The organism is Veillonella parvula DSM 2008 (assembly GCF_000024945.1).
Classification (GTDB): Bacteria; Bacillota; Negativicutes; order Veillonellales; family Veillonellaceae; genus Veillonella; species Veillonella parvula.
This window is the reverse complement of sequence record NC_013520.1, coordinates 1,575,001-2,036,373: the sequence shown is the minus strand read 5'-3', so window position 1 is coordinate 2,036,373 and position 461,373 is coordinate 1,575,001. Positions and strand designations below refer to the sequence as shown.

The 461,373-nt window shown below is 39.8% G+C and carries 406 protein-coding genes, 19 tRNA genes, 1 other RNA gene, 2 pseudogenes and 2 riboswitches (2 of these 430 cut by a window edge); of the genes and pseudogenes, 364 read left to right on the top strand and 64 right to left on the bottom strand.

What is annotated here, in order from left to right:
* Positions 1–333: the 5' portion of a nitroreductase gene (locus VPAR_RS09090; RefSeq protein ID WP_012864978.1), read on the bottom strand. The gene continues 258 nt to the left of window position 1, outside the view; the window shows 333 of its 591 coding nt (coding positions 1–333); its start codon is at positions 331–333; its stop codon lies beyond the left edge, outside the window.
* Positions 334–713: 380 nt separating this feature from the next.
* Here VPAR_RS09090 and VPAR_RS09085 point away from each other — a divergent pair, with 380 nt between their 5' ends.
* The 11 genes from VPAR_RS09085 to VPAR_RS09035 all read left to right on the top strand — a co-directional run bounded on the left by VPAR_RS09085 (position 714) and on the right by VPAR_RS09035 (position 13,102).
* A complete protein-coding gene (locus VPAR_RS09085) occupies positions 714–1,232 on the top strand; it encodes a MarR family winged helix-turn-helix transcriptional regulator (protein WP_012864977.1) in 519 nt (172 codons plus the stop codon).
* A 154-nt stretch (positions 1,233–1,386) separates the two neighbouring features.
* The gene (locus tag VPAR_RS09080; RefSeq protein WP_012864976.1) at positions 1,387–1,785 is read left to right on the top strand and encodes a hypothetical protein; all 399 of its coding nucleotides are present in this window, start codon (positions 1,387–1,389) and stop codon (positions 1,783–1,785) included.
* A gap of 89 nt (positions 1,786–1,874) precedes the next feature.
* Positions 1,875–2,645: a carboxymuconolactone decarboxylase family protein gene (locus VPAR_RS09075; protein WP_012864975.1), complete on the top strand. Its 771-nt coding sequence runs from the start codon at positions 1,875–1,877 to the stop codon at positions 2,643–2,645.
* Positions 2,646–2,654: 9 nt separating this feature from the next.
* The gene (locus VPAR_RS09070; RefSeq protein ID WP_012864974.1) at positions 2,655–3,281 is read left to right on the top strand and encodes a site-2 protease family protein; all 627 of its coding nucleotides are present in this window, start codon (positions 2,655–2,657) and stop codon (positions 3,279–3,281) included.
* 379 nt (positions 3,282–3,660) lie between these two features.
* Positions 3,661–3,894 (top strand): (2Fe-2S)-binding protein, encoded by a 234-nt coding sequence (locus VPAR_RS09065; RefSeq protein WP_004698293.1) that lies wholly within the window; start codon positions 3,661–3,663, stop codon positions 3,892–3,894.
* A gap of 282 nt (positions 3,895–4,176) precedes the next feature.
* Positions 4,177–5,322: a glycoside hydrolase family 3 N-terminal domain-containing protein gene (locus VPAR_RS09060; protein WP_012864973.1), complete on the top strand. Its 1,146-nt coding sequence runs from the start codon at positions 4,177–4,179 to the stop codon at positions 5,320–5,322.
* Positions 5,323–5,464: 142 nt separating this feature from the next.
* Positions 5,465–6,616 carry a lactaldehyde reductase gene (gene fucO / locus VPAR_RS09055; RefSeq protein ID WP_012864972.1) on the top strand — a complete coding sequence of 384 codons (1,152 nt, stop codon included), beginning with the start codon at positions 5,465–5,467 and terminating at the stop codon, positions 6,614–6,616.
* Between the two features lie 298 nt (positions 6,617–6,914).
* Positions 6,915–8,459, top strand: a complete 1,545-nt coding sequence (locus tag VPAR_RS09050) for a ClC family H(+)/Cl(-) exchange transporter (RefSeq protein WP_012864971.1) — start codon at positions 6,915–6,917, stop codon at positions 8,457–8,459.
* A gap of 52 nt (positions 8,460–8,511) precedes the next feature.
* Positions 8,512–8,961: a GNAT family N-acetyltransferase gene (locus VPAR_RS09045; RefSeq protein ID WP_012864970.1), complete on the top strand. Its 450-nt coding sequence runs from the start codon at positions 8,512–8,514 to the stop codon at positions 8,959–8,961.
* A gap of 25 nt (positions 8,962–8,986) precedes the next feature.
* Complete coding sequence (locus VPAR_RS09040; RefSeq protein WP_042466843.1) at positions 8,987–9,781, top strand: sulfite exporter TauE/SafE family protein; 795 nt, start codon at positions 8,987–8,989, stop codon at positions 9,779–9,781.
* Between the two features lie 498 nt (positions 9,782–10,279).
* Positions 10,280–13,102 carry an FAD-binding and (Fe-S)-binding domain-containing protein gene (locus VPAR_RS09035; RefSeq protein ID WP_012864968.1) on the top strand — a complete coding sequence of 941 codons (2,823 nt, stop codon included), beginning with the start codon at positions 10,280–10,282 and terminating at the stop codon, positions 13,100–13,102.
* 263 nt (positions 13,103–13,365) lie between these two features.
* On the opposite strand, the gene VPAR_RS09635 is transcribed toward VPAR_RS09035, so the two are convergent.
* The gene (locus tag VPAR_RS09635; protein ID WP_229039624.1) at positions 13,366–13,440 is read right to left on the bottom strand and encodes a type I toxin-antitoxin system Fst family toxin; all 75 of its coding nucleotides are present in this window, start codon (positions 13,438–13,440) and stop codon (positions 13,366–13,368) included.
* A gap of 118 nt (positions 13,441–13,558) precedes the next feature.
* Here VPAR_RS09635 and VPAR_RS09030 point away from each other — a divergent pair, with 118 nt between their 5' ends.
* Positions 13,559–14,206 carry a tetratricopeptide repeat protein gene (locus VPAR_RS09030; protein WP_012864967.1) on the top strand — a complete coding sequence of 216 codons (648 nt, stop codon included), beginning with the start codon at positions 13,559–13,561 and terminating at the stop codon, positions 14,204–14,206.
* Positions 14,207–14,463: 257 nt separating this feature from the next.
* Here the strand turns inward: VPAR_RS09030 and VPAR_RS09020 are convergent, their stop codons facing one another.
* Entirely contained in the window at positions 14,464–14,841 is a 378-nt protein-coding gene (locus tag VPAR_RS09020) for a type II toxin-antitoxin system HicB family antitoxin (protein WP_042466936.1), read from the bottom strand.
* Positions 14,842–15,121: 280 nt separating this feature from the next.
* Between VPAR_RS09020 and VPAR_RS09015 the strand changes: the two genes are divergently transcribed.
* Positions 15,122–16,021: a DUF3829 domain-containing protein gene (locus tag VPAR_RS09015; protein WP_012864965.1), complete on the top strand. Its 900-nt coding sequence runs from the start codon at positions 15,122–15,124 to the stop codon at positions 16,019–16,021.
* A 108-nt stretch (positions 16,022–16,129) separates the two neighbouring features.
* Here VPAR_RS09015 and rarD read toward each other — a convergent pair whose 3' ends face one another.
* Positions 16,130–17,026 carry an EamA family transporter RarD gene (rarD, locus tag VPAR_RS09010; protein ID WP_012864964.1) on the bottom strand — a complete coding sequence of 299 codons (897 nt, stop codon included), beginning with the start codon at positions 17,024–17,026 and terminating at the stop codon, positions 16,130–16,132.
* A gap of 168 nt (positions 17,027–17,194) precedes the next feature.
* Positions 17,195–17,370: riboswitch (cobalamin riboswitch) on the top strand.
* A gap of 290 nt (positions 17,371–17,660) precedes the next feature.
* On the opposite strand from rarD, the gene VPAR_RS09005 reads away from it, so the two are divergent.
* The 8 genes from VPAR_RS09005 (at position 17,661) to VPAR_RS08970 (ending at position 26,887) form a co-directional block, all read left to right on the top strand.
* Entirely contained in the window at positions 17,661–19,823 is a 2,163-nt protein-coding gene (locus VPAR_RS09005; RefSeq protein WP_012864963.1) for a methylmalonyl-CoA mutase family protein, read from the top strand.
* A 4-nt stretch (positions 19,824–19,827) separates the two neighbouring features.
* Positions 19,828–22,017 (top strand): methylmalonyl-CoA mutase, encoded by a 2,190-nt coding sequence (gene scpA / locus VPAR_RS09000; protein ID WP_004694550.1) that lies wholly within the window; start codon positions 19,828–19,830, stop codon positions 22,015–22,017.
* Positions 22,010–23,263: a methylmalonyl Co-A mutase-associated GTPase MeaB gene (gene meaB, locus VPAR_RS08995; RefSeq protein WP_012864962.1), complete on the top strand. Its 1,254-nt coding sequence runs from the start codon at positions 22,010–22,012 to the stop codon at positions 23,261–23,263. Before scpA ends, meaB begins: the two co-directional genes overlap by 8 nt.
* A 330-nt stretch (positions 23,264–23,593) precedes the next feature.
* Positions 23,594–24,484, top strand: coding sequence for a DUF3829 domain-containing protein (locus tag VPAR_RS08990; RefSeq protein ID WP_012864961.1), 891 nt, complete (start codon positions 23,594–23,596; stop codon positions 24,482–24,484).
* Positions 24,485–24,534: 50 nt separating this feature from the next.
* Positions 24,535–24,792 (top strand): hypothetical protein, encoded by a 258-nt coding sequence (locus VPAR_RS08985; protein ID WP_012864960.1) that lies wholly within the window; start codon positions 24,535–24,537, stop codon positions 24,790–24,792.
* A gap of 253 nt (positions 24,793–25,045) precedes the next feature.
* Positions 25,046–25,651, top strand: a complete 606-nt coding sequence (locus VPAR_RS08980) for a MotA/TolQ/ExbB proton channel family protein (protein WP_012864958.1) — start codon at positions 25,046–25,048, stop codon at positions 25,649–25,651.
* Positions 25,648–26,052, top strand: coding sequence for an ExbD/TolR family protein (locus VPAR_RS08975; RefSeq protein ID WP_012864957.1), 405 nt, complete (start codon positions 25,648–25,650; stop codon positions 26,050–26,052). The genes VPAR_RS08980 and VPAR_RS08975 overlap by 4 nt, the downstream gene beginning before the upstream one ends.
* A gap of 4 nt (positions 26,053–26,056) precedes the next feature.
* Positions 26,057–26,887, top strand: coding sequence for a hypothetical protein (locus VPAR_RS08970; RefSeq protein ID WP_012864956.1), 831 nt, complete (start codon positions 26,057–26,059; stop codon positions 26,885–26,887).
* Between the two features lie 67 nt (positions 26,888–26,954).
* Here the strand turns inward: VPAR_RS08970 and VPAR_RS08965 are convergent, their stop codons facing one another.
* Positions 26,955–27,365, bottom strand: coding sequence for a hypothetical protein (locus VPAR_RS08965; protein ID WP_012864955.1), 411 nt, complete (start codon positions 27,363–27,365; stop codon positions 26,955–26,957).
* Between the two features lie 428 nt (positions 27,366–27,793).
* On the opposite strand from VPAR_RS08965, the gene purB reads away from it, so the two are divergent.
* The 9 genes from purB to VPAR_RS08920 all read left to right on the top strand — a co-directional run bounded on the left by purB (position 27,794) and on the right by VPAR_RS08920 (position 37,295).
* Positions 27,794–29,089 (top strand): adenylosuccinate lyase, encoded by a 1,296-nt coding sequence (gene purB / locus VPAR_RS08960; RefSeq protein ID WP_004694564.1) that lies wholly within the window; start codon positions 27,794–27,796, stop codon positions 29,087–29,089.
* A gap of 226 nt (positions 29,090–29,315) precedes the next feature.
* Entirely contained in the window at positions 29,316–30,488 is a 1,173-nt protein-coding gene (locus tag VPAR_RS08955) for an MFS transporter (RefSeq protein WP_012864954.1), read from the top strand.
* A 267-nt stretch (positions 30,489–30,755) separates the two neighbouring features.
* Complete coding sequence (locus VPAR_RS08950) at positions 30,756–31,106, top strand: type II toxin-antitoxin system RelE/ParE family toxin (protein ID WP_012864953.1); 351 nt, start codon at positions 30,756–30,758, stop codon at positions 31,104–31,106.
* A 1-nt stretch (position 31,107) separates the two neighbouring features.
* The gene (locus VPAR_RS08945; RefSeq protein WP_012864952.1) at positions 31,108–31,380 is read left to right on the top strand and encodes a helix-turn-helix domain-containing protein; all 273 of its coding nucleotides are present in this window, start codon (positions 31,108–31,110) and stop codon (positions 31,378–31,380) included.
* A gap of 74 nt (positions 31,381–31,454) precedes the next feature.
* The gene (locus VPAR_RS08940; protein ID WP_012864951.1) at positions 31,455–32,738 is read left to right on the top strand and encodes an adenylosuccinate synthase; all 1,284 of its coding nucleotides are present in this window, start codon (positions 31,455–31,457) and stop codon (positions 32,736–32,738) included.
* 539 nt (positions 32,739–33,277) lie between these two features.
* Positions 33,278–33,622, top strand: coding sequence for an ArsR/SmtB family transcription factor (locus VPAR_RS08935; protein WP_004694570.1), 345 nt, complete (start codon positions 33,278–33,280; stop codon positions 33,620–33,622).
* A 2-nt stretch (positions 33,623–33,624) separates the two neighbouring features.
* Positions 33,625–35,142 (top strand): DNA polymerase IV, encoded by a 1,518-nt coding sequence (dinB, locus tag VPAR_RS08930; RefSeq protein WP_071840076.1) that lies wholly within the window; start codon positions 33,625–33,627, stop codon positions 35,140–35,142.
* A gap of 88 nt (positions 35,143–35,230) precedes the next feature.
* The gene (locus VPAR_RS08925; RefSeq protein WP_004694573.1) at positions 35,231–35,515 is read left to right on the top strand and encodes a hypothetical protein; all 285 of its coding nucleotides are present in this window, start codon (positions 35,231–35,233) and stop codon (positions 35,513–35,515) included.
* A gap of 316 nt (positions 35,516–35,831) precedes the next feature.
* A complete protein-coding gene (locus VPAR_RS08920; protein ID WP_012864949.1) occupies positions 35,832–37,295 on the top strand; it encodes a catalase in 1,464 nt (487 codons plus the stop codon).
* A 153-nt stretch (positions 37,296–37,448) separates the two neighbouring features.
* On the opposite strand, the gene VPAR_RS08915 is transcribed toward VPAR_RS08920, so the two are convergent.
* Positions 37,449–38,330, bottom strand: a complete 882-nt coding sequence (locus VPAR_RS08915; protein WP_012864948.1) for a hypothetical protein — start codon at positions 38,328–38,330, stop codon at positions 37,449–37,451.
* 269 nt (positions 38,331–38,599) lie between these two features.
* Here VPAR_RS08915 and VPAR_RS08910 point away from each other — a divergent pair, with 269 nt between their 5' ends.
* The 11 genes from VPAR_RS08910 (at position 38,600) to VPAR_RS08860 (ending at position 49,837) form a co-directional block, all read left to right on the top strand.
* Positions 38,600–39,592, top strand: a complete 993-nt coding sequence (locus VPAR_RS08910; protein ID WP_012864947.1) for a 5'-nucleotidase, lipoprotein e(P4) family — start codon at positions 38,600–38,602, stop codon at positions 39,590–39,592.
* 48 nt (positions 39,593–39,640) lie between these two features.
* Positions 39,641–39,717 (top strand) — tRNA-Arg (locus VPAR_RS08905).
* 431 nt (positions 39,718–40,148) lie between these two features.
* Positions 40,149–42,368 carry an AAA family ATPase gene (locus VPAR_RS08900; protein WP_012864946.1) on the top strand — a complete coding sequence of 740 codons (2,220 nt, stop codon included), beginning with the start codon at positions 40,149–40,151 and terminating at the stop codon, positions 42,366–42,368.
* Between the two features lie 337 nt (positions 42,369–42,705).
* Positions 42,706–44,883, top strand: coding sequence for a DUF8426 domain-containing protein (locus VPAR_RS08895; protein WP_012864945.1), 2,178 nt, complete (start codon positions 42,706–42,708; stop codon positions 44,881–44,883).
* A 23-nt stretch (positions 44,884–44,906) separates the two neighbouring features.
* Positions 44,907–45,923: a 5-methylcytosine-specific restriction endonuclease system specificity protein McrC gene (gene mcrC, locus VPAR_RS08890; RefSeq protein WP_197696293.1), complete on the top strand. Its 1,017-nt coding sequence runs from the start codon at positions 44,907–44,909 to the stop codon at positions 45,921–45,923.
* Between the two features lie 166 nt (positions 45,924–46,089).
* Positions 46,090–46,920: a DUF6630 family protein gene (locus tag VPAR_RS08885; protein ID WP_012864943.1), complete on the top strand. Its 831-nt coding sequence runs from the start codon at positions 46,090–46,092 to the stop codon at positions 46,918–46,920.
* 118 nt (positions 46,921–47,038) lie between these two features.
* On the top strand, positions 47,039–47,854 hold the full coding sequence (locus VPAR_RS08880; RefSeq protein ID WP_012864942.1) for a DUF2262 domain-containing protein: 816 nt from the start codon (positions 47,039–47,041) through the stop codon (positions 47,852–47,854).
* Between the two features lie 20 nt (positions 47,855–47,874).
* Positions 47,875–48,303 carry a hypothetical protein gene (locus tag VPAR_RS08875; protein ID WP_012864941.1) on the top strand — a complete coding sequence of 143 codons (429 nt, stop codon included), beginning with the start codon at positions 47,875–47,877 and terminating at the stop codon, positions 48,301–48,303.
* A gap of 29 nt (positions 48,304–48,332) precedes the next feature.
* Complete coding sequence (locus VPAR_RS08870) at positions 48,333–48,926, top strand: hypothetical protein (protein WP_012864940.1); 594 nt, start codon at positions 48,333–48,335, stop codon at positions 48,924–48,926.
* 103 nt (positions 48,927–49,029) lie between these two features.
* Positions 49,030–49,536, top strand: coding sequence for a YfbM family protein (locus tag VPAR_RS08865; RefSeq protein WP_012864939.1), 507 nt, complete (start codon positions 49,030–49,032; stop codon positions 49,534–49,536).
* Between the two features lie 13 nt (positions 49,537–49,549).
* Entirely contained in the window at positions 49,550–49,837 is a 288-nt protein-coding gene (locus tag VPAR_RS08860; protein ID WP_012864938.1) for a DUF2695 domain-containing protein, read from the top strand.
* 137 nt (positions 49,838–49,974) lie between these two features.
* On the opposite strand, the gene VPAR_RS08855 is transcribed toward VPAR_RS08860, so the two are convergent.
* Positions 49,975–50,541, bottom strand: a complete 567-nt coding sequence (locus VPAR_RS08855; RefSeq protein WP_012864937.1) for an NAD(P)H-dependent oxidoreductase — start codon at positions 50,539–50,541, stop codon at positions 49,975–49,977.
* 232 nt (positions 50,542–50,773) lie between these two features.
* On the opposite strand from VPAR_RS08855, the gene VPAR_RS08850 reads away from it, so the two are divergent.
* The gene (locus tag VPAR_RS08850; protein WP_012864936.1) at positions 50,774–51,271 is read left to right on the top strand and encodes an ECF transporter S component; all 498 of its coding nucleotides are present in this window, start codon (positions 50,774–50,776) and stop codon (positions 51,269–51,271) included.
* Between the two features lie 499 nt (positions 51,272–51,770).
* Here the strand turns inward: VPAR_RS08850 and VPAR_RS08845 are convergent, their stop codons facing one another.
* Entirely contained in the window at positions 51,771–52,148 is a 378-nt protein-coding gene (locus VPAR_RS08845; protein WP_012864934.1) for a carboxymuconolactone decarboxylase family protein, read from the bottom strand.
* A gap of 66 nt (positions 52,149–52,214) precedes the next feature.
* Between VPAR_RS08845 and VPAR_RS08840 the strand changes: the two genes are divergently transcribed.
* The 9 genes from VPAR_RS08840 to VPAR_RS08800 all read left to right on the top strand — a co-directional run bounded on the left by VPAR_RS08840 (position 52,215) and on the right by VPAR_RS08800 (position 58,489).
* On the top strand, positions 52,215–52,574 hold the full coding sequence (locus VPAR_RS08840) for a MerR family transcriptional regulator (protein WP_012864933.1): 360 nt from the start codon (positions 52,215–52,217) through the stop codon (positions 52,572–52,574).
* Positions 52,575–52,684: 110 nt separating this feature from the next.
* A complete protein-coding gene (locus tag VPAR_RS08835) occupies positions 52,685–52,849 on the top strand; it encodes a type II toxin-antitoxin system HicA family toxin (RefSeq protein WP_042466932.1) in 165 nt (54 codons plus the stop codon).
* A gap of 68 nt (positions 52,850–52,917) precedes the next feature.
* Complete coding sequence (locus tag VPAR_RS08830; protein ID WP_012864931.1) at positions 52,918–53,316, top strand: type II toxin-antitoxin system HicB family antitoxin; 399 nt, start codon at positions 52,918–52,920, stop codon at positions 53,314–53,316.
* A gap of 143 nt (positions 53,317–53,459) precedes the next feature.
* Positions 53,460–53,804, top strand: a complete 345-nt coding sequence (locus tag VPAR_RS08825) for a zinc ribbon domain-containing protein YjdM (protein ID WP_012864930.1) — start codon at positions 53,460–53,462, stop codon at positions 53,802–53,804.
* Positions 53,805–53,905: 101 nt separating this feature from the next.
* The gene (locus VPAR_RS08820; protein WP_012864929.1) at positions 53,906–54,298 is read left to right on the top strand and encodes a hypothetical protein; all 393 of its coding nucleotides are present in this window, start codon (positions 53,906–53,908) and stop codon (positions 54,296–54,298) included.
* A 13-nt stretch (positions 54,299–54,311) separates the two neighbouring features.
* Positions 54,312–54,824 carry a phosphatidylglycerophosphatase A family protein gene (locus VPAR_RS08815; protein ID WP_012864928.1) on the top strand — a complete coding sequence of 171 codons (513 nt, stop codon included), beginning with the start codon at positions 54,312–54,314 and terminating at the stop codon, positions 54,822–54,824.
* A 63-nt stretch (positions 54,825–54,887) separates the two neighbouring features.
* The gene (locus tag VPAR_RS08810) at positions 54,888–55,427 is read left to right on the top strand and encodes a cysteine hydrolase family protein (RefSeq protein ID WP_012864927.1); all 540 of its coding nucleotides are present in this window, start codon (positions 54,888–54,890) and stop codon (positions 55,425–55,427) included.
* Between the two features lie 360 nt (positions 55,428–55,787).
* Entirely contained in the window at positions 55,788–56,417 is a 630-nt protein-coding gene (locus VPAR_RS08805; RefSeq protein ID WP_012864926.1) for a superoxide dismutase, read from the top strand.
* A gap of 428 nt (positions 56,418–56,845) precedes the next feature.
* Positions 56,846–58,489 (top strand): DUF438 domain-containing protein, encoded by a 1,644-nt coding sequence (locus tag VPAR_RS08800; RefSeq protein WP_012864925.1) that lies wholly within the window; start codon positions 56,846–56,848, stop codon positions 58,487–58,489.
* Positions 58,490–58,798: 309 nt separating this feature from the next.
* Here the strand turns inward: VPAR_RS08800 and VPAR_RS08795 are convergent, their stop codons facing one another.
* Positions 58,799–59,986, bottom strand: a complete 1,188-nt coding sequence (locus VPAR_RS08795; protein ID WP_012864924.1) for a MalY/PatB family protein — start codon at positions 59,984–59,986, stop codon at positions 58,799–58,801.
* A 616-nt stretch (positions 59,987–60,602) separates the two neighbouring features.
* On the opposite strand from VPAR_RS08795, the gene VPAR_RS08790 reads away from it, so the two are divergent.
* Both VPAR_RS08790 and VPAR_RS08785 read left to right on the top strand, forming a co-directional pair.
* Positions 60,603–61,955, top strand: a complete 1,353-nt coding sequence (locus VPAR_RS08790) for an NAD(P)-dependent oxidoreductase (RefSeq protein WP_012864923.1) — start codon at positions 60,603–60,605, stop codon at positions 61,953–61,955.
* A 485-nt stretch (positions 61,956–62,440) separates the two neighbouring features.
* A complete protein-coding gene (locus tag VPAR_RS08785; RefSeq protein ID WP_004694625.1) occupies positions 62,441–62,716 on the top strand; it encodes a helix-turn-helix domain-containing protein in 276 nt (91 codons plus the stop codon).
* Here VPAR_RS08785 and VPAR_RS08780 read toward each other — a convergent pair.
* Positions 62,694–63,371 (bottom strand): lactate utilization protein, encoded by a 678-nt coding sequence (locus VPAR_RS08780; protein WP_008714729.1) that lies wholly within the window; start codon positions 63,369–63,371, stop codon positions 62,694–62,696. The two genes, VPAR_RS08785 and VPAR_RS08780, sit on opposite strands and share 23 nt — an antisense overlap.
* 388 nt (positions 63,372–63,759) lie before the next feature.
* Here VPAR_RS08780 and pta point away from each other — a divergent pair, with 388 nt between their 5' ends.
* The 4 genes from pta (at position 63,760) to VPAR_RS08760 (ending at position 67,321) form a co-directional block, all read left to right on the top strand.
* Entirely contained in the window at positions 63,760–64,758 is a 999-nt protein-coding gene (gene pta / locus VPAR_RS08775) for a phosphate acetyltransferase (RefSeq protein ID WP_012864922.1), read from the top strand.
* Positions 64,759–65,021: 263 nt separating this feature from the next.
* Entirely contained in the window at positions 65,022–65,681 is a 660-nt protein-coding gene (locus VPAR_RS08770) for a DUF542 domain-containing protein (RefSeq protein ID WP_012864921.1), read from the top strand.
* Positions 65,682–65,956: 275 nt separating this feature from the next.
* On the top strand, positions 65,957–66,760 hold the full coding sequence (locus VPAR_RS08765) for a hypothetical protein (protein WP_012864920.1): 804 nt from the start codon (positions 65,957–65,959) through the stop codon (positions 66,758–66,760).
* 18 nt (positions 66,761–66,778) lie between these two features.
* Positions 66,779–67,321 (top strand): glutathione peroxidase, encoded by a 543-nt coding sequence (locus VPAR_RS08760; RefSeq protein ID WP_004694635.1) that lies wholly within the window; start codon positions 66,779–66,781, stop codon positions 67,319–67,321.
* A gap of 165 nt (positions 67,322–67,486) precedes the next feature.
* Here the strand turns inward: VPAR_RS08760 and ygiD are convergent, their stop codons facing one another.
* On the bottom strand, positions 67,487–68,281 hold the full coding sequence (ygiD, locus tag VPAR_RS08755; protein WP_012864919.1) for a 4,5-DOPA-extradiol-dioxygenase: 795 nt from the start codon (positions 68,279–68,281) through the stop codon (positions 67,487–67,489).
* Positions 68,282–68,725: 444 nt separating this feature from the next.
* On the opposite strand from ygiD, the gene VPAR_RS08750 reads away from it, so the two are divergent.
* The 4 genes from VPAR_RS08750 to VPAR_RS08735 all read left to right on the top strand — a co-directional run bounded on the left by VPAR_RS08750 (position 68,726) and on the right by VPAR_RS08735 (position 72,681).
* The gene (locus VPAR_RS08750; RefSeq protein WP_008714741.1) at positions 68,726–69,082 is read left to right on the top strand and encodes a winged helix-turn-helix transcriptional regulator; all 357 of its coding nucleotides are present in this window, start codon (positions 68,726–68,728) and stop codon (positions 69,080–69,082) included.
* Between the two features lie 255 nt (positions 69,083–69,337).
* Positions 69,338–70,039, top strand: a complete 702-nt coding sequence (locus VPAR_RS08745; RefSeq protein WP_012864918.1) for an MBL fold metallo-hydrolase — start codon at positions 69,338–69,340, stop codon at positions 70,037–70,039.
* Positions 70,040–70,135: 96 nt separating this feature from the next.
* The gene (locus tag VPAR_RS08740) at positions 70,136–71,371 is read left to right on the top strand and encodes a DUF445 family protein (RefSeq protein ID WP_012864917.1); all 1,236 of its coding nucleotides are present in this window, start codon (positions 70,136–70,138) and stop codon (positions 71,369–71,371) included.
* Positions 71,368–72,681, top strand: coding sequence for a DUF445 domain-containing protein (locus tag VPAR_RS08735; RefSeq protein ID WP_012864916.1), 1,314 nt, complete (start codon positions 71,368–71,370; stop codon positions 72,679–72,681). Before VPAR_RS08740 ends, VPAR_RS08735 begins: the two co-directional genes overlap by 4 nt.
* A 169-nt stretch (positions 72,682–72,850) precedes the next feature.
* On the opposite strand, the gene VPAR_RS08730 is transcribed toward VPAR_RS08735, so the two are convergent.
* Entirely contained in the window at positions 72,851–74,266 is a 1,416-nt protein-coding gene (locus VPAR_RS08730; RefSeq protein WP_012864915.1) for a sensor histidine kinase, read from the bottom strand.
* Positions 74,244–74,918 carry a response regulator transcription factor gene (locus VPAR_RS08725; protein ID WP_012864914.1) on the bottom strand — a complete coding sequence of 225 codons (675 nt, stop codon included), beginning with the start codon at positions 74,916–74,918 and terminating at the stop codon, positions 74,244–74,246. Before VPAR_RS08725 ends, VPAR_RS08730 begins: the two co-directional genes overlap by 23 nt.
* Positions 74,919–75,805: 887 nt before the next feature.
* Here VPAR_RS08725 and VPAR_RS08720 point away from each other — a divergent pair.
* The 34 genes from VPAR_RS08720 to VPAR_RS08555 all read left to right on the top strand — a co-directional run bounded on the left by VPAR_RS08720 (position 75,806) and on the right by VPAR_RS08555 (position 114,826).
* The gene (locus tag VPAR_RS08720) at positions 75,806–77,524 is read left to right on the top strand and encodes an FAD-binding protein (protein ID WP_012864913.1); all 1,719 of its coding nucleotides are present in this window, start codon (positions 75,806–75,808) and stop codon (positions 77,522–77,524) included.
* 1 nt (position 77,525) lies between these two features.
* Positions 77,526–78,488, top strand: coding sequence for a succinate dehydrogenase/fumarate reductase iron-sulfur subunit (locus VPAR_RS08715; protein ID WP_008714753.1), 963 nt, complete (start codon positions 77,526–77,528; stop codon positions 78,486–78,488).
* Complete coding sequence (locus VPAR_RS08710) at positions 78,488–79,363, top strand: CoB--CoM heterodisulfide reductase iron-sulfur subunit B family protein (protein ID WP_004698224.1); 876 nt, start codon at positions 78,488–78,490, stop codon at positions 79,361–79,363. The genes VPAR_RS08715 and VPAR_RS08710 overlap by 1 nt, the downstream gene beginning before the upstream one ends.
* Positions 79,364–79,835: 472 nt before the next feature.
* Entirely contained in the window at positions 79,836–80,582 is a 747-nt protein-coding gene (locus VPAR_RS08705; RefSeq protein WP_004694659.1) for a BUD32 family EKC/KEOPS complex subunit, read from the top strand.
* A 225-nt stretch (positions 80,583–80,807) separates the two neighbouring features.
* A complete protein-coding gene (locus VPAR_RS08700; protein WP_004694660.1) occupies positions 80,808–81,014 on the top strand; it encodes a DUF1659 domain-containing protein in 207 nt (68 codons plus the stop codon).
* A 223-nt stretch (positions 81,015–81,237) separates the two neighbouring features.
* Positions 81,238–81,459 carry a DUF2922 domain-containing protein gene (locus VPAR_RS08695; protein WP_004694662.1) on the top strand — a complete coding sequence of 74 codons (222 nt, stop codon included), beginning with the start codon at positions 81,238–81,240 and terminating at the stop codon, positions 81,457–81,459.
* A gap of 325 nt (positions 81,460–81,784) precedes the next feature.
* The gene (locus VPAR_RS08690) at positions 81,785–82,396 is read left to right on the top strand and encodes a MotA/TolQ/ExbB proton channel family protein (protein WP_012864912.1); all 612 of its coding nucleotides are present in this window, start codon (positions 81,785–81,787) and stop codon (positions 82,394–82,396) included.
* The gene (locus tag VPAR_RS08685; protein ID WP_004698134.1) at positions 82,393–82,797 is read left to right on the top strand and encodes an ExbD/TolR family protein; all 405 of its coding nucleotides are present in this window, start codon (positions 82,393–82,395) and stop codon (positions 82,795–82,797) included. Before VPAR_RS08690 ends, VPAR_RS08685 begins: the two co-directional genes overlap by 4 nt.
* 8 nt (positions 82,798–82,805) lie before the next feature.
* Positions 82,806–83,609 carry a cell envelope integrity protein TolA gene (gene tolA / locus VPAR_RS08680; RefSeq protein WP_012864911.1) on the top strand — a complete coding sequence of 268 codons (804 nt, stop codon included), beginning with the start codon at positions 82,806–82,808 and terminating at the stop codon, positions 83,607–83,609.
* Positions 83,610–83,775: 166 nt separating this feature from the next.
* Positions 83,776–85,839 carry a TonB-dependent receptor plug domain-containing protein gene (locus VPAR_RS08675; protein WP_012864910.1) on the top strand — a complete coding sequence of 688 codons (2,064 nt, stop codon included), beginning with the start codon at positions 83,776–83,778 and terminating at the stop codon, positions 85,837–85,839.
* A gap of 143 nt (positions 85,840–85,982) precedes the next feature.
* Entirely contained in the window at positions 85,983–86,966 is a 984-nt protein-coding gene (locus VPAR_RS08670) for an ABC transporter substrate-binding protein (protein WP_042466839.1), read from the top strand.
* Positions 86,950–87,951, top strand: a complete 1,002-nt coding sequence (locus VPAR_RS08665; protein WP_012864908.1) for a FecCD family ABC transporter permease — start codon at positions 86,950–86,952, stop codon at positions 87,949–87,951. The genes VPAR_RS08670 and VPAR_RS08665 overlap by 17 nt, the downstream gene beginning before the upstream one ends.
* Positions 87,948–88,736: an ABC transporter ATP-binding protein gene (locus VPAR_RS08660; RefSeq protein ID WP_012864907.1), complete on the top strand. Its 789-nt coding sequence runs from the start codon at positions 87,948–87,950 to the stop codon at positions 88,734–88,736. The genes VPAR_RS08665 and VPAR_RS08660 overlap by 4 nt, the downstream gene beginning before the upstream one ends.
* Before the next feature lie 251 nt (positions 88,737–88,987).
* The gene (locus VPAR_RS08655; protein ID WP_004694680.1) at positions 88,988–89,575 is read left to right on the top strand and encodes a DedA family protein; all 588 of its coding nucleotides are present in this window, start codon (positions 88,988–88,990) and stop codon (positions 89,573–89,575) included.
* A gap of 11 nt (positions 89,576–89,586) precedes the next feature.
* Positions 89,587–91,218 (top strand): ArnT family glycosyltransferase, encoded by a 1,632-nt coding sequence (locus tag VPAR_RS08650; RefSeq protein WP_012864906.1) that lies wholly within the window; start codon positions 89,587–89,589, stop codon positions 91,216–91,218.
* 436 nt (positions 91,219–91,654) lie between these two features.
* Positions 91,655–92,608 (top strand): ABC transporter substrate-binding protein, encoded by a 954-nt coding sequence (locus VPAR_RS08645; protein ID WP_012864905.1) that lies wholly within the window; start codon positions 91,655–91,657, stop codon positions 92,606–92,608.
* A 10-nt stretch (positions 92,609–92,618) separates the two neighbouring features.
* Positions 92,619–93,371, top strand: a complete 753-nt coding sequence (locus VPAR_RS08640; RefSeq protein WP_012864904.1) for an ABC transporter permease — start codon at positions 92,619–92,621, stop codon at positions 93,369–93,371.
* 11 nt (positions 93,372–93,382) lie between these two features.
* Complete coding sequence (locus tag VPAR_RS08635; protein ID WP_012864903.1) at positions 93,383–94,156, top strand: ABC transporter ATP-binding protein; 774 nt, start codon at positions 93,383–93,385, stop codon at positions 94,154–94,156.
* A gap of 414 nt (positions 94,157–94,570) precedes the next feature.
* Positions 94,571–95,368 (top strand): uracil-DNA glycosylase, encoded by a 798-nt coding sequence (locus VPAR_RS08630; RefSeq protein ID WP_012864902.1) that lies wholly within the window; start codon positions 94,571–94,573, stop codon positions 95,366–95,368.
* A gap of 12 nt (positions 95,369–95,380) precedes the next feature.
* On the top strand, positions 95,381–96,457 hold the full coding sequence (locus VPAR_RS08625; protein ID WP_012864901.1) for a DUF805 domain-containing protein: 1,077 nt from the start codon (positions 95,381–95,383) through the stop codon (positions 96,455–96,457).
* Positions 96,458–96,852: 395 nt separating this feature from the next.
* Entirely contained in the window at positions 96,853–99,015 is a 2,163-nt protein-coding gene (locus tag VPAR_RS08620) for a ribonuclease J (protein WP_012864900.1), read from the top strand.
* Positions 99,016–99,208: 193 nt separating this feature from the next.
* Positions 99,209–100,165 (top strand): DUF2232 domain-containing protein, encoded by a 957-nt coding sequence (locus VPAR_RS08615; RefSeq protein ID WP_012864899.1) that lies wholly within the window; start codon positions 99,209–99,211, stop codon positions 100,163–100,165.
* A gap of 19 nt (positions 100,166–100,184) precedes the next feature.
* Positions 100,185–102,212 carry a DHH family phosphoesterase gene (locus tag VPAR_RS08610; protein ID WP_012864898.1) on the top strand — a complete coding sequence of 676 codons (2,028 nt, stop codon included), beginning with the start codon at positions 100,185–100,187 and terminating at the stop codon, positions 102,210–102,212.
* The gene (gene rplI, locus VPAR_RS08605; protein ID WP_004694699.1) at positions 102,209–102,655 is read left to right on the top strand and encodes a 50S ribosomal protein L9; all 447 of its coding nucleotides are present in this window, start codon (positions 102,209–102,211) and stop codon (positions 102,653–102,655) included. Before VPAR_RS08610 ends, rplI begins: the two co-directional genes overlap by 4 nt.
* 69 nt (positions 102,656–102,724) lie before the next feature.
* Positions 102,725–104,083, top strand: a complete 1,359-nt coding sequence (gene dnaB / locus VPAR_RS08600) for a replicative DNA helicase (RefSeq protein WP_004694701.1) — start codon at positions 102,725–102,727, stop codon at positions 104,081–104,083.
* A 309-nt stretch (positions 104,084–104,392) separates the two neighbouring features.
* Complete coding sequence (locus VPAR_RS08595; RefSeq protein WP_231968129.1) at positions 104,393–105,178, top strand: DUF3969 domain-containing protein; 786 nt, start codon at positions 104,393–104,395, stop codon at positions 105,176–105,178.
* Positions 105,179–105,383: 205 nt separating this feature from the next.
* Complete coding sequence (locus VPAR_RS08590; protein WP_012864896.1) at positions 105,384–106,667, top strand: Y-family DNA polymerase; 1,284 nt, start codon at positions 105,384–105,386, stop codon at positions 106,665–106,667.
* 56 nt (positions 106,668–106,723) lie between these two features.
* Complete coding sequence (locus tag VPAR_RS08585) at positions 106,724–107,050, top strand: YolD-like family protein (protein WP_012864895.1); 327 nt, start codon at positions 106,724–106,726, stop codon at positions 107,048–107,050.
* A 173-nt stretch (positions 107,051–107,223) separates the two neighbouring features.
* Complete coding sequence (locus tag VPAR_RS08580) at positions 107,224–108,756, top strand: ABC transporter permease/substrate-binding protein (protein WP_012864894.1); 1,533 nt, start codon at positions 107,224–107,226, stop codon at positions 108,754–108,756.
* A 255-nt stretch (positions 108,757–109,011) separates the two neighbouring features.
* Positions 109,012–111,141, top strand: coding sequence for a heavy metal translocating P-type ATPase (locus VPAR_RS08575; protein ID WP_012864893.1), 2,130 nt, complete (start codon positions 109,012–109,014; stop codon positions 111,139–111,141).
* A 446-nt stretch (positions 111,142–111,587) separates the two neighbouring features.
* Positions 111,588–112,541, top strand: coding sequence for a magnesium transporter CorA family protein (locus tag VPAR_RS08570; RefSeq protein WP_004694714.1), 954 nt, complete (start codon positions 111,588–111,590; stop codon positions 112,539–112,541).
* A gap of 168 nt (positions 112,542–112,709) precedes the next feature.
* A tRNA-Ser gene (locus VPAR_RS08565) sits at positions 112,710–112,798 on the top strand.
* A 104-nt stretch (positions 112,799–112,902) separates the two neighbouring features.
* The gene (locus tag VPAR_RS08560; RefSeq protein WP_004698192.1) at positions 112,903–114,129 is read left to right on the top strand and encodes an MFS transporter; all 1,227 of its coding nucleotides are present in this window, start codon (positions 112,903–112,905) and stop codon (positions 114,127–114,129) included.
* Positions 114,130–114,277: 148 nt separating this feature from the next.
* On the top strand, positions 114,278–114,826 hold the full coding sequence (locus VPAR_RS08555) for an SGNH/GDSL hydrolase family protein (RefSeq protein ID WP_012864892.1): 549 nt from the start codon (positions 114,278–114,280) through the stop codon (positions 114,824–114,826).
* Positions 114,827–114,989: 163 nt separating this feature from the next.
* Here the strand turns inward: VPAR_RS08555 and VPAR_RS08550 are convergent, their stop codons facing one another.
* Positions 114,990–115,982, bottom strand: a complete 993-nt coding sequence (locus tag VPAR_RS08550; RefSeq protein WP_004694840.1) for a hypothetical protein — start codon at positions 115,980–115,982, stop codon at positions 114,990–114,992.
* A 350-nt stretch (positions 115,983–116,332) separates the two neighbouring features.
* Here VPAR_RS08550 and VPAR_RS08545 point away from each other — a divergent pair, with 350 nt between their 5' ends.
* Together VPAR_RS08545 and addA are read left to right on the top strand one after the other, a co-directional pair.
* The gene (locus tag VPAR_RS08545) at positions 116,333–119,890 is read left to right on the top strand and encodes a PD-(D/E)XK nuclease family protein (RefSeq protein WP_012864891.1); all 3,558 of its coding nucleotides are present in this window, start codon (positions 116,333–116,335) and stop codon (positions 119,888–119,890) included.
* Entirely contained in the window at positions 119,880–123,746 is a 3,867-nt protein-coding gene (addA, locus tag VPAR_RS08540; protein WP_012864890.1) for a helicase-exonuclease AddAB subunit AddA, read from the top strand. Before VPAR_RS08545 ends, addA begins: the two co-directional genes overlap by 11 nt.
* Positions 123,747–123,826: 80 nt before the next feature.
* Here addA and VPAR_RS08535 read toward each other — a convergent pair whose 3' ends face one another.
* Positions 123,827–124,768: a diacylglycerol/lipid kinase family protein gene (locus VPAR_RS08535; protein ID WP_012864889.1), complete on the bottom strand. Its 942-nt coding sequence runs from the start codon at positions 124,766–124,768 to the stop codon at positions 123,827–123,829.
* A gap of 208 nt (positions 124,769–124,976) precedes the next feature.
* Between VPAR_RS08535 and VPAR_RS08530 the strand changes: the two genes are divergently transcribed.
* Positions 124,977–125,684 carry a GntR family transcriptional regulator gene (locus VPAR_RS08530; protein ID WP_004694848.1) on the top strand — a complete coding sequence of 236 codons (708 nt, stop codon included), beginning with the start codon at positions 124,977–124,979 and terminating at the stop codon, positions 125,682–125,684.
* Positions 125,685–125,882: 198 nt separating this feature from the next.
* Here the strand turns inward: VPAR_RS08530 and VPAR_RS08525 are convergent, their stop codons facing one another.
* Positions 125,883–126,266 carry a helix-turn-helix domain-containing protein gene (locus VPAR_RS08525; RefSeq protein WP_012864888.1) on the bottom strand — a complete coding sequence of 128 codons (384 nt, stop codon included), beginning with the start codon at positions 126,264–126,266 and terminating at the stop codon, positions 125,883–125,885.
* Positions 126,267–126,455: 189 nt separating this feature from the next.
* Here VPAR_RS08525 and crcB point away from each other — a divergent pair, with 189 nt between their 5' ends.
* From crcB to VPAR_RS08510, 3 genes are all read left to right on the top strand, one after another.
* Positions 126,456–126,836 carry a fluoride efflux transporter CrcB gene (gene crcB / locus VPAR_RS08520; protein WP_004698140.1) on the top strand — a complete coding sequence of 127 codons (381 nt, stop codon included), beginning with the start codon at positions 126,456–126,458 and terminating at the stop codon, positions 126,834–126,836.
* 84 nt (positions 126,837–126,920) lie between these two features.
* The gene (locus VPAR_RS08515) at positions 126,921–127,901 is read left to right on the top strand and encodes a molybdopterin-binding protein (protein WP_012864887.1); all 981 of its coding nucleotides are present in this window, start codon (positions 126,921–126,923) and stop codon (positions 127,899–127,901) included.
* Positions 127,902–128,321: 420 nt separating this feature from the next.
* Positions 128,322–130,820, top strand: coding sequence for an S-layer homology domain-containing protein (locus tag VPAR_RS08510; RefSeq protein WP_012864886.1), 2,499 nt, complete (start codon positions 128,322–128,324; stop codon positions 130,818–130,820).
* A 243-nt stretch (positions 130,821–131,063) separates the two neighbouring features.
* Here VPAR_RS08510 and VPAR_RS08505 read toward each other — a convergent pair whose 3' ends face one another.
* The 3 genes from VPAR_RS08505 to VPAR_RS08495 all read right to left on the bottom strand — a co-directional run bounded on the left by VPAR_RS08505 (position 131,064) and on the right by VPAR_RS08495 (position 132,986).
* Complete coding sequence (locus VPAR_RS08505; protein ID WP_004698256.1) at positions 131,064–131,294, bottom strand: hypothetical protein; 231 nt, start codon at positions 131,292–131,294, stop codon at positions 131,064–131,066.
* Between the two features lie 9 nt (positions 131,295–131,303).
* On the bottom strand, positions 131,304–132,137 hold the full coding sequence (locus VPAR_RS08500; protein ID WP_012864885.1) for a metallophosphoesterase: 834 nt from the start codon (positions 132,135–132,137) through the stop codon (positions 131,304–131,306).
* A 75-nt stretch (positions 132,138–132,212) separates the two neighbouring features.
* Positions 132,213–132,986 carry a DUF4931 domain-containing protein gene (locus VPAR_RS08495; protein ID WP_004698244.1) on the bottom strand — a complete coding sequence of 258 codons (774 nt, stop codon included), beginning with the start codon at positions 132,984–132,986 and terminating at the stop codon, positions 132,213–132,215.
* Positions 132,987–133,103: 117 nt separating this feature from the next.
* Here VPAR_RS08495 and VPAR_RS08490 point away from each other — a divergent pair, with 117 nt between their 5' ends.
* The 3 genes from VPAR_RS08490 to VPAR_RS08480 all read left to right on the top strand — a co-directional run bounded on the left by VPAR_RS08490 (position 133,104) and on the right by VPAR_RS08480 (position 136,124).
* On the top strand, positions 133,104–133,625 hold the full coding sequence (locus tag VPAR_RS08490) for an 8-oxo-dGTP diphosphatase (protein ID WP_012864884.1): 522 nt from the start codon (positions 133,104–133,106) through the stop codon (positions 133,623–133,625).
* Positions 133,626–133,828: 203 nt separating this feature from the next.
* The gene (gene mutY / locus VPAR_RS08485) at positions 133,829–134,926 is read left to right on the top strand and encodes an A/G-specific adenine glycosylase (RefSeq protein ID WP_012864883.1); all 1,098 of its coding nucleotides are present in this window, start codon (positions 133,829–133,831) and stop codon (positions 134,924–134,926) included.
* Between the two features lie 16 nt (positions 134,927–134,942).
* Positions 134,943–136,124 (top strand): metallophosphoesterase, encoded by a 1,182-nt coding sequence (locus VPAR_RS08480; protein ID WP_012864882.1) that lies wholly within the window; start codon positions 134,943–134,945, stop codon positions 136,122–136,124.
* A 97-nt stretch (positions 136,125–136,221) separates the two neighbouring features.
* Here the strand turns inward: VPAR_RS08480 and VPAR_RS08475 are convergent, their stop codons facing one another.
* Positions 136,222–137,577 (bottom strand): class II fumarate hydratase, encoded by a 1,356-nt coding sequence (locus VPAR_RS08475; protein WP_012864881.1) that lies wholly within the window; start codon positions 137,575–137,577, stop codon positions 136,222–136,224.
* A 498-nt stretch (positions 137,578–138,075) separates the two neighbouring features.
* Between VPAR_RS08475 and VPAR_RS08470 the strand changes: the two genes are divergently transcribed.
* Complete coding sequence (locus VPAR_RS08470) at positions 138,076–140,154, top strand: OPT family oligopeptide transporter (RefSeq protein ID WP_012864880.1); 2,079 nt, start codon at positions 138,076–138,078, stop codon at positions 140,152–140,154.
* 11 nt (positions 140,155–140,165) lie between these two features.
* Positions 140,166–141,011, top strand: coding sequence for a polysaccharide deacetylase family protein (locus VPAR_RS08465; RefSeq protein ID WP_004694875.1), 846 nt, complete (start codon positions 140,166–140,168; stop codon positions 141,009–141,011).
* Positions 141,012–141,106: 95 nt separating this feature from the next.
* Here VPAR_RS08465 and VPAR_RS08460 read toward each other — a convergent pair whose 3' ends face one another.
* On the bottom strand, positions 141,107–142,492 hold the full coding sequence (locus VPAR_RS08460) for an S-layer homology domain-containing protein (protein ID WP_012864879.1): 1,386 nt from the start codon (positions 142,490–142,492) through the stop codon (positions 141,107–141,109).
* Positions 142,493–142,675: 183 nt separating this feature from the next.
* Positions 142,676–144,424 carry an S-layer homology domain-containing protein gene (locus tag VPAR_RS08455; RefSeq protein ID WP_012864878.1) on the bottom strand — a complete coding sequence of 583 codons (1,749 nt, stop codon included), beginning with the start codon at positions 144,422–144,424 and terminating at the stop codon, positions 142,676–142,678.
* Positions 144,425–144,947: 523 nt separating this feature from the next.
* Between VPAR_RS08455 and VPAR_RS08450 the strand changes: the two genes are divergently transcribed.
* The 6 genes from VPAR_RS08450 to VPAR_RS08425 all read left to right on the top strand — a co-directional run bounded on the left by VPAR_RS08450 (position 144,948) and on the right by VPAR_RS08425 (position 152,717).
* Positions 144,948–145,685 carry a (Fe-S)-binding protein gene (locus VPAR_RS08450; RefSeq protein WP_004694880.1) on the top strand — a complete coding sequence of 246 codons (738 nt, stop codon included), beginning with the start codon at positions 144,948–144,950 and terminating at the stop codon, positions 145,683–145,685.
* Positions 145,686–145,697: 12 nt separating this feature from the next.
* Entirely contained in the window at positions 145,698–147,143 is a 1,446-nt protein-coding gene (locus VPAR_RS08445; protein WP_012864877.1) for a LutB/LldF family L-lactate oxidation iron-sulfur protein, read from the top strand.
* On the top strand, positions 147,143–147,871 hold the full coding sequence (locus VPAR_RS08440) for a LutC/YkgG family protein (RefSeq protein WP_012864876.1): 729 nt from the start codon (positions 147,143–147,145) through the stop codon (positions 147,869–147,871). The genes VPAR_RS08445 and VPAR_RS08440 overlap by 1 nt, the downstream gene beginning before the upstream one ends.
* Positions 147,872–148,047: 176 nt before the next feature.
* Positions 148,048–149,439 carry a cation:dicarboxylate symporter family transporter gene (locus VPAR_RS08435; protein ID WP_012864875.1) on the top strand — a complete coding sequence of 464 codons (1,392 nt, stop codon included), beginning with the start codon at positions 148,048–148,050 and terminating at the stop codon, positions 149,437–149,439.
* 222 nt (positions 149,440–149,661) lie between these two features.
* Positions 149,662–151,215: a nitrite/sulfite reductase gene (locus VPAR_RS08430; protein ID WP_012864874.1), complete on the top strand. Its 1,554-nt coding sequence runs from the start codon at positions 149,662–149,664 to the stop codon at positions 151,213–151,215.
* A 686-nt stretch (positions 151,216–151,901) separates the two neighbouring features.
* Positions 151,902–152,717, top strand: a complete 816-nt coding sequence (locus tag VPAR_RS08425; protein ID WP_004698259.1) for a nitroreductase family protein — start codon at positions 151,902–151,904, stop codon at positions 152,715–152,717.
* Positions 152,718–152,789: 72 nt separating this feature from the next.
* Here VPAR_RS08425 and VPAR_RS08420 read toward each other — a convergent pair whose 3' ends face one another.
* Positions 152,790–153,608 carry a MetQ/NlpA family ABC transporter substrate-binding protein gene (locus VPAR_RS08420; RefSeq protein WP_004694891.1) on the bottom strand — a complete coding sequence of 273 codons (819 nt, stop codon included), beginning with the start codon at positions 153,606–153,608 and terminating at the stop codon, positions 152,790–152,792.
* Positions 153,609–153,870: 262 nt separating this feature from the next.
* Between VPAR_RS08420 and VPAR_RS08415 the strand changes: the two genes are divergently transcribed.
* From VPAR_RS08415 to VPAR_RS08405, 3 genes are all read left to right on the top strand, one after another.
* The gene (locus VPAR_RS08415) at positions 153,871–155,037 is read left to right on the top strand and encodes an iron-containing alcohol dehydrogenase (RefSeq protein WP_004694893.1); all 1,167 of its coding nucleotides are present in this window, start codon (positions 153,871–153,873) and stop codon (positions 155,035–155,037) included.
* Positions 155,038–155,137: 100 nt separating this feature from the next.
* Positions 155,138–155,803, top strand: coding sequence for an AzlC family ABC transporter permease (locus tag VPAR_RS08410; RefSeq protein ID WP_012864873.1), 666 nt, complete (start codon positions 155,138–155,140; stop codon positions 155,801–155,803).
* Entirely contained in the window at positions 155,796–156,134 is a 339-nt protein-coding gene (locus VPAR_RS08405) for a branched-chain amino acid transporter permease (RefSeq protein WP_012864872.1), read from the top strand. Before VPAR_RS08410 ends, VPAR_RS08405 begins: the two co-directional genes overlap by 8 nt.
* 102 nt (positions 156,135–156,236) lie before the next feature.
* On the opposite strand, the gene VPAR_RS08400 is transcribed toward VPAR_RS08405, so the two are convergent.
* The gene (locus VPAR_RS08400) at positions 156,237–157,088 is read right to left on the bottom strand and encodes an aldo/keto reductase (RefSeq protein WP_012864871.1); all 852 of its coding nucleotides are present in this window, start codon (positions 157,086–157,088) and stop codon (positions 156,237–156,239) included.
* A 111-nt stretch (positions 157,089–157,199) separates the two neighbouring features.
* Here VPAR_RS08400 and VPAR_RS08395 point away from each other — a divergent pair, with 111 nt between their 5' ends.
* The 15 genes from VPAR_RS08395 (at position 157,200) to VPAR_RS08330 (ending at position 177,853) form a co-directional block, all read left to right on the top strand.
* Complete coding sequence (locus tag VPAR_RS08395) at positions 157,200–158,315, top strand: efflux RND transporter periplasmic adaptor subunit (RefSeq protein WP_012864870.1); 1,116 nt, start codon at positions 157,200–157,202, stop codon at positions 158,313–158,315.
* Positions 158,316–158,415: 100 nt separating this feature from the next.
* Positions 158,416–159,351 (top strand): DUF2156 domain-containing protein, encoded by a 936-nt coding sequence (locus VPAR_RS08390; RefSeq protein WP_331711869.1) that lies wholly within the window; start codon positions 158,416–158,418, stop codon positions 159,349–159,351.
* A 188-nt stretch (positions 159,352–159,539) separates the two neighbouring features.
* Positions 159,540–160,733: a GNAT family N-acetyltransferase gene (locus tag VPAR_RS08385; RefSeq protein WP_012864868.1), complete on the top strand. Its 1,194-nt coding sequence runs from the start codon at positions 159,540–159,542 to the stop codon at positions 160,731–160,733.
* Between the two features lies 1 nt (position 160,734).
* Positions 160,735–161,601 carry an RluA family pseudouridine synthase gene (locus VPAR_RS08380; protein WP_012864867.1) on the top strand — a complete coding sequence of 289 codons (867 nt, stop codon included), beginning with the start codon at positions 160,735–160,737 and terminating at the stop codon, positions 161,599–161,601.
* Positions 161,602–161,919: 318 nt separating this feature from the next.
* Positions 161,920–166,500: a glutamate synthase large subunit gene (gene gltB, locus VPAR_RS08375; protein ID WP_012864866.1), complete on the top strand. Its 4,581-nt coding sequence runs from the start codon at positions 161,920–161,922 to the stop codon at positions 166,498–166,500.
* Positions 166,501–166,617: 117 nt separating this feature from the next.
* An RNA gene (gene ffs / locus VPAR_RS09485) (signal recognition particle sRNA small type) lies at positions 166,618–166,717 on the top strand.
* A 256-nt stretch (positions 166,718–166,973) separates the two neighbouring features.
* Positions 166,974–169,661 (top strand): DNA polymerase III subunit gamma/tau, encoded by a 2,688-nt coding sequence (gene dnaX / locus VPAR_RS08370; RefSeq protein ID WP_012864865.1) that lies wholly within the window; start codon positions 166,974–166,976, stop codon positions 169,659–169,661.
* Between the two features lie 140 nt (positions 169,662–169,801).
* The gene (locus VPAR_RS08365) at positions 169,802–170,131 is read left to right on the top strand and encodes a YbaB/EbfC family nucleoid-associated protein (RefSeq protein ID WP_008714816.1); all 330 of its coding nucleotides are present in this window, start codon (positions 169,802–169,804) and stop codon (positions 170,129–170,131) included.
* The gene (gene recR / locus VPAR_RS08360) at positions 170,132–170,728 is read left to right on the top strand and encodes a recombination mediator RecR (RefSeq protein ID WP_012864864.1); all 597 of its coding nucleotides are present in this window, start codon (positions 170,132–170,134) and stop codon (positions 170,726–170,728) included.
* Between the two features lie 4 nt (positions 170,729–170,732).
* A complete protein-coding gene (locus tag VPAR_RS08355) occupies positions 170,733–170,984 on the top strand; it encodes a hypothetical protein (protein WP_008714821.1) in 252 nt (83 codons plus the stop codon).
* Between the two features lie 12 nt (positions 170,985–170,996).
* Positions 170,997–173,585 carry a 3'-5' exonuclease gene (locus tag VPAR_RS08350; protein WP_012864863.1) on the top strand — a complete coding sequence of 863 codons (2,589 nt, stop codon included), beginning with the start codon at positions 170,997–170,999 and terminating at the stop codon, positions 173,583–173,585.
* Positions 173,585–174,703, top strand: a complete 1,119-nt coding sequence (locus tag VPAR_RS08345) for an RluA family pseudouridine synthase (RefSeq protein WP_012864862.1) — start codon at positions 173,585–173,587, stop codon at positions 174,701–174,703. Before VPAR_RS08350 ends, VPAR_RS08345 begins: the two co-directional genes overlap by 1 nt.
* 260 nt (positions 174,704–174,963) lie before the next feature.
* Positions 174,964–176,088, top strand: coding sequence for a cation diffusion facilitator family transporter (locus VPAR_RS08340; protein ID WP_012864861.1), 1,125 nt, complete (start codon positions 174,964–174,966; stop codon positions 176,086–176,088).
* Positions 176,089–176,295: 207 nt separating this feature from the next.
* A complete protein-coding gene (locus VPAR_RS08335) occupies positions 176,296–177,186 on the top strand; it encodes a hypothetical protein (RefSeq protein ID WP_012864860.1) in 891 nt (296 codons plus the stop codon).
* A gap of 94 nt (positions 177,187–177,280) precedes the next feature.
* Positions 177,281–177,853, top strand: coding sequence for an immunity protein YezG family protein (locus VPAR_RS08330; RefSeq protein WP_012864859.1), 573 nt, complete (start codon positions 177,281–177,283; stop codon positions 177,851–177,853).
* Positions 177,854–177,886: 33 nt separating this feature from the next.
* Here VPAR_RS08330 and VPAR_RS08325 read toward each other — a convergent pair whose 3' ends face one another.
* Positions 177,887–179,329, bottom strand: a complete 1,443-nt coding sequence (locus tag VPAR_RS08325) for an amino acid permease (RefSeq protein ID WP_012864858.1) — start codon at positions 179,327–179,329, stop codon at positions 177,887–177,889.
* Positions 179,330–179,610: 281 nt separating this feature from the next.
* Between VPAR_RS08325 and VPAR_RS08320 the strand changes: the two genes are divergently transcribed.
* The 5 genes from VPAR_RS08320 to VPAR_RS08300 all read left to right on the top strand — a co-directional run bounded on the left by VPAR_RS08320 (position 179,611) and on the right by VPAR_RS08300 (position 183,469).
* The gene (locus tag VPAR_RS08320; RefSeq protein WP_012864857.1) at positions 179,611–180,018 is read left to right on the top strand and encodes an SRPBCC family protein; all 408 of its coding nucleotides are present in this window, start codon (positions 179,611–179,613) and stop codon (positions 180,016–180,018) included.
* Positions 180,019–180,030: 12 nt separating this feature from the next.
* The gene (locus VPAR_RS08315; protein ID WP_012864856.1) at positions 180,031–180,474 is read left to right on the top strand and encodes a MarR family winged helix-turn-helix transcriptional regulator; all 444 of its coding nucleotides are present in this window, start codon (positions 180,031–180,033) and stop codon (positions 180,472–180,474) included.
* Between the two features lie 35 nt (positions 180,475–180,509).
* Positions 180,510–181,022, top strand: coding sequence for a pyridoxamine 5'-phosphate oxidase family protein (locus VPAR_RS08310; RefSeq protein ID WP_012864855.1), 513 nt, complete (start codon positions 180,510–180,512; stop codon positions 181,020–181,022).
* A 238-nt stretch (positions 181,023–181,260) separates the two neighbouring features.
* Positions 181,261–182,031 carry a hypothetical protein gene (locus VPAR_RS08305; RefSeq protein WP_012864854.1) on the top strand — a complete coding sequence of 257 codons (771 nt, stop codon included), beginning with the start codon at positions 181,261–181,263 and terminating at the stop codon, positions 182,029–182,031.
* A gap of 130 nt (positions 182,032–182,161) precedes the next feature.
* Positions 182,162–183,469 carry a hypothetical protein gene (locus VPAR_RS08300; protein ID WP_012864853.1) on the top strand — a complete coding sequence of 436 codons (1,308 nt, stop codon included), beginning with the start codon at positions 182,162–182,164 and terminating at the stop codon, positions 183,467–183,469.
* 252 nt (positions 183,470–183,721) lie between these two features.
* Here VPAR_RS08300 and VPAR_RS08295 read toward each other — a convergent pair whose 3' ends face one another.
* Positions 183,722–185,089: an NCS2 family permease gene (locus VPAR_RS08295; RefSeq protein ID WP_012864852.1), complete on the bottom strand. Its 1,368-nt coding sequence runs from the start codon at positions 185,087–185,089 to the stop codon at positions 183,722–183,724.
* Positions 185,090–185,235: 146 nt separating this feature from the next.
* Here VPAR_RS08295 and VPAR_RS08290 point away from each other — a divergent pair, with 146 nt between their 5' ends.
* The 3 genes from VPAR_RS08290 (at position 185,236) to aroD (ending at position 188,264) form a co-directional block, all read left to right on the top strand.
* Positions 185,236–185,655, top strand: a complete 420-nt coding sequence (locus VPAR_RS08290; protein WP_008602288.1) for an RrF2 family transcriptional regulator — start codon at positions 185,236–185,238, stop codon at positions 185,653–185,655.
* 261 nt (positions 185,656–185,916) lie between these two features.
* The gene (locus VPAR_RS08285) at positions 185,917–187,161 is read left to right on the top strand and encodes an MFS transporter (protein ID WP_012864851.1); all 1,245 of its coding nucleotides are present in this window, start codon (positions 185,917–185,919) and stop codon (positions 187,159–187,161) included.
* Between the two features lie 308 nt (positions 187,162–187,469).
* Entirely contained in the window at positions 187,470–188,264 is a 795-nt protein-coding gene (gene aroD / locus VPAR_RS08280; RefSeq protein WP_008602292.1) for a type I 3-dehydroquinate dehydratase, read from the top strand.
* A gap of 24 nt (positions 188,265–188,288) precedes the next feature.
* On the opposite strand, the gene VPAR_RS08275 is transcribed toward aroD, so the two are convergent.
* The 8 genes from VPAR_RS08275 to aroF all read right to left on the bottom strand — a co-directional run bounded on the left by VPAR_RS08275 (position 188,289) and on the right by aroF (position 196,626).
* On the bottom strand, positions 188,289–188,591 hold the full coding sequence (locus tag VPAR_RS08275) for a type II toxin-antitoxin system RelE/ParE family toxin (RefSeq protein WP_008602295.1): 303 nt from the start codon (positions 188,589–188,591) through the stop codon (positions 188,289–188,291).
* Positions 188,592–188,606: 15 nt separating this feature from the next.
* Positions 188,607–189,212 carry a type II toxin-antitoxin system RelB/DinJ family antitoxin gene (locus tag VPAR_RS08270; RefSeq protein ID WP_012864850.1) on the bottom strand — a complete coding sequence of 202 codons (606 nt, stop codon included), beginning with the start codon at positions 189,210–189,212 and terminating at the stop codon, positions 188,607–188,609.
* Positions 189,213–189,551: 339 nt separating this feature from the next.
* Entirely contained in the window at positions 189,552–190,787 is a 1,236-nt protein-coding gene (locus tag VPAR_RS08265; protein ID WP_012864849.1) for a shikimate kinase, read from the bottom strand.
* Positions 190,788–190,911: 124 nt separating this feature from the next.
* Complete coding sequence (locus VPAR_RS08260; protein ID WP_012864848.1) at positions 190,912–192,051, bottom strand: bifunctional chorismate mutase/prephenate dehydratase; 1,140 nt, start codon at positions 192,049–192,051, stop codon at positions 190,912–190,914.
* Positions 192,038–193,132, bottom strand: coding sequence for a chorismate synthase (aroC, locus tag VPAR_RS08255; protein ID WP_012864847.1), 1,095 nt, complete (start codon positions 193,130–193,132; stop codon positions 192,038–192,040). The genes VPAR_RS08260 and aroC overlap by 14 nt, the downstream gene beginning before the upstream one ends.
* A 74-nt stretch (positions 193,133–193,206) precedes the next feature.
* Positions 193,207–194,475, bottom strand: a complete 1,269-nt coding sequence (gene aroA / locus VPAR_RS08250; protein ID WP_012864846.1) for a 3-phosphoshikimate 1-carboxyvinyltransferase — start codon at positions 194,473–194,475, stop codon at positions 193,207–193,209.
* Between the two features lie 10 nt (positions 194,476–194,485).
* Positions 194,486–195,538, bottom strand: a complete 1,053-nt coding sequence (gene aroB / locus VPAR_RS08245) for a 3-dehydroquinate synthase (protein WP_012864845.1) — start codon at positions 195,536–195,538, stop codon at positions 194,486–194,488.
* Positions 195,539–195,612: 74 nt separating this feature from the next.
* Positions 195,613–196,626: a 3-deoxy-7-phosphoheptulonate synthase gene (aroF, locus tag VPAR_RS08240; protein ID WP_012864844.1), complete on the bottom strand. Its 1,014-nt coding sequence runs from the start codon at positions 196,624–196,626 to the stop codon at positions 195,613–195,615.
* Between the two features lie 473 nt (positions 196,627–197,099).
* On the opposite strand from aroF, the gene VPAR_RS08235 reads away from it, so the two are divergent.
* Positions 197,100–197,516 (top strand): GNAT family N-acetyltransferase, encoded by a 417-nt coding sequence (locus tag VPAR_RS08235; RefSeq protein ID WP_012864843.1) that lies wholly within the window; start codon positions 197,100–197,102, stop codon positions 197,514–197,516.
* Positions 197,517–197,616: 100 nt separating this feature from the next.
* Complete coding sequence (locus VPAR_RS08230) at positions 197,617–198,075, top strand: DIP1984 family protein (protein WP_008602307.1); 459 nt, start codon at positions 197,617–197,619, stop codon at positions 198,073–198,075.
* A 381-nt stretch (positions 198,076–198,456) separates the two neighbouring features.
* On the opposite strand, the gene VPAR_RS08225 is transcribed toward VPAR_RS08230, so the two are convergent.
* From VPAR_RS08225 to VPAR_RS08215, 3 genes are all read right to left on the bottom strand, one after another.
* Positions 198,457–199,485, bottom strand: coding sequence for a ribonucleotide-diphosphate reductase subunit beta (locus VPAR_RS08225; RefSeq protein WP_008602308.1), 1,029 nt, complete (start codon positions 199,483–199,485; stop codon positions 198,457–198,459).
* A gap of 199 nt (positions 199,486–199,684) precedes the next feature.
* A complete protein-coding gene (locus VPAR_RS08220; RefSeq protein ID WP_012864842.1) occupies positions 199,685–201,967 on the bottom strand; it encodes a ribonucleoside-diphosphate reductase subunit alpha in 2,283 nt (760 codons plus the stop codon).
* A gap of 282 nt (positions 201,968–202,249) precedes the next feature.
* Positions 202,250–203,809: a hypothetical protein gene (locus tag VPAR_RS08215; protein WP_012864841.1), complete on the bottom strand. Its 1,560-nt coding sequence runs from the start codon at positions 203,807–203,809 to the stop codon at positions 202,250–202,252.
* Positions 203,810–203,957: 148 nt separating this feature from the next.
* Between VPAR_RS08215 and VPAR_RS08210 the strand changes: the two genes are divergently transcribed.
* The 6 genes from VPAR_RS08210 (at position 203,958) to VPAR_RS08185 (ending at position 215,254) form a co-directional block, all read left to right on the top strand.
* A complete protein-coding gene (locus VPAR_RS08210) occupies positions 203,958–205,130 on the top strand; it encodes an iron-containing alcohol dehydrogenase (protein WP_012864840.1) in 1,173 nt (390 codons plus the stop codon).
* Positions 205,131–205,307: 177 nt separating this feature from the next.
* On the top strand, positions 205,308–206,627 hold the full coding sequence (locus tag VPAR_RS08205; protein ID WP_012864839.1) for a dicarboxylate/amino acid:cation symporter: 1,320 nt from the start codon (positions 205,308–205,310) through the stop codon (positions 206,625–206,627).
* A 289-nt stretch (positions 206,628–206,916) separates the two neighbouring features.
* Positions 206,917–207,954 carry a nicotinate-nucleotide--dimethylbenzimidazole phosphoribosyltransferase gene (locus tag VPAR_RS08200; protein ID WP_012864838.1) on the top strand — a complete coding sequence of 346 codons (1,038 nt, stop codon included), beginning with the start codon at positions 206,917–206,919 and terminating at the stop codon, positions 207,952–207,954.
* 9 nt (positions 207,955–207,963) lie between these two features.
* Complete coding sequence (locus VPAR_RS08195) at positions 207,964–209,277, top strand: DUF389 domain-containing protein (protein WP_012864837.1); 1,314 nt, start codon at positions 207,964–207,966, stop codon at positions 209,275–209,277.
* A 372-nt stretch (positions 209,278–209,649) separates the two neighbouring features.
* Positions 209,650–210,483: a MetQ/NlpA family ABC transporter substrate-binding protein gene (locus tag VPAR_RS08190; RefSeq protein WP_004694974.1), complete on the top strand. Its 834-nt coding sequence runs from the start codon at positions 209,650–209,652 to the stop codon at positions 210,481–210,483.
* Positions 210,484–210,997: 514 nt separating this feature from the next.
* The gene (locus VPAR_RS08185) at positions 210,998–215,254 is read left to right on the top strand and encodes an acyl-CoA dehydratase activase-related protein (protein WP_012864836.1); all 4,257 of its coding nucleotides are present in this window, start codon (positions 210,998–211,000) and stop codon (positions 215,252–215,254) included.
* A 1,091-nt stretch (positions 215,255–216,345) separates the two neighbouring features.
* Here the strand turns inward: VPAR_RS08185 and VPAR_RS08180 are convergent.
* Entirely contained in the window at positions 216,346–217,533 is a 1,188-nt protein-coding gene (locus tag VPAR_RS08180; protein ID WP_012864835.1) for a multidrug effflux MFS transporter, read from the bottom strand.
* A gap of 377 nt (positions 217,534–217,910) precedes the next feature.
* Here VPAR_RS08180 and VPAR_RS08175 point away from each other — a divergent pair, with 377 nt between their 5' ends.
* Entirely contained in the window at positions 217,911–218,195 is a 285-nt protein-coding gene (locus VPAR_RS08175; protein WP_012864834.1) for a PepSY domain-containing protein, read from the top strand.
* Positions 218,196–218,282: 87 nt separating this feature from the next.
* Here the strand turns inward: VPAR_RS08175 and VPAR_RS08170 are convergent, their stop codons facing one another.
* Positions 218,283–219,920, bottom strand: coding sequence for an L-lactate permease (locus VPAR_RS08170; protein ID WP_012864833.1), 1,638 nt, complete (start codon positions 219,918–219,920; stop codon positions 218,283–218,285).
* Positions 219,921–220,215: 295 nt separating this feature from the next.
* Positions 220,216–221,355: an Ldh family oxidoreductase gene (locus tag VPAR_RS08165; RefSeq protein WP_005379755.1), complete on the bottom strand. Its 1,140-nt coding sequence runs from the start codon at positions 221,353–221,355 to the stop codon at positions 220,216–220,218.
* A 580-nt stretch (positions 221,356–221,935) separates the two neighbouring features.
* Between VPAR_RS08165 and VPAR_RS08160 the strand changes: the two genes are divergently transcribed.
* The 15 genes from VPAR_RS08160 to cysK all read left to right on the top strand — a co-directional run bounded on the left by VPAR_RS08160 (position 221,936) and on the right by cysK (position 236,663).
* Entirely contained in the window at positions 221,936–223,939 is a 2,004-nt protein-coding gene (locus tag VPAR_RS08160) for a molybdopterin-containing oxidoreductase family protein (protein ID WP_012864832.1), read from the top strand.
* A 204-nt stretch (positions 223,940–224,143) separates the two neighbouring features.
* Positions 224,144–225,481 (top strand): branched-chain amino acid transport system II carrier protein, encoded by a 1,338-nt coding sequence (gene brnQ, locus VPAR_RS08155; RefSeq protein ID WP_012864831.1) that lies wholly within the window; start codon positions 224,144–224,146, stop codon positions 225,479–225,481.
* 149 nt (positions 225,482–225,630) lie between these two features.
* Positions 225,631–226,704 carry an iron-containing alcohol dehydrogenase family protein gene (locus tag VPAR_RS08150; RefSeq protein WP_012864830.1) on the top strand — a complete coding sequence of 358 codons (1,074 nt, stop codon included), beginning with the start codon at positions 225,631–225,633 and terminating at the stop codon, positions 226,702–226,704.
* A 44-nt stretch (positions 226,705–226,748) separates the two neighbouring features.
* A complete protein-coding gene (locus tag VPAR_RS08145; RefSeq protein ID WP_004698254.1) occupies positions 226,749–226,985 on the top strand; it encodes a DUF1653 domain-containing protein in 237 nt (78 codons plus the stop codon).
* Positions 226,986–226,993: 8 nt separating this feature from the next.
* Entirely contained in the window at positions 226,994–227,770 is a 777-nt protein-coding gene (locus VPAR_RS08140; protein ID WP_004698247.1) for an HAD family hydrolase, read from the top strand.
* 136 nt (positions 227,771–227,906) lie between these two features.
* Entirely contained in the window at positions 227,907–228,815 is a 909-nt protein-coding gene (locus VPAR_RS08135) for a DUF3829 domain-containing protein (RefSeq protein WP_012864829.1), read from the top strand.
* A gap of 212 nt (positions 228,816–229,027) precedes the next feature.
* A complete protein-coding gene (locus VPAR_RS08130; RefSeq protein ID WP_012864828.1) occupies positions 229,028–229,669 on the top strand; it encodes a peptidylprolyl isomerase in 642 nt (213 codons plus the stop codon).
* A 124-nt stretch (positions 229,670–229,793) separates the two neighbouring features.
* The gene (locus tag VPAR_RS08125) at positions 229,794–230,045 is read left to right on the top strand and encodes a GIY-YIG nuclease family protein (protein WP_012864827.1); all 252 of its coding nucleotides are present in this window, start codon (positions 229,794–229,796) and stop codon (positions 230,043–230,045) included.
* A 51-nt stretch (positions 230,046–230,096) separates the two neighbouring features.
* Positions 230,097–230,555 carry a YwiB family protein gene (locus VPAR_RS08120; RefSeq protein WP_004695011.1) on the top strand — a complete coding sequence of 153 codons (459 nt, stop codon included), beginning with the start codon at positions 230,097–230,099 and terminating at the stop codon, positions 230,553–230,555.
* On the top strand, positions 230,521–232,254 hold the full coding sequence (gene argS / locus VPAR_RS08115) for an arginine--tRNA ligase (protein ID WP_012864826.1): 1,734 nt from the start codon (positions 230,521–230,523) through the stop codon (positions 232,252–232,254). The genes VPAR_RS08120 and argS overlap by 35 nt, the downstream gene beginning before the upstream one ends.
* Before the next feature lie 15 nt (positions 232,255–232,269).
* Positions 232,270–233,880 carry a CTP synthase gene (gene pyrG / locus VPAR_RS08110; protein WP_004695015.1) on the top strand — a complete coding sequence of 537 codons (1,611 nt, stop codon included), beginning with the start codon at positions 232,270–232,272 and terminating at the stop codon, positions 233,878–233,880.
* Between the two features lie 9 nt (positions 233,881–233,889).
* Entirely contained in the window at positions 233,890–234,105 is a 216-nt protein-coding gene (locus tag VPAR_RS08105; RefSeq protein ID WP_012864825.1) for a hypothetical protein, read from the top strand.
* A 188-nt stretch (positions 234,106–234,293) separates the two neighbouring features.
* The gene (ahpC, locus tag VPAR_RS08100) at positions 234,294–234,857 is read left to right on the top strand and encodes an alkyl hydroperoxide reductase subunit C (protein ID WP_004695016.1); all 564 of its coding nucleotides are present in this window, start codon (positions 234,294–234,296) and stop codon (positions 234,855–234,857) included.
* A gap of 405 nt (positions 234,858–235,262) precedes the next feature.
* The gene (locus VPAR_RS08095; protein ID WP_004698292.1) at positions 235,263–235,712 is read left to right on the top strand and encodes an RrF2 family transcriptional regulator; all 450 of its coding nucleotides are present in this window, start codon (positions 235,263–235,265) and stop codon (positions 235,710–235,712) included.
* A gap of 15 nt (positions 235,713–235,727) precedes the next feature.
* Positions 235,728–236,663: a cysteine synthase A gene (cysK, locus tag VPAR_RS08090; RefSeq protein ID WP_012864824.1), complete on the top strand. Its 936-nt coding sequence runs from the start codon at positions 235,728–235,730 to the stop codon at positions 236,661–236,663.
* A gap of 272 nt (positions 236,664–236,935) precedes the next feature.
* On the opposite strand, the gene VPAR_RS09680 is transcribed toward cysK, so the two are convergent.
* The 5 genes from VPAR_RS09680 to dapF all read right to left on the bottom strand — a co-directional run bounded on the left by VPAR_RS09680 (position 236,936) and on the right by dapF (position 246,194).
* Entirely contained in the window at positions 236,936–240,616 is a 3,681-nt protein-coding gene (locus VPAR_RS09680) for a subtype B tannase (RefSeq protein WP_012864823.1), read from the bottom strand.
* 374 nt (positions 240,617–240,990) lie between these two features.
* The gene (locus tag VPAR_RS08070) at positions 240,991–242,985 is read right to left on the bottom strand and encodes a PTS fructose transporter subunit IIABC (protein WP_012864822.1); all 1,995 of its coding nucleotides are present in this window, start codon (positions 242,983–242,985) and stop codon (positions 240,991–240,993) included.
* Between the two features lie 33 nt (positions 242,986–243,018).
* On the bottom strand, positions 243,019–243,933 hold the full coding sequence (pfkB, locus tag VPAR_RS08065; protein ID WP_012864821.1) for a 1-phosphofructokinase: 915 nt from the start codon (positions 243,931–243,933) through the stop codon (positions 243,019–243,021).
* A 28-nt stretch (positions 243,934–243,961) separates the two neighbouring features.
* Entirely contained in the window at positions 243,962–245,359 is a 1,398-nt protein-coding gene (locus tag VPAR_RS08060; protein WP_042466824.1) for a Na+/H+ antiporter NhaC family protein, read from the bottom strand.
* A 1-nt stretch (position 245,360) separates the two neighbouring features.
* Positions 245,361–246,194 (bottom strand): diaminopimelate epimerase, encoded by an 834-nt coding sequence (gene dapF / locus VPAR_RS08055; protein ID WP_012864819.1) that lies wholly within the window; start codon positions 246,192–246,194, stop codon positions 245,361–245,363.
* Positions 246,195–246,511: 317 nt separating this feature from the next.
* Between dapF and ptsP the strand changes: the two genes are divergently transcribed.
* Together ptsP and VPAR_RS08045 are read left to right on the top strand one after the other, a co-directional pair.
* Positions 246,512–248,239, top strand: a complete 1,728-nt coding sequence (gene ptsP, locus VPAR_RS08050; protein WP_012864818.1) for a phosphoenolpyruvate--protein phosphotransferase — start codon at positions 246,512–246,514, stop codon at positions 248,237–248,239.
* Between the two features lie 138 nt (positions 248,240–248,377).
* Complete coding sequence (locus tag VPAR_RS08045; protein WP_012864817.1) at positions 248,378–248,638, top strand: HPr family phosphocarrier protein; 261 nt, start codon at positions 248,378–248,380, stop codon at positions 248,636–248,638.
* A gap of 92 nt (positions 248,639–248,730) precedes the next feature.
* Here the strand turns inward: VPAR_RS08045 and VPAR_RS08040 are convergent, their stop codons facing one another.
* On the bottom strand, positions 248,731–249,009 hold the full coding sequence (locus VPAR_RS08040; RefSeq protein ID WP_004697521.1) for a metal-sensing transcriptional repressor: 279 nt from the start codon (positions 249,007–249,009) through the stop codon (positions 248,731–248,733).
* Positions 249,010–249,340: 331 nt separating this feature from the next.
* Here VPAR_RS08040 and VPAR_RS08035 point away from each other — a divergent pair, with 331 nt between their 5' ends.
* The 12 genes from VPAR_RS08035 (at position 249,341) to VPAR_RS07980 (ending at position 264,370) form a co-directional block, all read left to right on the top strand.
* Positions 249,341–250,147, top strand: coding sequence for a transglycosylase domain-containing protein (locus VPAR_RS08035; RefSeq protein ID WP_012864816.1), 807 nt, complete (start codon positions 249,341–249,343; stop codon positions 250,145–250,147).
* Positions 250,148–250,270: 123 nt separating this feature from the next.
* On the top strand, positions 250,271–250,972 hold the full coding sequence (locus VPAR_RS08030) for a hypothetical protein (RefSeq protein ID WP_012864815.1): 702 nt from the start codon (positions 250,271–250,273) through the stop codon (positions 250,970–250,972).
* A 32-nt stretch (positions 250,973–251,004) separates the two neighbouring features.
* On the top strand, positions 251,005–251,763 hold the full coding sequence (locus VPAR_RS08025; protein WP_012864814.1) for a DUF3969 family protein: 759 nt from the start codon (positions 251,005–251,007) through the stop codon (positions 251,761–251,763).
* 275 nt (positions 251,764–252,038) lie between these two features.
* Positions 252,039–253,250 carry an argininosuccinate synthase gene (locus VPAR_RS08020; RefSeq protein ID WP_004697508.1) on the top strand — a complete coding sequence of 404 codons (1,212 nt, stop codon included), beginning with the start codon at positions 252,039–252,041 and terminating at the stop codon, positions 253,248–253,250.
* Positions 253,250–254,677 carry an argininosuccinate lyase gene (gene argH / locus VPAR_RS08015; protein ID WP_012864813.1) on the top strand — a complete coding sequence of 476 codons (1,428 nt, stop codon included), beginning with the start codon at positions 253,250–253,252 and terminating at the stop codon, positions 254,675–254,677. Before VPAR_RS08020 ends, argH begins: the two co-directional genes overlap by 1 nt.
* A gap of 589 nt (positions 254,678–255,266) precedes the next feature.
* A complete protein-coding gene (potE, locus tag VPAR_RS08010; RefSeq protein ID WP_004697529.1) occupies positions 255,267–256,598 on the top strand; it encodes a putrescine-ornithine antiporter in 1,332 nt (443 codons plus the stop codon).
* A 395-nt stretch (positions 256,599–256,993) separates the two neighbouring features.
* Positions 256,994–257,181: riboswitch (cobalamin riboswitch) on the top strand.
* Between the two features lie 145 nt (positions 257,182–257,326).
* Positions 257,327–258,265, top strand: coding sequence for a nickel ABC transporter permease (nikB, locus tag VPAR_RS08005; RefSeq protein ID WP_012864811.1), 939 nt, complete (start codon positions 257,327–257,329; stop codon positions 258,263–258,265).
* Positions 258,265–259,086: a nickel transporter permease gene (gene nikC, locus VPAR_RS08000; protein ID WP_012864810.1), complete on the top strand. Its 822-nt coding sequence runs from the start codon at positions 258,265–258,267 to the stop codon at positions 259,084–259,086. Before nikB ends, nikC begins: the two co-directional genes overlap by 1 nt.
* 153 nt (positions 259,087–259,239) lie before the next feature.
* A complete protein-coding gene (locus VPAR_RS07995) occupies positions 259,240–260,808 on the top strand; it encodes an ABC transporter substrate-binding protein (protein WP_012864809.1) in 1,569 nt (522 codons plus the stop codon).
* Positions 260,809–260,820: 12 nt separating this feature from the next.
* On the top strand, positions 260,821–261,618 hold the full coding sequence (locus VPAR_RS07990; protein ID WP_012864808.1) for an ABC transporter ATP-binding protein: 798 nt from the start codon (positions 260,821–260,823) through the stop codon (positions 261,616–261,618).
* Positions 261,611–262,426: an ABC transporter ATP-binding protein gene (locus tag VPAR_RS07985; RefSeq protein ID WP_012864807.1), complete on the top strand. Its 816-nt coding sequence runs from the start codon at positions 261,611–261,613 to the stop codon at positions 262,424–262,426. The genes VPAR_RS07990 and VPAR_RS07985 overlap by 8 nt, the downstream gene beginning before the upstream one ends.
* Positions 262,427–262,816: 390 nt before the next feature.
* Positions 262,817–264,370 carry an ABC transporter substrate-binding protein gene (locus VPAR_RS07980; RefSeq protein ID WP_012864806.1) on the top strand — a complete coding sequence of 518 codons (1,554 nt, stop codon included), beginning with the start codon at positions 262,817–262,819 and terminating at the stop codon, positions 264,368–264,370.
* Between the two features lie 67 nt (positions 264,371–264,437).
* Here the strand turns inward: VPAR_RS07980 and VPAR_RS07975 are convergent, their stop codons facing one another.
* Positions 264,438–265,367 carry a DUF3829 domain-containing protein gene (locus tag VPAR_RS07975; protein ID WP_004695044.1) on the bottom strand — a complete coding sequence of 310 codons (930 nt, stop codon included), beginning with the start codon at positions 265,365–265,367 and terminating at the stop codon, positions 264,438–264,440.
* 314 nt (positions 265,368–265,681) lie between these two features.
* On the opposite strand from VPAR_RS07975, the gene VPAR_RS07970 reads away from it, so the two are divergent.
* The 7 genes from VPAR_RS07970 (at position 265,682) to VPAR_RS07940 (ending at position 272,977) form a co-directional block, all read left to right on the top strand.
* Positions 265,682–268,585: a DEAD/DEAH box helicase gene (locus VPAR_RS07970; RefSeq protein ID WP_012864805.1), complete on the top strand. Its 2,904-nt coding sequence runs from the start codon at positions 265,682–265,684 to the stop codon at positions 268,583–268,585.
* Between the two features lie 8 nt (positions 268,586–268,593).
* Positions 268,594–268,998 carry a (deoxy)nucleoside triphosphate pyrophosphohydrolase gene (locus VPAR_RS07965; RefSeq protein ID WP_012864804.1) on the top strand — a complete coding sequence of 135 codons (405 nt, stop codon included), beginning with the start codon at positions 268,594–268,596 and terminating at the stop codon, positions 268,996–268,998.
* A 186-nt stretch (positions 268,999–269,184) separates the two neighbouring features.
* Positions 269,185–270,003 carry a sulfurtransferase gene (locus VPAR_RS07960; protein WP_012864803.1) on the top strand — a complete coding sequence of 273 codons (819 nt, stop codon included), beginning with the start codon at positions 269,185–269,187 and terminating at the stop codon, positions 270,001–270,003.
* Positions 270,004–270,016: 13 nt separating this feature from the next.
* Positions 270,017–270,244 carry a hypothetical protein gene (locus VPAR_RS07955; RefSeq protein WP_012864802.1) on the top strand — a complete coding sequence of 76 codons (228 nt, stop codon included), beginning with the start codon at positions 270,017–270,019 and terminating at the stop codon, positions 270,242–270,244.
* 137 nt (positions 270,245–270,381) lie between these two features.
* Positions 270,382–271,137, top strand: a complete 756-nt coding sequence (locus VPAR_RS07950; RefSeq protein ID WP_004695049.1) for an exodeoxyribonuclease III — start codon at positions 270,382–270,384, stop codon at positions 271,135–271,137.
* A gap of 165 nt (positions 271,138–271,302) precedes the next feature.
* Positions 271,303–271,992 carry a 7-cyano-7-deazaguanine synthase QueC gene (gene queC / locus VPAR_RS07945; protein WP_012864801.1) on the top strand — a complete coding sequence of 230 codons (690 nt, stop codon included), beginning with the start codon at positions 271,303–271,305 and terminating at the stop codon, positions 271,990–271,992.
* Between the two features lie 493 nt (positions 271,993–272,485).
* Positions 272,486–272,977, top strand: a complete 492-nt coding sequence (locus VPAR_RS07940) for a QueT transporter family protein (RefSeq protein ID WP_012864800.1) — start codon at positions 272,486–272,488, stop codon at positions 272,975–272,977.
* Between the two features lie 121 nt (positions 272,978–273,098).
* Here the strand turns inward: VPAR_RS07940 and VPAR_RS07935 are convergent, their stop codons facing one another.
* From VPAR_RS07935 to ispE, 4 genes are all read right to left on the bottom strand, one after another.
* Positions 273,099–274,355 (bottom strand): Glu/Leu/Phe/Val family dehydrogenase, encoded by a 1,257-nt coding sequence (locus tag VPAR_RS07935; RefSeq protein WP_012864799.1) that lies wholly within the window; start codon positions 274,353–274,355, stop codon positions 273,099–273,101.
* 350 nt (positions 274,356–274,705) lie between these two features.
* Complete coding sequence (locus VPAR_RS07930; RefSeq protein WP_012864798.1) at positions 274,706–276,166, bottom strand: alanine/glycine:cation symporter family protein; 1,461 nt, start codon at positions 276,164–276,166, stop codon at positions 274,706–274,708.
* 141 nt (positions 276,167–276,307) lie between these two features.
* The gene (locus tag VPAR_RS07925; RefSeq protein WP_004697535.1) at positions 276,308–277,000 is read right to left on the bottom strand and encodes a GntR family transcriptional regulator; all 693 of its coding nucleotides are present in this window, start codon (positions 276,998–277,000) and stop codon (positions 276,308–276,310) included.
* Positions 276,997–277,893 carry a 4-(cytidine 5'-diphospho)-2-C-methyl-D-erythritol kinase gene (ispE, locus tag VPAR_RS07920; RefSeq protein WP_012864797.1) on the bottom strand — a complete coding sequence of 299 codons (897 nt, stop codon included), beginning with the start codon at positions 277,891–277,893 and terminating at the stop codon, positions 276,997–276,999. Before ispE ends, VPAR_RS07925 begins: the two co-directional genes overlap by 4 nt.
* Positions 277,894–278,098: 205 nt before the next feature.
* Between ispE and VPAR_RS07915 the strand changes: the two genes are divergently transcribed.
* From VPAR_RS07915 to atpC, 16 genes are all read left to right on the top strand, one after another.
* On the top strand, positions 278,099–279,043 hold the full coding sequence (locus VPAR_RS07915; RefSeq protein ID WP_012864796.1) for a YitT family protein: 945 nt from the start codon (positions 278,099–278,101) through the stop codon (positions 279,041–279,043).
* 171 nt (positions 279,044–279,214) lie between these two features.
* Positions 279,215–280,852: a phosphoglucomutase gene (locus VPAR_RS07910; RefSeq protein ID WP_012864795.1), complete on the top strand. Its 1,638-nt coding sequence runs from the start codon at positions 279,215–279,217 to the stop codon at positions 280,850–280,852.
* 147 nt (positions 280,853–280,999) lie between these two features.
* Complete coding sequence (locus VPAR_RS07905; RefSeq protein ID WP_012864794.1) at positions 281,000–281,275, top strand: ACT domain-containing protein; 276 nt, start codon at positions 281,000–281,002, stop codon at positions 281,273–281,275.
* A 9-nt stretch (positions 281,276–281,284) separates the two neighbouring features.
* Positions 281,285–282,643 (top strand): PFL family protein, encoded by a 1,359-nt coding sequence (locus VPAR_RS07900; RefSeq protein ID WP_012864793.1) that lies wholly within the window; start codon positions 281,285–281,287, stop codon positions 282,641–282,643.
* Between the two features lie 34 nt (positions 282,644–282,677).
* Complete coding sequence (locus tag VPAR_RS07895; RefSeq protein ID WP_012864792.1) at positions 282,678–283,829, top strand: glycosyltransferase family 4 protein; 1,152 nt, start codon at positions 282,678–282,680, stop codon at positions 283,827–283,829.
* A 57-nt stretch (positions 283,830–283,886) separates the two neighbouring features.
* Positions 283,887–285,029 (top strand): non-hydrolyzing UDP-N-acetylglucosamine 2-epimerase, encoded by a 1,143-nt coding sequence (gene wecB, locus VPAR_RS07890; RefSeq protein ID WP_012864791.1) that lies wholly within the window; start codon positions 283,887–283,889, stop codon positions 285,027–285,029.
* A 1-nt stretch (position 285,030) separates the two neighbouring features.
* Positions 285,031–285,225, top strand: coding sequence for an AtpZ/AtpI family protein (locus VPAR_RS07885; RefSeq protein WP_012864790.1), 195 nt, complete (start codon positions 285,031–285,033; stop codon positions 285,223–285,225).
* 100 nt (positions 285,226–285,325) lie between these two features.
* The gene (locus VPAR_RS07880; protein WP_231968126.1) at positions 285,326–285,604 is read left to right on the top strand and encodes an ATP synthase subunit I; all 279 of its coding nucleotides are present in this window, start codon (positions 285,326–285,328) and stop codon (positions 285,602–285,604) included.
* Positions 285,605–285,774: 170 nt separating this feature from the next.
* On the top strand, positions 285,775–286,473 hold the full coding sequence (atpB, locus tag VPAR_RS07875; RefSeq protein WP_012864788.1) for a F0F1 ATP synthase subunit A: 699 nt from the start codon (positions 285,775–285,777) through the stop codon (positions 286,471–286,473).
* A 23-nt stretch (positions 286,474–286,496) separates the two neighbouring features.
* The gene (atpE, locus tag VPAR_RS07870; protein WP_004695064.1) at positions 286,497–286,724 is read left to right on the top strand and encodes a F0F1 ATP synthase subunit C; all 228 of its coding nucleotides are present in this window, start codon (positions 286,497–286,499) and stop codon (positions 286,722–286,724) included.
* 18 nt (positions 286,725–286,742) lie between these two features.
* The gene (atpF, locus tag VPAR_RS07865; RefSeq protein ID WP_012864787.1) at positions 286,743–287,240 is read left to right on the top strand and encodes a F0F1 ATP synthase subunit B; all 498 of its coding nucleotides are present in this window, start codon (positions 286,743–286,745) and stop codon (positions 287,238–287,240) included.
* 4 nt (positions 287,241–287,244) lie between these two features.
* Complete coding sequence (atpH, locus tag VPAR_RS07860) at positions 287,245–287,796, top strand: ATP synthase F1 subunit delta (protein ID WP_012864786.1); 552 nt, start codon at positions 287,245–287,247, stop codon at positions 287,794–287,796.
* Between the two features lie 16 nt (positions 287,797–287,812).
* Positions 287,813–289,351: a F0F1 ATP synthase subunit alpha gene (gene atpA, locus VPAR_RS07855; protein WP_012864785.1), complete on the top strand. Its 1,539-nt coding sequence runs from the start codon at positions 287,813–287,815 to the stop codon at positions 289,349–289,351.
* Between the two features lie 3 nt (positions 289,352–289,354).
* Positions 289,355–290,209, top strand: coding sequence for an ATP synthase F1 subunit gamma (atpG, locus tag VPAR_RS07850; protein ID WP_012864784.1), 855 nt, complete (start codon positions 289,355–289,357; stop codon positions 290,207–290,209).
* Between the two features lie 18 nt (positions 290,210–290,227).
* Positions 290,228–291,652: a F0F1 ATP synthase subunit beta gene (gene atpD, locus VPAR_RS07845; RefSeq protein WP_012864783.1), complete on the top strand. Its 1,425-nt coding sequence runs from the start codon at positions 290,228–290,230 to the stop codon at positions 291,650–291,652.
* 3 nt (positions 291,653–291,655) lie between these two features.
* Positions 291,656–292,063 carry an ATP synthase F1 subunit epsilon gene (gene atpC / locus VPAR_RS07840; protein WP_012864782.1) on the top strand — a complete coding sequence of 136 codons (408 nt, stop codon included), beginning with the start codon at positions 291,656–291,658 and terminating at the stop codon, positions 292,061–292,063.
* A gap of 44 nt (positions 292,064–292,107) precedes the next feature.
* Here atpC and VPAR_RS07835 read toward each other — a convergent pair whose 3' ends face one another.
* The 4 genes from VPAR_RS07835 to VPAR_RS07820 all read right to left on the bottom strand — a co-directional run bounded on the left by VPAR_RS07835 (position 292,108) and on the right by VPAR_RS07820 (position 293,359).
* Positions 292,108–293,016, bottom strand: a complete 909-nt coding sequence (locus VPAR_RS07835) for a hypothetical protein (protein ID WP_012864781.1) — start codon at positions 293,014–293,016, stop codon at positions 292,108–292,110.
* Between the two features lie 109 nt (positions 293,017–293,125).
* Positions 293,126–293,201, bottom strand: a tRNA-Val gene (locus VPAR_RS07830).
* Positions 293,202–293,204: 3 nt separating this feature from the next.
* A tRNA-Glu gene (locus VPAR_RS07825) sits at positions 293,205–293,279 on the bottom strand.
* A gap of 4 nt (positions 293,280–293,283) precedes the next feature.
* A tRNA-Asn gene (locus tag VPAR_RS07820) sits at positions 293,284–293,359 on the bottom strand.
* A gap of 740 nt (positions 293,360–294,099) precedes the next feature.
* Between VPAR_RS07820 and VPAR_RS07815 the strand changes: the two genes are divergently transcribed.
* The 4 genes from VPAR_RS07815 (at position 294,100) to VPAR_RS07800 (ending at position 297,994) form a co-directional block, all read left to right on the top strand.
* On the top strand, positions 294,100–294,942 hold the full coding sequence (locus tag VPAR_RS07815) for a fumarate hydratase (RefSeq protein ID WP_004695072.1): 843 nt from the start codon (positions 294,100–294,102) through the stop codon (positions 294,940–294,942).
* A gap of 19 nt (positions 294,943–294,961) precedes the next feature.
* The gene (locus VPAR_RS07810) at positions 294,962–295,522 is read left to right on the top strand and encodes a Fe-S-containing hydro-lyase (protein WP_004695073.1); all 561 of its coding nucleotides are present in this window, start codon (positions 294,962–294,964) and stop codon (positions 295,520–295,522) included.
* Positions 295,523–295,693: 171 nt separating this feature from the next.
* The gene (locus tag VPAR_RS07805) at positions 295,694–296,245 is read left to right on the top strand and encodes a TIGR01440 family protein (protein ID WP_008602458.1); all 552 of its coding nucleotides are present in this window, start codon (positions 295,694–295,696) and stop codon (positions 296,243–296,245) included.
* 9 nt (positions 296,246–296,254) lie between these two features.
* Positions 296,255–297,994, top strand: a complete 1,740-nt coding sequence (locus VPAR_RS07800) for an LPO_1073/Vpar_1526 family protein (RefSeq protein ID WP_012864780.1) — start codon at positions 296,255–296,257, stop codon at positions 297,992–297,994.
* 156 nt (positions 297,995–298,150) lie between these two features.
* On the opposite strand, the gene VPAR_RS07795 is transcribed toward VPAR_RS07800, so the two are convergent.
* Positions 298,151–298,876, bottom strand: coding sequence for a Crp/Fnr family transcriptional regulator (locus VPAR_RS07795; RefSeq protein WP_012864779.1), 726 nt, complete (start codon positions 298,874–298,876; stop codon positions 298,151–298,153).
* Between the two features lie 272 nt (positions 298,877–299,148).
* Between VPAR_RS07795 and hcp the strand changes: the two genes are divergently transcribed.
* From hcp to rplL, 24 genes are all read left to right on the top strand, one after another.
* Positions 299,149–300,714 (top strand): hydroxylamine reductase, encoded by a 1,566-nt coding sequence (gene hcp / locus VPAR_RS07790; RefSeq protein ID WP_012864778.1) that lies wholly within the window; start codon positions 299,149–299,151, stop codon positions 300,712–300,714.
* 550 nt (positions 300,715–301,264) lie between these two features.
* Positions 301,265–301,927 (top strand): L-serine ammonia-lyase, iron-sulfur-dependent subunit beta, encoded by a 663-nt coding sequence (gene sdaAB, locus VPAR_RS07785; RefSeq protein WP_042466818.1) that lies wholly within the window; start codon positions 301,265–301,267, stop codon positions 301,925–301,927.
* Between the two features lie 11 nt (positions 301,928–301,938).
* Complete coding sequence (gene sdaAA / locus VPAR_RS07780) at positions 301,939–302,811, top strand: L-serine ammonia-lyase, iron-sulfur-dependent, subunit alpha (RefSeq protein WP_012864776.1); 873 nt, start codon at positions 301,939–301,941, stop codon at positions 302,809–302,811.
* Positions 302,812–302,880: 69 nt separating this feature from the next.
* Positions 302,881–304,299 carry a CCA tRNA nucleotidyltransferase gene (locus VPAR_RS07775; protein WP_012864775.1) on the top strand — a complete coding sequence of 473 codons (1,419 nt, stop codon included), beginning with the start codon at positions 302,881–302,883 and terminating at the stop codon, positions 304,297–304,299.
* The gene (locus tag VPAR_RS07770) at positions 304,299–306,266 is read left to right on the top strand and encodes a penicillin-binding transpeptidase domain-containing protein (RefSeq protein WP_012864774.1); all 1,968 of its coding nucleotides are present in this window, start codon (positions 304,299–304,301) and stop codon (positions 306,264–306,266) included. The genes VPAR_RS07775 and VPAR_RS07770 overlap by 1 nt, the downstream gene beginning before the upstream one ends.
* Before the next feature lie 101 nt (positions 306,267–306,367).
* Positions 306,368–307,195, top strand: a complete 828-nt coding sequence (locus VPAR_RS07765) for a bifunctional 5,10-methylenetetrahydrofolate dehydrogenase/5,10-methenyltetrahydrofolate cyclohydrolase (RefSeq protein WP_012864773.1) — start codon at positions 306,368–306,370, stop codon at positions 307,193–307,195.
* On the top strand, positions 307,188–307,529 hold the full coding sequence (locus tag VPAR_RS07760) for a hydrogenase maturation nickel metallochaperone HypA/HybF (protein WP_012864772.1): 342 nt from the start codon (positions 307,188–307,190) through the stop codon (positions 307,527–307,529). Before VPAR_RS07765 ends, VPAR_RS07760 begins: the two co-directional genes overlap by 8 nt.
* A gap of 15 nt (positions 307,530–307,544) precedes the next feature.
* On the top strand, positions 307,545–308,198 hold the full coding sequence (gene hypB / locus VPAR_RS07755) for a hydrogenase nickel incorporation protein HypB (RefSeq protein ID WP_012864771.1): 654 nt from the start codon (positions 307,545–307,547) through the stop codon (positions 308,196–308,198).
* On the top strand, positions 308,195–309,616 hold the full coding sequence (locus VPAR_RS07750) for a hypothetical protein (protein WP_012864770.1): 1,422 nt from the start codon (positions 308,195–308,197) through the stop codon (positions 309,614–309,616). Before hypB ends, VPAR_RS07750 begins: the two co-directional genes overlap by 4 nt.
* A 28-nt stretch (positions 309,617–309,644) precedes the next feature.
* The gene (gene brxF / locus VPAR_RS07745; protein ID WP_004695092.1) at positions 309,645–310,109 is read left to right on the top strand and encodes a BREX-3 system P-loop-containing protein BrxF; all 465 of its coding nucleotides are present in this window, start codon (positions 309,645–309,647) and stop codon (positions 310,107–310,109) included.
* Positions 310,110–310,556: 447 nt separating this feature from the next.
* Positions 310,557–310,632, top strand: a tRNA-Thr gene (locus tag VPAR_RS07740).
* Positions 310,633–310,642: 10 nt separating this feature from the next.
* Positions 310,643–310,727, top strand: a tRNA-Tyr gene (locus VPAR_RS07735).
* Positions 310,728–310,732: 5 nt separating this feature from the next.
* Positions 310,733–310,808: transfer RNA gene (locus VPAR_RS07730), tRNA-Met, on the top strand.
* A 31-nt stretch (positions 310,809–310,839) separates the two neighbouring features.
* A tRNA-Thr gene (locus tag VPAR_RS07725) sits at positions 310,840–310,915 on the top strand.
* A 5-nt stretch (positions 310,916–310,920) separates the two neighbouring features.
* Positions 310,921–310,997: transfer RNA gene (locus tag VPAR_RS07720), tRNA-Met, on the top strand.
* A gap of 180 nt (positions 310,998–311,177) precedes the next feature.
* Positions 311,178–312,365 carry an elongation factor Tu gene (tuf, locus tag VPAR_RS07715; RefSeq protein ID WP_012864763.1) on the top strand — a complete coding sequence of 396 codons (1,188 nt, stop codon included), beginning with the start codon at positions 311,178–311,180 and terminating at the stop codon, positions 312,363–312,365.
* Between the two features lie 335 nt (positions 312,366–312,700).
* Positions 312,701–314,938: a nitric-oxide reductase large subunit gene (locus VPAR_RS07710; protein ID WP_004693527.1), complete on the top strand. Its 2,238-nt coding sequence runs from the start codon at positions 312,701–312,703 to the stop codon at positions 314,936–314,938.
* Positions 314,939–315,208: 270 nt separating this feature from the next.
* Positions 315,209–315,358: a 50S ribosomal protein L33 gene (gene rpmG / locus VPAR_RS07705; protein WP_004693530.1), complete on the top strand. Its 150-nt coding sequence runs from the start codon at positions 315,209–315,211 to the stop codon at positions 315,356–315,358.
* Between the two features lie 43 nt (positions 315,359–315,401).
* On the top strand, positions 315,402–315,623 hold the full coding sequence (gene secE / locus VPAR_RS07700) for a preprotein translocase subunit SecE (protein ID WP_004693531.1): 222 nt from the start codon (positions 315,402–315,404) through the stop codon (positions 315,621–315,623).
* 12 nt (positions 315,624–315,635) lie between these two features.
* Complete coding sequence (gene nusG / locus VPAR_RS07695) at positions 315,636–316,172, top strand: transcription termination/antitermination protein NusG (RefSeq protein WP_004693533.1); 537 nt, start codon at positions 315,636–315,638, stop codon at positions 316,170–316,172.
* Positions 316,173–316,280: 108 nt separating this feature from the next.
* Entirely contained in the window at positions 316,281–316,706 is a 426-nt protein-coding gene (gene rplK, locus VPAR_RS07690; protein ID WP_004693535.1) for a 50S ribosomal protein L11, read from the top strand.
* Positions 316,707–316,782: 76 nt separating this feature from the next.
* On the top strand, positions 316,783–317,493 hold the full coding sequence (gene rplA / locus VPAR_RS07685) for a 50S ribosomal protein L1 (RefSeq protein WP_004693536.1): 711 nt from the start codon (positions 316,783–316,785) through the stop codon (positions 317,491–317,493).
* Positions 317,494–317,668: 175 nt separating this feature from the next.
* Positions 317,669–318,166 (top strand): 50S ribosomal protein L10, encoded by a 498-nt coding sequence (rplJ, locus tag VPAR_RS07680; protein ID WP_008602491.1) that lies wholly within the window; start codon positions 317,669–317,671, stop codon positions 318,164–318,166.
* 70 nt (positions 318,167–318,236) lie between these two features.
* Complete coding sequence (gene rplL / locus VPAR_RS07675; protein WP_012864769.1) at positions 318,237–318,605, top strand: 50S ribosomal protein L7/L12; 369 nt, start codon at positions 318,237–318,239, stop codon at positions 318,603–318,605.
* Between the two features lie 41 nt (positions 318,606–318,646).
* Here the strand turns inward: rplL and VPAR_RS07670 are convergent, their stop codons facing one another.
* On the bottom strand, positions 318,647–320,287 hold the full coding sequence (locus VPAR_RS07670) for an ArnT family glycosyltransferase (protein ID WP_012864768.1): 1,641 nt from the start codon (positions 320,285–320,287) through the stop codon (positions 318,647–318,649).
* Positions 320,288–320,554: 267 nt separating this feature from the next.
* Between VPAR_RS07670 and VPAR_RS07665 the strand changes: the two genes are divergently transcribed.
* From VPAR_RS07665 to rpoC, 3 genes are all read left to right on the top strand, one after another.
* The gene (locus VPAR_RS07665; protein ID WP_012864767.1) at positions 320,555–321,970 is read left to right on the top strand and encodes an aspartate ammonia-lyase; all 1,416 of its coding nucleotides are present in this window, start codon (positions 320,555–320,557) and stop codon (positions 321,968–321,970) included.
* Positions 321,971–322,301: 331 nt separating this feature from the next.
* Positions 322,302–326,462: a DNA-directed RNA polymerase subunit beta gene (gene rpoB / locus VPAR_RS07660; protein WP_012864766.1), complete on the top strand. Its 4,161-nt coding sequence runs from the start codon at positions 322,302–322,304 to the stop codon at positions 326,460–326,462.
* A 29-nt stretch (positions 326,463–326,491) separates the two neighbouring features.
* A complete protein-coding gene (rpoC, locus tag VPAR_RS07655; protein WP_012864765.1) occupies positions 326,492–330,694 on the top strand; it encodes a DNA-directed RNA polymerase subunit beta' in 4,203 nt (1,400 codons plus the stop codon).
* 260 nt (positions 330,695–330,954) lie between these two features.
* Here rpoC and VPAR_RS07650 read toward each other — a convergent pair whose 3' ends face one another.
* The gene (locus tag VPAR_RS07650) at positions 330,955–332,976 is read right to left on the bottom strand and encodes a BCCT family transporter (RefSeq protein ID WP_012864764.1); all 2,022 of its coding nucleotides are present in this window, start codon (positions 332,974–332,976) and stop codon (positions 330,955–330,957) included.
* 355 nt (positions 332,977–333,331) lie between these two features.
* Between VPAR_RS07650 and VPAR_RS07645 the strand changes: the two genes are divergently transcribed.
* The 54 genes and pseudogenes from VPAR_RS07645 to VPAR_RS07380 all read left to right on the top strand — a co-directional run bounded on the left by VPAR_RS07645 (position 333,332) and on the right by VPAR_RS07380 (position 364,744).
* Positions 333,332–333,577, top strand: a complete 246-nt coding sequence (locus VPAR_RS07645; RefSeq protein ID WP_004693552.1) for a L7Ae/L30e/S12e/Gadd45 family ribosomal protein — start codon at positions 333,332–333,334, stop codon at positions 333,575–333,577.
* Positions 333,578–333,653: 76 nt separating this feature from the next.
* Positions 333,654–334,028 (top strand): 30S ribosomal protein S12, encoded by a 375-nt coding sequence (gene rpsL, locus VPAR_RS07640; RefSeq protein WP_004693554.1) that lies wholly within the window; start codon positions 333,654–333,656, stop codon positions 334,026–334,028.
* A gap of 52 nt (positions 334,029–334,080) precedes the next feature.
* Positions 334,081–334,551 (top strand): 30S ribosomal protein S7, encoded by a 471-nt coding sequence (gene rpsG, locus VPAR_RS07635; protein ID WP_004693556.1) that lies wholly within the window; start codon positions 334,081–334,083, stop codon positions 334,549–334,551.
* Positions 334,552–334,566: 15 nt separating this feature from the next.
* Entirely contained in the window at positions 334,567–336,642 is a 2,076-nt protein-coding gene (gene fusA / locus VPAR_RS07630) for an elongation factor G (protein WP_004693557.1), read from the top strand.
* A gap of 50 nt (positions 336,643–336,692) precedes the next feature.
* Positions 336,693–337,880, top strand: a complete 1,188-nt coding sequence (gene tuf / locus VPAR_RS07625; protein ID WP_012864763.1) for an elongation factor Tu — start codon at positions 336,693–336,695, stop codon at positions 337,878–337,880.
* Between the two features lie 180 nt (positions 337,881–338,060).
* Complete coding sequence (gene rpsJ / locus VPAR_RS07620; protein WP_004695100.1) at positions 338,061–338,372, top strand: 30S ribosomal protein S10; 312 nt, start codon at positions 338,061–338,063, stop codon at positions 338,370–338,372.
* 12 nt (positions 338,373–338,384) lie between these two features.
* A complete protein-coding gene (gene rplC, locus VPAR_RS07615) occupies positions 338,385–339,026 on the top strand; it encodes a 50S ribosomal protein L3 (RefSeq protein ID WP_004695102.1) in 642 nt (213 codons plus the stop codon).
* A 26-nt stretch (positions 339,027–339,052) separates the two neighbouring features.
* Positions 339,053–339,676 (top strand): 50S ribosomal protein L4, encoded by a 624-nt coding sequence (rplD, locus tag VPAR_RS07610; protein WP_004695105.1) that lies wholly within the window; start codon positions 339,053–339,055, stop codon positions 339,674–339,676.
* Positions 339,676–339,960, top strand: coding sequence for a 50S ribosomal protein L23 (gene rplW, locus VPAR_RS07605; RefSeq protein WP_004695108.1), 285 nt, complete (start codon positions 339,676–339,678; stop codon positions 339,958–339,960). Before rplD ends, rplW begins: the two co-directional genes overlap by 1 nt.
* Positions 339,961–339,986: 26 nt before the next feature.
* The gene (gene rplB / locus VPAR_RS07600; protein WP_012864762.1) at positions 339,987–340,817 is read left to right on the top strand and encodes a 50S ribosomal protein L2; all 831 of its coding nucleotides are present in this window, start codon (positions 339,987–339,989) and stop codon (positions 340,815–340,817) included.
* A 23-nt stretch (positions 340,818–340,840) separates the two neighbouring features.
* Positions 340,841–341,122, top strand: coding sequence for a 30S ribosomal protein S19 (gene rpsS / locus VPAR_RS07595; RefSeq protein WP_004695110.1), 282 nt, complete (start codon positions 340,841–340,843; stop codon positions 341,120–341,122).
* A 13-nt stretch (positions 341,123–341,135) separates the two neighbouring features.
* A complete protein-coding gene (gene rplV / locus VPAR_RS07590) occupies positions 341,136–341,471 on the top strand; it encodes a 50S ribosomal protein L22 (protein ID WP_004695112.1) in 336 nt (111 codons plus the stop codon).
* Between the two features lie 16 nt (positions 341,472–341,487).
* Positions 341,488–342,156, top strand: a complete 669-nt coding sequence (gene rpsC / locus VPAR_RS07585) for a 30S ribosomal protein S3 (RefSeq protein ID WP_004695113.1) — start codon at positions 341,488–341,490, stop codon at positions 342,154–342,156.
* Positions 342,156–342,593 (top strand): 50S ribosomal protein L16, encoded by a 438-nt coding sequence (rplP, locus tag VPAR_RS07580; protein ID WP_004695114.1) that lies wholly within the window; start codon positions 342,156–342,158, stop codon positions 342,591–342,593. The genes rpsC and rplP overlap by 1 nt, the downstream gene beginning before the upstream one ends.
* Entirely contained in the window at positions 342,583–342,786 is a 204-nt protein-coding gene (rpmC, locus tag VPAR_RS07575) for a 50S ribosomal protein L29 (protein WP_004695115.1), read from the top strand. Before rplP ends, rpmC begins: the two co-directional genes overlap by 11 nt.
* Before the next feature lie 39 nt (positions 342,787–342,825).
* The gene (rpsQ, locus tag VPAR_RS07570; RefSeq protein ID WP_005385504.1) at positions 342,826–343,086 is read left to right on the top strand and encodes a 30S ribosomal protein S17; all 261 of its coding nucleotides are present in this window, start codon (positions 342,826–342,828) and stop codon (positions 343,084–343,086) included.
* A gap of 24 nt (positions 343,087–343,110) precedes the next feature.
* Positions 343,111–343,479, top strand: a complete 369-nt coding sequence (rplN, locus tag VPAR_RS07565) for a 50S ribosomal protein L14 (protein WP_004695117.1) — start codon at positions 343,111–343,113, stop codon at positions 343,477–343,479.
* An 18-nt stretch (positions 343,480–343,497) separates the two neighbouring features.
* Positions 343,498–343,818 (top strand): 50S ribosomal protein L24, encoded by a 321-nt coding sequence (gene rplX / locus VPAR_RS07560; protein WP_004695118.1) that lies wholly within the window; start codon positions 343,498–343,500, stop codon positions 343,816–343,818.
* A gap of 23 nt (positions 343,819–343,841) precedes the next feature.
* Positions 343,842–344,381 (top strand): 50S ribosomal protein L5, encoded by a 540-nt coding sequence (gene rplE / locus VPAR_RS07555; protein ID WP_004695119.1) that lies wholly within the window; start codon positions 343,842–343,844, stop codon positions 344,379–344,381.
* A 16-nt stretch (positions 344,382–344,397) separates the two neighbouring features.
* Positions 344,398–344,667, top strand: a complete 270-nt coding sequence (gene rpsN, locus VPAR_RS07550; protein ID WP_004695122.1) for a 30S ribosomal protein S14 — start codon at positions 344,398–344,400, stop codon at positions 344,665–344,667.
* Between the two features lie 27 nt (positions 344,668–344,694).
* Positions 344,695–345,081: a 30S ribosomal protein S8 gene (gene rpsH, locus VPAR_RS07545; RefSeq protein WP_004695128.1), complete on the top strand. Its 387-nt coding sequence runs from the start codon at positions 344,695–344,697 to the stop codon at positions 345,079–345,081.
* Positions 345,082–345,105: 24 nt separating this feature from the next.
* Positions 345,106–345,651, top strand: coding sequence for a 50S ribosomal protein L6 (rplF, locus tag VPAR_RS07540; RefSeq protein WP_004695131.1), 546 nt, complete (start codon positions 345,106–345,108; stop codon positions 345,649–345,651).
* Between the two features lie 17 nt (positions 345,652–345,668).
* Positions 345,669–346,049, top strand: a complete 381-nt coding sequence (rplR, locus tag VPAR_RS07535; RefSeq protein WP_005385510.1) for a 50S ribosomal protein L18 — start codon at positions 345,669–345,671, stop codon at positions 346,047–346,049.
* An 18-nt stretch (positions 346,050–346,067) separates the two neighbouring features.
* Positions 346,068–346,571 (top strand): 30S ribosomal protein S5, encoded by a 504-nt coding sequence (gene rpsE, locus VPAR_RS07530; protein ID WP_004695136.1) that lies wholly within the window; start codon positions 346,068–346,070, stop codon positions 346,569–346,571.
* A gap of 14 nt (positions 346,572–346,585) precedes the next feature.
* Positions 346,586–346,765: a 50S ribosomal protein L30 gene (gene rpmD, locus VPAR_RS07525; protein WP_004695138.1), complete on the top strand. Its 180-nt coding sequence runs from the start codon at positions 346,586–346,588 to the stop codon at positions 346,763–346,765.
* Positions 346,766–346,787: 22 nt separating this feature from the next.
* Complete coding sequence (gene rplO / locus VPAR_RS07520) at positions 346,788–347,234, top strand: 50S ribosomal protein L15 (protein WP_004695141.1); 447 nt, start codon at positions 346,788–346,790, stop codon at positions 347,232–347,234.
* A 1-nt stretch (position 347,235) separates the two neighbouring features.
* On the top strand, positions 347,236–348,498 hold the full coding sequence (gene secY, locus VPAR_RS07515; protein ID WP_012864761.1) for a preprotein translocase subunit SecY: 1,263 nt from the start codon (positions 347,236–347,238) through the stop codon (positions 348,496–348,498).
* Between the two features lie 12 nt (positions 348,499–348,510).
* Positions 348,511–349,074: an adenylate kinase gene (locus VPAR_RS07510; protein ID WP_004695145.1), complete on the top strand. Its 564-nt coding sequence runs from the start codon at positions 348,511–348,513 to the stop codon at positions 349,072–349,074.
* A 3-nt stretch (positions 349,075–349,077) separates the two neighbouring features.
* Positions 349,078–349,848 carry a type I methionyl aminopeptidase gene (map, locus tag VPAR_RS07505; RefSeq protein WP_004695146.1) on the top strand — a complete coding sequence of 257 codons (771 nt, stop codon included), beginning with the start codon at positions 349,078–349,080 and terminating at the stop codon, positions 349,846–349,848.
* 22 nt (positions 349,849–349,870) lie between these two features.
* A complete protein-coding gene (infA, locus tag VPAR_RS07500) occupies positions 349,871–350,089 on the top strand; it encodes a translation initiation factor IF-1 (protein WP_004695147.1) in 219 nt (72 codons plus the stop codon).
* 26 nt (positions 350,090–350,115) lie between these two features.
* Positions 350,116–350,229 carry a 50S ribosomal protein L36 gene (gene rpmJ / locus VPAR_RS07495; RefSeq protein ID WP_004695148.1) on the top strand — a complete coding sequence of 38 codons (114 nt, stop codon included), beginning with the start codon at positions 350,116–350,118 and terminating at the stop codon, positions 350,227–350,229.
* A gap of 23 nt (positions 350,230–350,252) precedes the next feature.
* Complete coding sequence (gene rpsM, locus VPAR_RS07490) at positions 350,253–350,621, top strand: 30S ribosomal protein S13 (protein WP_004695149.1); 369 nt, start codon at positions 350,253–350,255, stop codon at positions 350,619–350,621.
* A gap of 19 nt (positions 350,622–350,640) precedes the next feature.
* On the top strand, positions 350,641–351,030 hold the full coding sequence (gene rpsK / locus VPAR_RS07485) for a 30S ribosomal protein S11 (RefSeq protein ID WP_004695151.1): 390 nt from the start codon (positions 350,641–350,643) through the stop codon (positions 351,028–351,030).
* Between the two features lie 70 nt (positions 351,031–351,100).
* Entirely contained in the window at positions 351,101–352,105 is a 1,005-nt protein-coding gene (locus VPAR_RS07480; RefSeq protein ID WP_008602523.1) for a DNA-directed RNA polymerase subunit alpha, read from the top strand.
* 12 nt (positions 352,106–352,117) lie between these two features.
* Positions 352,118–352,453, top strand: coding sequence for a 50S ribosomal protein L17 (rplQ, locus tag VPAR_RS07475; protein ID WP_004695155.1), 336 nt, complete (start codon positions 352,118–352,120; stop codon positions 352,451–352,453).
* A gap of 284 nt (positions 352,454–352,737) precedes the next feature.
* Entirely contained in the window at positions 352,738–353,646 is a 909-nt protein-coding gene (locus tag VPAR_RS07470; protein ID WP_012864760.1) for an energy-coupling factor transporter ATPase, read from the top strand.
* Entirely contained in the window at positions 353,646–354,506 is an 861-nt protein-coding gene (locus tag VPAR_RS07465; protein WP_012864759.1) for an energy-coupling factor transporter ATPase, read from the top strand. The genes VPAR_RS07470 and VPAR_RS07465 overlap by 1 nt, the downstream gene beginning before the upstream one ends.
* The gene (locus tag VPAR_RS07460) at positions 354,496–355,299 is read left to right on the top strand and encodes an energy-coupling factor transporter transmembrane component T family protein (RefSeq protein ID WP_008602525.1); all 804 of its coding nucleotides are present in this window, start codon (positions 354,496–354,498) and stop codon (positions 355,297–355,299) included. The genes VPAR_RS07465 and VPAR_RS07460 overlap by 11 nt, the downstream gene beginning before the upstream one ends.
* Entirely contained in the window at positions 355,296–356,081 is a 786-nt protein-coding gene (gene truA, locus VPAR_RS07455) for a tRNA pseudouridine(38-40) synthase TruA (protein WP_012864758.1), read from the top strand. The genes VPAR_RS07460 and truA overlap by 4 nt, the downstream gene beginning before the upstream one ends.
* A 296-nt stretch (positions 356,082–356,377) precedes the next feature.
* The gene (locus VPAR_RS07450; protein ID WP_004698101.1) at positions 356,378–358,129 is read left to right on the top strand and encodes a 2-oxoacid:acceptor oxidoreductase subunit alpha; all 1,752 of its coding nucleotides are present in this window, start codon (positions 356,378–356,380) and stop codon (positions 358,127–358,129) included.
* A gap of 1 nt (position 358,130) precedes the next feature.
* A complete protein-coding gene (locus tag VPAR_RS07445; protein ID WP_012864757.1) occupies positions 358,131–359,003 on the top strand; it encodes a 2-oxoacid:ferredoxin oxidoreductase subunit beta in 873 nt (290 codons plus the stop codon).
* Positions 359,004–359,208: 205 nt separating this feature from the next.
* On the top strand, positions 359,209–360,555 hold the full coding sequence (locus VPAR_RS07440; RefSeq protein WP_012864756.1) for an MATE family efflux transporter: 1,347 nt from the start codon (positions 359,209–359,211) through the stop codon (positions 360,553–360,555).
* Between the two features lie 107 nt (positions 360,556–360,662).
* A pseudogene (locus tag VPAR_RS07435) lies at positions 360,663–361,549 on the top strand (prephenate dehydrogenase).
* Positions 361,550–361,672: 123 nt separating this feature from the next.
* Positions 361,673–362,710, top strand: a complete 1,038-nt coding sequence (cobT, locus tag VPAR_RS07430; protein ID WP_012864755.1) for a nicotinate-nucleotide--dimethylbenzimidazole phosphoribosyltransferase — start codon at positions 361,673–361,675, stop codon at positions 362,708–362,710.
* Positions 362,707–363,825 (top strand): nicotinate-nucleotide--dimethylbenzimidazole phosphoribosyltransferase, encoded by a 1,119-nt coding sequence (locus tag VPAR_RS07425; protein WP_012864754.1) that lies wholly within the window; start codon positions 362,707–362,709, stop codon positions 363,823–363,825. Before cobT ends, VPAR_RS07425 begins: the two co-directional genes overlap by 4 nt.
* Before the next feature lie 200 nt (positions 363,826–364,025).
* A tRNA-Gly gene (locus tag VPAR_RS07420) sits at positions 364,026–364,100 on the top strand.
* A 5-nt stretch (positions 364,101–364,105) separates the two neighbouring features.
* Positions 364,106–364,181: transfer RNA gene (locus tag VPAR_RS07415), tRNA-Asn, on the top strand.
* A 3-nt stretch (positions 364,182–364,184) separates the two neighbouring features.
* A tRNA-Lys gene (locus tag VPAR_RS07410) sits at positions 364,185–364,260 on the top strand.
* 5 nt (positions 364,261–364,265) lie between these two features.
* Positions 364,266–364,340: transfer RNA gene (locus tag VPAR_RS07405), tRNA-Glu, on the top strand.
* Between the two features lie 5 nt (positions 364,341–364,345).
* Positions 364,346–364,421, top strand: a tRNA-Val gene (locus VPAR_RS07400).
* Between the two features lie 3 nt (positions 364,422–364,424).
* Positions 364,425–364,499: transfer RNA gene (locus VPAR_RS07395), tRNA-Gly, on the top strand.
* 7 nt (positions 364,500–364,506) lie between these two features.
* Positions 364,507–364,582, top strand: a tRNA-Asn gene (locus VPAR_RS07390).
* 8 nt (positions 364,583–364,590) lie between these two features.
* Positions 364,591–364,665 (top strand) — tRNA-Glu (locus tag VPAR_RS07385).
* A 3-nt stretch (positions 364,666–364,668) separates the two neighbouring features.
* Positions 364,669–364,744: transfer RNA gene (locus VPAR_RS07380), tRNA-Val, on the top strand.
* Positions 364,745–364,996: 252 nt separating this feature from the next.
* Here VPAR_RS07380 and VPAR_RS07375 read toward each other — a convergent pair.
* Complete coding sequence (locus VPAR_RS07375; protein ID WP_012864753.1) at positions 364,997–365,320, bottom strand: YnfA family protein; 324 nt, start codon at positions 365,318–365,320, stop codon at positions 364,997–364,999.
* A gap of 152 nt (positions 365,321–365,472) precedes the next feature.
* The gene (locus tag VPAR_RS07370) at positions 365,473–366,372 is read right to left on the bottom strand and encodes a LysR family transcriptional regulator (RefSeq protein ID WP_012864752.1); all 900 of its coding nucleotides are present in this window, start codon (positions 366,370–366,372) and stop codon (positions 365,473–365,475) included.
* Between the two features lie 297 nt (positions 366,373–366,669).
* Here VPAR_RS07370 and rpsD point away from each other — a divergent pair, with 297 nt between their 5' ends.
* The 60 genes and pseudogenes from rpsD (at position 366,670) to VPAR_RS07080 (ending at position 430,101) form a co-directional block, all read left to right on the top strand.
* Positions 366,670–367,257 (top strand): 30S ribosomal protein S4, encoded by a 588-nt coding sequence (rpsD, locus tag VPAR_RS07365; protein WP_004695181.1) that lies wholly within the window; start codon positions 366,670–366,672, stop codon positions 367,255–367,257.
* A 78-nt stretch (positions 367,258–367,335) separates the two neighbouring features.
* Entirely contained in the window at positions 367,336–367,773 is a 438-nt protein-coding gene (locus VPAR_RS07360; protein ID WP_169302145.1) for a hypothetical protein, read from the top strand.
* A gap of 379 nt (positions 367,774–368,152) precedes the next feature.
* Entirely contained in the window at positions 368,153–368,302 is a 150-nt protein-coding gene (locus VPAR_RS09660; protein WP_157728052.1) for a hypothetical protein, read from the top strand.
* Positions 368,303–368,308: 6 nt separating this feature from the next.
* A complete protein-coding gene (locus VPAR_RS07355; protein WP_012864750.1) occupies positions 368,309–368,554 on the top strand; it encodes a hypothetical protein in 246 nt (81 codons plus the stop codon).
* Between the two features lie 210 nt (positions 368,555–368,764).
* Entirely contained in the window at positions 368,765–369,205 is a 441-nt protein-coding gene (gene rplM / locus VPAR_RS07350; protein WP_004695186.1) for a 50S ribosomal protein L13, read from the top strand.
* 20 nt (positions 369,206–369,225) lie between these two features.
* A complete protein-coding gene (gene rpsI / locus VPAR_RS07345) occupies positions 369,226–369,618 on the top strand; it encodes a 30S ribosomal protein S9 (RefSeq protein ID WP_004695188.1) in 393 nt (130 codons plus the stop codon).
* A gap of 187 nt (positions 369,619–369,805) precedes the next feature.
* On the top strand, positions 369,806–370,597 hold the full coding sequence (gene fabM / locus VPAR_RS07340; RefSeq protein WP_012864749.1) for a trans-2-decenoyl-ACP isomerase: 792 nt from the start codon (positions 369,806–369,808) through the stop codon (positions 370,595–370,597).
* A gap of 170 nt (positions 370,598–370,767) precedes the next feature.
* Positions 370,768–371,523, top strand: a complete 756-nt coding sequence (pgl, locus tag VPAR_RS07335) for a 6-phosphogluconolactonase (RefSeq protein WP_012864748.1) — start codon at positions 370,768–370,770, stop codon at positions 371,521–371,523.
* A gap of 36 nt (positions 371,524–371,559) precedes the next feature.
* Entirely contained in the window at positions 371,560–371,802 is a 243-nt protein-coding gene (locus VPAR_RS07330; protein ID WP_008602548.1) for a Sec-independent protein translocase subunit TatA/TatB, read from the top strand.
* A 14-nt stretch (positions 371,803–371,816) separates the two neighbouring features.
* Entirely contained in the window at positions 371,817–372,125 is a 309-nt protein-coding gene (locus VPAR_RS07325) for a heavy-metal-associated domain-containing protein (protein WP_012864747.1), read from the top strand.
* 68 nt (positions 372,126–372,193) lie between these two features.
* Positions 372,194–372,637 carry a cupin domain-containing protein gene (locus VPAR_RS07320; RefSeq protein ID WP_004696849.1) on the top strand — a complete coding sequence of 148 codons (444 nt, stop codon included), beginning with the start codon at positions 372,194–372,196 and terminating at the stop codon, positions 372,635–372,637.
* 16 nt (positions 372,638–372,653) lie between these two features.
* On the top strand, positions 372,654–374,057 hold the full coding sequence (locus VPAR_RS07315; protein WP_012864746.1) for a DASS family sodium-coupled anion symporter: 1,404 nt from the start codon (positions 372,654–372,656) through the stop codon (positions 374,055–374,057).
* A gap of 535 nt (positions 374,058–374,592) precedes the next feature.
* The gene (ilvD, locus tag VPAR_RS07310) at positions 374,593–376,263 is read left to right on the top strand and encodes a dihydroxy-acid dehydratase (RefSeq protein WP_012864744.1); all 1,671 of its coding nucleotides are present in this window, start codon (positions 374,593–374,595) and stop codon (positions 376,261–376,263) included.
* A 42-nt stretch (positions 376,264–376,305) separates the two neighbouring features.
* Complete coding sequence (ilvA, locus tag VPAR_RS07305) at positions 376,306–377,529, top strand: threonine ammonia-lyase (protein WP_004696872.1); 1,224 nt, start codon at positions 376,306–376,308, stop codon at positions 377,527–377,529.
* Positions 377,530–377,547: 18 nt separating this feature from the next.
* Entirely contained in the window at positions 377,548–379,257 is a 1,710-nt protein-coding gene (gene ilvB / locus VPAR_RS07300; RefSeq protein WP_012864743.1) for a biosynthetic-type acetolactate synthase large subunit, read from the top strand.
* Entirely contained in the window at positions 379,257–379,745 is a 489-nt protein-coding gene (gene ilvN / locus VPAR_RS07295; protein WP_004695208.1) for an acetolactate synthase small subunit, read from the top strand. Before ilvB ends, ilvN begins: the two co-directional genes overlap by 1 nt.
* Positions 379,746–379,756: 11 nt before the next feature.
* Complete coding sequence (locus VPAR_RS07290) at positions 379,757–380,542, top strand: ABC transporter ATP-binding protein (RefSeq protein WP_008714969.1); 786 nt, start codon at positions 379,757–379,759, stop codon at positions 380,540–380,542.
* 141 nt (positions 380,543–380,683) lie between these two features.
* Complete coding sequence (gene ilvC, locus VPAR_RS07285) at positions 380,684–381,691, top strand: ketol-acid reductoisomerase (RefSeq protein WP_004695212.1); 1,008 nt, start codon at positions 380,684–380,686, stop codon at positions 381,689–381,691.
* 173 nt (positions 381,692–381,864) lie between these two features.
* The gene (locus tag VPAR_RS07280) at positions 381,865–382,326 is read left to right on the top strand and encodes a DUF3290 family protein (RefSeq protein WP_012864742.1); all 462 of its coding nucleotides are present in this window, start codon (positions 381,865–381,867) and stop codon (positions 382,324–382,326) included.
* Positions 382,327–382,338: 12 nt separating this feature from the next.
* Positions 382,339–383,058, top strand: a complete 720-nt coding sequence (locus tag VPAR_RS07275; RefSeq protein WP_004695216.1) for a DUF421 domain-containing protein — start codon at positions 382,339–382,341, stop codon at positions 383,056–383,058.
* Positions 383,059–383,178: 120 nt separating this feature from the next.
* Positions 383,179–384,906, top strand: coding sequence for a radical SAM protein (locus tag VPAR_RS07270; RefSeq protein WP_012864741.1), 1,728 nt, complete (start codon positions 383,179–383,181; stop codon positions 384,904–384,906).
* A 9-nt stretch (positions 384,907–384,915) separates the two neighbouring features.
* On the top strand, positions 384,916–385,770 hold the full coding sequence (locus VPAR_RS07265; RefSeq protein WP_012864740.1) for a purine nucleoside phosphorylase YfiH/LACC1 family protein: 855 nt from the start codon (positions 384,916–384,918) through the stop codon (positions 385,768–385,770).
* Between the two features lie 176 nt (positions 385,771–385,946).
* Positions 385,947–386,633: a YggS family pyridoxal phosphate-dependent enzyme gene (locus VPAR_RS07260; RefSeq protein ID WP_012864739.1), complete on the top strand. Its 687-nt coding sequence runs from the start codon at positions 385,947–385,949 to the stop codon at positions 386,631–386,633.
* 53 nt (positions 386,634–386,686) lie between these two features.
* A complete protein-coding gene (locus tag VPAR_RS07255) occupies positions 386,687–387,184 on the top strand; it encodes a cell division protein SepF (protein ID WP_004695224.1) in 498 nt (165 codons plus the stop codon).
* Between the two features lie 26 nt (positions 387,185–387,210).
* Complete coding sequence (proC, locus tag VPAR_RS07250) at positions 387,211–388,005, top strand: pyrroline-5-carboxylate reductase (RefSeq protein WP_004695227.1); 795 nt, start codon at positions 387,211–387,213, stop codon at positions 388,003–388,005.
* A gap of 2 nt (positions 388,006–388,007) precedes the next feature.
* Positions 388,008–388,793 carry a YlmH family RNA-binding protein gene (locus VPAR_RS07245; protein ID WP_004695229.1) on the top strand — a complete coding sequence of 262 codons (786 nt, stop codon included), beginning with the start codon at positions 388,008–388,010 and terminating at the stop codon, positions 388,791–388,793.
* A gap of 57 nt (positions 388,794–388,850) precedes the next feature.
* A complete protein-coding gene (locus VPAR_RS07240; RefSeq protein ID WP_012864738.1) occupies positions 388,851–389,498 on the top strand; it encodes a precorrin-2 dehydrogenase/sirohydrochlorin ferrochelatase family protein in 648 nt (215 codons plus the stop codon).
* Positions 389,467–390,738: a glutamyl-tRNA reductase gene (hemA, locus tag VPAR_RS07235; protein ID WP_004695233.1), complete on the top strand. Its 1,272-nt coding sequence runs from the start codon at positions 389,467–389,469 to the stop codon at positions 390,736–390,738. Before VPAR_RS07240 ends, hemA begins: the two co-directional genes overlap by 32 nt.
* A 4-nt stretch (positions 390,739–390,742) precedes the next feature.
* The gene (hemC, locus tag VPAR_RS07230) at positions 390,743–391,681 is read left to right on the top strand and encodes a hydroxymethylbilane synthase (protein ID WP_004695234.1); all 939 of its coding nucleotides are present in this window, start codon (positions 390,743–390,745) and stop codon (positions 391,679–391,681) included.
* Positions 391,678–393,186, top strand: coding sequence for a uroporphyrinogen-III C-methyltransferase (gene cobA / locus VPAR_RS07225; RefSeq protein ID WP_012864737.1), 1,509 nt, complete (start codon positions 391,678–391,680; stop codon positions 393,184–393,186). The genes hemC and cobA overlap by 4 nt, the downstream gene beginning before the upstream one ends.
* Positions 393,187–393,195: 9 nt before the next feature.
* Positions 393,196–394,170 carry a porphobilinogen synthase gene (gene hemB, locus VPAR_RS07220; RefSeq protein WP_008602583.1) on the top strand — a complete coding sequence of 325 codons (975 nt, stop codon included), beginning with the start codon at positions 393,196–393,198 and terminating at the stop codon, positions 394,168–394,170.
* Positions 394,171–394,179: 9 nt separating this feature from the next.
* Positions 394,180–395,484 carry a glutamate-1-semialdehyde 2,1-aminomutase gene (hemL, locus tag VPAR_RS07215; RefSeq protein WP_012864736.1) on the top strand — a complete coding sequence of 435 codons (1,305 nt, stop codon included), beginning with the start codon at positions 394,180–394,182 and terminating at the stop codon, positions 395,482–395,484.
* A 46-nt stretch (positions 395,485–395,530) separates the two neighbouring features.
* On the top strand, positions 395,531–395,992 hold the full coding sequence (locus VPAR_RS07210; protein ID WP_012864735.1) for a helix-turn-helix domain-containing protein: 462 nt from the start codon (positions 395,531–395,533) through the stop codon (positions 395,990–395,992).
* A 298-nt stretch (positions 395,993–396,290) separates the two neighbouring features.
* Entirely contained in the window at positions 396,291–397,043 is a 753-nt protein-coding gene (locus VPAR_RS07205; RefSeq protein ID WP_012864734.1) for a hypothetical protein, read from the top strand.
* A gap of 155 nt (positions 397,044–397,198) precedes the next feature.
* The gene (locus VPAR_RS07200) at positions 397,199–397,447 is read left to right on the top strand and encodes a hypothetical protein (RefSeq protein WP_012864733.1); all 249 of its coding nucleotides are present in this window, start codon (positions 397,199–397,201) and stop codon (positions 397,445–397,447) included.
* A gap of 75 nt (positions 397,448–397,522) precedes the next feature.
* Positions 397,523–398,287 carry a DUF3969 family protein gene (locus VPAR_RS07195; RefSeq protein WP_012864732.1) on the top strand — a complete coding sequence of 255 codons (765 nt, stop codon included), beginning with the start codon at positions 397,523–397,525 and terminating at the stop codon, positions 398,285–398,287.
* Positions 398,288–398,557: 270 nt separating this feature from the next.
* On the top strand, positions 398,558–399,445 hold the full coding sequence (locus tag VPAR_RS07190; RefSeq protein ID WP_012864731.1) for an immunity protein YezG family protein: 888 nt from the start codon (positions 398,558–398,560) through the stop codon (positions 399,443–399,445).
* Between the two features lie 154 nt (positions 399,446–399,599).
* Complete coding sequence (locus VPAR_RS07185; RefSeq protein WP_012864730.1) at positions 399,600–400,031, top strand: hypothetical protein; 432 nt, start codon at positions 399,600–399,602, stop codon at positions 400,029–400,031.
* Between the two features lie 26 nt (positions 400,032–400,057).
* Entirely contained in the window at positions 400,058–400,447 is a 390-nt protein-coding gene (locus tag VPAR_RS07180; protein ID WP_012864729.1) for a hypothetical protein, read from the top strand.
* 201 nt (positions 400,448–400,648) lie between these two features.
* Positions 400,649–402,346, top strand: a complete 1,698-nt coding sequence (locus tag VPAR_RS07175; RefSeq protein ID WP_012864728.1) for a ShlB/FhaC/HecB family hemolysin secretion/activation protein — start codon at positions 400,649–400,651, stop codon at positions 402,344–402,346.
* 57 nt (positions 402,347–402,403) lie between these two features.
* The gene (locus VPAR_RS07170) at positions 402,404–408,313 is read left to right on the top strand and encodes a two-partner secretion domain-containing protein (protein ID WP_012864727.1); all 5,910 of its coding nucleotides are present in this window, start codon (positions 402,404–402,406) and stop codon (positions 408,311–408,313) included.
* A gap of 23 nt (positions 408,314–408,336) precedes the next feature.
* Positions 408,337–408,816 (top strand): hypothetical protein, encoded by a 480-nt coding sequence (locus VPAR_RS07165; RefSeq protein ID WP_012864726.1) that lies wholly within the window; start codon positions 408,337–408,339, stop codon positions 408,814–408,816.
* Positions 408,817–409,050: 234 nt separating this feature from the next.
* A pseudogene (locus VPAR_RS09750) lies at positions 409,051–409,302 on the top strand (M48 family metallopeptidase); the annotation flags it as partial.
* 4 nt (positions 409,303–409,306) lie between these two features.
* On the top strand, positions 409,307–410,794 hold the full coding sequence (locus VPAR_RS07160; RefSeq protein ID WP_024060117.1) for a hemagglutinin repeat-containing protein: 1,488 nt from the start codon (positions 409,307–409,309) through the stop codon (positions 410,792–410,794).
* Between the two features lie 164 nt (positions 410,795–410,958).
* The gene (locus tag VPAR_RS07155; protein WP_012864723.1) at positions 410,959–411,852 is read left to right on the top strand and encodes a hypothetical protein; all 894 of its coding nucleotides are present in this window, start codon (positions 410,959–410,961) and stop codon (positions 411,850–411,852) included.
* A gap of 338 nt (positions 411,853–412,190) precedes the next feature.
* On the top strand, positions 412,191–412,958 hold the full coding sequence (locus VPAR_RS07150; RefSeq protein WP_042466809.1) for a M48 family metallopeptidase: 768 nt from the start codon (positions 412,191–412,193) through the stop codon (positions 412,956–412,958).
* A gap of 12 nt (positions 412,959–412,970) precedes the next feature.
* Positions 412,971–416,378, top strand: a complete 3,408-nt coding sequence (locus VPAR_RS07145) for a DNA polymerase III subunit alpha (RefSeq protein WP_012864721.1) — start codon at positions 412,971–412,973, stop codon at positions 416,376–416,378.
* 200 nt (positions 416,379–416,578) lie between these two features.
* Complete coding sequence (gene pyk / locus VPAR_RS07140) at positions 416,579–418,327, top strand: pyruvate kinase (RefSeq protein WP_012864720.1); 1,749 nt, start codon at positions 416,579–416,581, stop codon at positions 418,325–418,327.
* 35 nt (positions 418,328–418,362) lie between these two features.
* Entirely contained in the window at positions 418,363–419,106 is a 744-nt protein-coding gene (locus VPAR_RS07135) for a Bax inhibitor-1/YccA family protein (protein WP_004695271.1), read from the top strand.
* Between the two features lie 13 nt (positions 419,107–419,119).
* Positions 419,120–420,031: a LysR family transcriptional regulator gene (locus tag VPAR_RS07130; RefSeq protein ID WP_012864719.1), complete on the top strand. Its 912-nt coding sequence runs from the start codon at positions 419,120–419,122 to the stop codon at positions 420,029–420,031.
* A 388-nt stretch (positions 420,032–420,419) separates the two neighbouring features.
* Positions 420,420–421,823, top strand: coding sequence for a DASS family sodium-coupled anion symporter (locus VPAR_RS07125; protein WP_012864718.1), 1,404 nt, complete (start codon positions 420,420–420,422; stop codon positions 421,821–421,823).
* 123 nt (positions 421,824–421,946) lie between these two features.
* On the top strand, positions 421,947–422,216 hold the full coding sequence (citD, locus tag VPAR_RS07120; protein WP_004696923.1) for a citrate lyase acyl carrier protein: 270 nt from the start codon (positions 421,947–421,949) through the stop codon (positions 422,214–422,216).
* Positions 422,216–423,181: an HpcH/HpaI aldolase/citrate lyase family protein gene (locus VPAR_RS07115; RefSeq protein WP_004695279.1), complete on the top strand. Its 966-nt coding sequence runs from the start codon at positions 422,216–422,218 to the stop codon at positions 423,179–423,181. Before citD ends, VPAR_RS07115 begins: the two co-directional genes overlap by 1 nt.
* Positions 423,171–424,718, top strand: a complete 1,548-nt coding sequence (gene citF / locus VPAR_RS07110) for a citrate lyase subunit alpha (protein ID WP_012864717.1) — start codon at positions 423,171–423,173, stop codon at positions 424,716–424,718. Before VPAR_RS07115 ends, citF begins: the two co-directional genes overlap by 11 nt.
* 261 nt (positions 424,719–424,979) lie before the next feature.
* Positions 424,980–425,480 (top strand): hypothetical protein, encoded by a 501-nt coding sequence (locus VPAR_RS07105; protein ID WP_012864716.1) that lies wholly within the window; start codon positions 424,980–424,982, stop codon positions 425,478–425,480.
* Positions 425,477–426,511: a hypothetical protein gene (locus VPAR_RS07100; RefSeq protein WP_148207745.1), complete on the top strand. Its 1,035-nt coding sequence runs from the start codon at positions 425,477–425,479 to the stop codon at positions 426,509–426,511. Before VPAR_RS07105 ends, VPAR_RS07100 begins: the two co-directional genes overlap by 4 nt.
* A 24-nt stretch (positions 426,512–426,535) precedes the next feature.
* Positions 426,536–427,411 carry a DUF4261 domain-containing protein gene (locus VPAR_RS07095; RefSeq protein ID WP_012864714.1) on the top strand — a complete coding sequence of 292 codons (876 nt, stop codon included), beginning with the start codon at positions 426,536–426,538 and terminating at the stop codon, positions 427,409–427,411.
* Between the two features lie 28 nt (positions 427,412–427,439).
* On the top strand, positions 427,440–427,796 hold the full coding sequence (locus VPAR_RS07090) for a cupin domain-containing protein (RefSeq protein WP_012864713.1): 357 nt from the start codon (positions 427,440–427,442) through the stop codon (positions 427,794–427,796).
* A gap of 242 nt (positions 427,797–428,038) precedes the next feature.
* Positions 428,039–429,352 (top strand): MFS transporter, encoded by a 1,314-nt coding sequence (locus VPAR_RS07085; RefSeq protein ID WP_012864712.1) that lies wholly within the window; start codon positions 428,039–428,041, stop codon positions 429,350–429,352.
* Between the two features lie 131 nt (positions 429,353–429,483).
* Entirely contained in the window at positions 429,484–430,101 is a 618-nt protein-coding gene (locus VPAR_RS07080; RefSeq protein WP_012864711.1) for an SAP domain-containing protein, read from the top strand.
* A gap of 158 nt (positions 430,102–430,259) precedes the next feature.
* Here VPAR_RS07080 and VPAR_RS07075 read toward each other — a convergent pair whose 3' ends face one another.
* Together VPAR_RS07075 and VPAR_RS07070 are read right to left on the bottom strand one after the other, a co-directional pair.
* The gene (locus VPAR_RS07075; protein ID WP_012864710.1) at positions 430,260–430,679 is read right to left on the bottom strand and encodes a hypothetical protein; all 420 of its coding nucleotides are present in this window, start codon (positions 430,677–430,679) and stop codon (positions 430,260–430,262) included.
* Positions 430,679–431,602, bottom strand: a complete 924-nt coding sequence (locus VPAR_RS07070; RefSeq protein WP_008602616.1) for a LysR family transcriptional regulator — start codon at positions 431,600–431,602, stop codon at positions 430,679–430,681. The genes VPAR_RS07075 and VPAR_RS07070 overlap by 1 nt, the downstream gene beginning before the upstream one ends.
* A gap of 386 nt (positions 431,603–431,988) precedes the next feature.
* Here VPAR_RS07070 and nifJ point away from each other — a divergent pair, with 386 nt between their 5' ends.
* The 3 genes from nifJ (at position 431,989) to VPAR_RS07055 (ending at position 438,792) form a co-directional block, all read left to right on the top strand.
* Positions 431,989–435,525, top strand: a complete 3,537-nt coding sequence (gene nifJ / locus VPAR_RS07065; RefSeq protein WP_012864709.1) for a pyruvate:ferredoxin (flavodoxin) oxidoreductase — start codon at positions 431,989–431,991, stop codon at positions 435,523–435,525.
* Positions 435,526–435,785: 260 nt separating this feature from the next.
* The gene (locus VPAR_RS07060) at positions 435,786–437,402 is read left to right on the top strand and encodes a methyltransferase regulatory domain-containing protein (protein WP_012864708.1); all 1,617 of its coding nucleotides are present in this window, start codon (positions 435,786–435,788) and stop codon (positions 437,400–437,402) included.
* 361 nt (positions 437,403–437,763) lie between these two features.
* The gene (locus VPAR_RS07055) at positions 437,764–438,792 is read left to right on the top strand and encodes a helix-turn-helix transcriptional regulator (protein ID WP_012864707.1); all 1,029 of its coding nucleotides are present in this window, start codon (positions 437,764–437,766) and stop codon (positions 438,790–438,792) included.
* Between the two features lie 46 nt (positions 438,793–438,838).
* On the opposite strand, the gene putP is transcribed toward VPAR_RS07055, so the two are convergent.
* Positions 438,839–440,326 carry a sodium/proline symporter PutP gene (gene putP / locus VPAR_RS07050; RefSeq protein WP_012864706.1) on the bottom strand — a complete coding sequence of 496 codons (1,488 nt, stop codon included), beginning with the start codon at positions 440,324–440,326 and terminating at the stop codon, positions 438,839–438,841.
* 316 nt (positions 440,327–440,642) lie between these two features.
* Between putP and recQ the strand changes: the two genes are divergently transcribed.
* The 5 genes from recQ to VPAR_RS07025 all read left to right on the top strand — a co-directional run bounded on the left by recQ (position 440,643) and on the right by VPAR_RS07025 (position 448,132).
* Entirely contained in the window at positions 440,643–442,511 is a 1,869-nt protein-coding gene (recQ, locus tag VPAR_RS07045) for a DNA helicase RecQ (RefSeq protein WP_012864705.1), read from the top strand.
* Between the two features lie 148 nt (positions 442,512–442,659).
* Positions 442,660–443,451 (top strand): thymidylate synthase, encoded by a 792-nt coding sequence (locus VPAR_RS07040; RefSeq protein WP_012864704.1) that lies wholly within the window; start codon positions 442,660–442,662, stop codon positions 443,449–443,451.
* A 131-nt stretch (positions 443,452–443,582) separates the two neighbouring features.
* Positions 443,583–444,077: a dihydrofolate reductase gene (locus VPAR_RS07035; RefSeq protein ID WP_008715045.1), complete on the top strand. Its 495-nt coding sequence runs from the start codon at positions 443,583–443,585 to the stop codon at positions 444,075–444,077.
* Positions 444,074–446,386, top strand: a complete 2,313-nt coding sequence (locus VPAR_RS07030; protein WP_012864703.1) for a Tex family protein — start codon at positions 444,074–444,076, stop codon at positions 446,384–446,386. The genes VPAR_RS07035 and VPAR_RS07030 overlap by 4 nt, the downstream gene beginning before the upstream one ends.
* A 261-nt stretch (positions 446,387–446,647) precedes the next feature.
* Positions 446,648–448,132 (top strand): aldehyde dehydrogenase family protein, encoded by a 1,485-nt coding sequence (locus tag VPAR_RS07025; protein WP_004696787.1) that lies wholly within the window; start codon positions 446,648–446,650, stop codon positions 448,130–448,132.
* Positions 448,133–448,194: 62 nt separating this feature from the next.
* On the opposite strand, the gene VPAR_RS09745 is transcribed toward VPAR_RS07025, so the two are convergent.
* On the bottom strand, positions 448,195–448,770 hold the full coding sequence (locus VPAR_RS09745; RefSeq protein ID WP_012864702.1) for a hypothetical protein: 576 nt from the start codon (positions 448,768–448,770) through the stop codon (positions 448,195–448,197).
* Between the two features lie 304 nt (positions 448,771–449,074).
* Between VPAR_RS09745 and VPAR_RS07015 the strand changes: the two genes are divergently transcribed.
* The 12 genes from VPAR_RS07015 to speE all read left to right on the top strand — a co-directional run.
* Positions 449,075–450,025 carry a hypothetical protein gene (locus VPAR_RS07015; protein ID WP_012864701.1) on the top strand — a complete coding sequence of 317 codons (951 nt, stop codon included), beginning with the start codon at positions 449,075–449,077 and terminating at the stop codon, positions 450,023–450,025.
* A 163-nt stretch (positions 450,026–450,188) separates the two neighbouring features.
* A complete protein-coding gene (locus tag VPAR_RS07010; RefSeq protein ID WP_012864700.1) occupies positions 450,189–450,617 on the top strand; it encodes a hypothetical protein in 429 nt (142 codons plus the stop codon).
* 97 nt (positions 450,618–450,714) lie between these two features.
* Positions 450,715–452,262 (top strand): degradosome RNA helicase CshA, encoded by a 1,548-nt coding sequence (gene cshA / locus VPAR_RS07005; RefSeq protein WP_004696925.1) that lies wholly within the window; start codon positions 450,715–450,717, stop codon positions 452,260–452,262.
* Positions 452,263–452,432: 170 nt separating this feature from the next.
* Complete coding sequence (locus tag VPAR_RS07000) at positions 452,433–452,852, top strand: Fur family transcriptional regulator (protein ID WP_004695325.1); 420 nt, start codon at positions 452,433–452,435, stop codon at positions 452,850–452,852.
* A gap of 191 nt (positions 452,853–453,043) precedes the next feature.
* Positions 453,044–453,880 carry a deoxyribonuclease IV gene (locus tag VPAR_RS06995; protein WP_012864699.1) on the top strand — a complete coding sequence of 279 codons (837 nt, stop codon included), beginning with the start codon at positions 453,044–453,046 and terminating at the stop codon, positions 453,878–453,880.
* Between the two features lie 245 nt (positions 453,881–454,125).
* The gene (locus VPAR_RS06990; RefSeq protein WP_012864698.1) at positions 454,126–455,487 is read left to right on the top strand and encodes an exonuclease SbcCD subunit D; all 1,362 of its coding nucleotides are present in this window, start codon (positions 454,126–454,128) and stop codon (positions 455,485–455,487) included.
* Positions 455,488–458,571, top strand: coding sequence for an AAA family ATPase (locus VPAR_RS06985; protein ID WP_012864697.1), 3,084 nt, complete (start codon positions 455,488–455,490; stop codon positions 458,569–458,571).
* Between the two features lie 106 nt (positions 458,572–458,677).
* Positions 458,678–459,052 carry a VOC family protein gene (locus tag VPAR_RS06980; protein ID WP_012864696.1) on the top strand — a complete coding sequence of 125 codons (375 nt, stop codon included), beginning with the start codon at positions 458,678–458,680 and terminating at the stop codon, positions 459,050–459,052.
* Positions 459,052–459,759, top strand: a complete 708-nt coding sequence (locus VPAR_RS06975; RefSeq protein ID WP_012864695.1) for a tRNA threonylcarbamoyladenosine dehydratase — start codon at positions 459,052–459,054, stop codon at positions 459,757–459,759. The genes VPAR_RS06980 and VPAR_RS06975 overlap by 1 nt, the downstream gene beginning before the upstream one ends.
* Entirely contained in the window at positions 459,756–460,190 is a 435-nt protein-coding gene (locus VPAR_RS06970) for a peptidylprolyl isomerase (RefSeq protein ID WP_012864694.1), read from the top strand. The genes VPAR_RS06975 and VPAR_RS06970 overlap by 4 nt, the downstream gene beginning before the upstream one ends.
* Positions 460,191–460,194: 4 nt before the next feature.
* Positions 460,195–460,824 (top strand): hypothetical protein, encoded by a 630-nt coding sequence (locus tag VPAR_RS06965; protein ID WP_012864693.1) that lies wholly within the window; start codon positions 460,195–460,197, stop codon positions 460,822–460,824.
* 83 nt (positions 460,825–460,907) lie between these two features.
* Positions 460,908–461,373 carry the 5' portion of a polyamine aminopropyltransferase gene (gene speE, locus VPAR_RS06960; RefSeq protein ID WP_012864692.1) on the top strand. Its footprint extends 374 nt past the window's final position, so the window shows 466 of its 840 coding nt (coding positions 1–466); it begins with the start codon at positions 460,908–460,910; the stop codon falls past the right edge of the window.

Genomic DNA, 461,373 nt, shown 5'->3' with positions numbered 1-461,373 from the left:
GGCATAACTTGGTTTACTAGCCAATACGATGAGTACAGGCGCTCCATAGTTGAATACGAATTTGCCTTCGGCGGACATCTTAATGATATTCACCATGTAAGATAAAGTATTTTCTGTAATCGGCATTTTGCCGTATTCTTCTTGAACGAGTGTTACTAGTTCTTGAAGTACATCTTGGTTTGTAATGACCATGAAATGTGTTAATTGTGTATTACCGCCAGATGGAGCGCGGCGACCTGCGTCGAGCACTTGATCGATGAGCTTTCTAGATACTTGATCTGCTTTAAATTTACGTGTACTATGACGAGTTTTGATGCACTCTAAGGTGTTCATATAGGCCTCCTATTATAAGTTAGCTTTGATATAGAATTTCTTTTATTATACTACAAGGAAGGACCTAGTAGGGGGCGTATTTTTACTAAGTCATTTATTAGGAGACGGGCCTGCAACAAAAGAAGATTTCATTGAAAACAGAAGTTATAACTTTCTAATTTAATATCAAATTAATTTATAAATAAAGTAACAGCTTTATGGTATGATTTTTACCCATAAATTCTATAGAAGCACCTAATTCTTAACGAATAAGAAAATAAATATTAATTAATTGACAAATTTAAAAATATCTGTTCAAAGTGGGCTTTTTGCGTTGACTGTTTACCGTAAAATTGTGTACAATTAATTAGTAGATAATTGTGTGCATATGGAGGTAGAATATGGCAGAAATTGGTGTACTTGAAGGGTACAAACATAAAGAAGATGTTCCTGATTCAGAATATTTAAGATTGGAAAATCAATTGAGCTTTCCACTCTATGTAGTGGCAAAGGAAATTGTTAATGCATATCGTAGTCACTTGGATCCTTTAAATTTGACATATACTCAATACATCGTAATGATGGCATTGTGGCAATATGGTGATTTATCCGTTAAGGAATTGGGACAAGTATTGCGCCTTGATTCCGGTACATTAACACCGCTTTTAAAGAAATTAGAAGCCAAAGCATTCTTGAAACGCAAACGCAGTCGTCAAGATGAACGCGTAGTTATGGTAACCCTTACTGATACGGGCAAAGCATTACGTGATGTAGCGGTTCATATACCACGCCGCTTGGCTGAAGCGTCAGGTCCTATATTTGACGTAGAAGAAACACGTCAATTGCGTATGTTGCTTAATAAATTACTAGAAGCAATCGATAACGCAAATGCAAAAACAGCAGAGAACATGAAGGGCTAATTTGATAGAACCTCATATGCATATATTCTGTAACCTTGGAAATCTAAAAATTTTATTAAAAATGTGATATACTATATATATAGCGTATTGTATTCAAGTCATGTGAGAGTATGACTGATTCGTGATTTGCCTTCGTGGCACAAAGGAGAGCATTATGAATAAAAATTTATTAGGTGCATTTGTATTAGCAGGTACATTATTAGTAGGTGGTGTTGCAAATGCAGCAAACTGGAATGGGTTAGCTAACTACCCAGAGGTTCCAAATAGTGCAAATGGTACAGAAACGTATTTCTTTGATAAAGCATCTGAGTTTAAAGGTATCGATAGCAGCCGTAACCATGTATTTGGTATTAATGTGATTAACATGCATAATAACCAATACGGAGAAGCTACATTATTCAAATATCTTGTTCATCCAAGCTTACATACTGTATATCGTTACGCTCCAGATGGTCAAGTTTACCAAATTCAACCTGGAACAAATGAGTTTAATATGTTCATGGCTGCTTGGAAAGAAGTATACGGCACAACTTTCGAATTCCCAGCGTTATAATTTGATGGCCCGTACCGTAATAATTACATAACTATTGCTGGTGAAAGCTCCTTTTGGGCTTTCACCAGTGTTGTTTATGGAGGTTTTTTATGTCTAAATCTGAATTTGCTCAAGCCTATACGGAGCGTATGTTCCCTGATATTGCAGCCCCAGCAGGTTATATTGATCCAGAGTTTGAAGTATTGTTTGATAATTTTGCCTTTGATGAAGTCATCACCGAAGAAGGCCGTAATGTACCGGCAAAGGATCGCTTCTTAGCCATTCTTGCTACATTAGTAGGCGCCTCCGCTGTTGATGAATATGCATTAATGCTACCGGCAGCATTAAACTTTGGTCTTATTCCTGATGAAGTGGTAGAGCTCATTTATCAAGCGGTGCCCTATCTTGGCATCGGACGTGTGCGCCCATTCTTTAAGGTGACCAATAAGATTTTTGACTATCGAGGAGAGGCTATTGTTGATCCATCTCGCAGCACTATTACTAGTGAGTCTCGTCTTGAAAAGGGCGTGGAGAAACAAGTGGAAATCTTCGGAGCGTCTATGCGCAATTCTTACCAAGAAGGGCCAGAAGATATTCGTCATATCAACAAATGGCTTGCCAATATGTTCGGCGATTACTATACGCGTAAAGGCCTTAGCGTGGCTCATCGTGAAATGATTACCTTCTGCTTCCTTGCGGCTCAAGGTGGCTGTGAAGCTCAACTCAAGGCTCATGTAGAAGGTAATTTGAACGTAGGGAACAGCAAACAATATTTGATTAATATCGCATCTCAATGCGTGCCGTATATCGGCTATCCCCGTACCTTAAATGCCCTTCGTTGCATTCAAGAAGGCTACACCGCATGGGAAGCTAAACAATAAAGGAGTTCTATGTTTGATTTAAATCCGGTTCAGATATTAGCAAGTATTCCTGCTATTATGATCGTTTTTTCTATCTTTGGATATGCAGAGGCAAAGGTAGCAACTTGGTTTGGTGATCCAACGCCACGTCTGGCGGGACGCCTCACATTATCACCAATGGCACACCTTGATCTAATTGGTATCATCTGTATTATTCTTGTTGGCTTTGGTTGGGCAAAACCTATGTCAATTAATCCATCTTACTTTAAAGATCCACGACGTGATATAAGCTTGCTTGCCTTTGCAGGTCCTGTGGCAGGTCTTATAGCAGGCTTTATATTCACCTTTATATATATGCTCCTTGGAAAATTAGGCCTCATGGAGTCCCAAGGTCTTGCCATGGTTATGCAATATATTATTTTATATAGTATTGGCTTATCAATCTTCTGTTTGATTCCGTTCCCACCATTGCCTGGTTTTAATATTATCTTGCCGTGGTTGCCTACAGAGTGGCAGATGAGATATTACCAATTAGGGATGCTTAATTTATTATTCTTTATCATCCTTATTAACACACCCATTATTTCCATGGTTATTCGTCCATTACAACAAACGATATTTAAAATCTACTTTGCCATTATTGGGCTCATACTATAATTATATTTTGTGAAAGTTTCTACCATAAAGATAATATCTTTATGGTAGTTTTTTATAGTTTATAGATAGATTTAGCTTATCTTTACATATAATGTATTTGTAAATTTTTTTCGTTTTTTATAGTAACAATTTTACTTTTGACTGTTCTTTGGATTTTATATTAAAAACTATCGATATAGTTCCTCAATTGTGTTATAATAAATACAGAAATCGTAAATTTTCGATATATTAATATTACAGTGTATTATTAGATACTATCGATAGAGTAAATTGATCCGCTACATCGATATGTAAATCAATACACTAAATCGACACGTAAATCGATATATAAAATCGATACAGTATATAGATATTCAAGTGAATAAAAGAGGAATTACATATGAATTTTGAAGAAAATCAAGTGCCAGAGGCGATTCTGGACAAACTTACAAAGGTGTGCACATGTCGTAGTATTACGCGCAAAACGATTAAAGAAGCCATTTTAGATGGTGCTCATACATTTCCACAAGTAAAAGAAGTGACTCGTGCTGGCACGGGCGCTTGCGGTGGTAAAGGCTGTGGGCCTCGTATCGTAAAGCTCTTAGCGGAAATGAAAGAGCAAGGCAAAATTTAATTTGCGAAATGTAACATACACATTTTATAGATCCAAAATGTAAGATACATAGTTTCCAATCCAAAATGTAAACTATAATGTTTACACAACAAAAATGAAACATATAAAGATTGTTATTTGATTCTCTCAATGGATATACCCGTTGGGTTTTCGAGTAACAATCTTTTTGTTTTGTAAGATGCATGTACTATACTGCTGCTTGTCGCGTATTGATTATGTTGGGCTCGTTTATATTTTTTGATATACTATACATACTACTTTTTAGAGATTTTGGAGGTATATATGTTTCGACGTTTCGTAGCAGCCACTATGATTGGTGCATTAGCACTCACAACAGGCTGCGGTTTACATAATCCATTTACTTCAAAGGCAGAGCCTGTGACCTATGAGTCTGTGGCACAAAGCGAACTTTCACCAGAGCAAAAGGTGGACAAGTTAGTGGCGAATATGTCCGATGCAGACAAGGTGGGTCAATTGTTGATGATTGGCATTCACGGAACAACGCTAAACGATGACGCTAAATTTATGCTCAACGAGTACCGTGTGGGCGGTATCATCTTGTTCGACCGTAACATGGAGTCCAAGGATCAAGTTAAAACGCTCATTACAGATATTAACAAGGCCGGTAAAAGCGCGGGTTTAACGCCATTGTTCCTCGGTATCGACCAGGAGGGCGGTGCGGTAGCGCGCATGGATGATAAGCTCATCAAGGTTCCTCCCGCTGAGGAGGTAGGCAAAATGCCCGTTGAGCAAGCTGTATCCTTGGCAAAACAGTCTGGTGCAGAACTAAAAGACTTGGGATTCAATATTAATTTTGCTCCTGTGGCGGATTTGGGATTAACTTATGGTCGTTCTTATAGTACGAGTCCTGACGAGGTCGTTCGCTATGCAGGCGCCGTTGGCAAGGCTTATGATGAAGCGGGCTTATGGTATTCTTATAAGCACTTTCCGGGTATTGGTAAGACTGATGTAGACTTGCACGCGGACACAAGTATCGTTCCTGTATCTAAAGAAACATTGCTTTCAGAGGACACAAAGGTATTTATAGACCTTATCAAACAGTCTAAACCGAATACCTATACAATCATGGTGTCTCATGCGATGTACCCACAAATCGATCCAGATCATCCTGCTAGTTTATCGAAAGCGATTATTACGGATTGGTTGCGCAAGGACATAGGCTATAATGGCGTTGTCGTAACGGACGATATGGACATGGGTGCCCTCGCAAAACACTATACTTTTGGTGATATGGCAGTGCAATCCATCCTCGCAGGTAGCGACATCTTGCTCGTATGTCACGAATACGAACACATGCAAGAGGCTTACAATGGCCTTATGAAAGCCGTGAAAGACGGTCGCATCTCGAAAGAACGACTCGATGAATCGGTGAAACGAATCTTGCTTATGAAAATGAGCAAAATTTAGAATCATTACAATAGAAAAATATATAGTGTATACATAACGAGCTTTCAAGGATTTTATTAAACCGATAGAGAATTAATAGGTAAAGTGATTCTCTGTCGGTTTATTTTTTATTGTATAGTTTGTTTTGTTAGGAGTGAAGTATATGGCTCGCAGAATTATGTTGAACGGTACGTCCTATTTTGGACAAGGCGCGATTCAGGAGGTTGTGAACGAAATTAAGAATCGTCATTTCAAAAAAGCCCTCGTTACATCTACGCCTGATTTATTTGAATTTAAAGTGGCTACTAAGGTAACAGATTTACTTGATGCGGCAGGCATCGATTATGAAATCTACGACGGTATCAAACCAAATCCTACCATCGAAAACGTAACGGCTGGTGTTGAGGCTTGTAAGGCGGCTGGTGCCGATGTTATCGTTGCTGTTGGTGGCGGTAGTCCAATCGATACAAGTAAAGCGATTGCTACGATTATTACGAACCCTGAGTTCGCCGATGTGCGCAGCCTTGAAGGTTTAGCGCCTACTAAAAACCCTTGCTTACCAATTATCGCTGTTACTACTACCTCTGGTACGGCAGCAGAAGTTACTATTAACTATGTTATTACGGATGTTGAAAAGAATCGCAAATTCGTTTGTGTTGATCCTCATGACATTCCAATCGTTGCCATCGTGGATCCTGATATGTCCGCGTCTATGCCAAGAGGTCTTTGCGCTGCCACAGGTATGGATGCCCTCGTACACGCCGTAGAAGGTTATATCACAAAAGGTGCATGGGAGCTAACTGATATGCTCCATTTGAAAGCTATCGAAATCATCGGTCGTTCCTTGCGCAGTGCTGTGGCTGGCGATTATGCAGGCCGTGAAGCTATGTCTTTAGGTCAATACATTGCAGGCATGGGCTTCTCCAACGTAGGTCTCGGCATCGTTCACTCCATGGCGCATCCATTGAGTGCTGTGTACGATATCCCTCATGGCAAGGCTTGTGCGATGTTGTTAACAGCGGTATTGAAATTCAATGCTCCTGCTACCGGTGAAAAATATCGTGAAATCGCGCGTGTTATGGGCGTTCCGCATGTAGATACTATGGATGAAAGTACCTATCGTCAAGCGGCTATCGACGTAATTCAAAAATTAGCTGATGACGTAGGCATTCCTAAATCCCTTAGCGAAGCGGGCGTGAAACGAGAAGATATTCCATTCCTCGCTGAATCTGCTTTCAATGACGCATGTACACCTGGCAACCCACGAGATGCATCTAAGGAAGAAATCATCGCTATCTATGAATCCATATTCTAATTAGCGTCTTTACATATTTCAAATGCCTCCGAATGTGTAAAGAAAATACATTTACACACTTGTTTAACAAAACTAGCCATCTCTTTTTAGAGGTGGCTAGCTTTGTGTTTAAAGCGCTATCTATTGTTTTGTGACTCGGACCTTTGATCTCGTGTTCCGTGAGAAAGCTATTTTTATACGTAATCCTTTCTTGAAAATGGTGGTTTACATAAGTATACTAAGGATATGAATGCATAGTTCGTGTAGACCTATGTCGGCAGAGGAAAGGTTGGTTTTGGTCACTGCTAAGGAGGATGTTATGAAATTATGGAAATTTAATAAGCGTAGTTCTACCTTGGCAGATATGTCTATGAATCGCGTACTTTTAACGGAGCTCATTGCAAAGGGGGCTCTTGTTGGGGTGATTGCCGGCTTTTTTGGGGCATCATACCGTTATTTGATACTTGAATCAGAGCATATTAGGTGGCATCTGATGGAAGGCATTACCATGGAATGGGCCATAGGTTGGCTTGTGGCAATGGTCATTTTTGCGTTTATCGTAGATCGATTGCTAGCGTGGGCGCCATTGTCTGGTGGTTCTGGTATCCCGCAAATCGAAGGGGAAATGCTTGGACTCTTTGATATGAAGCCCTATCGGACACTAGTATCTAAAATGATTGGTGGCGTACTGACCGGCTTTGCAGGATTTTCCGTAGGTCGTGAAGGGCCAGCCGTACAGATTGGCGGCTCTGCTGGGAAGATTGTGTCCTACTGGATGAATTCGGGGCTACGAGAACAGCGTATTTTGACATCCGCAGGTGCTGGGGCAGGCTTAACAGCTGCTTTTAGTGCGCCCGTATCGGGGGCGATGTTCGTCTTTGAAGAGGTACATAAAAGCTTTTATCCGTATCTCGTTGTACCAACTTTCGTGGCAACTTTGATTTCTAACTATATTACGGTTAGTATCTTTGGACTTACACCAGCACTGGGGTTTACGGTGACTTCAGGGGTTCCTCTTGAATATTTTCCGATACTGCTCATGGTGGGTGTTATCATGGGGCTATGTGGCGTGTTATTCTGCCGTATGATTTTTGCTTTCAAGAGGTTCTTTGACTGGCTCAAATGTTCTCGATTCTTGAAATTAGTCCTTACCTTTGTGGCAGTGGCAGCCATTGGCTTTGATTCGCAGCTCCTCTTGGGTGGGGGCAATGACCTTGTGGGTCAGCTTGCCTTTCAATCTCATGGCGTATTGCTCTTAGGTGGCATCGTATTAGGCAAGATTTTACTTACCACCTTCTGCTATGGCAGTGGTGCTCAAGGGGGCATATTTTTGCCTATGCTCGTAATTGGTGCCGCAACAGGTGCTTTTTGTGAAAGCTTACTTTCAACCTTAGGACTTATTTCTCCTGATTTTGTACCACAGTTCGTTATCTGTGCCATGGGTGGCATGTTAGCGGCCGCTATGCGGACCCCAATTTTGGCGATTTTGCTCGTTCTTGAAATGACGGATAGTTTCTCTAATATTTATGCTATCGGTATCGTTACGCTCGTGGCCTATCTTGTGGCGGAGCTTTTAAAAGAACCGCCGATTTACGATTCCTTGTTGCAAGCCATGAGTGGTCAAAGCAATCTAGAATCGGTGCAAACCTTCTTTCAAACGAAGGTGCCTGTGGTGGCAAACTATACAGATGTACAATTACAAGATTTGGCCTTGCCAGATGGGACGCTCATCGTAAGCATTCGTCGCAACGGCACATACATTGTGCCCCTTGGTGATGTGAAGCTCGAGCCAGGCGATGAATTACAAGTCTCCTGTGAACGTGGCCGATTGAAGGCGGCTAAGGAATTTTTCCAATCAAATTAGTCATTATATCTAAAGCTAATCGTTGATTCGTGGTATATATTAGGAGTAGTTTATGAAAATTGTGAAAGCTACTGAGTCAGATGTATTGGATCTGTACCGTTTGCAATTGCTTACATTTGAAAGCGAAGCGGAGATGATTGGAAGTCGAATGGTTCCTGCATTGATGGAGTCGGAAGAGGAGTTTAAAGCTACTTTCACCCAATGGCATACCTATAAACTGGTAGATGATGGGGGAAGAATCATCGGAGGTATTCGCTATCAATATGACGATGGCGTGGTAGAGGTCGGTCGCTTGATGGTGCATCCAAACTATCGGCAACAAGGGTTGGCTCGGAAGTTATTAGTATTCGTAGATGAACAATGCAGTCAAGACCGGCGTGTATTATATACATGTACGAAAAGCTGGATCAATATAAAGTTATATACAAAAATGGGGTATAAAGCCGTTAGAGAAATACAGGATGAAACGGGATTATCTTTTGTATATATGGAGAAACAATAATTCAAATGGCATGGGAGGTCTTAATGTGATTGATAATATAGTGGTATTCTATATATTCTTTACCATAGTTGGCTTTTTAGCAGCTATGATTGGTACCATCATCGGTGCCGGTGGGGGCCTTGTGTTTGTGCCTCTCTTTATGTACTGGTTCCCAGAGTGGTCTCCATCTATGGTCGTAGGAACATCGCTTTTTTCTGTTATGTGTAATGCCATTTCTGGATCTATAGCGTATCTTAAGCAAAAAAAGGTATACATTAACGCTGCTATCATCTTTAGTCTTGCTACCTTTCCGGGGGCTATTTTAGGTGCCCAAATGTCTGGATGGTTCTCTGGTAAAGGCTTTATGTTTGCCTTTGGATGCTTTATGCTGTGTGCATCCGTATTGATTGGTTTTAAAAATTTTAGAAAAGGGGAAAGAAAGGAAGAAAGCCTTACTCTTGAGCAGTTGAGCTATAGTAAACCTATCGGTATTAGTATTAGCTTTTTTGTTGGCTTTATTTCGAGTATCTTTGGTATAGGTGGTGGCCTCATCCATGTGCCGGCTTTGATTTATCTCATGGGCTTTCCTACCCATATGGCAACGGCTACAAGTCAATCTATTCTCGCCGTATCAACAACGGTGGGGGTTATTACACATTTAATTGAAAGCCACATCATATTTAGTATTGCTATTCCTACAAGTATTGGCGCTATCTTTGGTGCTCAAGTAGGTGCTCGTATTGCAAAACGTCTCAAAGCAAAAGCTATCCTCGCCCTCATGAGCATAGCTGTCTTTGCATTGGCGGTACGCCTCATTCTTAAATCTGGTATTTTGGGATAATATGGTTTTATAATTAATCTATCTTTAATAAGCATAATTTAGTAAAGCTCTCTAATGGTGATTCGTAAGCGTTTATCATTAGAGGGCTTTCTGTATTTTCAGCATTTTATAAAAGGGTATAACTAAAAGTCATAGAGAACTATAAATGAGAATGAAAAATTTAAAATATATAAATCATACTATTTTTATGCATAATGTTAGTAATGTATTTACTATAGAATTATAGGTAGTACGAATCGTTATTTAGAGAGGTTTTAGCATATAATTACTGACTATATCTATACATGCTTAATAAATAAGGATTCTTGATTGTATATGAGGAAAAATGGGTACATGATAATGCTAATGAGATGTACTTTCAACTGAGGGAATAAAAGAGTAATGCATATCGATTTTTATTAGAAGAGATATAAATTATGCATAATTATAGTGAGGAGAATGAGAACGGCGTATACTAAAAGTAATAGATTCCTTAAGAAAGGATAGGAGGAAATAGAAGTGAGTACACTTATTAGAGATTATGAACGTTTTGCCAAGGAGGCAAATGAGATCTGTAAAGGTCGCGTATACACCGATCATTTACGTCGTTATGCATATGGCGTTGATGCGTCTTGCTATAGCTATTTACCAAAGGTAGTTGTTAAAGCTGAAGATGAACGAGAAGTAAGACGACTTATTCGTTTGTGTCAACAATGTGGGACACCATTTACATTCCGTGCGGCCGGCTCCTCTTTGTCTGGTCAATGCTCCAGTGAAGATGTGCTCATCGTATGTAATGATGGCTTCAAGAAAATGGAAGTTATTGATGATGGGAAAGCCTTGAAATGTGAATGCGGTGTTATCGGTTCCGATGCGAATGATTTATTGAAACCGTACAATCGTAAAATTGGTCCAGATCCTGCAACGCTTGCCACAGCATTAGTAGGTGGTATCTTGAATAATAACTCCTCTGGTATGTGCTGTGGTACGGCGCAAAACTCTTATAAAACAATTCGGTCCATTCGCGTTGTATTATTAGATGGCTCCATCCTTGATACGTCTGACCAAAAGAGTATTAATCAATTTCTTAAAGAAAAACCTCAAATGGTAGAGGATATCTTACAATTGCGTAAGGATATTTTGGCCGATGAAGAATTGACACACTTGATTCACCATAAGTACAAAATCAAAAACACCACAGGTTACGGCTTGAACTCCCTTGTTGATTTTGAAGATATTATCGATATCATCAACCACTTGTTCATCGGTTCTGAAGGTACATTAGGTTTCGTGTCTGAAATCGTATATAACACTGTTGAGGACGTACCGTATAAAGGCTGCGGTCTCATGTTCTTTAAAACATTGAATGACGCATCTCTTGCTGTTGTAGCCTTGGCTAATATGGGTCGTGACAAGGTTGTTGCTGCGGAAATGATGGACTATCAATCCCTTAAGGCCGTTCAAGCGCTAGACAATGTGCCTGACTTCGTTCGCGAAGTTCCTGAAGGTACAAGTGCTATTTTGTTCCAAACTGAAAGCTACTCCAAAGAAACTGTCGATGAAAACTTAGCTTTTATTAAAGATAAATTGAAAGATATTCCAACAGCTATTCCAAGTCTTTACTCCCAAGATCCTAAAGAATACGATTCTTGGTGGGCTATCCGTAAAGGCATTTTGCCAATCGTTGGTGGTCAACGTAGAAAAGGCACCACTGTTATTACAGAAGACGTATGTTTCCAAATCGAAGACTTCACTAAGGGCATCGAAATGCTTACCGAATTATTCCATAAATACGATTTCGTAGACGGTGGCGTGATCTTTGGCCATGCGTTATCTGGTAATGTTCACTTTAACATTACACCTGACTTCAGCGATCCTAAAGATACTAAGAACTTCGGTGACTTGGTAAAAGAAATGTCTGAACGCGTCTCTGGCTTCGGTGGTTCTTTAAAAGCTGAACATGGTACAGGCCGTATGGTGGCACCGTTTATTGAAATGGAATGGGGGCGTAAAGCGTACGAAATCAATCGTCGTATTAAAGCTATCTTTGACCCTGAACGTATCTTGAATCCTGATGTTATCATTACTGATGACCCAGATGTGTATAAGAAAAATCTTAAAGCTCAATGCGTTATCGATGATGCTTTTACAATCTGTATGGAATGTGGTTTCTGTGAAAAACATTGTCCAAGCCGAAATTTAACATTGACTCCTCGTCAACGTATTGCATTGTTGCGTGAAACAAAACGCCTTGAAAACGAAGGCAATTTCACATTGGCTGCGGAACTTAAAAAAGGCTATGAATATTTTGGTGTAGATACCTGTGCTGCGTGCTCCATGTGTAAAGGTCTTTGCCCACTCAGTATCGATACTGCTCAAATTGCATTATCCATGCGCCGCATCGATCCTCCAGCACCGGAATTAGCTAAGAAGATTTACGATAATTTCCCTACTACACTTCAAATGGCTCGTGCCGGAGTAAGTCTTGAAGGTATTGCAGGTTCTATTGTTACACAAAAAGCGATTTCTAAGATTACAGAAGGCTTACATGGTGTAACAGGTATTACTCCGTACATTCCTAAGACTACACCTAAGGCCAATCGTTACAGATTGAGAAGCCGTATTAAACCGACTAATTTTGAAAAGGTTGTATACTTTAGTACTTGTGCGAACCGCGCCTTCAAACCTAATCAAGGTTACGATGATGAACGCAGCTTGCAACAAGTAGTGGAAAGCCTTTGCAACAAGGCCCATATCGATATTATCTACCCTCAACATATCGAAAACCTCTGCTGTGGCTTGAGTTTTGAAAACTATGATGACGTTCATGAGCGTGCTGTTAAGGACTTACACGATGCATTGATGCAAGCATCTCAAAACGGTAAATATCCAATCGTGATCGATCATAGTGCATGTTTCAACCATGCTTTCAAACACATGCCAGACTTAGAAATCAACGATATTTCTGAATTCTTGTGTAAATACGTTGTGCCTCATCTCGATATTGAAAAATGTGATGAACGGGTCATCGTACACAAACAATGTAAGATTAAATCCTTGAATAAATCTCAATATATTGAAGATTTGGTTCGTCTATGCACAGACCATGTATTTAACATTAAATCTTTTGCATGCGATGGCTTTGCTGGTCAAAAAGGGTTCTTCACACCAGAACTTAATAAATCTGCTACCAAAGACCTTGCTGCTGAAATCGCTGAATACGGTGCAACACTAGGCGTAAGCTCCAGCTCTACCTGTGAAATCGGTCTTGGTGAAAGCGGTGGCATCCCATTCGTTGGTGTTGCATTCCTATTAGATCGTTGTTCTAAGGCTAAGAAATAAGTCTTGTATATCTATTGCTATTTACGTTAACGTTGCTAGTAGTTTATGTTAAAGTAACTGGTAGTTTATATTAATGTTGCTTTAATATTGCTCGCAAATTATGTTAAAACTAGTAATAGTTTTTTAGGGGTTTTATGAGATTTATTTCTAATTCTTTATTTTTCTAAGAAATGTGGTATACTAAACGTAGGTAGTAGAGTGTATGAAATTACCTGCAATATAACCAAAAAAAAGGACGAGTGGCAGCTCGTCCTTTTTCTTGCTTATTTTTTGTTTTTATTGTTAAGCCAGTAGCTGTAGGTAGTTACAACTAAGGCAACAATAATAGGGGCAAGCAAGGTGCCCCAGAGTGCATAAAACAGCTCCTGCAATATACCACCTCCTTTCGGGAGGTATTTTATATTATATCATCATGCTAAGGAGTCTTGTATATAATTAATGATCGGAGAATTCTTAATGAAGAAATTTGTGCTTTTCTTTCTTTTAATAATAGCTCTTACGGGATGTGGATTGAATCAAAATACGAATAGTAATAAAACAGAATCAAATGTAACTAGTTCTGCTACTGCAACTGGTTCCTCTACATCTGCTGCGGGAAACAGCCAAGCGACTACCAAGCAAGATGACCATCTAATTACAGCAAAGCAAGCCTTATCTGCTGGTGAGTATTCGAAAGCCATAGAGGAAGCCACTGCGTCTATTAAACAAGATGCTAACAACGGAGAAGCCTATTCTGTACGCGGCTTTGCAACAGCATTAAATGGTGATGCGGCTAAAGGGTTGACAGATACTAAAAAGGCTTATGATTTAGATCCTAGCAATGTGGCTAATTACTATAACATGGCCATGGTCTATAAATTGCAAGGTCAGTTAAACGATTCTAAACAATGGTTTGAAAAGGTATTGGAAAAGGACCCTAGTAACACTTGGTCTGTGTATGGTATTGCTACTATTTATGCAGACCAAGGGGAAGATACTAAGGCTCTTGATTGGCTAGAAAAGGCTATAAACATTGATCCTTCTGTAAAAGCTGTTGCAGCCGAACAAGACCATTTTGAACGCTTTCACAATAATAGGCGATTTAAAACATTGGTTGGATTGTAGATATGGATGTGAAACAGATGATTCGCCTTATTATAAAGGTGATAGGATTTATATATTGGCTTGTTTTTCTATACCTTGGTGGTCTAGTGGTCGTAGACTGGTCAGGGTTTATGTCCCAACATAATATAGAAACACCCCTATTCCTTACATATTTGGTGTTTGTAGGTTGTTTTGTAACGCCGTATATTATGCTGTACTGGAAGAGGCTAAATCCTAATGTGAAAGCTCTATTTTTGCTGAGCAATTGATGATGTAAATTACATTGTTTTCTCTACTAATGCTTCTTGTAAAAGTTGAGAAAAATTAATTCCTTTAGCTAATGCTCTATCGTTTAGCCAGGCAGGAATCGTTAGGGTTTTCTTTACGGATTTACTGTTTTTAGCTAAATCAATATCTGTTTGAACTAATGTAGGATATGTTGTTTCGGTACATGGTAAGCTGCGAATAGATGTGGGGGTAGGTAGAGTTTGTCCATCTTCTAAAGCGCCTAATATATAGAGTTCCATAGCCTCTTGTGCATTGGTTATTAATTCTGTTAGTGTTGAGCCGGTGCTACTAGTGTATTCGAGATCTGGAAATTCGGCCCAGAAACCATCGGCATCATCATGGATTATAGCAGGGTATATAAATTTCATAGGTCCTCCTAATAGTAAATCCTTATCCTTCATATTCTCTCCTTTTATAGTAACACGTGTATACGTATAAAACAATTATTAGGAGTTATACATTCTTATTTATAGTCTAACAGTATATAAAGGAAAATAGGGGTGACCAATGGTCACCCCTGATTCTATTAGTCACTTGACAAAATTGATACATGACTTTTATATATTAATCCTATTCATAAAAATCATATTAGTATATAATTAATATGTATAAATTAGGTTGTGTATTGATGAAAGGAGAGGATTCATCATGAAACCATTTGGTAAAAGGGTAGCAATGGCTGTGTTGTGTGCGGCGACATTGACATCCCCATTTTTTTTGAGCGGTTGTAGTATGTCAGAACTATGGCAGGGTACTGAACAGAGCCGTAAGGAAATTGCGCAACGGTCTGAGCAAGATCAGGTGCAGTTATTTAATCAATATGTGAAAGCTGTAAGCCGATACAATCGCATGGCTGTAATGTTTGATTATGCGAATACGCCAACTCTTAATGAGTTAAAAGCTGGGCAGCATTTAACTGTATTTAATGCGCCGAACTTTAAGCAGCTACAAAAAGAATTAGAAGAGGCTAAGCAAGCCGGTATTCCTTATGATGAAATGAAGGAGCCTTTAGATAAGTTGCTTTCAAAATTGAATGAAATTACACCGGTGGCCGAAGAGCTCGATGCATACTATAAATCTAAAGGGTATACCACAGATAACTATGCTAAGGAGCAACAATTAGGTCCTAAATATGTTCAATTGTATGAACAATTTGTTCCTATTTATGCTGACTTTGATAATGTTATGCATAAAATCAATACGGACCGCTTGCAACAACGGTTACAACAATTGCGTGATGCAGGCAAGAAAAATGCAGCTGCAGCACAAGAGGTTCATTTGCGACTTACTGCGGTCCTAGAAAAGATCGATAGTGAAAAACAATTAGATGTAAATGCTATCAATCAAGAGTTGCAAGCTATTGGTGATGTATCAAATGGCATTACTAGTCCTAAGTATGATTCTGTTAAAACCTCTGTAAACTCTACAATTGGGGCAATCCGTACCTATATGGGTTCAAAACAAGATAATGACTATAATCGTATGATTGAGGCCTATAACCATTACATTTCTAATCTGAATACGACCAATATGAATGAGTTAGATTAAAATAAATTAGATTAAAATAAGTTAGATTAATACGTTTATATAAAAGAAAGCTGTATCAAATGAGAATGTCATTTGATACAGCTTTTTAGTTGATATATAGGATATACCTTACTTTTTTAGGCTAATGCACGTTGTAATTTGGCTCGATAACGAGAATAATACTAAGGCTATCCAGATACAACCGAAGGCAATCATCTGTGGTGTGCCAAAGCTTTCACCAAAGTAAAAGATGGCTAGCAACAAGGCAATGGTAGGGGATACATATTGCAAGAAACCTAGTAGGTTGAGCGGCAATAGCTGCGCACCATAGGAGAATAGCACCAATGGAACAGATGTAGTTAGACCGCAGGCTATGAGCAGCATGGATGTATACCAGTCTGTACTGAAATAAGACCATACTGTATTATCGATCATGGTCGTATATAGTAAGGCTAACGGTGTTAATAGCCAGGCCTCAAAGGCGATACTCGTAAAGGGAGAGATGAGTAGTTTCTTTTTTACGGCCCCATAAAGACCGAAGGAAACGGCGAGGATCATGGACACTAATGGCAAGGATCCTACCTGATAGGTGAGTAAGGCGATGCCGATGGTAGCGATAAGGACACTCAGCTTTTTCGGTATAGATAGAACCTCTTTAAATAGGATGACACCTAATACTACATTGAAGAGTGGGTTGATGTAATAGCCAAGGCTCGTGTTCATAACTTGATTATTGGCGATGGCCCAAATGTAGGTGAACCAGTTTACGCTGATGATGACTGCCGCAACTAAAAGTAGGAATAGTTGTGAACGTTGTTCTTTTAGTAATTGAAAGTCCTTTTTGAATTGTTTAAAATGTAGGCCAAATACAACGATCGCCATGCAAATACCTGACCAGATAATGCGTTGTGCCAGTATATTATACGGTGAAACATGATTTAATAATGCCCAATATAGAGGGAGTAAGCCCCAAATTATATAACAACTAAGGGCTGTGATTAACCCTTTTTTACTTGTATGGTCCATAATGCCTCCTCGTGATAGTACTTATTATATCATTAATCCTTAAATTCTTAACTCATGCATTTTAGTTATTGCATATGATTTTCAGTTATAACTTTAGTTTTGGTACTTATGATTAAATGTTATGTTCATTGACTTTGTGCATATTGTTACACTATATTGGACTTAGAACAACGAATATAGAGAATAGGTGTCGTAAGACTTAATAGAGAAATCGGTATAAGCCGATGCGGTCCCGCCACTGTAAGGATGAGCCTGCTTTCATATATGTCACTGGAGTAATCTGGGAAGGCGAAAGCGAGGTGATGATCCCGAGCCAGGAGAACTGCCTATTTGATAATCACCGTTATGTACCTACGAGCGATAGGAAGGGGATTGGGGTATGCTGGCTACAGTATTTTTTAGTGTACCTTTCAATAAGAAACCTTACGTGTCACTTTAGGTGGCACGTTTTTTATTGCCCTTAGAGTGGATGTTGAGTATATGCGTCAAGTTTTATAGACATTAAACCGATGGACACATTTTGAGGTTGATGTGGTCCAATAAGATAAAGCTCGAGTGATTCATATATCTAACAATTCGCAGGTACGGTGCGCTGTTTCTCGGTATGGTTTCGAGTTGAAAAGGAGGCACATATATGTCTGACAAAAAGACTTCAAAGGATGCTGAACGTGATTTATTAGCACCTGTATCCTTTGATGAGTTTAAGAAACCTACGTATGAACAATGGCAGGCCGAGGTTGAAAAAGCGTTAAAAGGTGGCGACTTCCATAAGAAGATGTTCACTAAAACCTATGAGGGAATAACGTTACAACCAATTTACACGCCTGCATTGCATGGAGAAAAAATTCCAAAGGGTGTATATCCTGGAGCAGGTGAGTTCCTACGTGGCACAAAGGCAAGTGGTTATATTAAAGACTCTTGGGGCGTATCCCAATATGTAGACGAATCCTTTCCTAAGGATGCTAACCATGCAAGTTTATACGAAATTGTAAAAGGTGGTACCATTCACAATATTCGCCTTGATGAAGCAACACGCCATGATCAAGATGTGCAAGTAGGCGCAGCTGTTGGTATCGGCGGTACATCTCTGTCTACTATGGATGATTGTAGCCAATTGATTGAACGTTTTAATTTAAAGGAAAATCCTTTATACATTGAAACAGGTGCTTCTGCAGCTATCTTGCTCGGTATGCTAGCCGCTACGGTGAAAGGCTCTAAAAAACAGACCTCTGACTTGAAAGGTCTCGTTGGCGCAGACCCTATTGGTGTTTGGGCTAAAGATGGTACATTGCATATGTCTTTAGATACAGCCTTTGATGAAATGGCACATACTGTTGTATGGGCTAAAGAACAAGCTCCAGAGCTTAAAACTGTACTTGTATCTGGCGATGTATACGCTAATGGTGGCGCTAATGATGTGCAAGAGGTTGCCTATGCATTGGCAACAGCAGTTTGCTATGTGCGTCAATTAGCACAACGGAACATCGATATTCATACTATTGCTAAAAGCATGATATTCACATTCTCCTTAGGGGCCAACTTCTTTATGGAAATCGCGAAATTGCGCGCTTTGCGTGTGATCTGGGCGCGTATCATGGAGGCCTTCGGCGCTGATGAAAGCGACCGGGCGGTGCATGTTCACGGCAGAACATCGGCTTTCACAAAGACCGTATACGATCCGTATGTAAATCTGTTGCGTAACACGACACAGGCATTCTCCGGCGTTGTGGGCGGTTTGGACAGCCTGGAGGTATCTCCGTTTGATCAGCCGATTCGCAAATCTGACGATTTCTCCCGTCGTATTGCGCGTAATATTCAGGTCATGTTGCAGACGGAATTCGAATTGCGTCAACCTGTGGACCCTGTAGGCGGTTCCTGGTATGTGGAAACATTGGCAGCCGAATTATGTGAAAAAATTTGGGCTGAGTTCCAAACTATTGAGGCTAAAGGTGGTATCGTAGCAGCTTTGAAAGAAGGCTATCCACAAGCTCAAGTTAAAGCAGTTCTTGACGAACGCTTCAAAAATCTTTCATTCCGCAGAGATGTGGCTGTAGGTAATAACATGTATGCGAACATGACTGAAGAATTGCTTGATCCAAAACCAGAAAATCAAGAAACATTGCGTCAAAAACGGGTTGCTCAAATCGAGGAGTACTTGGCAAGTGCGGAGCCAGATGCGGTTGTGAAAGCACAGGCTACCCTAGAAGCAGGTACTACAGAGCCAGGCGCTTTGATTGGTCTTATTGAACTCGGTGCATTACAAAAATTAACAATACGTCAAATCCGGAAGGCTTTAGATGCTGGCGATATTGCTTCCGAAACCATTGAATCCATTGCAGCTCATCGCTGGACTGAACAGTTTGAAGCACTTCGCATGCGCACTGAGAATTATAAACAACGTACGAAAGATAATGTGAAGGTATTCTTGGCCAATATGGGCCCAATCCCTCAACATAAACCTCGGGCGGACTTCTCCACAGGCTTCTTCGAAGTAGGTGCTTTTGAAGTTATCAAAAATGATGGTCATGAAACAACGGCTGATGCTGCGAAAGCTGCTCGTGAAAGTGGTGCTGATGTTGTCGTTATCTGTTCTACAGATGATACATATCCAGAATTGGTACCACCACTTGCTAAGGAATTGAAAGAAACTATGCCGAATGTAACGGTTATTTTAGCAGGGGCACCTCCTAAGGACTTAGAACCTGTATACCGTGAAGCTGGTGTGGACGACTTCATTTCTGTTCGTGCAAATTGTTACGAAATCTTGAATACGTTACAAGATAAGAAAGGGATGTGAGCTCATGTTTAAAAATCCAGACTTCTCCTCTCTTGGCTTGGGATCTCAGACAGCAACATCTCGCGATGCATGGCTTGCTGAACTTCAAAAAGAAACAGGAAAAAGCTTTGAAGATTTATATAATACAACAATGGAGCAAATCCAACTAAAACCTCTCTATACAGAGATGGATTATGAAGGAATGACACACCTTGACTATATGGCTGGTGTACCTCCATTCTTGCGTGGACCTTATTCCACAATGTATGTTACTCGTCCTTGGACAGTACGTCAGTACGCTGGTTTCTCCACAGCGGAAGAATCCAATGCGTTCTATCGTCGTAACTTGGCAGCGGGCCAAAAGGGTTTGTCTATCGCCTTTGACCTTGCTACTCACCGTGGTTATGACTCCGATCATCCTCGTGTAGTAGGTGACGTTGGTAAAGCGGGTGTTGCGGTAGACTCCATCCTCGACATGGAAATTCTATTCTCCGGTATCCCCCTTGATCAAATGTCTGTATCCATGACCATGAACGGCGCCGTATTACCAGTAATGGCGTTCTACATCTTGGCTGGTGAAGAACAAGGTGTAGATAAAAAGGTTATGGCTGGTACAATTCAAAATGATATCTTGAAAGAGTTCATGGTGCGTAATACTTATATTTATCCTCCAGCTACGTCCATGCGCATTATCGGCGATATCTTTGCGTATACATCCCAGTACATGCCTAAGTTCAACAGTATTTCCATTTCCGGCTACCATATGCAAGAAGCGGGCGCTACTGCGGATATCGAATTAGGTTACACATTGGCCGATGGTCTCGAATATATCCGTACTGGTGTTAATGCGGGCCTTCACGTTGACCAGTTCGCGCCACGCTTGTCCTTCTTCTGGGCAATCGGTAAAAACTACTTCATGGAAGTGGCAAAAATGCGTGCAGCTCGTATGTTGTGGGCTAAGATTATCAATAGTTTCGGCTCTGAAAATCCTAAATCTATGGCACTTCGTACACATAGCCAAACATCTGGTTGGTCTCTTACAGAACAAGATCCGTTCAACAACGTGGCTCGTACATGTATGGAAGCGATGGGCGCGGCTTTGGGCCATACGCAATCTCTACATACGAATGCGCTTGACGAAGCCATTGCGTTGCCTACGGACTTCTCCGCACGTATTGCGCGTAATACTCAGCTTTACATCCAAGATGAAACTAAGGTATGTAAGGTTATCGACCCATGGGGCGGCTCCTACTATGTAGAAGCGTTGACAGATGAATTGATTCGTCGCGCTTGGGGTCATATTCAAGAAATCGAATCTCTTGGCGGTATGGCGAAAGCTATCGATACAGGGCTTCCTAAGATGCGTATCGAAGAAGCTGCTGCACGTCGCCAAGCTCGTATCGACTCTGGTCGTGAAGCGATTATTGGTATCAACAAATATCGTCTAGATAAAGAAGACCCATTGGATATCCTCGACGTAGATAACACGGCTGTACGGGAAGCGCAAATTCGTCGTCTCGAACAATTGCGTGCTAACCGAGATGAAGAAAAGGTTCAATCCTGTCTTGAAGCGATCACAAAGGCTACAGAATCGGGCGAAGGCAACTTGCTTGCTCTTGCGCTTGAAGCGGCTCGTGCCCGTGCATCCTTGGGTGAAATTTCCTTTGCTGTTGAAAAGGTATGCGGTCGTCATAAAGCGGTTATTCGCTCTATTTCCGGTGTATACTCCAGTGAATTTGAAGATGACGATGTAATCAAAGAAGTACGTCAAATGGCGGATAACTTTGAAGAACTCGAAGGTCGTCGTCCTCGTATCATGATTGCGAAGATGGGCCAAGACGGTCATGACCGTGGTGCGAAAGTAATCGCTACATCCTTCGCGGATATGGGCTTTGACGTGGATATCGGACCTTTGTTCCAAACTCCAGAAGAAACAGCACAAGATGCGGTGGATAATGACGTTCATATTGTCGGATTTAGTTCTCTTGCGGCGGGGCATAAGACATTATTGCCTCAACTTGTAGAGGAACTCAACAAGCGGGGCCGTGGAGATATTTTAGTTGCCATCGGCGGCGTAATCCCTGCTCAGGACTATGAATTCCTACGCGAACATGGCGCAGTGGCTATCTTTGGCCCTGGTACAGTTTTGCCAGTAGCGGCGAAAAAATTACTAGAGACATTGACTAGTCACGTTCAAGACGAGTCTCATGACTGATAACAAACGGTCTACTCCGGATGAATTGCGCAATACACAGGACGCAACTTTCACCACTGGTGAAGGCAAGGCCCCTGAATTAGGTGTAAAAAACGCAAGCACAGAGGGTAGTACCTATCGTCCCGACTGGGTGCCAGAAGAAGCGAAGAAAGATGACACTTATGCGTGTCACGTAATGAAAGGCGTCAAAGAAATGCATGACGGCCTCTTATCTAGCTCTGCTCATCTGGCTCCAGCGGTACGTCCCGTACAGCGGCGAAAGAAATTAACTGTCGCTGATTATGTACGCGGTATCGAGCAGGGGGACCGCGTTATACTTTCACGGGCTATCACATTAGTAGAAAGTAATAATAAGGACCATTTCAAACTAGCTCAACAAGTGTTGCAAGCCGTATTGCCTCGTACGGGCAAGGCATTGCGCATCGGTATTACTGGTGTGCCTGGGGCCGGTAAAAGTACGTTTATTGAAGCCTTCGGTAACATGCTCATTGAAGCGGGTTACAAGGTTGCCGTACTGGCTGTAGACCCTACGAGCCAAGTCACAAAAGGCAGTATTTTGGGTGATAAAACGCGGATGGAAACGTTGACGAAACATCCTGAGGCTTATATTCGTCCATCGCCGGCTGGTGGTACGCTAGGCGGTGTGGCTCGTAAAAGTAGAGAAACTATGCTACTTTGCGAGGCTGCTGGGTACGATATCATTCTCGTTGAAACCGTTGGGGTTGGGCAAAGCGAAGTTACTGTGCGCTCCATGGTAGACTTCTTTATGCTCATCGTTTTAACGGGGGCAGGCGATGAATTGCAAGGCATTAAAAAAGGCGTTATGGAACTTGCTGATGCTATTGTGGTCAACAAGGCTGATGGAGATAATCTCAAACGAGCTCTCATTGCTCGTAGCGATTACGACCGTATGTTGCATTATATCCGTCCGGCTACGGAAAAATGGAAGACTCAAGCCTACACATGTTCAGCTGTCACAAAGGATGGCCTCGATGAATTGTGGGATGTTATCCAAGAATTTACTGAACAAGGTAAAGAAAATGGGGTCTTCTTAAAACGCCGTCAAGAACAATCCCTCCGTTGGGTACGTGATATGATTGACGAACACTTGCACAACCTATTCTTTAACAATGTAGTCATTCAAGGTCGCATGGGCGAAGTCGAAAATGCTGTCTTAGACGGTGAAATGAGCGAATCTCAAGCCGTTGAAGAGCTTATTGGCGTTTTCGATAAGTCTTTACAATAAGTAGATCGGTAAATACATATTGTATTGTTAAATATATATCGTATTGCTAAATATATATTAGATAAGCCGGCATAACTTATCTTAATACGAACTCTGTTAGTAATCGTATGTATTTCGATATAATTAAAGATGTATTTGTAAAAGGCATAGTATTAAAACTGCTGTTGGTGAAACAAGTAGTAAGATACTGTGCCTTTTTCTATGCCTATGAAAGCGTATTCATGAAATAAATTTCATATATTTATACTTAATGCTTTTATATATATCATATATGATATATAATTTAATCATAGATTGTTACTTGTGTGTGATTAAAAAGAGAGGGTCATTATGAAACCACTAGTAAAGAAAATGCTAACAGTAGTATTGTGCGCATCAACTCTAACAGCACCATTATTCTTGACAGGATGTAGTGTTTCTAAGGTTGCCAATAGCGTACAACAAGGTGTTCAAAAGACATCACAAGATGACGTTAAAGTGTTTAACAACTACATTAAAGCCGTTGGCGATTTTAACAGTCATACAGTGCGCTTTGGCTATGCTATCGGCCCAGACATTCAAAAACTAAGAGAAGGGCAACATTTAACAAGCTTTATGTCACCACATTTTGATTCTTTACAAGAGAACTTACAAGCCGCTAAAGATGCTGGCGTGCCATATGATGATATGAAAGAACCTTTAGATAACGTATTGGCTGTATTAAAGGATATTGTACCAGTAGCCAGTGAATTGGATACGTACTACGAAACTAATTCATATCAAGCAGATAATTATGCTAAGGAACAACAATTAGGACCTAAATACGTCCAATTATATGATCAGTTCTATGCGGCGTATAATCAACTAGACGCAGTAATTCACAAACACAACACGGAAAACCAACAAGAACAGTTGAAAGAACTTAAAGAGTCTGGCAAGAAAAATGCAGCGGCAGCTCAAGAAGTTCATTTACGTTTAACTGCTTTATTGGATGGCTTTGAAGACGGTAAACAAATTGATGTAAATGCAGCTAACCAAGAGTTACAAGGTATCATGGACGTATCTAATAGTATTACTAGTTCGGAATATAAAAGTGCTAAGGATTCATTAAATACAGCTATTGGTAGAATTCGTACATTCTTAGGTGACCAAACAAATGATCATTATAATGATATGGTTGAATCCTATAATCGCTTCATTGGCAGTATGAATCGTTTGGATATGAACAAACTTGATAAATAATATCTAATTTTATATACCATTTCATATAATGATAAGAGAGGGGCATTCAAATGAACAAAAAATTATTATTACCTGTAGGTGTAGTTGTTCTAATTATTGGTATTGTGATTCTATTATTAAATCCAGATCCATCGGCGGCTAATTTGGAAATTGCGAGAAACGCTACAAATGCTCAAGCGGCAGCAAAGGCGATTTCTGAGAATAACCAATCTTACACATTGTGGTATTCTATCGGCATGTTCTGTAGCGGTTTAGGAATTGCACTGTCAGTAGGTGGCTTCATTGTAGGCTTTATTAAAAAAGACTAATCTATTTAGGAACGCATAAAAGGCTGTACTAGAATGTATATCATTTCTAGTGCAGCCTTTTTGTATTTTAATTTTATCCTGTGGACTTTAGCTAGCTTATGTCTATCTAGCGAATTAGTCTATATTTATCTTGCAAGTCGTCCTATATCTATTTATGTTGTGGTTTTACGCTCTATATCTGTTTTCGGTGGGATAAAACGTGGTATAATTAACCCGGATAGAGCCTAAAGGTATGTGGCTTTTGGAGGTTAGTATGAGTAGTATAGCGCATTTATTTGCAGCTGGTGGATTTGTTATGTATCCGCTAGTGATTTTTTTACTGTTTACCTTGATGATTGGCATTGAACGTATCTTTTTATATCGCAAGTTTACAAAGGACTTGCGCCGTTTTAATAAGGTCTTAGAAAAGAACCAATCTTGGATTATGTTACCAAGTGTTTTGGAACGTGATACAGAGGAACTTGGTTCTTTATTTGCCCGTGCTATCCGCAGTGCAAAGAATTATAATGGCTTGGAAAACCGCCTTCAAGATGTAGTGTCGTACGCCGATGAACGTTTAAAACGAGGCCTTAGTTGGCTCAGTATGATTGTAACAATGGCCCCGTTGTTGGGCTTGTTGGGGACGGTCCTCGGCATGATTCGTGCGTTTGCTGTGGTAGGTGGCGATATTGGGGCCCCAACTATTATTACAGGTGGTGTTTCTGAGGCCTTAGTGGCAACGGCTACAGGTTTGACCGTGGCCATTATTGCGCTTGGCTTTCATAGTTACTGTGCGGCAAAGGTCAACGATTCTGTGGCGACATTAGAACATGAGTGCGGTAATATCCTTGATGCGTACAATGAGGAACATGATATATGAGACGACGCACATTAGGGGTTAAAAAAGAGCCTACCATCATGATTATTCCCATGATTGATATCGTATTTTTCTTACTCGTATTCTTCATGGTAGGCACGCTGTATATGAATACAGAGCAACAAATTCCGCTAAATTTACCATCTGCATCGACGTCTACGGCGAAGTCTATCGAACCTATCACCATCACCTTGACTACAACGCACACGCTATATATTGATAATCAGGAAATTTCTTCGGATCGTTTGGCGCAAGAGGTCAAATCTATCGTTACACAAGCTCCTCAACAAGCTTTTGTTATCCGCGCCTCAAAAGATGTGTATTATAACGAGGTTATTGAACTTTTGGATATGCTCAAGGTGAACGGTGCTAAATACATTAGCGTCGCTACGGAACGGAAGTGATTCCATGTTTGAATCACATTATCTGAAACCTTTTATTGTGTCTTTAGGCATTACAATCATACTTATTTCTGGCATGGGGCTTTCCTTACGTGGTATTGTTGGAACAGGTGTGGCTTATGATGCAGCAGAGGTTAGCTTTCATCTGCCTGAGGATAGTGAAAATGATGCGGAAACTACCGCTATTGAGCCTACATCTAAGGATAAGCCATCGGTTGAACCTCCGACTCCGGAAGGGCCTGCGCCTAAGGCGGATCCCCTTGTAACGGAAAATACAGGTGATGAAAGCATTCACAATTTAAATGCCAATAAGACTACATCTAATGCTCGTCGCGAATGGGCCGTTCCAAAGGCCATAGAATCGGAAACAACTAATAATGAACAAGCTGTAGTTACGGGTGGAAATGATTCTAAAGATGGTAAATTTTTTAAGCCTGACAATGCTCCTATGGGTAAGGATATAACATCTGATCCGAATGCCAATGGAAACGGCTTTGCCGAAGCTAGTGATTTATCCTTTCTCTCTGATCTCGCTTGGAGTTTATTGAATCCGGGACAACAAGCGCTTTTACAAAAGCCAGATATCAACCCCCAAGAATATTTAAGAACTGTACAAGAACAGGGGAAGGGGTCAATCGTAACAGGTAGGGTTGTAGTGCGCGTTAACTTTGATGTTGATGGACATGTCATCGTGGGAGAACATACACCGCTCATCGCAGAAGATGTGCCGCAACCTGTAAAAGAGGAAGCAATGCGCATCGTTAAAAGCAGTGGTTCTATTATCAATCGAAGAGGGGAACCTGTATATCTAGCAGTTCCTGTCGTTTTAGGACAATAAAGAGGCATATCTTACATACATTAGTATGTGATATGCCTCTTTGTTATGGTTATAATAAATGATTGTATTAATTTTGATTGGTAAGCATCGTTTTCGTAGAGTTGAAGACGGCTAGATATACGATGGCGCCGCCGATGAATAATGTGACTTGCATAGGGGGGCTGAATTGATCAGCTCGCCACAATGCAAAAGCGTAGAAGAACATGGTAATCAACATGATGAGAAATGCAATGATAACGCGTACGTTAGTATGTACCGCTAGAGATGTAGTAATGCGGGATTTATTTATCATTACGTAAATTAAAGACACCACAATATCTGCGGTAAAGATGGGGAAGATGAAGTTATAATCAAACTCGCCCAAAAGGACTACCGCCAAGCCGATAAAGCTGAGCCCAAAGAATAGACGTAATAGAATACCTATAGTATTAGATTCGTTGCGCTGTGCGCGGCGTTCTTTACGATTTAAAGTTGCCATGAAAGCCTCCCCCCATAGTAAAAATGTTTGTTACTATTAGTATAAAGCTCGTGTGTAGATTGAGCAATTATTCGCAGTACATTTAGTCTTATGTTTATTATATATCACAATATTACAATGTATAGCTATGCTATATTATAAATTAATTTATTACTATATGACCATATGAAAAATTAAAGAGAGAGAATATGGTTCAAGTTATTTTTACCTATGTTGTTAATAGTATTATTGTATTTGTTTTTCCCTATTTTAGAGTCTATAGTTCAATATGTGTATCCTTTTTCCTAGGATTGGGCAATTAAATACGAACGATAAGTAAAATTAATATAATTATCATTCGGAAAATTTAGGCGCTTTCGTTGAATGGAGCTTTCACATATGGTACAATAATCCTATAAATCTAGCTTTTATCATGCAAAGGAGACATCATGATACCACGTTATACACGAGAAGAAATGGGCCATATTTGGAGCGAACGCAACGAATTCGACACAATGTTATTGGTGGAGACCCTCGCATCTGAGGCACAAGCTGAGTTGGGCGTTATTCCTAAAGAAGCGGCGAAAACAATCCGGGAAAAGGGAAATTTCGACGTTGAGCGCATTCATGAAATCGAAAAGGAAACGAACCATGATATCATTTCCTTCGTAACAGCAGTGGGCGAATACGTAGGTCCTGAAGCGGCTAAATACATCCATCTTGGCCTTACCTCTACAGATGTGAAAGATACGGCGCTTGGGTACATGATGAAACAAGCCTGCGATATCTTAATTGATGACTTAAAGCGTTTGCACGAAGTGTTGCGTCGTCGTGCAGCTGAGTTCAAATATACTCCTATGATTGGCCGTACCCACGGCATCCACGGCGAACCAACTACATTCGGTTTGAAATTGGCGTTGTGGATGGCAGAGGTAGAACGTGATATTGAACGCATGGAGCATGCGCGTAAAAGTGTTGCCGTTGGTAAATTGTCTGGCGCTGTTGGTACATACTCCAATATCGATCCATTCGTAGAACAATATGTGTGTGAAAAATTAGGCCTTGAGCCTGTTAAAATTGCTACGCAAGTGGTGCAACGTGACCGCCATGCTGAGTTGTTGTCTACCATCGCTGTTGTAGGCGGTACATTAGACAAAATCGCATTGGAAATCCGTCACTTACAACGTACAGAGGTACGCGAAGCAGAAGAATATTTCAGCCCTAAACAAAAGGGTTCCTCTGCGATGCCTCATAAACGCAACCCTATCACATGTGAAAGAATTTGCGGTATGGCTCGCTTGCTTCGTGGCTATGCACAATCTGCTTACGAAGATCAAGCATTGTGGCATGAACGCGATATTTCTCATAGCTCTGTAGAACGCGTGATCTTGCCGGATGCGACAATCGCATTAAATTATATGTTGCACCTAACAATTCGCACCATTGATAAATTGTTGGTATACCCTGAAACCATGCTTAAAAATCTTAACCTCACAGGGGGACTCGTATTTAGCCAAACAATTTTGACACACCTTGTAGATAAAGGTGCGGTACGTGACGAAGCATACCGTTGGGTTCAAAAACATGCTATGGAACGCTGGCTTGAAGGCAAAGACTTTGCAACAGGTTTAAAAGCTGATGAAAATATTAAGAAATACATGACTGATGAGGAAATTGATGCATGCTTCGACCCATATAAATTGCTAAGACATGTAGATACAATCATGGCTCGCTTTGGCCTATAATTGTAGGCGCTTTCCACATAACATATGAAAATTAGGGTAGGTATAGACCGACAAGCCTATGGCACATGCATTAGGTGTTGGCTATATCTACCCTTTTTGTTTAAAAGCAATATACCATTTTAGATAGAAGTATATTATTTTAACAGATAATTATAAATTAGTTTCCTAGCAGGCTTTTGTATACTCGTCTTACATTAGAAATTATCTATTTGTTTTAGGAGGTTATATGAAACGTATGATACGAAAGTACGGACCGCCTATTTTTCATTGCATCAATGATTTTGGCCAAGGTTCCTTAGCGGCGCTCATTCCGTTTTTTATCGCTAACTTTGGCCTTAATTACTATCAATCGGCGACCATTATCTTCTGTAATACCGTGGTGGCCTCCATCGCACAGCCCATATTGGGTTATGTGGCGGATCGATGGCGCGTGCCCTGGTTTATTCCCGTTGGCTTTACGGTGACTCTCGTGTCCATTAGCGCCATGGCAATGGCTACGAGTTATGAAATGATTCTTGCTCTGTCGCTCTTGGCCGGGGTAGGGGCCGCATTATTCCATCCTGAGGCAGCTTTATTGGTAAATCGTACGCAATCTCATGAGCTTGGTAATGCTATGGGGCGCTTTGCAGTCGGTGGTAGCGCTGGCTTTGCACTTGGACCTCTCCTCGCTGGGGGTGTATATGTCTTTGGGGGACAATTCCTTTGTGTATTTACGATTATCGCACTACTTGGCGTATTGCTATATCTCTATGCCTTTATGGGCGAGGGTGAAGCTGATACCGATGATACTGCTGATACTGTTGATACTGGTAACCGTGAAAGTCGTTCTAAGGTTCTTAGTACTGCTACAAATGATTGGGCGAGCTTTGGTAAGTTATTTTTTGTGATTGCCTCTCGATCTATACTCTTCTCTGTATTGGCTATCTTTATTCCTATTTTGTATATTACTATTATTAATGGTGAAGCTAGTGCATCTAGTTTGGCCCTTACTGCGTACTTTGCGATGGGGGCCGTTCTTACCTATATGGGAGGGGCTTTATCGGATAGACTTGGATTTCTTAAAACTGTGCGCTTAGGTAATCTGATTTTCTTGCCTTCTGTTTTAGTATTTATCTTTGTGCCTAACGTTTGGGGCTTCTTTGGCGCTATGATACCGATGGCCTTTGGTGTGTTCTCACAATACGGGCCAATTACGGTGTTAGGTCAAAAATACCTTGCTAAAAATGCGGGCTTTGCATCTGGTATTACGCTAGGCCTTGGCATTACCTTAGGTGGCCTTGTGGCACCTTATGTAGGACATCTAGCAGATATTTATGACGTACAAACGGCATTGATGACATTAATACCTGTAGGGTTGATAGGGCTCTTAATGAGCTTCTGGTTGAAAGAACCAAAATAACATCAATGCAATAGGGTCATATTAAAGACATAATAACATGTAAGTAGCAAAATCGTATAAAAGAACTAAAATAGAATATTTTGATTCGATAAAATGTCAATACATGGGAGGTGACCATTGGTCACCTCCCATTTGTTTACTTTAATAAACCAGTTATCTATATTGGATATAGTAAGACTTTGATTTTCTATATCTCAATATCTTTACTTGATATATGTTTTAACATATAATTAAGTAAAGATTTCTTCTAGTATTAGGAGGAATGACATGGATACGTTTTCTGTTGTTTTTTATGAAAACCTAAGTGGAGATAAGCCAGCAAAAGTATTCTTAAATGAACTTTCAGATAAACAACGGGCTAAAACAATTCGAGATTTAAAGATACTTGAATTATATGGCAATCGTTTAAGGGAACCGCAGTCTAAATATTTAGAGGATGGTATTTATGAGTTGCGAACGAAGCAAGGTTCAAATATCTCAAGAATATTGTATTTCTTCTTTGTGGGAAGGCGAATTGTATTAACTAATGGTTTTGTAAAGAAATCTATGAAAATACCTAAAAGTGCAATTGAACTAGCTATTAAATATAAAAATAATTATATTGAGAGGTATAGATAATATGGAAACGTTAGATCAATATTTAGAAAAGCAATTAGAAAATCCGAAGTTTAAAAAAGAGTGGGATGCGTTAGATGATGAATACCAAATTATTCAGAATATAGTTGAGGCGCGATTAGCAGCACATATGACGCAAATGCAATTATCTGAGTTAACAGGTATTACACAGTCTGATATTAGCAAGATTGAAAATGGCAATGGAAATCCATCTTTGAAAACATTGCAGAAAATAGCCCATGCGTTTGGGAAGAAACTAAAGATTGAATTTGTATAAATACTTTCACAGAATCCGAACATTGTTGTATAATGATATTGAATTATTTAGACTTTCATATGGAGGATATAGATATGGCAACTAGTATGGTTATCGGCACTCAATGGGGTGACGAGGGGAAAGGTAAAATTGTTGACTGGATCGCAGAACGTGCGGATGTTGTGGTGCGCAGTCAAGGTGGTAATAATGCAGGTCATACTGTTGTAGTAGATGACAAAGCATTTGCGCTTCGCCTGTTACCAAGTGGTATCTTATACGATAACAAGCAAAATATCGTTGGTACTGGTGTTGTTATCGACCCTAAAGTTCTGTTACAAGAAATTGAAGGTCTTGAAAAGCAAGGCAGATCTGCTAAATCCCTTCAAATTTCCGACCGTGCACATGTAATCATGCCATACCATATCGCTCTAGATACTGCAGAGGAAGCATCTAAAGGTGATGCTAAAATCGGTACTACTAAAAACGGTATCGGTCCTTGCTATGCTGATAAAATCAATCGTATCGGTATCCGTATTTGCGATTTGTATGATATGGAAACATTCAAACAAAAATTAGCGTACAATGTAGAATTTAAAAATAAAATGCTTACTAAGGTATACGATGCTGAACCTGTTAACTACGATGAAATCCTAGCGGATTACACCAAATACGCAGAAGCCTTGAAGCCTTATGTAACAGATACTAATGCGGCTGTTCTTAAAGCCATTCAAGAGGATAAAAAGGTATTGTTCGAAGGAGCTCAAGCTACTATGCTCGACCTTGATCATGGTACATATCCATTCGTAACATCTTCTCATCCAATCGCAGGCGGTGCTTCCACAGGCGCGGGTGTGGGTCCTAACTACTTGAAAAATATCTTCGGTGTAGTAAAAGCTTACGCTACACGCGTTGGTGCAGGTCCGTTCCCTACAGAGCTTCTTAACGAAACTGGCGATAACCTTCGTGAACTTGGTCATGAGTTCGGCACTGTAACGGGTCGTCCTCGTCGTTGTGGTTGGTTAGACCTCATGGTTGTAAAATACGCAGCAGGTCTTAACAGCCTTGATTATTTGGCTATTACTCGCTTGGATATTCTTGATACTTTCAAAGAATTGAAAATCTGCGTAGGTTACAAATTAAATGGTAAAGACGTAGAAGGCTTCCCAGCTAATTTGAAAGATCTTGAAGCCTGTGAAGCAGTGTACGAAACATTGCCAGGCTGGGAAACTGATATCTCTGGTATTCGTGAATACGACAAATTGCCTGAAAATGCTCGTAAATATGTAGAACGCATTGCTGAAGTAACAGGTGTACCTTTGGGTATCGTATCCGTTGGCCCTAACCGTAGCCAAACTATCGACTTAGTAAATGTATTCTAAGCTATACTAATTTGATATAATAGGAAATTTGTATTTGGTAGCATTGATATAATATTATACATTTTAATATTTTTTGCTATGCAATCGATTTATAGAATTATACAGATATGACCCCTCGTAGAGGGGTCTTTTGTGTTGAATAGATGTAGAATATAAACGTGGATACTCTATATCTAATCCTTTAGGTTGCTACAGTGGTGCGGTATATCGAAGTATGCTATATAGTTATTAAAGTGTGAGTATATCGAGAAATATATAATAAATAATAGAGTACAATTGTTATATATACAAAAAAATGTATATTCAGATAAATCTATAAAATGAAAATTTGTTTAAAATATTCATTTTATACAAAGAAATACGTGCTTAAATTAGTTTATAATGAGACGAAATTTACTTATCTATAATTTTTTTGTATTCATAATAAATTATTAAGATACAAATATAAAGAAAAAAATAGATTTACATTAAGAAATAGTATATAATAGTACCAAGAAGTAGATTGATATTTTTTGATAAGGATCTGAGGAGTTAAAGATATGGTTGAAGTTTCTTACGAACGTTTAGCGACGATTTTTAAGGCATTAAGTGATGAAACAAGATTACACATCATCGATATGTTGTCTTGCAATGAATTATGTGCAGCCGATATTTTAGCGAGCTTCAATTTGTCTCAATCTACGTTGAGTTACCACATGAAAATCTTAATTGATGCAGGTGTAGTCAACTCTCAACGTAATGGTTTATGGACGCGTTACTCCATTAATGAAGCTACATTTGCCGATATTTTAGATATTCTCCCTCAATTATATAAAACTAAAGATGAGTGCATTTGTGCGCAGATTAAATACTGCCGCATTTCTGAGCACGAAAAAGAAGCGTAACAATGAGACGTTGGATTATGCATGTTGATATGGATGCATTCTTCGCGTCCATAGAACAACTGGATCATCCAGAGTATAAAGGCCACCCCGTAATCGTGGGTGGTCTTTCTTCACGTGGCGTTGTAGCTACCTGTTCCTATGAGGCTCGAAAATTTGGTGTTCACTCTGCGATGCCAATCTTGAGGGCTAAGAAACTCTGTCCTGATGGCATCTATGTATATCCTCGGATGGATCGATATAAAGAAGTGTCGAACCAAATTTTTTCCATCATGAAAGAATTCACCCCTTATATTGAGCCTCTATCTATTGATGAAGCCTTTCTTGAAGTGAGCGGCATGTCTACCATGTATAGTGGTCCTAAAGCGCTAGGACAAGCCATTAAAGATCGTGTATTCGAGAAAACAGGACTTATTATCTCTGCAGGCTTAGCACCCAATAAATTTCTTGCTAAATTAGCCTCTGATTTAGATAAGCCAGATGGTCTTGTGGTCATCCCATACGGTCGTGAAAAAGAGGTGCTAGCTCCTTTGCCTATTAAACGTATTTGGGGTGTTGGCCCTCGGACAGAGAAAATTTTGAAAGCTGGTGGCTTTCATCTGATAGGTCATATTCAGTCTTTGCCTGATGAAAGCACTTTAATTCCTCTTGTGGGAAATCAGGCAAAGCGCATATGGGAACTTGCGAATGGTATCGACGATAGACCTGTTGAAACAGACCGAAAAATACAATCGATTGGCGCTGAGGAAACCTATGAAGAAGATCTCACAGAAGGCCGTGCTATTGAATTAGAATTTAGGTACTTTGCAAACCGTTTATCGAAACGGCTTCGTAGACGTAGCCTTTATGGACATACTGTATCTATCAAGGTTCGGTATGATGATTTCACTACCGTATCACGGCAGAAGCGGCTAGATACGCCGTCAGATCATGAGCATGTATTTTTTGAAACTGCGCTGCTCTTGTGGAATAAGCTCCTGCAAGATAAAACGAGTAAGAATCCGAAAGGTACAAAGAAAGACGTAGAAGCACTAGGGGCAACTATGAAAGTGAAATCTACTGATTTTAGATATAGTAGTTCTAAAGATAATCGTTCTAACCATATTGGGTCTAAATATAGTAGTTCCAGTGAGATTGCCTTTATGGATCCGCCTGGTCCTATCCGTTTATTAGGCCTTACTGTGAGTGGTCTCGATGAGGAGGTTCCTATGCAGGACAGTCTCTTTGAATCCCCACAGGATAAAACAGAGGATAAGCTATCTAGTGTGTTAGACTCCTTAGAGTCTAAATTTGGTGAAACCGCTGTCATGAGTGGGGCGTTATGGCAACGCTTTCACGGAGACAATGGAATACGCAGAAAACGGTCAGAGTTGAAAGCGGCAGTGGATGCACAGCCTGATCAAGAGGATGGGGAGTCTATTAATGTTGATGTAGTCTCAACTAAAGAGGCTAATCGGTCTACAATTGCAGATACACACCCATCTATTGAAGGACCTAAAAAGACCGTCAAAAAGGACTTATAAAGATTATATTGAATACTTTCGCTAATATAATTGTTCGTGTTACAATATGGGTGTAGTGTTAATAAATTACCGCAAGAGAGGTATAGATATGAGTTTATTTCGTGTGGCCATTCATTATGGCGTAAACAGCAATGGTTTCTTGTCCTATGATACAGAAACAAAAACAGTGTCCGTAGATTTACCTGAACAAGAGTGGGTGGATAAGGTAATCGCTTACTTGAATAATGAACATGCTATTGAGCATGCTACAGGTCTTGATACGTATGAACGATTGACCGTAAAACCATTAGAATCTTTGGATAATCTTAAGTTAGCTTTAACACGTATGTGGGAAGCGATCGATGTACAAGTTGACTGGAGTCGTCCGGCATAAATTGAATGAAAACACCTTGTGATCTACAAATTAGTAGAAACAAGGTGTTTTTTGTTTTGCGTATTTTTGTAGGTACATCCTAATAGCATTTAAATATATAGCATTGAAATTCTCATTTTAAAATTATAAATGATATCGTGTATACAAAATTTATAAAGGTTTAGGGTTGTTCTGTTAAAAAAATTGTGATATTCTAATTATAGATTAACGGATAATAATTATCCATTAATAATTTTTATCGTAATTGAGATATATGATTTAAAAATTATGTAAAGTAAATTACTTTCATTTTGATCTCTAAGTAGGAGTTTGTAACATGAATAATGAAAAGAAACTAACAACCGCCTTTGGTGCTCCCGTACCAGATAATCGCAACTCTGCTACAGCAGGTAAACGTGGTCCTGTATTGATGCAAGATGTTTGGCTCATGGAGAAATTAGCGCATTTTGAGCGCGAAGTGATTCCTGAACGCCGCATGCATGCTAAAGGATCCGGTGCATTTGGTACTTTCACAGTAACTAACGATATTACAAAATATACGAAAGCAAAAATTTTCTCTGAAGTAGGCAAGCAAACGCCGTTATTCGTACGTTTCTCCACCGTTGCCGGTGAGCGTGGTGCGGCCGATGCAGAACGCGACATTCGTGGCTTTGCCGTAAAATTTTATACGGAAGAAGGAAACTGGGACCTTGTAGGTAACAATACACCGGTATTCTTTATCCGCGATCCATTGCAATTCCCTGATTTGAACCGCGCTGTAAAACGGAATCCGAAAACAAATCTTCGCGATGCGACAGCAAATTGGGATTTCTGGACTAGCTTGCCAGAGGCGATCCACCAAGTAACAATCGTCATGAGTGACCGTGGTATTCCTAAATCCTACCGCACAATGCATGGTTTCGGCAGTCATACATACAGTCTTATTAACGAAAACGATGAGCGCGTATGGGTTAAATTCCATTGGGTTTGCCAACAGCCGATTGAAAATCTTTCCGATGCTGAGGCGGCTAATGTGGTAGCTAGTGACCGTGAAAGTCACCAACGTGACCTCTTTGAGGCTATTGAAAAAGGCGATTTCCCTAAATGGAAATTATGCATCCAAGTGATGACCGAAGAACAAGCTAACAATATGCCGTACAATCCATTCGATTTAACTAAAGTATGGTATCACGATGAATTCCCATTGATTGAAGTTGGTGTAATGGAACTTAATCGCAACCCAGAAAATTATTTCCAAGATGTAGAACAAGCTGCATTTGCACCAACAACTATCGTTCCTGGTATCTCTTTCTCTCCTGACAGAATGCTACAAGGTCGTTTGTTCTCCTATGCGGATGCGCAACGCTATCGTCTAGGGGCAAATTATTATCAAATCCCTGTTAATGCCGCTAAATGTCCTGTAAATATCTATCATCGCGATGGTCAAGGACGTATAGATGGAAACCATGGGTCTACAATTGGCTACGCACCAAATAGCTTTGGTGAATGGGCTGAACAACCGGAATTCAAAAATCCTCCTCTCGACGTATCTGGCCCAGCCTACCAATATGACTTCTATGAAGACGACTCTGACTTCTTTACACAACCAGGTAAACTGTTCCGCCTCATGAGCCCTGAACAACAACAAGTCTTATTTGATAACACCGCAGCAGCTATGAACGGCGTACCTGATTTTATCAAAGAACGTCATGCAAAACATTGCTACCAATGCGATCCAGCTTATGGTGAAGGCGTTGCTAAAGCCTTGGGTATGAACATCGATTTTAGTGATGTAAAATAAGATTAAAGATATTATTTAAGCAGCATTAAAATAGTTTATCTAAACAATACTAATGCGATAAAAGAACTTCCTTAAACTAACACGAAGCCCCTCCTTGCTATGTAGCTCATAGTAAGGAGGGGCTTTTGTTGTGGAGAGTGTATTTAAATATTACTAATCAAATTTTTTACTTGTTAAGTCTTGATACATGAGCTTAGCAATTTCATATTGTGGATCACCCGGTTGTAGCTGGTGTGTCGGTAGTTTAAATACGGTTTCAGCTATTTCACTTTTCTTGATATCGATGCCTTTTACATCTTCAGAACGACTTATGGAAATCGTATGCGTTGTTGGGTTTATGAAGTACGCATTTACATCGATGCTGAAAGCTTTATTTTCGTCCTTTCTCATGATTGTACGTAGAATCATGGCTGAAATAGCAGTAGTATCATTTTTTTCACCTAATAGTTGCTTAGATGTATAGTCCACATAATCTGCATAGACATAAATATCGCCGGGTTTGGCCTTGTCGTAATCTTGTGTGTAGGCCTCTACTAAACGCAAATCGAGTTGTCTCCCAAATGGTTGAGAGAACATTTCGCTTTGTAATGCTCGTGTTTCATTAACAGGTGGATACATAGGTATTGCTTTTAAACCTTTTAGCATATCCGCGCGAGTTTCATTTTTTCGTTTAGCACGACGTTCCGCACTGACCTTGTCTAAGCGTTCACGCTCCTTTAACATGGCCTTTTCTTGTTCTTCTTTAGTTTTGTAGGTCTTTATGGATACAACACGGTTACCGGTCATAGTGACTGTCGAATAGACGGGCTTATCTTTAGTAGGCTTTCCCTTAGAAGCAGCAAGAGTAGATTGGACCATAGCTGGTGTTGCACTTTCAATAGATCTTTTTAGCTCTGGTAAATTGGAGTAATCCATATCGACCGTAGTAGTATCTGTGTTTTCGGTAGATTGTACAGGGGCAGCTGCATATGCAGATGATATAGCTAATACAGCTAATAGTGAACTGACAATAATTGATCGTTTACATAGTTTCATTACATATACCTCTCTTTAGTAAGAAATCTCTATACCATCAATAGCTGTATTATAGCATAGTTTTTGCATAGATAGATTTAAAACTGTACTTATTAACTCCTAAAAGAGCCTAAGCAACTATCTGAATCGAATCGATTTATGGTATGGTGCATAGGATCTTTTTTTGCTTTTAGAAATATACAAATTTTAAAAGGATTTTAGTATAACTATGTAGAATTATATGATGTGTTGAATTTACACGAAATGTTACATGTGAATAGGAGGCAGTTATGAAATCTAGTAGTTTGGCATGGTATGTGGCGGTGGCTTGTATTGGAGGAAGCCTTTGTATGGGGCCTGTGGTACAAGCGGATTCTCCGACTAAGGTAAAAACAAATAGCCCTGTTTCTGCTGCTGTTGTAACGCAGGCTCAACCAGTTCAGCCTGTTACTGTTACAGCAGTTAAGAATGATGGAGTTAGTGCTACAACAAATAATACAGTAACTAATAATGTAGTAGCTAATGATGTAGCGGCACAGGAAGCCCTCAAGCAAAAGCAACAGTACCAAGCCGAAACTGAAACGATGGGCTTGCTATGGATGCGTACCTCTGCAGAGTACAGAGCGTTGGCGTATCAAGGGTATAATGTGGCAATGAATGCCGTTAAGATGGCCGTTACTGATCCATCTCATCAAAGAAAACCTTTAGCTATCGTTCTTGATGCGGACGAAACCGTAGTGGATAATACCAAGTTGATGGGTGAAAGCATTGTAAATGGTAATGGCCGTTTTGATGCTCCTTGGTGGCGTCAAGCCGTGTATCAAGGCAAATCGCAAGCCATGCCTGGCGCTGTTGAATTCCTAAATGAAGTACATAAACAAGGGGTAGAAATTTTCTACGTATCAAACCGTTACGCCCCAGTAAACCTTGATGTAACGATACAGAACTTTAAAGAATTAGGCTTTCCATCTGTTGATAAAGACCATGTACTACTATTCGAAAAAGACTCTGACAAACAACCTCGCTTTGATATGATTGCTAAAAAATATTATGTCATTGTATATATGGGCGATAACGCCGGTGATTTCCCAATCGGCACAAAAGGTAAGACACTAGCTGAAAGAAATAGCATCATCGATGCTCATAAAGAAGACTTTGGTACTACCTTTGTGGTATTCCCAAACCCTGCTTACGGATCTTGGGTAAGTGCATTAGCTAAAGGCTACCAAAACCTCAGCCCAGAAGAACAAAAACAAGTAAATAACCAATACCTACAACAATAAGGACGCCTTGCGTATACTTTATTAAAAACGATATAATAAAGTGTACATGCGTCTATAGCTCAGTAGGATAGAGCAGCAGTTTCCTAAACTGCGTGTCACTGGTTCGATTCCGGTTAGGCGCACCAAAAAATATTAAGTTAAAATAGCTTTCATTACATTTTTGTGATGAAGGCTATTTTTGATTATATTAAGTCTTGGTTTTGGGAGTTAATATTTATTAATTAGAATAAAATGTATTTTAGATGAATTATTATTTTTGTGATAAAATAATGGTATATAAATTAGATGGACTAATGTTACTAGAGGTTATGTACAGGGAGTTTGGAGGAATACAAATACGATTTATACTAAAATAGCACAATCAACTTCTAATATTTACAATTAGTAGTATTAGAGCTTTTCAAATTCAGCAGGGAGCTACAGATTCACAAATGGAAGCATGGTGTATAATCCATTTTTAGTTAGTCAACTTTAATAATGTGATAAGTAAAGGTATAGTGGGAAATAAACTGATACATTTATTGTAATTATTATCAAACTGTTAAGGGGAAGTTATATGGAATTTTTACAATGTAAGTTATCTAATTGTTATGGTATTGATGCATTAGAGTATAAATTTGATTTTAAAGATGCAAACACAAATGTATTTGCAATATATGCAAGAAATGGCCTTATGAAAACATCTTTTGCTAAAACATTTAAAATGTTACAGGAGGGTAAGGAATCTGAAATCAGAGATGAAATATTTAATGAAGAAGGTCAGATTGAGATTATTACAGAGCAAGGTCCACTAAATAAAGATTCTGTATTTGTAATAAAAAGTTTTGAAAACTCTTATGAATCAAATAGTATAAGTTCTTTACTGGTAAATGAAGAGATAAAGGCAAATATTTCAGAGTTAATTAGTTTACAGGACTCATTTTTAAAGAAACTAGAAAAAGCTTCAGGGGTTAAAATATCTAGAACATTGCAAGGGAAGATAATATATGAATTAGAGCCAAAATTAATAAAAGATTTAGAGTTAACCAAAGATGGGTTACTTTTAAATTTAAAGAAGATAAGAGATTCTTTGGCTAGTTTGGAAATTGATCGCGAAGATATTTTATATGTGGATATATTTGATGAGTCAGTATTAAAGAAAATATCAAATCAAGTATTTCAAGACTCTATTGAAGAATTCTGTGTGTCTTATGAGGAGATATATAGATCTTTCTCCTTTTTAGATAAAGGTAATTTTACATTAAGTAAATTAAAAAATATTAATAAAGCACTAGATAGTAATCACTTCTTTGTAAAAGAGAATAAGATTACTTTGGATGGAGATTATATAGTTAATAATATTGATGATTTAAAAGTAAAGATTGATGAAATCGAGGTAGAGCTAAAGAAAGTAGACGCTTATGCAAAAATAGAAAAACTATTGAATGACAGTAAGGGAATAGTTTTGCGGGATATTATTGAAAATAATCCTCATATAATACCATATCTTAAAAGTAATAGACTTGACTTTTTTAAGAAACAGTTATGGATTTCTTATATAAAAAAACATATAGAAATATTTCAAGAGTTGGAAAATAAATATAATTTATTAGAAGATAAACTAGGAACAATTAATCTTGAAGATACTCAATGGAGTAAGGCTTTACGTATCTTTGAAGAACGGTTTACTCTTCCGTATAAGATGTCTATTCAAAATTATAAGAGTACAATAATTGGATCTAGTATTCCTAAAATTGAGTTTACATTTAAAAAGAATGGTAAAAGTGTTAACTTAGATAGAAGTAGATTAGATAATATTGATGTACTTAGTCAAGGCGAAAAAAGAGCACTATATCTTTTAAATATAATCTTTGATATAGAAAAGCTAAAAAATACTGACCGTGAAATTGTGTTTATTATTGATGATATAGCAGATTCATTTGATTATAAAAATAAATATGCGATTGTAGAGTATTTGTATGAAATTGCACAAAATAATAATTTTTATTTATTGATTCTTTCTCATAACTTTGACTTTTATAGAACCATATCTAGTCGTCTATCATTGCGTGGATTATCAAGGTTACATACTAATATAGAGGAAGATAAAATAGTTTTAACTCAGGAAAAATATCAACTAAAATCTCCATTTGTACCGTGGAAGAATAATCCTAATCTAGTTAATGTACTTGCACTTATTCCTTTTGTAAGAAATATAATTGAATATACAGTTAAAGAGTATTCTAAGAATAATGACTATTTGTTTTTGACAAGTTTACTCCATATAAAACATGAGACAAATAAAATTATCTTCAATGATTTATTAGATATATATAATAGATATTTGAATATAGATACCTTTGAATCAGATATAGAATTAGAAGGGAAAGTATGTGAAGCTTTATATAAAGAAGCTGATGAAGTAACTACTGGTGATTGTGATTTGGAGTATAAGTTATTGTTAGCGATAGCTATTCGACATAAGGCAGAGCGATTTATGTTTAATATATTAGAAAATAGAACAGAACCAATTACGTGGAACATAAGGCGTAGTGAACAAACAGGATTATTTGATGAATTTTGTAATTATCTTGATAATGCGAATAATCAAACTAGAGAGCTATATTATGTCGTAAAACAGTTTGTGTCGAAGGAAATTATTGAGATTCTAGATGAAGTAAATATAATGACACCTGAAAATATACATTTAAACTCTTTTATGTATGAACCATTGCTGGATATGGATATTCAAGAATTGTTAAATTTATATTCAAAAGTGAAGGCTCTTAATGTTTAATAATAGCAAGTTAGAATATACCGATAAATATTAATTTTTTATTCTGAAAATGTAAATTAGGAATTTTAGTGAAATAAAGCTCCTAAACTACGTTGTACTAGTTCGGTTTTGGTTTGATGCATCAAAATTGGGGATATTTATAATTGATGAAACTTTAGTATACCATAGAATGCCAACTTTCTAATTTAGCTATAATGAATGAGGTTATGTTAGATATAGTAACCTTCCTTTTAATTATTAATATGTAATAGTTATATTTGGGGGGAGTAGATTTGCTATGACTTTATAATTAGGAAACGTGTATTTTTAGGAATTTATAATTAAGGGGAATCATATCATGAATAGCATAAATCAATTTGATTGGATAGTTTTTTATAGAGAATTTGCTAACACTTTATTACAATATAAGAATAATCGGGGAATTCTTATAGAAAAAGTAGAGAAAATTTATGAGCTTACAGGTATAGATATGCCGACTTTAGATCGGAATAAGCAGCTTGTTGATATAGACCCATTCACTATTTTTGGTTTATTTAATAAAAGTTCTATGACAGTTGATAATCGAAATAAGATTATTGCTGCAGTTGCCAATCTATTTGATATAAAAGCACCTATACCTACATCATTTGACGGAATTCCATTACTAAATAATCAAAATGCTACCTATTATTATTTTATCGATGAACGAGATGAAGACGATATAGATACTCTTTGGGGACTTTATGAGTCTGCACTTATGTATGCTAATGATTCGAATTCAAAAAATATTTTGACGCTATTCCAGTATTTCGACTTAGCTATTAATAAAAAGGGTAATGGAAATAGTAAGATTACTATGGGGTTATACTGGATTGCACCAACTCATTTTCTAAATTTAGATCAGAGAAATACGTGGTACATTTATGAGTCAGGCAAGATGCCGGATGATTTAGTTAATAGCCTTCCAATTGTTGAAGATAAAATTTCATCATCTAAATATTTTGAGATAGTTGATAAATTACGTGAATTTTTGGCTAGTAATCAGAGTACCTTTAAAAATTTTGTGGAGTTAAGTTTTGAAGCGTGGAGGTACTCAGAGGAAGTTAATCGTCAAAATCGTGCTGACAAAAAACAAAGAAAGACTAAAGCTAAAGGGGCTGCTTTAGCTGATGATGATATAGAAACAATACATTACTGGATCTATTCTCCTGGTAAAGGCGCCAAAATTTGGGATGAATGTTATGACAATAATATTATGGCTATAGGCTGGGATGCGATAGGTGATTTGCGTAACTATAATAGTAAAGATGAAATAAAGCAAGTAATGAATAAATTTTATGATCCCTTTAGGTCCTATATTCATTCAGCCTGTGCTACATGGGAATTCGCTAATGAAATGAAACCGGGAGATATTGTATTCGCGAAGAATGGTATGCATCTAATTATCGGTCGGGGAATTGTAAAATCTGATTATATATATGACCCTCAACGAAAAGAATTTAAAAATATACGTAAAGTGGAGTGGACTGATCGGGGTGAATGGAAATGCTCAAGACAATCACCTATGAAAACTTTAACTGATATTACATCATTTACAGATTATGTTGAACAGCTAAATCTTTTTTTCGATAGTGATATGTTGGATGATGTTGAAACGATAGAAACAAGTTACCCTACATATGATAAGGATCGATTCCTTGACTCTGTCTATATGAATGATGAAAGTTATAATACACTGGTATCACTTGTTGAGACTAAGAAAAATGTTATATTACAAGGTGCACCTGGTGTGGGTAAGACATTTGCTGCGAAACGTCTAGCTTACTCTATGATGGGGGTAAAAGATCCTAATCGTGTTATGATGGTACAGTTTCACCAAAGTTATTCGTATGAAGATTTTATAATGGGATTTCGACCATCCGAAAATGGCTTTGAGCTTAAGCATGGTGTGTTCTATGATTTCTGTAAAATGGCTAAAATTGATAGTGATAATGCATATTTCTTTATTATTGATGAAATTAATCGTGGTAATTTAAGTAAAATTTTTGGCGAATTATTTATGCTTCTTGAAAGTGATAAAAGAGGTGTAGAATTACAGCTACTGTATGCTGATGAGAAATTTTCTATTCCAGAGAACGTTTATATAATTGGTATGATGAATACTGCTGATCGTAGTTTAGCCATGCTAGATTATGCGCTCAGAAGACGATTTGCTTTCTATGAGCTTGAGCCTGCTTTTGAGTCTGATGGTTTTAAGGAATATCAATATAAACTTAATAATGCCAAGTTTGATAAATTGATAGAATGTATTAAGAATCTTAATTTGATAATTAAAAAAGATGAAACACTAGGTACAGGATTTTGCTTAGGGCATAGCTATTTTTGTGATTTAGATCAAGTAGAAGACAACGAGTTAGATTCAGCGCTTACAAGGCTTGTTGAGTTTGAACTAATTCCTCTTTTAAAAGAGTATTGGTTTGATGATACAGATATGGTAATCGAATGGAGCAATAATTTAAGGAGTGCTATTCAGTGATACCTATTCAAAATATTTACTATATGTTATCTTATGCTTTCCAAGTACTAAATCCTAAAGGCTATAAGCAGGTATCTGTTGAAGAATTTGATAATGTATCAGACATGTTAGCCTCAATTCTATCAAAAGGAGTTTCTGTTCAGATAAAGCGTGGAGTTGGACGAGGGTATTTAGAACGAACCGAACCATTGTGCTCACCTCGTGGACGATTTGAATTGTCAGAATCTATAAAAACTAATTGTATATATAAAAATCACTTAGTTTGCTCTTATGATATTTTTTCAGAAAATATCTATATGAATAGAATCATCAAATCAACCATAGAATTACTTATTCGATCAGACATTTCTAAAAATCGAAAAAAGGAACTTCGTAGATTATTAGTTTACTTTAGCGACGTAAGCTCTATTGATGTTAATAATATTAATTGGAATATGTATTATAATCGTAATAATCGAACATATCAGATGCTAGTTTCTATATGTCATATGATTATTAAGGGGCTATTACAGTCTACTTCTGATGGTTCGAAGCGGTTAATGGGTTTTTTAGATGAACAACCAATGCATCATCTATATGAGAAGTTTATCTTTGAATATTACCGTAGACATTATCCACAGATATCAGTTAGTTCATCAGAAATAAAATGGGCAATTGATGATAGTGAAATATATATGCTTCCTATTATGAAAACTGATATTATGCTTACCTATAATGATAAAGTACTTATTATCGATGCTAAGTATTATTCTCGTAATACCCAGATGCGATATGATACATATAAGATACACTCACATAATCTTTATCAGATTTTTACATATGTCAAAAATCAATCCTATCATTTGAAAACGACTTCATGTAATGTGTCGGGTTTGTTACTTTATGCTAAGACGGATGATGAAATTCAACCTAATAATACATATATGATGAGTGGTAATAAGATAAGTGTAAAAACGTTAGATCTGAACTGTGAATTTTCTGAAATTTCGTCACAACTAAATAAGATTGTTAGCGATCATTTTGATATTGTTACTCAGTAGTAAGACTTTGATACCTATTATATTTTATAAAAAAGGAAGTTATCCCTTAGGGGCTAACTTCCTTTTTTATAGGTACGCTTTAGGCTTTATACGGATTACTTGTTAATAATGATATAATTTAGATAATTAAAGTATATGTAAACGGTATATATAATGGAGAGTATATATGAGCTTTTACAATTGGATTCAAGAAAAACTCTTCGATAACTATGAAGAATGGCGTTTGAAGAGCCCTGATTATAATCGGAACGGTTTTAACATAGTTGGGATAGATAATACATTAAAGGCTATGCATGATGGATTTTCTATGTACGTGGAGGTATACCCACCTCATGCTATCGATGGATGTACAGCCATGAAAGCACGTGTAGGTAAAACGCAGGATGCAGTAGATTTATTCTTAGATCTAGATGGCAAGACCTATCGTATGGATGTTGTAAGTTATCCTGATGCGGTGAAGATGATGCGGGCCTTTGTGAAAAAACGCAGAGTACCTGATTGTAGTTTGTGTGTAGAAGTAGCGTATCTAGATATCGATCAGATGAAACTGACATTTACAGAGTTAGCAACGTTGTTGCTAGGTGATGCTAAACAAGCTAAATCTTTTATGACCGAGGCTAAGTTGCGCTCCATGGAAGCTTTAGAAGATAGTTGGTGGAACCTCTATGAGAAACTAGTATCTAAAGGATATGCCGTAGAGCTAAGCTGTAAGTGCGAACTAGAGGATTTTATTCATAATGTACAGAAATTAATACGTAACAAGTCTTTAGATACTTGCGAAAATCTAACTATTGATATAGCAGGATTAGATGAAGATCAATGTATCATGGACTGGAGTGCTGGTCTTAATTCTACGTGGGCAAACTATACGTTAGCAGGCATGGATATTGGAACCGATAGCTTTGTACTTATGGTGCTTTCAAATGAGGAATTCAAAACAGCCAAAGAACTAGGAAAAGAACTATTACATAGAATCGATGTAGCTGAACGCTTGTGATACAACAGAACATTTTAATGTTATAGAAGCAATTATACTATGGCATCATCTATAAAGGATGGAGTTCTAAACTGTAAATAGTTTGTACCGTAAAATGTGATGAATAGGAGAGAGTCATATGAGTATTGTACGTCTACCAGAATATGAAGCAGAGTTTGAATCGGAAGAGTTTGAAATCTATGCATTGCCGCGCAGTGATGCGAATGGGGCTAGTCCTTATTTGGATAAGTACCATAGACCACTGGTGTCCACCGATGCTATTCTAGATACTCGAACTGGAGTACTTGACCGTAGCGAAGGCATTTTGACGTGGATTATTGATGGTCTTGAAGATAGATGGGGTTATTCTTTTGAGCCTCATGGGGTCTACAAATTGTCAGTTAAGAAAGCAAAACCTATAAAGGATTTAGGCTATATGCGCCCTTCTTGGAATAATCGCTATTATGTGCTTGAGGTGTTAGAGGAACATGCTAAACATAGCGAGTTAGAGGCATTGTCAGCTTATTTGAAAACCCCAAAATACCTTCATACCGACAGGAGTGACTTTTTGTTAAATCGAGAGTATCAATACTATACATCTAGAATTGATGATTATGCTTTCACCCTTGATGTGGATGAGGGCTCTGATGAAAACTGCACCGTAGCATTGGCTGCTTTCAATACAATCGATAATTTCAAAGAATTTGAACAACGAATTAGTGCATATATTAGTGAAAAATTGCTAGAACTCGCTAATGATTGGCTCGACAATGATGACCAGGATCCGATTACATCAGACGTATTTGCCAAGCGTATTACGATGGGCGAATTGGCGTTTCGTAACGATGGCACCATAGAGGTCTATTATGACGACGACGATATATTCTGGGGACACTGTATCATAGCCCATATTGATGCGGATGGGAACCCTGTTGATGCAGATATTGCAGGATAATCAGTTAATGGAGCATCCTAATGAGAAAATCGGAATTAATGACATTATGGAATGTTGAAAGCTGGGCGGTAGAACCGTATGGAGCTATTTTTGTATCTGACGTGGATCAATCACCGCGGAAAATCGAGTACCATTTGGCCTGTACAAGACTTTTACAAGCGTACAAACCTAGTATGGATGATTTTTTAAATAGTCAAATTTCCTGTCGTAAAGATAATACAAATTTCGGTATCGATACCGACTGTTGGTTTAATCATAAAGATCTAGGCCTATTGCTAGACCATTTAGAAATCATTGGGGCTGTTGAACTGTATCCGTGCAAGCTGTGGAAACTAGCACCGGCAGGCACATTGGACGATATCTACACCGAGATTACAGATGAGCCTAGAAGAGGTAGAATTCGCCTGATAGATACTAATGAATTGGTGAAAGATATTGTTCACCAATAATTATTGCGCTAAAAAAGGGAGTAGATGCGATGAATGTAACAACTCAAACATATATAGAAACTGTGAAAGTCAGTGATATACCCTGGCATCGTTTGACCACAACTTACGGCCGTGCTACAGATTTTCCGGCTCATCTTGAGGTGTTGTGGGATATGAAGGACGTTGATGCCATTGATGCGGCAGATGAAGAGCTGGCCCAAAACATTGAGCATCAATCGACTTTATGGCATGCTACGCCCTTCGCGTTGATTTTTCTATTACGTATTTTTAAAAAAGCCGTTGAAGAACAAGGTCATAATGAGGTGGCAAGATATTTAGTAGAAGAATTAGCTGAGTTATTCCTTATTATTGCTGAGTGCATTAGAGATGGTCTTATGCTAGAACATGCAGATCAATTACCGAACTTCGAGGATATGCTCAACGAAGAATATCTTTGGTCTGAAGAGTACGATGAAGACGAAGATATTCTTAGATATGAGGAAGAAGAGGTATTTCCAGATGACCTATTCTTTAGTTTTTACTACTATTCTTTACAAGTGCTTCTATTATGTAAGCCATTGTTAGACAAAAATAACAAATATGAGGTTACGTTGCTAGAATTGTTGACAGAGATAGAGAACTAACTATCAGTGGAGGCTTCGAATTATTCGGCATTTATGGAGATTATAGATGCCTAAGTAACTATGTAAGTTTTAGATTACTGAGTATCTAGGGAGGTTTTAGAGTATGGGACTCATTGCAAATTATAATTGTATAAGTGATGAAAGCTTAAAAGAACTCAAAGGGTTAGGCTCATCAAAGAAGGATCTTTTTGAAACCGTTGAAGAGTGGCGCGATGAGGACGAGTTATTGCTTGACATCGATAAGATGTGGGATGTCCTTCACTTCGTGCTTACTGGTGTGAGTACTGATCATAGAATAGATGATAATCCACTTAGTCAAGCTGTGCTTGGTGTAACGTCTATAGAGGATTTATCAGACTATATGGCCTATACGGAACATTCTCAAATAGCTGATATCGTAGTGGCTCTAGAGCAGTTTGATATGGATCAAGCACTCGAATCTTTCGATATGAAAGCCTGTAAAGAGGCTGAGTTATACCCAAATATTTGGGACTATGACGAAGAAGAGGAGGAAATCATAGATGAGCTTCTCCATGACTTCGAGCAGATGAAGGTGTTCTATAAAAAAGTGCTAGAAGCGAAGGGCCACGCAGTAGTTTCGATTTGTTAAAAAGGTGGTTATAATGGACAAAGCGCGTAAAAAGGAATTATTGAAAGACTATAAAGCTAAAGAAAAACAGAGTTTTCAAGATAGTTTGCCTATGGATGAAGAGCTATTTTGGAATCTCTTTGACTATGTAGATGAGAAATTAGAGACAAATGATGGTTGCGATCATAGTTTGACTTTCACTAGAGAATTCTTAGAAAAACAAAAGGTAGATGTGGAAAGCGTACTAGACTGGATTGTCAACGAAGGTGGTGGTTGTGACTGCGAGGTTCTCTACAATGTAGAAGAGAGATTTGAAGAGTAATATCTATGTAATTGGGGAGATTTTCGTATACAGCTTGTTTTTGACTTAGAGCAAACTGTAAGCAGTTTAATGTAAATTTATTTGTGATTTTGGTAACCAAGTAATCTTTGGTAAAAAATCATAGTATACTAGAAATGTTAAATACTTCTGGCGATATTAGCAATTTTGTCTAAGAAACGCCGACGTTTTTCGTCCGAACTGTTTTCTGTGCCCGCCAACTGGGTATGTGTAACAGGTTTAATGCCACAGGATTTCAGAACCTGATTTTTTAATACCTTGCCATAGTCCTGAATAAACGGCGTCAAAAAGGCGGGGGTGTTATGGGTGGTGATAATCCAGGCGGATTTTCCCTGTAAATGACCTATAAGGCCTCTTTTACCGTATGAATAGGCAAAGCCAGCTGTAAATACGCGATCAATAAAGCCTTTGAGCATAGCGGGCATACCGCCCCACCAAATTGGGTAGATAAAAATGATATGATCTGCCCAAGTAATTAAATTGCGATACTTTTCTATGTCCGGCACAGTGCTTAAATCTCGACGTTTGTGCGTATCATCAAATCGCAATATAGGATCGAACTGCTCCTCATATAAATCCAAGGTGTTCACATTGTGATCCTTTGAAAGATTCTGTTGGACTACTTTCAGAATGGTGCTATTAAAACTCTGATGATTAGGATAGGTGTAAATGATTAAAATGTTCATGACTAGTTCCTTTCTATTCAATCAGTGTCACGTTGAGGGAATTCTTATAATAAAATGGTATCTATAGAAAGTTAAAGTCTAGTGAAGAGCATCTATTTTGAAAGTAAATGACGATAGAATTTGGTGAGAATTCATAATTAATTCCTTTTATTTGCAGATGTTGCCATAAAGGTTTATAGTATAGGCATGTGATGGATATAGTCACATGTCTATTTTTTATAAGGAGGACGCTATGCAACACGTTCAAACCCGCAGTACTACGTCCGCGTTAGTACTCACAGCCGTATTGATTGCCCTCGCAACATTGTTTACCATGTACACGAAAATCCCAGTACCTGGCATTCGCGGCTATTTCAATGTAGGAGATGTCGTTATTATGACGTCAGCTCTATTATTAGGTCGAAAATATGGCGCCTATATTGGTGCTATCGGCCCAGCGTTAGCTGATTTATTCCTCGGCTATGCAGTCTTTGTACCCATCACCTTCGTGGTGAAAGGCATTGAAGGCTATCTTGTCGGTACTGTCTATAACAATAAGACAACTACCTCTGCCTTGGTAGCAACTATCGTAGGCGGTATTGTTATCGTAGCAGGCTATTTTATTGCCGAATACTTTGTATTCGATCCAGGCGTAGCTATTGCTGGTATTGTAACTAATACTATTCAAGCCGTTATGAGCGTAATTATTAGCATGATACTCTATGCGATTTTGCGTAAACGACTTGGATAGTAAATAGGGAGACTCTATCAAGAGTCTCCCTTTGTTAGTTATAAATAGACTAATATTTATTAATAGATTTTTTATTGCATAGAACATAAGTTCGGTTTATAATAAACGTAAGATAGTCGAACGAGGTTGGGTCACCCTTTTTCTTTAAAGGGGGTGAAAGCCTATGAATGCTTATGAAGTCATTATGATTGTCCTCGGGATCTTAACTGTCGTTATTTCCTTTGGCGCATTGATAGTGCTGATTTGTCGTAATAACGACAAATAGCCCTTCGTTACCAACTGGTAGCTGAAAACGAAAGGCCATTTTTGCATGTTTTATAATGTTTTGGGATGAGCCTGACGGAACCACTCGTCGACTATCTCTTTATTATATTATAATGAGATTGGCGTATATCGTCAATCTGGATGCGTCGTGTAATGTACATAATACAATAATATATAATAATGTTGTTGAGAGGGCCCGTCGGGATCCTCTATTTTTGTTTCCGTCGTTCCTTAATTACAGCATGTTTCGTTCTTCAAAGACCGCTTTCACCGTAAATAGTGCGTTCAGTACGCGTGGGAATCCTGCATAGGGGATGCAGTGGGTGCAGACCTCTACGATTTGCACGGGCGCAATACCGACGTTGAGTGCCGCATTGGTGTGTACTTTCAGCTGTGCCTCGCAACCGCCCAGCGTTAACAGGGATGCGAGCGTAATCAGTTCCCGTTCCTTGAAATCCAGGTTGGGGCGCGTGTAGATATCACCGAACAGCTCGACCAATAAATCGGCTATGGCCGGTGAAATTTCTTGGATTGTGTTATACACCTCCTCGCCGTGTAGCCCGTCAATCTGTTTTAATGTGTTCATGCCGATGTTAAAACGTGTTTCTTTCATAATTATTACCTCCGTCTAGACGTATGATATATGCTCGAGTATACTTGAGGTCAAGGTGGTGAAAGTATGAAAATCGGTGAATTTTCAAAATTGGTAGGACTGTCTATTTCTACATTGCGATATTATGAGGATCAGGGGTTCCTTCACATCGAGCGACAGAACGGCATTCGCAATTACCATGCGGAGGACGTGGGTTTTGTACAGTTTGTTAAACGCTTGAAAGACATGGGAATGCCGCTTGCGAACATCAAGCGATATGCGGACTTGCGGTATGCCGGATCTCATACGGTCCATGAAAGAATGACATTACTAGAAGAGCATTATCGGTTTATTGAGGCCGAAATTAAACGATTGGAAGGCTATAAGAACAATCTTGAAGATAAGTTGGAGTTGTATGAAAATCTTTTGAATCAAGATTACAAATAATTGACATACGTATAAATACGTATTATAATGTAAGTGTCAATTCGAAGAAGTTATTTTATTTTAAGTAAATGAATGGTGGTGATTAAAATTTGACTACACCTAAAGAATTGATGAAGGATTTAAAAAAAGATGGTTGGTATATTGATAGAATTAAAGGCTCGCATCATATACTAAAGCATCCAATAAAAGCTGGTCGTGTAACGATTCCGCTACATAAGGAAGATTTAAAGCCTAAAACATTACAAACAATCTTGAAACAAGCGGGGCTTAAATAGCCCCTTCAAGATAGTTAGGTGGAGTTAGATTAGTCATCATGTGTCTAGCTATAGAGGAGGAATATTAAATGAGAAAGGAAATGTACCCAGCTATCTTTAGTACAGATGGTAAAAATGGATATACGGTAAGTTTTCCAGATTTATTAGGCTGTGTAACTGAAGGCGATACTTTATGTGAAGCCGTAGAGATGGCTGAAGATGCACTAGGTATTTACTTGTATTCATTGAGTGAAGATGGCGAGGAATTTCCAGAAGCAAGTAATCCAATCGATATTAAATGTAATAAAGGTGAATTCATAGATTTAGTAAAATGGGATGAAGAGGAATATTTAAAAAGAACCGATAATAAAGCTGTAAAAAAGACCCTTACAATACCAAGCTGGTTAAATCATAAAGCTGAAGAGAAGCAACTTAATTTTTCACAAATTTTACAGAGAGCATTAAAGCAAGAGTTAGAATTAGTATAATGTGTAATATTTAAAGTTTATAGATTTATAGATTATAACTCATGTAAGTAATATTAATTAGCTTTTGACTTATTGCTTAGGTAGTTAAGTAATGTTTTCATATGGTATAATACTTTCATTATGTAGTGAAAAAGGAGATCTAAATGGCAAATTTACCTAACTGCCCTAAGTGTGGCGATGAGTACACATACGAAGACGGTCATATGTTTATCTGCCCTATGTGTGGTAACGAATGGACAGCGGCTGACGCACAAGCTGCAGCTGAAGCGGGTATCATTCGCGATGCTAACGGCAATGAGCTCGCTGATGGCGATACAGTTGTTGTTGTAAAAGACCTCAAAGTAAAAGGCGCTGGCATCTTGAAACAGGGTACGCGCGTAAAAAATATTCGTCTCATCTCTGGCGCAAGCGATGGTCATGATATTGATTGCAAAATTGACGGCTTCGGTGCGATGGCATTGAAATCTGAAATGGTTAAGAAAATCTAATTTAAGGAATCCCTACCGATAAAAATTCGGTAGGGATTTTTTTCGTGGTATAATCAACTTATAATGCATATAGTAAGAGAGTATTTAGATGAGAGGAAACTATGGTTAACCGTGTTGTTTTATTGGCCTTATTAGTATCTATGATGAGTCCTATTAGTTCTCTAGCTGCAGATGTAAAGCCTGCGGACAAGCGTAATTATGAATTGCAACAACAGATTTCTTATAACGTGATCATTCCGCCAGAGGCTTTTGAAACGAGTGCAGACGGAACATTGATCGTTCCTGTAGAGATTAAGACGGACGATAAGGGTAATATTATAGCTGTTGAAGCAGGCCCTAATAATTGGAAGCTAGATCGTGATGCGTACCCAATTTTTGAGGAGGCGGCTAAAGAGGCGGCTTGGGATACTAAACATGTTGATACTGATGAAGCGCTCGTTGTAACGATTCCCGTTAGTATTGTCATGTTATCTGGTAATAATGTAAAGAAATGATAAAGGAGGACTTATGGAGGCTACAAAAGATTTAGAGAAATATACTTATGAGCTTCTCGCTGAACGGGGCGTCACATTAGAGGACATTTCTGAACTTGTTTTTTATGTACAAAAGCCATATATGCCGAATTTAAACATTGAAGAGTGTCGTGAAAGTGTGGTGTCTGTACTATCTAAACGGGAGGTACATAATGCGATTATTACGGGCATAGAGCTAGATAAGTTAACAGAGCAGAATAAATTGTCTCAGCCATTGCAACGTATTGTGGCTAATGATGAAAGCTTGTATGGTATCGATGAAATCTTAGCATTTTCTATCGTTAATTTGTATGGATCCATTGGCTTTACAAATTATGGCTATTTAGATAAGGTGAAACCAGGTATCATCAAAAAGTTAGATAGTGAAGAAGGCGGGCATTGTAATACCTTTCTCGATGATTTGGTAGGTGCCGTAGCGGCAGCAGCGGCGGGGCGATTAGCCCATAATGAGCCAAATCGTGTACAACATGCTATAGCAGAAGAATAAAGAGTATAACTAATATTGATTGAAAATAAATACTTTATTTTGTAGTTATATACAGGAGGAGCTATGCAAAAGGTTCTGGTAGTAATCGATATGCAAAATGATTTTGTAGATGGTGCACTTGGTTCATCGCAAGCACAGTTAATCGTAGATAATGTGCGTAAGAAAATTGAAAGCTTTGATGGTCCTATTATCTTTACTCGTGACACGCATGATAGGGATTATTTGGAGCGTCAAGAAGGGAAGCTTTTACCAGTGCCACACTGCGTAAAAAACACAGAGGGATGGCATATTGTAGACGGCTTGATCGAGGCGGCGGAGAACCGTAAAATTATGAGCCCCGTATCCTTTGTGGATAAACCCAATTTCGCATCTTTTGAATTGGTGAATCGACTAGAGGGGATGAATACCGTTAATCCTATCGAGTCTATTACTCTCATCGGCTTATGCACGGATATTTGTGTTGTTTCCAATGCAATCTTGTTGAAAGCAGGCTTGCCAGAGATTCCTATTCATATTGATTCGAGTTGCTGTGCTGGCGTAACAGAGGAGTCCCATCAAGCGGCATTAACAACGATGAAAATGTGTCAGTGTATCATTGACTAACTTGTGGATCAAATTTATATAAAACTATGTGTTATTGCTAACCAAAAGTCACATAATAATTAACTAATGAAAGGCTGTAGGAGTTCCTATGGCCTTTTTATGTTCGTCTTTTATATTGACGTTTTTCTATATAATGTGTACAATTAGATAAAGAATGATAATTCATATCAATTTGTTAGCTAAAATATTATATCCTAACTTCTGGTTACGTTAGGATAATCAGTCTCTTCTTAAAGTATATATGCTATGCTAGTAGATTGATTCTATATTACCGATGCAGGTGCATCGAATCGCTTTCACAAGAACGATGATACGAAATAGTTAGCATTGTTCTATGCCCTAAATTTAAGGAGGACTATTATGAAACCTTTCGAACTCGCACCATTACCGTATGCGTATGATTACCTTGAGCCTGTTATCGATGCTGAAACAATGAAATTGCATCATGACAAGCATCATCAAGCCTATGTTAATAATTTGAACGCTGCTATCGCGAAATATCCTGATCTTTCGTATGGTTGTGTAGACTGTATTCTCGGCGATATTGCTAATGTGCCTGAAGATATCCGTCAAGCAGTTATCAACAATGGTGGTGGTCACAAGAACCACACCATGTTCTGGGACATCATGACAAAACCAGATACTTCTAAATTGGAAGGTCCTTTGAAAGAGGCTATCGATGCTGAACTTGGTGGCTACGATGCTTTTGTTGAAAGCTTCTCTACTGCGGCAGCTACACGCTTTGGCTCTGGTTGGGCTTGGCTTGTAGTTAACAAAGATGGCAAGCTAGAAGTGACATCCTCTGCAAACCAAGATAATCCTCTATTGGAAGGTAAAAAAGCAATTCTATGCTTAGACGTTTGGGAACATGCATACTACTTGCACTACCAAAACCGTCGCCCAGACTATATCAAGGAATTCTTCCGAGTTATTAACTGGGATAAAGTTTCTGAAAACTACGAAAAAGCATTGAAACCACATCATGATTAAGTGGTACACTTGTTAGAAACAGAAACAGAAACAGAAACAGAAACAGAAACAGTAATAGACAAGTAATTTAAATATATAACGGATAGTTGATGTGCCTCCCTTCATGTATGAGCCGGGATGGATAATCATCTATCCGTTATTTTTATCTTTTTTTACTGTTTTTGAGCGTATAAGCGTATAATTTATTTTATTGGTAAAGAGTTACTATTGGTAAAGCGTTACATAATATTTTGAAAATTTTTGAATTACTTTCAAAAGTATTGCCACGGATACAGATTTTCTAATCGATATCGTTTATCATAGATTCATAGGTCATTATATTTAGACCTTTCACAGTAAATAGAAGCCTTATATACGAGATTTTTACGTATAGGGGCTCATTAATATTAGTAAGTATTTTATAAAGATTTTGACATGAGGGGCTCAAAATGGAAAAGAAATTAGATCTATCCAAATCTGTATATGATTTAGTAAAAGAATATCCTGAAGTAGCAGATATTATGAAAGAATTAGGGTTCAGCGAAATCACAAACAAGGTGATGTTGAACTCTGTTGGTAAAATCATGACCATCCCGAAAGGGGCTAAAATGAAAGGCGTATCCATGATCGATATCGTGGGCGCTTTCATGAAAGCTGGCTTTACCTTAGAAGGTGAAATGCCAAATCTATCTGGTGATGATGCGGAAACTGCGGGTCATCCTGGCGTGGCACCTACTGCAGCGGCTACAACGTCTAATGTTACGGATGCATCTGCTAACGTAGCATCTAGCACTGTTGCAGCAAATGTAGTAGAAAGCAGTGCACCAGTATCTACTACAGTGCCAGCTAACACTAACGAAAATTCCGAAACTAAGGCTGAAGATGCAGTTCAAGATAGCGAACGTGTAGAGCAGCTCAAAGGCTTCTTGAAACGTTTAGGCACAGGTGAAGACCTTGGTGCAGTTCGTGAAGACTTTGCTAGTCAATTCGCCCATGTTGAGGCTAGTGAAATCATGAAAGCTGAACAAGGCCTTATGCGTGAAGGCACACCACTAGCAGAGGTTCAACAATTATGTGACCTTCACTCTGCATTGTTCCACGGCTCTACTATCCATGAACAAATGGAGTCTGAACATGCTAAGGTTGAGGCTGTACTAGAAGCACAAGAAAAAAGTCAAAGCGTAGTAACGCTAGTCGAAACAGTAGGTCATCCACTCAATCGATTAACAGAAGAAAACAAGGCTCTCGATGCATTGATTGAAGCTACAAAGGTTAAGGTGGCCGATAAGACTGCTACGGTAGATGATGTGAACGAAGTGCGCCAAGTGTCTATTCACTACGCTAAGAAGGGCGATCTTTTATATCCTCATTTGAAAGTAGCCTATGATATCTCTGGTCCATCCATGGTTATGTGGACGGTTGATGACGATATTCGCGATGGCTTTGGTCGTCTAGCTCGTGCTAAGTCTATTGATGATGCTTGGTACGAAGAGTTTGATGGTCTTCTCACACGTGCTCAAGAGATGATCTATAAAGAGCAAAATATCTTGTTCCCAATTTGTGCAGAGAACTTTAGTACTGAAGAGTGGTATCAAATCTACAAAGATACAGCGCAGTATGAAGAAATCTTTGGGGTAAAACGCACTGTTTGGACAGAGGCTGAAGCCGCATTAGCTACACAAACAACAAAAGCAAGTGGTGATGATAATACCATTGCTCTAATAGGTGGTAGCTTAACTGTGGATCAATTAAATGCCATGCTTAATACAATGCCAATGGAAGTAACCTTCGTTGACCACGAAGACATTAACCGTTACTTCAACGATGGTGAAAAGGTCTTTAAACGCCCTACTACAGCTATCGGTCGCGATGTATACTCTTGCCATCCTCCAAAGATAGAGCCTATCGTACGCGGTATTATTGAATCCTTCCGCAAAGGGGAACGCGATAATGTGGCGGTATGGCTTGAAAAGGTAGGTCGTCCATTCTATGTAAATTATATGGCGGTGCGCGACCAAAACAATAATTATCTTGGTACATTAGAATTAGTGCAAGACATGCAATTTGCAAAAGACCATTTCAAACGTTCCTAGTAAATTTTATTTTAAATATCTCTACTAAAGATTATCTTAAACATTCTTAGTAAAAGGCTATTTAAATATCCCTGCTAAAAGGCTTTTCAAACGTTCCAAATAATCGATTATTTCAAATACTCCTGATAAATAATTGCTTTAATACTCCTAATAAAGGCTTTAGATGTCGATAATAGTAACGTATGATTAGCTAAAAGTAGGTTTAAATATAATAAGAGGCAGTCACAGACGTGTTCTAAACAGCTGTGACTGCCTCTTTTGATTATATAGTGATATTGAAAGTTAACTATTATTTTAGACTTGAAATAATTAAATATTTTGTAGGATAGCATTCGTAGCAATTTTGATATTCTTAAGGCTTGTGACCAAGTTCAAGCGCACAAAGGTTGTGTAGCTTTCACCACCGAACCATTCACCAAAGCTTGGTGCAATACCGCATTTATTTTCAAAGAAACCACGCATTTCCTCTGGTTTAAGATAAGCGCTAAAATCGATCCAAGCCAAATAGGTGCCGTCCATAGGGCTGATGCGAAGTTCAGGCAAGTTGGCAAGTAGTTTATTGTACATATAATCATAGTTTTCTTTCACTACAGCGAGTAGGTCCGTTAGCCATGCTTCTGCTTCTGGATGCGTGTAGGCAGCTGTGATGGCTGCCTCGGCAATGACGTCCGAATCTGTATGATATACAAGGGCTTTAAAGGCGTTGTAATGATTCCGCAACTCTTCGTTAGGGATAATGACCTCTGCGTGGTGCAGGCTAGCCATATTAAACGATTTTGACAATGAAGACATGGCGATGAGCTTGTCTGTATACGCTCCGTTAGACACAGTTAATGCAGATGTAAATGGTGTAAGTCCCGTGATGAGGTCCTGATGGATTTCATCACTAATGATAAGGACCTTATGTTGCTGGCAGATACTAAATAGTCGATCCATTTCTTCTAAAGTCCATACGTGGCCTACTGGATTGTGCGGATTACAGTGAATGAATAACTTAACATCGTGTTTGACGATAGCCGCTTCAAAGGCTGCGTAATCAACAGCATAGTGGTTATCTTCGTTGCGATTCATAGGGATTGCAATAATAGGGCGCTTAGCATCGCTCGCACTCGCATCAAAGGCTCCATATACGGGCGTGAGGACCGCGATGGCATCATTTGTTTTTGTGAAAGCTGCTATGCACCACATAATACCCGTAATGACATTAGGTGCGCTGGTGAGCCAACTACCATCAATTATGCAACGATGGCGGCGCTTATACCAACTAATGACAGCCTTTAGGTAATCGGGATTTGTCATGGTATAGCCTAAAGGATTGGCTTTTACATAGTTGCAAATCGCCTCTTGGATGCACTGAGGCGGCATAAAATCCATATCCGCAACCCATAGTGGTAATAGGTCAGTTCGATTGAATTTTAACTGTTGTCCGTCCCATTTTCTGGAATGAGATCCTCGGCGGTTAATATAGTATTTTTCGGTAAACTCTGCTGTGTTCATAGGGAACCTCGCATTAGTCAAAATTCAGGATAGATTTGGCTGTGGTTAGCGTGCAAAAGTCGTAAATCTCTATTTATATTATATCAATATATATGTATCAAGTTATATGTAAAAATTAACATAGTTTAATCTTGCATATAATACTAAAGTAATTATGTTATTAATTACATAATTGTTTTGCGAAAGTAGTGCTAAATCAGCACTACATAGCGATGTCATAACCTTTTTCTTAACTCGCAAACAAAACACACAGAAGGTTTTATTCGCACACACATATTTAATCTAAAAAAACAATCCTAAACCAAACCTAGAACTATACATCGCTATGAAAGGGGTGCCTACTGGTGCCTCTTTTTCTATGCAATCCTTGCAAGTATAGGGGCTATATTCGTATACAAAACGTGTGATATTTGCTTGACTGTTGGGACTTTCACAATTTAGAATATACTATAGAATAGTGTGAGTCTGACCAGTGACCACACGTCTATCAAATGGTTACAAAAGATAAATGTTAGCAGCATGTGGCGGCGTCCCTATGTGAGAGGGCTCATCGGAATGCTTAGGTGCATGCAACGCTGTAAGTATAGTACTGGATCCTTGTTAGGAGGCATGTGCCATGAGTAACGAATTAAAACCACTACATTTTGATGCGGATTATACGATGGAGGAAGCGCTCGCAGAGGCTAAACGTTGTCTAAATTGTCCAAAGCCTTTGTGCCGTATGGGCTGTCCTATTGAAAACGAAATACCTCGTTTCATCCAAGCTATCGCACGTGGTAATTTTGGTGAAGCTAATGATATCTTGGCGGAACGAACAAATTTACCGTCTATCTGCGGTCGCGTATGCCCACGAGAAAATCAATGTGAAGGCAACTGTATCATGAATAAGGCGAAAAAACCGCCTATTAACATTGGTAAACTGGAACGCTTTGCAGCTGATTTTGAAAGCATCAATGAACTTCGCAAACCTAAGAAAATCAAACAAGATCTCGGCAAGGTAGCTGTAGTAGGCTCTGGGCCTGCAGGTTTGTCCGTAGCTGGTGATGTGGCTAAACTCGGTTATGAGGTAACTGTATTTGAAGGCCAATCTGAACCAGGTGGCGTACTCTTATTCGGTATTCCAGAATTCCGCTTGTCCAAAGCCGTTGTACGTCGTGAAATCGCTCGTCTTGAAGGCTTAGGTGTTAAATTCGTATGTAATACATTTATTGGTCAAGATAAAACTTTGGATGATCTCTTTGCTGAAGGTTTTGACTCTATTTTTATAGGTACTGGTACACATATTCCTCAAGAAGTGCGCATGGAAAACGATGAAGTGCATGGTGTATTCCAAGCGATGTACTTGTTGACTAACGTACAATTGGTAGAAAATGGGGAACTTGATGAAGATCAAATTCCTGTTAAAAAAGGCGATCGTGTTATCATCATCGGCGGTGGCAATGTAGCGATGGATGCGGCTCGTACATGCGTACGTTTAGGCTGCGAAGCGGTAACTGTAGCATATCGTCGTAGCCAAGAACAAATGCCAGCCTTGTTGTCTGAATACGAAGAAGCTCGTGCTGAAGGCGTTCAGTTCCAATGGTTTGCTTCTCCAGTAGGCGTAGAAGGTACAGATAAGGTAGAAGGCTTTAAATACGAAGTGATGGCACTTAACGAAGATGGTGCAGGTATCCACGGCACTGGTAAGTTCCAAGTAATGCCTGTTGATAAAATCATTATCGCCGCAGGTCATAAACCAAATGCTCGTCTTGTAGGTGAAGGTAATAACTTAAAAGTAGATGAAAAAGGTTATATTATTACATCTGAAGATCCATATGGTATGACTAGTCGTGAAGGCGTATTTGCAGGTGGTGACGTTGTTCACAAACCTGCTACCGTAGTATTGGCTATGCGTGAAGCTAAAAAAGCTGTTGATGGCATGGTAAAATACATGGAAATCAAAAAAGCACAAGAAAGTGCAAATCAATAATGTTATATGAATACATAGAAAGGACTATACAGTTGAACTGTATAGTCCTTTTGTATTATGAATAGACTTATTATTCCTAAATGTATTTTAACAATATTGCGTATTTACTATATATCGCATTTACTATATATCGTATAGTCTTCTTGTATTATGAATAGAACTAGGTGATTTTATAAATCAAGTGTATGCATAATGTATAAATGCTGTTTAAAAATTGCAATATATAGATAATACCTGTATTTTTGATTTGCTATCTGTATTTTTAATGATAATAACTTTTATATATACTAAAATTCCACGAAATGATGAAATCCTACGCAATGAAATCTGCATAGTACAAAAGCCTTAACTAAAATGATTTACACATTAGTTTTTGTTAAGGCTTTTGTGTTATCGCTTTTCAACCACTACTAGGAAATGATTGAGCCCAGATTTATAGTAAAGGCATAAATATGTGTTGAGGGAGAAAGTAGATAGAGGTTGGCATGAATCCTATCGTATGTTGTCAAGATCTACAAGTTCGACAAGAAGTTCACAAGCTTGGTGTATTGATTTTACTTTGGCGCAGACAATTGGGAATGACTCAATATCAATTGGCAGATAAATCTGGTTTAGCCCAATCTTATATTAGTGATCTTGAAAGTGGTGCCGTAGATCCTCGGTGGTCCACAATTTATAGAGTAGTGTATGGACTTGGAGAAATGAATATACAAGATTTTTTGAATGGGCCGCAAACAATTAGAAGCCTAAAGATTCATTAATGATGATGACTTCCATGGTTTGCATATTGCGCATCTTTTTATAGTAAATCGTTAATGCATTGCATATACGGTCGGGAGAACCACAATCGTAGCATTTTTCTTCTAATGTAGCACATGGATTGAGAGAGCTCTTTTTATTCTTTTTACTGTTGAGCGGAGCGGCTACATTGCGTGCGCGATAGATGGCGGAAGCTAAATCTGGCGTGATTTTGTTGATGCCTAGCACAAAAAATACCTCTTGAGAGCCGAATAAAGAGGCTGCAACACGATTGCCCGTACCATCAATATTAACCATCTCTCCCGTTTGAGCAAGAGCGTTTACAGAGGTAAGGAATACATCACGCCCCATGGTACGCAATGCGGTGTCGCGGAAACTTTCACCAGGAAGGGGACGTTGAATATCTGTTATATCATCGTTGACTTGGGCTAAGACATCATGAACCTTGAGCTCCAATAAGGTGTGAGAATCACCGATGGCTACACGTTTATTTTGAATACGACCTTTTAAATAGGAAATAGCTTCTGCGCCTGTTTCAAAATAATGAACTACAAATTTATTTCGCTCCAAGGCTTTAATCGTTTTCTCTATGTCTATAGGAGTTTCGTTAATTTCTGGATTTATAACGGCGTTGATTGTTGTCTCAGTATTTGCCATAAGCCCTCCTAAATGGGTGTATAAGGAATATAAATTGGCATTTTGCTATCCGTATTTTATTTCTATTATTGTAGCGTGTATGTGTAAAGAGTTCAATTATTGGTATGTAGTTTGTAGATAAAAATTAATTGAGGAGTTGTGTTTTAAATTTTTAAATTAAAACTAGAAATCTAATCCAACTTTACATTAAAAATGATAAAAAGTTGGAATGAAATCCAAGTTGATAGTTAAAATTGAGAAAAGTTGGAATGAGTTCCAACTTTCACAAAAAGAGTATAATACTAGGAATGATATGTTAAGAAATAATTTTTACTTTTACCAATAGGTTGAATTTGCTATAATAATAGTATTGATATGGCGTAAAGCCAATGTTAAGGAGGCAAAAATCGTGGATTTAATTCAAAAATTAAAAGACCAAGTAAAACCATTAGGTAAAAAAATCGTGTTGCCAGAATACAAAGATGAACGCGTATTGAAAGCAACTGAAATTATTTTGAAAGAAGGTTTCGTAACACCTGTACTCGTTGGTAGCCCTGCTGAAATCGCTGAAGCTGCTAAAGCTGTTGGTGTATCCATTGAAGGTGCTGAAATCATCGATCCTGCTAACTACGATCGTTATCAAGAAATGGTTGATACATTCGTAGAATTGCGCGCTAAAAAAGGTATGACTCCTGAAAAGGCTGATGCAACTATGAAAGGTGATTGCTTGTTCTTCGGTGCTATGCTTGTTCGCCTTGGTGCAGTAGACGGCATGGTTGCTGGCTCTGCTTGCCCAACTGCAAACGTATTGCGCGCTGCATTACAAGTTGTAGGTACTAAACCAGGTCTTAAAACTGTATCCTCTTCCATGTTCATGTTCACAAGCAAAAAAGAATATGGCGACGACGGTATGCTTGTATTCTCCGATTGCGGTGTATTGCCTAACCCAACTAGCGAACAATTGGCTGATATTGCAGAATCCACTGTAGAAAAAGCTCGCAAAGTTGTTGGCATGGCTGATCCTCGCGTATCCATGTTGTCCTTCTCCACAAAAGGTTCTGCTTCCACTCCTGAAGTAGATAAAGTGGTTGAAGCTGTTAATATCTTGAAAGAACGCAACGTTGATTTCAAATTTGACGGCGAATTACAATTGGACGCTTCCATCGTTCCTTCCGTAGCAGAAAAGAAAGCTCCTGGCTCCAACGTAGCTGGTAAAGCTAACATCTTGATCTTCCCTGATCTTCAAGCTGCTAACATCGGTTACAAATTGGTACAACGCTTCTCCGGCGCTGATGCTCTTGGCCCATTGATTCAAGGTTTGGCTAAACCAGTTCATGACCTTTCCCGTGGTTGCTCCGCTCAAGATGTTGTAGACGTTGCCGCTATCGCTGCTGTTGAAAGTATCTAATAGCTGCCTACACAATTATATATACACATATGTTATATATGTTTTGATATGCTGAAAGCTGGCTCTATGGGGCCAGCTTTTTGTATGTTCAATATATATCCATATATTTTTATATTCATTACTTTATGTTATTTTCTACAGCATTACCATTGTTGTCATGTTACTTTCAAATTCGTAGCCACTGCGACAGACAGAATCCATGGTTGATCGTATAGTATAACTATAAGAAAATAGATCGGAGTAAACCATTGGAGGTGTATCTTATGAGTTTTGGAACTATTAATAAATCCATGACCGTAGCTGATGCGGTTAAAGTAAACCCAGAGTTAATGGATGTATTAGCAAAAGATGGAATTGATTTTTGCTGTGGTGGTGGACATCCTTTAGCGGAGGCTATTGCAGAAAAAGGTAAAGATGTGGATGCATACATTGCTATGCTAAATGATGTACAAGTTGCTCAGAAATCTTCTCGTGCAGAGGTGCTTAGTTATTCTAAAGACCAATTGATTGATTACATCGTTCATAATTACCATCGAGAGCAATTAAATATGATTGATGAAATTGACCAAGGGTTGGCAAAACTGCTAAATGTACATTATGACCATCATGGTGAGGAATTGACAAAGATTTATCAAATCTTTTTGCAACTCAAATCTGCTCTTGTACCTCATTTTCGGCATGAAGAACATGTAGACTTCCCTGAGTTTAAAGCGGGTAAACCCGTAGACTTTGATGAACTTCGGGCTGAACACGAAGCTGCAGGTGTACTTTTGGAATCCTTAAGTGCATTGACCAATCAGTACACGGCACCAGCAGATGGCTGTGCTACTTATGTGTATGTATTTAAAACCATGAAAGCCTTAGAAGAAGGCCTTCATGAACATATTTTCTTAGAAAATTCTGTTTTGTTTGACATGAAATAGATTATAATATCATCTGTATAACGACAAGGCGCTATTGTAAAAGGGCTCCTTGTATGTAGTAAAGACACCAATCGAAAGGTTGGTGTCTTTTGTTTTCTTAAAAATTATGAGTTTGTAGCTATATTATGGTGAAATATGCGGTTTGCGTAAATACATATAGAAGGTGTATGATTAAATTAAATATATTTGATTAATATATTTAATCAATATATTGAGTAAATGCACTTGATATATACAGGTGTAGTTATGTTTGAAGTCGTGAAAAGGAGAGGGCTATGATTTCTGTATTCGACACAAATCCTGTTGTTTTTGAAAGTACGGATCGTATATTGACGGTTAGTTACAATGGTGTACTCTGCAAAGATGCAAATGGTCAGGTGATAACTGACATTGATTTTGATGATGTAAATGAGCTTCATCTTACAAGATATTTAAATTCAAATAGTAACTATTCGATTATATTTAGAGACCATAATTGGAAAAATATAGAAGGTCAAGATTTAGATACTGACCGTACAGAATCTAATGCTGGTCATAATATTCGTGAAACCAAAGCAATCATTGCTGCTTTTGCTCGCCATAAATTGACAGCGGACTTTCCTGCAAATTTAGACACTCTTCAATTGCCACTAGATTACTCCTACATGGGTAAACGAGAAATCACCATTAAAAATGGTGTTATTTCGAATGGTAAGGTAGATGTTCCTATTAATGAAATTCGTCGCGTAGTGTGTGCATCTAATGGTACAATTAGTAAACTATTAGTATATAAAGAAGAAAAACCTAGTTCTTTCTTTAAAAAGATTTTTGACAAATGTGATATGAAAATTACGTTGAATGCCATTACGTTGCCTTTGTTGGAAGCTATTGTAACACGCAATACTGGTCATGGTATCGATTTCTCCCGCGGTAATGGTTTTGATCAAAAGGACTCTAACTATATTATTATTCGCTATCTTGATTCTGGATTCTTCCTTGATAAGGATGGTACGGCACCTACAGAATGGCAGAAAACTGCGGCTGATAGAACAGCTGCCTTTGATTATGATGTGCGTTATAAATATAATAGAGATTTTTAATTTAAATTAGGAGATTCCATGTCTGTATATCAATTTTCCCTGCCTACTAAGTCTGGGGAATTACAATCCTTACAAACTTATGAAGGTAAAGTTCTTATCATTGTTAATACGGCGAGTAAATGTGGGTTTACTCACCAATATGAGGGGCTAGAAGCTCTTTATAAGCAATATAAAGAGCAAGGATTAGAAATTATTGCTGTTCCTTCCAATCAATTTGGAGAGGAAGAACCTGGTTCTAATAACGAAATCCAATCCTTCTGCAAATTGAATTACGGTGTCACTTTTACAGTTATGGGGAAAGCAGATGTACGCGATGAAAGTGCATTAGACCTTTTTAAATACATGATACGAGAACAACCGTTCCAAGGCTTCCCACCTAGTGATAAAACTGAAATGCTTACAGATTATCTCAATGGTATCGATCCTAATTATTTAAAGGACGATGAGGTAAAGTGGAATTTTACTAAGTTTGTTATAGATCGTAAAGGTAATGTGGTAGGGCGCTTCGAGCCTGTTGTTAAACCGATGGAAATGGAAGCTTTCATTAAAAAACTTATTTAGTAGAGTTATTAGTATGGTAAAGAAAAGAACCGCTAGTTTTTGTGCCTAGCGGTTCTTTTGCGTATATAAATATATATTTATATTTGTTTATATATAGTAATGTAAGGTTATTATGTGAATAGGAAATAAAAATTTCCTAGGAGATTTTTTGGTATCTTTATGGGCTTAAAGTATGTTTTGAGGCTCATCCTCAAAGATAAATCCCGTCATCGATAGGGAGCCTAAACTATAAGTTTGATTAAATACAGTCGGTTTTGTACTTTCACTAGCGCCCATAATATAAATTAATGGCAGATAGTGATCTGGTGTAGGTGCTGCATAGCTAGCCTGAGGATGTCGAGTGTAATTAACAATAGCATTTATATCGTTTTCTAAGACTGCCTTAGAAATGTATTGGTCAAACTCAATTGTGGCGGAGGTGCCGGATGGATTATCCCATTCTATGCGTCTTAGATTATGAACGATATTACCGCTACCCATGATAAGATAGCCTTCATCGCGTAATGACTGAAGCTTTGTGCCTAATTGATAGGCTTCTTTTGGGCTCAGGTATTTGTTGATAGATAGTTGGACAACTGGAATTGATGCATCAGGGAACATGTGAACTAACACGGTCCACATGCCGTGATCGATGCCCCAAGTGTCATTTATAGAAACGGAGTTACCTAGTAATTTTTGTACTTCTTTCGTTAAATTGCTGTCTCCTTTGGCAGGATAGACAACTTCGTAGAGTTCTTGAGGGAATCCATACATATCGTAAATTTGTTTTGGATTCTCTGCGCTTTGAATGTAGGTGCCATCTGCATACCAATGGGCGGAGATAGCAAGTATGGCTTTTGGTTTGCCATAGTTGTTGATTATATTTTGTCCTACACTTTTGAAAGTAGTTGTTGTTTCTGTATGTTCTAAGGCCATCATGGGACTGCCATGGCCTACGAATAATGTTGGCATGCGTTTCATAATATCACCTAATCCTTCAATTGATAATGTGTAATCTGTTTAATGCTGTAAAATTGATACAATTGTTTAGCTATAAATGTTGATGACTAAATCTAATAGTTATTGATTTACCAACCGATAATTGTATTTAGTTAGTGAGTTTATTATATATTGGTGCAAATATTTTGAATAGTAGAATTATTTTAGATAGGTACTATCAAAAGTGATAGAATTATTATAAATACTGATTAAAATTTTTTTCAAAATAATTTGTACCCTAAAAAAAGATACTGTAAAATGCTTGCAATATGATAAATTTGTGATATGATTTGAACTACATTAGAAAGACATATTTCTAATCTTGAAATGGAAATAGTAGTATAGCTATACATAGTTGAGCTTAGCAATAGAGGTTTAGCCTTGTTATAACTAGCTACTTAAGCTATATAGAGAAGGAGAATTACAATGGCAGAGCAACTCGTAAATGTTCATGATTTAGTGGGCCGCTGTCCTTTTGCAACGAGTCAAAAGTTATTAGCCGGCAAATGGTCTTTGTTGATCATGCATGAATTATCTGAAGGTCCTGTGCGGTTCCGTGAACTAGAGCGAAGATTATATCCAATCACGCAAGCAACTCTTACAAGAGCGTTGCGTCAAATGGAGGATGATGGCCTTGTACATCGTGAAGTATATGGTACAATTCCACCTAAGGTTGAATATAGTCTTACCGAAGTGGGGGCCGGTTTTAAAACAGTTCTCGCATCCCTTGAAAATTGGGGCAACCAATATATTGACTATATGAAAGCCGCTGGCCGCATGTAAGAAATGCCAGCGGCATTTCTGCCCTATTACGATTAAACATATGTGGCACTATATAGATTTAAGAAGGAGTTAAAAGTCCTTTATATATATCATGATAATCTTATATAGGTATCCATAATTCGTTACATGTGTTATATAGAGCTCTTTGTACGAAGTATGAAAGGTCTTTTGTTTATGCCATGTATTAAGAAAAATATGGTATAATAAAAAATACGAATGATATAAATTCTCAATAAACTAGAGGTATTGATAATAATGTTACATGTTACTTTTTTGGCGCATAGCGGATTCCTTGTAGAGGATGGTAAGCGTTGCTATGTGTTTGATTATTATAAGGATCCTAATAATATTGTTTGGCAATTGGCAAAACGAGGTCGTGAACTTTGGTTCTTCGTGAGCCACACTCATGGAGATCACTTTAATCCGTCCATTACGGAATTTGATGGTCCTCAAACGCGCTATATTTGCCATCAAGATGTGCCATTAGAAGGCAAGGTAAAAAAATGTATTACCATGCGTCCTGGCCAAGATGCGATATTAGATGATGTAGGCATCCATATGTATGGCAGCACCGATGAAGGCGGTTCTTTTTACGTAAAGACAAATACGGCGAATATCGACTCTGACTCTATCTTCCATGCAGGCGACCTTAATTGGTGGCATTGGCTTGGCGATACGCCAGAAAACAATGCGGATGCAAAGCGTATGGCTTGGCGTGAGTTCAAGGAATTAGACGGCTTATCCGTAGATGTAGCGATGTTCCCAGTAGACAATCGTCTCGAAGACGCTATGGAGTGGGGTAGTATTGAATTTTTGCGCCGTGTACAGGTGAATAAAGCCTTTATTCCAATGCATTTAAATGGTCCATTATGGGTACCGTCTGTATACTTTAAAGCTCTCTTTGGGGAGGTGCCGATTTGGGAACCTCAAAAAGATGGCGATGAGGCTACTTTTTAGATTGTAGATATAATTTGTGAAAGTCCGTAGGTCTCGAGGTCACTACGTTATATAGGGATAGTCTATATGCGTAATTGAGTAAGTTAGGATCAAGTGATGATGAAAACCAAACCAGTGGCAACCACCCTATTGGTTGTCATGGCTATTATATTTTTAATTTCATATCCGCAACGACATGATACATTTTGGGCCTTTATCATGCATATCTCTGGAGCAGCTATGATAGGTGGCCTCGCGGATTGGTATGCAGTAACGGCTCTCTTTACGAAGCCTTTAGGCATTCCTTTCAAAACGGCAATCTTGCCGCGCAGTAAGGAACGATTAATTCAGATAGGCCGCACTATGCTCAGCGAAGAGCTATTGCGCGTGCCACAGATGTATTATGCTATCAAAAAAGAACGCGTTATGGTCCGTATCGTTGAATACGGCATGAGCGATGTGGGACAAGTTCAAATTCGAAATCTCTTGTACGGTGTGGGCAATCAAGTTTTATCTCATATGGATATTGAACCGATGCGCCAAGAGATTAATAAGGCCATTTATAAGGGGGTTACAAACTGGAAAGCAACACCCCTTGTTATTCTCTTTGGTCGTTGTATGCTAGAACGTCACACAGCAAGCGTGTTTTGGCTTTATTTTAACCGCACATGTCAGCGTGTTATCGCATCAAATCAGGTATACCCGTATTTGTATCGCGTCATGCTAGACATTATGAAAACTTATACAAAGGATTCTTTCTTTCGTGAATTGGCTATCGCCTTTGGTGGAGATGGACTTTCACCAGAACGATTGGTAGAGACGGTACAGAAAAAAGCCGTTCAGTTCTTGAAGGAAAATGAATCTATCGATTCTGCATTGGGACGCTATGTATGGGGCCAAGCAATTCGATTCTTCAATAACCTAGAAACCAATACAGAATGGCAAGCTTTCATCGAAGAACATAAAAATCAGTGGATTAGAATGGTTCTTGAAGAATGGGAAGGCAAACTTATCGATGGGGATACATTGGACTGGAAACGCCTCATGGACATCGTTATCGATCGCTTTAATGTGCTCGGCACCGAAATTTTGTTGAATCCAGATAAGCAGGCGCCGTTTGAACGGTTCTTCTTGTTGCGTAGTATTCCGTGGTTGCAGAAATTGAATCCGCTCATCGACAGTGTGGTAGGTCAGGAATTATCTCGTTACTCGCCTGATGAAATCACTCAAATTGTTCGTGGTAAAATGTACTATGACCTTCAAATGGTGCGTATTAATGGTTCCCTTATAGGCGCTGTTCTTGGCGGCATCTTATACGGTTTGACCATCATTGTAGAGGGGGTGCTCAAATGATTAGTTATTTGAAATCCCTTACCTTGAAACAGCGTGCTAATGGCATTCTAGGCTTGACTGCTGTATTGTATTGTTTTGCTTTTGTAGGACAATTTTTCTTTGGCTATGAAAGTTGGTATCAACCGTTGTACTGGGCTGTTCAATCTGCCCTCATCGGCAGTGTGGCTGACTGGTTTGCTGTAACGGCTTTATTTCGCAAGCCACTAGGCTTCCCATATCATACAGCGCTAATTCCTCGCAATAAAGATCGCCTCATTAATGGTGTCATTAAACTTGTAGAGACGAAGATGCTTACCAAGGAGCGTTGTAAGGTATTATTGAAAAATGTGCAATTTGTGCCATTGTTTGAAAAGTTCTTGTTGTCTCCTGAGGGGCAGAGAGCAGCGCGCCTTGTGATTCATCAAGGACTACACCTTTTATGGAAATCTCAAACTAATGAAGAATGGGCACAATGGGGGGCAAAACGCATTCGCGGGTTGCTTCAACAACATTCTCTCGTGCCTGTTTTGAAACACGTATTACTCGATTTATGTGAGCATAATCGCTATGAAAGTATGGTTGTGCAAGTTTTAAACGTGATTCAAGAACGGATTAATCATCCAGCTATGGTTACCTGGCTTACCGCTGTCGTAGCAGAAGAGGCACATAAGAAAAAGCGAAAAGGCTTCTGGTCTGATTTCCTTATTTCTATGTCCGAAGCTACCGATGTAGTAAACTATCAAGAAATGGCAGAGGCTATTGTCCAAGAGGCCTATGCTATGCTGGAAAGCTGGAAACGACCAAATAGCCCTGAACGAACAGCTTGGTTGCGACAATGGGTAGAACCAATTCGTAATATTGAAGAGAACCATGAAGTCTGCGATGCTCTTGATGAAGCGTGGGAACGTTGGATTCGCGAACAAGATTGGGAATCTGTTATCGAAAACCATTTATGCCCTTATATAGAAGAACTATTGCTCGTAGGGGATGAAAATGGAGAGACGCCGGCTCAGGTTTTAGTTAATATTGCTCTTGAATTATGGAATGTATACGGTCAATCAGAAGATCTTAGAAATCGTATTGAAAAAACCTTACACGATATTGGCGACTACGTACTTGAACAAGGGTATGACCTCATTGAAACTATCATACGTCAAGTATTAGGTGGCCTCAGTACAGATAAATTTATTTACTTTATTGAATCTAAGGTGGAGGATGATCTCAGCTGGATTCGTATTAATGGCGCTATCGTTGGTGCTGTAGCGGGTCTGCTTGTATGGACCTTCTTAGAATATGTATATATGCCGTTTTGGCAACAATTTGTAGGCTAAAGTTAATTATCTATAATAAGTTGCTTTAAAACTAAATACATAAAAACTAGCATATAGAAGGAGCTTCTATATGCTAGTTTTTTATGGTTTAATTAATTTCTACATTATGGACTTTTGGGATTAAAATTGATATAGAAAAGGGACTGACCATTGGTCAGTCCCTTTTCTGTTATTCTTCCGTTGTGTTGTACGGCAATCGTACTGTAAATGTAGTCTTTACTTGTGGTTCACTCGTGGCTGTTACTGTGCCATGGTGTAAGTTAATAACTTTATTTACAAAGTATAGACCTAGACCTATACCGTGATTAGATTTTTTGTTTCGCGATTGTTCCGTCTGATACATACGATCCCAAATATGATCCAGGGCTTCAGGTTCGATGCCAATACCATTATCTGTTACGGTAATGACTAAGTCTCTGCCTACGAGTTTAGCCGAAATATCAATAGTAGAGTTTGTAAACTTAATGGCATTGTCCACTAGGTTTGTGATAGCTCGACGTAATGATACTTCGTGAGCATTCATATGTAAATTAGGCTCAATGTGAGATGTAATCGTAATCTGTTTATCTGTATTTTCTGTACAAAGTCTTGTATAGTCGTGCACCATATTGGATAACATCAATGATACATTGACAGGTGCAAAGCTTAGACCTTGTGCATTTTCAAGGCGGGCTACATCAAGCAGTTGGCTTACAAGATTAGTCATGAACTTGGCTTGCTCTAAGATATGTGCTAAACCTTCCCGTAAATCTGCTTCCGTACGACCGTATTTTAAAGCAAATTCACTTTCTGCTTTAATAACAGCAATTGGTGTTCTCAATTCATGAGATACGTCAGAACTAAACTGTCTTTCACGATTGGAAGAATCCTCAAGACCTGAAATCATACGGTTAAACGTTGTGGTCAGTTCGTAGATTTCATCTCTTGCCGTGCGAGCAGGAATGTCGATACGACGGCTCAAGTCGTTGTTTTTACCGATGACTTTAGCTGTTTTCGTCAAAGTTCGGACGGGCTTAAGTCCTTTTTTGATAAAAAGATAACCACCTAGGGAGGAAATTAGTAAGAAAATGATATTTCCTAATAATAGGCTGTATAAAAGGTTTTCCGTCTTTTTAGAGGCTGTTTTTACTTTTGTAACAGCACGCAAAATACCACGATAGTTTGGTTCATTGACCGGCGTATCGTAGTAGTAGAAGGTATCATCACCTGCAGCAATTTCACCAACTTGGCCTAAGGAAAGAATTGTTTGGTTTGGGAATCCATCTGGCAAGGCCCCTTTAATAATATAACCGTCTTGAGTTGATACAAAGAAGAAGGTATTATCTTGGTACGGTTTAAATTTGCGGATATCCGTAGCCATAATCATCGCTTGCTGCTGTAAGCGCTCGCGCACTTCTTTGTTATCGGATTCATGTGTATATGCGTAAATCCATGCGGATGCAACCATCAAAATGATAAGCAAAAAGATGGTATACCACGACATAATTTTAAAGGTTAGGGGCAGCCGATTAAATAAATCGGTGGCTGCCCCAGACATGGTATCTAGATCTCGGTGAGGATCATTAGTTTTCTGTTTTGAGGACATACCCTACTCCACGAACCGTTTGAATGAGTTTTACATTTTCATCAGTATCAATTTTCTTACGCAAATTTTTAATGTATACGTCGATAAGGTTAGAGTAGCTTTCATAATCGTATTCCCAAACATGGTCAAGGATTTGTTGACGAGATAATACGATATTTTCGTTACTTGCTAAATAGAATAATAGGTCAAATTCTTTTGCAGTCAATGTAATTGTTTCGCCGTCGCGTTTAACTGTACGTTGAGGAACATTGATGGTAAGTGGACCTACATGGATATCGTTTTGTGCATGACGCGCATTACGACGAGCCAATGCATAAATGCGAGCAGTTAACTCTTCAAGATCGAAAGGTTTTACAAGGTAATCATCCGCGCCAGTGTTAAGGCTTGTAACTTTATCTTGTAAGGAATCTTTTGCTGTTAAAAGCAATACCGGCGTTGTATTACCGTCGTTACGCATTTGTGCAAGAGCACTGATACCATCGAGGATTGGCATCATAATATCCATTACAATAACGTCATAGCTGGATGTGTTAACGTAATCGATCGCTTGTTGCCCGTTGAAGCATGTATCAACTGTCATATTCTCTGCACGTAAATATTTAGCCGTGATACCATTCAGCATTTCTTCGTCTTCTACAAGTAAAATTTTCATTCTCTGTTCTCCTTATGTATGATTTAAAAATATAGCTCTCCAACTACATTAATTATAGTCATTATATATATATATAAACTTCCTTTTTTTGAAAGCTACAACACCATATAAGGTGACTATATATATAATATTATATAACTTATTTATCTATTATCATACCTTATACAATAGTAATGAGCAAAAGATGAATGTACATGCGAGTTTACAAGACTTTTCTTCATCTTTAAAAGCCTTAAAAATGGTGGAAGACAGAAACTTAATGAATTCTGCTAATGAATAAAATCTAACTATATCGAAGATTGCCGTATGCGCATAGATGAGGATGATTTTATCGATTTTAGATGATGTGCGATAAATCACTAAAAAAACTTATGATAATTATTATCACAGGAATAAATACTTGTTATGAGCGGAGAAAAACGATAATTTTCGATAATTAAATTCGAGGTGAATTTGGTAGGAATTTAATGGATATTAATTATTATAAACGGTTGGCAATGATTAAAAATCTAGTGTTTATGCGGATTATATAGCTACCAAAGGAAATAAAAAAGTAGAAAAATTTCGGAACCGAATTACTTTCGTAAAATCCTTAACTTCTTGTAAAAATTATTCATATAGGTATTTTTTTGACTCCTCTTTTTACCTTAAAAACACTAAGTGAAATAAATTATCAATTAGATTAATCAAAATTAATTATGCATAATAGGGTTTAGACATGACCTGAAATGCTCTCTATAATTATAGGTAAAGGAATAAGAAAAATCGCATAAGTATGGGGTTTTTCTTGAAAGAAAAATGATTAGGTTATCAAAAATTTTTATAAGTTTTTGAAATGAGATAGTCTAACAGGTTTCTTATTAATAGGTAGTTATGAGGAGGTCATTATGGAACAGTTTGATGTTCTAGTAGTAGGTAGCGGTGGCGCTGGTCAACGCGCGGCTCTTGAAGTAGGTCGTCGCAAAGGCTTAAAAGTAGCTCTTATTACTAAAATTTTCCCAACTCGCTCTGCAACAGCAATGGCGCAAGGCGGTGTAAATGCATGTTTGAACAACGTTGCAGCTGAAGATACAGTTGAAACTCATACTTTTGATACTGTAAAAGGCTCTGACTATCTTGGCGACCAAGATGCAATCGAATTCTTCTGCTCTCGTTGCCCAGAAGGCGTACTTGAAATGGACCACATGGGTGCTCCATTCTCCCGTACTGAAGAGAATAAAATTGCGCAACGTAACTTCGGTGGTCAATCCTATCCACGTACTTGCTACTCTGCAGATAAAACTGGTCATGTTATTTTGCACACAACTTACGAACAATGCTTGAAAGAAGGCGTACACTTCTTACAAGAATGGTACCTTTTAGATCTTGTTAAAGACGCAAATGGTCACGTTGGTGGCGCAGTTGTGTGGAACATGAAAGAAGGTAAAGTAGAGCAAATTAAAGCAAAAGCAATTATCTTGTCTACTGGTGGTGCAGGTCGTATTTTCTGGACTCGTACTACAAACCCATTCCTTTCCACAGGTGATGGCATGGCAGCAGCATTCCGCGCTGGTAATGGCTTAAAAGATATGGAAATGATCCAATTCCATCCAACAGGTCTTGGTCGTACTGGTATCTTGATGTCCGAAGCGGTTCGTGGTGAAGGTGGTTACCTTCTTAATGCTGAAGGCGAACGTTTCATGAAAAAATATGCGCCTAATAAAATGGAATTGGCATCCCGTGACGTTGTAGCGAAAGCCATCGAAGATGAAATCGCTGCAGGTCGTGGTTTCGGTTCTGGTCTTAACGCATACGTAGTAGCTGACCTTCGTCACTTAGGTCCTGAAGTTATTATTGAAAAACTTCATGGTATCCGTGACTTGGCTATGACTTTCGAACATTGCGATCCATTGACTCAACCGGTACCTATTCGTCCAACATGTCACTATACAATGGGTGGTATCGACGTAGTTGACTACAAAACTTGTGCATGTGAAGTGCCTGGTTTGTTCGCTTCTGGCGAAGCATCTTGTATCTCCATCCACGGTGCGAACCGCTTGGGTGGTAACTCCTTGGCAGACGGCGTAGTATTCGGTAAAGTATCCGGTGCTGGCGCAGCTGATTATGCTGAAACACATGAACAACCTAACGTAGATGCGGAACTTGCTGCAGCTGCAAAAGCTTGGGAAGCTCGTTTCACAGAAGTGACATCCCGTGAAGGCGGTCGTCCGGTTGTAGAAATCCGCGATGCATTGGCTGATGCAATGTGGAACAAAGTAGGTATCTTCCGTAATGAAGAAGGTATTACTGAAGCCTTAAAAGAAATCGAACAATTGATTGAAGATTATAAAACTTGCTATGTAGGTGACCCTGAACGTACTTACAACATGGCATTCGTAAACTATTGTGAAATTGGCTCCATGTTAACAGTAGCAAAAGCTATTGCTATGGGCGCTTTACACCGCCGTGAATCTCGTGGTGCTCATATTCGTGAAGACCATCCTAAACGTAATGATGAAAGATACTTAAAACATTCTTTGATCAAATTAGGTGCTGACGGTCAATACGAATTAACAGAACGCGACGTAGTGTTCACTAAATACGAACCACAAGAAAGGAAGTACTAAGATGAGACAAATCACCTACCATATTCACCGTTACCAACAAGGTCGCGCGTTTGTACAGACTTTCAAATTCGATTACGAACCTGACCGTACAATCCTCTGGGGCCTTCAAAAAATTAAAGATACTCAAGATCCAACATTGACATTCTTGGCAGCTTGTCGTTCCGCAGTTTGCGGCGCTTGCTCCATTCGTGTAAATGGCGAAGCGATGCTCGGCTGTGAATCTAAAATCGATGAATTAACAGAACGTTATGGCACAGACGAATTGACAATCGCTCCAATCGGCAACTTCCGTGTTATCCGTGACTTAGTTGTTGATTGGGAATCCAAAGTTGATCGTTTGAAAACAGTTGCTCCTTGGATTTTCCTTAAAGCTGAATTCAACGAAGGGGACAAAATCGTTCGCCAAACTCCAGCTGACTTCAAAAAATTCGTTGCTGGTACAGAATGTATCCTTTGCGGTTGCTGTGCGTCTGAATGTAACAAATTGACTGCTCGCGAAGACGACTTCTTAGAACCATATGTATTCACAAAAGCTAACCGTTTCGTATTGGATAGCCGTGATGATGCACCTATGGCTCACATTCAACCTGCATTCGACAACGGTCTTTGGAAATGCGTTCACTGCATGAACTGTATCTCCCGTTGCCCTAAACACTTAAAACCTGCTCAAGACATTTCCAACTTGCGTAAAGAAGCTACAAAAGCTGGTCTTACTAACAGCAAAGGCGTTCGCCATGCAGTTGCTTTCAAAGAGGACCTTTACAAAACTGGTCGCTTGAAAGAAGTTTCTATGAGCTTGAAATCTGATGGTGTTGTAGATTCCGCTAAACAAGCATTCTATGCATTGCGTTTGTGGAAACACAGCAAAATCAACCCATTTGAACTTGTAGTACCTCAAAAACCTGTAAACGGTATTGATGGTGTTCGCAGACTTATGAAAGCAGCTGAGGAGGTAAGCAAATAATGAAATACGCATTTTTCCCAGGTTGCGTTCTTGAAAGCGCTGCCAAAGAAGATTACTTAGCAACAGTTGCTGTAGCTAAAAAATTAGGTATTGAGTTGGAAGAACTTGACGGCTGGACTTGCTGCGGCGCTTCCCACGTTCAAGATATCGCTCCAGAAGTTACACTTGCTACAAACGCACGTAACATTGCATTAGCAGAAGAAAAAGGTTTAAACCTTCTAACTGTATGTAATACTTGTACTTTGATGCTTCGTGAAGCTAAAAACGAGCTTGATGCAAACGAAAAAGAAAAGAACGAAGTTAACAAAAAATTAGCTCAAATTGGTAAACAATACCGCGGAACAACTGATATTACTCATTTCTTATGGGTATTGATCCGCGACTACGGTTTGGACAAATTGAAAGCTAAAGTTGTTAAACCTTTAACTGGTTTACGTGTAGCTGAATACTATGGTTGCCATATTCTTCGTCCTCAAACTGAACTGGGCTTCGAAGATTATCAAATGCCTACATCTTTAGCAGATTTGATCTCTGCTATCGGTGCTACACCAATTGACTTCTCCCGTAAACTTGATTGCTGCGGTTTCCATGCTGTATACCCTGCACATGATTCCGTAATGCAAATGACTGGTTCCATCAACAAAGATGCAGCTACAGAAGGCGCAGATTGCGTAGTAACTCCTTGCCCACTTTGCCAAATGCAACTTGATATGTTCCAAAAAGAAGCTAAAGAAGTTGTAGGCGGTGGCAAAGATATGCCAATCTTGCATATGTCCCAATTAGTAGGTCTTGCTCTTGGCATTTCTCCTGCTGAAATGGGTATGCCTAAACGTCACTTAACTGATACTGCGGCAGTGACAAAATTTGTAGGTTAATTCGTTTGATTTAGGCATGATCAGAGTTGATCTATATAATAGTCTGAATCTAAACCTATTATCATAATTACCAGAAGAACCCCCTAGCTTAGGCTAGGGGATTTTTCTTTTTTATAAATAGAGCTCCAGTAATGTTAATGGTAATAGTAATAGTAATAGATTTGGATTTAAGTGTACTGAAATATTAATCGTGAAATATATATAAACCGATAAATGTAAAATAAATACAGTAAAATACTAACTTTATAAATAAATTTGATTTTGATATCGATTGATAATTGTAGTATAATAAGTACACAAATTGTATACACTTATATGAGTAATAGCTAATATGTTGTAATTTATAAATTATTATAATGCTATATATACTAGACTATACAATATAAATTTGGGAGATATTATATTGGAAATGCTAGTTATTATGCTTTGAGAGGGCGATTAGCATTATAGAGTGTATATACGGGGGAAAATAATGAATGATATGCTATTAGAATATATCGATCGAATGATTGATCAAGAGACAGAACATCGTGTTTTTTCTGTGGATTTTAACAACAAACAGTACTTTGTAAAACAGGATATAAGTAACCATCGCTCTAGTTGGATTAAGCCCGCACCTAGAGCTTCTTTTGATTATGAGTTTTACAAGATTTCTTTTGTGAATACGCAATTACCAGTAGCTCCTGTTATTGCTGGTTTTAGAGAACATTATTTTGTTACAGAAGATTGTGGCAAAACGTTAACATATTATAGCCAATTGCCTGCTCAACATCCAGAGGATGATAGTTTGCAAGATATGTTAAGTCATATTTTTTATATGTTTGGCAAGACATTGGGTCGCTTGCATGATTATGGTTTAAGTCATGGTCGTCCTGCCATGCGCGACATTACTTATGAGCCAGAAGAAGATAAGATTACTCTGCTAGATTGGGAGAATAGCCGTCGTTGGCCTGAGTTTACACCGCAAGGCTGGGATTTACTCATCTTTGTTCACAGTTTTTTCCGAGAGGATAATTTACCTATATGTTATCTATATGCTATGATGAATGGCTATAGCTCAGCTTGTACAGCCCGTGAGACAGTTCTACATATAAAAGACATTCTGGGTAAACATGAATATCTTTTTAAATTCTGTCGTATGTTAAATCCTCTACATTTTGTGGACACTGAAGCCGCTGTTAAAGCATATGACTTTATGTTGGCTTTGAAAACCGAATAATATGTATATGGATAGTACTCATAGTAAGAGCACTTTATAGACCTTTACCGGTGTTATCTAGATTGATAAGCTTCTAGATAACATTAGGTAGAGGTCTTTTTCTATTTCAATTCATAGTATTACAGTCAGAGTTCAGCTACTTTCACCATAAGTACCTTAAATAACGGCAAGAGGGTTGTCGAATGAGGGCCTCAGGAATATAAGAGGGTGAAAGGAGGTGATACGATGGCTAATATTAAACGCACTAAATTGGTGTTGCGTTTTAACATCGGTACCGAAGATGCGCCGAAGTACAAAGACGTAACCTATACTCGTGTTGCGGAAGAAGCGTCTGACGATAATGTGAAAATCGTTGGTAATGCGCTGGCAGCCTTGTATGACCACAGCTTGTCCGACGTGGTCCGCGTCAATGAAGTATCCTTAGGGCATTAAGTGTAGGTTTTCTACCATTTTGTTTTAGGTGTTCCAAACACATTTTTAATTGCTGGTTTCGTACATTCTTATATAGTCGTAAAAAGGTGTAGAAATAGCAAGTCCACACATTCCCATCCTTATTGATATGAATCGAAGATAGGCATATTTGTAAATTAACTTGTTTATATAGTCTATTTAGATTCGATGAACTTGTTTATGAAACGTGAAAGGAGGCGCCCACATGGCGGAAAAACGCGTTGTATATCTTACATTTTCTACGGTCGGTGGTAAAAGCACATCAGTCACAATTAGTGCTCCTCGTGCTGGAATTACTTTACAAGATGCTAAAACAGCGGCTAATGCGTTAGTGGCTAACAAAGTCATTCTTGGTGCTGGTGATGCAGAATTAGCAGCATTTACTACGGCTCGTGAAGTAAAGACACAAACTACTGAATTGCAATAGTACTGATTATGTACGATGTGATTTGAAGAGTATAAATCTAATAGAATAGAAGTATAAAAACGATCTTGATAACATCAAGGTCGTTTTTATTTTGTGCTCTAATTGAGATGAAAATTCAAAAATATTTCAGATTAATATCTTATAATTTTTATAATATCTTTTAATATATAAGGTTTTTATATAGTGTTGGAAAATCAATTATGATGTGATAGACTTATTAAGTGATTTTGGTTATCAGTTTAAAACAATTTGGTTTAGTTGAAAAGAGTTTGTTAGGAGCAAAAATAAGTTTATAGAATTAAGCTGTTAATAAAGGAGGTTTACGATGAAAGAGGCTTGGGAATTATTTTTACATGGTGGATTTGTTATGTGGCCGTTATTAGTGGCACTTATCATTGCCGTGGCCATAGCAGTAGAACGGGTTGCTTATTATCAACGATTGAAACATGAAATGTTTGCTCTAAATGATGCCTTGGAAGAAAGCGAAATAAATTGGCAATCTTTACTTACTACATTAGAGTCTAAACACACAGCTAATATTTCTTATAACTTGCCTCTTGTACTTGGACAGTGTCAGGATCGCAATGTATTGCAATCCAAAATGGAGGATATGGTGGCTCATGTTTATACGCACGCTTCTCGTGGTCTCGACTGGCTTTCTACCATTGTTACGATGGCACCATTATTAGGGTTGCTTGGTACTGTAACGGGGATGATTGGTGCCTTTCAGGTATTCGGTGCTGACGGAGCGGTGCCTACTGCTATTACCGGCGGTGTGGGGGAAGCCCTCATCGCAACAGCTTCCGGTCTTTGTGTAGCCATAGTGGCACTATGCTTTCATGCTGCTTTTACTCATCATGTGCGCATGACGATAGCTCGTTTAGAAGATTCATTTTCTCGTATTCTAGATTCTTATGATCGGGGGCATGCTGCATGAAACGAATGAGCCGTATGGAGGGAGAAAAGCCTACTTTAATGGTTATCCCTATGATTGATATCATCTTTTTCTTGCTCGTATTTTTTATGATTAGCACCATATATACGATTCCGCAACAATCTTTGTCTATTATGCTACCGAAAACAAAAACACAGCAGTCCGCTGAGTTGCGACCGGTTTTAATCGATTTTGAAAAATCCGGACAGTTGATGATCGATGATGGGTATGTGACGAAAGAACAGCTTATTAGCTCTGTGAAAGCCAAGATTGGAGAGAATAAAAATCAAAATTTCCTTATTCGTGCCGATAAGGATTTGAGCTATGGCAAGGTCGTGGAGTTAATGGATGATATGAAAGTAGCCGGCGCTGCAAGTATTAGTATTGCCACTGTTAATAAATAGGTGATGCTATGCCGAAAAAATATGTAGATGTGTGGAAATACCCACATATGACCTATAAAAAAGCCTTTGCTATTGCTACTATTATCAGTGTTGTTGCGGTTGGTGCTGCCTTTGTTTCCTTTTCTGATTACATCGAATCTCAAATGACCGGATCTTTGCAAATTAATTTTCTAACGGAACAGGAAGCGGAGAAACAAGTAGAAGAAATTAAAGAGCAGATTAAAGAAGAGAAGGTTCATGAACTTCAATACCAAAAAGAATTGGAAAATAATAAAGTTCAACCTGATAACGGTGGAGCCGGTCACGGAGGACAAAATGGGAACTCTGCTGTTCCTACAAAAAGTGATGTAAGTACGTCTAGTCAACAAGCGCGTGCTGGTGAAACAGGTACTATTAAACAATCTTCTGTCGGTAGCAATACGGGGAGTGGACTTGTCGGGCCTGAAGGTCCTGGAATTGGGTATGCATCAACAGGAAGTGGAGAAGGGCTTAGCGATCGTGAGGGTACAGGAGGCACCGAAGTAGATGTCGGTGGTGGCGGCACATTTAGTTATGATGGATATTGGAGTAATTTACAAAGTGCAATTAATAGTAATTACCCTACAGATGCATACGCTATGGGAATTCAAGGTGATGTAACACTAAGAATTTATTTTGCCCCAGGTGGCAGTGTTGCCAGTGTGGAAGTTCTTAATTCTGATGATCCTATATTAACAGAACATGCTAGGGAATATGCTTATAGTGTAGGCGGTGCTGAAAATTCTACAGGTATACAACAATATGCAGATATCACAATTCACTATAATTTATAAGTATAATGAAAAACTAGTATCTTTATGGATACTAGTTTTTTTATATGTATATATATTACTTTGATAACATAAAATAATATTGATAGTTATTCCTGATGAATATATAATTGAGATTAGATATCGTTTTATACTATTAGAGCCCTAATATATTTTCTGGAGGTGTGTGATGAAAAAGTCATGGGCAGCACTATTGTGTGTTGTATATCTAACGTCTGCTGCAGGTGTGGTAGGTGCAGAAAATAATAGTTCTACAAGTGTAGTTAGTATGAATGAATCTCAAAATAATACGAGTGATGAGCAGTCGAGACGTATGAAAGATATTACGGTTACCGCTACTCGTACGGAGGCTTTAGTTCGCGATGTGCCAATTGCGACAACGATTATTTCACAAGAAGAAATTAAAGATCGCCAATATCGTAATTTAGAGCAAGCCTTACAAAGTGTGCCAGGCATTGCTTTCAGCACCGATGCCCACGGTGGACAAAATATTACGATGCGTGGTGCCGAATCTCGTCATACATTAATTCTTATTGATGGACGACGTGTTACGGGAGAATTGACGAAAACGAGAGCTAACGCCATGGGCTGGCTTCGTCAAGGCATGGATAATGTGGAACGCATCGAAATAACGCGTGGTCCGTCGAGTGCCCTTTATGGTTCTGAGGCGAACGGTGGGGTTATTAATATTATTACAAAGCAATCTAGAAAGCCAAGTGTAGAGGTTAATACTGAAATTTCTCGTCGTGATGCATCGAGTGCGACAGGATATAACTTCAATGTATTGGCTCGTAGTGGGCAAAAAGGAAAGTGGAACGGATCGATTGGTGCAGGTATTCGCAGGAATATAGCGGGTAATAATGATTCTGGCTCGGATAATAATTATCATGGTGATCGGATACCGCTTCATTTTGACGTATCTTATCAAGCGGGAAAAAGGGATAAATTTTCCTTCTTTATAGATCGAGAAACTGAAGACTTGGATATGAATACGAAAAAGGGTAGCTCATTAACTCAATCGGTTGATAAAAATACGACTACTACAAGCACAGGTCTTCGTTGGAATGGTCGTCGCGGTCGGTCATCGCTTATGGTGCAGTCTTACTACAATCATTATAAAGACACCTATGATCAATATAAGCGCACGGGTGGCATAAAAAAACTATCCATTTGGGATGAATATTATAATAAAGAATGGATTACAGACGCACAGGTTAACACATCAATCGATAAGAAGAATCTCTTGACTTATGGCGTTCAATTCCGTCGTCAAGAAGCGATTAGTACGCGTATTAATAACGGCTCCATTGCATGGTCAAGAACTCGAGAAGGCATTACAGATACTGCGGGTAAGGCAACCATTAATTACGGTAGTTACTTTGTGCAACATCAATGGAAACCTAGTCGTAAATGGGTAATCATTCCTGCTGTTCGCTACGATACGTCAAATGCATTTGATAGCCATTGGTCGCCTAAGATTGGTGTTACCTATAAAGCAAATGATAGTCTTCGCTTTAAAATGAACTATGGTGCAGGCTACTCCACACCTGGTATGACGGAAATGTATCATCATTGGCTTATGGCATCTAATGTGCCAAGAGGGCGATTAGGGGCTTTCGATATATATTTGCAAGGTAATCCTAATTTGAAACCTGAAAGCTCTTATAACTTTGATTTCTCCGTAGAAAAAGATTGGAAACGGACAAATGTTAAGGCGTCCTATTTCCACAATGTGATTAAAAATTATATTGAAAGCGGTGCCAATCGTATTGATATGGCAAATCGCCGTATTTATGTTTCGTATTCCAATTTACCTCGTGCTGTATTGCAAGGTGTGGAATTATCTGTAAATCATAGACTCAATGATAAATGGGATGTATTCGGTAACTATACTTATTTGGATGCGAAGAATGACGTTACCCATAATCGTCTGTTAAACCGTGGTCGTCATGTATTCAGTGGTGGTGTTAATTATCATCAAGGTCGCTGGACTGGCGCGTTCTGGGGTAATTATTACATTAATTACCTCGATGGCATCGATGCTATCGTTGTTAACCCACGTCTCAGCATTCCGAAGAAGAAAAACATTCAAACTTGGAATGTTATGGTGACTCGTCAGTTGAATGATAATGCATCCATGTATGTAGGGGTTGAAAATATATTTGGCGAAAAACAAGACTTACGGGATATTCATGGCGCTACTTATCGCATGGGCCTTAACTTGCGTATGTAATAGTGAGATATTAATGTACGCATGAAATGCTGAGGCCTTAATGTATGAATGAAATACATGCATATGTATTGGTGTATGTAATATAGTGGCATTAATTTGAAACTATAATGTATGAGGTTTAGCTTGCATAAGTAATCTGCGAGGTGATCATTATCAATAAGCCGTTATTATGTTTATTGGGGCTTGTTACTGTTGTGGGGGCTTTCACTACGGTTATGAGCTTTGAAGGCCAGCGAGAGGTATTCAGCGAGGCTGGTGCTATTCAGATTGAAGATGATACGAAGCAAATTGTGTCGCTGCCAAACATAGCAAGTCGTGTAGTATCCATTTCTTCGGCGGATAGTGAATTGCTCATCACTTTAGGTGTTAGCCCCGTAGGCGTAGTAAATTCAAGGGAGTTACCGACAGAGGTGCAGGCTAAAATTGCACAGTATCCGAATATGAATAGTGCTGTATCTCCAAGTATTGAACGAATTATTATGTCCGACCCGAATCTCGTTATCGGCATTGCCATGCCGTTTCAAACGGCATTGCGCAAAGCTTTTAATGCGAATCATATTCCTAGCTTTTACCACTTATCCTCCAATTATGATAACATCATGGACCATATTCGACATGTGGGCACCATGACTGGTCATGATAGGGAGGCGGCTGCGTTGGTCCAGAAATATAATGATATCCTAACGAAAATCATACAGCGTCATAAAGATGAGTCTGCACCGCGTGTCCTCATCGTTTTTGGGACACCTACGAGTTACCAACTAGCCTCCAGTAAAACATATGTGGGAGATATTTTCCAAAGATTAGGGGCAAAAAATGTGGCTGATGTATATTTGCCGCAGGATGTATCGGAGAATGCTTTGGATGGATATATTCCGCTTAATCTGGAGACGATGGCCGTTCTTGATTGTGACAAGGTTATCTTGATTAATCATGGCAGTAGCGGTGAGAAAGATATAGCAGCTTTTAAAAAGGCTTTTAAAACGCCGGCATGGCAGAATGTACCTGCTGTTGCTAATGGGAATATAGAGGTCTTGCCGGGTCCTTTGTTTGCGTCGGTGCCGACCGCTCGAATGGATCAAGTGTTATTATATGCGGAAAAGGTGTTATATGGACAATCTCATTAATGTGCAGGAACGTCGTGGCTTACGCGTTTTTGTGGCTGCGCTGATTCTGTTAATAGTAGGGGTGTTGCTGAGTATGAAACTGGGCGCCGTTCCATTAACTTGGGGCGAATTATACCAAATCATAACGGGTGGCGACACATCGAAAATTGGTCAAATTATCATGACTATACGCTTACCACGTGTTGTAGTGGGCTTTTTAGCTGGCATGAATCTTGCCTTAGCCGGTGTGATTTTACAAGGTATCTTGCGAAATCCTTTGGCGGATCCCGGAATTATCGGCATTACCTCTGGCGGTGCTTTGGCGGCTATGATCATCATGATTCTCATGCCTACTTACGTTATGCTTGTTCCTATTGGTGCTTTTGTTGGTGCGTTAGCGGCATCGTTTTTGGTTTATGGGATTTCTTGGCAAGGTGGGCTCAATCCGTTGCGCCTTATCTTGGCCGGTGTGGCAGTAGCTGCTTTTTTCGGCGGATTTAATACGATTCTGTCTGTGTTTTATCCGGATCGTGTTCAAGGAACGGTGAGCTGGATGGCAGGTGGTTTTGTAGGGCGCAGCTGGGACGATGTGATGATGATCTGGCCTTATACGGCTATAGGAATTATTGGATCTATGATATCTATCAGATGGCTTACATTGCTTAGTTTAGGCGATGATACGGCGCGCACTTTAGGTGTGCATGTTGAAAGATGTCGATTGTCCTTACTCGTATTAGCTTCTTTATTAGCCGCATCAGCGGTGAGTGTGTCGGGAATGTTGGGCTTTGTAGGCCTTATCGTGCCTCATGTGGCGCGTCTCATTGTAGGTGTGGATTATCGTTATTTGATTCCTACGTCCATGGTTTTTGGTGGCATATTAATTGTTTATGCCGATACTTTGGCGCGCATGATGATTGCGCCTGGTGAAATCCCTGTAGGCGTACTGATGAGCTTTTTGGGTGCTCCATTCTTCTTGTATCTATTGAAAGGGGTGGGGCGAAGATGAGTGTGTTAACAGTCGATAATATAACGGTAGGCTATGGAAAACGATTGATACTGGAAAATCAATCCATCGTCTTTGATAAACCGGAAATAATATCTATCATCGGTCCGAATGGTTCGGGAAAATCAACATTTTTGAAAGCTTTGGCCCGACTTATTAAGCTAAAACAAGGCACCATATCGCTGGATGAAAAATCTTTACATTCGTGGAATACAAAGGAATTAGCGCGCCATATAGCTTTGTTACCGCAAATTACGACAGCCCCTGAAGGAATGTTAGTTGAGCAGTTGGTTCGATCCGGACGAAATCCGTATGTATCGATTTTTAAGGAACTATCTGATGCGGATTTAGCTGCTGTGGAGCAGGCGATGAAATGCACAGATGTATGGAAATATCGGTATCGGCACATAGGGGAACTATCCGGCGGTGAACGGCAACGCGTATGGCTTTCATTAAGTTTGGCTCAAGAACCAAATATTTTACTCCTCGATGAACCGACTACCTATCTCGACAGTCGTCATCAAATTGAATTGATGGAACTGGTTAAACGCACACAGCGGGAACGAAATATTATGGTCGTTATGGTACTCCATGATTTGAATCTAGCTTTGCGCTATAGCGACCGCATTATTGCCCTTAAAGAGGGTGCTATCGTAGGTGATGGAGCTCCGCATATGATGATGACCCCAGAGAATTTAGCAGAGTGGTTCGGTATTAAAGCGGATATTTTACAAAGCCCTCGTAGTGAAGAAACATGTCCTATATGTGTACCATATGGTCTTGCTTAAACAGAGGAGACTAGGTACCGTATAGCCAGTTAATTGTTAGCTATTTTTACTGAGATGTACACAATAGCAAAAAGGCTATTGTGAAAATTGCATACTGTTTATACCTTAAAGAGACCCCACTTGTGGTGAGGGTCTCTTTATTATGGTAAAATATATGGTATACCAAATGGTTGGGTGAAACTTTTACGAAACGATGTACAAGAATAAGTACATTATAGAACCTGGATGGGGATTTTTAGTGAGGTAAAATAGTGGAATATATTATTTCGTTTATGGAAACATATGGCTATACGGCCATGTTTATTGCAATGGTTCTAGAAAATGCTAACGTGCCTATTCCGAGTGAAATCGTACTTGGTTTTGCGGGGTATTTGATAGCTCAAGGCATATTTGATATGCATACGACAATGGTGGTAGGTATCTTAGCAGGGATTGTTGGTTCTATAGTATCCTACTGGATGGGTGAGCATGGTGGGCGCCCTTTATTATTAAAATATGGTAAATATATATTTTTTAATGAACATAAATTTGAACTGGCAGAAAAGATGTTTAATAAATATGGCGGTGTAGCTGTATTTTTTGGTCGACTTTTACCCGGTGTTCGTACCTTTATCTCCTTTCCGGCAGGAATGGCACGCTATCCCATGTGGCATTTCATCATCTGGACGGTACTCGGTACGATTCCTTGGACGATTTTGCTCGTTTACTTAGGCAAGGTACTTGGTGAAAATTGGCAAGACCTTATCGAGTACAATCATGAGTTCTTGATTGGTATGATCGTTGTATTTGTCATTATAGCTGCAGTACTGGGCTTTAGATACTATCGTAATCGTCGATAAGGAGACCCCTTATGAAACTCTCTCGATTAACACCAGTCGTATTTATTGTGTGGCTAGTGTTTTATATGTTTGGCAATAATATGTTGCCTGTTACAGATCCCGTTGAATCTAATTATGCGTTAACGGCAAAGGAAATGGTTCTTTCTGGTGATTGGCTATCTCCGCAGATTTATGGCACTTATTGGTACGATAAACCAATCATGATTTATTGGCTCATTGCTCTTGGCTTTAAAGTCTTTGGAATTGCTGATTGGGTGGTGCGCCTACCAAGTGCTATTTTCGGTGCTTTGTCGGTGGCGACCATGTATCAATCTACGCGTACCATGAGCGGTAAGTGGGCGCTTGGTCTCATTGGGGCATCCGTTCTAGGCACATCTCTCATGTTCTGGACCGTAGCTCATGGCGTTATTACAGATATGGTGCTCCTTTATACGACATTGATGGTCATGATTTACTCCTACAAGGGTCTGGTGGAACAGAAACCATATGCCATGATTGTAGCTTATGTATTCGCTGCTTTAGGCGTACTCACTAAAGGTCCTGTAGCTATTGTGTTGCCTGGTATGATTTTACTTGTTTTTGCAGGTATTAATCGTTCTTGGTCTATGGTGAAAGCTATCTTTGATTGGCGTGGCATTTTAGCTTTTTGTGTAGTTTGTTTGCCGTGGTATGTGTACATGTACAGTGTTCATGGTCAAGACTTTATCAATGGCTTCTTAGGACTTCACAATGTGACTCGTGCTACTCAATCGGAACATCCGGAAGATAACGTATGGTGGTATTACCTCGCTATCTTCCTTGGCGCCTCTATGCCGTGGACAGGTGCTGTTATTTACGGCATAATCGATGGTTTCAAACAACGTCATACAGGGTTTATCTATAATATGACCTGGGGTGTTGGAATTGTGCTATTTTACACCTTGATGGCAACAAAATACCCTCTATATACCTTTGTTAGCTTAGTCCCATTTAGTGCTATCGGTGCTTTGGGCGTTATGAAGCTTATTCGCAAAGGCAAATCTAGAGCCCTAAAATGGATTATTATGGGGCCGACGTTGCTTTTGTGGATTGCTTATGTAGCAGGCTCTTTCTTCGCACCATGGGGTTTTTATTGTTTGCTCTATGTCGTGGTTGCTATGGCAATATTGGCTATGTTCTATACATGGTATACGAAAAGAGGATATCGTTTAGTTACAATTATTGTCCTTGGTACGATGGTTATATCTTCTATAGTTGTTATGGAAGGTTTAGAGCCATTCGTTAAGCAACGTAGTAATATTGATGTTGTTCCAGTAGTGGATTCCTATGAAGGGGATGTCTATTACTATAACGGCTATAGTACGGCTGTTGTGTATTATACGGGTCATAAGGTTATCAAGATTAATGGTGATGAAAGCCGCTGGGATGATCGAGATAAATTAAAAAAACGTAGCGCTGAATGGCAGAAGAAATATCTTATGGAACAAGTAAGTGAAGAGGAATTTAACAAGATTATCGAATCTGGTAAGCCACTTATGTTAATCGTTCCTAAAGGGGAAATTAAGCATTTCCGTCAGTCCTCCATTTATCCACATGTATCTGAGTCTAGTGAAGCCGGTACATCTGAAGTTTACGTATTAAATAAAAAGACTCTATTCAAATAATTGTGAAAACTTAATAAACATTACAAACAGGTAGTATCCAATAGATGCTACCTGTTTTTTGTTAATTAGCGCTTTACCGCTTTTTGTTAATTAGTTATTTGCTGTTTTCGTTAATTAGAATCTTGCGGCTTATGTTATCTGAACGTTTACTGGTGTTGATCCTCTACATACTATCTATTTATTTGCCTTTTATATTAAAATGCTTATTTAAATGAATAGGATCTTGTCTATATTGACATTTTTCGTACATAAATAATAATACCTATAATATTAATATGATTTATTGACATAATTAATACATATTGATATAGTAGGTTATATTAAGTTTAAAAGACGAGGTGTTCTAAAGCCTTATTTCATCTAAGGTTTAGAAAAATGCGAAAAAGTGACATGAGTCATAAACGCCCCTTGTTGTGAGGTAGAAAGAGGGGACACTATGAAAAAAACTTGGTATCTAATCACTGCTATCGTGCTGTTGGTAGTAAGTGGGTTGGCGTATGGTTATCATGAATACAGTAAACCGAAGACCGCCCAAGAATTAAAAACTGTACGTGTTGCGTATTTACCGATTACTCATGCGCTGCCCGTATTTGCTACGAAGGAATTGGAGACAGCGGATGGTCCTGTCCATGTAGAGCTTGTTAAATACGGTTCCTGGCCGGAACTCATGGATGCGCTTAATACCGGTAAAGTAGATGCTGCAGCCGTTCTCGTTGAACTCGGAGTAAAGGCTCGTGAACAGGGAATTGATGTGCGCGCAGCGGCATTAGGCCATACGGAAGGCAACATTATCGTTGTAAATAACGACATTAATTCTGTACAGGATTTGAAAGGCAAATCCTTTGCTATCCCTCATAAGCAATCAACTCAAAAAATCCTTGTAGACCTCATGCTTGAACGGGCAGGCCTTAGTGAGAAGGATGTACAGATAGTGGAGATGAGTCCTCCTGAAATGCCGTCCGCATTGTCGGTCGGTCAAATCGCTGGGTATAGCGTGGCTGAGCCTTTCGGTTCTCTTGCCATAGAAATGGGTACGGGAAAAGTCTTTGAAGACCCTGATCACTTATGGCATGATAATATCTGCTGCGCCCTCGTGTTCAATGGTCAATTCGTCGATGAACATCACGATTTGGCGAAGACTTTCACAAAAGCCTATCTCGATGCAGGTACATATTTGGATGAGCATCCGGAGGCGCAAAAGGAGATTGCCTTGAAATATATGAAATTTAAGGATCCTGTTATCGAGCGTTCCTTGCAAGTAATTGGGTTTGGAGATTTGGCCCTCACCGAGGATCGTTATAATGCGCTCGTGCATCACATGACCCATGTCGATTTGATTAAAAAGGTGCCGAGTTATTCGGAGTTTGTAGATACATCGCTGTTGCCATAGGGGGTAGACCATGAAGAAATACACATATGTACCGGGCGCGTTCGTCGCGGTCTGGCTGATTTGGGAGCTAGTTGTCCGCATCGGCGGATTTAACGAAGCCTTGCTGCCGACGCCGTACAAGGTGCTGCTCGGGTTCGGAGAACTCATCGGGGACGGCGTATTGTTCAAGGATATTGCGGATAGTTTGGTGCGCTTTTTCATTGGCTATATCATTTCCGTCGTAGCCGGTGTGTTTTTAGGCCTTATTTTAGGTTGGTATAAGGGCATTTGGAACTATATTAATCCCGTCGTTCAGGTGATTCGTCCTATTTCGCCAGTAGCATGGTTGCCGTTTATCGTTCTGTTTTTCGGTATCGGTCAAGCGCCTGCTATCGTTATCATCTTTATCGCGGCGTTTTTCCCGGTTCTATTGTCCACGGTGTCCGCGATTCAGAATATCGATCCCGTATACATCAAGGTGGCTCGAAATTTTGGTATCAAGCAGCCGGAATTGTTATTTAAAATCGTATTGCCCGCGGTGTTTCCTGGTATTGCATCAGGACTTCACATCGCGCTCGGTACGGCGTGGATATTCCTGGTGACGGGGGAAATGGTAGGTTCCCAGACGGGTCTTGGCTTCCTCATCATCGATATGCGGAACAATTTGCGCAACGACCTCTTGATGGTGGCGATTCTAACGATCGGTTTTGTGGGACTTTTACTCGATTGGGGCGTGTCCCTCATCGAAAAATGGATTTATAGACGTTGGGGCATTGAGAAATAGGAGGTGGACGCATGGCTTACATTTCGGTGCGCAATGCACACAAGGAATTTATGAAAGATGGAGAACCGCTTACCATCCTTGAGAATATTAATCTGGACATTGAACGAGGTGAATTTATTTGTCTCTTAGGTCCTTCCGGGTCCGGTAAAAGTACGCTTTTAAATGCTATGGCAGGCTTTGAGCTCGTTACCTCGGGTTCTATTACCATTGATGGCGCAGAGGTGAAAGCACCCCAATTGCGGTATGTAACGGTTTTTCAGAATTACGGACTATTACCGTGGCGAACGGTGGAAAGCAATATTGAACTGGGCCTTGAAAGCAAGAATGTACCAAAGGAAGAGCGACCTGCTATTATCGATAAATACGTGAAAATGGTGGGGCTCGATCATGCTCGGAACCGATATCCGGCGGAGCTGTCAGGCGGGATGCAGCAACGTGTTTCCATTGCGCGGGCGCTAGCGGTCGATCCGGATATTATCTTCATGGATGAGCCGCTAGGGGCCCTCGACGCGTTGACACGCATTAATTTACAGGACGAAATCTCCCGCATCTGCCGTGAAGAGGGTAAAACGGTCGTATTTGTTACGCATGATATTGAAGAGGCGGTGGTACTTGCGGATCGCGTCGTAGTGCTCGCCGCTAATCCGGGACGGGTGCAAATGATCATCCCCGTCAATCTCATCGATAGGACGGACAGGACCTCCGCATCCTTCGTCAATATTCGAAATCACATATTTGAACAATTCCAACTCGCCAAAGAAGACAAAATCGAGTTTTATATATAAATGTGATATTGTATATATTAGTAGCAACAGAAGTCCAACAAAACTGTAGTTTCAAAGATAGTAGGATCGTTCATTACCATCAAGGCTGTTAAATGAGGCCTGTCGTTTTGATGGTAGAGAATCTAAAGTCGCTTTGAAATTACAGTTTTTATATTTTGTTGCATGTGAATATTTTGAATATTAATTTCGCATCAAATTTTCAGAAATGGATGCTATTATAATATAGTAACGGCATACATCTTATGTAGTGCGTGATTATCAGATATATTATCACATATTATGATTGGATATCGTAATATATGGATTGTATTATTATGGGCTTTAGTGTATAAATACAGTATATAAAGGATTGATAATCATGATATACAGCATTATTAATTATATGGGTCGGTAGTATAAATTGGGGGAGAGCCTATGTCCTTATTTACATCAGAGGAAGAGAAAACGCTGTCTTTTGATGAATATATGACTTCGTTTGATACGAATCAGATTGCAAAAGTACAGCAGTTTATAGACTGGCTCGGTCAATATAGGGGCGAGCTTGTTCACAATCCATGGGGCGAGGTGAATCCTGACCTCGAAATTGTTCGGCCTGATTTTGATGCGGCTCAGGTGCGTCGTAACAATTTGATGGCGTATTTGCTGCCGCGGTTGGGACGCTCCAAAATTTTTGTGGTGGCGGAGGCTGTCGGATATCAAGGTGGGCGCTTTTCGGGCATTGCCATTACCTGTGAGCGCATGTTGCTGGATAAGCATAAAACGATTCGGGCGCATCAGATAACGCCTGTTACATTACAAAGAACCAGCTCTCCTGTGAGCCCTATGCTGAAACGGACCCAACAGGAACAGGGGTTCAACGAGCCTACGGATACGGTAGTATGGAGTGCTATCATCGAACAGGAAATTGATCCGTACGATGCGTTGCTGTGGAATATATTTCCCTTTCACCCTCACAAGGCGGGCGAACCGCTCACTAATCGGACGCCGACCGAGTCGGAGCAGCAGCTGGGTTGGGAATATACGAAAAGACTGTTGGCATTGCACACCGAATTAGGTGGACCGGAGCCGCTCGTGCTCGCTGTCGGTCAAAAATCGGCGGACACGATGGGGCGATTCGGCCTTTCAGCCATCGGTCTTAGACATCCGGCTAACGGTGGGGCTAATTTATACCGTGAAGGTTTTGCTGAAGCTGTAGAGAGAGTTTTGAGATAGAAGGTATTACATATGAAACGATATTGTGAATCCTGCCGTCAGTATTGTGACGAGACTGCCATGTTCTGTCCGCATTGCGGGCAGTATACGACTGCGGTGGAGGTTGAGAGCATCGCACCGGAAGGGGATATTATCTATCCGCTGGCGCATTATCAGTTGAGTTACAAGGATACATTTCTCTATGTGGTGGGCCGCAAATTTATGAATTCAGATGGCCGTGCGTCCAGAGGGGAATTTTTGCGGTTCTTTTTGATGTGGATTTTAGTTATCGCTGGAATTCTGGCCCTTTCTTATGGGCTTATGGTGGTGCTTCATACGGGTATTTATTTAATCCTGTTGGCATGGATGTTACTGACAATCATCGGTCTTGTCTCGCTGATTCCGTTGGGCTCTCTATGTATCCGTCGCCTTCATGATACCGGTAAAAGCAGTGATCATCTGTTTTTAATCTTAATTCCTTTCATCGGACCGATTATTCTATTTGTTCTACTGTGTAAGAAAGGTGAACCGAAGGCTAATCAATATGGTGAGGCGTTGAGGAACATCATTATCGACAAACGGTTGGCATCTATTATGAAAGTATCGCCTACGAGCAGCGCTTTCACTACTCGAATTCTCGTTGCATTGCTGGTGAGTGCTATCTGCGTATGCAGTGTTTCGTCTCGTTATATGGGACCGGAAAATGAACTGGATCCGGGCGGATGGTTTACGAATATCATCGTCGGTCAAGGCAGTGATGAAGCTGCACGGGATGTTGTTCACGGTTATTTTGACGCTGTCAATGAAAAGAACTATGATAAGGCTTTCACCTATGTTACCAATCAGGCTAAGACAAATCCCGTAGAAAAGCAGAAATGGATGGAATCTATAAAGTCGGCGCCGAAGGTGGTTGTCGGGTCCTTAGGTACGAGTCGTATCAGTCGTATAAATGGCATGAAACGCATCATTTACGAAGCGGATCTGCAAGTCACTAAACCCGGAGATGGCGCGGTTGAGGCTGCGCACATGACACGCTACATATCTCTCGTCGAAGAAAATGGCGAATGGCATATTGAAGGGTTTTATAAAAGTATGCCAGATGATAAATAATGAAATGTTTTGGGGCGGTTCAATTTGAACCGCCCTTTTAAGTAGTAGTAAAATTTTATGTTACTTTTAATGAATCAAGCGTAGAACTCTTTTGTTTATGTTGTTTTTATGTTATAATAAGCACAACGTATGAAAGTGAGGCTTTCATCAAAACAGATCGGACTATATTGCACTGCGTATCGGATTGAGATAAAAACAGAGGTCTCTTGCGGTTGAAGCATCTGATAGTGCACTATACTCATTTGCTGCGGCAAATGGCACACAAACTAGGAACGGCAAAATTTGATAGCGCATTTTTGCGCCCATTTGACGAGACGCTAGTATAATAGCGCCTTTTTCTTTGTGTGACATTTCCTCGTGGCATAGATCAATTCAAGTGATAGGTGAGAAAAACTATGTTAAATAAATTAATGAACAAAATTTTAGGAGGAACTGTGAATACAACAGATAATCAGGTTACTGCGCAAGTGAAAGCAGAGCCGACAGTAGCAAAAAACGCTACTCTTACAGCTGCGGCTGAAGGCGAGCAAAAACAAACGCGTCGCCGTACAAATACACGCCGCCCTGCTGGCGAAGGTCGTACGCGCCAACAAACAGCTGGTGAAGGTGCAACACGCCAACGCCGTACTACAAATACTCGCACAAGTGCGAATAGTGGTCGTACTAATACGACTCGCCGTACAAATACACGCCGCAATGCGGAACAAGGTGAAGGTCAAGAACGCAAAACTCGCCAAACTCGTGCACCGCGTGGTGAAAATACACGTAATACGCGTACTAATAATGGTCGCAATGGCCAAAATGGTCAGAATCGCAATAATAACCGCCCAAATAACCGTTCTACGGGTTGGAATAATCAAGAGGAACAAGTAGAATTAGTCGGTCGTACGCCAAATGGCGTCAACAAGGGCAAATTCCAAATCATCCCACTAGGTGGTCTTGGTGAAATCGGCAAAAATATGACCATCTTCCAATACGAGGACGAAATTATCGTTCTTGACTCTGGTCTTGCGTTCCCTAGTGAAGATATGCTTGGCGTAGACATCGTTATTCCTGATATGAGCTATATCATCGAGAATAAGGATCGCGTGAAAGCTGTCGTAATTACTCATGGTCACGAGGACCATATCGGCTCCTTGGCGTACCTAATGAAAGAAATTAGCTGCCCAGTATATGCAACAAATCTCGTTTGTGGCTTAATTGAAGGCAAGTTTAAAGAACATAAGGTATCTCCAAAATGTCTTCGTACGATTGCTGCCGGCGATGAAGTTCAAATTGGTCAAGTGACTGTTGGTTTCATCCAAACAAATCACTCCATTCCTGACTCCTGCGCTGTATACTTTAATACACCAATCGGAACAATTCTTCATACAGGGGACTTTAAAATTGACCAAACTCCTGTTGATGGCCGTTTGATGGATATGCACAAATTTGCTGAGCTAGGTAACAAAGGTGTATTAGCGCTCTTGTCGGATTCTACAAATGTAGAAAAACCAGGTACTACCGGCTCTGAAAGTTCCGTAGGCCCTGCGATTAAACAAGCTGTTGGAGAAGCAAAAGGCCGCGTTGTTTTGGCAACATTTGCATCCAACGTATCCCGTATCCAACAAGCTATTGATGCGGCGGTTATGTTCAACCGTAAGGTTGTAGTTATGGGCCGTAGCATGGTCAATGTTACAGAAATTGCCCAAGAGCGTGGATACTTGAATATTCCACCAAATATAATTATCGACGTTGATGTAATGCACAACTACACAGATGACCAAATCATGATCTTAACGACTGGTTCTCAAGGTGAACCGATGGCAGGCTTGTCCCGTATGGCAACAAGCAATCATCGTACTGTAGAATTGGCACCGAATGATACGGTTATCATTTCTGCTACACCAATTCCAGGCAACGAAGGTGCTGTAGGTAGAACTATCGATAACTTGCTTCGTTTAGGTTGTAATGTGGTATACGGTAAAGACCGTGGTATTCACGTATCTGGTCATGCGAGCCAAGAAGAGCTTAAAACAATGCTTAACCTTGTTCGTCCAGAATACTTTATCCCAGTTCATGGTGAGTATCGCATGTTGCGCCGTCATGGTGAACTCGGTGTTGCTATGGGTGTAGATCCTAAGAAGGTCCTTATCGGCGACAATGGTCAAATCTTTGAATTCGATAAAGATGGTGGTCGCAAAGGCGGTCGCGTACAAGCTGGCGCTATCTTTGTTGATGGTCTTGGTGTTGGTGACGTAGGTAATATCGTTATCCGCGACCGTCAACAATTGGCACAAGAAGGTATGGTTATCGTCGTTATGGCGATGGATAAAGCTTCCGGTACTATCGTAGCTGGTCCAGACCTCGTATCTCGTGGCTTCGTATACGTTCGTGACGCAGAAGAACTCATGCTTGCTGCGGAGCGCCGCGTAGAACAAGTTCTTGAAGATTGTGAAATGCAACGCATCAAAGATTGGACAACCATTAAGCAAAACGTACGTGACGCATTGGGTAAATTCTTCTATGATAAAACCCGTCGTCGTCCTATGATCCTGCCGATTATTCAAGACGTATAATCTTATATAATACAGAAAAGTACCGCACCTCATGGTGTGGTACTTTTGGCATTTTGAAAGAGAAATAAAAACTACCATTAATAGCATTGCTATCGCATTCGTCTACTATATGGGGTATTTGAAGTTACCCTTTTAAACTGTTATAATTAAAAGATACCAATCAATATATCTTCTTATGTAAGAATGGTGATTTATGAATAAAACAAATACAAGAGCGATGGTAGAAACTGCATTTGTTAGTGCTATAGGTGTTATCCTTAGTGCTATCAGTGTTTATATACCAACTTTCGCCTTTTTATCATTTTTTGTTACACCTGCGGCCATTGGCATAATTGGAACAAAATGGGGCCGCAAATATAGTATATCGGCAGCTATTGTTACTACTTTCTTAGCAGTAATTTTATTTGGACCATGGAATGGTATACCTGTTGGCTTATTTGCTGCGGTAGGTGTAGGAGTAGGAGAAGGCAATCGTCTTTCGTTGGGAACGATTAAACGGTTACTACTCCCTAGTATTGCTATGTTTATTGCTGTATTAGTAACTTTCATTGCACAAGCGTATATATCTGGTATTGACCTATCAATGATAGATATACAGATGACAGAGCAAGCTCGTATGATTGCTGACCAAGCATTACAAACGAATTCTAATATTACACAGGAACAAGCGGATTTATTTGTGAAAAATGTAGATAAGTTAGCTACCGGTTTGAAGGATGCGTTTTTTGTAGCTGTAGCTATAGCTGCAGTATCATATAGTTATATAACTATTCAGATATCTATATGGTTAGGCAAGCGGTTACATATCTCCATATCTCGATTTTTACCGATTGAAGAGTGGAGAATGCCTATCTGGAGTGCCGGTTTATATGCGTTAGGCATTATTGGTATATATGGTGCTCCACATATTAATATGAACTCTTCATGGGTCACAGCCATTAGTACTAATATATTACTTCTCGGTAGTTCTATGTGTTCTATTCATGGCTTTGCTGCTTTAGCAGATTTAATGAGTAGTTATCGCATGAGTAATAAATTGAAGTGGATATTACTTGGTGTATATGCCTTCTTCTTTGGACAAGCACTAGCGATATTTGGTGTTATAGATATGTTTTTAGATTTACGGACACGTTACAAAGCGCGTCAATAGTAATAGAAAGGAGGCCGTTATGAAATCCTTTCAACGGAGATGGAAAGGTTTAGAAATTACCATTGTTGCCGTTCTCGTATTATTGCTATTATTGTTGGCCTATTTAAATTGGGCTATTGCAATTTTAGCATTAATCATTGTAGTAGCGGCGTATTTGGTTAATTATAATACCCTTCATAACCGGCGTCGTTTAGCAAGAGAACAGTTTAGTGCGATGATGAAAAACGTCACACAAGCTTCTAACTTTGCTTTACAAAATTTGCCAATGGGGATTGTTCTTGTTAATAAGCAAGGCACCTTGGTGTGGAATAATAGTGTTTTCGCTGACTGGGTTAAGGTGGACTGGAATAAGCTCCAAAAAATGTCTGCGTTGTTACCTGGTTTCCGTATCGATAAAATTTGGGGTAAGTCCGGATATATGACGGAAAAATATGAAAATCGATACTTCCAAATTATTTATAAATTTATCGATCCTCGGGATACGCGATCAGATATTGATAGTGAAGATGAACTCGCGGAACATGCAGTGATGGCATTGTATTTCAAGGACATTACAGACTTAGAAAAAGCCCGTATTAAAGCGGAAGAGGGCCAGCCTGTATGGGGCATGATTCAGATTGATAATCTCGAAGAATTGACAAAAGGTCTTAGTGATCGTGAGTATACTAGTATTTGGACAGATATAAATAATATCATCATGGATGAAATTGACCGCTACGAAGGTTTTATTCGTAACTTCCAAGATGATATGTATACCTTTGCCATTTCTCGTGGTGCACTTCATGAGATGGAGGAAGATGGTTTTAAAGTGCTCGAACGAATCCGGAAAGTACCATCTCCTCGTCAAGTACCAGCTACGATTTCCATTGGTATTAGTGAAAATGTAGGCTCTGTGAAAGATGTATCTGGCCGTGCTCGTGCAGCCTTAGATATTGCATTAGGTCGCGGTGGTGACCAAGTGTGTATTATGGATGGTGAAAGTACGCGCTTCTTTGGCGGTAATACGGCAGGCGTTGAGAAGAATACGCGCGTTCGTGCTCGTGTTGTATCTCAAGCGATACATGAGCTTATGATTGATTCTGATAAGATTCTTATCATGGGGCATCAACGTGAAGACTACGATGCTTTAGGCGGTATTATTGGTGTAGCCGCCATTGCTCGAGCACTTGGTAAAGACGTGCGCATTGCGCTTTCAAAAGAAACTAGCGCCATCGATAAAATGGTGAATGTTCTTAACGAGTCAGAGTTCTGGCAAGAGAATATTATTACTGCAGAAGCTGCAAGAGTATGGGTAGATGCGAATACGCTCACTGTCGTGTGTGATACGCATCGTCAGGAAATGGTGGCGGCTCAAGAGGCGCTTGAAATCTCTGAACGACGCATCGTTATCGACCATCACCGTCGTGCAGCGGACTTTGTAGAAAACCCATTACTTACCTATTTGGAACCATCTGCATCGTCTACATCTGAGCTCGTAACAGAGCTTGTACAATATGCAGGTGTTCCTGTGAAACTTTCAAAAGCGGAAGCCACAGGTATTTATGCAGGTATCGTATTAGATACGAAGAACTTTGTTCAACAAACTGGTGCGCGTACCTTTGAGGCTGCAGCATTTTTGCGCCGTGCAGGAGCGGATATCGACAGAGTTAAACAATTGTTTATTGAAACTTTCGATTCTATCCAATTGCGTGCTAAAATGGTATTTGAAGCAAGTCGTACTGAAGGGATTGCTATTTCCGTAGCGCCTGAAGGTTTAAAGGATATGATGGCGTTGGCTGCACAAAGTGCGGACATGCTCATTAGTAATGAAGATATTGAAGCAGCCTTTGTACTATATTCCCTAAATGATGGCGGTATCGGCGTCAGCGCTCGATCCAAGGGCAAGGTAAACGTACAAGTTGTAATGGAAGCCTTGGGTGGTGGCGGTCATAGAACTGTGGCTGGTGCTCAATTACAAGGTATGACCATAGAGGAAGCGAAGCAGGCCATTTTGGAGCATGCTCTTGATGCGCTTCATTCCGCAGAACAAGAGGAGGAACAACAATGAAAGTAGTATTGTTAGAAGACGTTAAAAAAGTTGGTAAAAAAGGCGAAATCGTTGAAGTTAGCGATGCATATGGTCGCAATGTATTGATCAAAAAAGGTCTTGGTCTTGAAGGTACAGCAACTAATGTAAATAATGCGAAACAAAAACAAGAATCCATTGCTCATAATAAAGCCGTTGCAAATGACGAAGCTAAGATCTTGGCAGCTCAATTGACTAAGGTTGAAGTAACTGTAAAAGTTCGCATGGGCGAAGAAGGCCGTGTATTCGGATCCGTTACTGCTAAAGATATTTCCGATGCTGCTAAAGCTCAATATAAAGTAGATATCGATAAAAAGAAAATCGAAATCAAAGAACCATTGAAAACATTGGGCGTACATGACGTATTAGTTCGTGTTCATCCTGAAATTACAAGTACTATCAAGGTTAATGTAGTAGCCGAATAATAGTATTCACCATGCTCTTTGAGTATGGTGAATTCTTTTATCCATAGTGGTTGTGTGAAGGGGATTATCATGGATGTACGCATTCCACCGCATAATCTAGATGCGGAAAAGGCCGTTTTGGGGGCTTTATTAACTAATGGATCCAATATGGGTGCCGTTGTAGATACGGTGACGAGTATTCTTAAATCTGAAGATTTTTACCGCGATGCACATCGTATTATTTACGATGCTATTCTAGAAATCGTGCATGCCAATAAGACGGCTGATTTTATCACCGTTGGTGAAGAACTAGACCGTCGTAAGCGCCTTGATGCGGTAGGTGGTCTTGCTTATATTACATCTCTTGCGAATGAATCGGTTTCCTACAATGTTGAGGAACATGCGAAAATCATCAGCGAGAAAGCTCAGTTGCGCCGCCTCATCGATGCAGGGAATAAAATCGTAGGCATGACGTATGCTGGCGAAGATGAGCCGACGGCAATCCTCAATAAGGCAGAGCAAATGGTGCTAGACGTAAGCGGTCAAACTCAGTCTGAATCATCCTTTGCAGCCATTGGTGAAGTGGTTTTATCTAATCTAGATAAACTTAATGCACTGCAACAGCATGATGGTGCTATTACAGGCGTGCCAACAGGCTTTAAAGATGTGGACCACATTTTCAACGGCTTACAAAAATCTGACCTCATCCTCGTAGCAGCTCGTCCTGCGATGGGGAAAACAGCTTTCACCTTGAATATCGCTCAAAATGTAACGATGTTGTACGACAAGACGGTGGCGTTCTTTTCCCTGGAAATGGGCAAGGAACAGCTCGTTGGTCGTATTTTGTCCTCCGTGGCAGGTGTGAGTTCTGAAAAATTGCGCCGTGCGAACATGGATCCTGCTGACTGGGAAAAGGTTATTGCCGCAGCGGACCGCATGAGTAAATCCAAGCTCTTTATCGATGATACGCCGGGTCTTACCGTACAAGATATGCGCTCTAAATTGCGCCGTCTCAAGGTGGAACATGGCCTCGATCTCGTTATCGTCGATTATATTCAGTTGATGCAAGGTCGAAATGCTGGTAAGGGCAGTGAAAATCGTCAACAAGAGGTGTCCGAAATCTCTCGTAATCTTAAACTGATTGCTCGTGAATTTAACGTACCGGTTATCGCTTTGTCTCAGTTGTCTCGTAGTGTTGAAAGCAGACCAGATAAACGGCCTGTACTTTCGGACCTTCGTGAATCTGGTTCTCTCGAGCAGGATGCGGATATTGTTATCTTCTTGTACCGCGATAAATATTACGATGAAAACTCCGAAAAAGGGGACAATGCAGAAGTCCTTATTCGTAAACACCGTAATGGCTCCGTCGGTACCGTAGAACTCCAATTCGTTGGAGAATTAACACAATTTAGAGACGTAGAATTCCGAGACCTAGGGCCGGAACAATAATGAAAACTATCGTGGGGGGCCTATATTGATGGGGCCCCGTGACATAGCTACATTTTAATTAAAAAGAAAGGACTATACTTCTTTGCTCCTCGTGACCTGATGTCGCTGCATAAGTATAGTCCTTTCTTTTTATCACTGTAGATATGAAGGTGTCCCATCAATATAGTGGCACTCGATAGTTTTCGTTGTATTGTTTGGAGAAATGGAAATAGAAGTTTTGGGTTATGTTAGTAGAAAATAAGTCTTATTAAAGTGTATAATAGTACTAGATAGATTTTATAGTGTCGTACAATACGTAAGTATTGTGAGATGGAATATAAGGTTTCCATCCTATGTATGATGAATTTAACTATTAGTGGAAAACAAAATATTGAGTTTTATTTGTTGATGGTTGGATTAGGTGCTGCAGAGGCTTATAAATATAAGCGTATTAGGCTAGGTGTATTTGAGAGCCTGCATTATCATTTGTCCATGATAGATTTAATTGATGAATACCAATTGTCAAAGGACTTAAGGGAGATTGTTTTCCAAGGTATGGGCATGGAAGATATTGTTGATGCAGCAGAGTGGTTTGAAGACTTTGATTGGGAAGGTCATTTGCGTGATGCGATAGATTACTTGGAACTAGATTGTATATCTAGATTAATGGAGCCCTCATATCATACTTGTATTAATGATTTCAACTTGTTTGATGTACCTAATACGGATAGCGTTGATCATCTCTATATTTCTTTTATATCTCATCATAGTTTTGAGCAAATCATGATGATTTTTATGCTAGGATATACAGTGTTTTTGATTGAGTTAGGGGAGTATTGTGGTGATGCCTTTGATACTTTTAAACGTAACTACCTTACTAATCTTCGAGCTATAAACTGTGGCGAGTCTGAGGTTTTAAGTGATGCTCTTGAATTATTTGATTCTTGTGATAACCGAAAAGATTTTTTGAGCAATAAACGACAACAATTGTGGTTAAGAAAGATTTCTATAGACCTTAGGGGTTATTTTTGTAGGCTTAAAGAGTCTAGCATGGATTATAGTAGTGAAAAGGGATTAGTTTATTATAGAAGTCCTAAAGAAACCATATTGGGTTAAGTTATATGCGTACTTAAGAGTACCTACTATTAGATTTGATGTCTAATAGTAGGTACTCTTTTTATTTTTTATGCTCGAAATTTACTGTTATAATAACAAACATATGTTTGAAAATACTCTATATTTTTGTTATACTAATCATAGAAGTTTTTGTGTTCTAATTTTTGTAAAAGCCAGTTGTTTAGCGATTTAGGGAGGTGTTTGTATGGGTTCAGCTGATACGGATCGGCTGTATATGTGTATTGATTTGAAGTGTTTTTACGCGTCTGTAGAATGCGCCGATTTGGGACTGGATCCGTTTACAACACCTCTGGTGGTGGCCGATGGTTCTCGTGGCAAGGGGGCTATTACGTTGGCTATTTCGCCAGCCTTAAAAAAATTAGGTGTTAAAAACCGCAGTCGTCTCTTTCAGATTCCACCGCATATTGAGTATTTGACGGTGAAGCCACATATGAAGCGGTATATGCAGGTGTCTGCTGAGATTTATGGAACCTTGCTCAAGTATGTGGCGCCCGAAGATGTGCATGTGTACTCTATCGACGAGTATTTCATCGATATTACGCCCTATTTACCACTATATAAAAAGACGCCTCGTCAGTTGGCGCAGATGTTGCTTGATGCGGTGCTAGTGGCAACGAAGATTTATGCCACCGTTGGAATCGGAACAAATTTGTTTCTTGCTAAGATTGCCCTTGATATTTTGGCGAAACATGCGTCTGATTTTATAGGCTATCTTGATGAAAGCCTTTTTAAAGAGACAATCTGGTATCATCAGCCTTTGACCGATATATGGCAGATTGGTAAGGGCATAGCTAATCGTTTGCATAAGTATGGTGCTTATGATTTACATGGTATTACCATGATTCCAGAAGCGAAGTTGTACAAGGAGTTTGGCATTAATGCAGAGCTCATCATTGACCATGCTTGGGGCCGTGAGCCTTGTACGATTGCGGATATTCACGCGTATCGCCCCATTAAGCACTCTATCTCGCACAGTCAGATTTTGTTGCGCAATTATACCTATGAAGAGGCATGCGTGCCTATGCGTGAAATGGTAGAGTCCTTGGTGTTAGAGCTTTTACAAATTAAAGGGGTTACAAATCATATCTATGTTCATATCGGCTATGCTAATGAAATGATGCGCTCTACAGGAGGTTCTAAAAAGCTTAAGCAGTATACAGATTCTCTACAGACCTTGACGACGGCGGTTATTAAATTATACGAGCAGCATTGCCATAAGAATGAGCTCATACGGCGTATAGGGGTCAGCTTTGAGGATTTAGTCAATCGTTCCGCCATACCGCAAGAGGAGGACTTATTTAATATTCTTGCTACCGATACAGAGGAAAAGGAACGCCAAGTACAAGAAGCTATGCTATCCATTAAGGAACAGTTTGGTAAGAATTCTATATTGCGTGCCTCTAGCTTGCAGGAGGAAGGAACTATGCGATTTAGAAATACCTTGGTAGGCGGGCATAACGGGGAATAAATAGTGTAATGGATATATTGGGAATAGATTAGTCGCATAAGGGGAGGTATACATTAATGAAACATCGTATGTCTCGTTTACAACGGGCAAAACAATTTATGCCCTTTGCGGCATTGAGGGGCTTTGAAGCATTATTAACTGCTGTAGCAAGGCCAAAAGAAGATCGGGCAGAGTTGTCAGAGGATCAAATAGATGAGTTAAATACAGTTTTACAATCTGTACGTTGTGGGGAATGGGTACGAATTGTTTATTACAACAAACAAAAATATACGGAGCTTATAGGCGTTGTTGATATGATTAGTGAGCAATTACAAATTCTCTCTGTACAAGGGACTGTTATTCCTTTCAGATATATTAAAGAGCTGAACTTGTATGATATATAAATATAAATGATGGCTTTTACTGTGTATGGTAAATAGACTAGAGTTAAGAAATAATTAGGTATACAATAGTATCATGGGTAAATATAGCTTGATAAAGATTTCTTGCATTTTATTGACTCTAATATGCCTATATAATTTTTCGTGTTTCTTGACTTAGAAAGGCGGTGTATGTAATGCATGATGTCATATCATTACTTATCAATCGCTATGATTTTTTCCTCCAGCTATTATGGGAGCATATAGAAATTTCAGTATTAGCTTCTGTTGTTGCGATCATTATCGGCGGATTGTTGGGTGTTCTTATATACGAATATAAAAGGCTAGCTGCGCCAGTTATGGTAATGGTCAATTTCCTATATACGATTCCTTCTATATCGATGTTAGGTCTCTTATTGTATGTATCCGGTGTCGGTAATACGACCGCTATTATTGCATTGGTTATATATGCTTTATTACCGATGGTACGAAATACATTTACTGGTCTTAACCAGATTGATCAAGCCATGTGTGAAGCGGGGATTGCATTAGGGCTCACGCGGATTCAACGTTTGTGGAATATAGAGATTCCTTTGGCTATGCCGACGATTATGGCTGGTATACGGACTATGCTCGTTATGACCATTGCCTTGACAGGTATTGCATCCTTTATTGGTGCTGGTGGTTTAGGTGTGGCGATTTATAGGGGCATTACAACGAATCAAAGTGCTTTGACGATTGCCGGTAGTCTACTGATTGCACTATTAGCCATTACGGTTGATGCGCTCTTTTCTCTAGGTGAAAGAGTAACGCGTATTAGCCCTCATATGAAGCGTTATACGATTATATTTGTTTCGATTATGACGCTAATTGCAATGGGTATAGGTGGCTGGGCTATGTATTGCCGTCATGTGAAGACCGATGTTATTCATATTGCAACGAAACCTATGACGGAACAGCTTATTTTGGGGAATGTTTTAAAAGAATTAATCGAGAAGAAGACTGATTTAACCGTAGAGGTTACAGAAGGTGTAGGCGGTGGTACATCCAATATTCAACCAGCTATGCTTTCTGGCCAATTTGATATATATCCTGAATATACTGGTACGGCTTGGTCTGCTGTGCTGAAACGTACAGATGCTTATGATGAAAGCCTATTTAATGAGCTTTCACAGGCCTACAAAGAGAAATATAATTTTGAGTGGGTCGGCATGTACGGCTTTAATAATACCTATGGCATAGGGGTGCGTAATGAAATCGCTCAGAGTTATGGCGTAAAAACATATTCCGATCTTGCTCGTATAGCACCATCCCTAACATTAGGAGGGGAATATGATTTCTTTGGCCGTGAGGATGGCTATGCTGGATTACAACGTGTGTATGGCATGAGCTTTAAAGCTACTAAAGATATGGATATAGGACTAAAATATACGGCTATTAGTCGTGGTGAGGTGGATGCAATGCCGATATTTACAACTGATGGACAATTAAGTATGGCGCCAATTACGGTGTTACAAGATGATAAACATTTATATCCATCCTATATGGCTGGTAATGTGGTGCATAGTGAAGTGTTAATCGCTCATCCCGAACTGCGGCCTGTATTAGAAAGTTTAAATCATACGATTACAGATCAAGAGATGGCAAAGATGAATTATGCCGTTGAAACGGAACATCAATTACCAGCTGATGTAGCACATCAATTCTTGGTAAAACGAAACTTGATATAAACTGAATATAGTTAGATCTAAAGTAAATAAAATTTGATATATAGTGAATATAATTTTGTATTGACATTTAATCTCCTTTAATGTAATATAAACATATGAACAGATATTCATATAAATAAAAATATCTGATGAATAATGTTTAGGAACATATATAACAAGATATGAAACAAGATATGTCTAATAAGTATTAGAAATAGACAATAAATTAACTTATAATACAGGATAGAAACTTTCACTATTATCAAAGGAGATATCATGGAAGAAACATTATTGTTGAAGGATTTGAACTGTCCGAACTGCGCAGCAAAAATTGAAGATCGTATCCGTAAAATGGATGTGGTAGAGACTGCAAATTTCACAATTGCTACACATCAATTAAAATTAACCGGCTCTTGGGAAGACCGTGAAGCGCTTAAACGTGACATTCAAGATATTTGTGATGCCATCGAAGAGGGCGTAACCGTAGCGGATTACGAGCGTAAATCTAAAGCGGCTATGGATGATCATGGTCCTGACCAGGATCGTGGTAGTGATGCTGTAACAATTGTAGTCATCGTAGCAGGTTTGTTATTCATGATTTATGAAGTTTTGTCATCCTTTGTCCCATCCATCGGCTTGCCAGAGAGTATTGAAACTCCAATTTACTATATTGCCTATATCTTACTTGCGTTCCCAGTATTGCGTATCGCAGGTCGTAATATCTTAAAAGGTCAAGTATTTGATGAGAACTTCTTGATGTCTATCGCTACATTGGGCGCCATTGCAATCGACGCATTGCCTGAAGCAGTAGGCGTTATCTTGTTTTACCGTATTGGTGAGTTCTTCGAAGAAAAAGCAACTGATCGTAGTCGTACAGAAATCATGAACGCTGTCGATATGCGTCCTCAAGAGGTGCGCGTTGTAGACACAGGCTGTGGTGGTGAAATCGTAGTTATGGCTCCTGAAAAGGTTGAAGTAGGCTGGACTATCGAAGTTCGTCCTGGTGATTTAATCCCTCTAGACGGTACAGTTCTTGAAGGTGAAACTCGCGTTAACACAGCTCCTGTAACAGGTGAGCCTGTACCGGTTCGCGCTGTACCTGGCACTCAACTTATGTCTGGTTGCATCAACGAATCTGGCCGCATTACGATGCGTGTGGACAAGGTTCTTGAAGAATCCATGGTTACTAAAATTCTTGATGCCGTGGAAAATGCAGCATCTTCTAAACCTAAAATCGACCGTTTTATCACGCGTTTCGCTCGCGTATACACACCAATCGTTGTAGCTTTTGCATTGGCTGTAGCTATCATTCCGTCCCTTATTACAGGTGAATGGCATAAATGGATTTACACAGCCTTAACATTCCTCGTTATTTCTTGCCCATGTGCATTGGTGCTTAGCGTGCCACTCGCATTCTTCTCCGGTATCGGCAATGCGTCTAAACACGGTATCTTGCTTAAAGGTGGTCGCGTTATCGAGGCGTTGGCTAATGTGAAAGCAGTAGCTCTTGATAAAACTGGTACTATCACATCTGGTGAATTTAAAGTACAAAACGTAGAAACTGTAGGCTCTCATGTGAGCAATACTCAATTGTTGTCCATGGCGGCAGCTATCGAAGCCGTTTCTACGCATCCAATCGCAACAAGCATCGTTTCCGAAGCAAAGGCACAAGGTATCGTTGTAGAAGCGTCTGACTTTGTTCAAGAATTAGCAGGCGAAGGTATGGTTGGCACCGTTGATGGTCAACAAGTCCTCGTTGGTAATCGTCGTCTCATGGAACGCTATAATGTGCAAGGCTATCCAACAGAAGCTGCTGCATACGGCACAGAAGTACTAGTAGTAGAAGGTAATGTATACCTCGGTCGCATTATTATCGCTGATGAAGCTCGTCCAGACTCCGCAGCGGCTATCGCTGATCTTAATGGTCAAGATATTAAAACGGTTATGCTTACAGGTGATGCTGAAGCAAGCGCTAATTATATTGCCAAAGAAACTGGGGTAAGTGCCGTTCGTGCTCAATTGTTGCCACAAGATAAATTGTCCGTTGTACAAGATATTCGCTCTGAATATGGTCCAACCATGTTCGTAGGCGACGGCATCAACGATGCGCCAGTGCTTGCTGGTGCTGACGTAGGTGGTGCGATGGGTAGCGGTGCTGATGCGGCTATCGAAGCGGCAGACGTTGTATTCATGCGTCCATCCTTGACTGCTATTGCACATATCCTTGACTTGTCCAAAGCGACGTTGCGCGTAGCATGGCAAAACGTAGTATTCGCTATTGCCGTTAAAATTCTTATCATGGCACTAGGTCTTATGGGCTATGCATCCATGTGGTGGGCGGTATTTGGTGATACTGGCGTATCCATTCTTTGTATTTTGAACTCTATTCGTATCTTACGCCGTTAATTTGGTGAAAGTAATCTTATAGATTAATGCAGAAATATAACAAATGACATGATTCTGATTTGACAGAGTAGGATAAAACAAATAACCTCTATATTAGCGATAAGCCAGTATAGAGGTTATTTTTATAAGATTTAACCTAATGATATATTGCTGATTATTTGTTTGCATGCTTACTCACTGTAAGTTTTAGTGGTTTAATCTTTTGGTGGATTTTTTAGTTTAGCAGCTTTATTAATCTATCTGTTTGCTAGATTTTTTTGTAGATTTGATATAAGAATAGTTTTGAGATGCTTTTAACATATACAGTTGTGCATTGTTAATAGACATAAAGCGGTTTATGTATATACTATATAAACAAAACTTTCACAATTGAATTGAATAATAGCTATAAAATAGTATATAATTTATTAGATGATTACTATATGTTCGTTGGAAGGAGGGATAGCATGATCACGGTGTACAAACACATAGAAGAAGAGTTGGTTTCAGACTGCACTGTATCAGATGCCACAAAAGGTTCTTGGGTAAATTTGGTGAACCCAGACCCCGATGAGTTGTCCCTCATCAACATTTTGACGGAAATTCCAACGGACGTTTTAAAGACCGCTCTCGATATGGAAGAACGTTCTCACGTGGAATTAGAGGATAATTATATTTTCGTGGTTATCAACATTCCTGCGATTCGCGGTAATGATATGTACGATACGGTGCCGCTCGGTATTTTTTTGACGCCTGATTTCTTCATTACTGTATGTCTTGAAGAGTCCGAGGTGTTATATCCGTTCATTTCAAACCAACTGTCTACATTCTATACATATAAAAAGACGCGGTTCTTGTTCCAAATCTTGTACCGTACAGCCACATTGTTCTTACGTTATTTGCAACAAATCAATCGCCGTACCGACGATATTGAAGTTCAGTTGCGTCATACAACGAAGAATAAAGACTTCTTCCAACTATTGGAATTACAGAAATCCATGACATACTTTACCTCTGCGTTGCGTACGAATGGAACTGTTATGGAACGCCTATTGCGCTTGCGTGGTCACAGCACTTATAGACATTTGCTTAAAATGTATGAAGAGGATGAGGATCTTTTGGAAGACGTTATCATCGAGAATAAACAGGCCATCGAGATGGTTGAAATGTACTCTAATATCTTGATGAATATGATGAACGCCTTTACATCGATTATCTCAAATAATCTTAATATGGTGATGAAAATGTTGGCGGCCCTCACGATTACTTTGGCGGTGCCCACAATCATATTCAGTCTGTGGGGAACGAATGTGGCGTTGCCCTTCCAGGATGATCCGAATGGATTCTACGAAGTAGTAGGTATTTCCGTGGTGTGTTCTATCATTGCTATCATCGGCATGTGGAAAAAAGACCTATTCTAACATATATGACAAATAACTAATAGATTAGGGCAATACTAAATGTTAAATACAAATGAAAAAGCTGGCTGTAAGTCAGCTTTTTTGCTTGCTTATGTATTATATTATTGCTTATTTACGTATTACGTTGTTGCTTATTATTAGACCAATTTGATATAATAGTACCGTTATGGAGAGGTGTCCGAGTGGTTTAAGGAGCTGGTCTTGAAAACCAGTGACTCCGCAAGGGGCCGTGGGTTCGAATCCCACCCTCTCCGCCACATAATAAAGCCCTCTAGGTTTATGCCTAGAGGGCTTTTCAATCTTTATTCACTATGGTATGCTATCGATATATTTATTAGGTTTTCTGTAGAAAGGAGCTCGTATGAATCGACTTAGTTTCTCGCGAACTCAGATTTTAATTCTCCTTAGTGTGTGGCTCACGTTCTTGTTGAGCTTTGTTATGCGCTTGTCTTGGGCATCTGTTATGCCTATCCTCAATGAGGCGTTGCATTTCACAGCTAAGATGGGGGCTCAACACATTTCGGCCTTTTACTTTGGTTATGCGTTAACGGTACTGCCAGGTGGTATTTTAGCGGATAAAATAGGTTACAGACGTACCATATTGTTTAGTTTAATCGGTATGGCCGCTGTAACGGCTTTGATGAGTACCATTACAGACTATACCATGGCTTGGGGTTTGCGCTTCTTATTAGGGGTTATGTCTGGTCCTGTACAAGCTTCTTGCTTGAGTGCTATCGGAGATCACTTCGGTCCGAATCAACGGGGTGCGGCCGTAGGTATCTTTATGAGCTGTACGTCCTTTGGTATTACTACGGTAAACCTTTACGCACCATATGTGGCGACACATTACGGCTGGCAAACGGCATTCCTTGCTACAGCAATCTTGCCATTGTTAGTACTTGTATTATGTTACTTCACGGTGCGTAAGCCGAGTGCAGAAATTCTCGCACAACGAGAAGCTGAGGCTTCTGAAGCGGCTGCTAAGCTTGGCGTAGGTCAAACGTCTTTAGTAGAAAACTTGAAGCACATCATTTCTAATCGTAACATTCGTTGCTTGGCTATTGCAGGCTTCTTCGCCACAGGTACGACTTGGGGCGTAACGCAATGGGCGAACTTATACATGGTTAAACAATTAGGTGTAACTGCTATCTATGCAGGCCAAGTCATGAGCGTATTCGGTACGGCTGCGCTCATTGCGAAACCAACGATCGGTATTTTATCTGATATTTTGCCAATTAAGAAGAACCATTTAGCGGCGCTCGTTATGTTCTTATTTGCGCCCGCTTTAATCTTGTTTGCAAGTACGGCAAATCCAAACATGCTCTTTGTAACAGGTCCAATCCTCGGTATTGGTGCCTTTATGCATAGTGCGTTGACTAATGCTCTTGTAGTTCAATCGGCAGCACCTCATTTACGCGGCACTACAGCGGGCTTTGTAAACTTGTTTAATCAAATTGGGGCTCTCTTGGCACCACTGCTCTTGGGCAATGTCCTCGTAATGACGGGCAGTTACCAAATGTCCTTGATGTCTATCGCTATAGCACCTATTATCGGTGCATGCGCATTGTTCTTTATTCGTCTTAAATAATATAAAAGGATCCGTAAATAAACTGCCTTTCTAAAAATTGTATCTAATTGGAGGGCAGTTCAAAATGGGTCCTTTTTGTAATTAATATGTATATTGTGTATGGTGTTCTTTTATTATATGATTGAGTCATATTACAGGAGGAATGTAAATGGAAATCATCTGTTTTGGCGATAGCATTACGCGTGGCTATGATGTACCCTATGGACGCGGTTGGGTCGAAATCTGCGATGCTTCCATAGAGAACGTTAATTTTACAAATTATGGTGAAGATGGCTGCTCCGTACAGGGGATGATATATAATATTGAAAATTGGGCGGTTACTGCTGTATCCGATCCAACACGTCATATTTTCTTGATGTGTGGCACTAACGATATTTTACAAGGTCGAGATAGTACCTATGTGTACAAGACTTTAGTGAAAGCTATTGAGCTGGCTAGTACAAAAGGGATGGTAATCATCGGTTTAGAAACTCAAATTGATAGCGATATGGATGGATTAGATCTCGTTGTACGAGAGGTTAATGAACAGCTAAAAGCTTACGCAGCGGAGCATAATATTAAGGTCATAGATTTCTATACCACCTTGTTTGAAGCGGATCAAATTGGACAAATTGTCTTTGCTGGAGAGGTACACCCCAACGAGCGCGGTTATCGATTAATGGCGTATAAGGCATTAGAGGTCTTTACGCGATTATAACGGCACTATAATACGACTGTAACGGGACTATAATGTAACTGTAATATAAAGAACATAAAAACTCCCCTAATGAGTTGCCTCATTGGGGGAGTTAGTGATTTATAGTCTTTTGTGCTAGCGAAAGTTGGGGGCTTTCACCAGATACAATTAAATTCGTAACGAATTATTTTTTAGATTTAGTAGATACTTTATTGTTGGACACTTTAGCAGATTGTGCGATTGCATATGCAGTGCCTTTTACTAAATCAGAAGCTTCAGCAGTGTTGCCAGATACGGTTACAGCTGCTACAGTGTCTTCGGTTACTGCGAATAATGCAGTTGCGTAAGGGTGTTGCGCACCATTTGGTACAGTTACAGCACCGGATTTAACAACGATGTAACGACCGTTATTGTTGAAGATATCGTAATGAGCTGCTTGTTTTACACCATCATAGCTTTCATTGTAAGCGAACAATGCAGCTACTTCACCACTTGCTACTTGACCAGATTGTTGCATGGAACGCAATTTAGCAGCTGCTACAGCTGTTGGTTGAGTCATGTTTACAGTGATGCGCAAAGAATTGTTGTTTACAACTGCTTCAGTGATTACGTTTGTAGAGAATACATTCGCAACACCGTTGCCAGCACGGTTGTAAGAGCTAGCAGTTTTCACTTGGTAGCCGTTAGTGTATGCAGGCAAGTCATATGTGTAAGTTTTACCATTTAACAACAAGTCGAAAGCGTTCAATTGGTTAGCTTTGTAGCGAGAAACGTAGGAACTGCCGTTGCCATTAGCTGTTACGGAGTTTACAGTTTCTTGGTATACAGGTTGGGCTTCAGTAGGGATAGGATCCATGATTTGAAGACCTACAGCTGTTGTTTGAGGTGCCACAAAGATTGGATCACCTAATTCTTTAGATACAGGCATTTGTTGAGCCATATCGCCTGCTGTATAAGGCACTGCTGGCAATGGTTTGTAACCAGGACGTGGTGCACTTGTGGCATAACTAGTTTGGTAAGCTGGCGTAGCCGCTTGTGGTGCAGGATAAGAATATTGCTCTGCTGAAGCACGTTCGTAAGCGCGTGCATTAGCATCGATAGTTGCAGCAAAAGCAGAGAAAGACATTGTTGTCGCTGCAAATACTGCAAAAGCAGTTGCTAAATGTTTTTTGTTCATAATAATTTACTCCTAAATACATGATTTTACAAATAACACAGATACTAACTTGTATTATATAGGAATTCATGCTAATTGTAAATAAAATATAAAATATTATCTTAATTATAAATAAATATAATCAGATGAGTCAAATATTGTACAATTAGCCATAGAATGTCATATTACTATATAATAATAATCAGTATAGTAATTTATTATATCGAAAAATTTCGTTTAATGCTATATCTAATTCGTATAGTGCTACAATTAATTTGTGTAGTGCTATTCTAATGCGTTAACTGATATGAGCAATATACATTTGTGGATTATATCAATTGAGATGGTGAAAGTTTCACTAGGGAGGTCTCATGAGTATTAGCGTCTATTATGGACGAGCTGGATCAGGCAAGACGCGCGCCGTATATGAGCGCATACGTCAGGTCATGACAGACTGTCCAGGGGAACCAATAATTTTGCTCGTTCCTGAACCTGCCACCTATCGGGTGGAACGGGAGCTAGCTGAATGTATGCCTGAGAAAGGCTTTACTACGGTTCGCGTCGTAGGCTTTGGTCGTTTGGGTTATCAGGTATATCAATCGATAGGCTCAAAAGGGGTCGGTCAATCAAGTTTATCAAGCTTTGGCCGGTCTATGTTGTTGCGCCTTGTAATGAAACGAAAGCAAAAGGAACTGGGGCTGTTAGAACAGGCTACAAAGCGGCTTGAGTTTTCCTCCGTATTGCAACAGCTCTTTTCTGAATTCCGCGCCTTTCGTGTAGGCCCTGATGACCTAGAACGAGGGGCAGAGTTTGTTAAAAATAATGTATTACAAAAGAAATTGCGCGAGCTAGCTATTTGTATGTCTGCTTATGAAGAGGAACTCAGTCGCCATGGGGAGCGCGACATCGATCCTATCATGGAAATCGTAGAGGCTTTGCCACAATCTCCTCTCATGGAGAATAGTCACGTCTTTATCGATGGTTTCCATTGGTTTACGCCAACACACTATGAGTTGATTTATACCTTGTTTGACTTGTCGAAGGAGGCCGTTATTACTATCGATTTACCGATGGCTCCAAAGGCGTTAAATCTAGCTCGTCGAGGGGAGCATCTCTTCAGCCGCCCTTTAGAGATTTACGACACCTTAGTCGCTCGTTATGGCTCTAGTATCAACTGGGTTGGCTTTGACGGGAAACGAGGCCCTCAAATCGTTCGAGAGTTAGAGTCTAATTACTTTATTAGCCCTAGTAAGAAAAACTCTACAGATGAAACGATTCCGCTTATTCGAGGCTATAACCGGGAACGCGAAGCAGATGCGGTAGCTCGTGGTATTTTAGCCTATGTAGAATCATCTGAAGAGGCTCGTTACCGAGATGTATGTATCATGCTTCGCGAGTCTGAAACCTATGGTGACACCTTAGAAAAGGTCTTTACTCGCTACGGTATTCCGCACTTTATCGACCGTCAGCGGCCTATGAAAAACCATCCGTTAGGCGAGCTGTTGACGGCCCTCTTTGATATCGTGCGTCATAACTATAGTCGAGACAGCATGTTCCTCTTGCTCAAGACGGATTTGATGCCTCTCACTCGTGAGGCTGTAGATGAGTTAGAGAACTACGTTCTCGAGTTTGGTATCGACCATTATAAATGGGAACGTGAAAGCTGGCCGTACCTACGAGGCTTTTATGAGGGGCAAGATGAAGAAAGCCACTTAGATGCACCACGCAGAGCACGTGTAAACAAAGCAAGACAAACCATTATGGATGTTCTATCTCCGTGGTTTGATTTTGCGGCTTATAGTGATGGACATACGGGCGCAGAATGGGGAGCTCAATTATATGGCTTGTTAGAAACATTGCAAGTGCCAGAGCGCCTCTATGAATGGGTGAAGGACGCAGAAACTGTAGGTGATCAAGAATCCAAAGCTAGCCATGAACAGATGTACAATGCGGTCCTTTCCTTTATAGATGAAATTTCTATGGTCATGAAGGACGAAATATTGACCTTGGATGAAATGATGTTACTTCTCGAAGAAGGTTTGAGTGATGTCAATTATTCTATGATTCCGCCGTCTTTAGACCATGTGGTGATCACCACTATCGAACGTGGTTACAGCCAGTGGTGGCCTAAGGTGTTCGTAATGGGCCTCAACCAAGGTGTGTTCCCTCAAAGTATGGGCGACGAAGGGCTCATCAAGGATAAGGAGCGTCAAGAGTTGGCCAATGCAGGCATTACCTTAGCAGAAGGTGCCTTGCCGAAGGCTTTCAACGAGAATTTCCTATTATACCTCGCCATGACACGGGCATCCGATTCGTTGACCTTGTCCTATGCGGGCTCTGGTGAGGATGGAACTGGTCTTGAGCCATCCCTCGTGGTGAAACGATTAGAATCCCTTGGGTACGTAGATCAGACGGTAGAGATTCCTCTCTCCATTGCACCTGATACAGAGGCGGATTATGTATGGCGACCACTCCAAAGTCTGTCATTATTGTCGGAGCGCTGGGGGGCGCTCTTTAGTGGTTATGAGGTCAATCCTCTTTGGTGGGGCCTCTATAACTGGGCTCGTGAAAGCGAAACCTATCGTTCTCGTTTAGCGGAGGTGTCACGTGGCATTCGAGATAACAACGATGTGCCTGTCATTACGCAGGATTTAGTGAATGGGCTGTTTTTATCTAAAGGCTATATGTCTGGTTCTGTGACGCGCCTTGAACGATACCAACAATGTCCGTTTAAGTTCTATGCTCAATATGGTTTAAAATTAGAACCGCGTCCAGTACGCTCCTTTGGTGCTCCTGAAATCGGTACGTTCTTGCATGCGAATTTAGAGCGCTTAGGTAATTATCTATTAGAAAACAACAAGCAATGGCGTGACCTCGACGAAGAGGAACAAGCAAATCTATGCCGCACCGTGGCAGACGAAATCTTGCAAGAGAATCAACTGGGTGAAGAAACGAGCGATGCCTACCAAAAAGCCATCGAGCAACGTGTACAGAGAACATTACATGTGACGGTAGACCGTCTCGTAGAATGGTCAAAGCGCAGTGATTTTGATACGAAGTATTTAGAACAAGACTTTGGTCGTCAAGGTGGCTGGGACCCTATTCGAGTCCCTCTTGGTGAAGACCGTTACTTGCGCCTCATCGGGCAAATTGACCGCATCGACGAATATACACGGGGTGGTCAAACGTATGGTATGGTTATCGACTACAAATCGGGTGGCGCTCATGTGACGGCCCAAGATGTGTATTATGGCCTTAAACTGCAGCTCATGACCTATCTGCTGGTGTTAGAATCCGCTTATGGTAAAACACATGGCGGATCTATGTCCCCTGCATCGGTGGTTTACTCTTACGTGAAGAACCCGAAAATCCCTGCTGATGCGCCTATATCTTATGAAGATGCTGTTTCGTTGGCTAATGAAAGCGATGCTTGGCAAAACAGTGGGTACTTCTCCGATGATATAGAGCTGTTGACGCATATTGACAATAAGTTTTTGTCCTATGGTTCTAAGCGAGGGCCTTATGTGCCGATTGCGACGAAAAAAGATCAAACCATTTCCAGCAGAGACTTGCGGAAGGTTAAGTCTACAGGCGAATTTGACGTAATGTGCCGCTATACAAATCACGTGATGGCTGAGACGGGCCGTCACATTGGGGAAGGGCAGTTCCCGATAAAGCCATATCAATTAAATGGCTTTAGACCTTGTACATACTGCGATTACAGAACGGTATGTCGCTTTGACTCTAGCCGTAATCGATATAATTATTTGTCTAGATTGTCTGAAGACGATGCATTAGAACGGATGAAAGAGGTCTTAAGCGACGGAAATGACGCAAACAACAGTAACGACAGAAATAACAGTAGCAACGGAAATAAAAGTAATGTAGCAAGTATTAGTAATAAAGGAGGTGAAGACCATGGGTGTTAAATGGACGCCAGAGCAGGAGTCTGCCATCATAGCGCCTAAGGACTCCTCCTTAGATAATCAGACCTTACTTGTTGCGGCTGCTGCCGGTTCAGGTAAGACGGCGGTCCTCGTAGAACGCATTATTACGCGCCTTAAGGATATGGATAATCCCTTATCCGTTCAAGAACTCATGGTTGTAACTTTCACAAAGGCGGCCGCTCAAGAGATGAGCGCTCGTATTGGACTTGCCTTGGCTAAAGCCATGGAATCCACTGAGGATGCGGCAATGCAAGAACGCCTTGAACGACAGCTTAACCTATTGCCGTCTGCTCATATTTCTACCTTGCACTCTTTTTGCCAATGGGTAATCCGGTCCTATTTCTACAAGCTCGATATTAATCCAACGGCTCGTATCGGCAATGAAGCAGAAATGGCGTTGTTACAGCAAGAGGTATTAGCCGATTTATTAACTAAATCCTATGAAGAGGGCCTTTATAATATCTATGAGCTAGCGGACTTCTTCAGCGACGATAAATCCGATGCGGGCTTAACGGCAAAGATTATGTCTTTATATAATTACGCCATGTCCCTTGCTAATCCCGATGGATGGCTAAGAAAAGCCTTGGAGCCTTATAAAGAGGCGATGAACATAAACCCTAGTGATACGATGTGGGGCGAATATATGTGGTCGAATCATTTAGCTGTTATCGACCGTATTCGGGAGCGCTTAGGGCGGATGGAGCAAATTTTACTTAATCCCGTAGGTCCTCATAAGTGGCAAAATATATACGATAATCAACTGGCTGCACTAAGTATGCTTTCAGCAGCTCAATCTTGGAATGATATGGGCGATGCTTGTAAGCATATGGATACTTTTATTAAGGATCAATTCCGTATGGGTTCAAAAGAGGCACAAGTTTATGACCCTATTTTGGTAGCAGAGTTTAAATCTTTGGGAGTTCAAAATAAAGATGACCTCAAAGCCATGCAAACCGCTATATTCACCGTTCCGGAAGCTACCTTGCAAGAGCAGTTTAAGGCTCAATATCCAATCATAGAAGGTCTTGTAGAACTGACGATTGCTTTTCATAAAGCTTATAGAGACATGAAGCAAGAGCAAGGCATCATGGATTTCAGCGATCTTGAGCATTTATGCTTGGCTCTTCTCGTTGAGCCTGGCACAGAGGATGACCCTCAGCCATCTGAAGTGGCAAAGGAATTGCAAGATACTTTCAAAGAAATCATGGTCGATGAATACCAAGATACGAACGGCGTTCAAGAGACGATTATCAACTTGATTTCTCGCGTCGATAATAGGTTCTATGTGGGGGACGTGAAGCAGGCCATTTATAGCTTCCGTATGGCCGACAGTTCTCTATTTATGGAGAAGTACAATACTTACGGTGGTACTGATGCGGTAGAACGACGTATCGACTTGGCGAAAAACTTCCGATCTGACGCAAATATTTTGGCTGCTACGAACTTTTTATTCTATCAAATCATGACGGAAGACGCGGCAGAGCTTAATTATACAGAGGCTGAATCGCTCATTCCTGGCCGCATCGTAGAGGATGTACCAGAGGATTGGGTTGGAGGCGACGTGGAATTGCAGCTCTTAGATGTGAGTAAGGATACCCTTGGTGCTAGTGAAAGTGACGAAGATGAAGGGGATGACCCTGAAAACAACGAGCGTGAGCTAGATTTCATCATTCAAAAAATCAAGGAAATCCATGCTGCTAAGAAACAGGTGCAAAATCCCGATGGTACATTTCGTCAAATCGAATGGCGAGATTTTGCTATTTTGCGCAGATCCTTAGCGGGCTGGGGGACGCGTGCCGTAGAAGCCATGCGTCAAGCGGGGATTCCTGCGGTTGTAAATGAGCGAGACGGTTACTTTGAAGCACAAGAGATTCAACTTTTATTGGCATTGTTATCCATCATAGATAATCCGGAACAAGATTTGCCGATGGCTGCCGTATTGCACTCCGGCCTGGTAGGCCTTGATGCGAACGAACTAGGCGCATTGCGCCTGTCTGGTGAGGGTTCCCTATGGTCGCTCATGCCAGCCTATGCAGAAGTGGCTCAAGATGAGCGCTTATTAGCTTTCATTGGCCATATGGAGCGGTGGCGCACTTTGTCGCGTCGTCACGGTGTGACCGATTTGCTATGGGATATTTACGAATCCCAAGACTATGTAAACTATGTAGGGGCTATGCCGAATGGCCTCGTCCGCCGCGCGAATGTGCTCGCCTTATATGATAGAGCTAAGGGCTATGAAGCTTCAGGCTTCCGCGGGCTCTTTAGGTTTTTGCGCTTTGTGGAAAGCTTGCGCGACAGCAACCAAGATATGCCACTTGCCAATGTGGTGAGCGAGGCAGATAATGTGGTGCGCCTAATGACTATCCATAAGAGCAAGGGCCTTGAATTCCCTGTAGTATTTTTATCTGGTGTACAAAAAAGATTCAATATGATGGACTTGCGTTCAGAGCTTCTTATCGATAAAAATGCAGGCCTTGGTTTGAAAGGATATTTTCCAGATATTCGAGTGTCCTTCCCGACCATGCCCTGGTTCTATGTGAAAGACGTAAAAGAGGCGGCCCTCAAGGCGGAGGAGCAGCGCATTCTTTATGTTGCCTTGACACGGGCACGAGATAAGCTATTCATGACAGGCTTTATTAAAGGCTTTAAAAATTCTAAAGGTGTATTAAGCACCATGGGTGAGCTCATTAAAAATGCGGCTTCCGTAGAAACTCAACAGTTACCGACAGATATTATCACACAAGCTAATACCTATCTAGATTGGATGATGATGGGCTTTGCTCGTCATTTAGATGGTGGTAATCCATTGCGCGTAGCCATCGAGTACGAAGGGCCAACTTATTTTGATTTACCGGATAAACAGTGTCGTTTAAAGGTTGAGATCCATGATGGCTCTCTTTATGGTGATCTCGATTACAAAGCGGATATCGACGAGACAACAATCAATAAGGTGCGGGACTTAAAAGCTGTTAATTCCGTAGAATTACCGCAGGAAATCGTGGACCGTTTTAACTATACCTATCCATACAACGATGCTACACGACGTACTGCTAAAATTTCCGTTAGTGAATTGAAGCGACGATTCCAAGAACGAGAACTAGAGGCAGGAAATATAGACACTCTTAATGAATCGGTTGCAATAGTAGATTTGGGTGCTAAACGAGCCGTGTCGGATGCGGTTCAGTCTATCAAGCTGGATACAACGAATCCAAATCTTAGTGCCGATGACACTAGTAATATTAGTGTTCAGCCTGTTAAAGTTTCGGAGGATGATTTAGCAAATTCCGTATTCGGTCGAAAGCCACAAGCACTACAGTCCAAAGAAGATGTATTGACAGGTGCTCAATGGGGTACCTTGATGCATGAGGCTATGCAATGGCTACCTCTTGTGAAGTATACGCAAGCTTCTTTGACAAAAGAACTAGATGCACTGGTGGCGAAAGGGACTTTCACAGAGGAAGAGAGAAATTTATTAAGCGATACAAGTTTGTATAAATTTTTCAGCTCTGATCTTGGTAAGCGCCTTATCAATGCAAAACGTATCGAGCGAGAATTGCCGTTTAGCATGCTCTTTGAAGGAAAACGTGTATATGATACTTTAGAGGACGGGGAAAATCTGTTCCTCCAAGGTATTATTGATACGGCTTTTGAAGAGAGCGGTGAATGGGTTCTCGTAGATTACAAAACGGATCGCGTTACATCCGGAGAAGACCTCATCAAGCGCTATAAAATCCAAATGGATCTCTATAAAGAGGCCTTGCAGCGATTGACGGGGATGCCCGTGAAAGCTTGCTATATTTATAGCTTCCGCTTGCACGATGCAATCATCGTGGACTAAAGTGTATAGATTCTTATAAATTAATAAACACAAAAGCTCTCTATTCGTTGATAGAGAGCTTTTGTGTTACCAATTACTTGTTATATATGTGGTAGTTTAGGCAGATTTAAGGCTTTTTTCTTTTTATGCTTTGCAGGTGCAAATACTTTGAGTACGCGCGGCAATACTTCAATGTCTACTGGCATAGCAGGACCTGCATCACCATCCATATTGGTCGATAAATCATCGACGTCAGATAGAAGTTCGATATGAGCTTTTTTCACAGTTAATGTCGTTGTATAACGAGAGTTATAGATGGCACCACTGATAATGAGTGGTAATACGCTGAGAATATCGAGGATAAAATATTCTTTGAAGATGATGATACGCATATAACCATCATCTACAGAGGCTTCTGGCATAAAACGCTCAAAGCTAGATACTACATTGGTAAGTAGGGCTAAAACGAGAGGAGATTTGCAAATGAAATCATCGTCCTCTGTTTTAATGCGGTACGTGTAGTCCTTTGTAGTGAACAACGCTTGGCCTGCTCTCAAGAAATACGCGAGAGGTCCAAGTATGCTTTTTTCCTTTGGTGTAACCTCATCCACAACCTTAGGAATAACGCCAGCTGCAATATTATTGCAGAAATACCGATCATTACAACGGCCGATATCAATGGTTCGAGTTTCATTGATATCGATACGTCTGATAGCTTGCGTTGGATTTTGGTGAATGCCGAGAGCACGAGACATATCATTTACTGTACCAACGGGAATAAACCCAAAGGTACAGGAGAATCCACCTTGGGCAATACCGTTAACGGTTTCGTTAACAGTGCCGTCACCGCCCATGCAGAATACGGCATCAAACCCGCGTTCACAAGCGTCCTTAGCGAAGCGTGTAGCATCGCATTCGCCTCTGGTGAATTTGACCTCAATCGTTTCGAACAAGGTACTCAATTTCCATTGTAAATCGAGGGCATAACGGCGCGCTGCGCCGCCTCCTGAGACAGGGTTGATGATAATCAAACAACGGCTCATAGTATACTTCCTTACTTTCAAAAATGAGATATAGCTATTATCTATAGTTAAATTGACAGTCTTAATGATGAGTTCTATAATTGTAATGTATGCACTTAATTTCGCACAACATACTTTCTAAGATATATTGTATACTATATTATACTCATTTTAACCGTTCTTTGAAAGTCTGAAAGCACGAATGGTTAGTAAGGTTTAGGGGCTAGTAATGGGAAGACAAAGTTCAAAAGATAAATACAAATTGTCCGCAGTGGATTCTATCGAAAGATTACCTCTCAGTGAACAAGTATATTTAACATTAAAAACAGCTATCTTAACAGGCGAATTGATGCCTCAAGAGAAGCTTAACGAAGTAAAGATTGCAGAACAATTACAAGTGAGTGCTACACCTGTACGTGAAGCATTCCGTAAATTAGCTAAAGATAATCTCGTAGTTATCGTTCCTTGGAAAGGCGTTACTGTAAAAGCTGACACTCCAGAAGAAATTGTAGCACTTTACCAAGTTCGCGAAGTAATGGAAGGACTTGGTGCTAGATTATGTGCTCGTCATGCTACACCTGAGCAAGTACAAGAGCTAAGAACCCTTTGTAAAGAGATGCATGAAATTGAAGATGCCACAGAACGTGTTGATGTAAACAGCCGATTCCATACAATGATTGCTCATTACTCTGGCAATGAACGTATTGTAGATTATCTAGCAGGTTTCCGTGAACGCGTTAATCGTGACATGTACATCAGTTCTTTCAATGCTGTACGGACACATGACTGTGATGACGAACATGACCAAATTGTAGACGCTATTGAACGCCACGATGAAGTAGCAGCAGAAACAGCTATGCGTCAGCATATCAACAATGCATTTATCTTCAAAAAAGCAAATGCGGAAGTACAGCATAAAAAACTTAATGAAGTATAATGCCTGCTGATGCTGATGCTGATGCTGATGCTGATGCAATGGGCATAATGACATATGAGAGGCTCCGCCATTGACGGAGCTTTTTTGATTGTTATTTTGAATAGTAAATTCAATTTTCATTTAGAGTATTTAGAGCATCTTGATATAAATTAGTTATCATTTGTTGTATTTAATTAACTGTTCTTTTAGTCTATCGGATTAGTTTGTTCTTGTTTTGTTTCGAGACGTTCTTTTGGTGTGGTTCAGAAGCTCTAGTCGTTTATAGTGTGATGTTAGGTGCGCATTACAGTTTTTATAATCTATAACACGCAGTCTTACGAGCTGACCTACGTTGATTTGAAAGGCTTGAGCGATTTTAAAAAGAATTTCTAAAGACATGCCCGAGATGCCTGTACCACATTCTAATTTACTTAAATAACTACGACTGATACCAATGTGACGAGCTAACTCTTGTTGAGACATATTTAGGGATACACGAATAATGGCGATTTTATGACCTAAACAAACATATTGATGTTGTAAAAACGGGTCTTCGTACGTGTTAATCCGCAGTTCGGTGAGCGGTGTAGCCGAGGGGTTCATAGGGACTCCTTCCTTTTCCCTACTCTCTAAATATAGTATACTGAGATTGTTAGCGTCTGACTAATATAGAAAAGTAGATAATTATCGGCTATTACAGATAATTACACGAATTGTGAAAGTAGTATTACATGTATGCTATAGTAATGTGATCATACCATCTAGTATGTTATCGTGAGTAAAGGAGGCAATATGGAAAAATACATAGCCGTTGCCCTCGGTGGCGCCACTGGGGCCTTATGCCGTATGGCTCTCGGTGAATGGGTTATGACAAAGGTCAGCTCTTTTCCGTATGGTACGGTAGTCGTAAACCTCGTTGGTTGCCTCATTATCGGTTTAGTCTTAGGCCTTTATATGCAAAAGCCAGATCTACCTCAATGGGCGAGATTTTTCCTCGTTGTAGGTGGACTAGGTGCATTTACCACCTTTTCAACCTTTGCCTTTGAAATGTTACAGCTTATGATGGCTGAATCCTATGTACAAGCATTATGGTACGGTGCAGTACAAGTCGTAGGGGGCTTAATCCTCTGTTGGGTTGGTATGCTATTAGTGCGTCTACTCTGTACTATTTAAACATATTAATATTGAATAATAGTATTAAATACATTTTGATGTTATACAATAGTATATTTTGTTATTAATGATTTGGGAGATATTATGAAATCTATTAGAACACAAGATGCCGTAGGGCAAATATTATTACACGATCTCGTAAGAATCGTCATCGGTGAGGTGAAAGACACGCCCTTCCGCCGTGGCCATGTTATCACAGAAGAGGACATTCCTAAACTCTTGGATCTTGGCAAGGAACATGTATTTGTAATGGAGCCAGAAGATGAGGGGTTCTTGCACGAAGAGGATGTAGCTCGTGCTTTGTACCATATGGCAGGCGGCGAAAACATGCACGATGGCCCTATGGCGCAAGGTAAAATTGAAGCCATTGCAGATGTAGATGGTCTTTTCAAGGTTGATGTGGAACGCTTACACGCTATCAATAGCATTGGTGAGCTGACTATTGTAACGAGATTTAATAACACACCTGTGAAAGCTGGTGATAAACTAGCAGGCATGCGCTGTATTCCATTGTTGTTAGAAGAACAACAAGTAGAGGCGGCAAAAAAAATTGCTAACGGCGAGCCTTTACTACATGTGAAGCCATTCGTACGCAAAACTATGGGTATCGTTACGACTGGATCTGAAGTATTTGAAGGGCGTATTAAAGATGCTTTCACCCCAATCATTGAAGAACGTTGTGCTGTATTTGGCGTCACAAAGTTAGCTCATGAGATTGTAACAGACAATACGGATGATATCGTGGAGGCTATTGATAAGGTAAAAGCGGCGGGTGCCGATATCATTTTCTGTACTGGCGGCATGAGCGTTGACCCTGATGATTTAACACCTGGCGCGATTAAACGCTATGCAGATCGCGTTGTTACCTATGGTTTGCCTGTATTACCAGGGTCCATGGTTTGCATTGCTTACTGTGCAGATGGCACACCAATCCTTGGTGTACCAGGTGGCGTATTATTCAGTAAACCGACTGCCTTTGATGAAATTGTGCCACGTCTCGTTGCAGATGATGAAATCACCAAAGAAGATTGTATAGCTATGGGCCATGGAGGATTCTTGGGCTAATAGGCTAGTATAACAAGATTAGCTAGAATAACTAATATAGCTATTCTAAGTAATATAGATAAATTAAACAATATAACTGGAATAATTAGTATAGCTAATATAATGAATATAGTTAATATAGCCAATATAAGGAGATAAGATAAATCTTATCTCCTTATATTGTTACTATGCTATTAATTTATAGTATGATGAATTTGGTAGATTTTTTATTTATTGATAAAATTGATATTTTTATCGATTTTATTAAAAATTTCGTTTACTTCATTTAATATTTAAAGTACAATAATAGTTAAGGATAATGATAATACATTATTTAATAATGGACATATTTTATGCTGAGTTTTGTTGAATATATATTATAAATGATAATATATTATCCGTTGTATTTATAATTTTAGATGTAGGGAGGAATAGTAAACGATGAAAAGCAAACAAGTGGCATTATCATTGGCAATACTACTTGCGTTAGGCACGGGAACTGTATTACACGCAGAAGCACAAGGGAATCCGACAGAGTATTCGCGTCACTTTGGTGATGAAAACACGGTTACCAGTGACCATAGTTTGGCAGTAGGCTTCAGAAATACGGTATCCGGTTCGTATTCAACTGCTGTAGGTCAGTCATCTACCGCATCTGGTGAGACTTCACTAGCTATCGGACGAAGTGCGCAGGCAACCGCTAATAATACTAATGCTATCGGTCGGAGTGCACGGGCGGAAGGCGAGAATGCCACTGCGATAGGCCATGGATCTGTTTCTTCTGGACGTAATTCAAATGCCTTTGGTTCATCCGCGAAAGCATCTGCTGAAGGTTCTACAGCGGTTGGCAATAGCACAAAGGCTAGTGGTATTTCAAGTACCGCTACTGGCTTTAATGCTGAGGCATCTGGTAATTTCTCTTCAGCATATGGTAATGATGCTAGAGCAAAGGGAAATCGTTCAGTAGCTGTTGGATATAATGCAAAAACTGAAGAGAGTGCAACTGCTGTAGGTAATAATGCTAATGCTGGTGCTGCAAATGCTGTTGCACTAGGTTCAGGTAATACGATTACTGCACGTGGTGGAGTTGGAATTGGTAGCAGTAATTCTGTCTCTGGCATTGATTCTGGCGCTTTTGGGGTTAGAAATAACGTAGCACAGGCAAATACATATGTACTGGGCAGTAATGTGACGTCGACACAAGGAAATAGTGTTCTCTTAGGCAATGCATCTACCGATAGAGCTGCCACAACAGAAACACAAGCTAATATAAATGGTATTAACTATTCCGGCTTTGCTGGGGTAGGGTCAGCTCGTAACGGCGTTACGAGTGTTGGTGCATCTGGTAAAGAACGTCAGGTGATTAATGTAGCATCTGGGAAAGTATCTTCTGATAGCACGGATGCTATAAATGGTAGTCAATTATATGCAGTAGCAAATACAGTGGGCGGAATTCTTAATAATCACAATACATTAATTCAAAATAATATTAATGAAATCGATAAAAATAAAGAAAAAATTGCCGACAATGAACGAAAATTAAAAGATCATACAGATGTCTTACAAAAACATGAAGATATTTTAAATGGACATAGTCAAGAATTAGAAAAACATAATAAATTAATTGTAAATCATGATAATCAAATTACTCGTTTAACTAAAGAAAATCTTCGTCAAGATGCTGATTTACTTCGTCATGAAGATCAAATTCAAAATCATGACATTCAATTAAAAAATCAAACTGAACGTATGAATAATCAAGAAAAACGTATTGATAATCAAGATAAGCGTTTAGATTATTTAGATAATCGTGTAGATAATCATGATGCTCGAATTGAAAATCATAGTGAGCGTATCGAAAGTCATGAACGTCGTATTGAATATAATAAGACTTTAGCCACAGAAGCATTAAAAGAAGCTAAAAAACATACTAGCATTTCTGCAGGTAATAATGTAACTGTAACTACAAGCACAAATGCTGCTGGTGGTACTGATTACAAAGTATCTGTAGATAAAGTTAAATTTGGTAATGTTTCTTTGGACAATAAAGGTCTAAATAATGGTGGCAATAAAATCACTAATGTAGCCGATGGTGAAGTATCCGCTACATCTAAAGATGCCGTTAACGGTAGCCAATTGTATCAAGCTACTAGCGGTATTAGTAATGGTGTGAACCTATTAAATAGCAAAATAGGAAAAGTTGGTGCTGGTGCGGCTGCATTAGCGGCTATTCATCCATTGGATTTTGATCCTGATGATAAATGGAATTTTGCGGCTGGTTACGGTAACTATGCCGGTGAAAATGCGATGGCATTAGGTGCTTTCTACAGACCAAATGAAGACACTATGTTCAGTGTAGCTGGATCCATGGGTAACGGTGAAAACATGGTCAATGCTGGCGTTTCATTGAAATTAGGTCAAAAAAATGGTGTATCTACATCTAGAGTAGCTTTGGCTAAAGAGGTTCAAGACTTAAAGGCCATTGTAAAAGCCCAAAATGTAGAGATTCAACAAATGAAGGCATCCATGGGAATGGCTCCTCAGTATGAAATGAAAGATGTGAACTTCCCTGATGTACCAGCTAATTACTGGGCTTATGAATATGTAAAAGACTTGGCTGATAAAGGTCTTGTTGAAGGCTATCCTGATGGCGAATTTAAAGGCGATCGCGCAATGACTCGTTATGAATATGCTGCGATTATTTACCGTGCTTTACAATTGGGGGCTCCAATTGATGGCAAAATGGGACGTGCAATTAACGAATTTAATCCTGAATTGGCTCGTCTTCGTGACTTGGATCGCACTCGTGTAGATCGAATCTCGGGTAAAGACAATGACCGTCATAAGGTAGAACGACTTCGTGTAAACAATAAAGACAATAAGCAAACTAATGATTACAGAGATGTTTACGGTAGTCATATCGAGCGTAATGCGAAGTAATTACTTGTCTTGAAATAACCTTTTAAACTAAAAGGAAGACAACAAAATAGTTCTTTTATAAACTAAAGAAAAAACAAAAGAGGCCGTGATAAACAGCCTCTTTTCATCTAGCGGATAGTTGAGTTAATATCAATCTGCACTTTCAGAAATCAGAAATTATGATCCTTTTCTGGAGTGCAGATTATAGTCAACTATCCGCTATTTTATTATTTTGTTCAATTAATTACATTATTGATGGCGTTATTAAAATGATTTTTTACCTAGTGTAGGGTGGCTACAACGTTTTAGTGTTAGGGTATCAATCATATGGACTGCTTCGTCCAATGTAATATCTTCGCGCTTCGTTGGTGTTTCTAGGACTGCTAACGGATGCTCCGTGCCTACCTCACCAGAAGGCAAGTAAATATATTCTTGGTTAACATTGTCACCAAAGATATAGCCAGCTTGTAAATGTTCTTTATGAATACGACTCATGGTCTCTCCTTAGATAATTTGCTTTAGCTTAAAATCTAGATAGTCTGCAGATACCAACTCTAGTTTTGTCGTACCAAATTCCTTTGGAATCCGGTTAAAAGAAATTTGATCGTGTAAGTGGCCAAAAATGCAGATATCTACGTTATATTGCTCCATGAGATCCGTAAAGCCCGAAGGTGCGTTGGACTCGTTAAATGGAGGGTAATGTAGCAACAATAACTTTGTTACAGGAATATTCTCTATATCTCTAATTGAATCAGGTGTTGGTGAATAGGACTTTTTAGAACCGGATGATTCTGTTATACAGACCTTTGTTTCCGTCCTGAGTTCCTCAAGTACTTTATGTATTGCCTTATCCATTTCCTGTAGTGCTGCTTCGGTACGCATCAGTTCTCTATCGTAAATGGATTGGTCCGTTTCTGGGGAGAAGTGGGAGTCTCCAGGACAGAGGTAGGCGCGCGTTCCACCGAATGCAATAAGGCGCGGCCCTTCTTCGGTTTGGATAACTTCTGCGGTGCCGTGACCTTGTATAAAGGTAATAGCGTCACCCATGAGATTATGCATCTTGTTTGCTGATGCCCACCAATAATCATGGTTGCCACGAATCATATATTTTTTACCAGGTAAAGATGCAATTTCTTGTAAATCGCAGGCAGCTTCATTGAGACGGAGCGCCCAGCTCATGTCACCTACGAGAAAGACGATGTCTTCATCGCTTACATTGGCATTCCAATGCTCTTTGATGCGGGCCCAGTGATCATTCCAGTGCGGGCCAAAAATATCCATCGGCTTCGTCGGAGGATTGCCAGATAGATGGAGGTCGCCGATGGCAAATACTTTCATAAAAATCCTTTCAATTATGTATGGTTAAAACCATATAAAATAATATATCAAATTATATACGGTATATGGTTAGAGCTATTTAGTAGCTTGAAAATAAGGCGTAATATCGTGCTTGATTTTAGCAGCTCGTCCCTCATCACAAGTTTGAGGAATTTTGTAGCCTACATAGAGGGGCGTCGTTACATAACGCGCCACTACCTTGATGTAATCATAGCCGTCCTCAAGATTATATACGAAGTAATTATAGGACTGGCTAAAGTTTGCTACACTATGCAATACATAGCGCAAAATTTGCTGTAGTCGAAGGGCTACAGTACGAACCGGTGCATCTGGTTTGAAGCGAATGTTGTACTCAAAGAACCCGATAATCGGATGGGTAGACAAGGTGATGCGTACATCTTGATCCTCGTGCAAGAGCCAACCCTCCATATTTTGGGCCGTAATATCTTTATGGTAATCGTAATTCTCAAGCCCTATGATTTGGCTGTGAGGATGGCGAATAGAGCCACCGGACATATAGCCATAATTTTTGAAGAAGAGTACGGATTTAAACTCTTTACGCTGACGAGTTTCGCGCCATTTATCGAGACCAAATTGGAGAATGTGGGCGGCTTCGTCTGTAGGTAAGGTAGAAAATTCGCCTTCGTCAGTTTCCGTTTCGATAATGACGGTAGGCCAAGTTTTTTCTAATACAGGATACTTGTTCATGAGCCATATAATATGACCTGATGTATCGAGAATATCCGTTAATTTGGAACGATCACAGAAGGGACAACGCACTTGTTCATTGCGAATATTGACGGGCTTTGTGCGCCCTAATTCGATATTAAATCTAAGTGGTTTGTTCATCATGTGCCTCCTTCCTTGCAAGAAACTCTATACTCTTAATCATACCACAACTAGCGCATTCGTACATAAAATAATGGTATAATAATAGTGTGTTATTTTTGTGACTAAGGAGGTCCTATGAAACCGACGACGCTCGTATTTCCCATTGATGAAAAAAATCGTATATTACTAGGGCGTAAGAAGCGTGGTTTTGGGGCTAATAAATATAATGGTTTCGGTGGTAAACTTGATGATGGTGAAAGCTTCCGAGAGTGTGCCATTCGTGAACTCTATGAGGAATCTGGCCTTCAAGGACGTGTCGAAGACTTAGAATGTGTAGCGGCTTTTGATTTTCAATTTCCTTTTGATGAGAGCTTAACGCACGTAAGCTATGTGTATTTCTTGCGTACTTTCACAGGTACTGTAGAGGAAACAGACGAAATGGAGCCTCATTGGCTAGAACCGAATCAAATTCCTTATGAACATATGTGGGATGGTGACCGCAGATGGTTGCCGATGTTGTTAGAAGGTAAGAAATTAAAAGGACCTATTGTGTTTGGACGAGATAATAATATGGTGGATAAGATGGATTTGACCACTGTTGATACCGTTCTTGAAAGCGAACACTTGGCGCGCATTGATTTGTATATTAATGGCTGATACGTATAGATTATTTGCGTTATATTGTCGAATATAGGTATTCTTTATACTATGCCGACGAATTTTAGTGTATACCTATTTAATTATTAACATAAATTTACTAATATCAAGATGATGGTTTGGTGGATTTTAAAATGTAAAAAGGGGCTATATGACCATGAGAGTGGTAATATGCTCCGTAATTTATACTATTTTGAGGTAATATGACTGATAAAAAGAACCCAAAGTGGGTACCACAGCTATTGGCGTGGTATGATGTGCATAAACGGGAGTTGCCGTGGCGCGATTGTGGGGACCCTTATAAGATTTGGGTTTCCGAGGTGATGAGCCAGCAGACGCGCATTGAGGCGATGAAGCCTTATTACGACAACTGGATGCGTCTATTCCCAACTTTGGAAGACTTGGCAAAGGCTTCCGAAGATGAGGTGGTTCATGCTTGGCAAGGGCTTGGTTATTATAGCCGTGCTCGTAACTTGCGCCTCGGTGTAAAGGACGTAGTTGAAAATTACGGCGGTATCGTGCCTCACGATCGTAAAACCATGGAGTCCCTAAAGGGCGTAGGTTCTTATACGGCTGGGGCTGTACTATCTATGGCGTACAACGAACCAGAAGCGGCTGTAGATGGCAATGTATTGCGCATCTATGCTCGTCTATATCGCATCTTTGACGATATTTTAAGCACTAAGGGTAAAAAGACTATTACAGCCATCGTGGAGGAGACTTTGCCTCACGATCGACCTGGTGATTTTAACCAAGCCTTGATGGACTTTGGCTCTGCTGTGTGCATTCCAAAAACGCCGCGTTGTGGGGAATGTCCTATTGTAAATATGTGCGCTGCCTATCAACATGAAGATACAGATAAACTGCCTGTGCGCATCAAGAAAACAAAGGTAGTAGAGGTGCCTTTATTCGTGGGCATCTTGAATTATAAAGGCTATTATTTGTTGCATAAACGGCCGAATCGTGGACTTTTACGGTCCATGTGGGAATTTCCATCTGTGGAAATGGTATCTGCCTTTGAGGACGGAGAACGAGGCCTTGAGGAATTAGTTCAGCCCCTTGGCTTTGAGTTATCTTTGCAAACAGTACTTGTGAAAGAAATAACACATATTTTCTCTCACCGAAAATGGTTTATGAAAGCATTCCGCGGTGATTTAACGTACACAGGGAATGCGAATAATATATCGATTGCAGATATCCAACAGCAATTGCCAAAGGACTGGATGCTCATCAAGCGTGATGAGTTCTCCGACTATGCTTGGGCGGGTCCTCATGGTAAATTGACGGAAATCGCAAAATAATTTGTAGGAGTAATGAATGAGAATTCTATTTAATATTACTTTTTCTGCCATCCTCCTAATAGGGTTGGTAGGATTTTGGGCTCTATTCCTCAACTTGTGGAAGCCCAAAAAGAAATGGCCTGCCTGGGTGGGCTATATAATCATTATCGGTGCGTGGTTTGCTGCTATCCGATACTATATACTCAATCAAGTGGATTTATATGGTACGATGTACTATCCTTTGATGAATATGTTCCGTACCGAAAGCTACGGATTCCTTTTTGGCGTATTTCTAGCGATTCCTGTATTTATCATACTTAGTCTATTATATTGGACAATCAATAAGATTTGGAGCAAAACACCAGAGGAAAATAGAACAGGCCGTCGTGCTTTTTTTAGAACTGCTGCAACTATAGTGCCGTTGGCTACTATCGGTGGTTCTAGCTATGCTGCCTTTGCAGGTCAACAAGAGGTAGTAGTAACTCATGAAAGTTTTGGCTACACGAACCTACCACCCGGGTTGAAAAACTATAAAATTGTACAACTTAGTGATATTCATATAGGACCGAGTATCGACTTAGATGACTTTGATGAAATCCTGAAACTTGCACTTTTACAAAAACCTAATCGCGTTGTTATCACTGGCGACCTTATTGATAAGCTTGCATGGTTGCCGCAAGTCTGTGAAAGACTGACAACCTTCGCAAAACAAATCCCTGATGGTGTTGACTTTATCTTGGGAAATCACGAGTATCATCACGATGTAAATAAGGTACTGGATTCACTTAAACGAAATACACCTATGAATATTCTCGTGAATAGTAATATTCAAATCATGGGTGGTAAACAACCTGTATATATTGCGGGCGTTGCGTACGATAACGATCGTAAAAAGGATAACCGAGAAGCCATGATTAACAAAGCTTTATCTGGAATTCCAGACTATGCCTTTGTTATCCTATTGGCCCATCACCCTGAATTCTTCGAAGAATCTATTGAACGTAAAATTCCATTGACTCTATCTGGTCATACACACGGAGGTCAAATCGTATTCATGGGCATGCCATTAGTACCAACGGGCACACCATATACAAAAGGTCGCTATGTACAAGAACAAAGCGTGTGCTATGTTAATAATGGCACAGGACACTGGTTCCCAATCCGTATCAACTGCCCACGAGAAATTACAGTCATTACTTTCTTTGATGGAGTGGCGTAATAAATAGAAAACCCCGATACATAATGTATCGGGGCTTTTTCCGTTCATTTGAGGTATGAGAGGATGTTACAGATATGTCATAGATATGAGAGAGATTTTATTTCATGCGAACTGCTTCAGCAAATTCGTCTTCGGTCATGAGTTTTTCTTCCAAGATGATTTCTTTAATAGAGCAACCGCGTTTGTACGCTTCTTTTACCACCTTAGCGCTCTTGTCGTAGCCAATATATGGTGTTAAGGATGTAGCAATCATGAGAGATTGTTCTACGAAGAAGTTGAGTTTTTCAGGCACAAATTCTACGCCGTCGATACAGTGTGTTGTGAACGAATTCATAGCATCTGCAAGGAGGCGACAGCTTTCAACAAAGTCATAGATCATGATAGGCATGTACACGTTCAATTGGAATGCACCGCTACCTGCACAGAGTGTCATAGTCGTATTATGGCCGAATACTTGGGCGCATACCATGGTCAAGGCTTCACATTGTGTAGGATTTACCTTGCCTGGCATGATGGAGGAGCCCGGTTCGTTTTCAGGAAGATGCCATTCGCCATAGCCACAGCGAGGGCCAGAGCCTAAGAAACGAACATCATTAGCGATTTTGAATAGTGTAGTAGCTAACGTATTGAGTGCCCCGTGAGCCATCATGAACGCATCTTTGAGGGCAAGTCCTTGGAATTTGTTGTTCTTCACGCGGAATGGAGCGCCTGTTACCTCTGGTAATACAGTTTCCATAACGTCTAGATAGCCTTTAGGCGTGTTCACACCTGTACCAACGGCAGTACCGCCGAGGGCTACGTCGAGGAGGTGGTCAGCATTTTGAACGAGCATAGTTTTGGCAGTTTTTAGACCGTCCACAAAGGCACTGATTTCTTGGTCCACCATGATGAAAGTAGCATCTTGTAGGTGTGTACGACCAACTTTTTGCAAGCCTTTTCCTTTTTTTTGCAATTTTTCAAAGGATTCGATAAGGCCATCCAATGCAGGAATTACGCGTTTTGTAATTTCAAAGTACGCACAGATATGCATTGCCGTAGGAAATGTATCGTTTGTACTTTGGCCGCGGTTTACATCGTCGTTAGGATGAAGCGGATTGCTTTCATCTAACTGTTTAGCCCGGTGAGCGATTACCTCGTTCACATTCATATTCGTTTGTGTGCCAGAACCTGTTTGGAATACAGTTAATGGAAATTCTTCATCCCATTTGCCGTCCACGATCTCATCTACTACTTGAGCGATGAGTTTCGCTTTTTCCTCAGTTACTGCGCCACACTTTGCATTGGTTAAAGCACATGCTTTTTTTACAAGCGCAAGCGCTTTGATTTGCTCAATAGGGATACGGTGGTCACCGATCTTAAAGTTATTGAACGAGCGTTGCGTTTGAGGTCCGTAAATTCGTCTAGCGTCGACTTCGACTGGTCCCATTGAATCATATTCAATTCTTGTTTCCATAATGTTTACAACCTCCTTAAAAGACATGCCGACTCTATTGTCGGTACTTTAATTATATAAAATCCTGTATATTTGTACAGAATAAAAGAGAATGATTTCTATTTTCATATAATTGATAGGTGTATATGCATAATGCGCATATACACCTATCTCCTTCCTACAATATATATGTGATGATTTATATTTTATTTGTATATGTGTTTTATATAATGCTGATCTGAGAGGGAGAAGGCGATAGCCCAAAAACGACTTAGCGGCTCCGCGAAGCGGGGTGGGTGGCTTTGGAGGCTTTTGGAGGGCTACCACGTCTAATAAAGTGTTTAGGGTACAGAATAGACCTTTTAAGATATCTGTTGGAGGAAGCTAAATTTATAATCTTTTATATGTATACATTATAAATGTCGCATATATATTGAAATCATCGCTTTAACACGATAAAATGGAAGTAGCTTAGTATATTGTTTTAAGTGTATGATTTCACAGAGGAGGTAAGTACTTATGAAACATGACTTTACGAGCCATGACCTTCATCTGCCGGAACTGACGTTACGTGGGATGCTACTTGGTGCATTGATTACTGTTATTTTTACAGCATCTAACGTATATCTTGGTTTGAAGGTTGGTTTGACGTTCTCGTCATCCATTCCGGCTGCTATTATTTCAATGGCGATTTTGCGTTTTTTCAAGGATTCTAACGTTCTTGAAAATAACATGGTACAAACGCAGGCTTCTGCCGCTGGTACATTGTCCGCCATTATCTTTATCTTGCCAGGTTTACTCATGCTTGGGTATTGGAATGGCTTTCCATTCTGGCAAACATTTTTGCTCTGTGCCTGTGGTGGTTCTCTAGGTGTATTATTCACCATCCCATTGCGTCGTGCCATGGTAGTGAATAGTGATCTACCATATCCTGAAGGCCGTGCAGCAGCAGAAATTTTAAAGGTTGGCTCTCACAATGGTGAACAAGGTCCTCAATCTAGCTCCGGTATGACCGATATCGTGTCCGGTGGCTTTGTAGCTGGCCTTATTAGCCTTTGTGCAAATGGTTTCAAAGTGCTTGGCGATAGCATGAGCTTCTGGATTCCTGTAGGTAGCAAAGGTATTACTCAAATTCCTTTGGGCTTCTCTACAGCGTTGTTAGGTGCTGGTTATCTTATTGGTATCGCCTCTGGTATCGCTATCCTCGTTGGTGTACTCATCGCGTGGGCTGGCTTCGTACCTTACTTCACTAATATGTTTGCTCCAGATGGCGGTGCTACTGCCAAGTTTGCAATGGCTGTTTGGAAATCTAAAGTTCGTTTCATCGGTGCTGGTGCTATTGGTATTGCTGCGATTTGGACTTTGATTACCTTAATCAAACCTATCATCGAAGGCATGAAGATTTCTGTAAAATCTATGAATAGCAGTTCTGCTGAACGTGAATTGCATCGTATGGATACAGATATGAGTACAAAATCCGTTTTAGGTGTATTCATACTTATTCTTATTGGATTAGTATTTACATTCTGGGATTTCGTATCTGTCGTACCTATTAGTGCAGGTTTAATGTGGACACTCGTTGTAGTAGGTATCGTAGTAGCTTTATTGATTGGCTTCTTCGTAGCTGCAGCATGTGGCTATATGGCAGGCCTTATAGGTACATCTGCTTCTCCAATTTCTGGTATCGGTATTTTAGCGACTATTATTTCTTCCTTGGTTGTATACTTTATCGCAGCGGAAAATAATTTATTTGCTACACAAGAAGGTGTTCAGTTCGCTACCGCTATGGCTATCTTTATGACATCCGTAGTTATTGCGATTGCATCTATTTCTAATGATAATTTACAAGATTTGAAGACTGGCCAACTCGTTGGTGCTACACCTTGGCGTCAACAAATTGCCTTGTTACTTGGTTCTGTAGCCGGTGCCATTGCAATTGCTCCAGTTCTTAACTTGCTTTACCAAGCATACGGTTTCACAGGTGCGTTACCACGTGCTGAAATGGATCCAAACGCTGCATTATCTGCTCCTCAAGCGACTTTGATGACTACCATTGCGCAAGGTATCTTCAACTCTAGCATGGATTGGGATTATATCTTAATCGGTGTTGGCGTTGGTGTTGTGGCTATTATCGTCAACTTGATTCTCAAGAGCACAACTGCTACCTTAACATTGCCTCCGTTGGCTGTTGGTATGGGTATTTATTTACCACCTACTTTAGAAGTACCACTTATTATTGGTTCTTTCATCAGCTACTTCGTAGGTCGTTATCTTGTAGCTCGTGCTAAAATGCGTGCCGGTGAGCTTGCTGACTACGATGTAGAGCAATCCAATCGCCGCGGTGTTCTCTTTGCTTCTGGTCTGATCGTTGGTGAAAGCTTGATTGGTGTAATCATAGCTGTTATTATTGTATTGTCTGTTACAACTGGTGGTGGGGAAGCTCCACTTGAATTAGTAGGTCCTGAATTTGAAAGCACAGCACAATGGTTAGGATTGCTTGCATTCATATTCGCTGGTCTCTATCTTGTTCGCCGTGTTGTTACACACAAGTTCAATAAAGAAGAAGCTCTTGCTATGAAAGCTGAGCAAGAACAATAAGAGGTTAAACAATGAAATTAAAACAGTCTGTACTCATCATTATGGCTGCTGCATTGCCAGTAGTCTCCTTCGCAGCAAGCGAAGTAATACCTGTAACACAAGATACTGTAAATGTACAAGCAAATCAAACAAATGCGAAACGTGTAAATCGTAATGATTTAACATATCGTATTTCTAGTACTGCTACACCTGAGCAGAATCGTGCGTTGCGCTCTAAAGCGTCTAAAGTAGATCGTAATGCAGTTGAAGTGGTAGCTCCAAATGCGGACCGTTATATGGATCGTAAAGAGGTTGCTGTATCACCTGTGGAATCTACTACAGATCATTTGGATTTAGTATTCCCAGAGGTTAAATCTGTTAGCCCTGCGGTAGAAAAAGCAATCAATACGACCATCAAAAAGTATGTTTCTAAAATACAAAATGATGTAGAAAAGTTAAATGCTAAAGAATCTGATAAAACAAATGTAGTTATGTACTATGATGTTAAAACAGATAAAAACGGTATTTTCAGCGTATTGATTCATACATATACAATGCGTGATCATGATGCCAATGGTGTAAACTATGTAAAAGGCTTCACATTTAACACCACAACAGGTCGACAATTGTCCTTGTACGATCTTGGTGGTCTTAATAAAAAAGAATTGGTGAATGCGATTAATAATAATCAAGATGTGAAAGATAAATTAGGTGGCGATGTAAATATCGATAAAATGCCTACTGAATTCTACACAACAGATGATTATTCCGTTGTGATGATCTTGCAACAAGACGTAGATGCAATCCATAGCGCAGGTACAGTATATGTACCTGTTGGTATCTTGCGTGACCGCGAAAATGATGTAACAAAAAAATAATCGAACTGTGTAAATTCGATTATGTGTGTATAGTAACAGCTGTTTAATTGTGAAAAGAACCGCTCCTAAGGGGGCGGTTCTTTTTTTTATCTATTTTATTGTTTGTCGTTATAATAGTTTACGCGTGGCGGTAATGGGAATTGAATGTTTCCATCTGAGTTTGTAAGCGGTTCCGGTGGTAATTGTAAGAATACATTATCATGGAATTTCTTTTTAAATGCTTTCAACGTCGATTTTTGAATAGAATCAACGGTAATGAGAAGGGCACTCGTATCAGTATTTGGGGAGATGGAAAGGATCTTTCCTTTAGGTTCTTTTTGTTGGTAAAGGGCGATGGCATCGGATTGATACTCCTCTAGTTGAGCCTGATTTAATTTACCTTTTGACACGACTACAGTTCTATCTAGCTGTGGATCATGAGCCTCTGTAATAGCTTTGGAGACGAGGTCAGTTTTCTTTTGATCTGTTAAAGATGCATGTAATTGGCCTGCCTCCCAGAAGAGAGCCCCATCTTGACGAAATTTGGTGAAATCGTTGCCATAGCCTAATGCTTTGTCGATGATATTAGCTGTTTTATTTTCTACTTGTTGCTTGAACAATGTGTTGTGGAAGGCAAGTGCTTGTTCTGTTTGTGTCATGCGGTACGCAATTTCCGCGGCTTCTGCACGAGTTACATATTTTTCAGGGTTAAATAATGTACCTGGAGCGTAGTTTGTGAACCCAAGATAGGCAAGCTCTCGAACGGCATCTTGTGCCCAAGGAGCCACGAATTTTTGGTCTCCATAGGATATATTATCAAGAACTGTTGGGTCTTCAGTGGTATATCCTAAATAATGGATATAGTTATCTGCTACTACAGCAAACTCTTGGCGAGACATATATTTTTCTGGTTTATATGTGTCATCACCATATCCGCTGATGATATTCTTGCGCGCTACAGATTCAATAGCAAGAGCAGACCAACGGTCAGATGTAATATCTTTAAATTTACTTGATAAAAAGGCGGCCGTACCATCATCCGTAATATTGTTAAAGAGCGCTGCTACTTCTTCACGTGTCATAGGTTGGTTAGGTCGGAATGTACCATCGGAATACCCCTTCATTAGGTTAGCTTTTGTTACAGTGCTAATCGAGTTAGCTGCCCAAAAATCACTAGGCACATCTGTAAAGATGTGGGCGCGGATTTTTTGAATATCTTGAGGTGTACCAATAGAGGTGTTTACAATTGCAGGTGATGCAGTATTAGTAGATTTAATTTTAGCTGTTTCGGTTTTGGTAGCTTCCATTTTAGCAAGATCCATTTTAGCTACTTCTGTTTTAGCTACATCTGCTCTAGTAGTTTCCATTTTAGTGGATTTAACAGTGGTTGCAGGAGCATGAGTTGTAGTGGTTGTGTTTGCAGAAGCAAAACCAAGGCCTGTTGTAGTCAATAATGTGCCGAGCACGAGGGCACGTAATGCGTAAGGGGTATTCTTGTACATAAAAATCCTTCCTAATCATGGTAAAGGCTAATGCGCGATAGCCGTAGAATATAAACTTTCACCAGCATAAAAAGCTATATCCGTCGCATCATAGTCAATTAGTTGGCATGCATTGTGATATACAACAAAGCAGCGTAGTACTATTGAGTATACGCTGCCTTGGCTGGTTAAGTGTAACGCCGATTAGCGTTTTACTGTCATTTTTACTTTGGAACCGAATAATTTAGAGATCCCTTGTTGTGTTTCTTTAGATGCTGTAGATACAACTGCGTAAAGTTGGTTATTTTCTACATCAGGGAATGTAGCTAGAATTGTACCTGCTTTTTCATTTTTGTTGTAGTAGTTGCGGAAGTTTGTATCAATTGCATCGTATTCAGCTTGGCTGTACTGGGAAGATTCAACTACAACATAGTTATTTACAGTGGAATCACCACGGTTTGCAAGGTTAGCTTTTACAGTGGAAATATCGCTGTCTGTTTTCAAAGCTACGTGTAATTGGTTGTCACGCCAGTACATTACGCCGTAATTTTGGAATGCATCTTCTGTTTTATAAGTTTTATTTAATTCAGAAAATACTTTGTCTTCTAATGCAGCTTGTTGCTTTTGATCAAGTGCTTTTAGTGTGCTGCGACGAACAGGGCGAACTGTGTGAGTAGGCTCAGCTTTTTCTGCTACTGCAGCATTTTTGTTGCCCTTTAAGTCTTTGTCAGCTTTTTTTGCCTCAGCTTTGGCTACTTTATCTGCCTTTTCTGCCTCTTTTTTCATGTCTTTATCAGTTTTGGACATATCTTTTTTTGCATCTTTATTTACTTTGGAGGCCTCTTTTTCGATTGCTGTATCAGCTTTCTTTATATCTTCTTTTACAGTTGTTTCAGCTTTAGCTTCAGTTGTACTGTGTTTCGGTGTTGCAAGGCCAGCACCATTAAGCATGCGGTTCAAGATTGTTGCCGCTTGTGCTCTTGTTACAGGTTGTTTAGGGTTAAAGTTTTCTGTTGCCCCAGATGCTACGATGCCACGTTGAGCCATGTATTGGATATCTGCCAAGTAAGCAGAGGAGATGCTAGCTTCGTCTTTAAATGTTACTTTTTCTACTTTTACAGGTGTAGAAAGATTTAATTTTTTAGCTAGGCTAGCGGCGGATGCAACGAATTGTTCGCGGTCCATAGTTTTGCTAGGTGTGAAAGCTGTTTTAGATGTGCCTTCCATTATGCCTGCAGCACTAACTAATTTGATAGCAGAGCTAGACCAACGATCTGCTTCCACGTCAGAGTAGGCGGTAGAGGATTCTTTTGTTGCAATCTCCGCTAATTCTTGTTCGTTTAAGTTGTGTTGTAGCACTTTGCCATAAATAGCAGCTGCTTGCTCACGAGTAATTTGTGCACTAGGTTTGAATGTATTATCAGCATAACCAGAAAGGTAACCGGCTTGTGTCATTGCTTGGATAGCATCGCGAGCCCAGTTATCTTTTGTGTCAGGGTATATACCAGCAGGTAAGTTTTCTTTAGCTTTTACAGCTTTTTTACCTTCTACCTTTACAGCATCTTCTTTTACATCATTTTTTACAGAAGTATCAATGCGTTTAACGTCATTTTTTACAGAAGTGTTAACGCGTTTAGCATCATTTTTTACGGATGTATCAGTGCGTTTAGCAGCGTTTTTAGCAGATGCATCAGCATGTTTTGCATCACGTTTTACAACTGTGCTACCATGTTTAGCATCATTTTTGACGGATGTATCAATACGTTTAGCATCGTTTTTAACAGATGTATCAACACGGTGTTCATCTGCTTTAGCAGATACCTCAGCTCTAGTAGCCACATTAGATACTTCGGATTTTATATGAGTCGCAGTTGTTTCAGCGTGAGCCATGCTGAATGTAGAACCAAGGGCCAATGTAATTGCTAAAGACAAAGATAATTTATTTAGTTTCATGAAAAGGGCTCCTTTCAAACTATACTTATATAAAATAAATTATAACACTTTTTAAATTTATACACTACTATAAGAAAATGTAATCTATAAGGATAAAACTTACATGAATTTGAAAATTTGAGTACGATTATATAAATATAGAATGAAATATAGATAAAAGTTGATTTTCTAGTAGTTAAAAATGCAAAATGATAAACATTCGCAAAATCTAGATTTTATGGGGCTTTTACAAGAAAAAATGATAAATGAAATAATAGATGTGATAAAATTCAATGTTTGTTATTACAAAAAGTCATAACGATATAAGAAATAAAAGGGTACATACGAATATAGCAATTCTTTGGACAATATCTACATGATTAATTTATAATTATAGCGATGAGCTTTTGAATATTTATTTGAAAGCATAAGTAATGTTCAGGGCAGAAATTTAGTCGAAAAATTCACTACTAAAAATTGCCATAACACATACATATCAAAATTTTTTATTAGGTTAAGTACTAGAAAAGACGAGGAAGATAATATGAAAATTCATCTTTTCCAACAGTGTTTGATTGACATGTTCTACCCTCATGTAGGTATGGCTGGTGTAGAAGTACTTGAAAGATTAGGTTGTGAGCTTGTAGTACCTAAGAAACAAGTATGCTGTGGACAAATGTTTACTAACTCCGGTTACAATGACGCAGCTATGGATGCAATTAAGAATACAATCGAATGCTTTGAGAACGCTGAATATGTAGTCAGCATGTCCGGTTCTTGCGCTTTTGCAATCCGCGATGAATATCATCATTTCTTAAAAGATCAACCAGAGTGGTTGGCGCGCGCAGAAAAATTGAGTGGTAAAATTTACGAATTCACTCAATTTATTACTGACGTATTAGGTGTTGAAGATGTAGGGGCTCGTTTCAACGAATCCGTAACATACCATACATCTTGCCACGTAACTCGTTTGATGGGCATTAAAGAGCCTCCTTTCAAACTCCTTAAAAACGTTAAAGATATCAACTTGATTGAATTACCACGTGCAGATCGTTGCTGTGGTTTCGGCGGTACTTTCTCAGTTAAAAACCCTGAAATCAGTGAAGTTATGACACGCGAAAAAGCATTGGAAATTGCTGGCACAGGTGCTAACGTTATCTCCGGTTCTGACCAAGCGTGCTTGATGAACATCGCTGGTATGCTTGATCGCCTTCATAAAGAAGGCGAAATTGATCGCCGTATCAAAGTTATGCATATTGCTGAAATCTTAAACTGCCGTTAAGGAGGAGACGACATGGCACTTATATATGACAATCGCCCCTATAAAACACGTATAAAAGAATGTTTGGCTGACGATTTCAAAGTTGCAGCTATTAAAAAAGCACAAGACGTGTTTTATGATAAACGTAATACAGTAGTTGCGGATGTTCCTGAATGGTTAGATTTCCGCGCTGAAGCGGCTAAAATTCGCGATCACGTACTAAACAACTTGGATTACTATGTAAGTCAATTTGCTGACAACGCTGAAAAAGCTGGTTCTAAAGTTCACTTTGCGTTCGATGACAAAGAAGCAACTCAAATTGCATTAGATATCCTTCGCCAACGCGAAGCAAAAATGATCGTTAAATCCAAAACTATCTTAACTGAAGAAATTGGTTTGAACGAAGTGTTAGAAGAAGCTGGTATTGAAGTTAACGAAACTGACTTGGCTGAATTTATTTTGCAAACTGCAGTAAGTCCCCCATCTCACATCGTAGTACCAGGTCTTCACTTTGAACGTAACAAAATCCGCGAAATTTTCGCTGAAAAATTAGGTTATACAGGAACTGAAAACCCTACGGAAATGACTCACTTTGTACGCGGTTATGTACGTGAGCGCTTCTTAAAAGCTGACGTAGGTGTTAACGGCTGTAACTTTGCAGTTGCTGAATCTGGTACATGTACAATCGTTTCCAACGAAGGTAACGGTCGTATGGCTAGTTCTATTCCTAAGACTCAATTGATCTTCTTAGGTACAGAACGTATTGTCCCTGATTTTAAAGCTCTTGATGTTATGATGGAAATGTTGAACCGTTCTGCAGTAGGTTCTAAAATTTCTAACTACTTCTCCATGATGACTGGCCCTGCGCGTTCTGGTGAAGCTGATGGTCCTGAAGAAACTCATATCATTATTATCGATAACGGACGCTCTGGCATCTTGGGTGGGACATTCCAAGAAATGCTACGTTGTATCCGTTGTGGCGCATGCATGAATATTTGTCCTGTATACCGTCACGTTTCCGGTCATGGATATGGTTCTGTATATCCAGGTCCAATGGGTGCTGTATTGACTCCATTATTCAAAGGTTACGATGTAGCCGGCGATCTTCCATATGCTTCTACATTATGCGGTGCATGTACAGAGAACTGTCCAGTAGCTATTCCATTGCATGAATTGTTGATGGAGCACCGTCATATCATGGCTGATATTGAAAAGACTCGTCCAAAAGCAGAAGAAGCTATCTTCACAGCAGCTGCTAAGATGTTCGGTAATGCAACATTATTTGATCTTGGTACAAAAGCTGGTGCTATCGGTATGAACTTAATTAGTAATAAAGAGGGTAACATGCCTGAATGGACTCAAGCTATTCCAGTTATGAATGGCTGGACTAAATCTAAAGAATTGGGTTCCTTGAAATTCAAGAAATTCCGTGATCTGTATGCTGAACATGAAAAGAACAAGAAGAAGGAGAAAAAATAATGGATGTAGCTAAACGTAATCAATTTATTGCACGTTTATCTCGTGCATTAGGCCGTGATCAAGAAATGTGCCCTGCTTTTGTAGAAGGCTTTGATTATAGCCATGGTCCTCAAGAAACTATGTTCCAAGGTTTGAATCGCGATCAAATTTTGACAATGTTTAAGGAACAATGTCAACGTGTTGGTACAAAATTCGTTGAAACTACACCTGACAAATTAGGTGAAACAATTTTGGCAGCTATCGACGACTGGGGAAACGGTAAAATTGTATTCCCAAGCTCTCCTGAAGTAGAAGAATATAAATTAAAAGAATTGTTTGAACAAGATGCAGCTAATAATGGCGGCACTCGTACATACTTCCAATGGGATCCAGCTAAAGGTCGTGAAGAATGTATTTCTAATACTGCTAATGCTGATATTGGTATTACATTCCCATACTGCGGTATTGCGGAAACTGCTACTGTAGTACAAGCTTCTGGTGAGGATTCTGGCCGTGTGATTAGTTTGTTGCCTACAACACATATTGCGGTGTTGTATACTGACACAATTAATCCTCGCATGACACAAACAATGGAACATTTGGCTGAACGGTATCATAACGATCCAGCTAAGTTCCCTACAAATATCTGCTTGATTTCTGGTCCGTCCCGTACGGCGGATATCGAATTGGTAACTGTAGATGGTGCTCATGGGCCTATCCAAGTAACCTATATCTTAGTTAATAGATAATATAATAGCTAGATTTACTAAAGGCGATTTTCTTTTGGAAAATCGCCTTTTTGGTGCATATATTACAGAATACATTAAATGTTATCAAAAATTAAATATTGTACTTGTATTTTTTTCGATATATGCTATACTAAGTTTATAACCTATTGTTGTGATATGAATTAAAGAGGTGTATTATGAATATTCCATTCTTTACAGATTACCTCATGTTAAGCAATCCATTAAGTATTGGTATTATCGCGGTGTTCGTGCTCGTGTTAATAGGTATTTATGTATTGCAACGCAAGGGCACATCCTTCGGTAATCTCGTTATTATTGGTACTATTGCCGGTGCCGTACTTGGTATAGCGGTCCAAATTATTGCAGGCTTCCCTGATGATCCATCCAAAGTGGTTTATATCAAGGAAAGTACAAAGTGGTTCTCTCTCGTAGGGGGCGGTTTCATCGACTTAATCCGCATGCTTGTTATTCCTATCGTTTTTATCTCTATTGTTCACGTTATTTTGCACATGGAGGCAGGTGCTAATCTTAAAAAGTTAGTAGTTGCTATGATTTCTACGAATCTTGGCATGGTAGCCGTTGCTGCTATAGTCGGTCTAATTTTGGGGAATGCCTTCGGTTTAGGGCAAGGTTTTGATATTGTTGAATCTGGTAAGAAGATTCGTGAAATCAAACCTATGGTTGATACATTCCGAGCACTAATTCCAAGTAATCCAATTCAAGCGGCTGCTGAAACAAATGTTATCGGCATTGTTGTATTTGCAATTATCTTGGGTAGCGTAGCTCGTCTATTAAAACAAACAGGGACAAACTCTATGGAGGTATTCACAAAACTATTTGATGAACTTCATCAGTTGATTTCCTGGGTAGCTGATTTCATTATTGGTCTTATGCCATATGGTGTAGTTGCCTTATTAGCTTCTACATTGGCAACACGCGGTGTACAAGCTATTCTTGATATGGGCTTGTTCGTAGTATTACTTTACGTTGGCCTTTTGATTATGTTTGTTGTACAAGCAATCTTGATTACTAGCTTTGGTTACAATCCGATTACATACTTCAAGAAAGCAAAAGCACCACTCTTATTGGCGTTTACATCTCGTTCTTCAATGGGGGTATTGCCATTAACTGTAGAGACCTTGACAAAACGTCTTGGCGTAAATGCTACAACGGCTAATACGGTAGCTTCCTTCGGTACTACTGCGGGCATGCAAGGTTGTGCCGGCGTATTCCCTGCACTTGTTGTTGTTTACATTTCTAATGTAGCGAATATTCCATTCGATATGACTATGTACATCATGAGTGTTATCGTTATCGCTATCGGTTCCGTTGGTATCGCAGGTGTACCAGGTACTGCTACAATGGCTGCATCCGTATCCCTTAGTGGTACAGGCCTTGGTGCATACTTCACCTCCATTAGTCCAATCTTAGCTATCGATCCATTGATCGACATGGGCCGTACATGCTTGAACGTATCTGGTTCCTTAACAAATGCTCTCGTAGTAGATAAAATCATGGGAACTATCGATAAAGACGCATACAATAATCCTGATGAAGGTCGCGTATAAAAACTAACAACACTTAGCCATATAAAACTATCATACAAAAGAACAGTCTTAGGGCTGTTCTTTTTTTACAAGTGATAATTATTACAGATTGTAAACCATGTCATTAATAATCGGTATTGAAATTGTGAGCTTAGCTACAAACATGCTTATGCATGTATGGTATACTAAGCGTTATAAAGTTACGAATTATGCTTAATAAATATAAGCCAAGAGGGTAATAGTATGATTACACAAGAATTGAAAGATCGATTAATTGCAGATTATCCAAAGTTTGAGGATATGACACATAAGTTCTATAAGAAAGAACTATCCATTGCAGACTATAAAGGACAATCTGGTGCTTATGGTAGTTACGCTGAGCGCGGTGCAAATACTGGCATGAGCCGTTGGCGCTTCAACGGTGGTCGCATGACGCGCGAGCACATACAGTTTTTAGCGGACTCCATTCGTAAATATAACCTGCAACACGTACATTTCACTACCGGCCAATGCTTACAAATGCATGGCCTTGATGGTGATACTATATTGAGTCTCTATAAGGAATGTTATAATCACGGTATCTATAACCGTGGCGCTGGCGGTGACAATCCCAATGTGGTAGCTAGTATTTTACGCGGCATTGATCCTCGTGAAACTTTAGATATTACGCCATATGCAACAGCTATTAGCGTATTTCTTATGGAGCAAATGTTCTATATCAAGATTCCTCGCAAATTTAAAATGGGTATAGATAATGGTTTTGATAGTACCCCACATTCTACGTTCAAGGACCTAGGTTTTAACTTAACAAAACACAATACTTTTGATGTGTATGCTTGTGGTGGTATTGGTCCTAATCCTCGCATTGGTATTCCGGTGGCACATGATGTAGCACCTGAGGATATTTTGTACCATGTGAAAGCTATGCTTATGGTTTTTGCTAATCATGGTAATTTCAAAAACCGTGGTAAAGCTCGTACCCGTTACATGCCTGCTAAAATGGGTGGGGCGGAAGCTTTCATCAAGATCTATGAAGAAACTCTAGCTATGGTAAAAGAAGTAGAACACCTAACTATTAATCCAGCTGATTATGCTTATGAAATTACAAAAACTGGTAAGCGTGATGATTCTGTGGAAAATTATCGTATTCACCGTCAAAAACAAGAAGGTTTATATTACGTAGAATACCATCCAGCAGGTGGTGATGCGAACGTAGAACACTTGTTGGCTGCTCTTGACTATGCAGTGACACTTGACCAAGTAGAAGCACGTATTGCGCCAGACCAAGCATTGTTCTTCATTAATCTTACAGCTGATGAAGCACGCAAAATTGCGGAAATAACTGATGATAGTGCCGAAAATGATTTCCGCCGTTCCGTATCTTGTGTTGGTTCTACTATATGTCAGATTGGTATGCAAGACTCTAACGGTCTGTTAAAAGATATCTTCGCACACCTTGAAAAAAAGGGTGTAGACACAAGAAAACTACCTCGTTTACATATATCCGGCTGTCCACATTCTTGTGGTACACACCAAATCGGTGAAATTGGATTCCATGGTGCTGTAAAATTAGTAGATAAAAAACCTATGGTAGCATTCATCCTTGTAGATGGTGGATCAGAACACATGGGTTCTGAAAACTTCGGTAAAATGGCTGGCAATATTGTAGCTACAAAAATTCCAGAATTTTTGGAATCTTTGGCAAATATTCTAAACGAATCTCCAGAACCAGACTTTGGGACATGGAGAATGACACACAAAGCGCAATACATGGAACTTATAAAAGCATTTGAGTAAATATGTAAAAGCATTTGCGTAAATATGTTTGGGTTGCTTGTGATGGGGCCCACTTAGATTGCGACAACTTAATAAATAATAAAAAGAGTTCCCTCTTTGCTCCGTTCTTCGCAAAGTCGCTGCATAGGGAACTCTTTTTATTATTTGAGCACCTGCTATTAACTAGTCCCATCACAAGCTATATTCGATATTTACTCAATATGCTTTTATATAATAGAGGGAGGGGAGAGATGGTCAAGTAATTTTAACTAAATTAGCATTAGAACTAACCCGTGGACTAGCCGCAGGTTAGTCCTTTCCCTATCGGTGGGAGTGGCACCACTACTATAAAGTTTATTATAATGTGTAAAATGATAGTGTTTTCTATGATTTATTTCAAGGTGTAATTGTAATGACTCTATATAAGTATTAGCTAGATTATTTACGCTTTTGGATGGGGCATCTTTATAAATACAGTGATAAAAAAGTAAGAATACGCTTGTGCAGCGACTTTGCGAAGAACGGAGCAAGCAAGCGTATTCTTACTTTTTTTACCAAGTTGTATTAACGAAACGGGGCCCCATCCAAAAGGCAAATATAGGAACAGGGATTAGCTCCATTACAATTAGAATAATTGTTTAAAACTAGATATGACTTGATTTTGTATGTTATAATAGGCTTTATAGTAGTATTTGGAGGATATTCAGATGTTATTTACCGTCAATACAGAAGTCTGTACACGATGCGGCCTTTGCGTTGCTGACTGTCCGACCGGATTACTGGTGATGTCCGATGCTGGACCTGTAACTGGCAGGGGAGGTTGTATCTCCTGTGGGCATTGTATTTCCGTATGCCCAACGCTTGCTCTTGATAGCGATATGACACCGCGTAAAGAGCAAATCGATATTACAAAGGAACCTAAGTTAACGCCTGAGCAAGCTGAACTATTTATGCGTAGTCGTCGCTCTATTCGTAACTATCAAAATAAACCAGTCCCTGTAGAGCTCATTCGCAAAGTGCTAAACGTTGCAAGAATGGCGCCAACAGCAACTAACACACAAGGTATTTCGTATATAGTAATCCGAGATAAACAAACGTTACGCCGTATTGCTGATCTCGTTCTAGAGTGGATGCATTTAGCTGCAAAAACAGTGCCAATTATGCGCCTTTATGCTCGTGCGGCTCAAGCAGAAGTAGATAAAGGCAAGGAGTATATCTTGCGCGATGCGCCGGCTCTCGTCGTGGCAATTGGCTCTAAAAAAGATATTCATCGTACCCATGATAGTGGTCACTCTTGCTTGTCTTATGCTGAGCTATATGCGCCGACTTTAGGCCTTGGTACTTGTTGGGCAGGCTTTTTTGAACATGCTGGAGAAGCTGAATACCAACCATTATTAGATGAATTAGGTGTACCTGATGATAAAATTGTAGCTGGTGGCATTCTTATGGGATATCCTAAAGTACGATATCGCAATATTGTAGAGCGTCAACCATTAGATGTTACATTTGATACAGAAGAGTAAAAAAGAGATGCCCCAATGATTGTAATCATTGGGGTATCTCTTTTTAGTTATATAGTGACGATATAAACTTTATTAATTGGCAGTTGTAATAGTGCCTTTGAATGTTTCGTCGATGTATTGTTTAATAGCATCAGATTTGTAAATATCTGCAATTTTTTTGTATGTTTCGTTGTCTTTGTCTTCACTACGAACTGCAAGTACGATAACTGTTAGTGGTTCATCTTTAGATTCGAAGAAGAAACCTTGTTTTTCTACACTAAGACCAGCACTTTGCACATAGTTCATTGGAATAACTGCAATTGTTACATCATCTAGACTACGAGGTAATTGAGCTGCTTCTAGTTCTTGAATCTTTATATTCTTCGGGTTAGATGTGATATCTGCAACTGTTGCTTTGAAGCCGACACCATCTTTTAACGTAATTAATCCAGCTTTAGCTAATAATGCTAATGCACGACCACCATTAGTAGGGTCATTTGGGATAGAAACAGTAGCGCCTTCAGGTACATCTTGTACGCTGTGTACACTATTACTATATAAGCCCATACGCACCAAAATTGTTTTACCGATTGCTACTAAGTTGGAACCATTTTGTTTGTTAAAGTTTTCCATAAATGGTACATGTTGATAAGCATTCAGTTGAATATCGCCATCTGCAAGGGCTTTATCAGGTGTTACATAGTCTGAGAATTCAACTACTTTAAGATCGATTCCTTGTTTTTTAGCTTCTTTTGCTACAGCTTCAGCTACTTGTGCATGAGGACCAGATGTAGCACCTATTTTGATTTCTTTTTGTGTTTGTGTTGATTGATTTGATGTACTACCACAACCAGCGATAGCAAATGCAAGAGCACCGATAAGTAATGGTGCTAACAATGTTTTTAATTTCATATAATCATCCCTTTCAAGTCTTATAATGGTTATATCCTATCATGGATGAAGGGGATTTGTATATGATAAAAGCATATCAGTTAGCTATAGATTAAAACTATGGTGAAATTCTAGCTCATTTATAATACAATTCAATATAATATATTGATTAATGTGTTATATTGAATGTGTGATCGCTAGGTAGTAAATTTATATTTTAAATATTTTTGTATAATTCTAATATGGATTCATATATCTATAATGTCGGATTAATGGAGGATGTATGTATAATTTTGATTTTTATAACCCTACACATATCGTATTTGGTAAAGACCGTTTAGATGAATTAGATACATTGGTACCAAAGGATGCAAAGGTGCTCATTACTTATGGTGGTGGCTCCGCTGTGCACAGTGGTCTTATTGATCGCATTGTGAAAGCTCTTGGTAACCGCAAGGTTGAGCAGTTTGGTGGTATTGAGCCAAATCCATCTCTTGAAACTTGTGAACGTGCGGTAGCTTTCATTAAAGAACATGGCGTAGATTTCGTTCTCGCTGTAGGCGGCGGTTCTGTAGTAGATGCTACAAAACTTATCGTTATGGGTGCTACCTATGATGGTCCCGTTATTGAGGTAATGAAAGTTGGTGTGCCAGAGGTTCCGGTAGACATGGTACCAAATCCATTACCATTTGGCACAGTTATGACACTACCTGCAACTGGTTCCGAAATGAACAATGGTGCAGTTATTACTTATGGTGACGGTAAATACCCTGTATTCAGTAGCTTAGTATTCCCTAAGTTCTCCATGCTTGATCCAACATTGACTTTCACCTTGCCTGAAAGACAAGTTAAGAATGGCGTTATCGATACCTTTGTGCATACCACAGAGCAGTATTTAACATACCCTGTAGAAGGTCGTATTCAAGATCGTTTCAGCGAAGGTATTTTAAAAACTATGATTGAAATCGGCAAAGAAACAGTAGAAAATCCAGAAAACTACGATATTCGTGCTAACCACGTGTGGGCCTCTACATTGGCATTAAATGGTTTAATTGGTGCCGGCGTGCCACAAGACTGGGCAACTCATCTGATTGGCCATGAGTTAACTGCGGCGTACCATCTTGACCATGGTATTACATTGGCTATCGTATTACCTGCATTGTTAGAAGTGAAAAAAGCAGACAAACTTGAAAAATTGGCACAATATGCTACACGGGTATGGCATATTACAGAAGGTACAAACGAAGAAAAAGCGGACAAGGCTATCGCTAAAACTCGTGAATTCTTCGAGTCCCTTGGCGTATCTACGCATTTGAAAGACTATGGTCTTGGTGAAGAAGCAGTTGATAAAATTGTGAAACAATTAGAGGACCATGGCATGACACAACTTGGTGAAAATGGTGATGTAACACCAGAAGTAGCTCGCGAGATTTTAATGCGTGCCTTATAATTAAGGGGATTAACAGTGTAAACTTGTATGATATGGAAAGGAGGCGCTCCCTATAAATAAAATAAAAAATAGAAGTGCATTTTCTTTTGCACTTCCTATTATGATTCCCATGGGGCTTAGTTTCCTCTTTCTTGGAGTAGGCTTTGGTTTGTATGCTACCAGTCAAGGGTTTCCTTGGTGGACCGCTCCTGTTTTAGCTAGTACCATATTTGCAGGCTCCATGGAGTTCGTAACTATTGGGCTGTTAATGGCAGGCTTTGATCCAGTGAATACTTTTATGTTGACCTTGTTTGTCAATGGGCGTCATTTCTTCTATGGTCTATCTGCACTACAGCGATATGTGTATATGGGATGGAAGTGGTTTCCTACAGTTGCGTGGATGTGTGATGAAAGTTTTGCAATTAATGTATCTACGAAGTTACCCGATGATGTAGATGAAAAATGGTTCTACTTCCATGTATCGTGGCTTAATTATATCTTCTGGGTTGTGAGTACTCTTGTAGGGGGATTGTTCGGCGATTTATTAGCATCTGTAGATTTGCGAGGTATTGGTTTTGTATTACCTGGCTTATTTATTGTTATATTCCTTGAAATGATATTTAATGCTAAAAGTAATAATATTCGAGGCTTAGGTGCTGTTGGAGCCGTTGTAGCCCTAGCAATGCTTCTATTAACGGGAAAATCCTTATTTATGCTTGCTTCTATGGGGTGTATGCTCGTAGTATGTTATATAGCGTATAAGTGGGGAGGTGTACATCTTGACTAGTTTTGAAATAGTCATTACCGTTGCCATTGTTGTAGCGGGCACATTACTTACACGTTTCTCTGCTTTTCTTATTTTCCCACCTGGTAGGAAGGCCCCAGATTTTGTACAGTATTTAGGCAAGGCATTACCTGCAGCGGTTATGGGGATGCTTGTTGTGTATACCTTTAAAGATACAATTGTGTTATCCTATCCATATGGAGTACCGGAACTTATTGCTTTATTAGTGACCGTTGGCATGCATGTATGGAAACGAAATATGTTTATGTCTATTGGAGCCGGCACTGTAGTATACATGATACTTGTTCAAGCCGTATTTAATATACCTAAATAAAATAAAGTATACTAACATAAACTATAATAAAATAAAGAGCACTAAAATAAACCACTTATATCTATTCCTAAAGGAGGATATAAGTGGTTTTGTTTTTATGTTCTATTTAAGTTGTAATAATCTTTCAAGACCTAGTGCAGTGTGGTGGTCCTCTAAGAAGTCTTGTTGATCTAATAATTCCATAACATCCATGTCGATGTTAGTGAGTTTGAAATCGAATACATCAAAGTTAGCTTCCATATGGCTTACATTATTTGCCTTTGGTAATGGAATGATGCCTCGTTGAATATGCCAACGCAAGATGATTTGATGCTTTGTTACACCGTATTTTTCAGCCAAGCTTTTGATGATAGGATGATCAAAAATCGGTTGGCGATCACGGGTAAATGGAGACCACGCCATGCCCACCACTTGATGTTTTCTCATCAATTGTATAAGAGCTTGGCGTTGGTTGAATGGGTGACATTCAATTTGGTTCACTACAGGTTTTACATTACAGTGATATAGCAAGTCGATTAATCGGTCTTCATAAAAGTTAGAAAGACCTAACCCACGCAATATATTTTGGTCGTATAACTCCTCCATGGCGCGCCAAGAGCCGTAGTAATCGCCCAAAGGTTGGTGAACGAGCATGATGTCGATATAATTAGTGTCTAAATTTTTTAGAGAGCTTTCAACAGCGCGCATCGTATTATCATAGCCTGCATTAGTGTGCCAGATTTTGGTAGTAATGATGATATCCGTACGTTTAACGCCAGATGCTTTGATGCCTTTGCCTACGGCTTCTTCGTTGCCGTAGTATGCAGCTGTGTCGAGCAATCGATAGCCTACGTTTAATGCATTAGTTACGGCTTGTTCTGTTTCCCCTTCGCTACCTGTTTTATATGTGCCATAACCGATAGAGGGAATAAAACTGCTGTTATTTAATATTCTAAAGTCCATCCGTTCTTCCATGAGAACCTCCGTTATATCCATAAATTAAAGGAATTAGCTTTCATACAATTCTAACTGATTTTATGATATACTAAGGTATTGATAAAAATCAATATGATAGGAAGTGACAGAATGCAAATAAATCGTTTTTGCTCTGTAATTGCTATCCTTGGTGTTATGATTATGACACTCGCTATTGCGGGATGTGGTACGAAAACCGTATCCGTCGCAGAGGTAACGTACAAGGATATGCCGTTGCAGATTCATAATGATGCCAATGTAACGGCCCTTAATAAGGCGACGATAACGCCGACCTTGACGGGGCAGGTCGTGTATGCCGTGAAAGTAGGCGATCAAGTACAGCAAGGTCAAACTGTGGCAACTGTAGATACATCGGCTTTACAACAACAGCTAGCATCCTTGCAAGGACAATTAGCGCAAGCCCAATCACAATCATATGCCTCAGCTGTGACGACTACGACTGCAGCATCCATAGACAGTACTCAACTGGAACAGGCTCAACGTATGCGTGAAGCGGGCATAATCACACAAAAAGAATATGATCGTATTTTGGAACGATCTCAACCACAAACTACAACAGTTACAACCGGTGGTGGCGGAGGCATCAATACGGCGGCCATTGAGGCACAAATCGCACAAGTATCGGCTCAGATGGCGGCATCTACAATCGTGGCTCCTATAGCAGGTACTGTAACATCTATCTATAACGAAGACCGTCAAATGGCGATTGCAGACCGTCCATTTATGATGATTCAGCAATCTACGCCGATGGTTGCATCCCTCAGCATTCCTCGTGATGCGGCTATGAAATTAGGTACACCTGAAGCGAAGAATGGCATGAAGGTACTTCTCAAGGTAGGTGACCAAGAATTACCAGGTGAATTGACTTACGTAGATATTACTCAACCTGAAAATGTGCCAAGTGTTCTTGTGAAAGCCACTTTCAATAATGAGAAAGGCCTAATCAAGGCTGGTGAATTCTATACACTCATTATTGAATCTAATGTGAAAGCCAAGATGCTGACCGTTCCAACTAAGGCGGTTCGGGAAAATCAAGATGGGAAATATGTATATGTATTGACTGAGAATAATACAGTTGATGTACGTGTTGTTGAGGTAGGCATCACTGAAGGCGATGACGTAGCCATTATTTCTGGCTTAAACGAAGGTGATAAGGTTATTACGACGGATGGCACCTTTGTGTTAGGTGAATCTGTAAAATTGTAATTATGAGACCTAAGATTTTAGTACTAGATTGTTAGGATTATGTTTAAATGTGACGGAATCAAAACTTTCACAGATTGTGAAGTAACCTCAAAAGAGGAATCTGATAGGAGGGATTATTATTTTAGAATTTAAACGTTTTGAATTGAGAGATAAACCATTAATCGACAAATATTTTGAACAACATCATTACGAAGCATCCGATAATTGCTTTACTACACTGTTTATGTGGCAAGATCCATACGGTATTCGCTGGGCTGAAGAGAATGGCGTATTGTACATCCAAGGTGGTGGCAAGCGTGAGCCATTCCTTTTGCCTCCATTTGCTGGTAAAGATGCAAAGTTCCTTGATGGTTTGTTGCGTGCTAAAGAATGGTTCGTAGAAAATAAATTGCCGTTCCGATTTAAAGGCGTTAGCAAAGATGTAAAAGAACGCATGGAAGACCTATGTCCTGGTCGCTATGCATTTACACCTGACCGCGATAACTACGAATACATTTACAAGTCCGAAGATCTTATCAACTTGTCTGGTAAGAAATTCCGTCAAAAGAAAAACCATTTAAACCAATTCCGCATGCAATATTCTAACTATGAATATGTGCCAATTACAGATGATATTATTCCATTATGTCGTGAAACGGCAGCATCTTGGGTAGAAACGCATCATGAAGAAGGTATCGAAGATGAATTGATAGCCATCAATTTGTTATTTGATAACTGGGATGTGTTGGGCCTTAAGGGCGGTGCTATTAAACTATTCGGCCGTGTCGAAGCCTTTAGTATCGGTGAGCTTCTCAATGACAGAATTGCTTTGATTCACATTGAAAAAGCAAATCCAGATATTCGTGGTTTGTATCAAGCTATCAATAATGAATTCATTCGTCACGAATTTAGCGAAGTAGAATTTATCAACCGCGAAGAAGATATGGGGTTGCCTGGCCTTCGTCAAGCAAAAGAATCTTATAACCCAGATCATTTTGCTGAAAAATATGACGCAGTATATGCTAACGAAGCTGATAATGCGACAGGCGGTAAATAAAAATTTGAGCTATGAAGCCGATGTGCTCCATAGCTCATTTTGTTATAATAGAATTGTTAGCCTATCTATTTGAATGTAACTATCGTATCATCATAGTGATATGGCGATGCGATGTGCTTAGATTAGATATTATACGCTGTGACGCAATAGATAGATAACGGCTCTTATGATATAACGAGGATATAAACATGGAATTTAGAATTGCGACGGTTCAAGATACGCCTCATGTGGAAAATCTATGGGCGTACTGCTTTGAACCAAAGGAAGATCCATTCTTCCAATATTATTTTACAAAGTGCTATGAACCAGAAAATACAATGGTCGGCCTAGAACAGGATCAATTGTTGAGTACCGTTCATTTGCGTCAATACAATCTTAACGTTCGCGGGGCTGTATTACCTACGAGTTATATGGTAGGCGTTGCAACGCATCCTGCGGCTCGCCGTGGTGGAGTAGGCGGTGCATTATTGACCTCTGCACTAGATGAGCTTCGTAAACGCGGCCAAGCTATGACGATTTTGATGCCATCCAAGGCGGCATTCTATCAACAATATGGTTGGGAACTTTATGCTCATCAATGGGTGAACACCATGTCGCTAGAAGACTTGCGCCCTATGACAGATAAAACGTTGAGCTTTGGCTTGCTAAATAGCGTAGATCAATGGACTTTGTTAGATCCAGTATATAAAACATATACGGCTCGTCTTTCCGGCTACGCAGAGCGCGGTGAAAAGGAATGGAAACGATTATTAGGCAGCTTCTTTGCAGAAGGTGTAAACATTGCTGTAGTGCGCAACGATGATAACGTCGTTGAAGGCTATGCAGTGTATCGTTTAGGTCAGCCTGAAATTCCTGTTTCTGAATTGGTTTACACGACACGCCGTGCACAACGTGCATTATTGAACTACTTCTATAATCACCGTTCTCAAGGCACTTCTATTCGTTGGAATGAAGGTCTTCATGATACATACTATCGCTTCTATCCTGATGGTAGAACTGGTCACGCTACAATGCCGTATATGATGAGTCGTATTATAGATGTAAAAGCTGCTTTTGAAGAGATTCCTGTAAATCCAGAGGCATTGATGATGCCTATAACAATGACCTTTGCAGTAAGAGATGGGCTTTGCAGCTGGAACGAAGGCCGTTATGAAGTGCAATATGGCGGTGCATTAACTCCATCCGTTAAAAAGATTTCTGATACATTAGAGGGCGAAGCAGATGTTACCGTTGAGATCGGTGCATTGAGCCAGTTATTAATGGGCACTCTTACGGCTCGAGACCTTGTTTTTGAAGGGAAACTTTCAGTAAGCGAAGAATGGTTAGATTATTTCGATATTCTCTATCCTGAACAAAAAACATATATTAACGAATGGTGGTAATATGAGCTGGAAAACGTATACGGTGAAAGAACCGACAGAGTTGACGGTCTCTAAATATGTAAAGGAACGATTTTCCCTATCCTCTCGGGATATCCAAATGATGTTTCGCAAGAAACGGGTAAAAGTTAATAGTCGTGTGGCTCATTCACAACGAGCACTCAAAAAAGGGGATGTGTTAACCTTAGAATTACCACAAGATAAGGATTATGGGGTTGATGTAGAAAAGGGACCGATTACAGTTCTCTATGAAGATGCGCATACCCTAGTTGTAAATAAGGATCCCTTTATGCTCGTTCATCCTGCAGGGCAAACGAAGTCTTGTACATTGAGTAACTATGTGGCAGGGTATTATGCAAAGAAAAACGTAGTTCATAAGGTTCGACCTGTGCACCGCCTCGACCGAGATACATCGGGGTGCATTCTCTTTGGTAAAACAAAGGAAGCACAGCAATACTATACGGATGAGCTACAAGCAGGTCGTATCGACCGCATTTATACAGGCCTTGTAGAAGGTCGCATTGATGCGAATGGCATGGTAGATGCGCCTATCGGGGTAGATCCAGTATTCGATAATCGCCGCGTTATCGATGAATTGGGTCAGCCTGCTCAAACAGAATATATTGTTCTTGATCATGAGGGAGACAATACTCTGTTACGGTTTAAGTTGTTGACTGGTAGAACTCATCAAATTCGCGTTCACATGGAACATATTGGTCATCCCATCGTAGGTGATGCTATGTATGGTACGCGTAATAAGCCCTATATACGGCAATGTTTGCACGCATCGGAGCTAACTTTCGTTCCGTATGGTAAGGACGAAGCTATTACGATTACATGTGAAGTAGGGGATAATTTTGGTCGAGAATAATAACTGTAGATTTTACTACTCTAAATAATAAACCCATCGTATTTATTGAATGAGAAGCTTATTATCCCTGTATCCTTGTATACAAAAAACAATAGTGATAAAAACTCATAGTCTATGCATGAAAAGCATAGACTATGTTTTTTTTATATTTTCAATTCACAGTGGACAGGAGTATACTGTGTATAGACATAAAATTCTATAGAATGTTAAATTGATAATTTTATAGAGAAATAGTTTGTTAGTTATACTTTTACCAAGACCGAACGGAACGATGCCGCAGTGCTTGGAATAATCAAGTGATATGAAGGAGTGCACGTTATGGATATGAAGCAAAGCACAATAGAGCAACAACGTCTAGATCAAGCTAGACTCGAAGCCAATGGCATGTATAGCAGCCAATTTGAAAAGGATGCGTGTGGCATGGGTTTTGTTGTTAATATTAAGGGAAAAAAATCTCATGATATTATCGACGATGGTTTGCGCATTTTGGAGCGCCTTGAACATCGTGGTGGTGCCGGTGCCGATAAGGACACAGGTGATGGTGCCGGTATTTTGGTACAAATTCCGCACGAGTTCTTCAAGCGTGAGTGCGAAGTGCTTGGTATTAACCTACCTGCAGCTGGCGAATATGGCGTAGGTATGGTATTTGCTCATAAATATGAAAGTCTCCGTAACGAGCAGAAGCGAATTCTTGAAGAGGTCGTACGCGAAGAGGGCCAGGTTGTTCTCGGCTGGCGTGAAGTACCGGTTGATGGTACAAAGGTCGGTAAAGAGGCTGCGGCGATTCGCCCTTGGATGATTCAAATCCTCATCGGCAAAGGGCCCGATGTAACGAACAATAAGGAATTTGAACGCAAATTATATATTATCCGTAAATTGGCGGAAAAACGCATCATCCCTTTGAGCAAGGAATTATCTAGTGATTTTTATATCGCATCTTTGTCTTCTAAAACAATCGTATATAAAGGTATGCTAACACCTGGTCAATTGCGAGACTTCTACCTTGATTTGAGCGACCTTGACTTTACCTCTGCGTTGGCAATGGTTCACTCCCGTTTCAGTACGAATACATTCCCAAGCTGGGCTCGGGCACATCCTAACCGTTTCTTAGTTCATAATGGTGAAATCAACACCATCCGCGGTAATGTAAACTGGATCAATGCTCGTGAAGGTAAAGCGGAATCTCCATTGTTCCCAGATATCAAAAAGGTATTCCCTGTAGTAGATGATAGCGGTTCTGACTCCGCTATGTTTGATAATACCTTGGAATTCTTGCACATGACAGGCCGTTCTTTGCCTCATGCAATCATGATGATGATTCCTGAACCTTGGGAACGAAATAACCTTATGAGTCAAGAAAAACATGATTTCTATGAGTTCAATAGCTTTATGATGGAACCGTGGGATGGTCCTGCGGCTATGGGCTTTACCGATGGTACCGTTATCGGCGGTGTGCTTGACCGTAATGGATTGCGTCCCGCTCGTTACTATGTGACAACAGATGACCGCGTTATCATGGCTTCTGAGGTTGGCGTTGTAAACGAAAATGCTGAAAACATCCGCGCTAAAGGCCGTTTGGAACCAGGTAAAATGCTGCTCATCGATACAGAGGAGCAACGTATCATCTCCGATGAAGAAATCAAACATCGCGTCGCTACTGAATTGCCATACAATGAATGGGTAAAGGAACACGTTATTCATTTGTCTGAAATTACGCAGGCCGATGAAAGTACAATTCCAACAGTAGATGATTTATTTAAAGAACAACAAGCTTTTGGTTATACTCAAGAAGACCTTGTTCGCATGATTGTGCCTATGGCAAAAGATGGTAAAGACCCTGTAGGTGCCATGGGTGCCGATGCGCCTTTAGCTATCTTGTCCGATAAACCACAATTGCTATATAGCTACTTCAAGCAAATGTTTGCGCAAGTAACGAATCCTCCAATTGATTCTATTCGTGAGGAAATGGTTACATCTACACGTGTTATGCTTGGTAACTCTGGTAATTTAACAGAACCTAACAAAGCTGGTACCTATGCATTGTCCATGCGCACCCCAATTCTTACAAACCAAGAATTGGCGTCCATCAAAGCTCTTGATTGCCGTCGTATGAAATCTGTAACCTTGCCAATCCTATTTGACCCAACTAAGGGTGCTGAAGGCTTGCGCGATGCATTAGATGAATTGTGTGCTAAGGCAGAAGAAGCAGCTCGTACAGATCAAAATGTGTTGATCTTATCCGACCGCGGTGTCGATGAAAATCATGCACCAATTCCAGCATTATTAGCTGTAGCAGCTGTTCATAATCATTTGATCAACAAAGTGTTGCGTACAGAAATCGGCCTCATTCTTGAGTCTGGTGAACCACGTGAGGTTCATCACTTCTGTACATTAATTGGCTATGGCGTAACGGCTATCAACCCATACTTGGCGCTTGAAACAGTTCGCGATTTGCAAGCTCGTAAACGCCTTGGAGATATTACACCAGAAGAAGCAGAAAAGAACTATATTAAAGCCGCTGTGGGTGGCATCATGAAAGTTATGTCCAAAATGGGTATTTCCACAGTTCGTTCTTACCACGGTGCACAGATCTTTGAAGCTTTGGGCTTGAATACTAACTTCATTAATAAGTTCTTTGTAAATACGCCAACACGTATCGGTGGTATCGGCCTTGGCGGCGTAGCACACGAAGCCTTGGCTCGTTATGAACGGGCTTTCAAATCCGACGAAACTGTACTCGAACCAGGCGGTTGGTATGGTCCAGTAAAAGATGGGGAAGAGCATCTATTCAACCCTAAGACTATCGACCTGTTACAAGAATCCCTTATCAATGGTGACTATGCTAAATATAAAGAGTATTCCAAAGCGATTCGCAACGATTACCACGTTACATTGCGTTCCTTGATGGAATTGAACTATCCAATAGGCGGCGGTATTCCTATCGAAGAGGTTGAACCGGAAGAGTCTATCGTAAAACGCTTTAAAGCGGGCGCTATGAGTTATGGTGCCATCAGTAAAGAAGCGCATGAAGCGATTGCTATCGCTATGAATCGTTTAGGCTCTACATCCAACTCTGGTGAAGGCGGTGAAGATGTAGCTCGTTTCAAACCATTGCCAAACGGCGACAGCATGAACTCCGAAGTAAAACAGATTGCATCAGGTCGTTTCGGGGTAACAGCGAATTATTTGATCAATGCAAAAGAGTTGCAAATTAAATGTGCTCAAGGCGCAAAACCAGGTGAAGGTGGTCAATTACCAGGCAAAAAGGTATATCCTGAAATCGCGAAAGCTCGACACTCCACTCCTGGCGTTGAGCTCGTATCTCCACCACCACATCACGATATTTACTCCATCGAAGACTTGGCTGAATTGATTTATGACTTGAAATGCGTCAATAAAGATGCGCGTATTTCTGTTAAACTGACATCTGAAGCAGGCGTTGGCACGATTGCTGCTGGTGTTGCGAAAGCGAAAGCGGATAATATCTTGATTTCCGGATACGATGGTGGTACTGGTGCGGCAGGTCGTACATCTGTTAAACACGCTGGTGTGCCTTGGGAATTAGGTTTGTCTGAAACTCATCAAACCTTGATGCTCAATAGATTGCGTGACCGTGTTCAATTAGAAGTAGACTCTAAATTGATGACTGGTTTCGATGTGGCTGTAGCAGCTATGCTCGGTGCTGAGTTATTCGGCTTTGGCACATTGCCACTCGTTGCGGTAGGCTGTAAAATGGCTCGTGTATGTAATCTTAATACATGCCCTTATGGTGTAGCTACACAAGATGAAAAATTGCGTGCTCGTTTCACAGGTAAGCCTGAATATGTTGAAAACTTGATGATTTTCATCGCACGTGAATTGCGTGAAATCATGGCTCGCCTAGGTATTCGCTCCGTAGCTGAACTCGTTGGGCGTATCGATCTTGTACGTCAAAAATCGCAAGACGATAACTTCAAGTTGTCTCGCGTTGACCTTAAACGTATATTGTTCCGTCCGTACATCGACGTCTCTGTAGGGCATATGCACATGGTTGACCAAGATCACGAGTTAGAACGCACCTTGGATATGTCCAAGCTCTTGCGTATGTGCCGTCCTGCTATTGAGGACCAAAAACCGATTCGCGCTAAATTGGCTATCACTAACATCAATCGTGTTGTAGGTACCTTGGTTGGTTCTGAGGTGACTCGTCGTTATGGTGAAAGCGGTTTGCCAGATAACACAATCAAGTTGAACTTTGAAGGCTCTGCAGGCCAATCCTTTGGTGCTTTCATCCCTAAAGGCATGACCTTAGAACTCGAAGGGGATGCAAATGATTACCTCGGTAAAGGCTTGTCCGGCGGTACTATAACGGTGTACCCACCTAAGAAATCTATCTTTGAAGCGGACGAAAACATCCTAATTGGTAATGTTGCCTTCTATGGTGCAACCTCTGGTACATCCTACATCAACGGTGTAGCTGGTGAACGTTTTGCCGTTCGTAACAGTGGTATCACGGCTGTTGTGGAAGGCGTCGGCGACCATGGTTGTGAATACATGACCGGTGGCGAAGTGCTCGTACTCGGTAAAATCGGCCGTAACTTCGGAGCAGGTATGTCCGGTGGCTATGCGTACATCCTCGATTGCGATGAACGCTATGTAAATCCAGGTCTCGTAGAACTACGTCCTGCCAATAATGATGACCTTAAACGCATTAAAGAACTAGTAGAACAACATGTATTGCATACTAACTCCGCTAAAGGCCGTCACATCCTTGAAAACTGGAATAACTTTGTTAACAGATTCACAAAAGTTGTACCTGTAGCATACGAGGAAATGCAAGCTGCTATTGAACGCTTTAAAGAACAAGGCTTGTCCTTAGAGGAAGCTCAATTAGCTGCATTTAAAGAAAAATATGCATAATATATTTCTTCTTAGTTAATTTTTGTTATATAAGAATACAGTGAAAAGCCTCTATAGCTTTGACTATAGAGGCTTTTTCATGTATAATATTTATATTGCAATATTGGATCATGGCAGTTCTCGGGCCTGTGCAATGGGGGCCTGTGAATCGTGTCAGGACTGAGAGGTAGCAGCACTAAGTGGTAACCTTCATGTGCCACGGGGAACCCGGGGGCTGTCGTGATCGAGTATTGCAAGGCGGCCTGTGAGGTCGCTTTTTTTATGTCTAATTTAGGAATGTATGATACTTTATTCTGGACTATACGATGTTTTATTGTGAACCATATGATGGAATTTTGACTAGTAAATATCTACAAAGTTTATAAATAAACATATCACTTTGGAAATGTGGAGAGAACTATATTAAAGAAGTCAGATTTTCTTGAATATGGTATAATAAAGTATTGTAAGTTTCGGAAAAAGGGGGTGTTCCAATGGCATATATTGCGCTATATCGTAAGTATCGTCCGCAGACATTTACCGATGTAGTCGGTCAGCACCAGGTGTCTGATACATTGATGCGCGCTATCCGGGAGGATAAGGTAGCTCATGCCTATTTATTTGCCGGTCCGCGGGGGACTGGTAAGACGAGCATGGCGAAGATTTTTGCGCGCGCTATCAACTGCGAGCATGGCCCAACGGATCACCCTTGTAATGAGTGTAGTGCTTGTAGATCGATTTTGAGTGGCCAGTCCATGGACGTCCTTGAAATCGATGCCGCATCTAATCGCGGTATCGATGAGGTGCGTGCTCTCCGTGAAAGCGTTAAATTTATGCCTGTTGAGGGGCGTAAAAAGGTGTTCATCATCGATGAAGCCCACATGCTCACTACAGAGGCGTGGAATGCACTTTTAAAAACTATCGAAGAGCCACCAGCTCATGTGATGTTTATCTTTGCCACTACAGAAATTGAAAAATTGCCTGTTACTATCGTGTCTCGTTGTCAGCGCTATACTTTTAGACGTATTACTTCTGATGACATCGCACAGCGTCTATCTTACGTAGCAGAAAAAGAAGGCTTTGACCTTGATTCTGCGGCGGCTCAGCTCATCGCTGTTCATGCAGACGGTGGTTTGCGTGATGCCTTGAGTATTCTAGACCAATGTGCAGGTATGGCAACGGGCTCTATTACACCGCAAGTGGTGGAAGAGTTAATCGGTCTTGTAAGTAAGGAATGGATTATTCACTTCCTAGATGCTTTGCGCAACGGAGATGGCCCGAAAGTATTATCCTACGTTCACGATGCATTGGCAGAAGGTCGTGATGCGACGCAGATTATGGAAGCCCTCATTCAACATGTGCGCGCCTTGCTCGTTGGTAAGGTGGCTCCTGATGCGGATGAGCTCAAGGTATACGATGCCTTTAAGGATGAGTTCCTAGCTCAGGCCAATAGCGTTGATTTCAATGAACTTAACCAATATGTGCGCAGTGCTCAATCCATCATGAATGATGCGAAACAAGTGGATAACCCACGAACCATCATTGAAATGGGACTACTCGTGCTTTGTGCTAAATTAGGTTCTGTTGATGAAAGCTTAGAAGACCGTGTATATGCTCTAGAAAGTGCCGAGCGATCTGAACGAAACGATTTATTGAACCGCATGGCTCAATTGGAACAACGAGGCCCCGTAGCAGCTCCAACAATGTATGGTGCTAATGCATTTGTACCACCACAAGGTGGCTATGCGAATAGTTTTGTATCTGTTGATACTACTGTAACTACACAGGATGCTCCAATGAGCAGCACTCAAAATACTACTATTGATGCAGTGCCACCATCAAGTGGTATGGGGATGACACCGCCTCCTATGAATGGGGTAGGTATGACGCCTCCACCGATGGGAGCACCAGGTAGTACACCTCCTCCGATGAATGGAGTGGGCATGGCTCCGCCACCGATGGGCGGGGTTGGCATGGCGCCACCGCCAAATAATGGGGACACGGATTCCCGAAAACCTACAAGAAACCAAGCTAAAGGTCGTGCTAAAAAAGGTGTTAGTACACAGGCCATCATTAGTGAACAAATCTTGTCTGCTCAAGAGTATCGCAATGTACAATCCAATGTGATTAAATACTTGAAAGATAGCAATCGCAATATGACCTCTACCGTTATTGGTCAAGGTCAACTTGTATATGTAGACCAAAGCAAGGCGGTCATGGCCTTTAAAAATACATTGCATCTCAATGTGATGACTAATGAAGTGAATTTGGCGGAAGCAGCTGATGCTTTCACCTATACACTGGGCTATGCAGTACACGTAGAAATCGTGGATGCCCTCACGCAAGTTTATAAAGACTATAAAAAGGCTGCTGGTAGTACCACACAACGCCAAGTAAAAGCATCCCAACGACCACAAGAACCGATGGTTGACGTAAAGACGACCTCCGGTGGGCAACCGACACAAATGGATTTAACCAATGATCCTCAAGATAGTAAGCTTGATTCTGCGGCTGTGGACGCGGCTAAGGCTGCGGCGATGGCATTCTTAGCTAAGAAAACCGGCGGTGCTGTTGCAAATACAGTAGTTAGTGATAGTGCGAATACAGCTACAATAGCTGCATCAGAAACTGCATTAGGAGCTGGTGTAGAAACAGAGCCAGCATCCGGTGGAGATGTGCCGATTACATCTTTTGATGGCAGTCCATCTAATCAGGTCCCTGATGGTGAAATTCCTATTGAGTCTCTAGCGGGTTCTATTGAAGGGGATAATATTCCAGTTCATTCCTTTGATGATGTGCCTGTAGATGATATGGAGGGCTCTTATGTATCATCCTTAGATGATATGCCGCCACATCCATTAGATAGTGTGACTGTTATCAGCGAGGATGGCGAAGTGTTAGAGCGTCCTATGGATAGCGGTGCGCATATCGAGGTGGAAGCTGTCCCAAAGTCTGATGGGGTTGAACCTCGTGAGGTAACCCCGCATCAAAGTGATGGAAATGGTATGCTTTCACAAAAACCTATTGAAGTAGAGGCTATCGATAGTGTTACGGTGGCTCGTGAATACGCATGGGACCCAACAAAAATGACCGAAGAGGAACGAAATAATCCTTTATTGGCAGAAACATTAGAAAAACTATCTGAAGACCATGACATCATCGTCGAGGTCATCGAAGAATAGATGAAAAGCAATCGTTATATAATAACCTTTGGCCTTAGGGCTATTAGGAGACATATATGTTATAAACCTATGTCATATAGTATTAATGATATGGACTTAGAATATTAGTATAGGACGATGTCCTAAAAGGAGGAAATACAATGTTTGGTAAAGGTATGGGCAATATGACTGGCATGATGAAAAAAGTTCAAAAAATGCAAGCAGATATGAAGAAAATGCAAGAAGAGTTAAAAACTCGTACTGTAGAAGCTTCCGTAGGTGGCGGTGCTGTAACCGTTGTGATGAACGGTGAAAAAATCATCGAATCTTTGAAATTGAACCCTACAGCTGTTGATCCTGAAGATGTAGAAATGTTAGAAGATCTAGTAATGGCTGCGGTAAACGAAGCTAGTAAAAAAGTAGACGACCTCTTGGCTCAAGAAATGGGCAAAGTGACTGGTGGTCTAAACTTGCCAACAGGTTTATTCTAAATGACAAACGCTTTAGAACGGCTCGTAGAACAGCTGCGCCGCTTGCCTGGCATCGGTTCTAAGTCGGCTAGACGCTTGGCGTACCATTTGGTAGAAATGCCGAAGGAAGAGGTGGACCGCCTCGTGGAAACTATCGTAGAAGCGAAGGGGGCTACGCGTCACTGTTCTATTTGCTTTAACTTATCAGCTCAAGATCCTTGCGAATTCTGTAGCAATCCAAATCGCGATCATACGACGATTATGGTTGTTGAAACATCTCGTGATGTCATTGCTATCGAGCGCAGTGGTGATTATAAGGGCTTGTATCATGTATTGGAAGGTGCCTTGTCCCCTATGGAGGGCATCGGTGCCGATGATATTCGCGTAAAAGAATTGATTGCACGCCTTCGCGATGGCGTTGTACAAGAGGTTATCCTCGCGACAGATCCAGATGTCGAAGGGGAAGCAACAGCTCTGTATTTGGCGCGCTTATTAAGTCCAAGTGGCATCAAGGTAACGCGCATTGCCCGCGGTGTTCCTGTGGGGGGCGATATCGAATATGCCGATGAATTAACGCTAGGCGGTGCCGTAGTGAACCGTCAAGAAATGAAAGGATAGTAGTATGGGAGCTTTATTAGCATCACCGATTATATCGGCGGTTATTTCCATTGCTGTAGCCTACATTGCTTTCAAAGTAGCATTTTTCACCATTAAACGGGTGGCTATGAATGTTGTGATTGGTGGCTTAACCTACTGGGTATGTGTTCATGTACTTGAGATTCCAATGGATATTGGAGTTGGTATTTGGGCATTAACAGCAATTTTAGGTCCTATTCCTATGGTTTTAGCTGCTATATATTACGGCATTAAATAACAGGAGGTTTTTATGCTTATCAATCGTGAACAACAACGCGTTATTGATGAAGTGGAACAGAATATCCTCTTGTTAGCGTCCGCTGGGACGGGAAAAACGAATACACTTGCTTATCGGGTGGCTCATCTCATCGAGGGTGGCTATGCGAAAGCGGAGAATATCTTGTGCATGACCTTTACGAACAAGGCCGCAAACGAGATGAAAGGCCGCATTCAATCGCTCGTGGGCAGTCCTGCAAAGGCTGTGGAGGTTAGTACATTCCACAGCTTTTGCTTTTTCATTCTCCAACAAGAGGGAAAGCGCAATGAAACCTTGTACACGGACGTGACCATTTTTGACGAAGAAGACTGCAAGGAACTCTCTGAACCGTACCGTCCTGGTAAATTGCGAGAAATGTCCTTTGCTAATGTTATCGCTATGGTGAAAGAATATCGCTCTTTATATGAATTTTATTCTGATGACCTCGTAGGTGATTATAAACGCACTATCGAACGCTTGCAGAAGGAACAGCGCGAAGCCATTGAGCAGCAATTCTCCAGCTTTGGCAATGTCCTCTATAGTGAACTCAATGATTTCTTGAACCATGGTCACGAATGGATTGCTGCGTATGATGAAAGCTTAGCTTCCCTGCACGGTCTAGATTTTACAGACCTCATCTGCGGTGTTCATCGCCTATTCCAAGACCCTGTAGTTCGTGAACGCTGGCGCAGTCGTTACAGCTATATCTCTGTAGATGAAATGCAAGATACTGGCGTACTGGAGTACAAGGTATTAGAAATGTTGTGGGAAGGTAATCACGTGCTACTATGTGGAGACTATTTCCAAACCATATACGAATGGCGTGGCTCCGATCCGTTCCGCTTGCTTAAGCAATTTGATGCGGATTTCAAGCCCTTGAAAATCATCTTTTATGAAAACTATCGTTCTAATTGGACGCTCTTTACGATGGCTTTCAAGGCCTTGCAAAATATGTTCCCTGACCTGGTTGGGTCTATCTACACTGAATTGCCTCGTGCTAATAGTGAAAGCAAGGGTAAGCCTGTTCTCATTAAAGGTTGTAAAAATAGCTACCTTGAGGGCCGATATATCTACGAAGCTATCTGTGCATTACCGAAGGATGCTAATATCGGCGTTCTCGTGAGGGACAATAAAAAAGCACAGCAGCTAAGTGATTCTTTTGAACGTCTTAACGGCGAACGATCTGAAGAGGAACGCCGTCACTTCATGATTATCGACGAGTTTAAATTCTTTAGACGTCAAGAAATCAAAGACGTTATGGCTTACTTCAAATTGCTCATGAATCCTAATGATTCTGTCAGTGCGAAGCGCATTATCAAGCGATATGTTGCTGGTATTGGTGACGCTCGTATCGCTGCGATTGAAAGCCCTGAGACGCGTCAAGTAGGTTTAAAATTGACGGATTTCATGGATATGCCTATCTTTGAAGCGGAGCCTTATGCAAAGCTCGTAAGTGGGCTTGAACAGCACGAAGTAGTTGTTTATGACGTGGAGAGCACCGGCACAGATACGGCTCAAGACCGTATCATTCAAATTGCGGCTATCCGCATCGATGAAGATGGACAGGTCTTAGAGACTTTTGAACGCTTTATCAATCCTGGTGTACCTGTTGGTCAATCCGAAGAGGTACACGGCTTCTCCGATGCGTATTTACAAGAACACGGTGAAGAGCCAGCTATAGTGTTACAAGCCTTTAAGGAATTTTCCAAGAATGCTATTATTGTAGGTCATAATGTAAACTATGATGTGACCATCTTTACGAATGAATTGGCGCGTCATAATCTAGGTAATCCCGAGTTCAAGGCTATTTATGATACACTCGATATCTACCGTCGTTTCTATCCTAATTTACCAAATCATAAATTGGGTTTCCTAGCATCTAAGTTCCCTATACACCATGAGCCAACACATAATGCAATGGACGATATATTAGCCACTGCACAGCTTTTAATCTATGCGGTGAAAGAAAATATCGTGCCTACTACAACGGGACGTATGGTAGCTATTAACAAATATAAGGCAGCTTTCACTAATATCGCATCTCAAATGGCGACCTTGCGTAGAAAAGCCTATACGGAGATGCCAACGAAATTATTGGCGTACATTATGAATCAAATGGGAGTTCTAGAATACTACAAATCTCATGGAGAAGCGGCTAAAGTAGAGCATATACGCGATTTATATCGTATCATGGAAAAATTAGATGCGGCTTATGAAGGGCCAGCAGGATTAGCGCGGTTAAATCAAATCTTGCAGCTCGCAGCTCTCACGGCGGGCGAGCCCGCACAACAGGTGCGAAACGAAGACCGCATTCCTATCATTACCATTCACCAAGCAAAGGGCAGTGAGTTCGATTACGTATTTTTAGCAGGACTCAACGAAGGTACGTTCCCAAGTCCTTTTGCCCTTGCAGAAGGTCGTGATGATGAAGAAAAGCGCTTGTTCTATGTGGCCATCACTCGACCTAAACAAGAATTGACCATTACCTTTGAACAGACAAATATAAGAGGTCGAGCTGTTCAACCAAGCTCGCTACTCAACTATATGCCACGAGATCCTGAACTCGTAGAAAGGAGATACTGATGGCGCGAAAAACACATCGTCCTGATGATATTCTGTGGACCGTGACCGCTGTAGATATAGACGCTGTGCTTAGTCAGAAATATGCAAAACAAAATCTGTCTAATAACGGTCGAGACGTATTTAGTAGCAGTCGAGGTATATCGAGTAGCAATCAAGACATGTCAAGTGGTGATCTAGAACATACTGGCGAAGCATGTGATATTTCACTCGGTGAAGTGTTAGATACTAAATATCCTCGAAAGTCCTTAGTTAAACTCTTTGAAGAGAAATTAATCCACATTAATGGGCATAAGGCTACACCAAAGGATGCAATCTCCGTAGACGATGAGATCTGGATTGCTATGGCTAAAGAGAAGATTGACCACGATCCAATTGAAATGGACTTATCCGTTTTATACGAAGACGAGGATCTTTTTATTGTGGATAAGCCAAGTGGTGTGACGGTGAACTCTAAAGATCGACTATCTCTTGCCAATGGTGTGGCGCACTATTTTAAAGAACATGGTATCAAGCGAAAGGTACGTTTCTTGAACCGTTTAGATCGAGATACGACGGGCTGTATTGTCATTGCAAAAAGCGGTCTAGCTCAAAGTCTTTATCAACAACAAATGGATGATAACACCTTTGAAAAGTGGTATATGGCTACTGTAGAAGGCATTGTAGAAGCTGATGAGGATACTTTAGTATTCCCTATGGAACGCAGTGCTGATGGTATTCATTACGAAGTAAATGCAAAGGGCAAAGAGACTCGCACAGATTTTTCCGTCCTATGTAGACATTCTTCCCAGCCTGTGGATAACTCTGTGAATAAGTCTGAAAATTCTGTGGATATAGGACTAAAAAATGTGGATATAGAATTAGTAGATGTGGATAAAAATAATCTAAATGTGGACAAAACTGTGTATAAGTCCAATAAATGTGGATATACTGAGGTTTTAGTTCGTTTGTACACAGGGAAAACACATCAAATTCGAGTAGCTTTCAGCCATATAGGGCACCCTCTTGTAGGAGATACCTTATACGGTGCACAACCTACGGGACAGCCATTCCAATTGCGCGCTCAAAAGGTAGTATTTACACACATTCGCACAGGAGAGCATATTACGGTTATGGCATAATCTGATCTGGTTAACTCGTTACGTAATACAAAATACTAGTTTGTTAGTCATAAGTTTGTACTATACATTGTGAAGTCACAATACATCAAAATTCCTAATTGAGAAATGAGAATTATTGATAATTCAGTAAAATCAATAAGTTTAAAAATATTTTTCAAGAAAAATAATGACAAATGATAATCGATAAGCTATAATATAAATAGGAGCAAATCGATATAGTTCAATTTAAAAACTATAAATCAGAATGTAAGAGGTGTAGTATGATTTTACAAGATAATGGTGCAGCACGTAATCGGGGGATTACGCTTGCCAGTATAAAAGGCATTATAGGTAATGTCGTTCTCGTTATTTTTAAAATGATTGTGGGCCTTGCGTCTAATTCCATCGCCATCATCCTTGATGCGGTAAATAACTTAACAGATGTATTGTCCTCTGTATTAACTATTGTGGGTACGAAATTAGCCGCCAAAGGGGCTGATAAGGAGCATCCATTTGGCCACGGTCGTATAGAATATATGACTACCATGGCCATAGCTTTCATCATTCTCGGTGCAGGTATTGGATCCCTTAAGGAATCTGTGGATAAAATTATCCACCCTGAGGTATCTACATTTGATATTCCAGGTCTTGTTATCATCGCTGTTGCCATCGTGGTGAAAGTAGTGATGGGCCGTTACATCAAGGCACAAGGTGAAAAATATAAATCCGATGCGCTCGTAGCATCTGGTATAGATGCCCTTTTTGATGCGGTGATTACCTTTGCTACATTGGTATCTGCAGGCTTAGTATTTCTCTTTAACTTTGATATTCAAGGTTATGTGGGCGCTGTTATTTCTGTTTTGATTTTAAAAGCGGCGTATGATATTTTACGTGAAATGTACAACCATTTGCTTGGTATTCGAGCAGATGATAATTTAATCCGTAATATTAAAGAAACTATCGCACAGCATCCGAATGTGGGTGGTGTATATGATTTGGTATTAAATAGCTATGGCCCGGGAGAAACAATTGGTTCCGTTCATATTTCTGTACCAGATACGATGACAATGGCAGAAGTTCATCCCCTAACAAAGGGCATTGCGGTTCATCTTTATAAAAAGTTTGGCATCAATATGACCGTTGGTGTATATGCTGAAAACAAACCAAGTGTAGAAGTACTTGAAATTAGAAAAGCTCTTGATCAAGTTATTAGTTTATATACACATGTAGTACAAGTACATGCCTTCTACGTACAAGAAGAAAAGAAGGTTATCTACTACGATATTATCTTTGACTTTGATGAAGAAGATCCACATAGTACATTAGAAAAAATCAAGGCAGAAATGCAAAAACGTTACCCTGATTATACACAATTCGCTATTGTGGATACGGATTTTAGTAACTAATTTAGTAATATTGATTTTGATATTTCTGCGAATAGAAACATCTAAGTATATCTCTTTGCTATATAGGACAATTTCATAACCAATATTATAAAATTAAAGGCTTTTACCAGTAATTGACAGAATATAATCAGTCAAGAATTGGCAGAAGTCTTTTCTTTTATTAGTCGACAGATTTAGTTATACTATAGGTAAGAGAGAGGTGGTCCTATGTTGCAATGGATACAAAAGCATTATATTGTTGGTTTTTTGCTTTTACTTATCCTTATTTTGTGTGCCTTACACCTTAGTGGTACGAGAAATGAGGCTCGAATTTTACCAAAACAAGGGGTAATTATAGAAAAGGATATTGCGGTTGATATTAATCGTAATCCTACTGCGGCATTAAAGATTCTGAGTGCATCTAATTATTCTGAATCGTATACTATCGATGTATTACCCATTTTAAAACAATATAACTGTTATATTGTTGATTATCTTATTATTAATGAGGAACTATATCTACTCGGATGCTCTAATGATACTATTCCTGATATGAAGTTGTATCCACTTTTGATTTTTAAAATCAATGATACATCTTTAGTTTCTAATATTATTGGATATGATTTAGATAAATTTTCTGCTTCCTTAGATTATATAGATGGAAAAATTATAGCCTCTAATCGAGATGGAGAATATATTATAGATGCTAATTTATCTGCTTCTAAAATAGTTGATACAGATCCACGTTTGGTTCAACAAAAGAAAGTAAGTAAACATGGTATTAAAAATGATAAAGTAATATTAGACTCTCTTATTCCTAGAGAATTATATATAAATGGTAAGGTAGGAGATACTTATTTGCTCACGGTTACTCCTCTTATATATGCGAAACCAAATATGAATTTACCTTTTGATTTTTTTAAAGCTGAACATTATTATGGTATTCCTATATATGAAAATATGATGTTGTTCTGGAATGTTAAGACTGATGAGATGGAACGCTATGAAAATCTAAAATCGATTACCTCTTTTAATATTAAATATATGGATATGAACTACGATACTAAACGTTTTGAACGATGGAACCAAATCATTAATAGTGTCAGTCCTAAAAATTAAGTATGACTTGATATTAAACTGTTTAATGAATATAATAGAATGTGTTGTATAAAATATAATTTGTTTTGATGTATCCTAACTAAGGAGAGATGGAATGAAAAAAATTGCTCTTACCGCATTAGCTGTAATGGCGGTTGTTGGTATGTTCGCGGTTCAGCCTGCAGATGCAAAAAAGGTAGAACAAGATCCAGTAGTGGCACCTATTGATATGCCTATGAATGATGAAATTCAACAGGTTAATGGTGTGTCTAAATCAACAAATAAAGAAACACGACGTTTGTCTAATAATTTAGCAGAAGCTACAAAAGTGATGATTAAAAAGAATTGGAAGACCATTTATATTAAAGCTGTTCCTACGGGAGATAAGGATGCTGTACGCTTTTATTACAAAGATAATAGAGGTCAAGTATACAATGGCCAAGTCATTAGAAATACAGGTCTATCCAAGGGTAAATATATGGCCGGTTCTTTACATCAAACAGAGGCCTTGCAAGAATTAGTTAATCACTTGCAACAGAATGGTCAAGAAGTACCATCCTCTATTGATATCATAATCACTCAAGAAGGCTATCGCATCAAGACTATCTTTAATTACAATGAAGATACAAGTAATTTACCAGCATATCTAGAACAATATGAACAACAGAATTTTCCTACTATGAAGTAAAAGAAAAGCTCGTGCTATGCACGAGCCTTTTTGTTAGATTACGTAATCATCGGAATCGTCTTTTTTAGGTTTTTTGTAAATTTCTTTTACACCAGCCATTTCGATGAGTTCTTCCCCAAGAGCATCTTCATCGTCCGTGTTAAGCATGGAGTAGAAGGCCCAAAGAATGATAAACCAAATTGGTGTGAACAAGAGGGCAATTCGCGTATCTTCGTTTAAGGCTAGAATGGCTAAAACGAAAACGAAGAAAGCGAGGATGACGTAGTTCATTACAGGGTATAGAGGCATTTTGAATTTAGACTGTGCCGCTATCTCAGGATTTTTCTTGCGATATTTGAGATGGCAAATAACCATCATGGCCCAAATAAAGATAAAGCAGAACGTGGAGATTGATGTAATCATAACGAATACTGCTTCAGGCATTACGTAGTTGAGTACAACCGTAATCAATAATACGGCTGCCGAGAAAATCGTTGCTTGGTATGGCACACTGCTGTGAGTCAAGCGGCGCATCGAACTCGGGGCGTGACCGCGTTTTGCCAAGGCATAAATCATACGACCGGTACTGAAGATACCGGAGTTTGTAGCGGATGCTGCAGAAGAAAGAACCACAAAGTTTACGATACCTGCAGCGGCTGTAATACCAACGGCGGTAAATACTGCTACAAATGGGCTTGTAGCAGGGTTAACGGCAGTCCAAGGGTAAATACTCATGATAATGGCTAAAGAGCCCACATAGAATAAAATAATACGCAATGGAATATTATTTATGGCCATTGGAATAACCTTTTCAGGATTTTCTGTTTCGCCAGCTGTCAACCCTACGAGTTCGATACCTGTGAAAGCAAATACAACCATTTGGAATGATAGAATAAAGCCCATCGTTCCATTCGGGAACCATCCTCCATAGTTCCACATATTACTAAAGGCGGCGACGCCAGCATCTGTGGTGAAACCAGTAACAATCATGATGATACCGATAATGATAAGAGAGATGATAGCGATTACCTTAATCAAGGCAAACCAGAATTCCATTTCACCAAAATATTTTACAGCTGTCAAGTTCATTAACAGCAAGGCGACTAGAACAAGTAAGGCTGGTATCCATTGAGGAAGCCACGGTATCCAGTATTGCATGTAGAGGCCTACGGCTGTCAAATCTGCCATGGCTAGTGAAAGCCAGCAGAACCAGTATGTCCATCCCGTGATAAAGGCTGCTCGATCTCCTAAGTAATCTTCTACAAAGTCGATAAAAGAGTGGTGATTTAGGTTAGATAACAATAATTCGCCTAGTGCTCTCATAATAAAGAAGCACATAACACCTGTTATTAGGTAGGCGAATATGATGGATGGACCAGCCAAGTGAATGGCGCGACCGGAGCCTAAGAATAGGCCTGTACCAATAGCACCGCCGATGGCGAGCAGCTGTACATGCCGGTTCTTAAGACCCCGTTTTAACTGATGCGTATCAGACATAATAAAGACCTCTTTTCTACAAACTATCTATAAATATAAAGGCTATGGATTACCACAGCTTTAACAATCTATAGAATCTTTAGAACTATTTTTTTATAATACAGTATCTATTCTAAAAAGTCAAATGTATTTTTACAGTAGACAAAAGACCTGGTGATTTTCTGATGAGAGTATACCCTTATATTGATAAACGCATAGAATATCCTTTTTTGGAAGTTAATTGACGAATAATATAAAATAATTTATAATAAGTATACTTACAATAAAAAGGAGGATATAAAATGGAATTTAGTTTTAGTTTGAAAATAAAAGCAACAAAAGAAGCTGTGTGGGCGTACTATGCGAATATCGAAAAATGGTATGACTGGGAAGAGGATCTAAAAAATATTACATTAAACGGTAAATTTGAGACCGGTTCATGTGGTACAATGGAGCTTGAAGGCATGCCGCCTATGGAATATCAGCTTACTCTTGTAAAACCTTTTGAAGAGTTTTGGGATAAGACTGAAACTCCATTTGGTGCTATTCTTTTCGGACATCAAATAATTGATAATCATGACGGAAGTGTAAATGTAAAGCATACTGTAAGCTTAGAAAGTGAAGATAATCAACATTTGGAATTTTTAAGTCAAGTTTTTTCGGATGTTCCTCAATCTATATTTATTCTAAAAAATTGTTTAGAAAGATAAGGTGATTGCTGTTTGTTTACATCAAAATATAAAGACAATTCAGAAAAATCAACAGGATTATTGTTCATGAGGGTGTACAATAAATGGCATTTTACTATAAAACAAGCGTTAAAAGAGTTGAACTTAACACATCCTCAATTTGTTGTTTTAGCGTCTCTTGCTTATCTATCACAACATGATAACGAAGTTACACAAGTTATGATTTCAAAACTTTCAGGGATAGATGTTATGACGGTATCTCAAATATTGAGCTTATTGGAAAAACGTGGTTTTGTAGAGCGAAAAGAGCACTCTAGAGATACACGTGCGAAAGCTGTTCTTTTAAATGAAAAGGGTAGTGCAATATTACAAAAGGCAGTCCCATTAGTTGAAGAGATTGATGAAATCTTTTTCGGAAAGCTGAATAGTGATGAGGCTCAATTTAAACATCTTCTTGGCAGATTACATGAAGCGTAATGTGTATCAATTTTCCGATTCTTGTGGAGGCTATTATGAGACGTCAAGATCGTATGGTTACAAATATAGATGAAATTAAAGATATTTTAAACAGCACGCGTATCATTCACCTAGGCATGATAGATGGTGATTACCCTTACGTGGTACCTTTGCATTTCGGCTATGAATTTATAGATGATGTACTTCATATTTTTGTGCATGGATATCATGAGGGGAAGAAGTTTAGTTTGATTCAAGCGAATCCTCATGTATTTATCGAAATTGATGGTGATGATGAGGCTCTCGTTTCAGGTGGAGATATTCCTTGTAAATATAGTTCAGTCTATTCCAGTGTAATGGGCCGAGGAGAGGCTGCTTATTTAGAGAATATTGATGAAAAAGCTCATGGTTTACAGGTGTTGATGAATCATCAGACTGGTCGAGAATTTACCTTTAGTGATGCCATGGTAAACTCTGTGGGCGTAGTTCGAATTAAAGTTGTAGGCTATACCGCAAAGAGACGAAGACAGCTTGAACAAGATATTATTATGCCTCCATTAAATAAATAATGACAAAACATCCTATTGAACTCTATTGTAATATAGCGTTTAGTAGGATGTTTTATTATGTATAACTAGTTAGAATTAAAGCAGCTAATGGCTCATAACTATACTTTCACAATAGGAAAGATAAAAGTTTTATGAAGTAGCTAGGGCAACAGAATAGGTGGCATGTTTTTGATATAAATAAGAAAATATATCATTATATGTGTAAAGTATATATCAAGTTTTTATAAAAGGAGAGATCATGAAGAAGCTTATATATAAGTCCGTTTTAGCTGCTATGGCTGTAGGATTATTGTGTGCAGGATATGTTTCAGCTGATGTTGTTAATGATTCAATATCTACCGATAATGTTGGGGTTTCCGCTGCCGTTACATTTGATATGCCTAGAGTTCATCCTGATTCAGCAATTAAAGCATTACCAAGAAAGACTTTATTAGAGTGGCCTATGAAAACGCAAGAAGGGGCTCGTAATTGGAAAGGAATAGTAGAAGCTGCACAGCAACTGCCGTATGAGGTCAAGGCGCCTAGCTATATACCTTATGGTTATCAGCTCTATACAGCGCGTCAAGATCAAAATGATGTATTAGAGGTTGTATATTATAAAAAAGGTGTGACTATCTATCGGGATGGGAAAAAATATATAGATAGTATTATGGCATATAGAATGGGATATTCCTTAGATATCGTAAGAGATACACCATATGTTCCATCTGAGTACGGCGATATTGAATGGTCTAAATCAGGTGATTCTGGTGATGTTTATTTTACAGGTAATCCTGAAACACATATGGTTCGCAGCATTTCGTGGACGAAGGATGGGATGGCTTATTCTCTATTCTTCTTAGAACGGGTGAAAGAGGCTGATGCGGAATTCTATAAGGAGCATGTGGTACCGTTGAAAAGTATTGATAGCTCTCGTTATGAACTAGTTGGTAATTATCCGATAACACCGATTAAACTTAAAACTATTGAAGAAATAAAAGAGGAACATGTAGTGCCTATGAAAGCATAGACTGGTGTGATTTATTAATGGTACGTAATACTCTTGAAAGTCAGTGATCTGAGTTAAAAAATGTAATAGATAAATGATTACTTCGGTAATATATACTTATAAATATCTAAATTTAGAGAGAGCAGAAATTATGAGATTGAAAATAACAAAATCATTATTAGCCATGGGAATATTAGCTACCGTGATAGGCAGCTTTGGAGTACAATCAGTTAGTGCGTTATCTCCTTTAGTGGATGAAAATGGACATACAGTTACCACTGATACAGTGGAAAAGAATAAAGAACTAATGAATCGCTATCGGTGGTATGATCAACTTGATAATGGTGATATCCTAGAGCGTAATATTGAGGCAACTACTAATTATTTTGGATATGATTTACAGATTCCATCTTATATGCCTGAAGACTATGCAGTACGCGATGTAAAGTCAAGGAATCATGACGTATTAGAAATTGTATATACGGAAACGGGCCATGATGGAGAATATGGTCCGAAATTAACTTTCTCTAATACAGATATTGTATATCGTATGGGTTGGGCTATCGATACCGTGGTAAAGCCTATATTGGAAAAGACAAAATACAATGCTGATGATACTGTTAGCTTTACTACCCCTAATGGAATTCCTGTACATACTTTAGGCTCTAGCAACGATTCTGTTCAAATTGCTTATTGGGAAAAAGATAACAAAGTTCATATGCTCTACTTTGCTTCCTCAAGAAACCAAAACTATGTAAGCAAAATTGTAGATTCAGTAGGGCCGTTAAGTAACGTGGCTTCTGATGACACTAGATTACGTGGTGACGGAAATGATAAGCAAAATGGTAAACGAAATAATGCGCAAAGTGTTAAACAAAATGGTGAACAAGATAGACCTCATTTTGAATCTATTGGGTTGCCATTGCGTACACATACGAATTCTGAGTGGCCTATACTTACGAGTAAATCCATCGGCTTACCAAGCGGTGTAATTGATGCATCTCGTAAGATGTTCTATGACGTATCTGTACCAAGTTACTTGCCTCTTGGCTATACATACTATGCTACACATTTTTATGATAATGATGTATTAGAAACTGTATATTGGAAGCAAGGTAAAGAGTACAAAGAACATAGCGGCCGTTGGGTAAATCATGTTATGGCCTTCCGCATGAGTTACTCTAAGGATACTGTATGGCCTAAAGAATATGTTCCAACGGAATACCATGACGTACAGTGGATTGACTCTACCCCAACAGGTGATGTGCAGTATACAGGTGATGTAAATAATGGCTTAGTTCGCAGTATTACTTGGTACAAGGATAACATGGCATATTTCTTGTTCTTCCAAGTGCCTGTGAAAGCATCTGAAGCAGAGTTTTATAAAGATCATGTAGTACCATTAACTGATATTGAGCCAAGTCGTACAGACTTAATCGGTGTAAAAACAATTCGTTAATACTAAATCCTAATAAGACTCTATAGCGCGATTCGGTGTTGCCATACGACGTTAGCGTTTAGTAAAAGAGTACATAATAAAAAGAACCTATCTCCTAGATATTAGGGTAATATCTTTGGAGATAGGTTCTTTTAGTGGATGTAATTTACATATACTTTGTTCTTAGGTATTAGTGATTATAGCTATCAAATATAAAGTAGCTTTCACTAATAGCATAATTATGGGCATACGTTAATTAGAAGAATACGTTAATTAGAAGAATACGTAGCGGATGATAACAAGTGCGGCCAATACGTACATGATCCAGTTAACTTCTTTTGCACGGCCCGCAATGATTTTGAGTAGAGGGTATGCAATAAGACCTGCAGAGATACCGTTAGCGATGCTGTATGTGAACGGCATCAATACGATAACGAGGAATGCAGGGAAGCCTTCTGTCCAATCATCGAAGTCAATATTGCGAATGGCACCTAACATGAGGGCACCTACGATGATAAGAACAGGAGATGTGGCTGCATTTGGAACCAAGGATACCAATGGAGCCAAGAATAAGCAAATTAAGAAAAGTACGCCTGTTGTGACAGCTGTTAAACCTGTACGGCCACCAGCCCCTACACCTGCCGCACTTTCAACGAAAGCCGTAATTGTAGAAGTACCGAGCAATGCACCAGCACTAACACCGATAGCATCTACGGTCATGGCTTTACCAAGACCCGGGAATTTACCAGATTTAGGATCTGCAATTTTCGCCTCTGTAGCAGTACCAATCAAAGTACCCATCGAGTCGAACAATTCTACGAAGGTGAAGGAGAAGATAATCGTAATTAAGCCCATGTGAAGCGCACCAGGAATATCTAATTGCAGGAATGCTGCTTTGGAGAAATCAGGAATAGCCAATACAGTGAAGTTCTCAGGCATTGTGGAAAGGCCTGTCGCATAGGAGATGATTGTTGTTACTAAAACGCCAATCAAGAGGGAACCTTGAATTTTGCGAGCCATCAATAAAGCTGTAAAGATGAGGCTGAATAGTGCTAACAATGTTTCACCACTGTGCAAATTACCAAGCGTTAAGAGTGCCTCAGATGCTGGAGGGACCAAATTACCATGTGTCTGTACAACCTGACCTAAGGAGTTTGGAGACAAACTAATGGAGATGGCCATCAAGCCGGATAACTTCAAACCGATGATAGAAATGAAGAGACCGATACCAACGGTAATGGCAATTTTCATGGAGGTAGGGATGCCTTCAACAATCATTTGTCGCACCGACGTAAGTGTTAATACGAGGAATACGAGACCTGAAATGAATACCGCACCTAATGCTGTTTGCCAAGATACGCCCATACCGAGAACTACAGTAAAGGAGTAAAATGCCAAGAGGCCAACCCCTGGAGCGAGAGCAATTGGGTAGTTTACGAATAAACCCATAGCAATCGTCACAAGACCTCCACCTAAGGCTGTGGCAATGAGGACCGCATCCTTATCCATACCTGCAAGACTAAGAATGTTTGGCGCCAAGAATAGGATGTACGCCATCGTGATAAACGTAGTGATACCTGCTAAAATTTCTGTTTTAACGGTTGTACCACGTTCACTGAGTTGAAATAATTTATCTAACATTAGATAAAATCCTCCCTATATGAAATTAAAATCATACCTAAATAAAGATATTTCGATATATGTATAGTGTATCATATTTCCCACCATTTTTTGTATGAATTTGTGATATACTATTAATATATTATGAATGATATAGAGGTTAACTTATGAAAATATCTACAAAAGGGCGTTATGCCTTACGGATATTGGCGGATATTGCAGAACATGGGGTAGAAAAAAATGTACCAATTCGTGAGATTGCAGAACGCCAAGGATTTTCCGATAAATATTTAGAGGGGATTGTATCTCGATTATCCTCCGCGGGCCTCGTTAAAAGTGGACGTGGCAAATACGGTGGATATCGTTTGGTGAAAGATCCATCTGAATATAATGTATATGAAATTTTATATGCCGCAGAGGACTCCATTGCTCTCGTGTCTTGTTTAGAAGATGATGTAGAACCGTGTCCTATGTTTAATGACTGCTTGACAGCTCCATTGTGGCAGTATTTACAAGATGAGTTCCGACATGTTATGGAACATGTTTCCTTGCAAGATGTAATGGATCATAAATTTCCTACGGAATAATTGATAGTCCGAAAACTTTAGTTTGAATGATCTTTGAGGATTACTACATTGTATACCTATATTTTAGGTATTTTTTATGGAAAGAGTCGCGTTTCGTATGCGGCTCTTCTTTATATATGAAATTAAAATGTAATAACATTTTATGAATAGTAACATAGATTGAAATCTAAGTAGGACTGTAATTTAAATGGAACTGTAATTAAAAGTGATTTATGTGTATATTAGTTTATCTAAACGATTTTATGTGGAAGGGAGGGTACTATGAGTACAAGTGTATATGATGCTCGCGGTGGCATGCGAAACGTATGGATTATTACGGCTAGTATGACTGTGCTAGCCATATGTTACACAATGATAATTCCTTTTCTCCCTATATATCTATTAGAACTCGGTGTTCCTAAGGATGATGTAGCACTTTGGTCAGGCCTCGTCTTTGGTATTACCTTTCTTATCGCTGGTATTATGGCGCCGATTTGGGGCAAAATTGCAGATAATAAAGGGAAAAAGCGGATGGCTTTGCGCGCTGGTTTTGCCATTGCTGTCAGTTATGTTCTCATCGGCATGGTAACGGATCAGTATCAATTGCTGATGGGGCGTGCCTTAGTTGGGTTCGCTAATGGTTTCTATCCTGCAGCGATGACCATGGTTTCCCTCAGTGTAGATGAGAAACAGGTGGGCCGTGCCCTCGGCATATTCCAAACAGGTCTGATTTTAGGCAATGTCATCGGCCCATTTTTAGGTGGTGCCGTTGAAAGTGTCGTAGGTATGCGCCCTGTATTTTATATATCTGGTATAGCCGTATTCATTGCTACCTTGGCAGTATTGTTTCTTGTAAAAGAACCAAAACTAGAAGTTGAAAATACAACTTCTAAGGAGCAGTCCAAACAGCCGGTAAAAGCTACATCCTTGCGAGAAGATTTTAAGTTGGTTCAAGAACAACCTGTATTAGTAAGACTTTTATGGATTTACTTCTTTATGCAATGTGTCATCATGATGCTACAGCCTATTTTGGCGCTTTATGTAGGTGATATGCAAGGCACTATGGAAGGGGCAGCCATCATTTCAGGTACAATCCTCAGTATCGGTGGTTTAGCCGGTTCCTTAACGACCAATATATGGGTGCGCCTCGGTGAGCGTCGTGGGTACTTTAGAACCATTTCCTACTGTATGCTTGGTAGTGGTGTTGTTCTCTTACTTCAAAGCTTACCAGTAGGTATCTGGTGGTTTGGTGTACTACAAGTGTTAATTGGCTCTTGTATTGTAGGGATCAACCCATCTTTGAGTGCAGCTGTAACACTTAATACAGAACCAGGCTTTAGAGGTCGCATGTTTGGTATGACGACGACGGCTCAACAATTTGGTTCCATGGTAGGTCCAGTGTTTGCAAGTATTGTATCTACCTATATTGGGATATCCTATGTATTTAGTATTACAGGTTTGTTATTACTCTATATGGGATTCCAATCACGGAAACTATCCGTACAACATGATAAATATAGTGTGTGAATTAGAGTCTAACAAGCTCCTTACTAATATATTGGTAAGGAGCTTTTACTTTTTTAGGCTATTTTTATAATACGAAACTTTCAAGTACAGATTGTTATTGGTAAGAGGTCTTAATCTAGAGTATAAGAAAAAGTAATGTTAATCGTTAATCTAAGAATACTGTTTTAGTGCATAATAGCAGGCTTTCATACGTTTTTAGTGAATAGCAATCCAATATGGGCTGATTGATTGCTTTTACAAAAATATTGGTATATAGTTAGTTTAAGGTAAGTCACTAGTCTCACCGCGTGGGACAGAAAGGAGTTATTATGGTCCGTATCGGACATACTGTACTCGGAGAAAAGGGTACAAAAATATGCGTGCCTATTGTGGGCACAACAATGAAAGAGATTCTAGATGCCACCGCGGTAGCATGTAATACACCGTGTCATGTAGTGGAGCTACGCATTGACTATTTCGAGCGGGCCCACTCCATTGATGCTATTATTGAATTATTAATGCTCATCAAGCCACAACTGAAAGGTCGTGGGTTGCTCTTTACATGGCGCACAAAAGGTGAAGGTGGAGAAAGAACGATTTCTACACAAGATTATTTTACAATGCTGGAGCGCTTGATTCCTACAGGATTGGTGGATGCTATCGATATTGAGCTGTTTTTTGATCAAGATAGAATGCTTAAAACGATAGAGTTTGCTAAGGTTCATGGAATCACTATTATCATGAGCAACCATGATTTCCATTGTACGCCGAGCCGTGAAGTCATTGTAAATCGACTTATTCAAATGAAAGAGTTCTTGGCCGATGTGCCAAAGATTGCCGTTATGCCTCACACAACTGGTGATGTATTGACGCTACTTGAAGCAACTGCTGAAGTGAAAGCTTTGTATCCTTCGGATCCAATTATTACGATGGCAATGGGAGAACTAGGTGCTGTTACACGCACTGCAGGTGCTCTATTTGGAAATGCCATGACCTTTGCCTCTGCTGGTAAAGCATCGGCACCAGGGCAAATCGATGTACATGCTTTAAAACGAATTCTAGATACCATAGATGTAGATGGTGTATTTGACGAACAACAACATAAACGCGTAAAAGTGCATTAAAAAAGTCGGCAAGAGCCGACTTTTTTATATGTTTTGTATTTCTTGTAGTATATTCATTTTTGAAGGGCGGATATAAAAAATATATATGTTATTATTAATGACTTTATATAGAATAAGATATTTTTTGTATGATAATTTTCTGTAATTGGTATTACTATTTACAATAGGATAACGTTCAGGAAAGATAGCTAATGAAGAAATTTTTTGATAAATCAACTTTAATTCTTTTCTGATAAATGAAGAATCTATAATCTGTTGTTCTAGTGAACTTTTGAGATTTACTATATCAGACTTAGCTGTAGGCGTCATAATTACTGTATACTTCATTTCAGCTCTCCATATTTATAAATCTTCAAGGAGTTCATTAAAAATTTTTTCCGCAGGTTCACCAATTCCTTTTTCTGCTTGATTTAGCCCTAATTGTATTCTTGTAGTTAAATCTTCTTCAGTCCAGAAATCATTATTAATAGCATCAATCCATTCTGGACGGAGGATAGTAGGTGGAATATCCTTATTAAATTGTATTTGTTTAGATACAAGTGTAACTGTTTGTGACATGGTTAATCCCATTTCTTTTAGAATAGCTGTTGTTAGTGTCTTAACTTTATGATTGATACGGATGTTAAGAACTCCTGTCTTATCGATTGTATCGAAGGATATTTCTTGATTTTCTTCTCTTGGTGTACCATATGCACTTGTACAATCTGAGGCTTTTAATGTAGTTTGTGGTTGTTCATAGGTGCCGTTGTTGAGTGTGCTTGGTGTAGGTGTTTCATCGATAGGTGCCGTTGGTAACGCAATGGCAAACGGAATGCGACGCTCTTTGATGATTTGGCGGAATAGTGCATCTAGCATAGAGGTGTATGATAGACCTTGTGCTTTTAATATGCTAGATACCTCTTGTTTTAAGTCCTCATTGATGCGAACTTGTAGATTTACAGTTTTCATAATGCCTCCTATTTATGGTCGTCACGTTAAGACTATTGCTTATAGAAATTAGTTCATTATATTTTGATAGTTCCATGGTGAAAGCTATTTTAAACTCTTTGTGTAATTACATTGTAATTGCTAAAGCGATTTTCTACCAATATATATAATACATAGGAGACCTAAAAAAGCAGTAGTTACCCTGAGGATAGCTACTGCTTTTCAGTTTATATCATTTATGTCATGATATGAGTTTTAGTTTTATCTAAAAATACAGATGTAAATGCTCTCACTTCTAAAAATGTAGAAGTCCTTACTTATATAGAGGAAACAATCTTATAAATACCGTTATATAAACTCTTACAATAAGTTTGCTTCGAAGTCTTCTAATATAGCTGCCACTGTTTTTGGTGCATTGCGATTATGTTCTACGATGCATTGTGCAAAGCTTTCATACATTGGAGTACGAGTTTCTTCGAGTTCACGTAAACGTTCTATGCCGCCACTAGATAGAACACGACCTGAAGTAGATAGTTTTTCTACTGGCTGCGTTAATTGGTAAATACGACCATTTTGGCGTAGGTGTGCATAGTTTTTAGGTACTGTTACACAACCGCCACCAGTGGAGATAACAAGGCCAGTTTGAGTGCCTAATTTTGCAATCATGTCCGCTTCTTTTTCGCGGAATGCTGCTTCCCCTTGTTCCGTAATATATGTGGAGATATCACCGATTTCTTTTGCTAACTCTTGATCGACATCAATACAAGTACGGCCCATCTCTTTGCCGATTGCCTTGCCTACTGTTGTTTTTCCAACACCAGGCATACCGATGAGGATGATATTTTCCTTTTCACGGCGCATATCTCGCAAGATTTGTTCTATCTCTTTGGTATCAAAGCTTTCACCTTGAAAATGATTAGCTGCCTCAACGCCTTGTGCTACGAGGAAAGGTAGACCATCACAATGAGGAATATCCATCATTTCTGCTTGTAAAAGCAAAACTGTACGGCGCGGATTGTAGATGAGATCCACAACGCCTTCTAATTTAGAAAATTGCATAATATCTATGAGGTTAGCCGGATTATGCGGATACATACCGATAGGCGTGCAGTTAATAATAATTTGCGCTGTTTCGTAGTAATTAGGTGCATCAGTATAGAGCGGAGCTGTTTTACGGGATAGATGAGTGATGCTCTTAGCACCTAGATCTTCAAGAGCCACGTGAACGGTAGCAGAAGATGCGCCATCGCCAAGGATGATGCATTCCTTACCAGATACATCGATACCAGCGTGTTTTAGGGTGAATACAAATCCATCGTAGTCTGTATTGTAACCATGCCATTTGCCGTCTTTACGGACCATAGTGTTTACACAACCAATGCGTTCCGCGCGAGGGTCAACTACATCGCAAGCCTCAAGGGCATTAACCTTGTAAGGGAAGGTAATATTAATACCTTGTAATTCTGGATTTGCGAAGAACTCTTGCAGTTGGCTCGGTTCTCGTTCAAATAATTCATAATTAGTATTTCCCAAAGCATTGTGGATGTGTGGGGAAAAGCTATGGCCCAACGTACGGCCAAGTAAACCAAATTTCATAGGACCTCCTAGGTCAATATACAAAAAATGGCTAATAGGCTGTCACCTATTAGCCATTGGAGTTTTAAAACTATATCCATTGTACTATATATGTCATTAATAAGCACTACCATAGAGGAAAATATTAATTCTCAGGATAATTACCGAGCAAGCGGAATTTATCTTGCGATGCGTGGAGCTCTGCCAACACGGAGAGTACTTTTGGATCTGCTAAGGATGCTTCCAAATCAAGGTAGAACAAGAATTCAAAGTTATGTCCTACGATAGGGCGGGACTCAAGTTTTGTAAGGTTCACACCGATGTTAGCAAATTTGGTGAGCAATGTACCAAGGCCCCCTGGAGCATGGCTTGCAGTGGTTACAACAGAGATTTTATTAGCTCCTGGGTATACGTGGAAGTCCTTACTAATACAGATAAAGCGCGTATAGTTGTTGTCGCTATTTTGGATGTTTCTTAGCAATGGAGACAAATTATATAGGTCTGCACATTGAGGTGCAGCGATAGCTGCCACACCTGGGTCATTACTAGCCGCTACGAGCTGTGCAGCTCGAGCTGTATTATCATAGGAGCGTAATTCTACGCCTTCCAACTTATCTAGGAAGTGACTGCATTGGCCCAATGCTTGAGGGTGGGAAATTATGGTATGAATATCTTCTAGTTTTGTTCCTTTTTTCACGAGCAAGTCGTGAGATATCCAAAGACGCGTACCGCGAACGATATAGCATTTGCGCTCTTCTAAGAGGTCATATACTTCTTTTACAGAACCATTGGAGCTGTTTTCAATAGGCAATACACCGAATTGACATTCCCCTGACTCTACGGCATCGAATACGGCACGGAAACCCGTTACATAATGGATTTGGCTGAGAGGTAATAATTTATCACACGCCATTTGAGCATTGCTGCCGAATACGCCGGCGCAAGCTACACTGCCCCGTTGAGGTGGCAAAGTAGGGGATTGCTCGATGGCTTTTTTCATTTTTAAAGTGAATTCATTGTCTTGGAATAGTTGCTCAGATTGGTATGTACGACTCAAGCTAAATAATGCTTCAAAAAAGCGTCGTGCATATAGATCGAGGTCTGGACCTGCATCTTTTGTTACCTTGTCGAGGATGTCGCGCTCTCGTTTGGCATCGTAAATAGCCTTATTCATTTCTTTTTTTGCAGCCGCTACGTCCTTAGAGAGTTCCATGCGCTCTTTGAAGAGGGCGAGCATTTGGTCGTTTATGTCGTTAATCTTAACGCGTACTTCATCTAAGTTCATGGTCAATATCTCCTAAGAAATCAAGAATGACAAGGGCCGTAACGGCTTCGATAACAGGTACAGCACGAAGCGCTACACATGGGTCGTGACGACCTTTAATGGTGAGTAAGGTATCCTCTTTTTGTGAAAGAGACACAGAATGTTGTTCCTTATAAATGGATGGAGTAGGCTTGATGCCCACTTGCATAACGAGAGGCAAGCCGTTGGTGATACCGCCTTGAATGCCACCGCTATTATTGGTAGTTGTTGTGATTATATCGCCGTCCATGGTAAAAGCATCGTTCACCTCTGATCCAAGGCGAGAACACATGTCGAAGCCACCGCCAAAGGACACGCCTTTGATGGCAGGTACGCCAAAGATCACGCGAGCTAATCGGTTCTCGATGCCATCAAAGTTTGGATTACCAAGACCGATTGGTAGACCTGTAGCCACAACCTCAACGATACCACCGGTAGAGTCGCCGTCTTTTTTTAGTTTCATGACTAAGTTTTCTACTTCAGAGCGCTTGTATGCATCGAGCATAGCAATTGGTTCTGTAGCAATTTCACGAAGTGCTTTCATATCTGGATGAACCATATCGATAGGAGTATCTTGGATTGTACCAACTTGTTTTAAATGGCCGTGAATTTCGATACCTTTTTCACGCAATAACTGTAGTGCAATGCCACCAGCTACGCAAAGAGGTGCTGTAAGACGTGCCGAGAAGTGGCCGCCACCTCGCATATCTACCTTGTCACCATAGCGCATGCGAGCCGTAAAGTCCGCATGAGATGGGCGAGGAATGTCGCGCAAGTTATTGTAATCACCGGAGTGTTGCGATGTATTGCGAATCATAAATGCCAATGGAGAGCCACTGAGCATGTCATCTACCATACCTGATAAGAATTCAGGTATATCGGCTTCTTTACGTTGCGTTTGTAATTGGTTTTGACCTGGCGCACGGCGCTTTAAGAAGGCTTGTAGCTCGTCGATGTCGATGGAATGTCCACAAGGGAGGCCTTCCACGATACCACCGATGGCGTACCCATGAGACGCGCCAAAGGTAGCTACTTGTACAGTTTTACCGAAATTAGATGCCATTATATTAACTCCTACTTATAGTATGTATGACTAGTATTCTTATCTATTGAAACGCATTAGCTATGATTAGGCAGCTATATTGGTTGTGCATTGCCACCTAGTATGTTCCAGTCCACAAAGAAGTCTGGATAGGATTTTGTGATAGCTTCGCTATCTTGTAAGATGACAGGATTTTCACTGATGAGTGCCATCAATGTACCTGCCATAACAAGGCGATGGTCGTTAACACAATCGCCTTGTCCTCCTTTTAGTATACCACTACCAATGATATATAGGTCATCACCATCTTCGCGAACCGTGCCTCCTAAATCTCTGACGAGATTAGCAACGGCTTCGAGGCGATCTGATTCTTTCAAGCGTAGGCGCGCACCATTAACAAAGGAGCTTTTACCTTGGATAGAGCAAGCGAGGGCGGCCATAACTGGCAACATATCGGGCATTTGCTCGAGGTCGGCATGGATTGGTTTTACTGCACGGCCTGTAATGGTTACGTTCATTCCATTCCATACCACATCACAACCGGCATCAATCATAACTTGCATGATGCGGCGGTCAGCTTGTACAGAATTCTTGTTCATACCCGTAATGGTAATAGGTTTGCCTGTCATAGCGGCGGCCACCATCCAAATCGCTGTATTGGACCAATCCCCTTCGATTTGGTAATCGTTCTGTCCTTTGAAAGTAGCATTAGCCGCTACCGTAAAGGATTCTTGGACTGTGTCAGAGGCAGGTATATGGTCGACTGTTACGCCGAAGTCTACCATCGTTGTAGTTGTCAATGTGACATAGTCGCTAGATTGAAGTGGCGTAGTAGATGTAATTATAGCGCCTCCACATTGTGGAGCTGCTAACAATAATCCAGAGAAAAACTGGCTACTCACATCGCCAACCATGCTAAATTGACCACCTTGGAGAAGACCTGTCATGGTGAATGGTGGTTTATCTTGGGAGAATGTTACGCCATGAGCTTTCATTTCACCGAGCATGGGCTCTAAAGGACGATCTGGTAAACGCCCCTTTGCATCCACAGCTACCTCATTACAAATGGAGGCTGCTACTGGTAATAAGAGGCGCAATGTGGTGCCCGATTCATGGGGAACAACATTGCCTTTTTGGGGCGCAGGACTAGGTGTAACAGTGACAACTTTATTTTCATACACAACGTGTGCTCCTAAGCCTCGTAAGGAGTCCATAGTTGCATCGATGTCTTTAGAGGTGCGGTTCAGTAGTATGGTAGATGGTGAGCTGGCGAGAGCGGCACAAATCAGCGCACGGTGCGCATGAGCCTTTGCAGGAATGGACGCGATAGTCCCTATAGGGATGGCGTTCGTTACAGAATGCATATAAATCTCCTTAATCTAAATAGGTAGCAAGTTCCTCGTGTGTTACTACCTTGAGTTCGCTGTGACCATAGCTAGTAGGTACTACGATTTTAATGGTTGTTCCTTCGCTTTTTTTATCGTGCTTAGCGGCAGCTAGAATCTCTTCTTTGCTTATCGTTGTTGTGGTTGGCAAATCGTGTGCTTTGATAAGGGCCTTTAATTTCTCTAAAGCCTCCGCATTTAATTCTCCATGTTTGACTGCACCTTGTGCCATGAGCACCATGCCAATAGCAACGGCATAACCGTGATGCACCTCGAAATGACTCGCTTTTTCGATGCCGTGACCAAAGGTATGACCGAGATTTAAGAGGACACGTACGCCAGATTCGCGTTCGTCTTGCTCCACGATATCTGCTTTTGCTTGTACGCAGCGGGCAATAACGCCACTTACACTACTGCGATGTTTAATTAATGGTCTGTTCTCGAGTTGAGTGAGTAAACCCGGTACGTCTAGGAAGCCGTATTTGATAATTTCACCGCATCCATTAATCCATTCCATTTCAGGTAATGTATTGAGTGTAGCTGGATCACAGAGAACGAGGATAGGTTGTTTGAAAGCGCCCCATAGGTTTTTCCCGGCTTCCAGATTGACCGCTGTTTTACCACCTACAGAGGAGTCTACTGCGGCTAATAGGGATGTAGGAACTTGAACATAGTCGATACCACGTAAATAGGTCGCTGCCGCAAATCCTGCCATATCGCCTACAACGCCACCGCCAAGAGCGATAAGTAAATCTTTACGCGTTAACAATTGGGCTGCCATGTATTCTACTAAATCGATGAGTTGATGAGCATTTTTGGAGCTTTCACCAGCAGGGAAAACATAATCACAAACAGCATAACCCGCATGTTCCATATTAGCTTTCACAGAGTCCAAATAGTGAGGCGCCACGTTGCTATCGCTGACGATGATAACACGGCAATTTGGTTTTAATGGTTTAATATAATCGGTGATGCGTTGTAAAGCGCCTTCCTCGATGACAACGTCATATGGTGTAGACGCGTTAATATGGATGCGAGTCATAACGGTTCCTTTCTTAAAAGAATAAGCTAGTATCTATTATAACGGATACTAGCTTATTTGTGTGATATGTAAGATTATTTAGTGCATTCTACCAATGCTTGGCGTAACGCATTAATTTCATTCATAAGGCTAGTGAATTGGTCTGGACGCAATGCTTGCGGACCGTCGCACAATGCTTTGGCTGGATCGTTGTGAACTTCAATCATAAGGCCGTCTGCACCGCCGCCTACGGATGCAAGTGAAAGCGGACGAACCATGCGGCTCATACCTGCTGCGTGGCTAGGGTCCATGATAATTGGCAAGTGAGATAATTCATGCATCATAGGAATTGCTGTTACATCTAAGGTATTGCGAGTCTTAGTTTCGAATGTGCGGATACCGCGCTCGCATAATACAATTTGTTCATTGCCTTCGGACATGATGTACTCAGCAGCCATCAACCATTCTTCGTATGTTGCAGATAAACCACGTTTTAAAAGAACTGGTTTATTTAATTTGCCCACTTCTTTTAAAAGCGTGAAGTTTTGCATGTTACGAGCACCGATTTGAAGCATATCTACATTATCAAAGTATTGTAATTGGGAGATATCCATAACCTCAGAAACGATAGGAAGACCTGTTTCTTTTTTAGCAAGCTCTAATAACTCTAAGCCTTCTGGGCCCATACCTTGGAAGGAGTATGGGGAGGTACGAGGTTTGAAAGCGCCACCACGAAGGATGGTAGCACCAGCTTCTTTACATGCTTTAGCAGTGGCTAATACTTGTTCAGGTGTTTCCACAGAGCAAGGACCGGCCATTACTGCGAAGTGACCACCACCGATGAGGACACCACCAACATTGATTACAGAATCATCTGGATGGAATTTGCGGTTTGCTTTTTTGTATGGCTCTTGAATGCGAGTTACTTTATCTACAAAATCTAGAGACTCGATTTGACGGGCATCAAGAGATGCAGTATCACCAATCAGACCTAGAATATTGTATCGCGTTCCTTCTACTGGATGGATAACGAATCCTTGAGCCTCTAATTCACCGCGTAAACGGGATACTTCTTCCGCTGCTGCGTTTTGTTTCAATGTAATAATCATGATAATTCCTCCTTATAACTACAGTGAATAGTAGGGCTGACCATACGGATAGCAAACAAAAAGGGCTACCCGTAATCTAATACGGGTAGCCCTTTTACTATTCTAAGCAACTAATGTTGAATAATCCTTAATTAGCGCATCACAAATAGTTCCTTACCCGTACGTTGGATAAAGAACCAATAAAAGTATTGCTTTGCTGTGAGGCTAATTTGGTTAGTCATCTTTGGTTGCTCCTTTCTAAAATATTGGGTATAGTATAAACCCAAATGATAAAATTATGCAATACCTAAAAATGAATTTCATGGAAGTTTTAAAATATTTTTGATGCGGGAATTAATAGGAACAGAGAAGTTTTGTGGGATTAAGCGTATTTTTGATATAATAAAAATAAGAAGCTTTCATTGTTTATAGGGTATTTTGTAATACACATGAATCGATTCTTATAAATGTACTTATAATCAGAAAGGGCACCCATGATTATTCAAATCTTAGATCATATAACAGAGGAAATAAAACAAATTCGTATCGATGTATTTATGAAAGAACAGGGTTTTGAAGACGAGTTTGATGAAATCGATGAGACTGCAAAGTTTGTGCTCTTATCCATTGATGGTAAAGCGGCTGGTACGTGTCGATATTTTCCCAGTGATGTAGCTGGAGATGCACATATTGGTCGCATGGCGGTACGTAAGTTGTATCGTGGACAACATTTAGGTACTAAGATTATGATGGCCGCTGAAAATGCTATTCGCCGTGACGGATTTAAGACGTGTTCCTTGTCGGCGCAAGTACAGGCCAAACCATTCTATGAATCCCTTGGATATCGTGCTGAAGGAGAAGAATACCTAGATGAAGGATGTCCTCACGTGATGATGCAGAAAGTATTATAAGCCGTTCAATAGTGCTGTATAATAAGAATTGGTGAATATATATATTGTTGTACATAGTATTTTATAAGTAACTTGATATATCTTTTTGAGAGGAGAGTTTATGAAACTAGCAGAAGCATTACAAGAACGATCTGATTTAAATTATAAAATAAGCGATTTAGAGCTTCGCTTAACTCAAAATAGTTTAGTGCAAGAAGGGGAAGTACCGAATGAGAACCCTGAAGAACTTTTGAAAACATTAGAACAATGTGTAAATAGACTTCAAAAATTAATTGCAGATATTAATTTAACTAATTGCAAAACTATTATAGAAGGTCGAACTATTACTGAAATCATTGCCGAAAAAGATTGCGCTGCTTTGCGCCTAACTGCTTATCGAACTTTGGCATCTAGCGCAGGAAGTATCAATTTCCGTGCGAGAGGGTCTGAGATTAAGCTAATGCCGACTGTGAATGTGGCAGACATCCAAAAAGAAGCTGATCATATCGCAAAACAAGTACGTTTATTAGACAATCTATTGCAGTCTGCTAACTGGACAACTGAATTGATTGAAAGCTGATAATAGTTGGTAGTTTGAAACAGGGTGGACACAAAAACTTTTGCTTTTACCAAGCTTATTATGAATACATTCATGGGGCGAATGAAAATCTACGGTGTAGGCCTATTTGCGCACAAAGGTATTGATACAATTTACAATGTATAACCATGTGTCAACTGTAAAACGAGGGTGGCGTTTGGGGACTATATTTCTAGCAACATATACACTGATATGATAGTATTTTGTTTTTTTAGAGATAAATAGGAGAGAGCTGTTTAAATTTGCAGCAATTCCTCATAACTATGGTTTAAATAATCATGAAAAAAGAGCTGATAGCGTTATAGCTATTAGCTCTTTTCTATTGGCTCGTACGTCCTTAGATATTGTATTTTATAACGTCTATTATTCTAAATCATCAAAATCAAATGCCGCTGCTTTTGTATAGTTTGTAACTTTAGCTTCGAAGAAGTCAGTTTTTGTGCTATTCAAGTTGGAGAAGCTTTCGATCCATTCCATTGGATTATCCTTGATTTCAGGATATAGATGAGGCAAGCCGATTGCTTCTAAGCGAATATTCGCAAGGTATTTGATGTAGCGCTCGATAAGAACGTTGTTAAGGCCGAGGATTTTATCATCAGTGATGTACTGGCCCCAAGCGATTTCATTTTCAGCACCTTGACGAATCATGTCCGTAATTTTCGCCTCTAGTTCAGGTGTAAACAAGTCAGGACGTTCACGGCGTAACTCGCGAATGATGTTTTGGAACAATACGAGGTGAGTTACTTCATCGCGGTTGATATATTTGAAGATAGTGGATGTAGCTGTCATCTTGCCTTGGCGTGCCAATGTGTAGAAGAAGCTAAATCCAGAGTAGAAGTAGATGCCTTCTAAGATATAGTTAGCGATGATTGTATGAATTAGATTTGCTTCGCTAGGATCGTCGCTGAATCGTTGGTATGCATCGGCGATGAAGCGATTACGTTCAAGTAATGTTTTATCTGTACGCCATTCATCATAGATTTTGTCACGTGTAATAGGATTTGTTACAGTGTCCAAAATGTAGGAATAACTTTGAGCGTGAATTTCTTCTTGGAATGCTTGGATATTCAATAAGGATGCCACTTCAGATGCTGTAATATAGCGGCTCAAATTAGGCAAGTTTTCAGATTGAATGGAATCAAGGAAGTTCAAGAACGCAATGATTTTATCGAAGGCACGACGCTCGTAATCTGTTAAGTATGGGAATTGTTTAACGTCTTCGTTCAAGGAAATTTCTTCCGGAATCCAGAAGTTGTTGAGCATCGTACGGTACATTTGGTTTGCCCAGTCGTACTTGATACGATTCCACTCGCGAAGGTTCGTGGTATTACCGCCAATCATAGATTGCGTGCCACGGTCACCATTTTCGTTGAAAATCAGTTTTTTATCCATAGTAGGGCTCCTTTATACGATGATGCGACCTATACTGCTATAGGTCGTCATCAGATTTATAATGTTGGTGAAAGTATCTTTCACAGGTTTAGTGCTCTCTAGTTATAGAGCATATTTTTTGTAAACTATGGCAATGATATCTTTAACTTTTACCATAGCTTAAATTGCATTATAGAATGTAGCGTGTATCTATCCTATATTAGGAGGAACAGCTTGTGCATTCATCCATTTCAAGGGATTGGTTACGGATATAGTAGATTGTTTTGATCCCTTGTTTGTAGGCTTCTACGTAAAGGTCAAGAATTTCTTTCGCTTTCATTTGAGGAGTGATGTACAAGTTGAAAGATTGTGCTTGGTCAATATGACGTTGACGCACGCCACAAGCTTTGATGGACCATTGTTGGTCGATTGTATGTGCCTCTTTGTATAGCCAGAATGTTTTGTCGTTCAAATCTGGTGCCGTTTTTGGTGTGAATGAACCTTTCTTCTCTTCGATGAAGAATTTTTTGAAGATAGGGTCGATACCAGCTGTTGTATTAGCGATGTTGGATGTAGAACCTGTAGGAGCTACGGCCATCAAGTAACCGTTGCGGATACCGTATTTTGCAACGTCCGCAGCCAATTGTTTCCAACGATCAGATGTGTAACCACGACGTGTGAAGTATTCACCAGTTTCCCATTCGGAACCTTTGAATGCTGGGTACGCGCCTTTTTCTTTTGCAAGCTCCATAGAAGCTTTAATCGCATAGAATGCAATGTTTTCAAATAATTTGTCCGCTACTTCGATGTGTTCATCAGATTCCCATTGGATATCATGGTTTACAAGGTAGTGGTGATAACCAGACGTACCAAGACCGATAGCGCGGTATTTATCAGAAGTCATGCGAGACTCTGGCACCGGCGCTTGGTTGATGGAAATAACATTGTCTAACATACGAATTTGAAGGGCAATGTTTTCTTCCAACTCTTCGTCTGTAATACGGCCAAGACTGATAGAGTTTAAGTTACATGTAACCATGTCGCCTGTGTTTGTTTTTGTAGTAATTGTACCGTCTTCGTTGATGATTTCTTCAGCAAGATTAGTGAAGCCAACATTTTGTGCAATTTCGTGGCACAAGTTGGACGCGTAAATCATACCTGCATGTTTGTTAGGATTTGCAGCATTTACAGTGTCGCGGAAGAAGATGAATGGCGTACCAGTTTCAACAGCGGAGCGCATGATTTTTTTCATCATGTCTAATGCTGGCACTTCGATGCCGTGTAAATTAGGATCTTGTTCACATTCGATATAGCGTTTAGTAAACTCTTTTTTGTCATCTGTATCGAAGTAATTCTCTAAGGAATAGCCTTTTACAGCCAAGATTTCATGAGGGTCAAAGAGGGTGAAGTTTTCACGAGCTAACATACGTTCCATAAAGATGTTTGGAACGGAGATAGCAGGGAAGATATCATGAGCTTTACGGCGATCATCACCGTTATTTGTACGAAGCTCTACGAATTCATAGAAGTCTTTGTGCCAAATATCAAGTGTTACTGTAGCGCCGCCTTTACGTTTACCCAATTGGTCTACTGCAACAGCTGTATCATTGTACAAGCGAATCCAAGGAATAACGCCGCCAGAGGAGTTTTTGAAACCGCGGATATCGGAGTTCAATGCACGAACTTTGCCAAGGTAGATACCAAGCGCACCACCGTGTTTAGATACGCGAGAGAATTTGCTGTTTACGTCGTAGATAGACCATAAGTTGTCGTCTACACCAGAGATAAAGCAAGAGGACAATTGGTGGAATGGTGTACCAGCATTTGCCAAAGTAGGTGTAGCTGTCGTCATTTTTAATTGGCTCATCAAATCGTAGAATTTTTTAGCGTATTTTACTTTATTTTTCCCTTCGACAAGAGCCAAATGCATTGCGATAGCCATGAAACGTTCTTGCGGTAATTCAAAGATTTCTTTGTTAAAACCTTTTACCAAGTAACGGTCAGCCAATAATTTGAGACCTTCATAGTTGAAGAGATAGTCGCGCTTAGGTTTGATGTAATCGCCTAACTCTTGCAATTCGTCAGCAGTGTATTCTGTAACGAAGAAGTCTGCGTATTTTTTCTCTTCTACAAGCATGTTTACAAGATTTGGGAAGTTGCCGTAGCCAAATGCTTTGTAACGACGAGTAATAGCGGCTTCTTTATAGAGATCGAACAAGAATAGGCGGGCTGCTACGAACTGCCAATCTTGGTTCATTTTATTAACTTGGTTGCCGAAGCCGTCGTCTTTTTTAGATATAACTTTTTCGATGGCTGTTTGGACTAAAGTTTTTTGAATTTCTTTAGTGGTCATGCCATCAACGAATTGCAACTTCGCATCCATTTCCAATTCTAGTGGATCACAAGAATCTAACCCCAAACATGCGAAGGCTATCATTCGTTTCGTTTTTTCAACGGACAACGGCTCGAAATGGCCATCCCGTTTCTTGATCATAATCTCCATTACTGTTCCCCTTGAGAGCAAAAAGTCATAAAACTGTTAATATAGTCGTATAAGCATATATAAGATTAGAATGAAATATATAAATTATCTTTAAGTTGAGTCTAATCAGAAAAATAAGAAAACTACTATATATGGTAGTTTTCTTATCTAGCTTATACATTATGTTACGATTATAGCGAAAAATTTCTATATAATCAATATTGACATTTGTAAAATTTTTAATATAGTTTCGCAAAAAATGTTGATATGGTTAAAGATGCGTGAAATTACTGGATTTTATAATTAATTATATAATACGCTAAAAATAATTCTTCGTGCACTGTCTTGATATGCGTAGTAGGAGTGGATTAAGAGTTTATATCCCGTGCCTTCTATAATGACTGAATCTGAAGCCGTTTTTGGCACAGTGAGGAATTTTTCATATATATGATGAACCTCGGTCACGCCATTTGGTAGAGATACCTCTAAATCAAGCCCTTCATTGATGAATCTAAAGTTGATCGATTCATAGGATGCTGTTGGTATGTCAGCTGTACTATCAGCAGGCTCACGTACTTCTAATTCGATGTTAGAAATGAATTTATTATATCCTACAAGCGAAATAACATGAGGTTCTTCAACGGCCGTAAAGCTGATAAACTGAATATTTCGTTCCTTATATATTTCCGTTGCTCCTAGTTTTGAAGAATCCCCCTGTATAATCGTCCTGCCATAGTCTGTAAAATCAGGGTTAAATGTTTCTGTAATAGGCAAGTATACGTGCCATTGACCGTCAATTTTTGTATAGTTTGTAAACTCTCGATGGGACGTGTAACCGATAAAAGGCATTAAAAGGACTGCACCTAGGGTGAGTGCCATAATCGTTGTATGGATCGATGGAGTCAAACGCTTTACAAAGGAATATACGTTATGTGCTAAGAAGATTAGATTGAATGCGGCCACGTAAATCGTATTGAGCCAGAGTACGGGCTCATTTATTACGCGCTTGCCAATCAGGATTAAGCACAATATTGTAATCGTAATAAATAAGAAACATAGGATCCTTTGTGTCTTGCTGCTTTCACTAGATCTGAAACTAGCCAAGTAAAATAGATAGAAAATGGCTACATACGGATAATATGTATAAAGGAACCGCGCATCTTCGCGAAGGCCTAAGAGAATCAATACCAAGTAGATATTAGCTAGAATACCTGTAATGATGGAAGCCTTTGGTAGTATGATTCCAAAAACAACATTATAGAATGTATTTGGTTCTGGTGGTCCATCAGGCTCCTCTTTGTAAGTGCACAGCATGGATATACAGATAAATATATTGATAGCGGCTAATACTTTAAAGATTAGATCATCAAAGGTAAATGGTTTGTTCAGAATGATGAAGAAAAACCATAGAGTCATGATTATGACGACATTATACAGTGTTGATGTAACAATGGTAATACCAATCCGTTTCAGGCGATTGATGATTTCGCCAATGTAGTATTCTCCAGGCGATGTAAAATATAGAGCAATCACAGAGTACAGCCATAGATATGATATGTTTTCTGTGGCTAGCTCGATGCCTCGTATGTGATGGTACGTTTCATGAATCGTATATAGACCAACGCTGATGCCTATGCTTAATAATGTATATACTATGGAGTACTTTCGATCTCGTGTTATATATGATTGTAGTATGACGATGAAGAAATACAGCCCATAGAACCAAAGGTCTATCTCGGCAAACCAATCTTGCTCTAGATAAAACGGTGTACATGAAAATACGGCAATTAATGCTAGTAATATAGGTGACTGTGTAGCTAGGTCCCGCAGCGAAGACCATAAATGTGTAATTGCAAATTTCATAGATTCTCTCCCTCTATAAAAATAAATGACCCCCTCTTATTTGTAGTATACATGTTTTCTAGTGAAAGTCCTATGAGGTTTTACAGGCGTCTGAATTTACATTACAATAACATTAAGAGCTAGTATTTATAGAAAAGAGGTCGTTCACATGGAGTTCTCTTATTTTTTACCAGTACATATCCAATTTGGTTGGGATAAAGTCGATAGTGTTGCTGATTTTGCTAAGCCTTATGGCAATAAAGCGCTAATCGTAACAGGGCGGACAAGTGCCAAAAAATCTGGACTATATGACCGTGTGACAGCAAAACTTGATGCGGCACATATTGAACATGTGTTGTTTGATCAAGTGGATGCCAATCCCTTAACGACGACTGCATTGGACGGCGCTGCTCTAGCTAAATCTGAAAGCTGTGATATGGTTATTGCCATCGGTGGTGGCTCTATCATGGACTGTGCAAAAGGCATTGCATTTATGTCCGTTAACGAAGGTGACATTAACGATTATATCTTTAATCGTAAAACCAGTGATAAGGCGTTGCCTCTTATTGTAATTCCTACAACCTGTGGTACCGGCTCCGAAGGTAATGGCTTTGGTGTACTTACTAATCCCGAAACAGGAGACAAGAAATCCTTGCGATGTAATGCCATCGTACCAAAGGTATCCATCGTAGATCCGGCAGTGATGGGCACAATGCCGCCCCATGTATTGGCATCTGTGGGATTTGATGCACTCTGTCATAATATCGAGGCGTATACTTCTAAAACGGCACAACCTTTTACCGATGCATTAGCTCATTATGCTGTAACTTTGTTAGCACAATATCTTGTGCCTCTATATAAACATGTGAAAGCAATGGCTGAAGGCAAATCAGCTGTTCTCAACGAAACTCAACTTACAAAAGCTTGGGAGTCCGTTACATTGGCTAGCACAATTGGAGGCATGGTTATTAATACCGCCGGTGTAACACTTGCTCATGGCATGGAACATCCTGCTAGTGGGCTTAAGGATATTACCCACGGTGTAGGCCTTGCCGTTATTGAACCTGTTGCAGTGGAATATACATGGAGTGCTAACCCTGATAAATTTGCTACATTGGCACGTATATTTAACCATGGAGATGGCTCCGAACTGGGTGAAGCACTGCGTTTAATCGTCCATGAGTTAGACCTTACCACAAACCTTACAGAACTAGGTTTTACAAAAAAAGATATCCCTTGGCTCGTCGATAACGTATACGTCGTAGCTACAGGGAATATTGCTAATACAATGGCTGAAATTAGCCGTGAAGATATAGAAGTGCTGTATAAAAAGATGTTTTGAATACAACATTAATTGAATATATTAATCTATATATCAAATTATTTTGGTTTGACAGTGTTAAAACATATCTTTATAATATGTTTTAACAAGAGACTAGGATATAAGTGTAATCCCAGCCCTAGGGCTGGGATTTCTTTTTTTAGTCTCTAGTAGTTTAGTTTGTAGAGAGGTGTTATTATGGCAGATCAAAAAAATAAAAATGTGGATGCCTTAGCGCAAGAGATTACCTTGAAAAGTCGTGGACAAGGAAAATTGCGTCAGTTTATTTTATGGATGGGGGCTCTCATCATAGGCGCTATCTTAGGATGGCAACACATTCCAGCTCTAAATGAGCTCTTTAATTTTATTGCAGCAGTCTTTACTCGCTTGTTCCAATTCATTGCGATTCCAACAGTGTCTTTAGCGGTTATTACTACATTATCTATGCTAGGTGCTAAAAAGGACACAGGTCGCATCTTTGGTCATGCCGTAGTGTATACATTACTTACTACCATTTGTGCAGCGGCTGTTGGTCTTGGCTTATACCTCTGGATTGCTCCAGGTAACTTACCACTTGATGTAATTGGTGCTGGCGCATCCCAAGTACCAGAAAAACTCGGTACCGTTACCTATTACGATCATTTCTTATCCGTTATTCCAAACAATATCTTGCAACCTTACTTACAAGCTAATGTATTGTCCGTGATGTTCATCTCCGCATCCGTTGGTTTAGCCTTTGCTTTCATGCCACGCACAGAAAATCGTGAAGCGGTGTTGAAAGTGTTATTTGGTTTACAAGAGTTATTGTTCACGTTGATTAAAGCATTGCTTTATGTATTGCCAATCGGCATCCTTGCCTTTGCCGGTCAATTATCTGCACAAATCGAAGCAGGTGTCATTGTTGGTGCCTTAGGTAAATATACGGCTGTTGTTATTGGCGGCAATTTAATCCAATTTTTTATCGTAATTCCATTGTTCTTGTTATTCCGTGGTTTAAACCCTGTAGACGTATTCCGTAAAATGTCTCCAGCCGTAGCTGTTGCGTTGTTCACAAAATCTTCTGCAGCAACGTTGCCTGTTACATTGGCATCTGCTGAGGATAATTTGAAAGCGCATCCTGCAGTAGCTCGTTTTGTATTGCCAATTTGTACAACAATTAACATGAATGGCTGTGCTGCTTTCATTCTTGTTACATCCTTATTCGTAATGCAAAATGCTGGCATGGAATTAACGATTGGCACAATGACAGCCTGGTTATTTATTGCAGTTCTCGCTGCTATTGGTAATGCAGGCGTTCCAATGGGCTGCTATTTCTTGACCTTGTCCTTGATGAGCTCCATCGGAGCACCAATCGGCTTGCTGGGTATCATCTTGCCAATCTATATGATTATCGACATGATTGAAACCGCTGAAAACGTTTGGTCTGATGCATCTGTGTGTGCCATGGTTGACCATGACCTTCAGGGTAAATTGGACGACTCTAGTGGCGACGATATGCCACAATTCCAAGGTGCTTAATTTCGTAGGTTAGATAAGCTTAAGAAAATACCTAATTATATAACTCAAATAAAAGGTTATCCTGTGAGGGGATAACCTTTTTTATCTGCTAGATTGATTGTAATTATATAATGATAATTTCAACTAAAAATATAGATGCTAAAAGACTAAAATTCAAAACTAAATTATATTTTTAAAAACTAACAATAGTCATATTACTAGGTATGTATTTTATGTTATACTTTCAGATAGAATAATATCGAATTAATAGAAGGCTAGTTGGCACATTAGTTGTGGACTAGAGATTAGAATGAAAGATAAGTCAGTATTACCTATAGAGAAACAATTAAATAAATTTCTCCAACCGAAATGTCTCATCCCAGGAGGTCTTGGTTTATGGGAAATGTATTTTCGCAAAATTTGCACGGCTTGGGGCGAGATTAATGGTGAAATTCGACCACAGCATATCATATTTTCTGCCGATAATGGTTGTAACATGGAAGGTTATGTAGGTTATAACTATGAGGTGACACAAAAGCAGTCTCGTAATATGTTACTAGGGCGTTCATCGGCGACACAATTTTGTAACTTTAACAATATTCCTTATGAGGTTGTAGACGTAGGAATTGCCTCAGATGATGGTATTGGTGTGGATCGCAAAGTAGCGAAGGGTACAAAGAATATTTTGAACCATCCTGCCATGGCTGAGGATGAATTTAATAGCGCCTTTCAAGCTGGATATGAACGGATTCAACATTATGTAGAACAAGGAATCAATCTGTTCTCCTTTGGTGAAATGGGCTTGGGTAATACAACAACCTCTGCTTGTGTTTTGTCTGCATTAACTGGAGCCAAGCCAACGGAAACCGTAGGCCCTGGTTCCTGGCCAGACAAACCAGAGCTGATGAAGCGTAAAATTGATTTTGTTCGGTCTGTTTTAGAGCATCATAAGAACAATATAGTTTCTGAACATGAGTCTGACCGAGTTCGTAAAATCGTAGCTCATGTAGGAGGCTTTGATATTGCTGCTATTCTTGGGGCGATGCTAGCTTGTGTAGATTTTGAAAAGCCTTTTGTTATTGACGGCTTTATAACATCTGTGGCAGCTGCTTGTGCAACGCACATAAACGCTCGTGTTAAGGACTATGCATTGCCATCGCATTATTCTAAAGAAAACGGTACGGAAATCGCTTTAGCTGAGGTGGGAATCACTCAAGACATGGTTCCTATTCAAGCACAAATGTCGATGGGAGAAGGCACAGGAGCCATTTTGATGGTGCAAATGCTAAAAACAACGCAGCATATGTTTGTAAATGTGGGCACCTTTGCAGAGCTGATGAAATTATAAGGAAGAAGAATGGAAATAAATAAATACTTTGATATACATTTTGAGCGAGCCGATGATGCAACCATTGCTAAAAGGTTGATAGGTGGGGCTAAGATTAAGGGACCTGCTTTGGTTATCCTGATCCTCTCCATGTTTATTGCCTCTATTGGGTTGAATATGAATAGTACGGCAGTTATTATTGGTGCTATGCTTATATCGCCGTTGATGGGACCTATTCTAGCAACTGGTTTTGGCTTCGCTACGCTTAATTTTACAGTTGTGAAAAGCGCTATTTTAAGATTATCCTTACAGATTACGATTGCTGTTTTGGCATCTACTTTATATTTTTATATTTCCCCCGTTCAGACGGCTACATCTGAACTATTAGCGCGTACAGAACCGAGTATTTTTGATGTATTTATTGCTATATTTGGTGGGTTAGCTGGGATTATTGGACAAACGCGTAAGACCTTAGATAATGTTATACCAGGGGTTGCGATTGCAACTGCACTTATGCCACCACTATGTACGGCAGGGTATGGCCTTGCTAATGGAAATTGGAACTATTTCTTTGGGGCTGGCTATCTATTCTTTATAAATGCATTCTTCATCTTCTTTGCATCTTTTATTGTTTTAAAGGGTGTATATAGTTTGCCATTCCATAAACAAGCAGAAGAGCTTATTCGTCGTAATCAGCTAATATTCCTTGTGATTGGTCTTATTATGGCTATACCAAGTATTTATGCAGGCTATGATATGACCATCAAGTATTCTGAGTCAAATCATATAGAGCAGTTTATTAAGAACGATATTAATCAAGATGGACGTCGACAAGTGATTGATTATTCATTGGATCGAACGAATAAGCTAGTAGACTTAGTAGTTATAGGAGCTCCTGTGAATTTAGAGGAGCAAGCCCAGTTGGATGACAAGTTACAGAAGGATGAGTACTTGCAGCCTTATACATTACGATTTGTTAATAGCGTAGATGAGAAAAAATCTACTATGGATAAGACGAACTTGAATAAATCTTCAGAGAATCTTGAAACATATAAAAACTTGAGTAATCTGTACCAGCCGACTTATCAACTAGTAAGTGAAACTATAAACACTATGAAAACGACAGAAGCTGAAGCAAAGGCGTTGTTCCCATTTGTAAGTAAAGTGGAAGGCATGCCTTTGATAGATAATTTAGAACAGCCTAAAGCGAGTCGCTATATGGTGATTATCTATACCACGTCCACTGTATCTGATGCAGATTTGGAACGAATAAAAGCTTGGCTAGAGGCTAAATTATCAGCACCTGTAACTATTTCTATCGAGCAAACAACGTCAACTCTATAAGTTGATTTTTTGATTTTGATTAGATTGTTTATTATATAGAGCGACATTTATAACGGTACTAAGTTTGATTTTAGCTATTAGGTATATTACCTAGTAGTACGGGGAATCATCTTAGTACCATTTTTATTTGCTTGGTATAGTTAAACGTTATTATTTTATCCTTGCTATAGATTTTAGTTATAAAGATTAATATATAAAATCTATTATGCAAGTAGGATTTAAATTGCTATACTTACAACATCGAAATTATTAAATAATTAAATGTAGATACATGAATAAGAAAATATAAATTTATTACAATATCTACGTGTGTTGTATACGCGTGAGTCCTCGTCAATAGATGTAGGTGTTCATCGTAGATAGGAGGATTACATGAAAAAATGGTTAGCATTAGCAGCGACGGCCGTATTAGGCGCGTCCTTATTGATTAGTGGTTGTGGCTCTTCCACAAATGACGCAAGTTCCAGTAGTGCTGGTGGTTCTAAAGCAGAGGTGTTAAAGGTAGCAGCGAACCCTGTACCTCATGCTGAAATCTTAAATCAAATTAAGCCTTTATTGGCTAAGGAAGGTGTAGATCTTCAAATCATTGAATTTACGGACTACATCCAACCAAATATGGCGTTGTCCAGTAAAGAAGTAGATGCAAATTTCTTTGCTAACGTGCCTTACCAAAATAACTTCAATAAAGATCATGGTACAAACTTCGTAAGCTTTGCCCCAGTTCACATCGAACCATTGGCCATTTACTCTCAAAAAATCAAAGATTTAAAAGATTTGCCTAATGGAGCAAAAGTAGCGATTCCATCTGATCCAACAAACAGTGCTCGTGCACTTCTCTTGTTACAAAGTGCAGGTCTTGTAACTTTGAAAGACCCAACTGGTTTGACTAACACACCATTTGATGTGACTAGCAACCCTAAAAACATCCAAATTACAGAGTTAGAGGCAGCTCAAATTCCTCGTTCCATTCAAGACTTAGACGCAGCTGTAATTAATGCTAACTATGCATTGCCAGCAGGTCTTAATCCTACAAAAGATGGTTTATTCGTAGAAAAAGCGGATTCTCCATATGCAAATCTTCTTTCCGTAAATCCTGGTGATGAAAACAAACCAGCTATCCAAAAATTAGCTAAAGCATTACAATCTCCAGAAGTTAAGAAGTTCATTGAAGAACATTATAAAGGGGCTATCATCCCAGCGTTCTAATCAATGATTGGAATAACATATATGTATTAAATTTAATACTCTCTTATGACATAACTTTATAGATACGAATAAGACGTACTGTCTTATGAACTAACCCCGAAATTGGAATCAATTTTGGGGTTAGTTTCTTATATATTACATATTGTCTGATGCAATTAATATATTTGATTTGACCTGTTATGTTACAAAAGATACGTTATTTTTCATTGTAAAATGGTATAATATTTTTTACATCCTATTATATATATGACTTTGTAATTCAAATCTTAATATATTTTCTATAACATTTTAGATATAGAAATAACTTAGATTTTAACTGCTGTTGTTGTATAATAAAGATAGGATATTTAAAAATTTAGATATTTTGGTGAAAGTATTATATCCTTATCTATTTTAATTTTTTATTTTAGATGCTTAGTACAGTATATATGTTGTACATATTACATGTGAGACTTTCACAAAAATAAGTATGGTCACTTAGGTGGTCATACAGTCGTTAAAAAGAGAGGTATTTATGCAGCACATGCTACGCATGGGGATTGACGTGGGGTCTACAACGGTTAAAGTTGTATTATTGGACGAACACGATAATTATTTGTATAAAAAGTACATACGCCATTATGCAAACATATTGGACACAGTATATACCTTGTTACAAGAGGCTCAAGTTGGTCATGAAGACGCTCTTGTTCATGTATGTATTACTGGTTCTGGTGGGATGGCTATGGCCGAAAAGGTGCGCATCCCATTCGTACAAGAGGTTATTGCTGAAACGCGAGCTGTGAAAGCCCTCTATCCAGAGACAGACGTTATCATCGAACTTGGTGGTGAAGATGCGAAGGTTACGTATTTAGGTCAAACTGCAGAACATCGTATGAATGGCTCCTGTGCTGGTGGTACGGGCGCTTTTATTGACCAAATGGCGACCTTATTGCAGACAGATGCATCTGGCCTTAACCAATTAGCCATGAATGCTGATACGATTTATCCAATTGCGGCACGCTGTGGCGTATTTGCTAAAACAGACGTACAAGCTTTGTTAAACCAAGGTGCATCTCATGAAAATATTGCAAAATCTGTATTCCAAGCAATTGTAAATCAAACGATTGCTGGCCTTGCATGCGGTCATAAAATCGAAGGTAATGTAGCGTTCCTTGGCGGTCCGTTGACATTCTTGTCTGAATTACGCCAATGCTTCTGTGATACCTTAGAGCTAGATGAAGCGCATCGCATTATCCCTGAAAATGGTGAATTATTCATCGCTTTAGGGGCGGCATTGATGAAAGATGAGTGCCGTGAGATTACGGTTGGTCAATTGACAAAGGAAATCGGTGCACTTATTGGTATTCCTATGGAAGCTACAGACCGTGTGGATCCGCTGTTTAAAAATGAACAAGAATTAGAAGAGTTCCGAGCTCGTCACGCTAAGGCGGTAACGCCAAAGGCGAATATCGAGGATGCTCAAGGTCCTTGTTACCTTGGTATTGATGCTGGCTCTACTACTCTTAAGGTAGTTCTTATCAATAGGAACAAGGAAATTATCTTCTCTCACTATGGTCCTAACCATGGTAAACCGTTAGAAAAATCTCGTGAAATCATCGAGAAAATATATGAATTATTGCCAAAAGGCGCCTATATTGCACACTCTGGCGTAACTGGCTACGGTGAGGCCTTTCTTAAACGCGCCCTCGGCATCGATATTGGTGAAGTAGAAACGATGGCTCACTATCGTGCGGCCCGATTCTTCTGCCCTGATGTATCCTTTATTTTGGATATTGGCGGTCAAGATATGAAATGCTGTAAGGTTCGTGATGGGTACATCGAAGATATCGTGTTGAACGAAGCTTGCTCCTCTGGTTGCGGCTCTTTTATTGATACATTTGCATCTGGTCTACGCATTCCTATCGATCAATTCGCAAAAGAAGGATTATTGGCACCTATGCCAATCGACTTAGGATCTCGTTGTACTGTATTTATGAACTCTAAGGTTAAGCAGGCTCAAAAAGAAGGTGCTACGGTACAAGATATCGCGGCAGGTCTTGCGTATTCTGTAATTAAAAATGCCCTTTATAAGGTTCTTAAGGTGAAAGACCCTAAAGAATTAGGCGATCATATCGTTGTACAAGGTGGTACGTTCTATAACGAATCTGTTTTGCGTGCCTTTGAGAAATTGATGGGCGTCGAAGTAATTCGCCCTGATGTATCTGGCTTGATGGGTGCATACGGTATGGCTCTTCTTGCAGCGGAAACGGCGGAAGAGTTACAAAAGGGTGAAAGTACATTGCTCGATAGTGAAGGACTTAATTCCTTACAGGTGTCTACGACAATGCGCAATTGTGGCCTTTGCTCCAACAACTGTATGCTTACTATCAATGCTTTCTCTGATGGTCGTACGTACGTAACGGGCAACCGTTGTGACCGCGGTGCAGGCGGTATGATTCAAGAGGAACGTAAACCAGTTCCTAACTTGGTAGATGTAAAATTACGTCGTTATTTCGACTATTATTTAAAGAAAAATATTCCAGAGTTTGAAGGTAAAATGCGCGTAGGTATTCCTCGCGTTCTCAACATGTACGAGGATTTCCCGTTCTGGTTTACATTCTTTAATACCTTGGGCTATGAAGTAATTCTTTCAGATTATACGACTAAGGCTCAATACAATAAGGCTATCGATACAATTCCATCCGATACGGCTTGCTATCCTGCAAAAGCTGTACATGGTCATATTCGAGACTTAGCGAATGCACAGGTAGACTTTATTTGGTACCCTTGTATTCAACACGGCCCTAAGGAATTTAGCCGCGACAATAATTACCATTGTCCAATGGTTATTTCCTATCCAGAACTTATCAAAAATAATATGCAAGAGGTATTGGGCGATACTCCGTTCCACGCACCATTTTTGCCGCTAGCTGATAAAAAATCTCTTGTTCCGGCCCTTGTGAAAGCATTGGATTTTTTAAACTTAAAGAAGAAGGATATTGCTAAGGCTGTAGACATCGCTTGGGAAGAGCAGGAAAACTGTAAAGCGTCTTACCGTGAAACGACAAAGAAAACTGTGTCTCGCCTCGTGGCAGAACAAATTCCGACAATCGTATTGGCTGGCCGTCCATATCATTTGGACTCCGGTATTAACCACGGTATTCCTGAACTTATCACATCTCTTGGTATGGCTGTTCTTACAGAAGATGGCGTTGCACCATTAGGCAATGAAATCAAGCATTTACGTGTTGTAGACCAATGGTCCTACCATAGTCGCCTATATCGTGCCGCTGAATTTGTAAGTAGAACTGAAGGATTCCAAATTGTAGAGCTTAACTCCTTTGGTTGTGGCCTTGATTCCATCGTAGCAGATCAGGTAAAAGATATACTTTCAGCAAATCACAAAATCCATACCTTGCTCAAAATCGATGAAGGTACAAACCTTGGAGCCGTGACAATCCGTTTACGTTCCTTGCAATCTGTAATGGAACGTAGCTTGCGTCGTCATCATAATCCTGAGGCGCCGGAAGAAGTAGTGGTAGAGAAATTACCAACTTACGATTACAATCGCGTTGTCTTCACAGAAGAAATGCGTAAGACTTATAAAATCTTGGTACCACAAATGTCACCATTGCATTTTAGCCTCTTAGAGCCAGTTCTCAAAAATGAAGGATATGACTTTGAAATTTTGCCAGCGCCTACGCGTGACGATATCGAAGTGGGTTTAAAATACATTAATAACGATGCATGTTACCCAGCGATTATCGTTGTAGGGCAGCTCATGTCTGCACTGTTATCCGGTAAATATGATGTAGATAAGACGGCTGTTATCATCTCTCAAACTGGTGGTGGTTGTCGTGCTACAAACTACATCGGTTACTTACGTAAAGCATTGATTGATGCTGGTATGAAACAAGTACCTATTCTATCTCTTAATGCGAGTGATATGGAACGCCAACCAGGCTTTAAGTTGACAAAAGGTTTCTTACATCGTATGATTCAAGCTGTTGTATACGGTGATGCGCTCATGCAATGTGTTCTTGCTACACGGCCATACGAGACAAATCCTGGTTCTACCGATGCACTATGTGATTATTGGATTAAAAAATTACGTGATAATATTACATCTGCCAGTCTTCGACAATATAATAAGTACATCAAAGAAATCATCCATGATTTTGATAACTTGCCAATTAATAAAGATGTACAAAAACCTCGTGTTGGTGTCGTAGGGGAAATTTACGTTAAATTCCATCCAAGTGCTAACAATCATATTAATGAGCTTATCGAAAAGGAAGGCGGCGAAGTCGTTACATCTGGCTTGCTAGATTTCTTCTTGTATTGTGCAATGGATAGCACATACCGTGCTAAGCACCTTGATGGTACATGGCTATCTGGCTTCTTTGGTACATTGGCTCGTGAAGCCCTTGAGCTCTACCGCTTGCCATATGCAAAAGCCGTAGCAGCGTCAAAACACTTTGACCCGCTACAACGTATGACAGAAGTAGCAAAAGAAGCAGCCCAATTCATCGGACTTGGTAATCAATGTGGTGAAGGCTGGTTCCTCACAGGAGATATGATTGACCTTATCGAAAAAGGAGCTAAGCAAATTGTATGCTTACAACCATTTGGCTGTTTACCAAACCACGTAACAGGTAAAGGCATGGTGAAAACACTATCCGCAGCCTACCCAGACGTGCGAATTGCGGCTATCGACTACGATCCAGGATCCAGTGCGGTTAACCAAGCAAACCGATTGAAACTACTACTATCGACAATGTTTGAATAAGGGTGCTCTGTTATATTTTCAATGGGGCCCCGTGACAACTACATAACACTAGTATAGAAAAAACACAGCCCTCTTTTGGCTCAGTACGGCGCTACGCTTCGTAAAATCGCTGCAGAGAGGGCTGTGTTCTTTTCTATATACACCTGTTATGAAGCTGTCCCATTGAAAATATAACTAGTGCAGTGGGGAGGAGTTGGGATGGAATTTAGTGAATAAGCGATAAGGTCTCTTACATTTTATAATGGGGTCAGATGATAACTGCATATTATTAGTATAGAAAAAATACAGCCCTCTCTTGGCTCAGTACGTCACTACGTTCCGTAAAATCGCTGCAGAGAGGGCTGTATTCTTTTCTATATACGCTAATTATGAAGATGTCCCATTATAAAATGTAAATGATTCAATCTACTGTATATCTAATAGCTCCATCGTTTTTTTTATCTCATTATTCACAAAAAAATTCGCAATACATCCAACGGAAAAAGAGGAGAGAGGGCTGTGTTCTTTTCTATATACGCTAATTATGAAGATGTCCCATTATAAAATGTAAATAATCTAATCTACTATATACCTAAGAGCTCCATCGAGTCTTATAGCTCATTATTTACAAAAAATTAGCAATACACCTAATGGAAATGGGAGGAAGAGGGCTGTATTCTTTTCTATATACACTGGTTATGAAGATGTCCCATTGAAAATGTAACTGGGCAGAGGATGGTCGGAGCGAGGAGATGTGGCTGTGCCACATCTCTTTTCCCTACAAACAGTTGAGCAGGCGCTTTCCGTTATTGTGTTTATGTATATTGGCGTAGATAGAAAGAATAGTGCTAAGTTGATATTAAAATGTATAATACATATCTTTAAACATTTTTGCTGATGCTATTACGTCGTAATGGGACTTTTTCATAGCAAAGGTTAATAAAAATAGCACCACCTTTTTCGCAGCGATTTTACGGAACGTAGTGACGTACTGAGCAAGAAGAAGGTGGTGCTGTTTTTATACTAAATTTATTCTATTGTAACGGGGCCCCATTACGACTTAGACATACAAATGCTATAATACTGTATTAACTATTGTAATAAGACTGGCACTATTCTTTCTCAACTAACCTATATAGGCACAATAAGGAAAGCGCTGCACATACTAGCATTGTAATCCCCATGGGGATCCCCGTATATTCCCCACCAATACCAACTAATGGAGATACGATTCCTGCAGAGAACATGCTAGCAAAGCCAAGTACTGCAGAGGCACTGCCAGCCATTTTACCGTATTTAGCCATTGCCATAGAGAAAGAGGCAGAGCCAAATAGGGATACTGTACATACGGTAAAGAATAGAATGGCCGTTACAGGAATAAGTGGCCATTCGAAAAGCATAGCTATTAAGAATAGCAAGGATCCGATTGTTAGTTGCCAGAGGGCAAATGTTAGTAATTGTCGAACTGTGATTACATTACTTAATCTAGCGCTTATGGCACTAGCTAAAATAATACCACAGCTATTGATACCAAAGAGATAGCTAAATTCTTGTGCAGATAGTTGGAAGATGTTTTGGTATACAAAGGATGAACCTGAGATATACGCAAAGAATCCACCAAAAGCAAAGAATTGGATTAGTGTTTGCCCAAGGAATCGCTTATCTTTAATAAGTGTAATGTAGTTCTTTGTAGCAGTTGCAACGCCACCTGTAACGCGTTTTTCTTTAGGTAAGCTTTCACGGAAGAGAAGAGATCCCACTAATAGAATAGCAGAAAATATTGCTAAAATAACGAAGATAACGCGCCATGTAGTGAATAGTAATAATTGACCGCCGATGAGCGGAGCGATTACTGGCGCCAAACCGTTAACCATCATGAGCAATGCAAAGAGTTTAGTCAATTCTTGACCAAATGCAAAATCTCGAGCGATGGCCTTAGCAATTACAACGCCCACAGATCCTGTTAAACCTTGTAGAAAGCGTCCTAGTAAAAGTATTTCAATGCTTGGTGCATAAGCACAGATTATGCTAGAGATAACGCAAAGTAAGTTGCCTGTTATAAGAGGCAACTTGCGGCCCATAGTATCACTAATAGGACCTCCAAATAATTGACCTAATGCAACACCAAAAGTCATCACACCAATGGTCATTTGAATATTTGATGCAGATGTATTTAGTTCACTAGGCATAATTGGTAATGCTGGTAAATATAAATCTGTTGCAAGTGGTGTGATGGCTGTCAACAGACCAAGGAATACTACTAAGATGAAAGAGACCTTAGCAGAACTTTCTTGAGTCATAAAACCCTCCTATACTAAAGTGAGAAAAATAAAAGTCTGCGAATCGCACTTCGCAGACTGCATTTAATTTTGCCTTATAATGAGAAGTATTGTAACATAATTTGATAAATTATTCTATAGATTTATATGTAAAAGTTTTTTCTATTCTAGCCCATATATACTTCTAGCCTTTATATACTATTTTACTTAGGTTAAATTTTTGTATTTATATATAAAATATTTTTATGAGTATATAAATAATAACATAGCGTATAGTGTTTGTGAGGTGGTTGTATATCAAAAGTTCGTGTTTGATGTACTTCGATTTATAGATTAGAATAAATGTATAAAGTAAATCTAAAAAAATCAATATAATTTATCGTATATAGGAGGTTATTATGAGAAAATTTATGAAAGCCTTGGTATTGGCTGCTGTAGCTGCTCTTGGATTGACAACATTTGCGTCTGCTCAAAGTATTGGTGAGCAAGAGGCTTTAAATCGCGCCTTGGCACGTGTGCCAGGAGCAACACAAGGTAATGTCACTGAATTTGGGCATGACTATGATCATGGTAGATTGGAATACGAAGGTGAAATTCGATACAATGGTTACGAATATGACTTTGAAATCGATGCAGCTAGTGGTAACTTCACAAAATGGGAAGTTGAACGCAAGTATTTCTAATTTTATTTAGTAGAATAAAAATATAGTATCTTGATACAAATAAAAAGAACAGCTCATTACGAGCTGTTCTTTTTGCTTCATTAATTCTTAGAAAAAGAAATGATGAATTTCATGGATGAAATGTTGACCGAAGAAGGAGATACAACCATGCATAACGATGAAGATCAAGAAGTATTTGAATGCGCTGTTCATGATAACGCTTGCTTCGATTTCATGTTCTAGTTTATGAGCTTCTTCAGCACTGATTTCTTTGTGGTTTTCTAGGTATGCTTTTAAAGCAGGTCCTACGGCACCAATAGAAATCGCGATGGATTGTGGGGACAACATTTTGCCGATACCAGCTGCACCGGAGTTAACTGCTGCCAACCAGAAGCCAAGGTCTTCGAAGTTTGTAGGATCTAAACCTTGAGCTGCAGCGATTTGAAGTGGACCAAACAATACGTTGGAGTTTGTACCAGAACCAGTTAAGAATGCACCCAACGCACCCACGATAGGAGCGAATAGAGGATACAAGGAACCTGTACCAGCAACCATTGCTTTTGCAATATCTGCAGTCATACCAGAGTAAGTCATCAATTTAGCTGTCATAACAACTGTGATGATTGTAAGGTATGTGAATTTCAAGTTTTTAACTGTGCTACCCAATGTACCAAAGATTTCGCCAGCTTTCGCTTTTTGGATGAAACCACCAACAATACCAGCGATGAAGATCATGATACCAGGAGTTGCAATCCATACGAATGTGTATGGTTTTGCACCAGGACCTTGGTAAATAGGTACAGATGTTTTAATGGACGCAAGAGGACCATTAATTGCAGGGAACAATTTGGAAGTTAATAACAATAATACGAAGATTAAGATGAATGGCATTGCAGCTACAAGGCCTTCACCACCAGAAACTTTTGGGACTTCGCCAGTTTGTTTAACTGCGTATTCAGGATCATTAGGAGGCATAATTTTTGCACAAATAATGATAACTGCCATGATAACAATAGATGCAGAGATTACGGATAATTCTGGACCCATTACTGCGTTAATTACAGTTTCAGGAACAGCTAATGCTAAACCAGAAAGTAATGTTACAAGGAATACACCTTTTAACGCTTTGATACCGCCACCAATGATCATAACAACGAAGAATGGAGCGATAAGGTTAAGTAAGAACAATTGTACGGAAATGAATGTACCTAAATGGCTTGGATCAAGGCTAGTTAAGGAAGCCAATGTAGTTGTTGGAATACCAATGGAACCAAATGTTGTTGGTACAGAGTTCGCAACAAGACATGCGATGATAGATTTTAGTGGGTCAAAACCTACGGCAACCATCATAGCAGCTGGAATTGCAACAGCAGTACCAAAGCCAGCCATACCTTCCATGAAAGCACCAAAGCCCCATGCAAGTAGTAATGCAAGTACACGAGTATCAGATGTTACAGAAGAAAGCATTGTTTTAATAGTTTCCATTGCTTTCGTATGTACTACCAAGTTATAAACGAAGATAGCAGCTGTAATAACTAATAGGATTGGCCAAATCGCCAAAGCGGCACCTTCAAGGGCACCAGTGACCATAATGAATGGGTCAGATTGGAATGCTGTAATAGCGATGATGAAAGAACCGATTGCAGCAACACTTGTTGCTTGCCATGCAGGTAATTTCAAGATGGATAACGCTACAATCAACCAAATGATTGGAGATAGCGCTAATAGAACGGTGATAGCACTCATTTCTAAAATCATCCTTTCAAGAAAAATAAAAATATATGCTCAACAGGACGATGTAGCTTAATCAATTAAATTGATGAGTAAATCGCTATTGTATTAAGTTGTAAAAGTTCAGTTAAAATAAAAGATTACAATAAAATAACAGATATACTTATCATAAAAATTGATATAGTACATAAAATTTTTTAACCTCATAGGCTATGAGGTTAAAAACATAAGAGAGGGGACATAAACAGTGTTTATGTCCCCTTCTGTACTAACTACAAGTCCTTGTTAGGGCCATTACTAAATTTAGGTATTAGTAGTTACCTTTGAACATTGTAGCAGGAGCTTCTGGTACATAATCGCCGAAGTAGGATTTGAAGTCTAAACCTAATTCATTGCAAAGGTCTTGAACTTCAAGCATTGTACCGTTAAGTACAGGGATGCCTTCAGCTTTAACTTTAGCAACAGATTCATGTTCTTTTTCACCATGAGTGTAGATACGGTCTTGACCTTGTGCTTTAGGAGCTTCACGTAATTCTTGTAAGAATTGGGAGAAGTGTTTTTTGATTTCCGCAGGGTCACCGAAGAATTCAGGGTTGATAGCCATGAAGCCGTGGCAGATATTGGATTTACCGCCAACCATACATTTGTTGGAAGTACCGCCTTGGGACAAGATGGAGGAGAATAATTCAGCAATCATGCCGTTACCATAACCTTTGTGGCCGCCAAGAACTTCTGTAGCACCACCTAAAGGAAGGATACCGCCGCCTTCATGACGGGAGATGTTGCCCAATACTTCAGCTGCATCAGTGGAAGGAACACCGTCTTTATTAACAGCCCAACCATCTGGAGTAGCTTTGCCCATTTTGTTGTACATTTCAAGTTTACCACGAGTTACTACTGTAGTGGAGCAATCGAAGAAGAAGTCAACAGGATCAGCAGGTACAGTCCAAGCGATAGGGTTAGAACCAAGCATAGCTTTACGAGCATATACAGGAACCATGATTGCTTCGGAGTTTGTACAAGAGAAACCGATTAAGCCTTGGTCGGATGCCATTTTAGCATAGTAACCAGCGATACCGTAGTGGTTGGAGTTACGTACAGATACGATACCAACACCGGATTTTTTAGCTTTTTCGATAGCCATTTCCATAGCTTTATGGCCCAATAATTGACCCATGCCGTCATGACCGTCGATAACTGCAGAAATTGGAGTTTCTTTTACGATTTCAGGTTTAGCGTCGATTTTAATCAAGCCATTAGTGATACCTTTATGGTAACGAACCATACGTTGCATACCATGGCTTTGAATACCGAACAAGTCAGAAGTCAAAAGTACGTCTTGGATGATGTCAGCTTCTTTTTCGGAGAAACCAAATTTTTGGAAAGCGTCCATGCTCAATTTTTTTAGTGTTTCATAAGGGAATAACACAGTGTTTTTTGCGTCTGCCATCGTTAAAACCTCTTTTCAGAAAATATGTACCTGATATAGCTACTTCACATTAGATAACCATGAATTCAAAATGATTTCTTGTGAGTTCTATATCCTCTCAAATGACACTGTCAGTATAGCACAGAAACAAGTGAGATTGAATAGTCTTACAGTCTGAACGACATTACTAAATACGCATACGTACCGGTGATTTTTGTCACATAATCTATACGACGCTATTAAAATGTCTGATTATATCTAAAACTATATGGTTATGACTTTTAGTAATGATTGCATGATTTTTTTGAAGAATTTTGGTATTTTTATAGAACTTATTAGTATATCTGTTTAGGAATTGGACAAGAATGATAATGGATAGATATCGATAAAACTTGAAATGTTTAACTACATATATCAAAATAAATGATGAGGTCATAAATGTAATGTGATAATTGAATGCATTGATATACATAAAATAATCATTTCTAAAACCTTTTTAATTCAGAATATGTGCAAAAGGTTATACTTATACGAGTCATACTATACTATAATATAAATATACATCCTATAGTTTGTACAATTTATAAGCGAGGTGCTTATCATGAAAGAATATAAATCTGTATGCCCTTACGATTGTCCTGATGCATGCGGACTCATTGTATCAGTCGATAATAATAAAGTAATATCTGTTCGAGGGGATAGAGCACATGCTTTCACAAGAGGTACGCTATGCCCTAAGATGGCACATTATGAAAAAGTAATCCATTCTCCGTTGCGCTTGAAGTACCCTATGAAGCGTGTCGGTAAAAAGGGGATTGGTGAAGATCAGTACACTCGTATTAGTTGGGATGAAGCCCTTGATGCAATTGTCAATAATTTCAAAGAAACTATTGATACTTATGGCAGTGAAAGTATTTTGCGTTACTCTTATGCAGGAACAATGGGGGTTATTCAGAGTCCTGCGGCAGATTATTTTTTCCGCCGTATTGGTGCTACAGACCAAGATCGAGGTATTTGTTCTCCTGCCAAACAAGCGGGGTTCCGTTCTGTTTACGGTGATACCTTAGCGATTAAACCACAAGAGGCGCAACATAGTGATCTTATCGTCTTGTGGGGGATAAATGCGACAGCCACAGATGTTCATATTTTACATGATGTGAACATTGCGAAAAAGAAGGGGGCTCGCGTTTGGATTATCGATACTCATAAAACCTATACTTTTAGCCAAGCTCATGAGCATATTTACGTTAAACCAGGTAGTGATGGAGCACTAGCTTTAGGGATGCTCCATATCATTCATCGTGATGGCTTGGCAGATATAGATTTTATTAAGAAGCATGTCCAAGGCTACGATGAGTTGGTAAAAGAGGTGTTGCTTGACTTTACGCCGGGAAAAGCGGCTGAAATTTGCGGTGTTTCTGTGGAGCGGATGACTGAGTTTGCTCATGCTTATGCAAAGTCAAAAGCGCCGTTTATTCGTCTCGGCAGTGGACTATCTCGATATGGCAATGGTGCTATGACATGCCGTGCTATTAATGCCTTGCCTGCTGTGGTTGGAGCATGGCAATATCCTGGGGGTGGATTGTTGTCGAGTGCTAGTGGTAGTAAATTTATTGGCAAAGATGTGATGCAACAGGCTCATGTTCATGCGCCAGCTAAACGATTGATGCCTATGATTAAACTGGGTGAAATGCTTATAAACCCTGAAGGAACTAAAGTTCATAGTTTATATATCTTCTCTTCAAATCCGGCTATCACAGCTCCTGACCAGAATGTTGTACGTAGAGGGTTGATGCGCGATGACTTATTCACTGTGGTACATGAGCGTTTCTTTACGGATACTTGTAAGTATGCTGATATTATTTTACCAGCCACAACATCTGTGGAGCATGATGATATTTATAATTCTTATGGTCATTACACAATTGGGACGGGTTACAAATTGATTGAGCCAATTGGTGAATCTCGTTCCAACTGGCAAGTTATTGCTGAGTTAGCAAAACGCATGGGGTTGGAGGATGATTTTTTTGACCTTAGTGAAAAAGATCTTATTGAACAAATTGTGCGGACTTCGAGTCGTATATCCAAGAGGGACCAAGAGTTGATTTTAAATGGTGAGCCTGTGGAGATGACGGTACCTGAAAGTTATAAGATGGATTTCAAAACACCGTCTGGAAAAATTGAATTATATAATCCGCAGGATGTAGAACCATTAATTCGGTATATGCCTCCATATGGTGATAATGCACCGTTTTGGCTTATAAATGGTAATGATATTCGAATTTTGGACTCTAGCTTCTGCGAATTAGACTTTAATGATCCTGAGTTGATGAAACTTCGCATCCATCCAGAAGATGCAAAAATGTATAACATAAACGATGGTGCTGAGGTAGAAATCTATAACGATCGTGGCAGTGTAAAAATTAAAGCATACTACGACGATGAAGTACAGAGAGGGACATTGGTAACACTAGGTGTATGGTGGCAATCTCAATCGAGTGATCCTCACGTGGCAATCAATGCGCTTACCGCAGCTCGTCCTACCGATCAGGGATGGGGGAGCACCTTTTATGATGTACAAGTTCATATAAGAAATCTTTTGTAGTGAATGACCAATTAATAGTCTGTAATGATTACTGTAAAATAGGAATTTATCTACTTATTTCTATAAGTAAAAGTTAAAGTCTGTTACTTATGGGAATAACTCTATACGGATATAGAATAGTGAGGATATTTTTCTTGTATACCCAAGCCCCTTTAGATTATAATAGTAATATTATTTTTATATAACCTAAAGGGGGTTACATTTATGAATGGTAACGATAATCTGTCGACCCGTGCTTATCTGGCTATAGGCATGATGTTATTTGCTCTATTCTTTGGGGCAGGGAACTTGATCTTCCCAGCGGCCTTAGGTCAACAAGCTGGTGATAATGTCGGTTGGGCATTGCTCGGTTTCGTATTAACTGGTGTAGGACTTCCACTCTTAGGGGTTGCAGCTATGGGTTACTCTTCCTGTAAAGATGTTGAAGAACTTGCAAGTCGTGTGCATCCGATTTATGGCTTGTTGTACACAATTTCTTTATACTTGAGTATTGGTCCAATGTTTGCGACGCCGCGTACTGGTACTGTAGCTTATGAAATCGCAATTAAACCTTTTGCTGAAGGTTTAAGCATGAATATGAATATGGAACCAATTTTCTTGGCATTATTCTTTGGTATTTCTTTGTGGTTATCTATTAGTCCGCAAAAACTTGTTAACCGTATCGGTAATATTTTGACACCAGCTTTACTACTTGTAATTTTGTTGTTGATTGTTAAATCCTTTATTACTCCACTTGGTGGGTATGCGGTACCACAACTGGCATATGGTGATGCACCAACGGCTGTGTTACAAGGCTTCTTAGATGGCTACAATACAATGGATGCCTTAGCTTCCGTAGTATTTGCTATTCTTGTAATCGATTTTGTACGCCTCAGTGGTGCTACATCTCGTGCTGTGATTACAAAAACAGTAATGGAGGTAGGTGCAATTGCGGTAGGCCTTCTTGGTATCGTGTATGTATTTATCGCTAATATCGGTGCTACAAGTGTTGAACGCTTTGGTTTGTTCGAGACAGGGGCTCCTGTATTGTCCGTAAGTGCTAACTATTTGTTTGGTGAGTTCGGTCAAATCATCTTGGCTATCATCGTTCTGCTAGCTTGCTTGTCTACAAGTATTGGCCTTATCACTTCTTGCGGTACGTATTTCCACAAGCTGACACCAAAGATTAGCTACAAATTATATGTAGTAATTTTCTCTCTAGCGGCGTTTGTCCTCAGTATGTTTGGCTTGAAAACAATCATCAGTGCAGCAATCCCTGTGTTGATGCTCTTGTATCCGTTGACTATCGTAATCATTTTGTTGGCACTTCTTCATAATGTGTTTGGTGGTCGTCGTTGCGTATATGCATGGACTATGGCTTTCACAATGATCTCTGCCCTCATGACTGGTCTTGAAACTGCAGGTATTGCACCTACAGCTTTGGAACAGCTCTTTGCTCAATATATTCCATTCCAAAGTGCTGGTATGGGATGGGTGAGCTTTGCGGTATTAGGCTTCGTTGTAGGCCTTATCCATAAAGGTCTTGCTTCCGATAATAAGTAATAAAGATAAAGGCTCTATGCTTTCATTTTGTGAGAGTATAGAGCCTTTTTATGTTTTGATTGTTGTCATATAAAATTGATTTTGTGTGTAGAAGTTTCTATAATAAGGATAAATAAGGATATAAATGATAAAAGAAGGAAGGAAATTTTATGCGTAGTACTCATTGTTTACCTAGTTATAGTTTTGGAGGTCATGATGTATTTGACGCTATTCCAAAGTTTACAAAATTATATGGCAAGTCTGTAGCTATCATCGGTGGCGAAACAGCTCTTTCTAAAGCTTTGCCACACATTCGTCCCGTGCTTGATAAAGCGGGGATTAAGGTGCTAGATATTATCCACTTTGGTGGAGAGTGTACTTTTGCTCGAGGCAAGGAAATTGCACAAATGGTATCTGTAAAAGATGCGGACTTTTTGTTTGCTGTTGGTGGTGGTAAGGCCATGGATACAGTAAAAGTAGTAGCTATAGAGTTAGATGATAAACCATTCTTTACAATTCCAACCATTGCATCTACTTGTGCGGCAACGTCAGAAGTGGCAGCTGTATACACGGCAGATCATACTTTTGATGACGTAGCTTTTGTAAATCATCCTCCTGTGCACTGCTTTATTGATGCTGATATTCTCGTAGAAGCACCAAGCCGTTACTTGTGGGCAGGAATGGGAGATACTATTGCAAAACACTATGAAACTCATCTTTCTGCTCGCAATCGCGAGCAAGACTATAATACTCAGTTAGGCCTTACTCTAGCTTCTATGTGTAGTGAACCAATTTTAGCACATGGTATACAAGCCTATAAAGATAGTCAAGCTAATAAACGTAGTGATGCCTTTGATACCATTGCTATGACTGTTATCTTTACTACCGGTGTTGTATCAGGTTGTGTTCCTATGGCATATAATAGCAACATGGCTCATGCTGTATGTTATGGCTGTGTTACTAATAAAGAAACAGAAGAAAATCATTTGCATGGTGAAATAGTAGCTTATGGCTTACTTATTTTGTTAACCGTTGACCAACAAATGGATGAGTTACAACGGTGGTTGCCAGTATATCGCGAATTAGGTTGGCCTACTAAACTTTCACAATTAGATCTTACTGCATCGCATATTCCTCAAATTGTTGAAAAGGCTACATCTGTTCATGATATTGATGTATCTCCATATAAAATTACAGCAGATATGTTGACTAAGGCTATTCAATATATGGAATCTCTTGATTAATATGGTTTGTAACTATTTGTGTATGTTATGTGATGAGGTTATAAATGCAAGAAATTGTAAAGGGTGGCTTATATCGTCATTTTAAAGGCATGTACTATTACGTGTTAGATGTTGCAACTCATTCGGAAACGAGTGAACAGTTCGTGGTATATCAAAAATTATATGATCAACGTGACTTATATGTACGACCACTAGATATGTTTTTGAGTGATGTGGACCATGAAAAATATCCAGATGTAAAACAAAAAGAGCGGTTTAAGCTGATGAGTGGACGCGATTAGGAGGGCCTGTGGAACAGAAGTTTTTCTTTTTCGATATCGATAATACCTTAGCTGTATGGCCTGAAGGTAAAATCCCTGAAAGTGCTCAATACAGTTTAGATGAGTTAAAGCGTCGTGGTCACCGTGTAGCCTTAGCAACTGGTCGTATTCAAGTGGATGCTAAGCGTTTCGCAGAGCAAGCAGGCCTTACTGATTTCGTAGCAGATGGTGGTCACAGTATCACTGTTAATAATGAATTGGTATCCATGATAGGTATGGATCGTGATGCATGTATTAAATATTTAGAGTATTTAGAATCACATAATATTCCTTGGGCCGTAACTGACCGTAATAAACTCGGTCGTATTACGCCGTATAAGGAAATTTTAGAGTGGCATCCAAATTGGGATGTATTTAAAACAACTGTAGACCCTAATTTTGACTTTCATAGTGTTGAAGAATTTTATAAGATTTATGTGTTTTTCAAGGAAGGAGAGGAAGAGGAGAAGGATATCGAGCATATGACACATAAGCTCATTCGTTATGGTGATGGCTGTGTTCTATATGAGCCTATGGAAAAGGCGTTGGGTATTCGTAATATGCTTGAACACTTTGGAATGCAGCCAAATCAAGCTGTTGTATTTGGTGATGGGTATAATGATCTGTCTATGTTTAGGCCTGAGTGGCTAAATATTGCTATGGGTAATGCGCGCCCTGAATTAAAGGCAAAGGCTGATTATATTACTACAGACTGTGATAAAGATGGCATTTATAATGCGTGTAAGCATTTTAAATGGATTGATTAATTATCGCTAATGCCCCTAAGCCAGGTGAAGTTTATATGAAGATTTATTTTTGTAGCTGTGGCTACAGAATTGGTGTAGTATAGTTAGTATAATGCGCTTAGTTCAATATTCATGTGTTAAAAGGAGAAGAGAAGATATGAACAATAAACGCAGATTATTTTCAACTTTACTTTGTGTAGCGGCATTGACAGCAGGTTTATTTGTTTCTGGTTGTGGCAGTGATAAAGCGGGTGGCATTGGCTCCGTAGTATCCTCCGTAGTTGATGGCGGTAGCGATGAGAAAGCAGCTGATAAGCTTAATACACTTATTGATGCAACAAATCGCTTCAATGGTGATAATGCAACTTGGGGTCAAAACTATGCAGATAGTTTGGCTAAACTAAAGGGTGGTTTCCAAGAAGGTGCTATTGGTCGTCAACCTCACTATGATACTTTAAAAGATGCTTTGGAAAAATCTAAAAAAGAAGGTTCTACATTTAAAGAAGTTGATACAGAACGTGATAATGTATTAAATATTCTTAATGAATTAGTACCAACATTCAAAGATTTGAAAGCTTATGATGACTCTAAAGCCTACATGAACGATGGTGGTGCTAAAGGTAAAGAACTAGCAGCTAAATACGTAGCACAAGTAGAAAAATTTGATGCAGCTTATGCGAAGTTCAATGATGCTCTTAACAAAGCTAACACTGAACAAACTAAGAAACAAATCGAAAAATTGAAAAAAGACGGTAAAAAAGGCTATGCAGCAGCAATGGAATCTACGCTTCGCTTGACTACTCTTGTAGAAAATGTAGAAAAAGCTCCTAAAAATGCAGACAAACAAGCTGTAGAAAAAGAACTTAATGAAATTCAAACATTGCTTAAGAGCATAAATAATGATCGTGGAGAAGTGCTTGTTAACTCTTATAACTCTGTAGTTGGTTCTGTACGTCAAGTACTTACTGATGCAAATGAAAATAATCTTAACGACATGATTGAGAATTTCAATAATTATATTGAGTCTTATAATAATACAACTCCAGACCAATTTGACTCTAAATAATCGAATTAACTAAGTGATTAGTTGAGGCCTACAAAAACAGAGCTCCTTTGAAGCTCTGTTTTTTGTTGTTATATTATTTTTTTATATTTTTAATCTCAATAGCGCCATAATATGATATACTAAAAAAGAGCCGCTCATGGGTTGAGCGGTTTTTCTATGTAAATTTTAAATCTACATTTAGTTAAATATAATATTAGTATTTTGGGGGACATATGAACTGGAAACGCTTGGCTTTATGCGCAATGTTGGGGATTACAGTACTTGGTACAACAGCATGTAGTACCAAAACTGGGGAGCAACCACAAGGTAATACTGTGAAAGCAGAAACTGTGGCGATGCCTAATTTTACGAATGCGCCAATTGCTGATGAATATGCTATCTTTGATACAAACTATGGTCAATTTAAGGTTCGTTTGTTAGGGTCTAAAGCGCCGATTACGGTCAAAAATTTTGATTATCTCGTGAAAAAAGGCTTCTATAATGGTGTGACATTTCATCGTGTTATCGAAGGCTTTATGATTCAAGGTGGAGATCCTGATGGCACAGGTGCCGGTGGACCGGGCTATACAATTCCTGATGAATTCTCCAATGATTTACATTTCAATAAAATGGGCGTTCTTGCCATGGCAAACCGTGGACCTAATACAGGAGGCTCTCAATTTTTCATTACCTTGGGACCTACGGATTGGTTAGATAATAAACACACCATCTTCGGTACTGTAGTACAAGGTATGGATGTAGTTGAAAAAATTGGCAAGGTTAAAACCGGTCGCAATGATAAACCAGTTGAACCAGTAATCATCAATACCATTACATTGGAGCCGATTACTGATGATGCGAAAAATGGCAAATAAGAAAAGTACTTCTCAAGAGTCTCTTTCTGGTGAATGCGCATCTACACAAGAGGTACAAGGTATAATTGTAGATTGTGATACAATCTTGAACGACGCTAGTGTTCAAGGCGATGAATCAAAAGAAATGCACTATATTTACTTAGTGCGTTGCTCTGATGATTCTTTGTATTGTGGATGGACTACAGATCTCAAACGTCGAATAGATGCTCACAATGGACATATCCCAGGTGGTGCAAAATATACGCGAGGACGTCGTCCTGTGACCTTGGTATATGCTGAAAGCTTTCACCAAAAACAAGAAGCACAACGCAGAGAATATGCTATTAAACGTATGACGAAGACTAAGAAATTGAGACTCATTAAGGGTGCAAAATAGTCCTTGATTATGGTATAATATGATGATTAATTACTACCACGGAGGTTGAAAATGAAGCGGGTTCTAGTGTCCGTAAAGAGTGTACAACGAGATATGGATGGCAAGGATACCGTAGTGGAACTGATTTCCCCAGGTACGTCACATGAAAAGGGTAATGCTCAATATGTGCGTTACGAAGAATCTAGTGTGACTGGATTGGATGGGGTTAAGACGACCATTAAAATCCATGATGATTCTATCGTGTTGCTCCGAACAGGGGCTGTCAATATGCGTCATCAATACGTCCGTGGTGAAGAACGCGAAGCCGTATATGAAACACCATATGGTGATTTACATATGGCCGTAAATACTCATGAATTAACAGTAGACTTTCACGATGGTGTAGGTCATGTTCATTTAGGATATGATATTTCCGTCGAAGGTGAATGGCAATTTTATAATCAGTTAGATATAGACGTGCGGGAGGATATAGAGCATGGACATGAAGGAAATCCTGAAATCGGGGATTGAACAGGCATTACAAGATACGATTAACAGCGGTGATTTGCCGGCTGGGGAATATCCAGAAATCGTTCTCGAAGTGCCACCTCAAAAGGAATTCGGTGATTTTTCTACAAACATCGCTATGCAATCCGCTCGTGTAGCTCGTCAAAATCCTCGAGCTATTGCTGAAGCTTTGATTAGTCATATGAATTTTGCTTGGCTTGAACGTGCTGAGGTTGCCGGCGCAGGTTTTATTAATTTCTTTTTGAAATCTGATATGGTGTATGATACGTTAAAAGCCATTTTGAATGCTGGTACTGAGTATGGTGTTCAACCATTGCGTGCGCGCGATACGATTCAAGTAGAGTACGTAAGTGCAAACCCTACAGGACCATTGCATGTTGGTCATGGTCGCGGTGCTGCATACGGTAGTGCTCTTGTAAACTTGTTACGTGCAGCGGGTTACAATGTACAATCTGAATACTATATCAATGATGCAGGCAATCAAATCGACAACATGGCTATTTCCATTGAGTACCGTTTCCAAGAGTTACAAGGTGCTACATTAGTATTCCCGCCTAAACGCAATGAAGACGGTTCCATGCCTGAGTTCGATATTCCAGAAGGAGCATTAGTGTTCCCTGAAAATGGCTATCGTGGTCCAGATATTATTGAAACAGCGAAAGCAATTGCAGAACGCGAAGGCTTTGATAAATTAAATGCTATGAACGAAGCAGATCGTGTAGCCTTGTTTAAGGAAGAGGGCTTAAAAGAAAAATTAGCTCGCTTAGAGGAAACATTAAGAAACTTCCGCGTTACGTTCGATAACTGGTTCTCTGAACGTACAGTTCATGAAACTGATGAAATTCATCACTCCGTAGAGGCGTTGAAGGCTCTAGGTAAAGTGTATGAAAAAGAAGGAGCTTTGTGGTTAAAATCTACTGACTATGGCGATGATAAAGACCGCGTAGTTATCCGTGATAATGGGGTTCCTACATATTTGGCGGCAGATATTGCGTATCATCGCAATAAATTTGATCGTGGCTTTAAAGAAATGATTGATATTTGGGGCGCTGACCACCATGGTTATGTATGCCGTGTAAAAGCGGCTATGGCGGCGTTCGGTTATGACCCTGATAAATTAACAGTATTGCTATTACAAATGGTAGCATTGTTCCGTGACGGACAACTAGTTAAATTGTCTAAACGTAGCGGTGATAGCGTTACATTAGATGAATTAATCGATGAAGTTGGTGTAGATGCATCTCGTTACTTCTTCTTGATGCGTTCCTTGGATAGCCAACTTGATTTTGATATTAATTTGGCAAAATCTCGCAGTAATGACAATCCGGTGTATTATATCCAATATGCTCATGCTCGTATTCACAGTATTTACAACCAAGTGCGTGAAGCTGGCATCGCATTTGGCGATTATAGTGAAACTGATTTCACAACACTTACAAGTGAAATGGAATTAGAATTAATTAAGAAATTAGCTGAATATCCGGAAGAGGTTGTTCAAGCTGCTGAACATCGTGCACCTCATCGTATTGCTCGGTACTTATACGATTTGGCAAGCATGTTCCATTCATTCTACCGTCAAGGTCGTATCATTGGCGTAGATCCAGCATTACAACAAGCTCGTCTTGGATTAATTACAGCGATTGCCCTCGTTCTTCGTCAAGGCTTGGGTATTTTAGGTATTTCCGCTCCGGAAAAAATGTAATAGGTGGGAGGCATCATGGCAACTAAGTATATTTTCGTAACTGGCGGCGTTGTTTCTTCTCTTGGGAAGGGAATTACAGCAGCATCTTTGGGTCGCTTACTAAAAAACCGTGGTTTCAATGTAACGATTCAAAAATTTGACCCATACATTAATATCGATCCGGGTACGATGAGCCCTTACCAACATGGTGAAGTATTTGTAACAGATGACGGCGCCGAAACTGACCTTGATTTGGGCCATTATGAACGCTTTATCGATATTAACCTTAGTAAACGTTCCAATATTACAGCTGGTAAAGTATATTGGTCTGTAATCAATAAAGAACGCAAAGGTGATTACCTAGGCAGCACTGTACAAGTAATTCCACATATTACAAATGAAATTAAACAAAATGTTTACCGTGTAGGTAAAGAGGATAATGCTGATGTAGTTATTACAGAAATTGGTGGTACCGTAGGTGATATTGAAAGCTTGCCATTTATGGAAGCCATTCGTCAGGTGAAAAAAGAAGTAGGTCGTAACGATGTACTTTACATTCATGTCACATTGGTGCCTTACATCAATGCCGCAGGCGAGTTGAAAACAAAACCTACACAACATAGTGTAAAAGAATTGCGTAGCATTGGTATTCAACCAGATATTTTGGTATGTCGTAGTGAGAAACATATCTCTGATGATATGAAAGAAAAACTTGCTTTGTTCTGCGACGTAGAACCTGAAGCAGTTATTGAAAATCAAACTTGTAGCTCTATCTATGAAGTGCCATTGATGATGCAAGATCAAGGTCTTGACGATATTGTTATCAAAAAATTAGGCCTTGAAGATCGTCCTTGCGATATGACTGCATGGAAAGAAATGGTTCATAAGATCTTGAATCCTAATAAAGATATTACAGTTGCTATCGTTGGTAAATATGTAGCGTTGCATGATGCGTATTTATCCGTAGTTGAAGCTCTAGATCATGCTGGTATTGCTACGGGTACTAAAGTGAATATTCGTTGGATTGACTCTGAAGAACTTGATGATACATCTGTAGATCCTAAAGAGGTATTTGAAGGTGTTGAAGGTATCATTGTGCCTGGTGGCTTTGGTTCCCGTGGTGTAGAAGGTAAAATTCGCACAATCCAATACGCTCGTGAAAACAATATTCCATATCTCGGTCTATGCCTTGGCATGCAATCTGCAGTAATGGAATTTGCTCGTAACGTATGTGGCATGGAAGGAGCAACCTCTAGCGAATTCGACGAAAATGCTAAGTACAAAGTAATTGACTTGATGAGTGATCAAGTTGATGTAGATAAAAAAGGCGGTACAATGCGCTTAGGTATCTATCCATGCAAAGTGGAAGCAGGTACAAAAACTCACGAGGCTTATGGGGAAGATTTGATTTATGAACGTCATCGCCATCGCTATGAGTTCAATAATGAATATCGTCAACAATTGACCGATGCAGGTCTTGTGATTTCAGGTACATCTCCAGATGGCCGTCTTGTTGAAAGTATTGAAGTAAAAAATCATCCATTCTTTATTGGTACACAAGCACATCCAGAACTTAAATCTCGCCCAAATAATGCACATCCATTATTCCGTGGTTTCGTAGATGCAATCTTAGAACTTAAGAAATAGATTAAAACGATGGGATCTGTTTTATCTATTATAGGTTTATTTATATTAGCTGCACTCAAACTAGAGCAGTTTGTATATGGTAAATCGGGAAAAGAACAATCTACAACTGGTCACATAGCACGAAGAGGGCTTGCTAATATAGCGGGTTTAATCGCTTTTGATCACGCTACTGTGAACAGTAAGTCTATTGTAGTACGTAAAAAAAAGAAAGGTGCTCAGAAATGAGCATCTTTCTTCTTTTTTTGCTCACATCGAAAAAAGTTGGAAAAATATATCGATAAATTTAAAAATAACACTTGCAATATTGAATGATATTTGTTATTATATAGACAAAGATAGATATAGATATGGTGTTAAGTACACCAATATAAATATATTCGTTAAATATGGAACTCAAATAAGGAGGACATAACATGTCTATTATTGGTAAACAACTTCCTGAATTTACACTTGATGCTTTCAAAAAACCTGAATTGGTAAAAGTTAGCACTGCAGACGTGTTGGGTAAATGGTCTGTATTCGTATTCTATCCAGCAGACTTTACATTCGTATGCCCTACTGAGTTGGAAGACGTACAAAACTCTTATGCAGAGTTGAAAGAATTGGGTTGCGAAGTTTACTCCGTATCTTGTGACTCCGAATTCGTTCACAAAGCATGGTCTGATGCTTCTCCAAGCATCAATAAAATCGAGTACTACATGTTAGCTGACAAAAAACATGAATTGGCTGACTTCTTCGATGTATTCCAAGAAGAATCTGCTATGGCTTACCGTGGTACATTCGTAGTAGATCCAGAAGGCTTCGTGCGTACAGCAGAAATTCATGATATGGGTATCGGCCGTTCCGCTGAAGAATTGGTTCGCAAAGTACAAGCTGCTCAATTCGTAGCTAAACATGGCGATCAAGTGTGCCCTGCACGTTGGAAGCCAGGTAAAGACACTTTGAAACCAGGTCTTGATCTTGTAGGTAAAATCTAATTAAGAAACTTATACTTAAATGCTAGAGTAATCTAGATAACTCCTCAAATAACATAAACACGGGCGCGCATCGTTTTCCTGACGATACGGTAAGTCCCAATACCAGATGAACCCTCTCCAATTCATCATGGTAAACCTCATATAACAAACTACAAACTATACGCAAAAGGACTGGCCTTCGGGCTGGTCCTTTTGTGTTGTTAATATCCCTTTATAAAAGTAGGAAATAAGTTCTTGCATTTTTATAGTGAGTGGTCTATAATGAAATTAATTCCTATTAATGTGAAAGGTTTTATAAATAGCTTTAAATGTGAAAGGTTTTATAAATAGCTTTATAAATATAATATAAGCACTTTTTAATATGGGTGTGTTTAACACTAACGTTTACAAAGAAAGGCAAGATATATGAGGATTTCCACAAAAGGTCGTTATGCATTGATGGTTCTCATCGATTTGGCAGAGCAAGGGCAAGATAAACCAGTTTCCTTGCGATCTGTGGCAGAACGACAAGGCATATCTGAAAAATACCTAGAAGGTATCGTAGCTCGTTTAGGCGCTGCTAACCTAGTGGATAGTATCCGCGGTAAATACGGCGGATATCGATTGTCTAAAAGCCCTAAGGAGTACACAATTATTGAAATATTGCTTGCTACTGAGGAATCGATGGCTATCATATCTACCCTTGATGAAGGGGTAAGTACTGATACAGTAATCAACGAACGCACCGTTGGTTTCTGGGCAGGCTTACAAAACTATATTCATGATTATTTAGAAAACGTAACCCTACAAGATGTAATTGATGGGACTTACGCTAAACTTGATACAAAATATGATAATTGGGATGGTTCTATTTAATAAGGAGTGACCACTATGTCTAAAATTGCAAAATCTTTTGTTGAATTAATTGGTAAAACACCATTATTAGCTGCTACACGTTTTGGTAAAAAATATGGTGCAAACGCTAATATTTTCGCAAAATTGGAATACTTCAACCCAGGCGGTTCCGTAAAAGACCGTATCGCAGCAGCAATCATTCAAGCTGCAGTTGAATCTGGTGAATTACAACCAGGCGGTACAATTGTAGAAGCTACATCTGGTAATACTGGTATTGGCCTATCTGCTGTAGGTGCTGCGCTTGGCTATAAAGTTGTAATCGTAATGCCTGAAACGATGTCCATTGAACGCCGTAAATTAATGCTTGGTTATGGTGCTCAGCTCGTATTGACTGACGGTTCTCTTGGTATGAAAGGCGCTATTGCAAAAGCTAAGGAAATCGTAACGGCTACAGCTGGTGCTATTGAAGCAGGTCAGTTCGTAAATCAAGCTAATCCTGCAATTCACTACAGAACAACTGGCCCTGAAATCTGGCAAGATACTGATGGTACCGTAGATATCTACGTATCTGGTGTTGGTACAGGCGGTACGTTGACAGGTGCAGGTCGTTACTTAAAAGAACAAAACCCTGATGTACATGTGGTTGCCGTAGAACCAGCAGACTCTCCTGTATTATCTAATGGTAAACCAGGCCCTCATAAGATCCAAGGCTTAGGTGCTGGCTTCATTCCAGATACATTGGATACTAACATTTACGATGAAGTAATCCAAGTTTCTAACGAGGATGCTTTTGCTACATCTCAAGCCTTCGGTCACACAGAAGGCGTATTGGTAGGTATTTCCTCTGGTGCTGCGCTTTGGGCGGCTCAAGAATTGGCAAAACGCCCTGAGAATAAAGGTAAAAATATTGTAGTAATTCTCCCTGATACAGGCGAACGCTACTTATCTACAGCTTTATTCCCTGAAGTTTAATCACCTATCATGGTGAAAGCATAACAGTTGCTTTCTACTGGCTCAAACACATGGATGTTTCCCTGTATTTTACAGGGAGCATCCTTTTTTCTGAATTCATTTGTTATTGTAATAGGTAATGTACTGAGTAGATAATGGTGCAGATTATTGATAGTGGGGGCGGGTCTTTTACAATAATATTTATTATTGAATACACAAGAAAATTATAATTGTATATAAAAAAGGAGCTACTGGGTAGCTCCTTTAGTATTTTGGTATGTATTTAATTGTAATTATCTACCGTTTTTAACAATATTATCCATCCAGTTGAATAATTCTTCTAGATCGTAATCACCAGAATGATCTACATCAAATGGTGTTGCCATATCTACTCTGTACCCAAGGTTTTGAGCACGCGTACCTACGATTAAAGGAATTGCAACAGATGTATTGCTGTCAGCTGTGCCGTAACGGATACGATAGAATCGTGCATTTGTCGCAGCTGGAGAACCGAGATAGTTCATTGGGTTCATCATAGTAACAATCTTAGCATTTTCTACGTATACATCTTGATTAGTAGTTGTATCGTGTAATGCAGCAGTAATTGTAAAGTGATTATTATCTGTAGTACTTGTACCAAATAGACTGTTTTCACCAGTATCATTGGAACGGGAGTCAAAGGCGCCTGGCGCTTTAGAACGGCTTACAAAGTGGTTATATGCTTCCCAGTTAATGTCTTTGATGGTCCCTGTTTTATTATCACGTACAAGGTATGTATGCTTAGATAAATCAGTACCTTTAGCTTGTGCTTTATTAGCAGCAGCAACGATAAATTCTTTTACATAATTTTTGAAAGTACCATTACCATTCTTATCGAGTTTTAGAACACGACCTAGAGAGTCACGTAATTGTAAGTTATTTACGTAATCAGGGAAGTGTTCACTAAGCATTTTGGAGTATGCTAGATCGTCTGCATTCAAGTTTACACGTTGCATTGTGCGTTGTGGTTGAGCAGGAGTACCGCCTACATTGGCTTGTGGTAATTCACCTGGGGACATAGTCACTTTATTAAAGGACGAAATGCCGTTATAACTCCATTCGTAAGCCATATCAGCTGCATCGAGGTTAGTGATAGGGGCATACGCAGATACTGCGTATACATTAGTTGCCGCGGTAGCTGCACCTAATGCTTGTAAATATGGTTGGAAGTCGGAGCTGTTACCAGTTGCACCTTGTAACAAGGATACACCACCGCCTGCACTTGTACCATTTGTGATAATGCGGTTTGCATTACCTGGCATAGCGGAATCGTTGGCGCGTAAGTAGGCTGTAGCCGCTTGTAAGTCAACGATTACTGCAGGGGCCTTACCGATGAAGTTGCCATCGGAAGCTTTATTGGTACGACCACGTGTAGCAGGGGAAGCTACTACATAACCACGGGATAATGCGTAAAGAACACTGTTAGGCTTACCATTTTCCATTTTTGGAGTCATAGCTTGACTTGGCATATAACCGCCTACCGCATTTGGCATGAAGATAGGGGCTGTTTGGGTGTTGTAACCGTTGATAGTGCCGTTGTTGAAATATTCCTCTGGTACATAAATGTTCATGTATTGCTGATCTATGTCGATTGGATTAGCCACGTAAGGGATATACTCGAAGGCGCGATATTTGATTTCCTTATTATCTACTGTCGTAGACATAGATTCGTAATTTTTCGCGTCAAAGGCAAGGCTAATTTTTGCAGATGCATTGGCTTGTAATGGTGGATCCATTGGTTGGGAAAGAATATTTTTCTCTTCTGTTACAGAAGAGCCTTTTGTAGAGGCTGTATTACGAGCATCTACATAAGATTGCGGTAATTTACTTTCTTGAACCTGTTTAGTCTCTGCCTCAGATTTAGCTTTTGCTTCGGCTTCAGATTCAGCTTTAGCTTTTGCCTCGGCTTCAGCTTGCGCTTTAGCTGCAGCATCTGCTTCTGCTTTAGCTTTTGCCTCAGCTTCAGTTTGCGCTTTAGCAGCAGAGTCCGCTTCTGCTTTAGCTTTTGCCTCTGCTTCAGCCCGAGCTTTAGCTGCAGCTGCCGCTTCTTCTTTTGCTAGTTGTTCAGCAGCTAAACGTTCTTGTTCTTCTTGGATTGCAGCTTGTCTTGCAAGTTCCGCTTGTTTAGCAGCAATACGTTCTTGCTCTGCCTTAATAGCAGCTTCGCGTTCTGCTTTAGCTTTCTCGGCCGCGATACGCTCTTGTTCAGCTTTTAAAGAGGCTTGCCGTTGAGCCTCAGCTTGTTGAGCAGCAATACGTTCTTGTTCTGCTTTAATAGCCGCTTGACGTTGAGCTTCAGCCTGTTGAGCAGCAATACGTTCTTGTTCTGCTCTAATAGCTGCTTGTCGTTCGGCTTCGGCTTTAGTGGCAGCTTCGGCACGTTGGCGAGCTGCTTCTTCAGCAGCTAAGCGTTCTTCTTCAGCTTGTTGAGCGAGGATACGCTCACGTTCAGCTTTTAAAGCCGCTTGGCGTTGAGCTTCCGCTTGTTGAGCGATGATACGTTCTTGTTCTGCTTTAATAGCTGCTTGACGTTGAGCTTCTGCTTGTTGAGCGGCTAAACGTTCTTGCTCAGCTTTAATAGCCGCTTGACGTTGAGCTTCCGCTTGTTGAGCGGCTAAACGTTCTTGCTCAGCTTTAATAGCCGCTTGACGTTGAGCTTCGGCTTGTTGAGCGGCAATACGCTCTTGTTCAGCTTTAATAGCCGCTTGGCGTTGAGCTTCCGCTTGTTGAGCGGCTAAACGTTCTTGCTCAGCTTTAATAGCTGCTTGGCGTTGAGCTTCAGCTTGCTGAGCCGCGATACGTTCTTGCTCTGCTTTAATAGCCGCTTGGCGTTGAGCCTCGGCTTGTTGAGCAGCGATACGTTCTTGCTCTGCTCTAATAGCCGCTTGGCGTTGAGCTTCAGCTTGTTGCGCGGCGATACGCTCTTGTTCCGCCTGTTGCTCAGCAATGCGGCGTTGTTCCTCTTGGATACGAATGCGTTCTTGCTCTGCCGCTTGACGGCGTTCTTCTGCAATACGCGCTTGCTCAGCTTGTTGGGCCGCAATACGCTCCTGCTCAGCACGTAAAGCCGCTTGGCGTTGAGCCTCGGCTTGTTGAGCTACAACACGTTCTTGTTCCGCTTGTAAAGTTGATTGCCGTTGGGCTTCTGCTTGTTGCTGCGCTTGTAGTGCCGCTTGACGTTGAGCTTCAGCTTCAGCTTGTTTTTGAGCAAGTTGTTGTTGATCAGCTTGTGATAAATTTTCTTGTTGGGAGGCTTCTTCAGCGGCTAGTTGAGCTAAACGCTCACGCTCAGCTCGTTGGATATCTCGAATTGTAAGCCTCTGTTTTGCTACCACGGCTTTTGTTACTGTAGTATTTGATACAGTTAATGGAGCTATGGATTCTTGTTGAATAACAACAGGTGTACGCTGTACTTGTGTAGTTTGTACTTGTTGCTTACCATCCACTGGTTTCTCTATAGTAACAGGTTCAGTTTTTCGTTGTACATTTATCAAACTGTGCATTGCTAATGTAGGTTCCATGACAGCCTTTGTATCTTTATTGACAACATACTGAGGTTGAGTTTGAACCTGTTGTTGAGAATGCATTGGTACTACTTGTTGCGGTACTGCTTGTAATGGTGTAACTTGTTGAGTTTGTATAGGGCTAACCGTTGCTGGTTGCATCATGTAGGATGGTTGAGGTTGTGCCATCGGTGGTGCTTGTTGTTGTACAATGGTGGCCGGTTGTGGTGTAGTTGGTAAGACTGGCTGAGTTGCCATTGGTTTCACGACTGGAGTTGCTACACTTGTAGTACTTTGTGTCGTTGATTCAGCACTGGTACTCGTACCTACTAAATCATTCATGTTAAGTGTAGGCTCGGCATGGGCAACACCACCCAACGCAGCTGCGGCAAGAAATGCAGCAGTAACCTTACAATTTTTGGATGACTTCATGAATTAGTTCTCCGAACTAGATTTCTAATAATAATTTATAATTTTAAAGTTAATTAATATTTATATAGTTTAACATAAATTGATGTAATTGTACAATTTTGAGGATTTGCTTCCACTTTTGAAAGTAGTTTTGATCATGAATTATAAAATAATATTAATTATTTTTGAATATAAGAAAAGGACTAGATCACCTATACTTCTGAACTGTTGTTCCAAAACTGTGTCCAATTTTAGGTCAGTTCAGAATACGTATATTCTAGTCCTTTTACTATATCTACTGGTGTGACACCAGCTTTCACCATCGATAAGAGTCAATAATCAATCATCAGCCATCAATCATATATAAGCTATAATTGATAGTTAATTTTAATGGTCTATTTAGTGATACTATTTTTTAAACTTGGCTTTACAAGTGCTAAGATGAAGCAAGCCACAATGGAACCGATTGCGATGGATGCAAGGTAAAGAAGTGGATTACCAATTGTTGGTACTACGAAGATACCGCCATGTGGAGCGCGTAGTGTGCATTCGAAGAACATGGATAATGCACCAGCTGTACCAGCACCGATGATGCAAGCTGGCAATACGCGAACTGGATCAGCAGCTGCAAATGGGATAGCCCCTTCTGTGATGAAGGAAAGGCCCATGATGTAGTTTGTGATACCAGATTTGCGTTCAGCCTCTGTGAAGCGGCTAGGGAAGAATGTAGTACAAAGAGCGATTGCCAATGGAGGAACCATACCGCCTGCCATTACAGCAGCCATGATACCGTATTCGCCAGTTGCAAGAGCACCAGTACCGATAACATAAGCCGCTTTGTTTACAGGACCACCCATATCAACGGACATCATAGCACCAAAGATAAGACCTAACAATACGCGGCTAGTTGTGCCCATGGATTGCAAGGAGTCCATTAACCAGTGGTTAAGTGCGGATACAGGAGGATTGATGATAAAGGTAATAGCGATTCCGATGAACAATACGCCAAGTACAGGGTAGAAGAGAACCGGTTTTGTACCTTCTAATGCTTGAGGCAAACCAGATACTAATTTCTTAACTAATAATACCAAATAACCTGCTGCGAAACCGGCAATCAATGCACCTAGGAAACCAGAGCCGCCTTGGTTAGCTAATAAGCCGCCAACGAAACCAGCTACAAGACCTGGACGGTCCGCAATACTCATAGCGATGTAACCCGCTAATACTGGTAACATGAAGCCAAAGGACGCGCCACCGATTTGCATTAAGAAAGCCGCAAGAGGTGTACCGGAACCAAAGTTTTTAGGATTTGCTGGATCGAATACGTCGAATAAGAAGGCGAGGGCAATCAAGATACCGCCACCGATAACAAACGGCAACATGTGAGAGACGCCGTTCATCAAATGTTTGTAGATTTGGCGACCGAAGTTATCTGCCGCATCGAATGCACCTACTGCGCCATTTTTGTCGGATTGGGAAGCGTGATATACAGGTGCTGTACCAGCCATAGCTTCACGCAATAATTCTTCAGCTTTATTAATACCATTCGCTACCTTAGTTTGAATCATAGGTTTACCGTCAAAGCGTGCCATTTCTACTTGACGATCGGAAGCTACGATAATGCATTTAGCATGTGCAATTTCTTCTGCTGTAAGAGCGTCTTTAACGCCAGAAGCACCGTTTTTTTCTACTTTTAAGGAGATGCCCATTTCTTTAGCTTTGCGTTCTAAAGATTCTGCAGCCATGTAGGTATGTGCGATGCCAGTAGGACAGCCTGTAACGGCTAGTAGATCATAATGCGGGTTATCTACAGAAATCTTAGGTGCCACCTTTTCAATTGCTTCTGCAGCCTTTGCTTCGATAGCGCCAGTAATACTTGTTGCTTTTGGATCCTCTGCTGTTTTGATAAACCCTTCTACAGATGGATCAAAGTTGCCTTGCTCTTTAGCTGTTACGAGTTCCAAGAAACGTTCTACCGTTGGAGCTGCGATAAGAGCTTCTTTGAAATCAGGGTCGATCACCATTGTTGCTAACTGACTCAATACCTCTACATGAGTGTCAGATGCGCCTTCTGGAGCAGCAATCATAAAGAATAGGCGAGATGGTTGACCATCAAGTGCTTCAAAATCCACACCGTTAGGCACGACCATAGCAGCGAGGCCTGCTTCTTTTACGCCTGCAGATTTAGCATGTGGTGTGGCGATACCATCACCGAGACCCGTAGAACCTGACTCTTCTCGAGCAAAGACAGCTGTTAAGTACTCACCTTTATCGATGAGGTTGCCGCCTTTTTCCATCAATTCACCTAAGGTGTAAATGGCATCAGCCTTTGTGACAGGATCTGCATTCAGCAAAATAGATTGAGGTTTTAATAAATCAGTGATTTGCATATGTGTACTCCTTGATGCAAATAAAAAATAAAATTATTTAACTCGTATTTGTGAAAGTAGTGTTTCTACTTCTTCAAGGGTTGCGAGGTTTTCAGAGTAGGCAGAGGCAGATCCACTGGAGATGCCCCAGTAGAGCGCCTCTTGTAATTTACCTGTCTTTTCATAGCCCGTAATAAAGCCAGCGACCATGGAATCGCCAGCGCCTACGGAATTTACGAGTATACCTTTAGGGGCAGGACTCGTGTATACAGTGCCGTCAGCAGCGACCAAGATAGCTCCATCACCAGCCATGGAGATGAGCACGTGTTGTGCACCTTTCTCTTGTAATGCTTTGGCAGCTTCTACAAGGTCATCCTTTGTAGCGAGAGTGCGACCAAAGATTTCGCTAAGCTCGTGATTATTTGGCTTAATTAAGAATGGTTTATAAGGCAAGACTTTTGTGAGTAGATCTTTTGTAGCATCTACTACGATGCGGATGTTTTTATGTTGTAAGCGATCCATAATGAGTTCGTACATATCGCTTGGTAGACTAGAAGGAATGCTCCCAGCAAGGATTAAGGTGTCCTTTTCGGTCAACGCATCGAGTTGTTTGTATAGAGCTTCTAATTCGTCGGCACCAATGATTGGGCCGCGGCCGTTAATCTCTGTTTCCTCATCAGAGGCTTTTACTTTAACATTGATGCGGGTTAATCCTTCGCGAAGTCGGATGAAATCTTCTTTCACGCCGAATTTCTTGAGTTGTGTTACGATTTCTTCGCCTGTAAACCCTGCGATGAAGCCGAGTGCTGTCGTATCCATGCCAAGATTATTGAGCACGATAGATACGTTGATACCTTTGCCGCCACCGAGAACGTATTCTTGGATGGTACGATTAATAGTACCCGTCTTGAGGTGATCAAGGCGCACAATATAATCGAGAGCTGGGTTAAAGGTAATAGTGTAAATCATACAATTTCCCCTTTTGAGATATTACTAATTAGCGTATGATCGGTTGATCTTGCTTCCGTAAGCGTAACCAATAGATGAGTGGTACTAGATATAGGAAGAAGGCAAATGGTACGTAACCTGCGGAACTTGTACCCATCATGACAACGGGCACGTAGGCAGCGATATTCCACGGTTGCAATGGAGCAATGAGGATGCCGCTATTTTCAAAGTCTAGCATCACATCTTCGTCTTGAATACCCCGTTGAGCGTAGGTAATACGCATAATAGAGTGCGTCATAACTACCGCAATAGCTTGGCTGCATCCAACCGCACCTGTTAAAAAGGCAAGGCCTATGTTGGCTGCAAATACATCACTTCTAGTTTTAGCACGTTCTAATAGCTGTCTCACATCGTTCCAGAAGCCAACCCCTTCAAGCATGCCTGAAATGGCAGTAGCCATGAAAATCGAAAGGGTAGGGATAAACATCGTTTGTAGACCGCCGCCATGAATGATATCAGCTAGTGGATTGTAGTGCGGTAGTTCAAAGCCCGTTAAGGTATACCATCCCAACTCAGAAATGGTGGCTCCTTGATTTGTATAAGCTAGAATTGCCGCTGCTAATGCACTGAGTCCGATAGGCCAACGGATAGATACTTTCAAAGGCAGTAGACCAATGACGATGATGACTGGAATCCATAATGTCCAATCGATGTTGAAAATAAAGTGAATTGTATCGGATAGTAAACTATTTTCGTAATTGAGTGGGTACCACTGAGATAGTAATAGATACAGCACTGTAGAGATGATGAGTGCTGGAATACCATCTTTAAACATGATGGGAATATTCGTCGATACCTTTGTATGGGTTAAGGCTGCTACAAGAGACGCACTAGAGGATAGTGGACCGTTTCGATCACCAAAGTAAGCACCTGCAATAATGGCACCAGCTACGATATTTTCTGGAATACTTCCAGCTCTTGCCATCATGATGAGTACGATGCCTATCGTGCCTACAGTGCCTAGTGCGGTGCCTAACAGCATGCTCACGGCAGCTGTTATTAAAAAGGCACAGACGATAAAGATAGACGGATCAATCAAATCGATACCTGTGGTGATGATCATAGGGATAACGCCTGCTGCTTGCCACATGGCGATGAGCCAACCGATAAGAAGGAAGATTTGCATCACTACGATAGATGTTTTCGCACCTGTCCAAGATAGGTTTAATAATTCTTTTAGTGCATATCCTTTGCGATAGAACACGTAGGCCATGATGCTCCATACGACAATCAAGGCATAACCAATAGCGATGCTATTGGCTACGGCGATGAGGATGACGAGAATGGATGCAAGTAGTCCCAAAAGGGACTCTATATTCCGTGGCATGAGGGTGCGACCCTGTTGGTACCTTAGGAACGCATTTAATATAAGCTGTAACCACTTCATTTTAATCGATAGGAAGTTCTGTTTCGAAGACTTCCTCAGCCGGGCCTGTCATGAGCACCGTGCCATCCTCCAAGTATGAAATATGCAATGTACCTAAATAGAGTTCCACATCTACTTCGCGACCTGTTAAACCCTTTTCAAAGGACATAATGGCAGAGGCACAAGAGCCTGTTCCACAAGCTAAGGTAGCACCAGCGCCGCGCTCCCAAGTGCGCACCTTGATATGTTTGTCATTTACTACTTCAATGTAGTTTACATTTGTGTTAGCAGGGAAGGCATCGTGTTTTTCAAGGATTGGGCCTTGTGTTGTAACAGGGGCCTTTGTAATGTCGTCGATGAATACCTCCGTATGAGGCACGCCGAGCAATACGGAGCTTACCGTTACGGTCTCACCGTTTATATCGAGGTCTACGTCGATAACCTTATCCATGTTTACATTCATAGGAATGTCTTGGGCCTTGAAGAATGGTTTGCCCATGTCTACAGTAACTTGTGTGACTATTCCGTTTTCGATAGTCAAGGTAGGCTTCATTACGCCTGCCAAGGTTTCGATAGTGAAAGTCTCCTTCGTTGTTTCACCGTGTTCATAAGCGTATTTGGCAAAGCACCGAATCGCATTACCGCACATTTCTGCTTCACTACCATCGGAGTTGATGATGCGCATGCGCACATCACAGGTTTCGGAAGGTACTAGGATGGCAAGACCATCGGCACCAATACCCGTACGACGATCGCAAAGGCGAATGGCGAGGTCTGTGTAGTCTTTAGAAGTCCCTTGTGGGTCGGCAAAGAGGATGAAATCATTACCGAGACCATGCATTTTTGTTAATTTCATAAAGTCTCCTATCAATAAGTAAGACTTTCACCATGAAGCCCGTGAAAGTCTCATATGTATATTATTATATATTCTATATTATAATATTATATCATAAATAGGCCTTAAGCATGGCATGGAATCGTATAAATTTATAGCAAAATAAAGGGAAAATAAGGAAAGCTTACAGCGTTTATTAAGAGTTATAATAAAATAAAAATGCCCCATGTGGGACGGTTATTTAAGGGGATATAGGTATTTGGATTACTTTATTGTTTAACCGAGAAATGATAAAATAAAAAGTAATGTAGCTAATCGTAATAGAAAGAGGAACACATATGCGAATTCAAGGGATTTCTGGATCTCGTGGCGTTGCAGTAGGCAATGTATATAGATATATTCAAGAGGAAATTGTCATTCCTGATTACACTGTAGCGGAAGACAAGGTAGAAGAAGAAATTAGTAAGTTTGCAACTGCTATGGCATCTACCTTAAAACAATTGGATACTATTCGTAAAAAAGCGTTGGATGAAATGGGACCAGAAGAGGCGGCTATTTTTGAAGCGCACATGCAAATTGCTCAAGACCCATCCTTGTCTGACGGAATTAAATCCCTTGTTGAGTCTAGCCATATGAACGTGGTAGCGGCCACGTCTCAAACAATTGAAAGCTTTGCCAATATCTTCCTTGGTATGGAAGATGCCTACATGCGTGAACGAGGTGCAGATATTAAAGATATCGGCGATCGTTTGATGCGCAATATATTAGGTATGAATCCTCGCGGTTTATCACATATTTCTGGCGAAGTTATCTTGGTGGCTCATGATTTGGCACCATCTGATACGGCCTCCCTCGATAAAAATGTGGTAAAAGGCATTGTCACTGCGGCGGGTGGTCCTACATCTCATGCGGCTATCATGGCTCGTACACTCGAAATTCCCGCTGTTATGGGAGTCGGCGATATTGAAAGTTTCGCTGATGGCGACAAAGCAGTCGTTCTTGGTACCGATGGTATCGTAGAAATCAATCCATCTGATGCGGATTGGACGGAGTATACAAATCAAGCGTTGGCGTTCCAAGAGGAATTAAAACGGTTGCGCGAATCTGCTAATCTTGAAGCTACCACCACTGATGGTCACCATGTAGAGTTATTCGGTAACATCGGGAAGGCAAAGGACGCTAAACATGCGCTCACTATGGGTGCACAAGGTATTGGTTTGTACCGTACAGAATTCCTTTACATGGAAAACGATGAATTACCTGCAGAAGATGTACAATTTGAAGAGTATAAAAAGGTAGCCCAAGAGATGAAAGGGCAACCGGTTATCATCCGTACCATGGATATCGGTGGCGACAAGGAATTAAAATGCCTTGATTTGCCAAGTGAAATGAACCCATTCCTCGGTTATCGTGCCATTCGCATTTCTTTAAATCGTCCAGATATCTTTAAGGTACAATTGCGTGCCTTGTTACGAGCTAGTGCATTTGGTGACATTCACATTATGTATCCTATGATTGCTTCCGTTGAGGAAGTGAAACAAGCGAATGATATGCTTAGTGAATGTAAGACGGAGCTGGCGGCTGAAGGAAAGGATTTTAACAAGGATATCAAGGTTGGCATCATGATCGAAGTACCAGCGGCAGCTGTTATATCTCCAATCCTTGCTAAATATGTAGACTTCTTTAGTATCGGTACGAATGATCTTTGCCAATACACATTGGCAGTAGACCGTATGAACGAAGCAATCGGTAGCTTGTATCAACCATTGCATCCAGGCGTGTTACGTCTTATTAAGCATGTCATTGACGCTAGTCATGAGCAAGGTAAATTTACAGGTATGTGTGGTGAGCTTGCTAGTGATCCTGTGGCGACCATGATTCTATTAGGTCTTGGCCTCGACGAATTCTCCATGACTGCTTCTTCGATTCCTCTTATTAAAAATATCTTGCGTTCTGTTTCCAAAGCAGAATGTGAAGAGGTGGCAAATAAAGCACTTACTATGGACACAGCAGAAGAAATTACAGAATACGCTAAATCTGTATTAGCTGAAAAAGGTTTACTATAATCCAGTTTTGCCTTAAATAGAATCATTATATAGCAAATAAGATGTAATATACTTGAATTGAAATACTTGATATTGATACAATATATCTATTAGAACGTATGAGATAGGCTCTGCCTATCGAGATAGAAAGAGGTTATCATGAAAGAATTAACAGTAGAAATTACTAACGAATCTGGTTTACATGCTCGTCCTGCTACAGCCTTCACACAATTGGCTGCTAAGTTTGCTTCTAAAGTGACTATTGCTGCCAATGGCAAAACAGCGGATGCTAAGTCTATCTTAACTGTATTGACTTTGGGTGCTACAAAAGGTACATCCGTTATATTGACTGCTGACGGTGCTGACGAAGATGATGTACTCGCTGCATTGGGCGAATTCTTAACAACTAACCACGATTAATATTGGGGTAATAAAAAGGACCCTACATTTTGAACTGCACCTCCCAAAATTATGTCTAATTTTTGGGTGCAATTCATTTGTAGAGTCCTTTTTTATTTACCCATATTTGCAAAGCGCTCTACAGCTTTTGTAAAGTCGCTAATGGTTTTTTCTACGTCACCATGTTCGATACCATCTCGTACGCAGTGGTTGATATGTCCTTCAAGAATTACTTGTCCTACTTTATGTAGTGCAGATTTAGCTGCATTAATTTGGCTCAACACATCTTCGCAGGGAATGTCTTCTTCAATCATTCGATCAATAGCTTGCACTTGACCTAAGATTTTACGCAATCGACGATGCAGATTTTCTGAATCCATACACTGTTTCATATTACTCCTCCATAGGCATGTTTTTATCATCTCATATATTATACTCTATTTAAAGTTTTTAATACAACTTAATAAGTATAACTAATATGCATTAATCGGTATTTATAGATATATAGTATCGTGCCGTTATTAAGATATATTAAATATATTTGTAGTATGAGTGGACGTAAAAACTAGTGTTTTACATATCTTCTTCTTGATTGATGTGATACAATACATTTAATATACTTTATATTTGTATATGTATATAAGGTATTGTATAGATGGCTAGATTATAAACCTATGTTTACATGTGTTTATATTATAGACCTTTAAGAAATAGGTGAAAGAAATGAAAGTATTTCGCTACCTTCGAAACCTGGTTGTATTCGTGGTGGTCATGATTTTGGCTATGTTTATCTATGACGGATACCATAGCTTTCAAGGGACAAATCGTGAGAGTAAAGTTCATACACTTGTTGAAAAACAAATAGAACAAAGTGAAGACACGCTCAGTCGTACAGATCGAATTATACGACTGTTTACATTTAGAGATAAAGTACAGATAGCTCTTAATCAACGTGTTTCAAAAGAGCATTGGGTGAAAGGGGATGTTATTCCTGAGTATACAAAAAATGCATTAATTGCTATTGAGGATAAGCGGTATTATAAACATGGAGCTATTGATGTACTCGGTATTATTCGCGCCTTGTACACAAATACCATAGCAGGTGAAACGCTGGAAGGCGGTAGTACTATTACGCAACAACTTGTAAAAAATCTGTTCCTTTCCTCGAAGCGCATCATGAGTCGTAAGGTGGAAGAGGCCATCCTCGCTAGCGAGATGGAACATTACTATTCTAAGGAAGAAATTTTAACTATGTATTTGAATACCGTATATTATGGACATGATTACTACGGTATCTACGAAGCCTCTTATGGCTACTTTGGTACGAGTCCCAGTCGATTAACATTGGGGCAAAGCGCTTTACTCGCAGCATTACCTAATGCACCGTCCTATTTAGATCCTTACACGAACTATGAAGGGGCTAAAGCTCGACAAAAGCTGGTGCTCGAACAAATGGTAGACCAAGGCATGATTACACAAGCAGAAGCAGACTATGCGTATGAACAGGACTTAGAGCTTGTGGAAGAATAAAAAATATATATAAGAAGCAAATCCTTGTTAGTTAAATTAAATTGGCTAACAAGGATTTTTTTGTTACATTAGTGATATCAATAATAAACTTTCACAAGTGTTTTACTGTTAGGAGATTGTGTATTGGATAATGTTGTACTAAAACAGTATGAGCAAGGTAATTTTTCCTCTATTTATATAGGAGCAAAACCTATTATTAAGTTTGCCATGCTTAGACTTGAGAATTTTATATCTTATTATTTGAGGGGACCCGGAGGATTAGACTATAAATCTGAGGTTCATGATGTTGAGTCCTATGCTCGTGAAATTTTTTATATTGAACAGGCTGATGCTAATAAAATAGAAAACTGGATAGTTTATTACGATGATGAACATAATTGTATGGACATTAGACATTGCTTTTGGAACAAAGCGTTAGATAGAGAACAAATAATGAATGATGAGTCTTTGCGAGTTGCTGTTAGAGAGCAATGCATTGTGGATTCAATCCCACATATTCAAAATGAGACCGTTATAGGTGTAAATGAAATAGATAAAAATAATATTTTAAATACTATAAATGCCTTCGATATAGCGATATCTGAGATGAATATATTAAAGCTATTTAGCAATGTAGACTATAGTACAGGTGATTATAGAATTTCTAGGTCTTATGATTTAGATGTTCGTATTGAAGCGATTATTAATGAAGCTCAAAATGAGCTTTACTCGGTTATAGGTGAAATTCAGTCTTTAATAGTTAATACTTTAAAAGCATCAATAAATACAACTACAGATTATAAGGTAGCTTTAGATTACCAGTTTTCACCTATTGATATTGTTTGAATGCACATAACCTATCGTGGGAATTAAAAACTATGAAAATAACTATTAACGGGAAACGAAATATTGAATTTTACTTTTTAATGATTGCATTAGGAACAATTCAAGCCTATAGATATAATTGTATTAACTTAAATATATTAGAGTCATTATTTTATAGGATGGATATGTTAGAACTAATCGATGAAATGAGTTTATCATCTGAACTTAAGGAAATTATATTTCAAGGTATGGCACTAGAGGATGTTGAGTCGTGGGTTGGAGGTGTAATTCCGACTACATTATTAGTGGATACTATAAATAGTATAGATTTTGAGTGCAAAGCTTTGTTGCTCAGTCCAGTATATCGCGCTTGCTTTGATTCTTTTAATTTATTTGAGGTGGTGAATAAAGAAGCAGAAAGTCTTACAATTGATTTTGACTCCTTATTAAGCTTTGAGTACGTTAATACTGTTTTCTTATTAGGTTATACTTTGTTTTTGGCAGAACTTGATGATTACTTTAATGATGTGTTTCTTGTTCTTAAAGAGAATATTCTTCAGAATATTAAGGTGTTAGACTTCGAATATTCTGATGAATTTAATGAAGTTATCCAGCAATTTGATAGAATTGACATTGATAATGATGTATTAAATATCAAACGGCAGAAAATACATCTAAATATAATAGAAATAAATATTAGAGATTATTTTTATTGCGTCCCAAAGAATAAAGTAGATGTTAACTTTACTTTTAGTAAAGTTAATGAATTAACATATCATGTGATTTCTAATGAGGATACCCGTATAAATTAATATAGTGTTAGTATTTATTTCGTAGTAAGAAATTAAGCTATATCTGATTTTAGATTACTCGATAAAGCTTTTTATGTTTTTTAGTTCGGTTTCGAAATATATTATTGAATTGTATAAAAATAATACTTGCATTTATAATTATACAGGTGTATACTATTTTTTGTCAGAAGGAGAAAATGCCTGTCGGGATAGAAAATACCACGGTGCTTTCACAATTATCTGATATTGTATTGATTATATGAGTCTAAATAGATAGTGGTTTATGAGGTGTTATCATGGGTAAAGCAAATAAAGTAGTACTCGCATATTCTGGTGGCTTAGATACTTCTGTTATCATTCCTTGGTTAAAAGAAAATTATGGCGCTGAAGTTATTGCTGTGTGTGTAGACTTGGGCCAACCTGAGGATTATGATGCAGTTGAGAAAAAAGCAATCAAATCTGGCGCATCTAAAGCGTACATCGTTGACGCTAAGGAAGAGTTTGTAAAAGATTATGTATGGCCTACAGTAAAAGCTGGTGCGATCTACGAAGGTAAATATTTATTAGGTACATCCTTTGCTAGACCTTTAATCGGTAAAATCCTTGTAGATATTGCAAAAAAAGAAGGCGCTGATGCAATCGCTCATGGTGCGACTGGTAAAGGTAATGACCAAGTTCGTTTTGAGTTGACTATCAAAGCATTAGCTCCTAACATGAAAATCATTGCTCCTTGGAGAGAATGGGATTTGAAATCTAGAACAGATTGCATGGAATATGCTGCTAAACACGATATTCCAGTTGTAGCTACAAAATCTCACCCATATTCTATGGACCAAAACGTATGGCATTTGTCCCATGAAGGCGGCGATCTTGAAAATCCAGCAAATGCGCCTAAAGATGATGTGTACTTGGTAACACATACTCCTGAACAAGCTCCAGATGAAGCTGGTTATGTAACTGTATCCTTCAAAGAAGGTGTACCTGTAGCTGTAGATGGTCAAGAAGGTACTCCATTACAAATATTAGAAAAACTCAACGAAATCGGTGCACACTATGGTGTAGGCGTTGTAGATATCGTCGAAAATAGATTGGTAGGTATGAAATCTCGTGGTGTTTATGAAAACCCAGGTGGCTCTATCATCATGTATGCTCACAGAGAACTTGAATACCTTTGCCTCGACAGAGCTACATACCACTACAAAGAACTCATTGCTAACAAATACGCTGAACTCGTATATGATGGCATGTGGTTTGCACCATTGATGAACGCGTTACAAGCGTTTGTTGATGAAACTCAAAAAACTGTAACTGGTGAAGTAAAACTTAAATTGTACAAAGGAAATATCATTTCTGCGGGCAGCACTTCCCCATATTCCTTGTACAGCGAAGATTTCGTAACATTTGAAGAAGATGATGTATACGATCAATCTGATGCAGAAGGCTTCATTAACTTGTTCGGTTTACCTCTCAAAATTAATGCACTGATGAAAGAGAAAGCAGGTAAATAATGGCTAAATTGTGGGGCGGGCGTTTCACAAAAGGCACTGATAAAGCGGTAGAGGATTTTACATCCTCTATCGCTTTTGATGCGCGGATGTACGCCGAAGATATTGCAGGTAGCAAGGCGCATGCGACTATGCTGGCAAAACAAAATATTATCTCCGACGCAGATCGAGATGCAATTTTAGCAGGTTTAACAAAGATTAAAGGGCAAATCGATAAAGGAGAATTCCCATTTTCTGTAGCTCTTGAAGATATTCATATGAATATTGAAAAGCGTTTAACTGATGACATCGGTGAAGCGGGTGGTCGTTTGCATACCGGCCGTAGCCGTAATGACCAATGCGCAGTAGACTTGCACATGTACGTGCGTAAAGCTGTTGTGGAAATGGGTGAACTCATCGTAGATATGCAGAAGGCTCTCATTGAAACAGCTGAAAAATATAGTGACGTTATCATGCCTGGCTATACGCACTTACAACGTGCTCAACCTGTATTATTTGGTCATCATATGATGGCGTATTTCTCCATGCTAGAACGAGACTTTGATCGTTTGTTGATGGTATTCAAACATGCGGATATCATGCCACTTGGTGCAGGTGCGTTAGCAGGTTCTACATACGGCATTGATCAAACGTATACGCAAAAGCTCTTAGGTTTCTCCCGTATTTACGAAAATAGCATGGATGCCGTATCTGACCGTGACTACGTAGTTGAATTCTTGTCCTTTGCATCTTTAGTGATGATGCACTTGAGTCGTCTTAGCGAAGAGTTGATCTTGTGGTCTACCAATGAGTTCAATTTTATTGAACTTGATGATGCTCACTGCACGGGCTCTAGTATTATGCCGCAAAAGAAAAATCCTGACGTTTGCGAGCTGGTTCGTGGTAAAACAGGCCGTACCTATGGTCATTTGTTAGGCCTTTTAACAACTTTGAAAGGCTTGCCTCTTACATACAACAAGGATATGCAAGAGGATAAAGAAGGTATCTTCGATGCTATTGATACAGTACACTTCGCATTGTCCATTAATGCGGCTATGATTCGTGGTATGAAGGTCAATGGGGCTCATATGAAAGCAGTCCTTGATGACGACTTTTCTAATGCTACGGATATGGCAGATTATCTTGCGAAGAAAGGTGTCCCATTCCGTGAAGCCCATGAAATCGTAGGTAATGCGGTGCATCATTGCATCGAAAAAGGTTGTGTACTCCTTGATCTATCCGTAGAGGACTTCAAAGCTATTTCCAACCATTTTGATGCAGATATTCTTGACGCTATCTCCATCGAAGCTTGTGTTGCAGGTCGTAATAACTACTCTGGTACGGCTCCGGAATGTGTGGAACGACAACGTAATAATGGTAAAATTATTATCGCTGCTGAGGAAAAGCAAATTGCTGAATGGAAAGCAATCGTTGAATCTGTACAAGAGTAGAGCTTAGTGCGGAATAAGCAGTAGATAAAAATAAAGAATAGTTATCAATAAAATCTGGAAAAATAAGATCGATATACATATAAGGATTTCATTAAGGGTCTAATATTGCCCATTATACTTATATGTATATCGATTTTTTATTTAAAAGCTAGACGATACCTATAAAGCCCAAAATTCTAATTGATAATCCACTATTAAAATGATGTATTTACATGTACATATATAGTGGACTGTGAGAGAATAATAGTCTTGTACTAGAACACTATAACCGTGATAGATAGGAAAAATTACATCTATACACAGAATAAAATGGGGTAAAAATATACTTTGCCACGATTAAAATGAGTTCTGTTCGATTTTGATGATAAATTACCTATGATTTATTCAATTCGTGTAATATGCCTTGTCCGCCAATAAAGTACTTTTATTTTGGTTTCATAGGTGTTATTATTTAACTCGTAATAAGAATAAAAACGGTAAATTCACATTCAAGCCCATCACAGCACGAACTGAATTTACTTAGCGGTATATATATTTTAAGTGAATTATGGACGAGAAAAAATTCACCTTAGTGAAAGGGGATTGATACATGAAAACCACCGCTAAAAAAATGTCTGTATTCCAGCTAACCACAATGGTAGCAGCCAATATGCTAGGAGCTGGGATCATTATGTTACCAACTAATTTGGCTCAAGTTGGTACTATTTCAGTTTTATCTTGGCTCGTGACAGCTGTGGGTGCGCTTTTATTAGCGTATATTTTTGCTCAAGCGGGTATGTTCTCCCAAAAACAAGGGGGCATGGGCGGTTATGCAGAACATCGCTTCGGTAAAACTGGACATTTTATGGCGAGCTATGCTTACAGCATATCTCTCATCATTGCTAATATCGCCATCGCGGTATCTGCCGTAGGTTATGGCGCAGCTTTCTTTGGTGTTGACCTCAATGCGACACAAACAAGTCAGGTAACAATTGTGCTCTTGTGGTTTGCAGCGATTCTAAACTTCAGAGGGAATCGTTTCACAGGTCGACTCAGCAATATGACTATTTGGGGCTCTATTGTTCCGGTTTTATTAATCGGTACAATCGGCTGGTATTGGTTTGATCCATCTATTTATTGGGCGGCATGGAACCCAAATGATCTTCCGCTTTATGATGCGGTAAAACAATCTATTTCCCTAACTTTATGGGGCTTCCTAGGATTTGAGTCCGCAGCGGCTAATGCTGATGCTGTTGAGAATCCAAAGAAAAACGTACCTATCGCAACTGTGGCGGGTACATTAGCAGTGGCAGTGGTTTATATCTTGTCCACAAACGTTATGGCAGGTATTGTGCCTAACGTTGATTTATTAAATTCTAATGCACCATTCGGTTTGACATTCGTATACATGTTCAATGATACTATTGCGAACATCGTTATGGCCGCTATGGTTATTTCTTGCTTTGGTGCTTTACTTTGTTGGCAATTCACATTGTCCCGTGTATTCAAAAGCGCAGCAGAACATGGTTACTTCCCTAAAATATTCGCCCGTGTAAATAGCAAAGATGCTCCTGTTCGTGGCGTATTGATTTTACTCGCTGTTGAAACATTACTTACTTTATTCACTGCAAGCGAATCCTTGCGTGAGCAATTTGAAATCTTAGTAAACTTAGCGGTTGTAACTAACGTAGTACCGTATGTATTGTGCATCTTGGCAGTACCTACAATGATGCGTATGGCTGGCGTAGCTGAAAGTCGTATTAAACGCTCTAATTACTTGTTCGGTATAGGCGTTCTTTATTGTCTATATGCAATCTACGCATGTGGTTTTGATGCTATGGTAGGTAGCGCAGTGGCAGTAAGCATAGGTTTAGTGATTTATGTTTTGCGTAAAGCGTGGGATACACGCAGAGCACACCGCTTACAACAAAGTATTGATTAACTGAATACATCTCGTCTTATTAGAGGCTGTTACCTTGTAACAGCCTCTTTTTTATACTGCTAATAATAAACTAAACTTATAATTGATGAGGGTATAATGGGGAATATCTTAAAGAGTATTTTGTTTATTGATATATTTATTGCTATGTATAAAAAAAATTATGATACTATTCTTATTATCATAAAATTATATATATACAGTTGTATGCAGTTAATACAGTAAAAAATCATTATTATTAGTTAATTTATATAACTTTATACAGGATTGTGAACTTAATCGCTAATTGATATTTTTTATTAGTATAAAAATTATATTGAGAAACCACGATATACACATACCCCTAAGGGGTATGTGTATTGTAAATATAATGTTAATATAGTATATTTATAATCGATAAAAATGAATGAACTAGTGAGTGTCGGTATTTACCGAGCGTAAAAGAGGAAAATGGGTGAAAAACCCATACTATGCAAATAGCTGTAATGAGGAGCAAGGTTTCATTATAGGGTCACTGGGAAACTGGGAAGGCCGAAATGTTGCGATGAATCAGAGTCAGAAAGCCTGCTCTAAAGGCATGGTATGCATATACCGTGCTTAATTTAGGTTAGTCGGGCGACTAGCCTTTTTTCGTTCCCTAGCTTTTAAGCTTCACCGCTATATAAAAAAGCTAGTACCATTAGTTTGTCATTTGAATTGTTGTTAGTGTTTAGAGAGTTTAGGAGGCGCCTATGGGCAAACGCTTTGTCAAACAATTGGGGCAATTTATTGTTACCTTGTTTGGCATTACATTTTTGACATTTTGTCTCACCTATTTAGCACCAGGTGACCCGGTAACGATGCTACTTGAAACGGCAGATACTATCGTATCTCAGGAACTTATCGATGAAACTCGAGCTCAGCTTGGGTTAGATAAACCGTTTGTAGTGCAGTATGCAAACTGGGTCGTCAATGCGGCACAAGGTGATTTAGGGATGAGTTATTCTGCTAAAAAGCCAGTAGTAGATCGTATGTTGGAGGCGTTACCTGGCACATTGATGTTGGCTGGGACGGCTTTGGTCTTTACACTGCTTTACGCATTGCCGGCAGGGATCATAAGTGCCTTAAATCGTAATAAGTGGGTTGACTATGTATTAAGATCATTATCATTTGTAGGTGTATCTATGCCAACGTTCTGGTTAGGCCTTGTACTGATTTACATTTTCGGTCTTAAATTAGGCCTTGTACCGATTGCATCCTCTCGCGTGACTGCGTCTGGTGTTATTTTGCCAGCTATTACTTTGGCGGTTGTTGTTGGGTCTAAATACATGCGTCAAGTGCGGCTCGTTATCCTTGAGGAAATGCAAAAGGATTATGTTATTGGCGCTCGTGCTCGCGGTGTTAGTGAGATAAAAATTTTATTCGGTCATATTTTACCTAATGCGGTGTTACCACTCATCACTATTCTTGGTGTTGTTATTGGTTGGTTACTAGGTGGTGTGGCAGTCGTAGAAATGGTATTCTCTTGGCCGGGACTTGGGAATATGGCAATTTATGCTATTACCATGCGCGATTATCCATTGATTGAAGGTTTTGTGTTGTGGGTTGCTTTAGCATATATGTGTATTAACGCATTGGTTGATGCATCATATATCTTATTAGACCCTAGATTGAAAAGGGAGAGAGCATAATGGCAGAATTTATTCAAAAACATAAATTGTTCTCTTTCTATAGTGGGTTGATGATTATCATTGTTCTCATCGCTATCTTTGCACCCTGGCTTGCACCGGGGGATGCTTTCACCTCAAATATGAGTCAGGCATTGCAAGCACCAAGCAGCCAACATTGGTTTGGTACAGATAAATTAGGACGTGATGTATTATCTCGTATCATTTATGGTACTCAATTATCCTTGTTCATGGGCGTATCCATCGTCGTTATCATGGTAAGCATTGGTACTATCATCGGTGCTATAGCAGGCTATTTTGGCGGCAAAGTCGAAATGGTCCTCATGCGCCTAGCTGATATTATGTTATCCTTCCCAGGTGTTGTTTTGGCCATCGCTATTGCTGGTATTTTGGGTGGTAGCATTGTGAATACGATTTTGGCTTTATCTGTAGTAGGTTGGGCAAAATATGCTCGTCTAGTACGATCTATGACGTTAAAAGTACGTGGTGAAGAATATGTAACGGCTGCGGTTATGATGGGGGCGTCTACGGCAACTATCTTAAGACGACATATTATTCCTAATATTATGCCTCTTGTTGTTACTACAGGTGCACTTGATATTGGGGCTATCATGATTGAGGTGGCAGGGCTTTCCTTCCTTGGTTTTGGTGCACAGCCACCAACACCTGAATGGGGCCTTATGCTTAACGAAGGCCGCCAGTACTTGCAAACAAGCCCATGGCTTATGGTATTCCCTGGTATGTCGATCTTAATCGTGGTATCTATTTTTAATCTTTGGTCTGACTCCTTACGAGATGTAGTGGATCCAAAAAATCAAGGATAAAATTGTTTTTACCTTCATAAATTTGAATCTTTATCTAGTGAAAGTTTCATTATGACTGGTAAGAAATTATGGTTTTTCCATCACAACTATTTTAGATAGTGATGATGTTAAATGTTTTTATGTTTTACATGTAGTTGTAAAAGGAGATTTTAAATGAAAAAATCTTGGAAAAAGGCTCTTTTAGCAGGTCTTAGCATTGTAATGATGGGTTCCTTCATCGCAGGTTGTGGGTCTGATAATAATGGTGCTGCTAACAAAGATGTATTAAAAGTAGGCGTTACTAACTTCGCATCCACATTAGAACCTACAGAAAACTTCTTCGCATGGGTTGTAATGCGTTATGGCGTAGGTGAAACATTAGCTAAGTTTGACGAGCAAATGAAACCTCAACCATGGATTGCGTCTAAATGGGAGGTATCTCCAGACCATAAAACATGGACTTTCACAATCAATGATAAGGTGAAATTCTCTAATGGTAAAAAAGTTGATGCAGCAGCTGTAAAGGCATCTATTGAACGTGCTTTTGCAAAGTCTAATCGTGCGAAAACATTCTTCGAATATGACTCTATGGAAGCTAATGGTCAACAATTAGTTATTCATACAACAAAAGAATATCCTAATATGCCTGGTCTTTTAGCGGATCCATTGTTCCTAATCGTTGACGTCCAAGCTGAAAAAGATGGCCGTAACTTTGCGAAGGAAGGCCCTATCGGTACAGGCCCATATATAGTTAAATCCTTTACTAAAGAACGTGCTGAAATGGTTGCGAACGAAAACTACTGGGATGGTACAGTACCATTTAAAACTGTAGAAATTCCTTCTATTGACGACCCTAATACTCGTGCTATGAGCTTACAATCTGGTGACGTAGATATGGCTGTTAACATCGGCCCTGGTGAAATTGGTTTGTTCCAAGGCAATGACAAATTCAAAGTAGATGAAATTGCATCTCTTCGTGTAGTATTGGCCCGTATTAATCAAAAAGGTATTCTTGGGGATGACAAAGTTCGTGCTGCAGTTATCTCTGCAACAGACCGTAAAAACTATGCTGATGTATTATTAAAAGGTACATTCATTCCTGGTTCTGCTCCAATTCCACCATCCATGGACTATGGCTTCAACGATTTGAAAGATCCAAATGCATATAATCCTGAACGTTCTAAACAATTGTTAGCAGAAGATGGCTGGAAAGATACTGATGGCGATGGCATCCTTGATAAAGATGGCAAACCATTAACATTCAACTTCGTAGTATATAACTCTCGTGCAGAATTACCACTTTATGCAGAGGCTGTTCAAGCAGACCTTAAAAAAGTTGGTATCGATATGAAAATCAAAACAGTTGACTATAACTTGATCGATAAAATGGGCCAAGAAGGCGACTATGATATGCTTATCTCCAACATTGTAACAGCTAATACAGGTGATCCAATCTGGTTCTTGGCTAACTATTGGCACACTAACAACAATGGCTCCAACCCTCAAAATGGTTCTGGTTACTCCAATCCACAAGTTGACCAATTGTTAGATGCAGCTGAAACTGAATTCGACCCAGCAAAACGTCGTGATTACGCAATGCAAATTCAACAATTGTTGATGAATGATGGTGCTGCATTATTCTTAGGCTATCCTAAAACTAATATCGTTACAGGTTCTTACTTGAAAGGTGCTGTAATGTACCCAAGTGATTACTACTGGATTACTAACAAAATTACAAAATAGTGAGGAGCTATAATGGCAGAAAACATACTAACTGTAGAAAACCTTAACATTGCGTACCAAGGTGTGCCTGCTGTTATGGATGTGAACTTTACCTTGGAACGCGGTAAGGTATTAACCATTGTAGGTGAGTCCGGATCCGGTAAAACTACTGTAATCCGGGCCCTCATGGGTTTATTACCTGTAGGTGGTGAGGTTACGGACGGTACAATGATCTTTAATGGTCATGACCTTCGTAACTTGTCTAAATCTGAATGGAGATCTTTGCGCGGCAAGGATATGGCCATGATTTTCCAAGATAGTGGTAGTGCATTAGATCCAATCGTTCGTATCGGTAAACAATTTAGAGAATTGTTTAAATCCCATATTGAAATCACTAATGATGAATGTGATCGACGAGCAATTGAGTTATTAGAATCTGTATCTCTTCCTAATGGAGCGGATATATTGCGCCGTTATCCACACGAATTATCTGGTGGACAACGACAACGTGTTGGTATTGCCATGGCGTTAGCTTTGGATCCTGCATTACTCATCGGTGATGAACCGACATCTGCGCTAGATGTAACGACACAATCTCAAGTGGTTATGCAAATGCTTGACCTAGCTAAAGAGCATAACTCCGCAATCGTAATGGTAACCCATAATCTTGGTGTGGCGGCGTATATGTCCGACTACATTATCGTTATGAAAAAGGGCCGTGTCGTAGATGCAGGTACTCCTAAAGACATTTTGGAAAATCCATCTAATGAATATACGAAACAATTAAAAGAGGCTGTACCAACATTGGGAGGAGGTCGTTACATTGACTAACTACGCAGTAGAATTAAAAAATGTATGTAAACGATTCCCACTTCCCACTGGTGGTGAACTCGAAGCATGTAAGGATATTAATATAACTCTCGAAAAAGGTCAGTCCCTTGGGATTGTAGGGGAATCTGGCTCTGGGAAAACAACATTGGTTCGTATGATCATGAAGATGCTTCCTATTACGGAAGGCGAGATTTATGTAGATGGTGTAGAGATTCAACATATGAATTCTGAACAAACGAAAGAATATCGTAAAAAGATTCAAATGGTATTCCAAGATCCATCTGCAGCTTTTAACCCACGTATGAAGGTTAAAGATATCATTCTTGAGCCACTTTATAATTTTGGTCTTCTTGAAAAGGGAAAAGAAGAGCAAATCGCAGGTGACTATCTGGAAATGGTAGATTTACCTCGCGAGTTTATGCATCGCTATCCTCATGAAATGTCTGGTGGTCAACGCCAACGTGTTGCCATTGCTCGTGCTATCGTATTAGAGCCAGAAATTCTCGTTCTAGATGAGGCTACTAGTGCTTTAGACGTATCTGTACAAGACTCCATTGCGTACCTTTTGGCGCGTTTACAAAAAAAGAAAAATTTAACATACCTATTTATTGCTCATGATATTGCCTTTATTCGTACGATGTGCCACAAGGTGGTCGTAATGTACAAAGGTGCTATCGTTGAAGAACTAGATGCTTTCCACTTGGCGGATGCAAAACATCCATATACAAAGGTTTTATTGAGTTCTATCTTTGAAATTGGTCAAGATCATAAGCCGCTTACCTTGGATGAGGCTACATTAGAAGCTTAATAGGAAAATTTATTTTCAAAATTTCAAAAGTATAAATTTGAAACGTAGAGAGTTACATCGGATAGGTAAACTTAAAATAGCAGTTAGTTTCAAGACTAACTGCTATTTTTATGCATAGTTAAGATATGAAATTTTTTAATAGATATATTGAAATGTTTCTCAAATTATACATTGTGTTAACACCTAATATATAGTATAGTTGACTGTATAAAATATACCCCTATGGGTATAATAAGATATGCTCATATGAAGTGATGTACATAGATTCTCTTTATATTAACTATTGTAAAAGCAGGTTATATTTACTAGATTATGTTAATGCAAAAAATAGTGAGTATCTGAGTATAAATAGATAGTTAATTAATGTGTGTAGAAAGGTTAGGTGTATAAATGCAAGGATTACGCAAGGCTTTACTAATTGGTATGACCCTTGGTGTGACTATGCTCGGGACTATTGGTTGTATGAATCAAGATTCTGCTTCATCTAATGATGTATTAAAGGTAGGAGCTATTAGTTTTGCTGGCACATTAGAACCAACGGAAAATTATTTTAGTTGGGCCGTTGTACGATTTGGTATAGGTGAAACGCTTATCAAGTTTGATGATCAAATGAAAGCAACGCCTTGGCTTGCCACCTCTTGGAAGCAAGGTGATGACAAGTTAACATGGACTTTCACCATCAATGATAAAGTTAAATTCTCAAATGGTAATAGTTTGACAGCTGAGGCGGTAAAAGCATCTTTAGAACGAACTTTTGCTAAAAGTAAACGAGCAAAAACGTTCTTTAACTATACAGAAATTACTGCTAACGGTCAGGAGTTGACCATCAAGACTGACAAGGAATATTATAACTTGCCCAACTTGTTAGGAGATCCATTGTTTTTGATTATGGATGTGACAGCAGAGTCGAATGGTCGTGATATTGCAAAGGAAGGTCCTATTGGTACTGGTCCATATGTAGTATCCTCTTTCACAAAAGAGCGTGCTGAACTAAAACGTAATGATAATTACTGGGATGGTAAAGCAGGCTTTGCCAAGGTTGAGATCCCTTCCATTAATGATGCGAATACGCGTGCTATGGCGTTACAAGCGGGCGATGTAGATATGGCCGTTAACATTGGACCTGGTGAATATAGTATCTTCCAAAATGATAAGAAATTCACTATCTATGAAGTGGCTTCCTTGCGTGACGTATTTGTTCGTATGGGGCAAAAAGGGAAACTACAGAATCCTAATCTTCGTGCAGCCCTCATTGCAGCAGCAGACCGTGAGTCTTATGCGAAGAACCTCATGAAGGATACGTTCGTAGCCGGTAAGGCTCCATTGCCACCATCCATAGACTATGGCTTTAACCAATTGCGTGATCCTAATAAATATAATGTAGAACGTGCTAAAGAATTACTGAAACGTGAAGGTTATGAAGATACAAATGGCGACGGTATTGTAGATAAAGACGGTGAAAACCTCGTACTTGATTTTTATGCCTACACAACTCGTCCTGAATTGCCATTATATGCGGAAGCATTGCAAGCGGACTACAAAAAAATCGGTGTAGATTTACGAATTAAAATCGTAGATTATGCGGTTATCGACACATTATCTCAATCTGGTGATTATGATATGATTATCTCCAGTGTTGTAACCGCTAATACGGGTCAACCAGTATGGTTCTTGAAACAATATTGGGGTATAGGCGTTGAAACTAATGGGTCTGGCTTCTCTAATCCTCGTTTCGATGAATTGTTGGCTCTTGGTGAAAGTAGTAGCGATCCAGTGGTGCGTCGTAATGCGGTTATCAATGCCCAACAACTGATGTTAGATAACGCTGTAGCATTATTCCTTGGGTATCCTAAAATTAATATTGTAGGTAATAAACATATTGATGGTATCAAGATAACACCGTCTGAATATTACATCATTACAAAAGATTTGAAAAAGAAATAAAGTTTGCTGCTTACATAAAAATAAAAGGACTAGCTCGCATGGGCTAGTCCTTTGTGTTATCTAAATATTATTTTTTTTCTGTTACATCTAAGTCTGCCATGTTAACTGCATTGGCCTTGCCAATCATTTTATTATACTTGGTAAATAATTGCGTATAAGCTTCGCCATAAGATGAGTTGATAATAATGTAGTTGCGTGCCTCTGCAACAAATTCTTTTACTGAGTCTTGATACTCTCTTACCGCATTTTGTACTTCTGGTGTAGTACCAGGTTGTAATTTATTGAGGCGTTGTGTAATTTGTTGTAAGTTTGATTCTACCTTTTGGGTGTCTGTATTCCCATCTGGATCAATAAGGTCAATAGTTTGTGCTGTTATGAGATTTATCTCTATAAAGTTAACCGCATTTTCCCGCTTTTCTCCCTGATACTCAGTCATGCGTTCGTTATAAAGCTCATTATTACGATTATCTAAAGCTAAGTCTAATGCATTATATGTAGCGTAGAACTGTTCTGCTAAAGGTACATATTGAGCTGCTAGCTCATCGCTACCTTTATAATTATCCTTTTCATAACGACGTTCCACATAGTAAGATTGCAACTGATCAGCAATAGGAATAATTTGATCAAGTACTACGAGGACGTCATTTGTCGCTTGGTTTACGTCTTCGTAGGGTGTAGAACTATCTTGTTTTGCTACCTCTAATGCAGCTTTAAGTTCCTTATATTTAGGTAAGGTAATCGTCGTATTATGAGACCCATTGCGCAACTCTTCAAGAGTTGGCTGTAATTGGCTAGCATAGGCTACACTGTATGAGTTATATGCATCTAATGCAACAATATAAGGTCGTATGGCGTTGATTTTATCGTCAACGGTTGATCGATATAAAATTGTCGTTGTATTGGATGATAAGAGTGTATACACCCCATAGATCCCACCACCGATAATAGCAGCACCGAGCACAATGGCTGCTATTAACTTGATGTACCCCTTTTTCAACTGCGCACGCTCCTTGAAAACACACTAACTCTTTTGGATCCATTTGGACAGACTAATGTCCTAAGAGTAATTATTTACATTATATCACAACTTTACGTGGCAAAAAAGACGTATAGATACGATAATTATAAGGAATAGATGAAAATGTTAGATTTGGACATGTATTTATATTTATAATTAGCGATTAAACGATGAATGAGGCTGTAAGCTGTTATAAAAATATACTTTTAAAAGTAAAACTATATACTCTCTAGACGTTGCAGCTGCGGCTGGTATAATAGCAAGTATAGTATTCATTATATGGGGAGTTCGTTATGTCAGAATCGAATCATTTAATCAATTTTGCTACATCTTCGGAACTTATTGCTAATGGGGAAGGGCGTAATGTATTATCTGCTATTGAAGATGGATTACGCAATTGTGATGAGTTTTTAATATCGGTAGCATTTATTACTCCAGAAGGCTTATTAACATTAAAACCAATTCTTAAAGAGTTAGAAGAACGTGGCGTCCGAGGACGTGTGTTAACGACGGATTATCTTGGTTTTAATAGTCCACAAGTTTTGGAAGATTTAGGAAATTTAAATAATATTGAGTTAAAAGTGTATTGCACTACACAAGGTAGTGGTCATGGATTTCATACAAAAGGCTACATTTTTAGAAAAGATGAATCTTATCAGATTATAGTTGGTAGTTCTAATTTAACTATTAATGCATTAAAGAAAAATCGTGAATGGAATACTCGTTCTGAAGCTCATTGCAGTGATACCTATGCTAGAGAAATCACGGAAGAATTTGACTTGTATTGGAATTCAAAATTTTCTATTCCTTATGAAGATTTTATTCCTTGGTATAAACCAAGATGGGTGCGTCCAGAGCGAACTTCACAAAGGACTGTAGCAGAGCAATTTAGAAAAATAGATTTGCTTCAACTGGAACCTAATAGTATGCAACAACAGTTTATTGCTAACTTCAATGAACTAAGAGCTAATAATGCTAAAAGAGGTCTTTTGATCTCTGGTACGGGTACCGGCAAAACCTATGCGGCAGCTTTTGCTATGAGAGAAATGAGGCCTAAAAGAATATTATTTTTAGTACATCGTGAACAAATTGCAAAACAAGCGATCGCTAGTTTTGAGCGGATTTATAATGATCCATCTATTACATTTGGTTTAGTTTCTGGGAATGCTAAATACTATAATGCGACTCATGTATTCTCTACAATGCAAATGATGGGCCGTAATGATGTAATGAAACAGTATGCTCCAAAGGAGTTTGACTGTATTATCATTGACGAAGTACATCGCGCAGGTTCAGATAGCTATCAACGCATTATTGAATACTTTGAGCCTCAGTTTTTATTGGGAATGACGGCTAGCCCGGAACGTACAGATGGCTATGATTTATATGAATTATTTGACCATAATATTATTTACGAAATTCGATTACAACAGGCTTTAGAAGAAGACTTACTATGTCCATTTCATTATTTTGGCATTAGTGATTTGTGGGTGGATACTCAAGAAGATATTTCTGATATGGAGGTATCCTTTTCAAACTTGTCTACAAAAGAGCGGGTAGATAAAATTATAGAAAAGATTCGCTATTTTGGACATAGTGGTAGTCGTGTAAAGGGGCTAGTATTCTGTAGCAATCGAGTTGAGGCAAAAGCGTTGTCTGATGCTTTTAACGAGCGTGATGTTTATCGCACTGTATGTTTAACTGGTGAAGATAGTCAAGAAACTAGGGAAATAGCAATTGCTCGATTAACGGGAACTGGTGATTATCAGGGCCGTTCAGACCTGCAATTGGATTATATCTTTACCGTAGATATCTTTAATGAAGGTGTTGATATTCCAGAAATTAATCAAGTTATTATGCTACGTCAAACTGAAAGTCCGATAATCTTTATTCAACAACTCGGACGTGGTCTTCGTAAATTTGAAGATAAAGAATATGTAGTTATCTTGGATTTTATTGGGAATTATACTAATAACTTTATGATTCCATTAGCCTTATCAGGTGATAGGAGCTATAACAAAGATACATTGCGTCGTTATGTACAAGCTGGTAATCGTATTATTCCAGGTACCTCAACTGTACATTTTGATAAAATTGCAAAACAACGCATTTATGAATCTATTGATACGGCAAGATTTTCCGATATGAAATTAATTAAAGAAGCTTATTTCAATTTACGCTTCAAATTAGGTTGTATTCCTAAAATTGCTGATTTTGCCGATCATGGTTCGATTGATGTTAGTAGAATTTTTAGTAAATTTAAGTCCTATCATCATTTCTTGATAAAGATTAAGGATAAGGACTATGAAATATCCTTTACACCTGTTCAGGAGAGAATGCTACATTTTATATCTCAGAAATTAACGACAGGTATACGTGCTAGAGAACTTTTATTATTGCAGGCGTTACTAGATGGTCGTGACGATATCATTAACTATGTATCTGAAGAGCTTTATAATAATTACAATGTAGATTTATCTGAATATGGACGAATTAATCTTATCAATATGATGACAAATCGATTTGGTGTTCAAGTAGCACAAAAGACTTTTGCAGATAGTGAGTTTATTGAGTTCTCTAATGGTAAGTATGGTATATCCCAAATTTTTAAACAGGCCTTAGAGGATAATAATTTTAAAGAACAAGTTCAAGAGCTCGTTGATTATGGTTTGAAGCAGTTCGATGAAAAGTATAAAGACAATATTTATGGTAATACGCCGTTTGCTTTATATGAAAAATATACATATGAACAAGTTTGCCAATTATTAGAGTGGCCTCAAAATGAAGTACCTCTCAATATTGGAGGATATAAATTTCATAAGGAAACTAAAACATACCCTGTGTTTATCAACTATCATAAAGATGATGATATTCAAGATACTATTAAGTATGAAGATAGATTTGTAAACCCAGGTTTACTGAAAGCTATTTCTAAGAATAAGGCAAAGTTTACATCTCCTGCTATAAAAACTGTATTTAAGGCTGATGAATTAGGTGTTGCAATGCATTTGTTTGTAAGGAAGAACAAAGATGATGAAGAGTCTAAAGAGTTTTACTATTTGGGACCGATTCATTCTACTGGTCAGGAAAATGCTAAAGAAATCTCCATGGCTAATGGTACTGCGGCGGTAGAATTAGAATATGTACTCGAAGTACCTGTACGGGATGATATTTATGATTATATTGTTAATGGATAAGGATATATATGAGTGAACAACGAAAACATATTGAAGTGGTGGCAGCTATTATAAAAAAGGATAATACCATACTAGCAACTCAACGAGGCTATGGTGATCTTAAGGATGGATGGGAATTCCCGGGTGGCAAAATTGAACTAGGTGAAGCCCATGATGTAGCTCTTATTAGAGAAATCAAAGAAGAGTTAGAAGCGGATATTAACGTTCAAGAGCATATTATTACGATCGAATATACAGGTTATGAAAAGTTTGAATTAACAATGCACTGTTATTTATGTTCGTTGGAAAATGATTCTAATATTACTTTAGTAGAACATGAAGCTGCAAAATGGTTATCTAAAGATAGTTTATATTCTGTGGATTGGTTACCTGCCGATATTGATGCGGTAGATGCCATATACAAACGCTTGTAAGTTAAACATTAAATTACGTATAAGTCCCTATCTTAGATAGGGGCTTTTTCATGTTTATCTAGTTTTAATATTACGCAAATAAATAACTTTTACTGTGCCAAAATAAATTGTATATCCCGTTGTACTCGTATATAATAATATTATCAGATTTGTATTTTTCGATATAATCAAAGAAAGGAGTACAACATGTCAAATTTTATCACTCCTAAAGAATTATTAGCTTGTTTCGATGAGGTCATCATTTTAGATGCTCGAGGGTATCAAGATTATAAAAAGGGCCATATTAAGGGGGCTTATGCGGTAGATTTAGATAAGGATTTAACAGGTCCTTTGGGCGAGCATGGTGGTCGTCATCCGTTGCCAGATATGGAACGATTGGCTCATACCTTTGAGTCTTATGGCATTACTCGCAACTCCAAGGTTGTAGTATATGATTCTTGGCTATTTTTAGCGGGCCGTCTTTGGTGGACGTTGCGCTACATGGGCTTAACTGATGTACGTGTATTGTCTGGTGGTATTGAACGTTGGGTTCGAGAGGGTCATCTTTTAACTAAAGAGCCGACCCCGTTACCTGCTGAACCATCTATCTTTAACTACGAGTTGCAAACGGATATGGTTATGAGTCGTGATGAGGTACTCAAGGCTAGTGAAAGCGGAGATCATGTTATTATTGATGCTCGTGCGCCATTCCGTTATGATGGATCTCAAGTAGATACGATGGATGGCATGACAGGCCATATCCCTGGCGCTGTTAATCACTTTTATGAAAGCGGTTATACCGTAGATGGTCCTAAGTCTTTGAAAGACTTAGAGGCTGAGTATTACAACGAAATTTACCAAAATCGACCAGTTGTAACGTACTGTGGCTCTGGTGTAACGGCTTGTAATGCGTTGTTAACCATGAGTGAAGTAGGCCTTGAGTCTGCTTTATATGTTGGTAGTTCTAGTGACTGGGTAACCTATGAAGGATTCCCACTTAATACTGGCGTAGAAACATTAAACTAACATAGGAGGGCAAATGAATCTTTTAAAACAATTATTAACGGTCGTTGCCTTTGGTTATATGTGTTATCATATCTATACCTTTGGACCAGGTATGTTTAATGTAACAGTATTGGTGATTCTTATCTTGTCGACGGTGGCTAATTATTTCCGTGAAAAACGTGAAAGCGATCTTAAAGCAAATGAAAATGCCCGCAAGGCTCGTGCAGAAGCAAGACATGCTAAGAAACATAAAAAGCAGTAGTATTGCTAACATATAATCTTTAGATTAGCTTACATTAAGCAAAAACTTGACGTATATTCTATGTGAAAGAGACTTTCACCAAGTTAAATACGGTGAATAGTATTAGATTGATGTGAAGTATTATAAAGGAGTAAGAATTGAAATTAATTTCTTGGAATGTAAACGGCCTCCGCGCCGCTGTAACAAAGGGATTCATGGAATCCTTTAATGAATTAGATGCAGATATTTTCTGCCTGCAAGAAACAAAATTGCAACCCGATCAAATTTCTTTGGAGTTGCCAGGGTATGAGCAATATTGGAATAGTGCAGTTAAGAAAGGCTATAGTGGCACTGCTGTATTCACGCGTATTAAGCCATTGTCCGTAACTAATGGCATCGGTATTGAAGAACACGATCAAGAGGGCCGTGTTATCACTGCTGAATACGATAATTTCTATTTGGTATGCTGTTATACACCGAATAGCCAACGTGAATTAGCTCGCCTTGATTATCGTATGACTTGGGAAGATGCATTCCGCAATTATCTACTTGAATTAGATAAGAAAAAGCCTGTCATTCTATGTGGTGATCTCAATGTAGCACACCAAGAAATTGACCTAAAAAATCCTAAGACGAACCGTAAAAATGCAGGCTTCTCCGATGAAGAGCGTGCAAAGATGACAGAACTCTTAGGAGCAGGCTTTACAGATACATTCCGTCACCTCTATCCAGATGCTATTGAGCAATACAGCTGGTGGTCCTATATGGGGAAAGCTCGTGAACGGAATACAGGATGGAGAATTGACTATTTCATCACATCTAAACGCCTTGATGATAAAATCCAAGAAGCGAAGATTCATCAACAAATCTTTGGCTCTGATCACTGTCCAGTAGAATTGGTTATTGATCTATAAAATTTTAGTGAATGTAAATGCACAGCCTCATCTACGGATGAGGCTGTTGTAATAGTGTTAGGACTTTTACCATCGAAATACATATATTGTTGAAATATATATCTATGTTTGTATTCTTTATTTTCGAGATATTTTGAAAACTGTTATTCAGAATAAGGAGATAATATGGCTCAAAAACAAAAGGCCGTCGTTCTTTTTAGCGGTGGCGTAGATAGTACTACTTGTTTGGCCCTTGCTATTGAACGATTTGGCAAAGATAATGTGGTGCCCTTATCGATTCAATATGGTCAAAAACATAGTAAAGAATTAGAGGCTGCTATAGCTATTTTAGAGTATTATGGTATGGAAGGTAAAACGATGGATGTTACCAAGCTATTTGCCTTTAGCAACTGCTCTTTATTAACACAATCTAGTGAAGACATTCCGCAAGGTTCCTACAAAGAACAACAAGATGCAGAAGGGGAAGGTACGGTGAGCACTTATGTACCGTTTAGAAATGGTCTATTCCTATCTGCGGCAGCATCCTTGGCACTATCTCTAGACTGTGGCTATATCTACTACGGTGCTCACAGTGATGATGCGGCGGGCAATGCATACCCTGACTGTACAGAACACTTCTATAAATCTATGGGTGACGCCATCTTTGAAGGATCCGGTAAAGAATGCTCCTTAGAAGCACCCTTCATTAACGCCAACAAAGCTGACATCGTAAAAGAAGGCCTACGCCTCGGAGTACCATACCACTTAACCTGGTCCTGCTACGAAGGCGGAGACAAACCATGCGGACACTGCGGTACCTGCATCGACAGAGCTAAAGCCTTCCACGCAAACGGAGTCGAAGACCCAGCATTGTAAAAGTAGTTATCTCTATATACTTCTATTGAAACTGGCTTAAATTAGTAGTCGCCTTTGGATGACTACTTTGCAGATATTCTAATTGGTTAGAATGTTCATTTGACTCAAGGCGGACTTTTACGTCACTAGTATTGTGATAAACGTTGATTTGTTTAATTTGATGTGGTGGGAGATACCTTTTCAAAGAGCGACTTTGGCAGGTCGAGGCCCTCGGCCGATGACCGGTTCGCCAGTGGAGCGATGAGGAAAGGTATCTTTCACCACCCCGACCTTACAAACTTAATACTAATAGTAGTTAGCTCTAAGAAGTCCGCCTGAATCTAAATTGATTGCGAAAATATTAGATATATGCTAATATTAGTACTGCCTAAAGGCGACAACTAAATAAGACAGTTTGAAACCATCCTGTCTCTAAACAAAACTACGGAAATTCATAAGCATTTATAGCATGGTAGTTTTGCCATGCTTTTTTTATTTTGAGGAGGTGAGTGTTATGATTTCTACACGCAAATTGACTATTTCTGCCATGGTTGTGGCATTGTACATCGTTGTATTGTATGTAACGCAAAGCGTTTCCTTCGGGGCGTATCAAATTCGTATAGCAACATCATTATATGCACTTGCTTATGCCTTTCCGTTCTTGGTGATTCCCATGGGGATTGGCAACCTCATTTCTAACTTCCTATTCGGCGGTCTTGGCATCCTCGATATGATGGGAGGCTTTGGTGTGGGCGTATTGACGACTGGCATCATCGTAGGAATGCGCAAGCTTGGTCTCAGCGCTTGGTGGGTCATGCTTCCAATCGTATTTGTGCCAGCACTATGTGTACCAATGTGGCTCAGTCCATTACTTGGAATTCCGTACTGGCCATTAGTGTTGAATCTTATGGTAGGTCAAACCATTCCAGCGATTCTTGGTTCTGTATTGGTGAAAGCCTTAATCAGTCGTCCTAGCATGGCTGCCTTATTAGGTGCTTTCAAATAAAACTAAAGAGAGGGCGTTAATTTCCATTCATATGGAGCATTAACGAATACAAATAAAAAGGCGTAAGCTCAAATCGAGCTTACGCCTTTTTTATGGCTAAAATGTATGGAGGTATAGGAGTTTAGCAGTTATAGCCACGCCATCTAGTTTCGACTACGAGGCGTTCAAGAGCAACCATGTACGCTGCTTGACGAGGCGGTACATTGTATTTATGTTGCATCTCCCAAACAGCTTCGAAGCTATTTTGCATATTCTTAGTTAATCTTTCATTAACTTCTTCTTCAGTCCAGTAGAAGCTTGCTTTATTTTGTACCCATTCATAATAGGATACAACTACGCCGCCACCGTTAGCAAGAACGTCAGGGATGATGTCGATGCCTTTTTCATAGAAGTATTTATCCGCATCATTAGTAGTAGGGCCATTAGCGCCTTCCAAGATGATCTTAGCTTGGATATTTTCCATGTTGTCTTTGTTTAATTGGTTCTCAAGGGCTGCCATGTATAATACATCAACTGGTTGAGCCAATAACTCTTGAGGTCCAATTGTAGTCATGCCTGGTTCGCTGTAACCTTCGAGGGAACGACCATGGGAGTTAGCATATTCGTATGCTTTTTCAACATCGAGGCCGTTAGGATTGTAGATGTTAACGCTTACGTCGCCGATAGCTATAACTTTTGCACCTGCTTGTGCAATGAGACGAGCGCCTACGGAACCTACGTTACCAAAGCCTTGAACTGCAACAGTAAGGTTTTTGATATCCAAGTTTTTCTTAGCGAGGTAGCTTTGCAATGCGATGAGGCAACCGCGACCAGTTGCTTCATTACGGCCTAAGGAACCGCCTACTTCGATTGGTTTACCTGTAACGATACCTGGGCTCCATTCGCCTTTTAATGTGCTGTATTCGTCAGCAATCCAGCTCATGATTTGAGCATTCGTATTTACGTCTGGTGCAGGAACGTCTGTATTAACACCGATGATAGGTGCAATACGGCGTACAAAGTTACGAGTTAAGCGTTCTAATTCGCGAGGGTTTAAAGTTTTTGGATCGACTTTGATGCCACCTTTACCACCGCCATAAGGAATGTTAGCGATAGCGTTTTTAATAGTCATCCAAGCTGCCAATGCACGCACTTCATTTTCATCAGAATCTGGATGGAAACGAAGACCGCCTTTAGCACTACCACGCAATGTGGAATGTTGGCAACGATAACCTTCGTATACGCGAACTTCACCATTGTCGAGTTGAAGAGGAACTGCTACTTTTAGTTCTCGTTCTGGGTGACGTAACACTTCGTATTCACTACGAGTATAGCCGAGCTTTTCAGCTGCTACGTCTAATGTGTTTAACATGTTTTCATATGGGTTATAACCGCTCATAATTACCTCCTGGATAATAGAGTAAATTAATAGTTTAATTAGTGCTAATTTTATCGCATACTTAAGTATTCGACATTGTAAACAGAATACCCTTTATATTTTCATAAATATATTCTATAGTTTTTGACCTTTAAAGGTAGGAAAAATATAGATACTTTCTGTGATATCTGTCACTTTAAAATCTGCTAGTGGAGGATATTTTTATATATGAAAATGGATACTTTTATAAAAAATAAAAATCTACATTTCGAAGAATATAGACCTTTATGTATGTACTAATAAACTGTTTTAAGATTATATGAGAAAGACTGGTGAAAGATACTTTCACCAGCCTCATAAGTTAATATATTTTATTTTTCCACTGTATCTTCAATCGGAGTAGGAGGTACGGAGGAGTCTGTAGTTTGACCATCACCCCACCATACGATGCCGTACGTGTGGTTTAGAATAGAACGGTTAAATACTGGCGTTTCAATACCTGCCTTACGTTGTTTAATATAGTCATCGAGGGCAAGACCTGCTGTGCGCCCCATACGTACGATGGAACTTACGTTAGTTAATACTAAGAAAGCCATGAATAAATCGGCTAGATTCCATACAAGATCTAGAGAGGCAATAGAGCCAACAAATGTCATAAGAATTACACCAATACGGAACAAATGTAGGTAGAATCGTTTATTTGTTAAGTGGCTAATATTGATTTCACCGTAGTAATAGTTACCAATTAAGGAACTAAAGGAGAACATAACGATGAAAATGGCTACGGCTGTAGGAGCCCAAGAACCAAGCTGTTGAGCTAGATTATGTTGTACAAGAGCAATACCTGTTAGACCTGTAGTGCTGTAATCACCCACGATGAGTACGATGAAAGCAGAAGCTGTACAAATGATGAATGTATCAAGGAATACGCCGAATGCTTGTACAAGACCTTGTTCTACAGGGTGGTTAACAGCTGCCGTAGCGGCTGCGTTTGGAACAGAACCCTCACCGGCTTCGTTAGAGAAGAGCCCCCGTTTGATCCCATTCATAACAGTAGCACCTAATAAGCCACCACCTGCTGCAACAGGCTCAAACGCGGAGGAAAAAATAGTATAGATTACATGTGGGAATTGGGTAATATTCATAATTACCACGAATAATGCAGTAGCAATGTATAAAATCGCCATGATAGGAACGATGATTTCAGATGCTTTTGCAACGCGGTTGATACCACCGAAAATAATAATACCAAGGAGGACTGCCACTACAGCGCCTGTATAGGATACATCAAGGTTGAAAACTTGGAGAGATGCAGCCAATGTATTGGCTTGAACAGAATTGTAAATCCAACCATATGTAATACTGATTAAAATAGCGAATAGAACAGATAATGCTTTATTGTTTAGACCATAGCGAATGTAGTAAGCTGGTCCACCGTAGAAACCGCCTTTAGCAACAGGCTCCTTGTAGATTTGTGCTAATGTAGATTCGATAAAGCCAGTGGCAGCACCGATGAGTGCGATAACCCACATCCAGAAAATGGCACCAGGGCCACCAAGTACAACAGCAATAGCTATACCTGCGATGTTACCAACACCTACACGAGAGGCGGTACTAACACAGAATGCTTGAAATGAGGATACATGATTCTTTTCTGTAGAGCTACCTGCGCCGTTAATTACGAGGCGAATCATTTCTTTAATCATGCGAATTTGTACAAAATTCGTTGTCATTGTAAAAAAGAGACCTGCACCGATGAGAATAAAAATGATGAAATAACTCCATAAATAATTGTTTATGGTAGATATCGCATCATTGAGCATTGCTTCCATAAAAACTCCCTTTCCTGTAAAAAAATTTATATTTCATAATAATCAATGATATTGTATCAATTTCTATAGACTATGTAAAACAAAAATCCTTCACAGATAGGAAGGATTTTTTCTTTATATAGTATTTTTGTAGGATGTTTTTTATGCCTTAGTAAATTCTTGTGACTCTTCCATTCCTTGTAACAAGGTTTGTTCAGAATGTTCCATGTGAATTCGAGCTAGTTTACGAGCTTGCGCTGCATTGTGAGAGGCGATGGCTTCCACTAATTGACGATGTTCCTCCCAAGTTTTTCTAAGACGACCTGGTTGATTCATGGAGAAACTGCGGAAGCGGTAGGTTTGTTCTCGTAAATTGTGAACGATGTCCGCCAATCTTTCATTACGAGAAGCGCGGTAGAGGACTTCGTGGAATTCTACGTCCGCAGCCACAACGGATTCCATATTTTTGTTTTCCATATGATCGCCGATTTCTACAAGCATTCTCTCCAGCGTTTCGATTTCCTCTTCTGTAATGCGTTCTGCTGCAAGGCCTGCTGCAAGTTCTTCAAGGGCAGAGCGGATTTCAAATACTTGAGTGATATCCTTCAAAGAGATATTGGCAACGTAGGTGCCGCGGCGAGGCACCATAACGACAAAGCCTTCTAGTTCTAGTTTACGTATGGCTTCACGAATGGGGGTACGACTTACGCCTAACTCTTCGGCAAGGGGAATTTCCATGAGGCGCTCCCCAGGTTTTAGCACTCCATCTTGGATGGCTTGACGCAATGTTTCACTTACTACTTCTCTTAGTGGCTTATACGCATCAAGTCGTATAGGTTGTAACCGTTTTGTCATACTAAGTCCTCCTGTGTACATGTTTTAGTAATGAGTGACAGCCAATCATGACCAGCTACTTTAATCTCCTCTTGCAACTGCAAGGCTTCCATTGGTTTGTTGAGTAATACTACCATTGTAGGACCACTGCCTGTCATGATGGTTGGGTAACCACGGCTAGTGAAGAACTCCTTACATATTGTTAGTTCTTCGTGATCTGGGAATAATAATTCCTCGAATGTATTAGCGCTACTAGTGAAAGCAGATTGTAAATCATTATTCTTAAGATGATTCAGAACGGTATCGATTGTTTTTGTGGTGGCTTTAGATTTACCGCTGAAACGACCATAAGCAACCGCTGTAGAAATAGATACCTTTGGCTTTACTAATAATAGCCAATGTGCTTCTGGCGATTGACTATAGGTTAACACTTCGCCACGACCTGTTCCGCGAGCTGTACCGCCTTGTAGTAGGAACGGCACATCAGATCCGAGTGAGGTACCGATGTTTAAAAGTTCCTCTTGCGTAAGACGTAAGTCCCAAAAACGGTTGAGACCTAATAACATGGCCGCTGCGTCTGCACTACCGCCACCAAGACCCGCTTGAATAGGAACGCGTTTTAATAGGTGGATGGCGGCACCGGCTTTACAACCCGTATAGGCCTGTATGGCGCGTAAAGCTTTGAGTGCGAGATTATCTTCTCCATAGCTTACGAGCTTTTGCATGTAATCGGGCAATTCGGGAGCTCCACCAGAAAATACTACGGAATGATGCTTAGCGAAATAAATAGAATCACTAAGGCGAATCGATTGAAATATGGAATCGATGTTGTGGTATCCATCGTCACGCTTACCTGTAATAGCAAGCCCAATATTAATTTTGCTGCAACCGAGTTGCTCAAAACTTTTACTCATAATAGCCTCGTTTGTAATGTACAAATTATATGCAGTTAATATGTTTATTTTATACTGTTATAAAGTGATTGAAAATAACCATTAAGTGGTTTATGATGATTTTGTATATACCTGTTGTTTGATTATTAAAAGCATTGTAAACAGCGTATGTTTTAATTAGTTCATTATAGAATATTTATAGTGAAATGGCAATTTGGAGGGAGCTATGTTCGCCAAGTATAAAGATGTTGTCTATCAATGTGTCATAGTTGCTATTGGTTGTGCAATTTTTGGTGCTGGTTTAGACGCCTTTGTACTACCTCATAAACTGGTTAGTACTGGTATTAGTGGGGTAGGATTGATTCTGTATTATCTAACGGGATTATCCGTTGGTTCTTGGAACGTTATTTTGAACGTCCCTATCTTTTGGGCTGCTTGGAAGTGGCTTGGCAAACGTGTTGTACTCAATACCTTGTATGGCACGCTCATGCTATCGTGGATGATTGATCTGTTTAGTTTCTTACAATATGACATGATTATTAAGGATCCACTACTCAGTTCTATGATGGCGGGTATCACAACTGGACTGGGGCTTGGTATCGTCTACCGTGTAGGTGGTAATACAGGTGGCCTTGATCCAATTGCACTTATCGTTCGCAAATATTATGGGCTTCAAATGGGATCTATTAATAGTGCCATCAACTGTGCTATCCTCTTAGTTGCTGTCGGCGTTGTTGGACTTGAAGCGGTAGCCGTAACTCTTATAAGTGTGTATGTATATACTATTATTACAAATAAGGTGGTAATTGGTTTTAATCAACGTAAAGTTGCTTTTATCATTACCTATCGGACAGATGAGGTATGTGAGTGTATCATCAATAAGGTTGGCCGTGGTGCTACTATTATCAATGGCATTGGCGCTTATACACGGACGCCTAAGCAGATTGTGATGGTTGCAGTTAATTTGCTGCAGGTAAATAAATTGAAAGAGGTTATTCAAGAAGCGGACCCAAATGTGTTTATCTTGATTACTGATGCCCAAGAGGTTATCGGTCAAGGGTTTACTCAACCTATTGTTCCTGCGGAAATATCTAAACAGCTAAAATCACAAGATATAACTACCGAAGCGAACAATAATGTTGTAATAGATGAAAATAGTTGTAACAGATAAAAATAAAGAATTATGATAAAATCTCTGGCTGTTGTCATCTTATATTAATTATGTGTAAATATAATATTTTATGAATGATACATACATTTTGAAAATAATTTAATGTAATTGATCGAATATCAAGGTTGTAAAATGAGAGGGCTTGCCCTCAAGATAAGATTAGAGGTTTCTATGACTCACAAATTAGCAGGTACGCCTGTACAAGAACAAGATATTATCGATGTGCAAACCCTTGTGGATGCCTATTTTGATAATGCTCCGGATATTACAGATCCGACACAACTCGTATCCTTTGGTACATCTGGCCATCGCGGTACATCTTTAAATGGTACTTTTACAGATTTACATGTGGCCGCTATTACACAGGCTATTTGTGATGGCCGTGGCCAATTCGGCGCTACAGGTCCGATTTTTGTCGGTCAAGATACACATGCTTTATCTCAGCCAGCCCTTGTAACAGTTCTAGAGGTTCTTGCTGGCAATGGCGTAACGGCAATGGTTGATTCCGATATGGATTTCGTGCCGACACCATCTATATCTCGTGCCATTATTCGCTATAATGAAAGCCACGATGATAAAGCGGATGGTATCGTGATTACGCCATCTCATAATCCTCCAGATAACGGTGGCATCAAGTATAACGCTACTAATGGTGGACCGGCGGATACTCTCGTTACAAAATGGATTGAAACCCGTGCTAATGAATATATTCGTGCATATTGTGAATTAGAAGGGTTCAAACGTATTAGTATCGACAATATTGAACCTGATCAACAAGTTCCGTATGACTATAAAGGCCTGTATGTTGAAGAATTGTCTTCTATCATTAATATGGAGGCAATACAAAGTGCAAAACCTAAGGTTCTCGTTAATGCCCTTGGTGGTAGTGGACTAGGTTATTGGCAAGCTATTAAAGAGCGCTATAATCTCAATATGGATATTATCAATGATGAATATGATCCAACCTTTAGCTTTATGACGTATGACCATGATGGTAAGGTCCGCATGGATTGTTCCTCAGAATACGCTATGGCCGATGTTATTAAGCAAATAGGTAATTACGATTTGGCTGTTGGTAACGATCCCGACTATGATCGTTATGGTATTGTTAGTGCAGAAGGGCTTGCTTCACCAAATGCATTCCTTGTAGCCGCTGCCGATTATCTATTCACAACTCGTGGTTGGAAGGATAAAGGGGTAGGTAAAACGGTTGTTTGTACAACCATGATTGATAAGTGGGCATCCGTTAAAGAAATTCCCGTGTATGAAGTTCCAGTAGGCTTTAAATACTTTAGCTCTCTATTATTCGATGGGGAAATTGGCATTGGAGGCGAAGAATCTGCTGGGGCATCTTTCCTCAAAAAAGATGGTACAGTATGGACTACAGATAAAGACGGCATGGTAATGGCTCTCTTAGCGATGGAGATGTACGCTGTAATGGGCGCCACCGTTGAGAGACTGTATAACAATATTGTGGAAGGCTGTGGAGATCCTCGATTTGGTCGTATTGATGCGGCTTGTACAAAGGAGGCCAAGGCTAAGTTGAAACAGTTAAATGCTAGCTCTATTACAGCTACAGAGGTCGATGGTGATGCTATTACGAATATACGCACGACATCCTTGTACAAGGATATGCCTATCGATGGTGTTCGTGTGGAAACGGAAACAGGCTGGTTTGTAGCACGTCCATCTGGTACTGAAGATTTATATAAAATTTATGGTGAAAGCTATAAAGGGGACAAAGGTCTTATCGCATTGTTAACTGCTGGTGAAGAGATTGTAACAAGTGCTTTGTCTGACGAAGTGTAACATGTTGTTTTCACTAGAAAACTCATAAAGATTTCACTCATGAAAAATAATAAATGTGTTATAATATATTAATATAGTTTATTGAATGCCTTATATGAATGCCTTATACTGGCTATATAGTTTGTAGTGCTTAGAGAAGGTGATGTTATGAAATTAGTTGTTACCGTTGTCGGCGTAGACCGCGTTGGTATCATTGCTGGGGTTAGTACCGTACTCGCTAACTACGGTGTAAATATTATGTCCATTAATCAGACCATCCTTGATGGCGTTTTCAATATGATTATGATGTGTGAAACCAAGTCTGAAGATATGAAAAATCTTACAGCTATCCAAGCGGCTTTAACGACTCAAGGTAAAGAACTAGGTGTTGAAATCCGTGCACAACATGCTGATATTTTCTTGAGCATGCACCGTGTAGGATAGGAGGCACTCATGTTATCTATCGACAATATTTTAGAAACGAATCAGATGATTCATGATAACAAGCTTGATGTGCGTACTATTACGATGGGGATCAGCTTGCTCGAATGCGCATCTAGTTCTGGTAAAGAGTTGTGTGACCGTATTTATGACCGTATTACAAAAGAGGCAGAACACCTTGTATTTACGGGTGAAAATATTGAACGCGAGTTTGGTATCCCTATTATCAACAAGCGTATTTCCGTAACACCCATTTCTCTTGTAGCAGGTGGTAGTGATTTAACATCCTATGTTCCTGTGGCGGAAGCCATGGATCGTGCTGCAAAAACTGTAGGTGTTAATTTTATCGGCGGCTTTTCTGCGCTTGTAACAAAAGGCGCTACACGAGCTGATCGTATTTTGATTGACTCTATCCCAGAAGCGTTAGCAACTACGGATATCGTTTGTAGCTCTGTTGCAGTGGGTTCAACTAAAACTGGTATCAACATGGACGCAGTGCGAGACATGGGAATCATCGTTAAGAAAACTGCAGAGCTTACAAAGGATAATGATGCTCTTGGTTGTGCTAAGCTCGTAATTTTCTGTAATCCTGTAGAGGATAATCCGTTTATGGCGGGTGCTTTTTTCGGCGTAACAGAAGGGGATAGCGCTATTTCTGTAGGTGTATCTGGTCCGGGCGTTGTAAAACATGCGCTTGAATCCGTTCGAGGTCAATCCTTTGACGTTGTAGCAGAAACGATTAAACGTACTGCTTTTAAAATCACACGCGTAGGTCAATTGGTAGCGCAAGAGGCATCTCGTCGTCTCGGTAAACCATTTGGTATTATCGATTTATCTTTGGCACCAACGCCAGCTGTAGGTGACTCTGTAGCTCATGTTCTTGAAGAGATGGGCTTGTCCTCTTGTGGGTGTCATGGCACTACAGCAGCACTAGCATTACTTAATGATGCGGTGAAAAAAGGTGGTCTTATGGCTTCCTCTCACGTAGGTGGGCTTAGTGGTGCATTCATTCCTGTCTCAGAAGATGCAGGCATGATTGATGCTGTATCCTGTGGCAGTTTGACGCTTGATAAATTAGAGGCCATGACATGTGTATGTTCTGTAGGTCTTGATATGATTGCTATTCCTGGAGACACTACTGCTGATACCATTTCTGCTATCATTGCAGATGAATCAGCAATTGGTATGATTAATAATAAGACAACTGCGGTTCGTGTAATTCCTGTACCTGGTAAAACTGTTGGAGAGGTTGTTGAGTTTGGTGGATTATTAGGCTATGCTCCTATTATTGAAGTGAGTCCATATAGTGCAGCCGAGTTCATTGCCCGTGGTGGAAGAATTCCTGCTCCTATTCGTAGCTTAACGAATTAATCCGTTTTTACAACCTACTTGTTGGAGGTGTCTTATGAGTGAATATGTGCTCGATTATGTGTGGGCCTTTGCACTAGCGCTCATCATAACCTTTGCACTTACCCCATTGGTAAAACGCTTTGCCGTTGCTGTTGGGGCAATAGATAAGCCTGATGCTCGAAAGGTGCATCATGGTGCGATTCCACGACTTGGTGGATTAGCAATCTTTCTCGGTTATGTGGGATCGGTTCTTTTTAACAATTCCATCCCGCATGATCATAAATTGTTTGGGTTTGTCCTTGGTACGGTCATTTTGGTGCTAGTTGGTATTTGGGACGACATTAAACAAATTGAGCCAAAAACTAAGTTAATGGGACAAATTATAGCAGCTGCTATTCTGGTGGCTTATGATATTCGAGTAGACTTCATTAACCTTCCTTGGGGTGGTGTAGTATATCTCAAGTATTGGGCTATTCCATTGACTATTTTCTGGATAGTTGGTTTTACAAATATTGTAAACCTAATTGATGGACTTGATGGCTTGGCTGCAGGTATTTCCTTTATCGCATGTATCGCTGTTTGTGCAATGACATTGCAACTTGGTCAAACTGATCTTGCTTGCCTTTCTCTTGCCTTAGCAGGTGCGACTGTAGGTTTCCTGCGGTATAATTTTAATCCTGCAAAAATATTCATGGGTGATACGGGATCGATGTTGTTAGGGTATACATTAGCGGCTATTTCCGTTATGGGGGCTGTAAAGACAGCTGCTATGATTGCTCTAGTGGTACCTGCCATTGTGTTAGGCTTGCCTATTTTGGACACCTTATTTGCTATTGTGCGCCGTAAAATCAGTGGACGTCCCATCTTTAAACCCGATAAAGGTCATGTTCACCATCGTTTATTGGCACAAGGATTAACACAAAAGCAAGCTGTATTGTTGATGTATGCAGTAACAGCTCTTTTCGGCGGTGTATCTGTTATCGTGGCAGAGGTTAATGCTTGGGTCGGCGCGACCTTGGTATTAGTAATTTTCTTGTGTAGTATTTATATTGCACGACGTCTTGGCGTTATCATGCATAGTGATGCGGCAGGGCATCCGTTACCACGTCCTACAATTGAACGCAGCGACTCGGATGATACCATATCCTTTGATCGCGATGAATTGGCTAAAGCTTTGGAGAATACTGATGATTCTCATAAGGAATAACTATCTGTGGGGTGCTTGGCGCCCCATTTTCTCTATCCTACTACGTTGGAGGCAACTATGTTAAAAGTTATGACAATCTTTGGTACAAGACCTGAGGCTATCAAGATGGCTCCTCTTGTAAAAGCGTTACAAGCAGCACCAGATATGGAACCTATTGTAACCGTTACGGCACAGCATCGAGATATGCTCGATCAAGTACTAAACTTGTTTAATATTACCCCAGACTATGATTTAAATATTATGAGTCAAGGTCAAACACTATATGATGTAACTAATCGTGCTTTGATGGGCCTTAAAGATGTATTAGAAGAAGCAAAACCTGATGTGGTACTCGTTCATGGTGATACTACAACTACCTTTGCTGGGGCCTTGGCTTCTTTCTATCAAGAAATTCCTGTAGGTCACGTGGAAGCAGGATTACGGACAGGTGATATTTACTCTCCGTTCCCTGAAGAGATGAATCGCAAATTGACGGGCTCTATTGCGACGTATCACTTTGCGCCTACTTCTAGTTCTGAAAGCAATTTAAAAAAAGAAAATATTAATACAGAACATCTTTATGTAACGGGCAATACTGTTATCGATGCTCTTGATACGACGGTGCAAGACAACTATGTATTCGATGATGCAGCTATTAATGCTCTTGATTCTGAAAAACGTACGGTCCTTGTTACCACACATCGTCGAGAAAACTTAGGCGAACCTATGCGTCATGTATATCAAGCCATTCGAGATTTAATTAATGAATTTGAAGATATTCAAGTTGTTTTCCCTGTACATAAGAATCCTAAAGTTCGCCAAGTTGTACAAGAGGAACTTGGTTCTGTGGAGCGTGTTACATTAATTGACCCTCTTGATTATGAACCGTTTGCAAACTTGATGGCTAAATCTTATTTGATTTTGACTGATTCAGGTGGAATTCAAGAGGAAGCCCCAGCTCTTGGTAAGCCTGTTCTCGTATTGCGTGATACGACAGAACGTCCTGAAGCGGTAGAAGCAGGTACCGTTCGCCTTGTAGGTACTGATAAAGATGCGGTACATAAAGCCGCTTATGAATTATTGAGCAATGCTGAAGCGTATAAGTTAATGTCTAACTCTGTTAACCCATATGGTGATGGTAAAGCATCTGAACGCATCATTCAAGCGTTGCGACATGAATTCTTAGGTGATGCGCGTCGTCCTGAACGTTTTGGTAAATAATATGGATAAGGATCTTGTGAAAGCCCTCGCCATGGCAACATCAGCGGGGGTCACACTGGTCTCCTGTATTGGAGGTTTTATTTGGCTAGGTTATAAATTGGATACTTGGCTTCAAACGGAACCACTCTGCATGGTCATATTTGGCCTAATAGGCGCTATAACAGGGTTTTATATGTTATATAAACAAGTTAAGTAGTGAGGTATGTATGAATCAATATATAAAATTCATAGTGTGCGTGCTACTGACTTGTTTTTTTATTGCCTTTTTCGGAGTAATAATACAGATTGCATGCGGATTGCAACAATATGTATGGGGCTGGTTGTGGGGCATTTTTATAATGGTGTTCTACTTGTTAAGTTTAGCTTTGCATGGTCAATCCATTGTATCAGGGGATCCTTACAAAGCCGTTCGTAAAGCTCGTAGACAGATGATATGGCGTCTTATGTTAGTAGGTTCATTAGTAGTCTTAGGATTAAAGATTCCCGGCATAGAGGCTATTAGCGTGTTTGTTGGTGTGGCACTTATTCAGCCTGCATTATATGTTGTTTACTGGTGGCTTAGTCGACATTTCTAATCTTATGATGTGTTAAATTATAGATATATTCCAATAATGCATTATACACAATACATTCATGAGTAATTAGAATTGTTTACCTTTCAAGTGTTGATTATATATCTATAACGATGTATGATGATACATATATATTATATTTATATTTATTGTAAATATATTAGTTTTTTATTATGTCTATGGAAGGGGTTGAGAACGTGGAATTACATGCGGGACACCATGAAGTCGTGCAGTGGTTAGGGTTGACATTTAATTTGGATACTCTAATTGCTACATGGGTTACTATGGCTATTGTAATACTGATAACAGTACTAGCCACCCGGGGACGAAAATTGGTGCCTGTAGGCTTGCAAAATATAGTTGAATCTATATTGGAAGGCTTAGAGGGGCAATTAGCTCCGAACTTAGGTCGTCATTGGCCGATGGTGAGTTCCTTGTTATTTACGTTTTTCTTATTTATTTTTGTAGGAAATGAATTAGGCTTAATGCCTACACTTAAGGCGTTAACATCACCAACATCTGATATCAATACTACAGTTGCATTGGCTTTATGTAGTACATTAGTAGTATGGGTTATGGGTATTAAAGTTAAAGGCTTATCTTACTTTAAGCATTTTGTACGACCTTATAAGGCTTTGCTAGTACTTAATATCTTTGAAGAGATCGCTAGACCTGTTACGCTTGCTTTCCGTCTATTCGGCAATATCGTAGCTGGTGAAATTTTGTTAGAAGTATTATACAAGTTGCCTTGGTTTGTACCTGTACCATGGGTGTGGATTGCTTTTAGTTTGTTTATCGGCATTATTCAAGCCTTTATTTTTACCGTTCTTACAGCATCCTATTTAGGGATGGCTCTTAGTGAGGAACATTAATTATTATATATGGAGGATATATTATGGAAGCTCAAGGTTTATTCGCATTAGCAGCAGCGATCGCAGTAGGTTGTGGTGCCATTGGTGCAGGTATCGGTGACGGTCTTGTATCTAGTAAAGTAATCGAAGGTATTACACGCCAACCTGAATTGCGTGGTCAATTGATGTCTACTATGTTCGTTGCGATTGGTTTAATCGAAGCGATGCCTATCATCGGTGTAGTAGTTGCGTTTATTTTGTTATTCAGATAATAACGAGGAGGAATAACCTTGGTTGACTTAAGCCTTGGAACGATTCTTGCTCAAATGTTGAACTTTTTTATATTAGTTTGGCTATTGGCGCGTTTTGCATATAAACCATTATTGGCTATGATGACAGAACGTAAAGAACGAATTGCTAAAGATTTAGAAGCTGCTGAACAAGCCCGTGCAGAGACAGAAAAGTTTAAAGCTGATTATGCAGCTCAAATTTCTAATGCTCGTGTAGAAGCACAACAAATTGTTGAAAAAGCAATTCAAGAAGCAGAAAATACTACACGAGAACAATTGGCAACAGCTCGCGAGCAAATTGAACAAGAAAAAAATCGTGCTCGTCAAGATATTGCCATCGAACGCGATCGTGCTATGAACAGCTTGCGTAACGAAGTGGTATCTTTATCTGTAGCTATGGCTGGTAAAGTTGTTGCTAAAGATATGAACAGCGAAACTAATACAAAATTGATCGAAGACGCTATTCGTCAACTTGATAGTAAAACGATAGGGTTGTGATACGATGAGCATAGAAATTGTAGCAGATAAATATGGTTCGGCTATGTTTGAATTAGCTCAAGAACAAAATATTTTGGAACTCATGGAGGAGCAATTAGGTTATGTAGCGTCCGTTATGGCGGAACAGCCTGAACTTCGTTTATTCCTTGAAAATCCAATCGTTACAGAAGATGCAAAGATTAAGTTAGTTGGTTCCATCTTTGAATCTAGTATCGACAAAGTTGCTTTACACTTTATCTATGTGATGATTAAACGCGGTCGCCATCGTTATATTGCGCAGGCCATTGCAGCGTTTATTCAAAAATCACGAGAGGCTCGTGGTATTTTGGAAGCTACTGTAACTGTAGCAGAACCAATCACAGCTGATGTAGAAGCATCTGTACAAGCTAAATTACGAGAAGTAACAGGGAAAGATGTTATTTTATCTGTGCGTCAAAATCCATCTATTATGGGTGGTATCGTTATCCAAGTAGGGGATAAACGCATTGATGGCTCTGTATCTCGTCGTTTAGAGGAATTAGAAAAATCTTTATTAAGAACGAACTCTATTAGATAGGGGTGAATGGGTATATATGAAAATGAAGCCTGAAGAAATCACTGCTATAATCAAACAGCAGATTCAGGACTATGATGTTGACCTCAATGTCGATGACGTGGGTACTGTTCTCGACGTAGGGGATGGCATCGCCCATATTTATGGTCTTGAAAGAGCCATGGCCGGTGAGTTGCTAGAATTACCACACGGCGTATATGGCTTGGTTTTGAACTTAGAATTAGATAATGTTGGTGCCGTACTATTAGGTGATGACTTCTTGATTAAAGAAGGAGACCAAGTGCGCCGTACTGGCAAAATTATGGACGTTCCTGCTGGAGATGCCTTGATTGGTCGCGTAGTAAACCCTCTTGGTCAACCTCTTGATGGCAAGGGTGCTATCCAAGCTACAGAACGTCGTCCTATCGAACATCCAGCACCTGGTATTGCGGATCGTCAATCCGTAAACGAACCATTGCAAACAGGTCTTAAAGCGATTGATGCGATGGTACCAATCGGCCGTGGTCAACGTGAGCTTATCATCGGTGACCGTGGTACAGGTAAAACTGCGATTGCCTTAGATACTATTTTGAACCAAAAAGGCAAAGATGTTATTTGTATTTATGTAGCTATTGGTCAAAAAGAATCTACGGTTGCTCGTGTAGTACAAAAACTTGAAGAAGCAGGGGCTATGGAATATACAATCGTAGTTTCTGCGAGTGCTTCCACTGGTGCACCTCTTCAATACATTGCCCCATACGCTGGTGTTGCCATGGGTGAATACTTTATGTACCAAGGTAAACACGTATTATGCGTATATGATGACTTAACAAAACAAGCGGCTGCATACCGTGCTATGTCCCTATTATTGCGCCGTCCACCAGGGCGTGAGGCATATCCAGGTGACGTATTCTACTTACACAGCCGTCTATTAGAGCGGGCTGCGAAACTTTCACCTGAACTTGGTGGAGGTTCTATTACAGCGTTGCCAATCATTGAAACACAAGCAGGTGACGTATCTGCATACATCCCAACAAACGTAATTTCCATCACCGATGGTCAAATTTTCTTGGGTACAGATATGTTCTACTCTGGTATTCGTCCAGCTGTTGACGTAGGTTTATCTGTATCTCGTGTAGGTGGTAGTGCTCAAACTAAAGCGATGAAACAAGTAGCGGGTCAATTACGTTTGGACCTTGCTCAATATCGTGAGTTGGCTGCTTTCGCTCAGTTTGGTTCCGACCTTGATGCGGCTACACGCGCTCAACTTGATCGTGGTGAACGCTTAACTGAAATGTTAAAACAAGGTCAATATGAGCCTATGAGCGTAGCGGAAATGGTTATTAACCTTTACGCTGGTACAAAAGGGTACTTAGCAGATATTCAAGTGGCAGATGTATTGTCCTTTGAAGCTGAACTTTTACGCTATGTAAAAGCAAATTACCCTGAAATCATCACTAACATTGAAACGTCTAAGAAAATTGACGAAGAAACTGAAAATCTATTGAAGCAAGCAATCCCAGAATGTGTTGAAGCATTTGGCTCTACACATACATTAGTGTCTCGTAAGGAGGCGTAATGTATGGCTAGTGCACAAGATTTGCGAAAACGCATAAAAAGTGTTACCAATACGCAGCAAATTACAAAAGCGATGAAGATGGTAGCTTCTGCTCGTCTTCGTAGGGCACAAACAAAAGCGGAAGCTACTCGTCCTTACGCAGAAAAGATAGGGCAAATCTTGCGTCATATGTCTAATAGTGATTTAGAAGGCTTTGAAAGTCCTCTCTTAGATGTGCGACCTGTAGAACGCACTTGCTACATTGTAGTAGGTGCAGATAAAGGTCTTGCAGGGGCATTTTCGTCTAATGTGTTGAAATTTGCCATGGAACAATTACATGGTAAGTCTTCTGACACGTACCGTGTTATCACGGCAGGCAGAAAGCCTAGAGATAGCATGAAATCTAGAGGTATTCATATCGATAAGTCCTATGCGGGCTTTTCTGATAAACCATCCTATGAACATGCGCGTACCATCATGCATGAAGCACTTTCACTATACGAACGTCATGAAGTTGACGAAGTCATCATGATCTATACACATTTTGTAAATTCTATGACGCAAATTGCACAGGCTGAGCGCTTGTTGCCAATAGAGCAACCACAAGATGAGGTAAAAGGAGAAGAGTATGATTTCATGCCATCTGCTGTATCCGTCTTGGAGGCGTTGTTGCCAAAATACTTAGAAATTACAGTTTATAATGGATTGTTGCAATCTGCAGCTAGTGAATTGGGTGCTCGTATGACGGCTATGACATCTGCTACAGATAATGCAGGGGAACTCATTGAGTCCTTAGGCCTTGAATATAACAAGTTGCGTCAATCTAGCATTACAAACGAAATTTCTGAAATCGTTGGTGGCGCTAATGCCTTGCAATAGATAAGGAGACATCTGTCGATGAGTAATAATATTGGTAAAGTTGTGCAGGTCATCGGCCCAGTTGTAGACGTGCGCTTTGATGCTGGTCATTTACCAGCTATCTACAACGCCATCCACATCTACCATGACCACAAGGCACACGATAGACAAAAAATCGTAGTAGAGGTTATGCAACACTTAGGCGACGATACAGTTCGTTGCGTTGCTATGAGTTCTACTGACGGTATGACACGTAATATGGAAGCGGAAGATACTGGCGCTCCAATCTCCATCCCTGTAGGGGAAGGCGTATTAGGTCGTATCTTTAACGTACTTGGTGAAACGGTAGACCATGATCCAGCTCCAGTTGTGGCTGATGAAAAGTGGCCTATTCATCGTCCAGCACCTAAATTTGATGACCTTTCTCCGGATACACAAATCTTGGAAACAGGTATTAAGGTCGTTGACCTTATCGCTCCATACGTAAAAGGTGGTAAAATTGGTCTCTTCGGTGGTGCCGGTGTAGGTAAAACCGTATTGATTATGGAATTGATTCATAATGTTGCTACAGAGCACGGCGGTTACTCCGTATTCTCCGGCGTAGGTGAACGTACTCGTGAAGGTAATGACTTGTGGAACGAAATGAAAGAGTCTGGCGTTATCAACAAAACAGCTCTCGTATACGGCCAAATGAATGAGCCACCAGGGGCTCGTATGCGCGTAGGTCTTACTGGACTTACAATGGCTGAATACTTCCGTGATGTGAAAAAACAAGACGTGCTCTTGTTCATTGATAACATATTCCGCTTTATTCAAGCGGGTTCCGAAGTATCCGCCCTCTTAGGTCGTATGCCATCTGCCGTAGGTTATCAACCTACATTGGCTAATGACGTAGGGGCATTGCAAGAACGTATTACATCTACAAAAGAAGGCTCCATTACCTCTGTACAAGCTGTATATGTACCTGCCGATGACTTGACTGACCCTGCTCCAGCAGCGACATTCGCTCACTTGGATGCGACAACAGTATTGTCTCGTTCCATTGCGGAACTTGGTATCTATCCAGCGGTGGATCCTTTGGATTCCACAAGCCGTATTTTGGATCCACATGTACTTGGTGAAGAGCACTACGCAGTAGCTCGTGGCGTACAAGAAGTATTGCAAAAATATCGCGACCTTCAAGATATTATCGCAATTCTTGGTATGGAAGAATTGTCTGACGAAGATAAACTCACTGTATCTCGCGCTCGTAAGATTCAACGTTTCTTGAGTCAACCATTCTTCGTAGCAGAAGTATTTACTGGTTCTCCTGGTAAATATGTGCCATTGTCCGAAACATTGAGAGGCTTCAGAGAAATCTTGGATGGTAAACATGATGAATTGCCAGAAGGTGCATTCTACATGGTTGGTACCATAGATGAAGCCGTTCAAAAAGCAAAGGAAATGCAAGAGAAGGGGGAATAATCCATGGCGGAACCTATGACCCTACAGATAATTACACCTGATGCAATCGTATTCGAAGGTCAATCTACATTCTTTGTAGGTAAAGCTATCGATGGTGCTTTTGGTATTTTGCCAAATCATGCGCCTATGATTATTGCATTAGACTTAGCACCTTTACGCATTGATCAACCAGATGGAACATCTCGTGAATATGCTGTATTTGGTGGCTTCTGTGAAATTGAACATAATAAGGTGAGTATTGTAACCCCTGACTGTCAAGATCCAACATCCATTGATGTGGAACGTGCTCGTCAAGCTAAAGAGCGTGCAGAAGGTCGGTTATCAAATCCTACACCTGATATTGATGTAGAAAGAGCGGAAGCAGCATTGCAACGTGCTTTACTGCGCTTGCATGTTACAAAAATGTTATAAGAAAAAGGCTAGCCATCTGGCTAGCCTTTTTTTTATAAATTTATCTACAAGACGCTCACACCTTTTAAGGAGTATGCAGTATTCTTAGGTTGTTCTACTTGAAAATCTAATACAACAGGTGCCTCAGAATTAATACCAGGTGCTTGGTAACGGTCACGGTCTGTTGGAATTCGTTTGTATGGTAATTTATCAAGTAATATAGTCATAACTTTGTTCCAAACTGATTTATGTGTTGGCATAGTTAAAGAGTCATCAGTTTGGTTGAAGCCCGTACGAACAGTATGGATTACCTTATCGTTTACATCATAATAGTATAAAAGGGCATTAACCTTTGCAGCGATATAAATTTCATGATTATCCTTATTGTATGGATCTGGGCTGTTAATAGTATTAACTTGTACATATATATCTTGTAATGGCACAGGCATAATAACAATTTCAGAATTTTGGGCCTCTGCAATTTGAGCAAGATCAGCGGCTTTAATTTCTGCAGTTGGTGTGTTAGTACTTACAATGGTTGTATCATAGTAAGGATATTTAAGTGTATTTGATAAGCGATCTGTCATGTAGTGACCAAATTGAGCTGTGTTTTCATTGCGCAAATTTGCTGGTACAACAATAGTTACTTTGCGGCTTGGAAAGTTTTCCAAGTGACCATCATGACTTGTACTAGTAGCATTAATAGTTGCTTTTTCTGAAGCTCCAGAAATTGGTGTAGTTGTTGGTGTTGCAGCTACTTTTATGACAGGCTCCATATTTGTTTTAGGGGGTAATGTAGAAGCCTCATTACTTGTATTACTTTGTATAGTGCTAAGAGCCACAGGTTGCGTTGTATTTGGTGTTAGCTGACTCAAATCGATCATAGCAGCACTAGCTGTTGTAAATGCAGTTGTGAGTAGTACAGCAAGTACTGTAAGTAGTGGACGTTTATAGAGTCCGAAGTTATGTAACATAATTCCTCCTCTTAATAAAACTCTTTTAAAATTACAAATTATACAATTTATATTATTATATCATATATATAAAAAAAAGAAGCAAGCTTAACAGCTTGCTTCTTTAGTCTGGTGGACGATGACAGGATCGAACTGCCGACATCCTGCTTGTAAGGCAGGCGCTCTCCCAGCTGAGCTAATCGTCCATGTGGTGACCCGTCCGGGAATCGAACCCGGGATACCGCCGTGAAAGGGCGGTGTCTTAACCGCTTGACCAACGGGCCAGAATGGCTCCTCGAGTAGGACTCGAACCTACGACCGATCGGTTAACAGCCGATTGCTCTACCGACTGAGCTATCGAGGAATGGTACGATTGTTATTATATGTTAGATTAATTATAAAAGCAAGCATTTTTTTTAGAACACTATAAAATAGATACTATCAATTATGACTAAAAGACATAACTTTATAAATAAAATTGGTTATCAATAATTTTGATGAGAGAGTCATTAAAATTAATAAAATCTATAGAGCTTAATAACTATAGATATTTACTATGTTCTAAGGTGATTGCATGACTCCAAGTGCATGGGAGTTAGCAATATAAGTATATTGAAGATAATCGGTATACATATGCATTATAGAAAAGTTTAAAAGATTTAGTTGAAAAGTAGTATCAGTTAAGAAAGAAGTGTATTTATCTTATTAGATATAGCCTATGTTTGTGGTTCATTTTAAACCAAATCTATATATAATAAAGTAGGTAAAAATATAAGATATAAAAATCTTATTGATATATGATAGACTATGACTTTTATCACAATGCAGGGCTATTTTAGTGACTAGAGAATAAGGTCTATATAGCCTATTGAAAAACCGAAATATATACAAAAATATTCATGAAAACAATTCTCAAAAACCGAAAAATCATTGAGAAAACTGTATAGGTAAGGCGTTGAATCCCCCTATATTGTGTGCTACGATTTATGTATAGAGTTAATCTCATCGGTTTGAGATAGATATTCTTTCATATGTTTGAGAATTTTATTTTATCTCATCGGTATTAGAATTAATATTCAACTATTTTCCTGAGGAGGGATTATCTTGCGCGAGATTCAAGTATCTGAAATCACAAAAACAGTCCGTCAAATGTGTATGGACGCAGCTTACCACTTGCCAAAAGACATCTATGAAGGTTTGAAAAAAGGCCGTGAAACAGAAGAGTCTTCAGTAGGTCGTATCGTTCTTGATCAAATTATTAAAAATGCAGAAATTGCCGATGCTGAAGATCGTCCATACTGCCAAGATACTGGTATGACTATGGTATTCTTAAAAGTTGGTCAAGATGTTCATTTCGTTGGTGGTGATCTTACAGAAGCTATCAATGCTGGTGTTGCAGCTGGTTATGTTGAAGGTTATCTTCGTAAATCCGTTGTAGCTGAACCATTGTTCAATCGTAAAAATACACAAAATAACACACCTGCAATCATCTATACTGAAATCGTTCCTGGCGATAAAGTAGATATTCAAGTAGAATTAAAAGGTTTCGGTTCTGAAAATAAATCCGATGTAGCTATGCTCGTACCTGCTGATGGTGTGGAAGGCGTTAAAAATGCAGTCCTTGAAATCGTAAAACATGCAGGTCCTAACCCATGCCCTCCAATTGTACTCGGCATTGGTATTGGCGGTACTATGGACCAAGCAGCAGTTATGTCCAAAAAAGCGTTGCTTCGTGACATTAGCGTACCTCATAAAGATGCAGACTATGCAAAATTAGAAGAAGAAATCATGGAAATGGTTAACAAAACTGGTATTGGACCTCAATTGGGTGGCACTACAACTTGTATCGGTGTAAACATCGAATGGGGTGCAACTCACATCGCAGGTCTTCCTGTTGCAGTTACTATCATGTGCCATGCTGCTCGTCATGCTCACGTAGTACTTTAATCGATAGGAGGTAAAAACAATGGCTGAATCAATTCGCATTAATACTGAAGAATATAATGAAGAGTTTTCCCGCAAATTAAAAGTTGGTGATAGCGTTCTTATCACTGGTAAAATTTACTCCGCTCGTGACGCTGCTCATAAAGTTATGACTGAAGCTTTAGCGCGTGGTGAAAAATTACCAATCGACTGGACAAATAAATTCGTTTATTATCTTGGACCAACACCTGCAAAACCTGGTGATCCAATTGGTTCCGCTGGTCCTACAACTTCCGGTCGTATGGATGCTTACACACCAACAATGCTTGACCAAGGTATCAAAGGCATGATTGGTAAAGGTTCCCGTAAACCAGAAGTAGTTGAATCCATGAAGAAAAATGGTTGCACATACTTCGCAGCAGTTGGTGGCGCTGCAGCATTGATTGCAAAATCCATCAAAAAATATGAAGTACTTGCTTATGGAGAACTTGGACCAGAAGCTTTGGCTGAATTGACTGTTGAAGATTTCCCTTGCATCGTGGTTGGCGATACTGAAGGTAATAACTTCTACGAATTAGGCCAAAAACCTTACAGAAAAATCTAATATCACCATTGAGTGATTGAAAGAGGCTTGCTAAAGCAAGCCTCTTTTTGTTGTTAAGCCATAATCATAAGATGTTCATCCGTTACGTGTAGAGTTTAGTCTACCGATTCTGTCGGTTTTATGATAATATACATATAGATTTTATACATTCAATTTGAGTGAGGCGATAACATGACTTCTGTAGAAACTATTCGTCAGTCAACTCGCAACGCGATGGCTGAATTACTTGATTTAGCAAAGGTTCGCGAAGGTCAATTATTCGTTGTTGGCTGTTCCACTAGCGAAATTGTAGGTAAAAAAATCGGCACTGACTCTCACCTTGATGTGGCTCAGGTCGTATTTGATGAAATATACAATGCTGTTAAGGCTAAAGGACTTAACTTGGCTATTCAATGTTGTGAACATATTAATCGTGCACTTGTTATGGAACGTAGCGCCATGACATGGGAGGAGGAAGTTAATGTTGTTCCTCAACGTCATGCGGGTGGTGCCCTGGCTGTGATGGCGTACGAATATTTTGATGATCCTGTGATGGTTGAATTTATTCAAGCTGATGTAGGCATCGATATTGGAGATACTTTCATTGGTATGCACATGAAACACGTTGCAGTGCCTGTACGTCTTTGTGTGAAAGAAATTGGGAAAGCACATGTGACCGCTTGTCGTGTTCGTCCGAAGAGCATTGGCGGTGAGCGTGCTGTATATAATGAAGCATTGATGTAGGGGGATAGTATGTCAAACCTAATACCGTATTTTGTATTAGCCGTCGTGGCATTGGGATTCTTTGCTGTTTGCTATGCTGTATTTAGCGGTGGTGATGGTGAAAGTAAGGCAAAAGAAAAATCCTATAAAAACATAAGTAATAAAAATAATCCTAAAGCGCATAATGATGTTATATTTGCAACGGAGTCGCAAGAGGGCAATGTAACAATCACACATACGAGTGGAACTAATGTATATACTGCATCAATTCCGGATACAGTTGAAACGGTGGTCGGTGAAGAGCGAGAACCGGCTGAACCTCTGGTTGATCCTATAGATACCTCTTATAATAAAAGAAGTACTCTAAAGTCTAATTCAAGTCATGTTTCAGAGGGAGAATATGCGTTAGCATTAGGTTCGGATAATGGAACACCAATAGGGGATGAAACCATTGTGATGACAGCCGTATCAGATCTTAAGCAAGCTAATCAAGCCAATCAAGGTGTTACTCCGTTGGTGGATAAAACTATTGTCCTCGATGTTGTTACAGATGAACTTCTCAATAACGCAAATAATGTTGAAGATACAATTGCTATGGGTGAATCTGTGGAAGCCTTTGAAGCTGATGAAGCGGATAGCATAGATGCTACACAGATGATAGGTGGTGCAAACGAAATACAAACCGCGGAAGGTCCATCGGTATTAGATGAAACGCGTTTGTTTGATGCTTCTGAAATTGAAGCGCAATTGGCGGCAACAAGTTTAACTGAAGAGGAGGAACCGCATGGTCAATGGGCAAAAGCGGCGCATGAGGATAAATGCGTTGAGTTGGCTATAGCACCATTTGTTCATTCCTTTGGGGTGTTACATGGTGATACGCAACACTATGTAGAATCTATTACAAGAGATGCTTTAGCGGCTCTCAATATTACAAAAATTGTTGAAGTGAATGCATTACTAGAGAATATTGTTATTCAAGAAGCTTTGATGAGTATGCAAAAGGCATATGCCGCTACAAATACAGAGTGGATGAAGTCCGCTGCGTTAGGTGCTTTTCTAGATGTGGTTCAATCTCCTAAATCTAGTACGCCATACCTCGTAGCTTTTGATGCATTACGTGTATTACCTCATTTAACATTAGGTCACTTCCAAGTTATGGCCTTAACATTATTGTTACATTATTCTAGAAATTCTAATAACTATGGATTGATTCACTTCCAACATTATGTGGAAAAATATATTGAGCCATTCATCTCTGATTTGCCTCGAAATGATTCCTTCTATCGCCAGCTAGACTACTTACGCTGTACACAAGAAGAACAAGAGCCTATCACTTTATGCCAAGTGTTGTCGAATTCATATCCGTTTGTATTCAACTATCGTGGTTTCTCTAAGGAAGAACTCTTCCGTGCTACAGATGGTCATGGTGTGGATCCACGTTATGTGGTGCGTAGCTTGAACTCCAATCTTTATAAATTAGCCTTGGTAGATGAGTCTTTAGCACCACAATTCTTTAGACAAACACGAATTTCTAATGCTATGGTTCAACGTGATCTTTTAGCTCTGATGAAGAGCAAACCTACTGCTTTCAGGGGCCAAGAGGCGCGTGATATCATGGATGATATTTCACCGGTTCTATTGGACTTAGCTGATGTCTTTGATAGCACGCCAATGTCTAAAATTAGCTTAACATTGTTAGGCCTTTACTTAGGTCGTGCTCATGTGAAAGCAACCATTGGTGAAGAATTTGATTTGTCTCATTGGTTCTAATTTACAATTTTAAGCACTATATAGTTTGAAAAATTATATTATATAGTTATTATATACTTAAAACCGTTATATACTTTATGAGTCGTGTAATAAAAAAGTCTCTCAAGATTATCTTGAGAGACTTTTTAGTTTGTTAAATTTAATAGCCATTAAGTATTAAAAGGTGTTAAAGCCGAATTCTTCAATGTCTTCAATGTTTTTAATTGTTACGGTGCGCCCTGTAATATCAATGAGACCTTCATCGCGAAGGCGCCCTAATTCACGGCTAAGGGCTGTGCGAGATACATTGAGAACCTCAGCCATTTGCTCGCGGTTGTGGGGTAATTGAATTGTGTTAGAATGCTGACGTTTATAAATATCTGTTAAGTACGCAAAAATCTTTTCACGCATCCCTTTTAATGTGAGGTAGTGGACTTTTCTGGTTAATAGAATTGCTTTTTCAGATAAATCCTCTAATAGATTAGATAGGATTTTAGTTTGGCATTGATGACAATCCGGTAATGTTTTAATAAAGGTTTCAAGGGGAATAAACATAATTTTAGTTGCTTTTGTTGCCTTAATGGTAGCAGGCCATAAAGGCTGTTTGCTAAATAGTAGTGCTTCTCCAAAAATATCTGATTGCTCTAAGTTTGCCATAATAACTCGTTGGCCCATCACATTTTCACGAGTCAGTAAAGCGCTGCCTTCAAGGATGACGCCGATACCCTCCATAGGATCTCCAGCGAGGGCTATAAAATCGTTTTTTTTGTAACTGTGGATGATAACTTTGGCATTATTTAAATAGCTACGCAGCTCTGGCTCTCCTAATGTATTGAATAAAGGACATTTCACGAGGGTGGGCATATATTGATTAATGATATCGTTTGAAAGTATTTGTTTCATAAGTACCTCCGGTGTGATAAAGTCTATAGCAATTAAAAATGATTATTGTATAATAAAAGTATAAGACTAAATGGTCTACCTGTTCCATAAGAGAAGTCAGGAAAATTTTTGAAAAAGTTTTTATTTGTTGCTCAAGCTACAGAAATTGTATCATCTTTACGTTATACTTTCAAATGTAATCAATCAGACAACTGATAAAACATCAGTGTAATGTATAGGTTTTATATTATCTAGCTTGACTGCGAGGAAGTCTCGCAAAGGAGGATTTTTAAATGAGTATGTTCTGTTATCAATGCGAACAATCTGCAGCACCAGGTGGCTGTACTGTACAAGGTGTATGTGGTAAAACTGCACCAGTTGCTAACTTACAAGACGAATTAACTGCTGCCTTAGTTGGCTTGGCTCGCGCTTTAGACGTAAAGGGTCATACTAAAGAAGGTATCGATTATATTATGCGCGGTTTGTTCATGTGTGTAACAAACGTAAACTTCTCTGAAGACCGCGTTCAAGAATTCATTGACGAAGTGAATGCTTACCATGCAAAAGTGGACAGCGCTCAACAAAACTTTGATTGGGAACAATTGTGGAAAGGTGAAGAAGACATCGTATCCCTTCGTTCCACATTATTGTTAGGTATGCGTGGTATGGCTGCATACGCATGGCATGCTGCTCGCCTTGGCTTCCACGATGCTGATGTTGACGCTTGGTTCGTTAAAGGTATGGTAGAATTCGCTAAAGATCACAGCGCTGAAGAATGGCTTGATCTTTTAATGGAATTCGGTCATATCAACTTGAAATGTATGGCTGTTCTTGATAAAGCTAATACTGAAACATATGGTACACCTGTACCAACTACAGTTCCTTTGACTGTAGAACCAGGTCCTTTCATCGTTGTAACTGGTCATGACCTTCATGACTTGAAACAATTATTGGAACAAACTGACGGTAAAGGTGTAAATATCTATACTCATGGTGAAATGTTGCCTTGCCACGCTTATCCTGAATTGAAGAAACATCCTCAATTGAAAGGTAACTTCGGTACAGCATGGCAAAACCAACAAAAAGAATTTGTTGATGTTCCTGGTGCATTCTTGTTCACTACAAACTGCATTATGCCACCAAAAGAAAACTACAAAGCTAATATCTTCACTACAGATATGGTAGGTTTCGATGGTTGTGCACATATCGAAGAAAAAGAAGATGGTACTAAAGACTTCTCCGCCGTTATCAACCGTGCTATCGAATTGGGCGGCTACAAAGAAGCTCAAGAATTCACTGGTATCAACGGTGGTCATGAAGTAACTACTGGTTTCGGTCATGGCACAGTATTGGGTATTGCTGATAAAGTAATCGACGCTGTAAAAGCTGGCGCTATTAAACACTTCTTCTTGGTAGGTGGTTGTGACGGTGCTAAAGTTGGCCGTAACTACTACACTGAATTCGTTAAACAAACTCCAAATGATACTGTAGTATTGACATTGGCTTGTGGTAAATTCCGTTTCAACGACATGAACATCGGCGAAATCGGTGGTATCCCTCGTATCCTTGATATGGGTCAATGTAATGATGCTTACTCCGCTATTCAAGTAGCAGTAGCTTTAGCTGGTGCATTTGAATGTGATGTAAACGACTTGCCATTGACATTGGTATTGTCCTGGTATGAACAAAAAGCGGTATGTATCTTGTTAACATTGTTGGCATTGGGTATCCGTAACATTTACATCGGACCTTCCTTGCCTAAATTCTTCTCCAGCAATGTATTGAACATTTTGGTAGAAAAATTCCAATTACATCCAATTACAACTCCAGAAGCTGACATGAAAGCTATCTTGGGTTAATAGGATCTATTAATCTGTTAACCACAGTCCTACGTCCCCTCTCTTTTATGATTTAGGACTGTTGTTATAAATGACGCACCTAGGGTTATCCTTAGGTGCGTTTTTTTACTATTATTGTGAAAGCTATCTATCGAGTGTTTGTATATTGATGGGGCCCAAAATTATTTCGACAACTTGGTTACCAACAGGCACAACCTATCTCATGCCTCCATACGGCGCGTAAGTCGGCCCTCAATAGGTTGTGTCTGTTAGTAAAATGTTTGTGGAACATAAGTCCCATCAATATACAAACTCATAAAATAGCTTTCATCAGAATAGTGAGGTGAGGGGGAGATGTCGCTGCATAAGTATAGTCTTTCCTTTTTATAACTGTAGATATAAAGGCGTCCCATCAATATACTGCTCTTTGATAGTTTTCATATAAATAGTAGTCCTTCATAGACGCACAAAGATGCCTCTAATGTGCATATAGACAAGGCTCGATATTGGTTGCTATACTATAGGTGAAATAGGATTTTTTCACATGGTTTATGTGTATATAGAGGCATATATGAATAGTATTTTTGATATTATAGGACCTATCATGATTGGTCCGTCTAGTTCGCATACAGCGGGGGCTGCTCGGCTAGGCAAGATGGCGCGTTGTATTTTTCGTTCTACTCCTAAAAAGGTAGATTTAACTTTATATGGATCTTTTGCAAAAACTTACAAAGGTCATGGCACGGATCGTGCCTTGATTGGTGGTTTATTGGGTTATAAAGAGGATGATAAAAATATCCGCATTGCTCATGAAATAGCGAAAAAAGAGGGGATGGAGTTTGCTTTCATCGAGTCTCCTCTTGATGTAGGGCATCCAAATGTGGTGCGTTTTGATATGTATGATGAACATAATCGTCATATGACTGTTATTGGTCGCTCTCTCGGTGGGGGGCAGATTATGATTACCGAAGTAGATGGAAATGATATGTCCATTACAGGAGATGAGTTTACGCTCGTCGTGTTCCATGAGGATAGACCTGGTGCGATTTCTCTTGTTAGCCAAGCATTGAGCGAGTCTGATATTAATATCGCTACGATGCGTGTATTCCGAAAGGGCAAGCACAAGGATGCGGTCATGGTTATTACTACGGACACAGTGGTAAATCCTATTACGGTTCAGTTTATGCGCGAGTGTCCAGGGATTCAAGATGTTATGACCTTTGAAGCGTTATAGGAGGGCGAATAATGAGTTATGCATATGATACAATTGCAGATATTATTCGCCTAGGTGAGGAAAATAATATTTCCTTTGGCGATGTAGTACTGCGCTATGAATTAGAAAATTATGATCGTAATGAAGAAGCGGTTGTTCGAGAAATAGAGAATCGCTTAGATATTTTTGAGAGCTCCATTCAAGACGGTATAGCTTATGCTGAGAAAACTGCTTCTGGTATGTCGGGTGGTCAAGCGGCACAGCTTAATGGGAAAACACCTCGTTTTATGAGCGATATTGCATATAAGGCGATGACTTATGCTATTGCTGTAAACGAGGCGAATGCAAAGATGTTCCGCATTGTCGCTTGTCCTACGGCAGGCTCTTGTGGTGTTATGCCTGGTGCTGTGAAAGCAGTAGCTGATCACTACCAATTAGATAGAGCCACAGTTGTAAAAGGCTTCTTAGCTGCGTCCGGTATTGGCAATGTGGTGGCAAATCGAGCTTGTGTTGCTGGTGCTGTTGGCGGTTGCCAAGCAGAAATCGGCACAGCTGCGTGTATGGCGGCAGGGGCTATCGTCGAAATGATGGGAGGCTCACCACGTCAAGTAGGCCATGCTATTGCATTGTGCATGAAAAATTTGTTGGGCCTTGCTTGTGATCCGGTGGCGGGACTCGTAGAGGTGCCATGTGTTAAACGTAATGGTTTCTATGCAGTTCATGCTATTACTGCATCTGAAATGGCGTTGATGAATATTGAAAGCCAAATTCCACCAGATGAAGTCATCGAAGCGATGAATAATATAGGTCGTGCTATGCCGGCAGCATTGCGTGAAACAAGTGATGGCGGTCTTGCGGTAACACCGACAGGTACAGCTATTGCGGAAAGAGTGCAATCCTTATAAGGATTGCACTTTTTTCATGCTTTCATTTGTAGTAAAATAAAAGTTAGACTAGTTCAGAAAGGAGCGTGTATGATGGAACAAGCAAATCGAATATTGACCATATTGGAAGAAGCTGGTCATGAAGCCTATATCATAGGCGGCGCTGTGCGCGATATTTTAATGCATCAAAAGCCGCATGACTTCGATATTGTGACGTCTGCACGTCCCGATACGGTAATTGAAGTTCTTCGCAGTCATGATATTCAAACGACAGACCTCGTAGGCAAATCTTTTGGTGTAGTGGTAGCTACATTAGAGGGAAAGCAATACGAAATTGCTACATATAGAACAGAACGATATGGCGCAGATAGCCATCGTCCCGAAGAAATTACTTATGCCGATACCTTAGAAGAAGATGTATTGCGTCGTGACTTTACAGTCAACGGCATGGCTATGAACCGCTACGGTGAGGTTATTGACCTTGTAGGTGGACGCCGAGATATAAAACACAAGACGTTACGCACCATTGGTAATGCGCAGGAACGTTTTGAAGAAGATGCATTGCGATTATTTAGGGCGTGTCGCTTTGTGGCAAAGTTGGATTTCTTGCCGAGTAAAGAGCTATTAGAGGCTATGCCTAAGGCCTTTCATCGCGTACCTGGGTTATCCTTAGAACGCGTACGGAGTGAGATTAATCGTCTTATGTTAGAGCCTGCGGTGGCTAAGGGACTTGATGTCCTTGTTCAATCTCGTTTGGCAGAATGCTCTTGTCGCGTTGTAGAAAATGGTGTGGCTCGGGAGGTTCCTATCTTGCCTGAACTATACCATCTCGTGAATTTGCCCCAAGAAAAGGACTTTCATGAATTCGATGGTTGGTACCATACACTAGCCGTTGTCTCCCATACGGAACCGGATTTGGTGTTGCGTTGGGGGGCTTTATTACACGATGTGGCAAAGGGGATGCCAGCGGTGCGCGCTGTTATCAATGGTCGCCTCACGGATCGTGGGCATGATACACTAGGAGCGGAGATGACAGAAACGTTATTAACACGCCTAGGATATCCGAAGGCCTTTGTGCAACGAGTGGCGTGGATTGTGAAAAACCACATGCGCTTTCACTATTTCGTACAAAATGGTGATGCAAACGAGAAAAAATGGCTTCGTAAGGAAGCTCGGAGTGGAGAGTTCCGAGATAGCCAAATTATGCGCACTGCCTGGGAGCAATTAGCTAAGGTTTGTGCTGCCGATGTGTTAGGCTGTGGGAAACCTTACTCATCTACAGATGGAACGTTAGCCTTTGGCGAATGTATGGCAGATCTTAGTTTGGAGATGCCTGTGCATACAAAGGATCTAAATTATGATGAACGAGTGATTAAACTCGCTGGGAAGCAAGTAGGGGAAGGATTGCAATATTTATTGGGTCAGGTACAAAATGGGGTTGTTCCTAATGAACCAGATGCGCTATATGACGCATTAGACCATAAGTTACGCCGTCCAGTGGAGAAATGATGAATTTACTAAATAAAGCGTTGCGACACGTGAGTGGTTGGAGTCGTACTACTTGGTGTCTTGCCATTCTCATGACTGTTGCCTTTGTCCTCATAGGGCGTTTGGCACAGTTGCAGGTCTTTGATACATTTGATCTGGAGAAGAAAAATTTATTACAGGTTCAAGTAGATAGAAAATTACAATCACCGCGCGGTACAATCTATGACCGTAATGGTAAGCCTTTGGCGATGAGTGTGGTTACAAAATCTTTGTATGCGGATCCTAAGATGATTAAACAGTCTCCCCAAGAGATTGCGGAACTCATTTCGCCATATGTAACCATGTCAAAAGAAAATATTGTGAAAGCTCTGCAAGAGGATTCTGCCTTCGTATGGATTAATCGCATGATGGATGCGGACAAGTCTAAGGCGGTGGCACAAGTCATTAAGGATAATAATATTGCGGGCCTTAACTTTGTGGAAGAGTCCAAACGTTATTACCCAAATGGTGTACTAGCAGCTCAAATACTAGGGTTTGTCGGTACCGATGATAAAGGCCTTGATGGTCTCGAAATGGTCCTCGATGATGAGTTAAAGGGTGGCGTACAGCAAGAAATCGTTGCTACCGATAATAAAGGTAATGCTATTTTTGGTTCCGTTTTGTCCAAGTTCTTACCTGATAAGGGTAAAAGCGTAACTTTAACAATTGATGCGACCATCCAATTTATTGCAGAACGTGCGCTTGATAAAGCGATGGCTGATACAGGGGCTAAACATGCTAGCGTTATCGTTATGGATCCCAAGACTGGTGAAATTCTTGCGATGGCAAATCGTCCAAGCTATGATCCTAACAATTATAACCAAAGTGGAGAAGAGGCTTTCAAAAATATTGCTGTTACTAACTTATACGAACCAGGTTCTACATTCAAACCAATCGTTGCATCTGCAGCTCTTGCATCAGGAAAGTGGAAATTAGAAACCGTGTACAATGATAAAGGGGCCTTTGTAGCGAATGGTCATGTGATGAGAAACTGGAATGGTGAAGGTTATGGACCAGTTCGATTGCTAGATATCTTGAAGTATTCTATCAATACAGGTATGGCAGAAATTGGTACAACAACTGGGGCAGATATCCTTTCTAAATATGTGCGCGATTATGGTTTTGGCTCTGAAACGGGCATTGAATTGCCTGGTGAAGGAGCAGGTATCCTGTATAATCCGGAAGATATGAGTAAGTTGGATGTAGCGACTATGTCTATCGGTCAAGGTATTGCGGTTACGCCGTTACAAATGGTACGTGCCTTTGGTGCTCTTTCTAATGGAGGAGCCATGATGCGTCCGCATATTATCAAGTCTTATAGCAATGCTCAAGGGGAAGTAACAAGCACTACCGAAAATACTGTAGTAGGTCAACCAGTGCCAGAGGAAACAGCAAAAACTATTGTAGATATCTTGGAAAAAGAGGTGTCTGAAGGCGGTGGTAACAAAGCGATGGTAGAAGGCTATCACTTTGGAGGCAAAACTGGTACGGCGGAAAAATTAGATACTAAACGCGGTGGCTATTTAGATGGTCAATACATTGCATCCTTTATCGGCTTTGGCCCTGTAGAGGATCCGAAATTTGTGGTTCTTGTAGCCATTGATGATCCGCAAAAAGGGTCTATTTATGGTGGTCAAATTGCGGCACCAGTATTTAAAGATATTGTGTCTCAACTTGTACGGTACTACCAATTGAGCCCATATGTTAAAGATAGTACTCCTGTAGCTGTTAAACCTAGCAATACATTACCAGAGCCAAATCTTTCTAGTGATGGTTCCGTAACGTTACCTAATTTTACGGGCTTCACCTATGGTGAGGTACGTGATTGGTTACATAAGGCGGGGCTTGCGTTTAAGCCTGATGGAACGGGTATTGCCGTTTCTCAAGATGAAAGTGGGGGCACTACTGTTCAAGCGGGGACGGCAATTACCGTTCACTTTAATAGATAATTAGAAATTATAGACAGTTCGTTATATAATAGAATAAGAGACTTTGGTGCCTCTCAGGAGGCACCTTTTTTTATAAATAGTTTGAATGAATGGAGATACTTATGATCGAATTACGAGGTAAAGCGGTAGCAGATGCTCACAAGGCGATTTTACAAGAAAAAGTTGCAGCAGTAGGCAACTCTGTGATTACTATGGCAGTGTTACTTGTCGGTGAAGACCACGGCGCTCATATGTATGCTACATTTATGGAAAAAACAGCTAAAAATTTTGGCTATGGTTTTGTGCTAAAGCAATTGCCTAAAACGGCAACGCAAGATGAAGTAGTAGCGGCGTTACATGAATTAAATACTGATGCATCTATTCATGGGATTTTGCCGCTAATGCCAATGCCTAAACACATTGATACAGAAGCCCTTATCGATATGTTAGATCCTAAAAAAGATATTGATGGTCTTACAACATATAACATCGGTTTAGTAACAGCTGGGAAGGGTGGCTTTGCTCCTTGTACGGCTAAGGCTTGTATGGCTATTTTAAATCACTATAATATTTCTGTAGAAGAAAAACATGTGGTTGTAGTCGGTCGTAGCCAAGTTATCGGTAAACCTATAGCGCTTATGGCTCTCTCTGCACATGGTACCGTTACAATGTGCCATTCTAGAACCCCTGATCTAGCAGAGCAAGTAAAGCGTGGTGATATTGTTATTGCCGCAGCTGGTCGTGCTCATATGATTACGGCTAATATGATTAAGCCAGGTGCTGTTGTTATTGATGTAGGTATTAATGAACTGGATGGAAAAACTGTAGGGGATGTTGATTATGATGCGGTAAAAGATATTGCATCTGCCATTACCCCTGTACCAGGAGGCGTTGGATCAGTCACTACAACAATGATGCTCGAAGCTGTGTACGAGGCATATCATGCATGAGATGTCTATAGCAGAAGGTATTCTTGATGTAGCGCTCGATACCTTACGTCAACATGATGCGACAGTCATTCATTCTATTCAACTAGACTTAGGTTTAATGAGTGGGGTAGAACCGGATTCATTGCTATTTTGTTGGGAAGCCATTACGAAGGGAACACCTGCGGAAGGCTCACGCATAGAAATCAATACAGTTCCTATTGAAGGAAAGTGTTTAGATTGTGATAAAATATTTTTTGTAAAAAATTATACGTTTATTTGTCCTTATTGTGACAGTCATTTCGTACAAACTATAGGCGGTCGCGAGTTACAAGTGACCTCTATGGATATCGATTGATAGAAAGGTTAGGGCATGCAAGTTCAAGTTAAAACTAATGTACTGGCAAAAAACGATGCTATTGCAGAGGCTTTACAACAGTTGTTTAAGGAAAAGAATATATTTGTATTTAATCTGTTAGGTTCACCTGGGGCAGGTAAGACTTCCCTTTTGGAGGCAACCCTACAAGATTTAAAAAAGGATTATCGCTTAGCCGTTATTGAAGGCGATTTATTTACGGCAAAGGATGCTAAGCGTATTCATGAGTTGGGTGTGCCTGTTATTCAGATTAATACGGTTGGTGGGTGCCATCTCGATGCACAGATGATTCAAGATGCCTTAGGTGATCTGAATCTTGATGACCTCGATATGATTATTATCGAAAATGTAGGAAATTTAGTGTGCCCTGCGGAATTTGAGATTGGTGAAAGCATGAAAGTAACGATTTTATCTGTTACCGAAGGTGAAGATAAGCCCCTTAAGTATCCGTTAATCTTTAAAGAGTCTAAGGCCATCCTTATTAACAAGATTGATTTATTGCCTTATGTGCCTTTCAAAAAGGAGCAGGCAATACAAGATATCCGTAATTTAAATCCAAATGGAGAAATTTTTGAAGTAAGTTGCACGGCCCACAACGGTCTTGAAACATGGTTGAATTGGTTGCGTGCACAGTTGGAGAATAATCGATGAACTATTCTATGAAGAGCCGTATTGTAGCAGCCCTCCTTGTGGGCTTGTGTGCTACTACAATCAGTTATGCAGCAGAGCCTGCCATTTCCACTGTTAACCCAGTTGCAGTAGAAACTACTGATGACACTAACGTTGTAGCTCAAGATTCCGCTAATGCGAGCAATGATGGTAGTGTAGATGGAACTGGTGAGGTTGATAGCTTGTCTTACCTTGATAATGCACCAGTTAGAGTTGTTAAGCTAGACCCAAAAACGAAACAGGAAGGTTCTAAAACTGGATGGCTCGCAGAGCAAATGGCTGTAACTGAATTTGGTGATTCTATACAATTCTGGCAAGCGGATAGTGAGAACGAAGGTCCTTTGCCGAGTATCACTCAGAATAATTTAGCTGATATTGGTAAGTCTTATACGGCAAACAGTTTACCGCCTTTAGGTTCTCAAGATGACTATGCTATTGGCACATACCGATTGGGGGATCAGTTTGAAGTCCCAAAAGATGTAGAAAAAACTGAGGTACGTGATAACTTTACTACGTATTACATGAAAGATGTAGCAGTAACTGTATATACTGGACCTGCTCAAGAATTGTTGGTTAACAATCAATTGCGCGGTCAAGGGGCGACTTACTTCTTTGAACCAAATACTATTACAAATATTCATAGTACGAAAAAAGGCGCTAATACAGTACGTGACATTGGTCCTGGTAGCACACGGATGGAATTGATATTTGCCTATGGCAGTCCTAATGCGATGTGGCGTGATAAGAAAAATGAGACGTATATTTTCCTTTATGAGGGGCATTCCGAAAATTCATTGCCTCAAAAAAAGGAGTTTAAGAGTCCCGTAGAGAATACAAATAGTAATAGCCAACAACAATCTATGCTTGGTCAGCAAAAAGAATATATTGCTTTCACCATTAAACAAAGCAATATAGAGGCTGTAGACATTATTAGTGGACAAGTATGGCCTAGGTTTGGATTGCCGAAAGCTGAAGTGTATGATTTTGAAGCTGGCACGCTTACGGCTGATGATTTTGTATTGCGTGGTTTCAAGTTGAATGATCATTTTGTTAATGATCCTAATAATGATTGGAAACATCAAGGCATATTGTTTGGCTCCACATTTATTGGCTATAATGAATACGGTGTGAGTGTAGATAAAAAAGATCTTATCAATCGCGTATTATTAAATGTTTATACGCCTACACGTCGTGGAATCGCGATGGGTGATACCAAATATTTATTGCTCTTTGTGTATGGTATGCCAACTCGTATTGTTGAATCTACAACAAAGGCGGGGACGTCTACCGTATATGAATATAAAAATCCAGCGGCAAGCAACTCTTATTTACAGTTTGCCCTAGATGATAAAAACCAATATATCAAATCCGTTATGTTATCTGACCGTCCTGTAAAATAGGATAGGTCACAGCGAGGAGGCAAAGGGTATGGTTACTGTACAAGATGTAAAAGAACGTTGGGAAAAGATTCAAGGTGATGATGAACGTATATTGTTTATCGTTGGTGGTCCAGGTTCTGGTAAAAGTTTGCTAATTCGTGAATTGTCTGAGCAGAAGGGCTGGAAATACTTGGAAGCTAAGCAACTCATTGAGGAAGAGTTTTTGCTCGTGCCTCGTGATGAACGGCCTCAATTAGCGGAAGAAGTTATTTGCCGTGCTCTTAGCCGTAGCGATACGGAAGTAGTCTTGCTAGATGGCATTAATGTATTCTTTGCACCTATCTTAAATCTAAAACCATTTGAGTTGTTAAAAACTATTAGTAAGAAGTATCCTATTGTCGTTGGCTGGCGTGGACATATTGAAGGGGACCAGTTGTACTTAGAACATAACAATAATCCTAAACATGCTGTAGTTAGTATTGCACATCCAGATCATGTTATTGCAATCGACTAAAGGTATGTTTGAACATATTGGTTGAATATAGAGAAAACTATAAGTGTATAGAAGGAGATAGCGGGCTATCTCCTTTTTTAGTTATATAATTACAGTTATTAGGTAAAAAATATAGTTTTGTAATTTCCTATTATTTGATTTTAGTAAACCTGAAATATGGATGTTAGCAGGCATGGACTGGTAAGGAATGAAACTATGTAAAGGTATATAAAGAATATACTAGTAAATAAAAGTTGATTACTGGATATATACTGAAAACAAGGCATTTTATAGAGGATTGATAAAATATAAATTTTTTTTGACAAAATACTTGCATAGGGTATCGTTTCATGTTATTATGATTAAGCACTAAGGGTGACCACAGTGAACGAAAAACTTCAAAAAAGTTTTTAAAAGGTTCTTGACACTTAGTGTGCTAGGTGATACAATTCATCTTGTCGTAATGATGCTGGCGTAGCTCAATAGGTAGAGCAGCTGACTTGTAATCAGCAGGTTGTGGGTTCAATTCCTATCGCCAGCTCCATTTTATTTATGGAGGGATTCCCGAGCGGCCAAAGGGAGCAGACTGTAAATCTGCCGTCTTCGACTTCGAAGGTTCGAATCCTTCTCCCTCCACCATTCATAGCGGGGTGGAGCAGTTGGTAGCTCGTCGGGCTCATAACCCGAAGGTCGCAGGTTCAAGTCCTGTCCCCGCAACCATAAAAACCACAGTGAAATGATCGTTCATTGTGCTGGTGTAGCTCAGTCGGCAGAGCGTATCCTTGGTAAGGATAAGGTCACCGGTTCAATCCCGGTCACTAGCTCCATACATGGCGGCATAGCTCAGTTGGCTAGAGCAATCGGTTCATACCCGGTGTGTCCGCGGTTCAAATCCGTGTGCCGCCACCATTAAACCTCACCTTGGTGGGGATTTTTTTATTTCTTTACATATGACATGCTATTCTAAGACTTTGTATATATGGTATAATAATAGGTAAGGAAATCTTATATTCCATTGATAAATTAGGGTTAATATATTATATTAATACTAGAATGTAATTTGTTTTTGTGAAGGAGGATATAATCCTAATGGCAAAAGAAAAATTTGAACGTACGAAACCGCATGTTAACATCGGTACAATCGGTCACGTTGACCATGGTAAAACTACTTTGACTGCTGCAATCACTAAAGTATTGGCTGAAAAAGGTCAAGCTGACTTCCAAGATTACAGCATGATTGATAAAGCTCCAGAAGAACGTGAACGCGGTATCACAATTAATACTGCACACGTTGAGTATGAAACTGCTAACCGTCACTATGCACACGTTGACTGCCCAGGCCATGCTGACTATGTTAAAAACATGATTACTGGTGCGGCTCAAATGGACGGCGCTATCTTGGTTGTATCCGCAGCTGACGGCCCTATGCCTCAAACTCGCGAACACATCTTGTTGGCTCGCCAAGTTGGTGTTCCTGCAATCGTAGTATTCTTGAACAAAGCTGACATGGTTGACGATGAAGAATTGATCGAATTGGTAGAAATGGAAGTTCGTGAACTTCTTTCTTCCTACGAATTCCCTGGCGACGAAGTACCTATCGTTGTAGGTTCCGCGTTGAAAGCTTTGGAAGGCGATGCTCAATATGTAGCTAAAATTGACGAATTGATGGACGCTGTAGACTCCTACATCCCAACACCAGTTCGTGACACTGATAAACCATTCTTGATGCCTGTGGAAGATGTTTTCACAATCACTGGTCGTGGTACAGTAGCAACTGGCCGTGTTGAACGTGGTCAAGTAAACGTTGGTGATACTGTTGAAGTAGTAGGCTTGAAAGAAAAAGCTGAACAATACGTAGTAACAGGTCTTGAAATGTTCCGTAAAGTGTTGGATTCTGCAGTAGCAGGTGACAACGTAGGTGCATTGCTTCGTGGTGTTGATCGTAAAGACATTGAACGTGGTCAAGTATTGGCTAAACCAGGTTCCATCAACCCACATACAAAATTCAAAGCAGAAGTATACGTATTGACTAAAGAAGAAGGTGGTCGTCATACTCCATTCTTCTCCAACTACCGTCCACAATTCTACTTCCGTACAACAGACGTAACAGGTGTTGTAAACCTTCCTGAAGGTGTAGAAATGTGTATGCCTGGCGATAACGTAACAATGGAAATCGAATTGATTACTCCAATCGCTATCGAAGAAGGTCTTCGTTTCGCGATCCGCGAAGGTGGCCATACAGTAGGCGCTGGCGTAGTAACAGAAATCGAAGGTTAATACAAGTTTATAGCTCAATGTATCGATACATTAGCTATATAATTGAATTTTAGATTCAATAAAAGGGACCCAATGGGTCCCTTTTATTTTGTATATATTGATGATTAAGAGTATATGATTGAATCGCTAATATATTGAAACAATGATGATTTTATAATGTGACATATACGTTGTATTCAGGCTTCAAAGGATAATCATACTATTGATACAAATTGAGAAGAAATTTTAATATATTGTAACCTTAGATACAACTTTATTTATAAAATTAGTGTATATTATATATGAGGAGAGCATAGGCTCTCTTTTTGTGCTTTTATAGAAAAGGAGGTAATGTGATGGGCGAATACAAAAAGTATTGGATAGCCGTAGTAGCAGTTCTTATTATTGGATTCTCTATTCTTGGCTATTTGGGTACTGATGTATATCATCAAGCGCCACCGGTACCAACCGCGTATGTATCTCAAGATGGACAGGTTTTGTTTACTAAGGATGATATCTTACATGGTCAATCGGCTTGGCAATCTACAGGTGGTCAATCTGTAGGGACCGTACTAGGTCATGGCGCATATCAAGCCCCGGACTGGACAGCTGATTGGTTGCACAAAGAAGTGTCCGTAATGCTTGATATCAAGTCTCAAGAAGCTTTTGGTGTTCTTTATGAACAGTTAGGTGATGTGCAGAAAGCGGCTGTTAAAGAAGCAGTTAAAGCAGAGTACTTTAACAGTGCTGTTCGTGAAGATGGAACTGTTGTGCTTTCACCGGAACGTATTACAGCGATGAATTTAACCGGACAATATTTTATTGAACTGTATGGTGATAACCCTAAATTGTCCGAAACACGCGATCATTTTGCGATGAAAGACAATACGTTGCCAGAATTAAAAGATCGTATTGATATGGCACGATTCTTCTTCTGGACTACGTGGATGGCATCGACTCAACGTCCTGGTACAGATGCAACATACACCAACAATTGGCCTCACGAGCCATTGTTAGATCATAATCCAACACCGGAAAGCGTAGCTTGGTCTGTTGTGAGTGTTATTATTTTACTTTGTGGTATTGGTATTGTTGTATGGATGTGGGCATTCGGTCGCAAACAAGATGAACATGAATTAACACCGCCTGCGGAAGATCCAATTTCCAAATTGCATCTCACACCGTCTCAACGGTCTTTGGGCAAATATTTATTTACAATTTTGGCATTATTTTTATTACAACTTGGTATGGGCGGTATCATTGCGCATTACACTGTAGAAGGACAGGCTTTCTATGGCATTCCATTGGCGCAGTATTTCCCATATTCTATTGCTCGTACTTGGCATATTCAAGCATCCTTGTTCTGGATTGCGATGGCATTCTTGAGTGCCGGTTTATTCTTGGCGCCGATTATTAATGGCGGTAAAGATCCTAAGTTCCAAAAATTGGGCGTGGATATTTTGTTCTGGGCACTCGTTGTGTTGGTAGTAGGTTCCTTTACAGGTACATATTTAGGTGTTGCTCATGAGATTCCGGCATCTCTAAACTTCTACTTGGGTCACCAAGGATATGAGTTTATCGAGTTGGGGCGCGTATGGCAATGGATTGAATATATCGGCATTCTATTTTGGCTTGTACTCATGGTGCGCAGCATCATTGGTGCTTTCAAAAATAAAGGGGATAAAAACCTTATTGCTGCCTTTATTTTCTCCGTTGTGATGGTCGGTATTTTCTATGGACCAGGTCTTTTCTACGGAGAACACAGCCACTTGGCAATCATGGAATACTGGCGCTGGTGGGTTATTCACCTTTGGGTAGAAGGATTCTTTGAAGTATTCTCTACTACGTTGATGGCCTTTATTTTCGTAACACTTGGTCTCGTATCTTACCGTGCAGGTACCATAGCAGCGATTTCGTCCGGTGCCATTTACCTTATTGGCGGTATCCCTGGTACATTCCATCATCTTTATTTCACCGGTGTTACATCGACTATCGTGGCCACAGGGGCATCGTTCTCCGCGTTGGAAGTAGTGCCTCTTGTACTCTTGGGATATGAAGCGTTTGAAAATTATACACGCCTTCATAGTGCTCCTTGGATGCATCGACTAAAATGGCCTGTATACTGCTTCATTGCCGTATCCTTCTGGAACTTGGTGGGTGCAGGTATCTTCGGCTTCTTAATTAATATGCCGGTTTCCTTGTTCTATATTCAAGGTCTAAATACGACAGCTGTTCATGCTCATACGGCGTTGTTCGGCGTATACGGGTTCTTGAGTTTAGGCTTTGTATTCCTCATCGCTCGTTATATTCGACCTGAAGTGGAATTTAACGACAAGTTGATGAAATTCGGTTTCTGGGCATTGAATTGGGGCCTTGCGTTAATGGTTCTTATCAGCCTATTGCCAATTGGCTTGATTCAAAGTTGGGCAAGTGTTACACAAGGCTTATGGCTCGCTCGCAGCGAAGACTTTATGCAACAACCATTGTTACAAAATTTGCGTTGGCTTCGCATGGTTGGCGATACCATCATGATATTGGGGGCATTGGCCTTCTTCTGGCAAATCGTGAAAGTAACTTTCACAAAGAAACAGTAATAAACGAAGCAATAATAGTAAATATGTAATTATAATATTAATTATAATATATATAAGCTAACTATAAGCTAATATGACATGGCGTTCTTTGGGTAGACAAGGGGCGCCATTGTCTGTTATACTATCCATGTCAGGCATACGTGCCTGGCTTTTTTGAGTTGCTTAATTTCTTGACATCGCTTGCTACGTATGATATAGTTTTTTAGTATGTAGTCGAGCGTTTTCGAGTACAAGAGACAGATTAGTAAATATAAAGCGAGGTGTATCCGGATGCGTAATGCCATTACTTTAGCTTGCACAGATTGCAAACAACGCAACTATCAAACGAACAAGAATAAAAAGAACAATCCTGATCGTATTGAAATGATGAAATATTGCAAATTCTGCGGTAAACATACATTACACCGTGAAACAAAATAATTCTTATCATTCATTACCTGTTGATTTGAGGATGTGAAACACAATGGCAAAGTCTAACTCAGCAGTGCAGCAGCGTGGTGGATTTGGAAAATTCTTCCGCGGTGTGAAAGCTGAACTAAAAAAAGTAGTCTGGCCAACAAAAAAAGAGCTTATCAATTACACAATTGTAGTATTCTTAGTAACCATATTCATCGCTTTGATTATTTCTGTGCTTGATGGACTCTTCGCCCAACTTTTTAATACGTTGTTGCACTTTGTTGGATAAGGGGGCCATTACATGGAAGCAGATAAGAAGTGGTATGTAATTCATACCTATTCAGGCTACGAAAATAAAGTAAAAACCACTCTTGAACTTAAAGTTCAATCTATGGGACTACAAGATGTGATCAGCCGAATTTTGGTGCCTCTTGAAGACGAAATAGATGAAAAAGATGGGGTTAAAAAAGTAGTAAAACGTAAGATATTTCCTGGGTATGTATTGGTGGAAATGGAAGTTAATGACCGTTCTTGGTATGTTGTACGCAACACGCCAGGTGTAACAGGTTTCGTTGGCTCTGCTACAAAACCAGTTCCACTTTCTGATTCCGAAGTAGAACATATACTTAAGTCTCAGGGCTTGGATAAGAAACCAACCATTAACGTTGATGTAGAAGTTGGTGAAACGGTTCGCATTACGTCCGGTGCCTTTGAAGATAAACTAGGTGTTATTACCGAACTTAACCCTGAAAAAGGAACATTGAAACTTAGCGTAGAAATGTTCAATCGAGATACCGAGGTAGAGTTAGAGTTCTCTCAAGTTGAGAAAGCTCTTTAATTATAAATATAATAATATAACTCTAAAAAGAGCAATCGATTTTGGTTGCCAGTGGGAGGATGTATATCCGTTACCACCACAGTATAAGCATAGGAGGTTTAATTACCCATGGCTAAGAAATTAGTTAAACAAGTAAAACTACAAATTGAAGCCGCTAAAGCTACTCCAGCACCACCAGTTGGTCCTGCACTAGGTCAAGCAGGTGTTAACATCGTTGCTTTCACAAAAGAATTCAACGAACGTACTGCTAAACAAGCTGGCTTAATTATTCCAGTAGTTATTAACGTATATGAAGATCGTAGCTTCGACTTCATCACTAAGACTCCACCAGCTGCAGTATTGTTGAAAAAAGCTGCAGGTATTCCAAAAGGTTCTGGTGTACCTAACCGTGATAAAGTAGCAAAAGTAGGTCGCGATAAAGTTCGTGAAATTGCTGAATTGAAAATGCCTGACTTGAATGCTAATACCGTGGAACAAGGTATGCGCATGGTGGAAGGTACTGCTCGCAGCATGGGCATTGAAATCGTTGACTAATAAGCGTACGACTTGCGCATAAGGCGCAAATCGGTGGGAGGGAATTCCCGTTTGACCACATAAGGAGGATATTATAATGGCAAAAGTAGGTAAGAAATACGCTGAAGCAGTAAAACTTATTGAAGCTGGTAAATTCTACGAACCAGTAGAAGCAATTGAGTTGGTTAAGAAAACTGCAACTGCAAATTTCGATGAAACAGTTGAAATTGCTTTCAACTTGAATGTCGACCCTAAATACGCTGATCAACAAGTTCGTGGTGCAGTAGTATTGCCTCATGGTACTGGCAAAACTAAACGCGTTCTTGTATTCGCAAAAGGCGACAATATTAAGGCAGCTGAAGAAGCTGGTGCAGATTTTGTAGGTTCTGAAGAGTTAGTAGCTAAAATCCAAGGTGGTTGGAGCGACTTCGACGTAGTAGTTGCTACACCAGACATGATGGGTCAAGTTGGCCGTCTTGGTAAAATTTTGGGTCCTAAAGGCTTGATGCCAAACCCTAAAGTTGGTACAGTAACTCCAGACGTTGCTCGTGCAGTAAACGAAATCAAAGCTGGTAAAATCGAATACCGTACTGATAAAGCAGGTATTATCTCTTGCTCTATCGGTAAAGCATCTTTCGATGAAGAAAAATTACTTGACAACTACCGTACAATCGTTGATACTATTATCAAGGCTAAACCTGTAGCAGCTAAAGGTCAATACATTAAATCTGTAACCTTGTCCGCTACAATGGGCCCTGGTGTACCTTTGAATGTGTTCAAATTGAGCACTGTTTCCAAAGAGCAATAATTAAATATGTCTCTTAGCTGTAGACGGCTGGTATGTATAATGGATGAAAATCCGCCCGCTGAGGCTGACACTAGAACAACCTAGGACTAGTTACGACCTCATCGCGTGCGATGGGGTCGTTTTTACGCTAAGATAGTACATAGAGCACCAAAAAAATCTACAAGGAGGTAATCTAATGGCTGTCACTGAATCAAAAAAAGCAATCGTTGCTCAAATGAAAGAAACTCTTTCTGAAGCAAAAGGTGCTGTATTGATTGGTTACTCTGGTTTAACTGTTGCGCAAGCAACTGATCTTCGTCGCAAAATGTTGGCTGAAGGTGTTGAATACAAAGTAATCAAAAATACTTTGACTCGTATCGCTGCAAACGAATTGAATCTTGAAGGTTTCGCTGAGCATTTAGAAGGTCCAACTGCGTTGGCTACTTCTAAAGACGATGCTGTTGCACCTGCTCGTGTAATCGAACAATTCATCAAAGCAACTGAAAAAGAAGTTGTAACAGTTAAAGCTGGTATCGTTGAAGGCGAAGTTATGGACGCAGCAGGCGTTAAAGCAATTGCATCTCTTCCAAATCGCGAAGGTATGCTTTCCATGTTGCTTTCCGTATTGCAAGCTCCTGTTCGCAATGTTGCATACGCTGTCAAAGCTGTTGCAGAAGCAAAACCTGCAGAATAATATTTTTTGCAAAGTATTCGTTGGCCGCTTGAGGCTGGCACTATAAACTAATTTATGGAGGAAATCTAAAATGGCATTGAACATTGAAAACATCGTTGCTGAATTGAAAGAAGCAACAATCCTTGAACTTAATGATCTTGTAAAAGCAATCGAAGAAGAATTTGGCGTAACTGCAGCAGCTCCTGTAGCTGTAGCAGCTGCTGGTGGTGCTGAAGGCGGCGCTGCTAAAGATTCCTTCGACGTAATCTTGAAAGAAGCTGGCGCATCTAAAATTAACGTAATCAAAGTTGTTCGTGAAGCAACTGGTCTTGGCTTGAAAGAAGCTAAAGCTATCGTTGACGGCGCTCCTGCACCTGTAAAAGAAGGCGTTGCTGCTGAAGCTGCTGAAGCTTTGAAAGCTCAATTAGAAGAAGCTGGCGCATCCGTAGAATTGAAATAATTCTAACCATATTAAAGGCGTACCCTATGGGTACGCCTTTTTTATTGAAGCTTATAAATTGATGCGAGTTTTGTTTTGTTGACTAATTTGGCTTTTGGATACGGTAATGTATTAGAGAAATCCTTATCATATTTTTTAGGAACGATGACATAGGCACCGCGATTATTTGATGTATTACTTAAAAATGTTTCTTTAGTTATTGTAGGCATTAATGTTTTGCCTTCGGTCCATATAGAATCATCAGTTGTATCTACGAAAACTTGGGTAGGTGTAGTGTCCATGTAATATACAATGGAAGTATAGTAATTGCCATATACATATATTGGTTTTGATGTATCTTCGATGAAGGTTCTAAACTGTAAACCAGACTGATTAAACAATATTGGTGGTACTGTAATTGTAATAGCCGAGTACAACGTAATTAGTGGAACTAAAGCATATATTGCTAGTTTGAAAAATGATGTTATGTAGTATCGACCGATTAAAATCATACATACTATAATAAAGGAACCTACGATTAACGGTTTACTATCAAGACTTTTATCAAAAGCTGTAGCAAATGTAAAAATCATGTAGTAAATACCTAGTGGTAGGGTAATTAAATAATTAAACTTTTTGAATGATTGAGTAAATTCACCGGTTTCTTTGTCAGTAACTAATTCACAAATTTTTACAGCCGCCCATATTATACAAGGGATAATGGCAGGTAATGTGTAGGTTAGATACTTTGTAGCTACTAGAGAGTAGAATAGAACTATAACAATAAACCATATAATACCTAATAGATCAAAATCATCTTTCCAGTTAAGATCTTTTAAATGATAGACTATTACAGGTGTCCAGGGTAATAGTGAAAGGGGCACAATTAATAGATAGTAATACCATACATTAAATTTAGGATGTTCAGATATAAGAGCTCGATCTACATTGTGTAGACCTAAGAATCCGGAAATAAACTGCTCACCGTGAATGGAATACATAGCAATATACCAAGGGCTAGCTATCGCTATAAAGGCTAATAGTCCTAAGGGATTAAATAGTAATTTTATATCCTTTGAAAGTTGATAGATTTTATCCTTTCTATGGATGGCGTGGCGTGCACATATATAAATAAGTAATATTAGCCCAGGTAAAATAATGCCTATAGGTCCTTTGGTAATCACGGCTAAGGCCGCAGCAATGTAAGCTTTCACCATAGCTGACCTGTCATTATTGGTAAAAGCTAAATAACTATATCCAAATATAGCTAAGGTGAAGAAAAATAGAAATCCATCGGTTATAACTGCATGAGATATATACCAAAACTGTAGTGTACTCATTAATAAAATCGCACAGAGTATACCGGCAAAGGTACTTTTAGATATGCGGTAAGTTATATGATACATTAGGGCCACGCTAGCTCCCGCAACAAGCGTATTCGGTATACGAGACGTGAAGTCAGATATGCCAAATAGTTTGTATGTAATCATAAGTGCCCAATAGGTGAGCGGTGGTTTATCATACCATACGTGATCATATATCATGGGGGATATCCATGAGTTGTGTTTTAGCATGGTGATGGCGGAGAGAACATAGTTGGACTCCACCGGATCAGTGATTGGCAAATAGGCATTATAAAAGCCGTAGCATAAAACGGTTAATAAAAAGAGCGCACCTATGCGCAGCATGTGATTGTTAATCATAGTTACTCCTTACTTATATAGTTTATATTATTGTACTATAGGGCGTGTAATATTTAAACTAATCAAAGATAAAAACAGAGCCTTTATAAATATGGAAATAGTTATAGAAAATATTTATGAAATAATATATTGTATAGAATATTGTTTATTCGTAATATATGAAATGACTTTTATGTATACAAAATACATGCTATAATGAGCGCATAAGATAAAACCGTTTCATTAAACTATCATCTAATATATGAAATAGTGGAAAGAGGATCTATTATGAGAAAAGAACATGATTTCCTAGGTGAATTAGAAGTAGCGGATGAGTTATATTATGGTGTGCAAACGATTCGTGCCTTAGAAAACTTCCATATTACAGGGAAACATTTAGACCAAGATTTTATTAAAGCTCTAGCGATGGTAAAAAAAGCATCTGCTTTAGCTAATATGAAAACAGGTCGTCTCAATGTATCTATCGGTAAAGCGATTGTTCAAGCAGCTGATGAAGTTATTGCAGGTGAATTTGCTGACCAATTTCCAGTTGATCCAATTCAAGGCGGTGCTGGCACTTCTGTGAATATGAATATGAACGAAGTGTTGGCAAATCGTGCTTGTGAAATTTTAGGCCATCCAAAAGGTAGCTATGATATTGTAAGCCCTAACAATCACTGTAACATGGCACAATCTACAAATGACGCTTTCCCAACAGCGATTAAAGTTTGTGCAATTTTGAAATCTAAACCGTTACTTGAAGCTTTGCAACGTCTTGTTGATGAGCTTGAGAGAAAAGCTGAAGAATATAGTGAAATTTTAAAAATGGGGCGTACTCATTTACAAGATGCGGTGCCTATTACATTGGGACAAGAGATGGGCGCTTATGCATCTGGTATTCGTCGTGGTATTAAACGTATTAAATCTGCCGTTGAAGGTGCACATGTAATCAACATGGGTGCCACTGCAGTTGGTACAGGCCTTAATGCTGAACCTAATTATATTCATGATGTAGCTTATGAACTTAGTGAAGTAGTAGGCGAACCGTTCTACACTGCGGAGAACTTGATCGATGCCACAAACAATACAGACGTATTTGCTGATATCTCTAGCGGTTTGAAGGTAACTGCACTTGTATTGATTAAGATGGCTAATGATTTCCGCTTAATGGCATCTGGCCCTCGTTGCGGCATTGGTGAATTAAAATTGCCTGCCCGTCAACCAGGATCCTCTATCATGCCAGGAAAAGTAAATCCTGTTATCGCTGAAGTATTGAACCAAGTGTGTTATCAAGTTATCGGTAATGATACTACTATTACATTAGCTGTAGAAAATGGTCAATTCGAGTTAAATGTTATGGAACCTGTATTGGCATACAACTTGTTCAATAACCTTTGCTACCTTAAAAATGGTGTAAATACATTCGTTGATAAATTGCTCGTTGATCTTGAAGTAGACCGTGAACAATGCGAATACTGGTTGAACCGCTCCGTTGGTATCGTAACAGCATTGTTGCCACATCTTGGCTATGAAACAGCTTCTGCATTGGCGAAAGAAGCGTATGAAACTGGTCGAGCTATTCGTGATATCATCTTGGATCAAGGCTTATTGACTGAGGATGAAATCAATCATATTCTTTCTCCTAAAGAAATGACTCGCCCTGGTATTGCTGGTGCGAAACTTTTAAAACAAAAAGGTAACTAATCTTATAGTTCTCTTTTGATACATGAATAGAGCATGAAAATGAAAGACTGTCAACCCTTTTGGTTGACAGTCTTTTTTAATACTGATAAAATTATATATTGCAAAAGTAGCGTTTTCTGCTTTTGGATGTAAAAACTATAACTTGAATAGTGATGAGGTTTTCTTCCAAGGTTGTGCTTGGTTAATGGGAAGCAAGGTTATTTTAAAAATGAAATGGACCTTGCTTTATTTGACGTTGTCCGAGCAGGAAAACTGAGACCTGTAAGATGTCTTTTTCATGCCGTTATAGAAAATGGTAGACCAGTGTGTTTTGATAGGGGTGAAAGCAAATATGTTCAAACCTGAACAGGTAGGCAAACGAACTCGTTATACGTACGCTAAAATTAACGAAGTTATCAAGATGCCGCATTTATTGGACATTCAGCGTAAATCGTATGAGTGGTTCTTGGAGAGTGGTTTACAAAATATTTTCAACGATATTTCTCCGATTAAAGACAATTCAGGTAATCTAGTACTTTCTTTTGAAGGTTTCAGCTTAGGTGAACCTAAGTATGATATTAATGAATGTAAAAATCGTGATGCTACTTACGCAGCACCACTTCGTGTAAATATTCGCTTGGTAAATAATGATCCAGAAAATATGGACATTAAAGAACAAGAAGTATTCATGGGCGATTTCCCATTGATGACAGATACAGGTACTTTCATCATCAATGGTGCAGAACGTGTTATCGTATCCCAATTGGTACGTTCTCCAGGCGTTTACTACAATAAAGAAATCGATACAATGGGTAACCGTTTGTATGATTCCACAGTTATTCCTAACCGTGGTGCATGGATTGAACTTGAAACAGATGCTAGTGAAGTGGTAGCTGTTCGTATCGACCGTAACCGTAAATTACCAGCCACTGTATTGGTACGTGCATTAGGTTGGGATACGAATGAAAGTATCCTCGACCTCTTCTGGAATGGTAAAACTGATGAGGATGGTTTACCAGTATATGATGAACGCATCGTTCGTACATTAGAAAAAGATACAACTCAATCTGCTGATGAAGCATTGGTTGAAATCTATAAAAAATTACGTCCAGGTGAGCCTCCTACTGTAGAGTCTGCTCGCAACTTGTTCGATAACTTGTTCTTCGATGCACGCCGTTATGACTTAGCGCGCGTTGGTCGTTACAAATTGAACAAAAAACTTGGCTGGCGCCAACGTATGTTGGGTCAAACATTGGCTCAACCAATTGTAGATCCAGAAACTGGCGAAATTATCCTTGATGCAGGCGTACAAGTTGGGGAAGAACAACTTGATATCGTTGCTAATAGCCATGTATTCGATGGTGAAGGTTTTGCTGAATTCTACATCGTAAATAATGATGGTGTAGAGTCTAAAGTTATCTGTAATAATTGCAACTTACCATATGATCACCGTACAGTAACACGTGAAGACATGATCGCTAACATTTCTTATTTGCTCAATCTTATGGATGGTGCAGGTCATACAGATGATATCGACCACTTGGGTAACCGTCGCCTTCGTTGCGTAGGCGAATTGTTGCAAAATCAATTCCGTATCGGTTTAACTCGTATGGAACGTGTTGTTCGTGAGCGCATGACCATTCAAGAAACTGAATCCATTACGCCTCAAGCATTGATTAACATTCGACCAGTAGTGGCTGCAATCAAAGAATTCTTTGGTTCCTCCCAGTTGTCCCAGTTCATGGACCAAACAAACCCATTAGCAGAATTGACTCACAAACGTCGTTTATCTGCCCTTGGACCTGGCGGTTTATCTCGTGAGCGTGCAGGCTTCGAAGTCCGTGACGTGCATCACTCTCATTACGGCCGTATGTGTCCTATTGAAACTCCAGAAGGTCCAAATATCGGTTTGATCAACTCTTTGTCCAACTATGCAAAGGTAAACGAATTTGGTTTCATCGAAGCACCATACCGTAAAGTAGAAAAAGTGTATGGTAAAGGCAAGGATGCTGATAAAGTTGTTAAAGTGCGCGTATCTGACAGCGTAGTATATATGACAGCTGATGAAGAAGAAGGCATGACAATTGCCCAAGCAAACTCTCCGCTTGATGCAGAGGGGTACTTCACAACTGAACACGTAGCTTGTCGTCGTGGTCATGACGTATTAGAAGTTACACCGGATAAGGTTGACTATATGGACGTTAGTCCAAAAGAAGTTGTATCTATTGGTACAGCTATGATTCCATTCCTTGAAAATGACGATGCTAACCGTGCCTTGATGGGCGCGAACATGCAACGTCAAGCGGTACCACTTTTGCGCGCTCAAGCACCACTTGTTGGTACAGGTATGGAATATACAGCAGCTACTGACTCTGGTGTTTGCGTATTGGCGCGTGAAGCAGGTAAAGTTGTACGTTGTTGGGGTAATGAAATCCACGTTCTTCGCGACAGCGATGGTCGTGTTGACACATACCGTTTGAATAAATTCCTTCGTTCTAACCAATCCACATGCTTTAACCAAAAACCAATCGTTAATCGTGGCGATCATGTTGTAAAAGGCCAAGTATTGGCTGATGGTCCTGCTACAGATGGCGGCGAATTGGCATTAGGTTATAACGTTCTTGTAGCGTTCATGCCTTGGGAAGGTTATAACTACGAAGATGCTATCTTGCTTAGTGAAGAACTCTGCAAAGAAGATATCTATACATCCATTCATATTGAAGAATACGAATGTGATGCTCGTGATACCAAATTAGGTGCTGAAGAAATTACTCGTGAGTTGCCTAATACAGGTGACGACACACTTAAAAACTTAGACGAAGATGGTATTATCTGCATTGGTGCAGAAGTACATCCTGGCGATATCCTTGTAGGTAAAGCTACACCAAAAGGTGAAACTGAGCTTACTCCAGAAGAACGTTTGTTGCGTGCTATTTTTGGTGACAAAGAACGTGAAGTTCGCGACACTTCCTTGCGCGTGCCTCATGGTGAATCTGGTAAAGTCGTAGATGTAAAAGTCTTTACCCGTGAAAATGGCGACGAATTACAACCAGGTGTAAATAAACTTGTTCGCGTATATATCGCTCAAAAACGTAAGATTCATGAAGGCGATAAAATGGCGGGCCGTCATGGTAACAAAGGTGTCGTTTCTCGCGTTATGAGAAAAGAAGATATGCCATTCCTTCCAGATGGTACTCCAGTACAAATCGTATTGAACCCATTGGGTGTACCTTCTCGTATGAACATCGGTCAAGTTCTTGAAACTCACTTGGGGTGGGCTGTTCAAGGCTTAGGTATGAAAATCAAAGCTACAGACCTTCACATTCAAAACGTGTTGAAAGAAGCCCGTACTGATGCATCTTACTGGGAACAAATCGATGCAATCCGCGACCTTTATGCTCAAATTGAAGCATTGGAAGCGAAAGTTTCGGAAGATGTTACGGTAAATCATTTCGAAGAAAATGAGCAAATCATTACTTTGAAAACTAAAATCTTAAAACATGTAGAAAAGGCAGCGCAAAAGAAATTGGATGCTATGGGTGGCGAAGCTCGTTTCCAAGAGCTTAAAGCTATTGAAGCTAAATACAATGCACTTCATGTAGAATTTTTTGATTCTGAAGAAGAGGCTCCTGAAATGGATCCTGCGCTTGTAGAAGAATTAGAGGCAATTAGCAAAGTCAAGAATACTCTTAACAACATTCACTCTGCTGAAGAAAAACGCGTTGAAATTCGCAAAGAGTTGGAAAGCCTTGGCTATGATTTTGACAAATATGGCATGCCAAAACCAGATGTAGCAGGTATTCATATTGCTACACCTGTATTTGATGGTGCTCACGAAAAGGACGTATTCGAAACATTGGCGATTGCAGGTCGTCCTGATGATGGTAAAACCGTGCTATATGATGGTCGTACTGGTGAACCGATGGATAACCGCGTTACTGTTGGTTACGTTTACATGCTTAAACTCCATCATTTGGTTGATGACAAAATCCATGCTCGTTCTACAGGTCCGTACTCCCTTGTTACACAACAACCTTTGGGCGGTAAAGCTCAGTTCGGTGGCCAACGTTTCGGGGAAATGGAAGTTTGGGCTCTAGAAGCATATGGCGCAGCCTATACCCTTCAAGAGCTATTAACTGTTAAGTCTGACGACGTTGTTGGTCGTGTGAAAGCATACGAAAAAATCGTTAAAGGCGAAAACATCCCTGAACCAGGTGTACCTGAGTCCTTCAAGGTATTGCTTAAAGAACTTCAAAGTATCGGTCTTGATGTAAAAATCTTGAATGAAGATCAAGAAGAAGTTGTTATGAAAGAACTTGAGGACGAAGATGAGGTGGTAGAAACTGGTATTGAAGAAGTTATGGAAGGCAGTTCTGTAGAAACTGATGAAGTAACTGTAGTAGAACCAGAAGTAGAGGAAGAGGAAGAATTACCAGCTGATAATGGCGGTGAAGATGATATCCTTAGCCAATTGGCGTACCCAATGGGCGACTCCTCTAACGATGAAGACTAAAACTATCTATAAGGAAGGGAGCGATAGTAGTGCTAGACGTAAATGAATTCGATTCCATGCGAATCGGTTTAGCCTCTCCAGAGCAGATTTTATCCTGGTCTCATGGGGAAGTTAAGAAACCTGAAACAATTAACTACCGTACGTTGAAGCCAGAACGTGATGGTCTATTCTGTGAACGCATTTTTGGACCAACAAAGGACTGGGAATGTCACTGCGGCAAATATAAACGCATCCGCCATAAAGGCGTAGTCTGCGACAAATGTGGTGTAGAGGTTACTCGTGCGAAAGTACGTCGTGAACGTATGGGCCATATTCAATTGGCTACTCCTGTATCTCACATTTGGTACTTCAAAGGAATCCCATCCCGTATGGGTCTTATCCTTGACATATCACCACGTTCTTTGGAACGCGTATTATACTTTGCTTCCTACATCGTAGTAGATCCAGCTGGTACACCATTGACAAAACGTCAATTGTTGTCCGAGCAAGAATTCCGCGAATACGAAGCTCAATTTAATGAAGATGGTTATACTATCGGTGGTAAATCTGTCGTAATCGAAACAGTGGCTCAACGTAATGAACGTTTAGCTATTGTTCGTGAAGCACAACGCAAAGAACGCTATAATGCGGCTCTTCGTGATGATGCAACAATACCAGAAGCTGATAAGGAATACGAAGAATTAACTCGCGAAGAACGCTATGAGTTAGGCGCTGCTGAAGAGGTTCTCTTCGCATGTATCGACATGGGTGCTGAAGCGGTAAAAGCTCTCTTATCAGAACTTGATCTTGAAGCATTGAATGCCGAATTGCGCGAAGAGTTGAACACTGCTAGTGGTCAACGTAAAATCCGTGCAGTTCGTCGTTTGGAAGTAGTAGAAGCATTCCGTCAATCTGGGAACCGTCCAGAATGGATGATTATGGACATCGTTCCTGTAATCCCACCTGAATTGCGTCCTATGGTCCAATTAGATGGTGGCCGTTTTGCTACATCTGACCTCAACGATTTATACCGTCGTGTTATCAACCGTAACAACCGTTTAAAACGTTTACTCGACTTGGGTGCTCCTGATATCATCGTGCGCAACGAAAAACGCATGCTTCAAGAAGCGGTTGATGCATTGATTGATAATGGCCGTCGCGGTCGTCCTGTTACAGGTCCTGGTAACCGCCCATTGAAATCCTTGTCCGACATGCTTAAAGGTAAACAAGGTCGTTTCCGTCAAAACTTGCTCGGTAAACGTGTTGACTACTCCGGTCGTTCCGTAATCGTAGTAGGTCCTGAACTTAAAATGCACCAATGTGGTTTACCAAAAGAAATGGCATTGGAATTGTTCAAACCGTTCGTTATGAAACGCTTGGTAGAACGTGGTCAAGCATCCAATATTAAGGCCGCTAAACGCCAAGTCGAAAGAATCGGCCCTGGCGTATGGGAATCCTTAGAAGAGGTAATAAAAGAACATCCAGTTCTCTTGAACCGTGCCCCTACATTGCATAGACTTGGTATTCAAGCCTTCGAACCAATCCTTTGGGAAGGTCGTGCTATCAAATTGCATCCATTAGTATGTACAGCCTTCAATGCCGACTTTGACGGTGACCAAATGGCGTGTCACTTACCATTGTCCGTAGAAGCACAAGCGGAAGCTCGTACATTGATGCTTTCTAGCCATAATATTTTGTCCACTAAGGATGGTAAGCCAGTAGCAGTACCTTCTCAAGATATGATCTTAGGTACATACTACCTAACAGTTGTACGCGAAAATACTCGTGATAAAGCAAAAACATTTGCTACCTATGATGAAGTTATGCTTGCCTATGAGTCTCATATCATTGGTTTGCAAGATATTCTTTATATCCGTTTACCTGATCATGGCCGTGTAGAAACAACAGCAGGTCGCTTGATCTTCAACAATGCTTTATTCCCAGAATTGTGGCAATACGAGAAACGTGAAGATGGCACTTACTCTTTAGGTAAGGTTATGGATAAGAAAACAGTTGGTAAATTGGTTGATCAATGTTTCCAATTGTTTGGTAATGAAAAAACAGCAGAACTTTTGGACCGCATCAAGTCCTTGGGTTACTCCTTCGCACGTCGCGCAGGTATGACTGTAGCCATTGCTGATATTAAAGTACCAGAAGTTAAAACTAGTTTGTTAGATACAGCGGAACAAGAGGTAGAAAAAGTATCTCGTATGTACCGTCGTGGCCTTATCACAGAAGAAGAACGTTACCGTAAAACTATCCAATTATGGACAAAAGCAACGGAAGATGTTACTGATGCGATGATGGATAACATGGCGTGTGACAAAGATGGCTTCAACCCTGTTTACATGATGGCTATCTCTGGTGCCCGTGGTAATAAACAACAGATTCGTCAGCTTGCTGGTATGCGTGGTTTGATGGCCGATCCATCTGGTCGTATCATCGACTTACCAATCAAAGCAAACTTTAAAGAAGGTTTGACTGTATTGGATTACTTTACATCCTCTCATGGTGCTCGTAAAGGGTTAGCCGATACAGCGCTTCGTACAGCTGACTCCGGTTACTTGACACGTCGTCTTGTTGACGTATCTCAAGACGTAATCGTTCGTGAGGACGATTGTGACGTTGTAGGTATCGATCTCGTTCGTGAACGTGCTCGTTTGGCTACATCTCCACGTCAAGCATTAGAATTGCTTAAAGATAAACTCATTGGTCGCGTTTTAGATAAAGATGTTGTGAATGCTGAAACAGGGGAACTTGTTGTACCAGCTGAAACTATCTTGGATGAACAATGCTTGGCAGATATTGCTGAAGCTGGTGTTACATCTATCGCATTGCGCGGTGCACATTTGGGCTCTGATAGCGATATTAACCATACTAACTTGGTTCAAAAAATTATTCTTGGTGAAAGCGACGATAGCATCCGTGCAACATTGAAAGAAACTATGGTTCAAAATATGTTGAACAAGGATACTGTACAAGCAATCGTTGACAGCGAAGGGGTAGAAATCTTCCCAGCTGATACACGTCTCACTGAAGAAGGTATCGAAGCTATCCTTAACTCCGATGTAAAAGAAGTACAAGTACGGAACAATGAAATCCACGGTATTGAAGTGGAAGCTATCGTTGAAGGTACTGGTGTTATCGAGCCATTAAAAGACCGTATCGTAGGTCGTATTGCAGCTGAAGAATTAGTTAACAAGGAAACTGGTGAAGTTATCGTTCCTCTTAACGGTGAAATCACAGAGGCGTTAGCTGATGAAGTTGTCAAACACTATGAAACAGTAAAAATTCGTTCCGTATTGACTTGCCGTAGCCCATATGGTGTATGTCGCAAGTGTTATGGTCGCGATTTAGGAACTGGCAACCAAGTTCAAGTTGGTGAAGCTGTAGGTATCATTGCGGCACAATCCATCGGTGAACCTGGTACTCAGTTGACAATGCGTACGTTCCATACTGGTGGTGTCGCAGGTGACGATATTACACAAGGTTTGCCACGTGTCGAAGAATTGTTCGAAGCTCGTAAACCAAAACGTAATGCCATCATCGCGGAAAACGAAGGTACAGTTCGCGTTGTGCCTAACGAAGGTAAGAAAGGTACAAACACTATCTTTATCACTGGTGAAGATGGTATCGAACTCGATTACCTCATTCCTTATGGTTCTCGCATTATCGTTAAAGACGGTGATGTGGTATCCTTGGGTGCTCGTTTGACAGAGGGTTCTATCAATCCTCATGACATCATGCGTGTAATGGGTACTGAAGCAACTCAACGTTACCTCGTATACGAAGTACAAAAAGTATACAAATCCCAAGGTGTAGAAATTAACGATAAACATATCGAAGTTATCGTTCGTCAAATGCTTCACAAAGTTAAAATTGAAACAGCTGGCGATGCGGATATGCTTCCAGGGGATATGGTTGACGTTAATACCTTTGACGAAGAAAACCGTCGTCTCACCCTCAATGGTCGTGAAAATGCTACAGGCAAACGCACGTTATTGGGTATTACGAAAGCCGCTTTGGCAACGGATTCCTTCTTGTCCGCTGCGTCCTTCCAAGAAACAACACGTGTTCTTACCGACGCTGCTATCAAGGGTAAAATCGATCCATTATTGGGTTTGAAAGAAAACGTAATTATTGGTAAGTTGATTCCTGCTGGTACAGGCATGAGTCGTTACCGCAAGATTGAAGTTGTAAAAAATACACCTGAAATCATTGATATTACGGAAGAGGTTATGTCTGAAGATTAATTACTTTGGATTAGCCGTTAAGCTATATTAACTGTATAGACCTGTTGCATAGTTGATGTTGTGCGACATAATAAAAAGGGTGCACCCACGAGGTGCACCCTTTTGTTATAGGTATTATTGGTTTGAGAGATATATGTGTATGAGCTCTATGATTATATGTCTCTATAATTATAGGCCTATATGAATTGAGAGCTTCATGATATGTGTTAGTATCAGTTTGTAAAATAAAATGATACTTTGTTAAGGTTGTGGTATGAAAACTATTCAGCTGCTTCTTCCGCGTCATGAGACATGATGTCATAACCGACGTCATCCGATAAAGTAAGATATCGTTCGTACTGTCGAATGATATCGGTAATGATATCCTCCCGTGTCATATACTGCGCATCGTATCCGGCACGCCCGTCACTGAAATATGTCATAGGAATTGCGTTGGTGCTTTCAGTAATGTGAGGAATGTTAGGATCTTCAATGAGATGATCTGATACCTCTTGCGTAACGAGTTTGATGCCGTAGGTAAAGTTGCGCATTGATTCTTTTTCGATGGTTAACTCTACGGAGGCGTCGTTACCGTTGAAATGTTTGTCAATTCTCGTAGTTAATCCGTACTCTTCGGTTAATTCTTTATTGAGCTGATACATAGCAGGCAATGCTGTTGTTTTCATAAAGGAAATAACATCTTCCGACTGCGTTTGGTTGAGTATTTTGGCAAGACCTTGTTTCCAGTTCTTGCTGTCCCAGTAGATGGATGTGGTTGAAAGTTTTGTGTTAAAGTATTGCGTATCTGTCAATAATCCTTGCCATAAGCTGTAGCACATGATAACCATCAAGGCTGCAAATGGTAAGGCGAGAATGAGCGTTACCGATTGTAGTACATTAAGCCCACCAATACTGAGCAAACTGATGGCAAGAAAGGACATTACAGAGCCCCACATCAAGCATTGCCACTTTGGAGATGAAGTGGATTTATCATAGGCCGCAATATTATTTAACACATAAATGCCTGAATCGGCAGATGTGATAAAAAATAATGCTAATACGATAATCGATAGAAGACTAGTTAAACCGGATAAAGGTAAATATTCAAGGAATGCAAAGAGTAGTTGTTCTGGTTTATCGGTTAATGCACCGAGTGCACCGTTTGCTACTGTTTCATCGATATAAATTGCAGTATTACCAAAGATAGTAAACCAAACGATAGTAAATACAGTTGGAATAATGAGTACCCCAAAGATGAACTCCCGAATAGTCCTACCTTTTGAAATACGCGCAATGAACATGCCCACAAATGGTGCCCAAGATAACCACCAGGCCCAGAATAGTATGGTCCAGCTGAAGAACCATGGTCGGGTTTCTGGTGTATAGATAGATGTATAGAAGCTTTGCCCTAAAATATGTGATAGATAGTATCCAAAGTTTTCTACCATTGTATTTAATAGGAGTAATGTAGGACCTGCACATAGTACAAAAAACATTAAGACTAATGCAACAGATATATTGACTTCGCTGAGCAGCTTAACGCCTTTATCAATACCTGTAACAGCAGATAGAACGGCAATGGACATAATGACGATAATGATGACCGTTTGTGCGGAAAAGTCATTAGTGGAGATGATATCAATATATAGGAACCCTGCACCTAGTTGGGCGGCGCCAAATCCTAAGGTGGTTACGATACCTAATAAAGTTACACAAAGTGCGATGATATCGATAATGTGCCCTCGTGGGCCATTGATCTTATCCTTCCACAGCGGATAGAAACATGAACGTAGTGATAATGGCAATTTATAGCGAAAACCAAAATACGCTAATGCTAAAGCCATAATACCGTATACCGTCCATGCATTGATGCCCCAGTGGAAGATGGAGCGGAATAATGCTTCCTTGGCACTAGATGTGCCATCGACTAAGCTTACAGCAGAGTGATAATGTGAGAGCGGCTCAGCAGTTCCGAAGAACATGAGACCTACACCGGTACCCGCCGCAAATAACATGGCGAGCCAAGCTGTATAAGAGAATTCCGCTTCTTCATCATCGCTACCGAGTTTGATGTCACCTAGCGAACTAAGTGCAAGAAAGATATTGAAGATAAAGAAGAGACTTATGGATAAAACATAAAACCAGCTGAAATCTTCAAATATAATATCACGAACCCCTTGGAGGATCGTTTGAGAAATTTGCGGAATCAGAAGGGCACATAAGCTGAGCCCTAAGACGATAGACAAGCTACCTATAATTACAGGGGGATTAAAGTTTGAATAACGTTTAATGAGTTTAATCATATAATCTCCTTTCTTTAGTAACTTATAAATACAAATATTTGTTCTGTATTAATTTATATCATAATAAAATGGTGTTTATATTAATTTTGCATAATTGGTAAAAGAAAAAATAATAGTGAATGCATAGGATGATTATTTATACATAAAAATAATGATATATGAATAAAAAATCACTCTTCATTTATAATTTAAGATTGGATGAAACACACGGATGAGTGTACATATAAAATGCAGCTGTAGAGCGGTGTGTGACATTGGAAATTGTTTGACATGGACTGATGTAATTGATATACTTACATAGTGCTTTAGGCGAGGTATGCCTAATGGGCATAATTTCGTAAGGAGAATTAGTACAATGGACATTGCCCATCTGAAGTCGGTGAACAAAACAATCGGTGCCAAGCAAACGTTGAAACAAATTGCTAAAGGTGCTGTGAAGTACGTGTTCCTGGGTTGTGATAGTGATGAACGTGTGGTACAGCCTTTACGGATTGCTTGTGAAGAACAGGGAATACCTGTGAATGACAAACACACCATGGATGATCTCGGTCGTGCGTGTCGCATTAAGGTGCGGGCCACAGCTGTAGGCGTCCTACGTTAATCTTGGTAATATCCGATGTAACACTTTGTTATGACGGATCAATTATAAATCTCAAATTTGGAAAGGAGGTGCCCAAATGCCAACAATTAATCAGCTAGTACGCAAAGGCCGCATGAGCTTGACTAAAAAATCTACAGCTCCTGCCCTTCAAGAATCTCCACAAAAACGTGGTGTATGTACTCGTGTGTACACAGCTACTCCAAAGAAACCAAACTCCGCGCTTCGTAAAGTTGCCCGTGTACGTTTGACAAACGCTATTGAAGTAACTGCTTACATCCCAGGCATTGGTCACAATTTACAAGAACACAGTGTTGTACTTATCAGAGGCGGTCGTGTAAAAGACCTTCCAGGTGTGCGTTATCACATCGTTCGTGGTGCATTGGATACAGCTGGCGTACAAAATCGTATGCAAAGTCGTTCCAAATACGGCGCGAAAAAAGCTAAAAAATAATTTTAGCCATTAAACGAAATTAACACACATCATTATAAAGGAGGAATTGAACATGCCAAGAAAAGGCCCTGTTCCGAAACGTGATGTACTTCCAGATCCGGTGTACAACAGCAAATTAGTAACACGTTTCATTAACAAAGTTATGTACGATGGTAAAAAAGGCATTGCTGAAACTATCGTATATGATGCATTCGAAATTATTCGTTCCAAAATGGGTCAAGACCCAATGGAAGTTTTTGATCAAGCATTGAAAAATGTTATGCCTGTACTTGAAGTACGTGCTCGCCGTATCGGTGGTGCGAACTATCAAGTGCCAGTTGAAGTTCGTGCTGATCGCCGTCAAACCCTCGGTATTCGTTGGGTTGTAAATTATGCTCGTCTTCGTGGTGAACGCACTATGAAAGAACGTTTGGCAGGCGAATTGATGGACGCTTTCAACAATGCAGGCGCTGCAATCAAGAAAAAAGAAGATACTCATAAAATGGCAGAAGCTAATAAAGCATTTGCTCATTATCGTTGGTAATAAGAGGTGACAACTGTGGCAAGAGAGTTTTCCTTAGCAAAAACTCGTAATATCGGTATCATGGCTCACATTGATGCTGGTAAAACAACAACTACAGAACGTATCCTCTACTATACAGGTATCGTTCACAAGATCGGCGAAGTACATGAAGGCGCTGCTACGATGGACTGGATGGAGCAAGAGCAAGAACGTGGTATCACAATCACTTCTGCTGCAACAACTTGTCAATGGAAAGAACATCGTATCAATATCATCGATACTCCTGGTCACGTTGACTTTACTGTAGAAGTAGAACGTTCTCTACGTGTACTTGACGGTTCTGTTGCGGTGTTCAGTGCTAAAGGTGGCGTTGAACCTCAATCCGAAACAGTATGGCGTCAGGCTTCTAACTACGGCGTACCTCGTATCGCTTATGTAAATAAGATGGATACTGTAGGTGCTGACTTCTTCAACGTAGTTGACATGATGAAAGCTCGTTTGGGTGCAAATTCCGTAGCTATCCAAGTACCAATCGGTGCTGAAGATACTTTCGAAGGCATCATTGACTTGATGACTATGAAAGCGGAAATTTATAAATCCGATGACGGTAAAGAATATGAAATCACTGATATCCCTGCTGAATATCAAGAAGTAGCAGAAGCTCGTCGCGAAATGATGATCGATGCTATCGCTGAAACAGATGATGATATCATGATGAAATATTTGGAAGGCGAAGAAATTTCTGTGGAAGAATTGAAAGCGGCATTGCGTAAAGCTGTTATTGCTAACCAATTATTCCCAGTTCTTTGTGGTTCTTCCTATAAAAATAAAGGTGTTCAAATGTTATTGGATGCTGTTATCGATTACATGCCAGCTCCAATCGACATCCCACCTATTAAAGGTGTTGTTCCTGGTACTGAAGAAGAAACAACTCGTCCTTCTTCCGATGAAGAGCCATTCTCTGCATTGGCATTCAAAATCATGGCTGACCCTTATGTTGGTAAATTAGCGTTCTTCCGTGTGTACTCCGGTACATTGGAATCTGGCTCCTACGTTTTCAACTCCACTAAAGGTAAAAAAGAACGTATCGGTCGTATTCTTCAAATGCACGCTAACTCCCGTAAAGAAATCGAACGCGTATATTCTGGTGACATCGCTGCGGCGGTTGGCTTAAAGGATACTACTACAGGCGACACATTGTGTGATGAAAAATCTCCTGTAATCCTTGAGTCCATGGAATTCCCTGAACCAGTTATCTCCGTTGCTGTTGAACCTAAAACAAAAGCTGACCAAGAAAAAATGGGTACAGCTCTTGCTCGTTTGGCAGAAGAAGATCCTACTTTCAAAGTTCGTACTGATGAAGAAACAGGTCAAACTATTATCTCTGGTATGGGCGAACTTCACTTGGATATCATCGTTGACCGTATGAACCGTGAATTCAAAGTAGATTGTAACGTAGGTAAACCTCAAGTAGCATACCGCGAAACTATCCGTAAAGCTGTTAAGGCTGAAGGTAAATTCGTACGTCAATCTGGTGGTCGTGGTCAATATGGTCACTGCTGGTTGGAATTGATTCCTCAAGAACCAGGTGCTGGCTTCGAGTTTGAAAACAAGGTTGTAGGTGGTGCGATTCCTCGTGAATACATCGGACCTGTTGAAAGCGGTGTTAAAGAAGCTATGGAATCCGGTGTTATCGCTGGGTACCCTATGGTTGATGTTAAAGTTATCGTATTTGATGGTTCTTACCATGACGTTGACTCCAACGAAATGGCCTTCAAAATTGCTGGTTCTATGGGCTTCAAAGAAGGTGCTCGCAAAGCAGACCCTGCATTGCTTGAACCATATATGGCTGTAGAAGTAGACGTTCCTGAAGAATACATGGGCGACGTTATCGGTGACTTGAACTCTCGTCGTGGTCGCATGGACGGCATGGAAGCTCGTAATGGTTCCCAACATATCAAAGCATATGTTCCATTGAGTGAAATGTTCGGTTACGCAACTGACCTTCGTTCCAAAACGCAAGGCCGTGGTAACTACTCTATGACATTCGATCATTACGAAGAAGTTCCTAAGAAAATTGCTGAAGAAATTCAAGCAAAGAAAAACGGTTAATCTCATATTAGATTAATAGAATTACTATTTTCCTCGGAGGATAATTTAAAATGGCAAAAGAAAAATTTGAACGTACGAAACCGCATGTTAACATCGGTACAATCGGTCACGTTGACCATGGTAAAACTACTTTGACTGCTGCAATCACTAAAGTATTGGCTGAAAAAGGTCAAGCTGACTTCCAAGATTACAGCATGATTGATAAAGCTCCAGAAGAACGTGAACGCGGTATCACAATTAATACTGCACACGTTGAGTATGAAACTGCTAACCGTCACTATGCACACGTTGACTGCCCAGGCCATGCTGACTATGTTAAAAACATGATTACTGGTGCGGCTCAAATGGACGGCGCTATCTTGGTTGTATCCGCAGCTGACGGCCCTATGCCTCAAACTCGCGAACACATCTTGTTGGCTCGCCAAGTTGGTGTTCCTGCAATCGTAGTATTCTTGAACAAAGCTGACATGGTTGACGATGAAGAATTGATCGAATTGGTAGAAATGGAAGTTCGTGAACTTCTTTCTTCCTACGAATTCCCTGGCGACGAAGTACCTATCGTTGTAGGTTCCGCGTTGAAAGCTTTGGAAGGCGATGCTCAATATGTAGCTAAAATTGACGAATTGATGGACGCTGTAGACTCCTACATCCCAACACCAGTTCGTGACACTGATAAACCATTCTTGATGCCTGTGGAAGATGTTTTCACAATCACTGGTCGTGGTACAGTAGCAACTGGCCGTGTTGAACGTGGTCAAGTAAACGTTGGTGATACTGTTGAAGTAGTAGGCTTGAAAGAAAAAGCTGAACAATACGTAGTAACAGGTCTTGAAATGTTCCGTAAAGTGTTGGATTCTGCAGTAGCAGGTGACAACGTAGGTGCATTGCTTCGTGGTGTTGATCGTAAAGACATCGAACGTGGTCAAGTATTGGCTAAACCAGGTTCCATCAACCCACACACAAAATTCAAAGCAGAAGTATACGTATTGACTAAAGAAGAAGGTGGTCGTCATACTCCATTCTTCTCCAACTACCGTCCACAATTCTACTTCCGTACAACAGACGTAACAGGTGTTGTAAACCTTCCTGAAGGTGTAGAAATGTGTATGCCTGGCGATAACGTAACAATGGAAATCGAATTGATTACTCCAATCGCTATCGAAGAAGGTCTTCGTTTTGCGATCCGCGAAGGTGGCCATACAGTAGGCGCTGGCGTAGTAACAGAAATCGAAGGTTAATTTAACCTTTTATGCTCATCGTAGAATGCGTTGAGCACAATACATGCAGCACTCAGAGCGGCAGATAATGCCGCTCTCGTGTTGTGTTTTTAAACTATGAAGTAGAAGGTTGCCTCTGCGGAGGAGAATTTCTATGGAGCAGCCCATTCACGAAATGGACGACAGGAGGAATTATTAATAATGGCTAAACAGCAAAAAATCCGTATTCGCCTTAAGGCATACGACCACAAAGCTCTCGATCAAAGCGCTGCTAAGATCGTAGACACTGCAAAAAGAAATGGCGCTATGGTATCTGGTCCGATTCCATTGCCAACAGAAAAGAATATCTTCACAATTCTTCGTTCTGTACACGTAAACAAAGATTCTCGTGAACAATTCGAAATGCGTACACATAAACGCTTAATCGATATTCTTGAACCAAATTCGAAAACAGTAGATGCTATCACTCGTTTAGATTTACCAGCTGGTGTATCTATTGAAATAAAACTATAAGGAGGTGCGATAATGTCTAAAGCTATTTTGGGTAAAAAATTAGGAATGACACAAGTCTTCACAGCTGAAGGCCAATTAGTTCCTGTAACAGTAGTGGAAACTACCCCAAGCGTTGTAGTGCGCGTAAAGACTGTAGAAACAGACGGCTACGAAGCAGTACAAATTGGTTACGGTTCCATTAAAGAAAAACATTTAACAAAACCTGTAAAAGGTCAGTTCGACAAAGCTGGCGTAGCTCCAGTGAAATATCTTCGCGAAGTTCGCGTAGCTAATGCAGCTGACTACACAGTAGGCCAAACTCTGGCAGCTGATATCTTCGCAGAAGGTGAATTGGTGGACGTAGTGGGTACAGGTAAAGGTAAGGGTTTTGCTGGCACAATTAAACGCCATAACTTCTCCCGTGGTCCTGAAACTCATGGCTCCAAATCTCACCGTGAACCTGGTTCCATCGGTCCTATGATCTCCGGTGGCGGCGGTAAGGTATACAAAGGTAAAAAACTCCCTGGACAAATGGGTGGTTACAGAGTTACCGTACAACGCTTATCCGTTGTGAAAGTTGATGCTGAACGTAACCTTTTATTGGTTAAAGGTGGTATCCCAGGCGCTAAAGGTAGCTTGGTTATGGTTCGCAACACGGTTAAACCTGTTAAATAATCATTTGTCGAAAGGAGGATTATGTAATGCCTACAGTAGCAACATATAATCAATCCGGCGTTAAAGTCGGTGAAATACAGTTAAACGATGCAGTATTCGGCGTTGAAGTTAACGAAGCCGTAATGCATCAAGCCGTAGTTCGTCAATTGTCTAACGAACGTCTCGGCACACATGCAACAAAAACTAGAGGTATGGTTCGTGGCGGTGGCCGCAAACCTTGGAAACAAAAAGGTACTGGCCGTGCTCGTGCAGGCTCCAGCCGCTCCCCAATCTGGATCGGTGGCGGTACTACATTTGGCCCACAACCTCGCAGCTATTACAAAGCTATGCCTCGTAAGGCTAGACGTTTAGCAGTTAAATCTGCTCTTAGCGATAAAGTGAATAATAGCGAATTATACGTTTTGGAAGAAATCACATTAGCAGCTCCTAAAACAAAAGAAGTGTTGAACATTATTAACAGCTTCAACGTTGGTGATGCAAAAGTATTGTTCATCACTGAAGGTGATGTAAATGTTGAACGTTCCGCTCGTAACATCCAAGGTGTTAAAGCTTTGGCTTGCGAAGGTATGAACATTTTCGATCTTCTTCATTACGATAAGCTCTTCATTACTAAAGGCGCTGTCGCAAAAATCGAGGAGGTGCTCGGATAATGCAATTACATGATGTACTAATCCGCCCGGTTATTACCGAAAAATCCACTATGCTTATGGAAGAAGGCAAATACACTTTCCGTGTGCCTTTGACTGCAAATAAAGTGCAAATCCGTCAAGCAGTTGAAAAAATCTTCAATGTAAAAGTAGAAAAAGTAGCTACTATTCGTGTTTTAGGTAAGACTAAACGCATGGGTCGTACACAAGGTAAACGTAGCGATTACAAAAAAGCTATCGTAACCTTAAAAGCTGGCGAATCCATTGAATTCTTTGAAGGTGTCTAAGAGTCTAGTTGTAAGGAGGCCCACTAATGGCAATTAAATCATTTAAACCGTACTCCGCTGGTCGCCGGTTTATGACAGTATCCGCCTTCGACGAAATCACAGCAAGCAAACCAGAAAAATCTTTGCTCGCTAAGATTTCTCAAAAAGGTGGTCGTAACAATACTGGTAAAATGACAGTTCGTCACCAAGGTGGCGGTCACAAACGTCAATACCGTATTATTGACTTCAAACGTACTAAAGATAATATTCCAGCTAAAGTAGCAACAATCGAGTATGATCCTAACCGTTCTTCTCGCATCGCTTTGCTTAACTACGCTGATGGTGAAAAACGCTACATTTTAGCTCCTAACGGTCTAAAAGTTGGTGACGTTGTATTCTCCGGTCCTGAGTCCGATATTAAACCTGGTAACTGCTTACCATTGGCTAATATTCCAGACGATACACAAATCCACAATATCGAATTGAAAATCGGTAAAGGTGGTCAAATCGTTCGTTCCGCTGGTACATCTGCTCAATTGATGGGTAAAGATAATGGCTACGCTATTCTTCGTTTACCATCTGGTGAAATGCGTCGTGTTCGTCAAGAGTGCCGTGCAACAATTGGTGTTGTTGGTAACGCTGACCACAGCAACCTTGTAATCGGTAAAGCTGGTCGTCATCGTTGGATGGGTGTTCGCCCTGGCAACCGTGGTGTTGTAATGAACCCTTGTGACCATCCACATGGTGGTGGTGAAGGTAAATCTCCTGTTGGTCGTAAACATCCTGTTACACCTTGGGGCAAACCAGCACATGGTGTTAAAACTCGCGACAAGAAAAAAGCTTCTAACAGCTTAATCATTAAACGTCGTACAAAATAGGATAAAGGAAAGGAGATAAAATAGTGTCCAGATCTATTAAAAAAGGCCCTTTCGTAGCAGATCATTTGCTTAAGAAAGTTGAAGCTTTAAACGAAACTAACGAAAAGAAAGTTGTAAAAACCTGGTCCCGTGCCTCTACTATTATCCCAAGTTTTGTAGGCCACACAATTGCTGTGCATGATGGTCGCAAACATGTACCTGTATTCATTACAGAAGATATGGTAGGTCATAAATTAGGTGAGTTCGCTCCTACACGTACTTATAGAGGTCATGGTAAGGACGAAAAATCTACAGGCAAAAAATAGGAGGAAATAATACATGGAAGCAAAAGCAATCGCTAGACATATCCGAATCGCGCCTCGTAAAATCCGTATCGTTGCAGATTTAGTGCGCGGTAAAAACATCGGCGAAGCATTTGCCATCTTGAAGTTCACTCCGAAAGTTGGCGCTGATGTAGTAGAAAAAGTTATGCGTTCTGCAATCGCAAACGCTGAACATAATTTCGATATGAATGTTGACAATCTTTACGTATCCGAGATCTTCGTTGATCAAGGCCCTACATTAAAACGCATTCATCCTCGTTCCCGTGGTCAAGCTTTCAAAATTTTGAAACGTACTAGCCACGTAACAGTAGTAGTTAAAGAAAGAGCTTAAGAAGGAGGGAAACAGAGTGGGTCAAAAAGTTAATCCACACGGTTTGCGTGTCGGTATCGTAAAAGATTGGGACGCAAAATGGTATGCAGATAAAGATTTCGCTGCTAATCTTCATGAAGACGTAAAAATTCGTAACTTCTTGAAAGAAACCCTTTTCATTGCTGGTATTTCCCGCATTGAAATCGAGCGTACAAATAAACGTATTAAATTGACTATCCACACTGCGAAACCAGGTATGGTTATCGGTCGTGGTGGTGCTGGTATCGAAGATATCAAAAAAGCAATGACTCGTTTCACTGATAAACAAGTGGATGTTAACATTGCAGAAATTAAACAAGCAGATATGGATGCAACATTAGTTGCTGAAAACATTGCGGGCCAATTGGAACGTCGTATCGGCTTCCGCCGTGCAATGAAACAAGCTGTAGGTCGTACAATGCGCTTAGGTGCAAAAGGTATTAAAATCATGGTAAGCGGTCGTCTTGGCGGTGCTGAAATCGCTCGTAGCGAATCCTACCGTGAAGGTTCTATTCCTTTGCATACACTTCGTGCAGACATTGACTACGGTACTGCTGAAGCTCATACAACATATGGTTGTATCGGCATTAAAGTATGGATTTACAAAGGTGAAGTTTTGCCAGAAGCAAAACAAGCACCTGCTAAGAAGGAAGAAGGTGGCAAGTAATGCTTATTCCAAAGCGCGTAAAACATCGTAAGCAATTCCGCGGCCGTATGAAAGGTCGTGCTATGCGCGGTAATACAGTGTCTCATGGTGAGTTTGGCTTGGTAGCATGCGAACCATCTTGGATCACTAACCGTCAAATCGAAGCTGCCCGTATTGCTATGACTCGTTATATCAAACGTGGTGGTAAAGTATGGATTAAAATTTTCCCTGACAAACCAATCACAGCTAAACCAGCTGGTACTCGTATGGGTTCCGGTAAAGGTTCTCCTGAATACTGGGTAGCAGTGGTTAAACCAGGTCGTGTAATGTTTGAAATGGACGGTGTGCCAGAAGCTACAGCTCGTGAAGCTATGCGTCTTGCAAGCCATAAACTTCCAATCAAATGCAAATTTGTTGTTAAGGGTAAAGAATTGGGTGGTGACGTAAATGAAGGTTAATGACATTCGCAATATGAGCGCTGCCGAAATGGAACAAAAAGTTTCCGGTCTTAAGGAAGAGTTATTTAACCTCCGTTTTCAGCTTGCAACAGGTCAATTAGAAAATCCTATGCGCATTCGTGAAGTTAAGAAGACAATCGCTCGTATTAAAACTGTACAACGTGAAGTTGAACTTAAATCTGAAAACGCATAATAACAGATTTGTTAATGGTTGAAAAGGAGGCTTAAAATCGTGGCAGAAGAAAGAAACGTACGTAAAGTCCGCGTAGGTAAAGTTGTAAGCGACAAAATGAATAAAACTGTTGTTGTTGCTGTGGAACGTAAAGTACCTCACGCATTATATAACAAGCCAATGGTTAGCACAAAACGCTTCAAAGCTCATGATGAAAATAATGAGTGTCAAATTGGCGATACAGTTAAAATTGTAGAAACTCGTCCACTTTCTAAAGATAAATGTTGGAGAGTTGTTGAAATTCTTGAAAGACAAAAATAAGAGTGATGTAAGGAGGAATAGACGATGATCCAGCAACAAACAATTTTGAATGTTGCCGACAACACTGGTGCTAAACGTATTATGTGCATCCAAGTCATGGGCGGTTCTTATCGCAAATTCGGCAATATCGGTGACGTAATCGTTGCTTCTGTAAAAGATGCATCACCCGGTGGCGTTGTCAAGAAAGGCGACGTAGTTAAAGCTGTTATTGTTCGTTCTAAAAAAGGTATCCGCCGTCAAGACGGTTCCTATATTCGTTTCGATGAAAACGCAGCAGTAGTTATTAAAGATGACAAGACCCCTCGTGGTACTCGTATCTTTGGACCTGTAGCTAGAGAACTTCGTGAAAAAGACTTCATGAAAATCGTTTCTTTGGCTCCAGAAGTATTATAAGAAGGAGGAACGCAGCATATGGCTAAGCTACAAATCAAAAAAGGCGATACAGTTGTTGTTATCTCCGGTAAAGATAAAGGTAAGCAAGGTACAGTTATTGCAACTGAACCTAAAAAAGAACGCGTATTTGTTGAAGGCGTTAATACTGTAAAACGTCACACAAAACCTTCCCAAGCTAACCCACAAGGCGGCATCGTTACTAAAGAAGCTGGCATTCATGTTTCTAACGTAATGGTTGTCGACCCAGAAACTAAAACAGCTACTCGTATCAAAAAGGTAGAAGGCAAGGACGGTAAATTCGTTCGCGCTACTGTTAAATCCGGTACAGTACTTAAATAATCAGGAAAGGAGGAGCTACATAAATGTCTCGTTTGTTTGAACAATACAACTCTGAAATTAAAAAGAGTATGCAAGAAAAATTCCAATACGGCAATGTAATGGAAATTCCTAAATTGGAAAAAATCGTTATCAACATCGGCGTAGGTGATGCAGTAGGCAATGCAAAAGCATTGGAAGCAGCAGTTAATGATTTGACTATCATTGCTGGTCAAAAACCTGTCATCACAAAAGCTAAAAAATCCATTGCGAACTTCAAAGTTCGTGAAGGCATGGCGTTGGGTACAAAAGTTACTCTTCGTGGCGAACGCATGTATGAATTCCTTGATAGATTGATCAATGCGGCATTACCTCGTGTACGTGACTTCCGCGGTATCAGCGCTACTGCATTCGATGGCCGTGGTAACTACGCTTTGGGTCTTAAAGAACAGCTCATCTTCCCTGAAATCGAATATGATCAGGTAGAACGTGTTACTGGTATGGACATCATTATCGTAACAAGTGCTAAGACAGATGAAGAAGCTCGTGAATTGTTGACTCAATTCGGTATGCCTTTTGAAAAATAATAGGAGGAACATATAGATGGCTAAAAAATCTATGATTGAACGCGAAAAGAAACGCGCTAAAATCGTTGAAAAATATGCAGCTAAACGTGAAGCGTTAAAAGCAGCAGGTGATTATGAAGGCTTATCCAAATTACCAGCAAATGCATCCCCAACACGCTTGCACAACCGTTGCAACTTAACTGGTCGTCCTCACGGCTATATGCGTAAATTCGGTATCAGCCGTATTGCGTTCCGTGAATTGGCGTACAAAGGACAAATTCCTGGTGTTAAAAAAGCCAGCTGGTAATATTAGACGAGAGGAGGTTTTTAGATTATGGTAATGACCGATCCTATCGCGGATATGCTTACGCGCATCCGTAATGCAAACGCTGCACTTCATGAAACGGTAAACATTCCTGCATCTAGAATGAAAGCAGCCGTTCTTGACATCCTTTTACAAGAAGGCTTTGTAAAGAACGTTGAAAAAGAAGAAAACACTTTAAAAGTAACTTTGAAATATGGTTCCAATAACGAGAAAGTTATTACAGGAATTAAACGTATTTCCAAACCAGGTTTACGTGTTTACGCGAAAAAGGAAGAACTTCCTCGTGTACTTGGTGGTTTGGGTATCGCAGTTATTTCTACGTCCAAAGGCGTTATGAGCGACAAACAAGCTCGTAAAGAAGGTCTTGGTGGCGAAGTAATCGCATACGTTTGGTAATAGTAGCAATAGGAGGTAGAAATAATGTCACGTATCGGTAGAATGCCTATCGAGATCCCTGCAGGCGTTACTGTTACATATGATAACCATCATATGAACGTAAAAGGCCCTAAAGGTGAATTATCTCGCGATTTGCATCCAGATATGAATATCACTGTAGAAGGTAACACAATCACAGTAACTCGTCCTTCCGACGATAAAAACCATCGTTCCCTTCACGGTTTGACTCGCGCTCTTGTTGCTAATATGGTAACAGGCGTATCTGAAGGATTTACAAAAACTCTTGAAATCAACGGTGTTGGTTACAGAGCGGCTAAACAAGGCAATAAATTAGCTCTTACACTTGGCTTCTCTCATCCAGTAGAAATGGAAGCTCCAGCTGGTATTACAATCGACGTTCCAGCTCCTAACAAAATCGTTGTGTCTGGTGCAGACAAAGAAGTTGTAGGTGCAGTAGCAGCTGATATCCGTAAATGGAGAAAACCTGAACCTTACAAAGGTAAAGGTATCCGCTATGAAGGCGAAGTTGTTCGTCGCAAAGCTGGTAAAGCTGGTGCAAAAGGTAAATAGTAATATCATCTATATGAATGAAAGGAGTGAATATCTTGCCTCGTAAATCTAGTAGAAATATCGCTCGAGCAAAACGTCATCTTCGTATCCGCCGTCACATCTCTGGTACGGCAACTTGCCCACGTTTGAACGTTTACCGTTCTTTGAGCAACATTTACGCACAAGTAATCGATGACGTAGCAGGTACAACTTTGGTTGCTGCTAGCTCTTTAGATAAAGATTTGAACTTATCCTATGGTGGTAACGTAGCTGCTGCTAAAGCTGTTGGTGAAGCAGTTGCTAAAAAAGCTATCGCTAAAGGCATTGACACTGTAGTGTTTGACCGTGGTGGTTACATTTACCACGGCCGCGTAGCAGCCCTTGCAGAAGGTGCTCGTGAAGCAGGCTTAAAATTCTAAGAAGGAGGAACTATAGACATGGCGAGAATTGACTACACCAGTCTTGATCTTAAAGAAAGAGTAGTATTCATCAACCGCGTAGCCAAAGTAGTTAAAGGCGGTCGTCGTTTTTCCTTCAGCGCTCTTGTAGTTGTTGGTGATGGCAACGGTTATGTAGGCGTTGGCTTAGGTAAAGCAGCGGAAGTACCAGAAGCAATTCGCAAAGGTATCGATGATGCTAAGAAAAATATTGTAAACGTAGCTATTAAAAATGGTACAATCCCTCACAGCGTAACAGGCGTATTCGGTGCAGGCCGCGTATTCTTGAAACCAGCTGCTGAAGGTACTGGCGTTATCGCTGGTGGCCCTGTTCGTGCCGTATTGGAATTAGTAGGTGTTCGTAACATCTTGACTAAATCTTTGGGCTCTTCTAACCCTAACAATATGGTTCGCGCTACAATTGAAGGTTTGAAAGATTTGAAACGCGCTAGCGAAGTTGCTGAGCTTCGTGGTAAAACCGTTGAAGAAATCTATAACGCGTAATAAGGAGACAAGAAATGGCACAAGTTAAAGTAACATTAACAAGAAGCTTAATCGGTCGTCCTGAAGATCAACGCGCGACAGTTAAAGCTTTGGGCTTGAAAAAAACTAATTCTCAAGTCGTAAAAGAAGTAACACCTCAAATCGAAGGTATGCTTCATAAAGTTAGACATTTAGTAAAAGTTGAAGAAGTTTAATACTGATAAGGAGGTGCACTGAATGAAACTTCATGAATTACAACCAGCAGCTGGTTCTAAAAAAACTCGTACTCGTGTAGGCCGTGGTTTAGGTTCTGGCTTGGGTAAAACATCTGGTCGTGGTCAAAAAGGTCAAAACTCCCGTTCTGGCGGTGGCGTTCGCTCCGGTTTTGAAGGCGGCCAAATGCCTCTTTATCGTCGTTTACCAAAACGCGGTTTCAACAACAGCGTTTTTGCTAAACAATATGCTGAAGTTAACGTAGCACAATTAAATCGCTTTGAAGATGGTGCAACAGTTGATCCAGTAGCTCTTATTGAAGCTGGCATTTTGAAAAATGTACGCGATGGTATTCGTATTTTAGGTAACGGTACATTGGAAACTAAAAACTTGACTGTTATCGCTAATGGCTTCACTAAAGCTGCTGAAGAAAAAATCACAGCAGCAGGCGGAAAAGTTGAGGTGATCTAGGGTGCTAGATAGCCTCTCGAACATCTTTAAGATTACTGAGTTACGTAACAAGATCTTGTACACATTGATGATGTTTGCTGTGTTTAGAGCCGGCATTCACATCCCAGTACCAGGTGTAGATGCATCTGTTATCGAATCCTTGTTTACATCCGGTAACCTATTTGGTCTATTAGACTTGTTTGCTGGTGGTGCGCTAAGTAAGTTCTCTATCTTTGCGATGAGTATTACCCCTTACATTAATGCTTCCATCATCATGCAACTGCTTCAGTCTGTAGTTCCTCAGTTTGAAGCATGGAGTAAAGATGGTGAAGACGGGCGTAAGAAAATAGCGAAGGTAACTCGTTATGGCACCGTAGTCCTTGGCTTTGTACAAGCCGCTGGTATGGCATTTGCTCTTAGAGCAAACAACGCTTTGGTAAATAATGATTTCCTTAGCGTATTCGTTGTGGCCATCATCCTCACAGCAGGCACATGTTTGTTGATGTGGATTGGTGAGCAAATCACAGCATATGGTATAGGTAATGGTATTTCCTTGATCATCTTTGCTGGTATCGTAGCTCGATTGCCAGATGGTCTCGAAACTATTTATCAATATATCCAAAACGGAACCATTAACATGTTCCAAGCATTCTTATTTGCTGTAATTGCACTTGCGATGATCGCTGTCGTAGTGGCAGTTACACAAGGCCAACGTCGCATTCCTATCCAATACGCAAAACGCGTAGTAGGGCGTAAAATGTACGGTGGTCACTCTACATTCTTGCCGTTGAAAGTCAATCAGGCAGGTGTAATCCCAATTATCTTTGCGTCATCTGTGTTGATGTTCCCTGTAACAATTGCACAATTTATTGACAATGAATTTGTTCATAAAGTTGCTGATTTATTTACATGGGGGACGCCGTTACAAACGGCATTGTATGCGATATTGATCTTTATCTTTACGTATTTCTATACTGCAATCTCTATCAACATTACAGATATGGCAGATAATATGAAAAAATACGGTGGTTTTATCCCAGGTATTCGTGCGGGTAAACCAACTGCTGATTATGTGGATAACGTGATGACCAAGATCACTTTGGCTGGCGCTGTATTCTTAGCTGTCGTTGCTATTATACCGAATTTCCTCGGTAGTATAACCGGCGTCCAAGGCGTATACTTTGGTGGTACGGCTCTTCTCATCGTTGTAGGTGTAGCACTTGATACAATGCAACAAATTGAGTCGCTCATGGTAACACGCCACTATAAAGGCTTTGTGAAATAGGAGGGAAACAATATGTATATTCTATTAATGGGACCTCCTGGTGCTGGTAAAGGCACTCAGGCAGCTCGACTTATTGAAAAATACGGTATTCCCCAAATTTCAACAGGTGATATGTTCCGCGCTGCGATTAAGAACGAAACACCTCTTGGAGTTGAGGCTAAGAAATACATCGATGCTGGTCAATTGGTACCAGACAGTGTAACTGTTGGTATCGTACGTGATCGCTTGGTGAAAGATGACTGCAAATCTGGATTTATTCTTGATGGATTCCCAAGAACTACAGCACAAGCTGTGTCCTTGGATGCAATCCTTAAAGAATTAGGAATTTCTTTGGACGCTGTACTTAACTTAAATGTTCCTTCCGAGGAATTGGTTAAACGTATTAGCGAACGAGCTGTTCTAGAAAATCGTGCTGATGATAACCCTGAAACAGTACAGAAACGTCTAGCTGTGTACGAAGAATCTACTAAACCATTAATTGATTACTATCGCAATAGCGGATTGTATCAAGAAATCAATGGTTTACAAGATGTAGACGCAGTATTTGCTGACATCATTAAGGCGTTGGAGAAATAATCTATGATTATTTTAAAATCGCCCCATGAGATTGAATGTATCCGCAAGGCAAGTAAGCTTACAGCAGACACGTTGTCCTTGTTAGTAAAAAAGGCTAAACCTGGCATCACGACGCTTGAGTTAGATACAATTGCCGAAGAATATATTCGCAGCCACGGTGGTATACCAAGTTGTAAAGGGTACTATGGATTCCCCGCTACAATCTGTGCTTCTATTAACGAAGAAGTCGTTCATGGTATTCCGAGCGCTAAGCGTAAGCTTAAAAACGGCGATGTCCTCAGTATTGATCTCGTATCATCTATTGATGGATATCACGGCGATTCGGCTGTGACGATTCCTATTGGTCACGTCAAACCCGATGTGATGAAATTGTTAAAAGTTACAGAGGAAAGTCTGTTCAAGGGAATTGAACAAGTGAAAGTCGGTAACCGTATTGGTGCTATCGGTCACGCTGTTCAAACGTATTGTGAGAAACATGGTTACGGTGTCGTACGCGACTTCGTAGGTCATGGTTTAGGCCGCGAAATGCATGAAGATCCGCAAATACCAAACTATGGTAGTCCTGATCAAGGACCTCTTATGAAACCAGGTATGGTATTGTGTATTGAACCGATGATAACTCTAGGGACACATCGTGTTCGTGTATTAGGGGATGACTGGACAGCAGTTACAGTAGATGGTAAACCTGCTGCTCATTTCGAACATACAGTGGTTGTTACAGAAAACGGCCCTGAAATATTAACTATGCGGGAAGAACCGCGGTTAATTAAATAAACAGGTAACCGGAGGAAAAGATATGTCAAAAGAAGACGTTATTGAGGTGGAAGGTACGGTCGTTGAGGCATTACCGAATGCCATGTTCCAAGTTGAATTGGAAAATGGTCATATCGTATTGGCTCATGTGTCAGGTAAAATGCGTATGAATTTTATCCGTATTCTTCCTGGTGATAAAGTTACTATGGAACTGACACCGTATGACTTAAATCGTGGTCGCATCACCTATCGCTTTAAATAAGCATAGGGTCCACAAAGGAGGTACTAATGAAGGTTCAACCATCAGTTAAAAAGATATGCGAAAAATGTAAAATCATTAAACGCAAAGGCCGTGTAATGGTTATTTGCGAAAATCCAAAACATAAACAAAAACAAGGATAATCTGATAGGAGGTGGATGATTAGATGGCACGTATCGCCGGTGTAGATTTACCTCGTGATAAACGAGTGGAAATTGGTTTAACTTATATTTATGGTATTGGTCCAACTTTAGCATCTGAAATTATTGCTAAAACTGGCATCAATCCTGACACACGCGTTCGCGATCTTTCTGAAGATGAAGTAGCGAAAATCCGTGAATTGTTAGATGCTGATTACAAAGTAGAAGGTGACCTTCGTCGTGAAGAAGCTCTTAACATTAAACGCTTAATTGAAATCAACTCCTATCGAGGCAAACGTCATCGTATGGGTTTACCACTTCGTGGTCAACGTACTAAAACGAATGCACGTACTCGCAAAGGTCCTAGAAAAGCAATTGCTGGTAAAAAGAAATAAGATAAAGGAGGGATAAAGCGTGGCTAAAAAAGTTGTTAGAACTAAAAGAAAAGAAAAGAAACATATTGAATCCGGTGCGGCTCATATTCGTTCTACATTCAATAACACTATCGTAACTTTGACAGATACAAACGGTAATGCGTTGTCTTGGGCTTCCGCTGGTGGCTTGGGCTTCCGTGGTTCTCGTAAATCCACTCCATTTGCTGCTCAAATGGCTGCTGAACAAGCTGCTAAAGCTGCAATGGAACATGGTCTTCGCACTGTTGAAGTATTCGTAAAAGGTCCTGGATCCGGCCGTGAAGCTGCAATCCGTGCTTTACAAGCTGCAGGTCTTGAAGTTACTTCCATTAAAGACGTAACTCCAATTCCTCACAATGGTTGTCGCCCTCCAAAACGCCGTCGTGTATAATTTATAGTGACCGATATGATACGGTGCTATAATTAACTATGAACGTGTGTTATATAGGAGGATGTTCCTGATGAGCGAAGAAAAGAAACTTAAAATCGAGAAAGTGGACATCGCCGATGGCGGTCGTTATGGTAAGTTCGTATGTGAACCATTAGATCGTGGTTATGGGATCACTCTCGGTAATAGCTTACGCAGAATTTTGCTTTCATCCTTGGATGGGGCAGCTATCACCTCTATCAAAATTGATGGAGTTCTTCATGAATTCTCTACTATTCCTGGTATTCGCGAAGACGTTACGGATATTATCCTTAACTTAAAGCAATTGTGCATCAAAGTTGAAGAAGAAGCACAATTACCTTTGGAAGTTCATTTCGACTTCCAAAAGGATGGAATATTGACAGCTACTGATTTAGCTGAACAATTCCCGCCAGAGGTAGAAGTATTGAATCCTGAACTCGTGATTGCGACAATGGATGAGACAGCTCATCTCGTAATGGACGTAGTAATCGAACGAGGTAAAGGCTATGTTCCTTCAACGAAGAATAAAAAAGATACTGATGTTATTGGTTGTATTCCAATCGATTCCATCTTCTCTCCAATTCTTCGTGCTAAATACGAAGTGAGTGATGTTCGTGTAGGCAATGAAATGGACTTCGACAAGCTTACATTAGAAGTTTGGACTGATGGCTCCATTACTGCTGCTGATGCAGTGGCAAAATCTGCTGCCATTATGATTGGTTATTTAGGGAACTTCACTAAATTAGCGCATTCTGCAGATGTTGTAGATGTAAACACTGGTGAAGGCGGTATCGTTATAGATCCAGTAGGTTCCGATAATGAAGAACCAGCTGTAGATGACGGCCCAGCAAAGATTTCCATCGACGAGTTGGAACTCTCTGTTCGTGCGTATAACTGCTTGAAACGTGCTGGCATTAATACAATTGCAGACTTGCTAGACAAAACCATTGATGACTTAGGAAAAGTTCGCAACTTAGGTAAAAAATCTATCGATGAAATTGAGGAAAAACTCAATAATCACCCAGGTGGTTTTCAACTTAAACAAAAAGGCGAATAAGGAGGAAGACGAATGTACAGAAAATTAGGCCGCGACAGCTCCGCTCGTAAAGCGTTGTTCCGTAGCATGTTAACATCTTTCTTCCAATATGAGCGTATTGAAACGACTGAAGCTAAAGCGAAAGAACTTCGTTCTTTAGCTGATCAAATGGTAACTTTGGCTAAACGTGGTGATCTTCATGCACGTCGCCAAGTTCTTGCATACCTCATGGATGAAAGTGTAGTAAAAAAATTGTTTGATACAATTGCTCCAAAATATGCAGACCGCCAAGGTGGTTACACTCGTGTAATCAAAACTGGTCTTCGCAAAGGTGACGCTGCACCTTTGGCTATTATCGAGTTAGTTTAATCAAACTCATACGGTGTTGTAACTTATGTTGCAGCACCGTTTTTTTATTGTCAATTTTATGGTACAATCGACTAGTATAATATCGTAATATGTTAGCAGTTATCGTAAAGGATGAATATGTATTGTCAACCTTTTGCATAATATCTAAGAGATTATTAAATTCAAGTTCTATTAAATAGGATAAATTGAAATATGGGGATTATGCACCACATGAGTATGATAGATGATGCAAATGGTTCTACTTTCATAGAAACGAAATTGACTAGAAAGATATGAGGTTATCCATGAATGAACAAGACATTATGATTGAGGTCAATCATATGAGTCATATTTATACTGATGAAAACGGCAATGATGTACGTGCCTTGGATGATGTGAATCTATCCATTAAGCGCGGTGAATTTGTTTGTATCATTGGAACTAATGGCAGTGGTAAAAGTACGCTTGCCAAGCATTTTAATGTGTTATTACAACCTAGTGAAGGTCATATCAATGTATGTGGCTTTGATACGCGGGATGAAGCGCATATTTGGAATATTCGCCAACATGTAGGAATGGTATTCCAAAATCCTGATAACCAAATCGTAGCGGCCGTTGTAGAGGAGGACGTTGCCTTTGGTCCAGAAAACTTAGGTATTCCTAGTGCAGAAATTAGACAACGTGTTGATGCAGCGTTAGCCGCTGTTAATATGACTGAATATAGAGAACATGGTCCCCATTTATTATCGGGCGGACAAAAACAACGTATTGCTATCGCAGGTGTATTAGCGATGAAGCCTGATTGTATCGTTCTTGATGAACCAACAGCGATGCTCGATCCAAAAGGTCGCCGCGAAGTGCTTGAAACGGTTCACAAGCTCAATAAGGAAGAGGGCATTACGATTGTATATATTACGCACTTCATGGAGGAAGCTGTTACGGCAGACCGAGTTGTGGTGATGAAAAATGGTGTGAAATTACATGATGGTATGCCTCGTGAAATTTTTAGCCATGTAGATACTTTAAAAGGGCTGGGCCTCGATGTACCAGTAGCCTCTGAGATTGCTTTCAAATTGAATGCTAAAGGTTATGAAGTGGGTAAGAGTATCATTAATAATGAAGAGTTAGCAAAGGGCCTTAAAGGCTCAAAGTTAGGCAAGCAATTATCCGCTATACACTCAACAGATGCTCCAAGAGGGGAGGCAACCCACTAATGGCGATCGTATTAGATAATATTACATATACTTACGGCATGGGTACTCCTTTTGAAAAGACTGCACTTCGTGGTGTATCTCTTACCATTGAAAATGGGGAGTTTTTAGGTGTTATCGGTCATACTGGTTCCGGTAAATCTACCTTTGTACAGCATCTAAATGGTCTATTACATCCTACAACTGGTACCGTTACGGTCAATGGTGTAGATATTAGCGCCTCCACAGAGGAAGCTAAAAAAATGCGCCATAAGGTTGGTATGGTATTCCAATACCCAGAGCATCAATTGTTTGAAGAAACCATTGCGCAAGATATCGCCTTTGGCCCTAAAAATTTAGGTCTTAGTGCTGATGATGTAGATGAGCGTGTGCGAGATGCGATGAAGTTCGTAGGGCTCGATTACGACACGTATGCAGAACGTTCTCCATTCCATTTATCTGGTGGTCAAATGCGTCGCGTGGCTATTGCTGGCGTAGTGGCTATGGACCCAGATTTTCTCGTGCTCGATGAACCATCTGCTGGTCTTGATCCATTTGGACGGGAAGAAATCTTTGAAGAAATCATTCGACTACATAAAGAAAAGGGAATAACTGTAATTCTTGTATCTCACAATATGGAAGATATTTCTCGCATGGCCTCTCGTCTTGTAGTACTCGATAAAGGGCGTATCGTTCTCGATGGTGAACCGATGGACATCTTTAATAATCATCGTGATGAATTACAGGCTGTCGGTGTAGATGTACCGCCAGTGTCCGTTACTATGGAATATTTGCGTGAACAAGGCCTTGATGTGTCTAATCGCGTACTATCTGTAGATGATGCGGTACAAGCAATTCTAGAGGGAGGTAGCCATGTTAAATAACATTACTATTGGTCAATACTTCCCAGGGAATTCCTTCTTGCATCGCATGGATCCGCGAGCAAAGATTATTGCTACTACCATCTTCGTAGTGGCTATCTTCTTGGCAAATTCTCCACTAGCCTATGGCATAGTAGGTGGTTTCACCATCTTTGCAATGCTATTATCGCGTTTGCCATTACGTCTGATGTGGTCTGCTATTAAACCGCTTTGGATTATCATCGTATTTACTATGGGGATTCACATTTTTACGACACCAGGGAATCCAATTTTTCAATGGGGGATTATTAATATTACCGACCATGGCGTGGCAATGGGCCTTCAAATGGCGGCACGATTAATCTTCTTAATCTTGTTTTCTTCTTTGTTGACCTATACCACATCACCAATTCGCTTAACTGATGGCATCGAGCACTTGCTCAATCCGTTCCGTCGCATAGGTGTTCCTGCTCATGAGCTCGCCATGATGATGACTATTGCCTTGCGTTTCATCCCTACCTTATTGGATGAGACAGATCGTATTATGAAAGCACAATCTGCTCGTGGTGCAGACTTTGTGACAGGCTCTATTATTCAACGAGCGAAAAACATGGTGCCACTTTTAGTGCCATTATTTATCAGTGCGTTTCGACGGGCCGATGAATTAGCTATCGCTATGGAAGCGCGTTGCTATAGAGGTGGCGTCAACCGTACGCGTATGAAGGAATTACAAGTTACCTATGTCGATTATATTGGTGTTGGCGCTGTTGTTTTGGTAACTATTGTACTTGTCGCATTGTGGTGGTTAGATCTATGAGAAACATACAGATCATAGTGGCTTATGATGGTACAGATTTAGCAGGTTATCAAAAGCAACCTAATGATAAAGGCTTAACGGTACAAGGATGTTTGGAATATGGTTTATCACGTATTTGTAATGAACCCATTCAAATTTATGGTGCATCTCGTACGGATGCAGGGGTGCATGCTAAATTTCAGGTATGTACCTTTCAAACATCAGGGACTATACCAGTAGAAAATATTCCTCGTGCTATGATAGCTCATATACCTAAGGATATAGTCGTTATAGAAGCGATAGAAATTCCGTTAGATTGGAAGCCACGGTGGAATATATACGGTAAAGAGTATGTATATACGATTCATAATCAGCTCATTGCAGATCCTTTGACGCAGCGGTATCATTGGCATGTGAAAAAGCCCTTAGATATTGATCGGATGCAGGCCGCAGGTAATGAACTAGTAGGTACGCATGACTTTACAACCCTAAAGGGAACGAATTCAACCCCTGCGGATCCTGTAAAGACAATTATGGGAATTCGTGTTGAGGCCCGAGGTTCACAGGTGACGATTTCTGTGGTCGGTGATGGGTTCTTATACCATATGGTGCGTAATATTGCAGGCCTACTCGTAGATGTCGGGCTTGGTCGCCGTAAGGTGGAGGACATTAAAGGGTATTTAGCAGCTAAAGACCGCCGTGTTATAGGGAAAACTGCACCCGCTCAAGGCTTATGTTTAGAAGAAATATTCTTTACTGAAGAACGGCAACAAGAGGTGTTACGGAATAAATATTCTAAATAATTTAAGAATAAATATTCTATATAATTTTATATAGACTCTTTTTTTGCCGTCTGAATATAAAACGATAAGCATAAATACTAAAAGGATACTACTTAGAAAGTAGTATCCTTTTTCTCTTATAATTTTTAGTTATAATACCTTAATTTATACCTATTATTATGTGAAATGATACATTGTAAACCTAAAATATACATGATACAATGACGATATAAGACAGGTTCGTACTATAAAACATTAACATAGTAAGGTAGACTCTTGTCAGCAGTGTAATTTTTATCCTAAGGAGGGTGAATCTCTTGCAAAAACGTAAAGATTTTATCTGGAAAATGGGCGGCCAACAAGGTGAAGGTATCGAGAGTTGCGGCGAAATTATGGCTACAATCCTTGCTAAAGAAGGCTACTCTTTGTATAGCCAACGTTTATTTGCATCTCGCATCAAAGGTGGTCATACTACATTCGCATTGCGCGTAGCATTGGAACAAATTATGTCTATCGGTGAAGGGGTAGACTTCTTGCTTTCCCTTGATCAAGAAACCGTTGATATGCACGGTTCCGAAGTACGTGATGGTGGATATATCATCTGTGATAGCAAAGTTAATCCAGACTTTTCTAAATTTGAAGGTACAAAGATTAATTGTTTATCTTTGCCTATCTCTGAAACAGCAATGAAACAAGGCTCCTTGTTGATGCGTAATATCGTAGCACTTGGAATGTCCGTAGCGCTTCTTGGTTTTGATACTAAGATGTTTAAAGATGCTATTACTGAGAAATTTGCAAAGAAATCCCAAGAGATTATTGATAAAAACTTGGCTGCTTTCGATGATGGTCATAGCCTTGTAATGGAAAAATTAGGCGATGTTGAAATCGATACATTGCCAGCGCCTGGTAAGAAAGATCAAATGTTCTTATTAGGTAACGAAGCATGTGCTCTTGGTGCTATTGCTGCGGGCTCCCGTTTCATGGCATCATATCCTATTACGCCAGCATCCGAAGTTATGGAATACATGATTAAAACTATGGATAAGTTGGGCTCAACTGTTGTTCAAACAGAAGACGAAATCGCAGCATGTATGACAGCTATGGGTGGTGTATACGCAGGTGTTCGTGGCTTTACATGTACTTCTGGTCCAGGCCTTTCCTTGATGGCAGAATCCTTGTCTATGGCTTCCATGGCTGAATTGCCAATGGTTGTTATTGACGTTCAACGTTCTGGCCCATCCACTGGTATGGCTACAAAAGTTGAACAATCCGATATTGATGCAGCTTGCTACAATGCACATGGTGACTACTCTGGTATCGTAATTTCTCCAACATCTATTGAAGAATGTTTCTATGAAATTCAAAAAGCTTTCAACTTGGCAGAAATGTACCAATGTCCAGTTATCTTTATGCCTGACTTACAACAAGGTTTGAATAAACAATCCGTTCCTTCTTTCGATTTGAACCGCGTACCTATTAATCGAGGTAAAATGATGAAAGAAGCTGAGCTTCCTGAATTGGTACAACCTAACTATTTCAAACGCTTTGAATTGACTGAAGATGGCATTTCCCCTCGTACAATTCCAGGCATGAAAAATGGTCTATTCCTTTCCACAGGCTTAGAGCATAATGAAGAAGGTAAACCAGCAGAAGCGCCTACAATGCACGTAGCGCAAACTGATAAACGCTTCCGTAAATTGGAAACTGTAGCTGACAATTATGAACCATTCTTGAACAATGCTAAATACGATGAAGCGGATGTACTCGTTGTAGGTATGGCTTCTAGTCGTGGTGCTATCGAAGAAGCTGTTGCTGAATTCGATCAAGAAGGTGTTAAAGTTAACCATTTACAATTGCGCTTAATTAAACCATTCCCAGCAAAGCAATTACAACCGTTCTTTGATGCGGCGAAAAAAGTAGTTATTGTAGAACACAATAAAACTGGTCAATTGGCTAACTTATTTAAAATCAACATGCATAAGAAACATAAGATTTCTAGCTGCTTGAAATACGATGGTAATCCATTCACAAAAAGTTATGTGAAAAATGCGATTAAGGAGGTCCTATAATATGACAACAGCTAAAGATTACAGAAATGATATTCGTCCTAACTGGTGTCCAGGCTGTGGCCATTATGGGGTTCAAGCGGCGATTACTGACGCTGTAGTAGCGAAAAATATTCCACCAGAAAAATTAGCCGTAATTTCCGGTATTGGTTGTTCTAGCCGTATCGGTGGCTATTTCTACGCTTATGGTGCGCATACAACTCATGGCCGTGCGCTTCCTTATGCGCAAGGCGTTAAGCTTGCTAACCAAGACCTAGAAGTTATCGCATTTTCCGGTGACGGTGATGCGTTTGCTATCGGTATGGGTCACACCATTCATGCTTTTAAACGTAATGTAAACATGACATACGTAGTAATGGATAACCATGTATATGGTTTGACTAAAGGTCAAGCATCCCCTCGTTCTGACATCGGTTTTGTTACAAAAACAACTCCTCATGGTGCGTTTGAGTCTCCATTGTCCGTTTGTGAAACTGCGATTGCAGCAGGTGCTACATTTGTAGCGCAAAGCTATATGGTGAATCGTAAAGAGCTCGTTGATTTGATTCAACAAGCTATAGATCATGAGGGCTTCTCCTTCATCAATGTATTTAGCCCATGTGTTACATACAACAAACGCAATAGTTATGATTGGTTCAAAGAACATTTAGTAGCATTGCCTGAAGGTTATGACCCAACAGATCGTGCAGTAGCGCTTAAAACTTTGGGTGATACTGATGGTTTGGTTACAGGCCTTATCTATCAAAATACATCTAAACCTTCCTTTGAAAAAGCAATGGCTGCAGCAAATGGCGGACCACATCCTCGTCCATTGACTGAAGATGTTGTAAAACCTGACCAAGCATTATTTGATAGCCTTTGCAATCAATTTAAATAATATTAGTATCGTACCCATTAGGTAGGATGCTGATTAAAGAAACGTGTCACCTTCGGGTGGCACGTTTTTTGTATGTACTATTTTATGAAAAACTATTTAGTATATTGCTTTCTGCGATTTGTCCCATGTGGTTATATAACGTGATATAATAAGGACATTGTATGATATTCATTGCAATTGTATCGTATTCATTGCAGAGGTTTTTATGAAAGCATACGAAAAGGGGATTAGTCTATCTATCTGGACTTTGAGTTGGCCTATATTTATTGAAGTGTTCCTACAGATGCTAGTAGGTAATATAGACCAATTGATGATGAGTCACTACTCGCCTCAAGCGGTAGCAGCGGTAGCTAATGCCAATCAAATTTTAAATATCTTTATTATGCTCATCATCGTCATGAGTACAGCTACGACGATTTTGATTGCCCAATATTTAGGAGCGAGAAACCAGTCCAAGCTATCAGAGGTATGTACGGTCAGCTTAATGATGAATTTTCTCTTTTCATCTATAGCGGCAGTATTCTTTATTACTTGCCATGAATGGATCTTTACATGGCTAGGTATACCACCAGAAACGATGAGTGATACGTCGATATATACTACTATCGTTGCTGCAGGGCTACCGATACAAGCGATGTATTATGCGTTAGTAGCCGTATTTAGAGGGCACTCATTAACACGTGTTACCATGTACATTGCCCTTGTGATGAATATCATTCATATTCTAACAAACTATGTATTAATCTTTGGACATGGTCCAATACCAAGCCTTGGTGTATTAGGCGTTTCTATTTCTACGTGGCTATCTAAAGTGGTAGGGCTCGTGATTATTGGATATACTTTTAAGAAATTATTAACCTTAGAGGTGAGCTTTACATTCTTAAAACCATTTCCGTGGCATACGGTTAAATCTTTATTGCATATCAGTGTTCCTTCTGGTGGAGAAACATTGAGCTATCAATTATCTCAAACTACGATTATGAAAATGGTCAATATTTTAGGCTTAGCAGTTATTAATACTAAAGTTTATGTATCTGTTATCGCCATGCTTTGTTATGTATACACCATAGCACTATCCAATGCTTCACAAGTTATCGTAGGTTTCCTAATGGGCGCTAAACGCCAAGAGGAGGTTACTAGTCGTGTATGGAAGTCCATGTATTTAGCGATTGCTATTAACGTAGGTCTTGCTACATTCTTCTATGTGACTAGTGATTTTGTTGTCTCTGTGTTTACTTCGGATCCGGAAATCCTAGAGTTAGCACATAATGTATTACTGGTTGAGATCTTTCTTGAGTTAGGACGTGCAGTAAATATCGTTATGGTTGGTTGTTTGCAGGCTGCCGGTGATATTCGTACGCCTATGCTAGTGGGAATCTTTGGCATGTGGTTATGCGCCGTGCCATTATCGTATCTATTTGGTATTTACTGGGGTTGGGGCCTTGTTGGTATATGGATTGCCATGGCCGCTGATGAAATCTTGCGAGGTTTATTGTTTATATATCGTTGGTATAGCGGTAAATGGAGAAACAAGCATCTTATCGAAGCTTAATTTCATTCTCCCTAATTTTGATTTACAATTAGCTAAATAATAATGTAATATAACTAGCATTATATTGGAGAATAGACATTGCTAGTTTTACTTGAAAGTAGGTTTATATGAGTAAGACAGTAGGCATTATTGGCTTAGGCCTATTAGGTGGATCCTTGGCAAAGGCCTTAAAGGAATATACAGATTATGAGGTAGTAGGCTATGCACGTCGTCAAGAGGTCTGTGATGCGGCCATTCAAGATGGTGTGGTAAAAGCTGCGTGGACTGAAGTTGAGCCATTGATTAAGAACTCAGATATCGTTGTGTTCTCCTTGCCACCTGATACAAATGCACGACTTTTTACTGAAACGGCTCATCTATTTAGATCGGGACAAGTTGTAACCGATGTATCTAGTGCGAAGGAAAATTTTGTACGAGCCGTTTATGAATCGATTCCTAAGGGGACCGTTTTCGTATCTGTCCATCCTATGCAGGATCCGAAAAGGGCGGGTATGAAGTATCTCATAAAAACCTATTCAAAGGTATGGGCTGGATTGTGTTAGAAGATAAGGCATCTGATGTATATAGTGAAGAAGTAGCTCAAGAATTAGCTGACATGGGTCGTGCCTTAGGGTCTCGTATCGAGTTTGTCGATATTTACGCTCACGATGCATATCTGGCTATGGTTAGTCATATGCCTCACTTATTGGCCTCTATTTTAACACAAGTTTCGGGAGGCGATGAATTGGGCGAATTACGCATGAAGTTATCTGCTGGCGGTTTCCGTGATTGCACCCGTGTTGCAGGTGGATTACCATCGATGTGGCGTGAAATTATTTATGGGAATCGTCGTAATGTCATTGAAGGGCTCACACAGGTTGAAGCAGAAATTCAACGTGTAAAAAAGATACTTTTACAAGAGGATGACGGTCAAGAATTAGAAATCTATCTTGAACGAAGTCGCGAGATTCGAGGAAAGTTACCGTATTTAACTGGTCAAATCAAGGATAATTAAAATGGCGTAGTTTTGTATCCTATAAGAGAGTAAATGTAACTGAAAAAATATGACATATATCTAGAATCGTGTATACTATATATCGATATGAGTATGTAAATATATTATGTTAAGGGAGCTTTTATGAGTTTGTTACAAGAAACTTGTGGCGCTATTACAGGTCGCAGCTTAAAGATTGAACAACATATATTTAATAGCTGGAATGCAGAATCGCCGGTGGAACTATATGGTCGTCTTGTAGATGTTGTGGCTCAATATGGGGCGGCTACGAATCAAGAGCAGGTAACCGTGCCAAAACCATGTATGATTATTGCTTCTGCGGATCATGGCGTAGCTGATATGGGTGTCAGTGCGTATCCCAAGGAAACAACTGTTGGAATGACACAAAATTATCTAATTCCTAAAGGGGCGGGTGCTAACTCCCTAGCTAATTATTGTGGGGCCCAAATGGAAGTTATCGACATGGGGATCGATGCAGATATGAGTTGGGTTCCAGGCCTTCGAAGTCATAAACTGGGGATGGGTACAAAAAACTTTGTAGAAGAGCCCGCCATGACGCGCGAACAAGCCGTGGAGGGCATCGAAACAGGGATTCGTCTAGTAAAAGAAAAAATCGATGAAGGCTTTAACGTATTTTTGGTAGGTGAAATGGGTATATCAAATACGACAGCTAGTGCCCTTATGACCGCTAAGTTTGCAGGACTTACAGCGGAAGAGGCGACGGGACGAGGAACGAATATTTCCGATGAACGACTCAAACTAAAACAGCGGATTGTTCATGATGTGCTAGAAAAATATAAGGATATTAGTAAGGATGATGCTCTTGGTATTTTATCGTCTGTAGGCGGTTTTGAATTTGCTTGTATTGTGGGTGTTATCTTAGGCGCTGCAGCAAATCATGGGTTAGTTATTATCGATGGATTTAATACATCGGCTTGTGCATTGGTGGCTAAAACATTGGCTCCAAAAGCGATGGATTATGTGATGGCTTCACATTTATCTGCTGAAAAAGCGGCCAAATCTTCCTTAGAAAATTTAGGCCTTGAAGCCTATGTAGATTTAGGCCTTTGTTTAGGTGAGGCTTCTGGTGGATCCATACAAATGGGGATGCTAGATCTTGCGGTGCATATGTATATGGCCATTACAGGAGGTAATAAATGAGAACTTTCAAAGTTGAGCCGTTAGATACACAAGCAATGGAAACATGTCGATTCCGTATTGATAATTTGACAAAGCCTATCTATAGTCTGGCTACGTTAGAAACTATAGCGGAGCGTTTTGCAGGAATTTTAGGAGACCCTAAACCAAATCATTTGCGTCAAGGTGTGCTCGTTGTGGCAGCTGATCACTTGGTAGATGGACCGCAAAATGATCAACATGGTAGTGAAAGTTATGCTGCTATAAAACGCTTTAATGAGGGAAGAACAGCTACACAAGGGGCTGCAGCTAAATTAAATGCTGTTGCACATGTGGTGAATGTAGGTCTAGAACAAGACACTTCTGATTTAACAAATATTGAGCAACAGGTGATTCGAAAAGGGTCTCATTTCTTTGGCGTAGAACCTGCTATTTCTCGAGATGAATTAGAGCGTGCTCTTGAGCTAGGTTTTACCTATGCAGACAAATTACATGCAGATGGACTACAAGTGGTGGCGATTGGTAACGTAGGGGAGAGGGCCTTTCTGGACTCTCTTGTAACGACGGCGACAATCACAGGTTGTGCCTATGAGGATATTCTCGTTCATAATGAATATGGCCCTACGATAGAGCAACGCGCTGCTCATATTCATTCTTTTGTAGATCGATTTAATATTGCTGTGGATGATTGGTCTACTATTAGTGAAAGTGAGCGCCGTGATGCAGTATTGCACTTGCTTCACATAGCGGGTGGTTTAGATATTGCATTTTTAACGGCCTTTATCTTAGGAGCTGCTAGCCATCGCATGGCTGTAGTCTTTGATAATATAGTAACTGGTGCAGCTGTTTTAGCGGCGGTTACCATTGAACCGCTAGTTAAGGACTATGTGTTCCCGTCGGCTGCCTATGATGAGCCTATACATGATGAACCTATACATAAGGAACAATGTCGCTTCTTAGGGGTAAAGCCTTATTTAGACTATAAACTGCTAATCGATGAAGCATTAGGGTCAACTATGGGTCTATCTATAATCGATGCATCTATGCATATGCTAAATGACATGAAAACCTTCGTTGAAGCGGAGGTGAGTGTAGCCGAAGATGGGGCTGGTAAAGGTAGACAAAAGAATAAAGAATAACCCGTTTTAAAGGGGGATTGTACCATCGCCCTTTTTCTTATGTGGGCGATGGTCTTTAAACCAATATTTACTAGCATTTTATGGAAAAACCATTGACACTATATGTGTAAATTGATATTATTATATGGCAGTCAGGACGGACTTAATTCATCCTTGACGACAGATTGATAATTATGTTATAGTAATTATCGGTTCTGTATGCGGGAATAGCTCAGCGGTAGAGCACCGCCTTGCCAAGGCGGGGGTCGCGAGTTCGAATCTCGTTTCCCGCTCCATACATTCCTCGATAGCTCAGTCGGTAGAGCAATCGGCTGTTAACCGATCGGTCGTAGGTTCGAGTCCTACTCGAGGAGCCATTTGACTCACTAGCTCAGTTGGCAGAGCACCTGACTTTTAATCAGGGTGTCCCGCGTTCGAGTCGCGGGTGAGTCACCATTTTTGGCCCGTTGGTCAAGCGGTTAAGACACCGCCCTTTCACGGCGGTATCCCGGGTTCGATTCCCGGACGGGTCACCACATATGGACGATTAGCTCAGCTGGGAGAGCGCCTGCCTTACAAGCAGGATGTCGGCAGTTCGATCCTGTCATCGTCCACCATTTGCGGGAATAGCTCAGCGGTAGAGCACCGCCTTGCCAAGGCGGGGGTCGCGAGTTCGAATCTCGTTTCCCGCTCCATACACATTCCTCGATAGCTCAGTCGGTAGAGCAATCGGCTGTTAACCGATCGGTCGTAGGTTCGAGTCCTACTCGAGGAGCCATTTTTATTGGCCCGTTGGTCAAGCGGTTAAGACACCGCCCTTTCACGGCGGTATCCCGGGTTCGATTCCCGGACGGGTCACCACATGGACGATTAGCTCAGCTGGGAGAGCGCCTGCCTTACAAGCAGGATGTCGGCAGTTCGATCCTGTCATCGTCCACCAAAGTAAACGGTTATCTTCGGATAGCCGTTTTTTAGTATGTAAAAAGTACATATGGATATAAAAAATACATATGGTCATGTAGATAAATAAAGGAGTACAACTGTTATAGTTGTACTCCTTTTGTTGTAATGTTTATATGGTTTTATGTAAAAATATATAGTTGCTATGGTTGTACTTTCAAAATATATAGTTAGTTATTGTTATATCTAAAAAATATAAATTTTATTATAGTCACATCTGGAAACTACATATTTAACGTGGCGCATACATGATGATATATACACCTACGAGACATACAAGGCCGCCGATGATATCGTACATATCTGGTCGTAAGCCGTCCACAAGCCAGCCCCATAGAATAGAGAGGGCAATGAACACCCCGCCGTATGCTGCGTATACTTTGCCGAAGCTTGCTTCTGGCTGGAAGGTGGGGATGATGCCGTATAAGAATAAAATAAAAGCACCTGCAATTAGGTATAACGGACCTTTATCGTCACGCATATAGAGCCATACAAGATAGCCGCCGCCGATTTCCGCAAGTCCTGCTAGTATAAAGAATAGAATAGATAAGAGCATAGTAACCTCACTGTATTCTTACTATATTAATTGAAATCTATTCTCTATTTTACAACTTAGGACAAGAGTGGGCAATTGTTTTGTATAGTTAGGTCATTTGTTGTTTATAGTAAAACCCCGTACACCAAAAGGTATACGGGGTCTATTCGTTATTATAAACGTGGTGGTGATTCGCTGTGCACGTAGTCCATAAAGGTATGCATAGTTTCTGTTTTAGAATTATTCTTCTTAAATGCGAAGCACACTTGCAGTTTGAATGGTTTTTCTAAAGGAACAAAGCCATCATTGATGTTTAAAGAACTTAAAATTTGGCGTGCTACGATGCAACCAGATTTATTCTTTTGACAGTAGTCGATCATTGTATATGGATTGGATAGACGGCTACCGCGGATATGTAGGTTTTGTTGACCGTTCCCAACATAGTTTTTTAATGTGCGATACATAAAGTATTTAGGTGGATACATGAGCAGTGGTTGTTGCTGGATAGCTTTTAAACTGGCTGTTTCCATACCGTTCACTAAGTTTGGTGCATAGTATACAAATTCGTCTTCTCTAAGCGCGGTGGATTCGTATGCGGACATATCCTTATTATTTGGTAAATAGAGTAATGCAATGTCGATGCGGTTTTCGCGTAAGTCGAGCATCAATTCTTCTTCTTCCATATCGTAAATACTAACAGAGAATTCAGGATGGTTTTGGAAGAAGTGGGAAACATAACCGTTTAGACGGATATCCCCAAGACTACGTAATACGCCAATGTTTAGAATTGGGCGTTCAACCTTGCTAGCCAAACGAATGGATTGGATAGCTCGTTCCAATGTGTCGAGAACTTGTTCTGCTTCTGGTAGGAATAACTCACCTTCTGGTGTTAAACGGCTACCTCTTGTAGAACGGGAGATTAATTTCACACCAACTAAACGCTCTAATTTTTTCATTTGAGCGCTGAAAGCTGATTGTGTAATATTCATAGATTGTGCAGCTAATGTAAAGCTTCCTGTTTTATTATAGGTAATAAAACTTTGTAGCTCTTGCATTGTAGGTAACTCTTTCATGTTATTCCCCCAACTTAGACATAAGACTCCAATGATACCTATTACCTTACTTATTCATATTGTAGCATACTATAATTGATTTTTCATCTAAATCTATAAAATATGATGAAACATGCACAATCGATATAGTGCGTTGTATTATCGTAAAAAAGTGTAATTCAAAATTGTGATTATGCACTTATTTCAATGACTTTCACAAGTATCGATAATTGACATAACTAGATGAAAATGATATTATACTTGGGTACCATTATGTGTAGGTACAGGTTTATTTTAATCTTATGAGGTGATAATCACATGGCAACGAGAAGAGAGGCTCGATTCAAACTTTGTCGTCGCTTTGGTGTGAACGTATTCGGTCACGCAAAAGCCTTGAATCGCGTCAAAAAAGACCAACGTCAGAAGAAAATGTCTGAGTATGGCACACAATTATTAGAAAAACAAAAAGTTAAAGCTTACTACAACTTGCTAGAACGCCAGTTCGTACGCTATTATGATAAAGCAAAAAAAATGCAAGGTGTTACAGGTCAAAACATGTTGATCCTTTTGGAACAACGTCTTGACAACCTTGTATATCGCATCGGTTTCGGTAACTCCATTCGTCAAGCTCGTCAAATGGTAAACCATGGCCACATCTTGGTAAACGGTCGTCGCGTAGATATTCCTTCCTTCTCCTGCAAACCAGGCGATGTAATCGAATTGCGCGAAGCATCTCGTGACAACGAAATGTTCAAAACTAATTTCCAAGAACTTCGTTCTTTCGAACTTCCTTACATTGAAAAAGACTTGGAAGGCTTCAAAGCTACTTTCACTCGTCTTCCTCAACGTGAAGAACTTCCTATCGAAGTTAACGAAACACTTATCGTCGAATTGTACTCCAAATAATTTGGTGCAAAAATCCGCAGTGCAACGCACTGCGGATTTTTTATAATTGTATGGGTACAAGAAAGTATTGGTAGTAGCGTGGGATATACAATGCTTATTAATCATACTGGTAGAGCGGGACACCCACTAAAGGATTCATATTTTTATGGTTCTTTAATTGGTCAAGGACGGACTAAGGATACTGGTGAATGGATTTGGCTCTTTAAAGATACAAAATCTAGGGAGGAGTTTGAACGAATAACAGGAAATACTCAAAGAACTGATCAAAAGCCTTCTATTATGGGACCTGTTCAATCAACATTAGGGATTGTTACAAATGAATTTACATCGTATAAACAACAAAATATTGTAAATTACTTATATGATAAACTATCGAAAGCCAAGCAAAACTCAGCTAGTGATATTAATACAATTTCTACATTACTAAAACTACATAAAGAATTACAGCAATACGGAAATCAATATGTTATTGACAGGCGATTAGTGAATGCTATTGAAAAAGTGCTAATACGCTAGGCTTTAAGTATAGTTATGATAATAACCTAAGCATTAATGCAAATATAAGAAAGGTTTTATCAGAGGCAAAACAGAACTATAATAACACTAAATATATCTATGCTACTGTTGAAGCTGGCCCAGGGATAGGTGCTCAGACTAAACTTGGTCCTGCAAGTGTGCGAGCCAATGTTAAAGCGGGTACTAAGAGATATATTAATTCCAGTAAAGAAATTGATATGGGAGAAGCGAATCTTAATATCGAGTTGCAGGGTATGAATTTGGGCCATATGTCTCTAATCAAGTTAATCCATTAACTGGCGCAACTGAAAGTAATATTGGGTTTAAAGCTGGTAAAAATATATTAAGTGGAAGTAAATCAAAAGATACAACTATAGGTTTGGGCCTAGGTTGGTATGCAGGATTAGGTGGTAGTGGTGAAGCTGGACTTAATGTAACAAATATTTATAATTCAATTGTAGGAGATAAATCTGAAGAAGATAAGGCCTATGATGAAGTATCTGATTTACTGAAAAACTACGGAGGATAATATTTTATGAAAGATTTATTCATTTTTTTTAAGAATATTGATCCACAGTTTTATACCTGTATATTTGGTCTGGTTGTAACTGGAATTGGCATATATAATCCTTTGTTATTGGGTTTATACTCTCCTGACAACAATTATAATGAAAGTCCGGGTATGATATTTATTTTTAGGCTTATTAGTGGGATGTTGTTTTTAATAATAGTTTTGTATTTATTATATCGGCTTGTTACAGGAACCTGGTTTGGCATTTAAAATTGAGCATTTAGTTTTTTTTACTAAATGGAAAATAAAGGTAAAATATATCATCTACAAAGGCAAAAATCATAGTAACTTTTAATTGACACAAACCCATAAAATCTGTATACTATTTTGAGTAAGCTTTAGTCGTGTTTCCATTAGCCCCGGAAGCAAAGGACAAGCTGATTTTGGTAGAATTATGACGTTATTAGGAGGATATGCAGCATGAAAACTACATATATGGCCAATCCGAACACAATCGAACGGAAATGGTATGTTGTTGACGCTGAAGGTAAAACTTTAGGACGCCTTGCTGCCGAAGTTGCAAAAGTTCTTCGGGGCAAAAATAAACCAACTTTCACACCACACGTAGACACTGGTGACCATGTGATCGTTGTAAACGCTGAAAAAATTCGCGTAACTGGTAAAAAATTGGAACAAAAGGAATACTTCCGTCACTCTGGTTACCCAGGTGGTTCCCGTTTCACTAAATTGTCCATGATGCTTGAAAAACAACCTGAACGTGTTGTTGAAATGGCAGTTCGTGGTATGCTTCCAAAAAATAAATTGGGTGCACAACAATACCGCAAATTAAACGTATACGCTGGTCCTGAGCATCCACATGCAGCTCAAAAACCAGAAGTGTTAGAAATTTCCGTACGATAATCTAGAGGGAGGAATATATAATGGCAGTAGCACAATATTACGGCACTGGTCGTAGAAAATCTTCCGTTGCTAGAGTTCGTCTGGTACCGGGAACAGGTAAAATCACTGTTAATAAACGTGAACTTAATGATTATTTCGGTCGCCAAACTTTGGAATTGATCGTAAAACAACCTTTGAATTTGACTAACACAGTTGAACAATATGATGTTATCGCAACTGTAGCTGGTGGCGGTCCTTCCGGTCAAGCTGGTGCAATTCGTCACGGTATTTCCCGTGCGTTATTGGACGTAGATGGTGAACTTCGTCAATCTTTGAAAAAAGCTGGCTTCTTGACTCGTGACCCACGTATGAAAGAACGTAAAAAATACGGTCTTAAAAAAGCCCGCAAAGCAAGCCAATTCTCCAAACGTTAATATTTGGAATACAGGGTATTACACCTGCAGACAATGTCTGCAGGTGTTTTTGCATTATTAGATAATTTTTAATACTCAAGTCAGTTTAATTTTCATTCTTTCATTTACATCTATATTTAATTCTCCTATAATAGATATATAATAATCGAATTTTTTCGAAAATAGATTTTTATATAGGAGAAATCATATGATTTATAATACAATTCAGTACGTAGTAGATAACGGTATTGGTACGTTGACCTTTAATCGTCCAACCGTAGCCAATGGTTTTAATATCGAGATGTGCAAGGAGATCCTTGAGGTCTTAGATAAGGCTCATAATGATGAAAGTGTTCGTGCATTGCTCATTAATGCAGAAGGTAAAGTATTCTCTGCGGGTGGCGATTTAACAGAGATGGAGCGCGCTGTAAACGAAGGGGATACTGAGTCTTTATTTGAAATCGTTGAGTTGGTAGCTGAGATTTCTATGGCCATGAAGAAGTTACCAAAACCTGTTATTATGAGCCTTCAAGGGGCTGCAGCAGGCGCTGCCTTCAATATGGCTTTAGCGGCAGATTTTGTTGTAGCTGCTAATAACGTACGCTTTATTCAAGCTTTCGTAAATGTAGGTCTTGCTCCTGATGCGGGTGGTTTATTCTTATTGACTCGCTCCATTGGTATGAACCGTGCTATGCATATTGTCATGACCGGTGAAGCCGTATCTGCTGAAAAGGGTAAGGAACTTGGCTTTGTGTATAAGGTTTGTGAATTAGAAGATTTAGAGACCGCTACAAGACGCCTTGTTGAAAAATTGGCAAAAGGACCTGCACAATCTTACCGCGTTATGAAGGAAATGATGTGGAATAGCTTCTTAGTAGGTTGGGAAGAGTACAAGAAGTTTGAAGTAGAAAACCAATGTGCATTAGGTCTTTCAGAGGACTTCAAAGAAGGTGTACGTGCTTTCACAGAGCGTCGCCGTCCTAAATTTGGTCAACAATAATATTGATTTATGAATATACGGAATGGAATTTCCTGTAATTCATAAGAAAATACAAATAAAATTAGAACCGATGTGGCTCCAACTATTGAGTTACATCGGTTTTGCTTTCATTACACAGAAAAAGTGTATATAATAGAACTATTGAAATAGTTTTAGGAGGTCATTATTACATGGCTCAAGATACAATTAAATGTTATGACAGCCCTAGCGATGTAGTTCAAGCATTGGCAGAGGATTTTATTGCTTTCACCAACGAGGAAATCAATCGCACTGAAACGTGTGTTGTTGGTATTACGGGCGGGACTGTTATTAATGGTTTATTAGAATTGCTTAATTCCCCAGAATATATAGAGCGCCTCAATTGGGAACGCATATTCTTTGTGTGGACTGATGAGCGATTCTTGCCGCAATCTCATGAGGATAATTACTTCAATCGCGTGAAACCTTATTTGTTGTGCAAGGCGAAAGGGGCGGCTCATTTCTTGCCAATCAATACAGATTCTAAAACTGTAATAGAAGCGGCAGCGGAATACGAGAAAGAGGTTAAGAATGTTCTCAAGGCTTGTAAAAAAAGCGGCCTAGATTTGGCATTGCTCGATCTTGGCGAAGATGGTCATACAGCCGGTCTATTTGCAGGTTCTCATGCATTGCGTGTCACAGATCAAGAGGTGGTAGCTGTTGAGGATGGAAAGGTGTGGGAACGTATTTCTATGACCTTTTCGTTCTTAGCAAAATCTGATGCGGTTTGGTTTACCGTAACTGGTGAAAGTAAGCGAACTGCTTTGACAAAGGTATTGTATCAACGCGAAGATTACGAGGATTTACCTTGGGAAAAACGCATTGGTCGTGTATTGCCTGGAGCGGTGCTTTCACAAGAAGCTATGACCTGGTATGTGGACAAGGCAGCCTATGATGATGTACACTAAAGAGTATAAGTAGTAGTAAAAATAAAGGAGATACATATGGGGTCTATAGGAACACCTGAATTAATAGTTATATTAGTGATTGCTCTAGTTATCTTCGGACCTGGTAAATTGCCTGAAGTCGGTAAAGCTATTGGTAAAGGCATCAATGAGTTTAAAGATGCTATTTCGGGGCCTAAAAAGGCTGTTGATGAAACGAAAGAAGCCGTTAAGAAAGCGACTACTATCGATGTGACAGCAGGGGCTAAGAACGACGATAAACATAAAGAAGCTAAGGATTAATAGGAGGTAACACTATGTGCAAAGATTGTGGTTGTGGCGAAGATAATGGCGTTGTAACAAAGGTATTTACTGTACCGGGGATGATGTGCAACAACTGTAAAGAAACAGTTGAAGGTGCATCTCTAGGTTTGCCTGGCGTATTAAGTGCAGAAGTAGATTTGCCAGAAAAGACAGCTACCGTTTCTTTTGATCCAACAAAAGCATCTGTAGAAGTCATTACAAAAGCCATTGAACGAACTGGCTTTGAAGTGACAGGCGTTGCAGACGGTGTACAAAAACATAGTCATGGAATACTAGGCACTTTGAAACGTCTCTTCAAATAATCGAACCGATGGAGCTGTATTGAAACCTTGTTTCGATGCAGCCCTTTTTTGTTTAAAGAGGTAATACGATGATACGTAAGTTTGATGCTAAAAATTTTAAGTGGGATGGTATTGAAACCTTGGTATATAAACAAGATGGTAGTCCTTTTAAAGATGTAACACGTCAAGTATTATATGATGGTGCTTATGATATTCCGTGTCAATTCCGCTATTTTGAATGTTTGCCAGGGGGATATTCTACCTTGGAGTATCACGATCATACGCATATGGTTATGATATTTCGCGGCAAGGGGCAAGTCTTATTGGGCGATGAAATCCACGATGTAGAAGCTGGTGATTTTATCGAAATTCCAGGCAAAACAATTCATCAGTTCCGTGCTAATAAGGGTGATTATATTGGTTTTCTTTGCTTGGTAAATCAAGATCGAGATAAGGTAAAGTTATTATCCCCTGAAGAGATGGAAATGTTACGAGCAAATCCTAAGATCAAAGAATTCTTGGAAAGTTGTTAAGCCTGATGGAGGTTCTATGAATACTTTTACACGAGCGGCCCTTACCGTTTTAGTGGGCCTCGTTATTTGGTTTTTACCTCATACAGAGGCAATCAAGCCTGAAGGTTGGCATTTATTAGCTATCTTTACGGCTACTATTGTGGGCTTTATCTTACGTCCCTGGCCAACGGGCATTATGGCGCTTTTTGGTATTGTTGTAGCCGTAGCCACTAATTCCATCACTATGGTACAGGCTCTAGGTGGCTATGCAGAGGCGAATGTGTGGCTTATCGTAGCGGCGGTATTCTTTTCACGAGGTATTATTAATTCTGGTCTTGGTAAGCGTATTGCGTACACCTTGATTCGTTCTTTTGGCACAAGCTCATTAAAGCTTGCCTATGCGTTGGCTTGTACGGACTTGATTATTTCTCCAGCTACACCATCTAATACGGCGCGTGGAGGTGGTATTGTATTCCCCATCGTACAAAATATTTCCTTAGCTTTTGGTTCTGAACCTTATGGTAATACGGCCCGCCGCATTGGGGCGTACTTGATGACGACAGCACATACTATTAACACTATTACTGTGACAATCTTCTTGACCGCATGTAGCGGTAATTTGCTTATTACGTCTTTAGGTGCTAAACTGTTTGGCTATGATATATCTTGGTGGGAATGGTTCCAAGCAGGTGTCATTCCTGGTGTGATTTGTATGATTTTGATGCCTTGGTTCATCTATAAAATCTATCCACCAGAAATCAAGGAAACACCAGAGGCTGCTGCAATGGCTCAAAAAGAACTAGAGGCTCTTGGACCTATTACGAAGGCTGAAATTTCTGTTGCTATTATCTTTGTACTTTGCATCTTGCTTTGGGCTACAGCAATTTGGACTAAGCTTCATCCTACAGTTGTTGCGATGATGGGGGTTCTAGCGTGTGTTGTAACAGGATCCCTTACGTGGGAGGATATTTTGGGTGAACGCACCGGCTGGGATATCCTCATCTGGATGGGTACGCTTGTGGGCATGGCTGGACTGCTTGGTAAACTCGGTGTAGTAGCTGTCTTTGCAGATTTTGTAAGTCAACATTTAGCTGGCTTTGACTGGTTCTGGGCATCCTTTATCATTTCCGCTACCTTTGTGTACTCTCAGTACTTCTTTGCCAGTGGTACGGCGCGTATTACAGCTTTATTCTCCGCCTTTGCAGCTATTTTAGTGGCGATGGGGGCTCCTATTCCGTTTACGATATTGCTCTTTGGTTTGATGAACAGCCCTGGTTGTACATTGACTCACTATAGTTCAGGTGTAACACCGATCTTCTTCGGTGCTGGTTATGTGCCACAATGTACGTGGTGGCGCGTAGGCCTTGCCATTTCTGTGGTAAGTTTCCTCATTCATTTCTGGGGCGGCACTTTTGGCATGTGGCTCTTTGGTATTTTATAATATATTCAATCCCTCACTACGGTGAGGGATTTTTCTTGTTATATCTATATTTTTTATACCTTACTAGGTTTGCTATAGTTTTTGGATATGGTGAACTTCATAAAAAAACTATGATGAATCTATAGAATTTATTGTGAATTATCTTGCGCGGGATAATATAACGTGTTATTATTATTCCGTGATTATTATTACAGAATATTTTAGGAGGAAACATGTTAGGTTTAGTCATTAGCTTATTGATTATTGCGCTAGTCGTGATTATTAATGACATTCGAATTATGAACAACAACTTAACACGTTTTTGTCTTAGAAGTTCCGCGAATGGTTTAATATACAATCAATAAGATTTGACTATATGGTTTGTTTCTTATGTGTATATTTTCCAAGGGGTACATAGGATTATTTATGTATATAGGAATTCTGTAAACAAAAGGAATATCATTTGTAAACTTTTAAGACGATTCATTGGAATCGTCTTTTTTTATGCGTCGTGAAAGCTGTCCAAGTGGATGCTTTCAAAAGTGAGGAGATTAACATGAGTTGTAGAAGTGACAATTTGAAAACAGGCGTAGCACGTGCACCACACAGATCTTTACTAAAAGCTCTGGGTTTCGTTGATGAAGAAATGGGGAGACCAGTCATCGGTATTGCCAACTCTTTCAATGAAATCATCCCTGGTCACGTAGGCCTGAAAAATATTGTACAAGCCGTAAAAGACGGCATCCGCAACGCAGGTGGTGTGCCAATCGAGTTCAATACTATCGGTATTTGCGACGGTTTGGCAATGAACCATATCGGCATGAAATACTCCTTAGTTACACGTAATATCATTGCAGATTCTATCGAAGCTACTGCTATGGCTACACCATTTGATGCGATGGTATTCATTCCAAATTGCGATAAGGTAGTGCCAGGCATGTTGATTGCAGCTGCTCGCCTTAATATCCCATCTGTATTCGTATCTGGTGGGGCCATGCTCGCTGGTGTACATAAAGGTAAAAAAATTGGCTTGTCCGACGTATTCGAAGCCGTAGGCAAACATCAAACTGGTGAAATGGATGATGCTGAGTTAGCTGATATCGAAAATACAGCATGTCCTACATGTGGCTCTTGCTCTGGTATGTATACGGCAAATACAATGAACTGTTTAACAGAAGCTCTCGGTATGGGCCTTCCTGGCAATGGTACAATCCCAGCGGTATATTCTGAACGTTTGCGTTTAGCTAAGTTAGCTGGTATGCAAGCGGTAGAGGTATTAAAAGCAAACCTTCGCCCTAAAGATATTATGACTCGTGAAGCCTTTGAAAATGCGGTAGCTCTTGATATGGCTTTGGGTGGCTCCTCTAATACGGCGCTTCATTTACCGGCTATTGCTCACGAAGCAGGTGTACCACTATCCTTAGACGATTTTGATCGCATCGCCCAAAATACACCTCAATTATCTAAATTATCTCCATCTGGTGTATACTTCATCGAAGACTTGTACGCTGCAGGTGGTGTATCTGCGGTGTTGAAACGTTTAGCAGAAAATGGTCGCCTTCATACAGATTGCAAAACTGTTGCTCTTAAAACACAAGGTGAAATTGCTGAGGCAGCATTCGTAGCAGACGAAGATGTTATTCATCCTTGGGATAATCCAGTTCATGAAACTGGTGGTATCGCCGTTCTTAAAGGCAATCTCGCTGAAGATGGTTCCGTTGTAAAAGCCGGTGCCGTAGATGCAGATATGCTCGTTCACTCTGGTCCAGCTAAAGTATTCAACAGCGAAGAAGAAGCGGTTGAAGCTATCACAGGCGGTAAAATCGTAAAAGGTGACGTTGTCGTTATCCGCTACGAAGGTCCTAAAGGGGGGCCTGGCATGCGGGAAATGTTGACACCAACATCTATGATTGCCGGTATGGGGCTCGATAAAGACGTAGCCTTGTTGACAGATGGTCGTTTCTCCGGTGCTACTCGTGGTGCATCCATCGGACATGTATCTCCAGAAGCAGCTGCAGGCGGTACCATTGCCATCGTTGAAGATGGTGATATTATCAACATCGATATTCCAAACGGTAAATTGGAACTAGCTGTATCTGATGATGAAATCGCTCGTCGTAAAGCGGCATTGAAACCGTTCAAATCCAATGTAACTGGATATCTTAAAAAATACGCTCTTCACGTATCCTCTGCTGCACAAGGTGCTATCGAAGTATTTGAAGACTAATACTCGACTTTCATTTAATACTAACTAGAGGAGACCGTGTATATGTATAAGTTATATGATTTTATGGAGGCTCGTGAGCGCTTGAGTACAATCACTGTGAAAACGAAGTTACTTCATAGTGATGTGTTTTCTGACGAGTGCGGAAATGATGTATATATCAAGCCAGAAAACTTGCAAATAACAGGCTCTTTTAAGGTTCGTGGAGCTTATAATAAAATTGCAAAACTGACAGAAGAAGAAAAGGCGCGCGGTGTTATCGCTGCGTCTGCCGGTAATCATGCACAAGGCGTGGCCCTTGCTGCGAAACGTCTTGGCATTAAAGCGACTATTGTCATGCCGAAACATACCCCTCTTATCAAGGTTAATGCAACAAAACAATACGGTGCAGATGTTGTATTATTTGGCGAGATTTATGACGAAGCCTATCAAAAGGCGATGGAGTTGCAGAAAGAGCATGGCTATGTGTTCGTTCATCCGTTTAATGATGAAGATGTAATAGAAGGGCAAGGTACAATTGCCCTTGAGGTTCTTGATGAATTGCCTGATGCGGATATTTTGCTCGTTCCTGTTGGGGGCGGTGGTATCGTATCTGGTATTGCTGCTGCTGCGAAATTAAAAAATCCGCGCGTTAAGATTATCGGTGTAGAACCAGAAGGTGCAGCGAGTGCCCTAGCTGCCTTAAAGGCTGATCATCCTGTACCTCTCGATGAAGTGGCAACGATTGCAGATGGTACGGCAGTACGTCAAATTGGGGAAACTACATTAGAATATATCAAGCAATACGTAGATGAAATTATTACCGTTTCTGATTATGAATTGATGGAAGCATTTTTATTGCTTGTTGAAAAACATAAGTTAGTAGCAGAAAATTCCGGTATTTTGCCACTTGCTGGCCTCAAGAAATTAGAGTGCCGCGATAAAAAGGTGGTAGCTATCGTCAGCGGTGGTAATATCGACGTACTTACTATTTCGTCAATGATTAATAAAGGTCTCGTATTGCGTGGTCGTATCTTTACCTTCTCCGTTAATCTTCCTGATAAACCAGGCCAGTTAGTGGCTGTATCTCAAATGTTAGCCGATGCAGATGCAAATGTTATTAAACTTGACCATAATCAGTTCAAAAACCTTGACCGTTTCCATGAAGTGGAATTGCAAGTAACGGTAGAAACAAATGGTGAAGAGCACATCCAACACATTATTGATACTTTCAAACATAATGGTTACATTATTAAACGATTAAATTCCAGCGAGATTTTATCTGAATAGCTGGTTGAAAGGGTTCCTATGAGCGCAGAAACAATCAATGGGGCACGCATTGTCCTTGAAACATTGCATCGCCTTGGTGTAACCGATATGTTCGGTTATCCAGGTGGTGCGGTAATTCCAATTTATGATGAAATATATAGCTTCCCTGAAATTAAACATTACTTTGTTCGTCATGAACAAGGTGCTGCACATGCAGCAGATGGCTATGCTCGCGTATCTGGTCGCGTAGGTGTATGTCTTGCTACGTCTGGTCCTGGTGCAACGAATCTTGTAACAGGTATTATGACTGCGTACATGGATTCCGTACCTATGGTGGCCATTACAGGTCAGGTTGGCCGGCCCTTTATCGGTAAGGACTCCTTTCAAGAGGCGGATATCCAAGGTATTACGATGCCTATAACCAAGCATAACTATCTTGTTCAAGATATTCATGATTTGCCTCGTATCATTAAAGAGGCGTACTTTATTGCTGGCACAGGTCGCCCAGGCCCTGTACTCATCGATATTCCCAAGGATATTCAAACAGAAAAAATATCCATGGCGGAATACAACAAATTGTACGAAGTACCTATTCATCTTGAAGGCTATGATCCAACCTATAAAGGTCATCAAGGTCAAATCAAAAAAGCAGCTACTCTTATCAAAAATGCAAAGCGCCCACTTATCATTGCTGGAGCAGGTGTATTGAAGTCTGGCGCTATGGATGAGCTTAAAGAATTAGCTGAAAAGGCTCAAATCCCGGTGACGAATACATTAGTTGGTCTTGGTGGCTTCCCAGGAGATCACGAATTGGCTCTTGGCATGGTTGGTATGCACGGTTCTGTAGCCGCTAATAATAGTACAGATGAGGCAGATCTCGTGATTGCTGCAGGGATTCGTTTCCATGACCGCATCACAGGCCATCCAGATTTCTTCTGTAAAAAAGCTAAAATTATTCATATCGATATCGACCCAGCTGAAATTGATAAGAATGTTACAATCAACGTGCCTATCGTAGGGGATTTAAAACAGGTATTAACGGAGCTTAATGCTCTTGTAGAACCTACAACGCATGAAGCGTGGCTTGAGCAAATCCGAGAATGGCAAGCGGAATACCCTATGGTAATTCCTGAGTCTAAAAATGGTGTATTGCATGCACAATATGTGTTATCTGAACTTAACAAAATTGCCAAGGATGATGCCATAATCGTAAGTGATGTAGGCCAACATCAAATGTGGGCGGCTCAATTCTTAACTCATAAAAAACCTCATACTATCGTTACCTCTGGCGGTGCGGGTACCATGGGGTATGGTTTGCCGGCGGCTATTGGGGCTCAAGTAGGGGCGCCTAAGAAGCAAGTTATCCTTGTTGTCGGTGATGGCGGGTTCCAAATGACTTGTGAAGAGCTCATGATGGTTCGCCAATATAATTTGCCAATCAAGATTGTTATTATTAACAACGGCTATCTTGGTATGGTTCGTCAATGGCAAGAAATCTTCAATGATAGACGCTACTCCTATGTAGATTTGGAAGTGAGTCCGAACTTCGTGAAACTCGCAGATGCATTTGACTTGAAAGCAGCGCGTCTAGATAATGTTGAAACTTTCAACAAAGAATTTAAATCATACATTACATCGGATGAAAGCATTGTCTTGGATTGTCGCGTTGAACGAGAGGATAATGTATTACCAATGATTCCAGCAGGCGGCACGATAAGCGGTATGATGGGTAAGAAAGGGGTGCTATAATGGCGAAAGAACATCAAGTCTTAATCATTGCAAAAAATGCACCAGGTATTGGTACACGTATTTTGGCACTCTTTAACCGTCGTGGCTTTAACGTTACAAAAATGACATCTGGCATTACAAATCAGCCAGGTTATGCACGTATTACTATTACTGTAGAGGCCGATGACCGAATTCTCGATCAAGTGCAAAAACAAATCTACAAGCTTATCGATGTTGTTAAGGTTAAAGTGTTTGAAGATCATGATGTGGTATGCCGTGAGTTAATGCTTATCAAGGTAAAAGCATCTGCTTCTACAAGATCACAAATTGTACAGATTGCCGATGTATATCGTGGTAATGTGTTAGATATTTCTCCTACATCTATGATCATTGAAGTCATTGGCAGTGTAGAAAAATTACGTGGCTTCATTCAAATTATGGAAACTTATGGTATTCTTGAAATTGCCAAAACAGGTATCACCGCTATGAGTCGCGGAGAAAAAATGTAGGAGCTGATAACGTGGGGCGTGAATTACTCCATTATGAAAATGTCTGCTTTCGCCGTGATGGTAGACCTATTTTAGATAATGTAAATTGGCATATAGAGGACGGTGAACATTGGGCCTTATTAGGGCTTAATGGGGCTGGTAAATCAACGCTACTCAGCATGATACCTGCTTATCAAATTCCCACAACGGGTACTTTACGTGTGTTTGGCAAGGAATTTGGTAAATATGCGTGGCCTAAAATCAAGGCTAGACTAGGATTTGTTAGCTCTGCGCTTGGACAATTTCAGTCAACCTTGGATAAACAAGTCGTTGAAGATATCGTTATTTCTGGTGCATTTAGTAGCATTGGTATATACCAAGAGGTAGCACCTGAGGTGCGCCAACGAGGTATGCAATTATTATCTGAATTTGGACTAGACTATTTGGAAGGTCATCGTTTTCGCACCTTATCTGCTGGCGAACAGCGCCGGGTATTGTTAGCGAGGTCTATTATGGCAAATCCAGAATTATTGATTTTGGATGAGCCTTGCTCTGGTTTGGACTTACCAGCGAGGGAGCAGTTTTTACGCACCGTATCCACTTTGGTAGCTGAGCAGCAGACACCGATTATCTATGTGTCACATCAAATTGAAGAGATACTATCGTTTATTACTCATGTAGCTATCTTGCGAGAGGGTAAGATGATTCATGCAGGTCCTAAACACAAGGTACTAACTGATGATATTTTATCTGATGTCTTTGGACTTTCCGTACAAGTTGTATGGAAAGATGATCGTCCATGGGTGATGGTTCGGTAGTTATCAAATTTTTTTATCAGAGGCTTAAAACTCGGCTTACTGATACTAAATTAATGTACGCCACATCTTGCAAAAATTTGTTAGATTGTGTACAGTATATATAATCTATATTCTATTGAATATGTTTGGAGGTTGTCTAATATGGCAGGTAAAATTTTAGGTACTACAGTTTATTATGATGCAGATTGTAATTTAAGCAAATTGGAAGGCAAAAAAATTACAGTGTTAGGTTACGGTTCCCAAGGTCATGCTCATGCATTGAACTTGAAAGAAAATGGTATGGACGTAACAATTGGTCTTCGCGGTGGTTCTTCTAGCTGGAAAGCGGCTGAAGAAGCAGGTCTTACAGTAAAAGAAACTGCAGAAGCCGTTAAAGGCGCTGATATCGTTATGGTATTGATTCCAGACGAATTGCAAGCAGACGTATATGCACAAGATATTGCTCCAAACTTGAAACAAGGTGCGTACTTGGCATTTGCTCATGGCTTTAACATTCACTTTGGTAAAATCGTACCTCGTGAAGACATCAATGTATTCATGGTAGCTCCTAAAGGTCCTGGTCATTTAGTTCGTCGTACATACCAAGAAGGTTCTGGCGTTCCTTGTTTGTACGCTGTAGAAAAAGACCCATCTGGCGATACTGAAGAAGTGGCATTAGCATGGGCATCTGGTATCGGTGGTGGCCGTTCTGGTATTTTGGAAACTAACTTCAAATCCGAAACTGAAACTGACCTCTTTGGTGAACAAGCTGTATTGTGTGGTGGTGTTACTGAGTTGATCAAAACTGGCTTTGAAGTATTAACTGAAGCTGGTTATGAACCTGTTAACGCTTACTTCGAATGCTTGCATGAAATGAAATTAATCGTAGATCTTATCTACGAAGGTGGCTTCCAAAAAATGCGCCACTCCATCTCCAACACTGCTGAATACGGCGATTACCATGCAGGTCCTCGCGTAATCACTGCAGATACTAAAAAAGCTATGGAACAAATCTTGGCGGATATTCAATCTGGTAAATTTGCTGATGAATTCTTAGCAGATTCCAAAAATGGTCAAAAATTCCTTAAAGAACATCGCGAAGCAGCTGCTAATCATCCAATTGAACCAGTTGGCGCAGAACTTCGCAACTTGATGAGCTGGTTAAAATAAGAGTATTACTTAGGTAATCTTTTGTGAGATTATATGCTTATTAAAAGCGACCCCGTAAGGGGTCGCTATTTTTTATCGTTTCTTACATTATTTTGGGCCATCTTGACGATTACATCGAAAATATTGGAATCAAATATGGTATAATAAAAAATAATATTTGAAAGGAGTGTGGCATGGATTTTTACACATTAGCCTATGTTGAAAGTCAGGCTACGGCTGGTCAGACATGGGGATTTATTATAATTGTAGCGGTTCTATTAGCCTTACTCGTGTTGGGCGTACAAGTATTGCGAAATGGTTTTACTAGTCGCTATCGTGACCTGATGATTATATTGTCTTTAATCGTAGTGTTCTTCTTAGGGCTTGAATACCAAGAGTATAATCGGATGAAAACCTATTCTGAGGATTCTTCTCGAATGGCCCAATTTTTACATTCTTTTAGTTCGGATCGTTCTGTGCCGAGTGACCAATTGGCGGTTAACTCCTTAAAGATTCGTAATGGTATGATTTTAAAAGTAAGTGATGTTTACTATGAGGTTCAATTTAATCCAGAATTTTCAACCTATACTATTACACGTGTTTATAAGGTAAGTCCTATAGATCGAATTCATGATAAAGCGGACACATTACCATAAGGAGGACCACATATGACAGAAGCTATGGCCGTCTATGGGATGGTCTTTGCAAAACTCGCCATCGGTCTTTTGGCGATTATTCTACAAATCAATTTAATGGGTAAGGGCAATTTAGCCCCAACCTCTGCTTTAGACCAATTGCAAAACTACGTACTTGGTGGTATTATTGGTGCCATTATTTACAATGATCAAATTGGCATTTTACAATTTATGTTAGTTCTTATTTTATGGACTATCCTCGTAATGACTCTTAAGTTTTTAAAAGGGAATCTTCGTATTTTTAAAGCAATTCTTGATGGTCATCCAGTTATAGTAATCGAAAAAGGTCATATTCTAACAGAAGAATGTATGCGTTATGGTATACAAGCGGCTGAACTTAAATTAAAACTTCGCGCTGCCGGTGTTCAATATGTTACGGATGTTAAGCGTGCCGTATTGGAGCAAAATGGACAGCTTAATGTAGTTCAATTCGGTGAAGATAATATTCGATTTGACCTTATCGATGATGGTCAAATTAATCAGTTTACTCTCGATGTAATTGAAAAAGATAGAGATTGGCTTGAACAAGAAATCCAAGCTCAAGGATACTCTGTTAAGGACATATATATTGCAGAATATAAAGATGGAAAAGTTGTTGTATATCCTTATGAAAGAAAACATCGCCCACAAATTGTAAGCACTCTTAAAAGTAAGACCGCTCATACTAAGGATAAATTGAAATCTAAATTGTAATATCTATTGGTTTTTTATTATAGGCGAAATTAGTATTATCTAATTTTATAGATGTACAAATGATATGTAAAGTGTTATTAAGCCCACTATTCGTAGTGGGCTTATATAGAAAGGAAATTAGTGAATCGTAAAGATTTAATTGATCGATTACAAGAATTATATAAAGATGAAGACAGTCGGATAACAGTAAATCCTCATGCAGGGCAAAAAGTAGCTATCGTTTATCCGAATACATACTTTGTGGGCATGAGTAATCTTGGACTTCATATCATTTATGAGGAAATCAATTTACGAAATGATAGCGTCTGCGAACGGATCTTCTTGCCTGAGAAAAAGGAATTAGAAGCTTACGATAAGACTAAGACTCCGCTTATGAGCGTTGAAACACAAAGGCCTATGCATCAATTTGATGTAGTTGCTTTTGATGTCACCTTTGAAATGGATTATTTCCATATTCCTTTGATGTTGCGCCATGGCCGTGTACCTATCATGGGAAAAGACCGTACCGAATTTGATCCTATCGTTATTGCAGGGGGCCCTTGTGCGACCTTTAACCCTGAGCCTTTTGCCGACTTTATTGATGCTTTCATCATCGGTGAAGGGGAAGGTATCGTCAGTCGCGTACTAGATATCATTCGAGATGGAAAAATGGAAGGCTTGGATCGTCACGCTATTTTACGTCAATTAGCGGATGTATCGGGGGTTTACGTACCATCCTTGTATGTGCCGATTTACAGTGAAGATGGTGAATTTAAAGGCTATGATATTGTCGAGGGCGTACCTAAGACGATTAAACGTCACTTTGAAATGCTCACCAGCGGTGGTGAAACGGTAGTGGCTACGAACTATACTGAATTTGGCGCTATGTATATCATAGAAGTAGCTCGTGGTTGTGGTCGTCACTGTCGCTTTTGTATGGCTGGGTATTGCTTCCGCGTACCGCGTGTACGTCCTTTGGACATTTTGAAAGAAGGCGTAGAGCGCGCAGAAAAACTAGGTAAAAAGGTAGGCCTAATGGGTGCTGCTATCTCGGATTATCCTGAGGTAGATGAACTCGTTAATTATATTCGCTCTAAAGATATGCGTTACTCTTGTGCATCCTTGCGTGCTGATTCGTTAACACAAGCCGTGGTGGATGGACTAGCAGACAGTGGACAAAAGACTATTACCATTGCGCCAGAAACGGGCAGTGAACGTTTGCGTCGCGTCATCAACAAGGGTATCAGTGAAGAGCATTTACAAAATGCAGCTACCTTATCTGCAAAGTCAGGTATTCAGCATATGCGCTTATATATAATGATTGGGCTGCCAACGGAAACCGATGAAGATATTGAGGCTATTGTAGGACTTGCGGAAAGAACGCAAGCTCATATGGAAAAAGTAGGTTGTAAAGGTCGTTTAACGCTCAGCATTAATCCGTTTATTCCGAAACCTTTTACCCCGTTCCAATGGATGGCCATGGACAATCAAAAAACGGTGGAGAAAAAATTACAATATATAAAAAAAGCGTTGCAAAAGAATCGCCGCATTGAGGTTCTCGTAGAATCGCCTAAAGAGGCGTATATTCAAGGCGTTCTTGCTCGTGGGGATCGCCGCTTAGGCGCTGTTATTGCAGCATGTGCAGCCGATCGGGGCAGTAAATCTTTTAAGTCCGAAATGAAGGCTGCTGGCCTGGATATGGATAATATGAATTATCGTGAACGCAGTTTTGATGAATTCTTGCCATGGAGTCATTTAGACATGGGTATGCAGGAGGGCTATCTTGAAATGGAATGGCAAAGATCCCTTGATGAAGCATATACACCTCCATGTGCAGCAGGTTGTAAACGCTGTGGTGTATGTAAATAGGAGTAATAGATGAATCAATTTGTAAAACGTATAGATGTGAAAGGTCCTCATGGTATATGGTCTTATGAGACGCCAAGCTGGAGTGAGCGATTTCCTATTGTTATGGGCGATACCTATCGTCATGGTGGCGTATCTAAAGCCCCTTATGAATCATTAAATCTAGCTTTTCATGTAGGCGATGAAGCTCAGAGTGTACGAGAAAATCGAGCTATTGTTGCGAAATATTTAGGTGTTGAACCAAACCGTATTTCTTGTGGCAATCAAGTCCATGGTTTAAAGGCTGTAGAAATCACAGAAGACCTTATTGGGGCCGGTGCTTTTGCAGAAGATACGGCCATCGATGATTGTGATGCGGTATTTACAAATCTACCTCATGTGCCATTATTTCTGTTCACTGCAGATTGCGTTGGCGTAGGCATTTACGATGCCAAACATCATGCGATTGCAACGGCACATGCAGGTTGGCGTGGTGCCATTGGCCGCTTACCAGTACTTACTATTGAGGCCATGAAAGAGGCTTATGGGACCGAGTTCAAAGATTGCTATATATATCTTGGGCCTAGTATTGGACCAGAGTCCTTTGAAGTAGATGTAGAACTAGGTAAACGCTTTGAATTAGCATGGAGAGATATGACAGACCGAGATGCATCTGATGTTGTCAATTATCCTGGTGATAAATTAGACAAGGCTTATATCAATTTATGGAACTTTATTGGTGAGGATCTCATTGTAAATGGAGTTCCTTCAGAGAATATCACGATTGGTGGTACCGATAGTGTAACGGAAGTAGACTGTTATTCCTATCGTCGAGAGGCAGGCCTAACAGGTCGGATGGCCTTATTTGCGATGTTACAAGACCGATAAAATTCGACTTTCACAGGAATCATAATAAAGTATGATATTTTATATATATACATGCTTGAATTTGTGGAAGGGATAAGCCTTAAATCATGTACATTTGACCTTAAATACTATATAATAAAATAGTCTATACAAATATATTTGATGATTATGATATATAGATTGAAGGGGGCATTCACGTGATTGAAGAATCCCTACACGCTATACAGCAGCGCATGGCCGATGCTATGGCGCGTGTTGGTCGCGTAGATACAGCATTATTAGTGGCGGTTACAAAGAACCACCCTGTGTCGGCTGTGGAAGAGGTCGCACGGCTCGGTGTCACTCATGTAGGAGAAAATCGAGTACAAGAGGCCAAAGAAAAGCAGCTAACCTATAAGGGGCCACAATTAACATGGCATTTGATTGGTCATTTACAGGTCAATAAGGTGCGCCAAGCGGTTCCTATGTTTGATTTAATTCATTCTGTGGATAGCCGTAAATTATTAGATGTAATCGAAAAGGTTGCTGCAAAGCACGATAAAATGCAAGATGTATTACTGCAAGTCAATGTGGCCCGCGAAGCTTCTAAAACGGGAATGACCGTCGAAGAGTTTCCAGAAATACGAGATTATGCAAAAACATTGCCTCATGTACGCGTAAGGGGCTTGATGTGTATGGCGCCATTTTTCGATGATCCACAGGAAGCTCGTCCAATCTTTCGCGTAGCGAATGCCTTGTTTGAGGATATGAAACGCTACTTTGAAGAAGGGCAGATTCAATATTTATCTATGGGGATGACTCACGACTTTGAGGTCGCTTTGGAAGAAGGGGCTAACATCGTTCGTGTAGGCACAGCAATTTTTGGGGAACGTGTATATTATTAAGGTTCGGGTTACCTGATAATCGGAAGCGTTAATTGTATTAGGAGGAAATCCAAATGGCATTGGGAGATTATTTAGACAAAGCAAAAAACTTATTCTTAGGCAGAACTGATGATGACTATGAATATGATGATTACGAATACGAAGATGAAGAGGAATACGAAGCTGAACCTACCCCAGTAGCAACAGCGGCTCCCGTGTCCGGTGCATCTGAATTTCATCCACGCAAGGTAGGAGGCCAATCTACGATGACACAACGTCCAACAGCTATGAAAGTAGTTGTAATTGAACCAAAAGTATTTGAAGATTCTGAAAATATTACACATCAATTGCGCGACATGCGTCCTGTATTGATTAATTTTGAAAATACAGACCCTCATGAAGCAGCTCGTATTGTAGATTTCGTATCTGGTGCGACCTATGCATTGGATGGCAAATTGGAAAAAGTAGGTAAAGACATTTTCATGTGTGTACCTGTAAATATTTCCATTGATTATAATGACAATGAAAGCAACACAACTGAGCAAAACGAATATTCTTGGGAAAACAAATAATCTCTCTATAAATGGTGGTGATAACTATGTTAGGTAAAACCCTATGTATAGGCGTTGGCTCAATGGGGGGCGCTCTATTGCGCGGTGCATTACAGCATGGTGTGTTGAAAGCCTGTGATACACACATTCTAGTGCGTCGCGAAGAACAATGTAAGGCTCTTGCAGAGGAGCTTGGTGTAGTAGGTTTTACTACATTGCCTAATGTAAACGAGTACAACACTATTCTATTGGCTGTGAAACCACAAGTGTTACCATCTGTGTTAGAGACTTTAAAAGAAGTACCTTATGGGACTGTTATGATTTCTGTTGCTGCAGGTGTCACCTTAGATACTCTTGATGCGGCGATTCCACAAGCTAACTGGTTTAGAGCTATGCCAAATACGCCGGCTTCTATCGGTGCTGGCATGACGGCACTTGCTGGAGATGATGTGAATACTGACCTAGGTCGTACTGTACAAGCCTTATTTGAGGCTGTAGGTGAGGTAGCAGTGGTGAGCGAAGCCGATTTAGATCGCTTAGGTGCACTATCTGGCGCGGGCCCTGGCTATATGTTCGTTATCCTTGATGCTTTAGCTGATGCAGGCGTTCGTATTGGTTTACCACGTCAGCTAGCCATAAAGGCAGCTGCTCAAACAATGTACGGTGCAGGTAAGATGGCTCTTGAAAGTGGCAATCATCCAGCAGTACTACGAGATCAAGTGACTAGCCCTGGGGGCACCACCATTGCGGGTATTGGTGCCATGGAAAAAGGTGGACTTCGCAGTGCTCTCCAAGATGGCGTAGTAGCATGTCTTGCTCGGTCGAATGAATTGGGGAAATAATTTTGGCAGATACTAGTAAATTAATTCGATATTTTGAAGCCAGCGGCAGCGGTGAGGAAGCTCGTCGCATGCTTGACTTGGCTGAGCAGGTTGTTAAAGGTCGCCCATATCGTGTGGCGGATTTTACGAGTCCTGCAGGCCTTGTTATTGCAGATGCTATCAAGGCTAATTACCCACAGTTAACTGTTAAAACTGACGGTGGCTATGAAGGGGCGGAACGTATCCGTATCGCCTTTGTAGATAGCGACTTTAACGGTACCGTGGACATGGGCATTCGCGCCCTTAAGGTAAATTGGGACCCACGGTTCCGATTGCTTACCCATCGCGATGTGCTGGGCTCCTTGATGGGCCTTGGCATTGATCGCTCCAAATTTGGGGACGTTATCGTCCAGCAAGGGGGCGCTCAGATTATGGTGGATGAAAGCGTGGCTGATTTCGTAATTCAAAACTTTACGAAAATTGCTATGGTTTCTGTATCTGTAGAGGCTATTGAGTTATCAGATATTGCACCAAAAGAAGAAAAAATTAAAGAAGTCCGCACTACAGTCGCTTCCTTGCGCTTAGATGCGGTAGCAAGCTCTGGCTTTAGTGTATCTCGCACTAAATTGGTGAGTGCTATCAATGCGGGCTTATTACAAGTAAACTGGCAACCAGCTAAGGGGGCATCCCAAGAGGTTAAAGAAGGGGATGTCATTTCAATGCGTGGTCGTGGCCGAATGAAGGTAGAAGCTATTACAGGTACCTCTCGTAAAGGGCGTATCGGCGTATACCTGAAACGATTTATGTAGGCAGTTGAAAATCGGCTTGACCATCAAGCCGATTTTTTTGTATATAGTAGGACAGCCATGGTATCCATAACATTTCAACCTACAACTGAAGATATAATCCTATTCGTAGGCGGCGGAGAAGTAGCGGAACGACGGATGCAGCTTTTTATTGAGGAGCCTTGCCAAATTGTCGTTATTGCTCCAACTGTGACGGATACGATTAGCCAATGGGCAAAGGAAAATCGCATCACTTGGTGTGATCGGGCTTTCACAATGGACGACGAAGAGCATATTATTTCGAGTAGTTTGCTGTTTATCTGCACAGATAATCATGAACTAAACGATACCTTGTATGAGCTAGGAAAAAAACATCGCGTGTGGACCAACCGCAGTGATGATCCGAGCGCGTGTAGCTTTACTGTGCCGTCATCCCTTGAACTCGGCGATCTTCATATTGCTATTAGTGCCAATAATGTAGGACCTCGTATCAATCGTCTCGTACGACAAGATATGATGAATCGTTATGGTCAGTTGCAAAAGGCTATGCCTAGACTTAAAATATTTAGAGAAGAAGTAAAGTTACTACTTCCTACTCCAGAGGCTCGACAGAAATTTTGGCGAGACAATCTGACGGTAGAAACATTTGAAGCCATTCTCAAGGGAGAGTGGATGATTATAGAGGAGAAACTAAACTATGCAATTAGTGGTATTAGGTCTAAATCATAGAAGTGCCGCTGTAGAGGTGCGTGAACGTTTCTCGTTTGATAAAGACGAGGTAGTTGCCGCACTAAATCGCCTCTATGAATTTGACTGTATCTCAGAATGCGTTATATTATCCACCTGTAATAGAACGGAAATTTATGCTGCTTTAGAAGGTGTAGAATTCCCGAAGGATTACATGTTGGCAGTGTTAAAAGATTTAAAAGGAGCAGATCATATCGATGCAGATGCATTCTTCTTCTACGAAGAACGAGATTGTATTGAGCATCTATTCCGTGTTTCTGCTAGTCTTGATTCCCTTGTGTTGGGGGAAGGCCAAATCTTGAGCCAATTAAAAGGGGCTTATATTCAGGCTTATAGCGCAGGCTGTACGGGAACAATTTTTAATATTTTATTCCAACGGGCTATTAGCGTTGGTAAGAAGGTACGTACTAATACGGGCATTGCTAATACGCCTGTATCTGTTAGTTACACGGCGGTCAATCTTGCGGAGGACAGTTTAGATAAGCCATTATCCGAGGCTACAGTACTTATTTTGGGTGCTGGTACGATGAGTGAATTGACAGCTACTCATTTACAAGCGAAGGGTGTAAAAACGATTTTCGTATCTAATAGAACCTTTGCTAAGGCTGAAATGTTAGCGGAACGCTTTAATGGTAAAGCTGTTAAGCTCGATAACTTTGTAGAGTATGCTAAAGATGCGGATATTCTTATTACATCTACAGGGGCACCGCATTATATTATTACTGAAAAAGAAGCGAAGAAAATTACGACTCTTCGTAAGGGTGAACCAATCGTTATGATTGATATTGCGGTACCTCGTGATATCGACCCTGCGGTGGCAGATTTGGACGGTATTTATCTATTTAATATTGATTCTCTTGAAAGTGTAGTAGAAGAAAACAAGGCACAACGAGAAGAGGAAGCTCGTCGTGCAGAACCTATTATTCACGATGCTATTGAAGAGTTATTGGATAAATTAAGCTATTTAACAGTGCGTCCGATGATGGCATTGCTTACAGAAAAAGCGGAGCGTATTCGCCGTCGTGAATTACATCGCGCATTAGCTAAATTGCCAGATATTTCCGATAAAGAGCGCCGTGTTATGGACTCGATGAGTCGCATGATCATTCGCAAAATGTTGCGTGAACCGATGATTCACTTCAACGAAATCGCTGGTACAGAGGAAGAGGGCTTGTACTGGGATTTATTCAAAGATATGTTTAATCTTGAGAAAGAAGGCTAATGCCATGAGAGATCATATTCGAATCGGCACGCGAAAAAGTGCCCTTGCCCTGTGGCAGGCTGAACATATTAGTGCAGAATTACAACGTCTGTACCCAAATATTACGGTAGAGTTGGTTCACTTTAATACAAAAGGTGACCGTATCTTAGAGAAACCACTGGCTCAAGTTGGTGGTAAAGGTTTATTTACTGCTGAATTAGAAGAGGCTATGCATGCAGGCGACATCGACATCGCCGTACATAGCTTAAAGGATATGCCTACAGAGTTGCCAGAAGGCCTTACTCTTGGTGCCATCTCCGCTCGTGAAGTGCCGTATGATGCACTAGTGAGTCCCGTGTATAAAACACTGGACAAATTGCCACAAGGCGCTCGCGTTGGCACTAGTAGTTTACGCCGGCAAGCACAGCTATTACATGTCCGACCTGACCTAAAGGTAGAGGTTATTCGCGGTAATGTGCAGACTCGTTTGAGCAAAATTGAAACGGAAAAGCTAGACGGTGTTATCTTGGCTCAAGCAGGCCTTAAGCGATTGGGGTTAGAAGACCAAATTACACAAGTCTTCAAGGCCGACGAAATGATTCCTGCCGTTGGACAAGGGGCACTCGCTATCGAGTGTCGTGCCGACGATACGGAGATGCTTGACATGTTGGATCCTATCAACGACGAAGCAACGCGTTATGCCGTTGAAGGGGAGCGCAGTTTCTTGCGTCAATTAAATGGTGGTTGTCAAGTGCCAATGGGCGTACATGGCACCATCAATAAAGGTCAATTGACTTTAAAGGCTATGATTGCATCCCTCGATGGAAAAACTGTGTACGAAGGGGAAATCTCTGGTCCCGCTAAAAAGGGCGAGATCCTTGGTAAAAATCTTGCAAAAGCCTTATATGAAGAAGGGGGCAAACGTATTGTGGATGCTCTCATAGAGGAAGGAATCATAAAATGACAGGTATGGTATATCTAATCGGTGCAGGCCCTGGCGATGTTAAACTCATCACCGTAAAAGGTCGTGAATGTATCGAAAAAGCAGATGTAATTGTATATGATTATTTAGCAGATGCTCATCTGTTAGAGTGGGCACATCCCGATGCAGAATTGATTTATGCTGGTAAACAATGTAAAGATCACACGATGCATCAATGGGAAATCAATGAGCTATTAGTCCAAAAAGGTAAAGAAGGCAAAATCGTAGCACGATTAAAAGGCGGTGATCCGCTCGTATTTGGTCGTGGTGGTGAAGAAGCGATGGCTCTTGGCGAAGCCGGTGTGCCATTTGAGTTCGTGCCAGGTGTAACATCTCCTATCGCAGCGCCTGCCTATGCAGGGATTCCTGTAACACAACGCGCTATGGCCACATCCTTTGCGGTGGTAACAGGTCATGAGGATCCTACAAAAGCAGTATCTGGTATCCATTGGGAAGGCCTTGCTACGGCGGTAGATACACTTTGCTTTGTAATGGGTGTTGGTAACTTGCCAGTCATTGCGGAAAAATTGATGGCTCATGGCCGGTCAGCCTCTACACCAGTAGCGCTTGTTCGGTGGGGAACAAAAACAGTACAAGAGGTATTAGTTTCTACCCTTGAACATGTCGTTGAAGATGTAGCAAAGGCTCAATTGAAAGCGCCAGCTATCATCGTAGTAGGTGATGTTGTCAACCTTCGTGAAAAATTACAATGGTTCGATAATAAACCTTTATTCGGTAAAACTGTCGTAGTCACACGCGCTCGCTCCCAAGCAAGTGCATTCCGCGAAAAATTAGCGGCTCAAGGTGCTAATGTAGTGGAAGCAGCAGCCATAAAAACATCTCCATTGGAATTGTTTGAGGAAGATAAACGCATCATCAACAATACAAAAGAATACCAATGTATCGTATTCACATCTGGTGAAGGGGTTCGTTACTTCTTCGATGCTCTATATAAAGAAGGCAAAGATACACGTGCTTTAGGTAATTCTAAAGTGGCGGCTATCGGCTGTGCTACGGCTCGTGAACTTCAAAAATATGGCATCGTACCGGATATCATTCCTGTAGACTACAAGGCTGAATCTGCTGTAGAGGCTCTTGAAGAAGAACTCAATGCAGGGGATTCTGTACTGTTGATTCAACCAAAGGTAGCACGCGATGTGATTCCACGTTGCTTGCGTCACCGCGATATGAATGTAGATATCTTGCGTTTATACGAAACTACACAAGATACATCTCAACAAGAAGCATTAGTAACAGCGTTAACAGAAGGCAATGTAGATTATATTACCTTCACAAGCTCCTCTACTGTAACAAATACAATCCAATTATTGGGCGACAATGCACTAGAGTTATTAGGCAAAACTAAAGTGGCTTGCATCGGTCCAATTACGGCTGCTACGGCTATGAGTGCAGGTCTTAAACCGGCTATCATCAGCGATGCATATACAACAGATGGCTTAGTAAATGCTATTGTAAAAGACATTTAGGAGGATTACATGTACGATTTAACATACCGTCCTCGCCGCTTGCGTATCAATCCAGAAATGCGTGATTTGGTACGCGAAACGACACTCGACGTAACTGATTTGATTTATCCATTATTTATCGTGCCTGGTGAAGGTATTAAAAAAGAAATCGACACATTGCCAGGTCAATATCACTTGTCTGTTGACGAGGCTGTGAAAGTAGCTCAAGAGGCTTATGATCTTGGTGTGCGTGGTGTAGAAATCTTTGGTATTCCTACATACAAAGATGAGCAAGGTTCCTCTGCTTGGGATATGTCCCAACCAGTACAACAAGCCATCAAAGCCATCCGCGAAGCCGTGCCAAATCTCTTGGTTATTTCTGACGTATGCTTGTGCCAATATACCTCTACCGGTCACTGTGGCATGATCGATGACCATGAAATATTGAACGACGAAACATTACCATTGCTTTGTAAAGTTGCGGTAAGCCAAGCAGAAGCTGGTGCACATATGGTGGCTCCATCCGATATGATGGACGGTCGCGTAGGTGCTATTCGTGAAGCCCTTGATGCGGCAGGTTATACCAACGTATCTATCATGAGCTATGCGGCAAAATACGCATCTGCTTACTATGGTCCGTTCCGCGGCGCTGTTAATTCTGCGCCAAAATTTGGTGACCGCAAATCTTATCAAATGGACCCGGCTAATCGTTTAGAAGCTTTCAGAGAAATCGAACTCGATATCGCTGAAGGTGCGGATATTATCATGATTAAACCGGCGTTATCCTACTTGGACATCGTTCGTGAAACGCGTGACCGCTATGAATTGCCGGTTGCGGTATACAATGTATCTGGTGAGTATGCGATGGTTAAATCCGCCGCAGCGGCTGGTCTTATCGACGAAGAACGCCTCGTTATGGAAACAATGCTTTCCATGAAGCGTGCTGGTGCTAAAATCATCATTACGTACCATGCCTTAGATATTGCTAAATGGTTACAACAATAAGGAGGAACTATGTTCCAACTCGGTAAATCTGAAAAGGCCTTTAACGAGGCTAAACGTTATATGCCAGGCGGCGTAAATAGCCCTGTTCGTTCCTACCGTAGCGTAGGATCTAACCCTCCATTTATCAGCAGTGCCAGTGGCAGCCGTATTTATGATATCGATAACAACGAATACATCGACTATGTGTTGAGCTGGGGCCCTATGATTTTGGGCCATGCGAACCCTGAAGTTATTGCTAGTTTGCAAGAGGCGATTCCTCGTGGTACTAGCTATGGTGCGCCTACACTACTAGAAACAGAATTGGCTAAAAAGATACAAGCCTTCATGCCATCTATGGAGGTTATCCGCCTCGTAAACTCTGGTACAGAGGCTACCATGAGTGCATTGCGCGTAGCTCGTGGCTATACTGGTCGCGATCGTATCGTAAAATTTGTAGGCTGTTACCATGGTCATAGTGATGCGCTCTTGGTGAAAGCTGGCTCTGGCCTTGCTACCTTTGGCGTGCCGGATAGCCCTGGCGTTCCTCAAGGCGTAGCAGAGAATACCATAACATTACCGTACAATGATTCTGAAGCGGTTCGTAAATTATTCGACGATATGGGCGATACTATTGCGGCAATCATAGTTGAACCTGTAGCTGGCAACATGGGTTGCGTACCTCCAGTACCTAGTTTCCTCGAAACCTTGCGAGAAGTGACTAAGGCTCATGGCGCAGTGTTGATCTTTGACGAAGTTATGTGTGGCTTCCGCGCTAGTAGTGGCGGTGCTCAAAAACGTTACAATATCAAACCAGACCTTACATGCCTTGGTAAAATCGTTGGTGGTGGCATGCCACTTGCTGTGTTTGGTGGCTCTCGCGAGATTATGAACCAAATTGCACCAGCTGGTCCTATCTACCAAGCTGGTACATTGAGTGGTAACCCAATTGCCGTTACCTCTGGTTTGGCAACGCTTTCCATTCTGCAACGTGATCCAACGGTGTTTAAACAAGTAGAAGATACGACGATTGCCCTTTGCGAAGGCTTTGAAAGATTGGCAGCACAATACAATGTACCTGTTGTAGTACAGCGGGTAGGCTCTATGTTCACCATCTTCTTCACTGATAAACCAGTTAAGAACTTTGATGATGCAGCAGCTTGCAACGAAGAACAATTCAAAATGTTCTTCCACCATAACTTGAGCCATGGTATTTACTATGCGCCAAGCCCTTATGAAAGTAATTTCGTATCTATCTGTCATAAGAGCAGTGAAGTAGAACGCACATTAGCCGTTGCTGATGAAGCTTTCAAAAAAATCAGTGATACATTATTATAAAAGTATATAGTTTGTAGTTGTTTATGTATCGATACAGGTGATGAACATGCAGTTTTACAAGAACTTAAAGCGTGCTCGCGTGCGCATGGGCAAAAGCCAAATCGAAGTAGCAAAGGCCGTAGGTATCAGTAATGCGGCGCTTTCAAATTACGAAACAGGGTATCGCGAACCAGATTTAGATACACTCTGTGCCCTGTCTCGCTATTATGGATTGACCTTGGATGAGCTGTTGGATGTAAATGGAGAAGAACACGAGCCCATCTATGATCTCAGTCCTGTACTAAAAAATAAATACATCGCCTATAAAGGTGATGTATTCGAGTTGAAAGACTCACAAAAACGTGCGCTCTTGCGCGAGCTAGATAATCTATTTACTAAATTTGAGAAATCAAAAGTAGAAGATAAAAGTAGCAAGCCAAAGACGTACAAACATGGGAACCCACATATCAATCGGGCTGGACTAGCTAGCAGTGCTGGTAGCTTAGTGGCAAGACGGAATATAAAGTAGTGCTATACTACATTGTAGACCGAGTGGGACATGTTTATTTGAACAATTTAATTAACTTAATTATAAAAAGTACCATCTATTTGGGGAGCTAAACGACACATAAGTCGTCCCTAGATAGATGGTGCTTTTTTTTGCCGTATATAACAAAATATTCTTTGGTGGTATACGCTAGTTTAACATATAATTGAATTATAGAAGGGGAATAAATATTTATTAATTAGATATGATATTTGATATTATTAAAAGATGTTGGTGTTTTGTATGAAGCTATTTGATTATATAGCTTAGGTAGTTTGGTATGAAAAAAATTTGTTCTTTAATACTGATTGTTATAGCAATTATTAGTACCACTATTTATCAGTATTATTATCACGATGGTTCTCCTAATAATATAGTTATTCTGGATGAGTCCCATGAATTAGTAGATACATCAATTAAAGAAACCGTCTCTAGTCGTATTTTAGCCGTATATCTTGATGAGCCTTACTATTATTATTTAGGCTATGATGGAATCGGTCGATATGATATTAGAAATCACATGTTAGATGTTCTAGAATTTGAAATTTACGGTGATGAGACTGGCAAGCATAAAATTAATTATTCAAGATCTAAGATGATTGTTAATAAGAAATCTAAGTTAGAAGCTTTTTCAAAAGAGACTTTAGATAACTTTGAAAAAATGCTGATGAACTCAGAACGTGGTGCTAAATATTATAATAAACGATGGTATCATTCAGGCTATGAAGCCACATTTCTCGACTTAGATAAGCATCTAATTATTACAAATGACGTAAGAGGAATAAAAGAGACTCCTACTAAAATCTTAATATTTAATGTTAGTGGTTTTATTATCATTGATAAAGAAACAAATAATATACAAGTATATTTTGATGAAAGTATTGCTGGTAAAAAGGTTAGAGACTCTTTAATTACTATGTTGAAATATAACTATGGCGATTATCTAACCATATTAAATAGTCTTGATGAAATTGGGAAAGACGAACGGACCATCTTGTTACAATTAAGAGATAATTATGTTAATAAAAAGTAGTAATATATTATATTTATATTCATAATATTGTGTAGTAAAAATTGAGAGTACTTTAACGAGTTGATTTGATGGAGTTGTTAGTTTTGAAAAAGATAGGAATGTAAATATTCTATTTAGTATGTATTATCTTAATTATAAGGAGATTTAGTAGATCGATGGAGTTCTTTGATTCTTTTTTGAATTTATATGATACAAATTATGAGGTTAAAGGTACAATTCAGGCTATAGGATTTTTAATTGCATTTATTTGTATTCCTGAGTTGATTGGTAATCATGATAGTATAGAATCTTTTACTTCAGCTAAGCCTATAGTGAGATGTGTAGTAAGGATTATTTTGAGTATCTTCTTATTTTTTGCAATATTTACTTTGTTGGGTTTGCTGATGGATAATGGACTATTATAATTCACTAAGTAAAACGGGTTAATGATGAACGTATAGATTTTAAGCTAGAATAAATTAGTGGATAGAGGTATAAATATGATCTATTTTAAAAGTAAAAAAAGCTTAGATACATTTTTAATGGTCTTTATATTGGGTGCTGTTAAGGCATATAGACGAAATTATATTGACTTGACCATTTTAGAATATTACATATTTAGTATGTTAATTCGATTAATGTGTAGAAAAGCACATCTGTCCGATAAACTGTTAAATATAATTGGTGATGGGATGAGTTTAGAGGATGTTGATGAGTGGATGGCTCGTAGAATCCCTATACCAGCATTAAATGATACGTTAGATGATATTGAATGCAGTAGTTGGATTGCTTTAATAGAACGGGAGTTAGAGGGTAATACTTTATCTGAAGCGTTAAAGATTTCTACACATGATGAAAAGAAGTTCGGTATCTATTTCTTTACCGATTATGTAGAGGAGATATTTTGGGCGTTGTTTTTGTTAGGATTGTATGAAGTCTTACAAAAACCTGAATTCATTTCTGAATCAATCTTAAGTTGTATTAAACAGACCTATTTGTCTGAAATATATACGTGTGAACGTATTCAGAATGAAGATCTTCAAGCATGTATTTCCAATTTACAGGAGATAGCGGATACTAATATATCCGGGCAATTAAGTAAAGATTTAATTACTATGAAAGCAAAATTAGCATCATTACAGATATTATTACCATTTTATGATGTGAGTTTTGACAAGTTAGAAACAGGCATTGATTTAAAAGCCACTAAAGGGATGTTTTGGCAGATCAAAGTTTCAGGGAAGTTTATAGACTTGGGATTATAGATTCTAGAAGATTTTTAAGTTGTATATATACTTATGATTATTATTTAAGAAAACTAAGCTAGAAGACTTTTCAAAAGAGGCTTTATATAACGTTAGAAAAATGCTAATGAACTCAGACCATGGTGCTAAATACTAACAATAATCGCTGGTATTATTTAGGTTATGAACTAACATTTCTTGATTTAGATAAACATCGAATCATTACTAATGATGATGTAAGAGGGATAGAAGATTTTTCGACGAAATTCCTAATAATTAATGTGAGGATATATGGATAGATATATTAAGAAAATAAGAGATATACTTATTGATTGTATGCCAATACATTGGTATAAGTGTTATTTGTTTTTTGAATGTACAGAATCAGGCATGAGTTCAGCCTGTTACAATGTTAAGACCCCTTCCGGTTCTATTATTACTGATGGTGATTTGCTATATAATTGTAATGATGAAAAAGTAAAATCTATAAAAGCTGGGACTAGTGAGATTTTGACGTATGTACGTTTACTTCATGAAGCTTCTACAGAACAATGGACGTGGGGAACAATGTATATTTCACGCGATGATTATGAGCCCCATTGTGAATTTCATAATGATCCTGTAACTGACGATTGTTGGCTTCAAAATAGATATAAGTGGGAATATCAGAATTTTGGTGTTCTAGCTAGAGAAGATGAATTTGAGCCGGATATATATAAAGAAATGCTAAAAGGTCCACGAGGTATTTTATTATTGGAAGATATGGAGTCTAGTGTATTAGCAAAAAATTATACTGCCATTGATAAGGCGTTTAAGTTAAAGCATAAAAGCTTAGAATCGGAACTTGAAAAACATTATAATAAAGTGGCCAAAAATATATATAAATTAATGCCTCTAAATTGGCATCGTGCTAAATTACACTTTGATATGAATGTTAATAATCCCTTTGTAGAGCTTTGGGTTTATAAAACTGAGGATGACTCATGTATTACAAAGTATGTGGAAAATAATGATGAAGAGCCTGCTATTATTTCGGAAATTATGTATGATTTAAAAAATGAAGTTGTAGCGATGATTGAGACTTTTAAATTCTATAATCAAAACCCATTCTCTGGTTTAGTATATACATTAACCTCTAATGGTGAGGTATCTTTAGCGCTAACTTATGGAGATAAATAATTTTAAGTTCGTTGATGAAATTGATTAGATAAGCTTTTATGCATCTGTTCATTAGGGTTTCGGAACCGATGGGTGGCATACTATACTACAGAGTCAACTAATAGAACTGACTCTGATATTAGTGATATTGATGAGGTAAGAGGGAAAATTAGGGATGAGTTTTAAAACAATTTATTCTGTTATTTGGTACACATTTATAGGTTGTTTTTTCGTATGGCTAATTTGTGGATTAGGTTATAGGTTTTTGTTTAATGATACTGTTGAGCAGTCTAGAATGGAACTGACACAAGCTTTAAATGTAGCTTTTCCGCGAGAACACTATATAATTGATGGAGATGTATATGATCCGAACAGAAGAAATCTATTATCTATAGGTGTATCAATAAGTATAAAGAAAGATTCACTACATAGAGATATAAAATCAATAAAGCCCTTAAATGGGGAATGGATTTTAGTTAACCAAACTAAGTCTCTTTATGTATATGAAAATGAATCATATAGAGTATATGTAACAAAGAATTCAGAGAATGATGGATATCTTGTACTGTTAGCACGTAACAATTGGCTAGAAATCTTGCATTTATAATTTTATTACTTTAAATGGAGCTATATATGAAGATTGGTCTTTCATTATTTTTATTATGTATATATTGTCTATATTTTATTAAGAACCCTTATTTTGTATTAGAAAAGGAACAAGTTAAACGTTCTAAATCCATGTTATATACAGAAATAGGAATAGGATGTCTGGTTTTTATACTCATTAATTTTCCTTATGATAGTGTTAATTTAATTCATCTGTTAGCTATTATAGGTATATTAAATTGGGTGTTAGAATTGTGGTTAAGAATTTTAGCCGTTAAGTCTGATTCTTCACTTACTTTAGAGAAAATGCCTATTCTATTGAAAAAAGCAAAAAGAGATTTTTATTCTGTAATACCTATAATAGTTATTTTTATGCTTATGATTCTTTTTAATGTGATAACTGATAATTTTAAATAATCTTAAATTGCAATATGAAACTGAATATAACTAAAATTAAGTATATTTTGATTGATTAGTGAAAGAAAGTTATATGAAGTAACTCTCTTTTGTGATATAAAACATATATATACATAAAATGTTGATTTTATGTTTTCTGAGAGATATAATCAGACTAATAAGTTAATAATTATTTGAAAGTAATATATAGGAGAGAGAATTATGAAAGTAGTATCAATCGCTGCCGGTTGTGTGGGCTTAGTTGGCGTTATGTGTGCAACGACAACTTTGGCAGCGGATGTACCTTCCTCATTTATTCAACAAGAAGCGGCTCGAGCCGATGCTTCTTTGCGTCAACGCGCGGAGGCACCGATGGCAAGGGCCGCTTTGTCGCGTTCAGAATCAAGTTATGACAATTTAAATGGCGCACCTATGGATGCATTACCACAAGAAGCAGTGTCATTTCCAATTGATCAGATTGTGATTACGTCATCAGAACCAGCCTTTAAGAAGTATAGGAATCGACTGAAAATATATAATCATAACAACATTGGGGCAGAGGGGATTGCTGTTTTACAAAAGCAATTACAAGAGCAAATTCTTGCTGATGGATATGTAACGAGTCAAGTGGTAGTACCAAATCAAGATTTGCAATCAGGTATACTGACTTTTGAGATTTTACCAGGTTATGTAGAGGATATTATTCTTACGAATCCGAAAGCTCGCACGAATTGGCGAAGTGCATTTCCTGTTCGTCCCGGATATGTACTGCGTAGACAAGCATTAGAACAAGGTATAGACCAGATGCGAAATGTACCGGGGCAAGATGTGAAGCTTAGTATTGAGCCGGGAACAAAACCCCTTCATTCAATAGTGAAATTAACGGTAGAACAAAAAGGTTTTGTACATGGATCTTTGTTGTTGGATAATGCTGGTTATGAATCCACAGGGAAGTATCAAGGTACTATGTATGTGTCATTTAGTCAATTGGCAGGTCTTAATGATACCTTGTCGACTAGTATTACTAAAGATATTGGGCATCATGGTGATGGTCATGGATCGAAGCAGTATGCCGTAAATTATGCAGTGCCTGATGGAAATCGGATGTATCGTTTATCTACATATCAATATAGTTATCATCAATTGGTATTTATGCCAGAAGCGTTCCGTTCTTCAGGGAATACTCGAGGAGTTGAGTTTTCTGTAGAGCAAGTGTTGAATCGGACGAGTCGTTCTAAGACAGCCGCTGTCGCTAAAGTGATTCATAAGACACGCCATAGTTATATTGATGATATAGAAATTGGTGTACAGGAGCAACATACCACTGCATTGGAGCTAGGATTATCTCATCGTCAATATAGTGGGAATACTATGTCCGATATATACCTCTTTTATCGTCAAGGTATACGAGGTCTAGGTGCTATGGTACGCAGTTGGGAAGGTTTGGCAGATAATCCAACTACGTTATATAAAATGGCGGGACTAGAAGGTGAAATTCAAAGCGGTGTACGCATCGGTCATAAACAAGGTGTGTATACGATGCGTTTTAGAAGCCAATTTACCAATCAACGTCTGTTCGGAACCGATCAATTTAGTATCGGTGGACGTTATTCCGTACGTGGCTTCAATGGGGAAGAAACATTACGTGGTGACTCCGGTTACTACATTCAAAATGAATGGGCCTTACCGTTCAGACGACAACGAATAACTCCGTATATAGGTGTAGATATAGGTCATGTATGGGGACCATCCACAGCGACACAAATCGGTAATACATTAGTAGGTGGGGTTATCGGTGTTCGTGGTAATATCGGCGATGCGTTTCGCTATGATGTGTCATGGGGGAAACCAATTAAGAAACCTGACGGATTTGTAACGGATACAAGTGTTTGGGCGTTTAGATCTGCTTACCAATTTTAATCAAGTTTGTGTGTTATCTTTGTGTGTTATCAAATGAGAGACTATAAGGAGAGAATAATGAAAATTAAACAGTATACAGCGACTGCATTGTGTGCAGCCCTATTAGTGACAAATTCCGGATTGTGGATTCCGCTAGCAGTAGCTCAATCTATTGTACCAAATAAAGGTGCAATGGGTCCTAATATGGATGAAGCTCGTAATGGAACTCCAATTGTGAATATTAATAAACCAAATGCTAAGGGCTTATCTCACAATCAGTATGATATGTTTAATGTAGATGACAAAGGGGTTATTCTAAATAACTCAAGGAGACCTGTATCTACAGAACTAGCTGGCTATGTGATGGGTAATCCTAACTTGAGAGGTGCTGCAGCTAAGACGATTTTAAATGAAGTAACTGGAACGGGTGCGACTGCAATGAATGGTGCCTTAGAGGTAGCGGGGCGTAAGGCACATGTTATCATTGCTAATCCAAATGGGATTGCTGTTAATAATGGGACATTTATTAATACTAGTGCAGCTACATTAACAACAGGTAATCCTATTATTACTGATGGAAAAATTTCTGGATATGATGTGAAACAAGGTACTGTGACGGTATCGGGACAAGGGCTCGATACATCGCGTACATCACGTACAGATATTTTGGCGGAAGCGGTACAGCTCAACGGAAAGGTATGGGCTGATGAAAGCCATGTTGTAACTGGTAAAAACACAGTATCTGTCGATGGTGGTGGTAAGGTAACTAATGTTACGAAGACCGGTAACTCAGAGCAAGTAGGTCTGGATGTATCTCAAATCGGTGGTATGTATGCGAATAGTATGTACTTAGTAGGTACTAATGATGGCTTTGGTGTAAATAATAAAGGGATACTTTCGGCGCAAAATAGTATCACTGTTGATAGTAATGGTAAGGTGCAAAATAGCGGTACTGTGGTGTCGCCGGATATGAGTATAAAAGCAAAAGGTTTTACACAAGCCGGTAAAGCTAAATTATATGCTGATTCGGCACGTATTTCGGCAGACTTTTTTACACAAACTGGTAATGCTGTTACGAAAAATGCACCGGTACTCATCGCACGTAATAATTTAGCAGTAGCTACTAATACAATACAGAATACAAATGGTAGTGTACTGAAGTCTGAAGGCGTACTACAACTTGGAAAGACGATGGATTTTAACGGCGTTATATCCGGTAAAATGGATACATTAATTAATGTGGATGCTACTATTGAGGCTGGTCAACATGGTGTGATTCTCGCCAAATCCATTGCTAATAAAAATGGTGGCGTTACGTTGAAACGGGCTACTACAGGAACTACGGAGCATGTTAAAAATGAAGTGGCACCAGCAGGTAGTATCAAGCGGTACCAGCTTTCTGAGGAACGCATTTATGGGCACGATGATCCGATTCCACAAGATAAGGTTGTAGTTCACTCTTCTGAAAATTTACAATTATCTATTAATGGAGAGCATCACGATAGTTGGACTAAATATGAATATGACCGTACACGAGTAAAAGAAGTAGTAGATACCTCTAAACCAGGGCGTATTATTTCGGGTGGTAACTTACAGATTGAAGCGGATGTTCTGACTAATGATGCTAGCCAAATTAGTGCAGCGGGCACTTTGACTGGTAAAATGGGTCATTATGAAGCGCTTAATCCGAAAGGAAAAGAATATATTAGTGAAAATGGAACTGCTACCGGTTATAGTCGCCATAAACAAAAAGGTTGGGACTCTACGAATATTCGCGAGGCAGAGTACCATAATGATGTAGTTCAACCGATAGATGTGCCGGTAGCTGTGTATGGTAGCAATATAGCGAACAGCACAACAGGTGCTACGGTAGATACGTCGGTATTGACGTCTATGAGTCAGTTATCTACCAATCCAAACACATCCTATGCGATGGAAACAGATCCGAATTTTACCAATCGAAGAACCTTTTTATCCTCTGATTATGTTATCAATCGTTTACAACTCAACCCTATGCGTACACAAAAACGATTAGGAGATGGTTATTACGAACAACAATTGGTGATGCAGGCTATTTTACGTCAAACAGGAAAAAGTAGACTACAAGCGGGATTAACAGAGGAGGAGCAGTATCGTAAGTTGATGGATGCAGGCCTCACTATAATGAAGTCTAAGTCTATGGTACTTGGACAAGGATTAACTGAAACGGAACAACAACAGTTAACAGAAGATGTAGTGATGCTTGTTAGTCAATCAGTAGTATTACCAAATGGCAAGACTGAAACTTTACTTGTACCGACATTATATTTGGCACCATCTACACAGCGTGTTGAGGGCGCAGCGAATATGCAGGCTCAATCGATTAATTTACAAGTGGGTACGATGCATAATCGCGGTAGCATAGTGGCGGATGATGCGATAACTGTACATGGTCATATGATACACAATGATAACGGACTGATTAAAGGTCGCACAACAACAGTGGTGGCGGATACCGATGTTCGTAATACACAAGGCACGATAGAAGGGCGTGACCGTACAACTGTATATGCTAAGAATGATGTGATAAATGAGGGCGGTACGATTAAGCAAACCGATGAAAAAGGAAAGCTTGTCGTGGCGGCAGATCGTGATGTTATCAATAACGGCGTCAAGTACGAAGCTAGCAATAGTAAGGTTGTATGGAACAGTGCCAATAGCCGTCGTGAAACGGTAACTGCTGTAGATCAAGGTCAAATTACGGCGAAAGGCGATGCTGTAGTTACAGCAGGTCGTGATGTTGCTATGCAGGGTGGTAAAGTGACTTCCGATAAGGATGTTGCTCTAGTAGCTGGACGTCAGGTAAACATGCAGTCTATGACAGCGAATCATGAATTAGAGGAACATCGCTATGACAAAGGAAAATCCGGTGGCGGTCATTCTCAGACTACAGAAACACATGATTTAGTGAATGAAGCAACCTCTGTAGGCAGCAGTGTGGAAGGTAACAATGTAACTGTGGCTGCTAATGCTGATGTAGCACTTAGTGGTAGTGAAATCCTGGCTGTTGATAAGGCACAGGTGGAAGGTAAGAATGTAAAACTTGATACTGCAGCGGCTACAAGTACTGTTGACCATGTGTATAAGGACAAGAAGAAAAGTTTAGTTAAACGGGAACGTACAGATGCAACCAGTGTGGCACAAGTGACTGCTGTAACAGGTTCTGTTGTGAGTGGTAAAGAAGTTACGATTAAATCTGGTCATGATGTGACGGGACAATCCGCTAAACTGATGGGGGAACAAGGCGTTCAAGTGTCAGCAGCTGGCAAGGTTGAACTCGGTGCGGATAAGAATGTAACGAAAGAAGTGAGTACATATCGTCATAAGACTTCAGGTTTAATGGGAAGTGGTATCGGATTTACTATTGGTACAGAAAAACGAAATATAGATGATACCAATCGTGAAGAGGAAACCGTACGTAATACTATTGCTAGTACGAAGGGCAATGTAAATATTACGGCAAATGATATGGTACATCTTACTAGTGCCGATGTATTAAGTAAAACCGGTACTACAATTGAGGGCGCTGCAGTGACCCTTGATGGTAATACTGATACACAACATATGACACATGATGATCGCTATAAAAAGTCCGGTTTAACAGTGGCATTAGGTGGTGCTATAGCTGATAGTATAACGAATGCAACGCGAACTATTAAACAAGCTGGTGGCCGTGATGATAAACGTTTGGCAGCACTTGAACTTAATGAAGCTCGGAAACAGTTACAAGATGGATATGAAGCTGTAGATAGTGCTTTACATGGAGCTAAAATACGAGATGCAGTGACTGGTAAAGTTGAAAAAGTAAATGGTAAAGCTAAACGAGGTCCTAAAAATATTGATGATGCTGTTAATTTATCTGTATCAATTGGTAGTACATCACAGAAACAAGGTCAAACAGTAGATACTGCGACTTATAAAGGTGGTACTATTATTAGTGACGGCGATGTTCATCTAACGGCTCATGATGCTAAGAAAAATGGTATTACTCTTACTGGTGAAAGCGTATCTGCTCAATCTATTAGTTTGGCTAGCGCTAGCGATATTAATATAGAGGCTGGTAAGAATACAGTAGATGTGAAAAATGACTATAAGAGTTCTGGCTGGAGTGCAGGCGCGAGTATTAGTTTAACTGGTGGTGGACTTCTCGATATTAATGCGAGTGCTCATATGGCACGACAAAATGGAGATACTCATCAAGAAAGCTATGTGCCAACAAAAATAAAAGCTGCTGAACTAGCACAACTTAAAGCAAAACGAGATACGAATATTATTGGCTCTACTGTATCTGGTAAAAAAGTTGAAGTAGATACAGGTCGTGATTTACATATTCAAAGTTTGCAAGATGTAGATAACTTTAAAGAACATAGTAAGTCCGCTGGATTCTCTGTATCCTCGAAACCTAATTTCAAAGATCCAACTGGCAGTATAAATGCTAGTGTAGGACGAATTGATAGCAAATGGAAAAGCGTAACTCAACAAGCTGGTATTCTTGCTGGAGAAGAAGGCTATGACATTAATGTAGGTAACAGTACTACATTAGAAGGTGCTCTAATTAAAAGTAACGCTCCGAAAGCTAAGAATAAATTGACTACAAAATCTCTAGAGATGAAAGATATCCAAAACGAAGCTGAATATACATATAGTAACAATGGTATTGGCTATAACTACTATGGTAGTAAAAAGAAACTCGAAGAGATGAAGACCAATGATAAAAAAGGCTATGATAAAATTTATAACAATATCGGTCTAGTTCCAAACTTAGGTGTAGGCTCTAAAGGTAAAGCAAGCTCTACTACTCAATCTGCTATCTCTGATGGTATACTAACTGTAGATGGTAAAGAAATTGATACTAAGACCATTAATACGAATACCGAAAATACATTGCATCAATTAGATAAGATTTTTGATAAAAAGAAAATTGAAGAACGTCAAGAATTAGCTCGTTTGTTCTCTAAAAATGCATTTGAGCAACTACATAATTGGCAACCAACAACTAAGGATGGCAAAGTCGCTAAGTCCATTGCTCATGGTGTAATAGGTGAGTTGGCAGCTCGTATGGCTGGTAATGCACCGGGTAGTGGTTTTAAAGCTACTATGACGAATGAGATGTTGATTGGTGAAATTAAGAAAGTAGCTAAACATGATCCAGCATTAGTACAATGGTTGAGTGCTGCTGTAGGTGGTGTGGTTAATAAAGTAACTGGCGGATCAGTAAATACTGGTGCAGCAGTGACATCTTATGCCACTAAATGGAATGATGAATCTGGTGTAAAAAGTTCTTTAGAAGAAGCTTATGCTGCTATGGATAGAGATATATTAGATGAAATAAATAAGCAAGAATACGATGACCTTAATTTTTTATCTAAGTCAATAATTAAAGGCTCTCAGATTGGAAAAAGTTCTGATTTGTTAGCTTCTATATTTGGCAAATTCTCTCCTGACTATAGTGTAGCTGTGGCTTTTTACAAACATGCATTACATGGAGATGGGGAGAAACAATATTTTCCGCTAGGTACAGGGGCATCTGAATTAATAAGTAACCACTCTTCATTTATTACAGAAGTGAAAAAACTTAGTTTTGATATGTCGGTTGGTGAAAGTAAAGTACAATACTTTACCATTGAGACAAATACTAATGCTAAAGCTGCATTCGGAAAATTAAAGTTTGGTGTTAGAATGACAAAAGTTTCTGAAGATAAAGTTCATGTGGTTGGGCAAGCAAAAGATATATATAATTTTGAATGGCTTCCTGATTACGATAATAAAATCGGACCTATTCCTCCGGCAGAGCTTTCTACTGAGTATATAAATAAGTTGTGGTCTATAGTGAAAGGTGCATCTAAGGAGAATGCATTAATTGCTGCGGCTAATATTGCATATTTAGAACAGAGAGCTGGAATTATAAAGCCTTTTAAATATGGAATTCAAATTGATACTGTTATTTAAGCTGAAGTGAGAGCATAGTAGAGATGAAATATATATTAATTATTTTAGTAAGTATTTTGAGTTTAGCAGTATGCTCAATAATCTATATTGGTGAATCTAATTCATATAAATATGAACCTCGTTATTTTTTGGGATATTCCAAGGGTGAAAATTATATATTGGATAATAGAACTGGATCCACATTAGAATATAATGGATACTCTTACGAATCACAATTAAACTATCTATATAGTTATGGAAAAACAGGTTTTCTAAAAATTGATTTAAATTTAGATCAAATATACTATTTATTTGATGAGGAAACCGATGAAAATTATAAAAAATATACTTTAAACAACTATTTGATAGAGAAAAAAGAGCTAGAAAAAGAACAGAAACCAATTCACATACATATTCTATCTAGTAAGGCAGACCTAACTTCTGAGGAACAGGATATTTATAATCGGTTGAAAGATAAGAAGATGAGATATCCTAATCGTTCTATTATCGTTAAAGTAAAATAATATGCTTAATATTTTGGTGATTTTGATGCATCGTAAGACAAGCTTATGATGTATTTATTAAGACTTTTCTATACTAATAAATAATTTGATATTAAAGATTATTTTAATGACACCTATACCACCTACAAGGGCTTGGTATAGGTGTCATTTTTATATTACAAACTAATAAAAAATCATTATTACTTAAAATCTAAGCAATTCTATTAAAATCAACAGATTTCTACGTTTTTATGAGTGTTTTACGATAAAATAAAAGGTATGAATACTTCAACAACTAGGTCTATTACCTATAATGGCGACAGAATTGAATATGAGTTAACCATCAAGCGTGTGAAGAACATGAACATGCGCATTACATGGGATGGTGTGATCCATGTGTCGGTGAATGGGTATATGCCGGATTATGTGGTGGACAAGTTTGTCATCGAAAATATGTCCTCCATTGAGCGGGCTCGTTACAAGATTGATGCATTGAATGCCAAGCGGTCATATGGCTCGTCAAAATGGGGATACTCATCAAGAAAGTTATGTACCAACTAAGATTAAAGCGGCTCAATTAGCACAGCTTAAAGCAAAACGTGATACAAATATTATTGGTTCTACTGTATCTGGTAAAAAAGTTGAAGTAGATACAGGCCATAATTTACATATTCAAAGCTTACAAGATGTAGATAACTTTAAAGAACATAGTAAGTCGGCTGGGTTCTCTGTATCCTCGAAACCTAATTTCAAAGATCCAACTGGTAGTATCAATGCTAGTGTAGGTCGAATTGATAGTAAATGGAAGAGTGTAACAGAACAAGCTGGCATTTATGCTGGAGAAGAGGGCTACAACATTAATGTAGGTAATAAGACTACATTAGAGGGGGCTGTTATTAAAAGTGATGCTCCAAAAGCTAAGAATAAACTGACTACTAAATCTCTTGAGATGAAGGATATCCAAAACGAAGCTGAGTATACATATAGCAACAATGGTATTGGTTACAATTATTATGGTAGTAAAAAGAAGCTCGAAGAGATGAAGACCAATGATAAAAAAGGCTATGATAAAATTTATAACAGTATCGGTCTAGTTCCAAACTTAGGTGTAGGCTCTAAAGGTAAAGCAAGCTCTACTACTCAATCTGCTATCTCTGATGGTATACTAACTGTAGATGGTAAAGAAATTGATACTAAGACGATTAATACGAATACCGAAAATACATTGCATCAATTAGATAAGATTTTTGATAAAAAGAAAATTGAAGAACGACAAGAGTTAGCTAGATTATTTGCTAAAAATGCTTTTGAAGAAGTACATCGTTTAAGTGATAAATATCATTGGAAAGAAGGCAGTCCAGAGAAAGTAGCTTTGCATGCTGCAATTGGTGAGATTACTGCGCAATTGGCAGGTAATCCAAATGGTTCTGGTGCTGTAGCGGCAGGGATTAATCAATTAGCTATTAAGAAAATTATTGATAAGGTAGGAAGAGAGCATCCTGACCAAGTGCAAATGTTGAGTACTGTATTAGGGGGCACTCTTAATAGTATAATAGGAAAATCTTATAATGTTGGAGCGACAATGGCTTCGTATGGCTCGAAATGGAATGATTTAGGAGAGGCTCATGAGGGACGCCGACCAGTTGATGTAATAGTTGCAGTAGATTCTTCTGGAATAACAGGACATGTATCAATAATAATTAAGTATGAGAAAGGAGGGGCTGAAGAAGGAAATTATGGCCGTTATGAAGGTGATAAGTTAGTAGATAGTAGTGGCGTAAGTATTGCAGCACCTAATGGATTTGGAACTATATATATAGATCAAAAATATGAATTTAAAAAATCTTCAGATATAAAATACTATTACTTAAATTTAAATGCTGAAGCTGTCCAAAGTGCATTTAATAGAAACTTTAAAAATGCAGAATATGTTTTAGAAAAAAAGGTGAGAATTATCAATTTTATAGAATTCCTGGTCATCCGGATGATTATCAATTGATGAGTCATAATAGTGTAACTGTTTCTGTCGATGCCTTAGTTGACGGGAGCGGAAGTCATCCTACTTTAGATCGATTAAGGGGGGCAATTCTTCCTGCTGCTGTTGGAAATTTATTGGACCAAGATTATGAAAATAATCAGGGTCTTGTTTATAAGGTGGAGTAAATGGGATATAGTCGAAAACATCTTACTTGGTTTTTTGTTATAGTTTGTATATTGGCTTTGGCATATGTATTGAGATTGAAATTTATATCTTATTATGAAGTATGGCGTCCAGATAAAGGTGTAGTTGTAGTTCTCAATGGTTCTAATGCAAACTTTTATAATGCTCAAGATATAAGTAAAAAAATTAATCTTGATTTATCTATGTTAAATATTAATGGCGGGATAATCACGGATGTTTTTTTGGCTAAAGATAGTTTTTTTGTCATTCAGAAAGTACAGAATGGTAAGAACGTTGAGTGGTATTTAACTAATGTTATTGATGATAGGATAGAAAAGACCCTTATTTATATAGGCGAGAAATATCATATTTTTCAGGTTTGGAATAGTAATGAGAGCCTCATTCTAAATACATCTGAAGGTTATTATCGATTGAATTTGAAAAGTGGGAGAATTTTAAAATTAGATAATCTAAATGATTTAAGTTATGAGTCTCTTGTTTATAGTGAATGGCCTGAAGAGGAGTTATTTACTAATCAAAGTTTTGGTATAGATTATTCCAAAAGTGAAATATATAATTTACTATCTAGACGCTTAAAAATCCTTGGTATAGTAGATAATATAGCTATTGTTCAAATTTTACCTAATACATCAAATGATGAGGTTGTTAGTTTAAATGCTTTTTTAGAGAGCTTAAGATTTAATATTAATGCAGCTACTTTTTCAACGTTCTATTTGAACTTAAAAGAAATAAAATTTTTAAAATTTGATTTATGTGCTGACGATAATCATAAGTGGTATATGAATATTAAATATCTAAATACTGATTATAATGAAAAAATATTAACTAACTTTCAAACTATAATTAATCATCAAGATAATATACTTTTAAAGTAATATAATTAAAATTTGATATTTTAATATTTACTTATAGAGATATCTTTTAGAAGGGGCATATTGAGTGAGTATTTATTTTATTAAGTTTTATAGTAATAAAGTAATGGAAAAACTTTGAAATTACACTTAGATATTATTAATGCATGAGTATTGTAAATAAGGAGAAATAATACTTTTAAAATTTTGAATGCTACAAATTAATAATTAATGTGTAATTATAATGTTGTTTTTTTAATAACAGATAGTTGAGTTTTACCAAGCAACTATCTGTTATTTTTTTATTGTTGCTTATATCGAATAATTCCTATTAAAATTACCAGAATTTTACGATTTTATGAGTGTTTTATGATAAAATAAAAGGTATGAATACTTCAACAACTAGGTCTATTACCTATAATGGCGACAGAATTGAATATGAGTTAACCATCAAGCGTGTGAAGAACATGAATATGCGCATTACAAAGGATGGTGTGATCCATGTGTCGGCGAATGCGTATGTGCCGGATTATAGAGTGGACAAGTTTGTCATCGAGAATATGCCCTTTATTGAGCGGGCTCGTTACAAGATTGATGCATTGAATGCTAAGCGCGTTGATGCGTTACAGTATGTGAATGGTGAAAGCTTATCCATCCTCGGCATTCCAGTTACGTTGCGCTTAGTTGAGCAGGATGGAAAGCCTCATATCGGCTTTGACGGAAAAGCCATTCTTACCATGGTTGTACCTCAGGATACGACATTTGAAGCTAAACATAAATTAATGCAGAGTTACTGGCGTAATTTAGGGGAGAAGGTCTTTGTCCATTGGGCAAAGGTCGTGTATCAGCGCTTTCACAAGCAAGGTATTGATGTGCCTATGCCAATCATAAAACAGCAGCGAATGAAGAGTCGTTGGGGCTCTTGTACGCCTGCAAAGCAGCTCGTCAAGATGAACACCCGTTTGTTAGAGGGACCACAGGCGTATATTGAGTACGTTATGGTTCATGAGTTTGCTCATTTTAAATATTTAGACCATTCCAAGAACTTTCACAATCTCGTGGCACAGTTTTTGCCAGATTGGAAGGCTCGTAAGAAGTCCTTGAACGTGTATTTTGCTCATCGCCCTTAAAGGAGGTGTACCATGCAGCCATTTGTACATTTACATAGTCATACAGAGTTTAGTTTGCTGGACGGCATCAGTCGTTTGCCTGACATGGTACGTCGTGCGAAGGAGTTAAATCAGCCGGCCCTTGCCATTACAGATCACGGCAATATGTACGCAGCCATTTATTTTTACAAAGAATGTATGGCCCAAGGCGTTAAGCCTATTATCGGTTGTGAAGTATATGTAACGGAAAATAATCGATTCGATCGTCCAGAAGGTCGCAGTCGTGAAAGACTAAAACATCTTATCCTTTTGGCTGAGACCATGGAAGGGTATCGTAATCTTGTTAAAATCGTATCGAAAGCATCTACAGAAGGTATGTTATATCGCCCACGTGCAGACCGCGATCTATTGCGTCAATATAGCAAGGGGATTATTGCCCTCAGTGCTTGTATTCAAGGAGAAATCCCTCAGTATATCTTGCAAGATAATATGGAGGGCGCGAAGCGTTCCATCGAATGGTATATTGAGACGTACGGGAAAGATAATTTCTTCTTGGAAATCCAAAATCACGGGTTACCAGAAGAAGCAAAGGCACAAGAGGAGCTCATCAAGCTCAGCAAGGAATACGGTCTTGGCATCGTAGCGTCTAATGATTTCCATTATGTTTTAAAAGAGGATGCAGACGCTCAGGATATTAAGGTTTGTATTTCTACAGGTCGTCGCCGTGCTGAGGTAGACCGCTTAAAATTCCCGAATGATGAGTTCTATCTCAAGTCTGGGGATGAAATGGCAGAGCTATTTGGACATATTCCGGGGGCCATTGAAAACACCTTAAAAATTGCTGAGCGCTGTAACGTAGAATTCAACTTCGACGAACATCACTTGCCACACTTTGATGTGCCCGAAGGGGAAACGTCTAAAACGTATTTACGTAAGGTTTGTGAACGAGAAATTCCACGCCTTTATGGTGAAACGTCTGAAGAGTTACAAAAGCGTCTCGACTACGAGTTAGATGTTATCGGTACGATGGGTTTTGAGGATTACTTCCTCATCGTGTGGGATTATGTGCGGTATGCCCGTGAGCACGATATCTTAGTAGGACCAGGCCGTGGTTCTGCGGCAGGTTCTGTAGTAGCGTACCTTTTAGGTATTACAGGTCTCGATCCACTAAAATACGATTTGCTCTTTGAACGATTCTTGAATCCAGAACGGGTAAGCATGCCCGATATTGATATTGACTTCTGCTATGAAAAGCGTGGTCAAGCCATCGAATATGTGACGAGAAAATACGGTCAAGCTCGTGTATCCCAGATTATTACGTTCGGTACAGAGGCAGCGCGTGCTGTAATTCGTGACGTAGGTCGCGTGCTCGACTTACCACTAGCCGAAGTAAACCGCATCGCTAAGATGATTCCCAACGAACTGGGGATTACCTTAGATAAGGCTCTACAAGGCAAAGAGTTAAAAGCTTTATACGAAGCCGATCCAAATGTTAAAGAGTTATTTGATTTTGGTAAAAAGCTAGAAGGCATAGCGCGAAATTCGTCCACTCATGCGGCGGGCGTTGTAATTTCTGCAGATCCTTTAGATGACCATGTACCGGTACAAAATGCCAACGATGAAGGCTTTGTAACGCAGTACGATAAGGACAATATCGAGGAGTTAGGCCTCTTAAAGATGGATTTCTTGGGTCTCCGTACCTTGACGGTTATGGGGGATGCCTTAAAGCTCATTAAGGCTAACCGTGGTATCGACCTCGACTTAGATGCTATCCCGCTCGATGATAAGGCGGCTTGCGACCTCCTCACAAAGGGCGACACTTCTGGTGTATTCCAGCTCGAATCGGAAGGTATTACGAAGCTTGTTATGGACCTTAAGCCTGAGCATTTTGAAGACTTAATTCCATTGGTAGCCTTGTATCGTCCAGGCCCACTAGGCTCTGGGATGGTGGCGGACTTTATTGACCGCCGTCACGGTAAAAAAGAGGTTACCTATTTACATCCAATTTTAGAACCGATTTTAAAAGATACCTTTGGTGTAATCTTATACCAAGAACAGGTTATGCAGATTGCCTCCGCCATGGGGGGATTCTCCCTTGGTCAAGCGGATTTGATGCGCCGTGCCATGGGTAAGAAAAAGGAATCTGTTCTAAAGGCGCAGCGGGAGTCCTTTATTCAAGGCTCCGTTAAAAACGGTATTGATGAATCCGTGGCGAATGAAGTATTTGATTTGCTCGTATACTTCGCCGGCTACGGCTTTAATAAATCACATAGTGCGGCGTATGCGTATATCGCGTACCAAACAGCGTACTTGAAAGCCCACTATTTCCCTGAATTTATGGCGGCTACCATGACGAGCTTTATGCAAAACATGCAAAAGTTGACGTATTACATCAACTCCTGTAAGAAGCATAATGTTAAGGTTCTAGGCCCAGATATTAATTATTCTGAACGCAGCTTTGCCGTACAAGACGACGCTATTCGCTTTGGTCTTGGCGGTATCAAGAACGTAGGGGATAATGCTATCGATCGCTTGATTCGTGAGCGCAATGAGCATGGTCTCTATACGGATATCGTGGACTTCTGCAAACGGGTGGACAATAAGGTTGTTAATAAACGACTTCTTGAAAGTCTCATTCGCTGCGGCTCTATGGATGGCTTCAAGGAAAATCGTAACCAATTGTTGCACATGTATGAAAGCGCACAAGCCGTTGGTGCTAAAGAGCAAAAGGATGCCGCTATGGGCACTATGAACCTCTTTGGCGATATGGAAGAAGCTGTCGATTTTATCCCTGTTCCTAATGTGGAGGATTTATCGGAAGACGATAAATTAAAGGATGAAAAGGAATACACTGGCTTTTATATTACAGGTCATCCATTGCAAGGTTATGCGAAGGAATTAGAAGGTCTCTTTGAACTGGGCGCTCTCGCAGAAAATCCAGAGCAATACGATGGTCAAACCATTACCTTTGGCGGTCTTATCGAAAATAAATCGGACCGCATGACAAAGCGCAATGAGGTTATGTCCATTCTTCGCATCGAAGATTATTCTGGTGCGGCTAATGTAGTGGCATTCCCTAAGGTCTTTAGTCAAAGTCAACAATTCCTTGCGGTCGATATGATTGTTAAGGTAAAAGGTCGAGTTGATGCGGATGAAAAGGGTGTGCAAATCATTGCAGATCGTATTACGCCATTAAAGGTAAACTATAGTCAGGCAAAACAGGTGGCAATCCACATTTATAGCCAATATGATACACCAGAAAATAGCGAAGTCTTAAAACGCGTGTTGACTAGCACTGCTGGCTCCGTGCCAACATCGCTATACTTACACCGTCAACGAAAACGGATTAATTTACCACCAAATATGTGCTTTGACCCTAGTGATGAATCCATCAAGGCTATTGAAGCTATTCTAGGCGAAGGCTCCGTAGAGGTGCAGTAAACATATAAAGTTAACGCAAGTATGTGTGACATGTAATGAGCATATATAGGTGCAACATGTAATAAGCATATACTTGATACAATAAGTATATAAATGGTGTAGAGAAACATATGTTGCGTGAGGCACAGATAGCTTTCACCAACATTGATATAATAAGAAATGAACTATCCTATCTAGGGATTGCTTTCATAGGAGGGATTATGAAACGTACAAAAATTGTATGTACTGTAGGTCCAGGAACGGATAAATTTGGCATCTTAGAAGATATGATGCGGGCGGGCATGAACGTAGCTCGTTTTAACTTTTCCCACGGATCCCATGAAGAGCAAGCAGAACGCATGCAAATGGTGCGCGATGCGGCGATGATTGTGAATAAACCAATCGCATTAATGCTCGATACAAAAGGTCCAGAGGTACGTCTTGGTCTATTTAAAAAGGGCAAGGTATTTCTCGAAGCCGGTCAACAATTTACGTTGACTACAGATGATGTGGAAGGTACAAAAGAGCTTAGCTCCGTGAACTACAAAGGTCTTACAGGCGATGTGTCCGTAGGGGATAAAGTCCTCTTGGCTGATGGGCTTGTAACACTTATTATTGATGCTATCGAAGGTAATAATATCGTTACAACTGTTCAAAACAGCGGGGAAATCGGTAACCGCAAGCGTGTAGCCGTACCAGGCGTAGCCCTAAGCTTGCCACCCGTATCTGAACAGGATGAAGCAGACTTGCGCTTTGGTTGTCAACAAGGGGTAGACTTTGTGGCCGCATCCTTTATGCAACGCGGTAAAGACATTGTAGCTATTCGCCGTATTCTTGAGTCTGAGAAAAAAGATATCAAGATTATCGCAAAAATTGAAAATGCAGAAGGCGTTAAAAATATTGATGAAATCTTGGAAGTAGCTGACGGTCTCATGGTTGCTCGTGGCGATCTCGGCGTAGAAATTCCTGCAGAAGAGGTGCCAGTACTTCAAAAGATGATGATTGAAAAATGTAATGACTTGGGGAAACCCGTTATTACGGCGACACAAATGCTCGAGTCTATGATTCAAAACCCACGTCCTACACGTGCGGAAGCAAGTGACGTAGCCAACGCCATTTTGGATGGTACTGATGCGATTATGTTGTCTGGTGAAACAGCCAATGGTTCCTATCCTGTAGAAGCTGTTGCGACCATGACTCGTATTGCAGAGGTAACGGAGAAGGCTGCTATTTACGATAGTTATAGTCGCGCTCGTGAGGATGAAGAAATGACTACCACAAGCGCTGTATGCTTGGCTAGCGTGCGCGTAGCTCAAAACCTCGGGGCCACAGCTATTTTGACATGTACTGAATCTGGTCACACCGCACTTAGTGTGGCTCGTCATCGTCCAGATTGTAAAATCATCGCTGTCACACCTCACGAGGAAACTATCCGTCGCATGCAATTATGCTGGGGTGTAGAGGCTATCAAGGGACATGAAATCATCAACTCCGATGAAATGGTTAAACAAGCTATTACCGGTGCTCTCGGCACTGGCGCCATCGAGTCTGGTGACCTCGTAGTTGTTACCGCTGGGGTACCATCTGGTGCAACAGGTACGACCAATATGATTCGCGTTCACATTGCAGGTCGAGTACTCTTGTCTGGTAATGGTATATTACGTAAATCCGTTACAGGTAATGTGTATATTGCTGCTAATCATAAGGGCAATTATGAAAGCTTCAAAGACGGCGATGTCCTCGTGGTAGGTACAATGGAGCCTGAATTGATGGCCATTGCCAAACGCGCTGGCGGTATCATCGCAGTGGAAGATGGTTATACATCGGACAGTGCTATCGCGGGCATTACGTATGGTATTCCTGTTATCTTAGGCGCTAAAAATGCCCACGAAGTGCTCCTCGAAGGTCAAGAAGTGACTATCGATGGAGAACGTGGTAAGGTATTTGCGGGCATTGCCAATGCTCGATAATCGCTATGAGTGATAATTAAATAAGGAGGGATAGTATGAATCCATATAATGTAACAGGACCTACTGCAGCTGAGGTTGCACAGGTTGAAAGTATCGTATCCCAACGATTAAAAGGCTCTTTCTTGTGGATGGTTGTAGGCTTACTTACAACTATTGGTGTTGGCTTTGCTGCATTAGTGAATCCAAATTGGTTACGCTTTGCGTATCAAAACTTTAATATTATTTTATTAGTAGAGCTTGGTGTGGTATTTCTTTTTAGTGCTCGTGCATATTCTGCTAATGTAATGACGTTACGTGGTATGTTCTTCCTCTATAGTGCTTTGAATGGCCTCACATTGACCTTGGTATCCTTGCGATACAATGTGTTTGATGTTGTTATTCCGGCGTTAATAGGTACTCTTGCTTTCTTCATTGGCTTTGCAGTGGTAGGGGCTACAACTAAGCGTAATTTATCATCCCTTACACCATATGTGATGGCGGCATTGTTCGGCATGATCATCGTATCCTTGGTGATGATGGGGGCCCGCTTCTTTAACTGGACTGTACTCAGTGGCTTTAGTGATACTGTTAGTTTAGTTCTAGGTTATGTAGGTGTTGTAGTATTCTCTATCTTTACAGCTATCGATGTGAACCGCATTAAAAATAATGTGACACAAGTGGCGCTCATGGAGGATGAAACAATTTTAGACCGCATTGAAATCACTGGTGCTTTGAGCCTTTATTTAGATTTCATTAACTTATTCTTATCCTTATTACGCATCTTTGGTAATAAGCGATAACAAAGGAGTTTGTATGGACGATAGAGAATGGCAAACCTTTGTTACTGTTGTGGATGAAGGCAATATTACAAGGGCTGCAGAAAAATTATTTTTATCGCAACCAGCATTGAGCTATCGGTTGCGTCATATAGAAAAAGCCTTGGGCCATTCTCTGTTGTTGCGGACTGCTGAAGGGATTGCCCTCACGGCACAAGGCGAAATTTTTTATGATTACTGCAAGCGAATGATGCAAGAACAAGAGGCTTTGGAGAATGCTATGAATTCCGCTTCTGGCAAGATTCAAGGGACCTTGAAAATCGCGTCATCTATTAACTTTGCAGACTATGAACTACCGGCTTTATTGAGATCTTTCCGGGAACAATATCCTGATGTTCACATTCAAGTGAAGACTGCTTTCAGTCATCAAGTTGTAAAGATGTTTAATACCGGTGACTGTATGGTCGCCTTTGCTCGTGGTGGTTATGACGTGTCTGGCAAGTCTGAATTGTTACTAGCAGAACCATATTGTTTAGTATATAAAGAATTAGTGCCACCTGAATCCTTGGTAAAAGTACCATTCATTAATTATCAAACAGATGCATCGGTGGCAAATATTATCGAAACTTGGTGTGCAGAACATTTTGATGAGCCTCCAAGTGTGGCGATGGATGTAAACTCTATGAGTACTTGTCGCCATTTTGTTCGTGCTGGCCTTGGTTGGTCTATCTTGACCTATATGGGACTTGGATCCTGTAAGGATAAAGATATCTATGTGAGTCCATTGCGTAGCAAAAATGGTGAATATATCACCCGTGATACTAATATGGTGTACACAAAAGATGCGGAAAACTTGGTTGTGGTAAAAACATTTATCGAATATGTTCGCAATTACTACAAAGAACATACCGTGGTGGATGACAGTATATTTAGAGAATATAAAGCATAGGATGTATTATAATAGAGTATATCTATGAGATTTTCTAACTGTTTATCCATGCTGTTTCAGTATTGGACTTTTTCGATATAATAACTCATAATATAGATTAAGAGCAATATAGTACCATGTAAGTGCATGTATATCCCCTTTGGGGAGGTATACATGCATTTTTTTCATTTGGGACTATAATTCTATGCTTAAAATGCATAAAAAGTATGATTAGTAGATATAAAAGTTTTTATAACCCCTATAAAGGTAATCTATTTTTCATATTACTTTTAAACATTTATAATGAGGGTAGACTTAATCAATGTAATCGACGTCGCGAGCGGTTATGTTGTTAAAGACTAGATGATTTTATGTATGCCTAAGTTAGTTAAGAAAGGGAAAGACACACATGAAAGACAAATTATGGCGCATTGGCCTTATGGTTGCCATCGTCGCATTTATGTGGTTCGGTGGCACACCTGAAGGCCTCAAACCAGAAGTATGGAAATTATTTGGTATTTATTTAGCTACTATCGTGGGATTGGTATTAAAACCATTCCCAGTTCCTATTACAGTATTATTAGGTGTTGCTACATCTTCTGTTTTATTGAACAATACAAAAGACGTATTGGTTGGTTACAGTAATACAGCATTGTGGTTGATCTTCGCAGCCTTCGCTTTATCCGTTGCATTCGGTAAAACTGGCCTTGGTCACCGCATTGCGTACTACTTGGTTCGCGCTTTTGGTAGTACAACACTTCGTCTTGGTTATGTAACTGCATTCCTTGATATGATCTTATCTCCTGCAACACCATCCAACACAGCTCGTGCGGCAGGTATCGTATATCCAATCAACTTGTCCATCGCTGAAGCAGTTGGTTCTTACCCAGGTGAGACTGCTAAAAAAGCAGGTGCTTACCTATTACAGAATGGTTACTTTGCAACTAAAGTAACATCCTTCTTCTTTGCGACAGCAATGGCGCCAAACTTATTGGCTTTAGACTTCATTACTAAATTGACTGGTGTAACTTTAAACTGGGCTCAATGGGCATTAGCTATGTTCGTACCTGGTTTCATCATGTTAATGCTTATCCCACTTATTGGCTACATGTATGAACGTCCAAGTGTAAAAGACATCGACAACAAGAAAATTGCTGCTGACGGTTTGGCGGAATTAGGACCTATGAAAGCGTCCGAAAAAGGTCTTATCGCTATCGCACTTCTTGCAATCGTAGGCTGGATTCTTCCTACTTTTGATGTTACTCTTAATGCAACAGCAGTTGCTATCGTAGCGATGCTTGCTACATTCGTATTTGGTATTATTACTTGGGATGATTTGCTCAAAACTAAAGCTGCTTGGAACACATTGATTTGGTTTGGTGGTATCTTGGGCTTATCCTCTGCATTGACTAAAGGTAAATTCTTCGAATGGTTGGCTAAATACTTAGAAACTCACATGAACTTCGGTTTAGATCCATTCATGATGCTTATCCTTATCTCCATTGTTTCCGTTGCGGTTCGTTACTTCTTCGCATCTGGTACTGCATACATCTCCGCGATGCTTCCAGTATTCTTGATTTTAGGTGTTAACGCAGGCGTGGATCCTACATTACTTGCTTTCATCTTGATCGGCACAAACTCCTATGGTGGTTCCGTAACTCACTACGGTGCTGCTCCTGGTCCAATCATCTTCTCCGCTGGTTACAACAACGTAAAAGATTGGTGGACAGTTGGTTTGATTTCCGCTTTAGTATGTTTAGTATTGAACTACGTAATCGGTATCCCTTGGTGGAAAATCACTGGTTTCATGTAATATGAAGCTTTCACTATGGAGTGTTAGAATTTAATTGTTAGTATTCAATGTCTGTACTGGGCTCTCGCGACGAGCCTGTACAGACTTGAACTTTATATATGTTTCACAACGAAAGGATGCAACATGGCACAATTAGTAAAAGCTGCGCAAGCTGGCTTCGACGAAAAAAATGATGCATTAGTAACGGTTGAACCGATTGCTAGCGGTATCGAAATTGAATTAACATCCAAAGTTATCCGCCAATACGGCGACCAAATTAAATCCGTTATCTTGAACACAGTGAAAGAAGCTGGTTATGATGGCGTAAAAGTAATCGTACAAGATAAAAATGCTTGGGATTACACAATTAAAGCTCGCGTATTAGGTGCATTGGAAAGGGGGAGCAAAGCATAATGGCTAACGATAAAACATTCCCAGAAGTTAAAACAAACCCATTAACAGAGGCTGCTAAAAAACGTTTGTCTCGTTCCATGATGTTCGTACCAGGTAATACACCTAAAATGATTAACAGTGCAGATATTCACGGTGCTGACTCCATCATGATCGATATCGAAGATTCCGTGCCAATTACAGAAAAAGACACAGCTCGTCTTTTAACTGCAGAAGCATTGAAATCCCGTAAATTCCGTGCAGAAACAGTTGTTCGTATCAACCATCCTACACAAACTCCTTATGGCTATGACGATCTTGATGTCATCGTTCCAGCTAAACCTGATATGATTCGTTTACCTAAAACTGAAGATGTTTCTGAAGTTGAAATCGTAGCGAAGAAAATTGAAGAAGTAGAAAAAGCTAACGGCTGGCCAGAAGGTACAATCAATATTATCGTAGCTATCGAATCCGTTCGTGGCTTATACAATGTTCGTGAAATCTGCCACGGCCCTCGCGTAGTTGCTATCGCTCTTGGCGCTGAAGACTATCGTGCAGACCTTCGCACAGGTAAACATAAACCAGCTGTTGAATTGTTGTTCGCTCGTCAAACAATCCTTCATGCAGCACGCGAAGCAGGTATCCGCGTAATCGATACTGTATTCTCCGATGTGAAAGACCCTCAAGGCTTCCGCGAAGAAGTTGAATTTATTAAAGCTTTGGGGTATGATGGCAAATCTTGTATCCACCCAAGCCAAATCAAAATTATCCACGAAGTATTCACTCCTGACGAAAAAGAAATCGCTCATTCCGTTAAGGTATTGAACAGCTATGCAGATGCATTGCGCAACAATAAAGGCGTAATCTCCGTAGATGGTAAAATGATCGATGGTCCTATCGTAGTTCGTGCACAACGCGTAGTTGATAAAGCGCGTGCAGCAGGCATTAAAGTTGAATTAGAGGAAGGAGCAGAATACGATGTTAAATAAAGTAGGTCGCGATATCCCAACAAATATCCCAGCACTAGAAGGTCGCGAAGTATATCAAGGTGAATTCGCAATCGAACCTAAAGCTCATCGCGCAGGTAAACCTGTACACATGAGCCGTGTTGGTACAAATAAAGTACTTGCTTCTATCGATGAAGCAATCGAAAAAGCTGGCGTAAAAGATGGTATGACATTGTCCTTCCATCATCATTTGCGCAATGGCGACTATGTAATGAAAATGGTTATGGAACGCGTACAAGCAAAAGGGATTAAAGACATTACTATCGCGTCTTCTTCCTTGTCCCCATGCCATGAGTTCTTGGTAGAAATGATTCAAGACGGCACTGTAACAGCTATTGAAACATCTGGCTTGCGCGATCGTCTTGGTAAATTCTTAACTCAAAACCCAGGAGTATTGAAACGCCCTGTAGTGATTCGTTCTCATGGTGGTCGTGCTCGTGCTATCGAATCTGGTGAAGTTCATATCGACGTAGCTTTTATGGGTGCTCCTACAGCTGACCCACGTGGCAATGCTACTGGTCGTATGGGTAAATCCGCATGTGGTGCTCTTGGCTATGCTAAAGTTGACTCCCACTATGCAGACACAACTGTTATCATCACTGATAACTTAGTTGACTATGTACACAACTATGCAATTCCTCAAACTGACGTAGATTATGTTGTTGAGGTTGAAAGCATTGGTGATCCAGAAGGTATCGCTTCTGGTGCAGTAGGTTTCACTAAAAACCCTATCCAAATCAAAATTGCTGAACTAGCTGGTGAATTCCTTGACCAAGCTGGCATCATCAAAGACGGTTTCGTATTCCAATTGGGCGCTGGTGGTGCTCCATTGACTGTAGCGAAATTCATCGCTGAAAAACTTCGCAAACGCGGTGAAGTAGGTGGATTTGCTATTGGTGGCGCTACTGGTATCTTGACCGGTATGCTTGAAGAAGGCTTGATTCGTGCTATTTACGATACTCAAACATTCGATACTACTGCAGCTGCATCTTTGGATAAAAACCCTGCACATATCGAAATGTCCGCTTCCATGTACGCTAACCCATGGACTGACTGCACTACAAACTACCTAGACGTAGTATTCCTTGGTGCTACTGAAATCGACCTTGATTTCAACGTAAACGTAATGACTGACTCTAACGGTGTATTGATGGGCGCTTCTGGCGGTCACTCCGATACAGCAGCAGGTGCTAAATGTACAGTTATTACTTGCCCATTGATCCGCGGTCGTTTGCCAATGATCCGTGACAAAGTAGCAACTGTAATTACACCAGGCTCTTCCGTTGACGTTCTCGTTACTGAATACGGTATCGCCATCAACCCAGCTCGCACTGATTTGATTGAACGCTTCAAAGATAGCAACTTGCCTATCTACACAATTGAAGAATTACAACAATTAGCATTCGACTTAGTAGGTAAACCAGTAGACATTCCTGTGTCTGACAAAGACGAAGATATCGTGGCAATCGTAGAATACCGCGATGGTTCCATCCTTGACGTGGTTCGCAAACCTCTATAATTGAGTAGTGCTGAGAGCCCGGGGGAATCTGTAACAGTTTCGCCATCGGTTCATCATCCTATGCTGATTAGATAATATAAAGACCCTCTCCATAGTTCTCGGACTTATGGAGAGGGTTTTGCATTTTTATGAAGTGTAGAGCCGTAGGGAGGATAGAGAGATCTTTACATATTAAATATGATGACATGAGTGAAAATTTGGACATTCATAAAGTTATAATATCTATATAAAAGAATGTGATTATATATCAGGGGGATATTTATGTATCAATATAGGGCTAATGTAGAATTTGATATAGATGGATTAAAGGACTTTTATATAGATGACTTAATGGAGCAAGAATTAAATATTTACCTAATGGTTGAATGTTGGACTCGAGATTATATTGATATTAATGATATGTATATTAGAATGGTTGAAGATGGACATGAAATACTAGAATGGGAATCTTTTCTTCCGAGTGAATTATCATATCGTAGTTTATTTGTGGCTAGCAATTATAAACTTGGATATAAAAATCAGTGTATTGATTATTTATATGCAAGATTTAAACAAGTTGTTAAGGGTGAACTTATAAGAAATTCTTTGATAGATAGATTAGAAATTGAACGAGTATATCTATTACAAAACTCTATGCAAATTCTATTAAATTGTAATTTTAACATTGATTTTGAGAAGTTTGTAAAACGATGGATGGCGATTTGTAGTACTGAATATCATCCTGTATACTATAAATTAAAAGGTAATGTATTTATTGTATGAAGTTTGTATTATTTAATTTGGAGGTTGACACAATGGGGTCTGTATGGAGATTACAAACAAGAACAGATAGTAGTAGTGGAGAAAAAATTTCAAAGTATTGTTTAGATAATGATGTTGCCGCTTTAGGATGGAGTATTAAGGATGACCATATAAAGCACTATAATCCTGAGGCTATAATTGAAATACAAGAAAAACGTAATCAAATAGAAAATATAGATCAGTATTATGATGTTATTAGAACGTATGGTTTATATGGGATGAATCAAAAAAAACGTTTAGTCGCTGTTGATATGTTGAGTGAAGTCGAAAAGGGTGACTATATTTGGATGCGCGATAATGGTATTTATTATCTAGGACGTGTGAACGAAGATTCTAATTTTACTTATAATTGTGACAAGGATGCATTAGATTTTGATGCAGCTAATCAAATTACAGGAATTAAGTGGGAACGGATTGGTGATGAAAGTCAGGTGCCAGGAGCAGTAGCAACAGCTTTTATTCGCGGTCGAACTATACAACGCATAAATAAAGACTATATGTTTGAATATGCTGAATATGCATTTTGGGGAAAACCTTTGGTATTAGAGAAGTCAAATGAAGAATTTTTACAACAATTGTTTTATGATTGTTTATCACCAAATGATTGTGAAGATTTAGTTTGTCTATATTTATATGATCGTAAAGGTTATGTGACAATCCCATCTACGAATAAAATTGCAACTGAGCTATATGAATGTGTATTAGTAAATCCAGAAAATGGGATGCTTGCATATCCTCAGGTAAAAAAAGGGAGTGTTCCCTTAGATTTTAATAATTATGTTGATTTGGTAGATGACCAAAAGCGAAAAAAAGAAGTATATCTATTTACATCAGAAGGTATAGTAAATAAATCAAACGTTCAAAGTGATTTGATTCATATTATTACTCCAAATGACTTATACCGATGGGTAAAGGCTAAGATGGAAAGTGAAAATTATTTAATTCCTGAAGGTATTGTAAAATGGTATAAATTAATACACTCATCAGAATAATAGTTAAAAATTAGGAGAGCGCATATGAGCCAAGTTTTTAAACAAGATTTAACAGATACTTCAGTCCGACCAGGTGGTATTTTTTTCGTTGAGTTATTAATGCCGAAGCAGTGTGATATGCCTGATCGGGATACAATGATAGAGATATTTACGAAGCATCTAGGACCTGTTGATTGTTTTGATCACCGTCGTGAGTCTGCTGGTTTTGCTCCTCAGAATTATAAGGTGCATTACGAGGATACTGATGCAGATATTTCACCGACGTTAATGGTGACGGATTGTGAGAAAATCGATAAGCCTGTATTAGATGATTTTGAACGTAGTCAGGTGTGGGATTGTCCCAATGTGGATGAGTTGTTGACAGAGTGTCAATACAGGGTGTTTGCTACGGATATGTTAGCCTCTGGTTTAGAGGCTAAAGAACGGGCCGATATGCTAGTGAAATATGTAGATGCACTGTTGGAGCTATATCCATCTTGTAAAGCTGTTGTATTTGGTCCATCTCGTAAGTTCTTAAGTCGTGAATCGATTGAAAATCATTCAGATAAAGCGGTAACTCGTTTTATTTATTATGCTGTAAATGTACGTTATTTTAGTATTCAAGGTACCAATGATATGATGGTAGATTCTGTGGGTATGAGTACATTATTTTTACCTGATTTACAGTATCACTTTCACGGTGTAGATCCTAATCATGTAGTATTTCATGCTTATAATGTGTTGAATTATATTTTCGAACATGATAATATAATAGGTGATGGGGGAACCATTGCGGGGTTACAAAATGGCGAGATGAATCAGGATATTCAGTGGAAAGTACAATATGAGGATTCTCTAAGTCACCCGGTTCGAGAGGTTCTAGATATTAATATGGGAGAATATGAATCGGGCACTCGCTAGTTGTTAATCAATGAAAGGTGTGAGCATTATGAGTGATCAACGTGTTTTTGATATGGAACTCGTGAAAGTTGAAAGTTTGGAGAAAGCTGTTAAGACACCATTTTATCAAACTGATTCCACAGGTGGCTCAATATGGGTTATTAAAGCTGGTCAAACCTTACCAAAGCATTACCATCATAACTCTGATGATATATGGGTTATATTGCAAGGCAAGGGGGTATTTTATCCAACGCCGGATACGGAGGTGCCTTTTACAAAGGGGCAAGTTATAGTATCTAAAAAGGGTGAATGTCATGGTGCAAAAAATACTGGAACAGAAGATGTCATCTTTGTGAGTATCGTCGCTCCTGTGCCTGCTGATTATGATCCTGTTAGTACTAATTAATATGAAAGCACTTTATAGTATTTTGTTATCTTATAATAGAGACAGATTTATACTATAAAGTGCTTTTTTATTTTATATAGTCATTTCTAGCGAATATACCTTTTCTATTTTTATATGCTATTATTTTGATTTCACTATTCCTATTTGATATTTCTATATTTTATATAGTTCCATTGACAGAGGACGTTTGTTCTTTTAAGATGGTAAAGTATGTAATATTTTAATAAGCAGAAAGGAATTATATGAACTCATCTACACTAGAGCCTCAAAGTGGGGACATCAATTTCAAAGATTTTACGAAACGTCGTATGCTTCACGTAGTCTTACCATTGTTTATTGTTTCTATTATTGCCTTCTTAGATCGTGTTAATATTGCTTATGCAGGCTTGACTATGAAGGAGAATTTACCGTGGTTGACGCCAGAAGTATTTGGTATGGGGGCAGGCATTTTCTTTATTGGTTATGTTTTGTTTGAAGTGCCTGCATCTTTAATTGCAGCTCGTTGTAATGCTATGCATTGGGTGGCGCGTATCATGTTTAGTTGGGGTCTCGTATGTATTCTTATGACGACGATGACCACTGAGTTGGAATTTTATGTTTATCGATTTTTACTTGGTCTATGTGAGGCTTCTTTATATCCTGTAATTTATTCATTACTTATTCCAAATTGGTTCTTGCCAAAGGAGCGTGCGAAGGCGATCTCTTTGATGTTGACGTCTTTATTGTTCTCTAACATCATTGGTGGGCCATTGGCAGGTATTTTATTGGATACAACGTTCTTTGGTCTACATGGTTGGCGTACACTCTTTATCGTTGAAGCTATTCCTGCTGTGATCTTTGCGTTCATTTTCGCATTCTGGATGAAAGAGCGTCCTGAACATGCATCTTGGGTAACTGATGTAGAAAAGGTATATATTAAAGCCGAGCTTGAAAAAGAAGAGCAACAAAAGCAAGCGGTAAAGAAATATACTACTTGGCAAGCGTTGAAAGACCCAAAAGTATTGCGCCTAGCGTTAATCTATTTCTTGTGGGTTATTGGTTTCTGGGGCTTTAGTTTTTGGATGCCTCAAGTTCTTAAAAGCTTATCTGGATGGCCACCAAGTGTGGTAGCGTGGTCTATTGCTATTCCAATGACAGCAGCCTTACTTGTACAAATATACTGTGGTTACTCTTCTGAAAAGCGCAATGAAAAACGTTGGCACGTTGCTACTACATTGTTCATTGGTACTATTGGTTTCTTAGCAACACCACACAGTCTGTCTCCAGAAGTTAGCTTATTCTTTATATGCTTAACTGCAGTAGGTGTTTACGGTGGTATGGGTGTATGGTGGACCATGCCAACAACCTTCTTATCTGGCGCTGCTGCAGCGGGGGCGATGGGACTCATTAACTCTTCAGGTAACATGGGGGGCTGGGTAGGTCCTTATATGCTTGGATTCATCAATGGTCACACAGGTAGCTTTGCTTATGGCTACTATGTAATGGGGGCTTGTATGTTCCTTGCTGGTCTATTAATTTTGACACTTCCAAAATCTATGGAGCATAAAGAGGATTAAGTAGAGTTATATTATAGATAACTTCATAGGAAAATATTTAACGAATGCTTCAATGGTGTGATTTTGGGTACTATTCAATTTTATGTTACAATTTACAAAATAGTATTATTTAAACTTGAGGAGACAGAATATTGAAAGAGTGTAGACCTAAGTTTGATGAAATTACATCATTTGATGAATTTAAAAAATATTATTGGTATCGTGATGAACTTTCACAAATATGTAAATCATTAGGATTAGAATATAGGGGAATAAAACAAGAACTCAATCATATTATTGAGCAGTACTTTAAAGGCAATTTAATTAAAAAATCATCAATAAAAAATAGAAAAAAACAAGTGGAAAATATTACTTTAGATACACCATTACTTGAATGTAATTTTTCTTTTAATACGAAGTTTAGAGAATATTTTTCTGATTTAATAGGTGTTTCACGATTTAAATTTAATGCTGATATGGCTACTGCTTGGAGAAAAGTAAAAAGTGAAAAAAATATTAGCTTTACCATTGGAGATTTGCTGAAAGTATATTATGGTGAATCAGATTATGCAAAGTATGACAATTCGGCTTGTCAATGGAATCAATTTTTTAAGGATTTTTGTGCAGACGAATGTAGTGGCAATTATTCGAATAAATTAAAAGTAGCATCTATTATTTGGAAAGAAGTTAGAGATTCAAAAAATGAAAAAATCTATTCAAAGGATCTTTTAAGTGAATATGCATATAAATTAGAAGCGTATCGCAAGTAGAAGTAACTTGTCATTGCAGAGACGTATGGGAAAACTAGCAATTAAATTTATAATAGAATAATGATAAAAGCACCTTATATCCTATGAGAAGAGTCATTTGTGATGACTTTTGTAGGTATATAAGGTGCTTTTATTTATTCCTGATTTCTTTATTGATTTTATTTTGTTACATCAGGCACTTTCCCAGGATTCATATCGAGGTTTAGATCTGTGGATTTGAATGGGTGTGGGTTTGCCTCTGGTGGTTGTACTTTGAGTTCTGGATGCAACCATTGTAATTGTTTTAGTTCCCAGTCGTACTTGGCACCGTCATTTTGTAGCTGACGAATATCTTTTAGGATTTCGTCTAGTTGGTCGCTATGTTTATTAGCCATCCCTTCAAGAATGTAAAGACGACCTGCTACACTGTCGATGGTAGAGCCATCGTGGTCTTCATCGACACGCCATTGTAATTCAGAGATTTGTATTTGCTGGAATATGATAACGATAACCAGCACAATGATAACGCCCCACATGGGCGCTTCTTTAGCTTTCAAAAGGGCTCGCAATTTACATGCGAGCCCAGATGGTTTGTTCATTATTGACGATCCTCGAGTTGTAATCCAGGTAATGGTAATTTGGAGTTTACGAAGTCTAACCACAAGCGAGAAGCGTGGGAGAGGTAATGACCCTTTTTCCAAATTACATAAAGGGTATGAATAATTTCAGGTACGAGAGGTCTTACGACAACCTTAGAACCAACCTCCGTATTTTCACCTACCTCAGGGCAGAGGCGAGATGGTAATAATGCAATAGCAAGGTTTGCACTAACTGTTTGTAACATGAGATCACGTTGGCTCGTTTCAAACACGATATGCGGTTGGAAGCCGGTGTGTTTACAAGCTTTGATGATTTCATCATGTAAGTTGAAATCGTCTTTATGCAATACAAAGGATTCATCAGCTAGCATTTCTAAGCGAATTTCTTTTTCTTTTGCCAAAGGGCTAGATTTAGGAATGATAACGGATAGTGGGTCACTTGTAAGGTAGAAAGATTCAAATTCTTTAGGGTTTGGTTTAGTACAGATGATGCCAATATCGATTAAACCTTCCTGAACGCTGATCTCAACCTTTTTAGAACCTTGTTCGTAGAGTTCCAATTCGATTTGTGGATATACTTTTTTAAATTCACCTAATAACTGGGCAAAAATGGGAGCATCAGTAATTGGTGGAATACCAATTCTGATGGAACCTTGTTCCAAACGAAACTCGTTTTCAAAATCAGTTTTTAGATGTTCAAACATAAACACAACGCGTTTAGCGTGGGTTAAGAAGATGGTACCCCCATCAGTAAGTTCTACAGATTTAGCATTACGCATGAAGAGAACAACACCAAGTTCGTCTTCTAAAGCTTTAATTGTACGGCTGATTGCAGATTGGGAGATGTGTAAATTCCTTGCAGCCTTACTAAAGCTTTTTTGATCAGCTACTTCAACGAAGTATTTCAAATGATGAAAATCCATAATTAACCCCCTAAAAATAAAACTTGGTTATAGGACGTGACCTAACTAAATGAGAATAGTTATTACTGTAATGCAATTAGCTATTACTTTATGTAAAGCATGGATAGCAATATTGGCAAAGCGACAGTCACTGTATGTGTTGCGTTGATAGGGCCCAGCACGTTATAATTAGCATATAGGGCTATATCAAGTTATGATATTAGGAATTATGGTTGTGCCCATCACAAAAAAGTATGCTCACACATAATGCCATATTATATATAACATATATATTATTGCATTATTTTTTCATGTGCGCAAGTTTGTAATGGTTGTTATTCCTAAACATAATGATAGATTAAGCAAGTGTTCTATTTTTGCTAAATGCTTAAGGAGGCAATAATCACATGAGTCGTAAATTTAAAACTATGGACGGCAACCAAGCGGCTGCTCACGTTTCTTATGGTTTTACAGAAGTTGCTGCGATTTATCCAATCACTCCATCTTCTCCAATGCCAGAACACATTGATGAATGGGCTGCATCTGGTCGAAAAAACATCTTCGGCAACACTGTTCAAGTTGTAGAAATGCAATCTGAAGCAGGTGCTGCTGCTGCAACCCACGGTTCTTTACAAGCTGGTGCATTAACAACAACTTTCACATCTTCCCAAGGTTTGTTATTGATGCTTCCTAACTTATATAAAGTAGCAGGCGAATTACTTCCAGGTGTATTCCAAGTAGCTGCTCGTGCATTGGCTGCACATGCTTTGGCTATCTTTGGTGACCACCAAGACGTAATGGCTGCTCGTGCAGCTGGCTGTGCTATGTTAGCTGAATCCTCTGTACAAGAAGTAATGGACTTGTCCGCTGTAGCTCACTTGACAGCTATTAAAACTCGCGTACCTTTCATCAACTTCTTTGACGGTTTCCGTACATCCCACGAAATTCAAAAAATTCAAATCTGGGACTATGAAGATTTAAAACCATTGGTTGACATGGATGCTGTTAAAGCTTTCCGTAAAAATGCTTTGAATCCAGATGCTCCTGTAACTCGTGGTACTGCTGAAAACCCTGACGTTTACTTCCAACATCGTGAAGCATCCAACAAATTCTACTTGAACGTTCCTGACGTTGTAGAACACTACATGAACGAAGTTAACAAATTGGCAGGTACTAACTACCAATTGTTCAACTACCATGGTGCTCCTGATGCTACTGACGTTGTTGTAACTATGGGCTCTTCCGCTCAAGTTGTAGAATCCACTGTTGATTACCTCAACAAATTGGGCCGCAAAGTTGGTTTTATCAACGTTCATTTGTTCCGCCCATTCGCAACAGATCGTTTGTTGAAAGCTCTTCCTAAAACTGTAGAACGCATTGCAGTTCTTGACCGTACTAAAGAACCAGGTGCTTTGGCTGAACCATTGTTCTTAGACGTACAAGCAGCTGTAGTTGACGGTGGCCGTAATGTAAAAGTTATCGCTGGTCGTTATGGTTTGAGCTCCAAAGACGTTATCCCTGCAGATATCGTTGCTGTATTCGATAACTTAGCTGCTGAAAATGGCAAGAAATTCTTCACATTGGGTATCAATGATGATGTTACATTCTTGTCCTTAGATCGTGCTGAAGGCGTAGAAGTTGAAACTCCAGGCTTGACTGAATGTAAATTCTGGGGCTTCGGTTCTGACGGTACAGTTGGTGCGAATAAATCCGCTATCAAAATCATCGGTGACCACACTGATATGTATGCTCAAGCATACTTTGACTACGACTCCAAAAAATCTGGTGGCGTAACAATGTCTCACCTTCGTTTTGGTAAAAACCCAATCAACTTGCCTTACTTGATTACTGAACCTCAATTCGTAGCATGTCACCGTCAATCTTATGTACATGAATACGACTTGATTCGCGGCATCAAAAAAGGCGGTACATTCTTATTGAACTGTACTTGGTCTCCTGAAGAATTGGATGAACATTTACCTGCTAAATTACGTCGTCAAATCGCAGAAAAAGAATTGAACTTCTACATCATCAATGCTGCGAAAATCGCTTCCGAAATCGGTTTGGGCGGTCGTATCAACATGGTAACGCAAGCTGCATTCTTCAAATTGACTGAAATCATCCCGGTAGATGATGCTGTTAAATACCTTAAAGAATCCGTAGTAACTTCTTACGGTAAAAAAGGTCAAAATATCGTTGACATGAACAATGCCGCTATCGATCAAGGCGTTGGCGCTTTGGTAAAAGTAGATGTTCCTGCTAGCTGGAAAGACGCTGTTGATAATGGCAATCATGCGGCTAAACCTGGTTGCGAATCTTGCCCATCTTTCGTTCAAAATATTGCACAACCAATCAATGCACAAGCTGGTTATGATCTTCCTGTATCCACATTCTCTGGCTATGAAGATGGTACATTACCTGCTGGTACTGCTAAATTCGAAAAACGTGGTCCTGCATTGTTCGTTCCAAAATGGTTGCCTGAAAACTGTATTCAATGTAACCAATGTTCCTTCGTATGTCCACATGCTACAATTCGCCCAATTTTGGCAACTGAAGCAGAAGTGGCTGCAGCTCCAGAACATTTCGATACAATCCCTGCATTGGGTGCTAAAGATCTTCAATTCCGTATTGCTGTATCCCCACTAGATTGCTTGGGTTGCGGTAACTGTGTTGATATTTGTCCAGCGCCTAAGGGTAAAGCTATCGTGATGACATCCATCGATACTGAAATCGAACAAGCTGAAGCTTGGAACTATGGTGTTAACCTTCCTGTAAAAGAAAATCCTATGAAGAAGGAAACTGTTAAAGGTTCCCAATTTGAACAACCATTGTTCGAATTCTCCGGTGCTTGCGCAGGTTGTGGTGAAACTCCTTATGCTAAATTGTTAACTCAATTGTTCGGTGACCGTATGATGATTGCCAATGCAACTGGTTGTTCCTCTATCTGGGGTGCGTCCATGCCTGCATCTCCATACACAACTAACCAACAAGGTCATGGTCCTTCTTGGGCAAACTCCTTGTTCGAAGATAATGCTGAGTATGGTTATGGTATGTACATCGGCGTTAAGAAAATCCGCCAACAATTAGTAGAATTGGCTTCTAAAGCAGTTGAAACTGCTACTGGCGAATTGAAAGAAGCTTTGGAACAATGGATTGAATTCGCTAACCTTGGTGCAGCTACTCGCCAACGTTCCGAACGTCTAGTGGCAGCTATCGAAGCTGAAGGCGCTACAACTCCTGAATTGAAAGAAATTCTTGAGAAAAAACAATTCTTAATCAAACGTTCCCACTGGATCTTCGGTGGTGACGGTTGGGCATACGATATCGGCTTCGGCGGTGTTGACCATGTATTAGCTTCTGGCGAAGACATCAACATCTTCGTATTCGATACAGAAGTATATTCCAACACTGGTGGTCAAGCTTCCAAATCCACTAATGTAGCAGCAGTTGCACAATTCGCAGCTTCTGGTAAACGTACTAAGAAGAAAGACCTTGGCATGATGGCTATGTCTTATGGTTATGTATACGTAGCACAAGTAGCTATGGGTGCAGATAAAAACCAATTGATGAAAGCTGTTGCAGAAGCTGAAGCATATCCAGGTCCATCCTTGATTATCGCTTACAGCCCATGTATCAACCATGGTATCAAAGCTGGTATGGGTAAAGCTCAAGAAGAACAACGTAAAGCTGTTGCAGCTGGTTACTGGGATCTTTACAGATACAACCCTCAACTTAAAGAAGAAGGTAAAAATCCATTCTCCTTGGATTCCAAAGAACCAACTGAAAGCTTCCAAGACTTCCTTAAAGGTGAAGTACGTTACGCTTCCTTGGCTAAAGCAGCTCCAGACGTTGCAGAAGAATTGTTCGCTAAAACTGAACAAGATGCTAAAGAACGTCGCTTAAGCTATGTTCGTTTACAAAAAGGTTTTGAAGACGTAAAATAATTCGTTATTTAACGACTGAAAACTATATGAGGCACCCTTTCGAGGGTGCCTCTTTTGTATGTAAATTTAGTTTTTCTAAATATCATATTAAGTATCTTCCATAAATCAGTTTATAGTGCTAGTTGCTATTGTATTATTTACGTATTAACTGCTTAAAACATAGGTAATATACTAGGAATTTGGTATAATGATAAGGAAACCATGCATAATTTTAGCAATACATATTTGGGATAATTCTAATATTAAATATAGAGGTACATATGGCTAAGGATAATACACAAATGACAACAGAAGATACGCAACAAACGATATATAAAGAGTTAGGATATAAATCCTATCCATTTCCTTTTACAACGCCGGCCTATTTAGAAGCATATGGTGCTCTTGTAGGGCTAAATACTCCACCTGCGAAGACAGCTCGTGTTCTTGAACTAGGTGCTACTTATGGTGGTAATATTATTTCTCAAGCCGTATATAACCGAGAGGCGACCTTTGTAGGCATTGAGCTTTCACAAGACCAAGTAGAGAAAGGCAATCAAATCATCAGTGATGCCAAACTAGACAATGTATCCTTGATACAAGGGAACATCTTGAATTTTGAGGAATCTATGGGGACCTTCGATTATATTATTGCACATGGATTCTACTCTTGGATCAATGATGAAATGAAGGATAAGCTGCTCAATATTATTTCTAATCATTTGGCGGATAATGGTATTGCCTATGTGTCTTACAATACGTATCCAGGTTGGCATACCATGGAAGAAGTACGTCAGCTCATGCTGTTTGCTAATCGTGGCCAACATAAGTTGACCCATAAGGAAAAGGTGTTGCGCGGGAAGACTGTAGGCAGTCTTGTAGGTGCTCAAATTCTTAACTATGATAATCTTAAAGAACGAAATAGTAAATTCCTTGGTGCATTGCGCTCTGTTATGCAAAAGGATGACTATTATGTAGGTCATGACCATTTAGAACCTCATAATGATCCATGCTATTTTTATCAATTCAATGACCACTTGAAAGCGCATAATCTTGCTTATGTATGCGATGCAGACCTTACACTATCTATGGTTCGTACCTATGATGAAAGTATAGCAGCTAAACTTGAACAACTGGCTCCTAATAGCCAAGCGGATCAAGAACAATATTTAGATTTTATACTAGATACAACATTCCGCAAGTCTATTATTTGTAAAGCTAGCGCTGCAAAAGATATCAACTATGCTATTGCGAATCCGGCTGAAGTGAATACAATTCCTGTACGTACTATTGTAAATAGCTTTGTTTTCCAAATTCTCTTTGATGAGGAAGCATTGGAAATGTTTGAAAATGAGCTCGTAAGAGAGACGTTCCAAGCGCTTATCAAAGATGGTGGTACGTTCAATATGATTGAGGCACTAGCTATTTTGAAAGCAGCCCATGAGGCAGCTCATGTATCTGATGATGAATTAGAACCTGCTGTATGTAGTTTATATCGAGCTGTAGTAGAGCATATGGTACGCGGTGGTATTCGCTTCTATAAAACATTCCCTGTAAAAGAAGAATATATGGAGGGCTTATCTTATATACCTGCCCGTTTTACAAACTTTGTAAAAGCTATTGTGAATGGTGGTAGTGAATATATGTATGGAGCAAATATGTTCAATGATGCTATTGGCGATATCTCTGAAGAAGATCTGTTATTTATGGAGTTGTTGAACAAACCAAAAGCGAAATCTACGGTAATTAAAAAAATTAAAGATGCTCTCTTTAGTGCAGATCAGACTCAATCTACAAAGCATCAAAATGCCATGGCTGAAGCTTTTTATAATGAATTAACAACGCGTATGGAACAATTGGGCTTTATTAGAAGTAAGAAAACAGGGAGTATTTCCTAATTGATAGAGCTCGTTATTTGATTGTATTGCTATGAAGTTGTATTATATTCATTCTGATTTCATAGTTAAAATAAAAACCCGTTACACTTATAATATTTATATGTATTAAGTGTTAACGGGTTTTATTTAATATAATTAAATTTACTTTTATTTTATATTTATTACTTTTAGTTATTTTATATTGCTGAAAAAGTATAGTAAATCGATAATTTTAATGAGGAAAAAATGAACCGTTCATGAAAGTATGGTATAATGTGTTTGGGTATTTTGTAAATATCATCCGATGTGTTGTGGATGATTCTATAAATTGTATTAGTTGATAAAGTTGTATTAATTGTATTATTTGTAAAAGGAGTCTTTTATGGCATCTAAAAAGGCTGTTCTAGTATACATACTGGAAATCCTGAAAGACGAAACAGATGCTAATCATACGTTATCTCAAGAGGAGATTCGCAGTATATTAGCCGAACGGTACGAGGTATCCGTCGATCGGAAAACCTTAGGCCGTCATTTAAATGATTTATATGAATCTGGAGATTTTAGTATTCAATGTGAAGAGTCTGCTGTGGGAGCAGATGGCACCATTCGACGTACTGATTTCTATATGATTCATACCTTTGAAGATTCTGAATTGCGATTATTGATTGATGGTATATTGGCATCTCGCCATATTACTGCATCTCAACGTAAAGATTTAATCGGGCGTGTTGCAAAATTGGGTAGCTCCTATTTTAAGCCTCATGGTATTGATATTGAAAGTAATACGGGGTACCTTCATAGAAGCCAAGATTTATTTCTTAATATTGATCTCATAGAAGAAGCAATACAAAAGGGTAGAAAAATTTCATTGGCCTATTGCCAACCAGATGTGGATAAGCGATTACATATTAATCTTGGGCCAGATCATAAGGAACGGAAGTATGTATTTAATCCATTCCAACTAGTAATGAATCGAGGACATTATTACTTGGTAGGAAATCACGAAAATTATGATGACATGTCTACATTACGCGTTGATCGAATTGCACATATTACGGTGCTAAATGAACGTAGAAAACCTTTGCGGGAGATAAAGGGATATCAACAACAACGCACCTTTAATGTGTCACAATACGTAAAGGAACATATTTATATGTTCGGTGGTGAATCTATTACTGTTACGTTTAAAGCTAGACGTTCCATCGTAAATCAAATTTTAGATTGGTTCGATGGCAATGTAGAGTTTACAAATATAACAGCTGATAATGTTGTATGTCGTGTACGTGTTAATCATGACGCCTTTAAATATTGGGCGCTCCAATATATGCAAAGTGTAAAGGTGCTTACTCCAGCTTCTTTAGTGACAGAAGTAAAAGCCGCAATTGAGGAAGGTTTACACCAATATTCATAAATAAAAGCTAGTTGATCGGTGAATCAACTAGCTTTTTTATGTTTTCTTATAGAATATGCATTTTTTCTGCTTCTCTATAGTCTTTTAGAACCGGACGTGGAGGCAATTTACCCATGAGGCTCACAATATAGATTGCGATAGAAGAGAGGATGAAACCTGGTACAATTTCGTATAGGCCAAGGAATCCAAATTGTTTCCAAAAGAGTACTGTCAAACCACCTACAACAATACCAGCGATACATCCGTGACGAGTCATACGCTTCCAGAATAGGGAGAATAAGATTGCCGGACCGAAGGCCGCGCCGAAGCCTGCCCATGCATAGGCTACCATCGTCAAGATATAGCTGTCTGGATCCATAGCCATATAAATGGCAATCAATGCCACTAGAAGTACTACGATACGGCTTACTAATACAAGCTCTTTATCGCTTGCTTTTGGATGGATGATATTAGCATAGAAGTCATTAGAAATAGCAGAAGCTGTTACTAATAATTGAGCAGATGCGGTACTCATGATGGCTGCCAATACGGCGGACCAGATAAGCCCAGCTACAAATGGAGTAAAGAGGCGTTCTGTCATGATGAGGAATATTGTTTCCGCATCAGTGCCTACTAACTTATCTGGCAGCATGTAAACATGACCGATGAGACCTACAGCAATAGCTGCCATAAGAGATAAGATAACCCATACCATGGCGATGTTCGTAGATTTCTTAAGTTCTTTCGCATCAGAGATAGCCATGAATCTAACTAGGATGTGAGGTTGACCAAAGTAGCCAAGACCCCAACCAAGAGAAGAAATTAGGCCGATAGCCCAAGTAAACCAATCAGACGGATTACCAAACAAGCTAAGTCCTTGTGGGAACTCATGTTGGATGAGCTGGAATGTTTCTATAAGGCCACCCATGTACATGGCTGCTGTAATTGGTACTGCCAAGATGGCAAAGAACATTAATGCGCCTTGAATACAGTCTGTCCAAGATACGGCGAGGAATCCGCCAAGGAAGGTATAGAATACGACGATACCAGCTGTGATAAAGAGGGATACGGTGTAATCAAGACCGAAGATCGTATTGAACAATTTGCCCCCTGCCACGAATCCTGATGATGTATAAATCAAGAAGAAAATCAAGATAAATAAGGCGGAAATGACAGCTACCGAATGAGACTGATCGTGGAAACGATTCTTTAAATAATCCGGTAAGGTCAAACTGTCACTGGCTACCTCGGTATGGTTGCGCAGGCGTCTAGAAACGAATTTCCAGTTGGCCCATGTGCCTAATGTGAGGCCTACGGCAATCCACACACCAGAAATCCCCGTAGTATACGCTAGGCCCGGCACACCCATGAGCATCCAACCACTCATATCTGATGCTTCCGCACTAAGTGCTGTAATCCATGGTCCTAATTGTCGGCCACCGAGGATGTAATCACCAATGCTGTTCGATTTACGATAATAGTAGACCCCGATATACATCATGAGTCCTAGATATAAGGCAAAGGCGATAATAATCATTAAGTTGTCTTGTGTCATGCCTATATAAGACCTCCTTAGGTTCTAGTTATATTCTATAGTATAGTAAATAATTTTTATTGTACCACATATTAGTACTTTAGAGGGTAAAAAATTGGTGATATCAATAAGATTCCTATATTAATTTAGGCTATATATTTTAGAGATACGCATTAGCTGATTACTTATGAAATCATATATTAATAAGCCCCATACCGAATGAAATATGATAAAATAAAAGAATGAAAAAACGATATTTCGTATTGAGTGTACGAAATATTTGTCAGTAGTAATCGAAATTAATACTTATATTTCTGGAACGTGAAAGGAGGACCCTATGGAACAACAGGTAGGCGGAAAACAAGATGTATCTAGACAACATCAAGTTGTGACGAAACAACAAGCATTGCGCATGTTGGAGACCTACTTTGGGTATACCTCCTTTAGACCAGCTCAAGAGGCTCCTATTGCATCCTTGTTGCGGAATGAAGATGTAATTGGAATCATGCCGACAGGGGCTGGGAAGTCTATCTGTTTCCAGATACCTGCGCTCTGTAAGGCGGGCTTGACTATTGTGTTTTCTCCTCTCATTTCTCTTATGAAAGACCAAGTGGATGGTCTCTTGGTGCAGAATATACCAGCAGCGCTCATCAATAGTACACTTACACAATCTGAGTTTAATAAGACCATGTACGAAGTACGTAGTGGTAAGATTAAACTCTTATATATTGCACCAGAGCGGTTGAGCTCTAATTTTTTCTGTAATGTACTGCGAGCGTTACCGATTGCTCAAGTCATTGTGGACGAGGCTCATTGTATCTCTGAGTGGGGTCATGATTTTAGACCGTCTTATCGCCTTATCGGTGAGTGGCTCAATTCATTGCCAAAGAGACCTATCGTGGGGGCTTTCACAGCGACGGCGACGAAATATGTAGAAAACGATATAAAAAAATTATTAGGCCTAGATAAGGCTAATGTATACGTGACGGGTTTTGATCGGCCTAATTTATCCTTCTCTGTTATCCGCACACCAAAGCGGATGGATTACGTTGTTCATTATGTGCGTCAGCACGCCAATGAAAATGGCATTATCTACTGTGCAACGCGCAAGGATGTAGATCGTGTGTATGAAAATTTAACCCGTGCGGGCATCAAGGTGGGACATTACCACGGAGGACTCAACGATGAGGTGCGCCGTGAAATGCAGAATGCCTACGCAGACGATAAATTGCAGGTTATGGTGGCGACGAATGCCTTTGGTATGGGTATTGATAAAAGCAATGTACGCTATGTACTACATTATCAAATGCCGCGTAATATGGAGTCCTATTATCAGGAGGCAGGACGAGCTGGCCGTGATGGGGCACCTGCTGAATGTATCTTGCTTTATAGTGGGCAGGATGTACAGGTTCATAAGTATTTGATTGAACAGTCTATCGAAACGCCGGAACGACAGAATGTGGAGCTACGTAAATTACAGTCCATGATTGATTACTGTTTCTGTAGTAATTGCTTGCGTAAATATATGCTTAATTACTTTGGTGAAAGCACCATTTGGACAACCTGTGATAATTGTAGCTCTTGTAAGGGCTCTGCTGATAAGGTCAATGTTACGAAAGAAGCAAAGGCTATTTTCCGTGCCATCATGGGCACCGATGAGCGATATGGGGCATCAATGATAACCTCTATTGTTCGCGGGGAGCGAACGGATCGTATTACGCGTGCAGGCCATGATGCTTTACCTGTTTTTGGTTTACTGAGCAATGTAGATGAAAAGTCAATTAAAGGGCTTATCCAACAGTTTGTAGCATCTGGATACTTACGTAGCTCTACAGGTAAATATCCTGTATTATCCTTAACGGCTGGTGCAGAGGAAGTGTTAGCCGGTCGCAAAGAGGTGGAGGAAATTAGACAACATGTATCTGTGCCTTCTCGCACTAGTAAGTCTGCTGGCTCAGTGGTGCGAGGAAAATCCAGCTCTACATCGGGCGGTTTATTTGAACATTTACGTCAACATCGCAAACGCTTGGCAGAAAAAGCGGGTCTTAGACCGTATCTTATCTTCCCTGATACAGTACTCATAGATTTGGCAAATTTACGACCTACAACATTAGGTGAGTTTGGCAATGTTAAAGGCGTAGGGGAAGCAAAGTTGAAAAAATATGGACTTACCTTTTTACAGGTCATTGCAGAATATAAGGGATGATAAATTTTACTGTATATATGGTAGTACTGTATATTTTTTAGTATGATAGTACTATATATTTTAGTGAGATAGTACTATATATTTTAGTAAGATTAGCAAGATATACGTTAGTATTTTTTTCTTATTATAAATAGATCTAGGGGGATAAATGAGCTTAGCAGATACACAATACCTCGGTATTATTGAAAATATTTTAGATCATGGCATTTATGGTCAAAATCGCACAGGCATTGCAACGTACAAATTGCCTCAACAAATTATGCAATTTGACTTGCAAGAGGAATTTCCAATTTTAACCACTAAATTTGTAGCTTTCAAAACAGCTGTAAAAGAATTATTGTGGATTTGGCAAATGCAGTCCAATGACGTGCGCAAATTACAAGAAATGAATGTGCACGTATGGGATGAGTGGATGCGTGAAGATGGTACTATCGGTAAGGCCTATGGATACCAAATTGCGAAGTATAAGCAATTAGACAAGCTCATCAAAACGATTAAAGAAGATCCTGATAGCCGCCGAATGATAGTAACCCTTTGGAATATTGAAGATTTAGATGATATGGCGTTGCAACCATGTGCGTATGAAACCTTATGGGATGTAGGGGATGGTTACTTGAACTGCATGCTCATCCAACGCAGTGGCGACATGGGGCTTGGCGTTCCGTTTAACACGGCTCAATATGCGGCATTACAATGTATGATTGCTCAAGTAACAGGTTTAAAGCCAGGTAAATTTACACATGTCATCAACAATGCCCACATCTATGAAAATCACGTAGATGCATTGCGTGAGCAATTAGCACGTCGCAATCAAGCGTTGCCTGCTCCAAAAATTATCGTGAATCCTGAGGTAAAAGACTTCTATGACTTCACACCAGAGGACATTACCTTAGATGGATATGAACATTTAGGTAAATTATCCATGACTGTTGCTGTATAGCATTGTATTTATGACAATTGTTAAATAGCATAATATGTATGGCTATTGCTATATAGTATTGTTTTCATAGACATTGCTAAATAGTATAATTTATGACTGTTGCCATATAGTATTAACTGAAAGAGGGCAGTATGTTAGCATTAATCGTAGCCGTAGCACATAATCGTGTAATCGGTAAAGATAATACTTTGATTTGGCATTTGCCAAATGATTTGAAATTCTTTAAGGAAAAAACAACAGGCCATGTTATCATCATGGGTCGTAAGACCTTTGAAAGCTTACCGTTCTTGTTGCCAAATCGTGAGCATTGGGTAATTACTCGTGATAAAGGCTTTGATGCACCAGAAGGTGTTAAGATTTTCCATAACCCTGAGGCGGCTGCTGAAGCCGCACGTGCTCTTGATGCGGCCTACGTTATTGGTGGTGCTCAAGTATACGAGGCCTTTCTACCTTATGTAGATACTATGTATATCACTGAAGTAGACCATGAATTTGATGGGGATGCATTTTTCCCTGAATTCTCAGAGGATGCTTTCACCATCGAATCCGTTGTAGACGGCATTGTGGATGAAAAGAATCAATATCCTCATCGTTTTGTAACCTATCGCAGAAAGGCAGCTAAATGAGTGAAAGAATGTTTGCCATTATCGGCAGTGAATTAAATGTTAAGCCAAAGCAGGTGCAAGCTGCCGTAGAATTGTTGGACGAAGGCAATACGGTGCCATTTATTGCGCGGTATCGTAAAGAGGTAACGGGCGAATTGCAAGATGAGCAATTGCGCACCATTGAAGAACGCATTAAATACTTGCGTAACTTAGAAACACGTCGCCAAGAAATCATTGCTTCTATTACAGAGCAAGAAAAGATGACAGACGAGTTGATGAAGTCTTTGGAAGCTGCTACAAAGCTACAAGAGTTAGAAGACCTGTACTTGCCATATCGTCCAAAGAAACGTACGCGTGCTATGATTGCCCGCGAACGTGGTTTAGAACCATTGGCTGATATGATTATCAACGATACGGTTACCTCTGGAGATCCGTTAGAGATTGCAAAAGAATACATAACAGAAGAGGTTCCTACGCCAGAGGATGCCATACAAGGCGCTTCTGATATAGTAGCGGAAATCGTCAGTGATAGTGCAGACTTCCGGGCGTACTTGCGTAAGAAGATGTGGAATGAAGGCTTTATTCAAGCTGAATTGAGCGGTGAAGAGGAAGAACAACAACAATTCTTGCAATACGCTGAATATGCTGAGCCAGTTCGTCAAATGCCATCACATCGTATCTTGGCGGTAAATCGCGGTGAAAAATTAGGTGCTTTAAAACTAGTTCTAACTGTACCAGGTGACACCTATGTCGCTTATATGGTTCAAAAGTTAGAGAAAAATCCGAAGTCTATCTTTGCAGACTATAAAGCTGCCGCCGTAGCCGATGCATACAAACGCCTTATTTTCCCAGCTTTAGAGCGTGAAATCCGCAATGAATTGACGGAAAATGCCGATGAGCAAGCTATCAAGGTATTTGGTGTAAATCTCAAAAATCTATTGTTACAACCACCATTGGCCGGACATGTTATCATGGGCCTTGACCCTGGTTACCGTACTGGCTGTAAAATGGCGATTATCGATCAACAAGGCAATGTGCTCGATTATGGTGCGTACTATTTAACAAATAGTGAAAAGCTTCGCAAGGAAGCTCAAAAGGTATTGGCTGATAAGATTCGTAAGTTTAAGGTTACTCTTTTATCTATCGGCAATGGTACTGCATCCTATGAAACAGAGCAATTTGCGTCTACTATGATTGAAGAGGAAACATTAGATTGCCACTATATCATTACTAATGAAGCGGGCGCATCTGTGTACTCAGCATCTAAATTGGCTATCGATGAGTTACCAGATTTAGACGTTACCATTCGCGGTGCTGTATCGATTGCACGCCGTGTACAAGATCCATTGGCTGAATCTGTTAAAATCGATCCTAAATCTATCGGCGTAGGTCAATACCAACATGATGTAAATCAAAAACAATTGACACATACCTTAGACCAAGTAGTTGAAACTGTAGTAAACCACGTTGGGGTAGAGCTAAATACTGCATCTCCAGCTATCTTGCAACATGTTGCAGGCATTTCTAGTGCTGTGGCTAAAAATATTGTTGCATACCGTCAAGAGAATGGTGTGTTTAAAAGCCGTAAGGAATTGCTAAAAGTACCTCGTTTAGGCCCTGCAGCCTTTACACAATGTGCTGGTTTCTTGCGCTTACAACACGGTAAAAATCCACTGGATAATACATCCGTTCATCCAGAGTCTTATGAATTGGCAGAGCGCATCATTGGTGAATTAGGCTTTACCTTAAAAGACTTACAAGATAAATCTCAATTAGAAGCATTGCAAGTAAAATTACCTCTTGTGGATGCCGATAAAATGGCTGCCAAGCTTGATGCGGGCGTGCCGACTGTTCGGGATATCTTGGCGGCTCTTGCTAAACCAGGTCGCGACCCTCGGGAAGATTTACCGGCTCCATTGACCAGAAAACACGTAGTGAGCCTTGAAGATATCAAGGTCGGTACCGTTGTAAAAGGTACTGTTCATAACGTAGTTGATTTCGGAGCTTTTGTAGACTTTGGGCTTAAAACGAATGGTCTATTACATCGCAGCGAGCTTTGCAATAGCCGTCAACATCCATCTGATGTGCTTGCTGTAGGTGATATTATCGAAGCTCAAATCATTTCTGTTGACGTAAAGCGCAATCGCATCGGTCTGTCTGTAAAAGCATTACAACTAGAAAAACCAAAGAATAACGATAATAACCATAATAGAAATAATAATGGTCAACGTCGAAATAATGATAACCGAAATAACAACCGTAATAATGGCGGACGTCAAAATGATAATCGCCATAATGGTTCTTTTAATAATGGGGATCGTCGAAACTGATAATTTCTTAGAAGACTAGTTAATCTACATTAATAGATTTTAAATGATAGTCATTCTTGACTAAAAGTCATTATACCAAAAACCGCACCCTCTATGGTTTTAGAGGGTGCGGTTTTTCTATATAGCTAAAAACTATGTATATTAATGCAGAACAGATATATCGAAAATGATATATCTGATTGAAAAAATTAGATATAGGGAGTATGATGAAACCATAGAGGGGAAATTCCTAAATCATATTCCTAAAGAGGAGGTAATGCAATGAGCTTGAACCTTAAAGAAAGATATGGACTTTTAATTAATAATGAATGGGTAAAGGCATCTGACGGTGCTGAATTTAAAGTATATAACCCTGCTAATGGCGAACAACTCGCTATCTGTGCAGAGGCTACATATGGCGATGTTGATAAAGCTGTAGAGGCTGCAACAGAAGCTTTCAAAACGTGGAAAAACGTTTCTCAAGTAGAACGTGCTGATTATTTATTGAAAATTGCGGATGCTATCGATACTCACAAAGAACATTTGGCACAAGTTGAAACATACGACAATGGTAAGCCAATCCGTGAAACATTGAACGTGGATATTCCACTTGGGGCGGACCATTTCCGTTACTTTGCAGGCGTGCTTCGTTCCGAAGAAGGCTCTGCACAAGTATTTGACGAAAATACATTGAGTCTCATCGTTCGTGAACCGATTGGCGTTGTAGGTCAAGTTGTGCCTTGGAACTTCCCATTCCTAATGGCCGCTTGGAAATTGGCTCCAGCTCTTGCAGCAGGCTGTACAGTTGTTATCAAACCTTCTAGCCACACATCTCTTAGCTTATTAGAACTTGGCGATATTTTGAAAGAAATCTTGCCACCAGGTGTTGTAAACATCGTAACTGGTAAAGGTTCTAAATCCGGTCAATATATCCTTGATCATCCTGGTTTTAGCAAACTTGCTTTCACAGGCTCTACAGAGGTAGGTCTAGATGTATATAAAGCAGCATCTGAACGCTTGATTCCTGCCACATTGGAATTAGGTGGTAAATCTGCGAATATCTTCTTTGAAGATGCGAACTGGAAACAAGCTCTTGACGGGGCAATGCTCGGTATTCTTTTTAACCAAGGTCAAGTATGCTGCGCTGGTTCCCGTATCTTCGTACAAGATACAATTTACGATAAATTCGTAGCTGAACTTGCTGCACTATTCGATAAGGTGAAAGTTGGTTTGCCTTGGGATTCATCTACTCAACTTGGCTCCTTGATTTACGAAGACCAAGTTAATAAAGTATTGAGTTATGTAGACCTTGCAAAAGAAGAAGGAGCTCGCATTGTAGCCGGTGGTGTACGTGTTACTGATGGCGAACTTGGTAAAGGTTGCTTTGTAAGACCTACACTTATTGTAGATGCTACAAATGATATGCGTGTAGCTCGCGAAGAAATCTTCGGCCCTGTAGCTGTTGTCATCAAATTCCACAGCGAAGAAGAAGTTATTGAACAAGCAAATGACAGCTTATACGGCCTTGGCGGTGGCGTATTTACTCAAAACATCAACCGTGCTATCCGCGTAGCTCGCGGTATCGAAACAGGGCGTATGTGGGTAAATACATACAATTCAATCCCTGCAGGCGCTCCATTTGGCGGCTATAAACAATCCGGTATCGGTCGTGAAACTCACAAAGTTATCCTTGAGCACTACACTCAAATGAAAAACATCATCGTAAACTTGAGCGATAAACCATCTGGGTTCTACGACTTAGATTAATAACATATAAACTTCTCCGATGAACTATAATAAAGAGGCACCTCGAATGAGGTGCCTCTTTATTAATATTGAGATAAACGGAATATTTTTCTATACGCCTCTGGTGCATTAGAACCATCAGAAGGTTTTATAATAATTCTAATATATATATCTTCTTTGAAGTCTGGATATGTTGTTGCATATTCTTTGCAGAATTGATCCATTCGATTGTAAAAATTTGTTACATCTTGGTTTTGTATGGCCGAATAGGGAATAGGCATTTCAATATACAAAGAAGATGTATCGTATGTAGCATAGGATAACTCCTCTTCTGTTATATAGTTTTTCATTAATGGGAATGCAGTTATTAACGGGATGTTGGTTATCAGTATTCGCTCCACTTGTGGTACAACAGGTGCAGAGGTGTGCAAGACTTCAGATATTTCAACGGGCATTTGTGGATATTTGTCAAAGGTGACTTGCCATCTATTGTTTCTATGAGACTCCAAGTGATATGTTAGATTAGGATAATCCTCATTTATATATTGTTGTACCTCATTTTCACTATAATGTGAGAGAAGATGACAACCCGTTGTTAGTATGAGGGATAGTATAATCAGTGGCAATAATATAAATCGTTTTAGGGTAAAAGATTTCATTGTATATTCCTTTTATATTACTTTAGGAAGTTTAGTAAATCGTAATTGCTTAACAGACATTGTTTAATTTATTGGCAGAATTTTGGAGTACATTTTGGAGTACACTATTTTAATTATATTATATCTAAATTAACTGTTTACTTATATAGCTGATTAATACCACACAACTCTCAATAAACCATAATAAAGAAGCAGCCCGAAAGAGGCGCCTTTTTTGTACTTAACAATAGTCTATTATATGTAAAAGTATAGGGTATGTTATAATTGTAGCCATATAAAATTGTGTTATTTATAGAGGTCTATTATGAATTTGAAGAGAGTAATTAAATGGATTGGATATATTGTTGCCATAATAGTAGTGCTTTATATCCTCATATGGGGAGTGTTGATATATTTCTTGGCAGGTGGTGACTTTAAAAATAGTTTGATCTATCTAAGTGAATTTCAGGAGAGTGGATTATATTATGGTAATGAAAACTGTAAGATTGCTAATAATGTAGTTGCTGTTCATGAGGTAGATAATAAACTTTATTACATAACTTTAGACGGTATTGGTATTTTTGATGAAAATGTGAGTTTGTTAGATGCTTGGAATAAAGATATTAATAAATATAACACTTTCATTCCTCGGATAGATGCTAAAGAAACACACTTTAATGTGAGCCTTGATGAGTTATATCCTAATATTTCTAGTCTTGATGAAAGTGATAGAGATATATGGCATGAGATCTTTTTTGATGGTGAGAAACGATATACCGGTTTGCACGCTGGACATCCTATAAAGCTACCTTTCTATGTATCGTATAGAAAGGAAAGCTTGATTAAGCATAATGATATAGTAGATCTTTCTACAGGAACTATTATTGGTAAGTATGGTAGTGAGCATATTTATAGAAACAATGCTTATTATAATTTTGAATTCGGAAAATTGACTAAAATTGATTTCTCTCAGAAAGCTATATATAGCTATTATTCCGACAATCTTGATATAAATCGGTTCAGTAAGAATAATACCAATGATGAAAAACGTGAATCTTATTCACGAAATGAGCTAAATAAAACGAGAACGAAAGATTTAGAGGTATTATCTGATTTACTGAATCAACGATTCATAGTGTTTGATTCCTTTAACAAGTTTTCTGATTTTGATAAAGATACTTTTGAAGCATTAGCCATTTATGCAATTAAAAATCGGAAGGCGCTACAATTAGGGCCGTTAGAAAATCAAACCCTACAGCAATACTTAAGTAAATAGAATACATGAGTATATGTACTGAATGAAAGTAAGGCGTAATAAACTTATCCATAAAGTATAGTTGAGGAGTATTTCATGGATCTGTTTCAAATAAGTAAAATGTTAAACATAAATGATTTACAAGAAATTCTATTTAGAAAATGGTCAAAGGACAGGATAAACTATGATTCATTTTGATTATCTATTAATTATAGGGATATTGCTTAGTGTTTTACTCTTTCTTTTTGTTGGAGTATTTTATTATAGTAAATCTAAACTTTTAAAGGGACTAAATATTTGGTTTTTAATAATACTTAGTGGTCTATTGAGTTATTTGTTATATCCCTTATATGAACTGACAGATTATAGAGAAGAATTTACATCAATAGTTATTATTGCTGCGATAATCATTAAAATAAATATCAATTTATCTATATTTATGATTGCTGATAAAATAAGAACAAAATGGATTTCTAAATTAATTTTGATTCTATGGGTTGTTCTTGTTGAATGCTTGTATACGCCTATTCATTTGTCATATCTTGTTTTGTTATGTGTATCAGGTGGAATTGTGTTGATTGAACATTTTAAGGGTAAAAGAAATCCTATTTAGTTTAGATTCAAAATAACTCTTATAGCGCTCACTTTCAAAATATGTTATACTATTCAAATGCGCATAGTTCGTGCGCGATAGGAGGAAACACATTTAGATGTTAGAAAAATTTGAACAATTAATGATTAGCGAACCTGTTCTAAGAGCGTTAAACGATATGGGCTTTGAAGAGCCTACGCCAATTCAACAGGAAGCTATCCCAGTAGCCATGAGCGGTAAAGACATGATCGGTCAAGCTCAAACAGGTACTGGTAAGACAGCAGCATTTGGCTTGCCTGTATTGGAACGCGTAGACGGGAATGAGCGTCACGTTCAAGTAGTTATTTTATCCCCTACACGAGAATTAGCTATTCAAGTAGCTGAAGAGCTTAACAAAATGGCTCAGTACACGAATATCACGGCACTACCAATTTATGGTGGTCAAGATATTAATCGTCAGTTCCGTGCCTTGAAAAAGAACCCTCAAATCATCGTTGCCACTCCAGGCCGATTGATGGACCATATGGATCGTGGTTCTATCCACTTTGACCATGTGAAAGTCGTGGTATTGGACGAAGCCGACGAAATGTTAAATATGGGCTTTGTTGATGATATCAATAAAATCTTGGGTGCTATCCCAGAAGACCATCAAACATTGTTGTTCTCTGCAACTATGCCTAAGGCTATCCAACAATTAGCTGAAACATATTTGACAGAGCCAACATTGATTCGCATGAAACCGACTCAAGTTACGATGGACTTAATTGAACAATACTATATCGAAGTGCAAGACCGTCAAAAATTCGATGTTCTTTGCCGTTTGTTTGATATCCAAACACCTGAACTGGCTATTATCTTTACACGTACAAAACGTCGTGTTGATGAAGTGACAGAAGGTCTTAAGAAACGTGGTTACATGGCGGAAGGCATCCATGGCGACTTGTCTCAACAAAAACGAGACAGCGTAATTCGCCAATTCCGCGAAGGTACCATTGATATTCTCGTGGCTACAGATGTGGCAGCTCGTGGTCTTGATATTTCTGGCGTGTCTCATGTATATAATTATGATATGCCTCAAGATCCTGAAAGCTACACACACCGCGTAGGTCGTACAGGTCGTGCCGGTAAGGCTGGGCAGGCTTTCACGTTCGTTATTCCTCGTGAAATGGAGCATTTACATGCTATCGAGCGTTTAACAAAACGTAAAATTGCACGTCGTCGTGCACCTTCATTAGGTGAAGTTCTTGAAGGTCAACAACGTTTGGCAATTGAAAGCCTCGTTGAAATGACAGATAATCTAGAAGCATTGGCGCCTTTCAAATCTAGTGCTGAGGAATTGTTGAATGATACAGATTCCGTAACACTTTTGGCGGCAGCTCTTAAATTGTTAACAAAAGAACCAGATACTACTCCTGTAAATATTACAGAAGAAAAACCATTGCGCGTACGCCGTCGTCGTGAAAGTGGTCGTAGTGATCGCCGCCGTCGTGATGGTGATCGTCGTAGAGATGGTGACCGTCGTCGCAGTCGCGATGATCGTAGAAGTGATCGTCGTAATGACCGTAAAGGTGACCGCCGCAGAGATGATCGCAAATCTGATCGTCCACGTGGTGAGAAAAAAACTCGTCATCAAAGTGAAGGTTTTAAACCTTACTTTAAAGACTAATAGGATGTGGATTGCTTTTAGCAATCCACATTTTTTATTACTTAATAGTTAATACTATTTATCTTGATAAGTATTGAGAATTTTGGTATAATAAATAATAATTATTTCTTGTAAACGGTCGATAATGGCCTATGCCTAATAGATTTCCAAGTGGAGAAAGGTAGATTATTATGGATATCGCACAAATTTTGCGTAGCCAGGGGTTTAAAGTTACCCCACAACGTATTGCGATTTATGATGCTTTGCGTGGTCATCATGATCATCCAACAGCAGAGATGTTGTATCATACGTTGCGCCCAGAACATCCAAGCATGAGCTTGGCTACAGTGTATAAGACGATGGAGATTTTTGAAAAAATCGGTCTTGTTAAAATTCTAGAAGTTGGTGATGAGCGCGCTCATTACGATTGGGATACACAAGCTCATTCCCATATCCGTTGCATTCGTTGCAATAAGGTAGAGGATATGATGGGCATTGATTTGAAAGCTATCAAAACGATTGCTGATCAAGGTAGCGAATATCAAATCACAGGTCAACATATTACCTTCGAAGGTGTTTGCCCTGAGTGCGCAAAAAAAGAAAGTCATTAATAGATAACCCCTGTTGTTGAAGGGCTCCTTCACGGCAGGGGTTATATTAGTTATTGTATATCTTCTATCTTATATCTATTAGTGTTATAGAATAGCTATAATTAGATATAAGCATAATACAATAGATATTAGAGTTAAGCGTTTTATAATTATAGAATTGTAGAAATCGTATAATCATATAAAGGAGTATCATGTTTGTAATAGGCAGTCACTTATCAATTAGCAAAGGTTATTTACATATGGGCAAGGAAGCGACTAAAATTGGGGGCAATACGTTCCAATACTTTACTCGCAACCCTCGCGGTGGTAGCATGCGAGCTCTCGATGTTGAGGATATGAATAACCTTAGCGCATATATGAAAGAACACAACTTTGGTACCTTGTTAGCACATGCACCGTATACCTATAACCCATGTGCCGCCAAAGAGGATTTACGCGCTTTTGCGAAGCAATCTATGATGGAAGATTTAGAGCGTATGGAATATTTGCCAGGTCAAATGTATAACTTTCACCCAGGTAGCCATGTGAAACAAGGCGTAGATCAAGGTATTGAATACATTGTAGAGTGCTTGAATGAAATCTTATTTCCAGGCATGAAGACAACAGTCCTTTTGGAAGTAATGGCTGGTAAGGGTACAGAAATTGGTTCCCGTTTTGAAGAAATTGCACGCATCATTGATGGTGTAAAGCTAAAAGAGTACATGGGTGTGTGCGTTGATACTTGTCACATTCACGAAGGCGGTTATGATATCGTGCATAATCTTGATGGCGTTATTGACGAGTTCGATCGAATTGTAGGTCTTGATCGTTTGAAAGCCATTCATTTAAATGACTCTAAAAACCCTATGGGTGCCCATAAAGATCGTCATGAAAAAATTGGGGAAGGACATATTGGTATCGATGCTATTGCTCGCGTTGTAACACATCCTAAATTGACGAACCTGCCATTCTACTTGGAAACGCCAAATGAATTAGACGGATACGCAAAAGAAATTGCTATGTTGCGCTCTATCGTAGAGAATAAATAATTAAATTACAGATGTTAATTTAGTTATATAATAAATATGTAGAATACTTGATGCTATACTAGTTATTGCAAACACATAAGGTTATTAAAACTATTAAAACTATTAAAACTATTAATGCTATTAATGCTATTAAAGCTATATAACGTTATTGAATTTCCATAAAGTTATGGGATTAAGTGTTTGTTTTTGCATTTGAATACATACATTGTGTATGTGGTGTAGGGAGAACTGGAAAGGGGGTCAAAATGCGGTTTTTACATACTGCCGATTGGCATTTAGGGCGTATTTTTTATGGCCAGTACTTAACAGAAGATCAAGCTCATGTGTTGGAACATCAGTTTTTTAATATTTTGAAAGATGAAAACATCGATGGCATATTGCTCGCAGGGGATATTTTTGATAGAGCGGTGCCACCCATTGAAGCTATCGAATTGTGGGACTCTATAATTACTCGTCTCGCTATGGACTACAAGGTGCCTCTCTTTGTGGTGAGCGGTAATCACGATGGGGCGGAACGTCTTGAAGTGGGGCGCTCCATGTTGGGACAATCGGGTATTCATATTTGGGGCTCTCCTCATCACGCTTTAAAACCTTTTGAATTTGAAGGGACAGATGGCAAGGTGGCAATTTGTCCTATGCCTTTTAGTGAACCTCGGCGCATAGGGGAGGCTTTGGGCTTAAGTTCTGCTAATACTACTTCAGCAACTGTTCAAAATCTGGAGAGTGTAGAAACTAAGACTAAAGCAAAGTCAAAACGGTCTAAATCAAAGAAGTCATTTCAAGATGTTATAGAAGGCTCTTTATTTGCTGATGTAGAGGATATTAATGCAGAATCTACCGATACTGAAATTGCTGACATAGTAACACAGTGTTATGAACAAAATTGCGAAAGCACTTTGAATCTGCATAATTATGACCAAATGTATCAAGCTTGGAGTGACTATTTGTATAAACAGGTGCCTAAGGGGATGCGTAGTATCGCCATTAGCCATGCTTTTGTTATGGGCGGTGAAGTAGGGGGCTCAGAGCGTACCTTGTCTGTAGGTGGCAGTGAACAGGTAAATCCTCAAGCCTTTAAAGATTTTCACTATACTGCCTTGGGACATTTGCATGGGTCTCAACGAATGGGTGCAGATCGTATTCGCTATAGTGGCTCTCCATTAAAGTATTCCTTTGATGAACATATGCAAAAGAAGTCTTTCACCATCATTGATATGGATACAAAGGGGACCGTAGATATTAGTACAATTCCTGTAGAGGTGAAGCGAGATGTAGTCATTTTGGAAGGATATTTTGAAGACCTGTTAAATGATAAAGTATTACAGGCTAAACATAGGGATGATTATGTGCAAGCTCGTTTACTTGATACGATGCCGATTATGGATGGAATGGCTAAACTGCGCCAGGTATATCATCGTTGTATGACCATTGATCTAGTTGGTCGCATGGCAGGGCCTATAGCAGATATGGGTGAGGCAATTTTCAAAGAATTAAATGAACGGGATCTATTTAATCAGTTTGCAGAAACTGTGTGGAAGGAACCTTTAACAGAGAAAGAACAGCAATATATTAACTCTGTATGGGACCGAATTCTTAAGGAGGACTAAATGAAGCCTATATCATTAACTATAGAAGCCTTTGGTCCGTATCGTGATTCGGTCACATTGGACTTTAACGAGCTCCAAGACCATTCCATGTTTCTCATCGCTGGCCCTACAGGGGCAGGGAAAACATCAATCTTAGATGCCATGGTGTATGCCTTGTATGGTGAGCCGAGTGGGGAAGTCCGTAAAACAGATGCTATTCGCAGTGACTTTGCAGAACCTCATCGTATGACTCGTGTCGATTTCTCCTTTGCTATTGGGGATGCACAATATCGTGTTGAACGGTTACCGAAACAAATGGTAGCAAAGAAACGTGGTACAGGGATGCGTGAACAGAATGCTAGCGCTACTGTATATGAGCGGAAAAATGGTGAGTGGAAGGTCATTGCCACCTCGGCTGCCGCCATTCGCGATACTATTCAGCAAATTATAGGCTTTCGCAAGGATCAGTTTTTACAAGTTGTGCTATTACCTCAAGGGGAATTCCGAAAGTTACTAGTGGCCTCTACGAGTGAACGTGAGGAATTACTACATACACTCTTTAGAACGGAGCTATATCGAAAATTACAAGAAACACTAAAGGCTGCCTATGATGAAGCAAAGGCAGGTATTGAAGAAAATCTAACTAAGCAAACTGTATTTATGCAGTCTATCCCTCATGATGGAGCGACTCCAATGGTAACCATTGAGCATGTGCGTGAGTTACTAGCGAATCGGGGCCCACATCGAGATGCTCTCGCTGTAGAACGAGATGAGGCAGTAACCGTGGTAGAACAGTTTAATGTGCTCCGAAATCAATGGTCTTTATATAATCAGGCTCAACAATCTCTTGCTGAGGCTACTTCGAAACTTGACTTGGTGAAAACCAGGGAAACTGAGCGCGTAAACCTAAGTGAAAAGGTTCAGTTCCTTAACTCTTTGGCACCAACGCATGAATTATATAAACAATATATTGAGAAACAGGCTGTATTAAAAACTTTAGAACAGGCTCTTTCAGATGCAGAAGAACGTGTGAAACTGGCAACTCAACATGAGGCTAAATGTTTAGAGGTTTACAGTGGCTTAGAAGGTCAAGCTGAAAGTATACAAGCTAAGAGAACTACCTTAGCTCAATTTCAACAACAAGCGGAGAAGTTTGACGAGTTAGATGTATTGAAAAAGAAATTCTCTACACTGCATAGTAGTTTAGAAGAATTAGATAGTAAAAAAAGCGAAGATGCCTTAGCTAAACAACGGGAGCTTGTAAAAACTTTAGAAGCTGATTTAGAAGCTTTGCGTAAACAGGTACAAGATAATAATAAATTCTTAGAAAATACTCCTATTATTCAAGAGCAACTAAATGATTTGCATAGATATTCTGAATTACTAGAAGAAATTAGTAAGGTACAAAAAGAAATCGATGATAAAGGTCAAAGGCTAGCGTCTTTAGATAGAACAGTGCAGGTTGCAAAGGTACATCTTGAACGATTAGAGCATCTAATGCAAGAAGGGCGCGCCTTTGAGCTAGTTCATTTAGTTGTAGATAATGAGCCTTGTCCGGTCTGTGGCTCTACAGATCATCCTCGGTTAGCCGCTAAGCCAGAGATTTATCCGACTAAGGATGAAATTGAAGAGGCTCGTATAGCCCGTGATATAGCACTACAAAAGCAAGCTAGCGAAGTGGGACAACAGAAAACCTTAGTTACTCGTCTTGATGAGTTAACTAAGCAAGTAGACGCGCAAGTTTCTACGCTAAAGTTATCTATGGATGATTTTTCTGAGAAAAACTTTGCATCTGTTCAACAAGATTTGTTGGCTAAAATGGAGCAACTCACTGCTTTACGTGGTAAGTCTGAATTGTTAAGTAAAACTATAGCTCACAAGGAGCATAATTTAAAAGTAGCTCGAGATAAGCTAGCAACTTTAGAGATTGCCCATAATGAATTACTTAAAAATCTACACGACCTAGAGATTCGTATTAGCTCAGTACAAGCTAACATTGATGCTCTATCTAAAACTTTACCAACCACGGATATAGCTGCGTGGCAAAAACAGCTAGAGTCGTTAGATAGTGAGATTACGATTTACGATGAGCAGGTGAAAGTTGGTAAAACTAATTTAGATGCTGCTCGAGAACAGTTGAATGCCAAACGCGGACGCTTAGAAACATTGTCCTCTCAAGTAAAAGAAGAAACAAAAAATCTCAATTTGATGTATAAGAACTATACAAAGTCATTACAAACTATTTCTTTAGCAGAAGATGATTTTGTAGAGGCTTTACGTGATATTAAAGAGATAGAGACCTATAGAACACAGCTGCATGCTTTGGATGAAGCCTTTAATAAAGCACGAGCTGTATATGATGCGGCGTTAAAGGCCTCAGAAACTGTGGTTAAGCCAAGTGATACTGTTTCTGATGAAATCTATGCTACAGCAGTAGAGCATCGAGATACGCTAGTAGGCAATCTAGCGGCATGGGATAAAGAAACAAAGCATATCGAAACTACGCTTAACTCATTAGAAACACTTGAAGCTGCTATGGGCGAGGCTCGTGAAAAGGTGAAGTTCTTAAGCCGATTAAATGATCTCGCTAATGGTGGGGAGCAAGGCTTTAAAAATGTTACCTTTGAGCGTTATGTATTGGGGGCTATCTTAGATGAGGTCGTATATGCAGCCAATTTACGACTTCAGAAGATGAGTCGCAACAGATATTCCTTGGAAAGATCTGACTATACAGGTGGTGGTCGTGGCAAGCAAGGCCTTGATTTGGCAGTTATGGATGCTTTCACGGGGCAATCTAGACCGGCAAATACCTTGTCGGGTGGTGAAACATTCTTGGCCTCTATGGCGCTTGCCTTGGGATTAGCGGATGTTATTCAAAGCTATGCTGGTGGTATCCATATGGATACGATGTTCATCGATGAAGGCTTTGGCACGCTTGACCCAGATACATTGGAACTAGCTATGGAAACATTGGTACAATTGCAATCTTCTGGGCGCCTTATCGGTATGATTTCCCATGTGCCTGAGTTAAAATCGCGCATACCTGCTCATTTAGAAGTTATTCGCGGTGACGATGGTAGTACGGCAAAATTTGTTATTAACTAGATATCATTAACTAGATATCATTAACTAGATATAGATTTGCCAAATGTGTTACTATAAAAAGAGGAGAATTCCTACAAAAACATCCTGTATTTACGAAGGGGGTTCTATGAAGTTTTCGTTTGCTCATAATAATATAAATGTTAAAGACCTTGATAAAAGTCTAGCATTCTATAAAGAGGCGTTATTGCTCGAGGAGTCTCGTCGTTTGGAAGACCCAAGCGGTGCTTTCACTCTAGTATATTTAAAAAGTCCTTATACAGCACATGAATTAGAACTTACATGGTTGCGTGACTGGGATCGCCCTTATAATTTAGGCGACAATGAATTCCATTTAGCGTTTTACGTAGATGACTATGAAGCGGCTCTTAAAAAGCATAAAGAAATGGGCGTTGTTGCTTATGAGAACACTGATATGGGCATTTATTTCATAGCGGATCCAGATGGATATTGGACAGAAATCATTCCGGCAGGTAAATATTAATGGAATATATGTTAACCCGTTTGGAGTGGTTAGTTGGACCAGATAAGATTCAAACATTAAAGGATACATCTATCGCACTCTTTGGTGTCGGTGGCGTAGGTGGTGGTGCCCTTGAGGCGTTAGTGCGAGCTGGTGTGGGGCGCATCGTCATTATTGATGGTGACTCCGTAGCGCCTAGCAATTTGAACCGCCAAATGATTACGACTCATGATACGATTGGGGCACGTAAGGTAGAGGTGGCAAAGGCGCGAGCTCTTTCCATTAATCCTGATGTGGTGATAGAAACCCATGATATTATGTATACTGAGGAAATCTATCCTGGATTTATTCAAAGCTTGAACGTTGATTATGTTATCGATGCCATTGATATGGTAACGGCGAAACTTAATATCATTGAGGTTTGTCAACGTGAAAGTATCCCCGTTATTTCTTGTATGGGTGGCGGTAATCGCTTTTACCCAGAAAAACTTATGATTGCTGATATCAATAAGTCTCATACATGTCCTTTGGCACGTGTTATGCGTCGGGAACTCAAAAAACGGGGCATTAAAAAACAATTAGTTTTATTTTCTACAGAAAAACCGACAAAACCACAATTCCGCGGCGAAGCGACAAGTCCTGGAACATGTAGTTTTGTGCCCCCAGTGGCAGGTTTTATATTAGCAGCACATGTATTGCGTACAATTTTGGAGGTACCTGAACAATGAAAAAAGCAAAAATCCATATGGCTGACGGCGGCGATATTATAATTGAATTATTTGATAAAGAAGCACCTGGAACAGTACAAAACTTCATTGATCTGATCAATAAAGGTTTTTACAATGGTCTTCGTTTCCACCGTGTAATCCCTGGTTTCGTAGCACAAGGTGGTTGTCCTAATGGCAACGGTACAGGTGGTCCTGGCTATACAATTAAAGACGAACTAGTTGGCAATCCTCATAAACATGAGCGTGGTGCCTTGTCTATGGCTCACCGTGGCCCTAATACTGGTGGTAGTCAATTCTTTATTGTATACGAACCACAACCTCATTTAGATGGTGTACATACCGTATTTGGTAAAGTCATTGAAGGTATGGATGTAGTTGATGGTATCCAACAAGGTGCTATCATGGAAACTGTAGAAGTAATCGAAGGTTAATCTCATGAATGAAGTATCTATTAAACATCCAGAATGGCTATATATCGATGTAAATGGTAAAACATCATATGGGTATGACCAAGAGTGGTTCACTGATGAGTGGCAACGCTTGTCTGGTTGTGGTCCTACATCGGCATCACAAGTATTGGGCTATTCGCTATTTAGGGATGGCTTATTAGATCTAGAAACCACATCCGACCAAAGCCTTGCGTTAGAACGAATGAACTTAGTTTGGAAATATGTAAAACCACGTTTTGGTGGCGGTGTTTATAAAACGCAATGGATGGAACGAGGACTTATACGTTTGTTAGAGGACGAAGGATTGTCTTATGATGTGCATATGCTAAATGTATCACCTTTCTGTGCATCACGCGTAGAGGTGGAGGCTGCAGCTCAATTTATTCATGATGCCTTGGCACAGGATGTGCCTGTAGCATTTTTGAATCGTCATAAAGGGAAAGAAAGGGCTCTCTATACCTGGCATTGGGTTCCGATTCACAGGATGTTTATGGACGGCGATGATATCCGTTGTGGCATCTTTGATGAAGGTGAAATTCGTGATTTTTCTTTGGCAAATTGGATGAAAGACACTATTTTAGGTGGTGGATTCTGTTACATTAGCCGTAAAGAGTAAGTAGCAGAGCAATTAAAGTAATATACATACGCATCGCAGTAATCTGCGATGCGTATTGTAGTATAAATAGTAGGAGGTACTACATGAGTCAATGGATTACTGAGGAACAAACCTCTCATTTACGTCTAAGCGCTGAAGCGGAAGAAGTGCTTTACTCTGGGAAATCTGAGTTCCAAAAAATTGAAGTTTTTAAATCAAAAGAGTATGGTATGATGCTCGCTTTAGATGGCGTGTTCCAAACATCTGAGCGTGAAGAGTTTATCTATCATGAAATGATGAGTCATATTCCTTTGTTCTTACATCCTAATCCTGAGCGTGTCTTGATTATCGGTGGTGGTGATGGTGGCGTAGCTAGAGAATGTGTACGTCATGACTGCGTAAAAGAAGTAACGATGGTTGAAATTGATGGTAAAGTTGTGGAGCTAGCAAAACAATATCTACCAACTATTGCTAAAGCTATGATTGAAAACCACCCTAAATTGACTGTAAAAATTGGTGATGGTATTGGTTTCATGGCAGAAGCAGAAGATTATTATGATGTAATTATCG

What these genes read in the sequence shown, in the direction of transcription:
- VPAR_RS09085 (WP_012864977.1), top strand. Translation starts at nt 714, where the DNA reads ATGGCAGAAATTGGTGTACTTGAAGGGTACAAACATAAAGAAGATGTT.
- VPAR_RS09080 (WP_012864976.1), top strand. Translation starts at nt 1,387, where the DNA reads ATGAATAAAAATTTATTAGGTGCATTTGTATTAGCAGGTACATTATTA.
- VPAR_RS09075 (WP_012864975.1), top strand. Translation starts at nt 1,875, where the DNA reads ATGTCTAAATCTGAATTTGCTCAAGCCTATACGGAGCGTATGTTCCCT.
- VPAR_RS09070 (WP_012864974.1), top strand. Translation starts at nt 2,655, where the DNA reads ATGTTTGATTTAAATCCGGTTCAGATATTAGCAAGTATTCCTGCTATT.
- VPAR_RS09065 (WP_004698293.1), top strand. Translation starts at nt 3,661, where the DNA reads ATGAATTTTGAAGAAAATCAAGTGCCAGAGGCGATTCTGGACAAACTT.
- VPAR_RS09060 (WP_012864973.1), top strand. Translation starts at nt 4,177, where the DNA reads ATGTTTCGACGTTTCGTAGCAGCCACTATGATTGGTGCATTAGCACTC.
- fucO (WP_012864972.1), top strand. Translation starts at nt 5,465, where the DNA reads ATGGCTCGCAGAATTATGTTGAACGGTACGTCCTATTTTGGACAAGGC.
- VPAR_RS09050 (WP_012864971.1), top strand. Translation starts at nt 6,915, where the DNA reads ATGAAATTATGGAAATTTAATAAGCGTAGTTCTACCTTGGCAGATATG.
- VPAR_RS09045 (WP_012864970.1), top strand. Translation starts at nt 8,512, where the DNA reads ATGAAAATTGTGAAAGCTACTGAGTCAGATGTATTGGATCTGTACCGT.
- VPAR_RS09030 (WP_012864967.1), top strand. Translation starts at nt 13,559, where the DNA reads ATGAAGAAATTTGTGCTTTTCTTTCTTTTAATAATAGCTCTTACGGGA.
- VPAR_RS09020 (WP_042466936.1), bottom strand. Translation starts at nt 14,841, where the DNA reads ATGAAATTTATATACCCTGCTATAATCCATGATGATGCCGATGGTTTC.
- VPAR_RS09015 (WP_012864965.1), top strand. Translation starts at nt 15,122, where the DNA reads ATGAAACCATTTGGTAAAAGGGTAGCAATGGCTGTGTTGTGTGCGGCG.
- rarD (WP_012864964.1), bottom strand. Translation starts at nt 17,026, where the DNA reads ATGGACCATACAAGTAAAAAAGGGTTAATCACAGCCCTTAGTTGTTAT.
- VPAR_RS09005 (WP_012864963.1), top strand. Translation starts at nt 17,661, where the DNA reads ATGTCTGACAAAAAGACTTCAAAGGATGCTGAACGTGATTTATTAGCA.
- scpA (WP_004694550.1), top strand. Translation starts at nt 19,828, where the DNA reads ATGTTTAAAAATCCAGACTTCTCCTCTCTTGGCTTGGGATCTCAGACA.
- meaB (WP_012864962.1), top strand. Translation starts at nt 22,010, where the DNA reads ATGACTGATAACAAACGGTCTACTCCGGATGAATTGCGCAATACACAG.
- VPAR_RS08990 (WP_012864961.1), top strand. Translation starts at nt 23,594, where the DNA reads ATGAAACCACTAGTAAAGAAAATGCTAACAGTAGTATTGTGCGCATCA.
- VPAR_RS08985 (WP_012864960.1), top strand. Translation starts at nt 24,535, where the DNA reads ATGAACAAAAAATTATTATTACCTGTAGGTGTAGTTGTTCTAATTATT.
- VPAR_RS08980 (WP_012864958.1), top strand. Translation starts at nt 25,046, where the DNA reads ATGAGTAGTATAGCGCATTTATTTGCAGCTGGTGGATTTGTTATGTAT.
- VPAR_RS08975 (WP_012864957.1), top strand. Translation starts at nt 25,648, where the DNA reads ATGAGACGACGCACATTAGGGGTTAAAAAAGAGCCTACCATCATGATT.
- VPAR_RS08970 (WP_012864956.1), top strand. Translation starts at nt 26,057, where the DNA reads ATGTTTGAATCACATTATCTGAAACCTTTTATTGTGTCTTTAGGCATT.
- VPAR_RS08965 (WP_012864955.1), bottom strand. Translation starts at nt 27,365, where the DNA reads ATGGCAACTTTAAATCGTAAAGAACGCCGCGCACAGCGCAACGAATCT.
- purB (WP_004694564.1), top strand. Translation starts at nt 27,794, where the DNA reads ATGATACCACGTTATACACGAGAAGAAATGGGCCATATTTGGAGCGAA.
- VPAR_RS08955 (WP_012864954.1), top strand. Translation starts at nt 29,316, where the DNA reads ATGAAACGTATGATACGAAAGTACGGACCGCCTATTTTTCATTGCATC.
- VPAR_RS08950 (WP_012864953.1), top strand. Translation starts at nt 30,756, where the DNA reads ATGGATACGTTTTCTGTTGTTTTTTATGAAAACCTAAGTGGAGATAAG.
- VPAR_RS08945 (WP_012864952.1), top strand. Translation starts at nt 31,108, where the DNA reads ATGGAAACGTTAGATCAATATTTAGAAAAGCAATTAGAAAATCCGAAG.
- VPAR_RS08940 (WP_012864951.1), top strand. Translation starts at nt 31,455, where the DNA reads ATGGCAACTAGTATGGTTATCGGCACTCAATGGGGTGACGAGGGGAAA.
- VPAR_RS08935 (WP_004694570.1), top strand. Translation starts at nt 33,278, where the DNA reads ATGGTTGAAGTTTCTTACGAACGTTTAGCGACGATTTTTAAGGCATTA.
- dinB (WP_071840076.1), top strand. Translation starts at nt 33,625, where the DNA reads ATGAGACGTTGGATTATGCATGTTGATATGGATGCATTCTTCGCGTCC.
- VPAR_RS08925 (WP_004694573.1), top strand. Translation starts at nt 35,231, where the DNA reads ATGAGTTTATTTCGTGTGGCCATTCATTATGGCGTAAACAGCAATGGT.
- VPAR_RS08920 (WP_012864949.1), top strand. Translation starts at nt 35,832, where the DNA reads ATGAATAATGAAAAGAAACTAACAACCGCCTTTGGTGCTCCCGTACCA.
- VPAR_RS08915 (WP_012864948.1), bottom strand. Translation starts at nt 38,330, where the DNA reads ATGAAACTATGTAAACGATCAATTATTGTCAGTTCACTATTAGCTGTA.
- VPAR_RS08910 (WP_012864947.1), top strand. Translation starts at nt 38,600, where the DNA reads ATGAAATCTAGTAGTTTGGCATGGTATGTGGCGGTGGCTTGTATTGGA.
- VPAR_RS08900 (WP_012864946.1), top strand. Translation starts at nt 40,149, where the DNA reads ATGGAATTTTTACAATGTAAGTTATCTAATTGTTATGGTATTGATGCA.
- VPAR_RS08895 (WP_012864945.1), top strand. Translation starts at nt 42,706, where the DNA reads ATGAATAGCATAAATCAATTTGATTGGATAGTTTTTTATAGAGAATTT.
- mcrC (WP_197696293.1), top strand. Translation starts at nt 44,907, where the DNA reads ATGTTATCTTATGCTTTCCAAGTACTAAATCCTAAAGGCTATAAGCAG.
- VPAR_RS08885 (WP_012864943.1), top strand. Translation starts at nt 46,090, where the DNA reads ATGAGCTTTTACAATTGGATTCAAGAAAAACTCTTCGATAACTATGAA.
- VPAR_RS08880 (WP_012864942.1), top strand. Translation starts at nt 47,039, where the DNA reads ATGAGTATTGTACGTCTACCAGAATATGAAGCAGAGTTTGAATCGGAA.
- VPAR_RS08875 (WP_012864941.1), top strand. Translation starts at nt 47,875, where the DNA reads ATGAGAAAATCGGAATTAATGACATTATGGAATGTTGAAAGCTGGGCG.
- VPAR_RS08870 (WP_012864940.1), top strand. Translation starts at nt 48,333, where the DNA reads ATGAATGTAACAACTCAAACATATATAGAAACTGTGAAAGTCAGTGAT.
- VPAR_RS08865 (WP_012864939.1), top strand. Translation starts at nt 49,030, where the DNA reads ATGGGACTCATTGCAAATTATAATTGTATAAGTGATGAAAGCTTAAAA.
- VPAR_RS08860 (WP_012864938.1), top strand. Translation starts at nt 49,550, where the DNA reads ATGGACAAAGCGCGTAAAAAGGAATTATTGAAAGACTATAAAGCTAAA.
- VPAR_RS08855 (WP_012864937.1), bottom strand. Translation starts at nt 50,541, where the DNA reads ATGAACATTTTAATCATTTACACCTATCCTAATCATCAGAGTTTTAAT.
- VPAR_RS08850 (WP_012864936.1), top strand. Translation starts at nt 50,774, where the DNA reads ATGCAACACGTTCAAACCCGCAGTACTACGTCCGCGTTAGTACTCACA.
- VPAR_RS08845 (WP_012864934.1), bottom strand. Translation starts at nt 52,148, where the DNA reads ATGAAAGAAACACGTTTTAACATCGGCATGAACACATTAAAACAGATT.
- VPAR_RS08840 (WP_012864933.1), top strand. Translation starts at nt 52,215, where the DNA reads ATGAAAATCGGTGAATTTTCAAAATTGGTAGGACTGTCTATTTCTACA.
- VPAR_RS08835 (WP_042466932.1), top strand. Translation starts at nt 52,685, where the DNA reads ATGAAGGATTTAAAAAAAGATGGTTGGTATATTGATAGAATTAAAGGC.
- VPAR_RS08830 (WP_012864931.1), top strand. Translation starts at nt 52,918, where the DNA reads ATGAGAAAGGAAATGTACCCAGCTATCTTTAGTACAGATGGTAAAAAT.
- VPAR_RS08825 (WP_012864930.1), top strand. Translation starts at nt 53,460, where the DNA reads ATGGCAAATTTACCTAACTGCCCTAAGTGTGGCGATGAGTACACATAC.
- VPAR_RS08820 (WP_012864929.1), top strand. Translation starts at nt 53,906, where the DNA reads ATGGTTAACCGTGTTGTTTTATTGGCCTTATTAGTATCTATGATGAGT.
- VPAR_RS08815 (WP_012864928.1), top strand. Translation starts at nt 54,312, where the DNA reads ATGGAGGCTACAAAAGATTTAGAGAAATATACTTATGAGCTTCTCGCT.
- VPAR_RS08810 (WP_012864927.1), top strand. Translation starts at nt 54,888, where the DNA reads ATGCAAAAGGTTCTGGTAGTAATCGATATGCAAAATGATTTTGTAGAT.
- VPAR_RS08805 (WP_012864926.1), top strand. Translation starts at nt 55,788, where the DNA reads ATGAAACCTTTCGAACTCGCACCATTACCGTATGCGTATGATTACCTT.
- VPAR_RS08800 (WP_012864925.1), top strand. Translation starts at nt 56,846, where the DNA reads ATGGAAAAGAAATTAGATCTATCCAAATCTGTATATGATTTAGTAAAA.
- VPAR_RS08795 (WP_012864924.1), bottom strand. Translation starts at nt 59,986, where the DNA reads ATGAACACAGCAGAGTTTACCGAAAAATACTATATTAACCGCCGAGGA.
- VPAR_RS08790 (WP_012864923.1), top strand. Translation starts at nt 60,603, where the DNA reads ATGAGTAACGAATTAAAACCACTACATTTTGATGCGGATTATACGATG.
- VPAR_RS08785 (WP_004694625.1), top strand. Translation starts at nt 62,441, where the DNA reads ATGAATCCTATCGTATGTTGTCAAGATCTACAAGTTCGACAAGAAGTT.
- VPAR_RS08780 (WP_008714729.1), bottom strand. Translation starts at nt 63,371, where the DNA reads ATGGCAAATACTGAGACAACAATCAACGCCGTTATAAATCCAGAAATT.
- VPAR_RS08770 (WP_012864921.1), top strand. Translation starts at nt 65,022, where the DNA reads ATGAGTTTTGGAACTATTAATAAATCCATGACCGTAGCTGATGCGGTT.
- VPAR_RS08765 (WP_012864920.1), top strand. Translation starts at nt 65,957, where the DNA reads ATGATTTCTGTATTCGACACAAATCCTGTTGTTTTTGAAAGTACGGAT.
- VPAR_RS08760 (WP_004694635.1), top strand. Translation starts at nt 66,779, where the DNA reads ATGTCTGTATATCAATTTTCCCTGCCTACTAAGTCTGGGGAATTACAA.
- ygiD (WP_012864919.1), bottom strand. Translation starts at nt 68,281, where the DNA reads ATGAAACGCATGCCAACATTATTCGTAGGCCATGGCAGTCCCATGATG.
- VPAR_RS08750 (WP_008714741.1), top strand. Translation starts at nt 68,726, where the DNA reads ATGGCAGAGCAACTCGTAAATGTTCATGATTTAGTGGGCCGCTGTCCT.
- VPAR_RS08745 (WP_012864918.1), top strand. Translation starts at nt 69,338, where the DNA reads ATGTTACATGTTACTTTTTTGGCGCATAGCGGATTCCTTGTAGAGGAT.
- VPAR_RS08740 (WP_012864917.1), top strand. Translation starts at nt 70,136, where the DNA reads ATGATGAAAACCAAACCAGTGGCAACCACCCTATTGGTTGTCATGGCT.
- VPAR_RS08735 (WP_012864916.1), top strand. Translation starts at nt 71,368, where the DNA reads ATGATTAGTTATTTGAAATCCCTTACCTTGAAACAGCGTGCTAATGGC.
- VPAR_RS08730 (WP_012864915.1), bottom strand. Translation starts at nt 74,266, where the DNA reads ATGTCCTCAAAACAGAAAACTAATGATCCTCACCGAGATCTAGATACC.
- VPAR_RS08725 (WP_012864914.1), bottom strand. Translation starts at nt 74,918, where the DNA reads ATGAAAATTTTACTTGTAGAAGACGAAGAAATGCTGAATGGTATCACG.
- VPAR_RS08720 (WP_012864913.1), top strand. Translation starts at nt 75,806, where the DNA reads ATGGAACAGTTTGATGTTCTAGTAGTAGGTAGCGGTGGCGCTGGTCAA.
- VPAR_RS08715 (WP_008714753.1), top strand. Translation starts at nt 77,526, where the DNA reads ATGAGACAAATCACCTACCATATTCACCGTTACCAACAAGGTCGCGCG.
- VPAR_RS08710 (WP_004698224.1), top strand. Translation starts at nt 78,488, where the DNA reads ATGAAATACGCATTTTTCCCAGGTTGCGTTCTTGAAAGCGCTGCCAAA.
- VPAR_RS08705 (WP_004694659.1), top strand. Translation starts at nt 79,836, where the DNA reads ATGAATGATATGCTATTAGAATATATCGATCGAATGATTGATCAAGAG.
- VPAR_RS08700 (WP_004694660.1), top strand. Translation starts at nt 80,808, where the DNA reads ATGGCTAATATTAAACGCACTAAATTGGTGTTGCGTTTTAACATCGGT.
- VPAR_RS08695 (WP_004694662.1), top strand. Translation starts at nt 81,238, where the DNA reads ATGGCGGAAAAACGCGTTGTATATCTTACATTTTCTACGGTCGGTGGT.
- VPAR_RS08690 (WP_012864912.1), top strand. Translation starts at nt 81,785, where the DNA reads ATGAAAGAGGCTTGGGAATTATTTTTACATGGTGGATTTGTTATGTGG.
- VPAR_RS08685 (WP_004698134.1), top strand. Translation starts at nt 82,393, where the DNA reads ATGAAACGAATGAGCCGTATGGAGGGAGAAAAGCCTACTTTAATGGTT.
- tolA (WP_012864911.1), top strand. Translation starts at nt 82,806, where the DNA reads ATGCCGAAAAAATATGTAGATGTGTGGAAATACCCACATATGACCTAT.
- VPAR_RS08675 (WP_012864910.1), top strand. Translation starts at nt 83,776, where the DNA reads ATGAAAAAGTCATGGGCAGCACTATTGTGTGTTGTATATCTAACGTCT.
- VPAR_RS08665 (WP_012864908.1), top strand. Translation starts at nt 86,950, where the DNA reads ATGGACAATCTCATTAATGTGCAGGAACGTCGTGGCTTACGCGTTTTT.
- VPAR_RS08660 (WP_012864907.1), top strand. Translation starts at nt 87,948, where the DNA reads ATGAGTGTGTTAACAGTCGATAATATAACGGTAGGCTATGGAAAACGA.
- VPAR_RS08650 (WP_012864906.1), top strand. Translation starts at nt 89,587, where the DNA reads ATGAAACTCTCTCGATTAACACCAGTCGTATTTATTGTGTGGCTAGTG.
- VPAR_RS08645 (WP_012864905.1), top strand. Translation starts at nt 91,655, where the DNA reads ATGAAAAAAACTTGGTATCTAATCACTGCTATCGTGCTGTTGGTAGTA.
- VPAR_RS08640 (WP_012864904.1), top strand. Translation starts at nt 92,619, where the DNA reads ATGAAGAAATACACATATGTACCGGGCGCGTTCGTCGCGGTCTGGCTG.
- VPAR_RS08635 (WP_012864903.1), top strand. Translation starts at nt 93,383, where the DNA reads ATGGCTTACATTTCGGTGCGCAATGCACACAAGGAATTTATGAAAGAT.
- VPAR_RS08630 (WP_012864902.1), top strand. Translation starts at nt 94,571, where the DNA reads ATGTCCTTATTTACATCAGAGGAAGAGAAAACGCTGTCTTTTGATGAA.
- VPAR_RS08625 (WP_012864901.1), top strand. Translation starts at nt 95,381, where the DNA reads ATGAAACGATATTGTGAATCCTGCCGTCAGTATTGTGACGAGACTGCC.
- VPAR_RS08620 (WP_012864900.1), top strand. Translation starts at nt 96,853, where the DNA reads ATGTTAAATAAATTAATGAACAAAATTTTAGGAGGAACTGTGAATACA.
- VPAR_RS08615 (WP_012864899.1), top strand. Translation starts at nt 99,209, where the DNA reads ATGAATAAAACAAATACAAGAGCGATGGTAGAAACTGCATTTGTTAGT.
- VPAR_RS08610 (WP_012864898.1), top strand. Translation starts at nt 100,185, where the DNA reads ATGAAATCCTTTCAACGGAGATGGAAAGGTTTAGAAATTACCATTGTT.
- rplI (WP_004694699.1), top strand. Translation starts at nt 102,209, where the DNA reads ATGAAAGTAGTATTGTTAGAAGACGTTAAAAAAGTTGGTAAAAAAGGC.
- dnaB (WP_004694701.1), top strand. Translation starts at nt 102,725, where the DNA reads ATGGATGTACGCATTCCACCGCATAATCTAGATGCGGAAAAGGCCGTT.
- VPAR_RS08595 (WP_231968129.1), top strand. Translation starts at nt 104,393, where the DNA reads ATGGAATATAAGGTTTCCATCCTATGTATGATGAATTTAACTATTAGT.
- VPAR_RS08590 (WP_012864896.1), top strand. Translation starts at nt 105,384, where the DNA reads ATGGGTTCAGCTGATACGGATCGGCTGTATATGTGTATTGATTTGAAG.
- VPAR_RS08585 (WP_012864895.1), top strand. Translation starts at nt 106,724, where the DNA reads ATGAAACATCGTATGTCTCGTTTACAACGGGCAAAACAATTTATGCCC.
- VPAR_RS08580 (WP_012864894.1), top strand. Translation starts at nt 107,224, where the DNA reads ATGCATGATGTCATATCATTACTTATCAATCGCTATGATTTTTTCCTC.
- VPAR_RS08575 (WP_012864893.1), top strand. Translation starts at nt 109,012, where the DNA reads ATGGAAGAAACATTATTGTTGAAGGATTTGAACTGTCCGAACTGCGCA.
- VPAR_RS08570 (WP_004694714.1), top strand. Translation starts at nt 111,588, where the DNA reads ATGATCACGGTGTACAAACACATAGAAGAAGAGTTGGTTTCAGACTGC.
- VPAR_RS08560 (WP_004698192.1), top strand. Translation starts at nt 112,903, where the DNA reads ATGAATCGACTTAGTTTCTCGCGAACTCAGATTTTAATTCTCCTTAGT.
- VPAR_RS08555 (WP_012864892.1), top strand. Translation starts at nt 114,278, where the DNA reads ATGGAAATCATCTGTTTTGGCGATAGCATTACGCGTGGCTATGATGTA.
- VPAR_RS08550 (WP_004694840.1), bottom strand. Translation starts at nt 115,982, where the DNA reads ATGAACAAAAAACATTTAGCAACTGCTTTTGCAGTATTTGCAGCGACA.
- VPAR_RS08545 (WP_012864891.1), top strand. Translation starts at nt 116,333, where the DNA reads ATGAGTATTAGCGTCTATTATGGACGAGCTGGATCAGGCAAGACGCGC.
- addA (WP_012864890.1), top strand. Translation starts at nt 119,880, where the DNA reads ATGGGTGTTAAATGGACGCCAGAGCAGGAGTCTGCCATCATAGCGCCT.
- VPAR_RS08535 (WP_012864889.1), bottom strand. Translation starts at nt 124,768, where the DNA reads ATGAGCCGTTGTTTGATTATCATCAACCCTGTCTCAGGAGGCGGCGCA.
- VPAR_RS08530 (WP_004694848.1), top strand. Translation starts at nt 124,977, where the DNA reads ATGGGAAGACAAAGTTCAAAAGATAAATACAAATTGTCCGCAGTGGAT.
- VPAR_RS08525 (WP_012864888.1), bottom strand. Translation starts at nt 126,266, where the DNA reads ATGAACCCCTCGGCTACACCGCTCACCGAACTGCGGATTAACACGTAC.
- crcB (WP_004698140.1), top strand. Translation starts at nt 126,456, where the DNA reads ATGGAAAAATACATAGCCGTTGCCCTCGGTGGCGCCACTGGGGCCTTA.
- VPAR_RS08515 (WP_012864887.1), top strand. Translation starts at nt 126,921, where the DNA reads ATGAAATCTATTAGAACACAAGATGCCGTAGGGCAAATATTATTACAC.
- VPAR_RS08510 (WP_012864886.1), top strand. Translation starts at nt 128,322, where the DNA reads ATGAAAAGCAAACAAGTGGCATTATCATTGGCAATACTACTTGCGTTA.
- VPAR_RS08505 (WP_004698256.1), bottom strand. Translation starts at nt 131,294, where the DNA reads ATGAGTCGTATTCATAAAGAACATTTACAAGCTGGCTATATCTTTGGT.
- VPAR_RS08500 (WP_012864885.1), bottom strand. Translation starts at nt 132,137, where the DNA reads ATGAAAGTATTTGCCATCGGCGACCTCCATCTATCTGGCAATCCTCCG.
- VPAR_RS08495 (WP_004698244.1), bottom strand. Translation starts at nt 132,986, where the DNA reads ATGAACAAACCACTTAGATTTAATATCGAATTAGGGCGCACAAAGCCC.
- VPAR_RS08490 (WP_012864884.1), top strand. Translation starts at nt 133,104, where the DNA reads ATGAAACCGACGACGCTCGTATTTCCCATTGATGAAAAAAATCGTATA.
- mutY (WP_012864883.1), top strand. Translation starts at nt 133,829, where the DNA reads ATGACTGATAAAAAGAACCCAAAGTGGGTACCACAGCTATTGGCGTGG.
- VPAR_RS08480 (WP_012864882.1), top strand. Translation starts at nt 134,943, where the DNA reads ATGAGAATTCTATTTAATATTACTTTTTCTGCCATCCTCCTAATAGGG.
- VPAR_RS08475 (WP_012864881.1), bottom strand. Translation starts at nt 137,577, where the DNA reads ATGGAAACAAGAATTGAATATGATTCAATGGGACCAGTCGAAGTCGAC.
- VPAR_RS08470 (WP_012864880.1), top strand. Translation starts at nt 138,076, where the DNA reads ATGAAACATGACTTTACGAGCCATGACCTTCATCTGCCGGAACTGACG.
- VPAR_RS08465 (WP_004694875.1), top strand. Translation starts at nt 140,166, where the DNA reads ATGAAATTAAAACAGTCTGTACTCATCATTATGGCTGCTGCATTGCCA.
- VPAR_RS08460 (WP_012864879.1), bottom strand. Translation starts at nt 142,492, where the DNA reads ATGTACAAGAATACCCCTTACGCATTACGTGCCCTCGTGCTCGGCACA.
- VPAR_RS08455 (WP_012864878.1), bottom strand. Translation starts at nt 144,424, where the DNA reads ATGAAACTAAATAAATTATCTTTGTCTTTAGCAATTACATTGGCCCTT.
- VPAR_RS08450 (WP_004694880.1), top strand. Translation starts at nt 144,948, where the DNA reads ATGAAAATTCATCTTTTCCAACAGTGTTTGATTGACATGTTCTACCCT.
- VPAR_RS08445 (WP_012864877.1), top strand. Translation starts at nt 145,698, where the DNA reads ATGGCACTTATATATGACAATCGCCCCTATAAAACACGTATAAAAGAA.
- VPAR_RS08440 (WP_012864876.1), top strand. Translation starts at nt 147,143, where the DNA reads ATGGATGTAGCTAAACGTAATCAATTTATTGCACGTTTATCTCGTGCA.
- VPAR_RS08435 (WP_012864875.1), top strand. Translation starts at nt 148,048, where the DNA reads ATGAATATTCCATTCTTTACAGATTACCTCATGTTAAGCAATCCATTA.
- VPAR_RS08430 (WP_012864874.1), top strand. Translation starts at nt 149,662, where the DNA reads ATGATTACACAAGAATTGAAAGATCGATTAATTGCAGATTATCCAAAG.
- VPAR_RS08425 (WP_004698259.1), top strand. Translation starts at nt 151,902, where the DNA reads ATGTTATTTACCGTCAATACAGAAGTCTGTACACGATGCGGCCTTTGC.
- VPAR_RS08420 (WP_004694891.1), bottom strand. Translation starts at nt 153,608, where the DNA reads ATGAAATTAAAAACATTGTTAGCACCATTACTTATCGGTGCTCTTGCA.
- VPAR_RS08415 (WP_004694893.1), top strand. Translation starts at nt 153,871, where the DNA reads ATGTATAATTTTGATTTTTATAACCCTACACATATCGTATTTGGTAAA.
- VPAR_RS08410 (WP_012864873.1), top strand. Translation starts at nt 155,138, where the DNA reads ATGATTCCCATGGGGCTTAGTTTCCTCTTTCTTGGAGTAGGCTTTGGT.
- VPAR_RS08400 (WP_012864871.1), bottom strand. Translation starts at nt 157,088, where the DNA reads ATGGAAGAACGGATGGACTTTAGAATATTAAATAACAGCAGTTTTATT.
- VPAR_RS08395 (WP_012864870.1), top strand. Translation starts at nt 157,200, where the DNA reads ATGCAAATAAATCGTTTTTGCTCTGTAATTGCTATCCTTGGTGTTATG.
- VPAR_RS08385 (WP_012864868.1), top strand. Translation starts at nt 159,540, where the DNA reads ATGGAATTTAGAATTGCGACGGTTCAAGATACGCCTCATGTGGAAAAT.
- VPAR_RS08380 (WP_012864867.1), top strand. Translation starts at nt 160,735, where the DNA reads ATGAGCTGGAAAACGTATACGGTGAAAGAACCGACAGAGTTGACGGTC.
- gltB (WP_012864866.1), top strand. Translation starts at nt 161,920, where the DNA reads ATGGATATGAAGCAAAGCACAATAGAGCAACAACGTCTAGATCAAGCT.
- dnaX (WP_012864865.1), top strand. Translation starts at nt 166,974, where the DNA reads ATGGCATATATTGCGCTATATCGTAAGTATCGTCCGCAGACATTTACC.
- VPAR_RS08365 (WP_008714816.1), top strand. Translation starts at nt 169,802, where the DNA reads ATGTTTGGTAAAGGTATGGGCAATATGACTGGCATGATGAAAAAAGTT.
- recR (WP_012864864.1), top strand. Translation starts at nt 170,132, where the DNA reads ATGACAAACGCTTTAGAACGGCTCGTAGAACAGCTGCGCCGCTTGCCT.
- VPAR_RS08355 (WP_008714821.1), top strand. Translation starts at nt 170,733, where the DNA reads ATGGGAGCTTTATTAGCATCACCGATTATATCGGCGGTTATTTCCATT.
- VPAR_RS08350 (WP_012864863.1), top strand. Translation starts at nt 170,997, where the DNA reads ATGCTTATCAATCGTGAACAACAACGCGTTATTGATGAAGTGGAACAG.
- VPAR_RS08345 (WP_012864862.1), top strand. Translation starts at nt 173,585, where the DNA reads ATGGCGCGAAAAACACATCGTCCTGATGATATTCTGTGGACCGTGACC.
- VPAR_RS08340 (WP_012864861.1), top strand. Translation starts at nt 174,964, where the DNA reads ATGATTTTACAAGATAATGGTGCAGCACGTAATCGGGGGATTACGCTT.
- VPAR_RS08335 (WP_012864860.1), top strand. Translation starts at nt 176,296, where the DNA reads ATGTTGCAATGGATACAAAAGCATTATATTGTTGGTTTTTTGCTTTTA.
- VPAR_RS08330 (WP_012864859.1), top strand. Translation starts at nt 177,281, where the DNA reads ATGAAAAAAATTGCTCTTACCGCATTAGCTGTAATGGCGGTTGTTGGT.
- VPAR_RS08325 (WP_012864858.1), bottom strand. Translation starts at nt 179,329, where the DNA reads ATGTCTGATACGCATCAGTTAAAACGGGGTCTTAAGAACCGGCATGTA.
- VPAR_RS08320 (WP_012864857.1), top strand. Translation starts at nt 179,611, where the DNA reads ATGGAATTTAGTTTTAGTTTGAAAATAAAAGCAACAAAAGAAGCTGTG.
- VPAR_RS08310 (WP_012864855.1), top strand. Translation starts at nt 180,510, where the DNA reads ATGAGACGTCAAGATCGTATGGTTACAAATATAGATGAAATTAAAGAT.
- VPAR_RS08305 (WP_012864854.1), top strand. Translation starts at nt 181,261, where the DNA reads ATGAAGAAGCTTATATATAAGTCCGTTTTAGCTGCTATGGCTGTAGGA.
- VPAR_RS08300 (WP_012864853.1), top strand. Translation starts at nt 182,162, where the DNA reads ATGAGATTGAAAATAACAAAATCATTATTAGCCATGGGAATATTAGCT.
- VPAR_RS08295 (WP_012864852.1), bottom strand. Translation starts at nt 185,089, where the DNA reads ATGTTAGATAAATTATTTCAACTCAGTGAACGTGGTACAACCGTTAAA.
- VPAR_RS08290 (WP_008602288.1), top strand. Translation starts at nt 185,236, where the DNA reads ATGAAAATATCTACAAAAGGGCGTTATGCCTTACGGATATTGGCGGAT.
- VPAR_RS08285 (WP_012864851.1), top strand. Translation starts at nt 185,917, where the DNA reads ATGAGTACAAGTGTATATGATGCTCGCGGTGGCATGCGAAACGTATGG.
- aroD (WP_008602292.1), top strand. Translation starts at nt 187,470, where the DNA reads ATGGTCCGTATCGGACATACTGTACTCGGAGAAAAGGGTACAAAAATA.
- VPAR_RS08275 (WP_008602295.1), bottom strand. Translation starts at nt 188,591, where the DNA reads ATGAAGTATACAGTAATTATGACGCCTACAGCTAAGTCTGATATAGTA.
- VPAR_RS08270 (WP_012864850.1), bottom strand. Translation starts at nt 189,212, where the DNA reads ATGAAAACTGTAAATCTACAAGTTCGCATCAATGAGGACTTAAAACAA.
- VPAR_RS08265 (WP_012864849.1), bottom strand. Translation starts at nt 190,787, where the DNA reads ATGAAATTTGGTTTACTTGGCCGTACGTTGGGCCATAGCTTTTCCCCA.
- VPAR_RS08260 (WP_012864848.1), bottom strand. Translation starts at nt 192,051, where the DNA reads ATGAACTTAGATGAAGTACGCGTTAAGATTAACGACATAAACGACCAA.
- aroC (WP_012864847.1), bottom strand. Translation starts at nt 193,132, where the DNA reads ATGGCATCTAATTTCGGTAAAACTGTACAAGTAGCTACCTTTGGCGCG.
- aroA (WP_012864846.1), bottom strand. Translation starts at nt 194,475, where the DNA reads ATGCATTCTGTAACGAACGCCATCCCTATAGGGACTATCGCGTCCATT.
- aroB (WP_012864845.1), bottom strand. Translation starts at nt 195,538, where the DNA reads ATGACTCGCATCCATATTAACGCGTCTACACCATATGACGTTGTCATC.
- aroF (WP_012864844.1), bottom strand. Translation starts at nt 196,626, where the DNA reads ATGATTATTACATTGAAACAAAACGCAGCAGCGGAAGAAGTATCCCGT.
- VPAR_RS08235 (WP_012864843.1), top strand. Translation starts at nt 197,100, where the DNA reads ATGATTATTCAAATCTTAGATCATATAACAGAGGAAATAAAACAAATT.
- VPAR_RS08230 (WP_008602307.1), top strand. Translation starts at nt 197,617, where the DNA reads ATGAAACTAGCAGAAGCATTACAAGAACGATCTGATTTAAATTATAAA.
- VPAR_RS08225 (WP_008602308.1), bottom strand. Translation starts at nt 199,485, where the DNA reads ATGGATAAAAAACTGATTTTCAACGAAAATGGTGACCGTGGCACGCAA.
- VPAR_RS08220 (WP_012864842.1), bottom strand. Translation starts at nt 201,967, where the DNA reads ATGGAGATTATGATCAAGAAACGGGATGGCCATTTCGAGCCGTTGTCC.
- VPAR_RS08215 (WP_012864841.1), bottom strand. Translation starts at nt 203,809, where the DNA reads ATGAAATTTGCAATTACACATTTATGGTCTTCGCTGCGGGACCTAGCT.
- VPAR_RS08210 (WP_012864840.1), top strand. Translation starts at nt 203,958, where the DNA reads ATGGAGTTCTCTTATTTTTTACCAGTACATATCCAATTTGGTTGGGAT.
- VPAR_RS08205 (WP_012864839.1), top strand. Translation starts at nt 205,308, where the DNA reads ATGGCAGATCAAAAAAATAAAAATGTGGATGCCTTAGCGCAAGAGATT.
- VPAR_RS08200 (WP_012864838.1), top strand. Translation starts at nt 206,917, where the DNA reads ATGAAAGATAAGTCAGTATTACCTATAGAGAAACAATTAAATAAATTT.
- VPAR_RS08195 (WP_012864837.1), top strand. Translation starts at nt 207,964, where the DNA reads ATGGAAATAAATAAATACTTTGATATACATTTTGAGCGAGCCGATGAT.
- VPAR_RS08190 (WP_004694974.1), top strand. Translation starts at nt 209,650, where the DNA reads ATGAAAAAATGGTTAGCATTAGCAGCGACGGCCGTATTAGGCGCGTCC.
- VPAR_RS08185 (WP_012864836.1), top strand. Translation starts at nt 210,998, where the DNA reads ATGCAGCACATGCTACGCATGGGGATTGACGTGGGGTCTACAACGGTT.
- VPAR_RS08180 (WP_012864835.1), bottom strand. Translation starts at nt 217,533, where the DNA reads ATGACTCAAGAAAGTTCTGCTAAGGTCTCTTTCATCTTAGTAGTATTC.
- VPAR_RS08175 (WP_012864834.1), top strand. Translation starts at nt 217,911, where the DNA reads ATGAGAAAATTTATGAAAGCCTTGGTATTGGCTGCTGTAGCTGCTCTT.
- VPAR_RS08170 (WP_012864833.1), bottom strand. Translation starts at nt 219,920, where the DNA reads ATGAGTGCTATCACCGTTCTATTAGCGCTATCTCCAATCATTTGGTTG.
- VPAR_RS08165 (WP_005379755.1), bottom strand. Translation starts at nt 221,355, where the DNA reads ATGGCAGACGCAAAAAACACTGTGTTATTCCCTTATGAAACACTAAAA.
- VPAR_RS08160 (WP_012864832.1), top strand. Translation starts at nt 221,936, where the DNA reads ATGAAAGAATATAAATCTGTATGCCCTTACGATTGTCCTGATGCATGC.
- brnQ (WP_012864831.1), top strand. Translation starts at nt 224,144, where the DNA reads ATGAATGGTAACGATAATCTGTCGACCCGTGCTTATCTGGCTATAGGC.
- VPAR_RS08150 (WP_012864830.1), top strand. Translation starts at nt 225,631, where the DNA reads ATGCGTAGTACTCATTGTTTACCTAGTTATAGTTTTGGAGGTCATGAT.
- VPAR_RS08145 (WP_004698254.1), top strand. Translation starts at nt 226,749, where the DNA reads ATGCAAGAAATTGTAAAGGGTGGCTTATATCGTCATTTTAAAGGCATG.
- VPAR_RS08135 (WP_012864829.1), top strand. Translation starts at nt 227,907, where the DNA reads ATGAACAATAAACGCAGATTATTTTCAACTTTACTTTGTGTAGCGGCA.
- VPAR_RS08130 (WP_012864828.1), top strand. Translation starts at nt 229,028, where the DNA reads ATGAACTGGAAACGCTTGGCTTTATGCGCAATGTTGGGGATTACAGTA.
- VPAR_RS08125 (WP_012864827.1), top strand. Translation starts at nt 229,794, where the DNA reads ATGCACTATATTTACTTAGTGCGTTGCTCTGATGATTCTTTGTATTGT.
- VPAR_RS08120 (WP_004695011.1), top strand. Translation starts at nt 230,097, where the DNA reads ATGAAGCGGGTTCTAGTGTCCGTAAAGAGTGTACAACGAGATATGGAT.
- argS (WP_012864826.1), top strand. Translation starts at nt 230,521, where the DNA reads ATGGACATGAAGGAAATCCTGAAATCGGGGATTGAACAGGCATTACAA.
- pyrG (WP_004695015.1), top strand. Translation starts at nt 232,270, where the DNA reads ATGGCAACTAAGTATATTTTCGTAACTGGCGGCGTTGTTTCTTCTCTT.
- VPAR_RS08105 (WP_012864825.1), top strand. Translation starts at nt 233,890, where the DNA reads ATGGGATCTGTTTTATCTATTATAGGTTTATTTATATTAGCTGCACTC.
- ahpC (WP_004695016.1), top strand. Translation starts at nt 234,294, where the DNA reads ATGTCTATTATTGGTAAACAACTTCCTGAATTTACACTTGATGCTTTC.
- VPAR_RS08095 (WP_004698292.1), top strand. Translation starts at nt 235,263, where the DNA reads ATGAGGATTTCCACAAAAGGTCGTTATGCATTGATGGTTCTCATCGAT.
- cysK (WP_012864824.1), top strand. Translation starts at nt 235,728, where the DNA reads ATGTCTAAAATTGCAAAATCTTTTGTTGAATTAATTGGTAAAACACCA.
- VPAR_RS09680 (WP_012864823.1), bottom strand. Translation starts at nt 240,616, where the DNA reads ATGAAGTCATCCAAAAATTGTAAGGTTACTGCTGCATTTCTTGCCGCA.
- VPAR_RS08070 (WP_012864822.1), bottom strand. Translation starts at nt 242,985, where the DNA reads ATGCAAATCACTGATTTATTAAAACCTCAATCTATTTTGCTGAATGCA.
- pfkB (WP_012864821.1), bottom strand. Translation starts at nt 243,933, where the DNA reads ATGATTTACACTATTACCTTTAACCCAGCTCTCGATTATATTGTGCGC.
- VPAR_RS08060 (WP_042466824.1), bottom strand. Translation starts at nt 245,359, where the DNA reads ATGAAGTGGTTACAGCTTATATTAAATGCGTTCCTAAGGTACCAACAG.
- dapF (WP_012864819.1), bottom strand. Translation starts at nt 246,194, where the DNA reads ATGAAATTAACAAAAATGCATGGTCTCGGTAATGATTTCATCCTCTTT.
- ptsP (WP_012864818.1), top strand. Translation starts at nt 246,512, where the DNA reads ATGCGAATTCAAGGGATTTCTGGATCTCGTGGCGTTGCAGTAGGCAAT.
- VPAR_RS08045 (WP_012864817.1), top strand. Translation starts at nt 248,378, where the DNA reads ATGAAAGAATTAACAGTAGAAATTACTAACGAATCTGGTTTACATGCT.
- VPAR_RS08040 (WP_004697521.1), bottom strand. Translation starts at nt 249,009, where the DNA reads ATGAAACAGTGTATGGATTCAGAAAATCTGCATCGTCGATTGCGTAAA.
- VPAR_RS08035 (WP_012864816.1), top strand. Translation starts at nt 249,341, where the DNA reads ATGAAAGTATTTCGCTACCTTCGAAACCTGGTTGTATTCGTGGTGGTC.
- VPAR_RS08025 (WP_012864814.1), top strand. Translation starts at nt 251,005, where the DNA reads ATGAAAATAACTATTAACGGGAAACGAAATATTGAATTTTACTTTTTA.
- VPAR_RS08020 (WP_004697508.1), top strand. Translation starts at nt 252,039, where the DNA reads ATGGGTAAAGCAAATAAAGTAGTACTCGCATATTCTGGTGGCTTAGAT.
- argH (WP_012864813.1), top strand. Translation starts at nt 253,250, where the DNA reads ATGGCTAAATTGTGGGGCGGGCGTTTCACAAAAGGCACTGATAAAGCG.
- potE (WP_004697529.1), top strand. Translation starts at nt 255,267, where the DNA reads ATGAAAACCACCGCTAAAAAAATGTCTGTATTCCAGCTAACCACAATG.
- nikB (WP_012864811.1), top strand. Translation starts at nt 257,327, where the DNA reads ATGGGCAAACGCTTTGTCAAACAATTGGGGCAATTTATTGTTACCTTG.
- nikC (WP_012864810.1), top strand. Translation starts at nt 258,265, where the DNA reads ATGGCAGAATTTATTCAAAAACATAAATTGTTCTCTTTCTATAGTGGG.
- VPAR_RS07995 (WP_012864809.1), top strand. Translation starts at nt 259,240, where the DNA reads ATGAAAAAATCTTGGAAAAAGGCTCTTTTAGCAGGTCTTAGCATTGTA.
- VPAR_RS07990 (WP_012864808.1), top strand. Translation starts at nt 260,821, where the DNA reads ATGGCAGAAAACATACTAACTGTAGAAAACCTTAACATTGCGTACCAA.
- VPAR_RS07980 (WP_012864806.1), top strand. Translation starts at nt 262,817, where the DNA reads ATGCAAGGATTACGCAAGGCTTTACTAATTGGTATGACCCTTGGTGTG.
- VPAR_RS07970 (WP_012864805.1), top strand. Translation starts at nt 265,682, where the DNA reads ATGTCAGAATCGAATCATTTAATCAATTTTGCTACATCTTCGGAACTT.
- VPAR_RS07965 (WP_012864804.1), top strand. Translation starts at nt 268,594, where the DNA reads ATGAGTGAACAACGAAAACATATTGAAGTGGTGGCAGCTATTATAAAA.
- VPAR_RS07960 (WP_012864803.1), top strand. Translation starts at nt 269,185, where the DNA reads ATGTCAAATTTTATCACTCCTAAAGAATTATTAGCTTGTTTCGATGAG.
- VPAR_RS07955 (WP_012864802.1), top strand. Translation starts at nt 270,017, where the DNA reads ATGAATCTTTTAAAACAATTATTAACGGTCGTTGCCTTTGGTTATATG.
- queC (WP_012864801.1), top strand. Translation starts at nt 271,303, where the DNA reads ATGGCTCAAAAACAAAAGGCCGTCGTTCTTTTTAGCGGTGGCGTAGAT.
- VPAR_RS07940 (WP_012864800.1), top strand. Translation starts at nt 272,486, where the DNA reads ATGATTTCTACACGCAAATTGACTATTTCTGCCATGGTTGTGGCATTG.
- VPAR_RS07935 (WP_012864799.1), bottom strand. Translation starts at nt 274,355, where the DNA reads ATGAGCGGTTATAACCCATATGAAAACATGTTAAACACATTAGACGTA.
- VPAR_RS07930 (WP_012864798.1), bottom strand. Translation starts at nt 276,166, where the DNA reads ATGGAAGCAATGCTCAATGATGCGATATCTACCATAAACAATTATTTA.
- VPAR_RS07925 (WP_004697535.1), bottom strand. Translation starts at nt 277,000, where the DNA reads ATGACAAAACGGTTACAACCTATACGACTTGATGCGTATAAGCCACTA.
- ispE (WP_012864797.1), bottom strand. Translation starts at nt 277,893, where the DNA reads ATGAGTAAAAGTTTTGAGCAACTCGGTTGCAGCAAAATTAATATTGGG.
- VPAR_RS07915 (WP_012864796.1), top strand. Translation starts at nt 278,099, where the DNA reads ATGTTCGCCAAGTATAAAGATGTTGTCTATCAATGTGTCATAGTTGCT.
- VPAR_RS07910 (WP_012864795.1), top strand. Translation starts at nt 279,215, where the DNA reads ATGACTCACAAATTAGCAGGTACGCCTGTACAAGAACAAGATATTATC.
- VPAR_RS07905 (WP_012864794.1), top strand. Translation starts at nt 281,000, where the DNA reads ATGAAATTAGTTGTTACCGTTGTCGGCGTAGACCGCGTTGGTATCATT.
- VPAR_RS07900 (WP_012864793.1), top strand. Translation starts at nt 281,285, where the DNA reads ATGTTATCTATCGACAATATTTTAGAAACGAATCAGATGATTCATGAT.
- VPAR_RS07895 (WP_012864792.1), top strand. Translation starts at nt 282,678, where the DNA reads ATGAGTGAATATGTGCTCGATTATGTGTGGGCCTTTGCACTAGCGCTC.
- wecB (WP_012864791.1), top strand. Translation starts at nt 283,887, where the DNA reads ATGTTAAAAGTTATGACAATCTTTGGTACAAGACCTGAGGCTATCAAG.
- VPAR_RS07885 (WP_012864790.1), top strand. Translation starts at nt 285,031, where the DNA reads ATGGATAAGGATCTTGTGAAAGCCCTCGCCATGGCAACATCAGCGGGG.
- atpB (WP_012864788.1), top strand. Translation starts at nt 285,775, where the DNA reads ATGTCTATGGAAGGGGTTGAGAACGTGGAATTACATGCGGGACACCAT.
- atpE (WP_004695064.1), top strand. Translation starts at nt 286,497, where the DNA reads ATGGAAGCTCAAGGTTTATTCGCATTAGCAGCAGCGATCGCAGTAGGT.
- atpH (WP_012864786.1), top strand. Translation starts at nt 287,245, where the DNA reads ATGAGCATAGAAATTGTAGCAGATAAATATGGTTCGGCTATGTTTGAA.
- atpA (WP_012864785.1), top strand. Translation starts at nt 287,813, where the DNA reads ATGAAAATGAAGCCTGAAGAAATCACTGCTATAATCAAACAGCAGATT.
- atpG (WP_012864784.1), top strand. Translation starts at nt 289,355, where the DNA reads ATGGCTAGTGCACAAGATTTGCGAAAACGCATAAAAAGTGTTACCAAT.
- atpD (WP_012864783.1), top strand. Translation starts at nt 290,228, where the DNA reads ATGAGTAATAATATTGGTAAAGTTGTGCAGGTCATCGGCCCAGTTGTA.
- atpC (WP_012864782.1), top strand. Translation starts at nt 291,656, where the DNA reads ATGGCGGAACCTATGACCCTACAGATAATTACACCTGATGCAATCGTA.
- VPAR_RS07835 (WP_012864781.1), bottom strand. Translation starts at nt 293,016, where the DNA reads ATGTTACATAACTTCGGACTCTATAAACGTCCACTACTTACAGTACTT.
- VPAR_RS07810 (WP_004695073.1), top strand. Translation starts at nt 294,962, where the DNA reads ATGGCTGAATCAATTCGCATTAATACTGAAGAATATAATGAAGAGTTT.
- VPAR_RS07805 (WP_008602458.1), top strand. Translation starts at nt 295,694, where the DNA reads ATGACTTCTGTAGAAACTATTCGTCAGTCAACTCGCAACGCGATGGCT.
- VPAR_RS07800 (WP_012864780.1), top strand. Translation starts at nt 296,255, where the DNA reads ATGTCAAACCTAATACCGTATTTTGTATTAGCCGTCGTGGCATTGGGA.
- VPAR_RS07795 (WP_012864779.1), bottom strand. Translation starts at nt 298,876, where the DNA reads ATGAAACAAATACTTTCAAACGATATCATTAATCAATATATGCCCACC.
- hcp (WP_012864778.1), top strand. Translation starts at nt 299,149, where the DNA reads ATGAGTATGTTCTGTTATCAATGCGAACAATCTGCAGCACCAGGTGGC.
- sdaAB (WP_042466818.1), top strand. Translation starts at nt 301,265, where the DNA reads ATGAATAGTATTTTTGATATTATAGGACCTATCATGATTGGTCCGTCT.
- sdaAA (WP_012864776.1), top strand. Translation starts at nt 301,939, where the DNA reads ATGAGTTATGCATATGATACAATTGCAGATATTATTCGCCTAGGTGAG.
- VPAR_RS07775 (WP_012864775.1), top strand. Translation starts at nt 302,881, where the DNA reads ATGATGGAACAAGCAAATCGAATATTGACCATATTGGAAGAAGCTGGT.
- VPAR_RS07770 (WP_012864774.1), top strand. Translation starts at nt 304,299, where the DNA reads ATGAATTTACTAAATAAAGCGTTGCGACACGTGAGTGGTTGGAGTCGT.
- VPAR_RS07765 (WP_012864773.1), top strand. Translation starts at nt 306,368, where the DNA reads ATGATCGAATTACGAGGTAAAGCGGTAGCAGATGCTCACAAGGCGATT.
- VPAR_RS07760 (WP_012864772.1), top strand. Translation starts at nt 307,188, where the DNA reads ATGCATGAGATGTCTATAGCAGAAGGTATTCTTGATGTAGCGCTCGAT.
- hypB (WP_012864771.1), top strand. Translation starts at nt 307,545, where the DNA reads ATGCAAGTTCAAGTTAAAACTAATGTACTGGCAAAAAACGATGCTATT.
- VPAR_RS07750 (WP_012864770.1), top strand. Translation starts at nt 308,195, where the DNA reads ATGAACTATTCTATGAAGAGCCGTATTGTAGCAGCCCTCCTTGTGGGC.
- brxF (WP_004695092.1), top strand. Translation starts at nt 309,645, where the DNA reads ATGGTTACTGTACAAGATGTAAAAGAACGTTGGGAAAAGATTCAAGGT.
- tuf (WP_012864763.1), top strand. Translation starts at nt 311,178, where the DNA reads ATGGCAAAAGAAAAATTTGAACGTACGAAACCGCATGTTAACATCGGT.
- VPAR_RS07710 (WP_004693527.1), top strand. Translation starts at nt 312,701, where the DNA reads ATGGGCGAATACAAAAAGTATTGGATAGCCGTAGTAGCAGTTCTTATT.
- rpmG (WP_004693530.1), top strand. Translation starts at nt 315,209, where the DNA reads ATGCGTAATGCCATTACTTTAGCTTGCACAGATTGCAAACAACGCAAC.
- secE (WP_004693531.1), top strand. Translation starts at nt 315,402, where the DNA reads ATGGCAAAGTCTAACTCAGCAGTGCAGCAGCGTGGTGGATTTGGAAAA.
- nusG (WP_004693533.1), top strand. Translation starts at nt 315,636, where the DNA reads ATGGAAGCAGATAAGAAGTGGTATGTAATTCATACCTATTCAGGCTAC.
- rplK (WP_004693535.1), top strand. Translation starts at nt 316,281, where the DNA reads ATGGCTAAGAAATTAGTTAAACAAGTAAAACTACAAATTGAAGCCGCT.
- rplA (WP_004693536.1), top strand. Translation starts at nt 316,783, where the DNA reads ATGGCAAAAGTAGGTAAGAAATACGCTGAAGCAGTAAAACTTATTGAA.
- rplJ (WP_008602491.1), top strand. Translation starts at nt 317,669, where the DNA reads ATGGCTGTCACTGAATCAAAAAAAGCAATCGTTGCTCAAATGAAAGAA.
- rplL (WP_012864769.1), top strand. Translation starts at nt 318,237, where the DNA reads ATGGCATTGAACATTGAAAACATCGTTGCTGAATTGAAAGAAGCAACA.
- VPAR_RS07670 (WP_012864768.1), bottom strand. Translation starts at nt 320,287, where the DNA reads ATGATTAACAATCACATGCTGCGCATAGGTGCGCTCTTTTTATTAACC.
- VPAR_RS07665 (WP_012864767.1), top strand. Translation starts at nt 320,555, where the DNA reads ATGAGAAAAGAACATGATTTCCTAGGTGAATTAGAAGTAGCGGATGAG.
- rpoB (WP_012864766.1), top strand. Translation starts at nt 322,302, where the DNA reads ATGTTCAAACCTGAACAGGTAGGCAAACGAACTCGTTATACGTACGCT.
- VPAR_RS07650 (WP_012864764.1), bottom strand. Translation starts at nt 332,976, where the DNA reads ATGATTAAACTCATTAAACGTTATTCAAACTTTAATCCCCCTGTAATT.
- VPAR_RS07645 (WP_004693552.1), top strand. Translation starts at nt 333,332, where the DNA reads ATGGACATTGCCCATCTGAAGTCGGTGAACAAAACAATCGGTGCCAAG.
- rpsL (WP_004693554.1), top strand. Translation starts at nt 333,654, where the DNA reads ATGCCAACAATTAATCAGCTAGTACGCAAAGGCCGCATGAGCTTGACT.
- rpsG (WP_004693556.1), top strand. Translation starts at nt 334,081, where the DNA reads ATGCCAAGAAAAGGCCCTGTTCCGAAACGTGATGTACTTCCAGATCCG.
- tuf (WP_012864763.1), top strand. Translation starts at nt 336,693, where the DNA reads ATGGCAAAAGAAAAATTTGAACGTACGAAACCGCATGTTAACATCGGT.
- rpsJ (WP_004695100.1), top strand. Translation starts at nt 338,061, where the DNA reads ATGGCTAAACAGCAAAAAATCCGTATTCGCCTTAAGGCATACGACCAC.
- rplC (WP_004695102.1), top strand. Translation starts at nt 338,385, where the DNA reads ATGTCTAAAGCTATTTTGGGTAAAAAATTAGGAATGACACAAGTCTTC.
- rplD (WP_004695105.1), top strand. Translation starts at nt 339,053, where the DNA reads ATGCCTACAGTAGCAACATATAATCAATCCGGCGTTAAAGTCGGTGAA.
- rplW (WP_004695108.1), top strand. Translation starts at nt 339,676, where the DNA reads ATGCAATTACATGATGTACTAATCCGCCCGGTTATTACCGAAAAATCC.
- rplB (WP_012864762.1), top strand. Translation starts at nt 339,987, where the DNA reads ATGGCAATTAAATCATTTAAACCGTACTCCGCTGGTCGCCGGTTTATG.
- rplV (WP_004695112.1), top strand. Translation starts at nt 341,136, where the DNA reads ATGGAAGCAAAAGCAATCGCTAGACATATCCGAATCGCGCCTCGTAAA.
- rplP (WP_004695114.1), top strand. Translation starts at nt 342,156, where the DNA reads ATGCTTATTCCAAAGCGCGTAAAACATCGTAAGCAATTCCGCGGCCGT.
- rpmC (WP_004695115.1), top strand. Translation starts at nt 342,583, where the DNA reads ATGAAGGTTAATGACATTCGCAATATGAGCGCTGCCGAAATGGAACAA.
- rplN (WP_004695117.1), top strand. Translation starts at nt 343,111, where the DNA reads ATGATCCAGCAACAAACAATTTTGAATGTTGCCGACAACACTGGTGCT.
- rplX (WP_004695118.1), top strand. Translation starts at nt 343,498, where the DNA reads ATGGCTAAGCTACAAATCAAAAAAGGCGATACAGTTGTTGTTATCTCC.
- rplE (WP_004695119.1), top strand. Translation starts at nt 343,842, where the DNA reads ATGTCTCGTTTGTTTGAACAATACAACTCTGAAATTAAAAAGAGTATG.
- rpsN (WP_004695122.1), top strand. Translation starts at nt 344,398, where the DNA reads ATGGCTAAAAAATCTATGATTGAACGCGAAAAGAAACGCGCTAAAATC.
- rpsH (WP_004695128.1), top strand. Translation starts at nt 344,695, where the DNA reads ATGGTAATGACCGATCCTATCGCGGATATGCTTACGCGCATCCGTAAT.
- rplF (WP_004695131.1), top strand. Translation starts at nt 345,106, where the DNA reads ATGTCACGTATCGGTAGAATGCCTATCGAGATCCCTGCAGGCGTTACT.
- rplR (WP_005385510.1), top strand. Translation starts at nt 345,669, where the DNA reads ATGAAAGGAGTGAATATCTTGCCTCGTAAATCTAGTAGAAATATCGCT.
- rpsE (WP_004695136.1), top strand. Translation starts at nt 346,068, where the DNA reads ATGGCGAGAATTGACTACACCAGTCTTGATCTTAAAGAAAGAGTAGTA.
- rpmD (WP_004695138.1), top strand. Translation starts at nt 346,586, where the DNA reads ATGGCACAAGTTAAAGTAACATTAACAAGAAGCTTAATCGGTCGTCCT.
- rplO (WP_004695141.1), top strand. Translation starts at nt 346,788, where the DNA reads ATGAAACTTCATGAATTACAACCAGCAGCTGGTTCTAAAAAAACTCGT.
- VPAR_RS07510 (WP_004695145.1), top strand. Translation starts at nt 348,511, where the DNA reads ATGTATATTCTATTAATGGGACCTCCTGGTGCTGGTAAAGGCACTCAG.
- map (WP_004695146.1), top strand. Translation starts at nt 349,078, where the DNA reads ATGATTATTTTAAAATCGCCCCATGAGATTGAATGTATCCGCAAGGCA.
- infA (WP_004695147.1), top strand. Translation starts at nt 349,871, where the DNA reads ATGTCAAAAGAAGACGTTATTGAGGTGGAAGGTACGGTCGTTGAGGCA.
- rpmJ (WP_004695148.1), top strand. Translation starts at nt 350,116, where the DNA reads ATGAAGGTTCAACCATCAGTTAAAAAGATATGCGAAAAATGTAAAATC.
- rpsM (WP_004695149.1), top strand. Translation starts at nt 350,253, where the DNA reads ATGGCACGTATCGCCGGTGTAGATTTACCTCGTGATAAACGAGTGGAA.
- VPAR_RS07480 (WP_008602523.1), top strand. Translation starts at nt 351,101, where the DNA reads ATGAGCGAAGAAAAGAAACTTAAAATCGAGAAAGTGGACATCGCCGAT.
- rplQ (WP_004695155.1), top strand. Translation starts at nt 352,118, where the DNA reads ATGTACAGAAAATTAGGCCGCGACAGCTCCGCTCGTAAAGCGTTGTTC.
- VPAR_RS07470 (WP_012864760.1), top strand. Translation starts at nt 352,738, where the DNA reads ATGAATGAACAAGACATTATGATTGAGGTCAATCATATGAGTCATATT.
- VPAR_RS07465 (WP_012864759.1), top strand. Translation starts at nt 353,646, where the DNA reads ATGGCGATCGTATTAGATAATATTACATATACTTACGGCATGGGTACT.
- VPAR_RS07460 (WP_008602525.1), top strand. Translation starts at nt 354,496, where the DNA reads ATGTTAAATAACATTACTATTGGTCAATACTTCCCAGGGAATTCCTTC.
- truA (WP_012864758.1), top strand. Translation starts at nt 355,296, where the DNA reads ATGAGAAACATACAGATCATAGTGGCTTATGATGGTACAGATTTAGCA.
- VPAR_RS07445 (WP_012864757.1), top strand. Translation starts at nt 358,131, where the DNA reads ATGACAACAGCTAAAGATTACAGAAATGATATTCGTCCTAACTGGTGT.
- VPAR_RS07440 (WP_012864756.1), top strand. Translation starts at nt 359,209, where the DNA reads ATGAAAGCATACGAAAAGGGGATTAGTCTATCTATCTGGACTTTGAGT.
- cobT (WP_012864755.1), top strand. Translation starts at nt 361,673, where the DNA reads ATGAGTTTGTTACAAGAAACTTGTGGCGCTATTACAGGTCGCAGCTTA.
- VPAR_RS07425 (WP_012864754.1), top strand. Translation starts at nt 362,707, where the DNA reads ATGAGAACTTTCAAAGTTGAGCCGTTAGATACACAAGCAATGGAAACA.
- VPAR_RS07375 (WP_012864753.1), bottom strand. Translation starts at nt 365,320, where the DNA reads ATGCTCTTATCTATTCTATTCTTTATACTAGCAGGACTTGCGGAAATC.
- VPAR_RS07370 (WP_012864752.1), bottom strand. Translation starts at nt 366,372, where the DNA reads ATGAAAGAGTTACCTACAATGCAAGAGCTACAAAGTTTTATTACCTAT.
- rpsD (WP_004695181.1), top strand. Translation starts at nt 366,670, where the DNA reads ATGGCAACGAGAAGAGAGGCTCGATTCAAACTTTGTCGTCGCTTTGGT.
- VPAR_RS07355 (WP_012864750.1), top strand. Translation starts at nt 368,309, where the DNA reads ATGAAAGATTTATTCATTTTTTTTAAGAATATTGATCCACAGTTTTAT.
- rplM (WP_004695186.1), top strand. Translation starts at nt 368,765, where the DNA reads ATGAAAACTACATATATGGCCAATCCGAACACAATCGAACGGAAATGG.
- rpsI (WP_004695188.1), top strand. Translation starts at nt 369,226, where the DNA reads ATGGCAGTAGCACAATATTACGGCACTGGTCGTAGAAAATCTTCCGTT.
- fabM (WP_012864749.1), top strand. Translation starts at nt 369,806, where the DNA reads ATGATTTATAATACAATTCAGTACGTAGTAGATAACGGTATTGGTACG.
- pgl (WP_012864748.1), top strand. Translation starts at nt 370,768, where the DNA reads ATGGCTCAAGATACAATTAAATGTTATGACAGCCCTAGCGATGTAGTT.
- VPAR_RS07330 (WP_008602548.1), top strand. Translation starts at nt 371,560, where the DNA reads ATGGGGTCTATAGGAACACCTGAATTAATAGTTATATTAGTGATTGCT.
- VPAR_RS07325 (WP_012864747.1), top strand. Translation starts at nt 371,817, where the DNA reads ATGTGCAAAGATTGTGGTTGTGGCGAAGATAATGGCGTTGTAACAAAG.
- VPAR_RS07320 (WP_004696849.1), top strand. Translation starts at nt 372,194, where the DNA reads ATGATACGTAAGTTTGATGCTAAAAATTTTAAGTGGGATGGTATTGAA.
- VPAR_RS07315 (WP_012864746.1), top strand. Translation starts at nt 372,654, where the DNA reads ATGAATACTTTTACACGAGCGGCCCTTACCGTTTTAGTGGGCCTCGTT.
- ilvD (WP_012864744.1), top strand. Translation starts at nt 374,593, where the DNA reads ATGAGTTGTAGAAGTGACAATTTGAAAACAGGCGTAGCACGTGCACCA.
- ilvA (WP_004696872.1), top strand. Translation starts at nt 376,306, where the DNA reads ATGTATAAGTTATATGATTTTATGGAGGCTCGTGAGCGCTTGAGTACA.
- ilvB (WP_012864743.1), top strand. Translation starts at nt 377,548, where the DNA reads ATGAGCGCAGAAACAATCAATGGGGCACGCATTGTCCTTGAAACATTG.
- ilvN (WP_004695208.1), top strand. Translation starts at nt 379,257, where the DNA reads ATGGCGAAAGAACATCAAGTCTTAATCATTGCAAAAAATGCACCAGGT.
- ilvC (WP_004695212.1), top strand. Translation starts at nt 380,684, where the DNA reads ATGGCAGGTAAAATTTTAGGTACTACAGTTTATTATGATGCAGATTGT.
- VPAR_RS07280 (WP_012864742.1), top strand. Translation starts at nt 381,865, where the DNA reads ATGGATTTTTACACATTAGCCTATGTTGAAAGTCAGGCTACGGCTGGT.
- VPAR_RS07275 (WP_004695216.1), top strand. Translation starts at nt 382,339, where the DNA reads ATGACAGAAGCTATGGCCGTCTATGGGATGGTCTTTGCAAAACTCGCC.
- VPAR_RS07265 (WP_012864740.1), top strand. Translation starts at nt 384,916, where the DNA reads ATGAATCAATTTGTAAAACGTATAGATGTGAAAGGTCCTCATGGTATA.
- VPAR_RS07255 (WP_004695224.1), top strand. Translation starts at nt 386,687, where the DNA reads ATGGCATTGGGAGATTATTTAGACAAAGCAAAAAACTTATTCTTAGGC.
- proC (WP_004695227.1), top strand. Translation starts at nt 387,211, where the DNA reads ATGTTAGGTAAAACCCTATGTATAGGCGTTGGCTCAATGGGGGGCGCT.
- VPAR_RS07240 (WP_012864738.1), top strand. Translation starts at nt 388,851, where the DNA reads ATGGTATCCATAACATTTCAACCTACAACTGAAGATATAATCCTATTC.
- hemA (WP_004695233.1), top strand. Translation starts at nt 389,467, where the DNA reads ATGCAATTAGTGGTATTAGGTCTAAATCATAGAAGTGCCGCTGTAGAG.
- hemC (WP_004695234.1), top strand. Translation starts at nt 390,743, where the DNA reads ATGAGAGATCATATTCGAATCGGCACGCGAAAAAGTGCCCTTGCCCTG.
- cobA (WP_012864737.1), top strand. Translation starts at nt 391,678, where the DNA reads ATGACAGGTATGGTATATCTAATCGGTGCAGGCCCTGGCGATGTTAAA.
- hemB (WP_008602583.1), top strand. Translation starts at nt 393,196, where the DNA reads ATGTACGATTTAACATACCGTCCTCGCCGCTTGCGTATCAATCCAGAA.
- hemL (WP_012864736.1), top strand. Translation starts at nt 394,180, where the DNA reads ATGTTCCAACTCGGTAAATCTGAAAAGGCCTTTAACGAGGCTAAACGT.
- VPAR_RS07210 (WP_012864735.1), top strand. Translation starts at nt 395,531, where the DNA reads ATGCAGTTTTACAAGAACTTAAAGCGTGCTCGCGTGCGCATGGGCAAA.
- VPAR_RS07205 (WP_012864734.1), top strand. Translation starts at nt 396,291, where the DNA reads ATGAAAAAAATTTGTTCTTTAATACTGATTGTTATAGCAATTATTAGT.
- VPAR_RS07200 (WP_012864733.1), top strand. Translation starts at nt 397,199, where the DNA reads ATGGAGTTCTTTGATTCTTTTTTGAATTTATATGATACAAATTATGAG.
- VPAR_RS07195 (WP_012864732.1), top strand. Translation starts at nt 397,523, where the DNA reads ATGATCTATTTTAAAAGTAAAAAAAGCTTAGATACATTTTTAATGGTC.
- VPAR_RS07190 (WP_012864731.1), top strand. Translation starts at nt 398,558, where the DNA reads ATGGATAGATATATTAAGAAAATAAGAGATATACTTATTGATTGTATG.
- VPAR_RS07185 (WP_012864730.1), top strand. Translation starts at nt 399,600, where the DNA reads ATGAGTTTTAAAACAATTTATTCTGTTATTTGGTACACATTTATAGGT.
- VPAR_RS07180 (WP_012864729.1), top strand. Translation starts at nt 400,058, where the DNA reads ATGAAGATTGGTCTTTCATTATTTTTATTATGTATATATTGTCTATAT.
- VPAR_RS07175 (WP_012864728.1), top strand. Translation starts at nt 400,649, where the DNA reads ATGAAAGTAGTATCAATCGCTGCCGGTTGTGTGGGCTTAGTTGGCGTT.
- VPAR_RS07170 (WP_012864727.1), top strand. Translation starts at nt 402,404, where the DNA reads ATGAAAATTAAACAGTATACAGCGACTGCATTGTGTGCAGCCCTATTA.
- VPAR_RS07165 (WP_012864726.1), top strand. Translation starts at nt 408,337, where the DNA reads ATGAAATATATATTAATTATTTTAGTAAGTATTTTGAGTTTAGCAGTA.
- VPAR_RS07160 (WP_024060117.1), top strand. Translation starts at nt 409,307, where the DNA reads ATGGCTCGTCAAAATGGGGATACTCATCAAGAAAGTTATGTACCAACT.
- VPAR_RS07155 (WP_012864723.1), top strand. Translation starts at nt 410,959, where the DNA reads ATGGGATATAGTCGAAAACATCTTACTTGGTTTTTTGTTATAGTTTGT.
- VPAR_RS07145 (WP_012864721.1), top strand. Translation starts at nt 412,971, where the DNA reads ATGCAGCCATTTGTACATTTACATAGTCATACAGAGTTTAGTTTGCTG.
- pyk (WP_012864720.1), top strand. Translation starts at nt 416,579, where the DNA reads ATGAAACGTACAAAAATTGTATGTACTGTAGGTCCAGGAACGGATAAA.
- VPAR_RS07135 (WP_004695271.1), top strand. Translation starts at nt 418,363, where the DNA reads ATGAATCCATATAATGTAACAGGACCTACTGCAGCTGAGGTTGCACAG.
- VPAR_RS07130 (WP_012864719.1), top strand. Translation starts at nt 419,120, where the DNA reads ATGGACGATAGAGAATGGCAAACCTTTGTTACTGTTGTGGATGAAGGC.
- VPAR_RS07125 (WP_012864718.1), top strand. Translation starts at nt 420,420, where the DNA reads ATGAAAGACAAATTATGGCGCATTGGCCTTATGGTTGCCATCGTCGCA.
- citD (WP_004696923.1), top strand. Translation starts at nt 421,947, where the DNA reads ATGGCACAATTAGTAAAAGCTGCGCAAGCTGGCTTCGACGAAAAAAAT.
- VPAR_RS07115 (WP_004695279.1), top strand. Translation starts at nt 422,216, where the DNA reads ATGGCTAACGATAAAACATTCCCAGAAGTTAAAACAAACCCATTAACA.
- citF (WP_012864717.1), top strand. Translation starts at nt 423,171, where the DNA reads ATGTTAAATAAAGTAGGTCGCGATATCCCAACAAATATCCCAGCACTA.
- VPAR_RS07105 (WP_012864716.1), top strand. Translation starts at nt 424,980, where the DNA reads ATGTATCAATATAGGGCTAATGTAGAATTTGATATAGATGGATTAAAG.
- VPAR_RS07100 (WP_148207745.1), top strand. Translation starts at nt 425,477, where the DNA reads ATGAAGTTTGTATTATTTAATTTGGAGGTTGACACAATGGGGTCTGTA.
- VPAR_RS07095 (WP_012864714.1), top strand. Translation starts at nt 426,536, where the DNA reads ATGAGCCAAGTTTTTAAACAAGATTTAACAGATACTTCAGTCCGACCA.
- VPAR_RS07090 (WP_012864713.1), top strand. Translation starts at nt 427,440, where the DNA reads ATGAGTGATCAACGTGTTTTTGATATGGAACTCGTGAAAGTTGAAAGT.
- VPAR_RS07085 (WP_012864712.1), top strand. Translation starts at nt 428,039, where the DNA reads ATGAACTCATCTACACTAGAGCCTCAAAGTGGGGACATCAATTTCAAA.
- VPAR_RS07075 (WP_012864710.1), bottom strand. Translation starts at nt 430,679, where the DNA reads ATGAACAAACCATCTGGGCTCGCATGTAAATTGCGAGCCCTTTTGAAA.
- VPAR_RS07070 (WP_008602616.1), bottom strand. Translation starts at nt 431,602, where the DNA reads ATGGATTTTCATCATTTGAAATACTTCGTTGAAGTAGCTGATCAAAAA.
- nifJ (WP_012864709.1), top strand. Translation starts at nt 431,989, where the DNA reads ATGAGTCGTAAATTTAAAACTATGGACGGCAACCAAGCGGCTGCTCAC.
- VPAR_RS07060 (WP_012864708.1), top strand. Translation starts at nt 435,786, where the DNA reads ATGGCTAAGGATAATACACAAATGACAACAGAAGATACGCAACAAACG.
- VPAR_RS07055 (WP_012864707.1), top strand. Translation starts at nt 437,764, where the DNA reads ATGGCATCTAAAAAGGCTGTTCTAGTATACATACTGGAAATCCTGAAA.
- putP (WP_012864706.1), bottom strand. Translation starts at nt 440,326, where the DNA reads ATGACACAAGACAACTTAATGATTATTATCGCCTTTGCCTTATATCTA.
- recQ (WP_012864705.1), top strand. Translation starts at nt 440,643, where the DNA reads ATGGAACAACAGGTAGGCGGAAAACAAGATGTATCTAGACAACATCAA.
- VPAR_RS07040 (WP_012864704.1), top strand. Translation starts at nt 442,660, where the DNA reads ATGAGCTTAGCAGATACACAATACCTCGGTATTATTGAAAATATTTTA.
- VPAR_RS07035 (WP_008715045.1), top strand. Translation starts at nt 443,583, where the DNA reads ATGTTAGCATTAATCGTAGCCGTAGCACATAATCGTGTAATCGGTAAA.
- VPAR_RS07030 (WP_012864703.1), top strand. Translation starts at nt 444,074, where the DNA reads ATGAGTGAAAGAATGTTTGCCATTATCGGCAGTGAATTAAATGTTAAG.
- VPAR_RS07025 (WP_004696787.1), top strand. Translation starts at nt 446,648, where the DNA reads ATGAGCTTGAACCTTAAAGAAAGATATGGACTTTTAATTAATAATGAA.
- VPAR_RS09745 (WP_012864702.1), bottom strand. Translation starts at nt 448,770, where the DNA reads ATGAAATCTTTTACCCTAAAACGATTTATATTATTGCCACTGATTATA.
- VPAR_RS07015 (WP_012864701.1), top strand. Translation starts at nt 449,075, where the DNA reads ATGAATTTGAAGAGAGTAATTAAATGGATTGGATATATTGTTGCCATA.
- VPAR_RS07010 (WP_012864700.1), top strand. Translation starts at nt 450,189, where the DNA reads ATGATTCATTTTGATTATCTATTAATTATAGGGATATTGCTTAGTGTT.
- cshA (WP_004696925.1), top strand. Translation starts at nt 450,715, where the DNA reads ATGTTAGAAAAATTTGAACAATTAATGATTAGCGAACCTGTTCTAAGA.
- VPAR_RS07000 (WP_004695325.1), top strand. Translation starts at nt 452,433, where the DNA reads ATGGATATCGCACAAATTTTGCGTAGCCAGGGGTTTAAAGTTACCCCA.
- VPAR_RS06995 (WP_012864699.1), top strand. Translation starts at nt 453,044, where the DNA reads ATGTTTGTAATAGGCAGTCACTTATCAATTAGCAAAGGTTATTTACAT.
- VPAR_RS06990 (WP_012864698.1), top strand. Translation starts at nt 454,126, where the DNA reads ATGCGGTTTTTACATACTGCCGATTGGCATTTAGGGCGTATTTTTTAT.
- VPAR_RS06985 (WP_012864697.1), top strand. Translation starts at nt 455,488, where the DNA reads ATGAAGCCTATATCATTAACTATAGAAGCCTTTGGTCCGTATCGTGAT.
- VPAR_RS06980 (WP_012864696.1), top strand. Translation starts at nt 458,678, where the DNA reads ATGAAGTTTTCGTTTGCTCATAATAATATAAATGTTAAAGACCTTGAT.
- VPAR_RS06975 (WP_012864695.1), top strand. Translation starts at nt 459,052, where the DNA reads ATGGAATATATGTTAACCCGTTTGGAGTGGTTAGTTGGACCAGATAAG.
- VPAR_RS06970 (WP_012864694.1), top strand. Translation starts at nt 459,756, where the DNA reads ATGAAAAAAGCAAAAATCCATATGGCTGACGGCGGCGATATTATAATT.
- VPAR_RS06965 (WP_012864693.1), top strand. Translation starts at nt 460,195, where the DNA reads ATGAATGAAGTATCTATTAAACATCCAGAATGGCTATATATCGATGTA.